Consider the following 443,067-nt stretch of genomic DNA (forward strand, 5'->3'; position numbering starts at 1 on the left):
CGTTGCGGTGTAAACAATCGAACCGCCCTCGGCCACAGTGCCAGTAGCGCTGAGGGTCAGGTTGGTGGTGTCGACGGTGTCGGTGACCGTGGTGCTGACCGGGGTTTTGTCGGCTACGAGGTTTTCGAAGTTGCCGCCCGTTACGCCGGTGATCGAGTTGGTCAGCGGTGCATGGCCATTCAGCGCATCGTTTGGCGCGGTGGTGGTCACTGTACCGGTGGTTTTGCCGACTTCTATGGTGATGTTCTGGCCGTTGGCCAGGGTCACCACGACAGGCGAACCGGTCACCGGCGCGCCAACGGTCGCGGTGTAGGTGACGGTGCCTCCTTCAGCGGCGGTTTCGGTAGCGGTCAGTTTCACCGTCGAAGTGTCGATAGTGTCAGTGACGTCGGTCACCGCTGGCGTGGTGCTCGGCACCAGATTTTCGAAGTTGCCGCCAGTGGCGTCCTTGATGGTCACTTCGATTTTGCCGGCGTCTTTATAGACGTCATCGGCAGGCGCCGCGACGGTTACGGTGCCGGTAGTTTTGCCGGCTTCGATGGTGATCACCGAGCCATTGCTCAGGGTCACGGTCACCGGAGTACCGGCGGGATTGCTCAGGGTTGCGGTGTAAACGATCGAACCACCTTCAGCCACGGTGCCCGTCGCGCTCAGCGACAGGCCGGTGGTGTCGGTGACGTCAGTCACGGTGGTGCTGACGGGCGTTTTATCAGCGACCAGATCTTCGTAATTACCGCCGCTAACGCCAGTGATCGAGTTGGTCAGCGGCGCATTGCCGGCCAACGCGTCATTCGGCGCGATGGTGGTGACGGTGCCGGTGGTCTTGCCGACTTCGATGGTGATGCTCTGGCCGTTGGCCAGGGTCACCACGACCGGCGAACCGGTCACCGGCGCGCCCACCGTGGCGGTGTAAGTGACGGTGCCGCCTTCAGCAACGGAAGTGTCGGCGCTCAGTTTGACGGTCGAGGTGTCGATGGTGTCGGTGACTTCGGTCACGGCTGGAGCGGTGCTCGTCACCAGATTCTCGAAGTTGCCGCCAGTGGCATCTTTGATGGTCACTTCGACTTTGCCGGCGTCTTTGTAGACGTCATCTGCAGGCGCAGCGACGGTCACGCTGCCAGTGGTTTTACCGGCCTCGATGGTGATCACCGAACCGTTCGAAAGGGTCACGGTTACCGGAGTGCCCGCCGGATTGGTCAGGGTCGCGGTGTAAACAATCGAACCACCTTCGGCCACGCTCCCGGTCGCAGTCAGCGACAGGTTGGTATCGTCGATCGAATCGGTAACGGTAGTGGTCGCTGGCGTGGTGTTCGGCACCAGGTTTTCGAAATTGCCGCCGCTAGCACCGGTGATGGTGGTGCTGACGGTGCTGCCATTGTTGTAAACGTCGTTGGCCGCAGTCGGCACGTTGACCGAGCCCGTGGTCTTGCCGGTTTCAATGGTGATGGTCGAGCCGTTCGACAGGGTGATCGTCACCGGGGTTTGCGCCGGGTTGGTCAGCGTCGCGGTGTAGGTGATCTGGCCACCTTCGACGACCGTGCCGGTGGCGGTGAGGCTCACGCTGGTGGTGTCGATCGAATCGGTAACGGTGGTCGTAGCCGGCGTGGTGCTCGGTACCAGATTTTCGAAGTTGCCGCCGGTAGCGCCAGTAATCGTGGTGCTGACGGTGCCGCCATTGTTGTAGACGTCGTTCGCTGCGGTCGGCACGTTGACGGAGCCAGTGGTTTTGCCGGCTTCAATGGTAATGGTCGAACCGTTCGACAGAGTGACGGTTACTGGCGTCTGCGCCGGGTTGGTCAGCGTCGCGGTGTAGGTGATCTGGCCACCTTCGACGACCGTGCCGGTGGCGGTCAGGGTCAGGTTGGTGGTGTCTTTCGAATCGGTGATGGTGGTCACCGCTGGCGTCGGGTTCGGCACCAGGTTTTCGAAGTTGCCGCCGGTAGCACCGGTGATGGTGGTGGTGACCGTGCTGCCGTTGTTATAGACGTCGTTGGCCGGCGTCGGCACGTTGACGGTGCCAGTGGTCTGGCCTGCGCCGATGGTGATGGTCGAACCGTTCGACAGGGTGACGGTTACCGGAGTTTGTGCCGGGTTGGTCAGCGTCGCGGTGTAGGTGATCTGGCCACCTTCGGTCACGCTCGGGCCCGCCGTCAGGGTGACGGTGGTGGTGTCGATGGTGTCGGTGACTTGCGTCGTGGTCGGAACGGTCGGCGGCGTCACGATGATGCCGCCGCCACCCGTGGTGCCGGTGACGGTCACGTTGATCTGGGTCGGGTCGTTATAAACGGTGTCGTTCGGTGCCAGCGGCACATTGACGGTGCCAGTGGTGGAACCGGCCGGAATCACGATCACCGCGCCGTTGGACAGGGTGATGGTCAGGTCGGTCAGCGGCGCCTGGGTCAACGTCGCGGTGTACACCAGCACGCCGCCGGCTTCAGTGATGCTCGGCGTGGCGCTGAGGCTCAGGGTCGACTCGCGCTGGGCGTTGGCGGTGGTATCGGTGGTCTGGCCGCCGGTGGTGTCCTGGGCGATTTGTGCGCCGGAGTTGATCCCCGCCGTCGGGAAACCAATGGTCGGATCGACTCGGCCGGCGGTGGCGTCGAGCATCACGAAGCTGTGACCGCCACCCGCAGCACCGCCCGTGCCTGCGGCGCTCGGGCCGGCAGCGGTGGCGTCCAGCGCGGTAGTCGGGTCGACACCCGCGGCGATGGCTTGCTGCAGTTCTTCTACAGACGGCGCTGCCTGCGCAGTGGCTTCGGCCAGGTCAGTGCTGGAGTCGGGCGCGTTGGCGCTCCACTGGGTTTCGCGACCGAGGTCGAGGGTGCGGCCATCCGCCAATTCAAGCGACACGGCGCCGGAGAGGCCGGTGTCGATCTGATCGCCGACAAACAGGCGATCACCTTCAACGAGTACGCGACGCACGCCCTCTGGAGACACCACGAATACCTGACCAACAATGCTTTTGACGATGGCAACAACACTGCTCATTAAAGACTCTCCGGGGTGTCACGTTCAGTTGACTTCCATAGACCCGATGGCTTTCGCGCCGATTCAGTCTGGACGTACTTTTAAATTGTGCGAAACAAGTTTGACGCGTCTGTTCGTCAATAATTTGGCTAGATTCTTTCGCTATTAACTTTATGCCAAACTATTGACCTTATGGGTGCCATCCTAAACAATCGCCCCACTAATGTCACATTGATATTTCCGCGGCGACCTGTCCTTTTGCGTGTGATCCAGTTCCTGTTTTGAACTTTCCGACATACGGTCAATCCAGTCGTCAATCATCCGACGCAGCAGCACGTTTAGCTGTGATTCAAGACAAGAAGTACTGGGAAATCTTTACCATGCGTTCGCAATTGCTCAAGGCACTACCCCTCGCTCTCGCCGCCTCTTTCGTACAAGCACAATCCTTACCAGAAGCCATGCAACAGGCCATGGATGTCCATCCGGAGATTCAGGCGGGGGTCAACAGTCGTTTGGCCGCGGATTATCAATTAAAGGCAGCAAAAGGTGGATACCTGCCGAAGGTCGATCTGCTCGGCGGTTATGGCCGTGAAGGCACCGACAGCGTGACCACTCGCGCTGCCGGAAACAGCAACCACTGGGAGACTCTGAACCGTAGCGAGTCAAGTTTACGTCTCTCGCAAATGGTTTTTGACGGTTTTGCGACGTCCAATGAAGTTGCGCGTCAACAAGCCAACGTCAGCTCCCGCGCCTATTCGCTGCTGGGAACTTCGGAGCGTACCGCGCTGACCGTCGCCCAGGTTTATCTGGACGTGCTGACCCGCCGCGAATTCGTGCGTCTGGCCGAAGAAAACCTCAAGAGCCACCAGCGCATCTACGACCAGATTCAATTGCGCACCCAGCGCGGCGTCGGCAGCGGTGCTGACCTTGATCAGGCTGAAGCGCGGATGGCCCAGGCCCGCAACAACCTGATCACCGAGCAGACCAACCTCGCCGACTCGGAAACCAACTACCTCAGCGCGGTTGGCCAGATGCCCGATCAACTGGAGCGTCCGGCGCCGTTCATGGCGATGATGCCGGCCAACCTCAACGAAGCGCGCCAGCAAATGCTGGAAAACAGCCCGATCCTGCGCTCGGCCGAATCCGATATCGCCGCTGCCGAGAAGCAGTACTCAACCGCCAAGTCGACGTTCTACCCGCGCTTCGACGCCGAACTGGGCCGCACCGCCGACAACGATCTCGACGGGCAGAACGGTCACAACAACGAATGGCAGGCCATGCTGCGCATGCGTTTCAACCTGTATTCGGGCGGCAGCAACAAGGCCGATCTGGAATCCAAGTCGTACCTGGCCAACCAAGCGCTGGATATCCGCAACAACGCCTTGCGCCAGTTGAATGAAGAATTGGGTCTGGCCTGGAACGCCTTGAATAACGCCAACGCGCAGGTGCCGATCGCGCAGCAATATGTCGATCACAGCACCGCGGTGCGCACGGCCTATCAGCGTCAGTTCAGCCTCGGCGAACGCACCCTGCTCGATTTGCTCGACAGCGAAAATGAGTTGTTCACCGCTTCGCGGCGTCTGGCTGATATCAAAAACATTCAGTTATTTACTCAGTATCGAATCAAGGCGACCATGGGCGAATTGCTCCGAAGCCAGGGAGTCGTTGCGCCGTTGGCATCCGTTGTGCAGAACGACGTGAAGCCCAAGGTTCAGCTACCTGGGATGAATTGAGTCAGCCCTTTTCAACAGTCAAAGAGTGTCGAGCGTGGAATCAGAAGTCAGTCGAGTTCATCTCAGTCATGATCCACGCGCGTTGCACGACGATCCGTTACTGGACGGTCTGCTCGCCCTTTGCATGCTGCACCAGAAGCCCGCCAGCGCGGCGATGCTGACCACCGGCCTGCCGCTGCCCAAACAACGTTTGAGTGTCGAGTTGCTGCCCCGCGCAGCGGCTCGCGCCGGGCTGCAAGGTCGGGTGCTGCAACGCAAACTGGAAGAAATTCCGGCGATCGCCATGCCGGCGTTGCTGCTGCTCAAGGATGGCCGCAGTGCCGTCCTGCTCGGTTGGCAGGGTGACAACGACGCGCGGGTGCTGCTCAGCGAAAGCGATGGCGGCGAGTCGCTGGTCAGTCGCGAACTGCTCGCTGATGACTACACGGGCAAAGTCTTTTTCGCCCAGCCGCAACACAAATTCGACGTCAACCACGGCACGCTGATTCCCCGTGCGCGTTCGTGGTTCCGCGACACCCTCAAGCGTTCGCGCTGGCTGTACGCCGATGCGATCGCCGCCAGTTTCCTGATCAACATCATCGCTATGGCCGCGCCGTTGTTCGTGATGAACGTCTACGACCGCGTAGTGCCGAACCAGGCCGAAGCCACTCTTTGGGTGTTGGCGCTTGGTATCACTGGCGCCTACATTTTCGACCTGATCCTCAAGAGCCTGCGCGCCCTGTGCCTGGATCTGGCCGGGAAGAAAACCGACCTGATCATCTCCGCGACGCTGTTCGAACGCATCGTCGGCATGGCCATGAAGTACCGCCCGGCGCGGGTCGGCAGTTTCGCGCAGAACATCCACGAGTTTCAGAGCCTGCGCGACTTCCTCGCTTCGCTGACCCTGACCAGCCTGATCGATCTGCCGTTCACCATTCTGATCTTCATCGTTATCGCCATCCTTGGCGGGCATCTGGTGTGGATTCCGGTGCTGGCCTTCCCGATTGCGCTGCTGATCGGCTACGCCTTGCAGAAGCCGCTGGTGGCCACCATGGAACGCACCATGGCCCTCGGCGCCGAGCGTCAGTCGAGCCTGATCGAAACCCTCGCCGGCCTCGACGCGGTCAAGGTCAACAACGCCGAAAGCGAACGCCAATACCAGTGGGAACAAACCATCGGCACCCTCAGCCGCCTCGAGCTGCGGGTGAAAATGCTCTCCGGTCTGGCGATGAACATCACCTTGCTGATCCAGCAACTGGCCGGGGTGATCATGATCGTCTTCGGCGTGTACCAGATCATCGCCGGCAACCTGAGCATGGGCGGTCTGATTGCCTGCTACATGCTTAGCGGTCGCGCACTGAGTCCGCTGGCGTCGCTGTCGGGTCTGCTGACCCGCTATCAGCAAGCGCGGGTGACCATGACTTCGGTCGATCAAATGATGGAGCTGCCACAAGAGCGCAATTTCGAAGAGCGCCCGCTGAGCCGCAAGGTTTTGCAGGGCGCTATCGAGTGCCGCCAGCTCAGCTTCACCTACCCGGAACAACAGAACCCGGCGCTGAAGAACATCAACCTGGTGATCCGTCCCGGCGAGAAAATCGGCATTATCGGTCGCAGCGGCTCGGGCAAAAGCTCACTCGCCAAACTGTTGGTCGGCCTCTATCAGCCGGACGACGGCGCGTTGCTGGTCGACGGGGTGGATATCCGCCAGATCGACGTCAGCGAACTGCGCTACAACATCGGCTATGTGCCGCAAGACATCCAACTGCTCGCCGGCACGCTGCGTGACAACCTCGTTTCCGGCGCACGTTATGTAGAAGACGAGCTTGTCCTGCAGGCGGCCGAACTGGCCGGCGTCCACGAATTCGCCCGTCTGCATCCGCAAGGCTATGAGCTGCAAGTCGGTGAGCGCGGGCAGAACCTGTCCGGTGGCCAACGACAGAACGTCGCTCTGGCCCGGGCGCTGTTGCTCAATCCACCGATTTTGCTGATGGACGAGCCGACCAGCGCCATGGACAACACCGGTGAAGAACGCCTCAAGCAACGCCTCGCCGCGGTGATTGAAAACAAAACCGTAGTGCTGGTCACGCACCGGGCTTCGCTGTTGTCGCTGGTGGACCGTCTGCTGGTGATCGACCGTGGACAAATTCTCGCCGATGGCCCGAAAGCCGCCGTGATGGAAGCGTTGAAGAAGGGGCAGATCAGTGTTGCTTAAGTCGGGTTTCAAGGATTCGATCCGTCGCTACTTCAAGGGCTCGGCATCGTTGCAGGGCCAGCCACTGCCGGAGGTCAACAAGGCGCTGATCGAGGACGCCCCGCGCGTCGTGCGCCTGACCATCTGGGCGATCATCGGCTTCTTCGTGTTCCTCATGCTCTGGGCCAATTTCGCCGTGATCGACGAAGTGACCAAGGGCGACGGCAAGGCGATTCCGTCGTCGAAGATCCAGAAAATCCAGAACCTTGAGGGCGGGATCGTCTCCGAGCTGTACGTCAAGGAAGGCCAGATTGTCGAAGCCGGCGCGCCGTTGATTCGCCTCGACGACACGCGATTTGCCTCCAACGTCGGCGAAACCGAAGCGGATCGTCTGTCGATGCTGCTGCGCGTTGAACGTCTGAGCGCCGAAGTCGATGACCGCCCGCTGAATTTTCCCGAGGACGTGCTCAAAGCCGTGCCGGGTCAGGCCAAGAGTGAAGAGTCGCTGTACATCAGCCGTCGTCAGCAATTGCACGACGAGATCGGCGGTTTGCAGGAGCAACTGATTCAGCGTCAGCAAGAGTTGCGCGAATTCGCTTCCAAGCAAGCGCAGTACCGTCAGCAGCTCGGCCTGCAGCGCCAGGAAATCAACATGTCCGAGCCCCTGGTGGCGCAGGGCGCGGTGTCCCCGGTAGAAGTCTTGCGTCTCAAGCGTGCCGAGGTGGAAACCCGTGGTCAGCTCGATGCCACAACGCTGGCGATTCCGCGTGCCGAATCGGCGATCAAGGAAGTGCAGCGCAAGATCGACGAAACGCGCGGCAAATTCCGCAGCGAAGCGCTGACCCAACTCAACGAAGCGCGCACCGACCTGAACAAGGCCAGCGCCACCGGCAAGGCCCTGGAAGACCGCGTCAGCCGTACGCTGGTGACATCGCCGGTACGCGGTATCGTCAACAAATTGTTGGTCAACACCATCGGCGGCGTAATCCAGCCGGGCAGCGACATGGTCGAAATCGTACCGCTGGACGACACCTTGTTGGTCGAGGCGAAGATCCGCCCGCAGGACATTGCTTTCCTGCACCCGGGGCAGGAAGCGATCGTCAAATTCACCGCGTATGACTACACCATTTACGGCGGACTGAAGGCTCAGCTGGAGCAGATCGGTGCGGACACCATTACCGACGAAGACAAGAAAACCACTTACTACATCATCAAGGTGCGCACTGAGCGCAGCCACTTGGGCACCGATGAAAAGCCGTTGCTGATCATTCCGGGGATGGTAGCGTCGGTGGATATCATTACCGGCAAGAAGTCGGTGTTGAGTTATCTGCTCAAGCCGATCATCCGCGCGCGGGCTGAGGCGTTGCACGAGCGTTAATTTTTTAGTGGCCTTACTGGCCTCATCGTCGGATCGCCGCCCGGAGCAGGCTCACTCCTACAGGGATCGCATTTCTCCAGATGGAATGCGATCCCTGTAGGAGTGAGCCTGTTCGCGATGGCGGCAGCCCAAACACCACATCTCTGTCGGTAAGTGACAAAAACCGTCACTCACCACCCAGTCCATTCCTCACCAATCGCCATATCGTTATTCATTAACGGTATTTAATTTCCGGTTCTTATAGCTTTAAAGTCATCCCCCTGCGTACCTGCCGACCAATCGGCGCGCCGCACGACCTGAACCAACACGCAATCCAGCGTGAGTGTCTGATCGACGAGCGCGCCCGTGAGCGTGCCGTGCGTGGGAGATGGAAAGATGTCCGCAGCTACTGCTTCCCCAAGCGCCGCGTCCGCCGCGCCGCAATCCTTTGAAATCCGTCCTTTCAGTGGTGCCGTTGGCGCCGAAATCATTGGCCTTGATCTGACCCGAGCGATCAATGATCAGGACTTCACGCGCATCCACCGCGCGCATCTGGATTACCACGTTGTGGTGTTCCGCGACCAGCAAATCACCCCGCAACAGCAAATCGATTTCAGCCGCCGCTTCGGCGTGCTGCAGATCCACGTGCTCAAGCAGTTCCTGTTGGCCAACCACCCGGAAATCCTCATCGTTTCCAACATCGTCGAAAACGGTCAAAACATCGGCCTCGGCGATGCCGGCAAGTTCTGGCACTCCGACCTCTCCTATAAAGAGCTGCCGAGCCTTGGCTCGATGCTCCACGCGCAGGAGCTACCGTCCGAGGGCGGCGATACGCTATTCGCTGACATGCACAAGGCCTGGGACAACTTGCCCGAAGCGTTGCGCAAAGCTGTTGAAGGTCGCTCCGCTGCGCATTCCTACACGGCGCGTTACAGCGAAACCAAATTCGAAGGCAACTGGCGTCCGACCCTGACCCCGGAGCAACTGGCTCAGGTCGCGGAAGTGGTGCACCCGGTGGTGCGCACGCACCCGGAGAACGGCCGCAAAGCGCTGTTCGTCAGTGAGGGTTTCACCACGCGCATCGTCGGCCTGCCGGAAGACGAGAGCCAGCAACTGCTGACCGAGTTGTATGCCCACAGCGTGCTGCCGCAAAACATCTACCGCCATCAGTGGCAGCCCCACGATCTGGTGTTCTGGGACAACCGTTCGCTGATCCATCTCGCTGCCGGCTGCCCCGCGCACCTGCGCCGCAAGCTGTATCGCACGACCATTCAGGGCGACGCGCCTTTCTGATTCGCCGGAGATTGAGCCAATAATGAACGCTCCCTTGCAAGGCCACGCGGCCAGCAACCCGATTGCCCGCAGCGAAGCGCTGCTGGCGGTCGATCACGTCAGCCTCGAATACCGCACGCCACAACGCGTGGTGCGCGCCACCCACCAGGTCAGTTTTGAAATCGACCCTGCCGATCGCTACGTGCTGCTCGGCCCGTCCGGATGCGGCAAATCGACTTTGCTGAAAGCGGTCGCCGGGTTTATTCAACCGTGCGAAGGCGAAATCCGTCTGCAAGGCCAGCGCGTCGATGCGCCGGGGCCGGACCGGATCGTGGTGTTTCAGGAATTCGATCAACTGCCGCCGTGGAAAACCGTCAAACAGAACGTGATGTTTCCACTGCTGGCCTCCCGAACGCTAAAGAAAAAAGAAGCCGAAGAACGCGCGCTGCACTATCTGGAAAAGGTCGGCCTGGCGGCGTTTGCCGATGCTTATCCGCACACCCTGTCCGGCGGCATGAAAGCGCGGGTAGCGATTGCCCGCGCGTTGGCGATGCAGCCGAAAATCCTCTTGATGGACGAGCCATTCGCCGCACTCGATGCGCTGACCCGCCGCAAGATGCAGGAAGAATTGCTGCTGCTTTGGGAAGAGGTGCGCTTCACCCTGCTGTTCGTCACCCACTCGATTGAAGAGGCGCTGGTGGTCGGCAATCGCATCCTTTTGCTGTCGCCGCATCCGGGCCGGGTGCGCGCCGAAGTGCACAGCCATCAGTACGATCTGCATAGCTTGGGTGGCGTGGCATTTCAGGAATCGGCGCGGCGCATTCATCGTCTGCTATTCGACGAAGGCCAGTCGCCGGAAACCGAGCGTGACCACGACTTCAACGACATTCGCATCGCCTATTGAGCGGCCAGGAGGACTACCCGATGAGCCATTCATCATCTGTGCGTGAAGAATTCGAAATTGTGCTGGAGCCGCTGACCGAAGTGCCGGTCGAACGCGAACTGTCCCTCGGCACGCGTCTTTGGCAACAGGGCTGGCTGCGTAAAAGCCTGATCCTGATTGTGCTCGCTGTCGTGTGGGAAGTGGTCGCGCGGATTCAAAACAACGATCTGATGCTGCCGAGTTTTCTGCAGACCAGCCATGCGCTGTTCGATGGCCTGCTCAGCGGTGAACTGCTGGCCAAGGTGTGGATATCGTTGGTGGTGCTGATCAAGGGCTATCTGATCGGCATCGTCTTGGCGTTTGGCTTGACCACGCTAGCGGTGTCGACGCAGTTGGGTCGTGATCTGCTCAGCACGATGACCTCGATGTTCAACCCGCTACCGGCGATTGCCTTGCTGCCGCTGGCGCTGCTGTGGTTTGGTCTGGGGCAGAACAGCCTGATTTTCGTGCTGGTGCATTCGGTGTTATGGGCGTTGGCGTTGAACACTTATGCGGGGTTTCTTGGTGTCTCGGAAACCTTGCGTATGGCCGGACGTAATTATGGTTTGAAAGGCCTGCGGCTGGTGCTGTTCATCCTGATCCCGGCGGCACTGCCGTCGATTCTGGCCGGATTGAAGATTGGCTGGGCGTTTGCCTGGCGCACGTTGATCGCGGCGGAACTGGTGTTTGGCGCGACCAGTGGCAAGGGTGGTTTGGGTTGGTACATCTTTCAGAATCGCAATGAGCTGTATACCGACAAGGTGTTTGCCGGGTTGGCGGTGGTGATTCTGATCGGGTTGCTGGTGGAGAATCTGGTGTTCGATACGCTGGAGCGCGTGACGGTTAAGCGGTGGGGGATGCAGCGGTAATCTGTGGCGTTGCGACTGGCCCCTTCGCGAGCAGGCTCGCTCCCACACTGGACTTCTGTCGCTCATAAAACCCGTGCCCACAGGAGATCAAATGTGGGAGCGAGCCTGCTCGCGAAGGCGACTTTGAAGGCGCCGCAAAGCCCACGGATGTTTGCTAGCATTGCACCCAGATCAATCCTGATCAGCCACGAGTGCTCAGCATGCAACTCCCGGACATGAACCTTCTGGTCGCCCTCGACGCTTTGCTCGACGAGGGCAGTGTGGTCGGCGCCGCGCGGCGGATGAACCTCAGTCCGGCAGCCATGAGCCGCACGCTGACGCGCATTCGCGAAGCTATCGGCGATCCGATCCTGGTGCGCGCCGGCCGTGGTCTGGTGCCAACCCCCAAAGCATTGGAGCTGCGCGAACAGGTGCGCGATGTGGTCGAGCAAGCGGCGCTGCTGTTCCGCTCCGCCGACGCTGTGGACCTGGGCACGCTGCGCCGGCGTTTCAGCATTCGCGCCAACGACTTTTTCATCGGTGTCTACGGCGGCAAGCTCTTCGACACCCTTGATCAATTGGCGCCGCATTGCGAACTTCGCTATGTGCCCGAAGGTGACGGCGACGATGAAGCTTTGCGGGAGGGACGCATCGACCTGAGTGTCAGCAACACTCGTCCCGTCACGCCTGAAGTGAAAGTGCAGAATCTATTCTCAACGCATTTTGTGGGTTTGGTGCGCGAAGACCATCCGTTGCTTGACGGTGAAATCACAGCCGAACGCTACGCCGGGTTTTCCCATATCAGCATGTCGCGCAGGGGCATCGCCCGTGGCCCGATTGATGCGGCGCTGAATGCGCTGGGCCTGGAGCGGCGGGTGGCGGTGATTGCGCCGAGTTTTCACGCCGCGATGTTCGCCTTGCCGGACTCTGACCTGATCCTGCCCGTGCCCAAGGAAGCGTTGCTCAGCGTGCGTCGGCTCGGCTTGAAACTGCGTTCGTTCGACCTGCCAATTCCGCTGCCAACCCTGATGCTGACCCAGGCCTGGCACCCGCGTTTCGACAAGGATCCGGCGCACCGATGGCTGCGTGAAACCCTTAAGGCCTGTTGCGACGAGACGTGGCTGGCGGCACAGCCTTAATCCCTGACTTCACAAAAATCCCCTGTGGGAGCGAGACTGCTCGCGAAAGCGCTGGATCAGTCACCCATGATATTGACTGACCCGACGCATTCGCGAGCAGGCTCGCTCCCACAGTGAATGTTCATTGCTGCGTCTGGCGCACTTATAAGCTGCCAATAAGTCAATTTTCGTCATTGCCAAGCCCGACTAAGATGCTCCGGTATTTTTCCCTCCGGAGTGTGTATTCATGACATCCCTGACGGCAGCAGCGCCCATCGCTGCGGCCAACCCGGCGAAGGCGATGACGCCGCCGGTGTTCGGGGCGCGGATCATCGTTGGCCTGGTCGGCGTATTGCTGGCGGTGCTGGTGTCGGGCCTCAACGAAATGGTCACCAAAGTGGCCCTGGCCGACATTCGCGGCGGGTTGAACATCGGTTACGACGAAGGCACCTGGCTGGTCGCCAGCTACACCGCCACCTCGGTCACGGCCATGGCCTTCGCGCCGTGGTGTTCGGTGACGTTCTCGCTACGGCGCTTCACCCTCTGCGCAATTGGTTTGTTTACCTTGCTCGGCATACTCAGCCCGTTCGCGCCGAACTACGAAAGTTTGCTGTTGATGCGCATCCTGCAAGGCTTGGCCGGCGGCGCGCTGCCGCCGATGCTGATGACTGTTGCTCTGCGCTTTTTGCCGGCGAACATCAAGCTCTACGGCTTGGCCGGTTATGCCCTGACAGCGACGTTCGGCCCGGGCCTCGGCACGCCGCTGGCCGGTTTGTGGACGGAGTACGTCGGCTGGCAATGGACGTTCTGGCAAATCATCGTGCCGTGCCTGATCGCCATGGCAATGATCGCGTGGGGCATTCCGCAGGACCCACTGCGCCTGGAACGGCTCAAGTCGTTCAATTGGAAAGGCTTGCTGCTGGGCTTTCCGGCGATCTGCATGCTGGTGATCGGTCTGTTGCAGGGCAATCGACTCGACTGGTTTGAATCAAGCTTGATCTGCGGATTGCTTGGCGCCGGTTCGCTGTTGCTGGTGGCGTTTCTGATCAATGAGTGGTCGCAGCCGACTCCGTTTTTCAAATTGCAGATGCTCGGCATTCGCAATCTGTCGTTCGCTTTGATGACTCTCGCCGGGGTACTGGTGGTCCTGCAGGCCGTTGTGTTGATTCCGTCGAGTTATCTGGCCCAAGTGCAAGGTTATCGCCCGGTGCAGACCGCGCCGATCATGCTGATCGCCGCGTTGCCGCAGTTGCTCGCGCTGCCGCTGGTGGCGGCGCTGTGCAACTTGCGCTGGGTCGATTGTCGCTGGGTGCTCGGGATCGGTTTGAGCATGTTGACGTTGTCATGCCTGGGCGGTTCGCTGCTCACCGCTGAATGGATCCGCGACAATTTCTACGTTTTGCAATGGCTGCAGATCTTCGGTCAACCGATGTCGGTGCTGCCGCTGTTGATGTTGTCCACGGGCAGCATCCAGCCGCAGGACGGGCCGTTTGCCTCCGCTTGGTTCAACACGGTGAAAGGCCTGGCGGCCGTTGTCGCAACCGGCGTGATCGAAGCGCTGACCACGGCGCGCCTGCATTTCCACTCGACCATGCTCGTCGACAGTCTTGGCAATTCGCCGCTCGCCGATCACAGCGATCCGGGCCTTGCCCATCGTCTGCATGTACAGGCCGTGGTGCTGACGTCCTCCGATCTTTATGTGTGCATGGCCGGCGTCGCCGTGGCGCTGATCCTGCTGATTTTCTGGCTGCCGACGCGGATCTTTCCACCGCGCGCGCCGACTTGATTGCTGCACTGAACAATGAAGGTTTTTATGACGACTCAAGCAAAGCAAAAACTCGCGGTGGCCGTGGCGGCTGCGCTGGCCGTAGGCGTGCTGGTGTATCTGGCGCTGCCCGGTCTGTTTGGCAAACGGACCCAGCAAAACACTAACGACGCCTTTGTCTCTGCGGATTACACGCTAGTCGTGCCGCGGGTGGCCGGGTTTATCAAGGAAGTGCTGGTGGAGGACAACCAGCAAGTGAAGGCTGGCCAGTTATTGGCGTTGATTGATGATCGCGACTTGCGTGCTTCTGCCGAAGCGGCGGATGCGCAGACGCTGGTCGCGCGGGCGCAGTTGCAGAACGCCAAGGCGACGCTGGAGCGCCAGACGTCGGTGATCGCTCAGGCGCAAGCTTCGGTGGTGTCAGCCAAAGCTGAAATGGCCTTCGCCCGACAGGAGCTGAATCGCTATAACCACCTCGCCGGCGTCGGTGCCGGCACTGTGCAGAACGCGCAACAGGCACGCACGCGCATCGATCAGGCGACAGCGCACCTCGACACCGCCACGGCCAAGCTGGCGGAGGAGCGCAAGCAGGTCGACATCCTCACCGCTCAGCGCGATGCCGCCGAAGGCAGTCTGAAACACGCGCAAGCGGCGCTGGAAATCGCCAGTTTCGAACTCTCCTACACGCGCATCACCGCGCCGCAGGACGGCATGATTGGCGAGCGTGCGGTGCGCGTCGGCGCCTATGTGACACCGGGCAGCAAATTGCTCGCTGTGGTGCCATTGAAGCAGGCCTATGTGGTGGCGAATTTCCAGGAGACGCAACTGACCGACGTCCAGCCAGGACAGGAAGTCCAGGTGCGCGTCGATAGCTTGGGTGGCGAAGCATTAAGTGGCCGTGTCGAGAGCATCGCCCCGGCGACTGGCGTGACCTTCGCGGCGGTGAAACCGGACAACGCCACCGGCAACTTCACCAAGGTGGTGCAGCGGATTCCGGTGAAAATCATGCTGGAACCGGGTCAGCCGTTGGCCGAACGGTTACGAGTGGGCATGTCGGTGGAGGCGAGTATTGATACCAAAAGCTCGGCGACCTCCGTGCGTGAGGTGACTCAGCGATGAGCCGTGTTGACCGGACCAACGCCTTCGCGAGCAGGCTCGCTCCCACAAAGGCAACGCATTCCAAAATGAGGGAGCGAGCTTGCTCGCGAAGAGGCCAGTGGCAGCAACTCACTTTGGGTGCCTTGTTAGTGGTCAGTCTCACCGCCTGCACAGTAGGCCCAGACTTCCAAAAACCCGAAGCCACACAAATCGCCGACTGGGCCAAACCGGCCAAGTCCGCCCCCAGCCAAGCCGTCAGCGAACCCCTCAACGAGCGTTGGTGGGAAGTTTTCAATGACCCGCAACTCTCCGCGCTCACCCAACGTGCGGCGAAGAGCAACCTCGACCTGCAACTGGCCAGCAGCCGCCTGCAACAAAGCCGCGCCGCCCGCCAGGTGATCACCGCCGATCGCTATCCGAACACCGCCGCCACCAGCAGTTACGGCCGCGAACGTAACAGCGGCAAAGGCTTGAGCGACCCGTCCGGGCACAACGGTGATTCCGCCTTCAACCTGTGGGACGCCGGTTTCTCCGCTTCATGGGAACTGGATTTCTGGGGCCGCGTGCGCCGCGAAACCGAAGCCGCCGACGCCAACCTTGAAGTCGCCGAAAACGACCGTCGCGGGGTTCTGCTGGCGGTGCTTGCCGACACCGCGCAAAACTACATTCAGCTGCGCGGTGTGCAGAACACCCGCGCGGTCACCGAGCAGAACCTCGACGTTGCTCGGCACAGCCTCAAGCTCTCGCAACTGCGTCTGGCCGATGGCGTTGCGACCGACCTGGACGTCGCCGAAGCCGCCGCGCAAGTCGCCGCCATCGAGTCGCGCCTGCCGGCACTGGAGCAGCGCCAATCACAGTTGATCAACGCGATCAGCCTGTTGATGGGCGAACCGCCACAGGCATTGGCCAAGGAGTTATCCACAGACGCCGCCGTGCCGCAGTCACCCCTGCAAGTCGCCATCGGTCTGCCGTCGCAACTGGCCGAACGCCGCCCGGACATCCGTCAGGCCGAATCACGCCTGCACGCGGCCACCGCCAATATCGGCGTGGCCAAGGGCGATTTCTACCCGCGCATCACCTTATCCGGCAACCTCGGCTCGCAAGCCATGCAGCTCAGCGACTTCGGTTCGTGGGGCTCGCGCGCCTTCGGCATCGGCCCGCAATTCAGCCTGCCGCTGTTCGACGGCGGACGTTTGCGCGGCATTCTGCAATTGCGTGAAGCGCAGCAACAGGAAGCGGCGATCGCGTATCAGCAAACCGTGCTCCGCGCCTGGCATGAAATCGACGATCAGTTGACTGCCTACAACGCCAGCCAGCGCCGCCGCGACAGCCTCGCCGAAGCTGTCCGCCAGAACCAGATCGCCCTGCGCACCGCGCAACAGCAATACGTCGAAGGCGTGGTCGATTTCGTCAACGTGCTCACCGTGCAAAGCGCTTTGCTGGCGACGCAGGAACAGTGGGTGGAAAGCTCCACCGGTGTTTCGCTGGCGATGGTTGGCTTGTACAAGGCATTGGGCGGGGGATGGCAATCGGTGTATCCAGACGAGAACATCGTCGCCGGGATGCCGGGTGTCGTGAAATCGCAAACCGGCATCGACGGTTCCGCTGCGGCTGACCTACAGTGATTGGCAGGTTGGCGCGTCATACTCTCGTGGCGCTGCGGCGCGGCAAGAGGAAGCAATGGCGGTCAACAGAGTCACGCCAATGGGCGACACGCAGGACCCGTTTGCCGCGCCCGGCTCCTGGTTCGGCAGTCTGCGCTGGGTGCGCTGGGTAAAAAATCACTGGCTGTGGCCGGTCCTCGCGCTGGCTGCATTCGTGCGTTTTTACGACCTGACGGCGGCAGCGATCTGGGGCGACGAAGGTTCCAGCCTGCTGCTGGCGCGCTATTCGCTGAGTGAAATCTGGAAGCACGCGGCGTTCGATGTGCATCCGCCGTTGTATTTCATGCTGCTGCATGGCTGGATCGAGCTGTTCGGTGACGGCATCCTCGCAATCCGCTCCCTCAGTGCTTTGACGGGTATTGCGGCGGTCGGCTTGGGCGTCTGGCTGGTGGATCGGCTGGCTACTCGCCGTGCGGCATTTATCGCCGGCCTGTTGCTGGCGCTGCTGCCGACAGCGGTGCGCTACAGCCAGGAAGTGCGCATGTATGCGCTGCTTGGGGTGTTGCTGCTCGCCGCGAGCGTGGCGCTGGTCTACTGGATCAGGCGCCCGCAGCGTCATCGCTATCTGCTGTATTACGCGCTGTTGATGAGCGCGGCGCTCTACACCCACTATTTCGCTGTGCTCGCGGCGCTGTGTCACTGGCTCTATCTGATCGCGATCCGCGTCCAGCGCGGTTACCGTTTCCGGCATATTCAGCGCTGGAACTGGTGGCTGGCAAACCTGGCGATTGTCGCTTTGTACCTGCCCTGGTTGCCCAACCTGCTCGATTTGCTGCAGCACATGGAACAGCTCAAGGCCGGCGGCGATGTCGGTTGGGAACCTGCTGTTACCTTGAGTTCGCTGCCGTCGATGATCTGGTCATGGTGGATTCAGGACGACGGCGAGACGCTGCCGCTGCTGATGTTCGCCGCGTTGCCCTTGGCATTTCTGGCACTGGCAGTTGTCGCAGTCATGCGCGATCGCAGTGTGTCGCGCGGCAGTATTCTCTTGGCCTTGTACACCGGTTTGCCGCTGCTGCTGGTGTTCGCTGTGTCGTTTATCACGCCGGTTTTTATCGAGCGCTACCTCACCGCGTATGCCTTGGGCTTGCCGATGCTGGCGGCGTTGGCGATTGACCGTTTGTACAGCCGCGTAAGGTTGCTGGCGCTGGCGGTCCTGGTGGCGCTGATCGGTGTGGAACTGGTGGGCGTGAATAACAACGCCACGGTCGACAGCAACGATCAACTCGACCGCGTGGTGAATTACGTCAATCAACATTTCCTGCCGGGTGATCGCATCGTCACCAGCGATATGCTCTGGTACTTGAGCTACGTCTATTACGATCGCTCAGGTGCGAAAGTACGCCTTTATACGCCGCCGACACCGAGCGGCCAGCCGACGCGACCGAATGAATATGGATTTGGCACATTGGTGACGGGCGACGTATATCTCGACAGCCTCGCAGAGCTGCCCAGTGCTGGCCGGGTCTGGCTGGTAGGATCGGTCGACGGCCCGGACGAATTTGCACCGCTGCCCGCGACCTGGCAGGTCAGCGCTGAAACCCACGCGGGCGGGATAAAGGCGCGGTTGTTCATCCCAAATCCATCCCCCGGCTGACGCAACCCCTGTAGGAGCTGCCGAAGGCTGCGATCTTTTGCTAATCAGGATTTTCCGGACAAATCCGCCATGCCCTTGAGCAATTCAATCGGCAGCGGAAAAACAATCGTCGAACTCTTGTCACCGGCAATCGAACTCAAGGTCTGCATATAACGCAACTGCATCGCCCCAGGCTGGCGACCGAGCATCTCAGCCGCTTGCATCAGTTTCTCTGAAGCCTGCAATTCACCCTCGGCGTGAATCACTTTTGCCCGTCGTTCGCGTTCGGCTTCTGCCTGCTTGGCGATGGCGCGGACCATCGATTCGTTGAGGTCGACGTGTTTGATTTCGACGTTGGCGACCTTGATGCCCCAGGCATCGGTCTGCGCGTCGAGCACTTGCTGGATATCGATGTTCAGTTGCTCGCGCTCGGCCAGCAGTTCATCCAGTTCATGTTTGCCGAGCACCGCGCGCAGGGTGGTCTGCGCCAATTGGCTGGTGGCCGAGAGAAAATCCTCAACCTGAATGATCGCCTTCTGCGGGTCCAGCACGCGGAAGTACAGCACCGCATTGACCTTCACCGAAACGTTGTCACGGGTGATCACATCCTGCGGCGGGACATCGAGCACCACGGTGCGCAGGTCCACGCGAACCATTTGCTGCACCACTGGAATCAGCAGGATCAGCCCAGGGCCTTTGACCTGCCAGAAGCGTCCGAGCTGGAACACCACGCCGCGCTCGTATTCGCGCAGGATGCGAAACGTCGAACCGGCGAGGGCAATCACTAACAGCAGCAGTGCAACAAAACCGATTTGCAAACCCATGATCACTCTCCGAGCGGCGCCGCGTCAGCCGCGGCCACTTGCAGTAACAATCCCTTGCGAGCCACCACGCGCACCGTTTGTCCGGTGTGCAAAGGGGTGGCGCTGAGCACTTGCCAGCGTTCGCCTTGCAGTTGAATCCAGCCGTTGCGGGTGTCACCCGGTTGCACGGTGGTGATCGCGGTGACGCTGCCGAGCAGCCCGGCATCGCCACTGACGGCGTGGCGTGGACGTGTTTTCAGGGCGCGAATCACCAAAGCAATCAGCAGCAGGGCACTGATCAGGCCGAGGCCGATCATCATCGGCACCGGCAATTCAGCGTTGCTCAGAATCAGCGCGCCGATGACGAACATGATGATCCCGCCCAAGCCAATCACGCCGTAATTGGGCAACGCGGCTTCAGCGATCAGGAAGACGATGCCCAAGGTGATCAGCCACAGGCCGACCGGGCTCATCGGCGGCAGCTCAATGTCGACAGCGAGGGCTGAGCCGCTGAGCAACAGGAGCAATGCAAAGACACAACATCGGCTGTTCACGTGACCCTCCGTGAGCGTCAAAGGCTGGTTCTTTGAGTCTAGTTGAGGGTTGCACTGGCTGAAGTTTGATCAGTGTGAAGATATGTCCGGCGAGCGGATTTCCCTGCATCAGATACCTGCCGAACTAGACTGCAAGGCACGGGGGAGTTGAGTCCACGCACCACATCTTTGAAGGAGTTCAGCAATGGAACAACCCATCCATAGCTTGCCATCACTGTTCAAACAACTCGGCCTGGACAACGACCCGGTCAGCATCGACCAATTCATCGCCACCCATTCCCCGCTCAAACCAGAGCTGCATTTGGCGGATGCGTTTTTCTGGACGAAGAGCCAGTCGCATTTTTTACGGGACGAGATTCTGGATGACGCCGATTGGGCGGAGGTGGTGGATCAGTTGAATGTGATGTTGCGGAAGGGGCGGGCGGGCTAATCGCTACTTAGGGAAAGGCCAGGCCCGTGCCGTATGAACCAGCGCCATAATCCAGATCACATCCTGATCTGACTGGTAAACAAGACGGTAGCTAGGGTGGGGAATCAATTCGCGAGTTCCGGCAATGATGCCAACCCGGCCCATTTTGGGGTTGTGGGCCAGGCGCGAAGCCGCTTCGGTGAAGCGGCGATCCATGTCGAGCGCTGCGCCTGGATTTTCCGCGTGAAGGTAGTCCCAGATGTTTTCGCGATCCTGTACGGCATTTTTACTCCAGATAATCTTCATCCTTGAATTTCTACCTGCCTGCGCCTGGCGGCGAATTGCGCTTCAACTTCCTCGTTGGAAACGCCTTCACCGGCTGCCATCGATTCTCGCGCGAGGTCGACTTTTCGTTGCAGGAAGACTTCGTATTCTCGGGCTTCCTGCTGCGTGCGAACAAACTGACGCATCATTTCTCGCATGATCTGCGAGGCAGGACGATGAGATGCCTCCGCCTCAGCCATAAACTGCTCACGCAGCTCCGGTTCAAGCTTCATTGTAAAAACGGCTTGTTTTGACATCTGCAGGCTCCTTCAGCATTTTGGTAAAGACTAGGTATATACATCGTAAGTATCTAAGTTAGTAGGCTCGAGTTTGGGCGGGCGACCAGTGGAGCAATTTGTTTCAAAACTTGACTGAAATTCCCCTCCAATGCGATATTGATAGTTAGCAAACTAACAGTGTGCATTTTCTCGTGCCGAACGAACTCGACGCTCTCCAGATGAACATCAGCAGTGCCATGGTGGTGGCCGCCAGGCATTGGCGGAAGATCTGCCAGACCACGCTGGTCAACTATGGAATCTCCGAAGCATGCGCCGTCCCGCTGCTAATGATCGGGCGTCTGGGCGAGGGCGTGCGCCAGGTGCAGGTGGCGCAGGCGGCCGGGATGGAGAGTCCGTCGCTGGTGCGTCTGCTCGATCAGTTGTGCCATTCGGGTTACGTCTGCCGCACCGAGGATGCTCAGGATCGCCGCGCCAAGTGTCTGAGCCTGACTGACACCGGTCGTGAACTGGTGCAGGCGGTCGAGATCGAACTGGTGCGCTTGCGTCATGAGGTGCTCGAAGGCATCGATCAAAGCGATCTGGAAGCTACGCTTCGGGTACTCAGAGCTTTTGAGGCGGCCAATGCGCCTTTGGTGGTCAATTCTTGAACGGTTTTTTCTCCGGTATTCCGCCGGCCCGCGACTGGTTTTACGGGATCCGTACCTTTGCAGCGTCGATGATCGCGCTGTACATCGCCTTGCTTATGCAAATGCCGCGTCCCTATTGGGCGATGGCCACGGTGTACATCGTCTCCAGCCCGTTTCTCGGCCCGACCAGTTCCAAAGCATTGTACCGCGCCATCGGCACCTTTCTTGGTGCCGCGGCGGCGGTTTTTTTCGTGCCGATGTTCGTCCAGAGCCCGTATGTGCTGGTGGTCGTCATCGCGTTGTGGACGGGGATTTTGCTGTTCCTGTCCCTGCAACTGCGTACGGCCAACAACTATGCGTTGATGCTCGCCGGTTACACCTTGCCGTTGATTGCCTTGCCGGTGGTGGATAACCCGCTGGCGGTGTGGGACGTGGCGGAAGCGCGGACGGAAGAGATTTTCCTCGGCATCGCTGTCGCCGCCGTAGTCGGCGCGATGTTCTGGCCACGCCGTCTGGCGCCGGTGTTCAACGACGCGGTGAGCAAGTGGTTCGCCGATGCCACCACCTACAGCCTGAAATTCCTCAGTCGCGATGTGCAGCCCGAAGAAGTCACCGCACTGCGCATGGCCATGGTCGCCAATTTCAACAGCCTCGAATTGATGATCGGCCAGTTGCCCCACGAAGGCGCGCGACCGCAAAGCGTGCGCAACACCAAAGAACTGCGCGGGCGGATGATTCATCTGTTACCGGTGATCGATGCGCTGGAAGACTCGCTCTACGCCCTCGAACGGCGCACGCCGGAACTGGTGGAAAAATTCGAACCACTGCTGGTCGCGACCCGCGAATGGCTCGGTCATCAGGACGCCGATCTCGAGCGCTGGCAAGCGCTGAAAGATCAGCTCGAAGCCCTGCAACCAAGCCCCGAAGCGCTGGAAGATCGCAGGCAATTGCTGTTCTCCAACTCGATCTATCGCCTCGGCGAATTCATTGATTTATGGCAGGACTGCCGGAGTCTGCAAGACGCGATTCTCTGCGAGCGCCAAGACAACTGGCGCGCGGTGTATCGCCACTGGCGCCTCGGTCGGCTGACACCGTTTATCGATCGCGGGCTGATGCTTTACTCGGTGGCCTCGACCGTTCTGGCGATCATCACCGCCTCGGTGCTGTGGATTCTGCTCGGCTGGCCGGACGGCGGCAGTGCGGTGATTCTGGCAGCCGTGGCGTGCAGTTTCTTCGCCTCGATGGACGACCCGGCACCGCAGATTTACCGGTTCTTTTTCTGGACCGGCATGTCGGTGCTGTTCGCCAGTCTTTATTTGTTTTTGATTCTGCCCAACCTGCACGATTTTCCAATGCTGGTGCTGGCGTTTTCCATCCCGTTCATCTGCGTCGGCACGCTGACTGTGCAGCCGCGGTTCTTCCTCGGCATGCTGTTGACGCTGGTCAACACCTCGTCATTCATCAGCATTCAGGGGGCTTACGATGCGGACTTTTTCGCCTTCGTGAACTCCAACCTGGCGGGGCCGATTGGGCTGTTGTTCGCGTTCATCTGGACGCTGGTGGCGCGGCCGTTCGGTGCCGAACTGGCGGCCAAGCGCCTGACCCGTTTCAGCTGGAAAGACATCGTCCACATGACCGAGCCGGCCAACCTCGCTGAACACCGCAAATTGGGCGTGCAGTTGCTCGATCGGCTGATGCAGCACCTGCCGCGTCTGGCACTTACTGGCCAGGACACCGGCATCGCCATGCGCGAAGTGCGGGTGGGCCTGAACCTGCTCGATTTGCTCGCCTACACCCCACGGGTGAAAGGCGCGCCGAACGCGATGTTGCAGCAAGTGGTCAGCGAGGTCGGTGAGTATTTCCGCGCCTGCCTCAAAGCCGGCGAACGCTTGCCGGCGCCAGCTCCTTTGCTGATGACGATGGATCGCACTCGCCGTGCGCTCAATGGCCACGGCGACGATGAAACCCGTCTAAACCTGTTGCACGCCTTGAGCGGTTTGCGTCTGGCGTTGCTGCCCGGCGTCGAATTTGTCTCCAGCGCCGAGCCCGAAGAACCGCTGCCCGATGGAGCGCCCCTATGATCGGTGATCTGGACATCAGCGGCATTTTCCTGCCGACCCTGCTGGTGTTGATGGGCATCACTTATGTGCTGTTTTTGCTGGTGCATGCCGTGCTTACGCGCGTGCACTTTTACCGTCTGGTCTGGCACCGGGCATTGTTCAACGTGGCTCTCTACGCGGTACTGCTGTACGGCGTGGACTCACTCAGTCGATACCTGATGACATGAAAAAACCGTTTTTGACCATCGGTCGCGTGGTACTGACCCTGCTGATCGTGACTTTTGCCGTTGTCCTCGTCTGGCGCATGGTGATGTATTACATGTTCGCGCCGTGGACCCGTGACGGCCACATTCGCGCCGACATCATCCAGATCGCCCCGGACGTGTCCGGGCTGATCCAACAGGTTGAAGTGAAAGACAACCAGTTGATCAAACGCGGCCAGGTGCTGTTCAGCATCGACCAGGATCGCTTCAAACTGGCCCTGCGTCAGGCCAAAGCCGCTGTTGCCGACCGCGAAGAAACCCTCGCCCAGGCCCAGCGCGAAGCCAAACGTAACCGTGGCCTCGGTAACCTGGTGCCAGCCGAACAGCTGGAAGAAAGCCAATCGAAGGTTGCCCGTGCGCAATCGGCGTTGGCCGAAGCCATGGTCACCGTGGACAGCGCGCAGCTCAACCTCGACCGCTCGGTGATCCGCAGCCCGGTCGATGGCTACGTCAACGACCGCGCGCCGCGTCCGCAGGAGTTTGTCACCGCCGGGCGTCCGGTGTTGTCGGTGGTCGACAGTAATTCATTCCACATCGACGGCTATTTCGAAGAGACCAAACTTGACGGCATTCATGTCGGCCAGTCGGTGGATATCCGCGTGATCGGCGACCGCGCCAAACTGCGCGGGCATGTCGAAAGCATCGTCGCCGGTATCGAAGACCGCGACCGTACCAGCGGCAGCAACCTGTTGCCCAACGTCAACCCGGCGTTCAGCTGGGTGCGGCTGGCGCAGCGGATTCCGGTGCGGATTGCCTTTGATGACGTGCCGGCAGATTTCCGCATGATCGCCGGGCGTACCGCCACGGTGTCGATTATCGAAGACTCGAAGGTCGACGATAAACAGCAGGAGCCCGCGCAATGAGCAGGGCCCTGATGATCGCCGGGTTGGGCGTGATGTTGTCGGCGTGTCAGATGGTCGGGCCGGATTATCACGTGCCGGAAGATGCCGCCTTTCAGCGCAAGGATTTTCAGGGCGAACTGGCCGTGGCCGGCAAACCCGTCGTATCGGCACCGGTGCCGGCAGACTGGTGGCGGCTGTATAAAGATCCGCGCCTTGATCAGCTGGTGCAGCAGGCCATGGCTTCCAACACCGATCTGCGCGTTGCTGCTGCCAACTTGCAGCGCGCCCGTGCTCAGGTCGATGAGGCCGAGGCCGCCGGTGGCTGGAGTGGCGGCGTGAAAATGGGCGCCCAGCGTTTGCAGGAGTCCGGCCAGGCGTTCTTGCAGCCGGAAAAAGTCCCGGTGGCCAACATCGGCGATATCGGCATCAGCGCTTCCTATCAGTTCGATCTGTGGGGCACGTTACAGCGCGGCATCGAAGGTGCGAAGGCCAATGCCGACGCGACACAAGCCGCCGCCGATACCGCGCGCATCACCTTGGTCGCGGACGTGGTTCGCGCTTACACCCAAGTCTGCGCGGCCAACGAAGAACGCGAAATCGCCCAGCATTCCCTTGATCTGCAATCGCAAGGCACCACGTTGATTCAGCGCTTGCGTGACGCCGGCCGTGGCGACGAAACCCAGGTCACCCGTTCGCAAACCCAATTCAAATCCCTGCGCGCCGACATGCCGCGCTATGAAGCGGCGCGTCAGGCCGGGCTGTTCCGACTGTCGATGCTGCTGGCTAAACCGGTCGATCAATTGCCTGCCGGCACGGCGACTTGCGCCGAACTGCCGAAAATCGCTCAATTGGTGCCGGTCGGCGACGGCGCCGCACTGCTCAAACGTCGCCCGGACATTCGTCAGGCTGAACGACGTCTGGCCGCCGCGACGGCCGGGATCGGCGTCGCCACCGGCGAGCTGTACCCGGACATCAGCATTGGCGCGACCATCGGCACCGTCGGCATTCTCGATGACCTCGGTGACCCGTCGACCAACCGCTGGGGCTTCGGCCCGTCGCTGAGCTGGAAAGTGCCGACCAACGGCGCCCGTGCGCGCATCCGTGAAGCTGAGGCGGCCACCCAAGGCGCGCTGGCGCACTTCGACGGCGTGGTGCTCAACGCCATTCGCGAAACCCAGACCGGCCTCGCACAGTACAGCGCACTGTTGCAGCGCCGCGATGCGCTGGCCGACGCCGAGCAGTCGGCGAAACTCGCGGCAGACCAGACCCACCGCTTCTTCCAGGCCGGCCGCGAGTCGTTCCTCGCCGACTTGCAAGCAACGCGCACCTACACCGATGTCACCGCGCAACTGGCCGCCGCCAACACCCAAGTTGCGATGAGCCAGATCGATTTGTTCCTCGCCCTCGGCGGCGGTTGGGAAAGCGGACGAACGCACGCTCCAAGCCCGAGCAAACCCTGAGGCCATAGCTATGCTTTGAAGTGTTGGAAGGGCGCCCCGTGCAAAGCACCCTTTCAACGCACATTGCTAGCGCTGGTCTAGGGGAAACCAATAATGAAAAACCCTTACGCTCTCGGCTTCTGGTGCGCCCTCGCAGCGCTGGTGCTGCTCTCGGCCACCTATTTCTACGGCATCATGCTGGCCCACCAGATCGACAAGGCCATGGTTTTCCTCGACAGCGCCGTCGCGCTGATCGCGGTGATGGCAATCGTCGTCGTGGCGTGGGCCTCGCTCCAGGTGCAGCGGGTGAAGAAACGGCAGCTTGAACAGGGCAAGACCCTGGTGCTGATCTGGGATACCAAAGTCGCCCTGCGCCGGGTCGAAACCGTGTTCGACCGATATTTCTGGGGCAGCTACTGGCAGCCCGGGCGTACGTTCGCCGAAGTCATGGGCGAACTCACTGGCACACCGCTGGAAAAAAGCCTCGAAGCCCTGAAAAAGCAGTGTCTGGAACTCGACAAGCAGATCGATGGCGAAGGCTGGCATTGGCTCAACAATGCCCGCGAATTGTCCGATGTCGCCACCGCCATGGCCCGCGAGCGTTATCAGCTGGATTTCTGTGATCCGCGCGCTGATGGGCCGGGCGGGGCGGTGATTGATCGGGATTTTGAAGTGCTGGTTTATACCTGGACGGCGCGGTTGAAGAGTTTTGATCATCAACTGGATGAGATTGAGGTTCAGTATTCCTGAATCTGCGCAGAATTATCTGGCCCCTTCGCGAGCAGGCTCGCTCCCACAGGTACAGCGTTGTCCTTGTGGGAGCGAGCCTGCTCGCGAAGGCGGACTGAAAAACACCGAAACTCTTCCAGCTTGTCGACGGTCCACTCTCCCCATAGACACTCTTTAACCTTTAAACATTGGGCCGTCTTGCCTGCCCGGTGCTAATCTCCACCGCTGAATTCAGCGCAGTCGAGCCGCGACCCGGTCACGGGTTCAGGGAAGACGACCACACTCACAGCCACGGAAATCGATCAGGTCATTCATGAATAAATCAGCAGGCGTGCTCCTCGGAATTGTTGTTGCCATTGGCGCGATCAGCGCAGGTGGGGCCTGGTACACCGGCACCAAGATCGAAGGCGTGTTGAACAACGCCGTCAGCAACGCCAACAAGGAGTTGCAGACCGCCATGGCCGGTTCCAACGGCACCGCGTCGCTGGAACTGGTGTCCCTCGATCGCCACACTTTCACCAGCACCGCGCACTATCGCCTCAAGGGCGAAGGCGAGATGTTTGGCGACAAGCCAGTCGAATTGCTCTTCGTCGACCACATCGAACACGGCCCGCTGCCGTTCTCGCGTCTGGTTTCGCTGAAATGGCTGCCGGTCATGGCCACCAGCAATTACGAGCTGGAAAAGAGCGCGGCCACTGAAAAATGGTTCGCCGCCACCAAAGGCGCGGCACCGCTCAAGGGCGTGACCAACATCGGCTACGACGAATCCACCACCAGCACCCTCGAACTGGTGCCGTTCGAAACCGCGCTGGATGAGCAATCGAGCCTGAAATTCTCTGGCCTGACCATGGACATCTCCGCCAGCGCCCAGGCGCAAAAGGTCAAAGCCAACGGTTACATGGACAACCTGAAACTGGTCACGGTGGCTGAAGATCAGGCGCCGGTGCAGGTCGAACTCAACGGCCTGACCCTGGCCAGCAACCTCGCCAAGAGCAGCTACGGCTATTACACCGGCGAAAACACCCTGGAACTGACCAACAGCAAAACCACCTTCGGGCCCAAGCAATCGGTGCTGGGCGTGAAGAGCTTCGAAATGAAGAACCTCACCGAAGAAAACGGCAGCAATGCCTCCGGTCGCGCTGACTACAAGATTGGCGAAGTCAGCCTCAACGACAAGAAAATCGGTTCGGCCAACATGGCCATGAGCCTGAAAAACCTCGACATCCCCTCGACGATGTCGCTGATGCAGATCTACCAGACCAAACTGCAGCCGTATGAAAAAGCCGCTGCCGAAGCTGCTGCTCAAGGTTTGCCAGCGCCGGAGCTGAACCTCACCGAAGCTGAAAATGCCCAAGTCAAAGCCGACCTGCAGAAACTGCTGGCTGCCGGCCCGCAGTTTGCGCTGGAAAACCTCTCGTTCAACACCGCCAACGGCGAGAGCAAGGCCAATCTGGTGATCGACCTGACTAAACCGCAATCGATGGATCTGCCGCCGGATCAATTGGGCAAACAGCTGGTTGCGCTGCTCGACCTGAACATTCAGGTATCGAAGCCGATGCTGATTGATCTGCTCAGTGTGCAGGCGCAGCTCGATGGCCAGACTGACGCCAAAGCGATTGTTGATCAGTCCAAGGAAGCGGCGGACATGTTCGCTGGCATGGCAGTCGGTTCGCAGTTGGCCGTGGTCGACGGCAGCAACGTCGTGACCAAGCTGCATTACGCTGCCAATCAGGTCGAATTCAACGGCCAGAAGATGACCGTCGAGCAGTTTGTCGGCTTCCTGATGAGCAAGTTCGCCGGCGTCACGCAAGTGCAGTAATTCTGCGCTCTAAATAGCAGCGCCCGGCCTCTGGATCCTCCAGACGCCGGGCGTTTTGCTGTCTGGCGTTCGGGTTTCGGCTGTCGCGGCGCAACTGTCGTGACGATTCTGAACAATTATTGTGTTCTGGATTCTGGTCTACGCTTGCGTGCAAGACTGCCTGACTAAGCTTGGCCGAGTGCTGTCATTTTCGGCCACCGTTACGAATGGGCAAGGAGGGCATTGCGACCCGGCTGGCCATGTAAGGATGCTGACGAATGCCGCGTATTGATGTTCCTGTATTGCATCGTGGTTTACGCCCGTTGTTCCGCGTTGCGCTGTGCAGCCAATTGCTTTGGCCGGCACTGGCGTTTGCCGATACCCCCTACGATCAGATGGTGCGTGATGCCCGTGCCGGGCAAACCACGCCTGCGCTGACGGTATTGCGTCAGGTGCCGCCGGGTCAGTCGACCACCGGGCAGATCAGCGATCACCTGCAAATCGCCAGTTGGGCCGGCCTGGATGCCGAAGTGGTGCAGGTCTATGAAACCCAGGGCCGTGACCGCGTGCTGCCGGTGCAGGCACTGACCGCCACCGCCCGCGCCTATCGCAATCTCAAGCGCTGGGATCAAGCGACCCAGGTCTACAACAAAGCCCTGGTGCTGGAACCGGACAACGCCGACCTGCAACTGGGCCTGGCCCTGACCCAGGCAGACGCCGGTAAACCTGACGAAGCCGTGACCCGCGCCAAAGCGCTGGTCGCCGCCAAACCCGATGATCCTTCGCGCCGCCTGGCGCTGGGCTATGCCCTGACTCGCGCGGGCAAGCAGTACGACGCGCTGTTCGAATACGATCAAGCCTTCAAACGCGCTGGCAGTAAACCGGAAGTTGCCCGCGAATACGTGGTTGCCCTGCAAAAGGCGCGTCTGCCCGAACCGGCACTGCGCTTGGCCAATCAACGCCCGGGGCTGATCGATCCGGTCACGCTGCGCCGCCTCGAAGGCGATCTGGCCGCCGAACGTGTGCGCCTTGCCGAACTCGCCACTCGCAGTGAAAAAGAACGCTACGTCATCGCTGACCGGGCGCTGGCCGATTACGACAAATTGCTCGCCACCTGGACGCCGGACGCCACCGCCCACGACGACGTGGTGCGCTGGCGCATCGACCGCATGGGCGCACTCAAGGCCCGCGCACGCACGGCGGACGTCATCGCCGAATACCAGAAGCTGCAAGCCGAAGGTGTGAAGATTCCGACCTACGCCATGCGTTGGGTTGCCGCGTCTTATCTCGATCAGCGCGAGCCGGAAATCGCTACCGACTTGTATCGCCAGGTACTGTCTGCGCCTGACGCCGATGTTGGTGACCGTCTCGAAGACACCACGGCGCTGTACTACGCGCTGCTGGAAAGCGACCGCGCCGACGAGGCGCGCAAGGTCGCCGAAGATCTGGCCAAGTCGCAGCGCCCGCGCATCGAGCTCAAGGGTTTGCCGATCGGCAATCCCAACGATGAATGGATGGACGCTCAGCAACTGGCGGCGCAGGCCGGCACCTACGGTTCCGATCTGCCGCATGGCGAAGAACGTTTGCAGACGCTGGTCGATCAGGCCCCGGGAAACACCGGTTTGCGTCTGGCTCAGGCCGATCTGTATCTGGCCCGCAACTGGCCGCGCCGCGCAGAAATGCAGCTCAAGGAAACCGAGAGCATGGTGCCGCGTGACATGGGCCTGGAAATCGGCCAGGCGCACACGGCGATGGAATTGCAGGAATGGCGGCAAATGGATGCGTTGACCGACGACGTTGTCGCGCGTTATCCGGACAACCGTCAGGTGCAGCGTCTGGCCCGTGAGCGTGAAGTCCATGACATGTCCGAGCTGCGCGTCGAAGCCTACGGCGGCAAGGCCAACGGTGGCGGTGACAGTGATGCAGGCGCCGTCAGCGGCAGCCGCGATTTCGGTATTCAGACCACGCTTTACAGTCCGCCGATTGATGAAGACTGGCGGGTGTTTGCCGGGGCCGGTTATGCCACCGGCGACTTCACCGAAGGCACCGGTCACCATCGCTTCCAGCGTGTCGGCCTGGAGCGGCGTACCCGCGACATGACCCTCGAAGCCGAAGTCTCCAATCACGATTACGGCTTCGGTGACAAACAGGGTGCGCGTCTGGCGATCGCCCGCGACATCAATGACCACTGGCAGTACGGCGGCAGCCTCGAATACCTCTCGGCGGAAACCCCGCTGCGCGCGCTCAACAGCGACATCAAGGCCAATGGCGGCAGCGGCTTCATCCGCTGGCGCGCCAACGAAAGCCGCGAGTGGCGCCTGTCGGTCAGCCCATCGCATTTCAGCGACGGCAACAACCGCGTCGAAGCCTTGCTCACCGGTCGCGAGGGCGTCTACAGCGCGCCGAACGTGCAGGTTGATGCCGGCCTGGAAGTCGGCACCAGCCACAACTCGAAATCCGATGACGTGCCGTACTTCAACCCCAAATCCGACCTCAGCGTGATGCCGCTGGTCAACGTCAATCACGTGCTCTATCACCGCTACGAAACCTCTTGGAGCCAGCAATTCCAGGCCGGTGCGGGGACGTACAGCCAGCGTGATCACGGCACCGGCGGCATGGGCCTGCTCGGCTATGGCCAACGCTACGCCTGGAACGATGTGCTTGAGGTGGGCGGTTTGCTCAGTGTGATCAACCGGCCCTACGACGGTGATCGGGAGACCGATTTGCGTCTGCTCGTCGACCTCACTTTCCGCTTCTAGAAGAGTTTGAAGATGCCTTTGATTTCGCGTTTCATCCTTCTGCTGGGAGTGCTGTTGATCAGCGCCTGCGCCCAGCAAGCCCCGGCCTTCACGCCGCCGTCCGAGCGTCCGTTGGCGGCCAGTGAAAAACCGTGGCCGAAAAACCACGTGCTCGGCATTGCCTATCACGATATTGAAGATCGCGATCCCGATCAGGCCGTGGTGGCGGTGCGCACCGAGCGCATGATCGAGCAACTCGCCTGGCTGCGTGAGAATGGCTATAAGCCGGTCACGGTCGATCAGATCATGGCGGCGCGCAAGGGCGGCCCGGAACTGCCGGCGAAAGCGATCCTGCTCAGCTTTGACGACGGCTATTCGAGCTTTTACACCCGTGTGCTGCCAGTGTTGCGTGCCTACAATTGGCACGCGTTGCTGGCGCCGGTCGGCAGCTGGATCGACACGCCGCTCAATCAACCGGTGGATTTCGCCGGTGCCCCGCGTGCGCGTTCCGACTTCCTGACTTGGGATCAGGTGCGCGAGATTTCGCAATCGGACTTGGTGGAAATTGCCGCGCACACCGACGCCAACCACAAAGGGATTCTGGCCAACCCGCAAGGCAACATGCAGCCTGCTGCGGCGACCCGGCGCTACGATCCAGTGACCAAGCGTTATGAATCCGAGGCCGATTTCCAGGCGCGGATTCGCACCGACGTGAACAACATCTCGGAGAAAATCCGCAAGGTCACCGGCAAGAAACCGCGTGTCTGGGTCTGGCCTTACGGCACGGCGGACGGCACTTCGCTGACCGTAGTGGGCGAGGAGGGCTACGAAATGGCCCTGACGCTGGACGACGGCCTCGACACCCTCGACAACCTGATGAGCAGCCCGCGCTTCCTGGTCGCCTCCGACCCTGACGGCGAGCATTTCGCCAACAGCGTGGTCGGTGTGCAGTCCGATTTCGCCATGCGCGTGGTGCACGTCGATCTGGACAACGTCTACGATCCGGACCCGGCGCAACAGGACATCAACCTTGGCAAACTGGTGCAGCGCATGGCCGACATGGGCGCCAACACGGTGTTCCTGCAAGCCTTCGCTGACCCGAAGGGCGACGGTCTCGTGCACTCGCTGTACTTCCCCAACCGCCACTTGCCGGTGCGTGCCGACATCTTCGACCGCGTCGCCTGGCAGTTGCGCACCCGTGCTCACGTGAAAGTCTTTGCGTGGATGCCGGTGTTGAGTTTCGGCCTCGACTCAAAATTGCCACGCGTGACCCGCTGGGATCGGAAAACCGGCACCACGTCGGTCGACCCGGATCAATACAAACGTCTGTCGCCGTTCGATCCGGAAGTACGGCGGATCATCGGTGAAATCTACGAAGACGTGGCGCGTCTGACTTCGGTCGACGGCATCCTTTATCACGACGACGCCGTGCTCTCGGACTTCGAAGACGCCAGCCCTGAAGCGCTGAAAGCCTACGCCGCGCAAGGCTTGCCGGGTTCTATCGCGGCGCTGCGTGACGATCCGGCCGCGATGCAGCGCTGGACGCGGTTCAAGAGCAAATACCTCATCGATTTCACCAATGAGCTGACGGCGAAAGTCCGTGCGATTCGTGGCCCGCAAGTGCTGACCGCGCGCAACATCTTCGCCGAGCCGATGCTCAATCCGCAGAGCGAAGCGTGGTTTGCGCAGAACCTCGACGACTTCCTCGCGACCTACGACTGGACCGCGCCAATGGCCATGCCATTGATGGAAAAACAGACACAGGCGCAGTCCGGGCCATGGCTGGAAGCGTTGGTCGCAACCGTCAAGAAACGTCCCGGCGCACTCGATCGCACAGTGTTCGAATTGCAGGCGCGCGACTGGACGAAAAAGGATCAGGCCGACATCGACGGCGCGCATCTGGCGGACTGGATGAGTCGCCTCAAGCGTCAGGGCGCGACCAGTTTTGGTTACTACCCGGACAACTTCCTCGACAACCTGCCAGACCTGAAAACCGTAAGGCCTGCACTCTCCAACAAATGGAACCCATAACATGCTGGATAGACTGTTAGCCCTGCTTGTTCTGGCGCTCGTCCTCGGCGTGCCGCTGGGCCTGATCTTCCTGGTCACCGGGCAGTTCCTGATGGACTTCGTGTTCTTCTACCCGCTATTCATGTCCGGGTTGTGGATTGCCGGTGGCCTGTATTTCTGGCTGCACTGGGAACGTCACTGGCCGTGGAAAGACGACACGCTGCCGCCGCCACTGGAAGGCGAGCCGCTGATCTCGATTCTGATCCCTTGCTACAACGAAGGTGACAACGCCGCCGACACCATTCATGCGGCATTGGCCCAGCATTACCCGAACATCGAAGTCATCGCGATCAACGACGGTTCCAAGGACAACACCGCGCAAGTGCTCGACGCGTTGGCCAAGGAAGATCCACGGTTGCGCGTGCTGCATCTGGCGGAAAACCAGGGCAAGGCCGTCGCCCTGCGCATGGGCGCTATTGCTGCGCGCAGCGAGTATCTGGTGTGCATCGACGGTGACGCGCTGCTGGCGCCGAACACCGCAGCCTATCTGGTGGCGCCGATGCTGGATAACGCGCGACTTGGTGCCGTGACCGGCAACCCACGGATCCGCACACGTTCGACGCTGGTCGGGCGGGTGCAGGTGGGCGAGTTCTCGTCGATCATCGGTTTGATCAAACGCACTCAGCGCGTGTTCGGACGGATCTTCACCGTCTCCGGCGTGATCGTCGCGTTCCGCCGCTCGGCGCTGAACCGGGTCGGCTACTGGAGCCCGGACATGATCACCGAAGACATCGACATCAGCTGGAAGCTGCAACTCGATCACTGGAGCATCTTCTACGAGCCGCGCGCGCTGTGCTGGATTCTGATGCCGGAAACCCTCGGCGGGCTGTGGAAGCAACGTTTGCGCTGGGCCCAAGGTGGCGCCGAAGTGCTGTTCAAGAACATTCGTGGCATCTGGCAGTACCGCCATCGTTACCTGTGGCCGCTGCTGTTCGAATACTGCCTGTCGACCGGTTGGGCGTTTACCTTCCTGTTGTCGGTGATCTTCTGGGGCGTGGGCAAATTCGTGGTCATGCCGCAAGCCATTGCCGTCGATCACTTGATGCCGCCGGCGTTCACCGGGTTGTTGCTCGCATTCGTCTGCCTGGTGCAGTTCGCGGTCAGCATCATCATCGACCGCCGCTACGAGCCGGGCCTGGGTAAAACCATGTTCTGGGTGGTCTGGTACCCGATTGCTTTCTGGTTTGTCAGTTTGCTGACGACGTTGGTCAGCTTCCCCAAAGTGTTGTTCGGTCAACATCAGAAACGTGCGCGTTGGGTCAGTCCTGACCGGGGTATCAAACCGATCGGCGACGACGAAGAGGAGGTCATCAAATGAAAATCATCCGGACCCGCCAACGGCCGTTTCTGGTCGTGGTCGATGTGGTGCTTACCGTGATCGCGTGGGTGGGGCTGCTGTTCCTGCTGATACGCGGGCTTTGGCCGTTGATTGAAACCCACACCGCTGGACCGCGCATCGACAACTCGGCGTTCGACGCGCTGGGCACGTTGCAGATTTATCTGTGGGTGGCGTTGGTCAACGCAGTGATTCTGATCGGTTGGGCGCGATACCAGCAGCGCAAAAGCCGCAGCTTCGCCCAGCGCCGTTTGCCGTCGCCGGTAATCGACGACGACGGGCTGAGCAAGAGCTTCAAGCTGTGCGACGACCGCTTTCAGAAGCTGCGCACACCCGGGGTGATGACCATTCACAACGATCAGGAAGGCGATATCAGTCATGTGGTGACGCATTTCTGGCCGGTGCATCAGCAAGAGTTACCGCCGCCGCTGGCCCCGCTTGAGCATCCGCGAGTGATCTTTTTGCATGCCGAAGATGACGATAATCGCGAGCCTCTGCCTCGATAATTGATCGTTCCCACGCTCTGCGGTTTGATCGTTCCCACGCGGGAGCGCGGGAGCGATCAATTACCTGACGTCGTTAACCTGCTGCCAGGCCTCTTCCATCGATAGCGGCTGCTTCATCAGTTCAGCCAGTAGCGCCATCGCACGCTCTTTCTCGCAGGCAACTGCAGCAACCAGCACGCCGTTTCTACCGAACAACCCAATAAACGGCGGGTGCTCAGGCTCGCCAAGAAACTCCACCTCATCCCAATGTTCCGCATGCCCAAGGTAGTCGTAGTTCTTGCCGAAATGCCAGGTCCAGAAAAACGGCACGTCGAGGTAATGCTCGTCGCCACCGAGCATGTTGGCGGCAGCGATGCGTGCGTGTTGCTGGGCCAGCCGCCAGTGTTCGATACGTTGCGGCTGGCCATTGAGCGGGAAGGTGGCGATGTCGCCGATGGCCCACAGGTTTTCGCTCACGCGCATGCCGTCATCGACGCGCAGTGATTGATCCTTTTCCCTTGGCAGCGACGCGAACGCTTCGGTCGCCGGGTGTACGCCGATCCCCGCGAGTACCAGATCCGCTGAAATCCTTAATCCATTGTCCAGCAGCACCGCCTCGACTTTGCCGTCGCCGATGATCTCGGTGGCTTGGTGATCGTCGATGAATTTCACGCCATGTTCTTCGTGTAATGACCGAATGGCTTTGCCCACGGCGTCGCCGAATTGAGCGGCGAAGGGAATGGCGTGGCGAGCGAGCACGGTGACGTCGAGGCCGTGCTGGCGCATAGCCGAAGCGCATTCGAGGGCGATAAAGCTGTCGCCGATGATCACCGCGCGTTGATCCTGACTGGTTGCGCTCATGATCCGTTCGGCCTGAGCCTTGGAGCGCAGCACGAAGACTTGCGGCAGGTCGGCGCCGGGCAATTCCAATCGATTGGGCTCCCCGCCGGTGGCCAGCACGGCAGCATCGTAGTGCAGGCTCTGGCCGTCGCTCAGGTGCAACGTCTTGTTTGCAGCATCGAGCGAGGTGATTTCGTTATTCAGGCGTTCGATGCGCTGCTCTTTATAGAAGGTTTCATCTCGCAGCGGCGGCGTTTCCTCGGGGGGCATTTCCCCGGCGAGGACAAATTTGCTCAGCACCGTGCGGTCGTAACCGGCGTCGGCCTCGCGGTCGAGCATGACGATGCGGCCACCGAAAGCCTTTTCCCGCAACGCCGCCGCACACGCTGTGCCGGCTGCCCCGGAGCCAACAATCACGAACGTTCGTGGATCATCCGCCGGCGGGGTGTGAGCATCCGGCAGGGGTTGGTCATCGACCCAGACCTCGTCGCCGCGCAGTTCCAGTGGGTAACGCTTGAGGCTGTCGAGGGCTGGCGGCTCACACAACGCGCCGTCTTCTGCGCGAAAAGCCGCTTTGTGCCAAGGGCAAATCAGCCGTCCATGACACAGCGCGCCGTCAGCCAATGGCGCCCCGGCGTGCGGGCACTCGCCCTGAAAGGCACGCAGTTGCTCGCCTACGCGCAGCAGCACAATCTTGCAGTCGCCAATTTCAACTTGCAGGCCACGGTCTTCAGGAACATCGGCGAAACGGGCGACGCGGTGCAGGGACATGTTCGGCTTCCTCGCGGGCATTTCTCTTGTGAGTTGGCGCATCGGTGCGAGGTTCAGCCATTTGCCACTGCCACGGCACGAACGGTACAGCTATAGTTTGCAGGCCGACGACGGCCCCACTGCACAAGGTGCTCCCGGAATGACCCGATTGACCTCTCTCAACCCATGGCTGGCGGCCCTCGCCGTCACCCTTTGCGTGCAGTTTCCGGCGCAGGCCCAAGAGCGTTTCACCCTGAGCATCCCGGGTGTTTCCGATAACCGTCTGTTCACCTCGGCTGCTGCCAGCGATGCAGCTGGTTGCGGCGGCAAGAACCAGTCGCCGGCGTTGAGCTGGAACGCGGGGCCTGCTGGCACCCAGAGCTACGCGATCGTCATGCACGATCCGGACGGCCAGAAAGGCCTGGGCGTCGATCACTGGATTCACTACGGCATCAAATCCACCACGCGGCAGATCGCGGCGGGTGTCGGCGCCAAATCCGCGTTCGAAGGTATCGGCGGCACCAATAGCAAGGGCAACACCCATTACATGGGGCCGTGCCCGCCGGTGGGCGACAGTGCGCACCACTACATCATCCAGATCTACGCGCTGGACTTGGCTCCTGATGCTTTGCCCGCCGGTCTGACCCGTGCCGAGCTGATGGAGAAAATCAAAGGTCATGTGCTGCGTAACAGCAGTGCGGTGCGGCGTTATCACCGCTGAAAAAAATTTTTAGCGGCGTTTAACCCGAACTGAAGGGGCTGCCCGTCTCAGTGGATGAATGATCAACTTCATCCCCGAGGTCAGCCCCCATGTCTCTTCATCTCTTACGTCCTGTTGCGGTTGGTGTGCTGCTGGCGCTCGCCGGTTGCGGTGCTTCTTCCACACCCGATTCCGCTGCTGTGCCCGCGCCGGCCCAGCCCGAAGTGCTGGTTCAACAGGAAGCGGTGATGGCCGGTGGCTCGATGGCCAAGCGCCTGGTCCGTTCGGCGCCCGTCGCCAGTTTTGCGCCGATGCCCGGCGCGGACAGTTATCCACAGGGCTATCGCGACGAGCAGCGTGAGCAATATCAGGCGCTGGCTGACAACCCGATTCACAGCGTCGCCGAAACTCCGGTTTCAACCTTTAGCGCAGACGTCGATACCGGCGCGTACGCCAACGTCCGCCGCCTACTCAATCAGGGACGTCTGCCGCCGGAAGGTGCCGTCCGGCTGGAGGAAATGGTCAATTACTTCCCCTACGACTACGCGTTGCCCAGCGACGGCTCGCCGTTTGGCGTGACCACCGAACTGGCGGCTTCACCGTGGAACCCGCACACTCGCTTGCTGCGCATTGGCATCAAGGCTTCCGATCGCGCCGTGGCGGAACTGGCCCCGGCCAATCTGGTGTTTCTGGTGGATGTGTCCGGCTCGATGGATCGCCGCGAAAGCCTGCCGATGGTCAAAAGCACGCTGAAATTGCTGGTCGATCAATTGCGTGATCAGGATCGCGTGTCACTGGTGGTGTATGCCGGCGAATCCAGAGTGGTGCTTGAACCAACATCCGGACGCGAGAAAGCGAAAATTCGTACAGCCATCGAGCAATTGACCGCGGGTGGCTCGACCGCAGGAGCCTCCGGTATCGAACTGGCCTATCAAATGGCGCAGCAGGCCTTCATTCCCAAAGGCATCAACCGCATTCTCCTAGCCACCGATGGTGACTTCAATGTCGGCGTCAGCGACTTCGACAGCCTCAAGCAAATGGCTGTGGATAAACGCAAAACCGGGATTTCCCTGACCACCCTGGGTTTTGGTGTGGATAACTACAATGAACACTTGATGGAACAACTGGCCGACGCGGGCGATGGCAACTACGCCTACATCGACAACCTGCGCGAGGCGCGCAAGGTGCTGGTCGATCAACTGGGTTCGACCCTCGCCGTGGTGGCGAAAAACGTCAAACTGCAGGTGGAATTCAACCCGGCGCAGGTCAGCGAATATCGCCTGCTCGGCTACGAAAACCGCGCGTTGAAGCGTGAGGATTTCAGCAATGACAAAGTCGACGCCGGCGAAATCGGCGCAGGACACACGGTGACCGCGCTGTACGAAATTGTCCCGACGGGCGAAAAGGGTTGGCTCGAGCCGCTGCGTTACGGGGACTCGAAGTTGGTCGTTTCCGGGAAGAGCGGAGAATTGGCGATGCTGCGTGTGCGTTATCAACAGCCGGAGGGTGGGAAAAGTCTGCTGATCGAGCGGCCGATCGCCAACCAGGTCGCAACCGCCAGCGAGGATCTGCGTTTTGCCGCTGCGGTCGCCGCGTTTTCCCAGCAACTCAAGGACGGCCGCTACACCGGCGATTTCAGCCTGAAAGACACCGAGGCACTGGCCCGAGGCGCGCGGGGCGATGACCGTTTTGGCCTGCGTAACGAGTTCGTGCAGTTGGTGAACCTGGCGCGAAGCCTGCGCAGTTCAATCGCAGCGAACGCGCCGGCCACTGAACGACGGATTGAATAGGTGAGTCGTCTGAAGGGCTTTATCAGCCAGCTGTTTGCCTCGGCAGACAGCTCAAACGCCAGCAGCGATGAATCGCTGCTGGCGCGGTATCGCGCGGGCGACGGCGCGGCGTTCGAGATCTTGTACGCCCGTCATCGTCAGGGTTTGTATCGGTTTTTGCTGGGCTTGAGCGGCAAACCTGAACTAGCTGATGAGGTGTTTCAGGAGACTTGGCTCAGCCTGATCCGCAGCACCAGTCAGCCACAAGGCCGGGCGACTTTTCGTACATGGCTGTTCCAGATTGCCCGCAATCGCCTGATCGATCACTGGCGCAAACACGGGGTTCACCAACCGTTGCACGACAGCTATGACGAACAAAGCCACGCGGTCAGCGACGAGACGAATGATCCCGAACAACTGCTGAGCCTCAGCCGCGACAGTCAGCGCCTGGAAAGCGCTCTGCAAACCCTGCCCGCCGACCAGCGCGAAGTCTTTTTGCTGCGTGCTCACGGCGACCTCGACCTGGCGCAAATCGCCAGCCTCACCGAAACACCGCTGGAAACGGTAAAAAGCCGTTTGCGCTACGCCCAGCAAAAACTGCGTCGGCTGCTGGCCGAGGAGGTACTGACATGACTGACGCCCGCCAGACACCCGAAGATCTGCTGATCAAGCATGTGCGCGAACAACACAACGCTGAACCGTCGGCGCACCTTGATGCTTTCATTACTGATACTGCCCGCCGCGAAATCCCGGCGCCCAAGCCAGGATTATGGCATTGCTGGCTCGATGCCTGCCGCAAACCACGCTGGCAAGTCGCATTCGCCAGCCTCGTGGGCGTCGCGTTGATGTTGTCGCTGGTGCAGCGCGCACCAGAACCGCAAGCGCAATTCGATTTCGCCCCGGCAGCCAAACCCGCCGCACCGCTGATGCGTAAGCAAGCCCCTGAAGCATTGTCAGCCCCCGCAGGTGCCATGCCCGCACCCGCGCCGATGGCGGAAATGGCCGCACCGATGCAAAGCGAAGCCATCAGCGCCGACGAAGCCAAAGTCAGCAAACGCGCCGCCACCCCGGCCAATGGCCTTGACGCGCAACTGCGCGAAGTCTTCCGCCTGCGCGAATCCGGCCAGTCGCAAGCAGCAGACAGCCTGTTCAACAACCTGCACAAACGCTACCCGAACGCCGATCTCGACGCCCGACTCGAACAGTTGCAGAAAAAATGACCGCACGACCCTTCAGTCATTTGGCATTGCCCCACAAAAACGCGCACTATCGGGGCATTGCCAATACGCTGGAGGACACTGTGGCATCGAAAATTGACCGCATTGCCCAACTGCTCAACTGCCCGGAAAAGGGCGAAGAGATGCGGCGCGCGATTACCGAGGCACGTAAGGAATTTCTGCTGAACCAGCCGGAAGAGGACGTCGTTGATGAAGACGACGTTTTTGAGGACGAGGTTGGGGAGGAAGAAGATGACGATGATTACGATGAATTTGATTGGACGACGGAGTGACGTCGTTCCAGTCCTCTTTGCATTGGCCACAAAAAAGCCCCGAACTTCATCAGTCCGGGGCTTTCTCGTTTAAATCAATGGCGCACCAGGCGTCGTTTGAACTGAGCTCTGCAGACCCCATTCTGTAAGGGTTTGGTTGGTGTTGTTTAGGTTAGGCATACACGTGGGCATACACGCTGACAGTTGCTGATGCATGCAATGACTACTCGCGTCGATGCCGTGCGACCACTAGCAATGAATCGTTCAAGCTTTCTCTATCCGCCGAGAAATGTGCATCCCTATGGCAATTTGGACACAGTGCAACGCAGTTTGAAACTCGATCACTCACTTCAACGCCCAGTATATGGTGGACGTCCAGAAAGCCTGTATACGAGCGACTTGCTCCGCAACCCGGCCGTTCACAACGCGCACCGCAACGATCTATGACCGCTTTTCGGACATTCGGATCCCGAGCCACTCTGGAAACGGTCACTTGAAAACGTAAGGTTTCATCACGACCCAAGAGCGATAAATCGATACCCGGTAGATCGTTAAAGGTGTCGTTGGTCGCTATTTCGAAACCACCGGAGCCCTGACGTCGAGCCAAGTCCTCCACCTCAGGCCAATTCCATAAAACGTCGGCAACCTTGTATGCCTCGTCATAACGATCATCCATCAGCCACATGGTTGGACAATCTCCATTTACCGCATGGTTCTTTTTGAGGCGCCCTAGCTTCCCTTCAGCGATTAGCTTCGCGCTTACATCTCTTTGTCCGTTGATAATTCCAGTTATGGCATTTACAGGAATTAGGGCCGCGAATTTGATAGCCGATTCATAGCGCTGGACCAACAGTGCGTGAGTCACACCTTGAGGCGCTTCGCGATCAACGATTTCGGCAATTGTCTTGTCCCAATCACCATCGCTGAGCCGTGCTCGTAATTGTGCCGCAGAGTATTTCTCAGGCTGGTCTTCCCACCGCCAACACAAGCGAACACGGGCGGTGAATGTCTTACCTTCAGGTGTGATAGCGGAAAGAAGTTGAGAATGACCTTTACGTACATCACTCACACCATTGAAACCGATGCCTTCCAAAAAAGGTTTGAGCATTCCACGAGTGACTTTTTCAGCTTCGATGCTTTCGAGCGTTCGGAAGGCGCGTTTCTGAGGAGAACTTTCCATAGGTGAATACCGTGTAAAAGGCGGTGATGGTGGAAGCAAATAGCTTCAAGCGCTTACTGTCGATAGCGATTTGACGATAGGTCAGCCTGAGATAATTGCTTCAGGGGACGCTAGAGCGACCAAATATTGCTGGGGCCCCTGAGAGATCCTTATCCATACGGGGTCGGAAACCCGTCGGACTGCGTTAGTGGCAGGATTTCAAAGTTACTGAAATTTCAGGCATTGAAATCGAAAAAATCCTGCCAAAAAAAGGCCATCGTTACCGCATCGGTAACGATGGCCTTTTGTGTTGATGATTATGGACACCTTCGGCTGTCAACCTGTCAACCAATGTAGAAAATTCAGCCACTGCCAAGATCGCGCGGGTTTTATGCCCCGTGTCATTCAGAAATGCTCAGGGTCCCCGGCGACCTCCCATCATCTTGTGCAGTTGCACTGGTGAACTGGGTGTTCACCCGGTTCACCTGTTCACTAAGCTGGGCACCTATCCGCTAACAAAGTCCGGCGGGTTTCCGACCCCGTATATGTCTCAAAGCCTCAGGGGCCCCGGCACTTGCAGAATCTCATCGCTGGTGGAACGCGTTGCTAATGGGGAGCGGGGACGGATATCTTTCAAATGTGGTGTTACAAGTGTTACAGGTGTTGCGTAACTTCTTAAGTATCTGTTTTTAAAGGATAATATTTATGTAACACCTGCTAACGGCTTATCTCGTGTGTGGTGTAACAATGCGGAACGGTGTTACGGGATTTCAAGGTCCCCTGCTGGACAAAACCTGCAGTGCAGGGTTCAAGCTCAGACTTGTCCTACAGACTGGCCCCGCCCTGTGCGCTAGCCTTGCAGAGACTATTGAACGCGTTTTACCTCCTAACTGAGGTTTTCAATTACACGACAAGGACGACGAATGACTCCCTCTGCTCGATTGGGTGACAAGCATGTCTGCCCATTACCTGGTCATGGCACCACCCCGATTTCCTCCGCCAGTGGCGACGTAAATATTAACTTTATGGGCTCCGCACGTGTCGGGGATACATGCGGTTGTGGTGCCGTAATTACCACAGGTTTTCCATCGATTCAGGTGAATGGCCGTCCTATGGCCCACCTGGGCAGTCCTACCAGCCATGGCGGAACCATCATCACCGGGTCAGGTGATGTAGGTGGCGGGTTTGTCATGGGCGATTCTGGCGGTGCAACCATCATCAACTTCATGGCACTTGGAGCGTTCCGTCCAGACGGCACTGTGGACGATGAAAGGATGGCGACCTTGCTCGCTGACCCAAATTTGAAAGAGAAGGCTCTGGCGGCGAATGCTTTGGTTGATCCGCAAGCCACCACCGAAAAAACCGAGGCGAAGACAGAGCCAGAAGCACCCACTACTTGCAAAGACCCTGACATGATGGAGCAACTGGCCGAATACATCGCGGCTGAGATGAACCGCAATATCAAAGATCCGGCAGTCTTGGAAATGAAAGAGCTCAACAGCTTCGATCCTGAGGCGGAAACCAAGAAATTTTTGGAGCTTCCGCTCTACCTGCGCCTAGGGCAAGATCCTCAGTTTTACAATATGGCACTGGGGAAAAAGGCGAAGGCTTTCGCCATCTGGACGAAACAGGTGGGTCAAGGTCAGGATTGGGACCACAAAAAAAAATTGGCCAAACTGTTCGGTGCACCTTGGCACAAGCAAGGGGCGTATGACTTCTACTACGACATCTGGTCGAACATTCACTATGGGTATGTCGGCTTAGCCGGTGGACTCTCTGACAGCGTGCAATTGGACGGCGCTGGGGTTGAGCAAATAGGCTCAGACAGTTGGCGCTTCCTCCAAAACCCTAAGAGGTTTGATGGTCCGCGCAGGACGGAAGGCGTTGAAGGGATGCGAGCATGGGACGATGCTCCTGATCGAGTGTCGATCATCCTCGGAATGGAACTCTACAAGGAGTATCCGAACGGCGGTGTTACCGCGCAGATCATCATGGACAAGGTGTTGGCACTGCCAATCGCTGACTGGGGTACAGGAGTTCAAAAACATGTCTGCAAGTGAAAAGCGATCACGACACATTGGGCGGTGGATTGGGCTGCTTCTCATAGGTGCGGTGGTGTGCTGGTACGTAGCAATACCGCGAGTTGTCGTCTTCTACTCAAAAGACGGTACCAAGAAAATTAGTTACGTTCTGAACACCCAGCACACCATCGTTCGCGGTGAACTGCTGCCCGGAAAGACAACGGGTGACGTCGGACATATCTTTCCTAGCGATGAGTTCTTTATGCGTCTTGACTGGTGGAATGTGAAGGGGCTGAACCGTTGCGTCAGCATTAAGCCTCAATGGCCGACAACGGAAATTCATATTGATCTTGATGGCGAGATTGACTCCAGTGAAGGTAGCGGCACTGATAGAGAACGATTGAAAGCGTGCCAGTAGGATGGACAGAATGTAACTAGTGAATGCGTCTCCGATTGTATTTCTGGCGTGGCAGATACTTCGCCGATGTCTGTTGTCTGCAGGGACGACGGCATGGTCGGTGAAGAAGTCGCGTGGAGCGACAGTTATGTTTTTGCTATGGATTCAGAGGCTTCGTTTTTTAGCCGCGAGGTCACAACTCTTTGCGCTTTCTTTCTTAGCGAAACGCGATGAACGGCTAAAAGCGGTCATCTCAGCTACGCACATGAACACTAGTGAGTAACGCCTTCACTTGCAGTTGCACCTAATAAACCCTTCAAGTTATTCGTACGATCAATATTGGCATTCATAATTCACACGAAGAGCTACTACGCTTAGCCCTCCCCCTGTCATAGATAAGCAAAATGGATGTCCGTAGAAATAACGTACTAGAAAGAAAATCTGGATTAAATTTGGCTGTTCAATACGCCATGTTCTATTTGACAAACTCTCTGTAGACCACAAAAAAAAACCTTGTTAAGATCGATGAAATTTCGATCAGGGATGGTAATTCTGTGTTTAAAAATATAGGGATCAATAATTTCAAAGGATTTTCGCAGCCTCAAAGGATAAGGCTGGCACCAGTCACACTAATATACGGGCCTAACTCTTCAGGAAAAAGCTCGATCATCCAAGCGCTAATGCTTTTGAAGCAGTCAATAACTAGGCCCAGTGAAAGCGGGGGGGTGGTTTCAACTGGTGAGTATATTGATTTAGGCACTTTTTCATCAATGATGAACAATCATGATACTCGAAATGATTTGGAGTTCTCTGTTGAGTACAGCCCTCTAAAGAGACAGTCTTTAGCGGGAAGAACTAGCTTTGGAGACTCTCACAACAGAGTTCATGAGTTCACATATTCTTTGTCCGGCAGAGAGATCGGCCACGAAAATGAAAAATTTACATACCTAAAAAAAATAACCACGAAGATAGTTACTGAGGGTAATAATAAGTCTCTTTTTAAACTTTCAATGCAGTCGATATTGGATGACAAGATACAAGCTAGCTTTGTTCGGCGGAGCCTAGCTGCTCGCGCTTTTGACTTTGCAGATGTCGATAGTAGTGAGTCTTTCTGTAATTATGTTTCTCGCAAGACCGGTGTTGCAGGGTTCGATTCCAATCCCGTTAGAAAGCTCATTAATAACTTAACATTCAGAAGTGATCCTAGCTTCTGCACGCCATCTTCTGTAGTCATCAAAGAAGGCCATAAGGATGTAGATAACGTATCTTTCTCTGTATGTAACCAGACTATCGGCGAGATTGCCACAGAGTTACAAGATAAATTCGGAACTGTCGCGTATCTCGGCCCCTTGAGATTACACCCCGCTAGACTTTACGCTCCTAAAGGCGATCAGAGTGGAAGTGTGGGTAAGGCGGGAGAAAATGCGGCACGGTTAATCTATGAGAAATCGCCTGGAATGAGCGATGAAATTAATAAATGGTTTAATAGGTTTGATATCCCTTATTCATTATCAGCGGAGAATATTGGTAATGATATTACTGGTTCGGTAGTTTCTTTGCAGCTCAAGGATCTGCGAACCGGAGTTGTTGTAGGGCCGTCCGATGTAGGGTTTGGTATCGGGCAACTGCTTCCCATACTTGTTGAAGGGTTAGTCAGGAGGCATAGCACAATATGTGTTGAACAACCTGAGATCCATCTGCATCCACGGCTCCAAGCGGAGCTCGCAAACTTCATAATTGAAACTTCAAAAGAAAATCAATGGATCATTGAAACACATAGCGAATCTTTAATTTTGCGTCTGCAAAACAAGATTAAAGACGGTACTATATCTCATGAAGATGTTGCAGTTATATATGTGGAAGCAACCAGTCGTGGGAGCAAGGTGTTAGAGATACCTTTGGATAAAGATGGTGACTTTATGGTCGATTGGCCAGACGGTTTTTTTGAAGAAAGACTAAAAGAGCTGTTCGGTAAAAAATCATGATAACCGAATTCTTTTTTGATGATACATTTTTTTCGTCTGCCTACCTGAGTGATATAAATCTTAGTGTTGTGCATGACTTATTTTTAAGTAATTGGATCGATTACGGTGTTCTTGTTTATCCGGCTGGTTATCTAATAAGATATGACGCTGCTATTAACGCATTGCCTGTAAAATATCAAGCACAGTGGAAGGCTGCGTTGGCCCATGGCAAGAAAGTTTCAACCGAAATACCTTGGAAGGACATTGATCTTTTAACGGATTTCGAAGAGGCATTGAAAAGTTATTCACGCTACTTTAGTACGGCTTTTGTTGATGATACTTTGGCCTATGTATTATGTGGTAATGGAAATATCTCAAGGCACTGTAAGTCTACCAATTTTGAGGTGGTGGGCGCCCCAGCAATTACTCAATCCGAAAACTTTAAAAGATCGACAGTTTTTTCCAAACAAGATATAGCTGGCGCCTCAAATATTAATACTGTCTGGAATGATCGCTTTAAGATGCTTGCGAAGCATTCAAAACGTATAACGATCTGCGATAGGTTCTTGTTTGAGCGAATATTGGATGATGTGGCGCGAGGTGTTCATAGCAGTATAAAGAACTTTCTCGATTTCCTTGTTGTGGAGGATGGAGATTACTACTTGACGATATTTTCTGACGGGGGAGGAATGGGCTCTGAGCAAAAAATTGAAATAGAAAATTACTTTAGCACACTCTTCAAGCCAGCGACCGGATATTCCGCTAAAGTAAAGCGATTGACTCTAATATCGAACGAAAAAAAGATATTTCAGCAATTCTCACACGATAGATATGTGCGTTTTGATGATTATGTTTGTGCGCTTGGGAATGGCCTGACTATCTTTGAAAGGAACCCAATATCAAACACCACCGTGTCCATTAAATTGAAACCTTTCACTAACGCTGATGCGATTGAAAAGGCACTGAGAGATGATCCACTTTGGTGTGATGTCCCGATAAGCTAGGCTTGGTTGTCTTAGGTTTCATTCAGAGTCGATGCCCGCCACTCGCCGATAACATCGTCGGTGGAAGGAATCGGCTGCCGCTCCCAAGGTTATACTACATCGATGATAGACCAGGATGGACACTATGCACGACCTTCGATTTAGCCGTACATTTACTTTGCTACAGCAAGAGGGGCACCTAGCTAGAGCATCTCTACTGTTAGGAATGGATTTGCTTTTAAAATCGAATCTTGACGAGAGGAGTATAGGAAATTTCTATTCTGCGTTCTTTCAACTCACAATTGGTTTTGAGCGTATCTTAAAGCTTATTGTTATTGCTAATCACATGCTCGAAAATAATTACAATTCCCTAACTGATGGTGAGCTCAGAAAAAAATACGGTCACAATATTAAGACAACTTATCTTCATGTGCTTTCCATGCGAGATAAGTGGGATGCAGACAGCTCGATCCCGCCATGCTCTGGCAGTGTTGATGACAATATCCTAGATTTCCTAGAAAAATTTGCTAATAAGGCTCGCTATTACAATCTGAGTGAACTCAACAACATCACGGCGGATCGTGGCCCACTGGGTGACTGGTACTCAATCTGCAAAAAAGTCGCTTACACTGAAATAGGTCTAGTGAAACTCAATAAGGATTCAGAGCGAGTGATGCATCAGATGGATCAGGCAGGGTTGGTTGGCTACTCTGCGAGGTTCGACTTCGACGGACATCCGATGACGCTTTTCGATGATTACTGGAGAATGCATTTAATTCGGAAAGTCGCCCCTCACCTAGTTTGGAAACTGGTTCAGTTCATAACTCCGCTGTACGAAATTTTCCGGTATATCGCTTATGAGGCAATGTGCTATGAGAACTCAAAAAAACTCAAATTGCCGGTCATTCCACACCTGTATGAATTCTTTGTTTTCTCTCTTTCAACCAAGCGAGACGCACTGCGTAGAAAAACATGGGCCCGAATCTTCCTAGATTAGCTAGCTAGTAGGAAGCCAGTTCATGTGCCGCAATCTCGCACTGTCGGCTTAAAATAATATGGGTTTTCGTAGAAAAGTCAGGAGTCATTGGGCGCTCATAACATCGCTGTGATGTTGACCACGAAGTGTTAGTTTTTTGTAAAATATTTGCTAAAAAGGACCCATCTAGGCCCTTTTTCAGGTGAAGCAGATTTATTTTTTCAGCCATCCCTCGACAGTGTCGGCTCCGTGTTTCGCTTTCCACTCTTTCAGCGCTTTGTGATTCCCGCCCTTTGTTTCGATGACTTCACCAGTGTTCGGATTTTTGTAGACCTTGAGTTGGCGTGGTTTACGTGTGCGGGCTGCCGGAGCTGCACCTTGACGCTTCGCCGTGGTCTGCGGCTCTAGAATGTTGATGATGTGCTTCAGACTGAAACCATAGTGTTCAAGCAGCTTGCGCAGCTTGGTCTCGAACTCGATTTCTTTCTTCAGTCCGTCATCACCTTTTAGTGCTTCCAGTGCCTGGAGCTGCTCAGCGAGGTGTTTTTCCAGCTGGCGGTACTCTGCGAGTTTGGACATTGTCTTTCCCTTGAGTGATCGTGAGTAGTTATTAAGATAAAACGAGTTAGTTATAAGTTCAGCGCTATTTTCGACGGTTCAGTTGGTTGTCAATGTGCGTCATTTCCGATTTGATCGCGTTAATCGTCAGCGTTTGTATTGGACTGGATTTGCCCGGCCCTGCGTTGATGGTCTTCAGCAGGGCAATGAGGTGGGCCTTTCGAGTTTTGAGCGTGTCAGACCAACTGGCGCTGTTCTGTATCGGCTTGTTCATTACGTTCATCCTTACGTTGTTCCAGATTGCTCATGACTTCAGGTTGGTTCGGCGTCGCTAGGCCGTCGAGCTGGAACAAGTCTCGCGCGCGGTACTGGCGCGAGCGAGCTGATAGCTCTTCCCATGTCCACTTCCCAAAGTTCTCGCCTTGCTCTGGAACGGCAAGCTTCATAAGGCCAATCTGGTCACGGCCGAGCAGGTTGTAGTTCGCCCAAAGCTTTCCGCCCACCTCGAACAACGCTTTTGCGGCCTCGTTCCATTGCTCTTCGAGTACCGTCTGCGATAGCAGCAGGGCGGTGCGCTCTATCCCCTTATGCTTTACCTGTGCTTCTGCGATGTATTTATCTACGGTGACCAGCTCCTGCTCTAAAGCCTTCATGATCAGGTGTTGGCGACGATTGTGTTCGGTGGCCACCGTGAGGTTCTTCGCCGCCTTCTGCGCATCAGTGTTGGCTGTCTTCTCGCCTTCTGTATCACCCCAGGCGACTGCCTGCGCGTAAGCAGTGGCAGCGTCCGTCTCGGCCTGACGAGCTCTCGCCATGTCCTCTTCCGCCTGCTGCTGAATCTGCTCCAAACGGTTGCTGAGGCTTTGGCGCTTCTCCTTCAACTCCTGTTCATCAGCGGTCCAGTTATCCATCGCTTCGATGTATCCCGCCATCAGGGAATGGCAGTAGGCAAGGTTCTCGCGGCGACTGATCTTCCTGTCCAAAAGGTCGGCGTTGTTTTTGCGCGAATCGAAATTCCGTTTCAGCTCGTTGTACCTGTTGCGGAGTTCGCGCCCCTGAGTCGGCTCGATGGTTTCCTCGCTTTCCAGCAGAGCCTCAAGAGGCAGTAGTTCGGCATGCAGTTGGTCGGCCTCGCTCAACAGATGGTCGCGACGGTCTTTCAGGTTTTGAATCTCGTTCATGTGGTTGGTCTCTGTTCAATTCGATTGTGGGTTTGCTGAGTGGCTGGCGAGGCCGGGATTTAGCCGGCGCTACCTCGATCAGCAGAGATGCCCTTAGGCAGCCCGAGCCTCGCTCTCATCCATTCCCGGAATCGTTTTCACGATGTAGCAACGTTGCATGCCTAGGCCGGGCAACCGGATCGAACTCGACGCCTTGCCATCACCTCCCGGCTCCAGAACGCCGCGCTGTAGCAGCTCCTTGTTCACAGCGTTAATGTTCATGCCCCGGAAGATCTCAGAGCGCCATAACTCGGGGAGCACGTAGTAGGTGTTGGTGGTGTGCAGGGAATCCCCCAGACCGTGCTCCAACGTCTTACGAAAACCGAGTCGGTCGATGGTGCGCGGTCCATGCTCATCGATTTTTGCCGCCGCCGATTCCCAGCGCGTGAAACGGCTTTCACCAAAGCGCTCGATGACCTGGCGCAGCCGCGCCAAGATCGCATCGCCCTCGAAGTTGCCTGCGCCGCCGCGCTCGTTCATCCATGCATTGAGACACACGCGAGCAGCGGTGGTGGCGGTTCCGTCAGGCCACCCGGTGATGCCCATCGCCGTGGCCAGCTCGCCCGCTGCGGCGGCGAGACCGAAGCGAGCGGCGGCACGGTGCGCTTGTCCACTGGCCGACGCTGGTAACGACTGGGCAATAAAGCCTTCTAGCGTGCGGCGCAGGATGGCGGACCATCCGTGACGCTTACCGGGTTCACACAGCGCGGTAAGGAAGGCTGTGAGCGGCGTGCCGTAGTACATCGCTACGCGTGCCTTGAGCGCGTCGGACAGTGCTGCTGCATCTTCGAAACCGTTAAGCACATCGAACATGCCAAGGCCTTTACTGGCATCGGCTGGGACTGCGAGCATGCGCACTTCCATACCCGCTTTCAGTTCCTTGTTCGCTTCGGCCATGTGCTGCGCCAATGTTTTCTCCCCGGTGGAGAGAAACAGCAGGCGCCATTCTTGTACCTGTCGGCCCGCTTGGCCTCGATCATTGGCGCGTGCCTTACCGGTGCCGTTGCCCAGCATGTACACCGTTTCGCCAATGATGCGCGGGTCGCACATGCCGATTTCATCCAAGACCAGAAGGCCGTCGGAATGAGCGGCGGCGATGGATTCGAGTGCGTTATCGGTCGATCGCCACGAGCGCACCAGTCGCGGTCCGCCGTAGATTGAAGCGGCAACTTGCAAGTGCGTGGTCTTGCCGCCGGAGCTGTCGCCGTACAAGTGAAAGCCGCCCGACTCATGGCCAAGCATGTGCAGCAGCGGCCCGGCGAAGGCGACGCCGACGACAAACGCCAAACGATGATTGCCGACGCACAGCGCGCCGATCTGCTCCTGCCATTGTTCAAGCGTGCCCGCTTCGCTGATCGGCGGAAGCTGAGAGCCGGCCTCGTAGAAGTGCAGGTGTTCACTGTGCGCGCCGACTTGCTGCTCGGGCAGTAGAAAGGCGGTGTCATGCCAACCCAAGCGCGTGACCAGTCGTGCCCGTTGGGCGCTGTCAAAGCCGCCGAGATAACTCTGCAGGTCATTGCGTGCATTGCGTCCTGAACGACTTCCTGCAAGCCTCAGGCCCATGTCTACCAGCGGGCCGAGCACGTCTTTGCCGAAGTCACCCGTCATGGTGCGCGCCGGAATGTTCCAGCGTTTCTTGGCGCCGTCGGGATCGTCAAATTCGACCAACAATCCCCAATTCTGCCCTTTGTCGTCGCGAGTACGGGCGAGGATCTCCAATGGCGAGCACACCGGACGCGCCTCACCGTCATCACCGGCATAAAACACACCTTCTGATGTGAGTCGAAAGCCACCGGGCATCAGGTCGGTTTTCGATTTTTTCGGGCGCTTGGCTGCGGGTTTCGTCTTCGCGTCCGTCTTGGCTTCAGTTTGCTCCGGGGATGGTTTTTCCTCGACCAAGCCAAACAGCTCGCCGCTGCTTTGCAGCTCGGCGAAATGCGCGGCTGTCCAATTTTTGATGAGCGCATCGGCAGCGTCATCACCGTCATCCCATTGACCACCTTTGGTGACGGCGGCGCGGCCACTCTTCAGCGTGGGTTTGCGCTTGAACACCTCCAGCTCGATGAGATTTACCGAGGCGGCGCCGATCTCGCGCAGCTTCTCGGCAACGGTTTTCATGCAAGCTTTGCCGCTGTCGTCGTTGTCAGGCCACAACAGCACATCGCGACCCTTAAGTGGTGTCAGGTCAGCTTTATGCCAAGAGTTGGAGCCGTTCGGCCAGCAGGTCGCCACGTGGCTCGGTAGCAGTTCGGCGGCAGCGTCGGCAGCTTTCTCGCCTTCGCACAAAACTACCGGTGCGTCAGTGCGTTGAGCCAGTTCATCAAGTCGCAGCAGCGGACGTGGATCGGGCAGACCCTGCCAGCGCCATTGCGTGGTCTGGCCATCGGCGCGCCGACACCATGTTAGGGGTGCAAAAACCTTCTTCGGTTTACCGTCCTCTTCAGGGGCGAGGTCGAAGCGGTAGAGCGCCATAAGCGGCTGGCCTTGCGCATCACGGTAGATCCAGACCTTGGACGGCACGCCGTGCTGCCGATGCTTGGCAGGGCATTTGTTCATGGCCTCCGCTGGGATCGGCTGAATGGCAATCCACTCAGGGGCTTTCGTCTTGGCTGGCGCGTTCTTCGCCTGGGCGTTGCCGGGCGTAACATTCAATAGATCTGCGAGGTTGTTGCAGGCCTCGATGTCTGTGCCGCCGTCCAGATAGCGCACCAGATCAATCAGGTCGCCGCCCTTGTCGCCGGTAGCAAAGTCGGCCCATGTGCCTTTGCTCAAACTGATCTTCAGCGAACCGGCGCGCTTGTCACTGCGGGTTGGATTCGGTGCGGTGTATTCCTTGCCGCCATCGACGCGCTTGCCGTTGGGCAGCCAGTGCGACAAGACACGATCAATGTCTTTCAGCGCGGCGGCCTTCACGTCGGCAAAACTTGGACGTTTAGTGTTGCTCGGGCGTTGGCTCATGCGTCAGCCCTCGGCAAAAACAGCGCGTCGTTGATGTCATCGATCAGCGCTTTGGCCATCTCGCCAAGGTACAGGGCAGGCCAACTGAAACGTTCGCCTTGGTCGCTCATGGCAGTGGCAAGCGTGAGTTGGTTTGCGTGATGCTGCAGCTGCGAAACCATCTCCAGCGCATCCTCTACCGGCACACCGGCATTGACCCGAAACAGTTTCAGGTCGGTGACGTTTACGCGTGAAAAAGTGGCGTGGCCAAGTGTGGTGGAAGTATTCATAGCGCACCGCCTTTCTGCACAGCAGGCGTCGAGGTGGAGTCGCCGTGCAAGGTCAGCGTCTTAATCAAACCAAGGGTGCCTCGCACGTCCCAGAGGACGGCCGCGATGACGTGATTAGCTAGGCGCGAGGAGTCGCTTTCAAAGTGCTCTTCAAGCAGCGTCAGCACCGAGTCGGCGCGAGCAATGGCGCAGGTGATGGCGTCGATGGGCACACCGGCTTCTGCGGTCGGATTCACGCAGAGCAGGTCTTCGGGCAGGGCGAAACTCAAAGCATTGTTCATTGGGCGCCGCCTGCGGTTTCGAGTGCGCGGGCTTTGGCCATGTGAGCGTTGTAACGGGAGAGGCGTGTAGCGAGGCTGGAATTGGCGTGTAAAGCGGCGAGAGCCATTGCACGGTGTGCAGCGGCGCGAATTTTGGACGGATTGAGGGCGTATTGCATTTGTGAAGGCTCCTTGTACTGAGGAACCGCCACCGTCTGCCGCCAAGCAGATTAGGGTGACGGATTGCGCAGGATTGGCGGACCGGCGTACAAGGAGACCGGCGCACCCGAGGGTGCTCCTACGCAACCCGCCATAACACGGGAATGCGGGCACAAAAAAAGCGCCTGCAATCGTAATGGGGGCGCTGTTGCGCCTTGTACTGTTTGGGCCGCCAAGCCCAATCGCTGAATTTGCAGCGACGGCCAGAGAGTAACGTCCGTTTTTCGAAAGTGCAACTGCGCTGATGGCTTGCGGTTTTCTCAGGTGCGGCATAAATTGTTCGTGCATGTAGATTGACCTCAACGCCTCCGGATCGCCCCCGGAGGCGTTTTCGTTTCAGGCATGGGTTTCCCAGCGCAGGGAAAGCAGTGGCAAGAAGTCTCCATCGATCATGGAGCGAGCATCCTCGTAGGCGGCCGTTTGCTGGCCTTCGTCGACAATCACGGCACTGAATTTTTCGCTGTGGATGGCGAGGGCGCACCAGGTTCCATCAGGCCACTTCAGCACGCCCACCACGCGGTTAAGGCGTTCGTGTTTGGTTCGGTAGTGCTCGAGGCGTTGCATGTGGGAAGCCGATAGACCGATCTCGCGAAGAACTGAGAACGGCCTGAGCTCGGCCGTGTTAGCTACGGTTCGTCTCATGCTGCTGCCTTGTCGCGGGCGGCAATACGAGCACGCGTCCAGTTTAAAACTTCAGACAAAACCCAAGCCACTGGAGCGCCGCGGGCATTGCTGTCCGTAAGTTTTACAGGCTGCGGAAAGCCGCTTTCAGGCTGACTCATGAGCTTGTAAACGGTGGCTCGGCCAATGCCAGTAATGGACATCACCGTGGGAATGCGGACGAGCGTCGCAGTTGGATCGAAACGTCCCAGCTCCAGGTCGCTCTCTTTCAATCCTGACGTTGAGGGAAGTACATTTTCTTGCGCTAAGTCGGACACGGATCGTGACGAGGTAAGCATGAAAATCTTCTGCGTCTGTTCGGCTCTATTCATCAGAGTGGCCCTCGCGCAGCATCTGACGTAGCGGAACACATCTGGCTTTCGAGCCATGCAAGAACATCCTCGGAGCGATAGCGCACCCGAGAACCGAGTCTGAGAAAGGGGAGTGGACTGCGCCCTGAACTACGCCATGCAGCGAGAGTTTTGTTGGACAGCGCGAGCGCGGCGGCAACTTGGGTTGACGTCATCAGACCAAAAATGGGAGTACAGACAGCGATTTTTTTTATCGCTGTTTTTTCGGTTGCGGTGCATGTTGAATCTTGGACAGTAGTAGTCATAGATGGTCCCCTGTGGTTGTGGAAGGTCACAGGGCCATCTATTTATGCGGTTTATTCGATTAAGGAAACTAGCAAGATTTCGACGTGCAGATCTTATCCACATAACGTCTAGTTGGCAGCAGGACGGTTACTAGACGCGCTAGATCACTCCGACGAACGGTCGTCATCGGCGGGTGTATCGTTCCACCCCAGGGGATAGATCGTCTTCCAGTCGGCACCATCAATCCATTGCGCTAAGTCATGGAGGTAGACCACACGTTGCGTCTGTCCACCCCAGTCTCCTTTTACAACGCGCAGCGTTATCTTTCCCTCTCGGATTTTGCGTAGAAGTTGTGGCATTCCCAAGTGGCTAACGTATTGGCGTCTCACGATATCCAGTGGAATGCAGATGTTGCCGTATTTCTTCTTTAAGAATTCTAACGTCGGAAAATCAGACATTCAGGCTCCCCATGCCCCGTTTAATTCTGTTCAAGCAGCGCGCATTTTCAATGGTTCTCTCAGCATCGCAGTTGCCAGCAGCATGCGCTTGCCTAAGTCGCGTGTTACACCCTTTCTTTCTGTAACACCTATCACTAGGACAGAGTTGATCGCATGTTTCACGCAAAAACCCTTATAAAACAACGGTTTAGTTGGTTGCGTTACACGCGAAACACCTGTTACACCGATATTTAAAGGGTGTCAGACTACCTTTCCAAATTGACCTTGAACAATGTTGCCCTGCACCAATTCATCAAGATGGTCGGCATACCACTGCATCATGACTTTGCGCTGAGGCAAGTACACCGCCTTGTTGTACACACCCGCTATTCCTTCTTTTACATGAGAGAGCTGAGCCTCAATGTGGTTTTCGTCGAATCCCTGTTCATTAAGGATCGTGCTAGCAATGTGACGGAAACCATGGCCAGTTTGCCGGCCCGCATATCCCAGCCTGCGCAGCGCCATCAGAAAGACGGTATTGCTACGGGGGATGGTTCGATCTTTTCTCCCTGGGAAGAGAAGGGGGTATGCGCCTGTTAGCGTGCGCAGCTCCGTTAGCGATTCAATGGCCTGCCGAGATAGAGGCACTACATGCTCGCGCCGACGCTTCATTCTTTCGGCTGGAATCGTCCAGAGCTTTTTGTTGAGGTCGATCTCTGACCAGCGTGCTTCTCGAATCTCACTCGGGCGTGCCGCTAATAAGGCGAGCAATCGAAGGCCTAGACGGACATCTTTCGCGTGAGGGTAAGAGTTGATGGCACGAAGTAATGCAGGCAACTCTTCTATTGATACGTGTGCATAATTTTCAGCACTGCGTGTCTGTAAAAATTTATTGAGGCCTTCAAGGGGGTTGTGGATCGCTCGGCCTGTCACGCGTGCCAAGTCGTAGATCTCTTTGCAGAAGGCCCGAACTCTGCCCATTTGCTCAATGATCCCTTTCTGCTCCATGCCGCGCAGAAACTCCATCCATTCAAGAGGAAGTATTTCTGTGTAGATGCGTTTGCCGAAAACGGGGAACACGTGAAGCTCCAGGGCACCAAGGACTCGACGGGACGTGCCCGCTTCCCAGCTTGAACGCCTAGCCTCAAACCATTCGCGCCCTAATGCTTCGAAAGTGTTGTTGGCTGCCACCCGGTCAGCAATCTTGCGAGCCTGCTTGCTGACTAAAGGATTTTTACCAGTCGATGCGTCATCCCGCAGTTGCGCCGCCTTCTGCCTGGCTAGCGACCCACTGATTTCGGGGTATCCGCCTAGACCCAGCCAGGACCATTTTCCGTCTGGTTTTTTGTAGCGCAACTCCCACGACTTCTGCCCATTTGCCTTGACCCGAAAGTACAAGCCGTTGCCGTCTTGCTCCCGGTACGTCGCACTCTCTGGCTCCAATCCTGCGAGAGTAGTGTCGGCCAGTGGACGGCGTTTGATTTCAGTACGCTTCACTGCGTGTATGCCTCCAGTTCAATGAATCTCAAAGCATACACGTGGGCATACACGGCGTGAAGTTATAGGGGTAGACAGGGAGGGATAGCCAGAAACAAGAAAGCCCGCACAGGGCGGGCTTCTTGGGATGTTTCGTAGACTGTCTGAGACAGGTCTAGATTGCTATATGGTGCACCAGGCGGGATTCGAACCCACGACCCCTGCCTTCGGAGGGCAGTACTCTATCCAGCTGAGCTACTGGTGCAGCGGGCGACATCATACCTAGGTCGGCTCGGGGCGTCCATGCTGGGTTTCGGCGCGGATTGTCAGTGCGCGTGTCAGCTGAAACCGCTGCATTCCATAAAGCTGTAGCGTCCTGCAAAACCCTCGCTTGGCGCTTTCTCGGGACTGTTCTATGGTTTTGTTGCGGCTGAGGCTTTTGGCTCGTTGATCTGAAAAATTCCACAAACACGCCGTTTTTGTTCTTTTTTTCGAACGACCTATTGTCCTTTAACCCCTTTGATCCTACGATCCGTTTGAGATTTCAAACGCTCGTTGACCGGGCGTTGAAGCGCCGGTGTTTCGAATCGTGCACTGTCGATGCGCCACACCCGGTCACTGATTTCCCTGACGGCAGCCTTGCGAGGCGCCTTTCTACAATCATAATTTGCTCCGCGCAGGCCGCGGTGCTGTTAAGGAAAGCCGACATGCAGCTTAAAGACACCCTGTTGTTCCGCCAGCAAGCCTTCATTGATGGCGCTTGGGTCGATGCGGACAACGGTCAGACGATCAAGGTTAACAACCCGGCCACCGGCGAAATCCTCGGTACCGTGCCAAAAATGGGCGCCGCCGAAACCCGCCGTGCTATCGAAGCCGCTGACAAGGCGCTGCCAGCATGGCGTGCACTGACCGCCAAAGAGCGTGCCGGCAAGCTGCGTCGCTGGTTCGAACTGATGATCGAGAACCAGGACGACCTCGCGCGCCTGATGACCCTCGAGCAGGGCAAGCCGCTCGCCGAAGCCAAGGGCGAAATCGTTTACGCCGCTTCGTTCATCGAGTGGTTTGCCGAAGAAGCCAAGCGCATCTACGGTGATGTGATTCCGGGTCACCAGCCAGACAAACGTCTGATCGTGATCAAGCAGCCAATCGGCGTGACTGCTGCGATTACCCCGTGGAACTTCCCGGCCGCGATGATCACCCGTAAAGCCGGTCCGGCACTGGCCGCCGGTTGCACCATGGTGCTCAAGCCTGCTTCGCAAACTCCATTCTCCGCATTCGCACTGGCCGAACTGGCTCAGCGCGCGGGTATTCCTGCGGGCGTGTTCAGTGTGGTGTCCGGCAGCGCTGGCGACATCGGCAGCGAGCTGACCAGCAACCCGATCGTGCGTAAGCTGTCCTTCACCGGTTCGACCGAAATCGGCCGTCAGCTGATGTCGGAATGCGCCAAGGACATCAAGAAAGTTTCGCTGGAACTGGGCGGCAACGCGCCGTTCATCGTGTTTGACGACGCGGACCTGGATAAGGCCGTCGAAGGCGCGATCATTTCCAAGTACCGCAACAACGGCCAGACCTGCGTCTGCGCCAACCGTCTGTACATTCAGGATTCGGTCTACGACGCGTTCGCCGAGAAGCTGAAAGTGGCTGTGGCCAAACTGAAGATCGGCAACGGTCTGGAAGACGGCACCACCACTGGCCCGCTGATCGATGAGAAAGCCGTGGCCAAGGTGCAAGAGCACATCGCTGACGCCGTATCCAAAGGCGCAACCGTGCTGGCCGGTGGCAAGGCGATGGAAGGCAACTTCTTTGAACCGACTATCCTGACCAACGTGCCGAAAAATGCTGCCGTGGCCAAGGAAGAAACCTTCGGCCCACTGGCGCCGCTGTTCCGCTTCAAAGACGAAGCCGAAGTGATCGCGATGTCCAACGACACTGAATTCGGTCTGGCCTCGTACTTCTACGCTCGCGATCTGGGCCGTGTGTTCCGTGTCGCGGAAGCGCTGGAATACGGCATGGTCGGCGTCAACACCGGGCTGATCTCCAACGAAGTCGCGCCATTCGGCGGCATCAAGGCTTCGGGCCTGGGCCGTGAAGGCTCCAAGTACGGCATCGAAGATTACCTGGAAATCAAATACCTCTGCCTGGGCATCTAAGCCCGGTCAAAGATCGCTGCAAACGCAAAGGGCACGAGAGCGCTGCCCCTTTGCGTCGTTTCAAACCGGAATTTTCTCTGCGGCCGGGAACGCCGTGGCAGTCGATCATCGCATGCTGCCACCGTCGCTTCTTCCCGCTTAATCCTTGAACAACGCCGCCCGATGAGCGGCGAATGAGGACTGTAATGAGCAAGACTAACGCTGAACTGATGGCCCGCCGTACCGCAGCTGTTCCACGTGGTGTTGGCCAGATTCACCCGATCTTCGCTGAGTCGGCAAAAAACGCTACCGTGACTGACGTTGAAGGTCGTGAGTTCATCGACTTCGCCGGCGGTATCGCGGTACTGAACACCGGCCACGTGCACCCGAAAATCATCGCCGCCGTGACCGAACAGCTGAACAAGCTGACCCACACTTGCTTCCAGGTGCTGGCTTACGAGCCGTACGTAGAAGTGTGCGAAAAGATCAACGCCAAGATCCCGGGTGATTTCGCCAAGAAAACCCTGCTGGTCACCACCGGCTCCGAAGCCGTCGAAAACGCTGTGAAAATCGCCCGCGCCGCTACTGGCCGCGCTGGCGTAATCGCCTTCACCGGCGCTTACCACGGTCGCACCATGATGACCCTGGGCCTGACTGGTAAAGTCGTGCCTTACTCGGCCGGCATGGGCCTCATGCCAGGCGGCATCTTCCGCGCGCTGTACCCGAACGAATTGCACGGCGTGAGCATCGACGACTCGATCGCTTCCATCGAACGCATCTTCAAGAACGACGCCGAGCCGAAAGACATCGCCGCGATCATCATTGAGCCGGTACAGGGCGAGGGTGGTTTCTACGTCGCGCCGAAGGAATTCATGAAGCGTCTGCGTGCCCTGTGCGACCAGCACGGCATCCTGTTGATCGCTGATGAAGTGCAGACCGGCGCTGGCCGTACCGGTACTTTCTTCGCCATGGAACAGATGGGCGTTGCTGCCGACCTGACCACCTTCGCCAAATCCATCGCTGGCGGCTTCCCGCTGGCCGGTGTGTGCGGCAAGGCCGAATACATGGACGCCATTGCTCCAGGCGGCCTGGGCGGCACCTATGCCGGTAGCCCGATCGCTTGCGCCGCGGCCCTGGCCGTGATGGAAGTGTTCGAAGAAGAAAACCTGCTGGACCGCTGCAAGGCAGTCGGCGAGCGTCTGGTCACTGGCCTGAAGGCTATCCAGGCCAAGTACCCGGTGATCGGCGAAGTCCGTGCCCTGGGCGCAATGATCGCGGTCGAGCTGTTCGAAAACGGCGACAGCCACAAGCCGAACGCTGCTGCTGTGGCATCGGTTGTGGCCAAGGCGCGCGACAAGGGTCTGATCCTGCTGTCCTGCGGCACCTACGGCAACGTTCTGCGCGTCCTGGTACCGCTGACCTCGCCGGACGAGCAGCTGGACAAAGGTCTGGCGATCATCGAAGAGTGCTTCTCCGAGCTCTGATCACCCAGTGTGACCTGATCGACAAAAAACCCGCTTCGGCGGGTTTTTTTACGCCCCTTGAAACACATCGAGCGCTTTAGCACTGTATCGAAAGGCCAGCATTGGCTAAGGTTCAAGCATTGCAAGGGAGAGCGCGCATGACTGCCGTTGATTTACCCGCCGTACCCCGAGTGCTGATTGCCGAGGCCGACCCGTGGTCGCGCGACCTGCTCAAACAAGTGTTGCTGAACGTGCGTTGCGATGCGCGCCTGGATTTGTGCGCCGACGGCCAACAAGCCATGTCGATGCTCAGCGAAATTCCGTATGACCTCGCCATCGTCGATTGGGAGCTGCCCGGCGTCGATGGCCTGAATGTGCTGCGCAACGTGCGTCAGCGCAAACGCAATCCGCCCTTGCCATTCATTCTGATGAGCAGTCGCAACGACAGCGCCAGTGTCCGCGAGGCCATCCCGCTGGCGCCGACGGCTTACCTGACCAAACCGCTGAACATGGAAAGCCTGACCGAGCGTTTGCAAGGGTTGCTGCTAAATGCCGGCGAAGAAGTGTTCTGCGAGGTGCCAGCGTTGGCGCCGGGCATGACCTTGTCGGTGTTTCTTGAGCGGCGTCGTGAACAGGCTGACGGCGCGCCGTTGATGACCGATGTGCAGGTGGCAGTCAAGCGCAGCCTCAATCCCAGCGGGCTGGACCTGAAGCTGCTGGAAGATGAGATAAAAACCGATCCGCAGATCACTGCCGTGTTGATCGCTGCCGCCAACAGCGCCGCGCAGCATCATGGCGCACCAGTACAAACCCTCGCGCAGGCGCTGCATCGCTTGGGTACTGGGCAGAGCATGAACCTGATCCTCGGGTTGGCGCTCAAGCGCAGTGCGAAGCTGAGTGATCCGTGTCTGGCCGACTACGCCGAGCGTTACTGGGAGCTGTCGCTGCACACCGCTGAATATGCGCGCACTCTGGCTCGGCTGCTCGATCTCGATCAGGAGCGCTGCTATTGCGCGGGCATGCTCCATCGGCTTGGCGATCTGGCGTTGCTGCGGTGTTTGCAGGAGTGGCAGCAGGCCGGTGGTGCGCTGGATGAACTGGAGGAAGTCGGCGAGGCGTTGGCCGAGTTTGGCGCGGCGTATGGTTCGGCGTTGCGTACTCGCTGGCGGTTACCGTTGGAGCTGCGGGAGTTGATTGCGTCGGTCTACCAGCTCGGTGGCGGGGTGTATTCCCGTGAGGCACTGGTGATGAACATGGCGGCGCAGATGGCGCGCCTGACTGAGCACGAAGGCGTTGAGGAACTGGCGAAGAGCCGCACGGCGCGGTTGCTCAAGATCGGCTTGCCGGAGTTGATGCGGATGCGCAAGTAACCCGAATTCACTCACATTCCAAATGTGGGAGCGAGCCTGCTCGCGAAGGCGTACTGTCATTCAACACACCATTGCCTGATACGACGCTTTCGCGAGCAGGCTCGCTCCCACAGTGGGTTTGGGTTGAGGCGGGGCATGGGTCAGGCAGAAATAATCCGGTTCTTGCCCTGCCGCTTGGCCTCATACATCGCCGCATCCGCGCGGGCGAACAGGCTGTCGAGGGTTGCGTCTTCAGCGGTAAGGCTGGTCAGGCCCTGGCTGACGGTAATACCGAACATCTGGCCGTCATGATGGAAGCTCAATCGCTGAATTTCCTGCTGCAACCGTTCGGCCACCTGCATGGCCATATCCGGTGCACAGCCTGGAAACACTGCCGCGAACTCCTCCCCACCAATGCGCCCGAACAGATCGCCACGCCGTAATGATTCGCGCCCGCTCTCGGCGATCCGCTGCAATACGTTATCGCCTTCCGGGTGGCCGTAGGTGTCGTTGATCATTTTGAAGTCATCGATATCCAGCAGCAGAAAAGCCATTGGCGAACCCTGCACGCGGGCTTCTTCAAACTCGCGGTTGGCGCATTCGAAGAAATGGCGGCGATTGCTGCTTTGCGTCAGCACGTCGGTGGTCGCCAGACGATGCAGTTCGGTTTCCATGTGCTTCTTTTCGGTGATGTCTTCGGCGATGCCGACGATGATCACCGGTTGCCCAGGCTCGTCCTGGCGATTGATGAAGCACTTGTCGCTGAGCCAGCGCACTTGGCCGTCGGCCGCGATGATCCGGTACTCACGATCTTCCACTGCGCCTTTGTGCAGCACTTCAGCGAGGCTGCGTTCGGCGTAGTCCAGATCGTCGGGGTAAATGCTGTCGCGCCACTGGTTGTGGTCCGCCAGTAGCAGCGCGGCGGAACGGCCGAAAATCCGTTCATAGGCGGGGCTGACGTACAGCACCTGGCGGGTTTCCCAGTTAAAGGCCCAGAGCACGGCGTTGACGCTGACCAGTAGCGAGCTGAACAACTGCTCGCGTTCGCTCAGCCGCGCGACTTCGCCTTGGGCGTGCATCAAAGCCATGAGGGTTTGCGCGGCCTCGGGCCACTGCGGGAAAGATGAGTCTTTTTGGTTGTTATTGACCATCGGCACCAATCTCAAAAGGCGTGCCGGAAGTCGACAACGGCCACGGTACAACCCGCCGGGGTGGCGAAGTGTCATTGAGATAGGGGATTGGAGGGGAAGTTCCAAAGGGTGCGCCCGTGTTGCGGGCGCACCGATCAATGGCTTCAGACCGCTGCAGGGCGCAGCGAGTAGGTTTTCAACTGGTCGGCGAATTCGCGCAGGGACTGAATGCCGCTGGCTTCCGCCTCATGAATCCACTCTTTGATGGCGGCGAGCATGTCGTGGCCATTCGAGCTGGTCTTGACCCAGATCTGCTGCAGGGCCAGACGTTTTTCGTAGATTACCTTCAGCGCCTGGCTATGCTCGAGCATGTTCTGGATGCGCAAGTGGTGACGGTCTTCCAGCAGGCTGGTTTCCCGCGACAGCAGGCGTTTGGCGCGGTGGAACTGGTGACGCACCGAATGATCGACCTTGGCCAGTTCCTGCTTGACCAGCGGGCCGATCACCAACTTGCGGTACTGGGCCATGATCTGGAAGCGGTTGTTGAGGATCGCCATCGCGGTGTCCATGTCCAGACTGCCCTTGCCTTCGACACGGTGGGCGATCGGTGCGACACGCTGTACCTTGGCCAGACGCAGGAAGCTGAAGACTTTGATCCATGCCCAACCGAGGTCGAACTCCCACTTCTTCACCGACAGCTTGGCCGAGTTAGGGTAGGTGTGATGGTTGTTATGCAGTTCTTCGCCGCCGATCAGAATGCCCCACGGCACCAGATTGGTCGCCGCGTCCCGGCATTCGAAGTTGCGGTAGCCGACGGCATGACCGAGGCCATTGATCACGCCGGCAGCCCACACCGGAATCCACATCATCTGGATCGCCCAGATGGTGATGCCGATGGTGCCGAACAGCATCAGGTCGATCACGCCCATGATCGCAACACCGAGCAGCGGATAGGGGGTGTAAACGTTGCGTTCGATCCAGTCTTCCGGGCAATTCTTGCCGTAGATGCGCAGGGTTTCCGGGTTCTGCGCTTCGGCGCGGTACAGCTCGGCGCCGGTACGCAAGACCGTCGACAGACCTTTGATGACCGGGCTGTGCGGGTCATCTTCGGTTTCGCATTTGGCGTGGTGTTTGCGGTGGATGGCAGTCCACTCGCGGGTGTTCTGCGCCGTGGTCAGCCACAGCCAGAAACGGAAAAAGTGCTTCAGGCCGGCATTCAGCTCAAGCGAGCGATGGGCCGAGTAGCGGTGCAGATAGACCGTGACGGCAACAATTGTCACGTGGGTCATCAGCAGCGTGACTGCGACCAGAGACCAGGCCGACAAGCCAAGAAAACCTTCGTACCACATAGGCTATAGGGCCCTCGATAAAGATAAAAACAGCCGTTGCATTATCACTAAGCACACAGATAAAACCAGTCGCCCTTTCAGATAAGAGTCGCTGGATGTTTCTTGACCTATAATTCCAACCTTTTTGTAGGGACATGGACAGCCGTATGTCTGCCACCTATCGCGATGCCTTGCGTGCAGCGCTGCTCTATCTCGTGCTTGCCGTCGTCTGGCTGCTGGGCGCTGATCATTTATTAAACAATTTCTTCGATAACTCCGTCGATCTGGCGCGATGGCAACTGATCAACGGTTATCTTTTTGCGGCGGTCAGCGCCGGGCTGATCTTTCTCGCGCGGGCACGCCTGTGCGAATTCCTCGGAATCGGTGCGCGCCTTCGGGAACGACAGGCTGACCGCGAGCGCCTGCGCCAGGCCGCAGCTGTGTTCGATTGCACCCGCGAAGGGGTGCTGGTGACCAACCATCAAGGCCTGATCGTCCACGTCAACCGGGCGTTCATGGAGATCACCGGCTATCAGCGCGAAGAAGTACTAGGTCAGCAACCGAGCCTGTTCAAGTCCGGGCACCATCCGCCGGGCTTCTATCAGGCCATGTTCGCCACCTTGGAGTCGCAGGGCGAGTGGAGCGGCGAAATCTGGAACCGACGTAAAAGCGGCGAAATTTATCCACAGTGGCAAACCATCCGGGTCATTCATGATGACCAAGGCCGGCTCAGTCATTACGTTGCGGTGTTCTCCGACATCAGCGCAATCAAGGATTCCGAGCATGAGCTCAACCACCTTGCGCACCACGATCCGTTGACCGACTTGCCTAATCGTCTGCTGTTCAGCGACCGTGCCGAGCAGGCGCTGGCCTCAGCGCAAATTCACAAGCGTGGCTGTGCGCTGCTCATGCTTGATCTCGATCACTTCAAGATGATCAACGACAGCCTTGGCCATAACGTCGGTGATCGCTTGCTCAAGGCTGTGGCGGAGCGTTTGCAGACGCTGTTCGGCCCCGGAATTACGTTGGCGCGGCTCGGTGGCGATGAGTTCGCGGTACTCGCGGAAAGTTGTCCACAGCCGGGACAGGCAGCGGCGTTGGCGCAGCGCATTCTCGATGCACTCAAGGAGCCGTTTCGCATCGAGGGTCACGAACTGTTCATCAACGCCAGCATCGGCATCAGCCTGTTCCCCAGCGATGCATTGAGCGCCGAGCAACTGTTGCGCAATGCCGATGCGGCGCTGTTCAAGGCCAAGAGCAGCGGCCGCAACGGTTACGCCTTGTACACCGAAGAGCTGACCGCCCACGCCCAACAACGGGTGGAAATCGCTTTCGAGCTGCGCCGCGCACTGGAACAGCAAGAGCTGCGCGTTTACTACCAACCGGTGCATGACCTGAAAACCAGTCGCCTGATCGGCGTCGAAGCCCTGGTGCGCTGGCAGCATCCGCAGCGCGGTCTGGTGTCGCCGGCGGAATTCATTCCGATTGCCGAGCGCACCGGGCTGATCGCCGAAATCGATGCCTGGGTGATGCAGCAGGCGTGTCGGCAGATGTGCCAGTGGCAGCAAGCCGGAATCGTGCTGTCGTTTGTCGCGGTGAATGTGTCGTCGCGCTTGTTCGCCCGGCGAGAACTGTTTCAGCAGGTGGCGCAGGTGCTGCACGACACTGGATTGGATCCGGCGTATCTCGAACTGGAAGTCACCGAAAGTGCGGTGATGGACGATCCAGAAGTGGCGCTGGAGCAGATGCATCGTTTGCGCGAGTTGGGCATTCGCTTGGCCATCGATGATTTTGGCACCGGTTACTCATCACTGTTGCGGCTCAAGCGCTTGCCGGTGCAGAAGCTGAAGATCGATCAGGGTTTTGTCGCGGGGTTGCCGTGGGATGAGGATGACGCGGCGATTGTCCGGGTGATCATCGCGCTGGCGCGGAGCATGGGCATGCAGGTGCATGCCGAGGGTATCGAGCAGGTCGAGCAGGCGGCGTTTTTGCTTGAGCAGGCATGCGATCTGGGACAGGGGTATTGGTTTGGGCGGCCGAGTCCGGCGCAGGAGATAGATTGGGCGAGAGCACCGCTGATTGGATAAAGCAGAGCAAATTTATCCGCGCGCTGTACGCGGGAATACCATTTGCGACGCTCTGCGTCCCTCAAAATCGCGCCGCAGAGCGCCGCCGGCTGCACTCCCACGCACAGCGTGGGAACGATCAGTTTTTCAGTTATATAAACATTCTTAAATAGTCTTTTTAAGAATATCCATGCCTCTCTTATATTGCTCCTACGCCGAACGCAGTGCCGCCCACTGCCAGGCAAATCCCATTCAAAGGAGCAGCACCATGAGCGCATCCCTTCGCAGCGTTGACGGTCAGGACGAGAGCACCATCTTGCGTGAAATCCAGAGCGCCTTGCGCGATCTGCGTTTCGGCGCGGTGGAGATCACTGTGCATAACGCGCAAGTCGTGCAGATCGAACGCAAAGAAAAATTCCGTTTGCAGCAACCGGGTAAACAACCGGGCTAAAAAGATCGCAGCCTAGGTCAGCTCCTGCGGGGGATTGATGCAGGAGCTGCCGAAGGTTCGGGCCGCGATCGGACGATCTTTGAACCGGCAACACGATTTCCGAAATACATAAGAAAAAGCCACCACCAGAATTCCAGGAGCTTTCACCATGTCGTCGATTCGCCGTTACGCTTTGGCCGCCCTGGCCAGCGCTGTGTTTGCCGGTTCCGCGGTTGCCAAGGATTACGAGCTGCTCAACGTGTCCTATGACCCGACGCGCGAGCTGTATCAGGACTACAACGCTGAATTCATCAAGTTCTGGCAGAAAGATCACGCCGGCGACACCGTGAAAATCCAGCAATCCCATGGCGGTTCGGGCAAACAGGGCCGCGCGGTCATCGACGGTCTGCGCGCTGACGTGGTGACTCTGGCACTGGCCGGCGACATCGACGAAATCGCCAAACTCGGCAAGACCCTGCCCGCCGACTGGCAGAAGCGTCTGCCGGAAGCGAGCACGCCGTACACCTCGACCATTGTGTTCCTGGTGCGCAAGGGCAACCCGAAAGGCATCAAGGACTGGGGCGATCTGGTCAAGAACGACGTCTCGGTGATCACGCCGAACCCGAAAACCTCCGGCGGTGCGCGCTGGAACTTCCTCGCCGCATGGGCTTACGGCCTGAAAGCCAACGGCGGTGACGAAGGCAAAGCCAAAGAATACGTACAGACCCTGTTCAAGCACGTACCGATCCTCGACACCGGTGCGCGCGGTTCGACCATCACTTTCGTCAACAACGGTCAGGGTGACGTGTTGCTGGCTTGGGAAAACGAAGCGTTCCTGGCCCTGAAAGAAGATGGCGGCGCCGACAAGTTCGACATCGTCGTGCCTTCGCTGTCGATCCTCGCCGAGCCGCCAGTAGCCGTAGTCGACAAGAACGCCGAGAAAAAGGGTAACGAGCAGATCGCCGAAGCCTACCTGAAGCACCTGTACAGCCCGGCCGGTCAGGAAATTGCTGCGAAGAACTTCTACCGTCCGCGTGACAAAGACGTGGCCGCGAAGTACGCCCAGCAGTTCCCGAAACTGGACCTGGTGACCATCGACAAGGACTTCGGCGGCTGGAAAACCGCGCAGCCGAAATTCTTCAACGACGGTGGCGTGTTCGACCAGATTTATCAGGCGCAGTAATCTTCAATAGCCATAAACGAGCCCCGGATTTACCTTCGGGGCTTTGCGCGTTCTCAACCAAGGACTTTTATGTCGCGTCGTATCTCCCCCGTCATACCCGGCTTCGGGCTGACGCTGGGCTACACCTTGGTGTACCTCAGCCTGATTGTGCTTATCCCGCTGGCGGCGATGTTCGTCCACGCCGCGCAACTCACCTGGGATCAGTTCTGGACGATCATTTCCGCGCCACGGGTGCTGGCTGCTTTGAAGCTGAGCTTCGGCACTGCGCTGTGTGCCGCTATCATCAACGGCATCATCGGCACGTTGCTGGCGTGGGTGCTGGTGCGCTACACCTTCCCGGGGCGCAAGGTGATCGACGCGATGATCGATCTGCCATTCGCGCTGCCGACCGCCGTGGCCGGTATCGCGCTGACCGCGCTGTACGCGCCGGCCGGTCTGGTCGGCCAATTCGCCGCTGACCTCGGTTTCAAAATCGCTTACACCCCACTCGGTATCACGTTGGCGCTGACCTTCGTCACCCTGCCGTTCGTGGTGCGCACGGTGCAACCGGTGCTGGCCGACATTCCCCGTGAAGTCGAAGAAGCCGCGGCGTGCCTCGGTGCGAAGCCTTTGCAGGTGTTCCGCCATATTCTCGTCCCCGCGCTGCTGCCCGCCTGGCTGACCGGTTTTGCTCTGGCTTTCGCGCGAGGCGTTGGCGAGTACGGTTCGGTGATTTTCATCGCCGGCAACATGCCGATGAAAACCGAGATCCTGCCGCTGCTGATCATGGTCAAACTCGACCAATACGATTACACCGGCGCTACCGCCATCGGCGTGCTGATGCTGGTGGTTTCCTTCGTCCTGTTGCTGCTGATCAACTTGCTGCAGCGGCGCATCGAAACCCCATAAGGAGGCGCGAACATGTCCCAATCGTCTATTGCGGCCGCCTCTTCGGCCAACGCTGCACGCCGTGGCAGTGCCACTTCGCGCAGAGTGCTGATCGGCCTTGGCTGGCTGGTGTTTTTCCTGTTTCTGCTGTTGCCGTTGTTCATCGTCGTATCGCAGGGTTTGAAGAATGGCCTCGGCGCATTCTTCACCGCGATCTTTGAACCGGATGCCCTGTCGGCACTGAAACTCACCGTATTCGCCGTGCTGATTTCGGTGCCGCTGAACCTGGTGTTCGGCGTCAGCGCCGCGTGGTGTGTGAGCAAATACTCGTTCCGTGGCAAGAGCATGCTGGTGACGCTGATCGACCTGCCGTTCTCGGTGTCGCCGGTGATCGCCGGTCTGGTCTACGTGCTGATGTTCGGCGCGCAGGGCCTGTTCGGGCCGTGGTTGCAGGATCACGACATCCAGATCGTCTTCGCCCTGCCGGGCATCGTACTGGCGACGATCTTCGTCACCGTGCCGTTCGTGGCCCGCGAGCTGATCCCGCTGATGCAGGAACAAGGCACGCAGGAAGAGGAAGCCGCGCGTTTGCTCGGCGCTAACGGCTGGCAGATGTTCTGGCACGTGACCGTGCCGAACATCAAGTGGGGCCTGATCTATGGTGTGGTGCTGTGTACCGCGCGGGCCATGGGAGAATTCGGTGCGGTGTCGGTGGTGTCCGGGCACATTCGCGGGGTGACCAACACCCTGCCGCTGCACGTTGAGATCCTCTACAACGAATACAACCACGTGGCCGCGTTCGCCGTGGCGAGCCTGTTGCTGATCCTGGCGCTCTTCATCCTGCTGGCCAAGCAGTGGAGCGAAAACCGTATCAACCGCCTGCGCGCCAGCGCCGCGGAGGAATAATTCATGTCGATCGAAGTGCGTAACGTCAGCAAGAATTTCAATGCGTTCAAGGCGCTGGACAACATCAGCCTGGACATCCACAGCGGTGAACTGGTCGCGCTGCTCGGCCCATCGGGCTGCGGTAAGACCACGCTGCTGCGGATCATTGCCGGTCTGGAAACCCCGGATCAGGGCAACATCGTTTTCCACGGTGAAGACGTTTCCGGCCACGATGTGCGTGATCGCAACGTCGGTTTCGTGTTCCAGCACTACGCGTTGTTCCGCCACATGACCGTGTTCGACAACGTCGCGTTCGGCCTGCGCATGAAGCCGAAAAACCAGCGCCCGAGTGAAAGCCAGATCGCGACCAAGGTTCACGAACTGCTGAACATGGTGCAGCTGGATTGGCTGTCGGATCGTTATCCGGAGCAGTTGTCCGGTGGACAGCGCCAGCGCATCGCTTTGGCCCGTGCCTTGGCGGTCGAGCCGAAAGTACTGCTGCTCGATGAGCCATTCGGCGCGCTCGATGCCAAGGTGCGTAAGGAGCTTCGCCGCTGGTTGGCGCGGTTGCACGAAGACATCAACCTGACCTCGGTGTTCGTGACCCACGACCAGGAAGAGGCGATGGAAGTCGCCGACCGTATCGTGGTGATGAACAAAGGCGTGATCGAGCAGATCGGCTCACCGGGCGACGTCTACGAAAACCCGGCCAGCGATTTTGTTTATCACTTCCTTGGGGATTCGAACCGCTTGCTATTGAGCGACGACAATCACGTGCTGTTCCGTCCGCATGAAGTGTCGTTGTCCAAACACGAACTGGAAGATCACCATGCGGCAGAGGTGCGTGATATCCGGCCGTTGGGCGCGACTACGCGGGTGACGCTGAAGGTTGAAGGGCAGACTGATTTGATCGAGGCCGAAGTGGTGAAAGACCACGACAGCCTGATCGGCTTGGCCAAGGGTGAAACTCTGTTCTTCAAGCCGAAGGTCTGGCAGAAAGTCGCCAGCCTCTAAAGTCAAAAGCTTCGCGAGCAGGCTCGCTCCCACATTTGGAACGCATTCCATTGTGGGAGCGAGCCTGCTCGCGAATGCGGTCTAGACAGCCGCACGATTCGGATTGACCCGCACCACCCCCGCCCGCGCCTCGATCTGCTCTTTCAGCTCATGCCGCATCCCCAGCACGAACGCCAACTCGGCCACGACAAATAACGGCCCGACAATCAGCCCCGACACATCATCGACAAACGCCGGTTTGCGCCCTTCATAGTGATGCCCGACAAACTGGATCACCCAGCCGACCACAAACATCGCCAGACCACTGCTTAGCCAGACCATGGTGCTCTGCTGCGCCAGCACATGCCCGGCCCAGACCGACAAGCCCATCAGCACGGTCATTAACACGCCCAGCTTCACTTCCAGTCGCAGGTAAAACCACGCCGAGGCCAGCGCCACGACAACCGCGGGAGATATCCATAAGCCGTCCAGCGACCATTCCGGACGCGACAACAAAACCGCCACCGCCACCACAATCAGCGGAATGCCGATAAAGTGGCTGGCGATGTTGCGCGGGTCACGGTGGTAGGCGGCGTATTGACTGAGGTGGTCGACGAGGCTTTTCATTGTTGTTCCTCCGGTAGGGTTGATCGCATCATCCCTCGGGATCAGGGTTCGCTCTGTCAGGCAGGCGACAGTCCAGGAGTGTTTATGCAAATTCGTTCGCGATTGATGACCGGCCAGTGGTTCAGTCATCTACCGGGGTCCTTTCAGGATAGCCTGCTGGCGGCGGCCCGGGAGCGGCGGCTGACGGCAGGGCAGCGCTTGTTTCAGCGTGGTGATGCGCCGTGCGGCTTGTACGCGGTGCTCGATGGCGCCGTGCGCATCGGCGCGGTAAGCGAACAGGGCAAGGAGGCGTTGTTGAGTCTGGTGGAGGCGCCGCACTGGTTCGGCGAAATCTGCCTGTTCGATGGTCAGCCGCGTACCCATGACGCTTATGCCGTTGGGCCGTGCACGTTGCTGAATATTCCGCAGGCGACGTTGCTTAAACTGCTAGACGAACATCCGGTGTATTGGCGACATCTGGCGCTGCTGATGAGCCACAAACTGCGCCTGGCCTTCATCAACCTCGAACAACTGAGCCTGCTGCCAGCGCCGGCACGTCTGGCTCATCGCTTGCTGATGATCGCTGAAGGCTACGGCGAACTCGACGCGCCACGCCGTGTGCTGCAACTGCCGCAGGAGCAGTTGGCGTCGATGCTGTCGCTGTCGCGGCAGACCACCAACCAGATCCTCAAGGATTTCCAGGGACAAGGGATTATCGGACTCGGGTATGGCGAGATTGAAATCCTTGATGCCGCGCGGTTGCGCGCCATGGCCACGATCTGACGGGCACCTGAAATCCCTGTGGGAGCGAGCCTGCTCGCGAAAGCGGTGGGTCATTCAACGGTGATGTTGACTGGCCCAACGCCTTCGCGAGCAGGCTCGCTCCCACATTTTTGATCTGTGCTGGTTTTACGAACCGCGATAGGTCGAGAAGCCGTACGGGCTGAGCAGCAGCGGGATGTGGTAGTGCTGATCGGTCTGCTTCACTTCGAAGATCACCGGAATCTCCGGGAAGAAGGTGTCGTGTTTGACCTTCTTGAAGTATTCGCCGGTTTTGAACACCACCCGGTATTCACCTGCTTCAAAAGGCTGTTTGGCCGGGAACAGCTCGGCAATCCGCCCTTGCTCATTGGTCGTGCCCTGAGCCAGCGGCTGCCAGTTTTCGCCGACGTGTTTCTCCAGCGTCACATTGATGCCCGGCGAAGGCAGGCCGTTTTCCAGATTGAGCACGTGCACGCTCAACGGGTTGCCAGCGGCCAGCGCCAGGCTTGAGAAAGCACTCAGGCCGAGCGCGGCGATGGTCATGCGCAAAGTTTTCATCGATGCATCTCCTTATTGGGAACGGGTAGTGGCCAGACCGGTTTTCTCGGCAGCCTTGATCGCACAGTTTTCGTCTTGCTCGCCGCCGCCGGAACCAGCAACGCCCATGGCGCCCACCAGTTCAGTGCCAAGGAACAGCGGAGTCCCGCCGCCGAGCAACAGCAACTCGTCGAGGGTGTTGAGGTTGGCGGTTTCTGGATTGCTGCGAGCGCGCTCGGCAAACAAACGCGTGGCGGTTTTGGTCGACAGCGCGGTGTAGGCCTTGCGTTGGCTGGCAGCGGTGTTGTGCGGGCCGACACCATCGCCGCGCAAGGTCACCAGCAGATTGCCGCCCCGATCGAGCACCGAGACCGTGCCGGTGCAGTTGTCCATCGCGGAGTCGGCGAGCAGACGTGCGGTTTTCAGGTCGAGGTCGGCGTGGCGCGGCAATTCCGGGCCAGCGAACACGCTGGCACTGAGGCCGAGGGCCAGGCTGGCTACAAGGTATTTGACGGTCATGGGCAGGCTCCAAAAGCTGAGGTCGCCACCTTAATTGGCGGTCCTCGTCAGAACCTCGTCAGTCTGATTACAAGTTTGTAATGGGCAACGCCGCCGAAGGCGCCTAGCCTGTGTGTCTGAATAATCGAGGTGTGCCATGCGTTTGCTGGTCGTAGAAGATGAAGCCAAAACCGCGAATTTCCTCGCCAAAGGCCTGGGCGAGTCGGGTTTTGCCGTGGACGTGGCGCTCAATGGTCTCGATGGCCGTTACTTTATCGAGCAGCAGGAATATGACCTGATCATCCTCGACGTGATGCTCCCCGGCCTCAACGGCTGGCAATTGCTGCAACTGATCCGCCAGCGCGGCGCCACGCCGGTGCTGTTCCTGACCGCCAAGGACGCCATCGAAGACCGTGTGCGCGGCCTCGAACTGGGCGCCGACGATTACTTGCTGAAACCCTTTGCCTTCGCCGAACTGCTCGCGCGCGTACGCACCTTGCTGCGACGCGGGCCGATGCGCGAAGCCGAGTCGTACAGCATCGCCGATCTGGAAATTGACGTGCTGCGCCGCCGCGTCAGCCGCAATGGCCAGCGCATCGCCCTGACCAACAAGGAGTTCGCCCTGCTGCAACTGCTCGCCAGTCGCCAGGGCGAAGTGCTGTCGCGCACGCTGATTGCCTCGCAGGTGTGGAACCTGAATTTCGACAGCGACACCAACATGGTCGAAGTCGCGGTGCGCCGTCTGCGTTCGAAAGTCGATGATCCGTACATGCCGAAACTGATTCACACCGTGCGCGGCGTCGGTTATCAGCTGGAAGCTCCCGACGATGCGCTCTAGGTCGATCGCCTGGCGCTTGGCGCTGGCGTTCGCCTTGGTCTGCGCTTTGGTGCTGAGCGCGATTGGCGTGTTTCTCTATCGCTCGCTGGCCTCGGAAATCGCCTACCGCGACGACCTCGCGTTGCTCGGTCGACTGGAGCAAGTGCGCGCGCTGCTCGCCGACAGCGACAGCCTCGGCGCCTTGCAGGCACGGCCCCGGCTGTATCAGAACATGCTCGGCAATCTCGACAGCCTGTTGCTGGTGCGCCGCGCCGATGGTTCCAGCGTGATCGCCATCAATCCACGTCAACGCGAATTGCCGACGCTGAACGCGATCCCCCGCGAGCAAACCCCGCAGCGCCGCGACGTGCTGACGTGGCAAGCGCCAGACGGTGCCGAGTTGGCGCTGTTATCCGGTGAAGCCCAAGGGCCGAACGGCGAACCGCTGACGGTCATCGCTGGCAAGGTGCTTAGCGAGCGCGAGCAGATGCTCGGCAGCTATCGCCTGCGCCTGTACCTGTCGGTTGGGCTCGGCGCGTTGCTCGCTTTTGCCTTGGGCTTGGTGTTGTTGCGCCGGGGCCTGCAACCGTTGCGACAGTTGAGTGAAGCGGTGCGAGGCATTGATTTACGCAGCCTCGATCAACGCCTGCCCGCCCAGGGCACGCCCGCCGAACTGCTTGAACCGGTGCAGGCGCTCAACGGCATGCTCGCGCGGCTGGACGACAGCGTGCAGCGCCTGTCGCAGTTCTCCGCTGACCTCGCCCACGAGATTCGTACGCCGCTGCACACTTTGTTGGCGAGCAACGGTCAGGCGCTGAATCATCCGCGCAGCACGGCGGAATATCAGGAAGTGCTGGCGTCGAACATGGAAGAGTTCGAACGGCTCAAGCGCATGGCGGAGAACCTGATGTTCCTTGCCCGCGCCGAACAGGCCGAGAGGGCGCTGAATCTGCAAACACTGGATCTGCGCAGTGTTGGTGGTGAGCTGTGTGATTATTTTGAAGCGTTGGCGGACGACCGTGAGTTGCGCCTGGACAATCAATTGCACGGTGAATTGCTTGCCGATCAGCAGTTGCTGCAACGGGCGCTCGGCAATCTGTTGGCTAATGCAGTGCGTCATGCCGATCCCGGATCCGTAATCAGCCTGCGTCGCCGTGACGAGGCGCAATGTTGCTGGCTGCAGGTGCATAACCTCGGGCCGACCATTGCGTCGGAGCATCTGGGCAAGCTGTTCGACCGTTTCTATCGCGTTGACCCTTCGCGGGCAGAGCCGGGGGATTCCGGTGGGCTGGGGTTGGCGATCGTGCAGTCGATCATGCAGTTGCATGGCGGGCAGGTGAAGGTGAGCAGTGATGCTGATGGCACCGTTTTTGAGCTGGGTTTTGATTTGAACAGTTGATTCCTTCTTGCCCATTGCGAAATAGGCTAATCTTGTCCACTGACTGCATCAAATGCGATGCAAATTAAGCAAATATTTCGATTTGCACTGTATTTGATGCAGGAAATTTAATGGAACAGCTTGGCGAATTGATCAAAGCCCTGCGCAAGGCGAACAAAATGACTCAGCAGGCACTGGCTCAGCAATATGGAATGAGCCGCGCGACGATTTCGGGGATCGAAAACAACACTATTTCGGAAATCGGCCTGCGCAAAGTCGAAGCGATCCTCAACGGGTTTGGCTATGAGCTGACTGCGGTTCCGCGTCAGTCTCGTCGACCGACACTCGATACGCTGCAAAAGGTCAACTTCCATGACTGAGTCGTCAGATCGATTAAATGTCTGTGTCGGCGGGCAAGCGGTGGGAACGTTGGCGCGCGGGCAAGATCGAGTCGACAGCGTCTTCAGTTACCGCGAAGCAGCCACTGCTGAAAATGCCGTGTCACTGACAATGCCGTCCCGGCTGGAAAGTTACGGTTGGGAGCATGGCATCCACCCGGTTTTCGAGATGAATCTGCCCGAAGGCGCGCTTCGGGATGAGCTGGTTCGGCGCTTCAGTAAGGCGGTTCGCGGCTTCGATGACTTCGCTTTGCTGGCTATTGTCGGCCCCTATCAGCTCGGTCGGTTATCCATTGCCAGCGCATCGATGACTGATCGGCCGCCCGAAACGTCTCTGGCCGATCTGCTGGTGCACGATGGTGCGCAAGGCTTGTTTGAGGATCTGTTGCAAACCTATGGCCAGTATTCCGGAGTGTCTGGGGTGCAGCCTAAAGTGCTGGTACGTGACAGTGGGGCTGCGATTGATCGTCTGACGCATCGGGGATCGACCCATTTGGTCAAAGCTTTTCGGGCTGATGAATATCCGCACTTGGCGACCAACGAATACTTCTGCATGCGTGCCGCGCAACACTGCGGGCTGGAAGTGCCAAAGTTCGAACTCAGCGAACATGGCAAGTTTCTGGTTATCCAGCGCTTTGATTTGAGCACTTCGGGCTACTTGGGTTTTGAGGACTTCTGCGTGCTCAACGGTTGGCCGTCGAAAGCCAAATACGACGGTTCTTACGAAGGCGCAGCCCGGCAGATCAAAGCGTTTGTTTCACCTGCGCTGCTCAATCATGCACTCGAAGCATTTTTCAAAATTGTGGCGTTGTCCGCAGGCCTGAAAAACGGCGACGCGCATCTGAAAAATTTTGGTGTGCTGTACGAAGACTGTGGTGAGGAATCGTCAATCAGACTCGCGCCTGCCTACGACATTATCACTACCTCGGTCTACATTAAGAACGACAGTATGGCGTTGTTATTGGGTGGTTCGAAGGCTTGGCCCAAGCACAAAATGCTGATGCGGTTCGGTCGGACAGCCTGCAATCTGACGGAGGCTCGTTGCAATGAATTACTGCAACAAGTTACTAACGGTATGCAGGTGGCAATGCGCGAAATAGCGGAGTACAGCACAAGGCATCCCGCGTTCGCCGAGATGGGTGCTGCCATGATTGAACAGTGGTCATCCGGTATGGAACGCAGCCTGGCTAAAGGCTGACGATCAACGCAACCCATCGCGAAACTGCCCCGGCGTCATCCCCGTCCAGCGCTTGAACGCGCGGCTGAAGCTGCTGGTATCGGCGAACCCGAGCAGATAACTCACCTCACTCAACGAACACTGCGGATCGCGCAGGTGCAGCAACGCCAGATTCTCGCGGCTCTCGTTCAACAACGTATCAAAACGACAACCCTCATCCGCCAGATGCCGTTGCAGGCTGCGCAAACTCAGGTGCAGCGCCTGGGCAATCCGCTCGGCACTCGGTTCGCCTTCCGGCAATTGTTCTTCGATGGCGTCGCGCACCTTGCGCTCCCAGGTCAGCGGCTGGAGCTGGGCCATGGTGCGTTTGAGCACCGCTTCGTTGTGTTCGGCGAGTTCCGGGTTGGCGTCGTCGAGGTGGCTGTCGAAGTCGGTGAGGGCGAACTCCAGACGATCCTCGGTACAGCCGAAATGCACCGGGGCGCGGAAGACTTTGTGCCATTGCTGCGCATCGTTCGGCTCCGGCCGGCGCAGGTAAACCGCCAGCGGCGCGTAATCGCGGCCAAGGCGATTGCGGCAGGTGCGCACGTAGATCGCGGTAAACGCATCAATGGCTTCGAAGGCTGGCGCCGGATTGCCTGACGGAATTTTCAGACGAAATTGATAGCGGTCGTCGTTGCGGCTCAGCTCCAGTTCCAGCGCATCGCTGACCACCGGGTGGTAGCGCACGATGCGCTCGAACACTTCACGCAAGCTGCCGCTGGCGACCAGCGCATAACCGAGCGCATGGAAGGTGGTCGGGCTGACGAAACGCGACACGCGCAGACCAATTGCCGGGTCGCCGCTGACCTGCACGGCGATTTCCCACAGCCGTGTGGTGCCGGACAGTGGATAGCGCGCGTTGGGATCGTCCATCAAATTGGGGTCGAGCCCGGCCTGTTGGCACAGGGCAATGCTGTCCAGCCCCAGCGCATCAAGTTGCTTGCGCAAGGCACGGGTCCAGCTGGCGAGGGAGGTGGGTTCCTTCATGCTGATTGGCGCTTCCGGTCAACAGGTTGGCGTTCTCGGCTACCGCAATTGAAGCACTGGCGAGGCACGATGCGAACATCATAAACCCGAGGATGGAAGCATGGACGGTACTTCTGCAAGTCCCCAACGACACAATGCGGCCCAGCGATCAGCGCATATTCGCGAAGTGGTGCTGGCCAAAGGCGTCGAATTGCGTGAGCGCTACCCGATTCTCAAGCATCAGGATGCGCTGGGCGCGGGGATTCTGGCCTTTGCCCTGATCGGGATGATCGGCTCGGCGTCGCTGTACATCACCGGCCACATGGCGTGGTGGGTTTGTCTGTTGCTCAACGCGTTTTTTGCGTCGCTGACCCATGAGCTGGAGCACGACCTGATTCACAGCATGTATTTCCGCAAGCGACGCGTGCCGCACAATTTGATGATGGGCCTGGTGTGGCTGGCGCGGCCGAGCACGATCAATCCGTGGATTCGTCGCCATCTGCACCTCAATCACCACAAGGTTTCCGGCACCGAAACCGACATGGAAGAACGCGCGATCACCAACGGCGAGCCGTGGGGTTTTGCGCGGTTGCTGATGGTCGGCGACAACGTCATGTCGGCGTTCATTCGCATGCTGCGGGCCAAGACCTGGGCGCACAAGTTCAGCATCATCAAGCGCACGCTGAAGGTCTACGCGCCGCTGGCGTTGGTGCATTGGGGCGCGTGGTATGTGTTTCTCGGGTTTCATGCGGCCAATGGCATTGCGTATCTGCTAGGCGCGCCGATCGAGTGGTCCGCGACCACGTTGTCGGTGATGCAGGTGATCGACATCGCCGCGGTGGTGATCATCGGTCCGAACGTATTGCGCACGTTTTGCCTGCACTTCATCAGTTCCAATATGCATTACTACGGGGACGTTGAACTGGGTAATGTGCTGCAGCAGTGTCAGGTGTTGAATCCTTGGTGGTTGTGGCCGTTGCAGGCGTTCTGCTTCAACTTTGGCAGCAGCCACGGGATCCATCATTTTGTCGTGAAAGAACCGTTTTACATCCGCCAGATGACCGTGCCGGTGGCGCATAAGGTGATGCGTGAGATGGGCGTTCGGTTTAATGATTTTGGGACGTTTGGGCGGGCGAACCGGTTTGTTCGCAAAGATGCGGCTGCGCAGGAAGAAGTGCGTATCGCTCAGGCATAACGGTTGACTGCAAAGGCCTCTTCGCGAGCAGGCTCGCTCCCACATTTGGAATGCGGTTCCCTGTGGGAGCGAGCCCGCTCGCGAATGCGGCATTTCAGGCAGCATCAATCTGGCTGGAAAGGCGACTCGCTGAGAATCACCCCGGTCTCCTCGACATACTGCTGCCAATGGCCGATTAACGCGCTGAGCTTGTCCGGCTGACTCAACGCCAGGTCATGAATCTCCCCCGGATCACTGCTCAAATCATAAAGCTGCCAGGTCGCCGGCCCGACTGGCCCGGGAATCCATACCGCTTTCCACGAGCCCTGGCGAATCGCCCGTCGCCCGAACAATTCCCAACCCGTCACCGTGTGCTCGTCATGCACCTGTGCGGTCTCGCCCGACAAGAATCCCAACCACGATTTACCACGCAACGGTGCCACCGGTTTGCCGTGCCAGAGCTTGCCCGGATGACGCACGCCAGCGAGGTCGAGAATCGTCGGCGTGATGTCCATCACCGTGCCGAAACCATGGCTGATCTGCCCTTTGATTGCCAGTTGCGGATAGTGCAACAGCGCCGGCACGCGAATCCCGCCTTCGGTGGTAAACGCCTTGAACAACCGCGACGGGGCGGTCGCCACCTGTGCCCAGTTCGGCCCATACCAAACGTAAGAGTTGGCCCTACCAATGTTGTCGAGGCTGTTGTCGTAGTGCTGGCTGAGGTAGGTCACCAGTTCCGGACCGAATTTCGGGAAGGCTTCGAGCAGCGCGCCTTCGGCACCGTTGTCGGACATGAACAGGATGAACGTGTTGTCGAGTTGGCCCTGCTGGCGCAGGTAATCGACCACCCGACCAATGTTCCAGTCCATGCGCTCGACCATCGCTGCGTAGACCTCCATTGCCCGCGCGGAAATCTGCTTTTGCTCGTCGCTTAACGCGTCCCACTGCTGAGTCAACTGGATCAGCGGATGCGGCTCAACGTCCGGCTCGATCAATCCAAGGGCTTTGAGTTTTTCCAGACGCTCCAGGCGCAACACTTCCGGGCCGGCGTCGTACCGACCACGGTATTTCTCGACGATGTCAGCGGGCGCCTGCAACGGCCAGTGCGGTGCAGAGAACGGCAGGTAAGCGAAGAACGGCCGGGTTTGGTCGCGTTCTTTGAGGTACTGCAGCAACTTGTCGCCAAAGGCATCGGAGGAATAGAAATCCTTCGGCAACTCATCGAGAAACGTGTCGTCTTCGATGTACAGCGCCGGCGTGGACTTCAGCAGGCCAGGAGTTTGCTCGTCGTAGGTCGGCTCGAAACCGTAGTGGTTGGCCGCGCCCGGCAGTAGCGAAAACGAGCGCTCGAAACCTCGCGCGTGAGGTGCCAGCTCGGCTTTCAAACCGAGGTGCCATTTGCCGCTCATCAACGTTTGATAACCGGCCTCGCGCAACAGCTCGGGCAGGGCGACGACGCGGTCATTGAGATAGCCTTCGTAACCCGGTTTGCCGATCAGATCCGGGGTCAGCGTTTCGGCCATGGTGCCAATGCCGGCGATGTGGTGGTCGGTGCCGGTGAGCAGCATCGAACGGGTCGGCGAGCAGGTCGGTGCGGTATGGAAATCGGTGAGACGCAGGCCGTTGTTGGCCAAGGCATCGAGGTGCGGCGTGGCGATTTCGCCGCCGAACGCACCGATGTCGGAGAAGCCGAGATCGTCGGCCAGAATCACCAGAAAGTTGGGACGTTGCGGCATTGCGAAACTCCTGTTCAGCAGGCAATGAACGTCAGCGGCAGATCGCGGATCTGCACCGGCACGCTCGGTTGGTAATGGTCATCACTGGTCAGTTCGTGCAGCAGTTCTTCACGCAACTGATGGAAGTCGAAACTGCTGCGCTGGCGCGGGTGCGCCAGGGCGATGTCGACCACTTGCTTGATCCGCCCCGGACGCGGCTCCATCACCACCACGCGGTCGGCGAGGAAGATCGCTTCTTCGACGTCGTGGGTGACGAGGATCGTGGTGATTTTCGCGCGGTCGCGGATCGCCAACAGCTCGTCCTGCATTTGCTGGCGGGTCAGCGCGTCGAGAGCGCCGAAGGGTTCATCGAGCAGCAGAATGCGCGGGCTGGCCACCAGGCCGCGAGCAATTGCCACGCGCTGCGCCATGCCGCCGGAGAGCTGGTGGGGATAGGCGCGGGTGAAGTCGCGCAGGCCGACCAGATCGATGAAATCGTCAATGCGTTTTTGCTTTTGCGCCGCGCTCAGCGGCTCGTTGACCAGACCCAAACCGATGTTGTCGGCGACGGTCAGCCACGGGAATAAACGGTGTTCCTGAAAGACAATGCCGCGCTCGCCGCCAATACCGCTGACGGCTTTGCCATCCACCGTGATCTGTCCGCGAAACTGCGTATCAAGGCCGACCAATAAGCGCAGCAATGTCGATTTACCGCAGCCGCTGGAGCCGACGATGGCGACGAATTCGCCCTCAGCGATGTCCAGGTTGAATTCGCGAATCGCCTCAAGTTCGAAACCGTCGACGTCGAAGGATTTGCCTACGTGGTTGAAACTGACAATCGGTGCGTTCATGCGTGTCTCCAGCGGGTCGCGCGAATTTCCAGGCGTTGGCCAATAAGGTTGAGCAGGGCGCCGGTGAGACCGACGAAGAGCATGCCGGCCATGATCAGGTCCATGCGCAGCAGCTGTTGTGCGCCGATCATCTGGCTGCCGATGCCGCCATTGGACGGCATGAAATATTCAGCGCCGATGGTGCCGAGCCAGGCGTAGATCAGGCTCAGGCGCAGACCGGCGAAAATGCCCGGCGCGGCGCCCGGCAGCACCAGCCGGCGCAAGCGTTGGCCGAGGCTGAGGCGCAGGACTTGAGCGGCTTCGTTGAGTTGCGGCGAGAGGTTGGCGACGCTGCGTTGCGTGGCGATAAACAGCGGAAAGAACGCGGCGAGGGCGACGAACACCCACTTGGCCAATTCGCCGAGACCGAACCATGCGGTAAGCAGCGGTACCCAGGCGAAGATGGCGATCTGGCGGAGAGCGGCGAGGGTCGGGCCGAGCACACGTTCGCTGGTGCGTGACAAGCCCAGCAGCAAGCCGAGGGCCAAACCGAGTCCGCCGCCCAGCAACAAACCGCCGAGGGTGCGACCCAGGCTCAGGGCCATGCCGTTGATCAACGTGCCATCGAGCAGACCGTCCCACGCCGTAATCAACACGGCCAGCGGACTGACCAGAATGTTGTTATCGACCCATTGCTGATCATTCGCCAGTTGCCACAACGCGACCAAGCTCAGCGGCAGCAGCCACGGTTGCAGTCGCTGCCAGCCTTCATAGCGCGGGCCGCGACGAATCTCGGCGGTGGCGGGATGCGGCCAGTGCACCAGTTTGCGGTCCAGCAGACCGATGCCGCGATCCATCGCGACACCGATCAAACCGATGACCACGATGCACACGAAAACGATGTCGAGCATGAACAGCTGGCGCGCCCAGACCATCAAGTAGCCGATGCCTTCGCTGGAGGCGAGCAGCTCAACCGCCAGCAAAGAAGTCCAGCCGGCGGCCAGCGCCAGACGCACCCCGGCCATGAACGCGGGGAGGGCGGCGGGCAGTACCAGGCGACGAATCAGCAGATGGGGCGGCAGACGCAAAACCGCGGCCGCTTCGCGCAGTTTTGGCTGTGCGTCGCGAACGCCGACCAATGTGTGCAGGGTCACCGGGACGACGATGGCTTTGATCAGCACAACCAGTTTCAGCACTTCGCCGATGCCGAAAAACACCATGAACAAGGGGATCCACGCCAGCGTCGGCACCTGCGACAGGCCGGCGAAGGTCGGGAAAATCAACCGCTCCAGACGTCGGCTGAAACCCAGCGCTGCACCGAGCACCGCCCCCGCCGAAATCCCCGCGAGCAAGCCCCAGAACAAGCGCTGCAGGCTAATCCATAAGTGACTCCACAACTCGCCTTGCGAAAGCTCGACTGCACTGTTCCACACCAGCGATGGCGCCGGCAGGATCTGCTCGCTCATCCATTGATTGCGCGCGGCCAGCCACCATAAGGCGAATAAGCCGATGGGCAGCAGCCACGGCAACAGGCGTTGGTTGACGGTTGGCGAAATGCCTCGGCTTTTCAGTGGCGGCGCCGGTAGCGGCAAGCTGAGCAAGGATTGACGGGCCATGGGTGACCTCCGTTGTCGGGTTGCAAACAGACCTGTATGCAAAATTGATCTAACAATATTCAAATCAATACTATTTGGAGATAAGCCAGACCATTTAGGGCTTCCAGCCCATGCGCATCCAATGCATTCGAAGAATATTTTCGATGCTGTTAATGCATACGCCGCTGTAGGCCCCGGCGTGGCTTGCTTAGCGTTAAAAGCTATAAAAATGTGCTTTTATAGTATTTAAGGGTAGGTAGTGCTTCGGCCTACTTTCGGCTCCTTAACGCCTGTATTGATCAAGGAGCCGCACCCATGAACCTTCCTTTCAAACGTGTCATCAGCCTGTTTGCCGCCCCGGCGCTGGCGGGTTTTCTCACGCTGACGGCGCAGGCCGATGAGCTGAAGGAGATCCGCATCGCCGTGCCTGATCTGAGCGCCGGCACTCAACACAGTGGCGGCGGTGTGGTCGACGTGCTGCGTGATCAGCAGATCTTCGAAAAGGCCTTTGCCGATCAGGGCATCAAGATTCAGTGGAATTTCTTCAAGGGTGCGGGGCCGGTGATCAATGAGGCGTTTGCCAACGGTCAGGTTGATCTGGCGTATCTCGGGGATCTGGCGGCGATCATTGGCAAGTCCAACGGCCTCGATACGCGGCTGCTAAATGCCGGTGCGCGTGGGGTGAAGCAGTATCTCGGCGTGGTGCCGGGTTCCGGGATCAAGACCTTGCAGGATCTGAAGGGCAAGCGTGTGGCGATCTTCAAGGGCACCGCGACGCAGTTGTCGTTTGACGCGGCGCTGGCCAGTCAGGGCTTGAGCGAGAAGGATCTGAAGGTCATTAACCTCGACTTTACCGGCGCGACCGCTGCACTGGCGGCGAAGCAGATTGATGCGTCGTGGGGCAGTTCCGGGTTGGCGGCATTGCAAATCAAGGGCTTGGCCGAGTTGCCGTTGAACACCAAGGATTTGGGCGGAGCCGGCAGTGTGCAGTCGGTGTTGGTGGGCAGCGGCAAGTTTGTTGATGGGCATCCGGAAGCGGTGGCGAAGTTGTTAAAGGCGCAGCAGCAGGCCGTGGAGTGGCTGACGCAGGACAGCAACAAGGATGCGTATGTGCAGTTGGTGTCGGGGCTGGCGAGTTATCCGCCGGTGATCCTCACTGAAGATCTGAAAGATCAGAAGCTGAGCGAAGTATTCCCGTCGACGCTGGATCCGGCGTTCCTGGGTAGCTTGCAGGACAAGGTTGATCTGGCGGCGCAGCAGAAGCTGATTCGCAAGCCGTTCAAGGTCAATGACTGGGTGGTGCCTGAGTTGGCCGCGGCCAAGCTCTAACGTACGCCGATCATTCCCACGCAGAGCGTGGGAATGATCTCTTCAAACCGCGACGCTGACTTCCTGTCGATCCACCGCTACCAACGTCTCGATCATCGCCCGCGCCGCCGGTGACAACCTGAATCCGGTGCGGCTGACGATCCCGCACCGCGCATTCATGCTCTCCAGGTTCTGCGGCAAATTACGCCAGTGCAGCAGCACCAGCGAACCCTTGGCAATGTCCTCGACAAACGCCTCCTCCGTCCCCACGCCAATCGCGTTCGATTGCAGCACCACTTTCACCAGCGCCGGAAAATGCTCGGTCTCGATGGTCGGCGAAAAATCGATCCTGCCGCTGAGGTTTGCCAGCAGTTTGCGAATGCCCGGCGGGATCCGTGTGGTCGCCAGCGGGTAGTCGAACATGTCGTTGGTCGACAGGCTTTCCTTGGCCAGAAGCGGATGTCCCGGGCGGCAGAAAAACACTCCGCGCTTGGGCGTCAGCGCTTGAGTCTGGAAGTTCGGATCTGACTCGAAATGGCGAATGTCGGCAATGAAGAATTCAATCTCTTCGCGGCTTAACGCGCGGCTGAGTTTTTCCCAGTTATCCACCTGAAAACAGGTGCGCACTTTCGGATGCGCATTGATGAATTGCGCCACCGCATCCGGCACCAGTTTCACTGCCGGCGCCGGGCCGCAACCGAAGTGCACCTCGCCGGCATCGAGCTTGGTCATCTGCGTCACTTCCGCGCTGAGCATCGCCGCGCCCTGCACCAGGCTCAGGGCGTGTTGCAGCACCACTTGGCCCTCGGGCGTAGGGCGCAAATCCTTGTTGCCGCGATCCACCAGGACGCAGCCGAACTCCTGCTCCAGCCCTTGGATACTGCGGCTGAACGCCGGTTGAGTGATGCCCATCGCGTCCGCCGCGCGGACAAAACTGCGGTGTTCGTTGAGGGCGATGAAGTAACGCAACTGGCGAAGATCCATATGCTTTTCCGGCATCCTAAAAATAGCTCGAAGGCATTTGCGACGAGGGTTGCTAGAGGTTTTAAATGCAAGCTCTTATTCCGTCAACGAAGCATGTGAATATCTATTAGATGTAAATGGAATATAGATAGAGCGATGTTTCGCTGCCGTCCAACCGTAAGCAGTCGATGAGGGTCTACCCATGAGCAATGCCGCACTCGCAGTAAAACCCGCTGTCCACGCGCTGGAGATTCATCCGGTGGCCGGCCGTATCGGCGCCGAGATTCGTGGCGTGCACTTGTCCGGTGAACTGGACGCCGCCACCGTCGAAGCCATCCAACAGGCACTGATCCAATACAAAGTCGTGTTCTTCCGCGAACAGACTCAGCTCGACGATCAGCGTCAGGAAGCGTTCGCCCATCTGCTCGGCGAGCCCGTAGCGCACCCGACCGTTCCGTCCCGTGAAGGCACGCGTTATCTGCTCGAACTGGACGGCGCTGAAGGTCAGCGCGCCAACTCCTGGCACACTGACGTGACCTTCGTCGACGCCTACCCGAAAGCCTCGATCCTGCGCTCGGTGGTGGCTCCTGCATTCGGCGGCGACACCTTGTGGGCCAACACTGCCACGGCGTACAACGGTTTGCCGACCGAGCTGCGTGAACTGGCTGACAAACTGGTCGCCGTGCACAGCAACGAATACGACTACGCCAGCGCCAAGCCGGACGTCTCGGCAGAGAAGCTTGAGCGCTATCGCAAGGTCTTCACCTCCACCGTTTACGAAACTGAGCACCCAGTGGTGCGCGTGCACCCGATCAGCGGCGAGAAGAGCTTGCTGCTGGGGCATTTCGTCAAACGCATCAAGGGTTACTCGCAGGCGGATTCGGCGCATCTGTTCGGATTGCTGCAGAGCCATGTGATCCGCCAGGAAAACACCGTGCGCTGGCGCTGGCAGGCCGGTGATGTGGCGATCTGGGACAACCGCTCGACGCAGCATTATGCGATTGATGATTACGGCACTCAGGATCGGGTGGTGCGTCGGGTGACGTTGAAGGGTGAGGTGCCGGTGGGCGCGAATGGGCAGCGTAGCCAGACCATCAAAGGCGCGGACATCGTCGGCGTCTGATCGGGACCCATCGCTAGCAGGGCTGGCTCCCACATGGATTTGCGTCGAACACAAAGGATGTGACCGACGCAGAACCTGTGGGGGCTAGCCCTGCTAGCGATGCTTTTCACCACACGCCGATCTGCACGACCTTCTCGGTTCCCGGCTCACCGTAGCGAAACCGCTGCCCACGCAAATCAATCTCCTGATGGCTAATCGTTGTGCGTCGCTTCAACCCGCGCACCCACTCAAACAAGTAACCCGCATGCTCCTCGCGCACCGCCGCGAACTCCGGTTCATCACCCAAATCACGCAACTCCTGCGGATCATTCAGCAGATCAAACAGCTGCGGTCGAAAACCGTCGTACGCCAGGTATTTCCAGCGCTCGCTGCGCACCATGGTCATCCGGCAGCGATCGATCGGTTGGCCCAGTCGCTCGCGCGCCGGCGCTTGAAACGCGTAGTCGTATTCGCTGATCGCATAGCGGCGCCAGTCCGGGTTTTCTCCGTGAAGAAGTGGAATCAACGAACGCCCCTCGAGCCGATGCGCCGCGTCCGGCAGCCCCAATGCTTCAAGGAATGTCGGCAACGCATCGATGGTTTCCGCCAGCCGATCATCCACCGTCCCGCGTGTGACATCCGCCGCCGCCCGAGGGTCGCGAACGATTAATGGCACGCCCACCGCCTGCTCCAGCAGGAACTCTTTCTCGCCCAGCCAGTGATCGCCCAGAAAGTCGCCGTGGTCGCTGGTGAACACGATAAGCGTGTCATCCCAGCGTCCATTGCTCTGCAAAAAGTCGAACAGCCGCCCGAGCTGATCATCCACTTGCTTGATCAGGCCCATGTACGTGGGGATTACAGTCAATCGTACTGAATCACGGGAGAAGTTGAGACTTTCCTCATGCTGGCGAAAGGCAGTGTATACGGGGTGTTTGCTGGATTCGGAGGGTGTCGCGCGGACCGGTTCGAGAATCGATTTCGTACTGTACAAAGCGTGGTATGGAGCCGGTACGATGTAAGGCCAGTGTGGTTTGATGTAAGAGAGGTGTAAACACCATGATTTCTCGCCTTGCTCGGTGATGAAGTCGATGGCTCGATTTGTAGTGTAGACAGTCTCTGAGTGTTGCTCGGGAATTCGTGCTGGCAAATTCGCATGACGCATTTGCCAGCCGCTGAGGATTTCACCGTTCGCGCCTGCAGCGGCGTTTGCCCAGTCGTGCCAAGGGTTTTTGCCATCGAAACCCTGCTCGCGCAGGTAATGGGTGTAGGGCGCGGATTCGCGTTTGTCATCGAACAGCGGATCGTCGGGATAGATGCCGTCGTGGCGCATGTACGGTTCGAAACCGACTTCGTTGAGGATTTCGGCTTGCTCACTGTCGGGGTTGATCGCCAGTCGCTGTAAGGCATCGATATTCGCCGTCGCGTGGGTCTTGCCGACCAGCGCGGTGCGAATGCCGTGAGGGCGCAGGTAATCGCCGATGGTCAGTTCTTCCAGCGGCAACGGCACGGCGTTCCACGCCACTTGATGGCTGCTGACATAACGCCCGGTGTAGGCCGACATCCGCGACGGGCCGCAAATCGTGCCCTGGGTGTAGGCGCGGCTGAAACGCACGCCGGCCGCAGCGAGGCGATCGATGTTCGGGGTGTGCAGATGGGGATGGCCGTAGCAGGACAGGTAATCGCGGCGCAATTGGTCGCACATGATGTAAAGCACGTTGCGCACGGAGTTGGGCGGGGTGGGCATGGGGTTCACCGGTCAGTGGGACAGGCGAGGGTTTTCGCTTTCGGTGGGGGTGTTCGGCAAGTGCATTTGGGGAATGGGTTTTATGCAGGGAATGCATCGGTGCCTGTACTGGCGCTATCGCGAGCAGGCTCACTCCTACAGGGGAATGCATTTCAAATGTAGGAGTGAGCCTGCTCGCGATAGCGGTCGATCAGACGGCAAGTCTATCCAGCGAACAGACCTCCTCATCCACCGCATCAATCTCTTTAATCTGCTCAATCATCGCTTCCGCCAACGGCGACAACCGATACCCCGCCCGACTGACAATCCCATAGCGTGTGTACAGCTCCTCAAGATCATCGGCCAATCCTTGAATGCGCAAACACACTAACTCACCGTTGGCCTGGTGCAGCGCATCCGAGTATGCCCCGACAATCCCGATCGCATCCGAGCGCAGCACCACGCTGAGCAAACTCGAGCTGTTTTCACATTCCACATTGGGGGTGAAATCCGGTCGCCCGCTGAGGTCGACAATCACCTTGCGCAAGTTCGGCGGCCGAATGCTCACGGCCAGCGGATAGCTCATCAATTGCTCAGCCGTGACCCGATCAAACCCGGCCAACGGATGCCCAGCGCGACAGCAGAAATGCCACTTACGCGGGCGCAACCGGTGCGTCAGGTAATCCGGGTCCGCCTCGAATTGCCGAGTGTCGGCGACGAAGAATTCGAACTCCTCGCTCAATAGTCGCTTGCTCAGACTTTGCCAGTCATCCACCTGAAACTGCACTCGCGCCTTCGGGTAGCGGCCGATGAAGCTGCCGATCGCCCGAGGGATCAATCCCGCCGCAGGCGCCGGCCCGCAGCCGAAACGCAATTCCCCCGCTTCCAGCCCATTGAACTGGCTGATCTCGTTGGCCATTTGCTGTGCGCCACTGACCAGCCGCCGCGCATGTTCGAGCAGCACTTGGCCCTGTTTGGTCGGCGGTAATTCCTTGCGCCCGCGATCGACCAACTGGCAGCCGACGCTGTGCTCCAGCGCCTGAATGCTGCGGCTGAAGGCTGACTGCGACAGGTTCACCGCCTGCGCGCCGGCGACGAAGCTGCGTTGTTCAGCCAAGGCGATGAAGTGACGAAGTTGTCGCAAGTCGATATGCATTTTTCACATAAAAAATATCCGGGAAATGCATTGGATATGCATTAGGTCGACTCCTTATAAAGGCAATCTCTTATGCAGTAAATATTTGTAAATCCATAAATAAATAACTTAAAAGAATATGCAGCGCTGAAGATGTCTGTGTGTTTTTTGACCAGGAGCCGCGCCATGAGTCCGTTGAACCTTGCGTCACCCCTAACACCACGACGGCTCAAACGCCTGCCTCTGGCTCTGTTGCTGGCAGGGAGCGCCAGTTGGACTCACAGCTACGCCGCCGAAACCGAAACCCCGGCGCCGGTCCCCGCAGGCAAGCCCGCGGCCAACAGTTCGCAGCTGGAAACCGTGACAGTGACCACGCGCCGCCGCGAAGAAAGTTCGCAGGATGTGCCGACGCCTATGAGCGTGGTCAGCGGGCAGAACCTGGAAACCCAGCGGGTTTACCGGATTCAGGATTTGCAGCAACTGGTACCGAGCGTCAACGTCGCTTACATGCATGCGCGGCAGTCCAGCGTGTCGATCCGTGGTCTGGGCAACAACCCGGCGAGCGATGGTCTGGAAGGCAGCGTCGGGCTGTACATCGACAACGTGTATCTGGGCCGCCCGGGGATGGCGGTTTTCGATCTGATGGACATCGAACAACTCGAAGTCTTGCGTGGGCCGCAGGGCACGCTGTTCGGCAAAAACACCACCGCCGGGGTGATCAACATCAGCACCCGCGCACCGACCTTCACCCCTGAGCGCAGTATCGAAACCTCGGTGGGCGAGGACGGTTATTTCCAGACCAAGGGCACGATTTCCGGGCCGCTCAACGATGAATTGGCCGGACGCTTTTCGGCTTATCGCACGCGCAGTGATGGCGACATCAAGAACGAATACAACGGCCATGATTTGAACGGCGGCTCACGCGATGGCTTCCGCGCACAGTTGCTGTTCAAGCCCAACGAAGACTTCAACCTGCGCTGGATCGGCGACTACAACGAAGAAGATTCCAGCGCCGGCACCCGCGTGCTGTACAACACCGGGCCGACCATCAACGGGGTCAATCTCTACTCGGCGCGCGCCGCCGCTGCAGGCGCAACGCTGGTCAATGGCTCGCACCGCAAGGTCAATCTCGATAACGACCAGCACGTCACCGTGCACCAGGGCGGTACTTCGGTTGAGGCCAATTGGACACTGCCAAGCGACTTCACCCTGACCTCGATCAGCTCGTACCGTTTCTGGAATTTCACCCCGAAAAATGACGACGGTCTCAACGTCCCGGCGAGCTACAACGCCGGGGTGTCGGTGGAAGACAAACAGTACTCACAGGAATTCCGCCTGGCGTCGCCCAAGGGCGAGTTCTTCGATTATGTCGTTGGCGCCTACTACTTCGGCTCGGACCTGGATAACAAATCCTTCGCCTATTACGGCCCGCAAGCGGACATCTGGAACGGCACGCCGGCCGGTGCTTTGGCCAACGTCGACAGCGTCGGCAACGGCCACATCAAGACCGACAGTTTCGCGTTGTTCGCCCAAGGCACCTGGCACCTCACCGAGCGTCTGGATTTCACCGCTGGTGTACGTGGCACTTATGAAGAGAAATCGGCCTGGGTGACGCGCAATGCTCCGGTCGGCGGTGCGACAGTCACTGGCGCGGCCGCCACCGCGCGCCGCGGTCGTGCCGGTGCCTACGATTCTGGCGACTTGAATCAGTACAGCTCCAGCCCGTCCGGATTGCTAAACCTGAGCTATCGCATCACCGACGATGTGCTCGGCTACGCGACGCTGTCCCATGGCGAAAAATCCGGCGGCGTGAATCTCGCTGTCGGCTCGGCACCGACCGCTGGCGCCGACTCGCTGCTGATCGGCACCGAACGCGCCAACAATGCCGAACTCGGTTTCAAAAGCACGCTGTGGGATCACCGCCTGCAACTCAATGCCAACGTGTTCTGGACCCAGGTCAACGCCTACCAGACCAACGCCTACGACGACGTCAACCGCGTGCAATACCTGACCAACGCCGGTTCCGTGCGCTCGCGCGGCGTCGAGTTTGAAAGCACGATCATCCCGCTGCGTGGCCTGACCCTGAACTTCAACGGCTCCTTCAACGACGTCAGCTACCTCTCGTACAAAGAAGCACCGTGCCCGCCGGAAATCAGCCAGGCACCGGGTGCTCCAGCGTCTTGCGACCTCAGCGGCCACCAGGTTGTCGGCGCATCAAAATGGATCGGCAACGCCAACGGCGAATACAAATGGAATCTGGATAACGGCCTGGAACCGTACGTCACCGGCAGCTACGCCTTCCGCTCCAAAGCCGTCGGCACAGTCGAAGATTCCGACTACGGCCAGATCCCGAGTTATGCCGTGGTCAACCTGTCCACCGGCCTGCGCGGCGACTTCAACCAGGGTCAGTGGGACATCTCGCTGTGGCTGAAAAACGCCTTCGACAAAACCTATTACACGACCCTGTGGACGGGCGGCAACGGCGGCTATGAAGGCCTGCTCGGCACACCGCGCACCCTCGGCGTCACCGGTCGCTACGACTTCTGATTGGTCATTCAAGGAGCTGCATCATGTTGCCCATCAAAACCGCTTTACCGCTGTTGCTGTCCGGTGCGGTGTTCAGCGCTGGCGTCTTCGCTGCGCCCAGCGTTTACCCGACCGGCGTCACCCGTTACGACCCGGACAAAGCCTTCAATCAGTACGTGATTTTCAGCGGCGCCGACAAGCAGACGCACCTGATCGACATGAATGGCAACGAGGTCAAGAACTGGCCACAGGCAGGTTTCCCCTCAGCGATCATCGACCCGAAACTGGTCGGCGCTGAGCGCGGCCATGTGTTGCTGCAACTGAGTGACAAGGACCCCGGCAAACTCGGCTCCGCCGGCAATGGTCTGGGCAATCAAAGCGTCGGCGAGCTGGACTGGAACGGCAAAGTCGTCTGGCAATGGGGCGACAAGGCGCCCGGCGGCGCGGCTCAACAGCATCATGATCAGCGGCGCCTGAGCAACGGCAACACCGTGGTGCTGGCGAACAAGGTGCACAAGGTCAAAGGCTTCAAAGTGCCCGAGGTGATCGACGATGCCATTTATGAAGTCAGCCCCGACGGTGCGGTGAAATGGCAGTGGCTGGCGTCGGAACACCTCAACGAATTCGGCTTCACGCCGGAACAGTTGAAGCTGGTGCGCGCCAGTGAAGATGCGGATTACCTGCACATCAACAACCTCAGCGTGGTCGGCCCCAACAAGTGGTTCGACGCCGGTGATAAACGCTTCAATCCGGACAACCTGTTGTTCGATTCACGCAACGCCAACTTCATCGCGATCATCGAAAAAAGCAGCGGCAAAGTGGTTTGGCGCCTAGGCCCGAACCTGCCGTTGGCGAGCCCGAAAACCGCGCGCAACTTGCCGCGTCTGGTCGACCAGTTTGTCGGTCAGCATGACGCCCACATCATTCCCGCCGGGCTACCGGGCGCGGGCAATGTGCTGGTGTTCGATAACCAGGGTTCGGCGGGTTACCCGAACGTCACCCTTGGCCTGATTTCCGGTTCAAGAGTGCTGGAGATCGACCCGGTGAAAAACGAAATCGTCTGGCAGTACAGCGCAGCGAATTCGAAGCAGCCAGGCTGGGCGTTTTACAGCTCGTTCATCAGCAGCGCGCGACGTTTGCCCAACGGCAACACATTGATCGACGAAGGCATGAACGGACGGTTTTTCCAGGTCACGGCCAGCGGCGAAAACGTCTGGGAATACGTCAGCCCCTACCTCGGCAAGGCGCCGGGCAGCGATGTGGTCAGCAACTGGGTCTATCGCGCGCTGCCTGTGAGTTATGACTGGGTACCTGCCGGAACTCCACGTTCGGAAACGGCAGTCATTGCGCCTGCAATCGGCGTGCAGCAGACCAACGTCAGTCGTTAGTTGAGACGCGCATCGGCTCTTTGCCGATGCGTTGCGCGAATACTTTCAATGCCTGAAAAGCATGCTGTTTTCACCACACGGCTACAGCCCATATGGGCCGTGGCTTTGGCGAAATTGATCGGCACGTATATTCCATAAAAGCCTATGGATAACGTTAAAGATTACTTTCGGAGATAAGCGTCTAAGCCAATGATTCACCCATCGATCGCGGTGGGGGCTTCAACAAACGGCGAATCGACTGCTTGGTACAGAAACGCAAAAAAGACCGCAGGGAGTGAATCAATGGGCAATGTCCAGACCGCCGCCAGCGCAGGGGAATTGCTGTGGCGTCAGACGCCGAGTGGCGAATTGGTCGATCTCGGCCGGCCGCATCGTGTGCCGTTGGGGCAACTGCGTCTGCAGCGTGCGCCCAAAGGTATTCTGAGCCGCCGCGAAGCGATTCTGCTTGGCGTACTGGCGTTGCTGGCGCATGGCGCGGTGATCTACTGGATCAGTCAGAAACCGACGCCAGTGCTGCCGATCGTGCCGCCGGAAATTCCGCCGATGACCATCGAATTCTCGCGCCCGGCACCGCCCGCGCCGCCGGTTGTTGTGCCGCCGCCAGCGCCGGTGGTCGAGCCTCCGCCGCCGGTGGAAGACGAACTGGCGGTAAAACCGCCGCCGCCGAAGCCGATCCCGAAACCCAAACCGGTGGTTAAGCAGCCACCGAAACCGGCACCGAAAGCGGTCGAGCAACCCCCGGCGCCGCCACAACCGGCAGCCCCGGTTGCCGCGCCCGCGCCTCCTGCACCACCGGCGCCCGCTCCGGTAACCCCGGCCTCGGCCAACGCTGCGTACCTGAAAAACCCGGCGCCGGAATATCCGTCGCTGGCTCAGCGTCGCGGTTGGGAAGGCACGGTGTTGTTACGCGTGCATGTATTGGCCAGCGGTAAACCGGGCGAGATCCAGATCGCTAAAAGCAGTGGCCGGCAACAGCTCGACGACGCGGCGCTCAACGCCGTGAAACGTTGGAGTTTCGTCCCGGCCAAGCAGGGTGATGTCGCACAGGACGGCTGGGTCAGCGTGCCCATCGATTTCAAGATTCATTAAACCGAAACCAAATTCGCGCGAAACGTTTACACGAGGGAATCATCATGACGTTACTGGCATCTCCACTGGAATCCATCGAAAGCGCGGTGATCTGGCTGCTGGTGGTTTTTTCCGTCGCCACTTGGGGCCTGGCATTGCTCAAGGCTGTGCAGTTCGGGCGTCTGAAGGCGCAGGATCGCCGTTTTCATAAACGCTTCTGGGCAGCATCGAGTCTTGATGCCGCCGCTGAATTAAGCGAAACGCAACCCGGCGCAGCAGCTCGAGTCGCGCAGGCCGGTTACGCAGCGATTCAGGTGGGCGAGGCGCCACAGGCGAATGATTTGAGCCAGGCGATCAACCATCAGGATCGACTGGAGCGCGCCTTGCGCCAGCAGATCGTCCGCGAACGGCGTTCGCTGGAAACGGGTCTGGCAGTGGTCGCAAGTATTGGCAGTACGTCGCCGTTCATTGGTTTGTTCGGCACGGTGTGGGGAATCATGGAGGCGCTGAAGGGAATCAGCGCGGCCGGTTCGGCGAGCCTGGAAACAGTTGCCGGCCCGATCGGTGCGGCACTGGTTGCGACCGGCGTGGGGATTGCCGTCGCGGTGCCGGCAGTGCTGGTTTACAACTACTTTTTGCGTCGGTTGAAACTGACCGCAGCGGATCTGGACGACTTCGCCCACGACTTCTACAGCCTGGCGCAGAAGAGCTCGTTCCGCGTGCTGATCCACCCGACCGCGCAAAAAGTTGCAGCGCCGGGCAACGCGGCGAAAGTGAAGGAGGCGTCCTGATATGGCCTTCTCCACGCAAGACAGTGACGAGGTGCTCAGCGAGATCAACGTGACCCCGCTGGTGGACGTGATGCTGGTGCTGCTGGTGGTGTTTATCGTCACTGCACCGCTGCTGACCAACGCGATACCGATCAACCTGCCGAAGACCGAAGCGGTGGCGCCGGTCGAGCAAAAGGATCCGCTGGTGGTGAGCATCGATGGCGCCGGCAAGCTGTTTATCAACAAGGATGAGATTCAGCCGGACTTGCTGGAATTCAACCTGAAGTCGGCCAAGGCCAAAGACCCGGAAGTGCGCGTGCAGTTGCAGGCCGATGACGGGGTGAACTACGGCGAAGTGGCGCGAGCCATGGCTTCGATCGAGCGGGCGGGGATTACCAAGTTGTCGGTGATTACTGCGCGTTAACAGAATTTACGTTTTTCCGGGGCCGTCTCCTTGGCAGGGTGCGGCCCTTTTTTTATTCCGCGAACACCAACCCTACATAGATTTCTGTATATGCAATTAAGGTCTTAATAAATAGCTTCTTATTCCTTAGCGAATATAAATACCGTCCCTATACTCGTTACAGAACAGACACGACGCAGGAGAGCTCCCCATGCGCAACGAATCAATCCGCTACCTGATTGTGCCGGGCTGGCAAGGATCGCCAGAAGATCATTGGCAAAGCCACTGGCAGAACAGCCTGCCGAACAGTGCGCGGGTCGAGCAGGCCGATTGGCTGACGCCGCGTCGCGAGGACTGGGTCGCGGCCCTGGCGGAAGCGATCGCCGCCGACAGCACGCCGGTGATCCTGATCGCCCACAGCCTTGGCTGCGTGACCGTTGCCCATTGGGCGGCCACTGCGCCGCTGCAATACCTGCGGCAGGTGCGCGGGGCGTTGCTGGTCGCGCCGGCGGATGTCGAGCGTCCAGCCTGCGCACCGGCGCTACGCAATTTCGCGCCGATTCCGACTGACCTGCTGCCATTCCCGAGCCAGGTCGTCAGCTCCGACAACGACGCCGCCGTCAGCGCACCACGCGCGCTGGAACTGGCGCGCAACTGGGGCGCCGAGGCGGGGATTCTCGCTGGTGCCGGGCACATCAATGTGAAGTCTGGTCACCAACGTTGGGAGCAGGGTTTTGCTTACCTCTACCGCCTGCAAAATCGTATGGAGCACCACGCCCGTCGGCGCGCCTGATTTCTTTTTTCTTTGAACGCCCCCGTCTGCCGGCGGTTTTGGGCGGGAGTCTGCCATGAGTTTCGAAACGTTCGGTCAGCCGTTGCTGACCTTTCCCGATGCGGAAAAAAGCCCCCTGAGCATCCGCGCGAAAGCGCTGGTGTTCGTCGATCCGCGCTCGCGTCAGTTGCGCGAAGAGCTGGAGCAATTGGCCCCGCGTTCGACCTCGGTGTTGATCCGTGGCGAGACCGGCACCGGCAAGGAATTGCTCGCCCGGCATATCCATCGCGCCAGTGATCGCAGTGGTCTGTTCGTCTCGGTCAATTGCGGCGCGATCAGCCCAACGTACGCCGATGCCGAACTGTTCGGCTACGCCGCCGGCAGCTACAGCGGCTCGGCCAGTAGCCGCGCCGGCTGGTTCGGCTCGGCCAACGGCGGCACCTTGTACCTCGATGAGATCGGCGATTTGCCGCTGCCGATTCAGATCAAGTTGCTCGCTGCGCTGGAAAACCACGAAGTCACCCGCGTCGGCGCGCATCAGCCGAGCCCGGTAGATGTGCGTCTGGTAGCCGCGACCAGCATCGATCTGGCGCAAGCGGTAGACGCCGGGAAATTCCATGAGCGCCTTTATCACTATCTCAGCGAAGGCCATCTCGAGCTGCCGGCCTTGCGCGCGCGGATTGGCGACATCTTGTCGCTGGCCGAGTATTTCCTCGGGATTTACAGCCAGCGTCTTGATCTGCCGGTGCCTTTGATCAGCGAAGCGGCGCAACACCTGCTCGAACGCCACAGCTGGCCGGGCAACACCCGCGAGCTGGAAAACGTCATTCACTTTGCCCTGCTGGTCAGTACCGGCGACGAGATTTTGCCGGAGCACCTGAATCTGCCCGAAGCGTCTGGCCCGCAGCTTCAGATCGAACGACTGGTGGCGCAAATCAACATCGGCGGCAGCGTCAATGAACGTAAGGCATTGAAAGATTTGCTGATTCATTTGAGTGAGGCGTTGTAACCATTTTGTTCAACATGAACAAAATGGAATATGAAGCTGAATAAACGTTATTGTCCGGGAATAAAAAATCCCGGTATTGTCCGACCCACGCCAGCGATATCACTTCACTGGCACACGTATTAATGCCGTCGTCGATGACGACCGTGATTTTCGATAAGGACACTGCATGAAAAAGGTTCTGTTGTTTACCGCATTGGCGGCTGCTCTGACTGCTTCCCTGGCCAATGCCGGCGAGAAACTGGTGGTGGCTGCGACCCCGGTCCCGCACGCTGAAATCCTCGAGCTGATCAAACCGACCCTCGCCAAAGAAGGCGTGGATCTGGAAATCAAAGTCTTCACCGACTACGTTCAGCCGAACGTGCAAGTGGGCGAGAAGCGTCTGGACGCCAACTACTTCCAGACCCTGCCGTACCTGAACAGCTTCAACCAGGGCAAATACAAGGACGACAAATCCAAGTACCTGGTAACCGTGCAAGGCGTGCACGTTGAACCGTTCGGTGGTTACTCGAGCAAGTACAAAACTCTGGCTGAACTGCCGGACGGCGCGACCATCGCCATTCCGAACGAGGGCAGCAACAGCGGCCGTGCGCTGATCCTGCTGCAGAAGGCTGGCCTGATCGAGTTGAAAGACCCGAAAAACGCTCTGGCAACGCCGAAAGACATCGCCAAGAACCCGCACAACTTCAAGTTCAAAGAACTGGAATCGGCCCTGCTGCCACGCGTTCTGAAGGAAGTTGATCTGGACATGATCAACACCAACTACGCGCTGGAAGCCAAGCTGAACCCGCAGAAAGATGCGCTGGTGATTGAGGGCGCTGACTCGCCGTACGTGAACTTCCTGGTGGCCCGTGAGGACAACAAGAACAGCGACGCGATCCAGAAACTGGCCAAAGCGCTGACCAGCCCTGAAGTCAAAGCGTTCATCGAGAAGAAGTACAACGGCGCGGTACTGCCGGCGTTCTGATCTGACGCTTCCACCCCCTTCAAGGTGTGAAAACGCCGATGGCCAGTGATGGTCATCGGCGTTTTTGTGTGCGGCTGATTTATGGTTGATCGTTCCCACGCTCTGCGTGGGAACGCATCAATGGACGCTCCGCGTCCGCTTTTGGCAGCGACGCGTAGCGTCCCGGGCTGCATGCCCACGCGGAGCGTGGGCACGATCGGTACAGGCTTCAGGCCACTTGAGCCTTCAACGCCCGCCTCAACGCCACCAACAATTTCAAAATCTCCTGCGGATCCAGTCGCTGCGGTACTTTTACGTCCATGTTGTCTTCCTTGTTATGGGTTTGGCCGGGGGAGTCTGGCCAAAAGCTGTTCGTCCTTGGAGGGCTTTCTTGAAAAAAAGATCCTTCCTACAGCGCAAAGGAAAATAGCCTTCTTATTCCTTCCCGGCAAACCCACAAGATAGTTTTTTGGGTGATATCAATATGCTTTAACGGTATTTAAATTCTTGTTTTTATACCTATAAAGTCATCTCCTGCCGGACAGCCATCCGCTGTCCATGGACTGCATCACCGGCGCTTACCGAGCGTCGTTCAGGATGTTTCATGACTTTCGATTACGCATTTATCCTCAGCACCCTGCCGGCATTTCTAAAAGCCGTAGGCGTGACGCTGCAGGTCGGATTTATCGCCATTGGCACCTCGCTGCTGGTGGCGCTGCTCAACGCGACGATCCTGGTGTTCCGCACGCCGTACCTGCACAAGCTGGTGGGCCTCTACGTCGAGTTGGCGCGGAACACGCCGCTGCTGATCCAGTTGTTCTTCATCTACTTTGCCTTGCCGGCCGTGGGGATTCAGGTGTCCGGTTTCAGCGCCGCGATCATCACCATGACGTTCCTTGGCGGGGCCTATCTGACTGAAGTGCTGCGCGCCGGCGTCGATGCGGTGCCGCAGGCGCAACTGGAATCCGGTCGCTCCATCGGCCTGTCCCACGGCCAATTGCTGCGCTACGTGATCCTGCCGCAAGCGGGAATCCTCAGCCTGCCGTCGCTGTTCGCCAATTTCATTTTCCTGCTCAAGGAAACCACCGTGGTCTCGGCGGTGGCGGTGCCGGAAATCCTCTACACCACCAAGAGCTACATCGCGCTCTATTACAAAACCTACGAAATGCTCGCCGTGCTCACGCTGATCTGCGTGCTGTTGTTCTTGCCGCTGTCGCTGTTGCTCAGCCGTCTGGAAAGGAGGCTCCAGCATGGCCAGTTCGGGTCTTGAATTGCTCTGGGTGTCATTGCCGCAACTGGCAAAAGGCGCCGGACAAACCTTGTCGATCTCGTTTCTGAGCATCGCCATCAGCACCGTCGGCGGGGTGCTCTACGGTGTGTTGCGCACGCTCAACGTGACGTGGCTCAACGCGATTTTGCGGGTGTATCTGGAGCTGTTCCGGGCGATCCCGGTGCTGGTCTGGCTGTACCTGTTGTTCTTCGGTTTGCCGATTTTCTTCGGCCTGAGCATTCCGAGTTTCTGGTGCGCCGTGCTGGTGTTGTCACTGTGGGGCGCGAGTGAGGTCGGCGAAGTGGCGCGCGGTGCGCTGCATTCGTTGCCGCGCGGTCAGCGTGAAGCGGGGCTGTCGATGGGTCTTAACGCCGCACAACTGTATGGCTACGTGCTGCTGCCGCAAGCGCTGAAGCGCATGACGCCGCCGACCATCAACGTCTACACGCGGATCATCAAGACCAGTTCGCTGGCGGTGCTGATCGGTGTGGTCGATGTGATCAAGGTCGGCCAGCAGATCATCGAGCGCACCTACGAATCGGTGCTGATCTATGGCGCGCTGTTCCTGTTTTTCTTTTTCATCTGCTACCCGCTGTCGGCCGCCTCGCGCGTGCTGGAGCGGCGCTGGACGCAAGCATGAGTGCATTGATCGAGTTTCACGGCTTCAACAAATTCTATGGCGAGCAGCAGGTGCTCAACGGCATCGACCTGCAAGTACAGAGTGGCGAAGTGATCGTCATCCTCGGCCCCAGCGGCTGCGGCAAAAGCACCTTGCTGCGTTGCCTCAATGGCCTCGAAGTCGCCCACAGCGGCAGCCTGAAATTTGTCGGCCGTGAGCTGCTGGACAAGGCTACCGACTGGCGCGACATCCGCCAGCAGATCGGTATGGTCTTTCAGAGTTATCACTTGTTCCCGCACATGAGCGTGCTCGACAACCTGTTGCTCGGCCCGCTCAAGGTGCAGAAGCGCCAGCGTCGCGAAGCGCAACAGCAAGCCGAAGCGCTGCTTGAACGCGTAGGACTTCTGGACAAGCGCGATGCCTTCCCGCGTCAGCTCTCCGGTGGCCAGCAGCAACGCATCGCCATCGTCCGTTCGTTGTGCATGAACCCACGGGTGATGCTTTTCGACGAGGTCACTGCCGCCCTCGACCCGGAGATGGTCAAGGAAGTTTTACAGGTCATTCAGGGCCTCGCTCGGGAGGGCATGACCCTGTTGATCGTCACCCACGAAATGGCCTTCGCCCGCGCGGTGGCCGACCGCATCGTGTTCATGGATGCCGGGCGCATCCTGGAACAGACCCCACCCGAGATTTTCTTTACGAACCCGCAAACCGCACGCGCGCAGCAGTTTCTGGAGAAGTTCTCCTTCGTTGCAACACTGCCAAAAACGAATCCGACAAAGGAACTGGAACTGTTATGAAAACTGCCGCTTTTCTACTGCCCCTACTGAGCCTCGCCTTGCTTGCCGGTTGCAGCAAAACCGAAGAACTGCCAAAGCCGAAAGTCGCCAGCGAAAGCACCGCGCCGGCCGGTTATCTGGACAAGATCAAGGCCCGCGACAAACTGATCGTTGGCGTATTTACCGATAAGCCGCCATTCGGTTTCGTCGATGAAGCCGGGCGCTATGTCGGCTTCGATACCGACATCGGCCGGCGTTTCGCCAAGGATCTGCTCGGTGATGAAAACAAGGTCGAGTTCGTGGCGGTGGAGCCGGTGAGCCGCATCCCGTTCCTGCAAAGCGACAAGGTCGACCTGATCCTCGCCAACATGACCGTGACCCCCGAGCGCAAGGAAGCGGTGGAATTCACCAATCCGAACCTCAAGGTCGCGGTGCAGGCGCTGGTGCCGCAAAGCAGCTCGGTGAAAAACCTCGATGACCTGGCGACCCGCACGACCATCGTCACCACTGGCACTACAGCGGATATCTGGCTGACCAAGAATCACCCGGACTGGAAACTGCTGAAGTTCGAGAAGAACTCCGAGTCCCTGCAAGCCCTGGCCAATGGCCGTGGCGATGCCTACGCGCAAGATAATCTGGTGCTGTTCAGCTGGGCCAAGCAGAACCCGGGCTATCGCGTGCTGGAGGATAAACTCGGTGCCGAAGCGCCGATTGCGCCGGCGGTCAAGAAGGGCAATATCGAACTGCGTGACTGAGTGAATACCGAGCTGACCAAGCTGGGTGAGGAGAAATATCTGCTCAAGCTGTACGACCAATATGTGCGTAAAGAACTGAGCGATGACACCAAGCCTGAGAGTGTGATTGTCGAGGGTGGCAAGTGGCAGGGGTGATTGTCTGAACTGATCGTTCCCATGCTCCGCGTGGGAATGCCTCTGGGGACGCTCCGCGTCCAGTGACGCGGAGCGTCACGGGCTGCATTCCCACGCAGAGCGTGGGAACGATCAGTGGGCAGTCAATCCGGCCATTTCCACGCCGGCTCATCCAGCACCCGCTGCCCGACAATCCCGGTCTGCCCCAACGTCTTCTCCAACACGATGCAATTGCACTCCGGATCTTCCTGCAACGCTGAAATCAACCGCCGCGCATGGGACACCACCCACACCTGACACTGCTCCGACGCACGAATGATCAGCCGCGCCAACGCCGGCAGCAGATCCGGGTGCAGGCTGGTTTCCGGTTCGTTCAGCACCATCAGCGACGGCGGCCTCGGCGTCAGCAGCGCCGCGACCAGCAGCAGATAGCGCAACGTGCCGTCCGACAGTTCCGCCGCCGACAATGGCCGCAGCAACCCTTCCTGATAAAACTCGATGGCAAAGCGCCCGCCGCTCAGCGGCTCGATCCGCAGGCGTGCGCCGGGGAACGCATCGCTGATGGCGCCCTGCAAAGCCTCTGGATCGCCGATTTCAATGATGGTCTGCAACGCCGCCGCCAGATCTCGACCATCGTGGTGCAGGACCGGCGTGCGTGTGCCCAGTTGCGGTTGGCGCACCGGCGCATCGGCGTCGCTGCGAAAGTGATCATAGAAGCGCCAGCGCCGGATGAACTCGCGCATCTGGAACACTTCCGGTGAGTTGCGCAGGCTGCCGACCTGATCGAACAGGCTGTCGAAGTTCGGCGTGTATTGCGCCAGCACGTCCCAGTTGCGGCCTTCGCGGGCACGGATCATCGGGCCGTTGCGATCCACCAGCAGACTGGCCGGGCGATACAGTGGCCCGGCCCAGATGCATTCGCGTTTGATTTCCGGGTCGAGGGAGAAAAACGAGCGACTTGGCTCGGGCAAACCCAGGGCAATCGAATAACTGAAATCCTCGCCGGCGAACCCCAGGCGCAAGCGCTTCACGCCTTGGCGCACCGTCGGCTCGATCGCCACCTCGCCGTTGCGCATGCGCCGGCTGATGGTTTCCGGCCCGGCCCAGAAGGTCGAATCCAGCCCACCCTCACGGGCCAGCGCATTGACCACGCCGCCCTGCGCGGTTTCCGCCAGCAGGCGCAACGCTCGGTACAGATTGGACTTGCCGCTGCCGTTGGGGCCGGTGATCAGGTTCAGACGACCGAGCGGGATCACCAATTTGTTGATCGAACGGTAATTGGCCACCGCGAGAGTATTGAGCATGGAATTCCTTCTCTTCAGGCGCCCATTGTAGGTGCTGCCGCAGGGAAATATGGGCGACGAACGGGCGAACGTTGAACCCTGTTCTAAGCTCACAGTCGTATCGTCACTTGCACGTTCGTACACAGGAAGGAGTCTGCATGGCGAGTCCCGGTTTGAAAACAGCGGTCATGCTGAGTCTGTTCACCTTGGTGACCGCCTGCGGCGAGAAAAAAGCCCCTGAAGAATACTTGCCCAGGGTCTTCGTACAAGAAGTGAAACCCATGGATTACGCGGCCTCGGTGACGTTGACCGGTGACGTGCAGGCGCGCGTGCAGACCGAATTGTCGTTCCGCGTTGGCGGCAAGATCATCCAGCGCATGGTCGACGTCGGCGACCGCGTCACCGCCAAACAGGTGCTGGCGAAACTCGATCCCAAGGATTTGCAGACCAACGTCGACTCCGCTCAAGCCCAAGTGGTCGCCGAACAGGCGCGGGTGAGGCAGAGCGCAGCAGCGTTCGTCCGTCAGCAGAAACTCCTGCCCAAGGGCTACACCAGCCAAAGCGAATATGATTCCGCCCAAGCGGCGTTGCGCAGCAGCCAAAGCGCTTTAAGCGCGGCGCAGGCGCAACTGGCCAACGCCAAGGATCAACTCAGCTACACCTCGCTGATTGCCGACGCCCCGGGCGTCATTACTGAGCGTCAGGCCGAAGTCGGCCAGGTGGTCCAGGCCACCGCGCCGATTTTCAGTCTGGCCCGCGATGGCGACCGTGATGCGGTGTTCAACGTGTATGAATCGTTGCTCGCCGAGCGCCCCACGGACAACAGGATCACCGTCAGCCTGCTCGATAACCCCGAAGTCAAAACCACCGGCACCGTGCGCGAAGTCACCCCGGCGGTGTCGGCGCAATCCGGCACCGTGCAAGTCAAAGTCACCCTCGACAAACTGCCGCCGGGCATGCAGCTCGGCTCGGTGGTCAGCGCCACGGCGAAAGGCTCGGGCAAATCGGCAGTCGAGTTGCCATGGTCAGCACTGACGAAAAACATCAGCGATACCGCGGTGTGGATGGTCGACGACAAGGGCGAGGCGCAATTGCACAACGTCACGGTCGGCCGTTACCTGACCGGCAAAGTGATCATCAGCGAAGGTCTCAAGGGTGGTGAGAAAGTCATTGTTGCCGGTGGGCAGTTGTTGCACCCGGGGATGAAAGTCGAGATTGCCGAAAACACCTACAAGGATCTGCAACCGGGAGCGCAGCCATGAAGTCTCTGTGGTTGTTACCCGTCGCCGTATTGTTGGCCGCATGCTCGAAGAAAGAACCGCCGCCGGAGCCGGTACGCCCGGTGCTGTCAGTCAAAGTCGAAGCGCTCAACGAGGAAAACCTCGGCCGCTTTGCCGGCAGCATTCAGGCGCGCTACGAGAGCAACACCGGTTTCCGTGTCGGTGGACGCATCGCCAGCCGTAACGTCGATGTCGGCACCGAAGTCGAGAAGGGCACGTTGCTCGCCACACTCGATCCATCCGATCAGCAGAACCAGTTGCGTTCGGCCCAAGGCGATCTGGCGAGAGTCCAGGCGCAATTGATCAACGCGCAAGCTAACGCACGCCGCCAGCAGGCGCTGTTCGATCGCGGCGTTGGCGCGCAAGCCCAACTGGACATCGCCACGACCGATCTGAAAACCACCCAAGCCTCGCTCGATCAGGCGCGCGCGGCGGTCAATCAGAGCAAGGATCAACTCGGCTACACCGAATTGCGCTCCGATCACAAAGCCGTGGTCACCGCGTGGAACGCCGAGGCCGGGCAGGTCGTCACTGCCGGCCAACAAGTGGTGACTCTGGCGCAACCGGACATCAAGGAAGCGGTGATCGATCTGCCGGACACATTGGTTGATCAGATTCCTCGCGACGTGGTGTTCTCGGTGGCCGCACAACTCGACCCGAGCATCAACACCACAGCGGTCATCCGCGAAATCGAACCCCAGGCGCAAAGCGCGACCCGGACCCGCCGTGCGCGCCTGACCCTGGCCGAAACGCCGGACGGTTTCCGCCTCGGCACGGCGATCAGCGTGACCCTCAGCTCGGCGATCAAACCGCGCATCGAGTTGCCGGCGACGGCACTGCAGGAGGTCGACGGCAAATCACGTATCTGGGTCATCGACACGCAAAGCAAAACCGTCAACCCGCGCGATGTCAGCGTCATCAGCCGCACCGACAGCAGTGTGGTGCTGGCCGGTGGCGTGAAGAACGGCGAGCGTGTGGTCAGCGCCGGCGTCAACAGCCTCAAACCCGGACAATCCGTGAAACTTGACGAGGACAGTCAATGAAAGGCTCTTTCAACCTCTCCGAATGGGCCCTCAAGCATCAGTCATTCGTCTGGTATCTGATGTTCGTCGCGTTGCTGATGGGCGTGTTCTCGTACTTCAATCTGGGTCGCGAAGAAGATCCGTCGTTCACCATCAAGACCATGGTCATCCAGACCAAATGGCCGGGCGCGACTCAAGAGGAAACCCTCAAGCAGGTCACCGACCGCATCGAGAAAAAACTCGAAGAACTCGATTCCCTCGACTACGTGAAAAGCTACACGCGCCCCGGCGAATCGACGGTGTACGTGTACCTGCGCGACACCACCAGTGCCAAGGACATCCCGGAAATCTGGTACCAGGTGCGCAAGAAGATCGATGACATTCGCGGACAGTTCCCCCAAGGCATTCAGGGGCCGGGATTCAACGATGAGTTCGGTGATGTGTTCGGTTCGGTGTATGCGTTTACGGCTGACGGACTGACCATGCGTCAGCTGCGCGACTATGTCGAACAGGCGCGCGCCGAGATCCGCAATGTGCCGGGGCTGGGCAAGATCGAGATGGTCGGCCAGCAAGACGAAGTGATCTACCTGAACTTCTCCACGCGCAAACTGGCCGCCTTGGGCATCGATCAGCGTCAGGTGGTGGACAGTCTGCAATCGCAAAACGCTGTGACCCCGGCAGGGGTGATCGAGGCCGGCCCGGAGCGGATTTCCGTGCGCACCTCCGGGCAGTTCGCCTCGGAAAAGGATCTGGCCGAGGTCAACCTCAAGCTCAATGACCGCTTCTATCGACTGGCCGATATCGCCGAAATCAGCCGTGGTTACGTTGATCCAGCGACGCCGGAATTCCGCTTCGACGGCAAACCGGCCATCGGCTTGGCGATTGCCATGCAGAAGGGCGGCAACGTCCAGGAATTCGGCAAGGCCTTGCATGCGCGCATCGACCAACTCACCGCGGACTTGCCGGTAGGCGTCGGTGTGCACACGGTGTCCGATCAGGCCGTGGTGGTTGAAGAAGCCGTCGGCGGCTTCACCAGCGCGCTGTTCGAAGCGGTGATCATCGTGTTGGTCGTGAGCTTCATCAGCCTCGGCGTGCGCGCCGGTCTGGTGGTGGCGTGCTCGATTCCGCTGGTGCTGGCGATGGTCTTTGTATTCATGGAATACAGCGGCATCACCATGCAGCGGATTTCCCTCGGCGCACTGATCATCGCCCTCGGCCTGCTGGTCGATGACGCGATGATTACCGTGGAGATGATGGTCACGCGCCTGGAAATGGGCGAGACCCGCGAGCAGGCCGCGACGTTCGCCTATACCTCGACGGCGTTCCCGATGCTCACCGGCACACTGGTGACGGTGGCCGGTTTCGTGCCTATCGGCCTCAATGCCAGCTCCGCCGGTGAGTACACCTTCACCCTGTTCGCGGTGATCGCGGTGGCGATGCTGGTGTCGTGGGTGGTGGCGGTGTTCTTTGCGCCGGTGATCGGCGTGCACATCCTCAGCGCCAACGTGAAACCCCATGAAGCCGAGCCGGGTCGGGTCGGTCGCGCGTTCAATGGCGGGCTGTTGTGGGCGATGCGCAATCGCTGGTGGGCGATCGGCATCACCGTGCTGCTGTTTGCCCTGTCGATTTTTTGCATGCGCTTCGTGCAGAACCAGTTCTTCCCGGCGTCGGATCGCCCGGAAATTCTCGTCGACCTCAACCTGCCGCAGAACGCCTCCATCGATGAAACCCGCAAAGCGGTCGACAAACTCGAAGCAACGCTCAAGGGTGATGCGGACATCGTGCGCTGGAGCACTTACATCGGTCAGGGCGCGATCCGTTTCTACCTGCCCCTCGACCAGCAATTGCAAAACCCGTACTACGCGCAACTGGTGATCGTCAGCAAGGATTTCGAGGCCCGTGAGGCCTTGACCCAACGATTGCGCGAGCGACTGCACAAGGACTTCGTCGGTATCGGCAGTTATGTGCAGGCGCTGGAAATGGGCCCGCCGGTGGGGCGCCCGATCCAATATCGGATCAGCGGCAAGGACATCGATCAGGTGCGCAAGCATGCCATCGACCTGGCCACCGAACTGGACAAGAACTCGCACATCGGCGAGATCATTTACGACTGGAACGAGCCGGGCAAAGTCCTGCGCATCGACATTGCTCAGGACAAAGCGCGGCAACTCGGGCTGTCGTCCGAAGACGTGGCGAACCTGATGAACAGCATTGTCAGTGGCTCGCCGTTGACTCAGGTCGATGACGATATCTACCTGATCAACGTGGTCGGTCGCGCAGTGGACTCCGAGCGCGGTACGCCGGAAACCCTGCAAAACCTGCAGATCGTCACGCCGAGCGGCACGTCGATCCCATTGCTCGCATTCGCCACGGTTCGGTATGAACTGGAGCAACCGTTGGTGTGGCGTCGCGACCGTTTGCCGACCATCACCATCAAGGCTTCGGTGCGCGACGAGATCCAGCCGACCGATCTGGTGAAACTCCTCAAGCCGTCCATCGACGCCTTCGCTGAAAAACTGCCGGTCGGCTACAAAGTCGCCACTGGCGGTACGGTCGAGGAAAGCGGCAAGGCCCAAGGGCCGATTGCCAAGGTCTTGCCGTTGATGCTGTTCCTGATGGCGACCTTCCTGATGATCCAGTTGCACAGCGTGCAGAAGATGTTCCTGGTGGCGAGTGTCGCGCCGCTGGGGCTGATCGGCGTGGTGCTGGCGCTGGTGCCGACGGGTACACCGATGGGCTTCGTGGCGATTCTGGGGATTCTCGCGCTGATCGGCATCATCATCCGCAACTCGGTGATTCTGGTGACGCAGATCGATGAGTTCGAGAAGAAGGGTTATGCGCCGTGGGACGCGGTGGTCGAGGCGACCGAGCACCGGCGCCGGCCGATCCTGCTGACCGCAGCGGCGGCGAGCATGGGCATGATCCCGATTGCCCGGGAAGTGTTCTGGGGGCCGATGGCCTACGCGATGATTGGCGGGATTGTGGTGGCGACGCTGCTGACGCTGCTGTTCCTGCCGGCGCTGTATGTGGCCTGGTACAAGATTCGCGAACCGCAAAAAGAAGCGCAGTAAAAAGCGCGCGCTTCGCGCTCATCGCCAGCAGGGCTAGCTCCCACAGTTGCAATGCATTCTCCTGTGGGAGCTAGCCCTGCTAGCGATAGCGTCGTAATGGACTACGTCGATTTACGCCAGACACTCGCCAACCAAGGCTGCTGCTCCCGAGGCAGTCCCGCCGGCCGGAAGTAATGCTCCAGCTCGACAAACCCTGCCGCGGTCAACAACCCTTGCCACGCCGCCAGATCGTGATACGAGCCATACCGCGGCCCGTTCCAGCCTTCACGGTTATCCCCGCGCGGATTCGAACTGAACAACACCCCACCGGGCTTCAACGCGCCGTACAGTTGCTTGAGCACCCGTGGCAACTCCTGCAACGGCACATGAAACAGCACCGCGTTGGCGAAGATCCCGTCGAAGCGTTCCGCTGGCATATCCAGTTTCAGAAAATCCTGCTGTAGCACTTCGCAGCCACTGTCCTCACGGGCCATTCGGGCAAATTCCTGCGAACCGTCGAGGCCGACCGCGATGTGGCCCATGCGCGTGAACGTCTGCAAATCCCGGCCCGGGCCGCAGCCGAAATCGAGAATCGTGAACGGCGCCGCGCCCTGAATATGTCGAAGCAACGCATCGATGTTCTGACTGACATCGTGATCGCGAGTGCCTTCACGGAAGTCTTCGGCGACCGAGTTGTAGTGGCCGAGGGTGGTGGCGGTGATCTGTTCGAGGTCGGTCGGGGTTTGCTTCATGGTCGAGGGCTGCACGGCATCTAAGATGAGCCGAATATACGCCATTCGCGAGCAGGCTCGCTCCCACAGGGGAACGCATTCCAAATGTGGGAGCGAGCCTGCTCGCGAAAGCGGTTTCAGAGGCGCGGCATGAATCCGGATGAGCTCAGCGCTTGTTGAGCCCCCGCGCCAACCGATCCCCACCCAACTGAATCACCGCCACCAACGCCACCAGCAACACAATCACCGTCAACATGATCTGGCTGTCAAAGCGCTGATACCCGTAGCGATAGGCGATATCCCCCAACCCGCCCGCACCAATCGCCCCGGCCATCGCCGACGAATTGATCATCGTCACCAACGTGATGGTGAAACCCCCGACAATCCCCGGCAGCGCCTCCGGCAACAACACATGCCAGACAATGTGCCAACGCCGGCAACCCATCGCCTGCGCGGCTTCGATCAAGCCATGATCAACCTCGCGCAAACTCACTTCAGCAATCCGCGCAAAGAACGGCGTCGCCGCAATCGTCAGCGGAACCACGGCGGCCCAAACCCCATACGTGGTGCCGACAATCAACCGGGTAAACGGAATCAGCGCGACCATCAGAATCAGAAACGGGATCGAGCGGAAGAGGTTCACGAACGCACCCAAAGCACGGTTCAACACTGGCGCTTCGTAGATCCCGCCCTTGTCACTGGTGACCAAAATCACCGCCATGGGAATCCCCACCAGCAACGCGATCAACGATGACACGCCGACCATCAGAAACGTGTCGATAAAGCCCTGCAACAAACGATCAAACCACATAACCCAATACCTCCACCCGTTGCGCCCATGGCGCGGCGCGTTCGCGCAGTTGCTCGGCGCTGAACGAAGAGGCGCTGACGGCCAATAGCAGTTGCCCCAGCGCATGCCCCTGAATCCGTTCGACGCCGCCCTGCAGCAACTTCACCCGGCCACCGAGAGCGGTAAACAGCGCGGCCAGATCCGGCTCATCGCTGGAACTGCCGGTGAACTGCAAACGCAGCACCACGGCGGCATCGGAGGAGGGCGCGTGCGTGTGCAAGCGGCTCTGCAATTCTTCCGGCAACGCATGTTGCAGCGGCGCGAGCAAAGTCTGGCTGACCTCGTGCTGCGGATTGCCGAACACTTCCCACACCGGGCCTTGCTCGACGACGCGGCCATGCTCCAGCACCACGACGCGATCGCAGATTTCGCGGATCACCGCCATCTCGTGGGTGATGAGCACGATGGTCAGGCCCAGGCGCTGGTTGATCTCGCGCAGCAGGCCGAGGATCGACTGAGTGGTCTCCGGATCGAGCGCCGAAGTCGCTTCGTCGCAGAGCAGGATATCCGGATCATGCACCAGCGCGCGGGCGATGCCGACACGCTGTTTCTGTCCGCCGGACAGCTGCGCCGGATAGGCCTTGTGTTTTTCTTGCAGGCCGACCAGTTCGAGCAATTCGCGAACCTTTTTCTCGCGCTGCTCTTTCGGCACGCCCGCCACTTTCAGCGGCAATTCGACGTTCTGCCAAACCGTCTTGGCCGACATCAGATTGAAGTGCTGAAAGATCATGCCGATCCGTCGGCGCAGCGCCACGAGGCGGTCTTCATCGAACTCGCCAATGTCGACTTGATCGATCAACACCCGTCCAGATGTCGGCTGCTCCAGACGATTGATCGTGCGGATCAGCGACGATTTGCCGGCGCCGCTGCGGCCGATGATGCCAAATACTTCGCCGCGTTGGATCGCCAGGTCGATGCCTTGCAACGCGGCGACCGGGCCCTGGCGACCGTTGTAGGTTTTACCCAGGCCGATGAAGCGCACGTGGGCGCGATTCAGCTCAGGGTGCAATTCGGTACGTTCAGCATTGTTTGGCTCTGGAATATCCAGTCGCCGTTGGATCGCCGCGGTCATGCTCAGCTTTCCCAGCCGGCTTGATACAGCTTGCCGTGGGCCTTATCCAGCGCCGCGCGAACCACTGGCGAATGCTGGTAGATGTCGACGAATTTGATCAGGCGCGGATCGGTTTTGCTCTTCGGCTGGATGACGAACTGGATCACGTATTCCTTGTGATCGAGACCGTCGAACAGCAGCGCGGAACCGGCATCGAAAGTCTTCGCCAGTCGGATATAGGCCGGATAACCCTGCACCAGATCGGCATCGTCATAGGCCCGTACCAGTTGCACGGCCTCGACCTGGAGGATTTTGATTTTCTTCGGGTTGGCGACGATGTCGTCTTCGGTGGCCTTGTAGCCGACGCCCGGTTTCAGCGTGATCAAACCGGCCTTGGCCAGCAGTTGCAGACCGCGACCGCTGTTGATCGGGTCGTTGGCGATGGCGACGCTGGCGCCCTCTGGCAGCTCATCGAAGCTTTTGTATTTTTTCGAGTAGAGACCGACGTTGTTGATGATCCCCGGCGCGAATGGCACCAGATCAAAACCGGCAGCGGCTTTGGCGTTTTCGAGGAACGGGATGTGCTGGAAGTAGTTCACGTCGATGTCGCCGGCGGCGAGGCTGACGTTTGGCGCGATCCAGTCGGTGAACTCCACCAGTTCGACCTTCAGGCCTTGTTTTGAGGCCTCTTCGACGGCGGCTTCCAGCGGGATGGCGAAGGCGGCGGTGGTGCCGATTTTCAACGGGGCGTCGGCGGCGAAGACCGCCGAGCTGAACAGGCCGAGGGCCAGGGCCAGTGCTTTGACTGGGTGGGACAGGGGTTTCTTGGTCATGATGGGTTTTCCAGTCAGTGCATAAATGTTTGGTGTCTGGTCGTGCCTCTTCGCGAGCAGGCTCGCTCCCACAAGGGAAATGCATTCCAAAGGTGGGAGCGAGCCTGCTCGCGAAGCTTTTAATGCCGGTACGAAGATCCGGTGTGTTGCTCCGGTAGCTGCGCCTCACCGTGAAACAGCTTCTCGCGCAAGCTGCCGTGGTCGTACGCGGTCTTGTACGACCCGCGCCGCTGCAGCTCCGGAATCACCAGATCAATGAAATCGACATAGCTTTCCGGCGTAACAATGCGGGTCAGGTTGAAACCGTCCAGGCCGGTCTCAGCGATCCACGATTCCAGCTCATCCGCCACTTGCTCCGGCGAACCGACCACGGTGATGTAGCGGCCACCGAGGGCGTGCTGGTCGAGCAATTTGCGTCGCGTCCAGTCGTTGTTCTGCAGGTTTTTCGTCGCCGATTGAATGGCGTTGCTCTTCACGTACTGGATCGGTTCGTCGATTTCGTACTGGGAGAAGTCGATGCCGGTCGAGGCGGAAAAATGCGCCACGCCGGCCTCGGCACTCGCGTAACTCAAGTACTCGGCGTGCTTGGCCCACGCGGCTTGTTCGGTCGCGCCGACGATCACGTTGAGGCCCATGAACACCTTGATGTCTTCAGGATTGCGCCCGGCCTCGACGGCGCTGGCGCGCACCTTGTCGACCTGAACCTTGGTCGACGGCTTGTTCTGGCCGCTGATGAACACGCACTCGGCGTGACGCCCGGCGAACAGCAAACCGCGATCGGAACTGCCGGCCTGAAACAACACCGGCGTGCGCTGCGGTGACGGCTCGCAGAGGTGATAACCCTCGACCTGATAGAACTCGCCCTTGTGCTCGACCTTGTGCACTTTCTCCGGGTTGGCGTAGATACGTTGCTCGCGGTCGTTGAGCACCGCGCCTTTTTCCCAGCTGCCTTCCCAGAGTTTGTAGAGCACTTCTAGGTACTCATCGGCCTGATCGTAGCGGCGGTCATGTTCGACTTGTTCACTGAGACCCATGGCTTTCGCAGCACTGTCGAGGTAACCGGTGACGATGTTCCAGCCGACACGGCCACGGCTCAGATGATCGAGCGTCGACATGCGGCGGGCGAACAGATACGGCGGTTCGTAGGTGAGGTTGGCGGTGAGGCCGAAGCCGAGGTTTTTGGTCACCGCAGCCATCGCCGATACCAGCAGCAACGGATCGTTGACCGGCAACTGGATCGACTCTTTCAGCGTGACGTCGACCGAGTTCTGATAGACGTCATACACGCCGACGATGTCGGCGATGAACAGTCCGTCGAACAGCCCGCGCTCCAGCAACTGCGCCAACTCGGTCCAGTATTCGATGGTGTTGTAGTGGGTCGAGGTGTCCCTCGGATGCGTCCACAAACCGTGGTTGATGTGGCCGATGCAGTTCATGTTGAACGCGTTGAGCAGGATCTTCTTTTTCGCAGCGCTCATCAGATGGTGCCCCGCAGTGGCGGCTTTTCATCGTTGAGGTAGTAATTCCCCACCGCGTGATATTTCCACCGCACCGGATCGTGCAGGGTGTGCACGCGGGCGTTGCGCCAGTGACGGTCGAGGCCGTGCTCAATCAGTGTGGCCTGACTCCCCGCCAGTTCGAACAGCGTGCTGCCGGCGGCCAAGGAAATTTCAGTGCTGATCGCCCGTGCTTCGGCGACGGCAATCGAAGCGGCGGCCACGGTGTGTGCGTTGGTCCCGGCTTGCGCCGCGTCGAGGAATTCGCCAGCGCGTTCGAGCAAGGCTTCGGTGGCGTGCAGACGAATGCTCAAGTGGCCGAAGCTCTTCAGCGTCAACGGGTCTTCGGTGGCTTTGTCGTTGCCGGAATCGATCCAAGGGCGCGTCTTGCTGCGCACGAAGTGCAGTGCGTCTTCGTAAGCGGCGCGGGCGATGCCGGTGTCGATGGCGGCGTGAAGAATTTGCGCCAACGGGCCAACGGTGGTTGGGCGTTCGAAGGCGCTTTGAAACGGGATCACGTCTTCAGCAGCGACGTAGACGTCTTCGAATACCACCGAACCGCTGCCGGTGGTGCGCTGGCCGAAACCACTCCAGTCATCGATCACGCTCAGGCCTTTGCTGTCGCGTGGGACGAAGGCCAGTTGCTGCACGCCGCTTTCATCGACAACCGAAGTCGGAATGCGTTGGGCGTAAATCGCACCAGTCGAATAGAACTTGCGACCGTTGATGCGATAACCGTCGCCGTCACGTTTGAGGCTGGTGACGCGGTCGTGAGCAGTTTTTGTGCCCAGTTCCGCCAGCGCATTACCGAAGCGTTGGCCGGCGAGCACTTCGGCGTACAGCCGTTGTTTTTGCGCGTGACTGCCGTTCACGCGCAGCACTTCCAGTGCATAGAAATGGTTCTGCGGAATCTGCCCGAGCGAGCCGTCGGCCTGAGCGATCAGGGCGATGACTTTGGCCAGCGTTACGTTGGACACGCCAGCGCCGCCGTATTCCTTGGGCACGCTGATGCCCCACAAGCCCGAGCGGGAAAATACGTCGAGTTCCGGCAGTGGCAGGCGACGTTCACGGTCGCGGACTGCGCTGTCGCGTTTGAAATCTTCGGCCAGGTCGCTGGCGACGATCAGGGCTTGCTCATCGCTGGTAATGACCGCGACGTGATGGGAAAAAGTCATAGGTTTCTCCATTGCACTTGAGAAAGTGTGCGGTCGTCAGATCCAGGAATGGCGAGCCGGTAGAGTGCCGTTGAGGCGATAGGCACCGACCGCGTGATATTTCCAGCGCACCGGGTCGTGCAGCGTGTGCACGCGGGCGTTGCGCCAGTGACGGTCGAGGTTGAATTCGGCGAGGGTGGCGCGGCTGCCGGCCAACTCGAACAGCTTTTCGCTGGCCTGCAAAGAGATCTCGGTGGTCAGCACTTTCGCTTCGGCCACGGCAATCGATGCGCGGGCGGCGGACTCGGCGGTGAGCGGCGCGGCGTGCACCTGATCGAGCACCTTGCCGGCCTTGCGCAACAGCGCTTCAGCGGCGTGCAGTTCGATTTTCAGTTTGCCGATATCGGCGATCACGTAGAGGTCATCGCTCGCGCGTTCGACCTTGGCATCGATCCATGGCCGCGCTCGGGTTTTGACGAACTCGATGGCGTCGTCGATGGCGCCTCGGGCGATGCCGGCGTCAATGGCCGCTTGAATCAACTGGGACACGGCGCCTTGGGTGTTCGGGGTGTCGTTGATCTTCCAGTTGTCGACGACCAGGCTCGATTCGACGCGCACGTTGTTCAGCAGAATCGTGCCGCTGGCGGTGGTGCGCTGGCCGAAGCCCGACCAGTCATCAACGATGCGCAGACCCGGCGTGCCGCGCCGAACGAAGGCCAGCACTTGTTTGCCGTCATCGTTGAGCGCCTTGACCGCGACCCAGTGCGCAAACAGCGCGCCGGTGGAATAGAACTTCTGCCCATTGATCACGTAATCGTCGCCGTCGGCAGTGATCTGCGCTTTCAATTCCAGCGTATTTTTGGTGCCGCGTTCCGGGCCGGCATTGCCGATGCGCCAGCCTTCCAGCACGCTCTGGAACAGCTGCTTTTTCTGCTCTTCGGTGGCACTGCCGAGCACCAGATTGATGATGCCGAACTGGTTCTGCGGGATCTGCCCCAACGCCGGGTCGGCAGCGGAGATGATCGCGAACACCTCGGCCAGCGTGACGAACGAAACCTGCGGGCCACCGTATTCGCGCGGGATGGCGATGCTGCCTAAACCGCTGCGGGTGAACTGTTCGACTTCCGACCACGGCAACTTGCGCTGACGATCGCGTTTGGCGGCCTGCACGCGGGCGACTTGCGCCAGATCATGGGCGGCCTTGATGGCTTGGGCGTCGTTGCGCAACACCTGCGCAGGCAACAACAACGGGGCGATGTCCAGATCCGACTGGACGTTTGCATCTGCCAGACTGGACATCAGTGCCGCTCCTTGGCTGCACGCAATGCCCTGGCGATCTGCACTGGGGTGATTGTGTTCCGGACCATACTACCTACCTCACATCTCATGAAAAACGCCGCAAAAGTGCGGCGAACGAAAGAATGTCCGGTGGTCCGGTCCATATACCCTAAGCGTGTATAAATATTAAATAAACTAACTTTTAGGAATATGTATAGAAGGGGTGATGGTCGGGTTGGTTAACTGGTTTTTCGATGGCGGGGGAGATTCAGCGGCGAGGCAACCAGCTCCCTCGCCACCACAGGAACGACTCAAGGCTTTCGGGATTCCGCAGCTTTGAGAACGGGCTTCAGTGGCACTTTGAGGTAGGGATTCACGCAGCCAATCTTCAACGTTCGTGGCGGTGCCCAGCGCGAGTTATTGCCGACCCGGTCGATGACGCAGTAGGTCACATCGAGGCGCAGATCCTCGCCGGCTTCGACGATCACTGCGGGTGGCACCCAGACCTGAATCGGCAGGCCGACATCCGCTGCCGTGATCCGCGCCAGGTCCATGCGCACATCGCCCCAGCGCAAAGTGATTTCATCGTCCTCGGCCATGTTCAGGTACGGCTCGATGGTCAGCGGCACGCCGCGTTTGATCTGGTTCGGATTGACGCCCTGGCGGCGAATGGTGTCGGGCAGCGTGACCGGCGCCAGTTGCTGGTTTTCGTCCCCGCACAGCGCGGAAGGCTGACCGCCGGGGCAATCGAGTTTCACTTGCACCCGCGTCGCCGACGACAGCGCGGGCCCCTGACCGACCTGCATCACCCGATAGTGAATGCGCGCCGCGCCGCTGATCACGAAACTCTCCGGCACGCGCAAGCTGACCGGTGCATCGACATCTTCGGCAGTCAGTACACGGGATGCGACGTAGCAGTTGTTCCAGAACAGCTCGATCAAGTCGCCCGCGTCCATGCCGGGATAGGGCTGCACGTCGACCAGCAGGTTCTCGGCCGCTGTCAGGTTGATGCCGGTTTTCTGTGCGAGCGCCAGCGTCGGCGCTGCCAGTTCGAGGGTATGCGAAGTGCGGGTCATCGGTTTCTCTCCTTGAAGCGTAGCAACGAAGTCCGTTTCTGAAAAAACAAAAGGCGTGAATTAACAGGCAATACAACAGGCTGCTTTGGTTGCCACAAAGTGCTGGATGAATGAACTAATTTGAAGCGCTTGACCACTAGATAAGAGGGTGCGGGAAGGGGAGTCAAGGGACGGAGTTAGTTAATCCATGAATTACGGGTTAATCAGAAGCTTCCTACATGGCTGAGGGCTTCTGCCTAGTCGGGATGGCGAATAGGGCTACAGTTTTCCGCTGTTTTTACCGTCTGCAATGCCGTTGTTTTTCTACGCGGCTCTGGGAAGTGCGGCAAAGTTATCGCGTGTCGTATCTGTTGCAGAACATATATGTATGAGGAAGTTAGTAGGTTTGAACGTTGGATGTTGCGGAGTAAGTATTCAATGCGAAGAAGTGCAACTTCCATCCGTGGAAGTTGACCGTGGCGCGTTGAAAGTTCTCAGGCGTGATTCAGAAACTTGCTGAGAAACTGTTTGGTGCGTTCTTCTTTCGGATTGGCAAACAACGCTTTGGCTTCACCTTGTTCGACGATCACGCCCTTGTCGAAAAACACCACTCGGTTGGCCACGTCACGGGCAAAGCCCATTTCGTGGGTAACGATGACCATGGTGCGTTTCTCTTCGGCGAGACCGCGAATGGTCGCCAGCACTTCACCCACCAGTTCCGGGTCGAGGGCTGAAGTCGGCTCGTCGAACAGGATCACTTCCGGCTCCATCGCCAGCGCCCGGGCAATCGCCACACGCTGTTGCTGACCGCCGGACAGACGACGCGGATAAGCGTCCTCTTTGCCCGCCAGACCGACCTTGGCCATGAGCTTTTTGCCCAGGGCAATGGCGGCCTCGCGCGGCATCTTCTTGACCACGATCGGGCCTTCGATGACGTTTTCCAGCGCGGTGCGATGGGGGAACAGGTTGAAGTTCTGGAACACGAAGCCGACGTGCTGGCGCAGGTTGCGCACCAGCGCTTGCTGCTGGTTCAACGGGCGACTGGTATCGATCTCGATATCGCCGACCTTGATCCGGCCGCTGGTGGGTGTTTCGAGGAAATTCAGGCAGCGCAGAAACGTCGTCTTCCCCGAACCGCTGGGGCCGATGATCGCGACGACTTCGCCTTCCTTGACCTCGAGGTCGATGCCGTTGAGCACGACCTGACCCTTGAATTGCTTGGTCAGTTTTTCCACGACAATCATCGTCAGGACTCCTGGTCGTGCCGATTGACCCGCTCTTCCAACTTGTTCTGGAAGTGCGAAAGCACCGTGGCCAGAATCCAGTAGATCAGCGCGGCGGCAAGATACATGGTGAAGACTTCGAAAGTCCGGGCGGTAATCAACTGCGCCTGACGGAACAGTTCCGGCACCTGAATGGTGGCGGCCAGTGCCGTGTCCTTGACCAGTGAAATGAAGCTGTTGCCCAGCGGCGGCAACGCCGTGCGCATCGCTTGCGGCAGGATGGCCCGACGCAGGGTTTGCGCGCGGGTCATGCCGATGCTCGCAGCGGCTTCCCACTGACCGCGTTCGATCGAACCGATTGCGGCACGCAGAATTTCACAGGCGTAGGCGGCCATGTTCAGCGAGAAGCCGATCAACGCCGCCGGCAGCGGATCCAGTTCGAGACCCAATTGCGGCAAGCCGTAATAGATCACGAACAGTTGCACCAGCAACGGCGTGCCGCGAAAGAACGACACGTAGATGCGCGCCAGCCAGCTCACCGATTTGAAGCGCGACAGGCGCATCAACGCCAGGCCGAAGCCCAGCAGCAGGCCGAAGAACATCCCGCCGAGGCTGAGGACTACCGTGTAATACGCGCCCTTGAGCAGAAAGGGCGCGGAGTCCAGTGCGAGTTGGAAAGCTTCTTCCATTATTGAGTGACGTCAGCGTTGAAGTACTTCTCCGACAGTTTCTTCAGCGTGCCGTCGGCACGCAGCTCATCAAGGGCCTTGTTCACGGCGGCCAGCAGTTCAGGTTCGCCTTTGCGCAGGGCCACACCGGCTTCCTGACGGGAGAAGGCTTCACCGGCGGCGACGGTTTTCGGCGCTTTCTTGGCGTATTCGAGGGCGGCCAGACGGTCGATCAGGATGGCGTCGGTGCGACCGTTGTTCAGGTCGGCGAACTTGGTCGGATCATCATCGTAAGTGCGCACGTCAGCGCCCGGCACGTTGGCGCGGACCCATTGCTCGTAGTTGGTGCCCAGACCGACACCGACTTTCTTGCCGGACAGATCATTGGCGGTCTTGATGTTCAGCGCCGCTTCTTTGCTCTTCAGCACCAGCGCCTGAATACCGGAAACGGTGTAAGGCTCGGAGAAGTCATACTTCTTCTTGCGCTCGTCGGAGATGGTCACTTGGTTGACTACAACGTCCAGACGCTTGGATTCCAGCGCCGCGAGGATGCCGTCCCATTTGGTTGGCTGGACCTTGGCTTTGACGCCGAGTTTTTGCGCCAGCGCTTCGGACAGCTCGACTTCGAAACCGGACAGTTTGCCGTCGGCATCGACGAAGCTGAACGGAGGATAGGTGCCTTCCAGGCCGACGTTGATAACGCCTTTGTCCTTGATCTGTTGCAGCTGCTCACCGGCCACTGCCTGGCCGATCAGACCGGCGCTCAGCGCCAGGCCCAGCGAACCCACCAGCAGATTGCGACGTAGTGCGGAAAAATTCATGACGAGCCCCTGTGTTTTCTTATGGAAGACGCTAAAGGAAAGTTGGCGAATTCGTGATTCGTGCGCCTGCGTTATCGTGCCCTAAAGCAGCGTATGCGTCTTGCGCGAAATTCGCCTGCGGCGAGACTATAAGATGTCTGCTTTAGACTTGAAAATACTTAATATATGATTTGATAGATCTAATATGCATATGTGAACGTTCCCACGCTCTGCGTGGGAACGCCTCAAGGGACGTTCCGCGTTCCAGCGTCGAAGGGACGCGGAGCGGCCCGGGCTGCATTCCCACGCAGAGCGAGGGAACGATCTGTCAGAGGTAATCCTTATAGGCAAACAGCGCCGGCGCTCCGCCGGTGTGCAGGAAGATGATCGGGCCTTCATCAAATCGCTGACGACCAATCCCATCGAGCAACCCCGCCATTGCCTTCCCGGTGTACACCGGATCGAGCAACACCGCTTCCTGACTGGCCAGCAATTTCACCGCCGCCAACGTCCCGGCATTCGGCTCGCCATAACGCGGGCCGAAATATTCGTCCCACAACTCGACCTTGAAATCCGCCGGCAGTTCGACGCCGAGCAGTTCCGCCGTGCGCTCGGCCAGGCCTTGCACCTTCGGCCGCTGATCTTCTTCGCTGCGCGAAACCGTTACGCCGATCACCGGCAATTGTGGCAACACTTCGCTCAACGCCAAGGCCAGGCCACTGTGCGTTCCGGCGCTGCCCGAGGCCAACACCACCGCAGCGAAATCGAGGCCGGTGTCCTTGATCTGTTCGGCCAGCTCCAGACCGGCGCGCACGTAACCCAGCGCACCCAGCGCATTCGAGCCACCGATCGGTACGAGGTACGGTTTCTTGCCGTTGCTTTGCAGGCGCACGGCGAGAGCGGCCAATTGTTCGTCGGCGTTGTCGAGGTTGTCGACCAGCTCGACCTTGGTGTCGAACAGATCCAGCAACAGACGGTTGCCGTTGCCGGTGTAGTTGCTGTCGTCGGTCCCCAGCGGATTTTCCAGCAGGGCCACGCAGCCGAGACCGAGTTTGGCGGCCAGCGCTGCGGTCTGGCGAACGTGGTTCGATTGCAGCGCACCGGCAGTGATCAGCGTGTCGGCGCCTTGTGCCAGAGCATCGGCGGCGAGGTATTCGAGCTTGCGCAACTTGTTGCCGCCCATGGCCAGCGGCGTCAGGTCATCGCGTTTGATGTACACCTCGCGACCGAGCCATGCGGACAGGCGTTCGAGTTTTTCCAGTGGCGTCGGGTGGCTGAGCAGGTCGAGGCGATTAAAGCGTTCCAGCTGATTCTTGATCATGAGTCCGTACTGGCGGAGAAAGATGAAAGGACTATAGGCACGCACTTTTGCCGGGGCAACCGCAAATCCCTTATAGCCAAATCGACTGAGGCCAGCACTATCGGTTCTTAATTCGCCCTCGCGAGCATGCCGTAAAGTAGTCGCCGTTGACGCGGCCAGACAGTCCGGCCGCCCGTGAGGAGTCTTTACCGTGAGCGAGCGTTCCAGCCATTGGCAATTGCAGACCATCGTCAGTCAACTGCGCAGCGCGCGGGATCAGTGGCGGGCACAGAACGGCCGGGCGTCCGGCGAGCAGGGTGGTCGCGAGTTGCCGTCGCGGGCGGCGATGGCTGAAATCCTCGAAGCGCTGTGTGGTGCGCTATTCCCGATGCGGTTGGGGCCGGTGGATCTACGCGAAGAGAGTGAAGATTTCTACGTCGGTCACACCCTTGATGTCGCCCTGAATGCTTTGTTGGCGCAGACGCGCTTGGAGCTGCGTTACGTCGCCCGCCACAGCGCGCAGGCTGACAACGAAGTCGAGGCCCGTGCGATTCAGATCGTGCAGGATTTTGCCCTGGCCTTGCCGGGCTTGCGCACCCTGCTCGACACCGATGTGCTGGCGGCTTATCACGGTGACCCGGCGGCGCGCAGCGTGGATGAAGTGCTGCTGTGCTACCCGGGGATTCTGGCGGTGATTCACCATCGTCTGGCCCACCATCTGTATCGCGCAGGGTTGCCGTTGCTGGCGCGGATCAGCGCGGAAATCGCCCATTCGGCGACCGGCATCGATATCCATCCGGGCGCGCAGATCGGCCGCAGCTTCTTTATCGATCACGGCACGGGCGTGGTGATTGGCGAGACGGCGATCATTGGCGAGCGCGTGCGGATCTATCAAGCAGTGACTTTGGGCGCCAAACGCTTCCCGGCGGATGAAGACGGCCAGTTGCAGAAGGGCCATCCGCGCCACCCGATCGTTGAAGACGATGTGGTGATTTACGCCGGGGCGACGATTCTTGGGCGGATCACCATTGGCAAGGGTTCGACCATTGGCGGCAATGTCTGGCTGACGCGCAGTGTCCCGGCCGGGTGCAATTTGACCCAGGCGAATCTGCAGCATGATGACGGGACGCAGAAGTAGGCTTCCTCAATTCGCTTCGCGGCTGCCGACCTCTTCGCGGGCAAGCTCGCTCCCACAATGGAATGCGTTTCAGATGTGGGAGCGAGCTTGCTCGCGAATGGTTTCAGGCCAAATCGAGATAATGGCCATCAGCCAATTCTGCAGTGAACGAATCCCCTCAAACCCGCGTCATACCCATCCTTGAGCTAGCGTAGGAAAACTACCGCTTGGCCGTACGATTAGTCCTAACCACCCCATCCATGTTTAACTTGAACGTTCATTCAAGTTAAACCGGTGGTTCGCTGCCCGCTCACAACAGGAGGCTTGCCTTTGCTGAGTCCGATCATTTCAGCCACGTCTAAATCCCTCGAGGTGCACGTTTCATGAGTGCATCGTCCACCCCCGCCAGCGGTCTGGTGCGCATGAATCCGCCGGTGTTCTACTTTGCCGCGACGGTCATTCTGCTGTTTGGTCTCGTTGTCATCGCCATTCCTGAACAGGCCGGCGCCTGGCTGCTGGAAGCGCAAAACTGGGCGGCCAACACGGTCGGCTGGTACTACATGCTCGCGATGACCCTGTATCTGGTCTTCGTGGTGGTCACCGCCTTATCCGGCTACGGCAAGATAAAACTCGGTGCCGACCACGACGAGCCCGAATTCAGTTACCTGTCCTGGGCCGGCATGCTGTTCGCCGCCGGGATCAGCATCACGCTGTTCTTCTTTTGCGTCTCTGAACCGCTGACCCACATGCTGCAGCCGCCGCAAGGCGAGGCTGGCACGGCGGATGCGGCGCGTCAGGCAATGCAGATTCTGTTTCTGCACTGGGGCCTGCATGGCTGGGGCGTGTTCGCCTTCGTCGGCATGGCGCTGGCCTATTTCGCTTACCGCCACAACCTGCCGCTGGCGCTGCGCTCGGCGCTGTACCCGTTGATCGGCAAACGCATCAACGGCCCGATCGGTTACGCGGTGGACGGCTTCGGCATCATCGCCACGGTGTTCGGTCTGGGCGCCGATATGGGTTTTGGTGTGCTGCACCTCAACTCCGGTCTCGACTACCTGTTCGGCATCGCTCACACCCAGTGGATTCAGGTCGGCCTGATCACGCTGATGATGGGCGCGGCGATCATCGTGGCGGTCTCCGGCGTCGATAAGGGCGTGCGGGTGATGTCCGACATCAACATGCTGCTGGCCTGTGCGCTGCTGCTGTTCGTGTTGTTCGCCGGGCCTACCCAGCATCTGCTTAATACCTTGATCCAGAATATTGGCGACTACCTCGGCGCCTTGCCGATGAAGAGTTTCGACCTCTATGCCTACGACAAACCGAGTGACTGGCTCGGCGGTTGGACAGTGTTCTACTGGGCCTGGTGGATTGCATGGTCGCCGTTCGTGGGCCTGTTCATCGCGCGGATTTCCCGTGGCCGCACCATCCGTGAATTCGTTTTCGGCGTGCTGCTGATTCCGCTTGGCTTCACCCTCGCGTGGATGTCGATCTTCGGCAACAGCGCCCTCGATCAAGTGCTCAATCACGGCATGAGCGCGCTGGGCATGTCGGCCATCGACAACCCGTCGATGAGTATTTACCTGTTGCTGGAAACCTACCCGTGGAGCAAAACCGTCATCGCCGTGACGGTGTTTATCAGCTTCGTGTTCTTCGTCACCTCTGCTGACTCCGGCACCGTGGTGCTGTCGACGCTGTCGGCCAAGGGCGGCAACCCGGACGAAGACGGGCCGAAATGGCTGCGAGTGTTCTGGGGCGCGATGACCGCGCTGATCACCAGTGCGCTGTTGTTCTCCGGCAGCATCGATGCGCTGAAGTCGGCGGTGGTGCTGACGTCGTTGCCGTTCTCGCTGATTCTGTTGCTGATGATGTGGGGCCTGCACAAGGCGTTCTATCTCGAGTCGCAGAAGCAGATTGCGCAGCTGCATTCGCTGGCACCGGTCTCCGGTTCGCGACGCGGCACCGGCGGCTGGCGTCAGCGCCTGAGTCAGGCGGTGCACTTCCCGTCGCGTGACGAGGTGTACCGTTTCATGGACACCACGGTGCGTCCGGCGATTGAAGAAGTGACGGCAGTGTTTGTCGAAAAAGGTCTGAATGTGGTGACGCAACCGGACCCGACGCACGACAACATCAGCCTGGAAATCGGCCACGGCGAGCAGCATCCGTTCATCTACCAAGTGCAGATGCGCGGTTACTTCACGCCGTCGTTTGCGCGTGGCGGGATGGGCTCGAAGCAGCTCAATAATCGTCGCTACTACCGTGCCGAAGTGCACTTGAGCGAGGGCAGTCAGGACTACGATCTGGTCGGCTACACTAAAGAGCAGATCATCAACGACATCCTCGACCAGTACGAACGCCACATGCAGTTCCTGCATCTGGTGCGTTGATTGGCGCCTGAGCGCCGGGTCTTCTCAAGACTCGGCGCTCAGCACCATAAACAACACCATCGCCGCTAGCGGCACGCCGAACACCGCACTGCCAATCGCTATCTCCGAACCCAGCGGTTGCCTCGCATGCACCACACCCACCGCGCCGTTAATCACCGTCAACGCCAGCCACAGGGCGGCGAAGCTGTAGGCCATGGTCTGCCGGCTGAAGCCGATGCGCTCGCCGATGTAGAGCATCAGCGCGAGCAGGACCAGACCGAAGAAAATGATGATGGCGGTGTGCATGGCGGGTTCAGCCTGGTGGGTGTGTATTGCCTGAAAGACCGCTTTCGCGAGCAGGCTCGCTCCCACAGTGGATCTCGGCTGGAGATTAATTTCATGTACACAGAACATCCCTGTGGGAGCGAGCCTGCTCGCGAAGGGCCCACCTCGGTGTTATCTAGAGCATAGCCAATCCAGCCTACTGTTCTTTTATCTGACCATTGATAGTCTGTGGCTAGTGCGCGATGTCGATTCGCAGAGCAGAGTTAGCTCTCAAATAACGATCAATTTCAGGATGTGTCGTTTGAATTACTCGCCGAGAGTTACGCTTATAGTTGCCGGCACTAAATGGCTTGAAGAATGGGTTTTCCTATGAAATTCCCGGTTGTTCTGCACAAGGATGCCGACTCAGACTACGGAGTGATAATCCCGGATGTCCCGGGCTGCTTCTCCGCAGGTACCACCGTCGCAGATGCTTTTGAAAACACTCAGGAAGCACTGGCGCTTCACTATGAGGGTTTGGTTGCCGATGGCGCACCATTGCCGCAGGTGCGGGATATTGATGCGCATCTCGATAACCCGGATTACGCGGGAGGGATCTGGGGCGTGGTCGATTTTGATATCACTCCGTATTTCGGCAAGTCAGTGCGGTTCAACGCCACGCTGCCTGAGCAGTTGCTTGAGCGTATTGACCAGACAGTCCGCCGTGACCAGCGCTATCGCTCCCGCTCCGGCTTCCTCGCGGCGGCTGCGCTGCGCGAACTGTCGGTATAGGACAGTCAGCTGCTTTCGCGTTCGATGACCTGACACTGCAACAGATTCAATCGCTGTACTTCGTCGCTCGGTAATACACCGAGACTTTCCAAAACGCGCGTGGCGGCGAGTACGCCAATCTCCAGCGCCGGTGGTTTGATCGTGCTTAGGCTGGGCAAAAGCATCTCGGCGAAGGGGTAGTCGCCGAAGCCGAGGACGGCACAGTCTTCCGGGATTTTCAAACCCGCGCGTTGGCCGGCGAGCAGGCCGCCAGCGGCGAGGTTGTCGTTGGCGAAGATGATGGCGTCGGGGGGCGGGGAGGCGTTCATCAAGGCGTCCATCGCCTGTTTGCCGGCCTCGAATGGTGCGCGGTCAGCGTCGGGGGCGAACACCCAGGGTTCCAGGCCAGATTCTTGTAAAGTCGCCGCGTAACCATCGCGGCGTTCCAGGGCGCTGAAGTCGCCTGGCGCGCTGTTCTGCACGAAAGCGATGCGTCGATAACCTTTCCCCAGCAGATATTTTGCAGCCGTCACGCCCACTTCAGAATGCGAAAACCCGATCTGCATCGGCTCGCGATCCGGCTGGTAATCCCACGTTTCGATCACCGGAATATCCGCCTCGGCGATCATCTTTTCCGTGCCTGCGCTGTGAAAGTGACTGGTCAGCACCAGTGCCGCCGGCGACCAGCCGAGAAACGCGCGCACGGCGTTTTCTTCCTGCTCGGTGCTGAAGTAACTCGATGCCAGCAACAGCTGATAACCATGACGGCTGAGGGTGTCGCTGAAGCCTTGAATGGTGTTGGCGAAGATCGGCCCTGAGATATTCGGAATCACCATGCCGACGATTTTCCCCCGCGCCGAGGCCAACCCGCCCGCCACCAGATTCGGCACGTAACCCATTTCAGCCACGACCGCGGCGATTCGCTCGCGGCGCTCGGGCGAGACTTGTTCGGGCTGATTGAAGTAGCGCGACACGGTGATCGCCGACACCCCCGCCTCGCGTGCTACCGCATTCAGGGTCACACGTCCGGCGCCACGGCGTTTGCGGGGCTTTTCTTCGCTCATGGTTCGATCCTTGTTAAAAACCAAATCGCATATAAAACTAATTTTTCAGTATTGGACGGTCTATGTGCGGATGGCCAATATTAGTGATGTTAGCGCTAACAAAGCGCGTTGTCTGCTACTCGCTCGAGCGAATGCCCAAGACATCGATTCAGGCGCTGTCGTCGCAGAACGGCAGCGGATCAGGGCCAATTTCGAGCGGGCAGAACATGCACAACATTCCTGGGGCGACACACAAACTGGCGCAATCGATTCGCGCCGCTGGCTGGTTATTGACGGGGTTGGCGGCGCTGCCGCTGCCCAATGCAGTCGCCGCTGACAATAGCGAGCAAGAGCCGACACTGAAGTCGGTGACCGTTACCGCCACTCGCCGCGAAGAGTCGCTGCAAAAGGTCCCGGTCGCCGTCTCGGTGATCGACGGCGAGCAGCTCGAACGCGATAACCGCAACGGCGTGGCAAGCATCGTTCAGCAAGTGCCATCGCTGAATTTCCGCACCGGCGCGTCGAACAAAGACACGTCGTTGTTTGTGCGTGGTGTCGGTACGATTTCCACGTCTCCAGGCGTCGAGCCGACCGTGGCGACCGTAATCGATGGCGTGGTGTATGCGCGTCCGGGACAGGCGACCCTGGATCTGCTGGATCTGGAGCGCGTCGAGGTTTTGCGCGGTCCGCAGGGCACGCTGTTCGGCAAGAACGCCTCGGCTGGCGTGCTCAACATCACCAGCAAGGCGCCGACCGCCGAGACCCATGGCTACATCGATCAGTCGTACTACAGCGGCAACGAAAGCCGTACTCGATTCGGCATTGGCGGCAGCCTGATTCCGGACACGTTGAAAGGCTCGATCAGCACGCTGTTCGGCACCTACGACGGCAACGTCGATAACGAACATAACGGTCAGGAGGTCAACGGCTACAACCATCGCGGCGTGCGCGGCAAACTTGAATTCACCCCGAATGACGACGTTACTTTCACCCTGATCGCCGACTACATGCAGTCCCACGACGACGGCCCCAACGGTGTGGTCAGCAAGTCGCTGACCCCAGCCTTCGCCAATGCGCTGAGCCCGGCCTATGCCTCCAGCCACAACCGCGACATCAACACCGACACTCGCTCTCACGTTGAAGACACCAACAAAGGCCTGTCCGGCCAGCTCGACTGGCAATTGGGCGATTACACCCTGACGTCGATCACCGCATGGCGCGGCTGGGACAACACCCAGTATCAGGATGGCGATCGTCTCGGCACCGTGACGGCTGCGTTTCCCGGCACGGCGGACAAGGGCGATCTGGCCTTCGATCAGTACTCGCAAGAGCTGCGTCTGGCCTCGTCGAAAGGTGAGTTTCTCGAATACGTTGGCGGCCTGTTCTACATGCACGGCAAAGACGACGAAACCTATCAGCGCACGCTGACAACCACCACGCGTACCGACCGTGGCGTCGCCGATTACAGCACCACCAGCGACAGTTACGCCGTGTTTGGCGAGAGCACGCTGAACTTCACGTCCGACTTTCGCGGCATCGCCGGCCTGCGCTACACCCACGATGATCTGGAATACGACCACCGCCGCGTCTCGACGTCGGCAACCACGGTCAGCGGTATCCAACCGGCCACCAGCAGTTCCGGTTCAGTGGACGAAGACGGCTGGTCCGGCCGCCTCGGTGTGCAGTACGACTTGAGCGATGCGGTCACCACTTACCTAACCTACTCGCGCGGCTACAAAGGCCCGGCCTACAACGTGTTCTTCAACATGCAGCCGCGCGACACCGAAGCCCTCAAACCGGAGACTTCGAATACCTGGGAGGCGGGGATCAAGGCCACGTCCTGGAACAATCGCCTGACCACCAACCTCGCGGTGTTCCACAGCGATTACGACAACTATCAGGCGAACTTCTTTGACACCGTTGCCGGCCAGGTGGTGACGCGTCTGATCAACGCCGGCAGCGTCAGCACCGAGGGCGTCGAACTCGATTACGCCTTACAAGCGACCCAGCAATTGAAGTTGTCCGGCGCACTGGCCTACACCCGCGCACGGATCGACGAATTCGCCTGCCCGGCGGGCGCGGCGGCGTCGTGCAACGTCAACGGCAAACCGCTGCCATTCAGCCCGGACTGGAAAAGCTACGTGCGCGCCGACTACTCGATCCCGCTGGATAACGGTCTGGATATCGAACTCGGCACCGACTACAGCTGGCAGAGCGAAGTGCAGTACGACATCAGCCAGAACGTCGACACCAAACAGGGCGCTTACGGTATCTGGAACGCCAGCGTCGCTCTGGCCGATTACAGCAATGGCTGGCGTGTTGCGTTGCTCGGCAAAAACCTCACCGACAAGTCTTACTCGCCGGTGCTCGCCAGCGGTGGCAACTACATCTACCGCGCCGTGCCACGGGATGACGAGCGCTACTTCGGCGTGCAATTGCGCAAGGATTTCTGACGATGAGCAGACAGTTGAAACTCGGCGCATTTCTCATGGCCACCGGGCACCACGTGGCGGCGTGGCGTCATCCGGAAGTACCGGCCAATGCGGGGCTGGATTTCGCCCACTACAAACGTCTGGCGCAGATCGCCGAAGCGGCGAAGTTCGATACGTTGTTCGTCGCCGACAGCGTCGCCGCGCCGACCCAGGACATCGCCAGTCGCATGGCGCGCTCGGATCACTTTGAGCCGCTGACGTTGCTCTCGGCGCTGAGCGCCGTGACCGAGCACATCGGTCTGATCGCCACGGCGACGACCAGCTACAACGAGCCGTATCACGTCGCGCGAAAATTCGCGTCGCTCGATCACCTTTCGGGCGGGCGAGCGGGGTGGAATCTGGTGACCTCGGACAATGCTGCCGAAGCGCTGAATTTCGGCCGCGACCAACATATCGGCCACGCCGAACGCTACAGCCGGGCGCGCGAATTTCATCAAGTGGTGACCGGGCTTTGGGACAGCTGGGAGGACGACGCCTTTGTGCGCGACAAGGCCAGCGGGGCGTATTACGAGCCGGCGAAGTTGCATGTGCTGGATCACGTTGGCGAACACTTCCGGGTCAAAGGCCCGCTGAACGTTGCGCGTTCGCCGCAGGGGCAGCCGGTGATCGTGCAGGCCGGCTCTTCCGAGACTGGGCGTGAATTGGCGGCGCAGACGGCTGAAGTGGTGTTCACCGCGCAGACGTCTCTGGCCAACGCTCAGGCGTTCTACGCCGACCTCAAGGGACGTCTGCCCAAGTACGGGCGCAGCGCCGATTCGCTGAAAATCATGCCGGGGGTATTTGTCGTGGTCGGCGACACCGAAGCTGAGGCGCAGGAAAAATATGAAACGTTTCAGCAATTAGTCGAACCTGAGGTTGGCGTCGCCTTGCTTGGGCGTATGCTGGGCAACTTCGATTTGTCGAAGTACCCGCTGGACGGGCCGTTGCCCGAGTTGCCGCTGACGGACAGCGGTCAGCAGAGCCGGCAGAAATTGCTCACTGAACTGGCGGGCCGGGACAACCTGAGCCTTGCTGAACTCGGACGCAAGATTGCTGGCGGACGTGGGCATTACAGCCTGGTTGGCACGCCGGAGCAGATCGCGGATCGCTTGCAGGAATGGTTCGAGCAGGGTGCGGCGGACGGTTTCAACGTGCTGGTGCCGCACTTGCCGGGCGGCCTCGAAGACTTCGCCAACGGCGTGGTCCCGGAACTGCAGCGGCGTGGGTTGTTCAGAACCGAGTATGAGGGTCGGACGTTGCGCGAGAACCTTGGCCTGGCTCGGCCTGACAATCGATTTGTGTAACGCCCAATCGCTAGCAGGGCTAGCTCCCACAGGGGAGTGCATTCCAAGTGAAGGTCTGCATCCTTCAGCAGACAGCCATCCAATATGGGAGCGAGCTTGCTCGCGAAGCAGTCGACACCCATTTCAAGACAGACAAGAGAGGACTCGATGACTTACACCGCTGCCGAAAACCGCTATGACTCCATCCCTTACCGCCGCGTCGGGCGCAGCGGCCTGGTGCTGCCGGCGCTGTCGCTGGGCCTGTGGCACAACTTCGGTGACAGCACGCCGATCGACACCCAGCGCTCCCTGCTGCGCACCGCGTTCGACCTGGGCATCAACCACTTCGACCTGGCCAACAACTACGGCCCGCCGTACGGCAGCGCCGAGACCAATTTCGGTCGTCTGCTGCGCGAAGACTTCAAGCAGTATCGCGATGAACTGATCATTTCCAGCAAGGCCGGTTGGGACATGTGGCCCGGCCCGTACGGCCAAGGCGGCGGTTCGCGCAAATACGTGCTGGCTAGCCTCGACCAGAGCCTGCAACGCCTGGGTCTGGACTATGTGGATATCTTCTATTCGCACCGCTTCGACCCGGACACCCCACTGGAAGAAACCGCCAGCGCACTTGCCACTGCGGTGCAACAGGGCAAGGCGTTGTATATCGGCATCTCGTCGTATTCCGGGGTGAAAACCCGTGAGATTGCTGCGTTGTTGAAAGAGTGGAAAGTGCCGCTGCTGATCCATCAACCGGCGTACAACCTGCTCAATCGCTGGGTGGAAAAGGATCTGCTCGATACCACTGACGAACTCGGCACGGGCGTGATCGCTTTCACGCCGCTGGCGCAAGGTCTGCTCACCGACAAATACCTCAACGGCGTGCCGGCGGATGCGCGGGTCAATCGTCCGGGCGGTGGTTCGCTGCAGGCTTCGCACTTGTCCGAGGCCAACATCGCTCATGTGCGGGCGTTGAACGAGATCGCCAAGCGTCGTGGCCAGAGCCTGGCGCAATTGGCACTGGCGTGGACGCTGCGGGATCCTCGGGTGACCTCGGCGTTGATCGGCGCGAGCCGGCCGGAGCAGATTATCGAGAACGTTGGGGCGTTGAAGAATCTGAGTTTCAGCGCTGAAGAGCTGGCGGAGATTGACCGGTTTGCCCAGGAGGGCGGGATCAATCTTTGGGAGAAGCCTTCGACGGCAGAATAAGCGACCCTCACCCCAGCCCGCTGATCGTTCCCACGCTCCGCGTGGGAATGCATCCACGGACGCTCCGCGTTCGGCTTTAGATGGGACGCAGAGCGTCCCGGGCGGCATTCCCACGCAGAGCGTGGGAACGATCAAGGTAGGAGCTGCCGCAGGCTGCGATCTTTTGATCCTAAAAAAACGGCACATCCCCCAACACCGTAGCCCGCTGCATCACCCGCCGCGCCGGGCGGTAATCGTCCACCGCGTAATGCTGGGTCACGCGGTTATCCCAGAACGCAATGTCGTCCTGCTGCCAGCGCCAGCGAATGGTGAATTCCGGCCGTGTCGCATGGGCGAACAGAAACTTCAGAATCGCTTCGCTCTCGGTGTCCGACAGCTCATTGAGCTTCGACGTGAAGCCCTCGTTGACGAACAACGAGCGTCGCCCGCTGACCGGGTGCGTACGAATCACCGGGTGCGACAGCGGTGGATTCTTGCGGCGTGCTTCTTCCCACTGCGCCAGCGCTTCAGGCGTATTGCCGTAGCGTTCCAGCGGAAACGAACGAGTGAAATCGTGAGTCGCGGTCAGCCCTTCGAGTAAACCTTTCATCGGCGCTGACAGCGCTTCATACGCAGCGATCCCGCTGGCCCACAAGGTGTCGCCACCAAACTCCGGGAGCAACTTGGCGCTGAGCACCGCGCCCATCGCCGGCGTCGGCAGGAAGGTCACGTCGGTGTGCCAGATCGCGTTGTCGCGCACGTCGGTGACGGCGGTGTCGAGGATCAAGACTTCCGGTTGTTCCGGCACGTTCGGATAGATCGGGTGAATGTGCAGGTCACCGAAGTACGCGGCGAAACGTGCTTGTTGCGGCGGCTCGATGGGTTGGTTGCGGAAGAACAGCACCTGGTATTTGAGCAGCGCCTGCTCGATGGCATCGCGGTGTTCCAGGGTCAACGGCTGGCTGATGTCGACGCCACTGATCTGTGCGCCGAGGGCTGAGCTTAGTGGGGTGATGTTCAGGCTGCTCATGGTCTTTCTCTTCAATTCTTGGGCCCCGATGTGTCGGGGTAGTCAGTGCTGAAACAATCAGTGGGCCTGGCCGTGCCATGGCACCAGTTTGCGCTGCAGGGCGCGCAGGCCCATTTCCATGGCGAAGGCGATCAGGGCGATGACCAGAATCCCCAGCACCACCACATCGGTGACCAGAAACTGCGCGGCCGACTGCACCATAAAGCCCAAACCGCTGGTGGCCGCGATGAGCTCGGCGGCGACCAAGGTCGACCAACCGACACCCAGACCAATACGCACACCCGTGAGAATGTCCGGCAACGCGCTCGGCAAAATCACATGGCGAATCAGCTGCATGCGAGTCGCGCCCAGCGACTGCGCCGCGCGCAATTTCGCTGGATCAACCGTGCGCACACCAGTGGCCGTAGCAATGGCAATCGGCGCGAAGATCGCCAGATAAATCAGCAGCACTTTCGACAACTCGCCGATACCGCACCAGATCACGATCAGCGGCAGATAGGCCAGCGGCGGAATCGGGCGGTAGAACTCGATCAGCGGATCGAGCACGCCACGGGCGATGCGGTTGGCGCCGATGGCAATGCCCACCGGCACAGCGGTCAGAATCGCAAAACCGAGGCCCAGACCGATGCGGCTCAGGCTCGCACCAAGGTGCTGCCATAACGTCGAATCCATGTACCCCGTGGTCGCCAACAACCAGCCTTTTTGCAGCACGGCGGACGGTGGCGGCAGGAACAGCGGTTCGATCAAACCGGTGGCGGTCACCGCCCACCAGATCGCCAACAAGGCAAACAAGGTCAGCAGGCTGATCCAGCGCGTGCTGAGGCTGCGGCGTACGGGAATGACCGCCGAAGCGGTGACCGGTTTTACCGCAGCCGAGGAAACGTCGTAACTGCTCATGCGCGCTCCTGCCGTTGTGCGGCGCTGCGTTGCGAGAAAACTTTGCTCAGCACGTGCTCGCGGGTTTCGATAAAGCGCGGATCGGATTTGATCGCGCGGGCGGACTCACCGGCGGCGTAACGCTGACCGAAATCCAAGTGCAGACGCTCGACAATCTGCCCCGGATTCGGCGCGAGCAGAATAAGGTCAGTGGCGAGGAACACCGCTTCTTCAATGTCGTGGGTAATCAGGAAAACCGGCTTGGCCGTGCGTTGCCAGACTTGCAGCAACAACTCCTGCATCTGTTCGCGGGTGAACGCATCGAGGGCGCCGAAGGGTTCGTCCATCAGCAAGACGCGCGGGTCAGCGGCAAGGGCGCGGGCGAGGCCGACGCGTTGTTTCTGGCCACCGGAGAGTTGCCAGATACGGCGGCTTTCGAAACCGGAAAGATCAACCAACGCGAGCATTTCACGGGCAATCTTTTCGCGTTTGTCCCTGGCGACACCGGCCAGCTCCAGACCGAACGCGACGTTGGCCAACACATCCTGCCAAGGCAACAACGCGTCGTCCTGGAACACCACGCCGCGCTCGGCGCTCGGGCCGTTGACCGGCACGCCGTCGAGGGTGATGCGCCCGGCGCTCGGTTCGACGAAACCGGCAATCAGGTTCAACAGCGATGTCTTGCCACTGCCGGACGGGCCGAGGGCGACCAGCAATTGCTGAGGCCCCAGGGTCAGAGAAATATCCGCCAGCACCGGCTCGGGGCTGCCCGGGTACTGTGCGCTGATGCGCTCCAGCTGTAGCAAGGCCATCGCAGTTAACTCCCGATCAGTTGGTGATGAATTTGGCGCTGACGTACGGCGCGTAGTCCGGCAGAACCGCTTCGACCTTGCCTTGCTCCTTGAGGAACGCGGCGGTGTCGGTGATGGCTTTGGTGGTCGGTGCGCCGAGGGTGACGACCTGATCAGCCGCGAGTGGGTAGACGTTGCCTTGCAGCAGCAGCGGAATGTCGCTGGCCTTGGCGCCGGAGAGTTTCACCAGTTTATCAACGTTGGATTGATCGGCGAGCCAGGCTTTCGGGTCTTTGCGGTAGTCGGCGTAGGCGTCGAGGGTGACCTTGGCGAATGCGGTGACGATTTCCGGGTGCTTCTCGGCGAAGTCTTTGCGCACGATCCACGCATCGAAAGTCGGCGCGCCAAACTTGGCCAGCTCGCCGGAAGTGATCAGCACTTTGCCGTTTTCCTTGGCCACACCGAGTGCCGGATCCCAAACGTAAGTGGCGTCGATGTCACCGCGTTTCCACGCGGCAATGATCGCTGGCGGCGCGAGGTTGAGCACGGTGACTTTCGATGGATCGATGTTCCAGTGCTTCAGCGCGGCGAGCAGGCTGTAGTGACCGGTCGAGACGAATGGCACGGCGATTTTCTTGCCGATCAGATCCTGCGGAGTCTTGATCCCGGAACCGTCGCGAGCGACCAGTGCTTCGGCGGCGCCAATCTGAGTGGCGATGAGGAAGGTTTCAACCGGGACTTTGCGGGTGATCGCAGCGGTCAGCGGACTCGAACCCAGGTAGCCGATCTGCACATCACCGGAGGCGATGGCGGCAATGATGTCGGCGCCGTTATCGAACTTGCGCCAGGCGATATCGGCTTTGGTGGCTTTCTCGTAAGCGCCGTCGGCCTGAGCGACTTTCGCCGGGTCAACGGTGGTTTGGTAGGCGACGGTGAGGTCGGCGGCCTGAGCCAGAAAACTCGCGGCAGCCAGAGAGGCTACGGCCAGCAGGCGAAGCGGGAAATTCAGTTTCATTGAAAGCTCCAAATCAGGCGACCGAGCGTCGGCGTGAAAGGAGACTAAATGATCTAAGAATCAGTAAATAAATAACTTTTTAGAATGAGCTTATGAGCGGAAAACTCTAAGGCTCTGTGGAATTGGAGGGTGGAGATTGTTCCCACGCTCTGCGTGGGAATGCAGCCGGTGACGCTCCGCGTCATCTGGACGCGGAGCGTCCCTTGAGGCGTTACCACGTGGAGCGTGGGAACGATCAATCTAAGCAAAGCAAAAGATCGCAGCCTGCGGCAGCTCCTACAGGAAATCTCTTTCCCATGTTGGAGCTGCCGCAGGCTGCGATCTTTTTACCGACAGCGTTTAATTACTGATTGCCAGAATACTCGCCTGATACGACCCGACAAACACATCGAAATCACCCACCTCGTTCTGCTCCAGCTCAGCCTGCGCGGCCAGCGACGTACGCGCCAGCTCTTCAAACTTCGCTTGCTCTTCCGCTGCCAATGGCTCGCTGCGGAAAAACTCGGCGTGCGCCTGGCTCTGACGCAACGAGAACTGCGCAAAGCTTTCCTTGTGCTCAGCCATCGCTGCCAGCACCTGCGCGGATGGCGTCAGGGACGGGTCGCTGACCTTGGCCAGTTGCGTATCCAGCGCCTTGCTGTGCGCATCGCCGCCATGGCTCTGATCCAGCAACGCGGCCAGTGGCGCGATTTGCTCCAGCAGTTCGGCTGCCCACGTCTTCATCTCGACCGACTCACCGTCACGCTGCAATTGCAGGCCCGGACGACGACCTTCCTTGACCACGCTGAGGAAGTTCGACGTCGCGTTGCCGCACGAATTGTTGGTCAGCAACGGGCTGTCGTTCAGCGCGCAGTACAGCAGGAACGCATCGAGGAAACGCGATTCGGTCAGGTCGATGCCCATCGGCAGGAACGGGTTGATGTCCAGACAACGCACTTCGACGTACTGAATGCCACGCGCCACCAGTGCCTGAATCGGCCGCTCGCCGGTGTAGGTCACGCGTTTCGGGCGGATGTTGGAGTAGTACTCGTTTTCGATCTGCAGGATGTTGGTGTTCAACTGAACCCACTCGCCATCCTTGTGCGTGCCGACTTCAACGTACGGCGCATATGGCGTGGCCACGGCTTTGCGCAGGCTGTCGGTGTAGCTCGACAGATCGTTGTAGCACGGCGTCAGACCGGCCTGGGCGTTGCTCTGGTAACCGAGGTCGCTCATGCGCAGGCTGGTCGCGTAGGGCAGATACAAAGTGTCGGGGTCGAGCTGTTCCAGTTGATGCGAACGACCGCGGAGGAAACCGGCGTCCAGCGCTGGCGAAGCACCGAACAGGTACATCAGCAGCCAACTGTAGCGACGGAAGTTGCGGATCAGCGCGATGTAGGAGACCGACTGGAAATCGCGATCCGTGCCGACAAAACCTTCGGTTTCGCGCAACAACGGCCAAAGCTTTTCCGGCAGGGAAAAGTTGTAGTGAATTCCGGCGATGCACTGCATGGTCTTGCCGTACCGCAGGGCCAGGCCCTTGCGATAGACGTACTTGAGCTGACCGATGTTGGAGGTGCCGTAATAGGCAATCGGGATGTCTTCCTCGGCCGGCAACGGGCACGGCATCGATGGACTCCACAGGTACTCGTTGCCGAGTTTGCTGTAGGCAAAACGGTGAATCTTGTCCAGGCTCGCCAGGGTATCAGCCGGATCGGGCAGGGCGGGCGTGATGAATTCCAGCAGCGACTCGGAGTAGTCGGTGGTGATCTGTTCGTTGGTCAGCGCGGAACCCAAGGCTTCGGGGTGCGGCGTTTGCGCCAGGCGACCTTCGCTGGTCACGCGCAGGCATTCACGTTCGATACCGTGCAGGCACTGCTCGAGCAGAGAGAGGTTAGCGCGCTCGCCGAGCAGAGCCAGGCGGCGGTTGAGAAGTTCGCTCAATTTGGATTCCTTCACGCGTCAGTCGCCCCAATATGGGGGTGGGCAGGACGGTCTACAAGGGTGAAGTTGAAACTGGCGTTATCGCCTGGTTTTGTAGCGGCAGGCCATTTGCCGGTCAGTCAGGAACTGCTCAATCCCTGTGGGAGCGAGCTTGCTCGCGAGGAGGGTTTATCAGTCAACATTTCGGTTGCCTGACACACCGCCTTCGCGAGCAAGCTCGCTCCCACAAGGTTCGTTGCGCCGAAATTAACTCAAATTGATGACCACAAGCTACAGGACAGCGAACGTGCCTTGTGCTTTTGCGACCAGTTTGTCGCCCTGCATCACGTCGGCTTCGACCACCAACGTGCGGCGGCCCGGGTGGATGACCCGCGCCGTGCACATGACCTCGCCGTCGGAAACGGCGCGGATATAGTTGATCTTGCACTCGATGGTCGCGCTCTGCTGATCGAAACCGTGGGTGCTGGAACAGGCCAGACCCATGGCGATATCGACCAGACTGAACAGCGCGCCACCGTGCAATTTGCCACCGCGATTGCGCAGTTCGGGTTCCAGCACCAGGGCGACCTGCGCCACCCCGGTTTCCAGGCTGTGCAGGCGGCAGCCCAACAGCTTGAAAAACGCGCTCTCGACGAGCCCGGCTGGAATGTCCATCAGCGTTTTTTCAACTGCTTGGCGTTAGCGAACAGCGAGGCCATCGCATTGTTCACTGGCGCTGCGGTTGCGGTTTCCTTGCGTGGCGCGTTGTTCGAAGGCTGGCGCTGCGCCGAGCCCGGACGCGAGCCACGGGCACCGTCGATTTTCTCGCCCGGGGTGTCGCCCATGCGCATCGACAGGCCAACGCGTTTGCGCGGGATGTCGACTTCCATGACCTTCACTTTCACCACGTCACCGGCCTTCACCGCTTCACGCGGATCCTTGATGAATTTCTCCGACAGCGCCGAGATGTGCACGAGACCGTCCTGATGCACGCCGATGTCGACGAAGGCACCGAACGCGGTCACGTTGGTGACGACGCCTTCAAGGATCATCCCCAGTTGCAGATCCTTGAGGTCTTCGACGCCTTCCTGGAACTCAGCGGTCTTGAACTCAGGACGCGGGTCGCGGCCCGGTTTTTCCAGTTCCTGGATGATGTCGGTCACGGTTGGCAGACCGAACGTCTCGTCGGTGAACTTCTTCGGATCCAGACGCTTGAGGAAGCTTGCATCACCGATCAGCGAGCGGATGTCGCGGTCGGTTTCAGCGGCAATACGCTGCACCAGCGGATAGGCTTCCGGGTGCACAGCCGACGAATCCAGCGGGTTGTCGCCGTTCATCACGCGCAAGAAACCGGCAGCCTGTTCGAAGGTTTTTTCACCCAGACGCGCGACTTTCTTCAGCGCTGCACGGGTTTTGAACGCGCCGTGCTCATCGCGGTGAGTCACGATGTTCTGCGCCAGCGTCGAGTTGAGGCCGGAGATACGGGCCAGCAGCGCCACCGAAGCGGTGTTCACATCAACGCCGACGGCGTTCACGCAATCCTCGACCACGGCATCCAGACCGCGCGCCAGTTTCAGTTGCGAAACGTCGTGCTGGTACTGGCCGACACCGATGGATTTCGGGTCGATTTTGACCAGTTCTGCCAGTGGATCCTGCAGGCGGCGGGCAATCGATACCGCGCCACGGATCGACACGTCCAGGTCCGGGAATTCCTTGGCCGCCAGTTCCGATGCCGAGTACACCGATGCGCCGGCCTCGGACACCATGACCTTGGTCATCTTCATCGCTGGATATTTTTTGATCAGCTCGATCGCCAGTTTGTCGGTTTCGCGGCTGGCGGTGCCGTTGCCGATGGCGATCAGGTCTACCGAGTGCTTGGCGCACAGGGCGGCCAGAATCGCGATGGTCTGATCCCACTTGTTGTGCGGCACGTGCGGGTAAACCGTGGCGTGATCGAGCAGTTTGCCGGTGGAATCGACCACGGCAACCTTGCAGCCGGTACGCAGGCCCGGGTCGAGGCCCAGGGTGGCACGCGGGCCAGCCGGAGCGGCCAGCAACAAATCATGCAGGTTGTGGGCGAACACGTTGATCGCCTCGGTTTCGGCGCCGTCACGCAGTTCGCCGAGCAGGTCGGTTTCCAGGTGCGTGTAGAGCTTGACCTTCCACGTCCAGCGCACCACTTCGCCGAGCCATTTGTCCGCCGGGCGGTTCTGGTTCTGGATGTTGAATTGCTGGCCGATCATGCCTTCGCACGGGTGCATGGTGCCCGGCAGTTCGTCGCCGACTTTCAGCGCAGAGCTGAGGATGCCTTCGTTGCGGCCACGAAAAATCGCCAGCGCGCGGTGCGACGGCATGCTTTTCAGTGGTTCGTCGTGTTCGAAGTAGTCGCGGAACTTGGCGCCTTCCTCTTCTTTGCCAGCGATAACGCGGGCACTGAGGGTGGCTTCCTGTTTCAGGTAGTTGCGCAGTTTTTCCAGCAGGCTGGCGTCTTCTGCGAAACGTTCCATGAGGATGTATTTCGCGCCTTCCAGCGCAGCTTTCACATCGGCCACGCCTTTTTCGGCGTCGACGAAACGTGCAGCCTCGGTTTCCGGGGCCAGATTCGGGTCGTTGAACAGGCCGTCGGCCAGGTCGCCGAGGCCGGCTTCCAGGGCGATCTGGCCCTTGGTGCGGCGCTTCTGCTTGTACGGCAGGTACAAGTCTTCGAGGCGGGTCTTGGTGTCGGCAAGTTTGATATCGCGCTCGAGGGCAGGGGTGAGTTTGCCTTGCTCTTCGATGCTGGCGAGGATGCTGATGCGCCGTTCGTCGAGTTCTCGCAGGTAGCGCAGGCGCTCTTCCAGATGACGCAACTGAGTGTCATCGAGGCTGCCGGTGACTTCTTTCCGGTAACGGGCGATGAAGGGAACGGTTGAGCCTTCATCGAGTAGCGCGACGGCCGCTTCGACCTGTTGTGGGCGTACGCCGAGTTCCTCGGCAATGCGGCTGTTGATGCTGTCCATAAAACCACCTGACATAGTGTGAAAGCAGGCTCCCAGGCACGGAAATAAAGGCCCGGAGTCTGATTGAGCGGCTAGAAAATTGCCGCTGCCTGGGTCGAAAGGCAGACCATTGACCCGTTAAATCGAACAATTACTGCGCAGGCCTGGAAAAAATCCCGGCCACCTGCGGTAACGATTCAGACGTTGCCTGGCACAAAACGCCGCGCATTATAACCAGCGTTCTGTCATTCGGGGGCGATGCAGTCTGTAGGCATAAACCCCGGTTTTCTGGCAGTGAAGGAAAAATCTGCTAACAATGCACACGGTGCGTATAACGACAGCTACGCCATAATGCGCGCCGAGCTAAAAGGAGCATCCAATGAGCAGCACTGCACAAACTGCTGAAGGCGAAAAAATTCTCATCGTTGACGACGATCCGGGGCTGAGCAGCCTGCTGGAACGGTTTTTCGTCAGCAAGGGCTACCGCGCCCGTACCGTACCGAACACCGAGCAGATGGATCGTCTGTTGTCGCGTGAAGTGTTCAATCTGGTCGTCCTCGACCTGATGCTGCCGGGCGAAGACGGCCTGACCGCTTGCCGCCGTTTGCGTGCGGCGAACAATCAGATCCCGATCATCATGCTCACCGCCAAAGGCGATGAGATCAGCCGCATCAAGGGCCTGGAACTGGGCGCCGACGATTATCTGGCCAAGCCGTTCAACCCGGACGAGCTGATGGCGCGGGTCAAAGCGGTGTTGCGTCGTCAGGCCGCACCGGTGCCGGGCGCACCGGGCAGCGAAGACGAAAACGTCACCTTCGGTGATTACGTATTGTCGCTGGCCACCCGCGAACTCAAGCGCGGTGACGAAGTGCACATGCTCACCACCGGTGAGTTTGCGGTACTCAAGGCTCTGGTGATGAACGCGCGTCAGCCACTGACCCGTGACAAGTTGATGAACCTGGCCCGTGGCCGCGAGTGGGATGCCCTCGAGCGTTCCATCGACGTGCAGATTTCCCGTCTGCGCCGGATGATCGAGCCTGATCCATCCAAGCCGCGCTACATCCAGACTGTCTGGGGCGTGGGCTACGTGTTCGTACCGGATGGCGCCGCCACCAAGTGATCGGCGATTTGTAGGAGCGGGTCTGTCGGGCCCGGGTTGAATGACCCGGCCCGCAGACTCGCAATCCGCAATATGCGAGCATTGCTCGCTCCTGCAAGTGTGTAGCGGTTATTCATGAAGACCCCCGTCTGGTTTCCCCAAAGTTTTTTCTCCCGCACCCTCTGGCTGGTGCTCATCGTCGTGCTGTTTTCCAAGGCGCTGACCCTGGTTTATCTGTTGATGAACGAAGACGTGCTGGTGGATCGCCAATACAGCCACGGCGTCGCCCTGACGCTACGCGCCTATTGGGCTGCCGACGAAGAAAATCGCGCGAAGATCGCTGATGCCGCGACCCTGATCCGGGTGGTTGGCGCCGGTGTGCCGGAAGGCGAACAGCATTGGCCGTACAGCGAAATCTACCAGCGGCAAATGCAGGCGGAGCTGGGTGCCGACACCGAAGTGCGCTTGCGCATGCACTCGCCGCCGGCGTTGTGGGTCCGTGCGCCGAGCCTCGGTGATGGCTGGCTGAAGGTGCCGTTGTATCCACACCCGTTGCGCGGCCAGAAAATCTGGAACGTGCTCGGCTGGTTCCTCGCCATCGGTTTGCTCTCGACTGCCTCGGCGTGGATCTTCGTCAGTCAGCTCAATCAGCCGTTGAAACGATTGGTCTATGCCGCCCGACAACTCGGTCAGGGCCGCAGCGTGCGCTTGCCGATCAGCGATACGCCGAGCGAAATGACTGAGGTCTATCGCGCCTTTAACCAAATGGCTGAAGACGTCGAACAGGCCGGGCGCGAGCGTGAGTTAATGCTGGCCGGGGTTTCCCACGACTTGCGCACGCCGTTGACCCGTTTACGGCTGTCGCTGGAATTGATGGGCGACCGCAATGACCTGACCGATGACATGGTGCGCGACATCGAAGACATGGACGCGATCCTCGACCAGTTCCTCGCGTTTATTCGTGATGGTCGCGACGAGTCGGTGGAAGAGGTGGATCTCAGCGATCTGGTGCGCGAGGTCGCGGCGCCGTACAACCAGAACGAAGAGAAAGTGCGCTTGCGCCTGGAACCGATCCAGCCGTTTCCGCTGCGTCGGGTCTCCATGAAGCGCCTGCTCAACAACCTGATTGGCAACGCTTTGAACCATGCAGGCGGTAACGTCGAAGTCGCGGCTTATGTGTCCGGTGACGTCAGCGCTCCATATGTGGTGCTGAGCGTGATGGACCGTGGCGCGGGGATTGATCCGTCGGAGCTTGAGGCGATTTTCAACCCGTTCACCCGAGGCGATCGTGCGCGCGGTGGCAAGGGCACCGGGCTGGGGTTGGCAATCGTGAAGCGGATTGCTTCGATGCACGGCGGCAATGTCGAGCTGCGCAATCGGGCCGGAGGCGGGCTGGAGGCGCGGGTAAGGTTGCCGCTGGGGTTGATGTTGCCGCGAGACGCCGTATAGAAGCAGCGGCGAGTTTCAAGCAGCAAGCAGCAAGCAAAAGCGACTTTACTTGTCGCTTGAAGCTTGCCGCTAGAAGCTGGCTTTAGCCCTTGCCTTTGGTCCGGGTCATATTCGGCCCGCCATTCTTTTCCAGATGCTCAATGATGATCCCCGCCACGTTCTTGCCTGTTGTGGTCTCGATCCCTTCCAGCCCCGGTGACGAATTCACTTCCATCACCAGCGGCCCGTGATTGGAGCGCAGGATATCCACACCCGCCACAGACAACCCCATGACCTTCGCCGCACGCAATGCAGTCATGCGTTCTTCCGGGGTGATCTTGATCAGGCTGGCGCTGCCGCCACGATGCAGATTGGAGCGGAATTCACCCGGTTTGGCCTGACGCTTCATGGCGGCGATGACTTTGTCGCCGACGACGAAGCAACGAATATCCGCGCCGCCCGCTTCCTTGATGTATTCCTGAACCATGATGTTCTGCTTCAGGCCCATGAACGCCTCGATCACCGACTCAGCGGCGGTCGCGGTTTCGCACAACACCACACCGATGCCCTGGGTGCCTTCGAGCACTTTGATCACCAGTGGCGCGCCGTTGACCATGTCGATCAGGTCGGGAATGTCATCCGGTGAGTGCGCAAACCCGGTGACCGGCAAACCGATACCGCGCCGCGACAGCAACTGCAACGAGCGCAGTTTGTCCCGCGAACGGGCAATTGCTACCGACTCGTTGAGCGGGAACACCCCCATCATTTCGAACTGGCGCAACACCGCGCAACCATAAAACGTCACCGACGCGCCGATCCGTGGAATCACCGCGTCGAAGCCTTCCAGCGGTTTGCCGCGATAGTGGATCTGCGGCTTGTGGCTGGCGATGTTCATGTAGGCGCGCAGGGTGTCGATCACTACCATTTCATGCCCGCGCTCGGTTCCGGCTTCGACCAGACGGCGGGTGGAATACAGACGCGGGTTCCGCGACAGCACAGCGATCTTCATGCAACACCTGTGGAGGAGGTAGATACCGGGAACACCGGCTTGTCTTGTACATACTTGATGCCCGGATTGACGACCAGATGGCCATCGATCAGGGCTTTGGAACCGAGCAACAGGCGATAGCGCATGGATTTGCGGCAGGCGAGGGTGAATTCGATCGGCCAGACCCGATCACCCAAGGCCAGAGTGGTGCTGATCACATAGCGCTCCTGGGCATGGCCGTTGGAGCTTTTGATGGTTTTACGGGTGACCAGAGGTGCCTCGCAGCGGCGGTGACGCAATTGCACCACCGTGCCGAGGTGCGCGGTGAAACGCACCCACTTCTCGCCGTCGCGCTCGAACGGCTCGATGTCGGTCGCATGCAGGCTGGAGGTACTGGCCCCGGTGTCGATTTTCGCCCGAAGGCCCGCGACTCCCAAATCCGGAAGCGCCACCCACTCGCGCAGACCGACAACGGTCAAATGGTCAAATGTCTTCAATAGGAAAAACCAACGATTAACGCTTCCAGGCCTCAGGTGAAACCTGGGCCAACGCTTTGAATGCAGGTCTGGCGAACCAGTAGCCTTGCATCAGAAATATTCCACAGTCCGCCAGGAAATCCCGTTCACCGGCACTCTCAATGCCTTCGGCAATGACTGTAACGTTCAACTCCGCACAGATTGTGACAATCCCCCGCACGATCGCCTGACGGACACGGTCTTGATCGACATCGCGGATCAGCGCCATGTCGAGTTTGATCAGATCCGGTTGGAAATCAGCCAGCAGATTGAGCCCCGAATAACCGGCACCGAAATCGTCGATGGCGGTCTTGAAGCCGAATTCGCGGTATTCACGCAGAATATTGGTCAAATGGCGATAGTTATCTACGTGCTCGCTTTCCAGGGTTTCGAAAATCAATCGGTTGATCGGGAAATTGTGTTTTTTTGCCGCCTCCAGAGTGCTGCGAATGCATAACTCTGGACGATAGACCGCGTTGGGCATGAAGTTGATCGACAAGTGTGTCTGCATATTTAGAGTGGCCGCGCCTTCGATGGCGCGGGTCCGGCAGAGCTGGTCGAAACGGTAGCGGTTGTCTTCTGTAACCTGATCCAACACGGTGAACGCGCCTTCACCGGCCACGCCACGAACCAGCGCTTCGTGGGCGAAAACCGACTGGTCGCGCAGGTCGACGATGGGTTGGTACGCGAAGGCAAAGTCAAAGCCCAGCGGCTCGCTTTGCTGGCAGCCCTGGCAACCGGCCTTGGGCGAGGTTAATGAAGATGGAAATTTTGTCACTCGATCTCTCCGTGCCGTTGAACCGGCCAAGATCACAGTCTATCTGGGGGGCGGGTTGTTGCGCCCGACAGAAACGGTAGTACAGTTCCGACTACTGGCTGAACGAGGAATTCAAATGGCACAAAAAAGCGACGAGGACGACAAGGTCCGTCTCGACAAATGGCTGTGGGCCGCGCGTTTTTACAAAACCCGCGCGTTGGCCAAAGCGGCGATCGAGAGCGGCAAGGTGCATTGTCGCGGCGAACGCTGCAAGCCTGGCAAAGAACCGCGCGTTGGCGATGAATTCGAGATTCGCACCGGTTTTGAAGTGCGCACGGTGAAGGTTGAAGCACTGTCGATCGTGCGCCGCGGCGCCCCCGAAGCGCAGACGTTGTACGCGGAGACTGAAGTGAGTATCGCCAAGCGTGAAGCAGCAGCGGCGATGCGCAAGGCGGGCGCTTTGGGCGTGAGCACCGACGGCAAGCCGAGCAAGAAACAGCGGCGGGATTTGTTCAAGTTTCGGGGGAGCAGTAACGACGAGTAAGCATGGCGATCTTGCATTGTCAGTGCTGGCCCCCTCGCGAGCAGGCTCGCTCCCACCTTTGACCGAGTTGCTTGAACTCTACGCGGTCACTGAGGGAGCGAGCCCTGCTAGCGATTCGAGTGCGCAGCACTCGCCGGGAGCGGCGCGGTATCAGGCGCTACGCACCACACTCATCCGCGACACCACCGGCAATTTGCCCAGCAATGCGAAAATCGGCGCAGTCACTTTCAGCCAGAAATTCGTCGCGTGATAAGCAAACGGCGTGTAATAGCCCCAACCCAACGCCCACACCGCCAGCAACACACCGCCGATGTAATCGTCCTGGCCCCAATGCGCGCCGGCCACCAGTCGCGGCAGCATGAACAGAACAGCCAAACCCCACACCGTCAAAAACTGCCCAACTGTACGGCTGAATACGCCCATGAACAGCGCCCAGATCAACAGCACCGAAGCATGGTCACCGGGGAAACTCTGGCTCGAGCGATCCTTCAGCTCCCAGGTTTTTTCCAGATCCGGAAAATAATCACTGAGGTGCACCGCACCTTCCAGCACCATCGACGGGCTGCTGTGCTGCCAATCCATGTGGTCGGCAAACTTGGAAAACAGCGCGCGAATCACCACCATCAACAACAGAACCGACAGAAAACCGAAAAAAGCCCGGCGTACATCAATCGCCTTGAACACCCAGTCGCCCTTGATCAGCAGCGTCAGCAAGATCAAGCCGACGACGATGTCGAACGGTCGCATACTTGCAATTGCCCAGATGTGGAGCCATATGGGGTTGCTGGCCAGTGGTGCATTAAGCGAGCGGAACAGCCACTCGTCGAAAATCACACACAGCGCGTTGCCCGTAGGCCATAACCAGAAAGCCAGTAGTGCTAATGGCACTACGTTGCAAAGAACCAGCCGGCCGAGGTTCCACCTAGATTGGAACAAACCCGGATTGTTCATAAAATGCCTCCCATGGCAGAGCAGTCGGCACCAAAAGGGGTGCCAAGAAGCGCAAATTTTCACGTCTTGTAACCATTTTGTCACCACATTCAGATACCCAGACCTATGACTGATCTACCGGATACCGATTTCACCCAACGCTTCATCTTCGATGACAGCGACACCCGCGGCGAACTGGTGGCGCTTGAGCGCAGCTACGCCGAAGTCCTCGCCAAGCACCCGTACCCGGAGCCAGTGGCGCAGCTGCTGGGCGAATTGATGGCGGCCGCCTCGTTGCTGGTCGGCACCCTGAAGTTCGACGGCTTGTTGATTTTGCAGGCGCGTTCCGAAGGCCCGATCCCGATGCTGATGATCGAGTGCTCCAGCGACCGCGAAATTCGCGGCCTGGCGCGTTATCACGCTGAGCAGATCGCCCCGGACGCAACCCTCGCCGACCTGATGCCGAATGGCGTTCTGGCCCTGACCGTCGACCCGAATGTCGGTCAGCGCTATCAAGGCATCGTCGACCTCGACGGCGAAACCCTGTCCGACTGCTTCACCAACTATTTCGTCATGTCGCAACAGGTCGGCACCCGCTTCAAGCTGTTCGCTGACGGCCGTCGCGCCCGAGGTCTGCTGCTGCAGCAACTGCCGGCCGACCGTCTGAAAGACGAAGAGGATCGCGCCGCCAGTTGGCAGCACATCACCGCGTTGGCCAGCACCCTGACCGCCGATGAATTGCTCAGCCTCGACAACGAAACTGTGCTGCATCGCCTCTACCACGAAGAGCAGGTACGCCTGTTCGATGTGCAGAATCTGCGCTTCCGTTGCAGTTGCTCGCGGGAACGTTCGGGCAATGCTTTGGTCAGCCTGGGTCTGGAAGATGCGCAAGCCTTGGTTGCCGAACAAGGTGGCACCGTCGAGATCGACTGCCAGTTTTGCAACGAGCGTTATCTGTTCGACGCCGCTGATATTGCTCAATTGTTCGCTGGCGCAGGCGTCGACACGCCGTCAGATACCCGGCACTAAAACGGTTCAGCGCAGGTAAATTCACTGCGTAACGACGGAATATCGCCGTTACGACGGGAGGACCCTACTCTTTTTGGGCGTTTCTGGCATAATCCGGCCCACTTTTTGTCGCGGTAGTAGTGCACGACTTTCTACTACAAAACGTTTGGAGCACACTCGGCCACTGGCCGACGGGGAATCTCATGACGCAAGCCAATAACGCCGTGTACACCGATCTGAGTGTCGATGATCTGGTAAAAGAAGCCTTGAATCGCGGTGAGGGCGAGCTTGCCGATACCGGCGCTCTGGTTGTTCGCACCGGTCACCGTACCGGTCGTTCGCCAGTCGACCGTTTCATCGTTGAAGAGCCTTCCACCCAGGCTGCTATCGCCTGGGGCCCGATCAACCGCAAGTTCCCGGCCGACAAGTTCGACGCGCTGTGGGCTCGTGTCGAGGCGTTCAACAACGCGCAAGAGCACTTCGTTTCCCACGTGCATGTAGGCGCAGCTGAAGATCACTACCTGGCCGTGAAAATGACCACCCAGACTGCCTGGCAGAATCTGTTCGGTCGTTGCCTGTTCATCAACCCGGCCCAGTACAACCCGGCCGGTCGTGAAGAATGGCAAGTGCTCAACGTGGCCAACTTCGAGTGCGTGCCAGAGCGTGACGGCACCAACTCCGACGGTTGCGTGATCCTCAACTTCGCACAGAAGAAAGTGCTGATTGCCGGCATGCGTTACGCCGGTGAGATGAAGAAAGCCATGTTCTCCGTGCAGAACTTCCTGCTGCCGGCCGCTGACGTGCTGCCAATGCACTGCGCTGCCAACATCGGCGAAGAAGGCGACGTGACCCTGTTCTTCGGTCTGTCGGGCACCGGTAAAACCACCCTGTCGGCCGACGAAAGCCGTTACCTGATCGGTGACGACGAACACGGCTGGGGCGAAGGCGTGGTGTTCAACATCGAAGGCGGTTGCTATGCCAAGTGCATCGACCTCTCCGAGAAGAACGAGCCGGTTATCTGGAAAGCCATCAAGCACGGCGCGGTGCTGGAAAACGTTGTCATCGACGACGCCAAGCACGCCGACTATGCCGATGTCAGCCTGACCCAGAACAGCCGCGCGGCCTACCCGCTGGAGCACGTTGCCAAGCGTTCCGAGCAGAACCTGGGCGGCGAGCCAAACGCTGTGATCTTCCTGACCTGCGACCTGACCGGCGTACTGCCGCCAGTGTCGATCCTCAACGAAGAACAAGCGGCCTACCACTTCCTGTCCGGCTACACCGCTCTGGTGGGCTCGACTGAAATGGGTTCAGGCAGCGGCATCAAGTCGACCTTCTCTACCTGCTTCGGCGCACCGTTCTTCCCGCGCCCGGCTGGCGAGTACGCAGAGCTGTTGATCAAGCGCATCCGCGGTTTCGGCTCCAAGGTCTACCTGGTCAACACCGGCTGGACCGGCGGCGGCTACGGCGTCGGCAAGCGCTTCAACATCCCGACCACCCGTGCGGTGATCGCAGCGATCCAGAGCGGCGCGCTGATCGGTGCAGCCACCGAGCACCTCGACACCATCAACCTCGACGTGCCACTGGCCGTACCGGGCGTTGAAACCAACCTGCTCAACCCACGCAACACCTGGGCTGACAAGGCTGCGTACGACGAGGCTGCCAAGGCATTGGCCGGTCTGTTCATCGAGAACTTCAAGAAGTTCGAAGTGAGCGACGCGATCAAGGCTGCTGGGCCGAAGTTGTAAGATCGGTTTGTAGCGAATGAAAAAGCCGCCCTTCGGGGCGGCTTTTTTGTGGGTGATTAGAAGGTACGAAAAGCAGGCGCCATCCTTTCCTGCTCACTTCTGGACATCCCAAGCGCATTAGCGATCTCCGGCCAAAGACTGACAACGTCTTGAATGCGCTCAATGATGTCTGTTGAGTCCTTAGGGCTAACCCGAAAATACCCAGCGACTTCCCTCACCAGCTCCAAATTTAAAGCGTTGTCAGCATCAGTGATGTTCAGCTTCAATCCATCCGCATGGGCCACCGGGTTCATGTCATACGCTGCCGACAACCGCCACCCACGCCCAGGATCAAGGATAAATCCATGGTTGCGCAGGTGATCGTCGGTATTGGAAACCAAAATATTGAAGACAATTCGCGACCAAAGCTCACGAAGGTCGGCATTGGGTTCCGAGCCGTGTTCCATGATTACTTCCGCCAACTCTAGATAGCTGGCGCCGGTTGAGGCGTCGTCGCCATCGACGCGGTTGGTCATGGTCATGGCCGACGCGAAGTGATGTCGGCCGCCGCGTTCCGTGCGATCAAAGCGCTTCACCATGAAGCAGTGGTGATCGCTCGCGTAGCGCTGGGCTGTGCCGGTTGCAACACGCAGTCCGCAATGGTTGGCCAAGGCATTCACGACCATTTCCCAACCGCCAACGTTGTAGTCATCACGTGTGCTTGGGAATTTGGCGATCCACAACTGCCCATCGGCATCGACGACGCTGGCCTTTGGTCTGGCGCCGCCCAGCGAGCCGCCCGGTGCGATGAGCATTCTTAGCCATTCGCGGCCCTCGGTGGCTGTGTTGTCCCTATCGTTTTCCAGGGCGAGACTTGCCTGCTCTAACGCGCGTAGCTCGACAAAGGGTGGGGCGGCAACGCCGTCGCGGTCGTCGAGGAAGTTGCCTTCGTCATTGAGTTTGTAGCGAAGGGCGCCGACACGGAACAGGTCGTGGACGCCAAGCAGGTAATCGGATTCAAACAACTTGCTGTTGCTGGGGAGCAAGCCGTCGCGAATGTCCCTCTCCAGACGGCGCTTCATAAGCATTTGGCCCCAACGATCGGGGCTCGAGTCTGCAAAGACGCCAAAGCGGCTCTGATGTTCGCCGGGGAATTGGCGGCCTTCGAAGGGGCCGATGCGCGGGTCTAGAGTTATGGAACTCAACTCGGGATCGGCCAGCGCTTTCGGGTCGTACTCAAATTCGAACACGTTGGTGTTGCGTGTTTTCCTTGCGTTTAGAAACCCGAGGCGTCTGGCGCCTTTCAAGGATTCCCAGTCTGCATAAACAGCAATCAGCGTCATTCTTCACCTGTCGGGGGGCCGGCCTTTTTCTTGTTCAAAAGGCTGGAGAGTGAGTGTGTGTTGAATGGGAAGTCAGCCGGAATTTTCGTGGTAGTGGCGGCATCAATAACGTTTAAAGTCCCGGCGTGTTCGGATGTGCCCTTTTTTGCCGCACTGACTGCTCGTACTCGCTGGGGCTTTTTCGCTGCGGATCGTGTTGCAGGCATTAACTGCGCATCCTGCAATTGGCGACCCATTTCATCGGCTGCAGCGAGTTTGTTCAGATCCTTTTCCAGCCCCAGCACTTGCATGACCGACAGGTAGGCCCCGATGGTTACCCCTGATCCACCTGACTCCAGATGGCGCAAGGTTGTTAGCGACATGCCAGATCGTTCAGCGACCTGCCTGGCCGTCAATTTGCGGCGTAGGCGAGCCAGCTTCAGTCGTTCACCAAGGTCGACCAAAAGTCGAGCAGTGGAGGGCAAGAGCGGCGCTGTTTTCTTGGCCATGTGGCAGTATTCCTTCATTTTTTAACCTTAACTGCCAGAATAATAGCACTTAAGTTGAAAAATGCAGGGTTGGGCGGATCTGCAGTGTTTAGGTTCTTAAATGGCATTATTCCAACTATTTTTAAGATATACAGCCAGAATACTGCCACTTATCGGGGGTATGATTTCCAGTCGGTTTTTGTTTTTACGGTGTTTTCCGCTTTCCATCAGCTCATCAAAAAATTTGCTCATGATTACTCCCATAATTCATTGCCTTATTTACCGCTCTTGACGGATAGGTCAGAGCGGCGTGATTACTCAAGCTCGGGGCGGGGCTTCCTAATTGAGCATCCGCTGCTGCGCAACCTGCAGCAGGTCACAGCCATCCTGCGTCAGCAGAAAGAGGGCGTGGGTGATGTGGGGGATGTCTTCGACGTCGGCTTGTTTGAAGTTGAGGCAGTAGAGGGTGCGTAGCAGGTCGCTTGAAGCGCGCAGGCGCTGGACGGCGCATTCGAGGATGTCTTGCGGGTTGGCTTCTGAGTCGATGATCAGTGGCTTGGTGTCGGTGAGGTTGGATTCGAGTGGGCGGTAGCGTTCGGTGGTGAATTGATTCCATGTTTTCATTATTTTTGATCCTCAATTGCTTCGAAATGAAGCCACCACATCGTGACCAAGCGACAGGAGGCGACTGTGTTCGGGTTGGTCAACCGGTGAGGATCGTGCACATACCCGGCACACCCGAGGGTGTCCCAAACACAGTCACCATAAACTGCAGGCAATTGAGTGCCGGCAGCATACAGCGCATGCGTATACACGATCCAATCGGGTGACCAAGCCCGAGCCGCTGATGAGCAGCGACAGCCACAACTATAGGTTCTCACCCTCAAGCGCCGATAGGCGACAAAGCGTCTGCTCCTGTAGGAAGCGGACGAAGATTTCGCCGGACGTTCCTAGCGTCTGCTAAACGCCTTTCAACGCAAATGGCCATACGCCGAAATATCCAGCAGGCTCGTCGACAGCCCCGTCGCCGGCTGATAGATCGTGCCCTTCACCGTCGAGAACGGCACGCCTTTGCTGCCCAGCGAAACCGAGCGCTCGCCCTTATCCAGTTCGGTGAAATAGGTATAGGACTGTTCATGCATCAGTTTGTAGAGCGCTTCGTGGCGAGCGATGTTGCCGGTGAGCAGGTTCAAATCGGCGTCGGTCAGGTCCAGGGTTTTGTTCAGTTGAACGCCCCAGCGCTTCAGGCAGGTTTCCGCAAAGTGACGGACGATGCGTCCAGGTTCGACCAGTCTTTTCAGGTCATCGGCGTTGAGCGGTTCACCACCACCGGCCGTGGCGTTGCCTGCCATGGTCGCGTGTCGCCCCGCCATGGGATAGATATACGTTTTGGTGCCGGTTGCAGTCTGCGGGATGACGCAACTGAAGCCTTTGGAGCGCTCATCGCGGGCGTAGAAACCCACATACTCTTTGACGTTGGCGCCGAGTTTGATGCGCTCTTCCTGAAAGTTGCTGATACCTGGCACCGGGTCGAGCGCAAATATATTGATCGGGATGCTCTTCAGTTGTGGGTCTTTCAACATGGCATTGGCCAACATGTGGCAACTAATACCGCCTCGACTCCAACCGACAAGATTGACTTGGGTCGGAATAACTCCGCCGGTGCGGAATGTCTTGATGATTTGCTCCTGCAATTTCTGTTGGGTAATGCTTCGATCGCCATAGTTATATTTGCGCCAGAACCATGAGCCCTCAACTTTCACGTCTTCGATGGGAATACCGGCCGCTTTGAGGCGGTTGTATTCGGCTTCGGTCAACTGCTCGCGCTGCCAGTCGCACTTGCCCTTGATGACATTGACGGCGTGCCGCACGTTTTCTTCCCAGCCCTTGCCAAACAACGTGCCGGTGAGACCGTATTCGGTGCTCTTGGTGAACAGGTCGTCGGCCTGAAGGTTGCCGCTGCCGGGGCCGTCGACGACGATCCACTCGGCAAACTCGCGCCCGGAATGATTGGCCGCCAATGTGGAAACCAATTCGCCGTCGTGAAAGTTTGTGTGATTGACGTCGAACTTGTTGGAGCCAGTACCGCAAAAGAAAATTGTTAAAACTGTCATGGTGTTGCCCTTGGTTAAATATAAGAGCAAACAACTTAGTGTCAGGTGGGCAGGTAAATAAAGAGTTCTGTTGTTTCCTGGTTTGTAAGGGTGATTATTCCGGTTGTTTGTGTTTCGCAACTTCCAGCAAGTCGCAACCATCCTGCACTAGCAAATAAAGTGCATTGACGATATTGGGGATGTCTTTTGCATCGGCTTGTTTGAAACACATGCAGTAAAGGGTTTCCAGCAGATCGCTGGCTGCACGCAAACGTTGGTCGGCGGCATCAAGCAAATCGCCGTGGCTGGATTGAGTGTCAATGACTAGAACAGGATTTTCGCTGTAACAGGTTTTGAGCGAGCGATAACGGGTAATCATGGTGAGGCGTTTCCTTCGAATGCACTCTGGCGGCGAATACGATTTGTCAGCCACGCCGGCCACTATAAAAGGCTGCCGAACCGCGGGACAAGACAGCCAAAATGGACGGCGTTCGTAGGGGTTTTTCCGAGGTTCGGGCATATGCCCTACGCAGTTTCATGGGTTTTTCAAGGCAAAACCCTTAGACGAGAAATTTCCTACATGTTTGTCAGGCGATTCCCGACAAACCGCTGTATCGTGCGCGCCAGAATCTGTAGGACGTGTCCAAACGTCCGATACGCGCTTAAAGGGAATTAGGTATGCATTGGCTACGAATGGCCTCGATGATATTGCTGTGGGCCAGTGGTTGCCGTTTGGCGATCGCTGCCGAACCGGGCAGCACGCTGCTGTTGAATCAGTTCGAGCGGACCGGATGGCCGGACGCGCTCAGCAGTCAGGCCAATGTCGACACGGCGTCGCGCGCCGAAGTGCTGATGTTCGGCAAAGCCCTGTTGGCCAGTGAAGCGCTGGATGAGTCGGATCTGAAGCAACGTCTGGGCGTGCCGCAAGTGCAGCTCAAGTCGATTCGGCAAGTACGCGAGGGGCTGTGGGACCGTTTGCTCACGACCTACCGCAACGCTAGTCAGGACTGCGACGGGCAAGCCTTCTGCCCGCGCGTGCGCAGTGTCGCCGACCTGCGTCAGTTGGCGGCGGCGTTCACCGGCGACATCAGCCCGGCCCATGCGCTGTGGGCGAGCAAGAGCCTGGGTGTGCATGAGCAAGTGTTGAACGAGCAATTGCGCGTGGCGGTTTTGCATCCCTGACTTTTTAAATTTTGTGGTGTGACGGCTGGCCTCTTCGCGAGCAGGCTCGCTCCCACAGAGTCCCCCGGTGTTCGTGGCATCCGCTGTATCATTCCGAATCGATTTGGCCCCGACCTTTTCTCGACTCGCTGCGATCGCCCGCTAGGCTGTTGGCATGGCAGCGGTCAAAGGAGTGACAGCGAATGCACAACACCCTGGAACAGGTTTTTGGTTATCCACAGTTTCGTCCCGGACAAGAGGCCGCGATCAGCGCGGTGCTGGCCGGCCGCTCGGCAGCGGCGATTTTTCCCACCGGATCCGGCAAGTCCCTTTGCTATCAACTCTCGGCGCTGATGTTGCCGCACCTGACGCTGGTGGTTTCACCGTTGCTGGCGTTGATGCAGGATCAACTGGCGTTCCTGCAACGCCACGGAATTTCGGCGGGCAGCATCGATTCGGCGCAGAGTCGCGAAGATGCCAATGACGTGATGGCCCGTGCCCGCTCGGGCGAACTGAAAATCCTGATGATCTCCGTGGAGCGGTTGAAGAACGAGCGCTTCCGCAATTTTTTGCAGCAAGTGCCGATCTCGTTGCTGGTGGTGGACGAGGCGCACTGTATCTCGGAGTGGGGTCATAATTTCCGCCCCGACTACCTCAAGCTGCCGGACTATCAGCGTCAGTTCAACATCCCGCAGGCCTTGCTGCTGACGGCCACGGCGACGCCGAAAGTCATCGCTGACATGCAGGCCAAATTCGGCATTGCCCCTGAGGATGTGGTCACTACCGGGTTCTATCGACCCAACCTCAATCTGCTGGTGGAACCGGTGCGCGGTCAGGACAAGCGTCGGCGTCTGGTGGAGTGGATGAGCGAACGTCCGGGCCAGCCCAGCATCGTCTACGTGACCTTGCAGAAAACCGCTGAACACATTGCCGAACACCTCGAGCGCAACGGTATTCAGGCCGAGGCGTATCACGCCGGTTTGCCCCACGATAAGCGCGAGGCCATCCAGAAACGCTTCATGGCCGGGCAGTCCAATTGCATCGTCGCGACCATCGCGTTCGGCATGGGCATCGACAAGAGTGACATCCGCAATGTGGTGCACTTCGACCTGCCCAAATCCATCGAAAACTACAGCCAGGAAATCGGCCGCGCCGGACGTGACGGGCAGCCGTCGGATTGTCTGGTGCTGGCCAATCGCGACAGCCTCAACGTGCTGGAAAACTTCGTCTACGGCGACACGCCGGAACGAGAAGGCATTCGCCATGTGCTCGACGAATTGAAGGCCTCGGTGCCGGAAGGGCAGTGGGAGTTTTTGCTTGGGCCGCTGGCGGATCACAGCAACATCCGTTCGTTGCCGCTGAAGACGTTGCTGGTGCAACTGGAGCTGCGCGGTTTGATCGCACCGCGCTATGCCTATTACGCCGAGTACCGCTTCAAATACCTGCTGGAGCCTGAGGCACTGCTTGCGCGATTCGAGGGCGAGCGCAGGGATTTTGTCGCGGCGATCATCCAGACCTCAAGCCGCGCACGCACCTGGGCCACGGTGAATTTCGACGCGATGTACGCGCAATATTCAGCGGAGCGCAACCGGGTGGTGACGGCGCTGGATTACTTTCAGGAGAACGGCTGGGTCGAGCTTGAAAGCAAGCAGATGACCGAGGTCTACAGTCTGTTGCACAGCGATTTTGACAGCGACGTGTTGAGTGGTGAGCTGCACGATTACTTCACTCGACATGAACAGACTGAGGTTGCGCGGATTCACGCGATGCTTGAGGTGTTCGCCACCGAGCGTTGCCTGGGTTATCGATTGGCCGAGTACTTCGGTGACCACGATGCGCCCGAGCGTTGCGGGCATTGTTCGGTGTGTCACGGCAATGTCGCACGATTGCCGGCGCCGCCGGAATTGCCGGCGCTTGTGGATAAAAACTTTGCGGCGTTGTGCGGTGATTTTATCCACAGGCATGAGCAACACACCGGCAGTGTTCCGACCGCAGAGCGACTGACGCGGTTCTTGTGCGGGATCAGCGTGCCACTGTTTACCAAACTCAAGGCGCGGGGGATTTCCGGGTATGCGGCGCTGGAGGAATATCCTTACGCCGAGGTGCGCCGCTGGGCTGACGATCACTTGCTCGACTGAACACAAAAGCCAGGTGGGAGGGGTTATTACAAGGGTGCATCCATCCGCTGAATGTCGATCATCACGGTAATAAACTTCAAAAATCATGGTGGGCTGACTATGGTTGGGGTCTGTCTTCGGATCGCCAACAAGAGAACAACATGAGCCAGACATCCTTCGATATTCAGCAGGCTGCCGTGATCGGCGCGGGCACCATGGGCCGTGGCATTGTCATGTGTCTGGCCAATGCCGGCGTGGCAGTGCAGTGGGTCGACAATAATCCACAGATGCTTGAGCAGGCGCTCGCCAGCGTCGCCGACACTTATGCACACAATGTGCGTCAGGGGCGGATTGATCAGGTCGAGGCCGATGCGCGCATTGCCCGAGTCAGCGCAGCGGCGGACTACGCGCCCATTCGCAATGTCGATCTGGTGATCGAGGCGGTGTACGAAAACCTTGAGCTCAAGCAGAAAATCTTCCGTGAACTGGATGGCTTGTTGAAGCCTGAGGCACTGCTGGCGAGTAACACTTCGGCGCTGGATATCGATGCAATCGCTGCGGCGACCAAGCGCCCGACTCAGGTGCTCGGCCTGCATTTCTTCAGCCCGGCGCACATCATGAAACTGCTGGAAATTGTCAGAGGGGCACAGACTTCCCCGGCCGCGCTGGAGGCGGCGCTGGCGCTGGGCAAGCGCATGGGCAAGGTCAGCGTCGTCTCGGGCAACTGCCACGGTTTTATCGGCAACCGCATGTTGCATCCCTATGTGCTGGAGGCGCGCAAGATGCTCCTCGAAGGCGCTTATCCCCAGCAGGTCGACGCCGCGCTGCAAGGTTTCGGTTTTGCCATGGGGCCGTTTCGCATGTACGACGTGGTCGGCATCGATCTGGAATGGCGTGCGCGTGAACTGGCCGGCAAGGGTCAGGACGCGCCAGAGGTTCAAGTGGATAACCGCTTGTGCGAGCTCGGCCGCTTTGGGCAGAAATCAGGTGACGGCTATTACCATTACGAGCCGGGCAGTCGTCAGGCAGAGCACGATCCTGAAGTCGATGCGCTGGTATGGCAGGTCAGCGAGGGCTTGGGCTTCCAGCGCCGAGAGATCGGCCCGGAGGAGATCCTCGAGCGCTGCTTGCTGGCACTGGTGAACGAAGGCGCGAAGATTCTTCAGGAAGGCATCGCCGAGTCGGCGCATGACATCGACCTGGTGTATCTGAACGGCTATGGCTTCCCGGCGGACAAGGGCGGGCCGATGGCTTGGGCGGATCAGCAAGGGCTGGCGGATATTCATCAGCGCTTGCTGGCGCTGGAGACGCGGCAGGGCGATCAGTGGAAACCGGCGCGGTTGATTGGTGAGTTGGCGGCGCAGGGGCAGGGGTTTGCAGATCACTGAGTCATACGGTGCATGAAACATCGCTTTCGCGAGCAGGCTCGCTCCCACATTGGATCTCGGCTTCCTGTGGGAGCGAGCCTGCTCGCGAATGGGGCACCACGATTTTCAATTAGACTTGCAACACTATTTCCAGGGATGCTGATTGATGTCCAACCCGATGCCACAACGCACCGACTACCCGCACTTCCAGCCCATCACCACGCGCTGGCACGACAACGACGCCTACGGTCACGTCAACAACGTCACCTATTACAGCTTCTTCGACACCGCGGTGAACACTTACCTGATTCAGGTCGGTGGACTGGATATCCATGACGGCGAGGTAGTGGGGTTTGTGGTCAGTTCGGCGTGTGATTATTTCGCCTCGATCGCCTTCCCGGATCTGATCGAGATCGGGCTGCGGGTCGGCAAACTGGGCAACAGTTCGGTGCAGTACGAACTGGCGGTGTTCAAGGTCGGCGAAAGCGAGGCCTGCGCCGCCGGGCGATTCGTGCATGTGTTCGTCGATCGGGCGAGTAATCAACCGGTGTCGATCCCTGCCGAACTGCGGCAGGCCCTGGAATACCTGGTGGTGTAACAGGCAAAAAAAATCGCAGCCCTCGGGCTGCGATTTTCGTTCAAGCACTCACCTTAGTGATGGCGATTGTACTTGTGATGCTTGCGGTGGCCATAGGCATGGCCGCGACCACGGTGGTCGTCGCGGTAGTAGCGACGGTTGTCACGGCCGCGATCATAACGACGATCATCGTCATCGCTCTTGTTGCCCATGTAGTTGCCCAGCGCGCCACCGGCGCCGCCACCTGCTGCGGAGCCGATCAGGCTGCCGGTAGTGCCGCCCATGCTGCGGCCAACCACGTTACCGCCGGCTGCGCCCAACGCACCACCGATGGCGGCTTCGCCACGGCTGCGTTTGTCGGCGCCGACTGCGCTACCACCCGCGCCGCCCAGGGCTGCGCCAATGGTTGAACCTGTGCTGCCGCCTAAGGACTGACCGACGACCGAGCCAAGAACCCCGCCCAATGCGCCGCCCACACCTGCTTCGGTGGTGCCGCCTGCGCAAGCTAAACCACTGACCAGGCCAAGGGACAACAAGAGAATCGAGGAGAACTTCATAGAGGAGCCTCAAAGGGATGACGGCGCCGATCCTGAGGCTGTGTAACAAGCGTGACAATCAAAATCCGACGAATAACACGACTTGTATACAATTTCGCAAGTTACTGTTTTGTATGTGGAACTTAACCGATTTTCGCCGGTCTTTAGCTACTTCGGACAGGCCGCTTTTGTGAAAAAGCGGCCTTCTTTGTGGGCGTTTGAAAGGCAAAAACGAAAAGATCGCAGCCTTCGGCAGCTCCTACACCGATCTCTGTAGGAGCTGCCGAAGGCTGCGATCTTTTGATCTTGTGTTAAGCCGACTTGGCCATGATCAACCCAGTCTCACTCGCCGCTTCCAGCCGAATCGCAATGAATTTCGACGTCGGCGTATGGCTGCCATCTCCGGTGCTCTCCAGCGGCACCAACGGATTCACTTCCGGATAGTAAGCGGCTGCCTGCCCCGCCGGAATATCAAACGCCAACAAAGTGAAGCCCTTCACCCGACGCTCGCGACCATCGTCCCACAGCGAAACGATGTCAGCCTTTTGCCCCGGTCGGAAGCCCAGGCGAATGATGTCGGCCTCGTTAACGAACAACACATCACGCTGGCCTTTCACGCCGCGATAACGGTCGTCGAGACCATAAATCGTGGTGTTGTACTGATCGTGGGAGCGCATCGATTGCAGGATCAGATCCGGCAGTTGCCCGGTGGCGCGGGTGCGTTCGTGCACCAGATCTTTCGGCAGCATATTCGCGCGGAAATTGGCGCGGCCCGACGGCGTGTTCCACTTGCGCGCGCCGGCGCTGTTGCCGAGGTAGAAACCGCCCGGGTTTTTGATCTTTTCGTTGAATTCTTTGAAGTTGGGAATGGTGTCGGCGATCAGCTCGCGGATGCGCCCGTAATCGGCCACCAGCCAGTTCCAGTCCACCGGTTTGCTGCCCAGGGTCGCGGCAGCGATGCCGGCGATGATCGACGGCTCCGAGCGCATCTGGTTCGACAGCGGCTGCAACTGACCGTTGGAGGCGTGAACCATGCTGAACGAGTCTTCCACGGTGACCGCTTGCGGGCCTTCGGCCTGGATGTCGATGTCGGTTCGACCGAGGCACGGCAGGATCAGCGCGTCTTTGCCGTGAGCCAAATGGCTGCGGTTGAGTTTGGTGCTGATCTGCACGGTGAGGTCGCAATTGCTCAGCGCTTCGAACGTGCGCGGGCTGTCCGGGGTTGCTTGCGCAAAGTTACCGCCCAGGCCGATGAAGACTTTGGCGCGCCCTTCGGCCATCGCGTGGATCGCCTCGACCACGTTGTGGCCGTTGTGGCGTGGCACCTTGAACTGGAAGCGACGTTCCAGCGAGTCGAGGAACGCCACTGGCGGACGCTCGTTGATGCCCATCGTGCGATCGCCTTGCACATTACTGTGGCCGCGCACCGGGCACAGACCGGCACCCGGTTTGCCGATGTTGCCGCGCAGCAGCATCAGGTTGGCGATTTCCTGGATGGTCGGCACCGAATGGCGATGCTGGGTGATGCCCATCGCCCAGCACATGATCACGTTCTTGCCTTTGGCGTACATGCGCGCGGCTTGCTCGATCTCGACCAGAGTCAGGCCGGACTGCTCAACGATTTGCTCCCACGGCGTGTCATCGACGACACCGAGGTACTCCAGCACGTTGACACTATGCGCATTGAGGAAGTCGTGATCGAACACGGCAGGTTCGCCAGCCTTCTGCGCATCCCGTTCCCACTGCAGGAGGAACTTGGCCATGCCGCGCAGCACCGCCATGTCGCCGCCGAGTGCCGGGCGGAAGTACGCGGTGTTGGTCGGCTTGTCGCCGTTGGTGAGCATTTCGATCGGGTGTTGCGGGTGCTGGAAGCGTTCCAGACCGCGCTCTTTCAGCGGGTTGATGCACACCACTTGCGCGCCACGCTTCACCGCTTCACGCAACGGTTCGAGCATGCGCGGGTGGTTGGTGCCCGGGTTCTGGCCCCAGACGAAAATCGCATCGGCGTGCTCGAAATCGTCGAAGGTCACGGTGCCTTTGCCGACACCGACGCTTTGCGCCAACGCCACACCGCTGGCCTCGTGGCACATGTTCGAGCAATCCGGGAAGTTGTTGGTGCCGTAGGCACGCACGAACAGCTGATACAAATAAGCCGCTTCGTTGCTGGCGCGACCCGAGGTGTAGAACTCGGCCAGATCCGGGCTCGGCAGACTCTGCAGGTGTTTGGCAATCAGCGCGTAGGCGTCGTCCCAACTGATCGGTTTGTAGCGATCGGTCTCGGCGTCGTAAACCATTGGTTCGGTCAGACGGCCTTGGTATTCGAGCCAGTAGTCGCTCTGCTCCAGCAGCGAAGTGACGCTGTGTTTGGCGAAGAACTTGGCGTCCACGCGACGCTTGGTCGCTTCCCAGTTCACCGCTTTCGCGCCGTTCTCGCAGAACTTGACCATGCCGCTTTCCGGCGAATCGCCCCAGGCGCAACCCGGGCAGTCGAAGCCGCCGTTCTGGTTGGTCTTGAGCATCATGCGCAGGTTTTTCAGGGCGTTGTCGCTGGTCAACCAGGCCTGAGCCACGCTGATCAGGGCACCCCAGCCGCCGGCAGCGCCTTTATACGGCTTGTAGCGCGGGACAGGTTTCTGGTCGGCTTGATGATGTTGGCTCACGCTTGATTCTCCATCGCGGGGCTGTACACCCGCGGCGCACTTTTCTGCGGCAGGTGGATGAGATTGAGGTTGTGTCGGCGGGCCCATTGCACGGCAAGGCCCGTGGGCGCGGACAGGCTGACCAGGGTCTGGATGCCGGCACGCAAAACTTTCTGGATCAATTCCAGGCTGCAACGGCTGGTGACAATCGCCAGTCCGCCTTCTGTGGATATCTTCTGGCGGATCAGCCCGCCGATCAGTTTGTCGAGGGCGTTGTGCCGGCCAATGTCTTCACGGCCGAGCAGCAATTCGCCGCTGGAGTTCATGAACACCGCCGCATGCACTGCACCGCAATGCTGACCCAAAGGCTGAAACGCGCCGATGCGCTGACGCAAACCGTCGAGCGATTCAATCGGTGGCAACGGCGCACCCGCCAACACTTTGAGATCGGGCAGCGCCTGCTCGACCGCTTCAACCCCGCACAATCCGCAACCGCTGGTGCCCGCCAGTTGCCGGCGCTGCTGCTTGAGGTTCCAGAAGGCGCGATTGGCTATGGTCACTTGCGCGTATTGCGCAGACCCGGTGCCGGTCAATTGCAGGTCATAGATGTCGGTGGCGTCCTCGATAATGCCGCTGCCGAGGCTGAAGCCGACGATGAAATCTTCGAGGTCGGTCGGCGTCACCAGCATCACGGCCTGACTGATGCCGTTGTAGGCAATCGCCAACGCGACTTCCTCGGCCAGCGCGGTGCTGGCCGACTCCTCGCGGGGCAGGTCGCTGTAACTGTATCTCTGGCTGGCGGCAGGCGCGGGCGTTTCGAGTGCTGGCGCCGCGCAGGCTGGGCGCTTGGCGTTCATGGCATCACCGACGGTTTGATCAACGTTAAGACTAGGCGCGGCAAGTTGTCGCGTCTAATCGCTAGTGTCGATCTATCGATAGATGCCGTCGATCAAGGTGTTGCTGGCGATTGTTGATAGAGCGCGAAACAGGCCTCGGCCAGCGCCGAACGCGGGGCGCCGCGGCGCATGATCAGGCCCAGCGGGGCAAGGGTCTGGGCGTTTTCGATAGGCTGCAGGCGCAGGTGATCGGTAAGTTTTTCCAGGCCACCGTCGAGCGGCATGATCGCGCAGCAAAAACCGCCGTGCACCGCTTGTAACAATTGATGGACGGCATCGGTTTGCAGCAATGCTTGCGGGGTCAGGCCACGGCTGTGGAAGTTGTGGTCGATGGACTGGCGAAAATGCATGCCGCTGGTGAGCATGCCCAGTGGCAGTTCGATCAGCGATTCCCAGCTCAACGGCGTTTCACCGAAGGTGAAGGTGCGCTGGTCATACAGTAAGCCCATGCGGGTTTCATTGAAGGCGAGGGACTCGAAGCGCTCGTTGTCCAGACGATCCAGATAAGACACGCCAATATCGATGCGATTATTCGCCAGGTGTTCGAGGATTTGCTCGGAGCTGAGTGCCGACATCTCGAAACGCAGGTTCGGGTGCGCAGCGTGCAGACGTTGCATCAATGGCAGCGGATCGAAGCTCGACAGCGGCACCACGCCGATTCGCAACGTGCCGATGAGGTTACCGCGACAGGCCGCCGCTTCCGCGTGCAAACCGTCATAAGCCGCCATCACCGAACGTGCCCACGCCAGCACGCGTTCGCCCGGGGCGGTGAAACCTTCAAAGCGCTGGCCGCGATTGACCAGCGGCAGGTCAAGTTCTTCTTCGAGATTGCGCAAGCGCATCGACAGCGTTGGTTGGGTGATATGGCAGCGCGCCGCGGCCTGGCCGAAGTGACGGGTTTCATCGAGGGCGATGAGGAATTTCAGCTGCTTGATGTCCATCTTCGCTCCAGGGTTTGGCGGGGTAGGGGATTCTAGCGCGTGCGCGGCGTTAGGGTCATTGGTCGGCTTGGAACCGGGTTTGTCCGGGGTGGTCTAGGCTTGGACGTCTGGAACCCAAATCAAGGAGTGTGCGCTATGAGTCTTTTGAGCTTTGTGAAAGAAGCCGGTGAGAAGCTGATCGATCTGCTGACCCCGGGCAACGCCAATGCCAGTGAGCAGTTGAAGGAACACATCAGCAAGGTTGGCCTGGGTAACCCGAATGTGCAGGCGACGGTGGACGGTGACAAGGTCACAGTGACCGGTGAAGTGGCGAGCCAGGAAGAGAAAGAGAAGATTCTGCTGGCGGTGGGCAACATTGAAGGCGTGGGCAGCGTTGATGATCAGATCACCGTGAGCGGGCCCGTCGTGGCCGCCGCGCGTTTTGTGGTGGTTAAAAAAGGCGACACCCTCAGCGCGATTTCCCTCGCTGTGTATGGCAATGCCAACCAGTACAACAAGATCTTCGAGGCCAACAAACCGCTCCTCAAAGACGTGAACAAAATCTACCCAGGCCAGACCCTGCGTATTCCTGAGTAACACCTGAAACCGCTTTCGTCGGAACGCCCCTTCGCGAGCAGGCTCGCTCCCACATTTGGAATGCGATCCAATGTGGGAGCGAGCCTGCTCGCGAATGGGCCAACCCGATATCAAAGCCCTGAAATCAGATCGCGATAATCCTCAACCGCTGCAAACTCAGCCGTGTCCTTTGGCCCCTTGCGGCTGTCCGGCTCCTTAACCGCCAGTAAATGCGCGACGCCGAAATCCCGTGCACTGCGCAGAATTGGCAAGGTGTCATCGATAAACAGGCTGCGCGCCGGATCAAAATCGATGTCCGCCTGCAGCGCATCCCAGAATTGCGGGTTTTCCTTGGGGAAACCGTAATCGTGGGAGCTGATCAGCCGTTCGAAATACGGCGCCAGTTCGATCCGCTCCAGCTTCAACGACAGTGAATCACGATGGGCATTGGTGATCATGATCACCCGTTTGCCAGCCCGTTTGATCGCCTCCAGAAACGTATCGGCATCCGGGCGCAGGGCGATCAGATGAGCGGTTTCCTGTTTCAATTCGCGCACCGACAGCTTCAGTTCGGCACTCCAGAAATCCAGGCAATACCACTGCAACTGGCCGGCGTGACGTTCGAACAAGGGCTGCAACTCCATCTCGGCCATGGCCCGGCTGACGCCGTGCAGTTCGGCATAACGCTGGGGCAGATGTTCCAGCCAGAAATGGTTGTCGAAATGCAGATCCAGCAGCGTGCCGTCCATGTCCAGCAGAACGGTATCGATGTCGGACCACGGTAATGAAGGCATGGCAACGTCTCGAACGGTAGAAAGATATCCAACATAAACAATCGGGAAAGCCGCGTTATAGTAGCGCGTTCACGCCAAGGAGCTTTGCATGCGCCAGAAACCCACCGTACTTGCCCGCGAAATCGTCGCCACCAGTCGTCTGTTCTGCGTCGAGGAACTCAAATTGCGTTTCTCCAATGGCGTGGAGCGCACTTACGAGCGCTTGGTCGGCAAGGGTGCCGGATACGGCGCGGTGATGATCGTGGCGATGCTCGACAGCGAGCACGCGGTGCTGGTCGAGGAATACTGCGGCGGCACTGACCAATATGAATTGTCCTTGCCCAAAGGCTTGATCGAGCCGGGCGAGGATGTATTGGCGGCGGCTGAGCGCGAACTCAAGGAAGAAGCCGGTTTCGGTGCCCGACAACTGGAACATCTGACCGAGCTGTCGCTGTCACCCGGTTACATGAGTCAGAAGATTCAAGTGGTGCTGGCCACCGATCTGTACGAAGAGCAACTGGAGGGCGACGAGCCTGAGCCGATGCGGGTCGACAAGGTCAACCTGCGTGATCTGGCGGCGCTGGCGCAGAATCCGCAATTCTCCGAAGGGCGGGCGCTGGCGGCGCTTTACCTGACTCGAGACTTGCTGACGCAACGAGGATTCTTTGAGTCATGAATGAGATCTCGATGAAGTTTCCCCATCCGTTGATGGCACCGGTGGTCGAGTTGGCCTTGCAGGCGGGTGACGCGATTTTGCCGTTCTGGCGTGCAGGCGTGGAAGTCATGGCCAAGTCCGATGACTCGCCGGTAACCGCAGCGGATCTGGCCGCGCATCACTTGATCGTCGCCGGGCTGACCGCGCTCGATCCGAGCATTCCAATACTGTCCGAAGAAGACGCCAACATTGCGCAAAGCGTCCGCGCCGGTTGGCAGCGCTGGTGGCTGGTGGACCCGCTGGACGGCACCAAGGAGTTCATCAGCGGCAGTGAAGAATTTACCGTCAACATCGCGCTGATCGAAAACGGTCGGGTGGTGTTTGGTGTGGTGTCGATGCCGACCAACGGTCGTTACTACGTCGGCGGTGCCGGGCTTGGCGCATGGCGTTGTGACCAGGGCGGCACGCCGGTTTCGATTCAGGTGCGTGATGTGCCGGGGCCGGGTGAAGCATTCACCGTCGTCGCCAGTCGTCGCCACTCCAGTCCCGAGCAGGAGCGCTTGCTGGCCGGGTTGAGTGCGAGTCTGGGCGATCTGCAATTGGCGAATATCGGCAGCTCGCTGAAGTTCTGCCTGTTGGCCGAAGGGGCGGCGGATTGTTATCCGCGTCTGGCACCGACTTCGCAGTGGGACACGGCGGCGGCGCAGGGTGTGCTGGAAGGTGCGGGTGGCGAGGTGCTGGATCTGCGCGGTGAAGCGTTCTGCTATCCGGCGCGGGAATCGTTGCTCAATGAGTTCTTTCTGGCGTTGCCGGCGAAGGCGGCGTGGCGTTCCAGATTGCTGGAATTGGCCCGCTCTTGAGCTCGTGCCCACGCTCTGCGTGGGCACGATTATCCGGCTAGCGGTGCAAAACGTACTGCCCGGTAAACGTCACGGCATCATCGGCGCTGCCCTGATTGACGATCCGCGTGTGCAACGCCAATCGCGCCCGCCCATAACGCTGATACATCGCCAGAAACTTCTTCCACACCTTCGCATCAGGCGCCGGGCAAATCGCCGTGGCATCGCCGGTGACGGGCAATGGATAACTGATCTGCCCCTCCTGAATCACAATGTGCCCGTCCTCAATCCCTGCTTCTTTCAAACGCAAATGCAGCCAGCCCCAACCGGCCAGCACCGCGCCGCAGTAAAGGCTGCCGCCGAACATCGTGCTTTTGTGATTGACGTTAGGTTCGAGTGGCAAGTGCAGGCTTAGCTGCTGGTCATGCCAGTCGAGCACCTTGAGGCCCATGTCGCGGGTCAGCGGGATGTCGTGATGCAGGACCGATTCCAGATAGCGAGTGTCGCTGCTCATTCGTTTTCCTCGCCGTGGCTGCTGTCGCCGAAATTCAAGCCATGCTTGCGCAGTTTGTCGTGCAGGGTTTTGCGCGGAATGCCCAATGCTTCGGCGAGGCTGCGCACAGAGCTGTGCGAGCGCGCCAGCTCAGCGGCGATCAGCGACTTTTCGAAATGCTCGACTTGCTCGCTGAGCCCGCCGTTGATGACCTCGACAGCGGTACCCGCGCCGCCCTCGCCACCACTGTTGTCCAGCGCCAGTTCCAGGCCGAGGGCGAAACGCTCGGCGGCGTTCTGCAATTCACGGACATTGCCCGGCCAGGTGTGGCGCAGCAGCAGGGCGCGTTGGGCCGGTTGCAACTCGTGGGGCGGCAAACCGTGGCGGGCGCTGGCTTCGTCGGCGTAGTGCTGGAACAGCATCAGCGCATCTTCGCCGCGTTCGCGCAGCGGCGGGATGCGCAGCGGGGCCACGTTGAGGCGGTAATACAAGTCGGCGCGGAAACGGCCCTGATCGGCAGCCTGGCGCAGGTCTTCCTTGGTCGCGGCAATGACGCGGATGTCCAGCGGGATCAACTGATTGCCGCCCAGCCGTTCGACGACGCGCTCTTGCAGCATGCGCAGCAATTTCACCTGCACGTCCATGCTCATGCTTTCGATTTCATCGAGGAACAAGGTGCCGCCGTTGGCAAATTCAAACTTGCCGATCCGGCGTTTTTGCGCGCCGGTGAAGGCGCCGGGTTCGTGGCCGAACAGTTCGCTTTCCACCACCGATTCGGCCAGCGCGCCGGCGTTGATGGCGACGAAGGGGCCGTTACGGCGGCTCGACAGATCGTGCAGGGCGCGGGCGACCACTTCTTTACCGGCGCCGGTTTCGCCGAGGATCAGCACGTCAGCCTTGGTCGCTGCCAGTGCGCCGATCTGCTCGCGCAGGCGCAGCATCGGCGTCGAATGACCGACCAGACGCGCGCTCAGTTCGTTGCGGTCACTCAAGGCCAGACGCAGGCTGCGGTTATCCAGCACCAATCGACGCAGGGACAGTGCGCGGCGCACGCTGTCGAGCAGCGCGTCGCTGGCAAAAGGTTTTTCCAGAAAGTCATACGCCCCGGCGCGCATCGCTTGCACCGCCAACGGCACGTCGCCGTGACCGGTGATCAGCAGCACCGGCAGCTCGGGGTCTTGCGCGTGCAACTCGCTCAACAATTCGAGGCCATCCATGCCCGGCATCCGAATGTCGCTGACCACCACGCCGGGCCAGTCACGCTCCAGTTGCCCGGCCAGGCCCTTGGCTTCGGACAGCGGCAGGATTTTCAGACCGGCCAGATCCAGTGTCTGGCCCAGTGCCTGACGCAGGTGTGGATCGTCGTCGATCAACACCACCTGAATGCGATTGTCGATGGTCATGCACTTCGATCCTCGGACGGTTGCAGGCTGACTCCGGGCGCGCCCGCGCGCAGCCGCAGGGTGATCAAGGCGCCGCCTTGCTTGTGATTGGCAAATGACAATTCGCCACCGAAAGCGCGCATCAGTGTTTCACAGATGGCGAGCCCCAGACCAAGGCCTTGAGTACGGGTCTTGGTGGTGTAAAAAGGTTCGCTGGCGCGGCCGAGGGCTTCCATGCAGAAGCCCGGGCCGTTGTCGCGAATGTACAGATTGACGCCGTCCTCGGTGGATTCGGCACTCAGCCACAGTTTGCGCGGCGGGCCTTTTTCGGTGAGGGCATCCAGCGCGTTCGCCAGCAGATTACCGAGCACCTGACGCAAGCGGGTTTCCCCGGCCTCGACCCACAGCGTGGCGGCGGGCAGGTCGCGAATCAACTCGACCTCCATGCTGCGGCGCCGTTTGGCCAGCAGCGCCAGCGCATCGTCCAGCGCCGGTTGCAGGGCGACGCTTTCCGGGGCGTGGCGATCGCGGCGGGCGAAGGCGCGCAGGTGGGCGATGATCGAGGCCATGCGCCCGGTCAGTTCGCTGATCAGTTTGAGGTTGCCACGGGCATCATCGGTGCGTTGATGATCGAGCAGCACTTCGGCGTTTTCGGCGTAGCTGCGGATCGCCGCCAGCGGTTGATTGAGTTCGTGGCTGATGCTCGCCGACATCGTCCCCAGCGCCGACAGTTTGCCGGCCTGAACCAGATCGTCCTGGGCACGGACCAATTCCTGTTGCGCGGTTTCGCGCTCGAGCACTTCCTGCTTCAAACGGCGGTTCAGGCCTTCGAGGTCGCTGGTGCGCTCGGCGACACGTCCCTCCAGTTCCCGGCGCGCCTTGGCTTCGAAGGCGATGCGTTCCAGATAGTGGCGGCGGCGCTGCATCATCAGCCCGAGCAACAGCATGACCACTAACAACGTCGCGCCGCCGATGGCCACCACTGTGCGTACCGGACGATCGATCAGCGTGCGCGGTGCGAGGATGCTCACGCTCCAACCGGTCTCGGCAATGTCGTGGGTCTGGATCAGCCATGCCGTGGGGCTGAGGTTCAGGGGCCGTGGTTCGCGAGTTGGATAAGGCTGGATCGCGGTGATCGCGGAGCGCTCGGTGTCGCTCAAGTCACGGGTCGAGCGGAAGCGCCATTCCGGGCGCGAGGTGAGGATGACCACGCCGTTATGGTCGGTCACCAGCAGTTGCTCCGGGGTTTTGCCCCACAGGCTTTCGGTGTGGTCGAGATCGACTTTGATCACCAGCACGCCGACAATTTTTTCGCCATTGCGCACGGCAGCGGCGAAGAAGTAACCGCGTTTGGCGGACGTCGTACCGAGGCCGAAGAAGCGTCCGAGGCGCCCGGCCATGGCTTCGCTGAAATACGGGCGGAAGGAGAAATTACGGCCGACGAAGCTGTCGTGCTTGTCCCAGTTCGACGCCGCCAGGGTCTGGCCGTTGGTGTCCATCAAGTACATGACTTCGGCGCCGGTCTGCGCAGCAATATTCTTCAACAGGCGATTGGCATTGCCTTGAGTGACACCGTCGTCCGGTGCGCCGAGGACAGAGCGCAGGGCGGGCAGATCGCCGAGAATCTGTGGCAATACTTCGTAGCGATGCAGGGTGCCCAACAGGTTGGCGACGTAGAGGTCGAGGGTCTGGCGGTTCTGTCCGGCCAGTTCGCTGCGGTAATAGCGCTCGGCGAGATGTTCCAGCGGCCACAGCAGCGGCGCCAGACACAGCGCCAGCAGGGCGAGGCTGCGCCAGCGAGGTCTGCGGGGAAGGGTGGGTTTCATAAGCCGGATGCGCCTGAGGTGACAGGCGCATTATGCCCGGCCTCAAGCGAAGACGTCAGCGTCCTTGAGCAGCGCTGCGGCCTGATCCTTGGCGGACAGTTTCGGCGCCTCGTCCAGCTGCCAGTCGATGCCCAGAGCCGGGTCGTCCCAGCGAATGCTGCGCTCGGACGAAGGGTCGTAGTAATTGGTGGTTTTGTAGAGGAATTCAGCGAAGTCGCTCAGCACCACAAAACCATGGGCGAAACCTTCCGGGACCCACAACTGACGGTGATTGTCAGCAGAAAGACGCACGGCTACGGACTTGCCGAAATGCGGCGAGCTGCGGCGAATGTCCACGGCGACGTCGAGCACTTCGCCGACGGTCACGCGGACCAGCTTGCCCTGAGTGTTTTCCAGTTGGTAATGCAGACCACGCAGCACGCCTTTTTGGGAGCGCGAATGGTTGTCCTGCACGAATGTTGTGTCCAGGCCAGTCGCTTCCTGGAACGCCTTGGCGTTGAAACTCTCGTAGAAAAACCCGCGCTCGTCACCAAAAACCTTGGGTTCGATGATCAGAACACCGGGCAGATCGGTGGTGATTACATTCATGAGGATTTCCATAGACAGGTGTGAATGGGCGACATTCTTGCGCAAAGTGCTGATTAGCGCGAGTGCTGACCGTGGCGAGCAGTCAATCGACCTCGCCAAAGAACCATCTCTCTTCTTCATAGGTCTGGCCATCGCAGTCTTCAACTGTGTAGCGCAGGCCTCTTTCTTCCATGCCCGGCGGTAAAACGAGCCCCCATTCCTCGGCCAGGCTTCTACCCTGTTCGACGTATTGACTGTCAGCAGAGGGGATATGGCCGCGGTGATATTTCATGTCTGTATAGATACATATTTCGCTGGAAAACATGTTTGGCAGGAGGACGGCGGCAACCACGCGGCACTCGATGGCATGTTCTGGTCGGGACATACGTAAGTGCTGCGCTGCGCAGATCAATTGCTGCGCGCAGTGTCTTTTCAGATCCGCTGTCGCTTGCTTTCCTTCCACCATCGACATGTGAATCGGGATTTTCCAGTTGCTGTATTTTTCCTCTTCCGTGAGCGCCTCAGGAAAGTAACCTTCGAAGTCGGCGGCCCAAGCGTTTAGGGCGCGCAGGCGGCGAGGGATGTTGCGTATTTTTTTGTCGGTAAGGGCAAGGCGACGTTGAGACATTTTGCTGATGGCTTCCGTGCGGATAACGGTCAAGGGCCTCAGGTTGAACAACGAAGCGTTCAAACACAATCTGAAAATGCTGTAGGAAATGTTAATGCGAGTGCTGCTGGCGCAGTATTGCGCCCTTACTCAGATCGGTAGTCGATATAAGGGGGTTGCGTCTCGCCAGAAGCAATGGCGATATAGGCGCCTAATAAAATTTCAGGGGTCGTTTCATGCCGCTCGCCACGTTGATTCATCGCGCCAGTTTGCCCAGCCCGCAGGTGTCTGCGGAGCAGGCTCTGCAATGGCTGGCAGAACATTACGGGCTCAGCGGCACGTTGCAGGCGCTTGGCAGCCAGCAGGATCTCAATTACCGCGTCGACAGTGCGCGCGGACGGTTTGTGCTGAAAATCTGCCGTGGCGATTACGCACTGGTGGAGTTGCAGGCCCAGCACGCCGGGCTCAAGTACCTGGCGGAACATTCCCACGTGCCGGTGCCTCGGGTGATTTCGGCGAACAACGGGCAGGACCTGTTGACGCTGGAAACGGCAGGCGAAGCGGTGCATGTGCGTCTGCTCGATTACATCGAGGGCCAGCCACTGACCGATCTCGACCATTTGGGCCAAGCCGTGGTGGCCGGGTTTGGCCGGCTCTGCGGCGAGATGGACCTGGCACTGGCCGGTTTTGATCACCCGGGCCTTGAACGCACGTTGCAGTGGGATGCGCGCCATGCCAGTGCGCTGATCCAGCATTTGCTGCCGGTGATCAAGGATGAGCAGCAGCGGGCATTGATCGCCGATGCCGCCGAGCAAGCCGAGCGCCGTTTGCAACCGTTGCAGGACACGCTGCCGGTGCAGGCGATCCACATGGACATCACCGACGACAATGCTGTTTGGGCACGCGATGCTCACCGTCATTGGCAGTTGCAGGGCGTGATCGATTTCGGCGATCTGGTGCGCACCTGGCGCATCACCGATCTGTCGGTGACGTGCGCGGCGTTGTTACACCACGCGGGCGGCGACCCGTTTGTCATTCTGCCCGCCGTGCAGGCGTATCACGCGGTCAATCCGTTGCAGCACGAAGAGCTGCAGGCGCTGTGGCCATTGATCGTCGCGCGGGCTGCGGTGCTGGTGCTCAGCGGCGAGCAACAGGTCAGCATTGATCCGACAAATACCTACAGTCGTGACAACCTCAGCCACGAATGGGAAATCTTCCGCGTCGCGACGTCGGTGCCGTTGGCGCTGATGGAGGCGGCGATCCTGACGGCCGTCGGCCACACCTTGCCGGGGATCGACAGCGAACGGTTTGCACCCTTATTGCCGGGACTGGTCGGGCGCGAATTTGCGTTGATTGATCTTGGTGTTCTCAGTCCGCATTTCGAGGCCGGTAACTGGGAGCAGACCGGTATCGACCAGCGTCTGCTGAACGAAGCCGCTGCGGCGCATGGTTTGGCGGCGAGTCGTTATGGCCAGTACCGTTTGTCACGCACCCGCCCGGACAGCGCGATTGAACCGGACACCTTCCCGCTGCACGTTGAATTGCGCGTGCCGAATGGCACGGCGGTGGAATCGCCATTCGCTGGCGTCGTGCATCAAACAGCAGACGGTGGGTTGCGACTGGATGGCCCGCAGCTCAGCGTCCGCTTGTGGGGCGTAACGCCTGCGCTGCACAGCGGCGCGGCACTGGTCAAAGGTCAGGTGCTGGGCGTCGTCAGCGGTCCGTTGTTGGTGCAGTTGTGCAGAGGCGCCGCCCTGAATCCGCCGTTGTTCTGCACGCCTTCGCACGCTGCGGCATGGCAGGCGCTGTGCCCGTCGCCGGCGGCACTGCTGGGTCTGGCCTGCGATGCGGAACCGGAGCTGGACGGGAAAACCCTGCTGGAACGGCGCGACGCCAGTTTCGCCCGCACGCAAAAACACTATTACGTTGATCCGCCGCGCATTGAACGCGGCTGGCGCAATCATCTGATCGACATGCAGGGCCGCTCCTACCTCGACATGCTCAACAACGTTGCGGTGCTGGGTCACGGCCACCCGCGCATGGCGGCGGTCGCGGCGCGGCAGTGGTCGCTGCTCAACACCAACTCACGCTTCAACTACGCGGCAGTTGCCGAGTTCTCCGAGCGCTTGCTGGCGCTCGCACCGGAGGGCATGGATCGGGTGTTCCTGGTCAATAGCGGCAGCGAAGCCAATGACCTCGCCATCCGTTTGGCCTGGGCCTACAGCGGCGGGCGCGACATGCTCAGCGTGCTTGAGGCATATCACGGCTGGACCGTCGGCGCTGATGCGGTATCGACCTCGATCGCCGATAACCCGAAAGCCCTGGAAAGCCGTCCGGACTGGGTGCATCCGGTGATCGCGCCGAATACCTATCGCGGTGAGTTCCGTGGCCTCGATTCGGCGGCGGATTATGTGCGCAGTGTTGAGCATCAGTTGCAGAAACTCGCCGAGCAGAAACGCCAATTGGCCGGATTTATTTGCGAGCCGGTGTACGGCAATGCCGGCGGTATCTCGCTGCCGCCGGGGTATCTCAAGCAGGTCTATGCATTGGTGCGCGCGCAGGGCGGGGTGTGCATCGCCGATGAAGTACAGGTCGGTTATGGGCGTATGGGCCACTTTTTCTGGGGTTTCGAAGATCAAGGCGTGGTGCCGGACATCATCACCATGGCCAAAGGCATGGGCAACGGCCAGCCACTGGGCGCGGTGATCACCCGGAGGGAAATTGCCGAAGCGCTGGAAGCCGAGGGCTACTTCTTCTCCTCGGCGGGCGGCAGTCCGGTGAGCTGCCAGATCGGCATGGCCGTGCTGGATGTCATGGAAGAAGAAAAGCTCTGGGAGAACGCGCAGGTCGTCGGCGGTCACTTCAAGGCGCGGCTCGAAGCGCTGATCGATAAACATCCGCTGGTGGGCGCGGTGCATGGTTCCGGGTTCTATCTTGGGCTTGAATTGATCCGCAACCGCGAGACACTTGAGCCAGCAACCGAGGAGACCGCGCTGCTGTGTGATCGCTTGCGCGAACTGGGGATTTTCATGCAGCCGACCGGCGATGACCTGAACATCCTCAAGATCAAACCGCCGATGGTGACGTCGCGGCGCAGTGTGGATTTCTTTGTCGATATGCTTGATCGGGTGCTTGAAGAGGGTCTCTAGTCATCCGCCTAACCCCTGTGGGAGCGAGCCTGCTCGCGAAAGCGTCGGTTCAGTCAGCACCTTCGTTGAATGAGCAACCACTTCGCGAGCAGGCTCGCTCCCACCTTTGAGTTCGTGCAGTAGGTCGATTTGTATCGGGTTTAATCAAGAATTTTTAGACGGAATACATCTTCTACGATTTTAAATACGATATTTATCGGTTATAAAGTCGCCATCGCTTTGAAAGCCTTCGACGGTTCCCAGGAGTCCAGATCCCATGACCACTTTGAAAAGTACCCCGCGCGCTGACGGTTTCTACATGCCGGCCGAGTGGGCGCCGCAGACGCAGACCTGGATGATCTGGCCCGAGCGTCCGGACAACTGGCGTCTGGGTGGCAAACCGGCGCAAGCCGCCCATGCTGCCGTGGCCAAAGCCATCTCCCGTTTCGAACCGGTGACCGTTGCGGTATCCGCCGGCCAGTACGAAAACGCCCGTGCGCGTCTCGACGTGCCGAATATCCGTGTGGTCGAGATGTCCAGCGATGACGCTTGGGTACGCGACAGCGGCCCGACCTTCGTCATCAACAACAGCGGCGAAGTACGCGGTGTGAACTGGGATTTCAACGCCTGGGGCGGCTTCGATGGTGGTCTGTACGCGCCGTGGAATCGTGACTCGCAGGTCGGCGGCAAGATCCTCGAGATCGAGCGCAGCTCGCGTTATCGCACCGAAGGTTTTGTGCTCGAAGGCGGGTCGATTCACGTCGACGGCGAAGGCACGCTGATCACCACCGAAGAGTGCCTGCTGAACCGCAATCGCAACCCGCATCTGAGCCGCGAAGAAATCGAAGCGGTGCTCAGCGCCAATCTGGCTGTGGATAAGATCATCTGGCTGCCGGACGGCTTGTTCAATGACGAAACCGACGGCCATGTGGATAACTTCTGCTGCTACGTGCGACCGGGAGAAGTATTGCTGGCTTGGACTGACGATCCGCAGGATCCGAACTACCCACGCTGCCAAGCCGCGATGAACGTGCTGCAAAACAGCACCGACGCCAAGGGCCGCCCTTTTACGGTGCACAAGATGCCGATTCCGGGCCCGCTGTACGCGACCGAAGAAGAGTGCGCCGGTGTCGATCCGGTGGACGGCACGCAGGAGCGCAATCCATCCGTGCGCCTGGCCGGTTCCTACGTGAACTTCCTGATCGTCAACGGCGGCATCATCGCGCCGAGCTTCAACGATCCGATGGACGCGCCAGCGAAAGAGATTCTGCAAAACCTGTTCCCGCAGCACGAAGTGGTGATGGTGCCGGGCCGCGAACTGTTACTGGGTGGCGGCAATATTCACTGCCTTACCCAACAGCAACCCGCGCCGCACAAAGAGTGAGTTGAGTCGTAACAGCTTGAGTTGATTCATAAATCGACCGGGCAATGATTAGCTCGCTATGTACGTGAACAAGCCCGCCGCCCGAAAGGACGGCGGGCTTCTTTGTATCCACTCATCGACAATTGAGAAATATTGGCATAGCTCTTGTATTCATCCCCGGTGCACTAGGGAGGGAGGAGAACTTCAACAGTTCTGTCATAAACCTTGGATAACGTAGCCGCTCACGAACGGGGAGAGAGCGCTGAAATGAACGCCGAAGTGAACGTAATCAGCGAGCGGACTTTGCATCCCATGGCCGTCAACAGCGAATCGCTCCAGATTGTTGCGCACTGGTTGAAATCCAATGGAACGCGTCAGATCAGGGAACCTGATCCGCGCCGGATGATGATCGAGCGTTATCCCGCTGGCTTGTTCAGCGAGGCCGAACTGGAAGCGTTGTGGGATGTGATGGAAGGATAGGAATTACAACAGGGATTGGTCAAAGCGCTGCCGGGATGGCGGCGCTTTTTTATGCACGACACAAAAACATTGCGGGCATTGAACACTTGGATGATGCCGTGTTGGTGGACGCATCAGAGCCTACGAATTCACTGGAAGCGCGCATTTCCGTGCAAGGAGTCAGCGCAAAATTTACGTTTCTTAGACTTTTTTTACCTATTTAAAGACGATTCTTGAAATTGACACATAGTTCAGGGCGCGGCTACGATTCGGCCCAACGCCTGTGGCCAACCGCCATGACTCAAAAAAAATGAAAGGGCTCGCCAGGGTTTGGCTTTGGCGGGCCATTTTATTTCGGGGTGAAAAGAAGAGTGCAAAAGCGCCGTTTCAGCCGTTCGACACAGCGCGTTTCAACCCGTAATAAGGAAAACAAAATGTTGAACAAGCGGATCAGTCTGATCGCATTGGGGATGTTGAGTGCCACTCAGGCTATGGCTAACGACCAAGCCGAAGCCAAGGGTTTTGTTGAAGACAGCAGCCTCAAAGTGCTGCTGCGCAATGCCTACATCAATCGTGACTACAAAGACGGCAACGCCGACAAATCCGAGTGGGGCCAAGCGGCCATCGGTACGTTCTCGTCCGGTTTCACCCAGGGCACCGTCGGTGTCGGCGTCGACGCCTTCGGCCTGTACGCACTGAACCTGGAGCGCAGCGAAGATCGCAGCGGTGCTGGCGGTATCGACTTCTTCAAGCGCGGTGACAGCGGCAAGCCAGCCAACGACCTGTCCAAGGGCGGCGCGGCGGTCAAGTTCCGTCTGTCCAGCACCACGCTGACCTACGGTGACCAAATGCCGGCCCTGCCGGTGCTGAACTACGACAACTCGCGTCTGTTGCCGGAAAGCTACACCGGTACTTTGATCACTTCCAAAGAGATCAAAGGCCTGGAGCTGAACGCCGGTCGTTTCACCGCCGAATCGCGCAAGAGCGCTGAAGGCCGTGACAGCGGTGGTCTGAAGTCGATCAACGTGTTGGGCGGTAGCTACCAGTTCACCGAACAGTTCAAGGGCGCGCTTTACGCTTCCGATGTTGAAGACGTGTTGAAAAAGCAATACGTGAACGCCAACTACGTGCTGCCGATCAACAAGGATCAGTCCCTGACCCTGGACTTCAACGGCTACCGCACCAAGCTGGACAACTCCTATGTCCGCGAAAACGGTATCACCGGCGACGACAACAAAATCTGGAGCCTGGCAGCGACGTTCGCCACTGGCCCGCACTCGTTCACCGTGGCGCACCAGCGCTCCACCGGCGACAGCAACCTGGGCTACGCCTACGGCGGCTACCAGAAAGAACAGGGTCGTGTCGGCGACGGGGGCAACACCATCTACCTGGCCAACTCCTACTGGTCCGACTTCAACGCTGAAGATGAACGCAGCTGGCAGCTGGGCTACGGCCTGGACTTCGGCGCATTCGGCGTACCGGGTCTGAGCTACAACTTCGCTTACGTGCGTGGCGATAACATCACCACCTCCACCAGCGAAGGCGGCACCGAGCGCGAAATCTTCAACCAGTTCAAATACGTCGTGCAATCTGGCCCGGCTAAAGATCTGAGCGTGAAACTGCGTAGCTCGATCCTGCGTGTTTCGCAGAAATCCAGCGAGTACAACGTCAGCGGTAACGAACTGCGCGTATTCGTGGATTACCCGATCAACATCTTCTGATGATCGATCAAGTGTAAGAAGCGTGAGAAAAGCCCCGACTGGTTCGGGGTTTTTTTCGACGGTTTTTCGATGGAAACCAGAAAAAACCCGTGTTTTTGTCATGTAAAAGTTGTTTTCAAGTCGCTTCAAACACCGTTTCAAGCAGGGCTTTAAATGCCTGAAATTCTTTCTCATGGACGCAAATTCTCCACCTAATAGATTAGGCCGCTCAATGCAGCGGAGAATTTGGTAATGATCGTTTTGAACAGAGAAGTGGGCGAATCGCTACGGCGCGACAAATATGTCAACGTCCAGGGTGGTGACTTCAATCTCTACGGTCATTTCGCCGACTTCGTCAGACTGACCAAAAGTTGGGAAAACATGGAGCCTGACAGTTACTACGGTCAGGCCGAAGCCGGCATGCGTTATCGTCGTTACAGCGACTTCGAGTACAACCCGAAAACTCGCGAGCTGACGCAACTTGAGCATCGCGCGTACGTGCAATCCAAAGAAAACAACGCCTATGTGGGCGGCCTGGTGCGGCACTTCCAGGACTTCTCCGATGAAGTGATTTCGTCGCCAGTGATGCGCAGCCTGATCGACACCGATTTCGAAGTGTACAAAAGTGTGTTGCCTGAAGAGTTGCACGATGAAATCTGGCAATGCCAGATCCATCAGATCCGTATCGAGATCAAACCCGGCAAACAACTGGAAATTACCCCGGAAGGCATTCACTGCGACGGCTATCCGTTCAGCGGTGTGCACTTCTGGGGCCGCAACAACGTTGAGGGAGCGGAGAGTCGTCTGTACGACATCCACGAGCATCAACTGGCGTCGACCACTTACGAAGAAATTCTCGACACCACCTACTTCCTCGATCGCGACATGCGCCACTACGTGACCCCGGCGCGCAACAGCCACACCCATGCCATGGCGTACCGGCAGATTCTGGCGATTTCCTTCTCGCGGCCCGGGACCGCTTTCGACATTGTTCGCTAATCAGATCACCCCAATCGACGGCGTCGAGTGCTCGACGCCGGTGGTGCTGAGACGCGCCACGGCCAAGGATGCGCAGCGCATGGAGCGCTTCTTCCGCCAGTTCGACGAAGTGTCCTTCTGCGAATGGCAGGACGCAAAGTGCCTGCGCGGCGTGTTGATCCAGAAGACCACGACGGCCTATCTCGCCTTCGACGTCGCTGGCGAAATCGTCGGCGCGGTGCTCGGCGGCATGCTCGGCAGTCGCGGCACGATCAATCACCTGGCGGTCAGCCCACGCTACCGTAGCCAAGGCGTCGGTCAACGGCTGGTTGAAGCCGCATCGTCCGACATGAAACGCGTCGGCGTGTTGCGGATGTTTCTGTTCGTCGACGATGCTAACCTCGCGGGCAAACGTTTTTGGACTGCGCAAGGATTCTGCGAGCCCCATGGCGAACGGACATTTGAGAGGGATCTATGAATGAAACGTCCGGCAGTGCGCCGCTGATGGCTGCCCATCAGCCGTCGCGCACGTTCGCCGAAGCCAGTCCGGTAGTCGCCGGGTATTTCACGGTGTCATTCGTGTTCGGGCTGATGGCCGTCAACGCGGGCCTGCCGATGTGGCTGCCGGTGGCGATGTGCTTGTTCGTGTATGCCGGCGCTTCGCAATTCGCCGCGCTGGCGCTGATCTCCAGCGGCGCGTCCCTGACCACCATTGTGCTGACTACTTTCCTGATCAATGCGCGGCACATGTTGATGTCGGTTTACATGGCCAAAGCCCTGCGCGCCCTCGGTTTAAGCCGCATGGAGCGGTGGGCATACGCGGGTGGCCTGACGGACGAATCCTTCGCGTTCCACAGCGTGAAACTCGGCACAGGCGCGCCAGTCAACGTGCGTTACCTGATCGGCTTCAACCTGTTCTGTCACACCTCGTGGGTGCTCGGTGGCTTGCTCGGCGCGGTCTGCGCGCAATACGCGGCGCACCTGATCAAATACCAGCTCGACTATGCCCTGACGGCAATGATGCTCTACGTGCTGGTGTCGCTGTGTAATACGCGCAACAAACTCATTGCCGCTGCGGCCGCGGTGCTGTGCATGGGCGCACTGAGCCTGGTCGGCAGCTCGCCGTTTAACGTTTTCATCGCCACGTTTGTGGGCTGCGGAGTCGGTGTATGCCTGACCAAACGTTCCTGATTCTGGTGGTCGCGCTGATGATGGCCGTGACCTTCCTGCCACGCGCCTTGCCGCTGCAAGTCAACACCGAGCACTGGCCGCCGTTCATTGCGCGGGCGCTGGAATACCTGCCGGTGGCGATCGTCGCTGCGATCAGCCTGACACCCTTGTTGATCAAGGATCAGCACATACAGCTCGACCGCCCGGAATTTTATGCCGCGATTCCGACCCTGCTATGTGCGTATTTCAGCAAAAACCTCTTTCTCAGTGTGGCGGTTGGGACGGCTGCGTACATTGCGCTCGGCTCGTTCATGTAGCGGTAGATCAACGACATCATTCAACGCCTGGCTCGACAACTCCGGATTGTTCACCGCCAGGCGCACCTCGAGGAAATCCTCGAAACCGGGGAAAATCGTCAGACCATTCTTTTGCGCCGCCTCACGCGAAACCATGCCGACCGCGTCCATTTGCGTGATCAACGACAGCGTCAGCGTTTCGCTGCACGAATAAACCATGCGTTGACCGTTTTCGTGATTGCCCAGTCCAGCGTCGAGAAAACGCAAAAAGCTGTGGGAATACGGACAATCTTCCGCAGGACGCACCTGAAACTTGTTGCCCAGCAACGTCAGCGGATCGTTCTCCTGACCGCAATGCGCGCCGACGACCTGCACCTGCACATCCGGCAACACGATGCTTGGTAAACCCGGACGCTGCGGGCCGATCAGCACCGCCAGGTCAAAGTCTTCGTTCTTCAGCTTGCTGAGATTTTCCATCGACTCGGCATAACTGAATTCCATCTGATAATCGGGAAACACCTCAATCAGGCGCCCGATCATTCGCCGGTTGAAATCAGGCGACAACGTATTGTTCAACGCCACCTTCAACGTGCGCTGGCCGGGCACCTTCAGCGCCTCGACTTTTTCTTCCATCTGTCGCGTGGCAATCAGCACTTTGTCCATGTAAGGGGTCAGCTCAGTGCCTTGCGGCGTCAGCGTCAGCCCTTTGTTGGAACGACGAAACAAGCGGAAGCCGAACTGCTCTTCGACCTTGTTCAACTGCGCAGCCAACGCCTGCACAGTCAGGCACGAATGCTCGGCTGCGGCCGACAACGAGCCGGTCTGCACGATGCGCATCAGGTTGCGTAAGGTTCTGCTATCCATGGGTAATGCCCTCTAAAGTGGGCTGGGTATTGTTGTTTACGAGACTGCCGATCCGGCGCCATATGCTGGCTATATTCCTGTACCTGAGCATAGTTGTCGCGGGTTTAGTAGCGAATTGATGCCCCCGCCGATGGCTGGAGGCTGACACAGGATCGGGGTTTTTGGTGACGCGGGGGTGATGGAGGTCAAAAAAAGTGCTTGGTTTTGGTGCGTGGGGGCGGTTTTTAAAGGGGAAATGGCTGACAGCGTTAATGGTTTTGGCCTGCGAGATACGTGGATGCGTCTTAAGCGAATTTGCGACCGAGCTGATAGCGGCGACTCGTCAAAGCAGATGAAGTAGCAGTGGGGAGCCATCAAGCCTATGTGGCTGCGGATCTAATGAGGTGAGCGAATTGAGTGCATCACAAGAAGCGGTTGATCTGGACTGCCCAAATGGCACCCGGCAGCACCAGGTTATTGAGATTCGAGAGCGGCCTTCCGTTGCACGAATCCCTACGGACAAGACAGCTCAAGCGATGTTGGAAGCACTAAATATTCTGCAGCGGTTTGAGTCGGTCGACGGAACGCTCAAATAATTGAGGCAATAAAAAACCGACATCGCTGTCGGTCTTTTTTACTCCCCAAACAGGGAAAGAGGTCTAACCCGGACGCTGATCTTCAGGTCATCAGTGGGGTTCCTAACGCCGACTATCGCCACCTGATGGCAGTCGGTTTCGCGCTCTTGGGCCGATTCTCGGCATCGCGAGTAAAACTGTCAATCCGGAGCTAGGTCATTGTTACTACGCTTGCGAATCAGATTTATAGATTGGTTCATATCTGTACTAGTATCAAAGCAAGTCAAGTCAGGAGAGGCGTAATGACTACCTCATCCCAAGTCCTCACTCCACGCGAACAACTCGACGCCCCCGAGGCCGGTCGCGTTGCGCTGAAGTTCTTCTTCAACCTCATGGAGCGTTGGGGCTGCAGCGCTGAGCAGCAACGCACATTGCTGGGCGGTGTCGGTAACACCACGTTCTACAAATACAAACACCTGCCGAACATACGTCTGCCTAACGATACCCTTGAGCGCATCTCTTATCTGATGGGCATTCACAAGGCGTTGAGCATCATCTTCAGCAACAGCCGTGAGCGCGCGTACACATGGGTCAGTAGTCCGAACACGGCGGCGCCGTTCAATGGGCAAACGGCGCTGGATTACATGCTCGCTGGACGCGTGGTCGATATCGCCGATGTGCGTCGTTACCTCGATGGGGTGCGCGGTTGAAGGCGCCAGAGATGGTTGATGTGACATGGCCGAGAGCCTATCGGATCGTCAACAGCAGCTTCCCGCCGATCGCGTTGTTCGAAGACGTGCTCGATCCCGAAGACCTGGAAGTTGCCTACGCAATTGAAGCGCTGACCAATGATCGTCTGATCGAGCAGGCCGGGGTTCTCGCCCGCGTGAGACCGGAAGATCGACTCTCTGGCCCCGGTTCGACTCCGGTGATGGCTGCGTTCACCCACATCGGCAAACGCAGTCGTTTCTGCGACGGCACCTTCGGCGTTTACTACGCTGCGAGCAGTCAGGCTGCGGCCATCGCCGAAACTAGTTATCACCAGGAGCGATTTCTTGCGGCGACTCAAGAAGCTGATCTTGAGTTGACCATGCGCACTTACGTCAATCGGGTGGTTAAACCGTTGCACGATGTTCGCCACGACCACCCCGAGCTGCACAATCCGGATCCGGAGGCTTATGGACCTTCTCAGATATTTGCCCGGCAATTGCGCGAAGGGGAGTCTTGGGGGCTGCTCTACAGCAGCGTCCGCCTCCCGGGCCATGAATGCGTTGCCGCGTTTCGGCCGCCAGCGGTATCGATTCAGAAGCAGGGCAAGCATTTGCGCTATGTGTGGAGTGCGAACTCGGGCAGGATTTCTTATGTATTAGAAATAAGCCACGTCTGATTCACCTTGGGCACTTTTTTAGAATATGAGAGAAAAAATGATCAGCTGCTGGCTGGTCGTTTCCTGCGCCTCAACGAAAAAAGACCCCTGTCTTTGTCGTGTGCCAAGTCCAAGGCTTATCTTGATGCGGTTTGATAGATATACTTGGACGGCTAGGAATCGGTAGCCAGTGCACCACCCTCAACGCAAATATTTTGCGCGCGTGCACAAGGAAAATTCCGCGACGATGGCCATGGATCAGGCGGGAAATCAGTCTGATGAATCCAACGTCTCAAGTTTTACGTGGCGGGTCGGATCTGCATTTGGCCTGAGTTTTCTGAAAATACCTGGACTTTTCCATCACCCAGACTTGTTCGCGAGCGATGCTTTGAATACTAGACTGACTCACTTGGGCCATATTGATGGCCTGCGCGCGATTGCCGTACTCGGCGTTGTTCTTACTCACTTCAAGGCGAATTGGCTACCGGGTGGTTTTTTAGGCGTTGACGTCTTCTTTGTAATATCAGGTTATCTGATTTCTAAAACCCTCTATCAGAACGTATCCACCAATACCTTTTCGCTTGTTGAATTTTACGAGAAGCGTGCGCGTCGAATTGTCCCCGCCCTAGTCGCGGTCACAGCGATAAGTTCAGTTGCAGCCTACTTTATTCTGCTTCCACAAGAGCTCGTTGACTTCGCAAAATCTGTTTTTGCATCGTCGCTCTTTGCAACAAATATTTTGTTCTACGCCACCTCGGACTATTTTGCTCCCGCGGCTAATCAGATACCGCTGTTGCATTACTGGTCGCTAGCAGTAGAAGAACAGTTTTATGTTCTCTTTCCTTTGCTGGTGATCGCCACTCGAAATTGGCAACGACGTTCGTTTTTCATTGTGCTCTTGGCACTTTCGATCGTATCGCTTGTGAGTGCGCAGTGGATGATCGGACGTGATCCCTCAGCAGCGTTTTACCTGCTGCCGTTTCGATTTTTCGAGCTAGCGATAGGCTGTCTTCTGGCGCTGCCAGGTCTGAGAGCCCCAAGTAATAGCCTGCTCGGAGGGACATGCGTATCCGCAGGCGTTGCATTAATCATTGGCGGCATGTTGGTAGTTACTGAGAAGTGGTCGTTCCCCGGTGTCGTAGCGCTGATCCCGTGTATCGGCACTGCGCTCGTGATCTGGGGGGCTCACTCCATTCATTCTGTGCCATCCCGAATGTTGGGGACTGCGCCATTTAAGTTCGTCGGGACAATTTCTTATTCGCTATATCTGGTGCACTGGCCTGTGGTCGTTTTTGGACTGCGTTTGTTTCCCTATCTAGATCCGGCGACTTTCCTGGTCGCTGGTATCCTGGTATCGATCCTGCTTGGCTATCTGTCCTATCTATTGGTCGAGACGCCTACCCGTAAAAAGAAAGTCATTTACTCACGCAAGGCGATTCTTGCTTTTTCCGGCTTTGCATTGACAGGTTTTCTAGGGGTTTCAATTGTCGTTATTCAGGCTCATGGATTCTCCGGGCGTGTAAATGAGCGGGTTGCTACGATGATGGGATATCTGAAATATGACTATAAGTCAGAGTTCCGAGAAGGCACTTGTTTCTTGAGACCAGAACAACTTCCGGAGGCTCTGGATAAAGCTGCATGCGTGCCGGAAAAGGCTCCTGCCATTCTCCTGTGGGGTGATAGCTATATTGCGCAGTTTTATTTTGGACTTGTCGACCAAATCAATGCTCAAGGCTATTCACTGGGGCAATTGACTGCTTCCGCTTGTGCTCCGACACCTGGAGTGGACATGCCCTTGCGCCCTAATTGCCTTGGATTCAATGATTACGCTCTTAAAACCATTGTTAATGCCAAACCACGCCTCGTTGTTCTAGGCGCAAATTGGAGCGCGACTGACGAACAATTGTCAGCCTTGGACCGCACAATCGCTCAGCTGAATGAGGCCGGTATCGCTGTGGCAATGTTTGGTCCTAGCCCAGTTTATATACGCTCCGTTCCATCAATCGTCGCTGAGCGAGTCGCGCAAGGAAATCCAAGTACTCTCTCTGGAGCGGATCTAGCATCCCAGTACGTCTACGGTGCAGATGATCGAATGAAGGCTCACTTCGGGGGCCGGGCAGATGTCAAGTATATCTCTGTACTCGATAGTGCCTGCCGTGAGCGAGAGTGCCCGTTAACTGTCAATGGCATTCCCGCACATTTTGATGTTGCCCACCTAACCCGGGAGGGCGCGCAGTATTACGGTGAGAAGCTATTTCCCGAGTTGTTTTCGACCAAGGTCCTCACAAAAGCTACTAATTAACGGCGCGCAACGTTCAACAAGCCCCCACGGCTCAGGCTAGCGGGGGCTTCTTGTCTTGGATAATGGGCAGTCACTTGGTTGCCGTGGAGCTCATTGATCAGGTGCGTAATTGATCGACAGCCCCTCAGCAATGATCGCCTGGGGCGAGGCGTTCATAGTTTTTAAGCACGCCGCTAATTTCGCACTGATTTGTGAGATTTTGAGGCGGTTCTTGGAAGCTTTATTGCAAAATGCCAGAAACAACAAAGCCCCTGCATTTCTGCAGGGGCTTCGTTTTGTATGGTGCCGGCACCAGGAGTCGAACCCGGGACCTACTGATTACAAGGAAGGTGCTTTAAACAATAAAAACAATGACTTACGTGATTTGTTGTTACGTGCGAACACGCCAGAAACCCCGCGTTTCGTGGGTTTTGGCTCGCCTGTTACGGGGCAGATGATCACTCAAAGATTCTCGGATACGAGGATCTGAATTTCCCGTGACCATTCGCCTAACCCCTCAATATCCAAGTCAACACGGAATCGATACCAGCCACGGTCACCGACAGTGTCGATTTGCTCAATCGAAATAACCTTCCGAACGCAGCGAAGCGGTGTCGTCGGCGGCGTTATCCCGAGGCTGTCTACGTATGGAATTGCGGCCATCCTGATGGCCTCCAGCTTGATTAGCCTTGGAAGCCAGGGCGAGCCAAAGAAACCGACGGAATACTCACGAATTCGCGTGCCGTAGCTGGGAGCGAAATAGGACTCTCCACGGCTCATTGAAAGGCACGTTTTGACTTGTTGAGGGAGCGCCTCCAAGCCTCTTATACGAGCAAAACTTCCATTGATGATTTGAAAATCATTGTCTTGACTGAGTGCCATCGTCATTGGCAGCTTATGTACATCAATCTTCGGAAAACTGGGCTTAACCTGAGTTGTGATCACACAGTCATTGCCGTTTTTCGACCATGATGGTGCGGCCACCAGCTCGCGGCCGTCTCCAAGTTCATTGACTAGCACGTATTTGTCATAAGGATCCGTGCTTTCGAACTGATCGATGTATCTCAACAGTTCAGAAAGATCTCCTATAACAAAGTGTTCTACGCGATAGCTCCACTTGCTCTGTTCTGCAGCTACCAAATCACCAACGAAGACTATCGAAGGGCCGATGGCTATGAAGTCGAACGCGTTTTGTCCGGGGTTCAAACCGGAAATTTCGAGATTTATGCGCGACTCGTGTTCAGCCTTCATCGCGTGGAGTAGGTGTGCGGGATAGACAGAGGGATCAACATCGATGAGCCGAGCGTGAATTTTGCACATCCATATCCCGTTGCTGATGCTACTCCGCTGCTCTGAGGTCAGAGTGGGATCGTACCGCGCGCCTCCGGGCGCAGCAGCGGTGATATGGGCAGCCTCGCCAATGCTTATGGTTTTGTTGATAGCTGAATCGCTGGGGGCAATGGTTGTCTTGTCACAGTTTTTAAATGAACAACGGTAGGCAACGCGCAGTGCAAGAATGCTTTTTGTGGAAGGGCTGAACTCATCTCGCGCAGATTTAGCGCTGCGTCCTTTGCTCGGTTCGTCAGTTCTCATGCCTTGCTTCCCTACTTTGGCGCATTCGGTCGTGGCTTGTCAGCTTAGCTTTTACGCGGCTGCCTTCGTTATTTTTTGAAGGCAGCCGTCCGTCTAGGATCGTGCCGTCAGTCAGCAGAGGGTGAAACGACAGGGATACTGTGGTCGTACACGTCCATCATCTTCGCGTCACGGTGGCCACTCGCTTCCTGCTTGTCTGCCCTGGTGCCGGTCGTGTCAGTGATGCCGCGCCGTTTCAAGTCGTGCAGGGCAAAGCGGTCTTCAGGATCAATGTTTCCGTCTGCGATCGCCAAAGTGATAAAGCGTTGCCAAGCGGTGTCGAGGCTTGTTTTTCGAAGCGGGCCACCGTGGCTGGCCACGATGATAAAGCGCTTTGACGCCGCGATCGGGATAGGCGTTTTACGACGTTCCCAAACCTTGGCGCGCAAAGCCTTCGCGCCTTCCCAAACGGTGCGCAGTCGCGGCGTCCATCGGACGATGTTGTCCCGACTGCCCTTGCGCCGATTGGTCAGAATCCCTTCCTGCAGCTCGTTCGCATCCGTGAGCGTCACGACCTCGATGCCGCGTAGTCGGCAAAGGTAGGCCAACTCCATCACGCTGGCCAGGTATTCGGGACAACCGCCAGGCTCGTTACGTGCCAGACGTCCACGCGCCGTTGCGCGATCGATGAGTACGTCCATAACGTTCAACCGTGGCAACCGGCGTTGTTTACGTTCTATCGGCGCTTCGATGCCCAGGGCTGGGTTCACTTCAAGGAAACCCCGATTACGTCCCCACTGCAGAACACGGCGCAGATAACGCAGTGCGTGCGCCGCCTTTGAGGGCGTGCCCTCGTCTGCGATCCGATCGACAATGCGTTGCACCAAGGCTGCGGTGAATTTCTTCACGGCGAGATCGCCCAGCGGCTTGCCCAATTTAGTGGGGATGTTCAGCAGAACATCTCGGGAGTAGCAGTAATCAGCGTGGGTTTTGGGTGCGAGTTTTTTATAACGATCGCTCAGGTGGAATTGTTCGCACACGTAGCGCAGCGTTCCTCGATCGACGTTGGACGCCTCGTCCATGATTTGATGTAGTTCTGCCAGCGACACGTTTGCGGGCGCCACGTTTTGGCGGCGCTGCTTTCCGGTCTCATCCCGATGAAGGGTGTACCAGACACCACTGTCGCGATGGTCGAAGTAAACGGCCGCCGGGAGGGCGGCCTGATCGACATGGGCAGGGATATGGGGGTTGTGCTTACGCTTCCTCGCTCGCCTCATAATATGTCGGTGTCGTACCTTTCAGCGCTGGCCGACGTGACGCCGCCGGCGTGATTAATCAGGTCAAGCGTTGTCCACGGGCCAGTCCGGCCACGGAACAAGCGCACACCCTGGGCAATCAGCGAGCGCTCTACATCGGATCGACGCTGATAACCGGTGATGTGCTGCAGGTCTTGAAAGGTCAAAACACCTGTTGTTGCTTGGCTCACGGTACAACCCTCGAACCTGTGTGTTCCCGCGTCTGATGACAGACCAGTGTAGAGGCGGGATCTGTTGATAGCGTAGTAGAAACCAATGGCTTTGGTTCTGGTGCTGCTTGCTCACGGCGTTTAAACATACCGGCGTTCCTTTGCTTTTCTGATTGCAGCCTTTTCGGCCATTACAGCGGCCCATTCCTCAGTCTTTCGATGCTGGCGAATACGGCTGCACTTTTGATGTTTTCGGGTAGATCGGGCGTTGCCGCAGATGTCGCAGATGCTCGGCAGATCCAATCGCTTACTCGCCATCGCTGGCCGCTCCCGAATTGTTTTGTGATCGCTCATATGCCTGCTTCCGATGACGCGTTGCTGGCCAGTAGATGGGCCACAATGGCGGCTTCGGCCGCATCAATATCGCCTTGTTGTTTGGCGAAGGTGGCCAAGCACTCAAGGCGGATCCGCGCTTCGTCAGTCTTGGTTACCTGGTAGTCGAACAATGCTGTGCCGACTATCCGGATCGCCATTAGGTGCCGGGCGGATTGAGTGTCGACGTCGCCCTGTGTGTTAGCCTTTGAATCGCTACCGCTGTAGTGCTGTGCTTTCATCGTGTTGCCCTCAGTGGTGGTCGGTGTCGGGGGGCTGCAACCCCTCGACGCCACTTCGTTAAGCGCTCTGGAAAATCCAGCAGCGCACGGTTTTGGGTTTGTCTGCCGCATCCAACTCCCAGGCAGAGCAAACCGTTCTATTTGTCTCCACGAACTTCGGGCACTTGCTGGTTTTCAGGTGGCGTTTCAGCTCGGTCATGTCCGGGACTTTCTGGCGTTTCTCCGCGGCTTCTTTTGCAAAGTCGTTGAGGTTCACCGCAATCAAACTGTCATTGCGTGAGTGGTTGAGTCCGCCGGCAGCGCTGTTTAGGTATTCGTACAGTTCCCAAAACTCGACGACGACCGGGTGATCAGCATTGATGGCCAGCTGGCGATCCTTGGCCATGTTCAGGATCTCCGCGTGTGTGGCTTCCAACTGATGCTTTTTCAGAGGTACGACGTGCACCAGTGCGTCTACGAGCGCGTGCAGCTGGGCATGATTCTTTGCGATCCGGACGGTGCGAATTTCAGGCAGGGCCAGCAGCGCCTGTTCGTAGGTCGGAACCTTCGCGCGAATGGTCTCCATCACGGAGGACTCCGACGTGGTGGCTTTGAGCAGAAATCCGCTCACGCGGTCGACGGGCATACGCTCAAGCTTTTCAACCAACAGCTTGGTTTGCGGCGTCTGCCCGTCCTTCGTCATGGCGATGTGCACCAAGCGCTGCAGGATCGGTTCAGAGGCGTTCACCGCGTGGTTCTGACCGATGACCACGGCGCCACGGAAGGGCGGTTCGCGGGTGTCGTTACCGTTGTTCTTTACACCGGTTGAGCGAACGCTGCGGCCGTTGTAGGCGGTCTTCAGTTCGTCCCAGTCGTATTGGCGGGTTTGGCTTCCATCTGATTTTTCGCGTTCAGATTCAATCAACACCACCGGCAGATTCCCGACTTGGGCAAAGTTTCGTGCCCGAGCAACTGGGGTGCCTTTAGTGGGGTCAAAACCTTCGTAGTCGAGGCGTCCGCACAACTTCCATAGGAATTCGATCAGGGTGGATTTACCGGCGCCTGGCTCACCGATAATTTCCATGAAGGGGTAACTCTTTTGATGCTGCCGGATCTGCTCGGCGAACAATGAGCCGAACCAGAAGGCGAGGGCGACCAGCCCTTTGGCACCGAAGCACTGCCAGATGATGTCGAGCCATTCGGTGTCGAACTTCTCCAGGTCAGTGTTCAGGTTCAAGGTCACTGACTGGCTGAGCGTTTTAATGCTCAAGCGATCCATGTCGAAGAAGTCTTCTTCGTTCAGTTTGAAGATTTTACCGTCGCGTACCGCCACATCGCCGTACACGTATGCGCCGTGTTCGCGGGTGTAGCCCGTGAAGTCGATGGTTTGAACGGTCTTGAGAGCGTCGGTTTGCTCCTCAATGAACGCGTCCAATTGCTGCGTTGTACCGGTGAACATCCCACCGGGGGCAATGCCCAACAGACGCTTTTTGAACTCGGCCGATGAAGAGATCTGAGCGCTGGTAAAAGTGTTTTTAATCGGCGCAGCGTCGTGTGCAAACGTGATCCGGAAGTAATACCAGGACTCGTCTGTGAGCTTGTTCTCCTGGTAGTACAGGGCTTTCGGATTGCAGGTAGCGATGCGCTGCAGCGCGCCGCACTGCTGCATGGCTTTCGCCCGCATCTGTTTGTTGTTCAGCTGCTGATCGTCGTGATGTTCGCTGTCCTCCAGTTCCTGAATGGCCTTGTTGTATTTCTCCAGATCAAGCTTGAACCAATACAGACGATTGCCGAACTCCAGATGAAATTCGCTTCGACGCTTCCAATCGAACATCACCAGGGCTTTTTCGGTAGCGTTCTCAGCGATCAGCAGCGCGCCGTGATGCCGGGCAATGGTGATGTCTTTTTCAATTTGGGCGTCGCGTTTCTCGCCTTCGTCCAGGAACTGCCAGCGCTGGTGTAAATCGTTCCAATCGACCTTGCGTTTGTCCCGCTGAGGGATCTGCGCGGCCTCACAGGTAAAGCCCAATTCGCGGGCCATACGTACCCAACGTTTGGTATAGGCGTGTGCACCTGGTTCGTTGTCCAACGCCCAAACCAGCTTCGGCAGATTGCCCGGGCGTGCTGTGACCAACGCCTGCAGCGAGTCAGCTGGGAAGGCGTTGGATGACATGGCGGACACGGCGGCAATGCCGTGGTGCACCAGGGCGGTGGCGTCGAAGATGCCTTCCACGATCCACACTTCTTTCGCTTCAAGCAGATCCACGCAGGGCGGGCACCACCACACCCCCCGGTAGCTTTCAGCCGGAGCGAAACGCGCTTTCATTTTTCCGAAGCGTCCCGGCTTGTCGATCAAGCGTTCCCAGTAGCCGCCTGTCTCCAAGGCGAAACGCACCGTCGCGCTGCCTGCGTTGTGCTGAGAGGAGTAGTAGGTGTCCTGCGTGAACCAGCCAGCAATCAACTGGATGTCGAAGCCCCGGCCGAACTCCAGATAGGCGCGGGCTGTGGCCGTTGGTGCACTGTCCGTAGCGGGGGCTCGCTTGCTCCAGTCTTCGAAAAGATCGTCGTAGATTTCCTTGACGTGCATGGTGTGGCCGCACTTTTCAGGGCGACCGCAGATAACCAGCCACGGCCTGTCGTGACGTGAATACAGCTCTTTCTTCCTGCACTTGGGGCATTCACCACCGCGCATATAGTCGGTGCCGGTACGGTGTTTTAGGCCGTAGTCATTTTCAAGGCGCTGCAGGACGTCGGAGCGGAGATCGTCTCTCATGGTTTTTTCACTGTTTTGAGGCTTTGAGTCAGGGCGCCGGCGAGGGCGCCGATCAGATGTTTTCGAGCGGCCATCACCGGATCGTTCGTGAGGATCGACCCGTGGCGCAGCCCTTCGGGGATCAGGCGGTAATGGTCGGAATACCAGAGGTCATTGAGGCTGAGACGGTATTGCTCGCGCAGGTTGGCCAAGAGCGCTTCGGCCTGCACCGGTGGCAGTTTTGCGTTGATGTTCAGGGCGTTTTCCATCGTCAAACCTCAATTTCGGGCGCAGCTCACCCAAACCCACGGGAAAGAGGGGGCGGGTATTTAGTGGTTGAGTGTTACGGAGTGGTGACGCGAAAACGCCCGTTGTCCGGTGCGTTGAGGATGCGTTCATAAATCAGGCTGACGGGAATGGCCCAAACCTCACCGGTGCCTGTGTCAGTGATAACGGTGTGTGTCGGTGTGCTGGTCATTACATCCAGTCGCTGCCGATCGCTGACAACAGACAAATCGCTGTAGGCCAGGTGAACTATTTTTTCAGCTGTCGGAGTGAGTACGTCGAAGCCCGCGACTAAATGCTGCACAGCTCGTTTGATCAGTTGTTGATCATCGCTCAGGTGTTCGCACCGGTGCCGTTCAAGAAACACCGACGCGGCAGCTTTGAGCATGTCCTGATACTCCTGTACTGCAGGCAGATTGTTCATTGGGCGTTCCCTGCGCGGTAAAGAGCTATTGCGGCAAGCACTTCGGCGTGCCGTGCAGCAACGTGAAGGTTGTGAGCGTCCAGAATCAGTTCGGCTTCTTCTTCGCTGATTGAACCGTCCTCCAGCGCCTTGGCGATCGCCTGGTCGACGCAACCGCGTTTTGCCGCCACCTGTAGCGATCGAGCGTATAGCTCGACGTTGTCTAGCGTTTCAGGATCAACTACTGGAACGAACAACCCGCCGTACATTGAGGCGACGTAGTTGGGGAAGTGGTGAGTTCCGCAGTCCTGCTCAAGCATGAAAACCTGAGAGTCGCTAAGTGGACTGCAGCCGGCGTTTTCGTAGGCATGGTTGTCGAACTTTTTGAGCTTCAGTCCCAAGCGTGCAGCAGCAGCTTCGCGCCCGCCGGTATAGCTACGGATGATCTCGCTCATGACTTCTTTGCGAGTATCTAGGATCGGGCTTTTCATCTTCTACTTTTCCCTGTTGAGCGCCGCTATTACTTTTCAATCACACCGTCTTTGACGCCGAGTAATACTGCTGCGCGGTGTGCCTCCCCACGGCGACATTGGCTCTGGCCACTCAGCACCGCATAAACGGTGCTGGGACTCAAATGATGAAGAAGTGCAAAGTCCTTCGCGGATTGCCCGCGCTTTTCCAAAGCTTTCCGCGCTTTCTGGCGGGCTTGCTCGCTGATACTGATCTTCGGCATAGTGCAAATCCGTGCAATTTCATGTGGTGTGAAATGCAGAATGATGCATCTTGATGCATTTGTAAATATTTGGGATGAATGATTTTGCATCTTTCTGAAGAAATTGGTTCTCGCCTGCAGGAAGAGCGAAAGCGCTTCGGCATGACACAGGGTGAGGTCGCCGAGGCAATTGGCGTTGTTAAGCGAACCCAAGCAAATTACGAGGCAGGGACGAGCGATGCTCCTGCTTCGTACCTCAGCAAGCTTGCTGCGCAGTTCGGTTTTGATGTCCCTTACATCCTTACAGGTGTGCGTACAAATCTTTCAGAGAGTGCTTTAAATGAGATCGAGGACTCTTTGATAAAGCAATATCGGATCATCCCGGAAGACGACCAGAAAGCAATTCGTCGATTCTTAAGAGCGATGGTCGATGATGTCGTAAAAAGCTCAAGGTAGTTTCTGCAGAATCAGACTTTTCTTATTAACTGTTCCGATACGCTCCCTTAAGTCGGTTCGACAACGCACTTTATGGAGTAGTGTCATGTTGAATCTGAAACGCGTCGAGCGATCCCCGCTTAGTAGCGATGAAAGCCACCTGGTCGACCTCTATCGTACGATGGTTATTGATGATCAAAAGCAGGTGATGCGCCTGGCTTGTTTGCTAGCGAAGCATCCAGATCCAACTGACGGACAGGAACTGGCAACGTCTCTTTACCCATCACAGCTATCCCTATGAAGTAACCGCTAACGCTTACGCGTTGGCGACTCAACCTCTGCTCACACCTGTGTTCCCAACTGCTCAAAAAGCTCTCTCTGTTTCGCCCTGGGCATCTCGCGTAAGCTGTCGATCAGCATCCGTTCGAATGTTTGCGACGACGGGCTAAGCGTGTGGGAGAACGTGAGATTAGCGACCCAAGTGTGCCCGCACTTTGCATCCAAACATTGGCAGTACAGCTTTACGAACTCTGTGGTCACTTCCTCTCGAGAGCCGATCCGCCCTTTGTGCCCGCATTTGCATACCACTCTCATCGTTTCCCTCCCCCAGGGCAATTTATCCCCTTAATACTGCCACAAAAAGTAGTGTTTTTAGTTGCTGAACTTCGTTTATGCAGATGAATTCTCTGCGGTGGGATTGGCGTTCCAGCTAAAACGCCTATCCGCTCGCAGGTAATCGTTGAGTTGGCTGAATAGCTGACAGATCGGTCTGATCTCGTTGCTGGTGTAAACGCGATCAATCTTTTCGATGTCCCCAAAGCCACCGGTGTTTTCCGGGATGATGCCGGCCAGCGCCGGGTTCATTCGCCAGGCGGCGATGACGTCGTTTCGGGTGATGTTCTTCACCTTCTCCAGCTCGTCTTTGGCTTGGAAGTCGCCTACCGGGATGATCTGGATCGCGTTTTCCTTGCCATTGGGGATGTTGACGAACATCGATCGAAAGTTGCCCACGCCCTTGCTCGCGCTGATCTGCGCGCGCAGCTCGTCTTCATCCTCTTCGGTCAGGTCGGGATCGTTGGTATAGAAGATGTAACCAGCGTGGGCGCCGTTGCTGTAGTAGCGCCGGCGGAAGAGGGTGGCCGCCTCATTGAGCAGCAGCGCCTGCAGGCCGCCAAGGTAGTCTGGAATCCCGTAAATGTTCTGTTCAACGTCGTAGTCCAGGACATGGGAGATCTCATGCTGTTCGAACTCCATTTCCTTGTTGTCGGGCAGTAGCATCACGTAACCACCGTCGACCTTAACCCGCATATTGATGGCCGGCAGATGCTGCAACTCCAGCACTTGGCCGAAAGCGTTGGTTTCGTTGTAGAAGTACGCTTCGCCAAACACCATGTAATCCAAACCTGCGCGGCCCATCGTCTCGGTGCTGCAGCCCGCCGAGGGAATAAACTCACGCAGCAGCAGGTTGCGTTTGAATTTCGGAATGGCGCCGTGGTGGGCGTTGGCGCGCAGCAGCTTGGCCAGGCCAACCCGGGAAACCGGCGGCTTGTAAATCTTGCCGTCGTCGCTGGGGAACACGCCCACGTACTCGCCGATGTTGCCGGACAACACCTGTTCCGGCTCCCCGAACGTAAACGAGCGCATCGGCTGCTGCGGTGGTTGGGCTACGTGCTGCTTTCTGCGTTTGCGGTTGGCCATGGCTGGTCTGGTTACTCGTGACGTAGCGGCTACGACGCCGCTTGTTGGTGTTCAAAGGTTCGTTGGCGAGCGCGTGCATCACCGCCCAGGCAATGTCGGCGTGGCCGGTGGCGTCGGTGCGCGAAGCGCTGTAGGTGATCTGGCCGCTGTTGGTGGCGCCGCGCTTGATGGTCAGGAAGGCCTGCGCGATGTCCGTCCACCCAGCGTCCCACTCGATGCGACTGCCTTGGATCGTGTCCTGGGCTTTGAGCACCAGAGCGTTTTTCGCCTCAAGGCTGTAGTGAATTGGTGTCGCCTTGGCGTAGAAGTCGCGTACCAGGTCGAACACGCCGTAACCCACGCCGGTGACATCGATGCCAATGTGCTGGACGTTGAAGCGCTCGGTCAGTTTTTTGACCTGTGCGGCCTGGTAAGTGAACGAGTGGCCCCGCCAGCTGTGCTTCTCCAGGATCCGGAACTTCGCCCCAGGTTCGAGCGGCGGCGCGATGACCACGCAGGTGGCGTCGTCGCGGGTGCGGCTCGGGTCGTAACCCAGCCAGACTGGACTGTTGCCAAATGGCCGATCGGAATCCGGGTTGTAGTCCTCCCACAACGACAGATCCGAGTAGCAGCGCTCCAGATCTTTTAGGCTGAATGCGCTTTGGGTGCTGTCGATGAATTTGCAGTAGAACAACTGCTGAAATTTGTCCTCGTCGTACTCCAGCTGCAGCTGCTCGAGGTCGAACAGATCGCAGCCACCGGCGATTGCATCGTCCAGGGTGATCGTCTTGCGCCATTGGCCGTCCGGACACAGTGCGCCTTGCGTGTATGTCGCTTCGCTCGGCCACACACCGCCGGCCTTCTTGCCGCGTTTGCTGTTGCGAAACTCTTCGCCTGACCAAAACGGGTATGCCTGGTGCGACACGGCGCTGGGCGTCGAGAAATAGGTTTTGCGCCATTTCTTGTGGGTGCCCATGGCGCTGGCCACGGTGCTGAGTTTTTCGAAGTCGCGAATCCAGAAATATTCATCCACGTAGACGTGGCCGTGATAGCCCTGGGCGGTGCTGCTGTTGGTGCTGAGAAAGCGCAGTTCGGCGCCGTTGCTGAGCGTTATCGGGTTGCCGGTCAGCTCGATATCAAACCATTGCTTGGCGAACTGGATGATGTAGCTGCGGAAGATCTCGGACTGCGATCTGCTGGCAGACAGAAATACCTGGTTGTCACCGCTCAGCACGGCATCCATGAAAGCTTCGCCGGCGAAATAGTAGGTCAGACCGACCTGCCGGCTTTTGAGGATGTTACGGACGCGGCGGGTCAGCGGATTCTGTTTCGCCTCGAACAGCTCTTTCTGGTAGCCGTACATCTTCGAGATGAATTTATCGAGGAAATCCACCTCGGTAAGGCCGCTGATATCGTTCTTAGCCTTCTTTTCCCGCTTCTTGGCGCCGCCTTCGCCCCGCTCACGGCGTCGACCTGCTTGCCGGTCGTGCGGCTCGTCCAGACGATCTGACGGCGCCGCCGGCGAAGGTTTCGTGGCAAGTTTTTTCAAGCGCTCAAGTAGGCCGGTCAATCGCTCCAGTTCGTCCAGTTCTGCTTTGGTCAGCGGATCGATTTTTTCCAGGATCAGGGTTATTCGCCGATTGACCGCGCTCAACGGTTCTTCATCCGTGAGCATTTCGTCCCAGCCGCCTTGGCGGATCCAGTAGTACACGATTCGGATATTCGGCAGCTTCAAATGCGCCTGGATTTCCTTCACCGAACAACGGCGCAGGTAGAGGCGCTTTGCGGCTTCTTTGACTTCGGTCGGGTAATTCATGAGCCGCAGTCTATGCGGCGAAAACCGGTGAAACGCGCGGTTAAATGCTGCGATTCGCCTAACAGATGGAAATAGGCGAATACTGAATTTCAACCGTTTGTTTGGTGGTAATTGGTTCCCTATCGTGACGGCTCATTCAATGATTGAGCGCAGTTACCACTCATGCCCCGTTCCCTTGTCTCCTATTGGAAACGTGTTGCCACCAGCGGCCCGACCGTCGATGGCCGCGACATCCTCCCCCAGGAACTGCGCGATATCGCCGAGACCTACACCCCGGCCAAATACACCGCTGTGATCTGGTGCGACCACGAACGCTGGCCTGGTTCGCACGGCACCGTATTCGCTGTGCGCCTGGTGGAGGAGGGCGAGGATCTGGAGCCGGGTCAAATTGCGCTGGAAGCTCAGCTAAAACCGAACGATCGCCTGCTGTATCTGAACGATCAGGGCCAGAAGCTCTTTACCAGCATCGAAATCACTCCAAATTTTGCTGGCACCGGCAAGGCCTACTTGACCGGCTTGGCCGTAACCGACGAGCCAGCCAGTCTCGGTACTCAAGAGCTGTATTTTTCCAGGCGTACCAGTCGCGCCGCGTATTACGCCGCGTCGTTGGAACTCGGCCCACTGCGCGAAACCGAGCCGCAGGGCGAGCTCGGCCGACTCGTCGCCGTCTTTACCCGCTTGTTCAAGCGTTTCGGCATCAATGACACCGCCGCCGAAAACACCCCGCAAACCCCAACCGAGAGCAAACCCCCAATGGATGAAGCTACCGCAACGGCTTTACAAGCCCTGCTGGCCCAGCTGCTGGTCGTCGCTGCCGGCATCCAGGCTGTGATTGAGCCTGCTGCCGAGGACGCACCAGCACCCGATCAGGCTCCGATCGATGACGTCAGCGCTGCAGTAGACGAGATCGTCACCACTGCCGAAGAAGAGCGCGAATTCAAGCGCAGCGGCAGCGGAAACAAAGCTGTGCTGGCGGCGTTGGCCGACCTGCAGAAGCAATTCACCGAACTGAAGAACACCAGCACCGGACGTCAGTTGCCGCGCAATGCTGGCCCCGCTGACAAATCCAAAGCGCGGGTACTCTGACCATGGCCCGTTCACTGAGCGCCTACGGCGCCAAGATGTATGCCGAAATGCAGCTGGCGATCGCCGAAACTTACGGTGTCCCGCTGTCCAGCAAGATGTTTTCCGTTGAACCGTCGATCGCCCAAGAGCTGAACGACGCAATCACCGCAAAAGCCGATTTCCTGCAGCGCATCAACGTCATTCCGGTGACCGAGATCAAAGGCGAGAAGGTGTTTATCGGCGTGTCTGGCCCCGTCACCGGACGCACCAATACCAAGACCACTGATCGCGAAGCAAAAGATGCATCGGAGCTGGAAAACAGCACCTACGAGCTGTCCTCAACCGAATCCGACGTGGGTCTGCCGTACGCAAAGATCGATGCCTGGGCGAAGTTCCCGGACTTCCATCAGCGCTATTCCGCCGCAGTGCAGAAACAGATTGCTCTGGATCGCATCATGGTCGGTTTCCACGGTGTGAAAGCGGCTGCGCAGACCGACGTCGAAGCCTATCCGATGCTGCAGGACGTGAACAAAGGCTGGCTGCAGCAACTGCGCGAGCAAGCCCCGCAGCAGGTGCTCAAGGAAGGCAAGGAAGCGGGCAAAGTTACCTTGGGGCTTGACGGCGATTACGCCAACCTGGACGCCCTGGTGCATGACACCAAGCAGATGGTGGATGAACGTCTGCGCGACGGCGGCGATTTGATCGCCATCATCGGCACCGACCTGTTGGCGGCTGATAAGGCGAAGCTGTACGCCAAACAGGGCGATACGCCAACCGAAAAGGAACGCATCGAAGACGCGCAGGTGATCGCCACTTATGGCGGCTTGCCGAGCTTCAGCGTGCCGTTCTTCCCGGTCAACGGTGTGCTGGTCACCAGTTGGGACAATCTGTCGATCTACTTCCAGGATTCCAGCTGGCGCAAGCAAACCGTGGACAACCCGAAACGCTCCCGCGTCGAGGATTACAACAGCCGCAATGAAGGCTATGTGATCGAGCAGTTGGAGAAAATCGCGCTGACCGAGAATGTGGAGCTGCTGAAGTGAGCCTGGCGCTTGCGCACAAGCGCCGCACCCTGGCCTTGGGCAGCGCTGCAGTAATTGCTGCAGCCGCCGCACCGCTGGCGTATTCGCCGGCGGAAGCCCTGAGCAGTCCAGCCAACGCGAAAAAGCACCTGCTGCTGATGGAAGCCTCGCTGGATCAGGATCTGCAGCGCCTGAGCGATATCAAGGGGCTTGCCGGGCGTCAGGCACTCAAGCGCGAGGAACTGTTACCCAAGTACCAGGACTTCATTCAGCGCTACATGGACTCGGGCCTGGTGATGCCAAACCGTGTCCTGGTGCAGGTAATGGTCTGGCTGTTCGACACCGAACAGTTCGAAGACGGCCTGGCGCTGGCTGACTTTGCGATCGGCCAAGGGCAGCAGATGCCCGAGCGGTTCAAGCGGCGCGACGTGCAGACCTTCGTTGCGGACGCGGTAATCGATTGGGCTTACGCCGAATACAACGCCCAGCGCAGCCCGGAGCCGTACCTGTCTGACCTGCTGCCGCGCGTCGACGGTGAGTGGGAGCTGACCGAACAAATCCCGAGCAAGTACCACAAGTTGATCGGCATCCGCGCCATGGAGGCCGAGCAGTGGAAAACCGCGCTCCAGCATCTGGAACGCTCGACGGAGCTGTACGCGAAAGCTGGCAACGAGACACGAATCAAGAAGTGTCGCATCGCACTGGCCAAACAAATACCTGCCGGTAACGGCGCCCAATAACCGACTACCCCCCCCAGCGGGGAACTGTGGACGTGCGTCTGCCATTCATGGCCAGCCCCACGAAAAACAGTTTCCCCGCCCTATTCGAGCGGTCAGCAATGAGCTTTTCCGGTAAACCCACCACGTTTGTGGAACAGATGATCGAGAACGACGGCTTTTGGCCGGATCTGTCTGTTGCCGAATTCCAGAAAGGATACCGCCTGCCGGCGGAGTATCTGGTGGACATGCTGGCCGCTGACCTGACCATGGCAATGGTTGAGGTCAATGCCGATCTGGCAGAGCTGAAACAACGCTGGCGTGCCCTTGGCATAAAAAGTGTCGAGGTTCCCGATCCTCTCCACCTGCCGCCGAAGCTCAAGCAATGGCCATTCATTCAGACCGATCAGAACCTTCTGCCTGATAACGCGTTGAAGCTGAAAATCTACCGACGAGCCGTGTACTGCCGGGCCAAGGCGAGCGCGTTACAGCAGTTCGCCACGGTGACCCGCCGCGAAAGCGCAGAGAACACGGGCAAGGAAGCGCCGGAGCGCGAAAGCACGTTCCTGGCATTCAGCCAAGCGGCCGTGCGCGCCCTGCAAGGCCGCAGCCGCATCACGGCGGCGCTGCTATGACCAAACTCCAGGGACTGACCGCCTACCTGCAGGAACGCCGCTTGGTAGAGCCCGAACAGCTCGACAGTTTCACCGAGCAGGTGAAGCTTGGACTGATCTGGAAACCCGACGTCGACGGGATGCACCTGGGCGACATGCACTATCGCGCCGTGATCGTCCTGGAGCGTTTCGCCGACCATCCCGCGCGGCTGATGGCATTGGTTGGCAGTTGGCTGGAAAGCCACGACGCCAACCGTGACCGCCACGAACTGCCGGCACCGGAATTTCTTGTGGAGCCGCTGGATAACGATCTGTTCGATGTGGAAATCACACTGGAATTTGTCGAGCCGCAGTATCTGGCCGAAGACGACACCGGCGAGATCCAGGCCTTCGGCAAGACGTGGGCTTTCGTTCCGTTTGAGCTCTGGGTTGCCGAGCGCGGCGAGGTGGCCACCGATGGCCGGGCGTAGCACGTTCGAACTCGACATTCGCGGCCGGTTGGGCGTTCGCGAGCAGTTGGCGCTGCTGAGTCTGCCGCCGCAATTGCGCCGCCGCCTGCTGAACCAGGTCACCAAACGCGTGCGGACGATGAGCCGCAAGCGTGTGCGTGAGCAGAGGAATCTGGACGGCACACCCTTCGCCCCGCGAAAGGGCGACGGCAAGGGCAAAAAGAAGATGGAAGCCGGCCTGGCCAAGTTGATGGTGGTCACGCGGGTTAGCGCTGATGAAGCGGAACTGGGCTGGAAAAACGCCCTGACCCGATGGGTCGCAACGCAGCAGCACAACGGCGTCAGTGAACGGCGCACTGCCCAGCAGATGCGCCGCTGGAACAAAACCCCACCGGGTTTAGCAGCAACTGATAAGCAGGCGAAGCGCCTGCGCCGGTTGGGATTCCGCGTGCGCCAAGCAGGCAAAAAGACGCTGACCCGGCCATCGGTGGCGTGGATTCAACAGCATGTGAACTACGCCAAGGCCGGCTTGCTGATCCGGATCCTGGACGATCAGCGCCGCGAAAGCACAGGCGCGCAGAGCTGGGAAATTACGCTGCCCAAACGCCAGTTCATCGGCGCCGAAACTGAACGCGACACCAATCTGCTGATTGGCCAGGTGTTGCAACAAATCCTGAATTCACCCCGCTAACGAGGCATTGCATGGCACTCGGTCAAGTCACCGTCGACAATCTCAATCTAGGCCAGGGCGCCGTCACCGAGGTTGAGCGTTACTTTCTTTTCATTGGCCCCGCTGCCAAAAACGTCGGCCAGTTCATTGCATTGAACACCGACAGCGATCTGGATGCCGCGCTGGGCGTTCCAGCGAGCGACCTCAAAACTCAAATCACCGCCGCGCGCCAAAACGGTGGCCAGCGCTGGGCCTGTATCGCAGCGCCGATCGGCCCAGAGGGTGAATGGGCCGATGCCCTGGAGAAAACTCAGCAGCAGGGACTGTCCGTCGAAGCGGTGGTGGTGACCAAACCCGTTATCAAGCCTGGCGACCTGACGGACATGCACGACGCGGCGATTGCTTTGAACAATCGCTACGGTCGTCGCGTTTTTTTCATGGCAGCCACTACCGGCATCACGCCAGATCAGACGTGGGCGCAATACCTGACCGAGCAAAAGGCCATGGTGACAGACGTCGCCGCTGCTCGAGTCTTGCCGGTACCGCAACTGCACGGAAACGATTTGGGCGTGCTGGCTGGCCGCTTGGCCAACGCCTCGGTCAGCATCGCAGACAGCCCAATGCGTGTAGCCACCGGCGCTGTGCTGGGGCTTGGGCCAGTGCCGCTCGACAGCGAAAAAATCCCTCTGCCATCGGCGGTGCGTAGCGAGCTGGATCGAGCGCGGTTATCGGTTTCGCAGACCTATCCCGATTACCCGGGCGTGTACTGGGGTGACGCCAATATGTTGGATACCCCCGGCAGTGACTTTCAGGTCGTTGAATATCTGCGCATCACCGACAAGGCCGCGCGCCTGATTCGCCCGCTGCTGATTCGCCGTGTCGCCGATCGCCGGTTGAACAGCACGCCCAACAGCATGGCGGTCAACACCAACCAGTTGATGGCGCCACTACGCGCTATGGCCAAGTCCATCAAGTTCAACGGTGAAGTCTTTCCCGGTGATATCGAGCCACCGAAGGACGGTGACCTGGTGCTGGAGTGGCTCAGCAAAACCAAGGTCGCGGCTTACATCAAGCTCAAACCCCTCAACTGCCCGAAAGACCTCACGGCGAATATCGCCCTGGATCTTTCCACTGACAAAACGGAGTAACGCCCCATGGCAAAGATTGGCGGCAAGAACTTCGACGTGAGCCTGGGCGATCTGTCGCTGCACGTCGAGAGCTGCACCCTGGACATCACCGACAACTCGGCCGTGGCGCAGACGCGTGGTGTGCCTGACGGCTACGTGGAGGGCGACGTGGCTGCGGCCGGCGAACTGGAACTGGATAGCTCCAACTTTCAGTTGCTGATCGACGCGGCGCGATCGGCGGGCAGCTTCCGCAAGCTCGCCCCCTTTGATGCGGTGTTTTTTGCCAAGGCCGGCGAGGACGAGGAGCTGCGCGTGGAGGCGTTTGGCTGCAAGGTGAAGATTTCCAGCCTGTTGTCGATCGATCCCAAAGGTGGCGAGAAAACCAAGCACAAGGTGCCGTTTGACGTCACCAGTCCGGACTTCATCCACATCAACGGCGTTCCGTACCTCGACGCTACCGAGATCGAGGGGCTGCGCTGATGGTGGACTGGTTCGACCGCGCCCAGGAGCTGGAGCAACGCCAGCGTGACCAGGCGATCAAGGCTCAACTGCTGACGCCTATGCCGGTCGGGCCAAGCCTGACCCATTGCCAGGACTGCGATAACGAAATCCCGCCAGCGCGCCAGGCGCTGGGCGGTAAAACGCGCTGCGTGCCGTGCCAGGCTGACTTTGAGCAGAGTAAACGCTGATGACCATCGAAGCCGTGCGCCTCGGCGCGCTGGAGCAAAAATTTGCGGTCTTTGAGCACCGCCTGAGCGAGCTGGAAGACCGCCACGAAACCGTCCCGACCCGCGTCACCAAGTTGGAGCAGGGCTTCGAGCATATGGCGGGGCAACTGTCGGAGCTCAACGCTGGCCAGCAGACCCTGACGGTCGCTGTGAACGACATCGGCGCGAAGGTCGGCCGCTTGCTGACCATTCTCACTGTGGTCGCTTCTGTGCTGCAGATGGTTGTGCCGGCACTGTTGCGGGTGTGGTTCCCATGAGCCTGCGCGGCAGGATTCAAGCCGGCGTGATTGCGCTGGCCAGCGCTCCGTTGGTGATCTTCCTGGGCACTTGGGAAGGCAACGGCCAGAACACCGTCTATGCCGACAAGTTGGCCAGCGGACTGCCCACTGTCTGCAAGGGCATCACTCGACACACCAGCCCGTTCCCGGTGGTAGTCGGTGACTACTGGTCGCCCGATCGTTGCGCGGAGGTGGAGCAGCTGGTGATCCGCAAAACCCAGCTGCAGCTGGCCGACTGCATCACCAACCCGGACGTGAGCCAGAACACTTTCGACGCGCTGACCAGCCATGCCCACAACGTCGGTGTGCCCAGCACTTGCGCCAGTCGGGCGGTGGCGTTGATCAACACCGGCCGCATTGCTGACGGCTGCAGGGCGTTGGCCTGGGCACCGGACGGCAAGACACCGGTATGGGCGTACGTGACCGACGCCCAAGGCCGCAAGCGCTTCGTTTCAGGCCTGCACAACCGCCGGCTGGCTGAAGTGGAGGTTTGTCTGAAATGACGATTCCACCGCTACGGCTCGCGCTGATCGTGATGCTGATTACTGCCTTGGTGCCCTTGTATTGGTTTATCCGGGTTGTGGATCAGCGTGATGAAGCGCTGAAAGACCTGAATGGGCTGAAGTCGGAGGTCGTCGGGTTACGTGAAGCGGCCCGAATCAGCGGCGAAATGCTCGCCGAACGGGACGCGATCGACCAACGAAACACACAGGAATTGACCGATGCGCGCACCGAAAACGATCGCCTGCGCGGCGCTGTTGACGATGGCACTGGCCGGTTGCACGTCCGCGCCACCTGTCCCACCGGCCAACCTGTGCCAGCCACCGCCGGCGCCGCCCGCGTGGCTGATGCAGGACGCGCCGAACTCGCAGCAGACGCTCGACAGGATTATTTCACCCTCCGCAATCAGCTCGCCTTAAGCCGGCAAATGATTGTCGGGCTGCAGCAGTACGTCCGTGGTGTGTGCCAGCGATCGCCGGCGCACCAAGGCACCACTTTTCCCAACCCCAACAAGAGAGCACCCCAATGAGCCAAAACACCGAAATCACCCTGGAAGTCGGCGAAGCGGAATTCACCTTCAACCTCACGCCGGCGGACGTCACCAAATACTTCAACGCCCTGACCCAAACCAACAAGGTGGCCCCGGGCAACAACCTGCTGATGACCACCGTCAAGCAAGAGGAAAAGGCCACACTCAAACCGCTGCTGGCCAACCCGGTGATGGTGATGCAGATCGCCGGCGCGCTGCTCGAGGAGTACGCGCCCAACGTTGAGGTGATCGTAAAAAAGCGCTCGAGCACGCTGAGCGCCTGAGCGAAAACGGCCTGGGCCAGCTGATGGCCCTGACGAACCGCTGGCTACCTGGTGCGGAACCCACGTCCGAGGCGATGGGCACGGCCAAGTGGCTGGAGGACGAACACTGGAGACGCATGGAATTTGCTGTGGCTAACGGCATCGCCCTTGCGCTGAACGGATAACAATTGTGGCAGACCGTAGCGCCAGCCTGGCTTTCATTCTGAGCTTGCAGGACAAAGTCACCGCGCCCCTGGGCAAGGTGAAGATGGGTTTCTCCGAGCTCGCTGATCAGAGCGAAAAGCACATCAAGACGATCGGCTTGGGCATGGGCGGCGTGACGGCGGCTGTGGTCGGCGTCCAGCAGGCGATGGCGCCGGCGCTGGAGGTCAATCGCGCCCTTGGCGACGTTCGGTCGCTCGGCGTGGCCGAGGATGCGCTGTCGTCGCTCAATGCCAAGTCGCTGCAGTTCGCCGTGAGCTATGGCGAGAACGCCAAGGATTTTGTGGCGTCCGCCTATGTGATCGAAGGCGCGATCAAAGGACTTGCCGGCAACCAGCTCGCGATCTTCACCAACACCAGCAACCTGCTGGCCAAGGCCACCAAATCCGACGCTGAAACCATGGGTGAATACGTCGGCACGCTCTACAACCTGCAGAAGTCCCAAGCGGATGCGATGGGGAAGGGCGCGTGGGTGGAAAAGCTCGGCGGGCAGACCGCGCTGGCCGTGCAGCTGTTTCGTACCAGTGGCGCGGCGATGAAAGACGCCTTCAAGGAAGCAGGTGCAATCGCCACCACATCGGGCGTTGACCTGGCCGAACAGATGGCCGTGATCGGTACGCTTAGCAGCACCATGGAAGGCGGCGACGCTGGCGGACGCTACAAGGCCTTTTTTGAAAACATCGGCGCCGCTTCCGACAAATTGGGACTCAAGTTCACCGATCAGCAGGGCAAGCTTCTGCCGATGATGACAATCCTGGACAAGCTGCAGGGCAAGTTCGGTGACCTGACCAGTGCGTCGGCCGGCGCCAAGCTGATGGAGGCTTTCGGCGGCGAAGGCGCCCAGGTGATCGGCGCGCTCGCCAAGGACACCGACCGGTTGCGCAACGGCATCGAACAGTTGGGCAAAGTGCGCGGTCTGGAGAATGCCGAGCAAATGGCCCGGGCCATGGTCGATCCCTGGCAGCAATGGGCGTCCCTGGTCGAAGTCATGCGGGTGGTGTTTGGCCAAGTGCTGATCCCGGTGCTGACGCCGTTCATGAACAAGATGGTGGATATCGGCAAAACATTGGTGCGCTGGTCGCAGCTGTTTCCCAACATCACCCGCGTGATCGGCATCGCCGCACTGACCATCATGAGCCTCGTCGGTGCCATGTCACTGCTGACGTTGGTGGTTGGCGTTTCACGGATGACCTGGCTGGGTTTGGTGTCGGTGTGGAAGGTCGTCCAACTGATGAACCTGCGCACCGTTGCCGGCTTCGTCCTGCAAAAACTGGCGATCCTGGCTTACATGGCCGTGATCTATACGCTCTGCGCCGGCCTTGCCCTGGTTCGTGGCGCCATGCTGCTGTGGCAAGGGGCGATCTGGCTGGTCAACGCGGCGTTGCTGGCCAACCCGATGGTGTGGATCGTTGCCGGTGTTCTTGCCCTGGTGGCCGTCATTGTCGCGGCGGTCTACTACTGGGACGAATGGACGTCCGCCCTGATGAACTCGGCCGCGTTCCAGTTCGTTGCCGACAAGCTGCAGAAGCTATCCGACTGGTTTAACTCCATGGGCGGTTGGTCAGGCATGGCCAAGGCCGCGTGGGACAGCATCGTCGGCATTTTCACCAAGGCCGTTAACGGCGTGATCGAGCTGCTGAACAGCATCCCGGGCGTGAACATCGAGGCGCGTTTCGGCGACATGCCTGAGGTGCCCGGCGTGGATGCTGCGACCAATGCAGCCGACACCGCCAACGCCGCGCAGAAAGCCCAACAGACCATCAACGCGGCCATCCCCAGCCTATCGCCGACGCGCCCTGCATCGGTGCCAGCCGGTGGACTGCTGACCAGCATCCAGAACACCACCAGCAGCCAGAACAAGGGCACGCATGTGGAAAACGTGAACATTCACACCAGCAAGACCATGACGCCGCTGGAGATGGAAAACCTGATGGCCATGGCGGTAGGCGGATGAGCGAGTACGTCGATTTGTTGATCGTCAACAACGACCTGGCTCTGGATCCGTCTCACCAGCCTCTGCTGGTCGACGACCGCGCCTGCATCGCGCAGGACATCGCTCACATGATCCGCGACAGCGGGTTGCTGGTGACATTGGTGGCCGAGCGCGATCGGCTTCGACAGCGCGACTGTATCCAGCAGCTGGAGCTGCTGGTGGAGGATGACCAGCGCCTGGTGCCTGGTACGGCGCGCATCACCCAGCAGGAACCAGGCGTGTACCTGGTCACCGCGAAAACCCTGAAATTTGGTTCGATTGAGGTAAGTCTGTGAGCCAGGTCGACTTTAAAAAATTGATCGCCGACGCCGGCATCCCGAACACCGAGGCCGGGCTAAAGGCCGCGTGGGAAAAGGAGGTGGAAGCCCAGGGCGCCAAAGTGGCCAACACCAGCAGCTATTCGCCGTTCTGGCGGGTGATGACTGCGCTGGTGACCAAACCGGTGTTGTGGCTGTTGGACTTTCTTTGCCTGACGGTGCTGCCGAACTTCTTTGTGAAAACGGCGGTGGACGGGTGGCTGGACATGCTCGCCTGGGCGGTCAACGTCGAGCGTAAAGGCGCCACCAAAGCCTGCGGTAAATTGCTGTTTACCCGGGCCTTGCCGGACGGTGTCCTGGAGCTGGAAAAAGGCATTGTGGTGCAGTCGGCCGCCATCAACGGCAACGTGTACCAACTGATTACCACGGCGCCGGCGACGTTCGTCGCGGGCCAACTGCAGCTGGAAGTTCAGGCGGAGGCGATCGAATCCGGCAGTGGCTTTAATCTCGCCCCAGGTTACTACGCCATCCTGCCGGTTCCGGTGCCGGGCATTGTTCAGGTCGTGAACAAGGACGGTTGGCTGGAATCACCAGGTGCGGATCCGGAGCCGAACGACCAGCTGCGTTTGCGCGTGCGCAACCAGTTCTCGGCCGTGAATCAGTGGCACACCGACGCGGTGTATCGGGCCATGATTTCAGCTTTTCCGGGCGTGCGTCCGGATGGCGTCTACTTCGAGCACGGCGCACCGCGCGGGCCGGGGAGTGCCAACGCCTTTGTGCTGTTTGACGCGGGCGTGCCGTCGGCGACTTACCTGGAGCAAATCAATTCGCACATTCGCGACCAAGGCAACCATGGCCACGGCGACGATCTGCTGGCCATGGTAATGCCAGAGGTGTCTGTCAGTGTTGAGATGGATCTATGGCCGCAACCTAACCTGAGCGCCGAGCAGGTCGACACGTTGAAAAGTGAGGTCGAGCTGTTCATAAGGGCCGCGTTTCGTGAAAGCACGCCGCGCGACTATCAGCCGACGCTCACTTATCCCCAGTCGCGTTTCAGCTTCAGTCGACTGGCGGAGGAGTTGCACCAGGAGTTCGTCGATATCGCTTCACTGCGGTTTTCCCCGGGCGTCGACATCACCAGCGGATTGGACATCCCGCGCCTGACGTCGCTGAAGGTGAACCTGCAATGATCAAACTCAAATTGCCGTTCTGGCTGGGCGGCACCGAGCTTTCAAAGCTGGTGGCCGCTGCACAGGCGTGGTGGGAAACCGTCACGGGTTGGTTGCATTGGCCCTATTCGCAGATCGATCCCGACACCTGCCACATGAACATCCTAGAGCTGTGGGCCTGGCAGCGGGACGTGACGCGCTTCAAAGGCGAACCGGAATCCCTGTTTCGGTTGCGCGTGAAGTACGCGTTTATCAACTCGGTCGACGCTGGCAGCACTGCCGGATTGAAACGCATTTTTGAGCGCCTGGGCGTGGGTTACGTCGAGATCGAGGAGCGTCAGCCCGATCGGGATTGGGACGTCGTGCTGCTCAAATTCAGCAACGCTCAGCTGTCGCTCAATCCCGAGCTTCTGCGCGTGTTGATCCAGCAATACGGCCGAACGTGCCGGCGCTACGACTTCGTCACCATCACACCCGTGGGGCTGCAAATCGCCCTGATCGACTTCAACGACGACCAGCAAACGCTGGTTGCCAGCCTGTAGGAGCGCACCGTGAGCGCCAGTATTACCTTGGCCGGCGAAAGCCAAATTGCCCTTAAACAAAGCCAGCAAAAGCCGCTGATCGTCAGTCGGTTCATCTTTGCCAATGTGCCGGGGCTTGATCCGACCGCGCCGCTCGATCGCGCGACCGGCAAGCCACCCGCTGAACAGATTGTTCACGTCTACACCATCCCGGAAAAGAACGCGGGTTTCGTGAATCCGAACCAGGTGGTGTACAGCGCACAATTGGGGTCTGACGTTGGTGACTGGGACTTTAACTGGGTCGGGCTTGAGGACGCCGACGGCATCTTGTTCGCCGCGTCGTCGGTGCCTCTGCAACAAAAGCGCAGGAACATTCCACCGGAGCAGATCGGCAACAACGTCACCCGCAATTTTCTGGTGGCCTTTGACGGTGCGATGCAGCTCACCGGTGTGAAGATCGATGCCAGCACTTGGCAGCATGACTTCACGGTGCGCCTTGCCGGTATCGACGAGCGCGAACGTCTGAGCAATCGCAACCTTTACGGACGTGCGTTCTTTTTCAGTGATTCACTGATGTTCGAAAAAGCAGAAACCGGGTACCAGGTCAACGGTGGCACCGCCTACGTCGAGGGCGTCCGTGTGGCGATCGCGAAGGCAGAAGCCATCCCGGGTGTCGTTCCTGTCGGCAAGGTCTGTCTGGACGTTTGCCTCGAGCGCCAACTGAACGATCGGGTGGCTGTATGGAAAGTGGTTTTCGGTGACCAGGCTGATTACACCGATGCTGCCGGCGTGCGTCATTACTGCGTGCCGATCGCTGATTTCATTTCGCCCAGCAATATCTTGGATTTGCGGGACGCCGAGCCAGTCGGCGGTGCGTTGATCAAATATTTCGCATCCCGTAACGGCGATTATCCGCAGCTGCGTGCCCGGGCCACGACCAAAGCAGACGTCGGACTGGGCAACTTGCCCAACGCCATCAGCGACGATCCAGCGACGAACAGCAGCGAGATCGTGGCATCTACGGCGGCACTCAACAAACTTCAGAAACAAGTCGGGGATTCAATGACCGGCATGGTGGCAGCGTTTGCAATGACCGCAGCTCCTACGGGATGGCTGAAGTGCAACGGTGCGGCGGTCTCGCGTAGCACGTTCGCACAACTCTTCGCTTGGCTTGGGACGCACTACGGGGAGGGTGATGGTTCAACCACATTCAATCTGCCTGACATGCGCGGCTTATTCCCTCGCGGCTGGGACGATGGGCGCGGGCTGGATCCCGGCCGCGCGCTCGGCGCGTATCAGGACATGATGATTCATTCGCATGCGCACTCTGCGTCGGCGGCGGCCGTAGGCGACCATTTGCACAGTGCCTGGACTGATGCCCAAGGCAACCACAACCACAGTGCCTGGACTGATGCCCAAGGTAACCACGACCACGGGTTTCGAATAGTCGATAACGGCGCCGGGATCAACGTGGGCTATCCAGCAGGTGGCAGCGTTTTCACAGAGCTGGAAATCCCCGGTGGCAAGAACGCTGACGGTCGCCCCATGCGCACCGACTACCAAGGCAATCACGCACACAACGTCGGCATCGGTGCCGCTGGCCTGCACGCGCACAACATTGGGGTGAGTGGCAGCGGTGCGCATACCCACGGTGTGACTGTTGCCGCCGCTGGCGGCGCCGAAACCCGGCCTCGAAACATGGCCCTAAATTACTGCATCAAGTATTGAGATCGAGCATGACTGAAAAACTGGTTTATCAAACCGACCACCTCGGCATTTTTATTGGTGCGGTAGCGGCTGATGAATCGCCGCTGGAGCCAGGTGTTTATCTGATTCCTGGCGGCTGCGTGGAAGCTGAGCCGCCTTCGGTACCGGAACACAAAGCCGCATGGTGGAACGGCAAGGCCTGGCAGTTGGTGGATTATTTCGGCGGTGTCGTGGTGTACAGCACCGAAACCGGCGAGCCACGGACTCTCGAAGGTTTCGAGCCAGTGCCGGCGGGCTTCACCATGAGCCGGCCAGAACCGAACCAGGTCTGGAAGAAAGGCAAGTGGGTGGATGACGTCGACGCCGTACTGGCCTCACTGCGCGATCAGAAACTGCAGATGATCGGGGCTGACTTCGCGGCCTACATCGCGGGGGGCTTCACCTCCAGCGCATTGGGCGAGCCATATCGCTACAGCAGCGCGATCGATGACCAGGTGAATTTAAACGGCCAGGTAGTGCTGGGCCTGGACGACGTTTACCCATGCTATGACGCCGACCAAGTGCTGGCGTTCCGGCCGCATACCATCGAACAGTTGCAGAAAGTCAGCCTTGACCTGGTGCGCTTCCGGCAGGCCGCACAGCAGCACGCGGAAACACTGCGCCAAGCTGTGGCGAAGGCTCAGAAAGACAAAAATCTGAAGGCAATGAAAGCCATCACCTGGACGCCGCCGGCATGACCTGGGCACCGGTGACAATGCGCTGGCCGGAGCAGGCCACGCAGTGGATGGCCGGGCTGTCAGCGGCCAAGGATCTGGCCGGTGGCGAACTGGCCAGGACCGCCCAGCGCCTTGCTGGCCTGAGTGGACTGGCCAACACCAACCCGGGGCCGGTCGGTGATGCAGCAAAAGGCGCGATCGCGGCCGGACGCGCAGCGCTGGCCGAGCAGATGGGGCAGGTTCCGGCGTGCCTGGTCGTGACGCCATTTCAAAGCGGCGTTGGCCAGGGCGCGGGCTATCAGCGCTTTCTGTCCGCGCCCAACGCGCTGGAACATCTCGCCAAGAAACTGGAAGACGCCAGCGACTGCGGGCGCCCGACCGGGCCGCAATACGGGCTATCGATCTTGTTCCTGGGCACGCGGCTGGAACAACTGGCTAGCACCTTGGCGCGATTCAATGCTCTGCTGCCGATCCCTGACCTGGTGCGCACCGAGCGCCGGGCGCAACACCTGGTGAAACTGGAGAGCGAAAAGTGGGAGATCCCCGGCGCTGGAACTCTGCCGCGCTGGAAGGGTTTGCCGCTGGAGCGTTGCACGGTGGTCAAAGCTGCCAAACAGTCGATGGCGGGGCAGATAGCCGTGCTGGAAGGCTACGCCGCCGACAGCTCGCCGTTGGCCGATCTGGCAGCGCTGGCAGCTCGCAAGAGCGCCCAGCAGCAGGGGAGAGATAAGCAATTGGCTGACCTGAAAGACCTGCTGGCCGGTGGCAACCCTGATGTCAGCATGTGCGCGCGGATGATTGGCCCAGGCACTGCCGGCGAATTACGCCGCGAGTTGTTGGCCGGCGATGCGCCGGGCCATGAATGGATTCAGTGTGTCGGGGTTCTGTTGGTCGGCAGTAAAAAAGGATTGAGCTTTGTGCGGGAACTGGTAGGCCTATGACGCTCTTACTCGACGGGCAAAAAGTCCAAGGCAAGAACCTCAAAGTCACGGCCAACCTGCGAATCGAAAGCGGCGATATGTCCGGCCAGACCAGCAACTCCGACAAGGCTCACAAAGGCTTCAAGCCTAAGACGCTGGCTGTCTCGCTGATGATTCCCTTTGTGGATAAAACCCAGCTGACGGATCTGTTGCGCATGGCTGAAGCCACCGCTGGCGGCGGTCAGTTGCATCTGTACCGGATCGTGAACGACACGGCCGAATCCTTCGGCGTGCGTCAGGTGGAGTTCTCCGACGGCGTCAGTGCGCGGGAAGCCGACACCCTGAAAGCCTGGCTTGTGCAATTCACCCTGAGCGAGCGCGAATCGAACCCGGAGAAAGTCGAAGGCCGGCGCGCCGGCAACAAGGTAGACGCTCAGGGCGCGCCGGGCAGTACGGTCGGCGAAGGCGCCGCCGGTGACGCAACCAACGACAACCCCGCGCTGAGCGGCTTTGAAAAAGTGCTGGGACGTGTGGATAAGTGGCTGGGCGGGAGTGAGCAGACGTGAAACTGCACAAGATACTTTCCATCAACGGCGCTCCGATCGCTCTCATCAATGAAGACGTCAGGCTGGACGCTACCAGCCCCGGCCGGGCGAACTTCACAGTTCAATCCCCTGTGCCGCTGAAAGGGTTGGTGACGCTGGATATCGGCTACAACGAGGGCACGCTGCAACGGCACTTTATCGGCTACGTCGAGCGTTGCACGGCCGCCAACGCGGTCGAACAGGTGTTGTTCTGCCGTGAGCTGGCCGCCGTGCTGGCCAACCCGTTGCCGTTGAACCTGCGTCATGTGGATCTGCGCGCCGTGCTGGCCCAGGTAAGCGAACAGACCGGGCTTCGCTTTCGTGTTCCCGATCGGCCTTATGCCAGCGTGAAGGCGCCGTATTTCTACAGCCTCGCTGCCGGTTACCAGGCTATGGACAGTTTGGCCCGAGTGTTCAGCATTCCCGACTTCACCTGGCACCAGCTGGGCAATGGTGAAGTGTTCGCCGGCAGTTGGGCCGACAGTTTTTTCGGCGCACGTGCGCCGCTACAAATTCCCACGGAGCTGTTCGACGGCTACCAGGGCAACCAGAGCGCAATGGTCGCGGCCCTTCCCGGGTTGCGACCAGGTGCAACGATCAACAACGGCGAGCGCATCATCACGGTGGCACTCGCCAATGACCAGATGGCCATCCGATGGACGACGCAATCCGCCGCGCTGTAGAGCGCCAATTCCCCGAACTCACCGGTGGCTATCACCTGCCGCGCTTTGCCCAGGTAACTGCCGTGGCCGACGCGCCGGCGGACGCCGGACTGTGCGATGACTTCCGGCCGCGCTACGCCGTGGACATTGTCGTACTCGGCCCGGATGACGAGCCAGATCCGGCCATGCCGCCGCTCACTGGCGTTCCTCTGCCGCTGCCCACCGGTGGCGAGGAAATGGGCATTTACGCCTTTCCGGAGGAAGGCACGCGGGTGGTGGTGTGTTTCGCCTACGGCCTGCCGAACAAGCCGTACATCCAATCGATCTTGCCGCACGGCCTGAGCATGCCGAAGGTGCCTAAAGGTGATCAGGTGTGGCAGCACAGCGAAGCCGCCCAGCAGCGCGTCGACGCTGACGGTAACTGGCTACGCCAGACCGATGGCAAGATCCGTGACCAAGCGATCGAGCGCGAGGTTGAAGCCTTGGACAACCGCGAGCAATTCCAGAGCCACACGCAAACGATCGATGACCACTCGACCGAGACGGTGGGTGGTGTGAAAAAGATCGAGGCACTGGGCGCGCTCAAGCTGATGTCGGGCGGATCTGCGAGCCTGGCGGCGGTGGACGATCTACACCAAGCTACTGGCCGGGATCTGAATCTGGTGGTGGGGCAGAAGCACAACGTTACGGTCGGTGGCGACATGCAAGAACAGATTCAAGGCTTGCGCACGAGCGTTTCAGTCATGAGTCAGAAATATGAGGCGCCTACGACATGGGTCGGATCTGAAACTACTAATGTGTTTGTAGTTCTGCATAGCGCACTTGATTTGTTATCAGCTCTAGCAACACTAATAGCAGAGCACACACACGCAGACGAAACTGCCTCGCTAACTGCGCAGGAATTTCTCGTTAAGTCTCATGAGTTTGCAGTGCTGTCAGGGGAAACGAAGGAGGTTACGATGTTTGAATGAAAAAAAGGGTGGGCGTGTGAAAAAAATGTCGCACACGCCACACCAATTTTACAAGTTTTCCGCTAGCCACTTGTTATCGCTTAGAATGCTTTTCCATGCGCCTACGGATGCTGATTTTACAACAAGTAATCTTTCGGATGCATCGAGTACAGTAACTAACTCATCTCGAATTTGGGTCGCGGTTTTTTCAGTTACAACAACCCATGCACCCGAAAGTACTTGCCTTGCCTCTCCCATGCTGGAGATAGTGACATTGAATTCATCTTGATCGAATTCTTGATTTAAATCGCAGCATACTAAGTAAGTAGCCATAACATTAGTCCTTAGCAAAGTAGTAGCCGATAATCATCGATACCATTGGCACAATACTTTGATAAATATTTTCTGCTAGCTTTGTTGAGCGACCAGTTACGTATTCGTCGGGTATAAAGCTAGTCAGGAAGGCAAAGGCTACAAGTAGGAATAGAAAAAGCAAGACTAATTTGGCAAGTCCAAGTTTTGCCTCGGGCATATTAAAAGATGCAACTCCTACATCAATCCCGTCTAGCTCGAAATCTTCCCTGTCAGCCATTCTTATAGCCCCAAAATTCTGCCAATAACTTCAATATCGTGAGCCTGATTTTCTTTTGCGACAGCTAAAAATCTGCCTTTTTTCTTCTCAGACTCTGCAACTTTAAGCAGTGCAAAGGCTCGTCGTATTACTTCACTTTTAGTAATGCCTTCACTTTCTGCTGTTTCGTCAACAAGACGTTCCATTTCCGGCGATAAATTAACGCTCATTCTAGACATTGTCTTTCTCCCTTCTTGACGGCAGAATACGGCATCAGATTTGGTGCCATTCTGGTGTATTTTTGGTGCGTTGGCAATTTTTTCGACCTTGGGAGGATCCATGGGTTCCGGTACAGATAACCAATCAGAGTTGGATGACTCGAACGGCCCATTGGACGAAGAGGAGGGGCTCACCAGCATTCCGATGAGCGGTGATGTTCATGTTGTCGATATGCCCAAATTTTTGATCAAGAAGCGTCGTCTATCCACCCTCCTTGGAATGGATACCGAACAGCCAGCAAGCAGCGATAGCGAACCTACAGAAAAAAAGGTTCGAAATGCAAAATATATTGGCGAGCTCATCACGAAAGCGATGACTGACGCTGAAATTGAGAAAGTTTTAACTCATGAGATCAATTCCATGATCTCTGAACATAGCGCGCTGAAAGATTTTGATGTGATTTTCTTATATGATCATCAACAAATTTCCCGAAATCATTCTAGTGCTATCTATCAAAGTCTCTCAGAAAAGAAAGTAAATAAAAATATTCTGCTTATACTGCGTAGTGCTGGTGGTGAAGTGGAACCGGCCTACCTCATTAGTAAAATGTGCAATCGATTTAAGGGTGACAATAAATTTTTTATATGTATACCCGCTGAGGCTAAGTCAGCAGCGACCCTGTTATCGCTTGGTGCGGACGAATTGCACATGGGTGGCATGAGTGAGCTGGGACCAATTGATCCGCAAATCAACGATTTTCCTGCATTGGCGTTCTCAGGTACATTGGAGAAAATTACTCAGTTGGCGGATAAATATCCAAATGCGGCTGATATGTTGGCAAAGTATCTGATTGGTAGTGAATTAGATGTGCGGGCTTTAGGTCATTACGATCGTATTACTGAATCTGCAACTCAGTATGCAACATTGCTGCTTCAGGCTAAGGCTACATCCACCACGGGTTCAGTTAAGGATTGTGAGTCATTAGCAAGCCATTTTACCAACCACTACAAAGATCATAATTTCGTCATTGATATAGACGAAGCACAAAAGCTACTTGGTTCTGATATGGTAAAGGCTGATACAGACGTTTACTCTGCGTGTCACGAGATACATAAGTTCCTCGAAACCGTTGAGCAAATTATGATTTTTCGGTTGATGAGTAAGCGTGTGGTTGCGTTGGGAAGGAATTTTCACATCTATACTATTCAAGACACCCACTCCTGATATTAGGTAAGCGAATAAACCGAGAGTATTCTCGGTTTTTTTTCGCTATTTGAAAGTTCGCTTCGGAATTTTCAGCTTTTGTGTGCCACGTGCTTAATCCATCAGGCGGGAGAATTTTTGCTCAAAAAAGCACTTATCCCCCTCCCGCCGGCGGGCTTTGTGTCTCTTTTTTTTGCAAAACGGCGACGCGGTGCAAACCCCAGCCCCGCCCATGGCCGCAGCGGGGTCTGTGGGATGTTTGGCGGTTTCAATGTGTGAAAGGAATTGAAAAGAATTGCTACGAGCTTGCACAACGTGCAGTGGCTGGTTGGAGAGGGTAGTGATTCTGAAAGGCCCGATTGATAAGGGCGGCGCACCGAAAAACTGAACAGAATGCGAGTTTTCGTTTTTAGCGCAGATGGGCAAAAGGGAAGCGGTGCAATCTGCGCTATGTGTCCACGGAAGCGCTATAAGCCCCGTCGTGCTTGGGTTGGGTCAGTATCAGCCGACCGCAGGCTCTTTCACTCCTGCTCCTGCTATTAACTCCCTGACTTCGGCGGAATTTATCAGGCGACGATGTTCTGCTTTGACGTGCGAGTGCAGAAGGTCTGTAAGCAGCTTCTCCAGCTTTCGAGCTGTCTCCTCACTCAGTTTTTTGACTGTGCCGGTACGGGCAGACGGTAGAGCGAATTCGCCTGCTGAAACTCCGAATGAGTCAAGGAGACCGCTTACATACCCGTTCAAAAACTCTTTTCTGTCGGTCAAGACTTTGCTTTCGGGCGCTTCCTGGTAATCCCAATCCACCCGCCAATATCGACCTTCCTTCGATACTTCGATTATCGGTAGTGCTGGGTTTTTGGTCAGTTGGCGCATAGGTGCTCCTAGCAGTTTGAGGGACTGCAGCCAGTCTAAACCGGGAGCGGTAATACGTCATGCAGATGAGATTGAATCTCAGGCACGCGGTGGGCTTTTCAAAAAGAGTAATAAAGGTAATACGGCGGAGAAAATGCTCTGGAAGCCCCGATTTTACTGGGCTTTCGATATCACATGGAAAAGTAATATGAAGTGATATGAAAAGTGATATTCCCTCCAACCTCCCGATTTCATTGGGTCTCGTGGTTTTGAAATATCACCTTATAAAAGAGTAATACGGTTACTTCTATATCACTCAAATATCACCTTATACGAAAATCGCTCAAAGCCTTGTACAACGGGGCCTACAGCAGTTTTTCGACAGGCATATCACCTTTATTACTCTTTTTTTGCGTCGTCACACATTTTGGCATGTAAGGCGCGAAGGCCGCTGCCTGGCCTTCGAACATGCTCAGCTGAATAAAAGCCCCTGCGGCTTGTTACCAGGATTACCCTGATAAGCCGGCATGGGTGGGGGTAAACCTCGCACCGCACCGATCTTTACAAGTACAGGGTTGAGCGCGCGATTTTGGAAGATTGTGTGATCCTTGCCCCAGTGCAAGCTAATAATTCGAGGCTGAATCACTGACCCTGCGGCAGCCTGCCCGGGCATTATTGTTGTGGCCCCGGCGCCGGTATAGACAAAAATCCAGTCCCCCGTATTCACGTAGCCCGTGCCAAACCACAACATGTGATCCTTCACCGGAACCGGAATACCGTCGGCGGTAGGCATGCTTAGCATCATGCAGTACTCACCAATTTCACAAAATTTATGCACATAGATCGCTATGCGCTCTTGATTGGGAATCCCGTGGAACTGAACCTCCGCTATCTGCAGGGCGTCGATCATTCCGATGCTCATGACTTCTTACCTCGCTTCAGGTTCATCGAAAGCAGACCCAGGCCGAACAGACCGACCAAAACCGCAACAGTCGTATAGTTTGACTTAAAGAATTCAATCGCGAAGCCCACAGCGGCAGTGCCGATGAAAGTGCAGAGTTTCTGCATATTTCCCAGTGTTGTCGCAGCCTCAAGCCGCTCCTCAAGCCTTGCGTGTTTTTCCTTCAATTCACTTAATTCTGCGATTTTGCTATCGAGTTTCGATTGAATGGCGTCAACTGAGGTTCGCGCTTGAACCTTTTCAACACTGGCATCGCTGATCATCGCAGACATCACTGGTGCCAGATGTGGGCCACCAAAGAATTCCGGGCTTTTGGCAATAATATGCATGAAAACGCGAGGTAGCTGGTCTGCTACGAGCGGCGGAGGAGTGGGTGCGACATTACCTGCGGATCCTGGCTGTTGATCTCCAGAAGCGCCGTTGTCATTTTCCGCAGGGGGAGGGCTGCCGACCATCAAATCCATCATCGTTACCTGAAATGGTTGAGTGGGGGGGCCGCGAGTTGCGCTATGGGCAGCCTTGTTACGTGGCTTGTTACGTGTGACGCAAAAAACAAAGGCCTGCATCGCTGCAAGCCTTTGATTTATATGGTGCCGGCACCAGGAGTCGAACCCGGGACCTACTGATTACAAGTCAGTTGCTCTACCAACTGAGCTATACCGGCGTGTGGGCGACGATTATAGCGACTGGATAATTTCTGTAAACCCCTGAATTCAGACTATTTTTGCATCGTTGCAAATCAAGCCCTGCGCAGCACATTTCGCAGCGTTTGCACCGCCTTCAATGTGCGGCTGTTTTGCAGGGCAGACAGCTGTGCTTCGGCTTGTTCGGCGCGGTGCAGAGCGTTGGCCAGTTGTTGGGCGGTGTCGAGTTCGCTGGCGCTGATCGGGTGGGCGAAGGCGTGGCCTTTGCACAGTTGAAAATTGTCGAGGTTGCACGGCGGGATGTCGAAAGCCGGTTTGAGCTGCATGTATTCGTCGGCGAGGAACCAGGTGTTGAGGCCGTCGAACAGGATCGCTTGATATCCGGCGTCGGTGACCAGTGGTTCCCAAATGTGATCGCGTTCCCATGGGGTTTCGATGACGATGATCCAGGGGCGGAAGCGAGTGAAGTCCATGCCGTGCAGGACGCTTTCTTCGTGGCCCTCAACGTCGATTTTCAGAAAGTGGATGGGGCGATCGGCAGCATATTGTTCGCAGATTGACGTCAGCGTACGGGCCTTTACGGTGAGACTGCGCACGTCCATGCCTTGATCTTTGTGGTGCTGGGCGACTGCCGGGTCGGCCGTGGACAAACCGGTGTCGGGGATGGCGTGGAAGGTCATTTCGCCAGGCTGGTCGCTGGCGATGCATTGCACGGTGGCGTCGCGTGGGCGTTGCTGGCAGAGGGCGTCGTAGTAATTCTGCATCGGTTCGACGTTGACGCCTTTCCAGCCGTGGTCATAGAAAGCTTTAGTGACGGAGTCGTGATTCGGATCGTTGGCGCCAACATCGATGTAGAAGCCGTGTTCGACCTGCTTGAGGGCACGCCACAAGCGGACGTCTTCGAAATTCTGCGCATAAGAAATGAACGTCACGGTCGCTTCCTGTCGGTCTGATTGTTCTTGTTTGGAGGTGCGCTGGCGGCACGCTGTGGCCTTGTATAGCAAGGCTGGCGAGAGGTCGCAATTATTCACTTCGAACGTTGGGATTTCGGCGGTTATGTCGTTTTGATTGGCGGCTTATGCACAACGGGCTGGCATGAAACCGGCCTTGAGCGGCTTTTTGCGGAGGCGTTCTCATTTTGTTCGCAAATCCCTGTTTTATTGGTTTTTTATCCATGTGAACAAAAAATGACCAGCGTTGTTAAAGGCCTGAGACAGGCATTAATATTGGATCCAGTATGAATTCATCAACAGAGTTATCCACAGGGCGCCGGAAATTATTTGCGCTCCGCCAATAACAGCAAGTTACGGGGTGTGAGGGGTGTCGAGCAGAAAGTGCCGAGACGTACGACGTACCCCCGTTCGGCGAGGAAAAGTGCCCGGTCCAGCGTCAGCCAAAGCTCAAGTGGTCGTCGGAACAATCCCCGCAACAGTTCCAGGTTGCGAACTTCGGACAATCGCTGCCAACCGGCCGCTTCGAGCACTGACCAGTCTGGCGAGCCGATTGTGGATAACTCTTTGAGAGCGGCCAGATCCCGGCAGTAGTCGGCGAAGGGTTTTTCCAGCCAAGCACTGGGCAGCGATGGCGTCGGCAAATATTCGTCGACGCCGCGCACCTGCCGTTGCAGCAGGTCGAACGCCAGTCGTCGAGACATCGACGTATCGCGCTGACGTCGGACGCGTGCACCGGCGGTGACGGTTTCGCTCATCGGCAGTGCCAGATCTTCCAGCGAGAGTTGTAGGAGCGATCCCGATCCCGGGGAGGACAATGGCCGGTATTCGCTGCGATCAATGCGGTTGTAGCAGCAAGGCGCGATCGCCATTTGCTGGCAACCTGCGGCGCTGGCCAGTTGCATCAATCGCACATGCAGATCACCGCAGGCATGGAGCGCTACGGGCGTGTGACTCGCGTTCAATACGGTGGAAGCGTTCGCCGCCATTACATCCTGTTCTACATGCAACGCGTGCAGATGGTGACGCTGGCTTAGCGCCTGACCGCTGGCCACCAACAACGGATCGTATTCAACGCAAGTCAGTTGCTGTCCCGAGCCCAACAAGCGCCGTCCCAGATGCCCCTTGCCCGAGCACCAGTCCAGCCAATGCGTCGGCTGCGCGGCAAAGGACAAACGACTGGCAAACGCCTCAATCTGTTGCCACTTGCGTCCCGGCACATCGACATTCAATCGATGCCCGGCAGCCTCAAGCGGATGCCCTGGCAACTCACCCACCGCGCTCAGCTCAGCCGACAACGCCGCCAATGAAGCAAACGGCTCCGGCGCATCAGCAAGATCTGCAGGTTGGTTATGGGCGCGTTCCGCGTCTTCCAGCGACCGTCCGCGTAGCCACATGGCCAGTTCCGGGTAGGACGCTTCCCAATCAAGCGAAAGATGAGTGAACGGTCGAGGTTTCCACAGCGCCTGATGCTCAATCAAGAAAGCATCCAATGCCGTGAAACGGGCGAGTAAGTCCTCGCCCGTCAGCACGTAGGAAGTATCACCGCCCTTGGCAGGCATCGACGCGCAGCCAGCGCTCCAGCAGCTTGAAGCCGCGTACCAGCACGTAAGCCATCAGCAGATAGAACACGCCCGCGGCGAAGAAGATCTCCACCGGCAGATAGGTGCGGGCGATGATCGTGCGCGCCATGCCGGTCAGTTCCAGCAGCGTCACGGTGCTGGCCAGCGCGCTGGCCTTGAGCATCAGGATCACTTCGTTGCTGTAGGCCGGCAGGCCGATGCGCGCGGCACGCGGAAGGATGATGTAGAACATCGCTTTCGGCTTGGACATGCCCAGCGCCCGCGCCGCTTCGATCTCGCCCGGCGGAATCGCCTGAATCGCACCGCGCAGGATCTCTGCGATGTACGCCGCCGTGTGCAGCGTCATGGTCACGGTCGCACACCAGAACGGATCGCGCAGATAAGGCCACAACGCGCTTTCACGCACCGCGTCGAACTGCGCCAGCCCGTAATAAACCAGGAACAGCTGAACCAGCAGCGGCGTGCCACGGAAAAAGAAGATGTAAGCGTAAGGCAGCGAGCGCACGTACCAAAGTTTCGAAGAGCGGGCGATGCCCAGCGGAATTGCCAGCAGCAGACCGGCGATTACAGCGATGGCCACCAGTTCCAGCGTGAGGGTCGCGCCCTGTGCCAGTTTCGGTAGCCACTTGATGATGACTTCCCAATTCATGAAGCGCTCCTCGCAAAGCCGCGGGCGGCGCGTTTTTCCAGAAAGTGCATGCCGGTCATCGCCAGCACGGTCAGGCCCAGGTACATGATCGCGGCGACCATATAGAAGGTGAACGGTTGTTTCGATACGGTCACGCCGATTTGCGCGTGTCGCATGATTTCTTCCAGACCGATCACCGAGACCAGCGCGGTGTCTTTCATCAGGATCATGAACAGATTGCCCAGGCCGGGCAGGGCGATGCGCCACATCTGCGGCATGATCAACCGGGTGAAGATCCGCCATTTCGACAGGCCCAGGGCCTGGCCGGCCTCACGGTGGCCTTTAGGAATGGCGAGAATCGCGCCACGGAACACTTCCGTGGCGTAGGCGCCGAAGCACAGGCCGAGGGCGATCACACCGGCGGCAAAGGCGTTGAGTTGCAGGTCGGGATTGCCGAAGAACTCGCCGAGGGCGCGCATCAGATTGACCGTACCGAAGTAGATCAACAGTACCCAGAGCAATTCCGGGACGCCACGCACAAGGGTCGAATAGGTGCCGCCAAGCCATTGCAGCGGCTTGTACGGGGAAGTCTTGGCCAAGGCGCCGAGCAGGCCGAGCACCAGTCCCAGGCACAGGGCGGTGAGGGCCAGTTGGACGGTCATCAGCGCGCCGGCAGCGAGCGCCGGGCCGAATCCGTAGAGGTCGATAATCATGGAGTTCTGTTCAAATTGCGGCAGGCAAAGTCGGGAGCCGACGCCGTTGCATCACGGCGCCAGTCCCACAGGTCAGGATCAGTAGATGCTGAACGGGAAGTACTTGTCGTTGATCTTCTTGTAGGTACCGTCGGCGACGATTTCCTTCAGCGCGGCGTTGAGCTTCTCACGCAGTGGGTCGCCTTTACGCACAGCGATGCCGATCTTGTCGCTTTCTACGACGGGGTCACCTTTGAACTCGTAGTTCTTGCCCGCGTCGCTTTTCAGCCAGTCATAGTTGGCGTACTTGTCGGCGAGGATCGCGTCGACGCGACCGGAGGTCAGGTCGAGGTAGGCGTTTTCCTGGGTGTCGTAGAGGCTGACTTTGATGTCATCGGCGTAGGTGTCTTCCAGCCAGGTACCGGCCAGGGTCGCACGCTGCGTACCGATGGTCTTGCCTTTCAGCGAGTCCTTGTCGGTTTTGAAGTCGACGTTTTTCGGTGCGATGAACTGCAGCTTGTTCGAGTAGTACGGGTCGGTGAAGTCGACCGCGCCTTTGCGCTCTTCGGTGATCGACAGCGAGGAGATCAGGAAGTCGAACTTCTTCGCGTTCAGGGCCGGGATAATGCCGTCCCAGTCGGAAGTGACCACGGTGCACTCGACTTTCATCTTCGCGCACAGGGCGTCGCCGATGTCTTTGTCGAAGCCGACCACGTTGCCGCTGGCGTCTTTGTTGTTGAACGGCGGGTAGGCCGCTTCGATGCCCATCTTCAGGGTTTCAGCCATGGCACCGGCGCTGAACGCGAGGGTGACGGCGGCGGCCAGGAAGACCTTCTTGAAATTCTGCATGCATGTTGCTCCGTTAGCGGTTGCTGGACATGAATTGTTTGCAGCGCGCCGAAAGCGGGTTTTCGAACACCTGCTGTGGCGATCCTTGCTCTTCTATAAGGCCTTGGTGAAGGAACACCACTTCGCTGGAGACCTGACGGGCGAAGCCCATTTCGTGGGTCACGAGCAGCATGGTGCGGCCTTCTTCAGCCAATGCGCGGATGACACTAAGTACTTCCTGAACCATTTCCGGGTCAAGCGCCGAGGTGGGCTCGTCGAACAGGATCACCTTCGGCTGCATAGCCAGCGTGCGGGCAATCGCTGCGCGTTGTTGCTGACCGCCGGACAATTGCGCCGGGTAGGCGTGACGCTTGTCGGCGATACCGACCTTGGCCAGCAGCGCTTCGGCGACTTCAATGGCTTCGGCCTTGCTCTGGCCGAGCACGCGACGCGGTGCCTCGATGATGTTGTCGAGGATGCTCATGTGCGGCCACAGATTAAAGTTTTGAAACACAAAACCAATCTCGGAGCGCAGGCGGTTGATCTGTTTGCCGTCAGCGGCAACCAGTTCGCCATTCTTGGCAGCCTTGAGCTTGAGTTCTTCACCGGCCACCAGAATCTGGCCCTGGTGCGGGTTTTCCAGCAGGTTGATGCAACGCAGGAACGTGGACTTGCCGGAACCGGAGGAACCGAGGATCGAGATCACATCGCCGTCGCGGGCGGTCAGCGAGATGCCTTTGAGCACCTCCAGCTGTCCGTAGCGTTTGTGCAAGTTGCGAATTTCAAGCGCGGGCGTGGCCTCAGCCATGTGCGTTCCTCATATATGTTGCGCTCCAGCTGTTGGATGGCCGTCCTGGCGAGGCGGCCAAGCTAGCATAGCGTTTCAATGGCAGCCAACAGCGCTACGAGCGGTAAACGGGTGCCGTGTGGCAGGTTGTCGCATCGGCGCAGCAGACTGTCGCCCCATCAACAACCGAACGGGTGTTTGATCATGCAAACCCGTGGGTGTCGCGTAAAAAAAGGCGCGATGTTGCCAGCTTTGGCGGGGTGTTGGAAGCGCTATCCGGCCGAACGTTCAGGATTCGCCCTTTTATTGTGCATCCCACACTTTTTCAGTGTGTTTCTGGTGCGCGAATTCGTCTTGAAAGTGAGTCGCAGGGTAACGCTCTGGCGAATAGCCATTAATCTCAAGGACTTGCGATGACCGTCCGGTCGCACGCAAAGCCGCGATCCAGAAGACTTTGAAACATTTTGGCGCATTTATTGCGTGCAGAATCCGGAACGCCCTGTTGGTTTCTTTTTACGAGAAGGAAATTTCCAGGCAGGACGGACTGAATCGCTTTCCTCGCAAAGGTAGTTTCGATGAGCAGTACCCCAAGCTCCAATGGCCTCGAACAGGGGCTCAAACCGCGTCATGTGACCATGTTGTCGATCGCCGGTGTAATCGGCGCCGGTCTGTTCGTTGGCTCCGGTCACGCGATCGCTGCCGCAGGCCCTGCCGTGCTGCTGGCCTACGCCGCCGCCGGTACTCTGGTGGTGTTAGTGATGCGCATGCTCGGCGAAATGGCCGTTGCCTCGCCGGACACCGGTTCGTTCTCGACGTACGCCGACCGTGCCATCGGGCACTGGGCCGGTTTCACCATCGGCTGGTTGTACTGGTGGTTCTGGGTTTTGGTGATTCCTTTGGAAGCCAACGCCGCCGCGACCATCCTCCACGCATGGTTCCCTGATGTTGGCATCTGGGCTTTCGCGCTGATCATCACCATGCTGCTGACCGTCACCAACCTGTTCAGCGTGAAGAATTACGGCGAATTCGAATTCTGGTTTGCCCTGATCAAGGTGCTGGCGATCATCGGTTTTATCGGCCTCGGTATCGCCGCCATTTTCGGCTTCCTGCCGAACAGCCAGGTCAGCGGTGTCTCGCATCTGTTCGACAGCGGCGGCTTCCTGCCAAACGGCATGGGTGCGGTGCTGGGTGCGATCCTGACCACCATGTTCTCCTTTATGGGCACCGAAATCGTGACCATCGCGGCCGCGGAATCGAAAGACCCAGGCAAGCAAATCTCCAAGGCCACCAACTCGGTGATTTGGCGGATCGGCTTGTTCTATCTCGTATCGATCTTCATCGTTGTGGCCTTGGTGCCATGGAACGATCCTACGCTGGCCAACCTTGGTTCCTACCAGACCGTGCTTGAGCGCATGGGCATTCCTAACGCGAAAATGATCGTCGACATCGTCGTTCTGGTCGCGGTAACCAGCTGCCTGAACTCGGCGCTGTACACCTCGTCGCGCATGCTCTTCTCCCTCGGCAAGCGTGGCGATGCCCCGGCCATGTCGACCCGCACCAACAAAAGCGGCACGCCTTACTGGGCGGTGATGCTGTCCACCGGCGCAGCGTTCCTGTGCACCTTCGCCAACTATGTGGCTCCGGCGGCGGTGTTCGAGTTCCTGCTGGCCAGCTCCGGCGCCATCGCGCTGCTGGTGTACCTGGTGATCGCGTTCTCGCAACTGCGCATGCGCAAACAACGCATGGCGCGCGGCGAGAAAATCGTCTTCAGCATGTGGCTGTTCCCAGGCCTGACCTACGCGGTGATCATCTTCATCGTCGCGGCCCTGACCATCATGCTGTTCCAGGAAGCGCATCGCGTGGAGATCCTCGCGACTGGTTTGCTGAGTCTGATGGTGGTGGCTGCCGGTTTGTTGGTCGCACGCCGTCGCAAGCTGGAAAAACGTGGCGCGGTGGTGTTGAACTGATCCGTAACGCGTAATGCAAAACGGCCGCTGTCAGTGATGACTAGCGGCCGTTTTTGTTTGTGCTACCGGTGGCGAAATATTCTGTGCTTCAGATCCGGATCAGCTTTGCTGTCGCGAGAGCATGAAGTCTGAGCTGCATTTCTCTCCGTCGAACCATTCATCCCAAGCTGCTTGCTTGAGAGATTTAACAGGGTCGCTCTCGAGGCTTGCTGCTGAGTCTTCTGCTTTCGGGATTTGCCCGTCCTCGCGTGAATCTGCTGTCTTCATCTGACGTCCTTTTCTTGAGCATACGTGAGCCTGAAGCGCAAAAAAATTACTCGGCCTTGGGCTCGCCGTCTTCCACCGACTTGCCATAAGCATCCAGCGCCACCCCGAAATCGGTGATGAACTGTGGCTCGCTCAACCAGGCCTGGGCTTCTTCGATCGTTACGCCTTCGGCCCACATGCGGTAGTCGATCAGCATGTCGGCAGCCAGGTGGGTGGCGGCCATGCCTTCGTCGTCGGCGTTTTCCATGTCCAGCAGTTCTGGATGATCAACGATGATGAACGCCAGTTCGCGCAGCAGCGTCAGCAGCATTTCGTTGCGGCTGATGGCTTCGGCGTCGCGCATTTTGCTGAACATCGCCAGGGTGTATTCCGGGATCGGCTCGGCGAGGTGGTCGAGGTCTTCGTCCTGCTCCAGCGGCTTGCGGCCGACCATGCGGATTTGTTTGGCTTTGGCCTTGGCGCGTTTGGCGCGTTTCTGTTGTTTGTTCAGGGATGCCATGGGAACTCAGTTCTTCTGTTGGGTTTGCGCGGCGATTGCGTCGGACGCCGCCACATAGTCGGCTCGGAAGGCCGGGGATTCGATCCATGCCAAGGCGCCTGCCTCGTCGGTTTCCTGTGACCACTGGCGATACTCGATCAGCGCGGCGAGGATGAAATCCATCGCGCCTTCTTCGCCTTCCTGCTCGTAAACCAGCTCCAGCAGCGGGTCCTCGAGGAACGCGGTGCACAGGGCCTGCTGGCTGATCTTCTCGGCGTCGATCATTTTCTTGAACAGCTCGGTCAGGTCCACCGATTCGAAGTCGATGCGGTCGTCGTTCGGGTCCAGCTCGACCGGCGCTTCAGCGCGTTTGGTGCGGTTCTGCTTGGCCTTGGCTTTGGCCCGGGTGGCGCGTTTTTGCTGCTTGTTGGCGGAGGCCATGATGTGTTCCGTCGTGCGTTGAGAGGGCTCAGCTGCGCGGGACTGGCCGCCCGGGTGTGTCGGGGGCCAGTTTGCCGGTTTGCAGCCAGGTCAGAGCGATGGGCCATAGTGTGGCTTGGTATGCGCTACGAAAAAAGGCGAAATGTCCGACTTGTTGTTCGCCGATGTCCTGCGGCTCGACGCGCAGGTGAGTTTTTGCCGCGTTGCTGAAGTAGCCGAGCAGGCGTTCGATGGCTGGGATGGTGCCGTATGGATCGTCGCTGATGCTGATGGCCAGGGTTTCTGCGCTCACATTGGCGAAGGGCAGGGTGCCGTTTTTTTTCAACAGTACTCGACCACTGGGGCGCTGTTCAAAACGCGGGGCAGGCGTGCTCCAGTCGCGCACAACGCCCGTTGGCGTGTCTTCCAGCCAGCCGAGGCGTTTGCCGGGAAAGAAGCCGCAGAGCAGCGTCAGCAGCGGCATCACAACGTGCCATTTGCCAACCATGCGCCAGCGGTGCTCGGGGGCGTAATCACGCCAGTAGGCGAACTGTGCGCCGACGGTGACCAACCGTCGGATAACTCGCCCGGATTCAGCCAGTCCCGCCGCGCAACCGCCAAAACTGTGGCCGACCACATCAATCGGCTGGCCGGGAAACTCCCGTTGCGCACGTTTGAGCATCGCTTCGAAATCCAGTGCGCCCCAATCGGTCCATGAAGCGTTCAAGCCTTTGATCGAAGTCTGTCGCGATTCGCCGATGCCACGGTAGTCGTAGGTCATCACGTCGAAACCATGGGCGAACAGATAAGCCGCGAAGCGCGAGTAGTGGCGGCAGCGCACGGAGGTGGCGGCGTTGATGATGACCACCGGGCGCTGAGCATCGAGTCCTGTGTGGCGCCAGGTAAAGCCGCCAAGCCCATAGCCGTCGGCAGCCGCTTCCTTGAAAGGCTCACCTTGCGTCGCAGCCAACGTCGGGGACTTTGACTGCGTGTCCTGCGTTGCGGGCGTGTCCTGACAGCTCATGACAATCGACCTGGACGGGTAAGCTGCCAACGATAGTCTGCGCGCCGCCCAGTAACAATCCGCAGGTTTATTCAGTGGATTCAGTAAGCATGCGTTCCTCGATCAAGGCCTGTTCGCGATTGAGTTCTGCGCGCAGCTCCTCTTCACTCGGCAGGATCGTCTTGTAACTGCTGGCGAACAGTTGCTCATTGGCCTGCAGCATTGAGTAGCGTGCCACCGAATCGTTGCTCTCGGCAGACAGAATGATCCCGACAGTCGGCTTGTCCCCCTCGCTGCGCTTGAGTTCGTCGTACATGCGCACATACATGTCCATCTGCCCGACATCGCCCGCGCTGAGCTTGCCGCGCTTGAGATCGATGATCACAAAGCATTTGAGCAGGTAGTTGTAGAACACCAAGTCGATGTAGAGATCGACGCCGTCGGTACTGATGCGTTGCTGGCGAGCAACGAAGGAAAAGCCTTTGCCCAGTTCGAGAAGGAAGCTCTGCAGGTGGTCGATGAGGGCTTGTTCGAGACTGCTTTCCCGAACCTTGCCGGCTGACGGCAGGCCGAGGAATTCAAGCATGACGGGATCGCGGATGAATTCGCGCGGATTGCATTTCATGGCTTCGATGTTGGTTGTGGCTTCTTCGATCACATCGGCTTTGTCTCGACTCATGAGGAGTCGTTCGTAATAGAGCGTCAGGATCTGGCGGTCCAAAGCGCGGCTTGACCAGTTCAGGTTGGCGCATTCTTCCATGTACCAGTGGCGTGCTTTTTCGTTGTTCACTCCTAGAAGCCGGCGATAGTGGGTCCAGCTCAATTCGGAACGCACTGCGTTCCAAATTGGAAACATCTGATAAAAGCTGCGCATGTATCGCAGATTACGATCATCAAACCCTTTACCAAACTGCGCCGTCAGATCCTTCGCCAGCAAGGCAAGCAACTGCATTCCATAGCTCGCACGCTGGGCACCCTTTTGTTCAAACTCGACGATATGTCTGCCGATCTGCCAGCAGGTCTGCACTTGAATCGTATCAACCGCGCGCAGCACTTTTTGCCGCGCCTGACGAATCAACTCGCCCAGCTCTCCCAGCAAGGAGTCAAGTTTCGGGTCTTGCATGTCTGCAGGTTTTAGCTGGCTCATTGGGTCTTCCGCTTCATTGTGAACAGACGCAGAAGCATGCCCAAAGTCCCCGTTTGAATATGTCGGGAGAGACGGAGAAATCCGCAGGAAGAGGGGATGGATATTGCAGGACGTTGCCGAGGAAAGGGACGTTGACGTGCAAAGGTCTGTAGTCCATTTCGTACGCCTGACGACAACCGCTAGCGCGAACGAGGTTTGCGCTTGGCCTTGGTCGCAGGTTTATCGATGCGTGTCAGTCGATGCCACGCCAAGCCTGCGACCAGCAGCAATCCGCCGAAGAGTCCTTGAAAAACGATATGAAACCAGTACCCACCCGGCTGCCCGGCGAGGGTGTAGACCTTGGCCGGCCCACCGCGAGTGGCGGTGGTGATCGTTTCGTGAATCAGGCCGTCGATGGAGGAGTAGCCCAGCAACGCGCCGGTACCGATCAGAAACAGGCTGATCATGATCGCCAGACTTCTGGACACCAGGCTTTCCGGTGGCGGCGTTGGATGCGGCAGGGGCACGCGGGTTCGTTTCTGGTTCATCAGCTTGATGACCCTTTTCCGTAAGGGGCGGGCAAAGTAGCGCGGATTCAGTGTTTATCAAATCGCAGGCATAAAAAAACCCTGAATCTTGCGATTCAGGGTTTTCGGTATTTGGTGCCCAGAGACGGAATCGAACCGCCGACACGGGGATTTTCAATCCCCTGCTCTACCGACTGAGCTATCTGGGCAACGGGGCGCATTAAAAGGGTTTTTCGGATTTACGTCAACGACTTTTTTAAAATTTCTTAAATTAATTCCGTCGCTTACGATCCGACCCCCGATTTCTCGGGGTTTACTCTGCAGGTGGAACGTAGCCTTCGGCCTTGGCGTATTCCTCGCCGGAGAAGTACTTGTCCATTTCGCCCTGAAGATATTTGCGATCTTCGGCGTTCATCATGTTCAGACGTTTTTCGTTGATCAGCAGGGTTTGGTGTTTCTGCCAGTCAGCCCAGGCCTTGGCCGAGACGTGGTCAAAAATATCCTGACCTTTTGCGCCCGGGAAAGGAGCGCGTTCCAGCGCGGGCAGTTCTTCTTTGTACTTGCGGCACATTACGGTGCGGGTCATGGCGACTCTCCTGCGTTCAATACGGCGGCCGCGCGTTCGAGCAAGGTTTTGACCGGGGCGGCGAGGCCCAGGCGCGGCGGGGTGGCGAGGTTATACCAGAGCCAGTCGGCCTCGGCCACGTGATGGGCGGCCTCCTGGACCTGCACCAGCCAGGGTTCGATGGACAACTGGAAATGGCTGAAGGTGTGGACGAGGCTCGGCAGCGCCTGCTGCTCGCCCATGGTCAGCGAATGCTGGTCGGCGAGATGTTGCAGGTCATTGAGGTCGTCGAGTTCCGGCAGGCTCCACAGACCGCCCCACAAACCGCTGGAGGGGCGCCGGTAAAGCAGAATCGCGCCGTCGCCGTTGGCGAGCATCGGCATCAGCGTGCGCTTCTGCGGGATGGCTTTGCGCGGCTTGGGGATCGGGTAGCGGGTTTCGAGACCGAGCATGTGCGCCTCGCAACCGCGCTCCAGCGGACACAGCAGGCAGCTCGGTTTGCTGCGCGTGCAGAGTGTGGCGCCGAGATCCATCATCGCCTGGGTGTAGGCGTTGACCCGATCGTGCGGGGTAAAGCGCTCAGCGTTGGCCCAGAGCTGTTTGGCGACCTTCGGCTCGCCGGGGTAGCCCTCTTGTGCGGTAAAGCGCGCCAGCACGCGTTTGACGTTGCCGTCGAGAATCGGCGCGCGCAGGCCCATGCTGATGCTCGCGATCGCGCCGGCAGTGGACAGACCGATGCCCGGCAAATCGGTAAGCTTTTCGACATCGCGCGGAAACTCGCCGCCGTACTGGCTTACGACGATCTTCGCGGTCTTCTGCAGATTGCGTGCACGGGTGTAATAACCGAGCCCGGTCCACAGGTGCAGCACCTCATCTTCCGGTGCTTCGGCCAGCGCTTCGACCGTCGGCAGCGCGGCCATGAAACGGTCGAAATAGTTGAGCACAGTGCTGACCTGGGTCTGCTGCAACATGATCTCCGACACCCACACCCGATACGGGTTGATGTCTTGCTGCCAAGGCAGATCATGACGGCCATGACGGTCGAACCAATCCAGCACCGCCTTGGAAAACTGCTCCGCTCTCATCGCTTGAACAGCCCCTTCAATGCGTTTTTCAGTTCCGGGCTGACCTTGTCGCCGAGTTTCTCGTCGATCTTCTCGCTGAGCTTGTTGCCAGCCATTTTGGTGGCGACCTGGCCAAGGCGATCATTGTCGACACGGCAGGCCTTGGCGCCGAGTTCCAGTGGGCCACGGCAGCGCAACGGCCACTCGATGCCGACGAACTTGTCGCCGACCTGACAGGCTGGATCCGGCATGGCGCTGGTGTCGCCTTCGACAATGATGCCAACGCGGTAATCCATGCCAAGCACGCGCAGGTCGATGTCGCCGTCACCGTTGACGGTCATGCCGGGAATGCGCACCTTCAGGTCCGGATTGCTGGCGATGCCGTTGCGGAAAGTCAGGTTGCCTTTCAGCTCTTGGAACGGCGTGTCCTTGCCGCGAGGCTCGCCGCTGAGGGTTTTGCGGTTGAGCGTGGCGATGCCTTTGCACAGTTGCTGCTCAAGGTTGGCGTTGAGCAGCACGCCGTTATTGATCACGAAACTGGCATTGCCGTTGAGGGTGTCGATCAGCGCTTGTTGGCTGTTGCCGCTGCTGGTGACATTACTGGTGAGCGTCACCAGGCCTTTGACCGGCGGGTTCTTGCCCTGACTTTCGAGGATTTTTTCCGCCGGCACGCGGTTGAGCTTGGTTTGCAGGTTCAGCACCGGCGCGCTTGGGCGCACATCGAGGGTGCCTTTGGCCTCGAAACCGCCGTTGTACAGTTCGCCGCTCAGATTGCTCAGGGTCAGCAGGCCGCCCTGGCCGGTGGCTTTCAGCGCGGCGTTCTGGATCGGCAGCTTGTCGAGGGTCAGTTGGCCGAAGGTCAGGTCGGCATCAACATCGAGTTTGGCCAGGCGTTCAATCGGTAGCAGTCGCTCGGTGCTCCAGGCAGTTTTGCTTGGCTTGTCCGGCAGTGGCGTGGAGCCCGCACCGGCCATCGCATCGGCTTCGGTGCTGGCCACTTCGGCCTGACGCACTTGCGTAGCGCTGTTGGCCTGCGCCGATTTCGGCGGCAGATAACGATCAACGTTGAAGGTGTCAGCCTTGAGCACCGCGCGCAGCGATTGCTTGGCGAAATCTTCTACGGCGATGCGGCCGCTGAAGCTACTGTCGTCGAGTTTCAGGTTGATGTTGTCGAACGCAACGCTGGTTGGCGTGGCCGCCACGCGGCTGACCAGTTCGACTTTGCTCAGGCTGCCTTCGCCCATGGCAGGAAGTTTCTGGCCGATGCTGTCGACGAATTTCGCCAGATCGAACTGGGCGATGGAAATGCCGCCGGTGATCTGTGGAGTTTTGTCGAGGTCGTTGGCTTTCAGCTCGCCCAAGGCGCGCAATTGGTTGGCAGAGATTTTGATCCCGGTCCATTCGGCGACGTTCGCGGCTTTATCCAGCAACATCTGACCTTGGGCGGAGAAGGTCATAGTCTTGCCTTGCAGCGGGTCGCCCGCCAATTCACCAGACAGTTTCAGGTCTTCAAACTTGTAGCGTTGCAATGCGCGCTCGATGCGCAACTCGCCAGTAAGCTCCGTGCGCACGCGCAGAACCGGCTGATTGGTGCCGAGGAACGCCGTGGCTTTCAGCGGGATGTTGGTCGAATCGTGCACCGGGCCGGTGCTCAACTGGATGCTTTCGGCGCTGAATTGCTTGCCGGTCAACTCGTCGTTGTATTCAACGCGGGCGTTGTTGACGGTCAGGCTGTCGATGTCGAGGCGAATCGGCTGCGGCGGTTTTTCCACTGCTGCGGTGGTCTCGCTGGCCGGTTGGCCGGGCGCAGCGGGCGGCGTTGCGCCAGCCGGAGCCGGCACCTTGCCGATGTCTTCCCAGTTGCCATGGCCGTTCTTGTCGCGATTGAGGCGCAGGTTCAGGCCTTCGACGCGCACATCGCTCATCTGCACTTCGCGGCGCAGCAATGGCAGCACGCGCACGGACAGGCCGAGCATCTGCAAATCGGCAAACGGTTCGGCAGGCTTGGCCAGGGTGGCGACACTGGCCTCGTGCAATTCCAGGCCAAGCCACGGGAACAGGCTCCAGCCGATGTCGCCATTGAGCGTCAGCTCGATGTGGGCCTTGTCGCGGGCTATCTGGCGGATCTCGTCTTTGTAATCGTTGGGATCGAAGAGGTGGGTCAGGGCAAAGCCTGCCGCCACTATGATCAGCAACAGCCCGAGAAGTACCAGACCCAGGATTTTGCCGAACGCTTTCATGGGCGAGTCCTTGTAGTTAGTCGAATTCGTAATTTAGCCGGGGAGTATAGCGCTGCAACGACCCGGTTCGGTGTGGCGTCATATTGCCAGTGGTGCAAGCGACACCTGCAGCTTCGCGGACATCGCCTCAACATCGGGATGCCCGGCAGGCGCCAGAAGACGCAGTTCAGCCCCCGCTTGCGACGCCATTTTCTGCGCTTGGTTCACCAGTCGTTCCGCGACCCCACGGCGTCGGGTAACTTTTCGTACGCATAAATGGGACAAGTACCAAGCGTCGTGGTGCCTTTGCAGACATGCAGCGCCGAGCAGGCGGTCGTTGAAACGTCCGGCAATAAAAGTGCCGTCCGCCAAGGCGCTCTTGATCAGGTCGATCCCCCCGGAAAACGGCGTGAATAGCCATTCTGGCGCGTCGTGATAAATCTTTTGCAGATCCTGCTGATCCTGATAATTGGCGGCGTTCAGCGCTTCTACAACGATCGGCATGGCAGTTTCCTGAGTGATAGGAGATCAGGTGACATAAAAAAGGTGATATCAGTTTGGTTTTTCTGTCACCTGCAAATGGTAACCTTCGCCCGTTCGTCCGTCCTTCTGCGACTTAACGTCGCGCCTTCAAGGAGCTTCACCTTAAAAAACGGTCATGCCTGCGTGCATAAGTCCGAGGGTGAGCAGTGGCTGGCGAACCATACTAATAATTGGGGGATACACAATGAGCACGAGCATCACGGCGGACGGCCTCAAAGCCGATCAGCCCGCGTTCCTGTCCAAGGAACGCATTATCGCCAAGCCCGGTTTCAACCGTTGGCTAGTCCCACCGGCCGCTCTGGCCATCCACCTGTGCATCGGCATGGCCTACGGCTTCTCGGTGTTCTGGTTGCCGCTGTCCAAGGCGCTGGGCGTAACCGCTCCGGTGGCTTGCGCACCGGACATGAGCTTCATCGCTCAAGTGTTTTCGTCGCAATGCGACTGGCCGATCTCCATGCTCGGCTGGATCTACACCCTGTTCTTCATCTTCCTCGGCTGCTCGGCAGCGATCTGGGGTGGCTGGCTGGAACACGCAGGGCCGCGTAAGGCTGGTGTTGTATCGGCACTGTGCTGGTGCGGCGGTCTGCTGATTTCGGCGCTGGGTATCTATACCCACCAGATCTGGTTGATGTGGATCGGCTCCGGCGTGATCGGCGGGATCGGTCTGGGTCTGGGCTACATCTCGCCGGTATCGACACTGATCAAGTGGTTCCCGGACAAGCGCGGCATGGCGACCGGCATGGCAATCATGGGCTTCGGTGGCGGTGCAATGGTCGGTGCACCGCTGGCGACGGCGCTGATGAGCCACTTCGGCTCGGCTGAAGGTGTCGGCGTGTGGCAGAGCTTCGTGGCCATGGCGGCGATCTACTTTGTGTTCATGATCGGCGGTGCTCTGGCTTACCGCGTTCCGCCAACCGGCTGGAAACCTGAAGGCTGGACCGCTCCGGCGAAGAAAGCCGCGAACGCGATGATCACCAACCGTCACGTGCACGTGAATGTGGCGTGGAAAACCCCGCAATTCCGTCTGGTGTGGCTGGTGCTGTGCCTGAACGTATCCGCGGGTATCGGCATCCTCGGCATGGCTTCGCCACTGCTGCAGGAAGTGTTCGGTGGCAAGTTGCTGGGTGTTGATGTGCCGTTTGGCCAGCTCGATGCCGGCCAGTTGGCTTCGATTGCTGCGATCGCTGCCGGTTTCACCGGTTTGCTCAGCCTGTTCAACATCGGTGGCCGCTTCTTCTGGGCTTCGTTCTCGGACTACCTGGGCCGCAAAAACACCTACTTCGTGTTCTTCGCCCTGGGTTTTGCCCTGTACGCGCTGATTCCGAACATGGGCCACTTGGGTAACGTTGCGCTGTTCGTGGCGGCGTTCTGCATCATTCTGTCGATGTACGGCGGTGGTTTCGCGACGGTTCCGGCGTATCTGGCGGATCTGTTCGGTACGCAGATGGTGGGTGCGATCCACGGTCGTCTGCTGACTGCCTGGGCTGCAGCGGGTGTGCTCGGTCCGGTGCTGGTGAACTACCTGCGTGAATATCAGCTGAGCATCGGCGTTGAACGCGCTGCCGCTTACGACATCACCTTGTACATCCTCGCCGGCCTGCTGGTGCTGGGCTTCCTGTGCAACCTGATGGTGCGTCCGGTGGCCGACAAGTACTTCATGACCGACGCTGAACTGGCCGCCGAACAGGCGCTCGGTCACGACAAAGGTGCTGATGCCAGCACGGTTCTGGAGTGGAAAGCCGCACCGGGCAGCAAGCCGTTGGCAATCGCCGCGTGGCTGGTTGTGGGTATTCCGTTGGCGTGGGGTGTGTGGGTGACCCTGCAGAAAACGGCGGTACTGTTTCACTAAGTAAGTGGTAAAACGCAGTACCCCTGTGGGAGCGAGCCTGCTCGCGAAGACGGATTGTCAGTCGACATAAGTGTTGGCTGACCCACCGCATTCGCGAGCAGGCTCGCTCCCACATTTGTTTTTGCGCTACCTGTAATGGCTTGTATGGACATGTCTACCCGCGACAACCGGGGGTTCTATCCGTCAGCCATCTCACCTCTCGTGTTTCTGTTTGCTTCCTGCGTGCCTATAATGGCTGCCTTTTTCGCCCAATGATTTTGCGGAGCTGGTGATGGCCGAACGTAAGGCTTCTGTCGAGCGCGACACTCTGGAAACCCAGATCAAAGCCTCGATCAACCTTGATGGCACCGGAAAGGCCCGATTCGATATCGGTGTTCCTTTTCTTGAGCACATGCTGGATCAGATCGCCCGTCACGGGTTGATCGACCTGGATATCGAATGCAAGGGCGATCTGCATATCGACGACCACCATACGGTGGAAGACGTCGGTATCACCCTCGGCCAGGCATTTGCCAAAGCCATCGGCGATAAAAAAGGCATCCGTCGCTACGGTCACGCCTACGTGCCGCTCGATGAAGCGCTGTCGCGCGTGGTGATCGACTTCTCCGGTCGTCCAGGCCTGCAGATGCACGTGCCGTACACCCGCGCCACCGTCGGCGGCTTCGACGTTGACCTGTTCCAGGAATTCTTCCAGGGCTTCGTCAACCATGCGTTGGTCAGCATGCACATCGACAACCTGCGTGGCACTAACACCCACCACCAGATCGAAACCGTGTTCAAGGCTTTTGGCCGCGCGCTGCGCATGGCCGTCGAGCTGGACGAGCGCATGGCCGGGCAAATGCCGTCGACCAAAGGCGTTCTGTAATGCAGACGGTTGCAGTTATCGATTACGGCATGGGCAACCTGCACTCGGTGGCCAAGGCCCTCGAGCACGTCGGTGCCGGCAAGGTGCTGATCACCAGCGATGCTGCGGTGATTCGCGAAGCTGACCGCGTGGTGTTCCCCGGCGTCGGCGCGATTCGCGATTGCATGGCGGAGATCCGTCGCCTCGGCTTCGATTCGCTGGTGCGCGAAGTCAGCCAGGATCGTCCGTTTCTTGGTATCTGTGTCGGCATGCAAGCCTTGCTCGACACCAGCGAAGAGAACGACGGTGTCGACTGCATCGGTCTGTTCCCCGGTGCGGTGAAGTTCTTCGGCAAAGACCTGCATGAAGACGGCGAACACCTGAAAGTCCCGCACATGGGCTGGAACGAGGTGAAGCAGAAGGTCAGCCACCCGCTGTGGCATGACATTCCGGACATGGCGCGTTTCTACTTTGTGCACAGCTACTACATCGCTGCCGCCAATGCGCGGCAAGTGGTAGGTGGCGGTCATTACGGCGTCGATTTCGCTGCGGCGCTCGCCGATGGCTCGCGCTTCGCCGTGCAGTTCCACCCGGAGAAGAGCCATACCCATGGCCTGCAGTTGCTGCAGAATTTCGCCGCGTGGGACGGTCGCTGGTAAATGGCTGCCAAGAAGTCCAAACCGCCGATACTGACCCTCACTCCCGAGCAGGAGAGTGACGCCAATCGCAAGATTCAGCGGTTCATGGAAGACCGTTTCGAACTGGATCTGGGTTCGTTCGAAGCGGCGGAAATTCTTGAGCTGTTTACCCGCGAAATTGCTCCGCACTATTACAACAGGGCGATTTTCGATGTGCAGACCCACCTCAAAGAGCGGTTTGAAAGCATCGAAAGCGACCTGTGGGCGCTCGAGAAAAATTAGGAGCAGCTGCAAGCCGCAAGCTTCAAGCTGCAAGAACTGGTACACCGCATGCTTGCAGCTAGTCGCTTGCAGCTTGCCGCTCTTTTGACGAAGGAAAAAGCATGCTGATTATTCCCGCTATCGATCTTAAAGACGGTGCCTGCGTACGTCTGCGCCAGGGCCGCATGGAAGATTCCACAGTGTTCTCCGATGATCCGGTGAGCATGGCTGCCAAGTGGGTGGAGGGCGGTTGCCGCCGTCTGCATCTGGTCGATCTGAACGGCGCGTTCGAAGGCCAGCCAGTCAACGGCGAAGTGGTCACCGCGATCGCCAAGCGCTACCCGACCTTGCCGATCCAGATCGGCGGCGGCATCCGTTCGCTGGAAACCATCGAACACTACGTCAAGGCTGGCGTGAGCTACGTGATCATCGGCACCAAAGCCGTGAAAGATCCGGCGTTCGTTGCTGAAGCCTGCCGCGCGTTCCCGGGCAAAATTATTGTTGGCCTGGATGCCAAAGACGGTTTCGTCGCCACCGATGGCTGGGCTGAAATCAGCACCGTGCAAGTCATCGATCTGGCCAAGCAGTTTGAAGCCGACGGCGTGTCCTCGATCGTTTATACCGACATCGCCAAAGACGGCATGATGCAGGGCTGCAACGTGCCGTTCACCGCTGCACTGGCTGCCGCTACCAAGATCCCGGTGATCGCGTCCGGCGGCATCCACAATCTGGGTGACATCAAGTCGCTGCTCGACGCCAAGGCGCCGGGCATCATCGGCGCCATCACTGGCCGGGCGATTTACGAAGGCACCCTCGACGTCGCCGAAGCGCAAGCTTTCTGCGATTCGTACAAAGGCTGAGGACTGACCATGGCGCTGGCCAAACGCATCATCCCTTGCCTGGACGTGGACAACGGCCGGGTCGTCAAAGGTGTGAAGTTCGAAAACATCCGCGACGCCGGTGACCCAGTGGAAATCGCCCGTCGCTACGACGAGCAGGGTGCCGATGAGATTACCTTCCTCGACATCACCGCCAGCGTCGATGGCCGCGACACCACGCTGCATACCGTTGAGCGCATGGCCAGCCAGGTGTTCATCCCGCTGACCGTCGGCGGTGGCGTGCGCACCGTGCAGGACATCCGCAACCTCTTGAATGCCGGCGCGGACAAGGTGTCGATCAACACCGCTGCCGTGTTCAACCCGGAGTTCGTCGGTGAGGCCGCGCAGCATTTCGGCTCGCAGTGCATCGTCGTCGCCATCGACGCCAAGAAGGTTTCCGGCCCGGGCGAAACCCCGCGCTGGGAAATCTTCACCCACGGCGGGCGCAAGCCAACCGGCCTCGATGCCGTCGAGTGGGCGAAGAAAATGGAAGGTCTCGGTGCCGGCGAGATCCTGCTGACCAGCATGGATCAGGACGGCATGAAAAACGGTTTCGACCTCGGCGTGACCCGCGCGATCAGCGATGCGCTGGGCATTCCGGTGATCGCTTCCGGCGGTGTCGGCAACTTGCAGCATCTGGCTGACGGCATTCTCGAAGGCCACGCCAGCGCTGTGTTGGCGGCGAGCATTTTCCACTTCGGCGAATACACCGTGCAGGAAGCCAAGGCCTACATGGCCAAACGCGGCATCACGATGCGTTAAGCGTCAAAATCCGTACAGGCCAGTGGACACCATGGCGCACCCAAGGCACTCTTGGGCACGCCATGGATTTCGGTAGCCCGACATGATCAAACGCCTGCTTCTCGTTCTCGCCAGCGCCTCGATGTTGCTCATCAACACGGCCCGCGCCGAAACCAGTCCTGACACCGATCTGGTGCTCCTCACCGAAAACTTCCCGCCGTACAACATGGCGAAGAACGGCAAAAATTTCGCCCAAGGCGAAAACATCAACGGCATCGCCACCGATATCGTCCGTGAAATGTTCCAGCGTGCCGGCGTTACTTACAGCCTGACCCTGCGCTTTCCTTGGGAGCGCGTGTACAAACTCGCGCTGGAAAATCCTGGCTACGGCGCCTTTGTGATGGCGCGCCTGCCGGATCGCGAAAAACTCTTCAAATGGGTCGGCCCGATCGGTCCGGATGACTGGATCCTGCTGGCCAAAGCCGACAGCAAGATCACCCTCGAAACCCTCAATGATGCGCGCAAATACAAGATCGGCGCCTACAAGGGCGATGCGATTGCCGAGACGCTGACCAAGCAGGGACTGAAGCCGGTGGTGGTGTTGCGCGATCAGGACAACGCCAAGAAGCTTGTCAGCGGGCAGATTGATTTGTGGGCTACGGGTGATCCGGCGGGGCGTTATCTGGCGCGACAGGATGGGGTAACGGGCCTGAAGACGGTGCTGCGCTTCAACAGCGCCGAGCTGTATCTGGCGCTGAATAAAGACGTGCCGGAAGAGACGGTGAAGAAGCTGCAGGCGGCGCTGGATCAGATGCGCAAGGATGGTGTGGTGGACGAGATCATGGGGCGGTATTTGTAGCGCTTACCAGGTCGCTACCCCCTCACCCCAGCCCTCCCGAAACGTCGGACCGCCCCCAAGGGGGTTGGGGAGAGGGGCTTCTAAACTCAGCGGTAAACGCCATCCTTGCCGTGAGCCGCAGTCGCCTTGTTACTCCGCACACTGATCATCTGCCGAATATCGATCCACTCGATCCCCTGAGCCTTCAGCTTCGGCAATTCGCGCTCCAGCACTGCCAGGGTTTGCGGATACGGATGGCCGATCATCACCGCTGAACCCTGCTTGTGCGCCAGGCTGATCGCCGTCTGCAACTGCGTGGTGATCGCCGCTTCCGTGCGTTCATCATCGAGAAACACATCCCGAGAAACACTGGCCAGATCGATCTTTTGCGCCTGCTGTGCGGCAACGGTCTGCGCACTGGTGCGGCTGTCGACGAAGAACTTGTGCCGGCGTTGCAACTCGCCCATCAACCACGCCATCGCCACGGGTTGCGCGGTCATGCGGCTGCCCATGTGGTTGTTGATGCCTGCGGTGTAGGGGACCATTTTGAACGCCGCGTTGAGGCGTTTTTCCAGTTCTTCGAGGGGCAGTTCCGGGTGCCAGGCGTACGGCCCGGTGGCCGGGTCCATCGGCATGTGCAGGATAACGATCTTGCCGGCGCGGTGGGCTTCGCGGGCAAACTCGGTGGCGTGGGGTGTGTCAGGCATGATCGCCGTGGTCACCGGGCCGGGCAGGGCCAGCACGCGGCGATCCCGGGGCAGGTTCTGCCCCAGGTCGTCGATGATCAGTGTCAGGTAGGCTTTGTGTGGCTTTGGGCTGACGGGTTCTGCGTGAGCAGCACCCGCCAGACAGCACAACAGAACGAAGACGAAACGCAAAGGCATCCTCAACGGCCGGACGTAATGCTCAGGCCTTTGAGCAGGCTCAGGGCCTGGGCCAATTGGTAGTCATCATCCTGCGGCATCGCTTTGGCCTTGGCGCCGGAACCGGTCGGTTTGTCCGCGCCGCCGTTGCCGTTGCCCAAGTGACCTTGCAGGTCGGCCTCTTTGAAGTAATCGCCATCGGCCTCGCTGGTGATCTTGGCCTTGCGCACTTCGATGTCCGGAACAATGCCTTGCGCCTGAATCGAGCGGCCATTCGGCGTGAAGTACAGCGCCGTGGTGATCTTCAGCGCGCGGTCGTTGTTCAGCGGCAGCACGGTTTGTACCGAGCCTTTGCCGAAACTGGTGGTGCCCATGACCACCGCACGTTTCTGGTCCTGCAGGGCGCCGGCGACGATTTCCGAAGCCGAGGCGCTGCCACCGTTGATCAGCACAACCATCGGCACCGCTTCGCTTTCGTCTTTGCCGGTCGCGGAGAAGCGCAGTTCGGAGTTGGCGATGCGGCCCTTGGTGTAAACGATCAGGCCTTTGGTGATGAAGTGGTCGACCACTTCCACCGCTGCCTGCAACACGCCGCCCGGGTTGTTGCGCAGGTCGAGAATGATGCCGTTGAGCTTCTTGCCGTTGTCCTTGCGCAGCTTGGCCAGGGCCTTGGAGACCTCTTCGCCGGTCTTGACCTGGAACTGGGTGATGCGGATGTACGCATAACCGGTTTCCAGCAGTTGCGCCTTGACGCTCTTCACCTGAATCACTGCACGGGCCAAGGTCACGTCAAACGGCGTGCCGCCATCGCGAACCAGGGTCAGGGTGATTTTCTGGCCGATCTTGCCGCGCATCTTGTCGACGGCTTCGGTCATGGTCTGGCCGCGAGTCGGCTGGCCGTTGATCTTGACGATGAAGTCGCCGGCCTGAATACCGGCCTTCGACGCCGGGGTGTCATCGATTGGCGAGACGACTTTGATGAAGCCGTCTTCGGCGCCGACTTCGATGCCCAGGCCGCCGAATTCACCGCTGGTGCTTTCCTGCAGCTCGGTGAAATCTTCCGGGCCGAGGTATGCCGAGTGCGGATCAAGGTTGCTGAGCATGCCCTTGATCGCGTTTTCCAGCAGCGTCTTGTCGTCCACCGGCTCGACGTAAGCCGCTTTGATCCGGTCCATGACCTCGGCGAAGGTGCGCAACTCTTCCAGTGGCAGCGGCGCCTTGGAGGTCGCGGCAGTGCCTGCCGGAGCGACGGCCGGGGCCGGTTGAGCGGCGAACGCCAAAGGCGCGCCGATCACCAGAGCGATCGTCAGGGCCAGCGAGGTAAGGCGGGACAAATGCAGCATGTCGAACGAACTCCTGAATTAGGCGGCGCGCTTATCCTTGCGCACGACACCATTGCGCCGGATCACTCGGGTGACCCTGCTGACGAATAGCGAAATACAACGCTGGTGTGTCCTGACCGCCACTGTTACCGACAGTGGAAATCGACTCACCGGCTTTAACCACGTCCCCAGCCGACTTGAGCAGCGTCTGGTTGTGACCGTAAAGACTCAGAAAACCGTTGCCGTGATCGAGGATCACCAGCAGTCCGGCGCCACGCAACCAGTCGGCGAACACCACGCGCCCGCCGTGTACGGCGTGCACCTGGCTGCCGGCGGAGGCGCTGATCATCACGCCATCCCACTTGGTACGGGCGTCGTCGCCACGGCTTTCACCGAAGCGCGCCAATAGTCGACCATCAACCGGCCAAGGAAGTTTTCCCCGGGTTGCAGCAAAAGGGCCACCGAAGGTCTCGCCGCTGCTGGAGACCAGTGCGCCGGGAGTGGATCGGGCGGGTTTTCGTGGGGCGTCGCTGTTTTCAGCCTGCGCCTCACGCAAGCGCTTTTTTTCCGCTTCCTGCTGGGCGATCAGCGCTTTCTGCCGCGCTTCTTCTGCCTCACGAGCCTGGCGGGCCAGGGTTTCTTCAATGGTTTTAAGGACTTTAGACAGATCTGCCTGATCCTGCTCGCGCGCGGCCAGTTTCTGGTCGCGGGCTTTCACGTCATCGTTGAGCTTGGCGAGGACTTGCTGGCGTTCCTTGCGGACATTTTCCAGTTCGTCGCGCTGGCTATCGAGGGTGCTTTTCTGCACCAGCAATTGCGCTTGCTGGGCGGCGATGTCTTTTTCGACATTGGCCAGTTGGCGCAGGGTTTCGTTGAAATTCTTCAACTGTTCCAGGCGGGCCTGGCTCAGGTAATCGTAATAGGTGAGGGTGCGGGCGAATTTCTCGGGATTCTGCTGGTTGAGCAGCAGCTTGAGGTATTCCTGCCGACCGTTCTGATAAGCCGCTCGGGCCTGAATGGCGATCAGTCGCTGCTGTTCAGTGCGCGCGCTCTGGAGTTTTTTTTTCTCTGCATCGAGTCGCTGTAGCTCGGATTCGCTTTTCTGCAGTTCTTTCTGCAGTGCGTCGACCTGCTTCTGCAGCTTGCCCAGCTCGGTTTCAGTGCCCTTGAGCTCTTTCTGTACGCCGGACTTTTCTTCCTGGACTTTGCTCAGCAGCTTCTTCAGCTCGGCAATGTCCTGACGCGTGGCGTCCAACTGCTGTTGGGTTTGCGCGCGCTCGTCAGCGAAGGCCGGTTGGAGCAGGCAGGTCAGAGCGAGGGCGATCAGGACGCGGAGCATAGAGGCGGGCGGCACCAGGGTAAGGGACGGCCTAGTATGCCCGCCCGAGGCTGCAAAAAAAACGCCCAATTGGGGCTGTGTGATAACTGGCTGGAGATACAGCTAAAAATAATCTCTGAAACCACCATAAATCAATGTGGGAGCTGGCTTGCCAGCGATGGCGTCTGCACATTCAACATAGATGTTGGCTGTCAGATTGCTATCGCTGGCAGGCCAGCTCCCACAGGGTTTTGCGGTGTTTTGGCGATTGGGGTCAGACCAGGATGGAAGTGCCGGTCATTTCCGCCGGTTTTTCCAGGCCCAGCAGCTTCAGCATGGTCGGCGCTACGTCCGCCAATACGCCGCCTTCACGCACTTTCAGATCACGCTTGCCGACATAAATGAACGGCACCGGTTCGGTGGTGTGCGCGGTGTGCGCCTGGTGGGTTTCTTCGTCGGCCATTTTTTCAACGTTGCCGTGGTCAGCCGTGATCAGCGCTTCACCGCCAACCTTTTCCAGTGCTTCGACAATGCGACCGACGCAGGTGTCGAGGCACTCGACAGCCTTCACCGCCGCATCGAACACGCCGCTGTGGCCGACCATGTCGCCGTTGGCGTAGTTGACGACGATTACGTCGAAACGCTGGTTTTCGATGGCCTCAACGATACGGTCGGTGACTTCCGGCGCGCTCATTTCCGGCTGCAAGTCGTAGGTGGCGACTTTCGGCGACGGGATCAGGATGCGCTCTTCGCCCGGGAACGGTTCTTCACGACCGCCGGAGAAGAAGAAGGTCACGTGGGCGTATTTTTCGGTTTCGGCGATACGCAGTTGGGTTTTGCCGTTTTTCGCCAAGTAATCGCCAAGCACGTTTTCCAGGCTGCCCGCGGCGAACGCCGACGGTGCCGGAATGCTTGCCGCGTATTGGGTCAGCATGACGAAACCGGCCAGCTTCGGCTGACGTGCGCGCTCGAAGTCGTTGAAATCGTCTTCGACGAACACGCGGGTCAGCTCGCGGGCACGGTCGGCGCGGAAGTTCATGAACACCACAGCGTCGCCGTCTTCAACTTTCACCGGCTCACCGATGGTCGTGGCTTTGACGAATTCGTCGCTCTCGCCGCGCGCGTAAGCAGCGTCGAGACCTTCCTGCGCGGTGGCGGCGTTGAATTCACTGTTGCCGTCGACGATCAGGTTGTAGGCCTGAGCGACGCGATCCCAACGGTTGTCGCGGTCCATGGCGAAGTAACGGCCGATGATGCTGGCGATGCGGCCCTTGCCGAGTGCCTGGAAGGTTGCGTCGAGCAGTTCGATTGACGACGCGGCGCTTTTCGGCGGCGTATCGCGGCCATCGAGGAAGGCGTGCAGGTAGATTTTTTCAGCACCGCGCTTGAACGCCAGTTCGGCCATGGCGATCAGGTGATCCTGATGGCTGTGCACGCCGCCATCGGACAACAGGCCCATGAAGTGCACGGCTTTGCCGGCGGCCACGGCTTTATCCACAGCGGCGCAGATGGTCGGGTTCTCGAAGAATTCGCCGTCGCGGATCGACTTGGTCACGCGGGTGAAGTCCTGATACACCACGCGGCCAGCGCCAAGGTTCATGTGACCGACTTCAGAGTTGCCCATCTGGCCGTCCGGGAGACCGACGTCCATGCCGCTGCCCGAGATCAAGCCGTTCGGCACGGTGGCCCACAGGCGATCGAGAACAGGCTTCTTCGCCGCAAAAACGGCATTGGATTCAGGGCTGTCGCTGTGACCGAAGCCGTCGAGAATCATCAGGACCAAAGGTTTAGGCGTAGTCGTCATGGAATCCACTCGTGGCTAATAAAGAAGAGGGCGATGGAAAAGGGAGTTGGAGTTTAATGCTAAGTTCCGACCGCGTCACCGCCGGACGGGGTTTGGCCGACCATAGTGGCTGTGTATACTGGCCGACATTTTAACGCCCTGGAACCTCCTTCGATGGTTGCTCACCTGATTGAATTTGCCACTAACCACTACATTCTTGTCGGTATCTTCGTCGTACTGCTGGCTCTGCTGCTGGCGCACACGATGCAGGGCGGCGGTAAAAGCCTGAGCACCGGCGAACTGACTGCACTGGTCAACAAAGACGCAGGCGTCGTGGTGGACATCCGTCCGGCCAAGGATTTCGCTGCCGGCCACATCGTTGGCGCGGTGAACATTCCTCAGGACAAACTGGCTGCGCGCACCGCCGAGCTGGAAAAGCACAAGGCCAAGACCATCATTCTGGTCGACGCCCTGGGCCAGACCGCCGGCACCCACGCCCGCGAACTGATGAAATCCGGCTTCACCGCCGCCAAGCTATCCGGCGGGATTTCCAGCTGGAAAGGCGACAACCTGCCGTTGGTGAAGTGATATGAGCGAAGTCATCGTCTACTCCAGCGATTACTGCCCTTATTGCTCGCGAGCCAAGTACCTGCTCGAGAACAAAGGCGTGGCCTTCAAAGAGATCAAGGTCGATGGCAAGCCGCAGGTGCGCGCCGAAATGGCCCAGAAAGCCGGACGCACGTCCGTGCCGCAGATCTGGATCGGCAGCAAGCACATCGGCGGTTGTGATGATTTGTATGCCTTGGAGCGCGCCGGCAAGCTCGACGCGCTGCTCAAGGCTTGAACGGCTGCACCCACGTACAGCACTCCCTAAAAGACCCAAGATCGATAAGGATCTGAGATGACTGACCAACAGAACACTGCAGCCAGCGAAGAAGAAACCGCACCGCAATTCTCCTTGCAGCGCATCTACGTACGCGACCTGTCCTTCGAAGCTCCGAAAAGCCCGGCGATCTTCCGCCAGCAGTGGGATCCGGCCGTTGCGCTGGATCTGAACACTCGCCAGAAAGAGCTGGAAGGTGATTTCTACGAGGTCGTGCTGACCCTGTCCGTTACCGTGAAAAACGGTGAAGAAGTCGCCTTCATCGCTGAAGTGCAACAGGCCGGTATCTTCCTGATCAAGAACCTGGACGCGGCTTCGATGAGCCACACTCTGGGTGCGTTCTGCCCGAACATCCTGTTCCCGTACGCGCGCGAAACCCTGGACAGCCTGGTGACCCGTGGTTCGTTCCCGGCCCTGATGCTGGCCCCGGTGAACTTCGACGCCCTGTACGCGCAAGAACTGCAGCGCATGCAGGAAAGCGGCGACGCGCCAACCGTTCAATAAACGGTCTGAGCGACAACGAAAAAAGCGCCGTTACAGGCGCTTTTTTCTTGGCTGATCGTTCCCACGCTCTGCGTGGGCATGCCTCTGGGGACGCTCCGCGTCCAGTGACGCGGAGCGTCACGGGCTGCGTTCCACACAGAGCGTGGGAACGATCAGGTGTGGTGTTACTTGAAGTCGTTCTGGCGCCACGCTTCGTACACTGCAACAGCCACGGTGTTGGACAGGTTCAGGCTGCGGCAGCCTTCACGCATGGGCAGGCGCAGGCGCTGTTCGGCGGGCAGGGCATCCAGCACTTCCGGCGGCAAGCCGCGACTTTCCGGGCCGAAGATGAACGCATCGCCCGGGACAAACGCGGCATCATGAAACGGTCGCGAGCCCTTGGTGGTGAACGCGAACACCCGCGGGTTGCCGATGCTTGTCAGGCAACTGGCGAGATCCGCGTGACGTTGCAGCGTGGCATATTCGTGGTAGTCGAGACCGGCACGGCGCAAGCGCTTGTCGTCCATCTCGAAGCCCAGCGGTTCGATCAAATGCAGGTGGCAGCCGCTGTTGGCGCACAGCCTGATAACGTTGCCGGTATTCGGCGGAATTTCTGGTTGAAAAAGGATGACGTGAAACATGCACGGCTCCGAAGGTAAAGATGAGCGGCATTCTACGCCGCCTGTGGACAACCGTTCGAAACTATTCCCGCGCGTGATCGCTTCGCTGGCGATTGTCGGTGTCATGATCGGCTTGATGATCGGCCGCCTGACCACGCCGGATCCGACGGTGCTGCAACAGGTCGAGGTAACGGAACAGGGGCTGGTGGTGTGGTTCAACAACGAACCGAAGCTGCACGGCGAGATCATCGACGGCACCGTGGCGCTGCTGTTCCAGGCTGAGGGTCCGGCCCAGAAGGGCCAGCTCAGGCTCAATGGCAAAGACGTCAACTGGCGTACGCGAGCGAGTGATGGTGGGTTGTTGCTGACGGTGCTGGCGGCGCGGCCACTGCAGGGCGACTGGGCCGGCAGGGCGGTCGATGACCGCTGGCGTCTGGAGATTCATCTGCGGGAGTAATAAAAGCGGGAATCCCTGACCTGCCTGTATCAGGGTTCCCAAAACGGGATGGACTTCGCGTGAAGCGTCGGTCCGGTGTAAAGAGGGAACCCCCGGCCTGCCTGTACCAAGAGCCCCAAAAGGGTGAGCTCGCCGCGTGGCGCTGTGAGCCCGATGTAAAGAGGGGAATCCCCGGCCTGCCTGTACCAAGGTCCCCGAAAGGGTGGGTGAATCGAATCACCTGTAATAGGTATTGCAGGGCGCGTGCCAGGTTTTAATCTGTTGAAACAAAAAAGCTGCTCAGAAACACGAAAGCCCCTGAATCCGGGGCTTTCGTGTATTTGAAAGGTTGATTGTTCAGTGTTTTCGGCAGCGACTGTGGGGGGGGCGACTGTGCTCAATCGCGGGTCATCGTGCATTGATGCGGTGCACGCTGACCCTAAACGCTTCGCGAGCAAGCTCGCTCCCACCGTTGGAATGCAATCCCGTGTGGGAGCGAGCTTGCTCGCGAATGGATGTCACGGTCAGCGAAGATTCAAAGGCTGATCAGCCCTCATCCCCCTCGTCATCATCCCCACCATCAACCTTCATCCCCAGTTCCTTGATCTTGCGCGTCAGGGTATTCCGCCCCCAGCCCAGCAACACCGCCGCATCGCGCCGACGCCCAGCCGTGTGCTTCAGCGCGGTCTCGATCATGATCCGTTCAAACGCCGGAACCGCGCTGTCGAGCAAACTCGACTGACCACGCGCCAACGCCTGATCGGCCCACTGACGCAGCGCCTGTTCCCAGTTGGTCACCGGTGCCGAGTCCTGCGGCAGGTTCAGCAGTTCTGGCGGCAGGTCGCTGATGTGCACTTCGCGCCCGGACGCCATCACGGTGATCCAGCGGCAGGTGTTCTCCAGCTGGCGCACGTTGCCGCCCCACGGCAGGTTCTTCAGGTATTCCTCGGTTTCGCTTTTCAGCAGCTTCGGCTCGACCGCCAGTTCTTGCGCGGCGCGGCTGAGGAAATGCTTGGCCAGGGTCGGGATGTCTTCGCGACGGTCCGACAGGCGCGGGATGTGGATGCGGATCACGTTGAGGCGGTGGAACAAGTCCTCACGGAATTTGCCGGCGTGCACCAGGGTTTCCAGATTCTGGTGCGTCGCAGCGATGATGCGCACGTCGACCTTGACCGGCACATGCCCGCCGACGCGGTAGAACTCGCCGTCGGCCAGAACCCGCAGCAAACGGGTTTGCGTATCCGCCGGCATGTCGCCGATTTCATCGAGGAACAGCGTGCCGCCGTCAGCCTGTTCAAAGCGGCCGCGACGCAGGTTCGCCGCGCCGGTGAACGCGCCTTTCTCGTGGCCGAACAGCTCGGACTCCATCAGATCCTTGGGGATCGCCGCCATGTTCAGCGCGATGAACGGCGAGGCCGCGCGCGGGCTGTGGCGGTGCAGGGCGTGGGCGACCAGTTCTTTACCGGTGCCGGATTCACCGTTGATCAGCACGGTGATGTTGGAGTGGCTCAAGCGGCCGATGGCGCGAAACACTTCCTGCATCGCCGGCGCTTCGCCGATGATTTCCGGGGTGCGCGTCAGCGCCGGAACGACTTCCAGGCCTTGCTGTTCTTGCGCATGCTGGTTGGCACGTTTGACCAGCGACACCGCTTCATCAACGTCGAACGGCTTCGGCAAGTACTCGAACGCGCCGCCCTGATACGAGGCGACAGCGCTGTCCAGATCGGAGTGAGCGGTCATGATGATGACCGGCAAACGTGGGTGCTGCTCACGAATCCGCGCCAACAGGTCCAGACCACTGGCACCGGGCATGCGAATGTCGGAAATGATCACGTCAGGCTGTTGACGGGCCAGACGACTCATCACGCCATCAGCGCTGTCGAAGCTCTGGGTGGTCATGCCTTCCTGCTGCAAGGCCTTTTCCAGAACCCAACGGATAGAACGGTCGTCATCGACGATCCATACGGTTTCACTACGGCTCATGTCGATGTGGCTCCTTGTTCCAGTGGCAGAAAGATCGAGAACGTGGTGTGGCCTGGATGGCTGTCACACTCGATCAGACCCTGGTGCTGGCTGATGATGTTCTGGGTAATGGCCAGACCGAGCCCGGTACCGTCCGGGCGTCCGCTGACCATGGGAAAGAAAATGGTTTCCTGAAGTTCCGCCGGGATCCCCGGGCCGTTGTCGATGATCTCGATCTTGGTTACCAGGCGATGGCGGATGTGGCCGATGGTGAACTGGCGCATGGCGCGGGTGCGCAGGCTGATGCGGCCCAAGCGCAATTCGTTCTGGCTGCTGATCGCCTGCATCGCATTACGCACTATGTTCAATACGGCTTGAATCATTTGCTCGCGGTCGATCAACACGTCGGGAATGCTTGGGTCGTAATCGCGCACCAAGGTGATGCAGCCCTGGCTTTCCGCTTCGACCAGTTGGCAGACGCGCTCCAGCACTTCGTGAACGTTGCACATCGCCAGCGACGGCAGTTTGTTCGAACCGAGCATGCGGTCGACCAGATTGCGCAGGCGGTCGGCCTCTTCAATGATCACGTTGGTGTAATCGCGCAGGCTCTCTTCCGGCAGCTCGCGGGCGAGCAATTGCGCGGCGCCACGGATGCCGCCGAGCGGGTTCTTGATCTCGTGGGCCAGGCCGCGCACCAGCATCTTGCTGGTTTCCTGTTTGGACAGCTGCGCCTCTTCCTTGGTGATCCGCAGCAGGCGGTCACGCGGATGGACTTCCAGCAGGAGCATGGTCGCGCCGTTGCTGAGGATTGGCGTCACCGCGTAGTCCACGGTCAAGGTCTGGCCGGTGAGCGCGGTGAGCATGGCTTCGCGTTTGGTAAACGGATGCGCCTGTTCCACGGCCTGGCGCAGGGAATTCAGCGCCTCGGTGGATTCGGTGAACAGCTCGCTGATGAATTGCCCATGGCTGCGCTGCCCGCTGATGGCGAGCAGCATCTCCGCCGCCGGGTTCATGTACTCAAGGCGCAATTCGGCGTCGAGCAGGATGGTGGCGGTGGTCAGGTTGTCGAGCAGCAAACGGTGGATTGCGTCGCTAATGGTCATCGGAGCCTCTTTTGGGGGCGGAGCGTGCGCAAATAACAAGCGTCGGTGAACGGAAAATGCAAAAACCAAACCAAGGCTCCGAAAAGAAGCGTTCATCGCCTGAAACAGGCGTTTGACGCTCGTTTGCGTGGCAGTGGGCCAGCTCGAACGGGAAGTTTCGAACCAAAATGGGTTGGAATGTGAGTACGGTGCAGCCTATTGCACCAATATAGTGCGCAAAGCTGAGCGGCGTTAGAAGAAACGCAGGAAAGGGTTTTTCGGCTCTTCGGGTTTGTCTTTGAGCGGACATTCCGGGCGAACCCCGTAATCGTCGGCTACACAGGGTTTGACCTGGCGTTTCTGCGCGAGGGAAATGCGCAGCATGTGGAAGGGCTGGTTGGCAGTGCGTTCGACCGTCCGGCCTTCGGCGTCGAGGATTTCCACCGAAAGATTGTGGCTGCCTCGATCAATATTGTTCAGCGGGAAGACCGGGCTCAGCCCTGGTTCACCAGTGGCTTGACCATCCAGCAGCAGGCGATAACGGTGGCCGCGTTCCAGACCGGGTTCGCTGGTGACGCTGACGATGATTTCACCAGCGCTGCTGCGAATGGTCGCATCGGGCTCGGGCACCAGAATCCGCAGCATGTCGTAATGGAAGGGCGGTTGTTCGACGGATTTTTTCGCGGTGGTGATCGGCGCGTCGGCGGTCGGGTTGGCCGACATGCGATTGCTGGTGGCAATCGGTACGCGCTTGGCGTTGCCGCGGGGCTGGTCGGTGTAGACGCGGTTACCTTGTGCGTCGATATAGGTGAAGACCTCTGCCGAGGCTTGCACGGTCACCAGCGCAATCGCGGCGATGAGCCATGCGCGGATCATGGCTTGTGTACCCGTTGCACGCTGAGGGGGACTGGCGGGCTCTGCTGAATGATCGTCTGCCCGTCGATGACCTGCACCGCTAAACGATGCTCGCCGCGATCGACGTTGACCATTTGCAGGATCGGCACGTTGCTCGGCTGGCCGTAGGGCACGTCATCCAGCACCAGCCTTAATTGATGCGGCGGCTGCAGACGCGGCTTGATCAGCACTTGCACGGTGAACGTGCCGTTATTGGCGCGCAGGGCTTCTTCGCTGGGCAGGCCGGCGAGTTCGAGAGTGTCGTAGGCATTACGTGCAGGCTCATGGTTATCAGCTTCGGGCGCGGGCGGTGCGCTCGGCGCTTGCGGCTCGACCCGGTTGAGCGGCGGCAATTCCACCGGTTGCGCCTGCACTCCGTCCGGCGAGTGATCGCTGTACACCGTGTTGCCGTTGGCGTCGGTGTACTTGTAGATCTGCGCGGCGGCGGGCAGGGCGATCAACAACAGAATGTAGAGAAAGGTGCGATCCATGAAATCGACCGGGATAGAAAGCGATGGGGTGCAGCATAGGACAGGTGCGGCGGTTGGCCCAACCCTGCACACATCCCGAGATCATTCGGGCACCACAATTGATCGTTCCTACGCTCTGCGTGGGAACGCCTCAAGGGACGCTCCGCGTCCAGTGACGCGGAGCGTCACGGCCTGCATTCCCACGCGGAGCGTGGGAACGACCAGCATGACGCCATAAATTGCAGGCAATAAAAAAGGCCTCCCGAAGGAGGCCTCTTTCACTCACGCCACGTAACGCGGCGCTACCGGATCAGCAGCTGTAGTACAACTCATATTCCAGTGGGTGTACGAAGGTGCGAACCTTGATTTCTTCTTCCGATTTCAGCGCGATGTAAGCGTCGATGAAGTCGTCGGAGAATACGCCGCCCTTGGTCAGGAACGCGCGGCCCTTGTCCAGCTCTTCCAGGGCTTCTTTCAGGCTGCCGCAAACTTGTGGGATCTCTTTCGCCTCTTCAGGCGGCAGGTCATACAGGTTTTTGTCAGCAGCGTCGCCTGGGTGGATCTTGTTCTGGATACCGTCCAGACCGGCCATCAGCAGTGCTGCGAAGGCCAGGTACGGGTTAGCAGCCGGATCCGGGAAGCGGGCTTCGATACGGCGGGCTTTCGGGCTCGACACGTAAGGAATACGGATCGAAGCGGAACGGTTGCGAGCCGAGTAGGCCAGCATTACCGGAGCTTCGAAGCCTGGAACCAGACGCTTGTACGAGTTGGTCGCCGGGTTGGTGAAGCCGTTCAGGGCCTTACCGTGTTTGATGATGCCGCCGATGAAGTACAGAGCGGTATCGGACAGGCCGGCATAGCCTTCACCTGCGAAGGTGTTCTTGCCGTCTTTCCAGATCGACATGTGTACGTGCATGCCCGAACCGTTGTCGCCGTACAGTGGCTTCGGCATGAAGGTCGCGGTGCGGCCGTAAGCGTCAGCAACGTTGTGCACAACGTATTTCAGGGTTTGGGTTTCGTCGGCTTTCTTCACCAGGGTGTTGAACTTGACGCCGATTTCGTTCTGGCCGGCAGTCGCCACTTCGTGGTGGTGAACTTCAACGGTCAGGCCCATTTCTTCCAGTGCGTTGCACATGGAGGTACGGATTTCGTGGTCGTGGTCGAATGGTGGAACCGGGAAGTAGCCGCCTTTGACGCCTGGACGGTGACCCTTGTTGCCGCCTTCGATGTCCTGGTCGGACATCCACGAACCTTGCTCGGAGTAGATCTTGAACATCGAGCCGGAGATGTCCGACTTGAATTTCACCGAGTCAAAGATAAAGAATTCTGGCTCTGGACCGGCGAACACGGTATCACCGATACCGGTGGCTTTCAGGTGTTCTTCGGCACGCTTGGCGATCGCACGTGGGTCGCGGTCGTAGCCCTGCATGCTCGAAGGTTCGATGATGTCGCACACCAGGATCAGGGTGGCGTCTTCGGTGAACGGGTCGAGAACGGCAGTTTCGTCAACCGGCATCAGGATCATGTCGGAGGCTTCGATGCCTTTCCAGCCAGCAATGGAGGAGCCGTCGAACATTTTGCCAACTTCGAAGAAGTCGTCGTCCAAAGCATCGCGAGCCGGCATGGTCACGTGGTGCTGAGTACCTTTGGTGTCCGTGAAGCGCAGATCAATCCACTTGACGTCATGATCTTTGATGAGTTGAACCGTCTTCGACATATGTCCTCCGGGTGGCTTCGGGCTTGGTAGTGGATGCCCTTGAATTTGGGTGATGCCGGCGCGAATACTCTGCCAAGGCAACCTGCCTCACAAGGGAGCAAATTGCATGCCAGTGCCCCAGCATGGGTTTTTTGCCCCAATTTCACGCTTATTAAGGCTTCAAACGCCTGAAAGCTGAAAATCTCGCCCCCTAATGTAGCGCTATGAATCGGAAATGACCCGTTTTGGTGCATGCAAAACCTTCTGCACATTAACTGGTTAAACCTTGAGCAATTTCCGCTATAATCCGCGCCCCCCTTTTTCGGCTGGCCGTTCGCGCGCTGTTTTCATGAAACTAATCGTAAAAGTCTTCCCCGAGATCACTATCAAAAGCCGACCTGTCCGGACGAAATTCATCCGCCAGTTGGCCAAGAACATCCGCACCGTGCTCCGTGACCTGGACCCGGCCGTGGTGGTGAACGGTGTGTGGGACAATCTCGAGCTGGAAACCCGCGTAACCGACGCCAAAGCCTTGAAAGAGATGGGTGAGCGCCTGACCTGCATGCCGGGCATCGCGCACTTTCTGCAGATCGACGAATACCCGCTGGGCGACTTCGACGACATCACCGAGAAGTGCAAAGAGCACTACGGCGATGCACTGGCCGGGAAGATTTTCTCGGTGCGTTGCAAGCGTGCCGGCAAGCACACGTTCAGCTCGATGGACGTCGAAAAATACGTCGGCAGCAAGTTGCGCCGCGAGTGCGGTGCCGCCGGTATCGACCTGAAAGCGCCGGAAATCGAAGTTCGTATCGAAGTTCGCGACAAACGGTTGTTTGTGATTCACAGCCAGCACAACGGCATCGGCGGTTATCCGCTGGGTGCGTTGGAGCAGACGCTGGTATTGATGTCCGGCGGCTTTGACTCGACCGTTGCCGCCTACCAGATCATTCGTCGCGGCCTGATGACGCACTTCTGCTTCTTCAATCTGGGCGGTCGTGCCCATGAATTGGGCGTAATGGAAGTCGCGCATTTCATCTGGAAGAAGTACGGCAGCTCGCAACGCGTGCTATTTGTCAGTGTTCCGTTCGAAGAAGTTCTCGGCGAAATTCTCGGCAAAGTCGATAACAGTCATATGGGCGTCGTATTGAAGCGTATGATGTTGCGCGCGGCGTCGAACATCGCCGACCGCCTGCAGATCGAAGCGCTGGTTACCGGCGAGGCGATCTCCCAGGTATCGAGCCAGACCTTGCCGAACCTGTCGGTGATCGACTGCGTGACTGACAAGCTGGTCCTGCGCCCACTGATCGTGGCGCACAAGCAGGACATCATCGATACGGCCAACGAGATCGGCACCGCCGATTTCGCCCGGCACATGCCGGAATACTGCGGGGTTATTTCGGTCAATCCGAAGACTGCCGCCAAACGCGGTCGCGTTGAGCATGAAGAGAAAGAATTCGACATGGCGGTGCTTGAGCGTGCGCTCGAAAACGCCAAACTGGTGCCGATCGATCGCGTGATCGACGAATTGGGCCAGGACGTACAGATTGAAGAAGTCAGCGAAGCACTGGCCGGCCAGATCGTGATCGACATCCGTCACCCGGATGCCGCCGAGGATGAGCCGCTGGAACTCGCTGGCGTAGAAGTACAGACGATGCCGTTCTACGCAGTGAACGCTCGTTTCAAGGAGCTGGATCCGACTCGCCAGTACCTGCTGTATTGCGACAAAGGCGTGATGAGTCGCCTGCATGCTCACCATTTGCTCAGTGAGGGGCATGCCAATGTGCGCGTTTATCGACCGAGCTAAGTGCCCGGGGCTGTTTGCCTGTGGCCTGCGTCACCGGCCCCCCGACACCGCCGTCAAGCTGTAACGGCCATGCCGGACACTACTGCTAATCGCTGCCAAGACTTGTCAGCAAACCGAATCCTCTGATCGAGATACACAAGTGATCGAAAATCTACGCAACATCGCCATCATTGCCCACGTTGACCATGGTAAAACCACCCTGGTAGACAAACTCCTGCGTCAATCCGGCACTCTGGAGCGCAACGAGCTCAACGACGAGCGCGTGATGGACTCCAACGACCAGGAAAAAGAGCGCGGTATTACCATTCTGGCGAAAAACACCGCCATCAACTGGAACGGCTACCACATCAACATCGTGGACACCCCGGGCCACGCCGACTTCGGCGGCGAAGTTGAACGCGTAATGTCGATGGTTGACTCCGTTCTGCTGCTGGTTGACGCTCAAGACGGCCCTATGCCGCAAACCCGTTTCGTGACCAAGAAGGCTTTCGAAGCCGGCCTGCGTCCAATCGTGGTGATCAACAAGGTTGACCGTCCAGGCGCGCGTCCGGACTGGGTTCTGGATCAGATCTTCGACCTTTTCGACAACCTCGGTGCTACCGAAGAACAACTGGATTTCCAGGTTGTTTACGCCTCGGCCCTGAACGGCATTGCCGGTCTGGATCACACCGCCATGGCTGAAGACATGACCCCGCTGTACCAAGCGGTCGTCGACCACGTTCCGCCTCCGGCCGTTGACCGTGACGGTGCGTTCCAGATGCAGATCTCCGCTCTGGACTACAACAGCTTCCTGGGTGTTATCGGCGTTGGCCGTATCGCTCGTGGCCGCGTCAAGCCGAACACCCCGGTTGTAGCGATCGGTGCTGACGGCAAGCGCCGCAACGGCCGTATCCTGAAGCTGATGGGTCACCACGGTCTGCACCGCGTTGACGTTGAAGAAGCTGCAGCAGGCGATATCGTTTGCATCAGCGGCATGGACTCGCTGTTCATCTCCGACACCCTGTGCCACCCGGACACTGTCGAGGCGATGAAGCCTCTGACCGTTGACGAGCCAACCGTTTCGATGACCTTCCAGGTAAACGACTCGCCATTCTGCGGTAAAGAAGGCAAGTTCGTGACGTCCCGTAACATCAAGGACCGTCTGGACAAAGAGCTGCTGTACAACGTTGCACTGCGCGTTGAAGAAGGCGACACCGCTGACAAGTTCAAGGTTTCCGGCCGTGGTGAGCTGCACCTCTCGGTACTGATCGAAACCATGCGTCGCGAAGGCTTCGAAATCGCTCTGGGTCGTCCGGAAGTGATCATTCGTGAAGTTGACGGCGTCAAGCAAGAGCCGTTCGAAAACGTGACCATCGACATTCCTGAAGAAGCTCAGGGCAAGGTCATGGAAGAGATGGGTCTGCGTAAAGGCGACCTGAGCAACATGGTGCCGGATGGCAAGGGCCGTGTTCGTCTGGAATACAACATCCCTGCTCGCGGTCTGATTGGTTTCCGTAACCAGTTCCTGACCCTGACCAACGGTGCTGGCATCCTGACCTCGATCTTCGATCGTTACGACACCGTCAAGTCGGGCCACATGTCCGGCCGTCAGAACGGCGTTCTGGTTTCGGTTGAAACCGGCAAGGCACTGACCTACTCGCTGGAAACCCTGCAGGCTCGTGGCAAGCTGTTCGTAGAACACGGTCAAGAGATCTACAACGGTCAAATCGTTGGTCAGAACAGCCGCGACAACGACCTGGGTGTAAACCCAACCAAAGGCAAGAAGCTCGACAACATGCGTGCTTCGGGTAAAGACGAAACCATCGCTCTGGTTCCACCTGTTCGCTTCACCCTGGAACAGGCTCTGGAATACATCCAGGAAGACGAACTGTGCGAAGTCACTCCTAAGTCCATCCGTCTTCGCAAGAAGATCCTGGACGAAAGCGAGCGTACCCGCGCTGCCAAGAAAGCCAAGAACTGAGTCATTAGTTCAGGCTGAATGAAAACGCCCCCGGTCGCGAGACCGGGGGCGTTTTTGTTTGTCTGGGGTTTGATGATCTCGTTCCTACGCTCTGCGTGGGAATGCCTCAACGGACGCTCCGCGTTCGGCTTTTTGGGACGCAGAGCGTCCCGGGCTGCGTTCCCACGCGGAGCGTGGGAACGATCAGGATCAAAACTTCTCGATCGCGCGGAAATTCTGCTCGCGCACCACTTCCTTCGGCTTGTACGCGCAATACCCGGGACGCGGCCCGATCTTCGGGTGATTGCGGCAGGTATCCGGGCGCTTGTCATAAATGGTGCACAGGCGGCTCTTACGATCCAGGTAGTAGCAATCGTTGTTGCTCATGCGCTGCAGGGTGAAGATCCCGGACTTCTGATTGAAACGCTCGACCAGGCCTTCCTTTTGCAAACGCTTGGCGATGTTCTTCGGCGGGTCGCCCAGTTCGAACTCGTCGACCACACCGATGCGCACCAGATCCTTGATCTTCACCTCAACCGGCAGCGTGCAGCAGCTGGATATGCAGGAACCGCACATCGGGGCTGAGTATTTTGCCCACGTATCGAGACGATCGATCTCGGCGGCGGCAATCAGGTTGGGCTTCATCATCGGGAGTTACCAGGCGTGTGTGCATCAGGGCGCGCGATCATACCGGGACTGGTGGATTTTTGAACAACCTTTCGCCAGATTTTTTCTGCATGCAGGCACTTTGCCGGAAAATTCGGCACGGCCCCTGCATTCATTAGCCCATCCGCCAGGGTAATGCCGGGCCAGCTCACAGTCTCAGGAAATACTGCCGAACCAGAGCTTCGACCGTCGGTCAGACCGTCTAGGCTCAGACAATTCCCAGCTCGCTCGAGGTCCTATCGATGACTCAAGAACCACTAGTTCGCGAAGCAGAGGTGGCCGCATTCCGCGATGCCGTCCTGACCAAGCTCACCTATGCCGTGGGCAAAGACCCCGATCACGCCTTCGACCATGACTGGTTTGAAGCCATCGCTTTGGCTGCGCGCGATCACATGGTCGAACACTGGATGGACCACACCCGGCAGATTTATCGCAAAGGCCAGAAGCGGGTGTATTACCTCTCGCTGGAATTCCTTATCGGCCGTTTGCTCTATGACAGCCTCAGCAACCTTGGCTTGCTCGACGTCGCCCGTGAAGCGCTCACCGAACTCGGCGTGGATCTGGAACGCATCCGCTTGCTCGAGCCTGACGCGGCGCTCGGCAACGGCGGCCTCGGTCGTCTGGCAGCGTGCTTCATGGAAAGCATGTCGACCCTCGGCATCGCCGGCCACGGCTACGGCATTCGCTATGAACACGGCTTGTTCCGCCAGGCCATCGTCGACGGCTGGCAGCAGGAACAGACCGAGCACTGGCTGGATTTCGGTAACCCGTGGGAGTTTGAACGGCCAGAGGTTGTGTACTCCATCGGCTTCGGTGGCAGCGTCGAAACGGTCACCGACGTTTCCGGCAAATCCAAACAAGTCTGGTCGCCGGCAGAAACCGTCCGCGCGATTGCCTACGACACGCCGGTGGTCGGCTGGCGCGGGGCGAGCGTCAACACCCTGAGACTGTGGCGTGCCCGCGCCATGGAAGATTTGCACCTTGAGCGCTTCAACGCCGGTGACCACTTGGGCGCGGTCGCCGAAGTAGCGCGTGCGGAGAGTATCTCCCGCGTGCTCTACCCGGCGGACAGCACTGAAGCAGGGCAAGAGCTGCGCCTGCGTCAGGAATATTTCTTCGTCGCCGCTTCGCTGCAGGATCTGCTACGCCGTCATCGCAACATGCACTCCTCAGTGCTGACCCTCGGCGATCACGCGGCGATCCAGCTCAACGACACCCACCCTTCGATTGCGGTCGCCGAACTGATGCGCCAATTGGTCGACGTCTACGACGTGGCGTGGGATGCGGCGTGGCAAGTCACCGTCGACACGCTGTCGTACACCAACCACACATTGTTGCCGGAAGCCCTGGAAACCTGGCCGGTGGGGTTGATGGAGCGCATGCTGCCGCGACACATGCAGATCATTTACCTGATCAACGCGCAGCACATCGATTCGCTGCGCGCCAAGGGCATTCACGATTTCGACGTGCTCCGCGCCGTGTCGCTGATCGAAGAAGACAACGGTCGCCGCGTGCGCATGGGCAACCTCGCGTTTCTCGGTTCGCACAGCGTCAACGGTGTGTCCGGGCTGCACACGCAGCTGATGCGCAAAACCGTGTTCGCCGAACTGCACAAGCTCTACCCGGAGCGGATCAACAACAAAACCAACGGCATTACCTTCCGCCGCTGGTTGTATCAGGCCAACTCTGAACTGACCTCGATGCTGGTCGACGCGCTCGGTCCGGACTTGCTGGATAACCCTGAAGAACGCCTGCTCGATCTTGAACCGTTCGCCGAAAAACCCGCGTTCCGCAAAGCCTTCGCCGAGCAGCGACTGCACAGCAAAAAGGCGCTGGCCTATCTGATTCATGAACGGCTGGGCATCGCGGTCAACCCGGCGGCGATGTTCGACGTGCAGGTCAAACGCATCCACGAATACAAGCGCCAGTTGCTCAATCTGCTGCACACCGTGGCGCTGTATCAGGCGATTCGCGCCGAGCCGGAAGTCGACTGGGTGCCTCGCGTGAAAATCTTTGCCGGTAAAGCGGCGGCGAGTTATCACCAAGCGAAACTGATCATCAAGCTGACCAACGACATCGCCCGGGTGGTAAACAACGACCCGACCGTGCGCGGCTTGCTGAAAGTGGTATTCCTGCCCAACTACAACGTCAGCCTGGCGGAAAGCATCATTCCGGCGGCGGACTTGTCCGAGCAGATTTCCACCGCCGGTTTCGAGGCGTCGGGCACCAGTAACATGAAGTTCGGCCTCAACGGCGCACTGACCATCGGCACGCTGGATGGAGCTAACGTGGAAATGTGCGAGCGCATCGGTGCCGAGCACATGTTTATTTTCGGCCTCAGCGCGCAGCAGGTTGAAGCGCGTAAACAGAATCACGAGTTCAGCGCTTTGCCAGACATCGCCGCCTCCCACCGTCTGAACGATGTGCTGCAAGCGATCCGCAGCGGTGTGTTCTCGCCCGATGACACCTCGCGCTACACCGGGCTGATCGATTCGCTGGTGGATTACGACCGCTTCCTGGTCTGCGCCGACTTCGATTCGTATTGGGAAGCGCAGAAACGCGTTGAAGAGCACTGGCACGACAGCAACAACTGGTGGCGTTCGGCGGTGCTCAATACGTCGCGGATGGGCTGGTTCTCGTCAGACCGGACGATTCGCGAGTACGCCACGGATATCTGGAAAGCGCTGGAGTAACTTTCCGCCATAAATGTGCGTAAGGCCCAACGTTTGTTGGGCCGGATCGATATACTGAGCGCCGGTTGCCGGGTGTGTCAGTCGCCCATAATCCAATGTGGGAGCGAGCTTGCTCGCGAAGCGGTTGTCACGTTAAACAGAAATGTTGGCTGACAAAGCGCTTTCGCGAGCAGGCTCGCTCCCACAAGGTTTGAGCCTAGACTGAAGCCATCGCCGGACTCGCCCCGTCTTGGGGCCGCTTAGGGATATCGACCATGCAATGGATGTTCATGTTGATCGGGCTGGTGCTCGGCTGGCTGCTCGACGAGTCGTTCAGTGCTGCGCTGTTGGGCGCGTTGCTGGGGCTGGCGATCGGGCAGACGCTGCGCATTGCTCGGCTTGGCTCGCAAGCGCAGGAGCAGCAACGTCAACTTGAGCAAGCAAAGGTTGCCTTGCAGGGCGTCGAGCAGCGTCTGTTTCTGCTGGAGGGAGCACCGGTGCGTGCCGTGCCGCCGCCGGGCGCAGCGCCTGTCAGCGAACCTGTTGTAGAACCGGTCAAAGTCGTTGAAGAAGCGCCAGCCGCTGAATTGGTCTGGGAGCTACCGCCGGAACTCGAACCTCTTTCTACCGTCGCCAGCGAAACCAGTCAACCGCTGCCCGCCGATGTCTGGAACCTCGACGCCGTTACTCCCGAACCACAAAAACCCGCCGAACCCCGTGGCCCGAACCTTATCGAGCGCGGCATCAGTGCTGCGCGCAATTGGCTGTTCGGCGGCAACACCGTGCTGCGCGTTGGCGTAGTGTTGCTGTTTTTCGGTCTGGCGTTCCTGCTGCGCTACGCCACCGAAGGCATGGTCGTGCCGATCGAGTTGCGTTACGCCGGTGTCGCAGCCGCCGCGCTGGGCTTGCTCGCGCTGGGCTGGTGGCTACGCAATCGCAACAGTAATTACGCATTGATGCTGCAAGGCACCGGGATCGCGGTGTTGTACCTGACGGTGTTTGCGGCGATGCGTCTGCATCCGTTGCTCGATCCGTCTGCCGCGCTGGGCTTGCTGGTCGCGGTGACGGTGTTCTCGGCGATTCTGGCAATCACCCAAGACTCGCTGGCGTTGGCCGCCGTCGCCGCACTGGGTGGATTCGCCGCGCCGATCCTGACCTCGACCGGCGCCGGCAACCACGTCGCACTGTTCAGTTATTTCGCGCTGCTCAACGCCGGCATTCTCGCCATCGCCTGGTTCAAGGCTTGGCGCACGCTCAACCTGATCGGCTTTGTCGGCACCTTCGGCATCGGTTTCGCCTGGGGCATACGTTCCTATACGCCGGAACTGCTGTGGAGCACCGAGCCGTTTCTGATTCTGTTCTTCCTGATGTATCTCGCCATCGGTCTGCTGTTCGCCCGACGCAAGTTGCGCGACATGCCGGATGCCCCGGCGGATGACGACCGTGAGGCGTTGCTGCAATGGTCGGCACGCAAGGGTGATTACGTCGATGGGACGATGCTGTTCGGCCCGCCGATCATTGGCTTCGGTTTGCAGTTTGCGCTGGTCCAGCATCTGGAGTTTGCCGCCGCGTTCAGCGCGCTGGCACTCGGCATGATTTACATGGCGCTGGCCAAGGTGTTGATGGGCGGGCGCGCGATGTTGCTGGGCGAAACCTGTTTGGCGCTCGGGGTGATTTTCGCCAGTCTGGCGATCCCGCTGGGGCTGGATGCGCGCTGGACGTCGGCGGCATGGGCTGTGGAAGGTGCGGGGATTTTCTGGCTCGGTTTGCGTCAGCATCGACCGTTTGCCCGGGCCTTTGCTTTGCTGCTGCAACTCGGTTCGGCACTGGCCTTCCTTAGTCAGTTGCGCGTTGGCGAAAGCAGTTTGCTCGACGGCGCACCGCTGGGCGCGTTGATGCTTGGCATCGCGTTGCTGTTCAGCTTCCATCAATTGCGCAAGGCCTCGCCCCAACAGGCTGCGCCATGGGAGCGTCAAGGCCTGCCAGTGCTGGCGGCTCTGGGCCTGACTTTCCTCTATCTGCTGGCGCCGTTGTTTTTCTTTGTTCAGGGCACTGCGATCAGTTGGGCGCTGGCCGGCTTGGCGACTCTGTTTATCGGTCTGCGGATTCAGTCGCGCACGTTCCTGTTCAGCGCATTCGCCGTGCAGTTGCTCGGTGGCGCGTTGTTCCTGTTGCGTCTGCAAGGTGCGGGGGAGGATTCAGCAGCGGTATTCAGCGCTGGCTGGAGCGGCTTGCTCAGTGCTTCGTTGATTGGTCTGGCGTTGATCGCCGGCATGCTGTTGGCGGCGCGCGACGACATGGTGCGCAGCGACGTGCGCCTGTTGCGCGGTCTGTCGGTGGTATTGCTGGCCGGTCTGGTGCTGATCAATTTGGCGGTGCTGTTCGTGCTGCCATGGCAGACCGCGAGTGCGTTGTGGGCCGCGAGTGGTTTGCTGATTATCTGGTTGAGCCTGTACCTCAAGCAGCGCGTGAGTTTTGTTTTTGGTCTGCTGTTGCAGGTGATCGGTGGCGCGGCGTTTCTGCTCGCCGGTCCCGGACTGCTCGGGCCGCTGTCCAGCGAAGGGCTCAGGCCATTGGCGCATGGCGGATTCTGGACGCCGTTGGTGCTGGGGTTGGCGGCAATGATCGGTGCCTGGCGCTTGCAGTTGGGTAATCACGCCTCGGCCTTCGATGCGTTGAGTTTGCAGCGTCTGTCCAAGGTGTTGCTGGTGTGGGGCGCGGGTTGGTGGGCGTTGGCGTGGGTCAGTGAGGTGCTGCGGTTTGCTTCGCCGAATCTGCAAGGCCCGTTGTTGCTATTGGTTGCAGCGATCAGCGTGGCGCTGTGGACGCTGTTGTCGCTGCGCTTGAGATGGCCGGCGCTGGGTTTGCTTTGCACTTTGTTGATTCCGGCTGCGGCGCTGGTCCTGCTCGGGGCCTGGCATTCGCGTTATCACCCGGCAGCCGATTTCGGCTGGCTGGCGTGGGCGGCGGTGTTCGCCGTGCATTTCTTCAGCTTGCGGCGTTTGGCTTCGATGCTGCCGGCGCGGGCCTTGAGCACCGCGCATGTGCTCGGTTGCTGGCTGCTGATCGGCGTGCTGGCGCTGGAATTGCGTTACGGCCTGCTGCTGTTGTCCGAGCAATACAACGCCTGGCGCTGGCTGGGCTGGGCGATTCTGCCGAGCATTTATCTGTTGCTGGCGGCGGCCCCGCGTTCCTGGCCGTGGCCGGTCGCAGCGTTTGCCCGCGAATACCGCTTGTACGCCGCTGCGCCGTTGGCGGTGCTGATGCTCGCGTGGTTCTGGCTGGCCAACGGTGTCAGCGATGGCAACGCCGAACCGTTGCCGTACGTGCCGCTGCTTAACCCGTTGGAGTTGGGTTTGCTGTTCGCGTTGTTTGGCGTTTATGTCTGGTCGCGCAGTGCGGTGTCGCAACTGGCGATTCGTCAGGATTACGCCGACTACGCGACGCAACTGATCGCTGGGGTTTCGCTGTTCGCCTTCTGCACCGCTTTGGTCACCCGCGCGGCTCACCATTGGGCCGGCATTCCTTTCGAACTGGATACGCTGCGCGCCTCAATGCTGGTGCAGGCCGGGTTGTCCATCGTCTGGACGCTGATGGCGCTGGGGCTGATGATCGGCGGCCACCTGCGTCATCGCCGCGAGGTCTGGCTGATCGGCGCGGCGCTGATTGCGCTGGTGGTGGCCAAACTGATTTTTGTCGAACTGAGCAACCGTGGCGGCCTCGCCCGGATCGTCTCGTTTATCGGCGTCGGCGTGTTGTTGCTGGTGGTCGGCTATTTCGCCCCGCTGCCGCCCAAACGTGTCGAAGCTGAACCGGCGGCGGACACACCGGCCCCGAACACCGAAGGAGTTTCATCTTGAGTCGCATGCTGAATCTGGGTTGGTTGGCTTTGGGCGTGGTGATGGTGGCCGGCGCGCAGGAAAAACCGGCGGACTTCGCCACGCAGGTGCCGTTATCGGTGAGCGGCAACGGCCCGTGGTATCGCCTCGAATTGCCGTTGAACGTGCAATTGCAGGCGCGCCAGACCGACCTCAGCGACCTGCGCGTATTCAACGCCGCCGGTGAACCGCAAGCCTATGCGCTGGCCCGCGAGTCGGCGCAAACCCGTGATGAAGGTCAGTTGCACGAGGTGAAATGGTTCCCGCTGTACAACGCCGCGGACGCCAGCGAGCGCGCGCCGAATGTGCGCGTGCAATCGACCACCAACGGCACCCTGGTCGAGGTGCAGCCATCCAGCCAATTGGAGGCGGGAGAAGAGGTTCTACGCGGCTGGTTGCTCGATGCCAGCGCGATCAAGGCGCCGCTGCAGCAGTTGATCCTCGACTGGACCAGCGAGCGCGACGGCTTCCAGCGCTTCAGCATCGAGGCCAGCGACGACCTGCAGCACTGGCAGCCGTGGGGCGAAGGCCAAGTCGCTCGGCTGACGTTTTCCGATGAACGCATCGAGCAGCACGAAGTGACGTTACCGGGGCAATCGGCGCGCTATGTGCGGCTGTTGTGGGAATCGCCGAGCTCGGCACCGATCCTGACGGCTGCGCAGTTGAAAAGCAGCGACCGGCGCGATTTGCCGCTGCCGTTGGTCTGGTCCCAGGCATTGGCCGGCAGCAGCACCAAGGCCGGGGAATACACCTGGCAATTGCCGATGGGGTTGAACGTCGAGCGGATTCAGGTTGAGTTGAAACAGCCAAACAGTCTCGCGCCGGTGACACTGGCCGGACGTCGTGAGAGCAGCCTGCCGTGGCAGGAGCTGAGCAGCGGCCTGCTCTATCGCCTGACCCAAAATAATCAGGACGTGGTGCAGAACGAATTGCAACTCTACGGGCAGACCGTGCAGCAGTTGAAGCTGACGGTGGATGAGCGCGGGGGTGGTCTGGGCGCGCAGGCACCAAGCGTGAAATACGCGGTGCGGGCGACGCAGGTGATCTTCCTCGCGCGAGGGGAGGGGCCTTACAGTCTGGCGTTGGGCAATCCAAGTGTGAAAACGGCGAATCTGCCGCTGGCGACGCTGATTCCGGATTTCACACCAGAGAAACTGGCGGCGTTGGGCAAGGCGGTGGTTCAGGGTGAAGCGTTGGCTACGCAGACTTCGACAGCGACCACGGCGGCGGTGGCGCAGACCCATTGGAAGAAGATCGGGTTGTGGGCGGTGTTGTTGCTGAGCGTGGTGTTCCTGGGAGCGATGGCGTTTAGCTTGTTGCGCAAGCCGCCTGCCAATTCCTGAGAATGGCTGGCGCTGCGCGCCATTCGCGAGCAGGCTCGCTCCCACATTGGTTCTTCAGTGGCCACCAATTCAGCGGTCACCCCGATTCCCTGTGGGAGCGAGCCTGCTCGCGAAAGCGGCGTGTCAGCCAATACATATTCCGAACTGATCAATCAACCACCAGCCACATCGGTCCGATTTCCAACTACGCTAAACCCGCTACCTGAACTCTCCACCGACAATCACGTCTCATGCAGGCAAATACACCCCAACGCACGTTACCGGGCGTCTTCGCTCGCTACGTTTTCAGACTCCCTGTAAACTGCGCGGGTTTTTAGCCCCCCATTCCACCGGAGCCGTCCATGTCCCGCGTTACCCTGAGTCGCTATTTGATTGAGCAGACCCGCAGCAATAACACTCCTGCCGATCTGCGTTTCCTGATCGAAGTGGTGGCGCGTGCCTGCAAGGAGATCAACCACGCCGTGTCCAAAGGCGCCCTGGGTGGTGTTCTGGGCAGCATGGGCACTGAAAACGTTCAGGGCGAAGTGCAGAAGAAGCTCGACGTGATCTCCAACGAAATCCTGCTCGAAGCCAACGAATGGGGCGGTCACCTGGCCGGCATGGCGTCCGAAGAAATGGACAATGCCTACCAGATCCCGGGCAAATACCCGAAAGGCGCGTACCTGCTGGTATTCGACCCACTGGACGGTTCGTCGAACATCGACATCAACGCCCCGGTCGGCACGATCTTCTCGGTCCTGCGTTGCCCGAACGAATACCTGAGCCAGAACGAGCCACTGAACGAGAAAGCGTTTCTGCAGCCAGGCACCCAACAGGTTGCCGCCGGTTATGCGATCTACGGTCCACAGACCATGCTGATCCTGACCTTGGGCGACGGCGTGAAAGGTTTCACCCTAGACCGTGAAATGGGCAGCTTCGTGCTGACTCACGAAAACATCACCATTCCTGAATCGACCCAGGAATTCGCCATCAACATGTCCAACCAGCGTCACTGGGAAGCCCCGGTACAGCGTTACGTGGGCGAGCTGCTGGCCGGTGAAGAAGGCCCGCTGAAGAAGAATTACAACATGCGTTGGGTCGCGGCGATGGTTGCTGATGTACACCGCATCCTGACCCGTGGCGGTCTGTTCATGTACCCGCGCGACAGCCGTGAGCCATCCAAGCCAGGCAAACTGCGTCTGATGTACGAAGCCAACCCGATGTCGTTCCTGGTGGAACAAGCGGGCGGCGCGTCCACCGACGGTCACCAGCGCATTCTCGACATTCAGCCTGAAGGCCTGCACCAGCGTGTCGCGGTGTTCCTCGGTTCGAAAGAAGAAGTCGCACGCGCTACGGCCTACCACAAGGAATAAACCATGACCGCGCCCTGGCAGCCGCTGCTCGATTGGTGGTTCGGACATGCCGAATCCCCGGACGACATTTCGGCTGACAAGGGCAAGTTGTGGTTCGGTAAGCGAGACAGCCAAGACCTCGAAGCGCGTGAGCGTTTCGGGGTCTTTGTCGATCAGGCCCTGGCCGGCGGATTGACCGAGTGGACGCAACGTCCCGAAGGTTGGCTGGCCGTGGTGCTACTGCTCGATCAACTGCCGCGAATGATCTTTCGCGACACCCCCAAAGCCTTCTCCGGTGATCTGCGCGCGCAAAAACTCGTCGCCCAAGGCATTACCGCGGATTTCGATCGGCAGTTGAAACCGATTCAGCGTGTGTTCATTTATCTGGTGTTCGAACACTGCGAAAACCTTGCGGTGCAGAACGAGGCGGTTTCCCGGTTTATTGAACTGGTGGCTGAACAGCCGGAGTCAGAGCGGGCGGTGTTTGCCGACAATCTTGATTATGCCGAGCGGCATCAGCAGGTGATTGCGCGGTTTGGCCGGTTTCCGCATCGCAATGCGGTGTTGGGGCGGGAATCTACGGCGGAGGAGTTGGTGTTTCTTTCCGAACCGGGTTCCAGGTTCTGAATCTTCATTGCGGCTGAATCCCTCTTCGCGAACAGGCTCGCTCCCACTTTGAAATGCATTCCAATGTGGGAGCGAGCGTGCTCGCGAAGGGGCCAGAAGCAGCGCCGCTTAAATGCGGAAACTACCCACCAATTGCTTCAACCGCGCCGCCTGCTGCTCCAGATCCGAACACGCGCGCAACGTCGCCTGCAAGTTCTCCACACCTTCCTGATTCAGCGTGTTGATCTCGTTGATATCGACATTGATCGACTCAACCACAGCGGTCTGCTCTTCGGTCGCGGTGGCCACCGACTGGTTCATCCCGTCGATCTCACCGATGCGCTGAGTCACGCTGCCCAGCCGTTCACCGGCCTGGTTGGCAATGCCGACGCTGCTTTCGCTCTCACGCTGACTCTCGGTCATGATGTTGACCGCCTGACGCGCGCCGACTTGCAGTTCTTCGATCATCTTCTGCACTTGCTGCGCCGAATCCTGAGTGCGGTGCGCCAAATTACGCACTTCGTCCGCGACCACGGCAAAGCCACGACCGGCTTCACCGGCACGCGCGGCTTCGATCGCGGCGTTAAGCGCGAGCAAATTGGTCTGCTGGGAGATGCTGGTGATCACTTCGAGAATCTGACCGATGTTCACCGTGTTGGCGTTCAGCGTTTCGATGTTGCCGCACGAATCGCTGATCTTTGCCGACAACTGCTGCATGGCCTGAATGGTTTTATCCACCACCTGCTGACCGTCGACCGCGAGGCTGCGCGCATCGCTGGAATGCTGCGAGGCGAGCGCGGCGTTCTGGGCGATTTCCTGCGCGGCGGCGCCGAGTTGATTGATCGCCGCAGCGACGCTGTTGGTACGGCTGGATTGCTGGTCGGAGTTGTACATCGACGAGTTCGACGCAGCGACCACGCGCAGGGCGACTTCGTTGACCTGGCCGGTCGCCGAGGACACTTCGCGGATCGAGGTGTGGATACGTTCGACGAAGCGGTTGAACGAGGTGCCCAGCGCGCCGAATTCGTCGTTGCCGTGAATCACCAGACGTTTGGTCAGGTCGCCTTCACCTTCGGCGATGTCGTGCATGGCGCGGCCCATGGTCAGCAGCGGCTGCATCAACACGCGGATGAGCATGCCGAGCAGGGCGATGATGATCACCACCGCGATGATCATCGCAATCAGTGCCGAGGTGCGGAATTCGCTGAGCATGGCGAATGCGGTGTCTTTATCGAGCACCAGCGCAACGTACCAGTCTGCCGATGGCACGCCGTTGACGTGGGTGAAGGAGATCAGTTGAGTTTTGCCGTCGAACTCGACTTCTTTCAAGCCCGGGCTGACTTTCGGCGCGCCATTCGGGTAAGCCTCGGCGAGGGTCTTGAGCACCAGTTTGCTGTCCGGGTGGATCAGGATCTTGCCGTCGGCACTGACGATGAAAGCGTGGCCGTGGCCACCGAAGTTCAGCGAGTTGATGATCGCGCTGACGCTGGTCAGGTCGATGTCGGCACCGGCAACGCCGAGCATCTGGCCCTGGCGCTGCACCGGCGTGGCAACGGTAATCACCAGTTTGCCCGAAGAGGCGGCGATGTACGGTTCGGTGACGATGGTCTGCTGCGCGCTGTTCGCCGCTTTGTACCAGCCACGGGCACGCGGATCGTAATCCGGCGCACGATTGCCGGCCGGCACCGAGAACATCACGCCGTCAGCGCCACCGAAGTAGCTGAGCTGGAAATTGCCGGTGTAGGCGGGCAGATCGATGATGCGTTTCAGGCTGGCCGGCGCGTTACCGTCGACGGCCACTTGCTGCGACAGCGATTGCAGCAACTGAATGCGGCTTTCCAGCCAGGTCTGGATGTTGCTGGTGGTCAGGCTGCCGAGTTCCTGCATTGATGACTCGGTGCTGGTGCTCAGGGCTTCGCGCTGTCGATAGTCATTGAAAAAAATGAAACAGGCGAACGCAACGGCCACCACGAGGGCGGCAGCCAACAAAATCTTGTGGCTGAATTTCATGTTTCTGGTCATCGAATGAGCTACCGCGAAGGGGCTGGTCAAGAAAGGGCGGCAATTTTCCAGGGTCGGAGCTTTGCGTTGCTTTTATGTCGACCGCCGCGCGCCAAAGATTAGGCGTCTTTTGCGAAAGACGACGAAATGCTCAATAGCCTTACAAAGTGGCTGATTTATCGGCAAAAGCCAGACGGGCGGGCTAATAAATAGCCGTCCGGCCACGGAACCAGATGAGGGTTTTCTCTTCTAAGGTTCTGGTTGGCACCATGCCATCCCCCCTCGTTCCAGGAGTTACACCATGTCGCTGCGATCTTTCGCCCTGCTGTCGTTCTGCGTGCTGTTGGCCGCATGCAGCAAGGTCAATCAGGAAAACTATTCGAAGCTCTCGGCCGGTATGGCCAAGACCGAAGTCGAGACTCTGCTCGGCAAACCGACTGATTGCTCGGGCGCGCTCGGCATGTCCAGTTGCACCTGGGGCGACAAGAACAGCTTTATCAGCGTGCAGTACGCCGGTGACAAAGTGCTGATGTTTTCCGGCCAAGGCCTGAAGTAAACCGGGGCTTCGCGCCCACGGAGAAGAAAAATGAAGCGGTTATTGCTGATCCTTTTTGCCGGCCTGGTACTGGCCGGCTGCGCCAGTTCCGGCGTCGACCCGTTGGCGCCGAAAACCGTCGACAGCGTCAACCTCAAGCGCTATCAAGGGACCTGGTATGAGCTGGCGCGTTTGCCGATGTACTTCCAGCGCGACTGCGCGCAATCCGAAGCCCATTACACCCTCAAGCCTGACGGCAATGTTGCGGTGCTCAATCGCTGCCTGACCCCGCAATGGCAGTGGGAAGAGGCCAAAGGCACGGCTTATCCACAGGTGCCGGGCAAGACTGACAAGCTCTGGGTCGAATTCGATACGTGGTTCTCGCGGTTGATTCCGGGTGTGGCGAAAGGCGAATACTGGGTGCTGTACGTCAGTGATGACTACAAGACCGCCATCGTCGGCGACCCGAGTCGCAAGTACATGTGGCTGCTGTCACGCACACCGACCGTCAACGGTGTGGTACGTGAAGATCTGCTGAGCAAGGCGCGTCAGCAGGGCTATGACACCACGCGACTGATCTGGCGCGCGTCGGATCGGCAGATGGCCAAGACTTCAAACTAAAGACCACCACAAATCAAATGTGGGAGCGCGCCTGCTCGCGAAGAGGGCGTTTCAGTTAACGAAAATGTTGCTGATACACCGCTTTCGCGAGCAGGCTCGCTCCCACATTTTTTGCTGTGTGTCAGCCTAAAAGTTCGCGCAGAACCTGGGTGAACGCGCGCGCACTGTCCTCTTCCCCTGCATGCCGGCCATCACGCACAACCCATTGGCCGTTGACCAACACATCGCGCACCTGACGATCGCCACCGGCAAACAACCAGCGATTCAAAATCCCGTCACCGCTGGCCGTCGCCAGATACGGATCGTTGCCATCGAGCACAATCCAGTCCGCCCGCTTGCCAACCGCCAGCGCCCCAATCGGCTGCCCCAACGCTTGCGCGCCGCCGTCCAGCGCCGCGTCATACAACGTGCGCCCGACCATCGGCTGATCCGCGCCGTACAACCGGTTACGTCGCTGATCACGCAGACGCTGGCCGTATTCCAGCCAACGCAATTCCTCCACCACGCTGAGCGACACATGGCTGTCGGAACCGATGCCCATGCGTCCACCCTGCGCGAGGAAATCCACCGCCGGGAAAATCCCGTCGCCCAGATTCGCTTCGGTGGTCAGGCACAGACCGGCGATGGCGCGACTTTTGGCCATTAGCGTGACTTCTTCCGGATTGGCGTGGGTGGCGTGAACCAGGCACCAGCGCTGATCGACTTCGGCATTCTCGTACAGCCATTGCAGCGGACGCCGACCGCTCCAGCTCAGGCAGTCGTCGACTTCTTTCTGCTGTTCAGCGATGTGAATGTGGATCGGGCATTGCTTGTCACTCGCCGCCAGCACTTCGCTGATCTGCTGCGGCGTCACCGCGCGCAGCGAGTGGAAGCACAGGCCCAGCGATTGGGCTTTTTGCTGCGCCAGCATGGGCTGCAAGCGCGATTGCAGATTCAGGTAATTGTCCGTGCTGTTGATAAAGCGACGCTGGCCATCGTTAGGCGTTTGGCCACCGAAACCGGAGTGGCTGTAGAGCACCGGCAACAGGGTCAGGCCGATGCCGCTTTCAGTTGCAGCCTGGCTGATGCGCAACGCCAGTTCCGCCGGATCGGCATACGGCTGACCATTGCTGTCGTGATGCACATAATGAAATTCTGCAACGGATGTGTAACCGGCCTTGAGCATTTCGATGTACAGCTGACGGGCGATCACGCCGAGCTGATCCGGGCTGATTTTTCCGACGAGCCGGTACATCAGATCGCGCCAGGTCCAGAAACTGTCGTTCGGATTGCCAGCCACTTCCGCCAGACCCGCCATCGCTCGCTGAAACGCATGGGAGTGCAAATTAGGCATGCCCGGGAGCAGCGGACCGCTCAGCCGTTCGGCGCCATCTGCGGTGGAATCGGCCTGGATTTGGGTCAGCACGCCATCGGCTCTGACCTCAAGACGTACATTGTTGGCCCATCCGTTAGGCAGCAGCGCGCGTTCGGCAAAGAAGGCGGACATGGTTCAGCACCCCATCGTGTGTTATTTGTATATACATATACAGACGTTTGCCTGCCCGGTAAACTCCGGCAAGCTAGCCACTTTCATCCAATGAACAGGGATCAACCGTGCCGACTCCGCCTCCAGTCTCCCCGTTGGCCGCGAACATGGGCGACAGTCCGGCGCCCTTGTACGCCCGCGTCAAACAGATGATCACCCAGCAGATCGACAGCGGAAACTGGCCGCCGCACTACCGCGTGCCGTCCGAAAGCGAGCTGGTCAATCAACTCGGTTTCAGCCGCATGACCATCAACCGCGCTCTGCGCGAGATGACCGCCGACGGTCTGTTGGTGCGCATGCAAGGCGTCGGCACGTTTGTCGCCGAACCGAAGAGTCAGTCCGCGTTGTTCGAAGTGCACAACATCGCCGACGAAATCGCCTCCCGTGGCCATCGCCACACTTGTCAGGTGATCACCCTCGAAGAAGAGGCCGCCGGTTCCGAGCGCGCATTGGCGCTGGACATGCGTGAAGGGCAGAAGGTGTTCCACTCGCTGATCGTGCATTACGAAAACGACATCCCGGTGCAAATCGAGGACCGTTTCGTCAACGCGCTGGTCGCCCCGGAATACCTCAAGCAGGACTTCACCCTGCAAACGCCGTACGCCTATCTCAATCAGGTCGCGCCACTGACCGAAGGCGAGCACGTGGTTGAGGCGATCCTCGCCGAGTCTTCCGAGTGCAAGTTGCTACAGATTGAAAAGGGCGAGCCGTGCTTGTTGATTCGTCGCCGCACGTGGTCGGGGCGTCAGCCGGTTACTGCTGCACGTCTGATCCATCCGGGTTCCCGTCATCGTCTGGAAGGGCGGTTCCATAAATGAGTGCACTAAAGGTTCTACGCGCCGAAGGCTACCCACGCATGCCGTGGAAAAACGGCGGCGGCAGCACTGAAGAAATCACCCGTGATGCCGGCGCAGGGCTGGATGGCTTCGGCTGGCGCCTGTCGATTGCCGACATCGCCGAGTCGGGCGGTTTCTCGACCTTCGCCAGTTACCAGCGGGTGATTACGGTCTTGCAAGGTGACGGCATGACGCTGTGCGTTGACGGCGACGATACGCGGCCATTGTTACCGCTCGACCCGTTTGCCTTCAGCGGTGAAAGCCAGGTCTCGTGCACGCTGCTCGGTGGCGCGATTCGCGATTTCAACCTGATCTATGCACCGCAGCGTTACAGCGCGCGATTGCAGTGGCTGGACGGTGAACAGCGGTTCTTCAGCTCGGCGGGGACGGTGTTGGTGTTCAGTGTCAGTGAGCTGCTGCAAGTGCAGGTGGGTGACAGTGTTGCGCAGTTGGGGCGACATGATTGTCTGCAACTGGACGGTAACAACGGGCTGGTCGAAGTCTCCATCAATGCCGCTTGCTGCGTGATCGAACTGACTGCGCGCTAGTCAATCCTCCCCACTGATCGTTCCCACGTTCTGCGTGGGAATGCGTCACCTCCATCGAAGCGGACGCGGAGCGTCCATGGCGGCGTTACCACGCAGAGCGTGGGAACGATCAGGTCCTGTTTCCACCCCCGCACCAACTTGTTACCGAACGCCCCAGCGTGGCGCAAAACCGCGCTCACCCAACCAAGCCCCCGACCGCACAAAATCTCTCCGCGAAAAATTTCATCCACGCCTGAACCCTTGATTCAGGCGCCCGCCAGCCTTGTCCGCGTTTTTTCTTGAACGCCCCTCCAGCAAGTTGGCCGCTTGATTGCATATGCTTGTATGTACAAGTAAAGACGTATGCGTATGAGTCGCTCGAGACTCTCCGCAGCGTCCACTGATTCGCTTGTCGCGCATCGACGCGCACAGGCTGCTTGCCCACTGCCAGGGTTGGTTTGAATTGATCGCTGAGGAGTCTTTTTCGTGACTGACAATACCCAGAAACCTACCAAGGTTCGCAATGTTGAAATCCGTGCCGCCCGCGGTAACAAGCTGACCGCCAAGAGCTGGCTGACCGAAGCGCCGCTGCGCATGCTGATGAACAACCTCGACCCGGAAGTCGCCGAGAACCCGAAAGAGCTGGTGGTCTACGGTGGTATCGGTCGTGCCGCGCGTAACTGGGAGTGCTACGACAAAATCGTCGAAAGCCTGACCAATCTTAATGACGACGAGACCCTGCTGGTGCAATCCGGCAAGCCGGTCGGCGTGTTCAAGACCCACAGCAACGCCCCGCGCGTACTGATCGCCAACTCCAACCTCGTGCCGCACTGGGCGAGCTGGGAACACTTCAACGAGCTCGACGCTAAAGGCCTGGCCATGTACGGCCAGATGACCGCCGGCAGCTGGATCTACATCGGCAGCCAGGGCATCGTTCAAGGCACGTACGAAACCTTCGTTGAAGCCGGTCGCCAGCACTACAACGATAACCTGACCGGCAAGTGGGTGTTGACCGCCGGTTTGGGTGGCATGGGCGGCGCACAACCTCTGGCCGCAACCCTCGCTGGCGCGTGCTCGCTGAACATCGAATGCCAACAAGTGAGCATCGATTTCCGTCTGAAAAGCCGTTACGTCGACGAGCAAGCCAAAGACCTCGACGACGCCCTGGCACGCATCGACAAATACACCAAAGAAGGCAAGGCGATATCCATTGCCCTGCTGGGTAACGCCGCAGAAATCCTCCCGGAACTGGTCAAGCGCGGCGTACGCCCGGACATGGTTACCGACCAGACCAGCGCCCACGACCCGCTCAACGGTTACCTGCCTGCCGGATGGACCTGGGACGAATACCGCGCCCGGGCCAAGACCGAGCCGGCCGCTGTGATCAAAGCCGCCAAGCAGTCGATGGCGGTACACGTCAAAGCCATGCTGGAGTTCCAGAAGCAAGGCATTCCGACCTTCGACTACGGCAACAACATCCGTCAGATGGCGCAGGAAGAAGGCGTCGAAAACGCCTTCGACTTCCCGGGTTTTGTACCGGCTTATATCCGTCCGCTGTTCTGCCGTGGCATCGGCCCGTTCCGTTGGGCGGCGCTGTCGGGCGATCCGCAAGACATCTACAAAACCGACGCCAAGGTCAAAGAACTGATCCCGGATGACGCCCACCTGCACAACTGGCTGGACATGGCCCGCGAGCGCATCAGCTTCCAGGGTCTGCCGGCACGTATCTGCTGGGTCGGTCTGGGTCTGCGCGCCAAGCTCGGGCTGGCGTTCAACGAGATGGTGCGCAGCGGTGAGCTGTCGGCGCCGATCGTCATCGGTCGCGACCACCTCGACTCCGGCTCGGTGGCCAGCCCGAACCGTGAAACCGAATCGATGCAGGACGGTTCCGACGCTGTGTCCGACTGGCCACTGCTCAACGCTCTGCTGAACACCGCGAGCGGCGCGACCTGGGTTTCCCTGCACCACGGCGGCGGCGTTGGAATGGGCTTCTCGCAGCACTCGGGCATGGTGATTGTTTGCGACGGTACTGACGAAGCGGCCGAGCGCATTGCACGCGTGCTGCACAACGACCCGGCTACCGGTGTTATGCGTCACGCCGATGCCGGTTACCAGATCGCCATCGACTGCGCCAAGGAACAGGGCCTGAACTTGCCGATGATTACCGGTAAATAAACGCAAAACCCTGTGGGAGCGAGCCTGCTCGCGAAAGCGGTGTGTCAGTGAACATTCATTCAGGATGTGCTGAGGCCTTCGCGAGCAGGCTCGCTCCCACAGTAGTGCGCAGACGCTCAGTGAACTCGAAAAACAATCCACAGAGGTTGAATCATGGCTGTCAACACCGATCGTGCAAGCAACAAACCGTTGATCGAAAGGCGTTCGATCGACTACATCCCGGAAGCGGAAAGACACGGTCGTCTGTTTAGCCAGTTCACCCTGTGGATGGGTGCCAACCTGCAAATTACCGCAATCGTCACCGGGGCTTTGGCCGTGGTGCTCGGTGGTGATGTGTTCTGGTCGTTGATCGGTCTGTTGATCGGGCAATTGCTCGGCGGCGGGGTGATGGCGCTGCATGCCGCGCAAGGGCCGAAACTCGGTCTGCCGCAGATGATTTCCAGCCGCGTGCAGTTTGGCGTTTATGGCGCGGCAATCCCTATCGTCCTGGTGTGCCTGATGTACCTGGGTTTCACCGCGACCGGCACCGTGCTTTCCGGTCAGGCGCTGGGTCAGCTGTTTAACGTCAGCGACAGCGTTGGCATCCTGATTTTCGCCAGCGTCATTGTGTTGGTCACGGTGCTCGGGTATCGGGTGATCCACTGGATCGGCCGTGTTGCCAGCATCATTGGTGTGATCGCGTTCGTGTTCCTTTTCTGGCGTCTGATCAGCCAGACCGACGTCGGCGCACTCCTGCAAATCCGTCATTTCAGCTGGAGCAGCTTCCTGCTCGCGGTGTCGCTCGCGGCCTCCTGGCAGATCGCGTTCGGCCCTTACGTGGCTGACTATTCCCGTTACCTGCCGAGCAACACTTCGGCGGTGAAAACCTTCTTCGCCGCCGGTGCCGGTTCAGTGGTTGGCGCGCAAGTGGCGATGATTCTCGGCGTCTTTGCTGCCGCCTCGGCCAACGGTCAATTCGCCGGTCACGAAGTCGCTTACATCGTCGGCCTGGGCGGCACCGGTGCCACCGCCGCGCTGCTGTACTTCAGCATCGCGTTCGGCAAGGTGACCATCTCGACGCTGAACTCCTACGGCAGCTTCATGTGCATCGCGACCATCATCAGTGGTTTCAAAGGTCATCTGACGGTTACACGCCTGCAGCGTCTGGTGTTTGTGCTGGTGATCGTCGGCACGGCGACCCTGATCGCGCTGCTCGGCCAGCACTCGTTCCTCGGTGCGTTCAAGTCTTTCATCCTGTTCCTGCTCGCGTTCTTCACTCCGTGGAGCGCGATCAACCTGGTCGACTACTACTGCATTACCCGTGAGCGTTACGACGTGCCGGCACTGGCTAATCCGAACGGTCGCTACGGTCGCTGGAACCTGCTCGGTATCAGCGTCTATGTGTTCGGCGTGCTGGTGCAGCTGCCGTTCATCTCCACCAAGTTCTACACCGGTCCGCTGGTGGCCGCCCTCGGTGATGTGGATATCTCCTGGATCATCGGCCTGGTGCTGCCGGCCGCCGTCTACTACGTGTGCGCAAGAAAATGGCACAGCGCGATACCCGATCAACTGATTCTGCCGGTCGAGCAGAACAGCGTTGTACAACCCGAAACAAGCGGGGCCGGTCGCGCTGCGGCGCAGGCCTGATTGGACGTGGACAGGGCTGGATGCCTCTTGACTGCCGTAAGCCAATTCATGATTAGGAGCGTCACGACAATGAAATCGAACAAGACCCTGCTGACCACATTGCTGTCCGTGGGCCTGTTGGCCAGTGCCGGCGCGACCCAGGCCGCCGGCTGGTGCGAATCGGGCAAACCGGTGAAATTTGCCGGGCTGAACTGGGAAAGCGGCATGTTGCTGACCGACGTCCTGCAAGTGGTTCTGGAGAAAGGCTACGACTGCAAGACCGACAGCCTGCCGGGCAACTCCATCACCATGGAAAACGCCCTGAGCAGCAACGACATTCAAGTGTTCGCCGAAGAGTGGGTGGGCCGCAGCGAGGTCTGGAACAAGGCCGAGAAGGCCGGCAAGGTGATCGGTGTCGGTGCGCCGGTGGTGGGCGCCGTTGAAGGCTGGTACGTGCCGCGCTATGTGATCGAAGGCGATGCCAAGCGCAAGCTGGAAGCCAAAGCCCCGGACCTGAAAAACATCGCTGATCTGGGCAAGTACGCCGCCGTGTTCAAGGATCAGGAAGAGCCATCCAAGGGACGTTTCTACAACTGCCCGGCCGGCTGGACCTGCGAACTCGACAACAGCGAAATGCTGAAAAGCTACGGCTTGGAAAACAGCTACACCAACTTCCGTCCGGGCACTGGTCCGGCACTGGATGCGGCCGTGCTGTCGAGCTACAAGCGTGGCGAGCCGATCCTCTTCTACTACTGGTCGCCGACGCCGCTGATGGGCCAGATCGACGCGGTCAAGCTCGAAGAGAAAGCGGGTGAAAACAAGACCCTGAGCATCAAGGTCGGCCTGTCCAAGACCTTCCACGACGAAGCCCCGGAACTGGTCGCCGTGCTGGAAAAGGTCAACCTGCCGATCGACCTGCTCAACCAGAACCTCGGCCGCATGGCCAAGGAGCGTATCGAGTCGCCGAAACTGGCGAAAATCTTCCTCAAGGAACATCCTGAGGTCTGGCATGCGTGGGTCAGTGCAGACGCAGCCAAGAAAATCGACGCGGCGCTGTAGGTCGATACCTCCCGGTCAACCGTGAGGCTGGCCGGGAGATATGCCGTAAACGCTTGATTGAGATTTCTGATTGAGAGCCGCTTATGTTTCCCGAGAGCTTTACCTTCTCCATCGCCGACTGGGTCAACGGTTGGGTCGATTCGCTGGTCACCAACTACGGTGATGTGTTCCGCCATATCTCTGACACCCTGCTGTGGGCCATCGTCAACCTCGAAGGCCTGCTGCGCGCAGCGCCGTGGTGGTTGATGCTGGCGATCGTCGGTGTGGTCGCCTGGCACGCCACGCGCAAAGTCGTGACGACGGCGGTCATCGTCGGCCTGTTGTTCCTCGTTGGCGCTGTCGGCTTGTGGGACAAGCTCATGCAGACCCTGGCGCTGATGATGGTCGCGACGATCATTTCGGTGCTGATCGGCATTCCGCTAGGGATTCTCTCGGCGCGCAGCAATCGCCTGCGTTCGGTGCTGATGCCGCTACTCGACATCATGCAGACCATGCCGAGTTTCGTGTACTTGATCCCGGTGCTGATGCTGTTCGGTCTGGGCAAGGTCCCGGCGATTTTCGCCACGGTGATCTACGCCGCGCCGCCGCTGATTCGCCTGACCGATCTGGGTATCCGCCAAGTCGACGGCGAAGTGATGGAAGCGATCAATGCGTTCGGTGCCAACCGCTGGCAGCAACTGTTCGGCGTGCAATTGCCGTTGGCACTGCCGAGCATCATGGCCGGGATCAACCAGACCACGATGATGGCCCTGTCGATGGTGGTGATCGCCTCGATGATCGGCGCCCGTGGCTTGGGTGAAGATGTGTTGGTGGGGATTCAGACCCTCAACGTCGGACGTGGTCTTGAGGCCGGTCTGGCGATCGTGATTCTCGCAGTGGTCATCGACCGCATTACTCAGGCGTACGGTCGGCCACGGCATGAGGTGAGCAAATGAGCAACGCAACCGTGAGCAAGATCGAGGTCAAAAACGTCTTCAAGATTTTCGGCAACCGCGCCAAGGACGCGCTGGCCATGGTCGGCCAGGGCAAGACCAAGGATCAGGTGCTGAGCGAAACCGGTTGCGTGGTCGGCGTTAACGATCTGTCGTTGAGCATCGGCACCGGCGAGATCTTCGTGATCATGGGCCTGTCCGGCTCCGGCAAATCGACGTTGGTGCGTCACTTCAATCGGCTGATCGACCCGACCAGCGGCGCGATCCTTGTCGATGGCGAGGACATCCTGCAATACGACATGGACGCCCTGCGCGAATTTCGCCGGCACAAGATCAGCATGGTGTTCCAGAGCTTCGGCCTGCTGCCGCACAAGAGCGTGCTGGAGAACGTCGCTTACGGCTTGAAAGTGCGCGGCGAGAGCAAGCAGATGTGCTCGGAACGCGCGCTGCACTGGATCAACACCGTGGGCCTCAAAGGCTACGAGAACAAATACCCGCACCAGCTCTCCGGCGGCATGCGTCAGCGTGTTGGTCTGGCTCGGGCCTTGGCGGCAGACACCGACATCATCCTCATGGACGAAGCGTTCAGTGCCCTCGATCCGCTGATCCGCGCCGAGATGCAGGACCAGTTGCTTGAGCTGCAAAAGACGTTGCACAAGACCATCGTGTTCATCACCCACGACCTCGACGAAGCGGTGCGTATCGGCAACCGCATTGCGATTCTCAAGGATGGGAAGTTGATTCAGGTGGGTACACCGAGAGAGATCCTGCATTCGCCGGCGGATGAGTATGTTGACCGGTTTGTGCAGCGGCGGGCGGCGGTGGTCTGACGCTCGTTCCCACGCTCTGCGTGGGAATGCATCCCGTGACGCTCCGCGTCACCCTGCACAGAGCAGAAATCGGACGCGGAGCGTCCCAGGCGGCATTCCCACGCAGAGCGTGGGAACGATCTTGTTCAAGAGGTTTTTTAGATGTCCCAGGCTGAAAAAATCGTTATCACCGGCGCCCCTCTGCGTTGGCAGGACGTGGTTGCCGTCGCCCGTCACGGCGCGCTTCTCGAGTTGTCGAGCGACACTTGGGCGCGCATCGAAAATGCGCAGAGCATCGTCCAACGCATCGTCGAAAGCGGCGAGCGCGCCTATGGCGTCAACACCGGCCTGGGCGGTTTGTCCAACGTCTCGCTTAAAGACGAACAACTCAGCCAGCTCTCGCGCAACACCTTGCTCAGCCACGCCTGCGGCGTCGGTCCTGTACTCGCCGACGAGCAGACCCGCGCGGTCATCTGCGCCGCCATTCACAACTACAGCCATGGCAAATCCGGCATTCACCGGCGGGTCGTCGAAGCGCTGCTGGCGCTGCTCAACCGCAGCATCACCCCGCAAGTGCCGTCGCAAGGTTCGGTGGGTTATTTGACCCACATGGCGCACATCGGCATCACGCTGCTCGGCGTTGGCAATGTCAGCTATCGCGGGCAGATCACCTCGGCGCAACAGGCGCTGGCCGAAGAAGGTTTGCAACCGGTGCTGCTCGGGGCGAAGGACGGTTTGTGTCTGGTCAACGGCACGCCATGCATGACCGGTCTCAGCTGTCTGGCGATTGCCGATGCCACGCGACTGGTGCAATGGGCCGACGTCATCGGTGCGATGAGCTTCGAAGCGCAACGCGGCCAGATCGATGCGTTCGACGCCGAGATCATCGCGCTGAAACCGCACCCGGGCATGCAGCAGGTCGGCAGCAATTTGCGCGCGTTGCTCGACGGCAGCGAAGTGATCGCGTCGAGCAAAGGCATTCGCACCCAGGATGCGCTGAGCATCCGGTCGATCCCGCAAGTCCACGGCGCCGCGCGTGATCAGCTCGACCACGCGATCAAACAGGTCGAAGCCGAACTCAACGGCTGCACCGACAACCCGCTGCTGCTCGGCACGCCGGACAATTTCCGAGTGATGTCGCAAGCCAATCCGCACGGCCAGTCGGTGGCGATGGCGGCCGATTTGTTGGCGATTGCCATGGCCGAAATCGGCTCGATTGCCGAGCGGCGTCTGGATCGCCTGGTCAACCCGCACGTCAGCGGTCTGCCGGCGTTTCTGGTGGCCAATCCGGGGGTGAACTCCGGGATGATGATCGTGCAATACGTCGCCGCGTCGCTGTGCGCAGAAAACCGTCAATTGGCGCAACCGGCGGTGCTCGACAACTACATCACTTCCGGCTTGCAGGAAGATCATCTGAGCATGGGCACCAACGCCGCGCTGAAGCTGCATCGCGCGCTGGAAAACTGCACGCAGATCCTCTCCATCGAGTACCTGCTGGCGGCGCAGGCGTTTGAGTTTCTCAAGGAACAGCGCTTCGGCGCGGGCACCGATATCGCTTGGCGACTGCTGCGCGAAAAAGTCCCGGCCTACGATCAGGATCGCTGGCTGGCGCCGGACATCGCTGCCGCTGCGAGCGTGTTGAAAAACCCGAATCTGCCGCACAACGTTTTACCGAATTTGCACTGACAACTACCCATACCAGCGTGCCAAGGCGCGGATCGCTCAGAAGGCGAGAGGCGACGGATAACGGAATGCTCCGGAGCGACTGGTAGTTAATAACAAACTCTCAAAAGGAGCATTTTAATGACTGCGCTGAACCTGATTCCCGGCCAACTGAGCCTGGCCCAACTGCGTGACGTCTACCAGAACCCGGTCAAACTGAGCCTCGACAACAGCGCCTCGGCGCAGATCGAAGCCAGTGTTGCCTGCGTCGAGCAGATCCTCGCCGAGAACCGCACCGCCTACGGCATCAACACCGGTTTCGGCCTGCTGGCCTCGACGCGCATTGCCAGCGAAGACCTGGAAAACCTGCAGCGCTCGCTGGTGTTGTCCCACGCCGCCGGTGTCGGCCAGCCGATCAGCGATGACTTGGTGCGACTGATCATGGTGCTCAAGGTCAACAGCCTCAGCCGTGGTTTCTCCGGCATCCGCCGCGTGGTGATCGATGCGCTGATCGCGCTGATCAACGCCGAGGTTTATCCGCACATTCCGCTGAAAGGTTCAGTCGGCGCTTCCGGCGATCTGGCACCGTTGGCGCACATGTCGCTGGTGCTGCTGGGCGAGGGCAAGGCGCGCTACAAAGGCGAGTGGATGGAGGCTGTTGAAGCGCTGAAAATCGCCGGTCTGACGCCGCTGACTTTAGCGGCTAAAGAGGGTCTGGCGCTGCTCAACGGTACTCAGGTTTCTACTGCATTTGCTCTGCGTGGTTTGTTCGAAGGTGAAGATCTGTTCGCTGGCGCCTTGGCGCTGGGCGGCCTTACCGTTGAAGCCGTTCTGGGTTCGCGTTCGCCATTCGATGCGCGCATTCACGCGGCGCGCGGCCAGAAAGGTCAGATCGACGCTGCTGCCGCTTATCGCGACCTGCTCGGTGAGCGCAGCGAAGTCTCCGACTCGCACCAGAACTGCGAGAAGGTTCAGGATCCGTACTCGCTGCGTTGCCAGCCGCAAGTGATGGGTGCCTGCCTGACCCAGTTCCGTCAGGCCGCTGAAGTGCTGGCCGTCGAGGCCAACGCCGTTTCCGACAACCCGCTGGTTTTCGCCGCCGAAGGCGACGTGATTTCCGGCGGCAACTTCCACGCCGAACCGGTGGCCATGGCCGCTGACAACATGGCTCTGGCCATCGCCGAAATCGGCTCGCTGAGCGAACGCCGCATCTCGCTGATGATGGACAAGCACATGTCGCAACTGCCGCCGTTCCTGGTGGCCAATGGCGGCGTGAATTCCGGATTCATGATTGCGCAGGTGACCGCTGCGGCGTTGGCCAGCGAGAACAAAGCGTTGTCGCATCCGCATTCGGTGGACAGTCTGCCGACTTCGGCTAACCAGGAAGACCACGTGTCGATGGCGCCTGCTGCGGGCAAGCGTTTGTGGGAAATGGCTGAAAACACTCGCGGGATTCTCGCCGTGGAATGGCTGGCGGCGGTGCAGGGGCTGGATCTGCGTAACGGTCTGAAGACTTCGGCGAAGCTTGAGCAGGCGCGGGCGATTCTGCGTAAGGAAGTACCGTTTTATGAGAAGGACCGCTTTTTTGCGCCGGACATCAATGCGGCGACTGAGCTGTTGGCTTCGCGGTGTCTGACTGAGCTGGTTTCGGCGAAGCTTTTGCCTAGCCTTTAACCCTACACACTGATCGTTCCCATGCTCCGCGTGGGAACGCAGCCCATGACGCTCCGCGTCACTGGACGCGGAGCGTCCCTAGAGGCATTCCCACGCAGAGCGTGGGAACGATCACCAAACACAACGGAGGCCAACAGTGAAAACCCTCTGGCAACACTGCCACGTCGCAACCATGGCGCACGGCGTCTATTCGATCATCGAGGACGCGGCCATCGTGACGTCCGGTGCCCTCATCGAGTGGATCGGCCCGCGCAATCAATTGCCGTCCGGCGAATACCCGGCGGTCAATGATCTGCAAGGCGCGTGGGTCACCCCCGGCCTGATCGACTGCCACACCCACACGGTGTTCGGCGGTAATCGCAGCGGCGAATTCGAAAAGCGTCTGCAAGGTGTCAGCTATGCGGAAATCGCAGCCTCCGGCGGCGGTATCGCCAGTACCGTGCGCGCGACGCGCGAAGCGACTGAAGACGAACTGTTCGCCAGCGCCGCCAAACGCCTGAAAAGCCTGATGCGCGACGGCGTGACCACGGTCGAAATGAAGTCCGGCTACGGCCTCGATCTGGTCAACGAACGCAAAATCCTTCGAGTCATCCGTCGTCTGCAGAAAGAGTTGCCGATCAGCGTGCGCAGCACCTGTCTGGCCGCTCACGCGCTGCCGCCTGAATACAAGGATCGCGCCGACGATTACATCGATCTGGTCTGCAACGAAATGCTCCCCGCGCTCGCCGCCGAAGGTCTGGTCGATGCCGTGGACGCGTTCTGCGAATACCTGGCGTTCTCTCCGGAGCAGGTCGAGCGCGTGTTTATCGCCGCGCAAAAACTCGGACTGCCAGTGAAGCTGCACGCCGAGCAGTTGTCGTCGCTGCACGGCTCCAGCCTTGCCGCGCGCTATAAGGCGTTGTCCGCCGATCATCTGGAGTTCATGGACGAGGCCGACGCCATCGCCATGGCCGAAGCCGACACTGTCGCGGTGCTGCTGCCGGGTGCGTTCTACTTCTTGCGCGAAACCCAGTTGCCGCCGATGGACGCACTGCGCAAGCACAAGGTGAAAATCGCCATCGCCAGCGACCTTAACCCCGGCACCTCGCCGGCGCTGTCGTTGCGGCTGATGTTGAACATGGCCTGCACCTGTTTCCGCATGACCCCGGAAGAAGCCTTGGCTGGCGCGACGATTCACGCCGCACAAGCGCTGGGCATGGCTGCCACCCACGGTTCACTGGAAGTCGGCAAGGTGGCGGATTTCGTTGCCTGGCACATCGATCGTCCGGCGGACCTGGCCTATTGGCTGGGTGGTGAGCTGGACAAACGCGTCGTCCGTCACGGCGTCGAATCAAGTCTGTAGGAGAGCGGTTGTGGATAAGGTTCTGAACTTCAAACAAGGTCGCGTACCGCTACTGATCAGCATGCCCCACGCCGGTTTGCGCCTGACGCCTGCGGTCGAGGCCGGATTGATTCCGGACGCGAAGAGCCTGCCGGACACTGACTGGCACATTCCGCTGCTGTACGACTTCGCCGAAGAACTGGGTGCCAGCACGTTGGCCGCCGAGTATTCGCGATTTGTCATCGACCTGAATCGGCCGTCCGACGATAAGCCGCTGTACGCCGGCGCGACCACCGGTTTGTACCCGGCGACGTTGTTCGATGGCATTCCCTTGTTTCGCGAAGGACACGAGCCATCGAAAGAGCAGCGCGCGACTTACCTTGAGCAGATCTGGACGCCGTATCACCGCACCCTTCAGGAAGAACTGGCGCGGCTGAAGGCCGAGTTCGGTTATGCACTGCTGTTCGATGCGCACTCGATCCGCTCGATCATCCCGCACCTGTTCGACGGCAAGCTGCCGGACTTCAACCTCGGCACCTTCAATGGCGCCAGTTGTGATCCGCAATTGGCCACGCAACTGGAAGCCATCTGCGCGCGCCACGGCGATTACAGCCATGTGCTCAACGGGCGCTTCAAGGGCGGCCACATCACCCGTCATTACGGCAACCCGGCTGAGAATATCCACGCCGTGCAACTGGAGCTGTGTCAGAGCACCTACATGGAAGAGTTCGAACCGTTCCGCTATCGCGCCGACCTGGCCGAGCCGACGCGGGTGGTGCTCAAGGAATTGCTGCAAGGCTATCTGGCCTGGGCAAAGTCTCACTACACCGGCTGATCCACCCCTGTAGGAGCTGCCGAAGGCTGCGATCTTTTGATCGTTCCCACGCTCTGCGTGGGAATGCAGCCCGTGACGCTCCGCGTCACTGGACGCGGAGCGTCCCAAGAGGCATTCCCACGCAGAGCGTGGGAACGATCAAGTCCACAGGCATGCTCATTGACGTAAATCGGGTTTATGATGCCCTACGGCAGAATAATAGAAGTCCCCCCAGGGATGACCTCGACCCCTTACGGAGCGCGCAATGCAGACTTTGTTTCCGCAGATCAAACCTCACGCCCGGCACGATCTGGCTGTCGATGACACCCATACGCTGTACGTCGACGAAAGCGGTTCACCGGAGGGTTTGCCGGTTGTGTTCATCCACGGCGGCCCCGGCGCCGGTTGCGACGCGCAGAGCCGTCGCTATTTCGATCCGAACCTTTATCGCATTGTCACCTTCGACCAGCGCGGTTGCGGACGCTCCACGCCGCACGCCAGTCTGGAAAACAACACCACCTGGGAGCTGGTCGCCGACCTCGAGCGCATCCGCAAACATCTTGGCATCGATAAATGGGTGCTGTTCGGCGGCTCGTGGGGCTCGACCCTGGCGCTGGCTTACGCGCAGACCCATCCTGAGCGTGTTCACGGTCTGATCCTGCGCGGGATCTTTCTCTGCCGTCCGCAGGAAATCGAGTGGTTCTATCAGGCCGGCGCCAGCCGTCTGTTCCCCGATTACTGGCAGGACTACATCGCGCCAATCCCGTTGGACGAGCGCGATGACCTGCTCAGCGCTTTCCACAAACGCCTGATCGGCAACGACCAGATCGCCCAGATGCACGCGGCGAAGGCCTGGTCGACCTGGGAAGGGCGCACCGCGACCCTGCGGCCGAACCCGCTGGTGGTCGATCGTTTCTCCGAGCCGCAGCGCGCCCTGTCGATCGCGCGGATCGAATGCCACTACTTCACTAACAATGCTTTCCTTGAGCCGAACCAATTGATTCGCGACATGGGCAAGATCGCCCATTTGCCCGGCGTGATCATCCACGGTCGATACGACGTGATCTGCCCGCTGGACAATGCATGGGAGCTGCATCAAGCCTGGCCGAACAGCGAACTGCAGGTGATCCGCGACGCCGGCCACGCCGCGTCTGAACCGGGCATTACCGATGCACTGGTACGCGCGGCGGGCAACATGGCTCAGCGCCTGCTCGATCTACCGCCCGAAGAAGCATGAAGGGGCTTTTACAACGCGTACGCGGTGCGCGGGTTGAAGTGGCAGGCGAGGTCGTAGGCGCGGTCGATCAAGGTTTGTTGGTGCTGGTGGCGGTCGAACCCGACGACACGCGTGCCAGCGCCGACAAACTTCTGCATAAGCTGCTTAACTATCGGGTATTCAGCGACGCCGAGGGCAAGATGAATTTGTCCTTGGCGGATGTTGGCGGCGGGTTGCTGCTGGTCTCTCAGTTCACTCTGGCTGCCGACACCAAAAGCGGGTTGCGTCCGAGTTTCTCGACAGCGGCCCCTCCGGCGCTGGGCGAGGAATTATTCGACTATCTATTAAGCAAAGCGAAACAGGTGCATGGCACTGTGGCATCAGGTAGATTCGGCGCGGATATGCAGGTGCACTTGGTCAATGATGGGCCGGTAACCTTCCTGTTACAGACCTGAAAGCGCTTGAAACATCATTTCAAGGGCTTTTCGACTGAAAACGGGCATTTTTCGCGATAAATACTTTGTTACCCCTGATGCGTTGTCATGCGGGCTACTAGATAATCGCGCGCACTGGGATTAGCGTTCGCTGATCCATTTTTGACTTAGGTAGAGACTTGTCCGAATCCGATTGGGGAATCATTTTGCCCCAGCGGAGTCGGAACAATGCTCGCCAACCTGGCATATAGATAGCTGGCCGTTGGTTTATTGATCTGTTTTCGGCGAGGGTTGCTCGTGATTGTTAGTCCCTGTAATGCAGCAAAAATGTCTGCCAAACGCGTGCGAAGTGCTCTGGTAGCGGGTTCGGCGCTCCTGTGCCTGCTCAGCGCCGGTCAGCTTTGGGCGTTCAATCTTGACGATGTATCGGCGAAGGCTAAGGAACTGGCCGGGCAGAAGTTCGAAGCCCCGCGCAGCAACCTGCCGAACGAATTCCGCGACATGAAGTTCGCGGACTATCAGAAAATCCGCTTCCTCACCGAAAAGGCTGAGTGGGCTGATCAGAAGACCCCGTTCAAACTGTCCTTCTATCACCAGGGTATGCACTTCGATACGCCGGTGAAAATCAACGAAATCACGGCGAACACCGTCGAAGAGATCAAATACGATCCGACGCGCTTCGATTTCGGCGACCTGAAATTTGATCCGAAAGCCACCGAACAACTGGGCTATGCCGGTTTCCGTGTGCTGTACCCGATCAACAAGGCCGACAAGCAAGACGAAATCATGACCATGCTCGGCGCGAGTTATTTCCGCGTTGTCGGCAAGGGCCACACCTACGGCCTCTCGGCCCGTGGTCTGGCGATTGATACTGCGCTGCCGTCGGGCGAAGAATTCCCGCGTTTCCGCGAGTTCTGGATTCAACAGCCGAAGCCGGGTGACAAGCACCTGGTGATCTTCGCGCTGCTGGATTCGCCGCGTGCCACCGGTGCCTACCGTCTGATCCTGCGTCCGGGCAGCGACACCATTGTCGACGTCAAAGCGCAGATGTTCCTGCGTGACAAGGTCGGCAAACTGGGCATCGCACCGCTGACCAGCATGTTCCTGTTCGGCGCCAACCAGCCGTCGAAAGTCCTCAACTACCGTCGTGAACTGCACGACTCCAGCGGTCTGTCGATCCATGCCGGCAACGGCGAGTGGATCTGGCGCCCACTGAACAACCCGAAACACCTGGCCGTGAGCAACTTCAGCATCGAGAACCCGCGTGGTTTCGGTCTGCTGCAACGTGGCCGCGACTTCAGCCACTACGAAGACCTCGACGACCGCTACGACAAGCGTCCAAGCGCCTGGATCGAGCCGAAGGGCGAGTGGGGCAAGGGCACCGTTGATTTGGTAGAGATTCCGACCGCCGACGAAACCAACGACAACATCGTTGCGTTCTGGAGCCCGGAAAAAATGCCGGAGCCGGGTCAGCCACTGGACTTCGCTTACCGCATGCACTGGACCATGGACGAAGCGGCGATTCACGCGCCGGACAGCGCCTGGGTTTCGCAGACTCTGCGTTCGACCGGTGACGTCAAGCAATCGAACCTGATCCGTCAGCCGGATGGCAGCGTTGCCTATCTGGTCGACTTCGAAGGTCCGTCGCTGGCCGCGCTGACCCCGGATGCCGACGTGCGCAGTCAAGTCAGTGTTGGCGACAACGCCGAACTGGTTGAGAACAGTGTGCGCTACAACCCGGAAACCAAGGGCTGGCGCTTGACCCTTCGCATGAAGATCAAAGACGCGAGCAAGTCGACCGAGATGCGTGCCGCTCTGGTTCAGCCGGTCGTGACCGCTGATCTGGCGAAGTCGGTGCCGGCGTCCAACTCGTCCGTCGCCAAGGCCGACAAGGTTGCCGCCAAGCAACAAGAGAAACTCGACAAGGAAGCCAAGGCAGCCGAGGCCAAACAGGCCGACGCCAAGCCAGCGGTAGATGCCAAGGACAAGGCCAACAAAGACGCCAAGCAGCCAGCCGCTGCCGACGCGGCCCCAGCCACACTGGAATCGGCACCGACTGAAGAAGTCCTGACCGAGACCTGGAGCTATCAGTTGCCTGCCGATGAGTAACTCTCAAGTACAGCCAGAGACTCTGTCCGAGTATCTGGCGCATCTGCCGATGACCGACGAGCAGCGCGCGGAACTCGCGGGCTGCCAGTCGTTCAGCGAGCTGCATGAACGCCTGTCGTCCTCGACATTCGACGCACCTGCCGAAGCCGCCCAGGCTTCGGTGGGCAAGCGCCTGGTCCTGAGCACTGCCGAACAGCTGGAAGAAGCGGAGATGCTGGTGCTTGATGCCAGCGGTCGCGTCAGTCTGAAAGCAACGCCGCCGATTCGCCGCACCAAGGTTGTACCGGAGCCATGGCGCACCAATATTCTGGTGCGTGGCTGGCGCCGTATGACCGGTCGCACCAACCCGCCGCAGCCGCCCAAGGACGAAAACGTCCTGCCGGCCGCGCGCTGGCGCACCGTTGGTTCGATCCGTCGCTACATTCTTTTGCTGCTGATGCTTGGCCAGACCATCGTCGCTGGCTGGTACATGAAAGGCATCATGCCGTATCAGGGCTGGTCGTTCGTCGATCTCGACGAAGTCTTGCATCAACCGCTGCTGCAAACCGCCACGCAAGTGCTGCCGTATGCGCTGCAAACCAGCATTCTGATTCTGTTCGGGATTCTGTTCTGCTGGGTCTCGGCCGGTTTCTGGACGGCGCTGATGGGCTTCCTCGAGTTGCTCACCGGTCACGATAAATACCGTATCTCCGGCAAAAGCGCCGGCAACGAGCCGATTGCCAAAGACGCCCGTACCGCGCTGGTGATGCCGATCTGCAACGAAGACGTACCGCGCGTATTCGCCGGTCTGCGTGCAACGTTCGAATCGGTCGCGGCCACTGGTGATCTGGATCGTTTCGACTTCTTCGTCCTCAGCGACAGTAACGACACCGACATCTGCGTGGCCGAGCAACAGGCCTGGCTGGACGTCTGCCGCGAAGCCAAAGGCTTCGGCAAGATCTTCTATCGCCGTCGTCGCCGTCGTGTGAAACGCAAGAGCGGCAACCTCGACGACTTCTGCCGTCGTTGGGGCGGTGACTACAAGTACATGGTCGTACTCGACGCCGACTCGGTGATGAGCGGCGAGTGCCTGACCAGTCTGGTGCGTTTGATGGAAGCCACGCCGGACGCCGGGATCATCCAGACCGCGCCACGTGCGTCGGGCATGGACACTCTCTATGCGCGCATGCAGCAGTTTGCGACCCGCGTGTACGGCCCGCTGTTTACCGCTGGCCTGCACTTCTGGCAGTTGGGTGAATCCCATTACTGGGGTCACAACGCGATCATCCGCATGAAGCCGTTTATCGACCACTGCGCCTTGGCGCCGTTGCCGGGTAAAGGCGCGTTCTCCGGTGCGATTCTGTCTCACGACTTCGTTGAAGCCGCACTGATGCGCCGTGCCGGTTGGGGCGTGTGGATTGCCTACGACTTGCCGGGCAGCTACGAAGAACTGCCGCCGAACCTGCTCGACGAACTCAAGCGCGACCGTCGCTGGTGCCACGGCAACCTGATGAACTTCCGCCTGTTCCTGGTCAAAGGCATGCACCCGGTGCACCGTGCGGTGTTCCTCACCGGCGTGATGTCGTACCTGTCGGCGCCGTTGTGGTTCTTCTTCCTCGTGTTGTCGACTGCGCTGCTGGCGGTGAACACATTGATGGAGCCGCAGTACTTCCTTGAACCGCGTCAGCTCTATCCGCTGTGGCCACAATGGCACCCGGACAAGGCGATTGCGCTGTTCTCGACGACCATCGTGCTGCTGTTCCTGCCGAAACTGTTGAGCATCATCCTGATCTGGGCCAAAGGCGCGAAAGAGTTCGGCGGCAAGTTCAAGGTGACCCTGTCGATGCTGCTGGAGATGCTGTTCTCCATGCTGCTGGCGCCGGTGCGGATGATTTTCCACACCCGTTTCGTCCTCGCCGCGTTCCTCGGCTGGGCCGCGACCTGGAACTCGCCGCAGCGTGATGACGACTCGACGCCTTGGAGCGAAGCGGTCAAACGCCACGGTCCGCAGACCCTGCTGGGTTTCTGCTGGGCGCTGCTGGTGATCTGGCTGAACCCGAGCTTCCTCTGGTGGCTGGTGCCGATTGTCGGTTCGCTGATGCTGTCGATCCCGGTGTCGGTGATTTCCAGCCGTGTCGGTCTGGGCCTGAAGTCCCGTGACGAGAGCCTGTTCCTCATCCCTGAGGAATACAATCCGCCGCAGGCGCTGCTGGCGACTGATCAGTACACCCACGAAAATCGTTACCACGCCCTCAACGACGGTTTTGTCCGCGCGGTGGTCGATCCACAGCAGAACGCTCTGGCGTGCTCGCTGGCGACCTCGCGTCACGGTCAGGCCGAGCCGATCGAGTGGCTGCGTCAGGAACGTGTGCGTCACGCGATCAAGGTTGGCCCGGCCGGGCTGAATAACCATGATCGTCTGCAATTGCTGAGCGACCCTGTTGCCTTGGCGCGTTTGCATGAGCAGGTCTGGGCCGAAGGTCACGCTGAGTGGCTGGATGCATGGCGCGCTTCGGTGAAAGCCGATCCCCATGCGCCGTTGCTGCCGCTGCAACCGGTGAACCTGCAGGCGCAACCGGCCTGATAAACAAACCCCGCGATGTTGCGGGGTTTTTTTTGCCTGCTGAAAAGCCCCTCATCGGAACGCCGCCCGCCTATCCCTCTCCCTGAGGGAGAGGGGACCGATCGCGTTGAATATTCGAGATACGCCGACTTGAGATATCGAGTCGAACTCAAGTTTTGAATATTCCCCGATCTGCTCCCTTTCCCCCTCGCCCCCTTGGGGGAGAGGGTTGGGGTGAGGGGGGTAGCCCTTGATTGTTAAACAAATCGTCCATTAAACCTTGTGCAAAAAAACGAGTGCGTTAGCATCCGTCCCCGAATTGGCGCACCCGGGCTTTTTTGCCCTTCACTGTTGGTTTTCGCGCCGCACACGCAATGGTTTTGGGGACTTGAAGATGAAGAAGTATCTGTCGATGCTGCTGGTCGGCGTCACGGCACTGGTTGCAGTCAATGCGGCGCAGGCTGGCGCAATCGATGACGCGGTCAAGCGTGGCACGTTGAAAGTCGGTATGGATCCGACCTACATGCCGTTCGAAATGACCAACAAGCGCGGCGAAATCATCGGCTTTGAAGTCGACATCCTCAAGGCCATGTCCAAGGCCATGGGCGTCAAACTGGAACTGGTTTCGACCGGTTACGACGGCATCATCCCGGCGCTGATGACCGACAAGTTCGACATGATCGGCAGCGGCATGACCCTGACTCAGGAACGCAACCTGCGCCTGAACTTCAGCGAACCGTTCATCGTGGTCGGCCAGACCCTGCTGATCCGCAAAGAGCTGGAAGGCACCATCAAGTCCTACAAAGACCTGAACACCGCCGACTACCGCATCACCTCCAAGCTCGGCACCACTGGTGAAATGGTCGCCAAGAAGCTGATCTCCAAAGCCAAATACCACGGCTACGACAACGAGCAGGAAGCCGTGCTCGACGTGGTCAACGGCAAGGCTGACGCCTTCATCTACGACGCGCCGTACAACGTGGTCGCGGTGACCAAGGTCGGCGCCGGCAAACTGGTGTTCCTCGACAAACCGTTCACCTACGAGCCATTGGCGTTTGGTCTGAAGAAGGGTGACTACGACAGCATTAACTTCATCAACAACTTCCTGCACCAGATCCACGAAGACGGCACCTACGATCGCATCCATGACAAGTGGTTCAAGAGCACCGAGTGGCTCAAGGACATGGAATAAGCCCGGTCAGATAGACCGAGTCGCCCCATTCGCGAGCAGGCTCGCTCCCACAGGGGAATGCGTTCCAATGTGGGAGCGAGCCTGCTCGCGAAGAGGCCCTCCAGAGCAACACAAAATCCGGAACCTGCAATGAAACAGAAAAAAGCCCAATGGCCCTGGCACGTCCTCACCGTGCTGGTGCTGGTCGGCCTGGCCGGCGCGTTGTATTACGCGACGTCGCTGATGTCCTACGAATGGCGCTGGAACCGCGTGCCGCAGTACTTTGCCTATCAGGCCGAGGAATCCCAGCGTGCCACGGACATTTCCACCGTCACTGAGGTGGTGCGCAAGGGTGGCAGCGCTGTCGTCACTCTGCGCAACGACGGCGGTGACGAGCAGCACCTGAGCGTCGACGAGAACAGCCTGCAATTCGCTCAGGGCGACGATGTGGCTGAAGGCGACGTCGTGGGCGTCACCCGACATTGGGCGGCAGGACCGCTGTTGTGGGGGCTGTGGACGACGCTTTGGCTGTCGGTGGTGTCGGGGATTCTGGGGTTGCTGATCGGTCTCGTGACCGGCCTGTGCCGTCTGTCGAACAACCCGACCCTGCGCGACCTCTCGACCATCTACGTCGAACTGGTGCGCGGCACGCCGTTGCTGGTGCAGATTTTCATTTTCTACTTCTTCATCGGCACGGTAATGAACCTGTCCCGCGAGTTCGCCGGGATCGCCGCGCTGTCGCTGTTCACTGGCGCTTATGTGGCAGAGATCATCCGTTCCGGCGTGCAGTCGATCGCCCGTGGTCAGAACGAAGCGGCGCGTTCGCTGGGTCTGAGTGCCGGCCAGTCGATGCGCCACGTGGTGCTGCCGCAAGCGCTGAAGCGCGTGCTGCCGCCGTTGGCCGGGCAGTTCATCAGTCTGGTCAAGGACACCTCGCTGGTGTCGGTGATCGCCATCACCGAACTGCTGAAAAGCGGCCGTGAAGTCATCACCACCTCGTTCTCGCCGTTCGAAATTCTGTTTTGCGTCGCCGGCCTGTACCTGTTGATCAACCTGCCGCTGTCGAAAATCGCCAGCCGGCTTGAGCGGAGGCTCGCGCAAAGTGATTGAAGTCCGCGATCTGGTAAAAGTCTTCGACACCCGTGGGCAAGTGGTGCGCGCGGTGGATAACGTCAGCACCACGGTGGCCAAGGGCGAAGTGCTGGTGGTGATCGGCCCGTCGGGCTCAGGCAAGTCGACCTTCCTGCGCTGCCTCAATGGCCTGGAAGAATTCGATTCCGGCTCGGTGAGCATCGACGGCCTGCAGCTGGCCGACCCGAAAACCGACGTCAACGCCTACCGCCGCGAAGTCGGCATGGTGTTCCAGCATTTCAACCTGTTCCCGCACATGACCGTGCTGGAAAACCTCTGTCTGGCGCAGAAAGTCGTGCGCAAGCGCGGCAAGAAAGAGCGCGAAGCCAAGGCCATGGAATTGCTGCAAAAGGTCGGTATTGCACAGAAGGCCAACGAGTTTCCGTCACGCCTGTCCGGCGGTCAGCAACAGCGCGTGGCGATTGCCCGGGCGCTGGCGATGGAGCCGAAGGTGATGTTGTTCGATGAGCCAACCTCGGCACTCGACCCGGAAATGGTTGGCGAAGTGCTGGACGTGATGAAAAACCTGGCCGTGGAAGGCATGACCATGGTCTGCGTCACCCACGAAATGGGCTTTGCCCGGGAAGTGGCGGATCGGGTGTTGTTCTTTGATCACGGCAAGCTGCTGGAAGATGCGGCGCCGGCGGAATTCTTTGATGCACCGAAGGATCCGCGCGCTCAGGCTTTCCTGCGTCAGGTTCTTTAAAAGCAGCGGCCCTCGCTGATCGTTCCCACGCAGAGCGTGGGAACGATCGTTGGGCTAGACCTTGAATCGACCGACCAGCGTCTGCAGGTGCGTGCCCAGACGCGCCAGCTCAACGCTGGACGCTGCGGTCTCTTCACTCGCCGCCGATGTCTGATCCGACACATCCCGCACATTCAGCACGCTACGGTTGATCTCTTCAGCCACTGCACTCTGCTGCTCGGCCGCTGCAGCAATCTGCTGGTTCATCGCCTGAATTGCCGACACGGTGCGCGTGATGCTTTCCAGCGAACCGCCGGCACGACGGGTCAGCTCGACGCTGCTGTCGGTGAGGGTGCGGCTGTTGTCCATGATCGTCGCCACTTGCTGGGTGCCGTTTTGCAGGCCGACGATCAGCTCTTCGATCTCTTCGGTGGACTTCTGCGTGCGCTGGGCAAGGCTGCGGACTTCGTCGGCGACCACGGCGAAACCACGCCCGGCTTCACCGGCACGCGCGGCCTCGATGGCGGCGTTGAGGGCCAGCAGGTTGGTTTGCTGGGCCACCGATTTGATCACGTCGAGGACGCTGCCGATCTTGTCGCTTTCGCGCTTGAGCTCGCCCATGGCTTCGGTGGAGTGACCCACTTCAACGGCCAGACGCTCGATCTGCGCGATGGCTTCGCCGACCACTTTGTCACCTTCGCGGGCCTGTTGGTCAGCGGCCACAGCGGCTTCGGAAGCTTCTTCAGCGTTGCGCGCGACTTCCTGCACGGTAGCGGCCATTTCGTTCATGGCGGTGGCGACCTGATCGGTCTCGATCTTTTGATTGTTGACCCCGGCGCTGGTCTGCTCGGTCACCGCCGACAACTCTTCGGCAGCGCTGGCGATCTGGGTGACGCCGTCGCTGATTCCACCGATCAATTCGCGCAGGCCCTGGGTCATGCTCTGCATCGAGCGTTGCAACTGGCCGAGTTCGTCGCGGCGCAAGGACACCAGATTGTGGGTCAGGTCGCCGGCGGCCACGCGCTCGGCGACTTTCAGGGTCTGGTTCAGCGGAATGATGATCTGGCGAGTGATTGCCCAGCCGGCGAGCAGACCGAACGCGACGGCCAGCAGGGAGGCGATGATCAGCATGTTCTTCGCGTGTGCGGCGTCGGTGTCGCGCACCACGGTTTGGGAAATGGTCAGCTTCTTACTGACGTCGAGCAGGATGTCACCTTGAGCGGCCATGCGTGCCAGCGCTTTAGCGTTCGCGGTTTGCGAGTCGCGGAACTGGCCGACGGCGGCGCGATAGGCCTTCATCGAATCGCTGGCTTGTTGCAGGCTGGCAGCGTGTTGATCTGGCAATTTTGCCGGCAGGCTTTCCAGGTATTTCAGCACGTTTTCGATGGCGTCGAGTGCTGGCTGCTCGGCCTCGGCCTTGCCGCTGTAGGTATAGCCGCGCACCTGATAGCGCGCCTGTTGCAGCAGTTTGCTCAGTTCAATCACGTTGTTGTATTGCGCGATGCTGTCACCCTGCAGCATGGCTTTTTCAACTTCCGCGACTTTGGCCACGGCGTTGTCGGCATTCGCGCCGAGTTTGCTGCGGGCGTCTTCGCGTTGCGTGGTGGCCTGGACCATGTCGGCGAAGGCGCGTTTGTATTCGGCAACGGCGGCCAATTGCTGGTCGACCATGGCGATGTCGGACGGCTGTTCGATCAGCGTGCGCGCGGTTTGCAGACCGCTGTCGAGTTTGCCGAGCATGTCGTTGACTAGGCCGGGGCCTTGTTCGCCACGGCGCGCATCGTAGTCGACGCGGGCCAGACGCAGGTCCTTGCTGTACTCATTGAGGCTGGAGATGTACCCGAGCTTGTCGCCCCGGCTGATGATGCCGCTCATGCCGGTCCAGCCGGTGAAGGTGATCAACAGCGTCAGCAACAGCACCAGGCCGAAGCCGATGCCCAGCTTGCGTTTAACGCTGACGTTTCCAAGATTCTCGGCTAACCAACGGTACATGCGACAACTCCCCGACCACTAATTGGACTTATGGCGAGGTTATCGGCTGAGTGATGGCAATCTGTAACGCCATTTGTCCGGGAAGTCAGGAGATTCCGGCGAGGGAGCAAGCGCCCCCGCTAGCGGTTTAGAAGAGCCGCGCGAGGAGGGCAGTGACGGCGGTTTCTACGCGCAGGATGCGTTCGCCCAGTTGCACCGGTTGCAGGCCGGATTTGCTCAGCAGATCGATTTCGTAAGGAATCCAGCCACCTTCGGGACCGATGGCCAAGGTTACTGGCTCACTGAGCGCGCGTGGGCACGGCGGATAGTTGCCCGGATGACCGACCAGGCCGAGAGTGCCTTCAGCGATGGCGGGCAGGCGATCTTCAACGAACGGCTTGAAGCGCTTTTCAATGATGATTTCCGGCAGCACCGTGTCGCGCGCTTGTTCGAGGCCGAGGATCAACTGCTCACGAATGGCTTCGGGTTCGAGAAACGGCGTCTGCCAGAAACTCTTCTCGACCCGGTAGCTGTTGACCAGAATCACCTTCGACACGCCCATGGTCGCCACGGTCTGAAACACCCGACGGAGCATTTTCGGGCGGGGTAGAGCCAGCACCAGGGTCAGTGGCAGTTTGGCCGGTGGCGGCTGATCGAGGGTGACGCGCAATTCGGCCTCACCCGCTTCAAGGCGCAGCAATTCAGCCGAGCCCATCAGCCCATTGATGCGCCCGACACGCAGGCTGTCACCGACTTCCGAGCGGTGGACTTCCTGCATGTGCGTCAGGCGGCGATCACGCAGCACCACACGGTCGGCCGCAATGAAATCGGCCTCTTCGAGCAACAGCAGGTTCATGCCTGGGTCGCTGGCGGCTGGTCGTTGTGATCGTCGGCCGGGGTTTCATCCGGGCGTTCGCGCTTGCTGATCAAACCACCGAACAGAATGCCGATTTCAAACAGCATCCACATCGGCACGGCCAGCAGGGTCTGCGAGAAGATGTCCGGCGGTGTCAGGATCATGCCGACCACGAAGCAGCCGATGATCACGTAAGGGCGGATTTTCTTCAGGTATTTGACGTCAACCACGCCGATCCACACCAGCAGCACCACGGCCACCGGGATTTCGAATGCCACGCCGAAGGCGAAGAACAGCGTCATGACGAAATCGAGGTAACTGGCAATGTCGGTCATCATTTCCACACCGGCCGGGGTGGCGGCGGCGAAGAACTTGAAGATCAGCGGGAACACGAAGTAATAGGCGAACGCCATGCCGGTGTAGAACAGCAGGATGCTGGAAACCAGCAGCGGCACCGCAACACGCTTCTCGTGTTTGTACAGGCCCGGCGCGATAAAGCCCCAGATCTGGTGCAGGATCACCGGGATCGCGAGGAACAGCGAGACCATCATCGTCAGCTTCAGCGGCGTCAGGAATGGCGACGACACATCGGTGGCGATCATCGTCGCGCCGACCGGCAGATACTGGCGCAGCGGCGTTGAGACGAAGGTGTAGATCTGCTGGGTGAAGGCAAACAACCCGGCGAAGATGATGAAGATCGCCGCCACACAACGCAGCAGGCGGGTGCGCAACTCGGTGAGGTGCGAAACCAGCGGCATGTGCTGGTCGTTTTCGGGGAGATCGCTCATGGGGCTCGCGGCGGCAGAGTGGTGTCGTGAGGCGCGGGTGTGATCGGCGCGGCGGTTGGCGCAACGTGTTCAACAGAATGTTCCGAAACGGGCGGCGCCGGTTCTGTCGGCGCTACAACGGCAGCGGGTGCCGGTGCTGGCGTAACGGGCGCGGTTGGCGCATGAATCGTCTGCTGACCCACATGCTCAACTGGCGTCGGCTCTTGCTGAACCGGGTTGAAAATCTTCCGCGCCTCTTGCTCCAGCGACAGAATGTGCTCGTTGTGCAGTTGCCGACGAATCTCGTCGGCACCGATTTCACGTTCAACTTCCTGTTTGATCGCGTTGAAGCTGCGCTTCAGCCGGCCGACCCACAGGCCAGCGGTGCGCGCAGCGCCCGGCAGACGCTCGGGGCCCAGCACCAGCAGGGCAACGAGGCCGACGAGCAGCAGTTCAGAGAAGCTGATACCAAACATTAGTCAGTGCTCACACGTCTTTGCGGATCGGCTCTTCGACTTTCTGCGCCTGCACGTCGATGGTGTGCGGCGGGTTGGCCTGAGCGGTGGCTTGCGGCTGAACCGGTGGCACAGGCTGCGCAGGTGTCACGGTCGGATCAGCGGTCGGTTTTTCGTCGTCGTTCATGGCCTTGCGGAAGCCCTTGATCGACTCGCCAACGTCGGTGCCGAGGTTTTTCAGCTTCTTGGTGCCGAACACCAACACCACGACTACCAGAATGACGATCCAGTGTTTCCAGTCAAAAATGCCCATGTTGCTGTTCCTCTCTAAAAATTGTTCAGGCGGACGGGCGCGAGGCTTTCTCGACGTGTCCGGACAGGCCGAAGCGGCGATCCAGTTCATCCAGCACAGCCTGCGGATGCTGCCCCAGTTGGGCGAGCATGACCATGCTGTGGAACCACAGGTCGGCGGTCTCGTAGATCACATCGCTGCAGTCGCCACTGATCGCGGCGTCCTTGGCGGCAATGATGGTTTCGACCGACTCTTCGCCGACTTTCTCCAGAATCTTGTTCAAACCCTTGTGATACAGACTAGCCACATACGAGCTGTCGGCGGCTGCGCCTTTGCGCTCTTCGAGCACTTCGGCCAAGCGGGTCAGGGTGTCACTCATGTTTGTGTCCTGCAGAATAGATAGCGTGCGGGTCTTTCAGAACCGGGTCGACGGTTTTCCAGTCGCCGTTTTCGAAGACGCGGTAAAAGCAGCTTTGACGGCCGGTGTGGCAAGCGATCTCGCCGATCTGTTCAACCTTCAGGATGATCACGTCGGCGTCACAGTCCAGACGCATCTCATGCAAGGTCTGCACATGGCCGGACTCTTCGCCCTTGCGCCACAGCTTGCCACGGGAACGTGACCAGTAGATTGCACGGTTTTCCGCAGCGGTCAGTTCGAGCGCTTCGCGGTTCATCCAGGCCATCATCAGTACGCGTCCGGTCTTGTGATCCTGGGCAATCGCCGGCACCAGGCCATCAGCGTCCCATTTGATCTCGTCCAGCCAGTTGTTCATTTTCGACTCCGACAGCGAACCCCACACTTCAATAGTCGGGTTCAGGCATTGAAACAGTGTGCCAGCCGATCACGAAACTGGCTATCGGCGAACGACCAGATACAAGCCCACGGCCACCATGATTCCGGCCGGCCAATGCCCCAATTCGTGTAGCGGGCCACCGATGGCGAGGATCACCCCGCCGGCCAGATGCGCGCAACCGAGCAGGCGCAGGAACCAGTCGTCCTTGCGTTTATGCCACGGTGGTGGCGGGTCGTAGGCGTGTGGCTGGGACATGCGTTCGAGCAGATCACGGGCCATGTTGGCCAGATGCGGCAGCTGTTCGAATTGGCTCTGCACGTTGCCGAGCAAGGCTTTCGGGCTGACGCGCTCGCGCATCCAGCGTTCGAGGAACGGCTGCGCGGTGTTCCACAGATCCAGATCCGGATACAGCTGACGGCCGAGACCTTCGATGTTCAGCAGGGTCTTTTGCAACAGAACGAGCTGCGGCTGCACTTCCATGTTGAAGCGTCGTGCGGTCTGGAACAGGCGCATCAGCACTTGGCCAAATGAAATATCTTTTAACGGTTTTTCGAAGATCGGTTCGCACACGGTACGGATTGCCGCTTCGAATTCGTTGAGCTTGGTTTCTGCCGGCACCCAGCCCGAATCGATGTGCAACTGCGCCACGCGGCGGTAGTCACGCTTGAAGAAGGCGAACAGGTTGCGCGCCAGATAGTCCTGGTCTTCCGGGGTCAGGCTGCCGACGATGCCGCAGTCGATCGCGATGTACTGCGGGCTCCACGGATTGACGGTGCTGACGAAGATGTTGCCCGGGTGCATGTCGGCGTGGAAGAAACTGTCGCGGAACACCTGGGTGAAGAAGATCTCCACGCCGCGCTCGGCGAGCATTTTCATGTCGGTGCGCTGGTCGGCGAGGGTCGCCAGATCGGTGACCTGAATCCCGTAGATGCGCTCCATCACCAGCACTTTCGGCCGGCACCAGTCCCAATAGACTTGCGGCACATACAGCAGCGGCGAACCTTCGAAGTTGCGCTTCAACTGGCTGGCGTTGGCCGCCTCGCGCAGCAGATCGAGTTCGTCGTAGATGGTTTTTTCGTAGTCCAGCACGACGTCGACCGGATGCAGCAGACGGGCGTCGGCAGAGACTTTCTCGGCGGCGCGGGCGAGGATGAACAGCCACGCCAGATCCTGCGCGATGATCGGTTTCAGACCCGGGCGGATGACCTTTACGACGACTTCTTCGCCGGTTTTCAGCTGCGCTGCATGCACTTGCGCCACCGACGCCGACGCCAGCGGTTCTACGTCGAAACGGCTGAACACGTCGCTGATTTTCTTGCCGAGCTGTTCTTCGATCAGCTTGATCGACAGCTGCGAATCGAACGGCGGCACGCGATCCTGCAAGCGCATCAGCTCATCGGCGATGTCTTCCGGCAGCAGGTCGCGGCGGGTCGAAAGAATCTGCCCGAACTTGATGAAGATCGGCCCGAGATCCTGCAACGCCAGACGCAAACGTGCGCCCCGGCTCAGGTCCAGCGGTTTGCGCGGGAACCAGCGCCACGGCAGCACGTAGCGCAGCGCCAGGAGAAACCACGGCAACGGCAGATCGAACAGCAGGTCATCGAGGCGGTAGCGGATCACGACGCGCTGGATGCGCAACAGACGGCGGACGGCAAGCAGCTTCATGCGTTATCGCTTGGGTCGAGGGATCGGGAAAGGCGCTCGAAACGCGCCTCGAGACGTTCCAGATCAAGTTTGATCCGGTCCAGTTCGCTGAACCGCGCTTCGGCTTCGCGCTGCCCGACGAGGGTGCGCGATTCTTCGGCGAGGTATTCGGCGAGATTCTGGTTGAGGCTGGCAAATCCTTGCTGATACCAGCGTGCGCGACTGCGCAGATGGCCACCGATCAGTTGCGTAGCGACCGGGCCGAGCCAGCGCGAGAGTTCGTACTCCCAGTCCAGCTCAAGGTCTTGCAGCACACCGGCCAGCTCCAGCAGCACGCCGCTGTCGCCATCGAGCTCGACTTCCGGGGCGTGCAGCACCGCGGTCTTGTCTTTGCTCACGGCCAGTTTGATCAGGCTCGAGGCCGGGGCGCGCAAGGTGCAGTCGACGCCGGTGTCCCAGTGCGAGGCCAGCATCAAACCTTCGTCGCTCGGCAGGATGAACAGTTGCAGCGCCGGGCTGCGGCAGTCGACGGCGATCACCTTGCCGGTCAAATGCGCCAGCCGCGGCAGCGCCGTGCTGTCGAGACGCAGCACCCGGTTCAGACCGAGTTCAACGCTGGCGAGCAGCCCGGTAAGCAACATCAGGGCTTGATGCCGCGGTGCAGGGCGACGATGCCTGCGGTCATGTTGTGATAGGTCACGCGGTCGAAGCCGGCGTCGACCATCATCGACTTCAGGGTTTCCTGATTCGGGTGCATGCGGATCGACTCGGCCAGGTAGCGATAGCTTTCCGAGTCGTTGGTGATCAGCTTGCCCATCAGCGGCATGAAGGCGAACGAGTAAGCATCGTAGGCTTTCGACATCAGCGCGTTGGTCGGCTTGGAGAATTCCAGCACCAACAGACGACCGCCCGGCTTGAGTACGCGCAGCATCGAACGCAGAGCGTCTTCCTTGTGCGTCACGTTGCGCAGGCCAAAGGCGATGGTCACGCAGTCGAAGTGGTTGTCCGGGAACGGCAGTTTTTCCGCGTCCGCCTGAACGAATTCGACATTGCCGGCGACACCCAGATCGAGCAGGCGGTCACGACCGACCTTGAGCATCGATTCGTTGATGTCGGCCAGCACCACTTGACCGGTAGGGCCAACCAGATGCGAAAACTTTTTGGTCAGATCACCGGTACCGCCGGCGATGTCCAGCACGCGGTTACCGCTGCGCACGCCCGACAGTTCGATCGCGAAACGCTTCCACAAACGGTGCATACCGCCCGACAGAAGGTCGTTCATCAGGTCGTACTTGGCGGCTACCGAGTGGAAAACCTCAGCGACTTTTTCCGCTTTCTGGCTTTCCGGAACGTTTTTGAAGCCGAAGTGAGTGGTGGGTTCGGCATCGCTGCCTTTGCGCTGATCAGTCATATCGCTGTCACCAAAAGAGAATGCGCGACATTCTAATCCCCAAGCCATGCTTTGTCTTGGAATGGCTAAAGGTAAGATGGGCGACCTTCGGGACGATTTGCCGCAGCGGCGGTCAAGATTTACCGACACATCTTTATAAATCAGGAGTCATGCAATGGCCAAAATCACTGTTGAGCGTGCCCACAACCTGGGTAAGGAAGCCGCCCGCGAGAAGGCCGACAAGCTGGCGCAGAAACTCTCCGAGCAATACGGCCTGGAGCCGCAATGGGCCGGCGATACCCTGAACCTCAAGCGCTCGGGCGTGAAGGGCGCGGTGCATGTGGCGGACGATTCGATCAAGGTCGATGTCGAGCTGGGCATCATGATGTCGGCCATGAGCGGCATGATCAAAGCCGAGATCGAGAAAGCCCTCGACAAAGCTTTGGTCTGATCGCGATTTTTCGGTAACCCGAGATCCCCTGTGGGAGCGAGCAGGCTCGCTCCCACATTTGTTCTGTGGTGCTCCTGCTGTTTATGTCAGTTGTTAGGGTGCCGTTTCTAATTTTTCTGCCTACTTTGTGCCAGAGCCCGACACTTTTCCGGGCAGTTCCTCAAACCTTCTGCGCGTGAGGTGCACCATGGCCAAAGTTATTTTGAAGAAAAAAATCGACGCTTCGACTTCTGCTCTGAGCGACGTCAAATCCTATGCCCGCAAGATCTGGCTGGCAGGTCTGGGTGCCTACACCAAGGTCGGCCAAGAGGGCAGCGACTACTTTCAAGAGTTGATCCAGGCGGGTCAAACTGTTGAAAAGAAAGGCAAAAAAGCCGTCACCGAAAAACTCGAAGCGGCCAACGCCGAGATCGACGAAGCCAAGGATGAAGTGAGTTCATTCAAGGGTCGTGTCGAGGTTCAACTCGACAAGGTCGAGAAGGCGTTCGACACCCGCGTAGCAAGCGCCTTGAATCGTATCGGCATTCCGTCTAAACATGACGTTGAGACACTCTCTGCTAAGCTCGATGAGCTGACGGCATTGCTCGAACGCGTCGCGCGTAAATCTTAAGGAGAACGGGATGGCTGGCAAAAAGACTACTGATAAAAAAGATAGCAGCTCGTGGGTCGGGAAGGTCGAATCCTACTCCCGCAAAATCTGGCTGGCTGGTTTAGGCGTGTACTCGAAGATCGACACTGACGGCAGCAAGCTCTTCGATGCATTGGTCAAAGACGGCGAGAAAGCCGAGAAGCTCACCAAGTCCGCAGTCGGCAAAAAAGTCGATGCGGCGAAGGATTCCGCTTCCTCGGCCAAGTCGCGCATCAGCGGCGTAAAAGATCGCGCACTGGGCAAGTGGGACGAGCTGGAAGGGGCTTTCGACAAGCGCCTGAACAGTGCGATTTCGCGCCTCGGTGTGCCGAGCCGCAATGAGGTCAAGGCACTCAACAGCAAGGTCGATACACTGACCAGGCAGATCGAGAAACTCACCGGTCTGAAAGCTCAGCCTGTGGCGGCGAAAACTGCAGCAGCCAAACCGGCAGCCAAAACTGCAGCGGCCAAACCAGCGGCAAAATCCGCTGCCAAGCCATTGGCCAAAGCGGCGGCTAAACCTGCAGCGAAAGCCGCGGCCAAGCCTGCAGCGAAAACTGCTGCCGCCAAGCCAGCCGCTAAAAAAGCAGCCGCCAAACCGGTTGCCGCCAAAGCCGCTGCCAAACCGGCAGCAAAACCTGCGGCCAAAACTGCAGCGAAACCAGCGGCCAAGCCAGCAGCGAAAACCGCTGCCGCCAAACCGGCCGCCAAGCCAGCGGCCAAACCCGCGGCGGCGAAAAAACCTGCCGTGAAAAAACCGGCCGCAGCGAAAGCCGCAGCGCCGAAACCGGCCGCACCTGCTGCAGCCAAACCTGCCACCCCGGCAGCCCCGGTGAGCGCGTCGAACTCCGCCGCAGCACCGACCCCGGCGGCTACCCCGACTGCTGCATCGACCCCGTCGACGCCAACCAGTCAGTCCTGATTCTCAGGGCAAAACAAAACGCCCGGCCTGTGAAGGTCGGGCGTTTTTGTTTGAAGATCTTTTGATTTCGGGTCACTCGTGATCTTCAAGATATTGAAGAGCCATCCGCTCCGTGGCGACCTTCACCGGCGGCAGCAGGTGCGGTGCCACCAGCATCATGATCTGGTACACGACCAAACGAACTTCGCCTTCGCGATCCAGAATCCGCTGATAATCCAGCGAAAACAGCAACGTCATGGTGATCTGCTCCACCAACTGCCCCAACGCCTGGGTATCGCTGACCAGCTGCCCGCCCGCCTTCAACCGCGCCAGCAACGACGCCAGCGTGCGCTTCAACGCATTGAGCAGATGTCGAATGCCCTTGGCCAATTTCGGCAAGCGCCCGGCGAGATTCGAAAGGTCCTGAAACAGAAAGCGGTACTGCGCCAGCCGCTCAACGATCAAATGCAAAAACAGCCAGTAATCCTCCGGAGCCAGTTCCACATCCGACGGTGGATCGAGCAGTGGCGCCAGTTCATTCTGAAAGCGTTCGAACAAGCCGAGTATCAACGGCTCCTTGCCGTGGAAGTGGTAGTAGAGATTGCCCGGGCTGATGCCCATTTCATTGGCCACCTCCATGGTGGAGACATTCGGCTCGCCCTTTTCGTTGAACAGTTGCAAAGCACATTCGAGAATCCGGTCGCGGGTTTTCATCCAGTCTTCTTAGAAAAGTTCGGTTAAGCGTCAGCGCACACGCACGTAAGTGCCGGGCGCTGCCTCCATCGGTGGGTAGTTCTGGTTGCCAAGGGTGAACGAGGTTTCGTGCTGCGCCCCGGAGCGTTGCTGAATCCACTCCAGCCACTGCGGCCACCAACTACCGTCAACGTGCTTGCCGTCGTAGTACCAGGCGCGCGGGTCGCTGCTCATCTTGGCGTTCTCGACGTAAGCGGCTTTGGGGTTGCTTGGCGGGTTGAGAATGCTCTGCACATGGCCGCTGTTGGACAGCACGAAACGTCGATCACCGCCGAGCAGCAGGGTCGAGCGATACACCGCATCCCACGGCGTGATGTGGTCGTTCATGCCGGCGACGCTGAAGCTGTCGACGGTGACTTTCTGCAGGTCGATCGGCGTGCCGCACACTTCCAGCCCGCCCGGGTGGGTCAGCGGGTTGTGCTTGAAGAAGTCCAGCAAGTCACCGTGGAACGCGGCGGGCAGGCGCGTGTTGTCGTTGTTCCAGTAGAGGATGTCGAAGGCCGGCGGCTCTTTGCCCAACAGGTAGTTGTTGACGAAATAGCTCCAGATCAAATCGTTAGGACGCATCCAGGCGAAGACCTTGGCCATGTCGCGGCCGTCGAGCACGCCTTTCTGATAGGAACGACGCTTGGCCGCTTCGAGGGTTTGTTCGTCGGCAAACAGCGTGGCGGAGGTTTCGATTTCACTGTCGAGCAGGCTGACCAGATAGGTCGCACTGGAGACCCGCCGCAGTTGTCGTTTGGCCTGCAAATGCCCTTGCAGGGCGGCGATGGTCAGACCGCCAGCGCAGGCACCCATAAGGTTGACCTCGCGGGCGCCGGTGATCGCCCGGCAGATGTTCATCGCTTCTTCCACGGCTTCGACGTAGGTCGACAGGCCCCACTCGCGGTGGCGCACATCAGGGTTGCGCCAGCTGATCATGAAGGTCTGCAAACCGTTTTTCAGCGCGTACTGGACGAAGCTTTTCTGCGGGCTCAGATCGAAAATGTAGTACTTGTTGATTTGCGGTGGCACCACCAGCAGCGGCTTGGCGTACTGCTTTTCGCTCATAGGCTTGTACTGGATCAGTTCGAGCATCTCGTTGCGAAACACCACTGAGCCGGTAGTCGTGGCGACGGTCTTGCCGACTTCAAATGCCTGCTTGGTGACCTGGCGGGGCAAACCGTCGTTGTGCAGCAGATCATCGAACAAATGACTGAGGCCGCGCACCAGACTGTGGCCGCCGGAGTTGAACAGCTCTTTGACCGCCAACGGATTGAGCAGGGTATTTGAGGGGGACACGGCGTCGTTGAGCAGGGTGAAGGCGAAGTGCGCACGGGCGCGGTCTTCCGGGTTCATGTCGCTGTCGTCGATCCAGCTTTTGACCTGTTTCTGCCAGGCGAGATAGGCCTGCAAGCTGCGCCGATAAAACGGGTTGAGGCTCCATGCCGGATCAGCAAAACGGCTGTCTTGTGGATTGTTCGGGTGCAGGGTTTCACCGAGCAAGACGCGACCCAGTTGGCCGCCGAGTTTCAGGGCGTGCCTGGCGCTGTGGATCGGATTGCGCAGGCCGTGGGCGGCGACACTGCGTAAGGTCGAAATCAAATCCCGCCCACGCAGACCGGTGATCGCACTTTGTGCGTTGATAAACACGGCGGGGCTGGGCACTACGCCCGTCGCTGGTTTGTCGCGCATGACTCAACACTCCTTCGTCTTCAGGCCAAAAACACACTCACCGAACCAGAACACCATAGACGCTGTTGTGGGTTGCTGCCTGCGCGGCGTCCTGCCGCGCACTCTTTGCTAAAGGCCTGCATAAAGCCTGCCGCCGAGGTCAACCGCCGAGCGGCGTCGGGTGCGGATGCATCACCGCGCGCTGCCGTTCCTCCTGGAGGAATTTCATGATGATCGGCGCTACCGCTTCGGCGCGGGTAATCAGGAACAGATGTCCGTCGTCGATGATGTGCAGTTGGGCGTTGGGAATGCGCCAGGCGAGCATGCGCATGTTGATCAGCGGGATCAGCGGGTCGTCATCACCGGCCAGCACCAGCGTCGGCTGATGGATCTTGTGCAGCCAGTGAATGCTGGTCCAGCCGAGGCCAGCGAACAGCTGCCAGTAGTAACCGAGCTTGCCCGCTGAACGCACTTTCGCCGCGTGGCTGGCCGCCAGGGTCGGGTCGCGACGGAACGAGCCGCCGTAGATCAGCGGCGCAATCCGAATCACGTGGGACGGCTGAATGTAGCGCCGTGGACTGGCCATCATCCACAGCACTTTCGGTTTGCCCGGCACCATCACCGCGCCGGCCGCGGTCGCCGCCAGCACCAGTTTCTTGCAGCGCTCGGGGTAGTCGTAGGCGAACTGCTGCGCGAGCGCACCGCCCCATGACACACCGATGACATTGACCTGACCGTAGTCGAGGTAATCGAGCATGCGCGAGGTCAGCTTGGCCAGCCCGGGAAAGCGGTACGGCCGGTTCGGCGTCGAGGAACCGCCGACACCGGGGACGTCGAAGGCGATCACTTCCAGATCCGGGTCCAGCGCCGCGACAAACGGAAACACCAGCTCCAGGTTGGCGCCGATGCCATTGAAAATCAGCAAGGGCGTCAAGTGAGGCTTGCCGGGGCGCACCGCCGTGCGGATGGTTTGGCCATCCAGATCGACGGTACGGAATATGAACGGTTGCGGCATGCGTCAGGCCCTTCGGGTTAGAGTGGAGCAGCTACAAGCCACAAGCCTCAAGCAGAACCTGCTCAGCTTGCGGCTTGTAACTTGTGGCTTGCCGCTATCTTTCATGAACGTACGTGCCCGGCGAGGCTTCGCCCACCGGATACGCCTTGTTGCCCAACTTCGCCGGAGCCTTTTTCAGATTGCCCGAGCGCTCGGCCTGCCACGCCTGCCAGTACAGCCACCAGGAATCGGTGTGCTTGGTCGAGTTCTCCTGCCATTCATCCGCATTGGCGGCCATCTCTTCGCCGGTCATGTATCGCGATTTCGGATTGCCCGGCGGGTTCAGAATGCTCTGGATATGCCCGCTGCTCGACAGCACGAACTCGACTTTGCCACCAAACAGCTGCGCCGACTTGTAGCAGGACTTCCACGGGGTGATGTGGTCGTTGGTGCCGGCCAGCGAGAAGATGTCGGCCGTGACCTGTTTGAGATCGATCGGCGTGCCGCACACTTCCAGTGCATTGGGGCGTATCAGTGGGTTGTTTTTGAACATCTCGATCAGGTCACCGTGGAACGCCGCTGGCAAGCGTGTGGTGTCGTTGTTCCAGAACAGGATGTCGAACACCGGCGGCTCGTTGCCGAGCAGGTAGTTGTTGACCCAGTAGTTCCAGATCAGGTCGTTCGGGCGCATCCACGCAAAGACCTTGGCCATGTCTTTGCCTTCGAGCACCCCGGCCTGATACGAATGGCGCTTGGCGGTCTCCAGGGTCTGCTCGTCGACGAACAGGGCGACGTCGCTGTCCAGCGTCGTATCGAGCACGCTGACCAGCAGCGTGAGGGCATTGACCTTCTTCTCGCCGATCGCCGCATAGTGGCCGAGCAGGGCGGTGCAGGTGATGCCGCCGGAGCAGGCGCCGAGCATGTTGACGTCTTTGCTGCCGGTGATCGCAGTGACCACGTCGACGGCTTCTTTCAGCGCGTCGATGTAGGTCGACAGACCCCACTCGCGCTGCGCCTTGGTCGGGTTGCGCCAACTGATGATGAACGTCTGCACGTTATTGCGCAGGCAGAAGCGCGCCAGACTTTTGTCCGGGCTCAAATCGAATACGTAGAACTTGTTGATCTGCGGTGGCACCACCAGCAATGGACGCTCGTGGACCTGCTCGGTGATCGGCTTGTACTGGATCAGCTCCAGCACGTCGTTGCGAAACACCACCGCGCCTTCGGTGACACCGAGGCTCTTGCCGACCTCGAACGCGCCCATGTTGACCTGGCTCGGCATGCCGCCGTTATGCACCAGATCCTTGGCCAGATGGGAGAGGCCGTCGAGCAGGCTTTTGCCGCCGGTTTCGAAGAAACGTTTGACCGCTGCGGGGTTGGCCGCCGAGTTGGTCGGGGCCATGGCTTCGGTCATCAGGTTGATGACGAAGTGGCCGCGCGCGATGTCTTTGGGGGACAGGCTGCTGTCGTCGATCCAGGCATGGAGTTCCTTGCGCCACGCCAGGTAGGTTTGCAGATAACGTTTGTAGAGCGGGTTCTGGCTCCACGCCGGATCAGCGAAGCGACGGTCATCGCCAGCCGGTTGCAGTTCGGATTTGCCAAACAACACGTTCTTCAGTTCGAGGCCGAAATGGGTGACGTGCTTGACGCTATGGATCGGTTGTTTGATGGCCTGTTTCAGCACCATACGAGCAGAGGCCAGCAGATCCTTTCCGCGTAGCCCAACGACGGGATTAAGCCCCAGGGTGTTTTCCGAGGCTTGGTACTTCAGGTCATCGTTATTCTTGTTACTCATCTACGACGCTCCATTGTCCTGAGACGAGTACCCGGTGTTCTGCTGTGCAGTTCCACAGCCAATGCCAGGTACTACTGCTCGGGTGACCGTTAATTCTGCATAGCTGCTTTACAGTCGTAGAGCACTGCAGGGAACTTGCCAGCTCCATTGGTTACCCGAGTTTAATTTTTTTCGCAAGCAGGCCGATCCTCGGCCATACAGCGGAGCATTCAAACAGATGAATTTAGAAAATGCCCTCTAATGAGCGCAAGGCTCGGACTAGAGCATCAGCTTTACGATCGACTCGTTCGGATCGCGGGTTTTTCCGGCGGCTTTGAGCTCGGCCAGATAATCGGCCCAGAGTGCGTCATAGCGTTGCCCCAGCTCGTAGAGATATTCCCAAGTGAACAAGCCGCTGTCGTGACCGTCGTCGAAGGTCAGTTTCAGTGCGTAGTGACCGGCCGGTTCCAGTTTGCTCAGACCGACGTTGATCTTGCCGAATTGCAGAATCGGTTTGCCGTGGCCCTGGACCTCGGCGGAGGGGGAATGCACGCGCAGGAATTCGGCGGGCAAGGTGTATTCCTCGCCGGACGCGTACTTGAGCGTCAGGGTTTTCGAGGCTTTGTGCAGTTGGATGTCGGTGGGAATCATAAGAAAAGCCTTCAGCTGCGAGCTACAAGCGGCAAGCTTAACTTAGCTTGCCGCTTGTAGCTCAGAGCTTGCCGCTTTACAGAATGTAGCGGGACAGGTCTTCGTTCTGCGCCAATTCGCCGAGGTGGCTATTGACGTATTCTGCGTCGATCAGAATCGGCTTCTCATCGTGGGTGCTGGCCAGATCGCCGGCGCTGAACGACACCTCTTCGAGCAAACGCTCAAGCAGGGTGTGCAGACGACGGGCACCGATGTTCTCGGTCTTCTCGTTGACCTGCCAGGCGATCTCCGCCAGACGCTTGATGCCTTCGGGCTGGAACTGGATGTTCAGGCCTTCGGTTTTCAGCAGCGCGCAGTATTGCTCGGTGAGCGATGCGTGCGGTTCGCTGAGGATGCGTTCGAAGTCCGACGGGCTAAGCGCTTTCAGTTCAACGCGGATCGGCAGACGACCTTGCAGCTCAGGCACCAGATCGCTCGGCTTGCTCAGGTGGAACGCACCGGAGGCGATGAACAGGATGTGGTCGGTTTTGACCATGCCCAGTTTGGTGTTGACGGTGCAGCCTTCGATCAGCGGCAGCAAGTCGCGCTGCACGCCTTCACGGGAGACATCGGCGCCGCCGACATTGCCGCGCTTGGCGACTTTGTCGATCTCGTCGATGAATACGATGCCGTGCTGTTCAACGGCTTCCAGCGCTTTGGCCTTCAGCTCTTCTTCGTTGACCAGGCGCCCGGCTTCTTCGTCGCGTACCAGCTTCAGCGCTTCTTTGACCTTGAGCTTGCGGGCTTTCTTTTTGCCCTTGCCCATGTTGGCAAACAGCGACTGCAGCTGGTTGGTCATCTCTTCCATGCCGGGCGGCGTGGCGATTTCGATGCCGGCAACCTCGGCGACTTCGATCTCGATTTCCTTGTCATCGAGCTGACCTTCGCGCAGGCGCTTGCGGAACAGCTGACGGGTGTTGGAATCGGAACTTGTTGCTTCCTCGTTGCTGAAGCCCATACGGGCCGGCGGCAGCAGCGCGTCGAGGATACGATCCTCGGCAGCGTCTTCGGCGCGGTGGCGCACGCGGTTCATTTCCTGCTCGCGGAGCATCTTGAGCGCGGCGTCGGCCAGATCACGGATGATCGATTCGACGTCACGGCCAACGTAGCCGACTTCGGTGAACTTGGTCGCTTCAACTTTGATGAACGGTGCGTTGGCCAGTTTCGCCAGACGACGGGCGATCTCGGTTTTACCGACACCGGTCGGGCCGATCATCAGGATGTTCTTCGGGGTCACTTCAACACGCAGCTCTTCAGGCAGCTGCATGCGGCGCCAGCGGTTGCGCAGGGCAATCGCGACGGCGCGCTTGGCATCGTCCTGGCCGATGATGTGGCGGTTGAGTTCGTGGACGATTTCGCGGGGAGTCATGGACATAGTAGTTGACGGTCCTCAAGCAGAAACAAGCCGTGGCACAGGGCCGCGTCAGGCTTATTCAGCGAGATCCTGCTCCTCAATGGTCTGAGTGTGGTTGGTGAATACACAGATGTCGCCGGCGATGCCGAGCGCGGTTTCAACGATCTCGCGGGCCGACAGGTCGGTCTTTTTCAGCAGCGCGCTGGCCGCGGCTTGCGCGAAAGCACCGCCGGAACCCATGGCGATCAGACCATCTTCGGGTTCGACCACGTCACCGTTGCCGGTGATGATCAGCGAGGCGTCCTTGTTGGCGACCGCGAGCATGGCTTCGAGGCGGCTCAGGGAGCGGTCGGTGCGCCATTCTTTGGCGAGTTCGACCGCGGCGCGGATCAGGTGGCCCTGATGTTTTTCGAGCTGGCCTTCGAAACGTTCGAAGAGGGTAAAGGCGTCAGCGGTGGCACCGGCGAAACCGGCGATGACCTGACCGTGGTACAGGCGACGAACTTTTTTCGCGTTGCCTTTCATCACGGTATTGCCGAGAGAAACCTGGCCGTCGCCGCCCATGACGACTTTGCCGTGACGGCGGACTGAAACGATGGTGGTCAAGGGAAGAGTCTCCACACAGCGGGGCGAAAGTGCCTTATGCCCATTCATATGGGGGTGCTGGAGAGGATTTCAACCGTAGCGCAGGAGAGGGGACGAGCGGCGTCTTGTATTTGATCGTTCCCACGCTCTGCGTGGGAATGCAGCCCGGGACGCTCCGCGACCCTTAACCGCTGGGACGCAGAGCGTCCCTTGAGCCGTTCCCACGCAGAGCGTGGGAACGATCAGCGGTGCTCAGCGGCTTTGGCGTTGTTGTAACAACAGGTTGCTGAAACCGGCACCGGCCAGTTGTTTCTGGGCCGTGGTCAGTTGTTCACGATTGCTGAACGGACCAACCAAAACGCGATACCAGGTTTCATCTTTCACCGTGCCGGACTCAACCGCCACGGCCTGGCCGAGCAGAATGATCTGCGCGCGAACCTTGTCGGCATCCGTCTCTTTACGGAACGAACCGGCCTGCAAAAAGAACTTGGTCACCGGCGCCGCCTTGCTCACCGGTGGCGCTGGCGGCGGGGTAATCCCGGCCAGTGCTGCCTGAGCGCGCGCGGTGTCAATCTTCGCCGCTTCCGCCGGGGTTACCGGCGTGGTCGGCACCGCTGGCACCTGTGGCGTCGGCAGGGTCTTCTCCGGCACCGCGTCCGGCGGCACGATCACTTCCGATTCCGGCAGCAGGGTATAGAAGTCGTATTTCGGCTTCACAGGCTGGGTCGGGCTCGGCGGGGTCTTGTTGGCCTCGGCGATCTTCGACGCTTTCTGCTGTTGCGCCTGTTCGACCTTCTCACGCTTGACCGTGTCGCTACCCTTGCCCGGTTCCAGCTTCATCAGGAACACGATGAACGCGCCGACCGTCAGGCCGATGGCCATCCACAGCCAACCCGGAATCGGTTGCTTCGCAGGAGCTTGGTAACGGCTGGCGCCACGCTTGGGTGCAGGTTTTTTCTTGGCAGCCAACTTACATACGCTCCAGAGTTTCCAGACCCAACAGCTCCAGGCCTTGCTTGAGGGTGCGACCGGTCAGCGCGGCCAGACGCAGACGGCTCTGCATCTGGGCCGGGGTTTCGGCGGCGAGGATCGGGCAGTTCTCGTAGAAGCTGGAGAACAGACCGGCAACGTCGTACAGATAAGTGCACAAAATGTGCGGCGTGCCTTTGTCGGACACGTTGTTCAGTACTTCGCCGAACTGCGCCAGTTTCGCCGCCAGCTCTTGTTCGTGCGCCGCTTCCAGCACGATCTGGCCGTCGACTTCGCTGAAGTCCTTGCCCAGTTTGCGGAATACACCGGCAACGCGGGTGTAGGCGTACAGCAAGTAAGGCGCGGTGTTTCCTTCGAAATTCAGCATCAGGTCGAAGTTGAAGCTGTAGTCGCTGGTGCGGTGCTTCGACAGGTCGGCGTATTTCACCGCGCCGATGCCGACAACTTTGGCGATGTTGCGCAGCTCGTCTTCAGCCAGTTCCGGGTTCTTCTCTTTCACCAGGTTGTAGGCGCGTTCCTGCGCTTCCGTCAGCAGGTCGATCAGCTTCACGGTGCCGCCGTCACGGGTCTTGAACGGACGGCCATCGGCGCCGTTCATGGTGCCGAAGCCCATGTGTTCCATTTCCATCGGATGGGTGACGAAACCGGCCTTGCGCGCCACGGCGAACACTTGCTGGAAGTGCAGGGCCTGACGCTGGTCGACGAAATACAGCGCGCGATCGGCTTTCAGTTTGCCGCTGCGGTAGCGCACGGCGGCCAAGTCGGTGGTGGCATAGAGGTAGCCGCCGTCAGCCTTGACGATGATCACCGGCAGCGGATCGCCGTCGGCATTCTTGAACTCGTCGAGGAACACGCACTGCGCGCCGTTGCTCTCGACCAGCATGCCGGCCGCTTTCAGGTCGTTGACGACATTGATCAGGTCGTCGTTATAGGCACTTTCGCCCATCACGTCGGCCATGGTCAGTTTGACGTTGAGCAGTTCGTAGATCTTCTGGCAGTGCGACAGCGAGATGTCCTTGAACTTGGTCCACAGCGCGAGGCACTCGGCATCACCGGCCTGCAGCTTGACCACCAGACCACGGGCGCGGTCGGCGAATTCTTCGGATTCATCGAAGCGCTGCTTGGCGGCGCGGTAGAAGTTTTCCAGGTCGGACAGCTCGTCGCTGGTGATCGGGTTTTCCTGCAGATACGCCATCAACATGCCGAACTGGGTGCCCCAGTCGCCGACGTGGTTCTGACGGATCACTTCGTCGCCGAGGAATTCGAGGACGCGGGCCACGCCGTCGCCAATGATGGTCGAGCGCAAGTGGCCGACGTGCATCTCTTTGGCCAGGTTCGGCGCCGACAGGTCGACCACGGTGCGTTGCGCAGGACCAGCCTTGCGCACGCCAATGTGAGCGTCGGCCAGTGCAGCGTCGAGGCGCGAAGCCAAAGCCTGGGTGTTCTGGAAGAAATTGATGAAGCCCGGGCCAGCGATTTCGGCCTTGGTGACGTTCTCGTCAGTCGGCAGCGCGGCGATGATTTTTTCCGCCAGATCGCGCGGCTTCATGCCCGCAGGCTTGGCCAGCATCATCGCGATGTTGCTGGCGAAGTCGCCGTGGGTCTTGTCGCGGGCGTTCTCCACCTGAATCGCCGGCGACAGGCCTTCAGGCAACACACCTTCGTTGACGAGTTGGGTGAGGGCTTGTTGGATCAGCTGGCGAATGGTGTCTTTCATGGTCTTCTCTTTCGACCGCAAGCGCGGCGGGCGCATCGATGCGCGGGTGGAAAAACTGGGCATTATCCGTTGCGAAGACGGGCTTGCCAACCTTAGCAGGCAGCTTATGGATATGTGGTGACAAATAGATCACTTTCGCGATCAAGGGCGGCGCAATCCCTGTGGGAGCGAGCCTGCTCGCGAAGGCGATGTCTTTATCAATACAAATCGACAGGATCGACATCCAGCGACCAGCGCACCGCCCGGCCACTCGGCATCTGCTCCAGCACCAGCAACCAGTTCGCGAGCAACCGGTGCAGCGGTGCCCGCGCCGTCGCCTGCAACAACAACTGCGCGCGATAGCGTCCAGCACGGCGCTCCATCGGCGCCGGCACCGGTCCAAGCAGTTCGATGCCGCTCAGATTCTGCTCAACCAGCAAGCGCTCAGCCGCGCTGCACGCCTCATCGAGAAAGCCTTCCGCCTGTCCCGGTTTGTGGGCTTCGGCGCGCAATAACGCCAGGTGCGCAAACGGTGGCAACCCGGCAGCCCGGCGCTCGCTCAAGGCCTGCTCGGCAAAGGCGAAGTAACCCTGCTCAGTGAGTTGCACCAATAAGGGATGGTCAGCCAGGTGGGTCTGGATGATCACCTTGCCCGGTTCTTCCGCTCGCCCGGCGCGTCCGGCGACCTGCACGATCAACTGCGCCATGCGCTCGCTGGCGCGGAAGTCGCCGGAGAACAAACCGCCGTCGGCATCCAGAATCGACACCAGCGTCACCCGCGGAAAGTGGTGACCTTTGGCCAACATCTGCGTGCCGACCAGGATGCACGGCTGACCCTTCTGAATCGTCGCGAACAACTGATTCATCGCGTCCTTGCGCGAAGTGCTGTCGCGGTCAACGCGCAATACCGGGTAATCGGGGAACAGAATCGCCAGCCGCTCCTCGGCGCGTTCAGTCCCCGCGCCGACGGGCCGCAGATCGACCTTGTTGCACTTCGGGCACTGGCGCGGGGTGCGCTCGACGTTGCCACAGTGGTGACAGCGCAACTCGCCATAACGCTGGTGCACGGTCATCCGCGCATCGCAGCGCGAGCATTCGGACATCCAGCCGCAATCGTGGCAGAGCAGCGTTGGCGCAAAACCGCGCCGGTTGAGGAACACCAAAACCTGCTGGCCGGCCGCGAGGGTCTGGCCGATGGCTTGCTGCATCGGCCCGGAAATGCCGCTGTCCAGCGGACGGCTTTTCACGTCCAGACGCAGGAAGCGCGGTTGTTTGGCGCCGCCGGCGCGCTCATTCAGGCGCAACAGGCCATAGCGCCCGGTGTAGGCGTTGTGCAGGCTCTCCAGCGATGGCGTCGCGGAACCTAGCACGATCGGGATGTTCTCTTGCCGGGCGCGCACCAGGGCCAGATCGCGAGCGTGGTAGCGCAGACCTTCCTGCTGTTTATAGGAGCCGTCGTGCTCTTCATCGATGATGATCAGCCCCGGGTTTTTCATTGGCGTGAACAGTGCCGAACGGGTGCCGATAATAATGTCGGCCTCGCCATCACGGGCGGCGAGCCAAGCGTCGAGACGCTCCCGATCATTGACCGCCGAGTGCAGCAGGGCGATGCGCGCGTTGAAACGCTGTTCGAAACGCGCCAGCGTTTGCGGGCCGAGGTTGATTTCCGGGATCAGCACCAGCGCCTGCTTGCCGGCTTCGAGGGTTTCGCGGATCAGCTGCAAATACACTTCGGTCTTGCCGCTGCCGGTAACCCCGGCCAGCAGAAAGGCGTGATAACTGTCGAACCCGGCGCGGATCGCTTCGTACGCGGCGCGTTGCTCGCTGTTGAGCGGCAGCTCCGGTTGCGCCAGCCAGTGTTCGTGGCGCACACCCGGCGCGTGGCGGCGGATCTCGACCTGCACCAGACCTTTGGCCAGCAGCAGGTCGAGGCTGTCCTTGCTCAGCATCAATTTGCTCAGCAACTGATGGGCGACGCCGTGCGGGTGCTGGGCCAGTGTCGCCAAAGCTTCACGCTGGCGCGGCGCGCGGGCGATACGCGGGTCATCGAGGCTGGCGCCGGGAGCTGCAGACCAGAAGCGCTCTTGCCGGGCTTCGGCCAGTTCGCCCTGACGCAACAGCACGGGCAACGCCCAGTTCAGCGTGTCGCCGAGGCTGTGCTGATAATACTGCGACGTCCACAGGCATAGCTTGAACAGCGCTGGCGGCAGCGGCGGCGTAGTATCGAGCAGGGCCAGCGCCGGTTTGAGTTTTTCTGCCGGCACTTCGCTGGTGTCAGTGACCTCGACCAGAATGCCGATCATCTCGCGCCGGCCAAACGGCACCCGCAGGCGCATGCCCGGCTGCAATTGCTCGCGCAGCACCCCGGCCGGCGCTCGATAGTCGAACAGGCGGCGCAGGGGCGAAGGCAGGGCAAGGCGCAGAATGGCGTCGGGCACGCGGGGGGATCTCTATCAACTCAAAAGAAGGGCTGAGCGCAGATCAATTGTGGGAGCGAGCTTGCTCGCGAAGGCGGCGTGTCAGGCGCTGAAACATTGACTGGCACAATGCATTCGCGAGCAAGCTCGCTCCCACAGGGGAATGCGTTCAAGGCCGGGAGCCTAGCAGACGGTCGGTCTCGGTGACAGCTTGCGTGATTTAAAAGGTCTGGTAGAATCCGCGGCCTAATTACGTGCGGTATTCAACAATAGTGTTGGATGGCGGCACGCAGCCTGAGGAAGACATTATGAAAGCTGATATTCATCCAACATACGAAGTCACCGCAGTTACCTGCAGCTGTGGCAACAAGTTCGAAACTCGTTCGAACCTGGCCAAGCCTCTGGCGATCGACGTTTGCAACGAATGCCACCCGTTCTACACCGGTAAGCAGAAGACTCTGGACACTGGCGGCCGCGTTCAGCGCTTCGCAGACCGTTTCGGTGCTTTCGGCAAGAAGCCTGCTGCTGCAGAGTAAGGTTGAAGGGCCCGATGGGCTTTTCCTCGTTGCTGAAAAAGGCGTCCCTCGCGGGCGCCTTTTTTGTGTCTGCGATTTGGCTTTCCGTTGCGCAGGCCCATTGTCCGACCCCTTCCGGACTGACCAGCGTCGTTGTGCAACGCGTGGTCGACGGCGACACCCTGCGCCTGAGCGACGGCCGCAGCGTGCGCATGATCGGCCTCAACACGCCTGAATTGGGCAAGCAGGGCAGAAGCGACGAACCATTCGCTGTGGCGGCGCGCCAACGTCTTCAAGCCCTGGTCGATGCCAGCGGCGGACGGGTCGGATTGCGTCCCGGCAAGCAAGTCAAAGACCATTACGGACGTACGCTCGCGCACATTTACAGTGCCAGCGGTGCCAATCTCGAAGCGCAAATGCTCGCCGATGGCCTCGGCTTTCAGGTCGCGGTAGCGCCGAATGCCGATCTTGTCGGCTGCCAGCAAGCCGCGGAGCGCAGCGCGCGACAGGCAGGCCGAGGCCTCTGGCGACAGCCTCCTGTGCTGAAAGCGGAGCAGATCCAGCGCTCGGGTTTCGCTGTGGTCAGTGGACGTGTGAGCAAGGTTCAGCGCAATCGCGGTGGAATCTGGATCGAGTTGCAGGACGCGCTTGTACTGCGCGTTGCACCCAATCTGGTCGGACAATTCGACAATGCCCGCTTGCAAGCGCTTAAGGGCAAGCAGATCGAGGCCCGTGGCTGGATAGTCGACCGTTCGCGGCGGGGTGGATTGCAAACCGGTCAGGCGCGTTGGCTGCTGCCGTTGACTGATCCTTCGATGTTGCAGCGTTCGCGCTGAGCAAAAAATTGTAGACATTTTTTCTATCGATTGTGAACAGTCCAGCCCTTGTGCGCCGCGGCTCTTGGCCCAAAGTCGTAGGGCCGGGCGCTTGACAGGGGTGACCGCTCAGTCTTGTGGGGACTTTGCGAGGCGCGTATCCTCGCTGACCAGTCTGTCCAACAGTAAAAAGCGGAATGCCAAAATGTCTGATCTGAAAACTGCCGCTCTCGAATATCATGCCAATCCTCGTCCAGGGAAGCTGAGTGTCGAGCTCACCAAGGCCACTGCTACTGCTCGCGACTTGTCGCTGGCGTACAGCCCCGGCGTAGCTGAACCAGTGCGTGAGATCGCTCGCGATCCTGAACTGGCCTACAAATACACCGGCAAGGGCAACCTGGTTGCAGTCATTTCCGATGGCACCGCGATTCTCGGCCTGGGTAACCTCGGCCCGTTGGCATCCAAGCCAGTAATGGAAGGTAAAGGCGTGCTGTTCAAGCGCTTCGCCGGCATCGACGTTTTCGACATCGAAGTCGACTCCGAAAGCCCGCAAGCCTTCATCGACACCGTAAAACGCATCTCCATCACTTTCGGTGGCATCAACCTGGAAGACATCAAGGCACCTGAGTGCTTTGAGATCGAACGCGCTCTGATCGAGCAGTGCGACATTCCGGTATTCCACGATGACCAGCACGGTACTGCGATCGTGACCGCTGCCGGCATGATCAATGCCCTGGAAATCGCGGGCAAAACCCTGCCAGAAGCCAAAATCGTCTGCTTGGGCGCCGGCGCTGCCGCCATCTCCTGCATGAAATTGCTGGTGAGCATGGGTGCACGCATCGAAAACATCTTCATGGTTGACCGTACCGGCGTGATCCACTCTGGCCGTGACGATCTGAACCAGTACAAAGCAGTATTTGCTCACGCTACCGAGAAGCGCAGCCTGGCTGACGCACTGGCAGGCGCTGACGTGTTCGTCGGTCTGTCCGGTCCGAACTTGCTGAGCGCTGAAGGCCTGTTGTCGATGGCGGCCAACCCGATCGTGTTCGCTTGCTCGAACCCGGATCCGGAAATCTCCCCGGAGCTGGCGCACGCCACCCGTAGCGACGTGATCATGGCCACCGGCCGTTCGGACTACCCGAACCAGGTCAACAACGTACTGGGCTTCCCGTTCATCTTCCGTGGTGCCCTGGACGTTCGCGCCAAGCGCATCAACGAAGAAATGAAAGTGGCTGCCGCCAACGCCCTGCGTGAACTGGCCAAGCTGCCTGTGCCACAGGACGTGTGCGACGCCTACGGCGGTGCTCCGCTGGAATTCGGTCGTGAGTACATCATTCCGAAGCCAATGGACAAGCGCCTGATCACCCTGATCTCCGACGCTGTGGCCAAAGCCGCGATCGAGACGGGTGTGGCCACCCTGCCGTATCCGAAGAACTACCCGCTGAAAAGCGTGGATGACGTGTTCAACGGCTAAGCCGTTGTAGCGCTTCAACAGAAAGCCCCGGCTCGTGAGAGTTGGGGCTTTTTTTGTGGGTCAAAAGCAACCCTCACCCTAACCCTCTGGGCGGTCCGACGTTTCGGGAGGGTTAGGGTGAGGGGCTCTTGATCTTCAGGCAATAAAAAGCCCCGCACTTCTCGCGAAGGCGGGGCTTTTCAGTGTCAGCAGATCAGAACAAATCGATCGGCGCCTGTTCATCCGCTGGCAGCGGGCTGCCCGGCGCCGTGCCATTACCCAGCTCATTCACCGACGGCGGCGTGTCTTCCGACTTGAACAGCTCGAAGTACGCGCCCGGTGTGCTCGGTGTCGCCGCACGGCCACTGACCGGGTCCACGCGCAGGCTCAGCAGACCTTCCGGCTCAGGCTGAACGTGCGGCGGCTTGTCTTTCAGCGCCGCCGACATGTAGTTCATCCAGATCGGCAGCGCCACTGTGCCACCGAACTCACGACGACCGAGGCTTTCCGGCTGGTCGAAGCCGGTCCACACCGTGGTCACGTAGTCGGCGTTGTAACCGGAGAACCACGCATCTTTCGATTCGTTGGTCGTACCAGTCTTGCCGGCGATGTCGCTGCGGCCCATGGCCAGCGCACGACGACCGGTGCCGAGCTTGATCACGTCCTGCAACATGCTGTTGAGGATGTAGGTGGTGCGACCGTCGACAATGCGCTCGGCCACGGCCGGCGCTTGTGGCACCGCAGGATTACCTGCAGCTTCGCCCGCAACCGGCGCGGCGTTGACGGTGAACGACTCAGTGCTCGGCGCAGCGATACCGTCGGTCGCCGATCCACCCTGTGGCACGGTCGGCGGGTTGGCGACGAACAGCGTGTCACCGTTGCGGCTTTCGATCTTGTCGATGATATACGGGGTGATCTTGTAGCCGCCGTTGGCAAACGTGCTCCAACCGGTAGCGATCTCCATCGGCGTCAGCGTCGCGGTACCCAGCGCCAGCGACAGGTTTGGCGGGAGGTCCTGCTTGTTGAAGCCGAAGCGGGTGATGTAGTCGATGGTCTTGCCCACGCCCATGGCCTGCAGCAAGCGGATCGACACCAGGTTACGCGACTTGTACAGCGCTTCACGCAGGCGGATCGGGCCGAGGAAAGTGTTGGTGTCGTTCTTCGGACGCCAGACCTTGTCGAGGTACTCGTCGACGAACACGATGGGCGCGTCGTTCACCAGCGTGGCGGCGGTGTAGCCGCTATCCAGCGCGGCGCTGTAAACGAACGGCTTGAAGCTCGAACCCGGCTGACGCTTGGCCTGCATGGCGCGGTTGTAGTTGCTCTGCTCGAAGGCAAAACCGCCGACCAGCGAGCGAATCGCACCGTTCTGCGGATCCAGCGAAACCAGCGCGCCTTGGGCCTGGGGGATCTGGCTGAATTTCAGAGAATTGTCTTTCTGCCTTTGCACGCGAACCAGATCGCCGACCGCCGCGACATCCGACGGCTGACGCGGGTTGGCGCCCATGCTGTTGGTGTTGAGGAACGGCCGCGCCCATTTCATGGTGTCCCAGGCGACGTGCTCTTCGCCGGTGCGGGTCAGCACTTGCAGGCCATTTTTGTCGACCTGGGTAACGATGGCCGGTTCGAGGCTGCTGATGGTGCGTTGTTTGGTCAGTTCGCTGGCCCAGGCTTCGCGAGTCTTGCCCGGCAGGCGCGACTCGGGGCCACGGTAGCCATGGCGCTGGTCGTAGGTCATCAAGCCTTCGTGCAGCGCGGTGTTGGCCATTTCCTGCAGATTGCTCGGCACCGTGGTGGTGACGCGGAAACCTTCGGTGTAGGCGTCGCTGCCGTAGCGACCGACCATTTCGGCGCGGGCCATTTCGGCAATGTACGGCGCGTTCACTTCCGGGGTCGGCACGTGATAGCTGGCGTTCAGCGGCTCGTTGATGGCGGCGGTGTAATCCGCCTCGGTGATCTTGCCGAGCTTGTACATGCGCCCGAGGATCCAGTCGCGACGTTCTTTACTGCGCGCCGGGTTAGCCAGCGGGTTGAAGCGCGACGGAGCTTTCGGCAGGCCGGCAATCATCGCCATCTGCGCCAGGCTGACGTCGCGGATCGACTTGCCGTAATACACCTGCGCCGCCGCCTCGATGCCGTAGGCGCGGTTGCCCAGATAGATCTTGTTGACGTACAGCTCAAGGATCTCGTCCTTGGTCAGCTGCCGCTCGATCTGCAGGGCGAGGAGAATTTCGGTGGTTTTGCGCGAGAAGCTGCGTTCGCTGGTCAGGAAGAAGTTCTTCGCCACCTGCATGGTGATGGTGCTGCCGCCGGACTGAATGTGTCCACTTTTGACCAGTTGGGTCGCGGCGCGCATCAGGCTGCTCGGGTCGACGCCATAGTGGTTGGCGAAGTTGTCGTCTTCAGCACTTAGTAACGCATTAATGAAATTGGGGGGAATGTCGGCGAAACGGATCGGCGTACGGCGCATTTCGCCAAACTCTGCGATCAACTTGTTATCGCTGGAGTACACGCGCAGGGGAATCTGCAACTGAATGCTTCTCAGCGCCTCCACAGACGGCAAACCCGGACTAAGGTAAAGATAGGCGCCGCTGAGACCTAAAAGCAGTCCGCAGAAAACGGCGACGATGGACCAACCGAAAAATTTCAGCAGACGAATCAAGGCGTTTGAACATCCAGAGCAAAGAATGAATTTGGCGACGGGGTTCCGGCTACACACAGAACAGCCCGCGCGGGCAGTAAAAAGCAGAAAAAAACGCTGGGCATTATAAGCACTTTTCTGTCGGAGGCGTCATTTGCGCTTCTGTCAAGATGGGGTGAAGGAACGCAATGCGTATTACAGAGTCCGTAACTCACGGAAAGTCATAGGGAATTGGTAGTGCTGGGACTCTTCAATAAAAAGACCAATACATTACTGGGGATCGACATCAGCTCCACCTCGGTGAAGCTGCTGGAACTGAGCCGTCAGGGCGATCGCTACCGGGTCGAGGCGTACGCGGTGGAGCCATTGCCGGCGAACGCCGTGGTCGAGAAAAACATCGCCGAGCTCGAAGGCGTTGGCCAGGCCCTGAGCCGGGTGCTGGTCAAAGCGCGCACCGGGGTGAAAAGCGTGGCGGTGGCCGTCGCCGGTTCTGCAGTGATTACCAAAATCATCGAAATGGACGCCGGGCTGTCCGACGATGAGCTGGAAAACCAGCTCAAGATCGAGGCCGACCAATACATTCCCTATCCGCTGGACGAGGTCGCCATCGACTTCGAGGTCCAGGGTGTGTCGCCACGCAACCCGGAGCGGGTCAACGTGTTGCTGGCCGCCTGTCGCAAGGAAAACGTCGAAGTCCGCGAAGCCGCACTGGCACTGGCCGGGCTGACGGCGCGCGTGGTCGATGTCGAGGCCTACGCGCTGGAACGTTCATTCAGTTTGCTGGCGACGCAACTGGCGGCCTCTCAGGAGCGCCTGACCGTGGCGGTCGTCGACATCGGCGCGACCATGACCACCCTCAGCGTCTTGCACAACGGCAAAATCATCTACACCCGCGAACAACTCTTCGGTGGTAGGCAACTGACCGAGGAGATCCAGCGCCGCTACGGCCTGACGGTTGAGCAGGCAGGGCTGGCAAAAAAACAGGGCGGTTTGCCCGACGATTACGTCGCCGAGGTCCTGCAGCCGTTTCGCGAGGCGCTGGTGCAGCAGGTTTCGCGTTCGTTGCAGTTTTTCTTCGCCTCCGGGCAATACAACGCCGTCGATCACATCCTGCTCGCCGGCGGCACGGCCTCGGTGCCAGGCCTCGATCGCCTGATCGAACAACGCCTGAACACGCCGACCCAAGTGGCCAATCCGTTTGCCGACATGGCCCTGAGCAGCAAGGTCAACGCAGGCGCACTGGCCAGTGACGCGCCGGCCTTGATGATCGCCTGCGGGCTCGCGCTCAGGAGTTTTGACTGATGGCGCGGATCAACCTTCTACCTTGGCGCGAGGAGCGTCGCGAAGAACGGCGCAAACGCTTCCTGCTGGCGCTGATCGGCGTCGTGGTCGGTTCAATCGGCGCGGTGCTGATTGCTGATCAGATCATCACTGCGGCGATTGAGCGGCAAGTGGCGCGCAACGACTACATCGGCAAACAGATCGCTGTCGTCGATGAGCGGATCAAACAGATCAGCGAGCTCAAGGCCCATCGCCAGCAACTGGTCGAGCGCATGCGCATCATCCAGGACTTGCAGGGCAACCGGCAGATCAGCGGGCGGATCTTCGATCAGCTGGCGCGCACGCTGCCGGACGGTGTGTATTTCACCGACGTGAAAATGGCCGGCAAAAGCCTGTCGATCAGTGGTGCGGCGGAATCGAACAATCGCGTGTCCGAGCTGATGCGCAATCTGGACGCCTCCGACTGGTTCGATGCGCCGAGCCTTAACGAAGTGAAGGCGACGACCGCCGGTCAGGTGGATCAGGCCAACACCTTTGAACTGACCGTTCGTCAGACTCAGCCGAAGACGCTGGAGGACGACCAATGAAGCCGTCCGAATGGCTGGAGAGTCTGCGCAACATCGATTTCAACGATCTGGACACCAACAACATCGGCTCTTGGCCAGCTGCGGTGAAAGCCATTGCCGGGGCCTTGTTGATGGTGCTGGTGCTGGGGCTTGGCTACAACTTTTTCATCAGCGACCTGGAGAATCAACTCGAAGCCAAGCGCGAAGAGGAGGTCACGCTCAAGGAACAATTTGCCAACAAGGCGCATCTGTCGGCCAATCTGGAGCTGTACACCCAGCAGATGAAAGAGATGGAAAACTCTTTCGGCGTGCTGCTGCGGCAACTGCCCAGTGACACCGAAGTGCCCGGCCTTCTCGAGGACATCACCCGCACCGGGTTGGGCAGTGGTCTGGAATTCGAAGAGATCAAACTGCTGCCGGAAGTGACGCAGCAGTTCTACATCGAGCTGCCGATCCAGATCACCGTGACCGGCGCCTATCACGACCTCGCGACCTTCGTCAGTGGCGTGGCCGGGCTGCCGCGAATCGTCACCTTGCATGATTTCGAACTCGCGCCGATCAGTCCCGAGGGTGGGCCGAAACTGCGCATGAGCATTCTGGCCAAGACGTATCGCTACAACGACAAGGGGCTGCAGAAATGACCCCGATTCGTTATTTCGCCCTGGCGATGGCGCTGCTGGCGCTCAGTGGTTGTGGGGGCAGCAATGACTTCAGCGACCTCGACGCCTATATGAACGAAGTGCGCCTTCGGCCTGCGGGCAAAATTGAACCAACCCCGACATTTCGGTCTTACCCGACATTCACTTACAGCGCCGCCAACCTGCGCAGCCCGTTTTCGCGTCAGGTACGCGTCGATCTCGCCGGGCAAAAACACGGCTCGCGCAACGTCAAACCCGACCCCAACCGGGTCAAGCAATACCTCGAAGGTTTCAACATCGAGCAGTTCGAGATGGTCGGCACGATCTCCAATGTCTCCGGCTCCTTCGCGCTATTGCGCGGGGCGGGCGGGGTGCATCGGCTGAAAGTCGGCGATTACCTGGGGCGCAACGATGGTCGCATTGTCGCCATCAGCGCCACCCAGGTCGACGTGGTCGAAATCGTGCCGGACGGCCAGGGCGCCTGGCTAGAGCGCCCGCGCACCATTCCTTTGAAAGAGCACTCATAGTGGAAGTCGAACAATGAACAGGATTTTCTCCACCCTCGGTCTTTCGCTATGGATAGCGCTGATGTCGCCGATGGTACTCGCCGCCAACCTGAAGACACTGGACGTGGCGGCGTTGCCCGGTGATCGCGTTGAGCTGAAGCTGGCATTCGACGGCCCGCCGCCGCAGCCCAAGGGTTACACCACCGAGTCGCCAGCGCGGATTGCCCTTGATCTGCCGGGTGTTGCCAGTCAGTTGGCGAGCAAGAATCTCGATCTGGGCAGCGGCAATGCCCGCACCGCCACCGTGGTAGAAGCGAAGGACCGGACACGCCTGATCGTCAGCCTCACTCAGCTTTCGCCTTACAGCACGCGGGTCGAGGGTAACAATCTGTTCGTGGTCGTGGGGCAGGGTGCGCCGGTGGCTGCACCGCGTCCTGCCGTTGCGCCGCGCGCCACGACTGCGGCAGCCGCACCGGTCAAGGCGTTCGTGCCGACCAGTCGGGCCATTCGCGGCGTCGATTTTCAGCGCGGTACGGCGGGCGAAGGCAATGTCGTCATCGATCTGTCCGACCCGACCATTGCCCCGGACATTCAAGAGCACGACGGCAAGATCATTCTCAGCTTCACTCGCACCCAGTTGCCGGACAAGCTGCGGGTCCGCCTCGACGTCAAGGATTTCGCCACTCCGGTGCAGTTCGTCAATGCCGGCGTAAGCGGTGATCGCACAGTTATTACCGTCGAGCCCAGCGGCACTTACGAATACTCGACTTTTCAGACCGACAACAAGCTGACCGTCAGCATCCGTCCGATGACGGTCGATGATCTGCAGAAGCGTAACGCTGACCGTCAGGCTTACGTCGGTGAGAAGCTCTCGCTGAATTTTCAGGACATTGACGTACGATCGGTGCTGCAACTGATCGCCGACTTCACCAACCTCAACCTCGTCGCCAGCGATACGGTGCAGGGCGGTATCACGTTACGTCTGCAAAACGTGCCGTGGGATCAGGCGCTGGACCTGGTGCTGAAAACCAAGGGGCTGGACAAGCGCAAGATCGGCAATGTGCTGCTGGTCGCGCCGGCTGACGAGATCGCCGCCCGCGAACGCCAGGAACTGGAATCGCAAAAGCAGATCGCCGAGCTGGCGCCGCTGCGTCGCGAACTGTTGCAAGTGAATTACGCCAAAGCGGCAGACATTGCCAAGCTGTTCCAGTCGGTGACCAGCGCTGAGGCGAAAATCGACGAGCGCGGCTCGATCACCGTTGATGAGCGAACCAACAACATCATTGCCTACCAGACCCAGGATCGCCTCGACGAGCTGCGGCGGATCGTGGCGCAACTGGATATTCCGGTGCGTCAGGTAATGATCGAGGCGCGGATCGTTGAGGCCAACGTCGATTACGACAAAAGCCTCGGTGTACGTTGGGGCGGTTCGGTACAAAACAAAGGCAACTGGAACACCTCCGGGGTCAGCAACGGCTCTTCGACGACGATTGGCACGCCGGGCAGCACCAGCACCAACTCACCGTTTGTCGACATGGGCACCGTCAACAATACCTCGGGGATCGGCATCGCCTTCATTACCGACAATGTCCTGCTCGATCTCGAGCTGACGGCCATGGAAAAAACCGGCAATGGCGAAATCGTCTCGCAGCCGAAGGTGGTTACCTCGGACAAAGAGACCGCGAAAATCCTCAAGGGCACCGAGATTCCGTATCAGGAAGCCAGCTCCAGCGGCGCGACGTCGGTGTCGTTCAAGGAGGCTTCGCTGTCACTGGAGGTGACGCCGCAGATCACCCCCGATAACCGCATCATCATGGAGGTCAAGGTCACCAAGGACGAACCGGATTACCTGAACAAAGTGCAGGACGTGCCGCCAATCAAGAAAAACGAAGTCAACGCCAAGGTGCTGGTCAACGACGGCGAAACCATCGTGATTGGCGGTGTTTTCTCAAATACTCAAAGCAAGGTCGTAGATAAGGTGCCATTTCTTGGCGATGTGCCGTATCTTGGCCGCCTTTTCCGGCGTGATGTGGTTTCGGAGAAAAAATCCGAGCTGCTGGTCTTCCTCACTCCGCGTATCATGAATAATCAGGCGATTGCTGTGAGTCATTGATTCTGTGCGAAATTTGATTCTTGTAGGACCGATGGGCGCTGGAAAAAGCACCATCGGCCGGTTGCTGGCCAAAGAGCTGCGCCTGCCGTTCAAAGATTCCGACAAGGAAATTGAACTGCGCACGGGCGCCAATATCCCGTGGATCTTCGACAAAGAAGGCGAACCGGGCTTTCGTGACCGTGAGCAGGCGATGATCGCCGAGCTGTGCGCGTTTGACGGTGTGGTTCTGGCGACCGGCGGTGGTGCAGTCATGCGTGATGCCAATCGCAAGGCCCTCCACGAGGGTGGGCGAGTGGTGTATTTGCACGCCTCCGTCGAACAGCAGGTCGGCCGCACGTCGCGAGACCGCAATCGACCATTGCTGCGTACCGCCGATCCGGCGAAAACCCTGCGTGACTTGCTCGCCATCCGCGATCCGCTGTATCGGGAAATTGCCGATCTGGTGGTGGAAACCGACGAGCGGCCTCCGCGCATGGTGGTGCTCGACATTCTAGACCGTCTGGCGCAGTTGCCACCCCGTTAAAGCATCGCTCGAAATGCGCTATCCTCGGCGTCCCGTCACGGCCCGTTGAGGGTGTGGCGGATGGCGTGCGAGCGGCGTCTACCCGCTATAAGCCGCAGACAACCAATAATTCAGGGCAGGACGCCTGCTTCCATCTTCACTGTGGGGACACATGCAGACACTCAAGGTCGATCTAGGCGAGCGCAGCTACCCGATTCATATTGGCGAAGGTTTGTTGGATCAGCCTGAGCTGCTGGCCCCGCATATTCATGGGCGCCAAGTGGCAATCATCTCCAACGAGACCGTTGCGCCGCTCTATCTCGAACGTCTGACCCGCAGCCTCGCGCAGTTTTCGGTGATCTCGGTGGTTCTGCCGGATGGTGAAGCCTTCAAGAACTGGGAAACCCTGCAACTGATCTTCGACGGTTTGCTGACCGCTCGTCATGATCGCCGCACCACCGTGATCGCCCTCGGCGGCGGGGTGATCGGCGACATGGCCGGCTTCGCCGCTGCCTGCTATCAGCGCGGCGTCGATTTCATCCAGATCCCTACAACGTTGCTGTCCCAGGTCGATTCGTCGGTGGGTGGCAAGACCGGCATTAACCATCCGCTGGGGAAGAACATGGTCGGCGCGTTCTATCAGCCGAATGTGGTGCTGATCGACACCGCGTCTCTGAAAACCTTGCCAGAGCGCGAGCTGTCCGCCGGTCTGGCCGAGGTGATCAAGTACGGTCTGATTTGCGACGAGCCGTTCCTGACTTGGCTCGAAGAGAACGTCGACGCCTTGCGCGCACTCGATCAAAAAGCCCTGACCTATGCCATCGAACGCTCCTGCGCGGCCAAGGCTGCGGTGGTCGGCGCCGATGAGAAGGAAACCGGCGTGCGCGCCACGCTCAATCTCGGCCACACCTTTGGCCACGCCATCGAAACCCACATGGGCTATGGTGTGTGGCTGCATGGTGAGGCGGTCGCGGCTGGCACTGTGATGGCGCTGGAAATGTCCGCGCGTCTGGGCTGGATCAGCGATGAAGAGCGCGATCGCGGCATTCGTCTGTTCCAGCGCGCCGGTCTGCCGGTGGTGCCACCGACTGAAATGACCGAAGCCGATTTTCTTGAACACATGGCAATCGACAAAAAAGTGATCGACGGTCGTCTGCGCCTGGTGCTGCTGCGCCGGTTGGGCGAAGCGGTAGTGACCGCCGATTATCCGAAAGAGGTTCTACAGGCCACGCTGGGAGCGGATTACCGCGCCCTGGCTCAGCTTAAAGGTTAATAAGATTCCGATGACTAGTTTGCATGCCGACGAGGCGTTCCTCGGCCATTTCCAGTTAAGTCACGACCCCTTCGCGCCGCGGGTACCGGGCTTCAAATTCTTCCCGGCCCAGCGCAAACCGGTGCTGGGTCAACTGCATCATCTGGCGCGTTACAGCCAGTTGCTGCTGGTGGTCACCGGTCCGCAGGGCAGCGGCAAGACCTTGCTGCGTCAGGCGCTGGTGGCCAGCACCAACAAGCAATCGGTGCAGAGCGTGGTGGTTTCCGCCCGTGGCGCCGGCGATGCTGCTGGCGTGCTGCGCCAAGTGGCGCAGGCACTGAACGTCGCTCAGGCCGAAGTTGGCGCGATTCTGGATCAAGTGGTGCAACTTGCGCTGACCGGCCAGGAAGTCTATTTGCTGGTGGATGACGCCGAGCAGCTCGACGAATCCGCTCTCGAAGCGCTGATGGCGCTGGGTGCCGGCGCACCGGAAGGTCGCCCGCACGTGTTCCTGTTCGGCGAGTCGTCGTTGATCGCTCAACTTGAGGCTTTGCACCTTGAGGAAGAGCGTTTTCACGTCATCGAATTGCAGCCGTACACCGAAGAAGAGACCCGCGAGTATCTCGACCAACGGCTCGAAGGTGCGGGCCGGGGTGTCGAACTTTTCACCGCGGATCAGATCTCTGATATTCACGAAAGTGCCGAGGGTTGGCCGGGTAATATCAACCAGGTCGCTCGCGATGCTCTGATCGAAGTCATGATTGCCAGCCGCTCTGCGGTGAAGCGTCCAAGTATGGGGTTCAACATGCCGAAGAAACACGTATTGGCGATTTCCGCCGTCGTTGTGGTCGCGGTCGCCGCCGCCTGGTTGATGCCGGGTCGCAACAAGGCGCCAACCACCGGCGCACCTGCCAATGAACAGGCGCAGTTGCCATTGGGTCAGGGCGCAGCGAATGGGGCCAATCCATCCGTCGAATTCGCCGGTAACACTCAACCGATGCCGCTGCCGCTGGTCGGCAACTCGCAACCGGTCATGCGGGGTCCGTTGGCTGAAGCGGCCGGTGGCATCACCGAAGGCGACGACGGCGTGCCGCTCGAAGGCTCCAGTGCTACACCGCCAACCGTGACCACTTCGGCGCCACCGGTAGGCGTTCCGGCCGGTCCTGCACCGACCCAGGCTCCAGCGCCTGCGGCCAAACCGACTCCGGCGCCGACGCAAATCGCCACTGCCAAGCCTGCTCCGGCAGCGCCTGCAGCGAAACCGGCTCCAGCGCCGGCCAAGCCAGTCGCTGCGGCCAAACCGGCCGAGAAGCCGGTCACCGTCGCCAAAGCAGCCGGTGGCAGCTGGTACGCCGGTCAGCCGACCGGCAACTACGTGGTGCAGATCCTCGGCACCAGCTCCGAAGCGACCGCGCAAAACTTCGTCAAGGAGCAGGGCGGCGAGTACCGTTATTTCAAGAAAGTCCTCAACGGCAAGCCGCTCTACGTGATCACCTACGGCAATTTCGCCAATCGTGATGCGGCCGTTTCTGCCATCAAGGCCTTGCCAGCGAAGGTTCAGGCTGGTAAACCTTGGCCTCGCACTGTCGCCAGCGTCCAACAAGAACTGGCAACAACTCGCTGAAGATTCGGCGGCCTTACCCAGGCCGCCTCTCCAAGCACCTCAAAATTTCTGCAAGTGCGCGCTTCCTTCAAGGTCGCGTGCATTGTGGTGTCTGCGTCACAGTAGTCTTTGAGTCGTTGCAGTCAGAATTAAAAAAGTTTTGACTAGCACAGCAGATCGCTTTAAACCTTTCACAAATGCGACATGAATTTGCGACATTTCGTCGTCAAATTTGTGAGCCTCTGTGTCGCTGTGTACAATGACCACCCTTTTGCCCCTGCTAAGCCGGCGTACGTTCGGCGCGGGATGCAAGTGGTTGAATTGAAAAGAAATTTGCCTCGAGAAGAGGCAGCCTGGTGAGAAAGTGTCTATGAAAGCAGGTCTGTACCAACCAGATGAATTCAAGGATAACTGCGGTTTCGGCCTGATAGCCCATATGCAGGGCGAACCCAGTCATACCCTTTTGACAACGGCCATCGAGGCCCTGACCTGCATGACCCACCGCGGTGGGATTAATGCCGACGGCAAGACCGGTGACGGTTGCGGTCTGCTGATTCAGAAGCCTGACGCGTTCCTGCGAGCCATTGCCCAGGAAACCTTCAGCGTCGAGCTGCCCAAGCAATATGCGGTGGGCATGGTTTTCTTCAACCAGGATCCGGCCAAGGCCGAAGCCGCTCGCGAAAACATGAACCGCGAGATCCTCGCTGAAGGCCTTCAACTGATCGGCTGGCGCAAAGTGCCAATCGACACCAGCGTCCTCGGCCGCCTGGCCCTTGAGCGCTTGCCGCAGATCGAGCAGGTGTACATCGGCGGCGAAGGCCTGAGTGATCAGGACATGGCGGTCAAGCTGTTCAGTGCGCGTCGTCGTTCGTCGGTGGCTAATGCTGTCGACTCCGACCACTACATCTGCAGCTTTTCGCACAAGACCATCATCTATAAAGGCCTGATGATGCCGGCCGATCTGGCCGCGTTTTATCCAGACCTGAGTGACGAGCGCCTGCAAACCGCGATCTGCGTGTTCCACCAGCGCTTCTCCACCAACACCTTGCCGAAATGGCCGCTGGCTCAGCCATTCCGCTTCCTCGCCCACAACGGCGAGATCAACACCATCACCGGTAACCGCAACTGGGCGCAGGCCCGTCGGACCAAGTTCACCAACGATCTGATGGATCTGGAAGAACTCGGCCCGCTGGTTAACCGTGTCGGTTCCGACTCCTCGAGCATGGACAACATGCTCGAGCTGATGGTCACCGGTGGCATCGACCTGTTCCGTGGCGTGCGGATGATCATTCCGCCTGCGTGGCAGAACGTCGAAACCATGGACCCGGATCTGCGTGCGTTCTACGAGTACAACTCGATGCACATGGAGCCGTGGGACGGCCCGGCCGGCGTGGTCATGACCGATGGTCGCTACGCGGTATGCCTGCTCGACCGTAACGGTCTGCGCCCGGCGCGTTGGGTCACCACTACCAACGGTTTCATCACCCTCGCGTCGGAAATCGGCGTGTGGGACTACAAGCCGGAAGATGTGATTGCCAAAGGTCGTGTCGGCCCTGGCCAGATCTTCGCCGTGGACACCGAAACCGGACAGATCCTCGACACCGACGCGATCGATAACCGTCTGAAGTCCCGTCATCCGTACAAGCAATGGCTGCGCAAGAACGCTCTGCGCATCCAGGCGACCATGGAAGACAACGATCACGGTTCGGCGTTTTACGACGTCGATCAGCTCAAGCAATACATGAAGATGTATCAGGTCACGTTCGAAGAGCGCGATCAGGTTCTGCGTCCGCTCGGCGAGCAAGGCTACGAAGCCGTGGGCTCGATGGGCGACGACACGCCGATGGCCGTGCTGTCCCAGCGTGTGCGCACGCCGTACGACTATTTCCGTCAGCAGTTCGCGCAGGTCACCAACCCGCCGATCGACCCGCTGCGTGAAGCGATCGTGATGTCGCTGGAAATCTGCCTCGGTGCCGAGCGCAACATTTTCCAGGAGTCGCCGGAACACGCCTCGCGCGTGATCCTCAGCTCGCCAGTGATCTCGCCGGCCAAGTGGCGCTCGTTGATGAACCTCGACCGTCCGGGTTTCGAACGGGCGATCATCGACCTCAACTACGACGAAAGCGTTGGCCTCGAAGCGGCGATCCGCAACGTTGCCGATCAGGCTGAAGAAGCCGTGCGCGCCGGGCGTACCCAGCTCGTTCTGAGCGACCGCCATATCGCTCCGGGCAAGCTGCCGATCCACGCATCCCTGGCGACCGGTGCCGTGCACCACCGTCTGACCGAAAAAGGCCTGCGTTGCGATTCCAACATCCTCGTTGAAACTGCAACCGCACGCGATCCGCATCACTTCGCCGTGCTGATCGGTTTCGGCGCCTCGGCGGTCTATCCGTTCCTGGCCTACGAAGTACTGGGCGACCTGATCCGTACCGGTGAAGTGCTGGGCGACCTCTACGAGGTGTTCAAGAACTACCGCAAAGGCATCACCAAAGGTCTGCTGAAGATCCTGTCGAAGATGGGCATTTCGACCATCGCTTCGTACCGCGGAGCACAATTGTTCGAAGCCATTGGCCTGTCCGAAGAAGTTTGCGACCTGAGCTTCCGTGGCGTGCCGAGCCGCATCAAGGGTGCGCGCTTCGTCGACATCGAAGCCGAGCAGAAAGCACTCGCCAGCGAAGCCTGGAGTCCGCGCAAGCCGATCCAGCAGGGCGGTCTGCTGAAGTTCGTTCACGGTGGCGAATATCACGCGTACAACCCGGACGTGGTCAACACCCTGCAAGCCGCTGTGCAGCAGGGCGACTACGCCAAATTCAAGGAATACACCTCGCTGGTGGACAACCGTCCGGTATCGATGATCCGCGACCTGTTCAAGGTCAAGACCCTCGACACGCCGCTGGACATCAGTGAAATCGAGCCGCTGGAATCGGTGCTCAAGCGCTTTGACTCCGCCGGTATCTCGCTGGGCGCCTTGTCGCCGGAAGCTCACGAAGCCCTGGCCGAAGCCATGAACCGCCTCGGTGCGCGTTCGAACTCCGGCGAAGGTGGTGAAGATCCAGCACGTTACGGCACCATCAAGAGCTCGAAAATCAAGCAGGTCGCGACTGGCCGTTTCGGCGTAACCCCGGAATACCTGGTCAACGCCGAAGTGCTGCAGATCAAGGTCGCGCAAGGCGCCAAGCCGGGCGAAGGCGGGCAACTGCCGGGCGGTAAAGTCAACGGTTTGATCGCCAAGCTGCGTTATGCAGTGCCGGGCGTGACCCTGATTTCGCCGCCGCCACACCACGACATCTACTCGATCGAAGACTTGTCGCAGCTGATTTTCGACCTGAAACAAGTCAACCCGAAGGCGCTGGTTTCGGTGAAACTGGTAGCTGAAGCCGGCGTCGGCACCATCGCCGCCGGTGTGGCCAAGGCCTATGCGGACTTGATCACCATCTCCGGCTACGACGGTGGCACCGGTGCTTCGCCGCTGACCTCGATCAAATACGCTGGCGCACCGTGGGAACTTGGCCTTGCCGAAACCCACCAGACCCTGCGCGGCAACGACCTGCGCGGCAAAGTCCGGGTGCAGACCGACGGTGGCCTGAAAACCGGCCTCGACGTGATCAAGGCAGCGATCCTCGGCGCCGAAAGCTTCGGCTTCGGTACCGCGCCAATGATCGCGCTGGGCTGCAAATACCTGCGTATCTGCCACCTGAACAACTGCGCCACCGGCGTTGCAACGCAGAACGAGAAGCTGCGCAAGGATCACTACATCGGTACCGTCGACATGGTGGTGAATTTCTTCACCTACGTCGCCGAAGAAACCCGTGAATGGCTGGCCAAGCTCGGCGTGCGCTCCCTCGAAGAGCTGATCGGTCGCACCGATCTGCTGGAAATCCTCGAAGGCCAGACCGCCAAGCAGAATCACCTCGATCTGACGCCGCTGTTGGGCAGCGATCACATCCCGGCGGACAAACCGCAGTTCTGCGGGGTTGAGCGCAACCCGCCGTTCGACAAAGGCTTGCTGGCCGAGAAAATGGTCGAGATGGCCTCGTCGGCGATCAACGACATGAGCGGCGCCGAGTTCGACCTGGATATCTGCAACTGCGACCGTTCGATCGGCGCGCGGATCTCCGGCGAAATCGCCCGCAAGCACGGCAACCAGGGGATGGCGAAAGCGCCGATCACCTTCCGCTTCAAGGGCACTGCCGGTCAGAGCTTCGGCGTGTGGAACGCCGGTGGTCTGAACATGTACCTCGAAGGCGACGCCAACGATTACGTCGGCAAAGGCATGACCGGTGGCAAGCTGACCATCGTGCCGCCGAAGGGCAGCGTTTATAAGACTCAGGAAAGCGCCATCATCGGCAACACCTGCCTGTACGGCGCGACTGGCGGCAAGCTGTTCGCCGCCGGCACCGCAGGCGAGCGTTTCGCCGTGCGTAACTCCGGTGCCCACACGGTTGTGGAAGGCACCGGCGATCACTGCTGTGAGTACATGACCGGTGGTTTTGTCGCTGTTTTGGGCAAGACCGGTTACAACTTCGGCTCTGGCATGACCGGTGGTTTCGCCTACGTGCTCGATCAGGACAACACCTTCGTTGACCGGGTCAACCACGAACTGGTGGAAATCCAGCGGATCAGCGGCGAGGCGATGGAAGCCTATCGCAGCCACCTGCAAAACGTGCTGAACGAGTACGTCGCGGAAACCGACAGCGAGTGGGGTCGTGAACTCGCCGAAAACCTCGATGACTACCTGCGCCGTTTCTGGCTGGTCAAGCCGAAGGCTGCCAACCTGAAATCGTTGCTTTCCAGCACTCGTGCCAACCCGCAGTGATATGCGCCTGAAGAGTTTGATGAGGTTTTAACAATGGCTGAACGTCTGAATAACGACTTCCAGTTCATCGATGTCGGGCGCAAAGATCCGAAGAAGAAACTGTTGCGTCAACGCAAGAAAGAGTTCGTCGAAATCTACGAACCGTTCAAACCCCAGCAGTCGGCCGATCAGGCCCACCGCTGCCTGGGTTGCGGCAACCCGTATTGCGAATGGAAGTGCCCGGTGCACAACTTCATTCCCAACTGGCTGAAGCTGGTGGCCGAGGGCAACATCCTTCAGGCCGCCGAGCTGTCGCACCAGACCAACACCCTGCCGGAAGTCTGCGGCCGGGTCTGTCCGCAGGATCGTCTGTGCGAGGGTGCCTGCACCCTTAACGACGGTTTCGGCGCGGTGACCATCGGTTCGGTCGAAAAGTACATCACCGACACCGCGTTCGCCATGGGCTGGCGCCCGGACATGTCCAAGGTCAAACCGACCGGCAAACGTGTCGCGATCATCGGTGCAGGCCCGGCGGGTCTGGGTTGTGCAGACGTGCTGGTGCGTGGCGGTGTGACCCCGGTGGTGTTCGACAAGAACCCGGAAATCGGCGGTCTGCTGACCTTCGGCATCCCCGAGTTCAAGCTTGAGAAGACCGTGCTGAGCAATCGCCGCGAAGTCTTCACCGGCATGGGCATCGAATTCCGTCTGAATACCGAAGTCGGCAAAGACGTGACCATGGAACAACTGCTCGCCGAGTACGATGCGGTGTTCATGGGCATGGGCACTTACACCTACATGAAGGGCGGCTTTGCCGGTGAGGACCTGCCGGGCGTTTATGACGCGCTGGACTTCCTGATCGCCAACGTCAATCGCAACCTGGGCTTTGAAAAGTCGCCGGAAGATTTCGTCGACATGAAAGGCAAAAAGGTCGTGGTACTCGGCGGCGGCGACACGGCGATGGACTGCAACCGCACGTCGATCCGTCAGGGCGCCAAATCGGTGACCTGCGCTTATCGTCGTGATGAAGCCAACATGCCCGGCTCGCGTAAAGAGGTGAAGAACGCCAAGGAAGAAGGCGTGAAATTCCTCTACAACCGCCAGCCGATCGCTATCGTCGGTGAAGACAAGGTTGAAGGCGTCAAAGTGGTCGAGACCCGTCTCGGCGAACCGGATGCCCGTGGCCGTCGCAGCCCAGAGCCGATCCCGGGTTCCGAAGAGATCATCCCGGCCGACGCCGTGGTCATCGCGTTCGGTTTCCGCCCGAGCCCGGCGCCGTGGTTCGAACAGTTCGAAATCCAGACCGACAGCCAGGGCCGCGTCGTTGCACCTGAGCAAGGTCAGTACAAGCACCAGACCAGCAACCCGAAAATCTTTGCCGGTGGCGACATGGTGCGCGGTTCCGACCTGGTGGTGACGGCAATCTTCGAAGGCCGCAATGCCGCCGAAGGGATCCTTGATTACCTAGGCGTCTAAACCCGGCTCCTGAGCCAAGCGCAATAAACCTGTGGGAGCGAGCCTGCTCGCGAAAGCGGTCTGTCAGCCAACTTAAATGTTGGATGGGCCGACCTCTTCGCGAGCAGGCTCGCTCCCACATTTGTTTCTCTGTGTTGCTGATAGCCCGTTCCGACGCGATAAATTGACCCGATAGACAAAAGGCTGACCTGCATCCGTGCCTTTTGCGTCGCGCTCTGAGAAAATGCCCGCACTTTTTTTCCGGATGCCGACATGACTGCCCTGAAGAACGACCGTTTCCTCCGCGCCCTGCTCAAGCAACCCGTAGACGTCACCCCTGTCTGGATGATGCGTCAGGCCGGTCGCTATTTGCCGGAATACCGCGCCAGCCGCGCCCAGGCCGGTGATTTCATGAGCCTGTGCATGAATCCGGAATTCGCCTGCGAAGTCACGATGCAACCGCTCGACCGCTATCCACAACTGGACGCGGCGATCCTGTTTTCCGACATCCTCACCATCCCCGATGCCATGGGCCAAGGCCTGTACTTCGAGACCGGTGAAGGCCCGCGCTTCAAAAAAGTCGTCAGCACCCTCGCCGATATCGAAGCCTTGCCGATCCCTGATCCGCACAAAGACCTCGGCTATGTGATGGACGCGGTCAGCACCATCCGTCGCGAGCTGAACGGTCGTGTGCCGTTGATCGGTTTCTCCGGCAGCCCGTGGACCCTGGCGACCTATATGGTCGAAGGCGGCTCGTCGAAAGACTTCCGCAAGACCAAAGCGATGCTCTACGATAACCGGCAAGCCATGCACCTGCTGCTGGATAAACTGGCGCAGTCGGTGACCTCGTACCTCAACGGCCAGATCGAGGCCGGTGCGCAAGCGGTGCAGATCTTCGATACTTGGGGCGGCAACCTCTCGGCGGCGGCGTACCAGGAGTTCTCGCTGGCCTACATGAAGAAAATCGTCAGCGGGCTGATCCGCGAACACGACGGTCGCAAAGTGCCGGTGATCCTCTTCACCAAAAACGGCGGCCTGTGGCTGGAAAGCATCGCCGAGGCTGGCGCCGACGCACTGGGTCTGGACTGGACCTGCGACATCGGCAACGCCCGCGCCCGTGTCGGTGACAAGGTTGCCCTGCAAGGCAACATGGACCCAACCGTGCTCTACGCAAAACCGGAAGCGATCCGCACTGAAGTCGGGCGCATTCTGGCCAGCTACGGCAAGGGCAGCGGTCACGTGTTCAACCTCGGCCATGGCATCACACCTGAGGTTGATCCGGAACATGCCGGTGCGTTTTTGCGCGCGGTGCATGAGCTGTCGGCGCAGTATCACGAGTGATCGCCAGACAAAAAAAACGCCCGGCTCATGCCGGGCGTTTTTGTTTCCACGATTCAACGTCAGACACAGATCCACTGTGGGAGCGAGCTTGCTCGCGAAAGCATTGGGTCAGTTGATGCAAATCTTGCTGATCCATCGCCTTCGCGAGCAATCTCGCTCCCACATTGGGTTTTGTGTCAGGCCTTTACGCCACCGAGCGGCGGCAACTTCGCCAGCTTCAACGCCACCAGCAACGCGATCAGCAACAACGAACCGATAAACAGGCCGATCCCGTTCCAGCCGCCTAGATGCCAGAACACCCCGCCCGCCGTGCCGGCAATGCTCGACCCGGCGTAATAACTGAACAGGTACAACGACGACGCCTGCCCCTTGGCCTTGGTCGCGCGCCGGCCGATCCAGCTACTCGCCACCGAATGCGCTCCAAAGAAGCCAAAAGTGAAAATCAGCATGCCGACAATCACCAGCAACAGCGGTGTAAACATCGTCAATGCAAGGCCGGCAAACATCAGCGCAATCGTCGCCCACAGCACTTTGCGCCGCCCCAGTTTGTCCGCCAGCGAACCGATCTTCGCCGAACTGTAGATCCCCGACAGGTACACCACCGAGAGCAAGCCAACGAATACCTGATCAAGGTTGTACGGCGCCGCCAGCAAGCGATAGCCGATGTAGTTGAACAGCGTGACGAACGCGCCCATCAGCACGAACGCTTCTAGAAACAGCAGCGGCAGACCGGCATCGCGAAAGTGCATGGTGAAGCCGTCGAGCAGGCTGCGCGGATGCAGCGAGCGCGAGCGGAAGTTGCGCGACTCCGGAAGAATCTTCCAGAACACCGCGGCCGCAATCATCGCCAGAGCGCCAATCACCAGCATCGCCGTGTGCCAGCTGACGAAGTCGATCAGCACGCCGGTAATCAACCGACCGCTCATCCCGCCAATTGCGTTGCCACCGATGTACAAACCCATCGCCAGACCAATGTGCTGAGGATGAATCTCCTCACTCAGATAGGTCATCGCCACCGCTGCCAGCCCACTCAACGACAGCCCGATCAACGCGCGCATGATCAACACGCCATGCCAGCTCGGCATCATCGCACTGGCCATGGTGCACAGCGCCGCTGCAAACAACGCGGCAACCATCACCGGTTTGCGCCCCACGCGATCGGAAATCGGCCCGGTGATCAGTAGACCAATGGCGAGCATGCCGGTGGCCACCGAGAGGATCAGGCTGCTCTGCGCCGCGTTGATCCCGTACTCGTGGGACAGCAGCGGCATCATCGGCTGCACGCAGTAGAGCAGGGCAAACGTGGCGAAACCGCCGCTGAACAGCGCCAGTACTGTGCGCATGAACATCGGTGTGCCTTTTTCGATGTAGATCTCTTGCAGCTCGGCAACGACATCGTCCGCCGCAGCAGGCGGGACTTCATGGGCAAGGGGCGCAACAGCAGTTTTCACTTCAGACCTCGGAGGGCACGGCCAGGCAGGCAATGAAAAAATCATATAGCTGGCTAATGTTTCTATCCAATATATTGTTCGACCTGTTTGATAGCTTTAACGACCTAATGGGATATCCATGGAATTTCGTCATCTGCGCTACTTCATCGCCGTCGCCGAGGAACTGCATTTCGGCCGTGCCGCACAGATGCTGGGCATCTCCCAGCCGCCGCTGAGCCAGCAGATTCAGGCGTTGGAGCAGGAAGTCGGCGCGCGACTGTTCGAACGGACCAATCGTCGGGTCGAGCTGAGTGAGGCGGGCAGATTGTTTCTGGAGGAGGCGCGCCTGGTGCTGGCGCAGGTCGACAAAGCGGCGGACGTCGCCCGGCGTGCGCAGCTCGGTGAACTCGGTGAGCTGAAGATTGGTTTCACCTCGTCGGCGCCGTTCAACTCGACCATTCCCCAGGCGATTTTTTCATTTCGTCAGCGTTTTCCGGCGGTGCATCTGAACCTGCGCGAGATGAGCAGCACGATGGTCGCGGATGCGTTGGTCGACCAGTCGATCGAGGTGGGCATCATGCGTCCGCTGGGGTTGCCGGATTCGTTGAGCGTGGTCGAGTTGATGCGTGAGCCGCTGGTGGCCGTACTCAGCTCCAAGCATCCGCTGGCGCAGGGCAGTGAAGAAGGGCTGTTCCTCTCGGCGCTGGCGCTGGAGCCGTTCGTGTTCTTTCCGCGCAGCTACGGCAGCGGGCTGTATGCGCAATTGCTGAGTCTGGCCCGCGATGCCGGGTTCAGCCCGCACTTTGCCCAAGAAGCAGGGGAGGCGATGACCATCATCGGCCTGGTCGCAGCGGGGCTGGGAGTGTCGGTGCTGCCGGCGTCCTACCAGCGGATGCGCATCGATGGCGTGGTCTATCGACCGTTGCTCGATCCGGAGGCAGTGTCTGCAGTGTGGCTGGTTCAGCGCAAGGATCAGAAATCACCGATGGCCAAGGCGTTTGTTGAGCTGCTCACGCGCAAGGTAGAGCCTTCAAAAGGCTGATTGCTGCGCAATCAAATCGCGAGCAGGCTCGCCCCCACAGGGGAGCGCATTCCAAGGTGGGAGCGAGCCTGCTCGCGAAGGCGTACGCTTGAACACTGCAGCTTTCAGGGCAGCCGCACCAGATCCCCCTTCAACGCCACCCGCGTGACAAAAATCCCCGCCCGGCATTCGTACGTATTCAGATCCTTGCGCACATGCTGGTCGTAATAACTGACGATATTGACCACCGCATTCGCCCCGACCCGCTTCGCGTCGGCCTGCAACTTGATCAGGTTCGACTGCAACACCCATTCGCAGGAATCGTGATCACTCTTGTTGAAACCATTGGTGCTCAGGTCACTGACCACACCGCGACGCAGCAACTGTTGAGTGCCCTGCGGTCCATTACCGACCAGATAAAACTTCACACTGCCATCCAGCCGCCCGGCACGCATGGCATCCGACAGCACGGTTTCGAACGGCATGTACATGAGGTTGGTGGCATGGCTGGCACTGGGCAGAAGAGCGAAAAACATGGCGGCGATCAGGGCTTTCACTTGCATGGTCATCTCCTTGACGTCCTAGCACATTGGATAGATCGTTTTCCTTAACCAGCGAGTGTAGACACGGTGTATCACTTGCAAACATATCCGGTTTGAGCGAATGTAGCTCATGAGCTACATTCGCTCGCATGACAGAGGTTCTTCGAAGTTCAACATTCTCCAGCTGGCTCTTGAAGCTGACTGATAGTCGCGCCAGGATGCGAATTCAGGCACGAATTGACCGCATGGCCGATGGAAATCTTGGCGATGTGAAAACCATCGGAGAGGGAATAGTCGAAGCCCGAATCGATTACGGCCCGGGCTATCGGGTTTACTTCATGCAACAGGGCCGTCGACTGATCATCCTTCTGTGTGGTGGGGATAAAGGCAGTCAACCTCGAGACATCAAACAAGCCAGGCTGCTAGCGAAGTCTTGGCAGGAGCAAAATCCATGACCGAAAAATTCACTCGCTGGGACTCTGCCGAGTACCTCAAGACAGAAGAGGACATGGCTAACTATCTGGATGCTTGCATGGAAGAGGCAGGGGATGATCCCGCGTTCATCGCCAAGGCGCTTGGTACTATCGCTCGGGCACGCGGCATGACACAAGTCGCGAGAGACGCGGGCCTCTCACGCGAGAGCCTGTATCGCGCATTGTCAGGCGAAGGAAATCCTGAGTTCGGGACAATCCTCAAAGTCATCAGAGCATTAGGTCTTAAGTTGCACGCCAGCACATGAATCAAAACGACAAAGGGCGCCGAAAGGCGCCCTTTGTCGTTTCTGGCGGTTACTGAACCTTGGCCAGATCACCCTTCAACGCAACACCGGCCATGATCGCGCCGGCGTGGCATTCGTAGGTCTGCGCATCCTTGCGCTCGTTGCTCTTGTAGAAGCTGACGATGTTGGTCACGGCATTGGCGCCGGCGTTTTTCGCGGCTTGGTGCAGGCTGATGATGGCCGACTGGGCGACCCATTCGCAGGCCTCGGCGTCGGACTTGTTGAAGGCGTTGGTTTTCTTGTTGGTCACGGCGCCGGGGCTGACCACGGTGACCTTGCCGGCCGGGGTGTTGCCGGCCAGGTAGAATTTCACGCTGCCATCGATTTTGCCGGAGCGGGTGGCTTCGGCGACGGCTTTGTCGAGGGGCAGGTAGACCGCCGTGTCACGGGCCTGGCTGACCGCTGGCAGGGCGCAGAGCAGCAGGGTGGCGACAGCGAGTTTTTTGCAGTGCATGGAGGTCTCCTTGACCTGGATTAATTCGGTTGCGGCCAGCGGCGGAAAATCAACGAGGTGTTGACGCCACCGAAAGCGAAATTGTTGTTCATCACGTAGTCGTGGTGCATCTGGCGGAATTCACCGCGCAGGTAATCGAGCTTGCCGCAGTGCGGATCGACCTCGTCGAGGTTGAACGTGTGCACGTACTGGTCGCGATTCATCATCTCGATGCTGAACCACGATTCCAGCGCACCGCAGGCGCCGAGCGTGTGGCCGAGGAAGCTCTTCTGCGAGCTGATCGGCATGCGTTCGCCGAACAGGCTGCTGGTCGCCAGGGTTTCGGCAATGTCGCCTTGTTCTGTGGCGGTGCCGTGGCCGTTGACGTAGCCGATGGCGTCCGGCGTCAACCCGGCGTCTTCCAGCGCCAGTTCCATGGCGCGGCGCATGGTCACTTGCTCGGGGCGGGTGGTGTGCTGGCCGTCGGCGTTGCTGCCGAAACCGACGATTTCGGCGTGGATGTGCGCACCGCGCGCGAGGGCGTGTTCCAGTTCCTCAAGCACCAGCATGCCGCCGCCTTCACCAATCACCAGACCGTCGCGACCCTTGTCATACGGACGCGGGCTGGTCTGCGGTGCATCGTTTTTCAGGCTGGTGGCGTAGAGAGCGTCGAAGACCATGGCTTCGGTCGGACAAAGTTCTTCTGCGCCGCCGGCGAGCATCAATGGCAGGCGCCCGAACTTGATCGCCTCGTAGGCGTAACCGATGCCCTGGCTGCCGCTGGTGCAGGCGCTGGACGTCGGGATCAAGCGCCCGGTGAGGCCGAAGAAGATGCTGATATTGGCGGCGGTGGTGTGCGGCATCATCCGTACGTAGGAGTTGGCGTTGAGGCCTTCAGCTACCGAGTTGAGCAGCATGTTGCCGAACGCTTTGATCTCGTCGGTGCTGCCGGTGGACGAGCCGCAGGCCACGCCCATGCGCCCATCCTTGATCGATTCATCGCCGAGCAAACCAGCGTCGGCCAAGGCTTTTTCTGCTGCGCCGACCGCTAGTCGTGAGACCCGACCCATGCTGCGCAGTTGCTTGCGCGTCCAGTGCGGCGGCACGACGAAATCATCGATAGGCCCGGCCAGACGCGTATTGAGTTCGCTGAAGCGATCCCACTCATCCATCCGTCGGATGCCGCTACGGTTGGCCGCGAAGTTGCCGGCGATGGTCTGCCAGTCACTGCCCAGCGAGGTGATGCCGGCCATGCCGGTGACGACGACGCGCTTCATCAGCACAAGCCTCCGTTGACCGCCAGAACCTGGCGGGTGATGTACGAGGCTTCCGCCGACATCAGGAAATTCACCGCACTGGCCACCTCTTCAGGCGTGCCCATGCGTTGCGCGGGGATCATTTTCATCAATTCTTCCACCGGCACGTTTTCGTCGAGCATCGCTGTGTCGATCAGGCCCGGCGCGACGCAGTTCACGGTGATTTTGCGCTTGCCCAGCTCGATCGCCAATGCTTTCGCAGCGCCGATCACCCCGGCTTTCGAGGCGCTGTAGTTGACTTGGCCACGGTTGCCGATCAGCCCCGACACCGAGGTGATGCAGACAATGCGACCGGCGGCGCGACGACGGATCATCGGCATCATCACCGGGTGCAGGACGTTGTAGAAGCCGTCGAGGTTGGTGCGCAGCACCACGTCCCAATCGTCGTCGCTCAGCGCGGGAAACGCGCCGTCGCGGGTCAGCCCGGCGTTCAACACCACGCCGTAATAGGCGCCATGGGTTTCGACGTCGGCTTCCAGAATGGCTTTGCAGGATTCGCGCTCGGCAACGTCGAATTGCACAATTCGCGCCTTGCGGCCCAGCGCTTCGATTTCTACCTGAACGGCTTGCGCTTCAGCCATGCCGCTGCGGCAATGCAAGACGATATCGTGCCCGGCCTGGGCCAGACGCAAGGCAATGGCGCGGCCGATGCCACGGCTGGAGCCGGTGACCAATACGGACTCAGTCATCGTTCGACTCCTTTTTTTGCACAAGATAATCAGCCGCCTGAGGCGGCCGGAACACATTCAGCCGGGCACTCGCTTCGATGCCGGGCCCATGGATATGGCACTCGAAAACGCCCATGCCGTTGTCGTCTTCCAGCGAGCGGATGCCATGAATGGTCAATTCGCTGCCGATGGGAAACGCCTCGACATTGCACTCGAACTTGCGCGTGCCGAGCAGAAAGCCCAACTCCGCCGGATTGCCTTTCTGGCGCGCATGGCAACCGGCAAACGCGGCGACGCTTTGCGCCATCAATTCGATGCCGACCCACGCCGGCAGGCTGCCGTCGGGCAGGCTGAACAGGCCGTCAGGTTTGACCGTGAGCGTGGTGTAGATCTGTTCATCGTCGAAGCTTGTGATCCCTTCGATCAGAATCATGTCGCCCGCATGGGGCAGCAGCTCGGCGAGCGGCCAGTCAGTCATGGGGCGTCTCCGATAATCAGGCTGACGTTATTGCCGCCGAAGGCAAACGAATTGCTCATCAGATAGCGAGGTGCAATGGACGTCAGGCGTTCGTGGCGGGTCACCCACTTCAGGGGTGGCAGCGTCGGGTCGGGCTGGCCGTCCCAGACGTGCGGCGGCAAGGCATGAGCGGGATTATCGGCGCTGAGGCTCAGCCAGCAGAACGCCGCTTCCAGCGCGCCGGCAGCGCCGAGGGTGTGGCCGGTCATCGGTTTGGTCGACGAACACGCCACGCCTTCGGGGAACAACGCCGCGACCGCCAGACTTTCCATGGCGTCGTTGTGTTGGGTGGCGGTGCCGTGCAAGTTCAGATAGTCGATTTGCGCGGCCTGCAGATGGGCACGGCCCAAGGCTTTGTGCATCGCTTGCAGGGCGCCGCGACCGCTCGGTTCAGGGGCAGAAATATGGTGCGCGTCGGAGCTGGCACCCGCGCCGAGCAGGGCGATGGCCGGGCCGTCGCCTTGCTCTTTGCTCATCAGGAACAACACCGCTGCCTCGCCGATATTGATGCCGTTGCGATTGGCCGAAAACGGATTGCAGCGCTCGTCCGACACCGCTTCGAGCGACGAAAAACCGTTGAGGGTCAGCTTGCACAAACTGTCGACGCCGCCGCACAGCACCGCGTCGCACAAGCCCAGATCGAGCAGGCGCTGAGCACTCATCAGGGCGCGGGCGCTGGAGGTGCAAGCGGTGGAGATCACGTAGGCCGGGCCGCTCAGTTGCAGCCAGTCGGCGAGGAAATTCGCCGGTGCGCCAAGTTCCTGCTGACGGTAATCGTATTCAGCCGGGAACTGCTGCTCGCGAATGTAGTGCGCCAAGCCACGGCTGGCCTCGTCGATGCCCGAGGTGCTGGTGCCGAGCACTACACCGATGCGCTCCCGACCATACGTGTGGATCGCCTGATCGATGTCATCGCCAATCTGCAGGGCCGCTTCGAGCAATAACTGATTGTTGCGGCTGCTTTGATCCGCGAGTGCCGGCGGGATTGGCGCCAGTTCACCCTGGACGCTGGCCACAGGCAACTCACGCTCGGCCACCCAGCCCGACTCGCGGCGCATGCCCGAGCAGTCACCGGCAAACAGATTGCGCGCGACTTCTGACTTGTTGCGGCCCAAGGAGCAAATGACCCCGAGGGCATTCAGGTAAGCGGTCATGGCGTCGATTCACCGAGGGGGGAAACGCGATAGTGCGGGCCTTGAGGCAGGTTCAATTCGAAGCTCAACGGTTGTGCATAACGGATGTCCCAACGCGCTTGCAGGGAGCGTTGCCCGGCCTGTTGTTGCGCGTTTGGATAGTTGCGCAACAGTTCGCCGGACGGGGTCAGGGCGAACAACAGCGCGGCAAACAGTTCGCGCGCTTCCGGGTTCGGCGGCAACAGGCCATCGGCCTGCCAATGCCCATCGATCAGTTGCTGACGCGCCTGGGGAATGCCCAGCGGATCCATCATCGACCAGCGAATGCCCGGGCCTTCGCGCTGGATCACCAGCAGCCAGTCCTGGCGCTGCTCGGCTTGCAGGCGTTCGATGTGCAGTTGCAGGGGCAGGGGCAATGTTGGATTGCCCGCTGGCAGCGGCGGCTGGCTGGCGCAGGCACTTAACAGAAGCACCATGCCAAGCACAAAAAATCGCCACACCGCGGACCCTGTGGGAGCGAGCCTGCTCGCGAAGACGCCGGCACCTTCAACAAATAGGCTGGCTCGCCCATCGCTTTCGCGAGCAGGCTCGCTCCCACACGTTATGTGTCGCATTAACGATCACCTTCAAGCGGCTTGCGCGCGACAACATTCACCAACGTCTCTTCACGCTGCCCAAACGGCTTGGGTTTGAGCAACCCAAAGCGCTCCAGCAAACCAAAATCCGCCGACCGGCTCCACCACAGATACGGGTAGGAAACGTTCTGCTCGCTAAACTCGAAACCCTGCCCGCGAATCATCTCAAGATACTGCGCCGCACTCTTCTGCACATGCATCGGATGACGAAACAACCAGCGAATCACCCAGGTATCAATGTAAGCCTCGGTGGATTCAGCGAACAGCAGATAGCCACCCGGTTTGAGCACGCGATAGAACTCGGCGAGGGCTTTTTCCTGCTCGACCAGATGATGAAAAGTCTGATGGCAGAACAGCAGATCGACACTGGCGTCCGGCACATTGAGCGTGGCGCAATCGCTGCCGACCAGCTCGACGTGCAGATTCAGCCGCGCCGCTTCTTCAGCACTCAGCTCAAGGCTATGCGGATCGGCATCAACGCCGATCAAACGCTGCGGCGCAAAGGTCTGGCGCAGGTGGGCGAACGACTTGCCCTGGCCGCAACCGGCATCGAGCAACACCGGGTTTTGCGGCAGCGACTCACCGAACAACCCGCGCAAATCGTTGATCGCCACCCGCAACACATGGTGCTGCCAGGTGTGGCTGCGCAGGAACCAGAAACCGAAGCGGGTCTCCTCGACGTAGTTGTCGCTCAAGTAATTCATGTGGCGTCCTTTGCACAGAGTTCGGAAATCATGTTCAAACGGCGCCGCGCTTCGCTGACGAACGGATTGCGCTCATCCCAGGCATAACCGGCAAGGATCGAGCAGATCATCCGCCGGATATCCGCCTGGCTGTCCTCGTAGAAAATCACGTCCTGGAAAGTGCCGGCGTACCAGCCCTCGACGTAGCAGCGGAAGGTGTCGACACCACGCTTGAGCGGCTCGGCAAACTCGGTTTGCCAATCGACCGATTCACCCTGCAACTGTCGGTGCAGCACGGCAGCGGCCATGCTCGCCGAGCGCATGGCGATGGTCACGCCCGAAGAGAACACCGGATCGAGAAATTCTGCCGCGTTGCCAAGCAGCGCGAAGCCCGGCCCGTGCAGGGTTTTCACGTTGGCCGCGTAGCCACCGAGGGTGCGCGCCGGGGTGTCCCAGACGGCGTTGTTCAGCACGCCGGCGAGGCTTGGGGTTTCGGCAATGAAGCTGCGCAGGCAGGCGTCGAGGTCAGCATCGCGACCGGCAAAATGTTTGGCGGCCGCGACCACGCCCACCGAGCAACGGCCGTTGCTGAACGGGATCGTCCAGAACCAGACATCGCGATGTTCCGGATGGGTGGTGACGAGGATTTTTTCGCGGTCGAACGCCGGGTTGTCGATGTGATCTTCGACGTGGGTGAACACCGCTTGGCGCACCGGGAAATTCGACGGTGCCTCCAGATCCAGCAGCCGCGACAGCACGCGACCGTAACCGCTGGCATCCAACACGAAATCCGCTTCGACGCGGTATTCGCTACCGTCCTCGCGGCGCACGTCGAGCTGCGGTCTTGTCCGGTCGAAATCAACGCTGACGATGGCATCGCCGTAGCGAATTTCAACGCCTTGCAGCGTCGCCTGATCAGCCAGCAGTTTGTCGAAATCGGCGCGTTGCACCTGGAACGTGGTCGGCTTGCCGTCGGTAAAGGTGTCGCTGAAATCGAACGCGCTGTAGCACTCGCCCCAAGCGAATGCAGCACCGGTCTTGCGCTGGAAACCAGCGGCGTTGACGGCGTCGAGCATGCCGGCTTCTTCGACAAAATCCAGGCAGTGGCTGAGCAGGCTTTCACCGATGGAAAAGCGCGGAAAGTGCTGGCGCTCGATCACCAGCACATCGTGGCCGTTACGCTTGAGCAACGCAGCGGCGATTGCGCCGGACGGACCGGCACCGATGACCACGACCTGACGGGATTCCATTTCAACGATTGGCACGCGAGCTCCGGGGTAAAGGATGTTGCAGATTCAAAGGTGCGCGATGCAGGCCGATCAGGGCCGGTAGCAGCGTCGCGATCAGGCCCATCAGCATCAGCGCGAAATACAGCGCCGGGGTGATGAGCTGTTGTTGCAGCAGCAAATTGAGAAAAACGATTTCGCTCAGGCCACGGATGTTCAGCAGCACGCTCTCGCGCCAGCGGCTGGCGCCTTCGAACGAGGCGCCGGCCCAGGCGAGGCCGAGCCAGTTGCCGAGCAGTTTACTGGCAATCGGCAACAGCAGCAGCGCCGCCCATTGTGCCGGGCCGAGGCTGGCGAGGGCGCTGTGCACATCGATCTGCACGATGCCGAAAGTCAGAATCAGCGGAATGGCGATCCACGTCTGCAAACGGCTCATCCAGCGCGCGGGCAACGGCAACACGAGCGGTACTTTCAGCGCGGCCATGCACAGCAGATAGCCAATGCCGAAGATCAGCGCGTTGAGTTTGTAATGCTCGGCCATCACCAAAAGCGCAAAGAAGCTGAGGCTGTAAGTCAGCGGCCGGCGCACACGGAACACGTACAGCGCCAGGGGTACACAAGCGAGCACCAGCGGCAGCAGCAGGCTGCTCAGATGCAGGCTGCCTTGGGCGAGGCCGAACAGCGTCCAGCACGTCAGATCGATGAGGATCGCGGTTTGCACCAGACGCCGAGTGGCGGCGGGCGGGTAATCGATGTGGCGCAGATACAGATACAGCACCGGAATCGCGGTAATTGCGAACACCAGGCCGATCGCCAGCGAGTTGAGCCACGGTTGTGCCGGCAGCAGCCAGCCGGCCGCCGCCAGACCGCAGACGAAGGGCACAAGGAAACTCGGCACGGCGATTTTCAGGCTTTGTCGATCCAGCTTCAGATCGATCACATCGCTGAGAATGTGCCCGAGCAGCAGGGCAAAACTCAGGCTGTAGAGGTTTTTCAGCCAGTCTGGAGCGATCAGTTGGGCCCCGCTGAGCTGCCAGCCCGGTTCGATCCAGAAGTACATCACCAGCGGCAAACCGAAGCTTGCCAGCAGCAACTGGCTGACGATCGGAATCAGACCGAAATGCCGGCCCACGCGGGTTGCCACGGCAAACAGCGCCATGGCCAGCAGCCAAAAGCCTGCGACCATCATGCTATGGGCTCCGCGACTGCGGGGGCATGTTCGTGGCGCCCGGCCCACGGTGCGAGCATGAAGCTGAACGCCAGACCGAGGCTCACCGACAAACCGAAGTTGCTCACCGCCGGTGTGCTGGAAACCGCGAGCAAACCAAACGATAACCACGTGGTCACGGCGGCCAGCAAGGTGCCGAGGAGACTTACCGCTGCGCCGCCCACTTGCTCGCGCATGAGAATCGCGTAATCAACGCTGATCGCCGTCACCAACAGCAGTCCGAACAGGCTGAACAGCGTCAGCGGCTGACCGAGCCAACCGAGGCTGGCGAGGCTGCACAGTGCGGCGAGCAACGGCAGGGCAACTATGCGCAGCGCACCGCCGAAGCCGAACGGCAGGATCAGCACCAGCACGATCAACACGCACGAGGCGAGCTTCAGTTCGGCAGCACTGATTTGCGTGGCGGCGAACACTTCATTCAACTCACCGAGACGATCGACCAGCATCACCCCCGGCAAGTCCAACGCCTGAATGCGCAACAGCGAAGGATTGTTCAAGCCTTGCAGACTGGTCATCGCCGCGACGCCGTCGTCGGTCGGGCCGAGCCAGAGCGTGCGGTAAGGCTCGCCGAGCGGACCGGCCAGTGCGGCGTCGATGTCTTCAGCGGGGAGCGCCTGCAATTGCTGTAGCTCGTTTTGCAGCGCCGTGACTGGCACCCCGAGATCGAGCAATGGCTGCCAGTATTGCGGCAGCTTGTTCAGGGCTTCGCGCACTTGCTGCTGTTGGCGCGGCGGGCTGACCAGTTGATCGAGGGCCAGATAGCCTTGCAGCTTGTCGAGATTGACCAGTTGTTCCAGGCGGTCGCTCAGCGCGGCCTGTCGTTCCAGCAATTGCTGTTGATTGGCGCCGCGCACGAGGAAGAATTGACTGGTCGGCTGGTAGCCGGTGATCCGTGCGACCGACTGCGCCTCATCGGTCAGCCGCTGCGGGGCGCCAACCCATTGGCGAATGTCGTTCTTGCTTTGCAGTTGCACCAGACCGCCCACGCAGAACGCGATCAGCAGCGCCAACAGCACTGGCGTGCGCACGCGTTCGAGGAGCTTTTCGCGCAGATTGATCAGGCGCTCGGCCAGATGCAGCGGCCATTGCGCCGGGCGCAGTTCGACGTTGCTCAGCAGCGCCGGCAGCAGGCAAACGGCGGACAGGTAAGCACCGAGCAAGCCGGCGGCGGAGAACACGGCAATTTGCGTCAGCGCCGGAAACGGCGTCCACGCCAGCGCCAGATAGCCGATGGCGCTGGTGATCAGGCTCAAGGTCAGTCCGGACAGCGTCAAGCGCAACGCCGGCCAACTGCGCCACGGCTTCAGGCTCCAGCTCTTCGACAGGTAGTGCAGCGGGTAATCCACCGCCACACCGATCAGGCTGGAGCCGAGTACCAGCGTCATCACATGCATGTGGCCGAACAGCGCCACGCACGCCACCGCGCCGAACAGCATGCCGACCAGCACCGGCACGAACGCCAGCAAAACGCGCCAGCGGCGAAACGCCAACAGCAGCAACAGCAGAATGCCGACGGTGGCACCGCCGCCGACCCAGGTCATCTCGCGAGTGGCTTGTTGCTGACCGTTGGCCGCGTACAGCAAACCGCTGGCAGCCAGCAGCTGCACGTCGGCTTTCTCCGCTTGTTCACGGCTGTGCTCGAGCAGGTCTGCCACTTGCAACGGCAGATTCATGTCGAAGGCATTGCCGGTCGTGCGCGCACGCAGCATCACCCAACTCTTGCCGTCGGCATCGGCGACCAAGGCACCGCTGCCGATGTCCAGTTGCACCGCGCCGTGTTTCGGCTGACTGTTCTGAATACGTCCGGTCAGGCCCAGCCAGTCATCCTGGCTCGATACCAGACTGAAACCGGTGAAGGGGTCGAACAGCGCCTGCACGCGCTGCTGAATGAACACGTCGGGGTGTTCGCTGAGCAGTTGCCGATCGTCCGCAGAGAGCATCGCCAAACGCCCTTGCAGCAGTTGCGTGCGCAGGGCGGGTAGGTCTGCTTGCAGATTCCACTGCACTTTTTCGAACAGGCCGCTGGCCTGCCATTGCTCGCCCAGCGTCTGCGCCATGGCCACCGCTTGCTGGCGATCAGCGTGGCCGACCAATACCAGCATTTCGCGGTTGAGCGGCTCTTGCATGCGCTGTTCGGCGCGCAGTTCGAGCGCATCGGGATTGGTGCCGGGCACCAGCTCCATCAGGTTCGCCGACAGCGGCGCACCGTCGCGCCACTGCCACCCGGCCAGCGCGACGACAGCCAGCAGCAGGATCAGAAACAGCCAGGGCAGCCTGCGTTCACTCGGCAAAGTCATGTTGCTCCGCGTCGCTCAACGGTTGATTGGCAGTGCTGTCCTGCATGCGCAGCACGGTGCTGTCGCCTTGGGTTTCCAACAGTTCGATGGTCTGCACCAGCGCGCCGCCGTCGATGTTGATCTGGTTGAACACTTGCTTGAGCAACAGCGAACGCGGGGTCAGCGTGAGTTTCCATTGCTGTGCGTCGCCGCTCAAGGCCAGTTCGAAATCCCGTTGCAGGCCGCTGCTGTCACCTTGCAGCACGGCGAGAAACAAGCGGTTCTGCTCGGCGCCCGCGCTCTTGTTCGGCAGCAATTGCCAGCCGTTGTCGTCGCGGCGGGCGATGCCTTTGGCGGTGATCCGGTAATCCTGCTTCAGCGGGGTTTTCAGCAACCAGAGCAGGCCATGATTTTTTGCGAGGACGAAACTGCCCTTGCTGATCAACGGTTGCGGCAGGGCGCGCAGGTGTTTTTCCTGGATGAACTGGCCGTGGATTACGTCCGGTTTCGCCAGTTGCTCGCTGAGTTGTTGCAGGTCAAAGGCGTTGGCCAGTGTCGACATTGCCAGCAGCGCCAGCGCGCTCAGGCTTTTCACAAAGATATTCATCGCAGCATCCTTTCCACGGCGTCGGTGAAGACTTTCGGTGAGGCGAGCTGCATCTCGCGGCTGCTCACTTCGACGGCGACCTGCACCGAGCTGGCGCGGGTCAGGCGTTCGCCGCTGTGCAGATCGGTGATCAGATAGTTGATCTTCAGACGGTTTTCCCACTCGACCAGACTGGCGCGCACATTCAGGCGCTGCCCAAACACCGCGCCGCGCACGTAGCGCAGTTGCAGGTCGATGATCGGCCAGGCGAACCCGGACTCGACCATGTGCGTGTAGTTGTGGCCTATCTTGTCCAGCAGCGCACAGCGCGCGACTTCGAGGTATTTGACGTAATGGCCGTGCCAGACCACGTGCATGGTGTCGACGTCAAAAAACGGCACGAGGATTTCGGTGTCGGCGTGCAGTACTCCGGCGCTACGCATGCAGCCTCCAGTGTTGCGCGGCGATGCGTTGCAGGCACAGGCGCAGTTCGCCTTCCAGTGCGCGGTCTTCAATGACCGGCGGGAAGTCTTTGGCCAGCTCTGCGTGCATGGCTGCCAGCGATGGTGGCAGCGGACGGGCGTCTTCGACCTGCGCGCGCAGCCATACACCTTGATTGGCGGCGAGCAGGGTCGCGGCGGCGACCTGTTCGGTCAGCTCCAGCACACGAATCGCATCGCGGGCGGCGATGGTGCCCATGCTCACTTTGTCCTGGTTGTGGCACTCGGTGGAGCGCGAGAACACGCTGGCTGGCATGGTGTTTTTCAGCGCTTCGGCGGTCCACGCGCTGGTGCCGATCTGCACGGCTTTGAAACCGTGGTTGATCATCGCGCGATCCGCCGGAGCGCCCGACAGATTGCTCGGCAGACCGTGGTTGTAGCGCTCGTCGACCAGCAAAGCGAGCTGGCGATCCAACAAGTCGGCGACGTTCGCCACGAGGTTTTTCAGGCTGTCCATGGCGAACGCAATGTGCCCGCCGTAGAAGTGCCCGCCGTGCAGCACGCGCTCGGCTTCGGCGTCGATGATCGGGTTGTCGTTGGCGCTGTTCAATTCGGTTTCGATGAACGACCGCAGCCAGTTCAGGCTGTCGGCCAATACGCCGAGCACGTGCGGGGCGCAGCGCAGCGAGTAGCGATCCTGCAAACGATGCAGCGGCGCAGTCGGTGCGTCGATCGCCAGATCTTTGCGCAGCCACGCGGCGACCTGCATTTGCCCCGGGTGCGGTTTGGCGGCGAACAGGCGTTCGTCGAAGTGCTCCGGATTGCCTTGCAGCGCGACCACGTTGAGCGCGGTGATGCGCGTGGCCAGTTGCAGCAGATAATCGGCGCGGGCGAAGGCCAGGCAGGCGAGGCCCGTCATCACGGCGGTGCCGTTCATCAGCGCCAGCGCTTCTTTCGGGCGCAGCACCAAAGGTATCCAGCCGAGTTCGCGATGCACGTCGGCAGCCTGACGGCGCTCGCCACGGAACATCACTTCACGTTCGCCAGAGAGGGTCGCGGCAACGTATGACAGCGGCGTCAGATCACCGCTGGCGCCGACCGAACCTTCTTCCGGAATAAGCGGCAGGATGTCGTATTCGAGGAACGCGTGCAGGCGCTCCAGCAGCTCGACGCGCACGCCGGAGACGCCGTGGCACAGCGACTGCAAACGCGCCGCCAGCACCGCACGGGTGGCTTGCGCGTCGAGCAGTTTACCCAGCCCGCAACCGTGAAAGGTGTAGAGGTGACGCGGCAACGCTTCGACGTGATGCAGCGGCACCGCGACTACACAGGAGTCGCCGTAACCGGTGGTCACGCCGTAGATCACGCCTTCCTTGTCCAGCAACGAATCGAGGAATCGCGCGCCCTTGGCAATGCGCTCGCGATAGTCGGCGTCACTCTGCAACTGCACGGGCGCCTGACGGTTGGCCAGGGCCAGCACGTCTTCGATGCGCAAAGGGCGTTCGCCGAAGGTTACCGGCTCATGGGTTGGCGTCGTCATCGGTCTTCCAGAAAGGGTAAAAGTTGAACCATTGTTGCGGCGCTTCGAGGCAATAGTGACTCAGGCGCTGCGCATAGCGGGTGGCCCACTGATGAATGACCTGCTCGCGCTCGCTGCGCTTCCACACCACGGCGTCGGCGAAGGGTTCGAGGGTCAGGCGATAGTGGCCGTCCGGTTGCTTGAGGCACATCAGCAAGTTGACCGGGCATTTGAGTAGACCGGCCAGCAGCCATGGGCCTTGCGGGAAGGGCGCCGGGTGGCCGAGAAAGTCCACGGTAACGCTGCGCCCACCGTGCAGCGGCACGCGGTCGCCGGCAATCGCCAGCCACTCGCCGCGCTCCAGGCGTTCGTGCAGTTGCAGCATGATCACCGGGTCGAGCTCGCTGACCTGAATCAGGCGCAAATTGGTTGCCCCTGCCTCACCGAGCAGACGATTGAATTGCTCGGCGTGCTTGGTGTGCACCAGCACGTTCATGGTGACCTTTTCACCGATCTCCGCCAGTGCGCGGCAGACTTCGAGGTTGCCCAGGTGCGCGCCGACCAGCAGTTGCCCGCGACTGCCGCGCAACTGATTGCGCAGCAGCGCCGGGTCGATGATTTCGATCTGTTCGATGCGCAGCTTGCCGTTCCACACATCGAGCTTGTCGAGCAGCGAATCGGCGAAGGCCATGAACTGGCCGAACACGCGCCAGTGGCTTGGACGCAAATCCTCGCGCTGGTTCCATTCGGCCAGGCGTTGCTGGTATTGCCAGGTACTGCGTCGCGCGGTGCGACCGAACAGGAAAAAGTACAACACGATGCCGTACAGCAACGGGCTGAGCAGGCGTCGGCCGAGGACTTTGGCGGCGAACGCGGTGAATTTCATCAGCAGGAAACTGCCGCGTTCTTCGCGGTCGGCCCAGTGCTTCTTGTCGGCTTCGTCAGTCATGCGCGCCACCGTCGCCAGAGGATCAGTGGAAAGCGCAGCAACATGCCGAAGAACAGGCGAGTGTGCATGCTCGAAATCAGCGCGTTGTCATGGAACAGGCGAAAGTGCGACACACCGTCCAACGGGTAGTGCACGCTGGTTTGCAACCAGCGCATCGGCTGATTGCGCCACGACAGGCGCACCAGAATGTCGGAGTCGAAATCCATGCGCTTGCCGATTTTGGCCGAGTCGATCAGTGCCAGCGTCGGAGCCAGCGGATAAACGCGGAAACCGCACATCGAATCGCGGATCTGCAGCGACAGCGTGTTGATCCACACCATCACATGGGTCAGGTAGCGCGCGTACAAGCGGCCCTTGGGCACGCTGTCATCGAACAGCGGATAACCGCAAATCATCGCCTCGGGATGGGCGCGGGATTCTTCAACAAAACGCGCGACGTCGTGCAAATCGTGCTGGCCGTCGGCATCGACCTGCAAGGCATGGCTGAACCCCAGTCGTGACGCCTCACGCAGACCGGTCATCACCGCGCCGCCCTTGCCCTGATTGGCGGTGAGGCGCACCAGATGCACATCTTCACGTTCGGCCAAGGTGTCGAGCACTTTGGCGCAGGATTGGCTGCTGGCGTCGTCCACCAGAATGCACGGCAGACGTTGCGCCAGCAGGGCGTCGACCACGGTGGTGATTGCGGTTTCGTGGTTGTAAACCGGAATCACGGCGCAAGGGTTATGCATGAGCGGCTCCCAGCAGAATGCGCCCACTGGAGCAGGTCGCCGTGTCATTGCGATAAGCGAAATACAGTTTGCTGCGCTCGGGATCAAAGCGCAGGTGCAGCTGGATTTCATCGCCGGGACGCACCAGTTGCTGGAATTTCAGCACTTCCATGCCGGCGAACGGGCCGGTCAGATTCAGCAGTTGGCGACCGAGGTTCAGCGCCCACTCCACCTGCACGACGCCCGGCAGAACCGGAGCCTTGGGGAAGTGCCCGCTGAAATAGACCAGATCCGGCGGCACGCTCAGTTGCAGGCTCCATTCACCGTCCGTCTCCACCTGTTCCAGCACTTCAGGCGCTTTCGGCCGTGGGGCAAGCAGCAGCGCTTCGACGTCGGCCTGAGGCAGTTTGCCCTGGCTGTTCAGCGGCAATTGCCGCAGCAGACGCCAGCGCCGTGGCAAGGCCAAGGCTTCGCAATGCTGGCTCAGATGTTTGCGCAGGCTTTCCGTCAGGCTGCGCCGGCCGTGTTCACGCAAGGCAAACAGCCCAGACGCGCTGAGCACCAGCAGAGCGCCAAGGGACGCACGGTTTTCCTGCACCACGCCCAGACGCGCTTCAGCGACCCAGTCGTGAGCGACCAAGGCTTGTTCGAGCATGGGCAGGGAGATGCGTTTCTCTTCGAGTTTGACGATCCGGTCCAGGCGCCCGAGCAGTTCGAAGCGACCGTCGCCCTCGATGCGCGCGGCATCGGCGGTGTGTTCGATATGGCCGGCGGGCAGGTAAGGCGAGGCAACCAACAGTGCACCGTCGTTGTCCTGACTCAGCTCGACCCCGGCAAACGGTTGCCACAGCGGTTGGCCCTGGCGCCAGGCGATACCGCCGGTTTCCGAGCTGCCAAGGATCTCGGTCGGCCACTGCTGCAGGCGTTGCTGCAGGCTTTTCGCGGCGTCGGCCGGCAGCGCGCCACCGGAGGAAAACACTCGGCGCACCGCACTCAGAGCCGGCCAGTCGAGGTTGTCGCCCATGCGCTTGAGCAGCGCCGGGCTGGCCACCCAGGCGAAGGCCGGATATTCGCGGCTGGCGCGCTGCAAATCTTCCGGAAAGGCCAGTTGCGCCCGCACGAACGAACGCCCGGCGCAGAGCGGCCACAGCACGCGGAACAGCAGGCCGTAGATGTGCTGGGTGGCGACGCTGCCGATGATGCAGGCTGCACCGAGATCCGCGCCCCACAGTTGCTCCAGCGCCTCGACCTCGTTGGCCATTTGCCGCAGGGTCTTGTCGATACGCTTGGGTTCTCCGCTGGAGCCGGAAGTACACAGGCTCAGGCGGCATTGATCGAGGTCCAGTTCGGCGGCGGGCAATGCTGGCTGATAAAGGTCAATCAGATGCGCGTCATCGGCGTGATCGGTCAGCCACAGATCGACGTCAGCCGACCAGCGCTGGCGCGTCTGTGCCTGCAAATCGGCCGGCAGCAGCACGCTGACGCCCGCGCGCCAGGCACCGAGCAGGGCGATGGCGAGATCAGCGGCATCTTCCAGATGCACGGCCAAGCGTTTCACACCCTTCGCCTGCAGGCCGGCGGCAACGCTCAGGGCCTGCTCGCACAATTGCGCGTGATCGAGTGCCGGTGCGTGGCTGATCGCCCGCGCCGGCAGCGCCTTGAGCAATAGCTGCTCAAGTTTTATCCAATTCATGTACGGCCTCTTACCCGTTGTCGTATCAGCCATTCAATGGCAAACATCAGGCCGATCAATCCATAGGAGATCAGGCCGGTGTACAACATCCACCAATTCAGCGGCGCCCACAGGGTCAGGAGGGCGGCGCACAAACCGTTGCAGAAGAAAAACACGCTCCAGGCCACAGTGACCTTGCGTGTGTAACGAATCGCGACGTCCGGCAGCTCTGGCTCACGCAAGCGCGCCATGCGCTCGACCATCGGCGGGCCGTATTTCAAGCTCAGGCTGAACAGCACCAGCATGAAGCCGCTGATCAGCACCGGGTACCAGCGCAGCAACAGCGGGCTGTCGAACAGCGCCAGCAACAGGCAGAACACGATTGCCACACAGGCCATCCACAGGCTGCCGGGCTTGCGTTCGCCAGTCAGTGCCCGCGCCAGCCACAAGCTGCCGAGCAACAGGCCGAACTGCCACGGCGCAAAATGCTCCATGCCGAAATACACCGCAAAGGGGTACAACAGACCGGCCAGCAGCAGGCCGAGGCCGATCAATCGGCTCATGCGGCCGGTTGAACCAGACGGTAGACCGCCTCGACCACGTCACCGACCGTGCGCACTGATTTGAACTCTTCAGCGGCGATCTTCTTGCCGGTCTGACGCTTGATGTGATCGATCAGGTCGACCGCATCGATGCTGTCGATTTCCAGGTCCTGATACAGATTGGAATCCAGGCTCACACGGGCCGGATCCAGTTCGAACAGCTCGACCAGGGCAGCGCGCAGGGTGTTGAAAATATCGTCACGAGTTTGCATGGTCCGGTCTCAAGCTGCCTGTTTTGCCGTGACGAACGCCGCAAGGCTCGCCACGTTGGTGAAATGGTTGCGGGTGTCTTTGGCGTCGGCGTCGATTTTGATGCCGTACTTTTTCTGGATCGCCAGACCCAGTTCCAGCGCGTCGACGGAATCCAGGCCCAGGCCTTCGCCGAACAGCGTTTGTTCATCGCCGATGTCGTCGACGCTGATGTCTTCGAGGCCGAGGGCGTCGATGATCAGCAGTTTGATATCACGATTCAGATCGCTCATCTTCGGCGAGCTCCTTAATAAAGTAAGAGTGCAAATAATCGTTGAGCTTGCGCGAAGCCTGCGGTGCAGGCCCCTGCGCGGCAAAGGCTTGTGGGTCTATATCGGCCCCGACGCGAAAACTGAAGTGCACGCGGCGGCTGGGGATGCGATACCACGGCTCGGCTTTGGTCAGCGTGGTCGGGCTGACCTTGATCACCACCGGGGTGAGGATTTTCGCACCGCGCAGGGCAATCGCCGCCGCCCCCCGATGAAAGGCCGGCGCCTGACCCGGCTGGGTGCGCGTGCCTTCGGGGAAAATGATCAGGGTCTGGCCGTTTTGCAGCGACTCGGCGGCAGCATCGAGCATGTCCATGCTGCCGTCATTGCTGATGTATTCGGTGCTGCGCAGGGGGCCGCGAGTGAAGGGGTTTTCCCACAGGCTCTTCTTCACTACGCAATTGGCCTGGCGCACCAGGCCGATGAGAAACACCACGTCGATCAGCGACGGGTGGTTGGCGATGATCATCTGCCCAGGGCGACCGAGGCGTTCGGCGCCCTGAATGTCGTAGGTCAGCACCCCGGTACGGGCCATGAACCGCACGAAAAACCAGAACAGCCGACTGACGGTCTGCCGCGCGCGCTGGCGATGCTTGAGCGCATCACCGCCCAGACAGCCGAGTATCGGAAACACCACGAGACGCAGGCACAGCCCGCCGAGCCCGAACAGGGCGAAACTCGCCGCGGTGGCCAGCAGGCGCCAATAGTAGGCGTCGCGGTTTTTCCCGGTCACAGGCTGCGTTGCCAGGTCCATACACGATTTTTCCAGGCATGTTGGCAAAGGGGTTGCTGGCCGAGCAGGGTTCGCAGCAGATTGAGCGCGTGGGGCCAGTGCGGTTTTGACACTGCTTGCGAGGTGCTGTTCAGGGTCAGCCGCCAGTCGGTACCGGGGGTGAGCAGCAGGCCGACGGCGTAAGGAAACGGTACATCGTCGATCCATTTCGAGTAGGCGACGGGCGGCTGTTCTTCGGTGATCACCAGCAGCACGGCAGGGGCGCCTTCATTCAACAGGGCAGCCGCTTCGAGCATGCCGTGTTCGAGGCCGTCGCCCGCGGCGGCAAGGGCGGTCATTTCGCTGGTTTCGCCACGCATGATCGACCACAGGCCAATGATCGCGTTGTGTACTGAGAGGCTGAACTGGGTCGGCGACAGCGGCTGGTCGGTGGCCAGATCGCTGAGGATGTCGTAAGTGCGCGGGGTTTCACCGTGGCGCGAAACAAACACCAGCGGCAGATTCTCCCGTCCGTCTGCCAGTGGCCAGCCAACGCTGAATGCCATCCGCGCCAGTCGACTGAGGCGGCGGCGCTGCATGGCCGGCAAAAACGACACATCGGGCGCGGCATCACTGCTCTGGAGCACAACCGGCTGTCGGCTCCAGGCCTGCCAGGCGTCCACGCTGTCGAGCCCCGGGGCCCACGCGCGCCATTGGGCGATGTTGAAGTTGATCACGGACATTCATCCCGCCCCTGCGGGCTTTTGTTGACGCGTTGAATCACCAAAACCGCGACGGGCGTGGCGTGGCGCTTGGCGCCGAGTGGCGCGCATTATCCCGGTGAGACGGGTGTGTAGCAAATGTTGGTTACATTTTGTGCAACGAAATGTACTGCTTGGTTTGCGGTAAAACTGTCACTTGGCCATTATCCAGATTGTCAGCGGCGTGTCTGTCGGCCGTCTCGGCGATCAATGCAAGTTTCTACGCCGGGCATGCGGGGATATTTGCACCGGACTCTGTAGTCCGTGTCCGTGAAGGTGGCAAAGCGAGGCTGCGCGCATCTACACTCGGTCATTCTTTGATACACGGAGGTTTGGTCATGCGGCGCGTGGTGTTCAATCAGAAAGGTGGCGTAGGCAAATCCAGCATTGCCTGCAATCTGGCGGCGGTCAGCGCCAGCGAGGGGTATCGCACGCTGTTGGTCGACCTCGATGCTCAGGCCAACTCCACTCAATATCTGACCGGGCTCACCGGCGACGACATTCCGATGGGCATCGCCGAATTCTTCAAGCAAACCCTGTCTTCCGGGCCGTTCTCGAAGAAGAATCAGGCCGACATCTATGAAACCCCGTTCGACAACCTGCACATCATCACCGCGACAGCCGAACTGGCCGACCTGCAGCCCAAGCTTGAGGCCAAGCACAAGATCAACAAGCTGCGTAAGTTGCTGGATGAGTTGTCCGAAGATTACGACCGGATCTACCTTGATACCCCGCCGGCACTGAATTTTTATGCGGTATCAGCGCTGATTGCCGCTGATCGCGTATTGATTCCCTTCGATTGCGACAGTTTTTCCCGTCAGGCCTTGTACGGGCTTATCGCGGAAATCGAAGAGCTGAAGGACGACCACAACGAAGGTCTGGAAGTTGAAGGCATCGTGGTCAACCAGTTCCAGGCCCGGGCCAGCCTGCCGCAGCAGATTCTTGATGAATTGATTGCCGAGGGTTTGCCGGTATTGCCGGTGTATCTGTCCAGTTCGGTGCGCATGCGGGAGTCGCACCAGGCCAGCATGCCGCTGATTCACCTCGATCCACGGCACAAGCTCACCCAGCAGTTCGTCGAGCTGCACGACCTGCTCGAAGGTCACTGATTTCCTGAGCCACCGAAATCCCCTGTGGGAGCGAGCCTGCTCGCGAATGCGTCAGTTCAGTCGACATTTTCGTTGACCGATCTACCGCTTTCGCGAGCAGGCTCGCTCCCACTTTCGATCTGTGTTGGGTTAGATGCCTTGGCTGCGCAACCAAGCCATCAACTGCGGCAACGGAAACGCACCACTTTGCCGCGCCACCTCTTTGCCGTTCTTGAACAGAATCAAACTCGGGATCGAGCGAATCCCCAACTGCGCCGACAACTGCTGATTCGCCTCGCTATCAAGCTTGGCCAGCCGGCACTTGCCCGCCAGTTGCGCTGCCGCCTGCTCGAATACCGGTGCAAACGACTTGCACGGCCCACACCACTCCGCCCAGACATCCACCAGCAACGGCAGATCGCCCTTGATCTGACTGGCGTAATCGCCTTGCTTGAGTTCGAAGGGTTTGCTTAGCAGCACCGGGGATTTACAACGACCGCATTTGGGCTGATCGGTGAGACGCTCCGACGGGATGCGGTTGAGGCCGTTGCAGGAGGGGCAGGGGATGAGGAGTGGTTCGGACATGATGGGCTCTCAGGCAGGACGTCTATGAGACTGATCTGGAGGCAAAGTCACGATTATCAAGGAATTGATCTGTAGGTCCTTACCTTCCTCAGTTGAGGAAAGGGCCTACGCACGTCTGCGCGGAGGCTGACTATCTGTATTTTATCTAATCGGTCATCTTGTGCAGAACTGAGCGAAATACGTTCCTATGACCGCCAAGACCGTTAAACGCCTTCCACTCTCGGAGCTTTTGAAGGGCTCTGAATATCTAAAAACCTTAAATGCCCGGACGAGTTGTTCGCTCACCGGGGACTCTGTTGGCTTTGAAAGTGTTTGCCTTGATTCCGGTGCGGACCAAGGTCCGGGTCGCTTTACTCGTTTTCTGCAGTTGCCAGAAAACGAAGACGACTACGATGCCTTGGTGTTGGCGGTCGACAAACTGCTGGAAATTACCGGTGATGACGAGTCTCATCCGTTGATGAGCTTGGTGGATATCATTGGTGACTGGATTGAAGAATGGGATCAAACGCATCACCCGGTCCCAAAACCTCCGGGTTTTGAAGTATTGGGATATCTGATGCGTGAGCATGGTTTGACCCAGAGCGACTTGCCTGGAGTGGGCACTCAGTCAGTCGTCTCTGAGATCCTGAGCGGCAAGCGGCAACTAAACCTGCGACAGGTTCGATGGTTGGCTGAGTACTTCAAGCTGCCTGTAGACGTATTTATCTAGCTTGCCTCACGAAGAACAACTGATCTCCAAATGCTTGCCCCACTCCGGAGGGCGCTCGGCAAAACCATCCATCCCCGGCTGTTCTTCAAACGGTTTGCTCAGCACCGCGTGCAGCCGGCGTACCTCTGAGTAATCCCCTTGCTCCGCCGCGTCGATAGCTTTTTGCGCCAAATAATTACGCAGGATGTACAGCGGGTTAACCGCGTGCATCCGCGCGCGGCGCTGTTCTTGATCAGGAACGCCATCGCGCGCAACCCGGGCGACGTAGCGTTCGCCCCAGGCGTCGAAGCCTTTGATGTCGACGAAGTCGTCACGCAACTGGCCGACAGCCTGCGGAGCTGATTCCTCGCCGAGTCGGCGGAAGAACAACGTGTAATCGACGCCGCTGTTCTGCATCAGTTGTAGCAGGTCCTCCAGCAGATTCTGGTCGTCGTCTTCCGCCGTTGTGAAGCCGAAGCGGCGGCGCATCAGGTCGAGGTAGTGGGCCTGAAACAGCGGCAGGTACAAGCCGAGGGTTTCGCGCAGGGCTTCGACGCTGATGAATGGCGTCAACGCCTGAGCCAGTGCGCTGAGGTTCCATTGGCCGACCGGCACCTGATTGCTGAACGAGTAGCGGCCCTGATCATCCGAGTGGTTGCAGATGAAGTTCGCATCGAAGTCATCGAGGAAGGCAAACGGGCCGAAGTCGAAGGTGATGCCGAGGATCGACATGTTGTCGGTGTTCATCACGCCGTGGCAGAAGCCGTATGCCTGCCATTTGGCGATCAGTTCGGCATTGCGCTCGACGATCTCGCGGAACATCGCCAAGTACGGTTCCGGCTGTTCCAGGCATTCGGGGAAGTGCATCGCCATAACGTGTTCGCCGAGTTGCTTTTGCTGCTCGGGACGCTTGGTGTAGTAGAAATATTCGAAGTGGCCGAAGCGGATGTGGCTCGGCGCCAGACGCAGCACCATGGCCGCGCGTTCCTGCTTTTCGCGCCAGACCGGCGTGTCGGAGCCGATCACGCAAGCTGCCCGTGAGGACGGAATGTTCAACGCGTAAAGTGCTTCAGAGGCGAGGAATTCGCGGATCGACGAACGCAGCACCGCGCGACCGTCGCCCATGCGCGAAAACGGCGTCTGCCCGGCGCCCTTGAGGTGCAAGTCCCAGTGCTCGCCGGCCGCATTGTAGACATCGCCGAGCAGTAGCCCGCGACCGTCACCCAGTTGCGGCGTGTAGCCCCCGAACTGATGCCCGGAATAGACCATCGCGCGCGGCTCGGCATCGGCCCACAGCTTGTGGCCGCCGAACAGTTCGGCAAATTCCTGGGTTTCTGCGGTGGCTGGATCGAGATCCAGCAGGGCCAGAGCCGCCGGGCTGGCGACGACCAGGCGCGGGTTGTCGATCGGCTCGGGCAGCACATGGGCGGAGAACGCATCGCCGAGGCGGGCGAAGCGATTGTCGAAGGTCAGTTCGTCGAGGGCTTTCAAGGGCCTGCTCCAGCAGAATGTCCGAGCATTCTGCTGGGAATAGGCCGGTTAGTCGAGTTTGGCCGGCGGCGGCTCTTGCAGCGGTTTCTGATCGTCGGCCACCGGCACGATGGTTTTCGTCTCCGGCTCGATCGGCACCATCTTGTATTCCTGGCCGTGAAGGTTCTTCAGGTAAACCTCCATCTGGCGGAACGAGATGTTGATGTGCTGCTTCTTGAACTCGCGATTGATGAAGCGATTGACCTCATCGAGCACCGGGTTACGGTCGCCAAGATCACGCACGTGCATGCGCAATTCGTGGTCGAGGGTGCTTTCGCCGAAGTTGAGGAAGTACACGTGCGGCTCGGGTTCTTTCAGCACGCGCGGGTTCTCGCGGGCAGCCTTGAGCAGCAGCTCCTTGACCAGATCCAGATCCGAGCCGTAATCGACGCCGAGTTTCAGCGTGACCCGAGTGATGGTGTCGGTCAGCGACCAGTTGATCAGTTGTCCGGTGATGAACGTCTTGTTCGGGACAATGATGTCCTTGCGGTCGAAGTCGGTGATGGTCGTGGCGCGGATGCGGATCTTGCTCACCGTGCCCGAGAGGTTGCCGATGGTGATGGTGTCACCAATGCGCACCGGGCGTTCGAAGAGGATCATGATGCCGGAGATGAAGTTGGCGAAGATCTCCTGCATACCGAAACCGAGGCCAACCGACAGCGCCGCTACCAGCCATTGCAACTTGTCCCAGCTCACGCCGAGGGTCGACAGGGTCGAGACGAAACCGACACCGGCGATCACATACGACAGCAACGTCGTGGTCGCGTAGGCACTGCCCTGCGCCAGGTTCAGCTTGGACAACACGAACACTTCAAGCAGACCCGGCAAGTTGCGCGCGAGGGCGAAGGTGATGCCGATGATGATCAGCGCGCCGAGCATGTCGCCGATGCTGATCGGCACCATGCTCATGTTGGCGCCGGTGCCGCTGGTGTATTCGTAGAGGGTGATGTTGTCGAGGTACGAGAACACCGAAATCAGGTCCGACCAGACCCAGTACAGGGCCGCGATAAAGCCGCCGAGCAGGGCCAGACGGATCAGACGCAGGGACTGTTCGTTAACCTTTTCGATGTCCAGCGTCGGCTCTTCGATCACCGCTTCGCCGTCGCCGGCCTCTTTCGCCGCCTGACGTTTGGCCAGGGCGCGCTGGTAAGCCAGGCGCCGTGCAGCAACGCTCAGGCCGCGAACGAAAGTGGCTTCGATCACCAGCCAGAACATCAGCAAGTAGAGAGTGTTGATTAAACGGTCGCTGAGTTTCAGCGCGGTGTAGTAGTAGCCGAAGCACACCGCGACAAACAGCGCGATCGGCAGCAACGTGAACATCACCCCGACGGCTTTGCGGAACAGTGAGGTGTTCTCGTGGGCCGGGCTGCTGATCAACAGGCGGCTGAGCAGCCACGCCATCAGGGCGTAGCAGGTCAGCACCACTGGCATGCCGAGGACGTCGTCGGCCAGCGCCGCCGGTTGCAGTTCGGCGACGGCCACGATGGTCACCAACGCCATCACCACCAGACCGAGTCGGCGGATCCAGCCCTGGAGGAATTCGACCTGCGGCTTTTCCCAACGGAAGTGCAATTCAGCCACGCCGCCCGGCGCGAGAATCCGGTAAGCGGTGTAGAACACCAGCCACGCCTGACCCATTTGCAGCAGCGCCGCGCCCATGTTGGCGTTCTGTCCACGGGCGTCGATCTGCAGGGCCAGACCGCACAGCGCCAGACCCAATGCCACCGGCATCGCCAGCAGAATGTTGATCAGGATCGCCTGCGGCGTGTGCCATTGGCTGTCGCGTTTGAAGTGACCGATGTCCTGGTGAACCTTGTTCAGCCGCGCGTAGAGATTCTTGCGCCGCCACAGCAGTGCGCCGATCAGCAGCGCCAACGGCAGGAACAGCAGCGGTCGCTGGATCAGCCCGTCGGTCAGTTCGCTCAGGCTCGAAGCCCACGGCAGCGTATCGATCTGACGCTTCAGGCGCTCCGGCACGCTGCGCATCCACTCGATATCCAGCGGCTTGTTGCTCGGAATCCAGAACATCTGCTCGTCGAGGGTCGCGCGCAGGCTCTGCGCGGTGCTTAACAGTTGTTTCTGATTGAGTTGCAGGGTGATCGATTCGTTGAGCACCGCGCTCAGTTCGCGGTTCAGCCGCTCCAGCAGGTCGGCGCGGGTGTTGGCCAGATCCAGCAGGCTTTTGCGCAGTTGCGGGGTGACTTGTTCTGGCGGCTGGGTGGCAAGCAGATTGTCGACATAGGTTGCCGGGTTGCTCAGCAGTTCACGTTGCTGGCTGACTTCGAATTGATACAGGCGTATGTCGGCGATCTGGTCCGCGAGGTCGCGATCGACCTTCAAACGTGGCAGCGCCTGTTTCTGCTTATAGAGAATCTTCGACAGCAGCAGGCTGCCCTTGAGCACGTTGATCTGCTCGTCGAGGGCCGAATCGCTCTGGGTCAGGCTGTCGAGTTGCTGTTTGGTCTGCAGGTTCTGCTGGGTGACTTCGTTGAGGCGGTCGGTGCTTTTCAGCAGGTAGTCGGAGAGCTTGAGGTTGGCCGTGCTTTCGCTGGCGAGCAGGCTGCTGCCGCCGGCCTTCTGCGCTTCGATGGATTGCTGAGTCACGGTTTCCTGGGACTGCGCCAGACGCTTCTGGTTGATCAGCGTTTGCAGTTCCTGAATTTCGCGGTCGAGGCGGTCGGATTTCTCCGAGAGCAGGTCATGTTGAGCGTTGCCCAGATCCTGCAACTGGCTGTTGCCGGCCAGTTCCTGGCGGCGCAACGGGATCAGCGCGTTCAATGCGGCGAGTTCGGCATTCAACTGATCGCGCTGCTCGGCGCTGACAGTTTTGCCCGCGTCTTTGCCGGACTTGAGGATGTTGGTGATCTGCTGAATGCGCGTCTGGCTGGCGGAGATTTCTGCCTGAGCGCGCTCCGGGCGCGTCTGCGCGGTGATGATCAGGCTGTTGGCGTCGGCCAGGGCTTTTTGCAGATCACTTTGCTGAGTGGAGCGATCAGTGAGGATCTGCTCCAGCTGCTGGATCGATTCCTTGGGAAAGCGCTGCGCCACCGGCACGATTGCCGTGGCCTTAAGACGGCTCAGCTCGCGGGCGTTTTCGATGGTCTGCTTGGGCGCGGTCGCCAGTTGCTGCTTGAGATCGATCAGCTTCTGTTCGTAATCACGCTGGTTGTTCAGCTGATTGAGGGTGTTCTGCAGGACGGTTTGCAGGGTCTTTTTGTCGGCATCCGGCAGTTTGCTGTCGGCGAGTTTGTCCAGATTGGCCTGCACGGCTTCGCTGGACGGCGGTTCGGCGGCGTAAATCGGGCCGACAGTAAGACTCAGGCCCAGCAGGGCCGCGGCGAAAAAGGAGCGCAGGGTAGGCATAGAGACCGGTCGAGCAAGTGATAGTGGACGCAGTTTAGAGGAAGAGCCCGGGGCCCGGGCGACTTCCTTCGGGGAATCTGACGCCCACTTTGCCGATCTTGTTCCCGTCCATGACCGCGACTGTCCAGTGGGTGTTGTTCCACTCCACCTGGTCACCCACGATCGGCGCACCACCGACCTTGTGGGCAATGAACGCGCCCAGGGTCATGTTCGGATCAATGCCTTCAGCCGGTAGGCCATAGAGCGCCGCAACCGCTTTAAGCTGGGCGTCTCCTTCGAGGACGAAATCGCCGAAGAAACGCAGATCGAGACCCCGTTGCGGCGCCTGGCTGAACAGTTTTCCGAGCGCGCCGAGGTTGTGTTCATGGCCGATAACACACAGCAAATCATCGACTTCCAGCACCGTACTACCCGACGGATGGAGCAGTTGCTGGCCACGAAACAGTGCGGCGATACGTGTGCCTTCGGGCATTTTCAGTTCGCGCAGGGGCGAACCGATGCACCATTTCTCTGCGCCGAGCTTGTAAACGAACAGCTCCCACTCGCTGGTGACGTGCACTTCCAGAGCCGCCCGGGAAATCGGCGCGGGCTCTGGCGGAACGGTCACTTTCAGCAGCTTGGCGACCCACGGCAGGCTCGTGCCCTGCACCAGCAGCGACACCAGCACGATGAAGAACGCCAGGTTGAAGTACAGCTGCGCATTCGGCAACCCGGCCATCAGCGGGAACACCGCGAGAATGATCGGTACCGCGCCGCGCAGGCCGACCCAGGAAATAAAGGCTTTTTCGCGACCATGGAAGGCCTTGAATGGCAGCAGGCCGACCATCACCGAGAGTGGCCGCGCGAACAGAATCATCCACAGCGCCAGACCCAGCGCGGGCAGGGCGATCGGCAGCAAATCGTGCGGCGTCACCAGCAGGCCGAGCACGAGGAACATGCCGATCTGCGCCAGCCACGCCATGCCGTCGAGCATGTGCAGAATGCCGTGACGGCTGCGCACCGGGCGGTTGCCGATCACCAGGCCGCACAGATAAACGGCGAGGAAGCCGCTGCCGTGGAGGGCGTTGGTCAGGGCGAACACCACCAGACCGCCAGCGATCACCAGAATCGGATACAGGCCCGCCGCGAGGTTGATGCGGTTGACCATTTGCAACATCAGCCAGCCGCCGCCGAGGCCGATCACACCGCCGATGCCGAACTCGCGGATCAAATGGGTCAAAAGGCTCCAGTGCAGACCGGTCTCACCGCTGGCGAGCATGTCGATCAGGGTCACGGTGAGAAACACCGCCATTGGGTCGTTGCTGCCGGATTCGATTTCCAGGCTGGCGGTGACCCGTTCGTTCAGGCCTTTGCCGCCGAGCAGCGAGAACACTGCGGCGGCGTCCGTCGAGCCGACGATGGCGCCGATCAGCAGGCCCTGAATCAGGTTCAGGTCGAACAACCACGCCGCCGCCATGCCGGTCAGCCCGGTGGTGATCAACACGCCGACCGTCGCCAGCGACAACGCCGGCCACAGCGCCACGCGGAAACTCGAGACCCGCGTGCGCAAACCACCGTCGAGGAGGATCACTGCGAGTGCGAGGTTGCCGACCAGATAGGCTGTCGGGTAGTTATCAAAAATAATGCCGCCACCATCGACACCGGCCGTCATGCCGACCGCGAGGATGATGACCAGAATCGGGATGCCGAGACGGGAGGAGAGGGAACTGACGAGAATGCTTGCACCCACCAGCAACGCGCCGATCAAGAACAGGCTGTTGATGGTCGTCGCATTCAAAGGCAGTACTCCAGAGACCTAAAGACGGGCGCAAACTGACCATGCAGTCTGCGTGCCAGCGATTCTAACCTGTTGAAATGTGATGCTGTCAAAAAGGTTTTTGCGCTGGGGCCGTTGATCGTTCCCACGCTCTGTGTGGGAATGCCTCAATGGACGCTCTGCGTCCGCTTGGGACGCGGAGCGTCCCGGGCAGCATTCCCACGCAGAGCATGGGAACGATCGACAGCAGAGCAGGCAGGTTTAGAGGCTAAACCGCCCAACCATGTTGTTCAGGTCCAGCGCCAGACGCGACAGCTCGTTGCTCGCCGCACTGGTCTGATTCGCCCCGGTCGCCGATTGCACCGACAGATCACGAATGTTCACCAGGTTGCGATCCACCTCCCGCGCCACTTGTGCCTGTTCTTCGGCGGCGCTGGCGATCACCAGGTTGCGCTCGTTGATCTCGACGATGGCGGTGTTGATGGTATCCAGCGACATGCCGGCACCGCGGGCGATGTTCAGCGTCGATTCGGCACGCTCGGTGCTGTTGCGCATCGAATCCACGGCGTGTTCGGTGCCGCTCTGAATGCTGCCGATCATCCGCTCGATTTCGCTGGTCGACTGCTGGGTACGATGGGCCAGGGCACGCACTTCATCAGCTACCACAGCAAAACCACGACCGGCTTCACCGGCACGGGCCGCTTCAATGGCTGCGTTCAGGGCCAACAGGTTGGTCTGGTCAGCCAAGCCACGAATCACGTCCAGCACTTTGCCGATGTCGCGGGATTCATTGGCCAGATCACCGATCAACGATGCAGTGCTCTGCACATCGGCACTCATGCGTTCGATGGCGCTGACGGTTTCCTGAACCAGATCACGACCGTCGCCCGCCGACGTGGTGGCGTTCTTCGAGGCTTCCGAAGTGCTCACCGCATTGCGCGCAACTTCTTCCACGGCACTGGTCATTTCATTGACCGCCGTGGCCGCTTGTTCGATTTCGTTGTTCTGCTGCGTCAGGCCCCGCGCGCTTTCGTCGGTGACGCTGTTCAACTCCTCAGCCGCCGAAGCCAGCTGCGTGGCCGAACCGGAAATACGCTGCAAGGTGTCGCGCAGTTTCGATTGCATCTTGGCCATGGCCGCCAGCAGGCGTCCGGCTTCGTCGCTGCCATCAACGTGGATCGGCTGAGTCAGGTTGCCTTCAGCAATCGTTTCCGCAGCGTCCAGTGCTTTGGAGATTGGCTGGGTGATGCTGCTGGTGAGCAGCCAGGCAAACAGCAAAGTCAGGCCTGTGGCGATGATCAACAGGGTCACGACCAGATTGAAGGACATCGAATACTGATCAGTGGCGCCCTGATTGGTCTCGGCGATTTGCTGAGTATTGATTTCCAGCAAACGCGCGAGCGCGGTGTTCACCGCCTCGGAGTTGGACAGCAGATCGGTGTTGAGCATCTGCCGCAACTCGTCGACCTGATTGTTGCGCGACAGGGTCTTCATGCGGTCTTCGAGCTGACGGTATTGCGCCAGCAACTGCACGTATTGCTCGTACGCCGCGCGTTCCTGCGGGCCATCAATCAGCGGCTCGTAGACACGTTGAGCCTCGGCGATCTGCCGGTTGCGCATGTCGAACAGGTCCATGGTTTTCTGCTGCACGTCCGCTTCGCGGTTGATCAGCAAACGATAGGACAGCACGCGCAGACGCAGGGTCAGTTGGGTGAACTCATCGAGGGCTTTGATCGACGGCACGCTGGCGACAGCGATGTCTTCACCGGCCGCGCGGATTTTGCTCATCTGGTTCAGGGCGAAGACGCCGAGGATCAACATCAGGCCGCCGATCAGGGCGAAACCGGTGAACGCCCGAGGGGCGATATTCATATTGCGAAGGGACATGGACTGGATACCGAGAAGGGCCGCGTCCATGCGGGCTGAAACTGCTGTTGGATGACTTATCGGTCGGGCCGATGAACTCTTTAGTTCATGTGCGCATTTGTCGCAGCGGGCGCCCGGCGACGAAGTGCAGGAACAAGATCGGCAAATCACAGTCTTTTAAACTCGCGAGAACGGTCGCCCACCAGGAAAATCAAGGCCTTGCGCCGGTTTAACCCTGGCATCTGTGGTGACTTTTCTTTATCGTACGCGCCCTTTGAAAAACGCTTGGAAGATCAAAATGTTGGAAGCATCCCTCAGCCAATTGGAACAGCTCGTCAGCGACCTGGTGCAGCAGAACCAGACCCTCGCGCAAACCAACCAGAACCTGTCCACGGAGCTGGCTCAGGCCAAGGATGAAAACGAAAGCCTGCAACTGAACCTGATGGAGCAGGAAGAAAAGCACGGCGCCACCGCAGCACGCATTCAAGCCCTGGTTGATCGCGTCAACGCAGGTCCGGTCAGCGCATGAACCACCAGACAGCAGGGGTAAAAGTCATCTCCATTCTCGGGGAGGACTATTCGATCAAGGCACCGGCCGGGGAAGAACAGACCCTGCTGGACGCGGCACTGATGCTCAAAGCCGCTTTGGCCGACACCAAACGCAAATACCCGACGCTGATCGGTGACCGCTTGCTGGTGCTCGCCGCGATGAATCTGTGCTCGCAGCAGATCGAAATGAAGAAGCAGCATCAGGAAGAACTCGACCGTTACCAAGAGCAAGTCAGCGCCACGGTCGACACCATCGCCAAGACCATCAATCAAGGCTGATGGGGTTGCGCACAACCAAAGAATAGATTGTCGATTGGTTTGTATACAATCGGCACGGCTGTTGCATTGTTTCGGCCACTTATTCTTTGGGGGTGCTCCATGCAGTTGTGGCGACGCAGTATTCAATGGCAGCTGATTCTCAGCATGGGCACCGCCCTGCTGGTCAGCATCCTGATCGTGGTTGGCATTTATACCCTGGTAGTCAACCGCCTCGCCCAGAGCTATCTGGTCGAACAAGCCCTGCCGTCGAGCATCGAAGCGACGCGCAACGACATCGAACGGATCCTCGTCCAGCCGCTCACCGCCGCCAAAGACATTGCCAGCAACACCATGGTCCGCGACTGGCTCGCCTCAGGTGAAGACGCCAGCAAAACGGCTGGTTTCGCGCAGTATCTGGAAGGCATCCGCGCCGAACATAAAGCTTTTACTGCGTTGATCATCGGCACCGAATCCAATCATTACATCACCGAAAAAGGCCTGGATCGCACCCTCAGTCGAACCAAACCGGCGGATGCCTGGTTCTATTCTTTCCTCGACAGCAATCAGCCGCGCACCTTGAATATCGACAACGACGGGGCCACCGGAGAGTTGGCGCTGTTCATCGACTTGAAGGTCGAGCAGGCCGGCAAAGTGGTCGGCGTGGCCGGTCTCGGGCTGAGCATGAAAGAGCTGTCGGAGCTGATTCACAACTTCAGCTTCGGCGAGCGCGGCAAGGTCTATCTCGTCCGTTCCGATGGTTTGATTCAGGTGCACCCGGAGGCGCAGTTCAGCGGCAAACGCACGCTTACGGAGCAGATTGGTGCCTCGGCTGCGCAGAATGTCCTCGGTCAAAAAACTGCCGTCAGCAGCAACTTCCAGCGAGATGGCGAAGACTTCCTCGCCTTCAGCCTGCCGTTGCGCGATTTAGGCTGGACCCTGGTGGCCGAAGTGCCGCAGTCGCAGATCTACGCCGAAGCGCGCAAAGCGATGTGGATGAGCGGCGGTATCGGTCTGGCGGTGGCACTGGTGTGCCTCGCGTTGGTAGTGTGGCTGGCGCAAGGGCTGGTGCGGCCGATTCGCCAAGTAACAGCGGCGCTGGTAGCAATCGGTAGCGGTGGTGGAGATTTGACCCACCGGTTAGATTCCACTCGGGCCGATGAGCTGGGCGACCTCGCGCGTGGCTTCAACCGTTTCCTCGACAGTCAACGCGGGATGATCGGCGAAGTGCTGACCACCAGCGAACGCCTGCGCACGGCGGTGGGCCAAGTGGCGAAGGTTGTCGAGAACACCGCAGAGCGTTCCGGTCGGCAGCAGGAAATGACCGATATGGTCGCCACGGCCGTCCACGAGATGGGCCTGACCGTGCAGGAAATTGCGCAGAACGCCGGCAACGCCGCGCTCGCCTCGCAAACCGCGCGGGACGAGGCGATGCAGGCGCGGGAAGTCGTTGGCGGCTCGATCCGGCATATTGAAAGCATGTCCGATGAAATTGGCTTGGCGGCGGGCGCGGTGGGTGAGCTGGCGCACCAAGTGGCGTCGATCGACTCGGTGCTGGCGGTGATTCGCGGGGTCTCCGAGCAAACGAATTTGCTGGCGCTCAACGCGGCGATCGAAGCGGCGCGGGCCGGCGACATGGGCCGAGGTTTCGCGGTTGTTGCTGATGAAGTGCGCACCTTGGCACGCCGCACCCAAGCTTCGACCGACGAAATCCAGCAGATGATCGGCAGCCTCAAGCAAGGCGCGGAAAACGCCGTGTCGTCGATGCGCACCGGGCAAGCCGCGACGGGCACCGGGGTTGAGTCGAGCCAGCGCACCGGGGCGTCGTTGACGGCGATTACCGGGCAGGTCGAGCGGATCAGCGACATGAACCATCAGGTGGCGACTGCGACGGAAGAACAGTCGGCAGTGACTGAAGAGATCAACCGTAACGTGCAGGGGATTTCTGATTTGGCGCGGGCTACGGCAGGGGAGGTTCGGGCCTGTCGTGAGGATTGTCAGATGTTGCAGAAATTGGCGGATGATCTGGCAAGGCAGATGGGTGGGTTTAAGCTGAGTTGAGAGATGTATTGCCTGAGCTGACGCCTTCGCGAGCAGGCTCGCTCCCACAGGATAGGGGAGTGTTCACAGAATTTGTGAACACTCCGAATCCCACGTGGGAGCGAGCCTGCTCGCGAATGGTTTCAGCCGCCCAAAAAGCTTCCGAATCAGAACCAAGCATCCTGCATCGCCAGACACGTATCGTCCCGAGCCTCCAGCAACGCCAACTCATGGTGGCAACCCGGCACTTCCCACGTCAGAAAATACCGCGCGGCCTGCAACTTGCCCCTATAGAAGTCGATATCCGCCGCATTACCTTTCAGCAACCCTTCCTCAGCACGAATCGCCTGCTCCAGCCAGCGCCAGCCAATCACCGTGTGCCCAAACACCTTGAGGTACAACGCCGAATTCGCCAGGCTGCTGTTGACCTTGCCTTGTGCCAGATCGGTCAGCAGGCCGATGGTAACCGTTTGCAGGCGCGCGACCAGTTTCTCCAGTGGCTCGCGCAGTGCGGTCAGCGAATCGTGCGCAGTCGAGCGTTCGGCCGTATTGGCGATCAGGCGAATCAGTTGCTTCAACCCTGCGCCGCCGTTCTGCGCCAGTTTGCGCCCGAGCAAGTCCAGCGACTGAATGCCGTGGGTGCCTTCGTGGATCGGGTTCAAGCGGTTATCGCGGTAATACTGCTCCACCGGGTATTCGCGGGTGTAACCGTGGCCGCCAAGAATCTGGATCGCCAGTTCGTTGGCTTTGAGGCAGAACTCCGATGGCCAGGATTTGACGATCGGGGTCAGCAGATCCAGTAACTCATGGGCCTGTTTGCGCTCGGCTTCGGTCTCAAGTGTTGTGGTGTCATCGAACAAGCGCGCCGCGTACAGGCCGAGGTCAAATGCACCTTCGACGTAGGATTTCTGCGTCAACAGCATGCGTCTGACGTCCGCATGTTGAATGATCGCCACCGGCGCGGTGCTCGGATCCTTGCTGTCTGGCACGCGTCCTTGCGGACGCTCGCGAGCGTATTCCAGCGAGTACAGATAACCGGCATAGCCGAGCATCACCGCACCCATGCCGACGCCGATCCGCGCCTCGTTCATCATCTGAAACATATAGCTCAGACCGCGATGCGGCTCGCCGACCAGATAGCCGACGCACTCGCCGTTATCGCCAAAGTTCAGCGCCGTGGAGGTGGTCCCGCGCCAGCCCATCTTGTGAAACAGCCCGGCGAGCAGCACGTCGTTGCGTTCGCCAAGGCTGCCGTCATCGTTGACCAGAAACTTCGGCACGATAAACAGCGAAATGCCTTTTACGCCCGCAGGCGCGTCCGGCAGTTTGGCCAGGACCATGTGCACGATGTTTTCCGAGAGCGGGTGATCGCCGCCGGAAATGAAGATCTTGTTGCCCTTCAGGCGATAAGTGCCGTCGGACGCCGGCTCGGCGCGCGTACGAATATCCGACAGCGATGAACCGGCATGCGGTTCGGTCAGCGCCATGGTGCCGAAGAAGCGCCCATCGATCATTGGCTGCAGAAAGCGCTGTTTCTGCTCTTCAGTGCCGAAGCTCTCGATCAGATTCGCCGCGCCCATGGTCAGGAACGGGTACGACGTCGAAGCCGCGTTGGCCGACTGGAAGTGCGCGAAGCAGGCTTGCGACAGCAGTGTAGGAAGTTGCATGCCGCCGGCGTCGAAACTTCTCGCGGCGTTGAGGAATCCGGCCTCAAGGAAGGCATCCACTGCCGGTTTCACTTCAGGAATCAGAATCGCCTGACCGTCTTCGTAGCGCGGTTCGTTCTCGTCGCCCTTGCGGTTGTGCGGGGCGAAGTACTTCTCGGCGATGTTGCGCGCGGTGCCGATGGCGGCGTCGAAGGTCTCGCGGTTGTGCTCGGCAAAGCGCTCACGCCGGGTCAGGCCCTCGGCATCGAGGACTTCATACAGCTCGAAAGCCAGATTGCGGGAACTGAGCAGCGTCTCGGACATGGCGGCCTACCTGAAATTGGGGTTGGGCCGAGTCTAGGCTTGCTGATAAAGGCTGAATAGGATGATTGATAAGCGTGATGTTGGGCCAGAGCGCCGACTTAACAAACACCCAAACAATTGTGGGAGCGAGCCTGCTCGCGAAAGCGGTGGGTCAGGCAACATTGATGTCGACTGACAGTCCGTCTTCGCGAGCAGGCTCGCTCCCACAGGGGAATTGCATTCCAGGCGACCGTTGCGGGCGCCTGGGTTTAAAGCGGTTTAGCCGATGGTCATCAAGCTCGCATTACCACCCGCCGCCGCAGTGTTAACACTCAACGCCCGCTCAATCACCAGGCGCTCCAGCGCAATGTTGGTCTCGCCCTGAGACAAGCCCTGAACCCCAACGATGGCGCCGGCACGCTTGGCAATCTGCTGGCAAACGCCGCGCAACTGGTCGGAATGGCCGTGATGCAGAACCGCATCGAACACCACTTCGTCTTTATTCCAGTCGGCAACCAGCTTGATCCGCGCCTGAATTTCCTTCGGCAGACGTGCGAACAATGCCTTGCTGATGTCGGACTCCGGCCACACTGCTGAACCGCCTACCGCCAGCACCGCCGCCAGTTGCGTCAGCAGATCGCCTTCAACTTCGGCCAGGCACAACACGTGCTCGCGCGGCAGAATGGCGTAGCTGTTTTTCTCGCCGGTCGGGCCGGCCAGTACACGGGTGATGCCGCTCTGCGATTGCGCAGCGTACTGCACGCACAGGGTGCTCAGATCTGCGAACTTGTTGCTCTCAGCCCAGGCTTTCAGAGCATTCAGCGGTTTGCTCATGGCGTCGCGCAAACGAACGTCCGGGGCGATAACGGCATCACCGCGAGCGAAGGATTGTTCGATGGCATCCGTAGGACGGGTCGCCAGCAAACGGTACAGGTACAGCGGGCCACCGGCTTTCGGGCCAGTACCCGACAGGCCTTCGCCGCCGAATGGCTGCACGCCGACCACAGCGCCAACGATGTTGCGGTTAACGTAGACGTTACCCGCGTTAACGTTGTCGATCACCTTGGCAATGGTCTCGTCGATGCGGGTGTGCACGCCCAAGGTCAGGCCATAACCGGACGCGTTGATCTGGCCGATCAATTGGTCAATCTCTTTGCGCTTGTAGCGCACCACGTGCAGCACCGGGCCGAAGATCTCGCGTTGCAGTTCGTCGAAGCTTTCCAGTTCGATCAGGGTCGGCATGACGAAGGTGCCGCGTTTTACTTCTTCAGTGTCAGCGATCGCCACTTGGTAAACGTTGCGACCTTTGTCGCGCATGCCCTGGATATGCTTGTCGATGCCAGCCTTGGCTTCGGCGTCGATCACCGGGCCGATGTCCACAGACAGGCGCTCAGGGTTGCCGAGACGGCTTTCGGCCATGGCACCTTTGAGCATTTCGATGACACGATCAGCGGAATCTTCCTGCAGGCACAGGACCCGCAGCGCCGAGCAACGCTGACCAGCGCTGTCGAAGGCCGAGGACACCACGTCGATCACGACTTGTTCGGTCAGTGCCGAGGAGTCGACGATCATTGCGTTCTGGCCACCGGTTTCGGCGATCAGTGGAATCGGACGGCCCTGGCTGTCGAGACGGCCAGCGATGTTGCGTTGCAGCAGACGCGCGACTTCGGTGGAACCGGTGAACATCACGCCTTTGACGCGCTCATCACCGACCAGACCGGCGCCGACCGTTTCACCGCGCCCCGGCAGCAGTTGCAGCACGCCTTCCGGGATGCCGGCTTCAAGCAGCAAGCGCACGGCTTGCGCGGCAACCAGCGGAGTTTGCTCGGCAGGCTTGGCCAATACCGGGTTACCGGCAGCCAGTGCCGCAGCGACTTGACCGCTGAAGATTGCCAGTGGGAAGTTCCAAGGGCTGATGCACACCACCGGGCCCAATGGACGGTGGGCGTCGTTGCTGAAATCGTTGCGCGCCTGCACCGCGTAATAACGCAGGAAGTCGACGGCTTCGCGGACTTCGGCGATAGCGTTGGCGAAAGTCTTGCCGGCTTCGCGAGCCAACAGGCCCATCAGCGGCTGGATCTCGCCCTCCATCAAATCAGCTGCACGTTCCAGAATCGCCGCGCGCTCGGCCGGCGGAGTGGCCTGCCAGATCGGTGCAGCGTTCAGCGCGCATTGAATGGCGTTGTCGACGTCTTCAACCGTGGCTTCCTGAACGTGACCGACCACGTCGCGGTGATCGGACGGGTTAAGCACCGCTGCCGGCGTTTCAGTGCTGGAAGCGCAACCGAGCATCGGCGCGGCTTTCCAGTCGTTGTGCGCAGTGGCGAGCAGGGCGCAGGACAGCGAAGCCAAACGATGTTCGTTGGCCATGTCGATGCCGCTGGAGTTGGCGCGTTCGGAACCGTACAGATCACGCGGCAGCGGAATACGCGGGTGCGGCAGGCCGAAGCCACCTTCCACGGTCGCCATCTGCTCGATCTGCGCCACTGGATCGGCCACCAGCTCCTGAATCGAAATCGACTGGTCGGCGATGCGGTTGACGAACGAAGTGTTCGCGCCGTTTTCCAGCAGTCGACGTACCAGATACGCCAACAGGGTTTCGTGAGTGCCGACCGGTGCGTACACGCGGCACGGACGGTTCAGCTTGCCGTCGGAAACTTTGCCTACAACTTGTTCGTAAAGCGGTTCGCCCATGCCGTGCAGGCACTGGAATTCGTACTGGCCCGGGTAATAGTTCTGACCGGCGATGTGGTAAATGGCCGACAGGGTGTGGGCGTTGTGCGTGGCGAACTGCGGGTAGATGACTTCCGGCACCGACAGCAGTTTGCGTGCGCAAGCGATGTAGGAAACGTCGGTGTACACCTTGCGGGTGTAGACCGGATAGCCTTCCAAGCCCTCGACCTGGGCGCGCTTGATTTCGCTGTCCCAGTACGCGCCCTTCACCAGACGGATCATCAGGCGATGACGGCTGCGGCGAGCCAGATCGATCACGTAATCGATCACGTACGGGCAACGCTTCTGGTAAGCCTGGATGACGAAACCGATGCCGTTCCAGCCGGTCAGTTGCGGCTCGAAGCACAGGCGCTCAAGCAGATCCAGCGACAGTTCGAGGCGGTCGGCTTCTTCGGCGTCGATGTTCAGGCCGATGTCGTATTGCTTGGCCAGCAGGGTCAGCGACAGCAAGCGCGGGTACAACTCGTCCATCACCCGTTCGTACTGCGCACGGCTGTAACGCGGGTGCAGTGCCGACAGTTTGATGGAGATGCCCGGGCCTTCATAAATCCCACGACCGTGGGAGGCTTTGCCGATCGAGTGAATCGCTTGTTCGTACGACGCCAGGTATTTCTGCGCGTCGTGCTCGGTCAGCGCCGCTTCACCGAGCATGTCGTAGGAATAACGGAAGCCCTTGGCTTCGAACTTGCTCGCGTTGGCCAGCGCTTCGGCGATGGTTTCGCCGGTGACGAACTGCTCGCCCATCAGGCGCATGGCCATGTCGACGCCCTTGCGGATCATCGGCTCGCCGCTCTTGCCGATGATGCGGCTCAGCGAAGAAGTCAGGCCGGCTTCGTTGTGGGTCGAGACCAGTTTGCCGGTCAGCAGCAGGCCCCAAGTGGCGGCGTTGACGAACAGCGACGGGCTGTTGCCCAAATGTGGATGCCAGTTGCCGGTGCTGATCTTGTCGCGGATCAGCGCATCGCGAGTGCCCTTGTCCGGGATACGCAGCAGCGCTTCGGCCAGGCACATCAGCGCCACGCCTTCCTGGGACGACAGGGAAAATTCCTGCAACAGACCCTGAACAATGCCTGCACGGCCGCCGGCACTTTTCTGGTTACGCAGTTTTTCCGCGATGGAGGCGGCGAGTTTGTTCGTGGCTTCGGCCATGGCGACCGGCAGGCGAGCCTGCTCGATCAGCATCGGCACCACTTCCGGCTCAGGGCGACGGTAAGCGGCGGTGATCGAGGCGCGCAGAACGGACTGCGGCAAGATGCTTTCGGCGAATTCGAGGAAGCACTGGTGGGCGTGATCGGTATGGACTTCGCCCGCCTCATCGGCGTCCTTGGCGGTCAAACCGTTCAGCTCGGTCAGGGTTGCACCACCCTCGAGTTTTTCCAGGTAATTGAAAATTGCCTGCTTGATCAGCCAGTGCGGCGTGCGATCAATCGAGGTCGCGGCAGCCTTCAGGCGCTCGCGCGTCGGGTCATCGAGTTTGACCCCAAGGGTGGTGGTAGCCATATTTTTATCCTCATGGTTGCCACAGTTGCGTGGCATCAGCTGGCCGCAAGATTAGCCGTGCGCCGAAAGAGGTGCAACCGGGTGCAACCCTTTTTTTGTCGGAAAAATAAACGCTTCGTCAGGAATTATTTTCTGGTACTGAAGTGCCGCACTTGCTTGGTGCTTTTGCTTCTAGCAAAGCGCTTGAACTGCGCTAAAAGGGAGCAAAAACTCCTTATTTCCCGATATATCCGACTGGGTGCAACTAATTCTCAAGAAACTGGTTGCACCTTTTTTGCTTTGTTGCATAGCATTCGCGCCCAAGGTGCAACCGGCAAAAACCGGTGCATCGGCTGGTGGCTTTCCTGGGGAAACATCAGTCCTAAATGCGCGGGATGCCAAATCGTCTGCCAAACGTCGTCGTTTGCGCACGGTTCATCACCGCTGCTACATAAAAACAAAGCCAGGGCGTAACTTAATGAGCGTAAGCAATCCAACACTGATCACGTTTGTGATCTACATCGCAGCAATGGTGCTGATCGGCTTCATGGCCTATCGCTCCACCAACAACCTTTCTGACTATATTCTTGGCGGCCGCAGCCTTGGCAGCGTGGTTACTGCACTGTCTGCCGGTGCTTCCGACATGAGCGGCTGGTTGCTGATGGGCCTGCCGGGCGCCATCTACATGTCCGGTCTGTCTGAAAGCTGGATCGCCATCGGCTTGATCGTCGGTGCCTACCTGAACTGGCTGTTCGTCGCCGGCCGTCTGCGTGTGCAGACCGAGCACAATGGCGATGCGCTGACCCTGCCGGACTACTTCTCCAGCCGTTTCGAAGACAAAAGCGGCTTGCTGCGTATCATCTCGGCGATCGTGATTCTGGTGTTCTTCACCATTTATTGCGCCTCCGGCATTGTGGCTGGCGCGCGCCTGTTCGAAAGCACCTTCGGCATGTCCTACGAGACAGCGCTGTGGGCCGGTGCTGCAGCGACGATTGCCTACACCTTCGTCGGCGGTTTCCTCGCCGTGAGCTGGACTGACACCGTACAAGCCACGCTGATGATTTTCGCGCTGATCCTCACGCCGATCATCGTCCTGCTGGCCACCGGCGGCGTCGACACCACGTTCCTGGCTATCGAAGCCAACGATCCAAGCAACTTCGACATGCTTAAAGGCACCACTTTCATCGGCATCATCTCGCTGATGGGCTGGGGTCTGGGCTACTTCGGTCAGCCGCACATCCTCGCGCGTTTCATGGCAGCGGATTCGGTGAAATCGATTGCCAACGCCCGCCGCATCTCCATGACCTGGATGATTCTGTGCCTCGGCGGCACCGTGGCCGTGGGCTTCTTCGGTATCGCCTACTTCTCGGCACACCCGGAAGTCGCCGGCCCGGTGACCGAGAACCACGAGCGTGTGTTCATCGAACTGGCCAAGATCCTTTTCAACCCATGGATTGCCGGTGTGTTGCTGTCGGCCATTCTGGCGGCTGTGATGAGCACTTTGAGCTGCCAGTTGCTGGTGTGCTCGAGCGCCCTGACCGAAGACTTCTACAAAACCTTCCTGCGTAAATCCGCTTCTCAGGTTGAGTTGGTATGGGTCGGTCGCGCCATGGTGCTGCTGGTTGCGCTGATCGCTATCGCGATGGCGGCCAATCCGGAAAACCGCGTACTGGGCCTGGTGTCCTACGCGTGGGCTGGTTTCGGTGCTGCGTTCGGTCCGGTTGTACTGATCTCGGTCATCTGGAAAGGCATGACCCGCGACGGCGCACTGGCCGGTATTCTGGTCGGCGCGATCACCGTGGTGGTCTGGAAGCATTTCGAACTGCTGGGGCTGTACGAAATCATCCCGGGCTTCATCTTCGCCAGCCTGGCCATCCTGATCGTCAGCAAGCTCGGCGCGCCGACTGCCGGCATGGTGCAGCGCTTCGAAGCAGCGGAAAAAGATTTCCACCTGAACAAGTGATTGTTCTGAGCTGAGGCTCACCTGAAAACGGCCCGTTTCCTACAGGAGACGGGCCGTTTTTTTGTGGCTGTGATTTCTCGAATCCTGTGGAGACCCTATGTGGGAACGAGCCTGCTCGCGAATGCGGTTGTTCATGTACTGAATATGTTGACTGGTGTGCCGCCTTCGCGAGCAGGCTCGCTCCCACAGGGTTCGGCGGAGGTTTTGGGGGATTTGTCTGTAGTCGAATGAGCCAATTTTCCGAGGTTTTTTCGACAGTGGAAGTAGGGCAAATCTGATTTTTCCGTCACCCATTCATCACCCCTTGCCCCTCATGCAGAATCGCCCGCCCTCACACTGCAGAGAGACATCGGATGCTCGCGCCTGCCAATCAACCGCGTTTCACGTTGACCCTCGAAGGCGCCCAACATGACCTCAAGGTCCTTGAGTTCACGGGCAAGGAAGCCATCAGCCAACCGTTTCGTTTCGAGCTGGAACTGGTCAGTGAGCGGCCCGATCTGGACCTCGAAAGCCTGCTGCACTGTCAGGCGTTTCTGAGTTTTGACGCCAGCGGTGCCGGCGTTCACGGTCAGATCTATCAGGTCGGGCAGGGCGATTCCGGGAAACGTCTGACGCGTTATCACCTCAGCCTTGTCCCGCGTCTGACCTACCTCGCGCACCGAATCAATCAGCGGATTTTCCAGCATCTGACGGTGCCGCAAATCGTCGTGCAGGTGCTCAAGGATCACTCGATTCTGCGCGATGCCTTCGAATTTCGCCTGGGCAGCGAGTACCCGGAGCGAGAGTACTGCGTGCAATACGCCGAAAGTGACCTCGCGTTTATCCAGCGTCTGTGCGCCGAAGTCGGCATTCATTACCACTTTCAGCACGGTCCGCAAGGTCACCTATTGGTGTTCGGTGATGACCAGACTGTGTTTCCCCGGCTGGCCGAACCGACGCTGTATCTGCCCGGCAGCGGCATGGCCGGTGGCGCGCCGGCGATCAATCGTTTCAACGTTCGCGTGGAAACCCGTACCAGCGTAGTGACTCGGCGCGACTACAACTTCATCAAGCCGCGCCTGCAGTTGGAAAGTCGGGTCGACGGCGAGCAGCGCCCGGTGCTCGAGGACTATCACTTCCCCGGCCAATTCAACGATCGTGAAACCGGCAAGCACCTCGCCCAAAGAGCGCTTGAGCGCCATGTCGCCGACTACCGTCAGGCCGAGGGCGTCAGCGACGAATCCGCACTGGTTTGCGGACATTTTCTGCAACTGATCGACCATCCGCGTAACGACTGGAACGACCTGTGGTTGCTGACTTCGGTCGAACATCAGGGCCGACAGCCGCAAGTGCTGGAGGAATCGGTAACCAGCGACGGGGAAGGATTCCAGGGCTACCGTAATACCTTTCTCGCCACGCCGTGGGAGGTGTTCTTCCGCCCGGCCCTGGGCCCGGAGAAACCACGGATGCTCGGCTACCAACCCGCCGTGGTGACCGGGCCGAACGATACGGAAATCCACTGCGACGAGTACGGTCGGGTCAAGGTACAGCTGGCCTGGGATCGCGACGGCGAGTTGAACGAACATTCCAGTTGCTGGCTGCGCGTGGCCAGTGGTTGGGCTCACGATCGTTACGGCAGCGTGTTGATTCCACGGGTTGGCATGGAAGTCTTGGTAGGTTTCATCGATGCCGACGCCGACAAACCGCTGGTCATGGGTTGTCTGCCCAACGCCGCGACGCCGGTCCCGCTGGATCTGCCGGCGGACAAAACCCGCAGCATTTTCCGCAGTCAGAGCAGCCCCGGCGGAGACGGCTACAACGAGTTGCGCATCGAGGACAAGAAAGGCGCCGAGGAAATCTACCTGCGCGCCCAGCGCAACTGGACTCAGCACGTGTTGAATGACCAACAGGTGCAGGTCGACAACCAGCGCAGCATCGTCGTGACCGGCACCGCGCGGCACGAATTGAAAGCCGATGAACAACGCATCACTCACGGCCAGCGGCAGACCGAAGTGAAGCAGGATGATCACCTGACGGTGACCGGCGACCAGCATATTCGTGTGAGCAGTCAGGCGCTTAACGCCAGTGCGCAAATCCACATCAGCGCAGGCCAGCAAGTGGTGATCGATGGCGGCGCGAGCGCGACTATTCAGGCGGGCGGGCAGTGGATCAACATCGGCCCCGGAGGTATTTTCAGCAGCGTGCCGATTGTTGTGGGTGGCGCGCCGATGGCGGCAATGAGTGCGGCGCCGGTGGTGCCGGGGTTGCCGGAGAAGCTGGTCGCTGCTCCGGCGGCCATCCTCACCGCCGCGCAAATCATGAGCTTGAAAGGCGATGCGCCGTTCTGCGAAGAGTGTGAGCGTTGCAAGGATGGTGTTTGTGCAGCCTGAGTCGCTTTCGCCGCTGGATTGGTTGGCGCGCGAACCGTTGAAAGCCTCGGAGCAATTGTTCGCGGTGTTCAGTCATGCCAGCGACGCCAACCCTCCGCTTGTTTCGCCGAGCCCGATCTGGGCGGACACGATCTACGCCGAGTGGGACGCGGTGATGCCCTTTGTGGGAATTGTCGCTGTCGACAGTGAGTTTCTGGGTTGGGTGGCGGCCACTGATTCTCGAAACTGGGGCTGGATGGCGGTCTCGACGGCACCGCTTGAAGAGGTGGTTGCGCACTTTCGCAGCCTGACCCAAGTGCTGATGCCGGATGGTAAAACGGTGTTTTTCCGCTTCTGGGACGGGCGGTTTATGTTGTCGATTCTGCAGTCCGATGAAGTGGATGCGGCGCAGATATTTCCGGTGGTCGCGCGTTGCCTGATCAATGGTCAGGCCTTGAAGATTGGCGGCAGGGCGCAGGTTTCTGCACGGACCTTCCCGTGGTGGCAAGTATCGGAATCGCTGCTGGCGCAGCAGGGCGATGAGGTTCGAACGGCCAATGCGATGCAGTGGCTAAGCGAAGAGTCTCCGGATGTGTACGAGGCGTTTGCCGAAGCGGTTTTGCGCTGCAAGGTCAGGCGTTTTTTTCAGGATTCAATGTCGGAAGAATCGTCGCGATCGGCGTTGTTGGCGTTTTTGCTGGCAGAGTCAGCGTGAGTTTTCGGGGCGAAGGTCTCGGACGATTCCTTCGAGTCGCGGCGGTTTCCATGAACTGGTGGGCGATGGGTTGCGGGGATAGTCTTTTCGTTGTCACTGCGAGAGCGGTGACAGGGTGTAGGAACCCTTGGAATTTACCGTGCACCAGCCCTGTTGTCTGATTGCGGCACCTAACGTGTGTCCGTGACTTCTTTAGCGGCGGCTGTGCGCGGGAACGCTTCGGCGTAGCTGAGTTTTTGGCTGGTTCCTCAGTTTCCTACTCTCGCGTACGGCTGCCACCCAAACCTGTAGGAAGGTCATTGGTAGCCTCATTTAATCAGTTGAGGTGCAAAATATGACAACGCTTGAACCGGCTCCACCCTACGAAAAGATCATCCCCCATCCCGACAATCGCTTTATGGCACTTACCGGCAATTGCAGCGACATGCCGACCCTGTTCATCGACACCCACGTGCCTCTCGACATCCTCATGGACGCCGCCAACCATCGTCTGCGCGCCGTGATTCAGGTGCTGGAAAACATGTGCATGCGCGGCTCGGTCGAATGCGACTCCATCATCCTCAGCGATTTCGCCCAGCTCTGCGTGATCCCATTGCGTGACGGCTGTGATGTGCTTGATGTCATCGGCAGGCGCCTGAGCAGCATGCCTTAACGCCGGTGTTGTGACAGATCCTTCCTGCCTCGGTATATGGAAGGATCACTAACCACCTGTGAGAATTTTAATTCTGTAGGTACTGATCCTGTGACTTGATAAAAGCGTCGAACGCAGGAGAGTTGTAAATTTCGAGGCAAGAATAGAACACGATATTTTTGCCCGACTGTTTGCTGATTGAAGATGTCGTCGTGTACGCCTCTGTCACGAATTTTTCGGTTTCGAGGTAGGGGTCGTGGGTGACTTCCAGTGTGTCCTCATTCTGCAATATGGCGTGTTCACCTTTGCCCATAACTGAGTAAGCGCCAATCGCAAGTCCGAGGTCTGACTTGATGTCTGATGCACTCTTGAATTGATTCGATATGCAGTTAGCTAGGCCGTAATTCTTCAGTGAGGTTCTCGCACTATTGAGATCTGCTTCACTTGAAATGGCGTTAGCGGACAGGCCAAGAATGCCTATTGCGATAAGCAGCTGGAATTTCATCCCTTTAACTCCCAGAAATTGATTTTTTCCAGCTTTACGTCTGGCCTATCGTAAGTGTGACTGTCTGAGCGGTGGTAGTCACTGTTATCGCCGGTCGCGCTACCGTTCCACAAAGTTGCATGACCCGTCGCATCGCTCCAGCCATTGATCTCCATGATAATCACGCCTTTCTTACCATTGATGTAATTTGCCTCGCTCATTTTCAACTCACGATCCGGAGCACCCCAATTGTGTTTCAGGAAAGCCAGAAAATCTGCGACTTTCATGATATAGGGGAGTTGATCCGCACCAGCAAGACGATAGATGGATTTGCTTGGAATGATCGTTCCTTTCGGTATTTTGTATCCACCATAGTTAAACCCTCTACTTATCCTCAGAGCGCATGCGTTTGCGTAAGCATCAGGTTTCTCTGCTCTGGCAGCTTCGACATTGCCTCCTACGAGCGCGTACACATCAATCGAGCTTTTAAGACCAACTTCTGCGTAGGCTGTCCACAAGGTGCTGAATTTTGGCCTTTTTACGAGGATGTTGGAGGTGACTCCACCGGCACTGATATTGAGCTGAGCCATTAAATTTCTCCCTCCATGTCAAAGGCTTCAGCCTCAAAAGCATTTGGAATGATCGCTATACCTTTCGGGCCCACGGTGCCAGAAAGCGCTTTTTCGGTTGCACCGCTGATCGTCACGGTAACGGTCTCGCCGGGTGAATAGCCGGAAGTTTTCACATGAATATTCAAGTCGGTATAAAAGCGCGACACCGAGTCAACCGGCGTTTGGTTGGCTCCGTATGAAAACGTTATGCGTTGAATACTTTTCGGTTTGGGGACCAAAGGAATGATGGGAGAGAAGCTTGCAGCGCTATGTTCGCCTCCACCAAAGACGGAGGATTGAGCAAAGAGAACAGTGTTGGATTTCGGCGGACAGCCACACGCTACATAATCACCCTCAAGCGCAACCAGTCCTGCAGGCAGAGTGATAGTTCGCGGGCCTACCGCGACAATCGGGCCTTTACCCGGAGGGCATACGGGACAGCTGGCCATATGGCCGAGAGATGAAGTGCTCACCGCGCAATCAATGTTGATTCCGATGTTTCCTTCCAGAACCGCGCCCCCGGTTGATGTAGGGGCGCCGATACCGATCACCTTTCTTCCCATGTAAATTTCCCTCTTTACAGGTTTTAAGTGATACGGATATTCGCATTCCCTTCGCTTGTGCGACGACGGTTATCCTGCCGCAAGATGTTTCTTGATGTTGCTCGGGCGTTACGAGACATCGCATTTAACCACCATCTGCGCGCCGTGATTCAGGTGCTGGAAAACATGTGCATGCGCGGCTCGGTCGAATGCGACTCCGTCATCCTCAGCGACTTCGCCCAGCTCTGTGTGATCCCCTTGCGCGACGGCTGTGATGTGCTTGATGTCATCGGCAGGCGCCTGAGCAGCATGCCCTAAAAGCAAAGCCCCTCAGGGCAGGCTTTTGTCCGCTCAGCCGCCAACCCCTGACTTGCCGCGCGGTAAAAGGTAAACTTTGCGCCCTTCGCAGGAGCAGCCATGAATTATCGTCACGCCTTCCATGCCGGCAATCACGCCGATGTGTTCAAACACCTGACCTTGACCCGCCTCATCGCCCTGATGTCGCGCAAGGAGCAGCCGTTTGCCTATCTCGACACGCACGCCGGCATCGGTCTGTATGACTTGCAGGGCGATCAGGCAAATCGCACCGGCGAATACCTGGAAGGCATTGCGCGCTTGTGGGATCAGCCGGATCTGCCGGTGCTGACCGCCGACTACATGAAGGTGCTGCACGACATGAACCCGGACGGTCAGTTGCGCTACTACCCGGGTTCGCCGGAGCTGGCGCGGCGTCTGACCCGGCCGCAGGATCGGGTGATGCTCAATGAGAAGCACCCGGAAGACGGCGTGCTGCTCAAGGACAACATGGCCGGCGATCGTCGGGTCAAGGTGCATCTGGGCGAGGGCTGGCACGTCGCGCGGGCGATGTTGCCGGTCCAGGAGAAGCGCGCGGTGATGTTGATTGATCCGCCGTTCGAACAGCTCGACGAGATGCAGCGTTGCGCGGCGTCGTTGAAAGAGGCGATTGGCCGGATGCGCCAAACCGTGGCGGCGATCTGGTATCCGGTCAAGGACCAGCGTGCGCTGCGGCGTTTCTATCAGGACTTGGCCGGCACCGGTGCGCCGAAGTTGCTGCGTGTGGAACTGCTGGTGCATCCGCTGGATACGCCGAACAGCCTGAACGGCTCGGGCATGGCGATTGCCAATCCGCCGTGGGGGCTGGAGGAAGAATTGCGTGAGCTGCTGCCGTGGTTGTCGAAGAAGCTCGGACAGACCCAGGGTGGCTGGCAGATGGATTGGCTGATTGCCGAGAGCTGATCACTGACTGATCGTTCCCACGCTCCGCGTGGGAATGCAGCCTGAGACGCTCCGCGTCCCAACAGCGGACGCAGAGCGTCCATTGAGACATTCCCACGCAGAGCGTGGGAACGATCGGCGGCTGGATCAGTTACCTGCCAAACTCGCTGGCATGCACACGCCGGTGCCGCCAATCCCGCAGTAACCCTCAGGATTTTTCGCCAGATATTGCTGGTGATAGGTCTCGGCAAAGTACACGGTCGGTGCCTGTTCGATCTCGGTGCTGATTTCACCCAGACCCGCTTTAGACAGCTCAGCCTGATAGGTCGCTTTGCTCTTCAGCGCCGCGTCCAGATGCTCCGGCGAGGTCGCGTAGATCACCGAGCGGTACTGCGTGCCGATGTCGTTGCCCTGACGCATGCCCTGCGTCGGGTTGTGCAGTTCCCAGAACATCGCCAGCAGTTCTTCGTAGCTGACTTTGGCTTTGTCATACACCACCAGCACCACTTCCGCGTGGCCGGTCAGGCCCGAGCAGACTTCTTCGTACGTCGGGTTCGGCGTGAAACCGCCGGCATAACCGACGACCGTGCTGACCACGCCTTCACGCTGCCAGAAGCGGCGCTCGGCGCCCCAGAAGCAGCCCAGCCCGAAAATCGCAAAATCGACGTCCTGGAAAAACGGGCCTAGCAGCGGGGTTTCTTCGAAGACGAAGTGCTTTTCAGGCAGGGTCATCGCGGTTTCGCGGCCGGGCAGAGCTTGTTCTTTAGTCGGGAGCACGTTTTTGTTCACCAGAATTTCCGAGCGCAGAACCATGATCGTTCCTCTCAGTCAGGATGGGATGTAAAAAGTCAGACCGCCAGTGTGCCCAATGATGCCGAGTTAATCACTACCCAAAAAATGTGGGAATGATGCCTTGTGGGCGCTAGCGGGGTGTCAGGCACAGAGAGGCTGGCTGGTCTGGCGCAATCGCTAGCAGGGCTAGCTGCCACAGGGTGAATTCATTTACCGGTGGGATCGGGGTGATCAGAGGCAAAGCGGGCCGCGTGGGTAGCGCTTGAGGGCCTGGATCAGTTCGCCGCCGGGGATTGGTCGGTCGAACAGGTAGCCTTGGCCGACGTCGCAACGATGGCGACGCAGGAACGCCAATTGCTCGGCGGTCTCGATGCCTTCCGCCACAACCTTGAGCTTGAGGTTGTGCGCCATGGCGATCACCGCTGAGGTGATTTCCATGTCGTCCTGGTTGTCGGGGATTTCGTGGATGAAGCTGCGATCGATCTTGATGATGTCGATCGGGAATTTCTTCAAATAGCTCAGCGATGAATAACCGGTGCCGAAGTCGTCCATGGCCAGCGTCAGGCCCAGGCGCTTGAGCTGGTCGAGCTGCAAGTGCGTGTCTTCGGTGGCTTCCAGCAGCAGGCCTTCGGTCAGTTCCAGTTCGAGCAGATTGGCCGGCAGCGCTTCTTCCTTGAGGATGTTGGCGATGGAAGCGACCAGGTCCGGGTCGGAGAACTGTTTCGGCGACAGGTTGATCGCCACTTGCAGATTGCCCATGCCGGCAGCGGTCAGCGCTTTGCTCATGCGGCAGGCCTGACGCGCAATCCACTTGCCGATCGGAATGATCAACCCGGTTTCTTCGGCAACACTGATGAACTGATCCGGGCGGATCATGCCGCGTTCCGGGTGGTTCCAGCGCAACAGCGCTTCCATGCCCAGCAGACGACCGCTGCGCAGACACAGCTTGGGCTGATAGAACACGTCCAGTTCGTTCTGGGTCAGGGCGCGGCGCAGGTTGTTCTCGACGAACAGTTTGTAACTGGCCTCGGCGTTCAGCGCTTCGGTAAAGACTTGCACCTGATGTTTGCCGTTGGCCTTGGCCTTGTGCAGCGCGAGCCCGGCGTTACGCATCAGTGTTTGCGGGTCACGACCATGCAGCGGCGCGCAGGCCAGGCCCACGGAGCCAGTGACGCTGATCAACTGGTTGTCGACGAACATCGGCTTGTCGAGGGTCGCCAGCAATTGGTTGGCGATCTGCTGGCCAGTCGCAAGGTCGGTCTCGTCCAGCAGCACGGCGAATTCGTTGCTGGCGAACCGCGCCAGGCTGCCGCTCGGGCTCAGGCTGTTGCGCAGACGCCGGGCCAGACTGATCAGCAGTTTGTCGCCGGTCTGGTGGCCGAGGCTGTCGTTGATCCGCTTGAAGTTGTCGATGTCCACCAGCAACAGGCTGATCGGGGTATCGCTATCCCGGGCAAAGCGTTCGTCCAGATTGCGGATAAACGCCGGACGGTTACCGAGGTTGGTCAGGTTGTCGGTGTAGGCCAGGCGCTCGATGCGCTGTTGCGCAAGCTTGGTCTGGGTGATGTCTTCGTAGATGCCGATGTAATGGGTCAGCTCACGGTTGTCACCGTAGACCTTGGAGATCGACAACTGGCCCCAGTACGGTTCGAGGTTTTTGCGGCGGCTCTTGAATTCGCCCTGCCAACTGTTGCTCTTGGCCAGCGCGGAAGGCGCGTCGAACAGCAGTTCGCTGAGGTTCTCCAGCGCCGGCAGCTCGGACAGGCGCTGACCGTGGACTTCCTCGGTGGTGTACTGGGTGATCGCGGTGAAGCTCGGGTTGACGTACTCGACCACGCCGTCGCAATTGACCAGCAAAAACGCGTTGGCGCTTTGCTCGACCGCACGCTGGAACAGGTGCAGGGCGCTGGTGGCGGTGCGGCGGTTGTGGTTGTTGATGACTTGCGCGAACTGGTCGGCCAGCTCGCCAGCGAAAGCGATTTCGTCGGACTGCCACGCGCGGGTGACGCCGGTTTGTTCAAGACACAGCACGCCAACCACTTGGCCGTCGACGCGGATGCTGGCATCGAGCATGGCGTTTACGTCGCGCGGGCGCAGGGCCTCAGCCATCTCGCGGGTGCGTGGGTCGCGCATCGCGTTGTGCGCGTCGATCGCGCGGCTGCTGTGCAGCGCTTCCATGTAGTCGGGGAAAGTGCTGACGTCGATGACGTCCGGCAGGATGTATTCCTGCGTTGCGCGGTGGTACGCCGAAATCGGCAGCAGTTGCTGGCCTTCGAGGTTCCACAGGCTGGCACAGTCGATTTCATAGATGTCGCAGGCGCAGCGGGTGATCAGCTCGGCCGCTTCCTGCAATGAATTGTGCGTGCTGTAGCGCTGACGGGCGAGCAGCAGAATCAAGTCTTGCTGAGCGCGCACGCGTTCCAGATGCTGCAGTTGTTCCTGCTGGGCGCGCTGGTTCAGTTCGAGGGCGATTTGCAGGCGCGAGTTCTGGGTTTCCAGATCGACCGAGGGCGGCAGCGGCGCCTCGGCGAACACGTCATCGACCGCCAGCAAATAGCCGCGCAACAGATGACGATTGTGTTGTTTGTAGGCTTCGCCGAGTTCGAGGATGTTCAGCGGGCCGGCCGGCGTGTGCAGGGTATAGCGCACCAGGTAATGCGGGCTGGCGGTCAGTTGTTGCTGGATCGCGTCGTGCAGTTGATAGCGCGCTTCCGGCTCCATCAGGCTGGCGTAGGGCGAGCCGACCAGCGCGCAAAGCTCGACGGCCGGTTGGCCAAACTGGCGTTCGCAGTTGGGATCGAGAAACAACATCGCCCAACTGGCTTCATTCAAGCGCTCGAAACGTAGCATGCCGAGCCGCGAGGGCACAGGCAACTGCGTCACTACCTCGGCCGCCATACGGCTGGCGGCATCGGGTTGGCTCTTCATGAAGGGAACTCGCTTGGAAAAATGCTGAACGCGCCGGGCTCTCGCCCTCTTAAACGTTGCCTGCGGCAAGGTTGCATCATTGCGGCACTGACTGACAAGAGAGATGAAGGCCAAGTGCTATAAGAATATGTCGGCTGCAGTGAACATTTCTCCAGCTAACGGCGAAAAGTAATACCGCTGCCGTGGAAAAGTGCCGTTCCAGAGCGGTTTGCCACTGAAACGGCTTTTTATGTGGGCGGTTAACGCAAAGGGATTGTGATCGATTGCAGCGGTTTGCCATCACGATCGTGGTAGTTGACCCGAACCTGATCAGCCTCGACCACCAGATGAGCGAAGTTGTCCTGACTGATGACCGCACTGGTCAGTTCATGTCGATAATCTCCCGCTGCAGTGCGTACCAGCGGCTGATCGAGGATGAACGTCGACGCCTTCGCGTACGGGAGCAGCTTGCTGTTGCACAGCGGCGACGAAACGATGGTGTGCACTTCGAAGTCAGGGTCCTCGCTATGGCTCAGGCGCGCGGTCAGCGAGCCATGCACATCGCCTGAAATGAACACGACGTTCTTGATCCGCCGGGTGCGAATGGTTTCAAGCAAGCGCAGACGCTGTTCCGGGAAGGCCTTCCACGCGTCGTCGCCGTGGAGTTTGCGATCCGGGTAGAACATCACGCTGGTCACCACGAATTTCACCCGCGCCGTGCTATTCACCAGCCAGTCGAGGAGTGCCTGTTCCTGTTCTTGGTCGAGGATGCATCGGTCCTCAGCCGACAAGTTGCGACGGGTACGACTATCAGTGACAAACCATTCGATATCGCTGTCGCTGAACTGATACCAATAATGTAGTCGTGATTGCCGATCAACTAGTCCATTGGCGGTCAATGAATAAACCGGACTATGGCTGGCCTGGTAAAGGTTGTAAGCGTCCAATGCATTTCGGTATAGCGCGTCATCAGACTTTGCAGCCTTGGCTGGCCAGTTATCTTCGATCTCATGATCATCGAGAATCATGTAAGTGCTGGTATTGGACATCAGCTGTTGGATACTCGGTTGCGAGAAGGCAATACGATACTTTTTGAGGATATCTTTGTATTCACGATCCGGCGCAATGACATTCAGATCATCGACATAGATCTGGTCGCCGGTCATGACCATTGCGCTGATGGACACGCTGGCGTCATCGCTCACACGGTTGATGGTGGCAAAAATCCTGTCGCCCAGTAGCGGCAGCGAAGGTATCCCGGCAGTCACGCGCAAGTAGCGACAAGAGCCGACAATGAACGCGCGGGGCTGCGCGGGCGCGCCAGTGCGGGTACGAAAGCGATACATCGCCTTCGGCCATTGCAGCGGGAGTTCGACGACGGTGTCGACGGTGTGGACCGGGTTCATCGGGCTCAACCAGCCGGCTTGGTATTCATATTCACAATCAGGCTCCAGGTCAGAGAGTGTCAATACGCCAGACATATCATGTTGAGGCTGTAACAGCATGAATTGACTGTTTGACCATTTCTCTATTCCCGCCTTGCGGCAACGTACTCCGGCAAATACGCGTTTATGGTCCTGATTGTCGCCGCGGATAAATATGCGTACATCATTAGTTGTTGTGTGACCTGTAATCGGGCCGACAGTGGGCTTGAGCATGTTCGAATCCATTCGAATGAATAATTAAATAAAATTAACGGGCAAGTTGTCTTTGTTTAACTTTGCCTGGCAAAGATTAGTTGTGTGGCGGAAAAAAAGATCGGCACGAAGTGGACTCGGCTTGTGGCCGATATCAGCGCAACTTGTGGGATAAATCGCTAATCGGTTTTCTTCAGGCAAAAAAAAGCCCCGCCAAACTGACGGGGTTGAGGTACGAGCGTGTGGCGCTCGAAAACGTGAAGCACAAGTGGCCCTCCGTTGCCGGAGGGCCGCTTGGGATTACAGCAGGATGGTACGGATGTCCGCCAGCAGGCTGCCCAGACGCTGGGTGAAGCGTGCGGCAGCGGCGCCGTTGATCACACGGTGATCGTAGGACAACGACAGTGGCAGCATCAGTTTCGGCTGGAAGGCTTTGCCGTCCCAGACTGGCTGGATGGTTGCCTTCGAAACACCGAGGATCGCCACTTCCGGCGCGTTGACGATCGGCGTGAAGCCGGTGCCGCCAATGTGGCCGAGGCTGGAAATGGTGAAGCAGGCGCCTTGCATGTCGTCAGCGGTGAGCTTCTTGTCGCGGGCTTTGGCGGCCAGCGCAGCGGCTTCGGCTGCCAGTTGCAACAGGCTCTTCTGGTCGACGTTCTTGATGACCGGTACCAACAGGCCATCCGGAGTGTCGACGGCGAAGCCGATGTTGACGTACTTCTTGCGAATGATCGCTTTGCCGCTTGGCGCCAGCGAACTGTTGAAGTCCGGCAGTTCCTTGAGCATGTGCGCGCACGACTTGAGCAGCAGCGGCAGGATGGTCAGCTTGACGCCAGCCTTCTCTGCAACGGCTTTCTGCGCCACGCGGAACGCTTCCAGCTCGGTGATATCAGCCGAATCGAACTGAGTCACGTGCGGGATGTTCAGCCAGCTGCGGTGCAGGCTCGACGCGCCGATTTGCATCAGGCGAGTCATCGGCACTTCTTCGATTTCGCCGAAACGGCTGAAGTCGACGACCGGAATCGGCGGGATGCCCGCGCCACCGGTTGCGCCAGCAGCAGCGGCCGGTGCGTCCTTGGCCTTCTGCATCATCGCTTTGACGTAGGTCTGCACGTCTTCTTTCAGAATACGACCGTGCGGGCCGCTGGCGCCGACAGCATTGAGCTCGACGCCGAACTCGCGAGCCAGTTGACGCACGGCTGGACCGGCGTGAACTTTGGCGCCCGGTTTCGCTGGCGTAGCAGCCGGTGCGGCGGCTGGAGCGGCAGCAGGTGCAGCGGCAGCCGGAGCAGCAGCGGCAGGAGCACTTGGTGCAGCGGCGGCAGCTGGCGCCGGGGCAGTAGCAGGCGCCGCGCCTTTGACTTTCAGCTTCAGAATCAGGTCGCCGGTACCGACTTCGTCATCCAGCTTGATGGAAACACTTTCCACCACGCCAGCGGCAGGCGATGGAATTTCCATGCTCGCCTTGTCGGATTCCAGAGTGATCAGCGACTGATCGGCTTCAACGCTGTCGCCAGCCTTGACCAACACTTCGATGATCTTGGCTTTGCCAGCCGAGCCGATGTCCGGAACGTGAATGTCCTGAACGCTGTCGGCAACCGGAGCTGCTGGCGCGGCTGCCGGAGCAGGCGCAGCGGCAGCGGCCGGAGCAGCAGCCTGAGCCGGAGCGGCCGCAGCAGGGGCCGCAGCACCCGCCACTTCCAGATCCAGAATCAGGTCGCCGGTGCCAACTTCGTCGTTGAGCTTGACGCTGATGGCCTTGACCACGCCAGCGGCAGGCGACGGAATTTCCATGCTCGCCTTGTCGGACTCCAGAGTGATCAACGACTGATCAGCCTCGACGGTGTCGCCGACCTTGACCTGGATCTCGATGATCTGTGCCTTGCCCGACGAACCGATGTCCGGCACGTGCACTTGCTGAACCGAAGCGGCAGCAGGGGCAGCGGCAGGCGCGGCAGCAGCAGGAGCGGCAGCCGGTTTTTCTTCAGCCTTCGCAGCCGGCGCAGCGGCAGGAGCAGGGGCCGCTTCAGCGGCGCCCTCGACTTCCAGCTCAAGCAGTTCGTCGCCTTCTTTCAGGCGGTCGCCCAGCTTCACTTTCAGGCTTTTGATGACGCCGGCTTTCGGGGCCGGCACTTCCATGCTGGCCTTGTCCGATTCCAGGGTCAGGATGCTCTGGTCGGCTTCGATACGGTCGCCGACCTTCACAAACAGTTCAATTACTTCACCTTCACCGCTGCCGATGTCAGGTACGCGAATGAGTTCGCTCACAAAATGTCTCCTCAGCAGTCCAGTGGGTTGCGTTTTTCCGGGTCGATGCCGAACTTGACGATAGCCTCAGCCACCACCTTAGGTTCGATATCACCACGGTCAGCCAGTGCTTCCAGGGCTGCCAACACCACGAAATGACGGTCAACTTCGAAGAAATGACGCAGTTTCTTGCGGCTGTCGCTGCGGCCGAAACCGTCGGTGCCGAGGACTTTGAATTCCTTCGAGGGTACCCACTGGCGGATCTGCTCGGCGAACAGTTTCATGTAGTCGGTAGAGGCGATGACCGGACCTTTACGGCCGTTCAGGCACTCTTCGACGTAGCTCAGCTTAGGCTTCTGGCCTGGCTTAAGACGGTTGCTGCGCTCTACAGCGAGGCCGTCGCGACGCAGTTCGTTGAAGCTGGTAACGCTCCACACGTCAGCGCCAACGTTGAACTCTTCACGCAGAATCTTCGCCGCTTCACGGACTTCACGCAGGATGGTGCCGGAGCCCATCAGCTGTACGTGGTGCGCCGCATCACGGGTGTCTTCTTCAAGCAGGTACATGCCTTTCTTGATGCCTTCTTCGGCACCGGCCGGCATGGCTGGCTGCTGGTACGACTCGTTCATCACGGTGATGTAGTAGAAGATGTCCTGTTGCTCTTCGGTCATCTTCTTCATGCCGTCCTGAATGATCACCGCCAGCTCGTAGCCGTAGGTTGGATCGTAGGTGCGGCAGTTCGGGATGGTCGCGGCCAGCAGGTGGCTGTGACCGTCTTCGTGTTGCAGACCTTCACCGTTCAGGGTGGTACGGCCGGCGGTGCCGCCGATCAGGAAGCCACGGGTACGGCTGTCGCCTGCAGCCCAGGCCAGGTCGCCGATACGCTGGAAGCCGAACATCGAGTAGAAGATGTAGAACGGCAGCATCGGCTGGTTGTGGCTGGAGTACGAAGTACCGGCGGCGATGAAGGAACTCATGGCGCCTGCTTCGTTGATGCCTTCTTCAAGGATCTGACCTTTCTGGTCTTCCTTGTAGAACATCACCTGGTCTTTATCGACTGGCTCGTAGAGCTGGCCGACGGACGAGTAGATGCCGAGCTGACGGAACATGCCTTCCATACCGAAGGTACGGGCTTCGTCCGGGATGATCGGAACGATGCGCGGGCCGATTTCCTTGTCCTTGACCAGTTGCGCGAGGATTCGCACGAAGGCCATGGTGGTGGAAATTTCACGGTCGCCGGAGCCATCAAGGATTGCCTTGAGGGTGTCCAGATCCGGCGTCGGCACGCTGAAGCTTTGTGCGCGGCGCTGAGGCACGAAACCGCCCAGTGCAGTGCGACGCTCGCTGAGGTAGCGGGCTTCGGCGCTGTTTGGCTCTGGCTTGAAGAACGGCAGGTTCTCCAGCTCTTCGTCCTTGACCGGGATGTCGAAACGATCGCGGAACAACTTCAGGCTGTCGACGTCGACTTTCTTGGTGTTGTGCGCAGTGTTTTTCGCTTCGCCGGCACCGGTGCCATAACCTTTGATGGTCTTGGCGAGGATGACGGTTGGTTGTTCTTTGTGGTTGACCGCTTCGTGGTACGCCGCATAGACCTTGTACGGGTCGTGGCCGCCACGGTTGAGTTTCCAGATCTCGTCGTCGGACAGATCAGCAACCATCGCCTTCAGTTCAGGCGTGTTGAAGAAGTGCTCGCGAACGAACGCGCCGTCTTTGGCTTTGTAGTTCTGGTACTCGCCGTCGATGACTTCGTCCATGCGACGTTGCAGGATGCCGTCGACGTCTTTGGCCAGCAGTGGGTCCCAGAAACGGCCCCAGATGACTTTGGTCACGTTCCACTGAGCACCGCGGAACACGCCTTCGAGTTCCTGGATGATCTTGCCGTTGCCGCGAACCGGGCCGTCGAGGCGCTGCAGGTTGCAGTTGATGACGAAGATCAGGTTGTCCAGCTTCTCGCGGCCGGCCAGGGAGATCGCGCCCAGGGATTCCGGCTCGTCGCACTCGCCGTCGCCCAGGAAGCACCAGACTTTCTGTTTGCCCGGCTGGATGAAACCGCGGTGTTCCAGGTACTTCATGAAGCGAGCCTGGTAGATCGCTTGAATCGGACCCAGACCCATCGATACGGTCGGGAACTGCCAGAAGTCAGGCATCAGCCAAGGGTGCGGGTAGGACGACAGGCCCTGACCGTCGACTTCCTGGCGGAAGTTGTTCATCTGGTCTTCGGTGATGCGGCCTTCCATGAACGCACGGGCGTAAACGCCTGGCGAGGTGTGGCCCTGGAAGTAGATCAGGTCGCCGCCGTGTTCGTCGGTCGGGGCCTGGAAGAAGTAGTTGAAGCCGATGTCATACAGGGTCGCACTGGAAGCGAAGCTGGAGATGTGACCACCCAGGTCAGAATCTTTCAGGTTCGTACGCATTACCATGGCCATCGCGTTCCAGCGCACCAGCGAGCGAATGCGGCGTTCCATGAACAGGTCGCCAGGCATGCGTGCTTCGTGGGTTACCGGGATGGTGTTGCGGTAAGGCGTGGTGATGGCGTAAGGGAGCTGCGAACCGCTGCGGGTTGCCAGTTCACCCATACGGGTCATCAGATAGTGAGCACGGTCTTCGCCTTCTTTGTCGAGAACCGATTCCAGGGCGTCCAGCCATTCCTGGGTTTCGACGGGATCGAGGTCTTGCATGGCTTGCTCCAGGGCGGAAAGGCTTCCAGAATCGGTTGCCTGAGTTTGCGACTGGCCTTGTGGGCAGACGATTTAAAATTCTTGGATTGCCGTCAGGTTGTTCCGGCGGCGTGTAGTTTTACTACAAATCTTCCGGCATTTCAGCCTTTCGGATGTATAGACGAGTAGTAAAACTACAGATGAAAGGCTTGTGGCCTCCGACTGCGTTGTGAGAATAATCGTTAAGGTTGGTCGATTACCATCCGTAAAAGGTGAAACTTTGATGCTGGATGCTAAAGAAGAAGAAATTTCAGCTATTTCTAACTTTTGTTCGACAGTCCTTCGCGTAGCGGGTTTTCACCATTCACTACAAGCGGCCATTTACACGCCGATCAAGGATAGACCATGACCCTGCCCGTGCTTGCCGAACTGCCTGCCATTCTCCAGCCGTTGGTCACTCGATCGGAGCAGTCGTTCCGTACGGCCGTCGCCGAACTGGAAGACGATCACGGCTTCGCCAACTGGACACCAGAGCGCTGGGCGCAATTCGCCCGCGTCACCGCCGCCAGCGAGTTTGTCATTGAACAGAGCGTTCGTGACCCTTTGATGTTGTTGGCGCTGGTGCAGTCCGGCGAACTCGATCGACCCTTCGCTCCGGGCGAACTCTGTGCGCAGATTGCCGCGGCGGTAGAGGCAGCGCAAACCGAAGACGAACTCGGTCGTGCTCTGCGCCGCCAGCGTGCCCGCCATCAAGTGCGGATCATCTGGCGTGACCTCAACCGTCAGGCCGATCTGGTGCAGACCTGCCGCGATCTCTCGGACATGGCCGACGCCACCATCGATCAGGCTTATCAATGGTTGTACAGCCGCCATTGCGAACAATTCGGCACGCCAACCGGCCGCCGCAGCGGTCTGCCACAGCCCATGGTCATCCTCGGCATGGGCAAGCTCGGCGCGGTCGAGTTGAACCTGTCTTCCGACATCGATCTGATCTTCGCCTACCCCGAAGGTGGCGAAACGGTGGGCGTGAAGCGCTCGCTGGATAATCAGGAATTTTTCATTCGTCTCGGCCAGCGCCTGATCAAGGCGCTGGATCCGATGACCGTCGACGGTTTCGTGTTCCGCGTCGACATGCGTCTGCGTCCGTACGGTTCGTCCGGCGCGCTGGTGCTGAGCTTCAATGCGCTGGAGCAGTATTACCAGGATCAGGGCCGCGACTGGGAACGCTACGCGATGATCAAGGCGCGGGTGGTGGCCGGCGATCAGGTCGCCGGCGCGCAGTTGCTCGACATGCTTCGGCCATTTGTTTATCGGCGTTATCTGGACTTTTCGGCGATCGAAGCGCTGCGCACCATGAAGCAGCTGATTCAGCAGGAAGTCCGGCGCAAAGGCATGGCCGACAATATCAAGCTCGGCTCCGGCGGGATTCGTGAGGTCGAGTTCATTGCTCAGGCCTTCCAGTTGATCCACGGTGGCCGCGACTTGAGCCTGCAGCAGCGTCCTCTATTAAAGGTGTTGAGCACGCTGGAGGGGCAGGGTTATCTGCCGCCAACGGTGATCAGCGAATTGCGCGAAGGCTACGAATTCCTCCGTTACACCGAACACGCGATACAGGCGATAGCCGACCGTCAAACGCAGATGCTGCCGGACGGCGCGCAGGATCAGGCGCGCATTGCCTTTATGCTCGGGTTTGCCGATTGGGAGGCTTTCCACGAAAAACTGATGTTCTGGCGTGGCCGCGTCGCTTGGCACTTTGCTCAGGTGATCGCTGATCCCGACGAGGAAGAAGGCGCTGAAAGTGAAGTGGTGGTCGGCGGTGAATGGCTGCCGCTGTGGGAAGAAGAGCAAGACGAAGAAGCGGCTTGCCGTCAGTTACAAGAAGGCGGTTTTGCCGATGCCAGCAAAGCCCTGAAGGCGCTGGCCGGTTTGCGCGGCAGCCCGCAGTTGCGCGCGATGCAGCGTTTGGGGCGCGAGCGTCTCGATGCGTTTATTCCGCGTCTGTTGGCGCAAGCCGTCGAACATGCCAATCCGGATCTGGTGCTTGAACGCGTGTTGCCGCTGGTGGAAGCAGTCGCGCGGCGTTCGGCTTATCTGGTCTTGCTCACGGAAAACCCCGGTGCGCTGCGCCGCTTGCTGACGTTGTGCGCGGCGAGTCCGTGGATCGCTGAGCAGATCACTCGTTTTCCGCTACTGATGGATGAATTGCTAAACGAAGGGCGTTTGTTCAAACCGCCGTTGGCGCCGGAATTGGCTGCGGAGTTGCGCGAGCGTCTGACGCGAATCCCCGAAGACGACCTCGAACAACAAATGGAAGCCCTGCGCCATTTCAAACTGGCGCACCGCTTGCGCGTCGCCGCCTCGGAAATCGCCGGCAGCCTGCCGTTGATGAAAGTCAGCGATTATTTGACCTGGCTGGCCGAAGCGATCCTGGAACAAGTGCTGGCCCTCGCCTGGCGCCAGACCGTGGCCAAACACGGCACGCCGCTGCGCACCGACGGTACTTTGTGCGATCCCGGCTTCATCATTGTCGGTTACGGCAAAGTCGGCGGGCTGGAACTGGGGCATGGTTCCGATCTGGATCTGGTGTTTATCCACGACGGCGATCCGCAAGCGGAAACCGACGGGGCCAAGCCTATCGATGGCGCGCAGTTCTTTACCCGACTGGGCCAGCGGATCATTCACTTGCTGACGGCGCAGACCAACTCGGGCCAGTTGTATGAAGTGGACATGCGTCTGCGGCCCTCCGGTGCGTCCGGGCTGTTGGTGAGTTCGCTCGGCGCGTTTGCCCGCTATCAGGAAAATGAAGCCTGGACCTGGGAGCATCAGGCTCTGGTGCGAGCGCGGGTGCTGGTCGGCAGTCAGGATGTCGGGCAGGCGTTCGAGAAAGTCCGCGCCCAGGTGTTGGGCAAATCCCGCGATCTGGCGAAGTTGCAACAGGAAGTAAGCGAGATGCGCGCGAAGATGCGCGACAACCTCGGCACCAAGAGCACCGCGGCCGGTACGGCGGCAAATGCCTTCGACGCCACGGCGCCCTTTGACCTCAAGCAGGACGCCGGAGGTATCGTCGATATTGAATTTATGGTGCAATACGCGGCCCTGGCGTGGTCGCACAGCCACCCGCCATTGTTGCGCTGGACCGATAACATCCGCATCACGGAAGAGCTGGAACACGAAGGGCTGATGCCTGCCGAAGACGCCAGCCTGTTGCGTGAGGCCTACAAAGCCTACCGCTCGGCCGCTCACCGGCAGGCCCTGCAGAAGGATGCCGGAGTGATCGCGGGAGACCAGTTCGTCGAAGAACGGCGGCAGGTCTTGCGGATCTGGAAAGAGATGGGGCTAAGCTGAAACACAAACGCAAGGCTGATGAGATTCAAAAGGTGGGAGCGAGCCTGCTCGCGAATGCGCAGTGTCAGTCAACATCAATGTTGAATGTGTCGGCCCCTTCGCGAGCAGGCTCGCTCCCACAGTGATCTGCGGTGAAACGTAGATGTGTGAACAGACGCAAAACCATGTGGGAGCGAGCCTGCTCGCGATAGCGGAGTGACAGTCGACAGTCATGTTGAAGGTAATGACCCATCGCAAGCAGCGACGCTCCCTCAGTGATTCTCGAGACGGGGAGGCGTAAATGCCTCCCCGGTTCGTTTTTGGAAACCACATGAATATTCTGATCGTTGGGCCCAGCTGGGTCGGTGACATGGTGATGGCGCAGACACTCTTTCAGTGTCTCAAGCAGCGCCACCCGCAATGCGAAATCGACGTGCTGGCCCCCGAGTGGAGCCGGCCGATCCTTGAGCGTATGCCCGAAGTGCGCAAGGCCTTGAGCTTCCCGCTCGGCCACGGCGCGCTGGAATTGGCGACGCGTCGGCGCATCGGCAAATCCCTGCGCGGTCAGTACGATCAGGCGATCCTGCTGCCCAACTCGCTGAAATCGGCGCTGGTGCCGTTCTTCGCCGGCATCCCGAAACGCACCGGGTGGCGTGGCGAATTCCGTTACGGCTTGCTCAACGACGTGCGCACCCTCGACAAAGAACGCTATCCGCTGATGATCGAGCGTTTCATGGCCCTGGCCTATGAAGCGAACGCCGACCTGCCAAAACCGTACCCGCGCCCGAGTCTGCAGATCGACCCGGTGACCCGCGAAGCCGCGCTGGCCAAGTTTGGCCTGAGCCTCGACCGCCCGGTGTTGGCCCTATGCCCCGGCGCCGAGTTCGGCGAATCCAAGCGCTGGCCGTCCGAGCACTACGCCAAAGTCGCCGAGGCGCGGATCCGCGAAGGCTGGCAGGTCTGGCTGTTCGGTTCGAAAAATGATCACGCGGTGGGCGAAGACATTCGCGCACGCTTGATCCCGGGCCTGCGTGAAGAATCGGTCAACCTCAGCGGCGGTACCTCGCTGGCCGAGGCTATCGACTTGATGTCCTGCGCCGACTCGGTGGTCTCTAACGACTCTGGCCTGATGCACGTTGCCGCTGCGCTGAACCGTCCATTGGTCGCCGTTTACGGTTCCACTTCACCGGGTTTCACGCCGCCATTGGCCGAACACGTCGAAGTGGTCCGTTTGGGCCTCGATTGCAGCCCGTGCTTCGACCGTACTTGCCGCTTCGGCCATTACAACTGCCTGCGCCAGCTGATGCCGGACGCGGTCAACGATGCTTTGCAGAAACTGCAGGGCGCTGTGGTCGAGGTCCATTAAGTTGCGGGTACTGCTGATCAAGACTTCATCGCTGGGCGACGTGATCCATGCGTTGCCGGCGCTGACCGACGCCGCCCGGGCGATCCCCGGGATCAAATTCGACTGGGTCGTGGAAGAAGGCTTCGCCGAGATTCCGACCTGGCACCCGGCCGTTGGCAAGGTGATTCCGGTGGCGATCCGCCGCTGGCGCAAAAACATCTGGAAAACCATCACCAGCGGCGAATGGAAACGCTTCAAGCAAAGCGTGCGCGCGAATAAATACGACTTGGTGATCGACGCCCAAGGCCTGCTGAAAAGTGCCTGGCTGACCCGTTACGTTAAAGCGCCAGTGGCAGGACTCGACAACGGTTCGGCCCGGGAGCCGATGGCCGCGCGTTTTTACGATCGCAAACTGGCCGTGGCCCGTGGTCAACACGCCGTCGAACGTGTGCGGCAGTTGTTCGCCATCGCCCTCGGTTACGACCTGCCAAAAGGTCTCGGCGACTACGGCCTCAACGTCGAGCGTCTGGTCGAGCTGCCGCGCAAAAACGCCTTCGTGGTGTTCCTGCACGGCACTACCTGGGACACCAAACACTGGCCGGAAGCCTACTGGCGCGAGCTGACCGAACGTGTCGGTTACCTCGGCGTTGGGGTAAAACTGCCGTGGGGCAACCCGCAGGAAAAGGCCCGTGCAGAACGTATTGCCGCCGGTTTCAAGCACGCCGAAGTGCTGCCGAAACTCAATCTGGCCGGTGTCGGCAAAGTCCTCGCCGGGGCCCAAGCCTGCGTGGCGGTAGACACCGGTCTCGGCCACTTGGCCGCTGCGCTGGATGTGCCGACCATCTCGCTGTTCGGCCCGACTAACCCGGGCCTGACCGGCGCCTACGGCAAATTGCAGATTCACCTGGCCAGCGACTTCCCGTGCGCGCCGTGCCTGCAAAAGAAATGTACCTATCAACCGACCGCGCAGGATGCCCGTCAGTTTGACCTGAAGCGTGAACAGCCGCTGTGCTTCACGCGTCTGAACCCCGAGCGTGTCGCCAGCCGACTGAGCACGTTGTTAATGGCTGAGGAGCTGCGCTGATGCAATTGGCATTCGTCCTGTACAAATATTTCCCGTTCGGTGGTTTGCAGCGCGACTTCATGCGCATCGCCCTCGAATGCCAGAAACGTGGTCACCAGATACGCGTCTACACATTGATCTGGGAAGGCGACGTGCCGCCCGGTTTCGAAGTGCTGGTGGCGCCGGTCAAGGCGTTCTTCAATCATCGCCGCAACGAAAAGCTCAGCGCGTGGATGGAAGCGGATCTGGCCAAGCGCCCGGTCGATCGCCTGATTGGCTTCAACAAGATGCCGGGTCTGGACGTTTACTACGCTGCCGACGGTTGCTTCGAAGACAAGGCGCAAAACCTGCGCAATTCGCTGTACCGCCGCTGGGGCCGCTATCGCCACTTCGCCGACTACGAGCGCGCGGTGTTCGCCAAAGACGCGAAGACCGAAGTGCTGATGATTTCCGAAGTGCAGCAGCCGCTGTTCATCAAGCATTACGACACGCCGCTTGAGCGCTTCCACCTGCTGCCGCCGGGCATTGCTCAGGATCGTCGCCGTCCAGCGGATGCTGACGAAATTCGCGCCGGTTTCCGCGCCGAATTCAATCTGAAAGACGACGAGCTGCTGCTGGTGCAGATCGGCTCCGGCTTCAAAACCAAGGGCGTTGATCGCAGCCTGAAAGCGCTGGCGGCATTGCCCGCTGAGCTGAAGAAACGCACCCGGCTGTTTGTAATTGGCCAGGATGACCCCAAATTGTTCCAGATGCAGAGCGCGACTCTGGGTCTGGGCGATAACGTGACGTTTCTCAAGGGACGCAGCGATATCCCGCGTTTCCTGCTTGGCGCTGATCTGTTGATCCACCCGGCGTACAACGAAAACACCGGTACCGTGCTGCTTGAAGCGCTGGTCGCCGGTTTGCCGGTGCTGGTCAGCGCGGTTTGCGGTTACGCCCATTACATCGCCGAGGCCGACGCCGGGCGAGTGCTGGACGAACCGTTCGATCAAACGCAGCTGACGCAATACCTGACTGAAATGTTGCATGACGACGCTGCACGCGCGGCCTGGAGCCGCAATGGTCTGGCCTTCGCCGAGACGGCCGACCTCTACAGCATGCCGCAGCACGCGGCCGATGTGATTCTGGCGGAGCACGCTTAATGAAGTTGATGCTGGCTGAACCGTTCAAAAGCCTTTGGGCCGGACGCGATCCGTTCGCCGAAGTCGAAGGCTTGCAGGGCGAGGTATACCGCGAGCTGGAAGCACGCCGGACACTGCGCACGGAAGTCGACGGCAACGGATTTTTCGTGAAGATCCACCGTGGCATCGGCTGGGGCGAAATCTTCAAAAACCTGCTGACCGCCAAGCTGCCGGTACTCGGCGCGGGTCAGGAGTGGAAGGCTATCCAGCGTTTGCAGGAAGTCGGCGTGCCGACCATGACCGCCGTCGCCTATGGCGAGAAGGGCAGCAACCCGGCGGATCAGCACTCGTTCATCGTCACCGAAGAACTGGCGCCGACCATCAGCCTCGAAGACTTCAGCATCGACTGGGTCAAGCAGCCGCCAGAGCCACCGCTCAAGCGCGCGTTGATTGCCGAAGTCGCGCGCATGACCGGGATGATGCACCGCGCCGGCGTCAATCATCGCGACTGCTACATCTGCCACTTCCTGCTGCACACCGATAAACCGGTGACGCCGCACGATTTCAAACTCTCGGTGATCGATCTGCACCGTGCCCAGACCCGCGCGAGAATTACTCAGCGCTGGCGCAACAAGGATCTGGCCGCGCTGTACTTTTCCGCGCTGGACATCGGCCTGACCCGCCGCGACAAACTGCGTTTTCTCAAAGGCTACTTCCAGCAACCGCTGCGCCAGATCCTCGCGGAAGAAGCGCCGTTACTGAGCTGGCTCGAAGGCAAGGCCAACAAGCTCTATGCGCGTAAACAGCGCTATGGGGATGCGCTCTGATGGCGGGTTGGAACCTTGAAGCGGAATACACCGATCTCGCCGACGACTTTGGCAGCCTCGAAGCGGTGTTCGCCCTGCAGGGCGAAAGGCTGACCTGGGATCCGTTGTCCGAAGTCATCCGCGTGCAACGCAATGGCGTCAACTATTACGTCAAACGCTACGTCGGCGCCGGTAAAGGCTTGCGCCGTTACCTCGGCAAGCCACGGGTGAAGATGGAGTGGCAAAACCTCAAGCGCTTCGCCAAGTGGGGCATTCCCACGGCTGAGGTGGTGGCCTGGGGGCTGGAACGGCGCGGCGCGTCCTACGCTCGTGGCGCGATGATCACCCGTGAATTGCCCAATACCGAAGACCTGTCGGCGCTGGCCGAGCGCAACGATCCGAAACTCAAGGATCACGCCTGGGTTGATGGCGTCAGTCGGCAGTTGGCCGTTTATACGCGGACGATGCACGATCACCGCTTTACGCATAACGATCTGAAATGGCGCAACCTGCTGATCGATGATCAGGCGCAGCTGTTTTTGATCGACTGCCCGAACGGTGATTTCTGGCGCGGCTTCTGGCTCAAATACCGCATCACCAAGGATCTGGCCTGCCTCGACAAGGTCGCCAAATATCACCTGTCGAACACCCAGCGCCTGCGCTTTTACCTGCAATACCGTGGGCGTGATCGCCTGAATGCCGCTGACAAGAAGCGTATTCGCCACGTGGTGAGATTTTTCGAGGGACGTGAATGACTGATTTTCTGGCCGTCGAAGACCGTGCGCTGCTCGAGCGCAATGGCCTCGGCACTTTTGATGCCCTGTGGGCCAAGCAGCTCGAAGCGGTGGACGAACCGAACACCGACGGCGGCGGCTGGAGCAGTGTGTTCCGCCTTGAGCTGGAAGGCCACGCCTACTACCTCAAGCGCCAGAGCAATTACCTGACCCGTACCTTGCATGCGCCGTTCGGCGAGCCAAGCTTTGCCCGCGAATTTCGCAACATCAGCCGCTACAACACGCTGGGGATTCCGGCGCTGGAAGCGGCGTTCTTCGGGCAGCGCAAGGTCGACGGCGAAGTCCGCGCGATTCTGCTCACCCGCGCCCTCGATGGCTGGGACGATCTCGATTCGTTGCTGCAGCGTTGGTCCGAACTGACTGCCGTGCAGCAATCGGCGATCCTCAAGGCCTGCGGGCAACTGGCGCGACGCCTGCACGGCTTGCGCCAGGTGCACGGTTGTTTTTATCCCAAGCACATCTTTATGCAGGCCGATGGCGGTGGGTATCGGGCGCAGTTGATCGATCTCGAGAAAACCCGGCCGTTGCTGTTTGGCATGCGTGATCGGGTCAAGGACCTTGAGCCGCTGTTGCGCCGTGCGCCGATGTGGAGCACAGAGCAGTTGCGTGAGTTGCTCGCGGCCTACCTCGATCAACCGGCTGACAGCTCGCTGATCGACAGTTGGGTCACGCGTCTGACGGCCCGGCGCAGCCACAAGAGGGCTCGTTGATGCAGCTGTCCGACCTGAAAAACGCCGGGCGTACGCCGAGTCTGCCGCTGACGATTACCTTGGCAGATGCCGCAGGTCCGGCTGATTTGCAGTTGCTGAGCCTGCTGCGCGTGTTGCCTGGCCAGCGTTATGTCGGCGCCGGTGTCTGGCGCGGCCGGCCAGTGCTGGCGAAATTGCTGGTCGGGAGCAAGGCTGCGCGGCATTTTCAGCGTGAACTCAATGGCGTGAAACTGCTGGCATCGCAAGGCTTGACCACGCCGCTGCTGTTGGCCGATGGCTTGAAAGAAGGCGAGGGCGGCTGGCTGCTGTTCGAATTCCTCGAGGACGCCGAAAGCCTTGGCGATGCCTGGCATCAGGTAGAGTCTTTGCCAGCGCTGGCGGATGAGCAATCGGCGGTGCTGGCCGAAGCGCTCGGCGCGATCGCCCAACTTCACAGCAAAGGCCTGTGGCAGGAGGACTTGCACCTCGACAATCTCCTGCGCCACAACGGACAACTGTATTTGATCGACGGCGCCGGGATCTGCGCGGAAACCGCCGGTCAGCCGTTGTCACGGCAAAAAGTGCTGGAAAACCTCGGTGTATTTTTCGCCCAGTTACCAAAGTCGCTGGAGCCGTTTACCGAAGAATTGCTGGTGTATTACCTGCTGAGCAACGCCGAGCACGCGCTGCCGCTGGAAGCGTTGCAGAAGCAGATCGACAAGGTGCGCGCCTGGCGTCTGCGCGACTACCTGATCAAGGTCGGTCGTGAATGCACGCTGTTTGCGGTGCAGCGCGGTGCATTTGCCTTGCGCGCCATTCGTCGCGAGGAAGAAGTCGCGATGGTGCCCGTGCTGGAGCAGGCCGATGCGCTGCTCGATCAGGGCCACTTGTACAAGACCGGCGGCGCGGCGAGTGTCGGCAAGGTCAACGTGGCCGGGCGCACGCTGGTGATCAAGCGCTACAACATCAAGAATTTTGCGCATTGGCTCAAGCGTTTCTGGCGCCCGAGCCGCGCGTGGCATTCGTGGCGCGAAGGCAATCGCCTGGCGTTTCTCGGTATCGCCACGCCGAAACCGCTGGCAGTGCTGGAAAAACGCTTTCTGTGGCTGCGTCGACAGGCTTACCTGGTCACCGAGTTTCTGCCAGGGCCGGACATCATCGAGCGCTTTGCGCCCTATGTAGAGAGCGGTGACGCGCCGGAATCCGAGTTGTTGGCGCTGGATCAGTTGTTCGCGCGACTGATCGCCGAGCGCATCAGTCATGGCGATTTCAAGGGCCACAACCTGTTCTGGCAGGAAGATCGCTGGGCGCTGATCGATCTCGATTCGATGTGTCAGCATGCCTCCGTGGGCAGCTTCGCCCCGGCCTACGCCCGAGATCGTGCGCGGTTCATGCGTAACTGGCCGGAGAGCAGCGCGCTGTATCAAGTCATCGATCAGCGGTTGCCCAAAGACATTTCCAGCGCTGCCTGACTCCATCCGCCAGCACCGCCAATCCCTCCGGAAGAAACGGTGCACAAACCCCACTGACTTCTCCTACAGCTTCTACAGAAGCCATGAACTGTGCGGTGTGCAGCCGCGATGCTAGTTTGCCTGACGACTACGGAGGGCAACGCTTGAGTATCAAAAAGGCTGTGACACTGAGTGCTTTTTCATGGGTTTTATCAGGCTGCGGCAGCGCCCTGACCGTGCTGCAGGACGACGCCGACGTCGCCCGCGACATGCGCAAACAGAAAACCTACTGCCAATCCATTCCGCGGATCTACAGCGGTCTGGCGTTCGACTTCTGCGTATTGAACGCGCCGCCCGATCCCACCGGCGTGCTGGTGCCGTTCGTGTTGCTGGACCTGCCGCTGTCCGGGGTACTCGACACGGTTTCTCTGCCGTACACGATTTATCGGCAGATCGAAGATGGCAATCTCAATATTTACTGGCGTACAGGCGGCGGGTGATTGATTTGCCTCCAATAGCCGCGTACAGCGATGTCATCGTCTATGTCGATGAGAGCGGTGATCATGGGATGCAAACACTGGATTCCAAATATCCAGTCTTCGTGCTCGCGTTCTGTGCCTTCGATAAGAAGCATTACTGCGAGAAAGTCATTCCTGCCCTGCAGAAGTTCAAGTTCACTCATATGGGGCATGACCTGATTGGTCTGCATGAACTTGAAATCCGCAAAGAAAAGGGTGCGTTTTCAGGGCTTTTCATTTCCAGGGAGCACAAAAATGCTTTTCTTGATGAGCTGACGTGCATCATCGACACCAGCAACTTCGTTCTCATCAGTTGCGTCATCGACAAGGCTGCTCTGCGCGAAAAGCAAGGCCAATGTCACAACCCTTATTACCTCGCTCTCGGCTTTTGTCTGGAAACACTCTATGAGTTCTTGCAGGAAAAGAATCAGCAAGGCGCAATCACACATGTGATTTTCGAGCGCCGAGGGAGGCGAGAGGATGACGAGCTTGAGCTGGAGTTTCGCAGGATGTGCGGCGGTGCGAACCGATTGGGTATTCAATTGCCGTTTGAAATCGTATTCGCGACCAAACAAGTCAATTCCACGGGTTTGCAACTGGCGGATCTCGTGGCGAGACCCATTGGAATGAGTGTTTTGAGGTCCGGTCAGAAGAATCGTGCTTTCGACGTGCTCAAACGCAAGTTCTATTGCAGTGTAGGGCGGAGCAATGCCGGAGAGGGCTTCGAGAACTGGGGACTGAAATTTTTCCCGCCCTCAGAAAGCGAAAAGCCCCGGTGATCTCACCGAGGCATTAGCGCCGACCGGGATCCCCCAGTCCATTTGCGAGTGAGGATATGACGAGAGGTGCAGGGTGTCAACGCGCAGGCACGGCAGTTCGGCTAGAGGTTTGTCGGCGCTTTTACGCTATAATCCCGCCCTTTAGCTGTCTCTCGCCCGGTGCGGAGGCACTTCAATTTTCAAGGCGCACTGCGCCTGCATGCAGACTAAAGAGGCTAGACCCCTGTGGCATTGACGATTCTTGGCCTGTCCGGCGCCCTTAGCCATGATCCTTCAGCAGCCTTGTACATTGACGGCAAGCTGGTTGCGGCGGCTGAAGAAGAGCGCTTCGTACGCGATAAACATGCAAAGAACCGCATGCCTTACGAATCGGCAAAGTTCTGCCTTGAGCAGGCCGGTATCAAGCCGTCGGACGTTGACGTGGTGGCGATTCCATTCGCCCCGATCAGCCTGTTCGGCAAGGCCCGCTGGCACTACGCCAAGCGCTACTGGTACGCGCCGGATCGCGCCCTCGATGCGATTTTGATGGGCAACCGTCGTTACAAGCGCTATCGCAACAAGATCGTCTGGTGCCTCGAGCAACTGGGTTTTGATCCGAAAAAGATCAAGATCGAGCCGGTCGAGCACCACCTGGCTCACGCCTCCAGCGCCTACCACTGCTCCGGTTTCAAAGAAAAAACCGCGATCCTCGGCATCGACGGCAAGGGCGAGTACGCCACGACCTTCTTCGGTTACGGCGAAAACGGCAAGATCCACAAGATCAAGGAATTCTTCGATCCGGACTCCCTCGGTGGCCTGTACGGCGCGATCACCGAATTCCTCGGTTTCGAGATGCTCGACGGTGAGTTCAAGGTCATGGGCATGGCGCCGTACGGCGACGCCAGCAAATACGACTTTTCGCGTCTGGCCTCGTTCGAGAACGGCGAACTGGTGATCAACACCGACTACGCCAACGTCATCGGCCTGCGCCGCTACAAAGAGAAGGGCAAAGGCTTCTACTTCTCGCCGAAGCTGATCGAATGGCTGGGTCCGAAGCGCGAAGGCGACATCGCTGACGAGCCGTACATCCACTACGCCGCGAGCATGCAAGCGCTGTTCGAGAAACTGGCGTTGCAGATGATCGACCACTATCTGGGCGACGTGCTCAAGGAAACCGGCAAACTGGCATTCGCCGGCGGCTGTGCGTTGAACGTCAAACTGAACCAGAAAATCATCGCCCGCGATGACGTCAAGGAGCTGTTCGTCCAACCGGCGTCCGGCGATGCCGGCACCGCCGTCGGCGCGGCTGCTTACGTGTCGCATGCCCGTGGCGTCCCGGTCGAGAAGATGGAACACGTCTACCTCGGCCCGTCGTACAGCAACGAAGACGTCATCGCCGCCTGCGCGCGTCACGAGAACAAGCCGACCTGGCGCAAGCTCGACAACATGCCGGAGCAGATCGCCAAAATCATGGTCGATGGCAACCCGGTGGCCTGGTTCCAGGGCCGCATGGAATTCGGTCCGCGTGCCTTGGGTGGCCGCTCGATCATCGGTTGCCCGAGCATTGCCGGCGTCGCGGATCGTATCAACCACCAGATCAAGTTCCGCGAGCGCTGGAGGCCTTTCTGCCCGTCGATGCTCGACACCGTTGCGCCACAGATGATCAAGATCGATCATCCGGCACCGTTCATGACCTTCACCTTCGAAGTGTCTGACGAGTGGAAAACCCGCGTGCCGGAAGTCGTTCACGAGGACGGCACGTCCCGTGCCCAGGTGCTCAAGCGCGAATACAACCCGCGTTACTACGACATGATGAAAGCGCTGGAAGTGTTGACCGGTAACGGCGTTTCGCTGAACACCTCGCTCAACCGTCGTGGCGAACCGATGATCTGCTCGCCGACCGATGCGCTGAACATGTTCTTCGGTTCGGACCTTCAGTATCTGATCATGGAAGACATTCTGGTGGTCAAAGAGGGCGCAAACGCTTATGACTCGCTCGGCTGAACGCCATGTGCTGCAGTTCTGTCACGGCTATGACGGGCCGTTCCTCGACTGCGCACGGCAGTATGCCAGCCTGTTCGCGGGCACCGGTTATCGGGTGACCACGGTCTTTCTGACCGGGGCCGCCGATAGCGAGGTGGCCGCAGCGTGTGCTTCCGATGAAGTGTTGTTCATGGAGTACAGCTCAAAGGCCATTCGTGGCCTGAAGCTGGGCGCCATCAATGATCTGCGCAAGATCGCCGCTTCACGCAATTTCAGTTTCTGCATCGCCCATCGCTTCAAGCCGATCTACATCGCCTTGCTCGGCACTTCGCTGCCGGTGATTGGCGTGCACCACGCGTATGACGATTACAAGCGCGCCACCCGCAAGTTGTTTGCCGGTATTTTCCGCAAACGCCTGAGCCTGCTAGGCGTGTCCGACGCGGTGCGCGACGACATGCGTCGTTCCCTGCCCAAGTGGCCGCAGGAGCGGATTCAGACGCTGTACAACCGCATCGATGTGTCTGCGCTGCAATTCAGTCAGGTGTCCGCACGCGAAGCCCGCGAGACCTTGGGACTGGCGGCGGATGCGTGGATTGTCGGCAACGTCGGCCGCCTGCACCCGGATAAAGATCAGGCCACGCTTCTGCACGGTTTTGCTGCGGCGTTGCAGGGTTTGCCGAGCAACAGCCAGTTGGTGATTCTCGGCCAGGGCCGCCTGGAGCAGGATCTCAAGGAGCTGGCTCGCGAGCTGGGTATCGGCGACCGCGTGCTGTTTCTCGGTCAGGTGCCGGACGCACGCAATTATTTCCGTGCTTTTGATGTGTTTGCCCTGAGTTCCGATCACGAACCGTTCGGCATGGTGTTGCTGGAGGCCATGGCCGCTGGCGTGCCATTGCTGTCCTCAGCGTGTGGCGGGGCGAAGGAAGTGGTCGAAGGTGTCGGCATTCTGTTCCCGTTGGGAGATGCCGAACACTTGGCGCAAGGCCTGCAACATCTGGCCGGAATGGATGATCAACAGCGCCTTCAGTGCGCCGAGATGATGCTTGATCGTCTGCGTGAGCGTTTCTCCGACCGTGCGGTGCGTGACACCTTCTGGCGTCTGCCGCAAGTTATCGATCTGGCACCGAGGGGCTGATGCTCAACCGATTTCAAGGCTGGCGCGAACGTGGCTGGTCGCACGTTGACGCCTCCACCTATGCAACAGCCTGGCAGCGTTTTGGCGGCAGCGTCGCGACTCACCCGTTGGTGGTCGAACGTCTGGCGGCTCTCGCCGGCATCCCGGTGCGTTACCTGGCCTGGGAAGAACAAGGCGAAATCAAAGCGGCGATCCCGACCTGGGGGCGCGATTTGGCGTTGTCCAAGGACGTGCTCAAGCGCCACGGCAAAAAAGGCCTGTTCGACCTCGGCAACGCCGAGCTGATCCTGCCGGCCGCCGTCGATGCCCAGGCCCCGCTGCGCCACCGCGCGCGCTATCTGTCGGCGCTCAACGAAAGCCGTTTCAGCGGCATGAGGTTGCAGACCGAGCAGCTGGCCATGGCCCGCACTCCTGAAGAACTGTCGAAGAAGTTTCGCTACAACCAGCGCCGCGAACTGCGCTTGCTGGAAGAGGCGGGCGGTGTGGTGCGTCCGGTTGGCGAGTTTTCCAGCGCCGAACTGGCTGCTATCTATTGCGATCTGTTCCAGCGGCGCTGGGGTTTTCCGGCCACCGGCGCTGCCCGCATGGCCGAAGTGATTGAGCTGCTGCGCGAGCTGTTGATCGGCTCGGTGATCTTTCTCAACGATGCGCCGATTGCGATCCAGCTGGTGTACCGCGTCGAAGCCCTCGAGTGGATCAGCGTCGAATATATCAATGGCGGCGTCGACCCCGAAACCCGCGAATTCAGCCCGGGCAGCGTGTTGAGCTTCCTCAATACGCAAAGCGCCTGGGAGCACGCGCGGGCACTGGATAAGCCACTGCGCTTTTCCTTCGGTCGCGCCGACCGTGAATACAAGGATCGCTGGTGCAATCCTGTGCCGGTGTTCACCGTATGAGTCAGCCCATGAGCCGCAAACAGCAACTGCTCAAGCGCCACCGGCGCAACAAACGCGTCGGTCTGTTGATTGCGCTGATCGTGTTGATCGCGATTGGCGTACTGGTCGCCTGGTGGTTGCCGCTTGTGCTTGCGGTGATTGGCTGGATCGCCCACGAAGCGTGGTTCGCCGATCACCTGTTCTATTCGCCGAAAGACGATTACCAGTACAGCTTCCCACCCTTCACGCCACAGCCAAAAGTGCATCTGCACGGCGAACAATTGCATCTGGATGAAGGCGTGATGCTGGTGGATGACGCCACGCTGATTCTCGCCGTGCAGGTCAGAAGCTCCTGGCTGGGGCGATTCTTCGATCCACGCATTGAACTGGCGGGCGGTACGAACCCTGACGCGCAAACTTTCGAGCGCGGCGTCAATGGCCTGCGTTATCTGAACCTCAGCGGTCAGGCCCAGGCCTTGTCGCAAGGTGTGCTGCGTTTGCGCGGGCGTTTCTGCCGCGTCTCCGGGGAGCCAGTGTTGTGGGCGCCGGAGCAAGCGGATTATCGCCGCTCGCGGGTCATGGTGATTGCCCCGCACGCCGATGACGCGGAACTGGCCGCCTACGGTCTGTACAGCCAGGCCGACGAAGCCTGGGTCGTCACCCTTACTGCCGGCGAAATCGAAGCCGAACATTATCAGCAGATGGGCCTGAACAAGGTTGAAGCCGCGCGACTCAAGGGCCGACTGCGCGCCTGGGACAGCCTCGCTGTGCCGCGTTGGGCCGGGGTGCCGGCGCAAAACTGTGTGCAGTTGGGCTATTTCTGTCTGCAACTGCAAGCGATGCAGGCAGCGCCGAATCAACCCATTGCTTCGCGTGAAGCCGATTTGAGCGATACCCGGCTGTTCCGCCAGTTGAATCCGTTCACCTTGCCGAGTGACATCGACGGCGCGCCGACCTGGAACAACCTGCTGGCCGACCTGCGTGAAGTGCTGCTGCGCGCACGTCCGGATGTGATCGTACTGCCGCACCCGACGCTTGATCCGCATCCCGACCATCTCTGCAGCCAGCAAGCGGTGTTGCAGGTGCTGAGCAGCCTCGACTGGCAACCGACCCTGCTCGGCTACGCCAACCATTTGCACGACAACGATCGCTGGCCGATGGGCAATGCCGGTGAAGGCATCGCGCTGCCGCCGGCGTTTGATGCGGCCGTACCGATGCAGCCACTGTGTCTGCCGCTGTCTCTTGAACAGCAACGCGACAAAGCCATGGCGCTGGGCATGATGCACGACTTGCAGCCACCGGCGCCGTTCAAGCGCCGTTTGCGCCGCTTGATTCAGCGCTTGCTGGCCGGTCGCGCGCCGTCGGTGTATGGCGAAAACGAATTTTTTCGAAAAGCGGTCAGGCGCCAGGAATTGCTTTGGCTGCTGAAGCCGGGCGAGTCAGGCGCGAACCGGGGAGAGCTATGAGTCAACGCTCGAAGGTGCTGCAGCTGCAGCCTGACTACAACGTCAAAGCCCATGATTTCGCCGACCTTGCCGAGCAGATCGTCAAGGCGTTGCCGTCGGATCGCTATGAGCTGACCGCTGCATTTCTGCGCGGCAAACCCGCGCCCGGTGAGCCGGTGAGTCGTGCCGACCGCTCGGTGTATTTCGAGTTTTCCGACAAGTCGCTCAAGGGCATGCGCCTGCGCGCGATGTGGCAGCTGTACAAGTTCTGCCGCCGGGAAAAGTTTGACGTGGTGATCTGCAACCGCTTCAAACCGGTGAACATGATGCTCACGCTCAACCGCTGGTTGAAGGTGCCACTGTGCATTGGCATCTCCCACGGTTTTGGTGAGTACGATCGCTTTTACCGACGTCGTCAGACTCAGCGCCTGATTGATCGGCACTGGCGTTTTGTCGGTGTCTCGCCAGCGGTGAAACAGTACTTGCTGGACTGCGACTGCGGTTTCACCGACCAGAACACTTACGCCATCACCAACGCCATCGACATCGAACAAGCCGAAGGCTTGCAGCACAGCCGTGAAAAGGCGCGGGAGTTACTGGGTATCGATCCGGATGTGCGCCTGATCGGCGCGTTGGGACGATTGGTGTCGGTCAAGGGCCACACCTATCTGTTGCAAGCCTTTGCCGCACTGAAAGACAAATACCCGAAAACGCAATTGGCAATCATCGGCGCCGGTCGCCTGCAAGCGCCGCTGGCTGCCGAGATTGAGCAGCTGGGCCTGAGCGGTCGCGCGCACCTGCTGGGTTTCAAGGAAAATGCTCTGCAATACGTGCGTGCCTTTGATATCTGGACCATGCCGTCGCTGGCCGAAGGTCTTGGCCTGGCGCTGTTGGAAGGCATGAGCGGGCACCTGCCGGTCATCGCCTCGAACGTGCCGGCCATGTTGCCACTGATCGAGGGCGCTGGCGGCTTGGCAATCACGCCGAAGGATGTGCCGAGCCTCGTTGCCGCGCTGGATCAGTATCTCGCGCTGTCCGATGACGAACTCAAAGCCAAGGGCGCACAGGCCTATCGCTATCTGCAGGAACAACATGACATCGAGGTGTTCCGTCAGGAATACCTTGATCTGATCGACGATGGCCTGGAACAGGCGCGCAAGGAACAGCCATGAGCCAAGAAAGAGCCGTGAGCGAAGACGCAGTCTCGAACGAAGCAAACGCGCTCGTCACCGTCATCATCGCCTCGTACAACCACGGCCCGTACATCGAGGAGAGCATCCTCAGCGTCCTCAACCAGACGTACAAAAACATCGAACTGCTGGTCATCGATGACGGCTCGCAGGATGACAGCGTCGAGCGCATCAAGATTTTGCAGGCGCAGCATGGCTTCGATTTCCGTGTCCAGGAGAATCAGGGCCTGACCAATACGCTCAACGGCGCCATCGCTCGCGCCAAGGGCAGCCTGATCGTGCCATTCGGCTCAGACGACGTCATGTACCTGGACCGCATTGCGACCCAGGTGGCTTACATGGCCGGCAAGCCTGAAGTCGGAATCTGTGCAGGCAACATCGAGTTGATGGACGCTGACGGCAAGCTTTACCCGGAAAAGCGCCAGCGCCGCGACGTGCCGTTCCGGCGTCTCGATTTCGATGACATGTTTCTCGAGCGCAAGCCCTATCCGCCGGCGCCGACCCTGATGATTCGTCGCGAAGCACTCGACAAGGTCGGCGGGTTCGATCCGTCGATTCGCCTCGAAGACCTGTACATCGAGTTGAAGGTGACGCGTGCCGGTTACTTTATTGATGGCTTGAACGCAGTGATGGCGCGCTATCGCAAACACGCCACCAACTCGTACAAGAATCATCGTTTCATGATCGAAAGTATCCTGAACACGTACGCCTTGTTCAGCGACCATCCGTTGTACAACGAAGTCCGCTACAAGTTTCTCAGTTCGATGTTCCTCAAGGCGTCCAACCGCGACCGCAAGTTGGCGCGCGAACTGCTGGCACAGATCCCGTTCAAGGCGTGGAACAAGAAAACCTGGCGCGGCGTCGGCCGTCTGCTTTTCCTGCCGCTGGAAAAGGACTGAAACCAAGCAGGTCGTTCGCGTTTAGCGGACGACCTGCTTGCTGCGAGTGCGCAACGGCTTGGGTGTCAATGCACTCGAGCTTGGGCCTGGGCATTGCTCGCGAGCACTTGCTGCTGCAGCTTGTCGACGGCGGACTTCGATGCGGTCACCGCATAACCCTGCAACAGCGCGTCAAAGTGCTCCTCGAACAGCCAGCGCTTGTCGACGGTGTAGCGTTGCATGTGGCGCAAGTTGCGCTGGCGCAGGGCAATGCGCAGCGGCGAAGGATAGACGCGCAGATCGGCCAGATCGATCAGACCGAACTCGCCATCTTCAAGTACCAGCACGTTACCCAGATGCAGCGAGCGGAAATACACCCCCTGCTCATGCAGTTGCGCCATGAATTTGCCAAATCGTTCCACCAGCGCCTGGCGCACCGCCGGCGCGGTGATGCCTTGCAACACCTGGCGCAAGGTGTGACCCGGTAGCGGGGCGTAATGCACCGCGCTGCTGCCATCGTCCAGCCGATACAGCGCCAGCACTTGTGGCGTGGGGATGCCCGCCTGGCGCACTTGTTCGCTGTTGACCGCGAAACGCTCGGAATAAGGGTTGAAACTGCCCGAGGTGTACCAGCGACGACGGCGGAACAGCTTAAGGAAGCTGCCATCGGCCAATCGCAGGACTTTCGGGCCAAGGCCATCTTCTTCGATCACTTGGGCGGCGCTGCTCATTTGCGCGAATCCGGTAGTCGAGAGCGGCTGCATCGGCATTGTCAGCAGACGTCGTGCACGCTGGTTGACGCTCAGGGCAGCGATCAGTGCCAGCGGAATCCACAACAGGAACCAGTGTTCTTTGGGGCGGGAAATGATACCGCCGCCTTCGGTCAGGCCGGCGCCCAAGCCGAAGACCAGCCAGGTCGACGCCACGATCAGCAGCGGTTGCACGCGCTGGCGCCAACTGCTCAGCAGTGCCCAGGCGTGAAAGAACAGCCATGGCAGCAAGCCGATGATGCCGACGTAATACAGCACGCCAAGGATAAAACTGTGGGGCTCCTGGAAGCTGTAACCGACGCCCGGATCTATCGACAGGCTGGCGTTGTAACCGTGACCCAGCCAAGGGTGTTCGGCGATCTTTTGCAAGGCCAGCTTCCAGATCTCCAGGCGATACGAGTCACCGCGTTCGATGATCAATTGCGCGAACACCGTGATGACTGCGGCGCCGCTCAGTACCAGAGCGAGCAGAAGACCGAGCGAGCGCCGGTTCCAGCAGATGAAGCACAGCCACAGGGCTACCATGGTGAGCGCGACCAGCGGCGTTCTTGAACCGGTGCCGATCACGGCAATGAACATGATGGCCATCGCCGGCACGCTCAGCCACATCATCTGGCGACGCTTGCAGATCATGGTCACGCTCAGCCAGTAGGCACAGAAAAAACCGAACAGGTGCGAGCTCAGCAAAGGATTGTCGAAGGCCCCCCCACCGATCAGGCGCAGGCCCGGTTCATAGGTGCGGGCAAAAGTGAACAGATAGACGATCGTGGCAATCAGCGCGACGATACCCGCGGCGAACAGCAAGGGTTGCAGAATGTCGTTGCGATAACGCACCAGCAGGTAAGTGCCAGCAAACAGCATTACCGTGTGCAGCGGCGGCTTGAACATGCCGTCGAGCGATTCTTCGGGAGGGCCCCAGATCAGACTCAGCAATGCCCAGCCGACAAACGCCAGCAGTGCGACGAAGATCGGTTCGCGCACCAGCTCTTTCAGTTCACGCGGACGCAGGCACAGGGCAATCAGCGTCGGGATGCTGAACAAGCCATAAAACAGCTTGTGCAGAAGGCTGCGACCCGGCAGAAAAAACATCGCGCACAAGAGCAAAAAATAGCCAATGGGAAGCATCCACAGGCAGATGAAATCGAAAACTCGATTGGACGTATTGCTGAAGCCACGAAGTTGCATGCTGAGAGATTCAATCCTGAAGTTGGTCGGCCATTCCGTGATGGCTATTTGATACTGAAAAACATGCCTAACAATAACAGCCTTTCGCCGATTGCCAGAACCCCGGAGAAGCTGTGCTAAAGTCAGCGTCCTTTTTATCGACTCTCGCGTGATATGACCGACTCCAGTCCTGCCGCAAGCCCTTCGAGCTTGAAAATCTACTTCCGCCTGCTCGGCTATGTCCGGCCGTACATCAGTCTGTTCCTGATCAGCATCGTCGGTTTCCTGATTTTTGCCTCGACCCAGCCGATGCTTGGTTACATTCTCAAGTACTTCGTCGACGGCCTGTCCAACCCTGAAGCCGTGCTGTTTCCGAGCGTGCCTTATCTGCGTGACCTGCAATTGTTACAGGCCGTGCCGTTGCTGATCATCCTGATCGCCGCGTGGCAGGGGTTGGGATCTTATCTGGGCAACTATTTCCTGGCCAAGGTTTCTCTGGGTCTGGTGCATGACTTGCGGGTGCAATTGTTCAATAACCTGCTGGTGCTGCCGAACCGCTATTTCGACAAGCATAACTCCGGTCATCTGATTTCCCGCATCACCTTTAACGTGACCATGGTCACGGGGGCGGCAACAGATGCGATCAAGGTCGTAATCCGTGAAGGCATGACGGTGATCTTCCTGTTCGTCTCGCTGTTGTTCATGAACTGGAAACTGACCTTGGTGATGGTCGCGATCCTGCCGCTGATTGCCGTGATGGTGCGCACCGCGAGCAAGAAATTCCGCAAGCAGAGCAAGAAAATCCAGCTGGCAATGGGCGACGTCACGCACGTGGCTTCGGAAACCATCCAGGGCTATCGCGTCGTGCGCAGCTTCGGCGGCGAAGTCTACGAAGAGAAGCGCTTCCTCAAGGCCAGCCAGAGCAACACCGACAAACAACTGCGCATGACCCGCACTGGCGCGATCTACACACCGATGCTGCAACTGGTGATCTACAGCGCCATGGCCGTGCTGATGTTCCTCGTGCTGTATCTTCGCGGTGACGCCTCGGCGGGTGACATGGTCGCCTACATCACGTTGGCCGGCCTGCTGCCGAAACCGATTCGCCAGTTGTCCGAAGTCAGCTCGACCATCCAGAAAGGCGTGGCCGGTGCGGAAAGCATCTTCGAACAGTTGGACGTGACGCCTGAAGTCGACACCGGCACGATCGAACGTGACGCAGTCACCGGTCGTCTGGATGTGCGCAACCTGAGCTTCACCTACCCGGACACTGAGCGTCAGGTCCTCGACAACATCAGCTTCTCGGTCGAGCCAGGGCAGATGGTGGCGCTGGTCGGGCGCTCGGGCAGCGGCAAGTCGACGCTGGCCAACCTGATTCCGCGTTTCTATCACCACAACAAGGGCGAGATCCTGATTGACGGTGTGGAAGTCGAAAGCTACAAACTGCTCAACCTGCGTCGGCATATCGCGCAGGTGACGCAGCACGTGACCCTGTTCAGCGACACCGTGGCCAATAACATCGCTTACGGCGATCTGGCCGGCGCGCCGCGAGAAGACATCGAGAAAGCAGCCCGTGATGCCTACGCAATGGATTTCATTGCGCAACTGCCAGAGGGCCTCGACACTCAGGTCGGCGAGAACGGCGTGCTGCTGTCCGGTGGTCAGCGTCAGCGTCTGGCAATTGCCCGTGCACTGCTCAAGAACGCGCCGCTGCTGATTCTCGACGAGGCCACATCGGCCCTCGACACCGAGTCCGAGCGGCACATTCAGGCGGCACTGGATCAGGTCATGAAGGGCCGCACCACGCTGGTGATCGCGCACCGTCTATCGACCATCGAGAAGGCCGATCTGATTCTGGTCATGGATCAGGGCCGGATCGTCGAGCGCGGCACCCACGATGAGTTGCTGGCGCAAAATGGCTACTACGCGCGGCTGAATGCCATGGGCCTCGATGCGCCGGCTGAGGACATCGCCTGAACCCGATCTCCGCCCTGCGAGCCTCTTTCCCATAATGGCGACGCTTGGCCGTGATGGGCGGCTTTTTTGTGCAAAAAATGCGCAAAAAAGCCGACTGTTTCATCCTCTTGCCAGCGGCGCGCTAGCTGGCGCCAACCCTGTGTTAATATCGCGCCCCTGTTCATTTTGTATGTGGGTTGCTCCATGAAGTTGTCCATGCCGCGATTCGATCAAGCCCCTGTCTTGGTGGTCGGCGATGTCATGCTCGACCGTTACTGGCATGGTGGTACCTCACGGATTTCCCCTGAGGCGCCGGTTCCGGTCGTTAAAGTCGAGCAAATCGAAGATCGTCCGGGTGGCGCTGCCAACGTTGCCTTGAACATTGCCGCGCTGGGTGCGCCGGCATCGCTGGTCGGTGTGACCGGTGATGACGAAGCTGCCGACAGCCTGAGCAACAGTCTCAAGGGCGCCGGCGTTCGAGCCTTGTTCCAGCGCATCGCGCATCAACCCACCATCGTCAAGTTGCGGGTCATGAGTCGGCACCAGCAGTTGCTGCGTATCGACTTTGAAGAACCGTTCGCGACCGACGCATTGGCGCTTGGCGCGCAGGTCGACGAATTGCTGGAAGGCATCAAGGTGCTGGTGCTGTCGGACTACGGCAAAGGTGCTCTGAAAAACCATCAGGCGCTGATCCAGGCGGCTCGGGCCAAAGGCATTCCGGTGCTGGCCGACCCCAAGGGCAAGGACTTCTCGATCTACCGTGGCGCGAGCCTGATCACTCCTAACCTCAGCGAGTTCGAAGCCATCGTTGGCGGTTGCGTCGACGAGCACGAGCTGGTGAGCAAGGGCGCGACGCTGATGCACGACCTCGCACTCGGTGCCTTGTTGGTGACCCGTGGTGAACACGGCATGACCCTGCTGCGTCCCGATCATCCGGCGCTGCACCTGCCGGCGCGTGCCCGTGAAGTCTTCGATGTGACCGGTGCCGGTGATACGGTGATTTCCACGCTGGCGGCGGCGATCGCCGCGGGCGAAGAACTGCCGCACGCGGTGGCGCTGGCCAACCTGGCGGCGGGCATTGTCGTCGGCAAGCTGGGTACCGCCGCAATCAGCGCGCCGGAGCTGCGTCGTGCCATTCAGCGCGAAGAGGGTTCCGAACGCGGTGTGCTCGGTCTGGAGCAACTGCTGCTGGCGGTGGCCGATGCCCGTGCGCACAACGAGCGGATCGTCTTCACTAACGGTTGCTTCGACATTCTCCACGCCGGGCATGTGACCTATCTGGAACAGGCGCGGGCGCAGGGTGATCGTTTGATCGTTGCCGTCAATGATGATGCATCGGTCAGTCGTCTGAAGGGGCCGGGTCGGCCGATCAACAGCGTAGACCGGCGCATGGCCGTTCTGGCTGGACTGGGCGCGGTAGACTGGGTCATCAGCTTCCCGGAGGGCACTCCGGAAAACCTGTTGCGAGAGGTCAAGCCGGACGTACTGGTCAAGGGCGGCGACTATGGTATTGATCAGGTTGTCGGCGCGGACATCGTGACGGCCTATGGCGGCACCGTTAAGGTGCTTGGACTAGTGGAAAACAGCTCGACAACCGCGATTGTCGAGAAAATCCGTAGTCGATGATCAGATGATATTTTACTGTTATGCGTTGCGTGCGAACGGATTTTGCCTTGGGGGTCCCGAAGTCGGCAGGTTTGAGTTCGGTGCGCTTGCCTGCTTACGTTGCACGGACCTTACCCTATGAAAGTCATGCTCCTGGTGATGAACGAGCAGCGGGTCATTCTTGACCGGCTCTACGACATCGTGCAGCAGAGCTGCGATGAGTGCGTCATCTATCGTTTGAGCAAGCATCAACAGATGAACCTGGGACCCTTCCTGACGTCCGTCGATTACCAGACCTTCGACCGTGTGGTGATTTTCTCCCGGGTCAAGCGTCTGGTTCGCCAGGTGCGGGTGCTCAAGTGCATTCCCGGGTTGATCTTTCTCGAGCACGACGCCTACCAGAACTACATGCCGACCAGTAAGTACCGCAATGTGTACTCGCGTCTCTACAAGCGTCTGCCAAGCAGTCGCGCCTTGATATCCGGCGCGGTTGTCGCGCGACGCATGCACGACGAGGGCATAGATGCGGTATTCGTGTCCAAGGGCTATGACGAGCAGATGCTGCACAATACCGGCGTCGAACGAGACATTCCCGTCGGCTTCCTCGGCAGCCTGAAAAGCACCGAGTACGCCCAACGCAAGGCCTTGCTGGAATCGCTGGCACGGCGTACCGATATGCTGGTGACCCGCACCCGTTCGGGCACCGAATACCTGGAAACGCTCAACCGCATCAAGATTTTCGTCAGTGCCGATATCGGCATGAACGAGTTCATGATCAAGAATTTCGAAGCGATGGCCTGCGGTTGCGTGCTGCTGGCCTGGAGCCAGGGCGAAGAAGATCAACTGCTCGGCTTCGAGGATATGCACAACACGGTGTTTTATCGCAGCGAAGACGAGGCGGTGGAGAAGATCAATTTGCTGCAGAGCGACCCCGAGCTGGCGCAACGTATCGCCAGTAACGGGCAGGCCTTTGCGCAGAGTCGTTATTGTTTCTCCCGCGTTGGCCAGGATCTGGCGGCGGAGATCCAGCGCGAAATGCGCCCATGGCAGCCGCCGTCGGCGTTCACGCGGTTCTGGGTCAAATTGCGCTACGGGATGCAGGTGCCGGTCTGAATGAAACAGCATGATGCGTCGCCGCCGGGTGAGTACATGGCGCTGGATGCGCTGCCCGGTGGTGACCAGTCAGTGCTGCAGGCGCTGCCCGTGGCGTTGCGCGAATGCCTGAGTCGAGCCACGCGTGTTGTACTGGTGGCCAACAATCCCGCGATCACGGCGGCCGACTTGCAAGCACTTGATCTGGGCGCCGATGACGTTGTCGTCAGCTTCAATCATTGCATCAAGGCTGCGCTCCTCTCTGCGCGAAGCGTCAATCTCTTCGTCCATGGCTACAACGCGCCGGATGCCTACTTTTTCGGTCTGCCTTACGGGCCGGACGTACAACGCCTGATCGATCAGGCGCAGAGCCGCTGCTTCAGCATGCTGGTCGGCTGCGCGGCCCCGATGTGCCCGTTGCCGCAGGTGGCTATGTATTGGGATCGCATCCCGTTGCCGCCGCTGTGGAATTACCCGGTCGACCGGCCAGGAGGCAAGCGCTATGTCGGTCCCTCCACCGGGTTCAACACCCTCGTGTTGCTCGACTGGCTGCGCGATCACGCGGGTTACACCTATCAGTTGCTGACCCTCGGGTTTTCCAACGAAGCCGGGAAGCTGTGGAGTGGACACGCCTGGGACTATGAGCGGGCATGGCTGCAGAACTCCACCGTTATCGTCGTGCCGCTGCAGCCGAAGCGCTGGTGGCAAAAACTGTTTCGCCAAAAATGACCGGCGCCGACCTTCCGTTTACAAGCGGTGCCGAACCACTTTCAAAAGGTGCTGGTGAGTGTTGAAAATCGCAGTGGCTTTTTTCGGTATCCCGAGAAACTCCCAGATCTGTTTCCCTTCCATCGAGCAAAATGTCCTCGCACAGCTACCGGCGGGTAGCGACGTACGGTGCTTTTATCACCTGTATCAGGTCGGTGAAGTGCAGAACACGCGCTCCGGTGAAAAAGGCGAACTGAAGGCTGACAATTACCAGCCCTTCGAATCCATGACCGGCTCCCTGACCTCGACTGACGGTGTGCTGGAACGTTGGGATTTCGAGCGGGTCAAGGCGCAGGGGGACACCTGGGCCGACGACTATGCCTCGTTGCGCAATCTGATTTATCAGCTCAATTCGTTGTACACCGTGACGACGATGATCGAATCCTTCGCGCCGGATTTCGTCGTGTTCGTGCGGCCGGATAACTTCTTCCACACCGCGCTTCCCGGCTATGTATTCGAGCATGCGCAGGCGCGGCGTCACCATGCGTATATTCCGGACTGGCAGTGGTGGGGCGGATTGAATGACCGGTTTGCCGTGTGCGGTCGCGATACCTATGTGGCCTACGGCAAACGCATCGAGCGCATTTTCGATTTTTGCTCGGCGACGGGCCGCAAGCTGCATTCCGAACGCCTGCTCAAATATGCGCTGCAACAGGTCGAGGCGAAGATTTGCACGCTGCCGACTCAGGCGTCCCGAGTGCGTATCAACGGTGCCTTTGCCGAAGAGTCGTTTTCGCCCAAGCGCGGCATGGGCAAGCGCGAAAACCGCTACTTCCATCTCTTCGCCACGTTACGCACGTGGATGGACCGCCGGCGCTAACCGGCTATTTGCTGGTTCGGCCTTTGCCCAGACCGACCAGTTGCAATGCCTTGATACTCAATTGTTTGAGTCCCGGGCGCGGCGCCTTCGCCGGTTGCAGCCCTTGCTGCGTCACCCAGTCCTTCCAGCGTATGCGCTCCTCCCGAACGGTCCAGCCGGTCTGGGTGGCAAAGCTTTCGGCCAGATACAGGCCTCGCGTGCTGGCGGGCAGGAGCTTGTCGCGTTTGAGCGTATAGAGTTCCGCCACTGGCGCGCCATCCTTGAGCGGCATCAGGTACAAATCCGGTCGCTTGCGATCCAGCCGCGCCACCAGTTGATCCCCCTCCAGACGCTCATCGACATGAAACAGACTCAAGGATTTCGCCTCCTTGGGCACTTCCAGTCGCAGGTCGTAAATCAATTGCAGCGAGGCGGTGGGCAAATGCACGTAAGCCCGAGGGCGTTCCTGCAGTTGCAGATTGGCGCAGCGCACCGGGCGCGCTGAACCGGACAAGGGCGTCAGGCGAAAGGGCAGGGCCTCGCGATAATGCAGGGCTGTCGCATAGGGCGCCGGCAGCCAGGTGTCATTGAAGCGTCCGCCGAGCCAGCCTTCCGGGGTTTCCATCAGACACTCTTCGGCAATTTCCTGAATGGCTGTGTGCAGGGGAATGTTCAATTCGTGGGCCGGCACGTAACCGGAAATCAGCTTGAGCACCACGTCGCCGCGATCCTGCCGGCGCTGGCGGACCAGTACCCAGTAATCGCGATTCTGCCAGTGCAGGGTCAGGCGCACCGAAACCCCAAGGTTGGCCAACTCCAATGCAAAGCGTTCGGCGTCCGCGACGCTGACCGGTTTGCGCCGTTGCAGGGTCTGGGTGAAGTTCAGCGGCATGCCAACGCTCTGATAGGTCAGGCCCTCGGGCGTGGCTTCGACGAATAGCGGCAGGGTCTTGAAGTTGCTCGGATTCTTTCTGATGAGCGTGCGCGGCATACCAGCTCCTGCTTAAGGCCGCGAGGCGGCGTCAGTGACCACGTAGGACCTGGGCAACGGTCGCAACGTTGTGGGCGAGGTGCAGCGGATTGATCGTGCCGACAATAGCACTGGCAACGCCAGGCTGCGCGAACAGCAATTCGAAACTGGCGCGCACCGGATCCACACCCGGACTCAAACAAACATGACCGCTGGCCAAGGCTTTTTTCACCAGAATGGCTTTGCCATGGGCAGCAGCATAGTCAATGACCGCTTTCTCGTTTTGTTCGTTCAGATTGTAGGTGACCATCGCGCAGTCCCCTTGCTCCAGTGCTCTTAGGCCACCTTCGACTGTTTTGCCGGAGAAGCCGAAGCCACGAATCTTGCCTTCGGCCTTGAGCGCCGCAAGGGTGGCGTAGACCTCTTCGTACTCAAGAATCGCCATGTCGTTACCGTCGGAATGCACCAAAACCAGATCGATGAAATCCGTTTCCAGACGTTTCAGGCTGCGTTCAACCGACATCCGCGTGTGCGCCGCGCTGAAGTCGTGATGCGACAAGCCATCAGCAAACTCTTCGCCGACCTTGCTGACGATGACCCAGTCCTGACGCTGGCCGCGCAACAGTGGGCCAAGGCGTTCTTCGCTGCGACCGTAAGCCGGGGCAGTGTCGATCAGGTTGATGCCCAGTTCGCGCGCCTGCCGCAGCAGCATCCGCGCTTCCTCATCACCGGGAATCTGGAAACCGTTGGGGTATTTCACGCCTTGGTCGCGGCCCAGTTTCACCGTGCCCAAGCCCAATGGCGAAACCGTGAGGCCAGTGCTGCCCAGCGGACGATGCAAGTCATGCAGGTTGGCGATGCTCATGGCAGCAGTTGCTCCCAGGCTGGAACACCCAGCGGTGGTTTCGGCAGGGTCGGCAACGGTTCGTTGGCGTGCGGCTGGATGCCATCGCGTTGCAGAGAGGCGATCACCCGATCGGCGAAGTCTGGCGCCAGCGCCAGTTTCGTCGGCCAACCCACCAGCAGGCGACCTTCTTCGGCGAGGAAGGCGTGGTCCGGGCGGGTCAGGCCGGTTTGCAGCGGTTCGGCGCGATCCACGCGCAGGGTCGCCCATTGCGTGGTGCTGAGGTCGATCCACGGCAACAACTGGGCGATTTCCTTTTGCGCGGTGGCGATTTGCTCGGCAGGCTCGCGATGAACGCCTTCGCTTTCGGCGATGTCACCGCCCATGTACCAGACCCAGTTGCCATCCGCCGCCGGGTGCGTGGTCACGGTGATACGCGGTTTGGTGCCGCCGCCCAGGCAGTGCGCGTACAGCGGCTTCAGGCCCGGGCCTTTGGCGATGATCATGTGCAGTGGGCGGCGTTGCATGGCCGGGCGGCTGAGGCCCAGGGCTTCGAGCAGCTCGGCGGTCCCGGCGCCGGCACTGAGCACGATGCGCTGCGCGCGAATCTCGCGGCCATCGACCTTGAGGCCGACCAGCACACCGGCTTCCAGCAGCGGTTCGATCACTTGGCCGGCAAGCAAACCGTCACCGGCCAGTTTCGCGAGGCGCTGGACCAGGCTAGGCACATCCACCACCAGTTCGGCGAGGCGGTAGACCTTGCCCTTGAAGCGCTTGTCTTGCAGCGCTGGCGGCAATTGCTCGCCTTTGACCTGATCAACCCGGCCACGCACCGCTTTACTGGCGAAGAAACTCGTGAGGTTGCCGGCCAGCGTGCCCGGCGACCACAGATAGTGGGCTTCGGACAGCAGGCGCACGCCGGACAGGTCCAGTTCGCCGTCGCCAGCCAGCGCTTCACGCCAGCGGCGCGGCATGTCGGCGATGGCTTCCGAAGCACCGGTCAAGGCACCGTGCAGCGCGTATTTGGCGCCGCCGTGGATGATGCCCTGGGATTTCACGGTCTGCCCGCCGCCGAGGCTGGCGCTTTCCACCAGCACGGTCGAAAAACCCTGGCGGCGCAGGCGCGCATTCAGCCAGAGGCCGGCGACACCAGCGCCGACAATTAGAACGTCGGTGGAAATAACGGATGGCATGCAGCGACCTCAGTGTTCAAGACGAGGGCGCAGTATACAGACTCGGGAAAGAGGGGGATTTGTCGATGATCAACAGGGCTAGCACAAACCTGTAGGAGTGAGCCTGCTCGCGATAGCGGTCTATCAGACGACATATATGTTGAATGACATATCGCATTCGCGAGCAGGCTCGCTCCCGCAGGGGGTAATTGCGTTACTTCAGATCAGTGGCCGGCGGTTTTCGAGAACAGCTGGATGACGACGACGCCCAGCACAATCAACGCCATCCCCAGCATCGCCGGGATATCCAGTTTCTGCCCGTAAATGAACAGCGCCGCGACGCTGACCATCACGATCCCCATGCCGGCCCACACGGCGTAGGCGACACCTACCGGCACGGTTCTCACCACCAGCGTCAGCATCCAGAACGCAATCGCATATCCGACGATGACCAGCACCAGCGGCAGCGGCGTGCTGAAACCTTTGACGGCTTTCATCGACACGGTGGCGATCACTTCGGCGCAGATGGCAATGGCCAGGTAGGCATAGGCGTTCATGGTTCAAACCCTCAAGTAATACGTTGCTTTCTGAGGCGGCATTCTAGAGATAGTTCAGATGGGGTAAAGTCATTACCTATCTGATTTGAAGATGGGTTGGTGAGCCAGCATGCAGTGGAACCTTGAGCAACTTCGGCTGTTCGTTGGCGTTGCCGACCAGCGTTCGTTTTCCGCCGTGGCGCGCCAGCAGCGCAAGGCGCAGTCGGCGATCAGCACTGCGATTGCGATGCTTGAGGATGATCTGGGCGTCAGCCTGTTCGAGCGTAGCAGCGGTCGTCAGCCCGCGCTCACCGAAGCGGGGGAGGCGCTGTTGGAAGAGGCGCGGGAAGTCTTGCGCCAATGCGAGCGCCTCAACGGTCGGGCGATGGCGATGATGCGCGGCCAGGAAGCGCAACTGCGCGTGGCGCAGGACGAAGCGATGCCCTATCAGGCGCTGGTGGAAAGTTTCGGCGCCCTGGCCGAGCAATTCCCCAGCCTCGAATTACAACTGACCAGCGCCGCCCAAGGCGAAGTCGCGCGCAAACTGGTGGAGCGCCGCGCCGACCTTGGGCTGTTGTTCTATCACGATGAAATCCCCGAGGCCCTGGAGCGGCGCGTGCTTGGTAGCGTGGAAATGGTCACGGTCTGCGGCATCCACCATCCGCTGGCGAAACAGTCCTACGTCACCTGCGAGCAACTGGCGCAACATCGGCAACTGCTGATGTCGACGCAAACCAGTGTCTATCCCGGCAACGAGCCGGCCAGCCCGCAAGTGTGGCGCGCCGACAGCTTCTATGTGATGGCCGAATGGCTGGTGCGCGATCTCGGCTGGGCGTGGCTGCCAAGGCACGTCGTGCAGTATTCGGCCTACCAGGGCCTGATGGTCGAACTCGACAGTGAATGGACACCGCCGGCCTTGGTGGTGGAACTGGTCTGGCGCCGCGACGAACCGCTCGGCCCGGCAGCGAGGTGGCTGGCCGAACGTTTTGCCGTGCACTTGCGGGCGATCGGCGACAAAAGCCGATAAACTCCGCCGCCATGAATAGAACTCTGTACACCGCGCTGTTTTACCTGGGGCTGCCACTGGTGGCGATTCGGCTGTGGCTGCGGGCGCGCAAGGCGCCGGCGTATGCCAAGCGCATAGGCGAACGTTTCTCCTGCGGCATGCCGACGCTGCAACCCGGTGGTATCTGGGTGCACGCGGTGTCAGTGGGCGAAAGCATTGCGGCGGCGCCGATGATTCGCGCCTTGCTGCAACGTTATCCACAGCTGCCGATCACCGTGACCTGCATGACACCCACCGGTTCGGAGCGGATTCAGGCGTTGTTCGCCAACGAGCCGCGCATCCAGCATTGCTATCTGCCGTATGACTTGCCATGTGCGGCGGCGCGCTTTCTCGATCGCGCCAAACCGAAGCTCGCGGTGATCATGGAAACCGAGTTGTGGCCCAATCACATTCATCAGTGCGCCAAACGCGGCATTCCGGTGGCGTTGGCCAACGGGCGTTTGTCCGAGCGTTCGGCGCGCGGCTACGGGCGCTTGCGCAAACTCACCGCGCCGATGCTCGCCGAGATGAGCCTGTTTGCCGTGCAGACCGAAGCCGAAGCCCAGCGCTTCCGCGATCTCGGTGCGCGACCGGAAACGGTCGAGGTCACCGGTTCGATCAAATTCGACCTGACCATCGACCCGCAACTGCTGCAACGCGCCGCCGAGTTGCGTGGTCAGTGGCAAGCGCAGGAGCGCCCGGTGTGGATCGCCGCCAGCACCCACGAAGGTGAAGATGAAGTGGTGCTCAGCGCCCATCGCCGCTTGCTGGCCAATCACCCGGATGCCTTGTTGATTCTGGTGCCGCGTCATCCGGAGCGGTTCAACTCGGTGTTCGAACTGTGCCAGCGCGAAGGCTTCGCCACGGTGCGTCGTTCGACCGGCGCGAATGTCGATGCGCAGACGTCTGTGCTGCTCGGCGACACCATGGGCGAATTGCTGTTTCTGTACGCCTTGGCCGACAGCGCGTTTGTCGGCGGCAGTCTGGTGCCGAACGGCGGGCACAATCTGCTGGAGCCGGCCGCGCTGGCGAAACCGGTGATCTGCGGCCCGCACCTGTTCAACTTCCTCGACATCGCCGCGCAGTTGCGCGAGGCCGGGGCGTTGGCGGAGGTGGATGATGCCGAAGGGCTGGCAGTGGAAGTGCAGCGCCTGTTCGAGCTACCGCGCGATGCGCAGCGCATGGCCGAGGCCGGGCTGGCGGTGATGCGCCGTAATCAGGGCGCGTTGCAGCGATTGCTGGACGGTTTGGGCCGACTGATCAAATAAAGCAAAAAGATCGTCCGATCGCGGCCCGAGCCTTCGGACGATCTTTTGCTTTTAAGGTTTAAGGCCGGGCCTTGAGCTGCGCCTCGGCAGCCTTGGCCAGATCCGGCGGGAGGAAATCCTTGTCCGGGTTGTAGTCGGCTTTCAGATAACGCCGCAGGTCTTCCAGATCCCCCGGATTCAACGTCCCCGCCGCCTGCTTCAAGCGCAGGTTGTCGAGAATGTAGTCATACCGCGTGTTGTTGTAGTTGCGCACTGAGGTGTACAGCTGACGCTGCGCATCGAGCACGTCAACGATATTGCGCGTACCGACCTGATAACCGATTTCCGTGGCTTCCACCGCGCTCTGGTTGGAAATGATCGACTGCTTGCGCGCCTGCACCTGCTCGACGTCGGTGTTCACCGCGCGGTGCAGGTTGCGGGTGTTCTCGACGATCTGCCGACGCAGGGATTCACGTTGCTGCTCGCTCTGATCCAGTTGCGCATACGACTGACGCACTTGTGAGCTGGTCAGGCCGCCGCTGTAAATCGGCACGCTCAATTGCAGGCCCACAGTGGTCTGTTCGACGTTGCCACCGTAAGGCGCGCCGAACGAGTTCGGGTTGCCGAAACCGAGGGCGTCGTTATCACCTTTTTCGTATTTGGCCACGGCATCAAGGGTCGGCAAGTGGCCGGCCTTGCGCTGCTTCAACGTCTCTTCGGCCGAGCTGACGGCGTAATTGCTGGCCAGCAGATTCAGGTTCTGTCGCGCCGCCGTATCGACCCACGACTTAGCATCGTTCGGCGCCGGTGGCAGGATCGGCAGCGAGTGGACGATGCCCTGAATCGAGTTGTACTGACGGTTGGTCAGGGTGATCAGCGCTTCGAATGCGTCATCGACCTGACGCTGCGCCACGATGCGGTTGGCCCGTGCGGTGTCGTAACTGGCTTGTGATTGCAGCACGTCGGTCTTGTCCGACAGGCCCACATCGAAACGCTCATTGGACTGGTCGAGCTGGCGCTTGAACGCGGCCTCTTCAGCCTTGGTCGAGGCCAGGTTGTCCTGGCTGCGCAGCACGTTGAAATAGCTTTCGGCCGATTGCAGGATCAGATTCTGCTCGGTCGCCGACAGTTGCAGCGCGGCTTGCTCGTTGACGTCCTTGGCCGCCTGGTACTGGAACCAGCGATCGGCACGGAACAACGGTTGCGCAAGGGTCGCCTGATACGAGTGAGCGCTGCGATTGGCGATGGCCGAGGGCTGATCGATCGAGGTGCGCACGTTGGCGGTTTCGGCGCCGCCGGACAGGTTCGGCAGCAAGCCGGCGCGGGCCTGTGGCACCACTTCTTTCTGCGCGCCGTACTGGGCGCGGGCGGCGGCCAGATCGGCGTTGTTGTCGACCGCTTCCTGATAGACGCTGACCAGATCGGTTTTGGTCGACAAGGGCGCTTCTGCTGCCCAGGCCATTGCGTTGGACGCACAAGACACGGCCAGAGCCAGTGAGAGTTTGCGCAGCATGAGGCGATCCCTAGCATTAATATTATGGAAGTAATCTGGGCGCCAAAGGTACGGCGCAGGCCCTGCAGCGTCAAGGCGCGGCAGGGCAAAGCGAGTGTAGTTGCGCAATCGGTTCACAACAATCGGCCAAGCCCCTGTATTTGCGCCATTCATCATGGTGATTGCTGCGGTGTTGGCGTTCTTTGCCAGTTGTGTCTAGACTGGCCGGGTTCTTGTCGGGGTGCCTTGCTATGAGGCTGAGATCGAATAATTTCGGATCCCGTTGAACCTGATCAGGTTAGCGCCTGCGTAGGGAACAAGATTTCTCGTCACCCGGCGAGTCCTCTTGTGCTTCGTCCGGGAAATTGTTCGACAATCGAACGCTCGACGACGATGCACAGCACCAGTCCTGGTGCGTCCGTGCCTTTCAGGTTCTGCTCCGACAATCCACTGCCTGGATGCTGTCTGGAGAGCCCGTGATGACTACTACAAAATCAAAAAACGCGATCAACCTGAGTGACTCGGCCAAGGTCGATGAGCAATCGGTCAAGCCGTTCACCCGTTCGCAAAAAGTCTACGTTCAGGGCTCTCGCCCGGACATCCTCGTGCCGATGCGCGAAATCACCCTCGACGTGACGCCGACCGACTTCGGCGGCGAAATCAACGCGCCGGTCACTGTCTACGACACCTCTGGCCCGTACACCGATCCGAACGTAGTAATCGATGTGCGCAAAGGCCTGGCCGATGTGCGTTCGGCGTGGATCGACGACCGTGGCGACACCGAGCGTCTGACGGGACTGAGTTCCAATTTCGGCCGCGAGCGCCTCGCCGATCCGGAACTGACCAAGCTGCGCTTTGCCCACGTCAACAATCCGCGCCGCGCCAAGGCCGGTGGCAATGTCACGCAGATGCACTACGCGCGTCAGGGCATCATCACGCCCGAGATGGAATTCGTCGCCATCCGCGAAAACATGAAGCTGGAAGTGGCTCGCGCCGCCGGCTTGCTGGATCAGCAACACCCGGGCCACAGCTTCGGCGCCAGCGTGCCGAAAATCATCACCCCCGAGTTTGTCCGTGAAGAGATCGCCCGTGGCCGCGCAATCATTCCGGCCAACATCAACCACACCGAACTGGAACCGATGATCATCGGCCGTAACTTCCTGGTGAAGATCAACGGCAACATCGGCAACAGTGCTTTGGGTTCGTCCATCGAAGAAGAAGTGGCGAAGCTGACCTGGGGTATTCGCTGGGGCGCGGACAACATCATGGACTTGTCCACCGGCAAGCACATTCACGAAACCCGCGAGTGGATCATCCGCAACTCGCCAGTGCCGATCGGCACGGTGCCGATCTATCAGGCGCTGGAAAAAGTCGGCGGCGCGGCCGAAGACCTGACCTGGGAGCTGTTCCGCGACACGCTGATCGAACAGGCCGAGCAGGGCGTCGACTACTTCACTATTCACGCCGGCGTGTTGCTGCGCTACGTGCCGCTGACCGCCAAGCGCGTGACCGGTATCGTTTCCCGTGGCGGTTCGATCATGGCCAAGTGGTGCCTGGCGCATCACAAGGAAAACTTCGCCTACACGCATTTCGAAGAAATCTGCGAAATCATGAAAGCCTATGACGTCAGCTTCTCGCTGGGTGATGGCTTGCGTCCGGGTTCGATTGCCGACGCCAACGATGCCGCCCAATTTGGCGAACTGGAAACCCTCGGCGAGTTGACCAAGATCGCCTGGAAGCACGACGTGCAAACGATGATCGAAGGCCCGGGCCACGTGCCGATGCAGTTGATCAAAGAGAACATGGACAAGCAGCTGGAGTGCTGCGACGAGGCGCCGTTCTACACCCTCGGCCCGCTGACCACCGACATCGCGCCGGGCTATGACCACATCACCTCCGGCATCGGTGCGGCGATGATCGGCTGGTTCGGTTGCGCGATGCTTTGCTACGTGACGCCGAAGGAACACTTGGGTCTGCCGAACAAAGATGACGTGAAGACCGGGATCATCACCTACAAGATTGCGGCCCACGCAGCGGACTTGGCCAAAGGGCATCCAGGCGCACAGATTCGCGACAACGCCTTGAGCAAGGCGCGTTTCGAATTCCGTTGGGAAGACCAGTTCAACCTCGGTCTCGATCCGGACACCGCCCGTTCGTATCACGATGAAACCCTGCCGAAGGATTCGGCCAAGGTCGCGCACTTCTGTTCGATGTGCGGGCCGAAATTCTGCTCGATGAAGATCACTCAGGAAGTCCGCGAATACGCGGCCAACCAGCGGATCGAAGCGGTCGACGTGGACGTCGCCCAAGGCCTGGCGGAACAGGCCGAGCGGTTCAAGAAGGAAGGCAGTCAGCTGTACAAAAAGGTTTGACCCCGTACTGATCGTTCCCACGCTCCGCGTGGGAATGCAGCCCGTGACGCTCCGCGTCACTGGACGCGGAGCGTCCCTAGAGGCATTCCCACGCAGAGCGTGGGAACGATCACACAACAACAAATGTCCCTCTGAGATAACACCCTTGAGCATTCAACCCAGCACTTATTCTCCCGACCTCGCCGTGCCCGCCGACAAGCGTGTATTCGGCGGTCGTGATCTGTTTTCCTTGTGGTTCTCCCTCGGCATCGGCCTGATGGTTTTGCAGACCGGCGCATTACTCGCGCCAGGTCTGGGCCTGTCCGGCTCGTTGCTGGCGATTTTCCTTGGCACGCTGGTCGGCGTGCTGCTGCTGGCCGCCGTCGGCGTGATCGGCAGCGACACCGGTCTGTCGTCGATGGCTGCCCTCAAACTCAGCCTCGGCAGCAAAGGCGCGAGCCTGCCGGCGCTGCTCAACTTGCTGCAACTGATCGGTTGGGGCTCGTTCGAAATCATCGTCATGCGCGACGCCGCCAGCCTGCTCGGCACCCGCGCGTTCAGCGAAGGTTCGCTGTGGTCGAACCCGATATTGTGGACCCTGTTTTTCGGCGCGCTGGCGACGTTGCTGGCGGTCAGCGGCCCACTGACTTTCGTGCGGCAGATCCTGCGCAAGTGGGGCATCTGGCTGCTGCTCGCCGCGTGCATCTGGCTGACCTGGAACCTGTTTGCCAAAGCCGATCTGACCGATCTCTGGTCGCGCGCCGGTGACGGTTCGATGCCATTCGCCGTTGGCTTCGACATTGCCATCGCGATGCCGCTGTCGTGGCTGCCGCTGATCGCCGACTACTCGCGTTTCGGCAAGCGTGCGAAGAATGTTTTCGGTGGCACCGCCGTCGGTTTCTTCATCGGCAACTTCTGGCTGATGAGCCTTGGCGTCGCTTACACCCTGGCCTTCGCGCCGAGCGGTGAAGTCAATGCGCTGTTGCTGGCGCTGGCCGGTGCCGGTCTGGGCATCCCGCTGTTGCTGATTTTGCTGGATGAATCGGAAAACGCTTTCGCCGATATTCACTCGGCAGCGGTTTCCAGCGGGATTCTGTTGCGTCTGAAAGTCGAGCATCTGGCCTTGGCCATCGGCGTGATCTGCACGCTGATCGCATTGCTGGCGCCGTTGGCGCAGTACCAGAATTTCCTGCTGCTGATCGGTTCGGTGTTTGCGCCGCTGTTCGGCGTGGTGCTGGTGGATCACTTCATTCTGCGCAAGCGCAGCGCTCAGGTCGCATCGGCCGCATTGCGCTGGCCGGCGTTGTTGGCGTGGCTGGGTGGCGTGAGCACCTACCACTTGCTGGCGAATCTGTATCCGGATGTCGGCGCAACCCTGCCGGCGCTGGTGCTGGCAGGGCTGTTGCAGCTAGTGCTGGGCCGGGCTTTCAGTTACGGCCGGGAAACAGCTCAGGCTTGAGAATGCCGTTCAGACGCGGATAAGGAATCTTCAGTTCGACGTGGCCCAGCGCGTAAGGCGCAATGGTGGTCACGTCGTACTTGAGGATCACGCCACCATAGGTCAGCGCCACGTTCGGGGTTTTCACGAACGGCCAGTTCGCGACGAACTCAGGTTCCTGATCGAGCTTGGTGCTGATCAACCAGCTGTTGTGCGCGACCTGCGCCGCCTTCCAGAAAGCGTCTTCCTGACCCGGCAGCAACATGTCGGACAGGTTCAGCACCTTGTGCTGCTGGCGCGAATAGTTGATGAAACCGCGACCCGGTGTGCCATGCGCGCCGCCAGTGTCCAGGTAGCTCGACAACTCGATGATCACCAAGCCGTCATGCTGCTCGCGTACTTTCGCTTGCAGGTAGCTGCTGTTGCGCGGGCCGGCGCTGGCCAAAAACTGATCGCGATAGGCCGCCAGAGTCGGCGCTACCGGGGCGTTTTTCTCGGTGCGGGTCATTTGCAGCAAGCGTTTTTCGATGATGCCGTCCAGTGCAGGTTCGGCCGGGAAACGCAGGGTGTCGATGTTCACCAGCGGGCAATCCGGGGTGGAACAGCCAGGCTTGAGCTGTTCGGAGGCATCGCGGGTGGTTTCCAGCGGCGTGCGGTAGTTAGGCTGAAACAGGCTTGCACACGCGCCCAGAGTCAGGGCGATGGTGGCCACAGAGGCAATTTTGAAAAGCGACATGGGCGTCCTTTCGAAAGCAAGGGAAGGCAAAAAGTTACCGCTTCGACTCTCAACGAAGCAGTCAGTTCGCCACTAAGCTAATTAGAGTGGGTTTCGCCGTCACCGTCCATCCCGATGACGGTAAAGGGGCTGCATCAAACCGTTCGGGCGCGTTAGGATGGCGCGAAGTCGAGGTTGCCGGTCAGCCGCAGCAACTTCGTAATGGACGTGCAGTAAAGAGGATGCTTATGACTGATTTTGCCAACGCCATTCCGACCGCCGTCGATATCGTGCGGCGCGAAAAATGCTACGAGGGCTTTTACAAGCTCGACCGCGTGCACCTGCGCCATGAATTGTTCGCCGGTGGCATGAGTCGCGAAATCAACCGTGAAATCTTTGTCCGCCACGATGCCGTTTGTGTGCTGCCGTACGATCCGCAGCGCGACGAAGTGGTGCTGATCGAGCAGTTTCGCATCGGCGCCATGGGCAAGACCGACAATCCGTGGCTGGTCGAACTGGTCGCTGGTCTGATCGACAAGGATGAACAGCCGGAAGAAGTTGCTCACCGCGAGGCGCAGGAGGAAGCTGGGCTGGACATCAAGGCCCTGTGGCCGATGACCAAATATTTCCCGTCGCCGGGGGGCAGCAACGAGTTCGTGCATTTGTATCTGGGGCGTTGCAGCACTGAAGGCGTTGGCGGCCTGCATGGCCTGGAAGAAGAGGCAGAAGATATCCGCGTCACGGTCTGGGCCTTTGAAGATGCCTTGCAGGCCGTCCGTGACGGACGCATTGCCAACGCGGCGAGCATCATCGCCTTGCAATGGCTGGCGCTGAACCGCGCCGAAGTGAGGGGGTTATGGTTGTAAACAAGTTGCGCGATCGCTATCGAGTCGACCTCGTGGGGCTGCAAGCCGCCTGCGAGGCCAACTACGCGCGCCTGATGCGACTGGTGCCGGACATGCGCAACGAGCCCGAGGCGCGGCGCATCGCCGTGACTCAGGGCGAGCAAATGCTCGGTGTGCTGGCCCTCGAAGTGCTGCAAACCTGCCCGTACACCACGACGTTGCAAGTGCGTCAGGAACACAGCCTGCCGTGGCTGCCGGTGCCGCAACTGGAAGTGCAGGTCTATCACGACGCACGCATGGCCGAAGTGGTCAGCGCCGAACATGCACGACGCTTTCGCGGCATCTATCCTTACCCGAATGCGGCGATGCATCAGCCGGATGAAAAGGCTCAGCTCAATCTGTTCCTGGGGGAATGGCTGAGTCATTGCCTGGCGTTGGGGCATGAGTACGAAGTCGTTCGTTAGTTGTGAACTGTGTCCGGTTCGCCGGTTTCCTCTTTCACTGATCCCCCAGCATAATTGCGGCACTTGATCGATTCCGTGCTTTTGCCTTGGGAGAGCGCCTTGCCGAGCGTATCCACGTTGACCACCGCCGATGCGGCGCTGCTGGTGCAGTTGTCCGACAGCCATCTGTTCGCCGAGGCGGACGGCACGCTGCTGGGCATGAACACCCGCGAGAGCCTGCAAAAGGTCATCGAATTAGTGCTGGGGCAACAGCCGCGGATCGACCTGATTCTGGCCACGGGGGATATTTCCCAGGACGGCACGCTGGAGTCCTATCAACAGTTTCGCCAGATGAGCGCGCAGATCGATGCGCCGGCGCGCTGGATTCCTGGCAATCACGACGAACCGATGATCATGGCCCAGGCAGCGGTGCAAAGCGCATTGCTGGAGTCGGTGGTCGATATCGGCAATTGGCGCGTGACGTTGCTCGATTCGGCGGTGCCGGGCTCGGTGCCGGGGTATTTGCAGGACGATCAATTGCAGCTGCTGGCGCGCTCGTTGAGCGAAGCGCCGGAGCGTCATCATCTGGTGTGCTTCCACCATCACCCGGTGTCGATCGGTTGCGCGTGGATGGAACCGATTGGCTTGCGCAATCCTGAAGCGTTTTTCGAGGTGCTGGATCGTTTTCCACAGGCTCGCGCGGTGTTGTGGGGGCATGTGCATCAGGAGATTGATCGCGAGCGTAACGGTGTGCGCTTGATGGCTTCGCCGTCGACGTGCATTCAGTTTGAGCCGGGCAGTGAAGACTTCAAGGTAGGCGAGCAGGCGCCGGGGTATCGCTGGTTGCGGTTGTTGCCGGATGGGCGGTTGGAAACCGGTGTCGAACGCGTCATGAATTTCGCCTTCACCGTCGACTACGGCTCCAACGGCTA

At 59.4% G+C, this 443,067-nt stretch carries 404 protein-coding genes, 3 tRNA genes, 3 pseudogenes and 1 riboswitch; of the genes and pseudogenes, 220 read left to right on the plus strand and 190 right to left on the minus strand.

The genetic code is table 11. The annotated features are described in order from the left end of the window. Positions 1-2,988, minus strand: a 2,988-nt coding sequence (locus tag ACQ4OE_RS00005) for a retention module-containing protein (RefSeq protein ID WP_430945235.1), incomplete at its 3' end; no start/stop codon positions are given. A 359-nt stretch (positions 2,989-3,347) separates the two neighbouring features. Between ACQ4OE_RS00005 and ACQ4OE_RS00010 the strand changes: the two genes are divergently transcribed. The 11 genes from ACQ4OE_RS00010 to ACQ4OE_RS00060 all read left to right on the plus strand — a co-directional run bounded on the left by ACQ4OE_RS00010 (position 3,348) and on the right by ACQ4OE_RS00060 (position 18,511). After that, positions 3,348-4,700, plus strand: coding sequence for a TolC family outer membrane protein (locus ACQ4OE_RS00010; RefSeq protein ID WP_430945236.1), 1,353 nt, complete (start codon positions 3,348-3,350; stop codon positions 4,698-4,700). 34 nt (positions 4,701-4,734) lie between these two features. After that, positions 4,735-6,891 carry a type I secretion system permease/ATPase gene (locus ACQ4OE_RS00015; protein WP_430945237.1) on the plus strand — a complete coding sequence of 719 codons (2,157 nt, stop codon included), beginning with the start codon at positions 4,735-4,737 and terminating at the stop codon, positions 6,889-6,891. Further along, complete coding sequence (locus ACQ4OE_RS00020) at positions 6,881-8,248, plus strand: HlyD family type I secretion periplasmic adaptor subunit (protein WP_430945238.1); 1,368 nt, start codon at positions 6,881-6,883, stop codon at positions 8,246-8,248. Before ACQ4OE_RS00015 ends, ACQ4OE_RS00020 begins: the two co-directional genes overlap by 11 nt. 375 nt (positions 8,249-8,623) lie before the next feature. Beyond that, entirely contained in the window at positions 8,624-9,520 is an 897-nt protein-coding gene (locus tag ACQ4OE_RS00025; protein WP_430945239.1) for a TauD/TfdA dioxygenase family protein, read from the plus strand. A 22-nt stretch (positions 9,521-9,542) separates the two neighbouring features. Beyond that, entirely contained in the window at positions 9,543-10,403 is an 861-nt protein-coding gene (locus ACQ4OE_RS00030) for an ABC transporter ATP-binding protein (RefSeq protein ID WP_116029366.1), read from the plus strand. Between the two features lie 20 nt (positions 10,404-10,423). Continuing rightward, complete coding sequence (locus ACQ4OE_RS00035) at positions 10,424-11,290, plus strand: ABC transporter permease (protein WP_122594123.1); 867 nt, start codon at positions 10,424-10,426, stop codon at positions 11,288-11,290. 200 nt (positions 11,291-11,490) lie between these two features. Beyond that, positions 11,491-12,408: a LysR family transcriptional regulator gene (locus ACQ4OE_RS00040; protein WP_122594121.1), complete on the plus strand. Its 918-nt coding sequence runs from the start codon at positions 11,491-11,493 to the stop codon at positions 12,406-12,408. 226 nt (positions 12,409-12,634) lie between these two features. Beyond that, positions 12,635-14,173, plus strand: a complete 1,539-nt coding sequence (locus ACQ4OE_RS00045; protein ID WP_430945240.1) for an MFS transporter — start codon at positions 12,635-12,637, stop codon at positions 14,171-14,173. Between the two features lie 27 nt (positions 14,174-14,200). Continuing rightward, positions 14,201-15,271, plus strand: coding sequence for an HlyD family secretion protein (locus tag ACQ4OE_RS00050; protein WP_430945241.1), 1,071 nt, complete (start codon positions 14,201-14,203; stop codon positions 15,269-15,271). Between the two features lie 65 nt (positions 15,272-15,336). Further along, entirely contained in the window at positions 15,337-16,875 is a 1,539-nt protein-coding gene (locus tag ACQ4OE_RS00055; RefSeq protein WP_430945242.1) for an efflux transporter outer membrane subunit, read from the plus strand. A gap of 55 nt (positions 16,876-16,930) precedes the next feature. Next, complete coding sequence (locus ACQ4OE_RS00060; RefSeq protein ID WP_430945243.1) at positions 16,931-18,511, plus strand: glycosyltransferase family 39 protein; 1,581 nt, start codon at positions 16,931-16,933, stop codon at positions 18,509-18,511. 44 nt (positions 18,512-18,555) lie between these two features. On the opposite strand, the gene ACQ4OE_RS00065 is transcribed toward ACQ4OE_RS00060, so the two are convergent. Further along, complete coding sequence (locus ACQ4OE_RS00065) at positions 18,556-19,314, minus strand: slipin family protein (protein WP_003220464.1); 759 nt, start codon at positions 19,312-19,314, stop codon at positions 18,556-18,558. Between the two features lie 2 nt (positions 19,315-19,316). Further along, positions 19,317-19,847 (minus strand): NfeD family protein, encoded by a 531-nt coding sequence (locus tag ACQ4OE_RS00070; RefSeq protein ID WP_430945244.1) that lies wholly within the window; start codon positions 19,845-19,847, stop codon positions 19,317-19,319. Positions 19,848-20,031: 184 nt separating this feature from the next. Between ACQ4OE_RS00070 and ACQ4OE_RS00075 the strand changes: the two genes are divergently transcribed. Further along, positions 20,032-20,277, plus strand: coding sequence for a DUF2789 domain-containing protein (locus tag ACQ4OE_RS00075; RefSeq protein WP_430945245.1), 246 nt, complete (start codon positions 20,032-20,034; stop codon positions 20,275-20,277). A gap of 3 nt (positions 20,278-20,280) precedes the next feature. Here ACQ4OE_RS00075 and ACQ4OE_RS00080 read toward each other — a convergent pair whose 3' ends face one another. Together ACQ4OE_RS00080 and ACQ4OE_RS00085 are read right to left on the minus strand one after the other, a co-directional pair. Beyond that, positions 20,281-20,562 carry a type II toxin-antitoxin system RelE/ParE family toxin gene (locus tag ACQ4OE_RS00080; RefSeq protein WP_122594104.1) on the minus strand — a complete coding sequence of 94 codons (282 nt, stop codon included), beginning with the start codon at positions 20,560-20,562 and terminating at the stop codon, positions 20,281-20,283. Further along, positions 20,559-20,837 carry an antitoxin of toxin-antitoxin stability system gene (locus ACQ4OE_RS00085; protein WP_122594103.1) on the minus strand — a complete coding sequence of 93 codons (279 nt, stop codon included), beginning with the start codon at positions 20,835-20,837 and terminating at the stop codon, positions 20,559-20,561. Before ACQ4OE_RS00085 ends, ACQ4OE_RS00080 begins: the two co-directional genes overlap by 4 nt. Positions 20,838-21,037: 200 nt before the next feature. Here ACQ4OE_RS00085 and ACQ4OE_RS00090 point away from each other — a divergent pair, with 200 nt between their 5' ends. The 11 genes from ACQ4OE_RS00090 (at position 21,038) to pgaD (ending at position 35,226) form a co-directional block, all read left to right on the plus strand. Then, the gene (locus ACQ4OE_RS00090; RefSeq protein WP_430945246.1) at positions 21,038-21,466 is read left to right on the plus strand and encodes a MarR family winged helix-turn-helix transcriptional regulator; all 429 of its coding nucleotides are present in this window, start codon (positions 21,038-21,040) and stop codon (positions 21,464-21,466) included. Further along, positions 21,463-23,526, plus strand: coding sequence for an FUSC family protein (locus tag ACQ4OE_RS00095; protein ID WP_430945247.1), 2,064 nt, complete (start codon positions 21,463-21,465; stop codon positions 23,524-23,526). The genes ACQ4OE_RS00090 and ACQ4OE_RS00095 overlap by 4 nt, the downstream gene beginning before the upstream one ends. Further along, positions 23,523-23,732, plus strand: a complete 210-nt coding sequence (locus tag ACQ4OE_RS00100) for a DUF1656 domain-containing protein (protein ID WP_007917703.1) — start codon at positions 23,523-23,525, stop codon at positions 23,730-23,732. The genes ACQ4OE_RS00095 and ACQ4OE_RS00100 overlap by 4 nt, the downstream gene beginning before the upstream one ends. After that, a complete protein-coding gene (locus tag ACQ4OE_RS00105; RefSeq protein ID WP_122594101.1) occupies positions 23,729-24,631 on the plus strand; it encodes an HlyD family secretion protein in 903 nt (300 codons plus the stop codon). Before ACQ4OE_RS00100 ends, ACQ4OE_RS00105 begins: the two co-directional genes overlap by 4 nt. Beyond that, complete coding sequence (locus ACQ4OE_RS00110) at positions 24,628-26,070, plus strand: efflux transporter outer membrane subunit (RefSeq protein WP_430945248.1); 1,443 nt, start codon at positions 24,628-24,630, stop codon at positions 26,068-26,070. The genes ACQ4OE_RS00105 and ACQ4OE_RS00110 overlap by 4 nt, the downstream gene beginning before the upstream one ends. Positions 26,071-26,163: 93 nt before the next feature. After that, positions 26,164-26,799, plus strand: a complete 636-nt coding sequence (locus ACQ4OE_RS00115; RefSeq protein ID WP_016987623.1) for a hypothetical protein — start codon at positions 26,164-26,166, stop codon at positions 26,797-26,799. 292 nt (positions 26,800-27,091) lie between these two features. Beyond that, complete coding sequence (locus ACQ4OE_RS00120) at positions 27,092-28,597, plus strand: YdgA family protein (protein ID WP_430945249.1); 1,506 nt, start codon at positions 27,092-27,094, stop codon at positions 28,595-28,597. Between the two features lie 257 nt (positions 28,598-28,854). Continuing rightward, entirely contained in the window at positions 28,855-31,335 is a 2,481-nt protein-coding gene (pgaA, locus tag ACQ4OE_RS00125) for a poly-beta-1,6 N-acetyl-D-glucosamine export porin PgaA (protein WP_430945250.1), read from the plus strand. A gap of 12 nt (positions 31,336-31,347) precedes the next feature. Further along, entirely contained in the window at positions 31,348-33,345 is a 1,998-nt protein-coding gene (gene pgaB / locus ACQ4OE_RS00130; RefSeq protein WP_430945251.1) for a poly-beta-1,6-N-acetyl-D-glucosamine N-deacetylase PgaB, read from the plus strand. Position 33,346: 1 nt separating this feature from the next. Continuing rightward, positions 33,347-34,702, plus strand: a complete 1,356-nt coding sequence (gene pgaC / locus ACQ4OE_RS00135; protein ID WP_430945252.1) for a poly-beta-1,6-N-acetyl-D-glucosamine synthase — start codon at positions 33,347-33,349, stop codon at positions 34,700-34,702. Next, on the plus strand, positions 34,699-35,226 hold the full coding sequence (gene pgaD / locus ACQ4OE_RS00140) for a poly-beta-1,6-N-acetyl-D-glucosamine biosynthesis protein PgaD (RefSeq protein ID WP_122594095.1): 528 nt from the start codon (positions 34,699-34,701) through the stop codon (positions 35,224-35,226). The genes pgaC and pgaD overlap by 4 nt, the downstream gene beginning before the upstream one ends. 60 nt (positions 35,227-35,286) lie before the next feature. Here the strand turns inward: pgaD and ACQ4OE_RS00145 are convergent, their stop codons facing one another. Next, positions 35,287-36,816, minus strand: a complete 1,530-nt coding sequence (locus ACQ4OE_RS00145) for an FAD-dependent oxidoreductase (RefSeq protein ID WP_430945253.1) — start codon at positions 36,814-36,816, stop codon at positions 35,287-35,289. Between the two features lie 139 nt (positions 36,817-36,955). On the opposite strand from ACQ4OE_RS00145, the gene ACQ4OE_RS00150 reads away from it, so the two are divergent. The 5 genes from ACQ4OE_RS00150 to ACQ4OE_RS00170 all read left to right on the plus strand — a co-directional run bounded on the left by ACQ4OE_RS00150 (position 36,956) and on the right by ACQ4OE_RS00170 (position 40,774). Beyond that, on the plus strand, positions 36,956-37,516 hold the full coding sequence (locus ACQ4OE_RS00150) for a YbhB/YbcL family Raf kinase inhibitor-like protein (protein ID WP_122594093.1): 561 nt from the start codon (positions 36,956-36,958) through the stop codon (positions 37,514-37,516). Between the two features lie 89 nt (positions 37,517-37,605). Continuing rightward, entirely contained in the window at positions 37,606-39,285 is a 1,680-nt protein-coding gene (locus ACQ4OE_RS00155) for a vWA domain-containing protein (protein WP_430945254.1), read from the plus strand. A 30-nt stretch (positions 39,286-39,315) separates the two neighbouring features. Continuing rightward, positions 39,316-39,897, plus strand: coding sequence for an RNA polymerase sigma factor (locus ACQ4OE_RS00160; RefSeq protein WP_430945482.1), 582 nt, complete (start codon positions 39,316-39,318; stop codon positions 39,895-39,897). After that, the gene (locus tag ACQ4OE_RS00165; RefSeq protein WP_430945255.1) at positions 39,894-40,484 is read left to right on the plus strand and encodes a hypothetical protein; all 591 of its coding nucleotides are present in this window, start codon (positions 39,894-39,896) and stop codon (positions 40,482-40,484) included. Before ACQ4OE_RS00160 ends, ACQ4OE_RS00165 begins: the two co-directional genes overlap by 4 nt. Continuing rightward, positions 40,481-40,774, plus strand: coding sequence for a hypothetical protein (locus ACQ4OE_RS00170; RefSeq protein ID WP_430945256.1), 294 nt, complete (start codon positions 40,481-40,483; stop codon positions 40,772-40,774). Before ACQ4OE_RS00165 ends, ACQ4OE_RS00170 begins: the two co-directional genes overlap by 4 nt. 202 nt (positions 40,775-40,976) lie before the next feature. Here ACQ4OE_RS00170 and ACQ4OE_RS00175 read toward each other — a convergent pair whose 3' ends face one another. After that, positions 40,977-41,933, minus strand: a complete 957-nt coding sequence (locus ACQ4OE_RS00175; protein WP_430945257.1) for an HNH endonuclease — start codon at positions 41,931-41,933, stop codon at positions 40,977-40,979. 902 nt (positions 41,934-42,835) lie between these two features. Between ACQ4OE_RS00175 and ACQ4OE_RS00180 the strand changes: the two genes are divergently transcribed. The 5 genes from ACQ4OE_RS00180 (at position 42,836) to ACQ4OE_RS00200 (ending at position 48,274) form a co-directional block, all read left to right on the plus strand. After that, positions 42,836-43,972 carry a polymorphic toxin type 44 domain-containing protein gene (locus ACQ4OE_RS00180; protein WP_430945258.1) on the plus strand — a complete coding sequence of 379 codons (1,137 nt, stop codon included), beginning with the start codon at positions 42,836-42,838 and terminating at the stop codon, positions 43,970-43,972. After that, positions 43,959-44,351, plus strand: coding sequence for a hypothetical protein (locus tag ACQ4OE_RS00185; RefSeq protein WP_430945259.1), 393 nt, complete (start codon positions 43,959-43,961; stop codon positions 44,349-44,351). Before ACQ4OE_RS00180 ends, ACQ4OE_RS00185 begins: the two co-directional genes overlap by 14 nt. Positions 44,352-44,884: 533 nt before the next feature. Beyond that, positions 44,885-46,315 (plus strand): DUF3696 domain-containing protein, encoded by a 1,431-nt coding sequence (locus ACQ4OE_RS00190; protein WP_430945260.1) that lies wholly within the window; start codon positions 44,885-44,887, stop codon positions 46,313-46,315. Further along, positions 46,312-47,298 (plus strand): hypothetical protein, encoded by a 987-nt coding sequence (locus ACQ4OE_RS00195; protein WP_430945261.1) that lies wholly within the window; start codon positions 46,312-46,314, stop codon positions 47,296-47,298. The genes ACQ4OE_RS00190 and ACQ4OE_RS00195 overlap by 4 nt, the downstream gene beginning before the upstream one ends. Positions 47,299-47,422: 124 nt before the next feature. Next, positions 47,423-48,274, plus strand: a complete 852-nt coding sequence (locus tag ACQ4OE_RS00200) for a hypothetical protein (protein ID WP_430945262.1) — start codon at positions 47,423-47,425, stop codon at positions 48,272-48,274. 192 nt (positions 48,275-48,466) lie between these two features. Here ACQ4OE_RS00200 and ACQ4OE_RS00205 read toward each other — a convergent pair whose 3' ends face one another. From ACQ4OE_RS00205 to ACQ4OE_RS00260, 12 genes are all read right to left on the minus strand, one after another. After that, complete coding sequence (locus ACQ4OE_RS00205; protein ID WP_430945263.1) at positions 48,467-48,832, minus strand: histone-like nucleoid-structuring protein, MvaT/MvaU family; 366 nt, start codon at positions 48,830-48,832, stop codon at positions 48,467-48,469. 215 nt (positions 48,833-49,047) lie between these two features. Continuing rightward, complete coding sequence (locus ACQ4OE_RS00210) at positions 49,048-49,992, minus strand: chromosome segregation protein SMC (protein WP_430945264.1); 945 nt, start codon at positions 49,990-49,992, stop codon at positions 49,048-49,050. 93 nt (positions 49,993-50,085) lie between these two features. Further along, positions 50,086-52,989 (minus strand): DUF927 domain-containing protein, encoded by a 2,904-nt coding sequence (locus ACQ4OE_RS00215; RefSeq protein WP_430945265.1) that lies wholly within the window; start codon positions 52,987-52,989, stop codon positions 50,086-50,088. Next, positions 52,986-53,258, minus strand: coding sequence for a DUF3077 domain-containing protein (locus ACQ4OE_RS00220; RefSeq protein WP_430945266.1), 273 nt, complete (start codon positions 53,256-53,258; stop codon positions 52,986-52,988). Before ACQ4OE_RS00220 ends, ACQ4OE_RS00215 begins: the two co-directional genes overlap by 4 nt. Then, positions 53,255-53,539, minus strand: a complete 285-nt coding sequence (locus tag ACQ4OE_RS00225; RefSeq protein ID WP_430945267.1) for a hypothetical protein — start codon at positions 53,537-53,539, stop codon at positions 53,255-53,257. Before ACQ4OE_RS00225 ends, ACQ4OE_RS00220 begins: the two co-directional genes overlap by 4 nt. Next, on the minus strand, positions 53,536-53,697 hold the full coding sequence (locus ACQ4OE_RS00230; protein ID WP_172791593.1) for a hypothetical protein: 162 nt from the start codon (positions 53,695-53,697) through the stop codon (positions 53,536-53,538). Before ACQ4OE_RS00230 ends, ACQ4OE_RS00225 begins: the two co-directional genes overlap by 4 nt. 376 nt (positions 53,698-54,073) lie before the next feature. After that, entirely contained in the window at positions 54,074-54,379 is a 306-nt protein-coding gene (locus tag ACQ4OE_RS00235) for a hypothetical protein (RefSeq protein WP_430945268.1), read from the minus strand. Beyond that, complete coding sequence (locus tag ACQ4OE_RS00240; RefSeq protein WP_430945483.1) at positions 54,376-54,696, minus strand: helix-turn-helix transcriptional regulator; 321 nt, start codon at positions 54,694-54,696, stop codon at positions 54,376-54,378. Before ACQ4OE_RS00240 ends, ACQ4OE_RS00235 begins: the two co-directional genes overlap by 4 nt. Before the next feature lie 32 nt (positions 54,697-54,728). Then, the gene (locus ACQ4OE_RS00245) at positions 54,729-55,013 is read right to left on the minus strand and encodes a helix-turn-helix domain-containing protein (protein WP_430945269.1); all 285 of its coding nucleotides are present in this window, start codon (positions 55,011-55,013) and stop codon (positions 54,729-54,731) included. Between the two features lie 144 nt (positions 55,014-55,157). After that, positions 55,158-55,451: a pyocin activator PrtN family protein gene (locus ACQ4OE_RS00250; protein WP_430945270.1), complete on the minus strand. Its 294-nt coding sequence runs from the start codon at positions 55,449-55,451 to the stop codon at positions 55,158-55,160. Positions 55,452-55,691: 240 nt separating this feature from the next. Beyond that, complete coding sequence (locus ACQ4OE_RS00255; RefSeq protein WP_430945271.1) at positions 55,692-56,927, minus strand: tyrosine-type recombinase/integrase; 1,236 nt, start codon at positions 56,925-56,927, stop codon at positions 55,692-55,694. A 167-nt stretch (positions 56,928-57,094) separates the two neighbouring features. Continuing rightward, positions 57,095-57,171: transfer RNA gene (locus ACQ4OE_RS00260), tRNA-Arg, on the minus strand. A gap of 442 nt (positions 57,172-57,613) precedes the next feature. Between ACQ4OE_RS00260 and gabD the strand changes: the two genes are divergently transcribed. The 3 genes from gabD (at position 57,614) to ACQ4OE_RS00275 (ending at position 61,868) form a co-directional block, all read left to right on the plus strand. Beyond that, a complete protein-coding gene (gene gabD, locus ACQ4OE_RS00265; protein WP_038367265.1) occupies positions 57,614-59,056 on the plus strand; it encodes an NADP-dependent succinate-semialdehyde dehydrogenase in 1,443 nt (480 codons plus the stop codon). Positions 59,057-59,241: 185 nt separating this feature from the next. Further along, entirely contained in the window at positions 59,242-60,519 is a 1,278-nt protein-coding gene (gene gabT, locus ACQ4OE_RS00270; protein WP_008080000.1) for a 4-aminobutyrate--2-oxoglutarate transaminase, read from the plus strand. Positions 60,520-60,656: 137 nt separating this feature from the next. Then, a complete protein-coding gene (locus ACQ4OE_RS00275) occupies positions 60,657-61,868 on the plus strand; it encodes an HDOD domain-containing protein (RefSeq protein WP_430945272.1) in 1,212 nt (403 codons plus the stop codon). 140 nt (positions 61,869-62,008) lie between these two features. Here ACQ4OE_RS00275 and ACQ4OE_RS00280 read toward each other — a convergent pair whose 3' ends face one another. Beyond that, positions 62,009-62,998: a GGDEF domain-containing protein gene (locus tag ACQ4OE_RS00280; RefSeq protein WP_430945273.1), complete on the minus strand. Its 990-nt coding sequence runs from the start codon at positions 62,996-62,998 to the stop codon at positions 62,009-62,011. Between the two features lie 143 nt (positions 62,999-63,141). After that, positions 63,142-64,326, minus strand: coding sequence for a delta-9 fatty acid desaturase DesA (gene desA, locus ACQ4OE_RS00285; protein ID WP_122594087.1), 1,185 nt, complete (start codon positions 64,324-64,326; stop codon positions 63,142-63,144). A gap of 146 nt (positions 64,327-64,472) precedes the next feature. Here desA and dibA point away from each other — a divergent pair, with 146 nt between their 5' ends. The 6 genes from dibA to ACQ4OE_RS00315 all read left to right on the plus strand — a co-directional run bounded on the left by dibA (position 64,473) and on the right by ACQ4OE_RS00315 (position 70,750). Next, positions 64,473-66,392 carry a phosphodiesterase DibA gene (dibA, locus tag ACQ4OE_RS00290; RefSeq protein ID WP_430945274.1) on the plus strand — a complete coding sequence of 640 codons (1,920 nt, stop codon included), beginning with the start codon at positions 64,473-64,475 and terminating at the stop codon, positions 66,390-66,392. A gap of 247 nt (positions 66,393-66,639) precedes the next feature. Beyond that, positions 66,640-66,822 carry a sulfur starvation response protein OscA gene (gene oscA, locus ACQ4OE_RS00295; RefSeq protein ID WP_007917682.1) on the plus strand — a complete coding sequence of 61 codons (183 nt, stop codon included), beginning with the start codon at positions 66,640-66,642 and terminating at the stop codon, positions 66,820-66,822. Between the two features lie 148 nt (positions 66,823-66,970). Next, positions 66,971-67,984, plus strand: a complete 1,014-nt coding sequence (locus tag ACQ4OE_RS00300) for a sulfate ABC transporter substrate-binding protein (RefSeq protein ID WP_122594085.1) — start codon at positions 66,971-66,973, stop codon at positions 67,982-67,984. 69 nt (positions 67,985-68,053) lie between these two features. Beyond that, a complete protein-coding gene (gene cysT / locus ACQ4OE_RS00305) occupies positions 68,054-68,872 on the plus strand; it encodes a sulfate ABC transporter permease subunit CysT (protein WP_038367238.1) in 819 nt (272 codons plus the stop codon). Between the two features lie 12 nt (positions 68,873-68,884). Continuing rightward, positions 68,885-69,757, plus strand: coding sequence for a sulfate ABC transporter permease subunit CysW (gene cysW / locus ACQ4OE_RS00310; protein WP_034151824.1), 873 nt, complete (start codon positions 68,885-68,887; stop codon positions 69,755-69,757). Positions 69,758-69,760: 3 nt separating this feature from the next. Further along, on the plus strand, positions 69,761-70,750 hold the full coding sequence (locus tag ACQ4OE_RS00315; protein ID WP_003220514.1) for a sulfate/molybdate ABC transporter ATP-binding protein: 990 nt from the start codon (positions 69,761-69,763) through the stop codon (positions 70,748-70,750). Between the two features lie 81 nt (positions 70,751-70,831). Here the strand turns inward: ACQ4OE_RS00315 and ACQ4OE_RS00320 are convergent, their stop codons facing one another. Next, the gene (locus ACQ4OE_RS00320) at positions 70,832-71,356 is read right to left on the minus strand and encodes a DUF962 domain-containing protein (protein WP_430945275.1); all 525 of its coding nucleotides are present in this window, start codon (positions 71,354-71,356) and stop codon (positions 70,832-70,834) included. An 84-nt stretch (positions 71,357-71,440) separates the two neighbouring features. Here ACQ4OE_RS00320 and ACQ4OE_RS00325 point away from each other — a divergent pair, with 84 nt between their 5' ends. After that, positions 71,441-72,118 carry a Crp/Fnr family transcriptional regulator gene (locus ACQ4OE_RS00325; RefSeq protein ID WP_430945276.1) on the plus strand — a complete coding sequence of 226 codons (678 nt, stop codon included), beginning with the start codon at positions 71,441-71,443 and terminating at the stop codon, positions 72,116-72,118. A 126-nt stretch (positions 72,119-72,244) separates the two neighbouring features. Here ACQ4OE_RS00325 and uraH read toward each other — a convergent pair whose 3' ends face one another. Both uraH and ACQ4OE_RS00335 read right to left on the minus strand, forming a co-directional pair. After that, positions 72,245-72,655: a hydroxyisourate hydrolase gene (gene uraH, locus ACQ4OE_RS00330; RefSeq protein WP_430945277.1), complete on the minus strand. Its 411-nt coding sequence runs from the start codon at positions 72,653-72,655 to the stop codon at positions 72,245-72,247. A 12-nt stretch (positions 72,656-72,667) separates the two neighbouring features. Continuing rightward, on the minus strand, positions 72,668-73,153 hold the full coding sequence (locus tag ACQ4OE_RS00335) for a GlcG/HbpS family heme-binding protein (RefSeq protein WP_430945278.1): 486 nt from the start codon (positions 73,151-73,153) through the stop codon (positions 72,668-72,670). 136 nt (positions 73,154-73,289) lie between these two features. Between ACQ4OE_RS00335 and ACQ4OE_RS00340 the strand changes: the two genes are divergently transcribed. The 4 genes from ACQ4OE_RS00340 (at position 73,290) to ACQ4OE_RS00355 (ending at position 76,923) form a co-directional block, all read left to right on the plus strand. Continuing rightward, complete coding sequence (locus ACQ4OE_RS00340; protein ID WP_053116476.1) at positions 73,290-73,970, plus strand: heavy metal response regulator transcription factor; 681 nt, start codon at positions 73,290-73,292, stop codon at positions 73,968-73,970. After that, positions 73,960-75,348: a heavy metal sensor histidine kinase gene (locus ACQ4OE_RS00345; protein WP_430945279.1), complete on the plus strand. Its 1,389-nt coding sequence runs from the start codon at positions 73,960-73,962 to the stop codon at positions 75,346-75,348. The genes ACQ4OE_RS00340 and ACQ4OE_RS00345 overlap by 11 nt, the downstream gene beginning before the upstream one ends. 110 nt (positions 75,349-75,458) lie before the next feature. Then, positions 75,459-75,707, plus strand: a complete 249-nt coding sequence (locus ACQ4OE_RS00350) for a helix-turn-helix domain-containing protein (RefSeq protein ID WP_007917667.1) — start codon at positions 75,459-75,461, stop codon at positions 75,705-75,707. Next, positions 75,700-76,923 carry a type II toxin-antitoxin system HipA family toxin gene (locus ACQ4OE_RS00355; protein WP_430945280.1) on the plus strand — a complete coding sequence of 408 codons (1,224 nt, stop codon included), beginning with the start codon at positions 75,700-75,702 and terminating at the stop codon, positions 76,921-76,923. Before ACQ4OE_RS00350 ends, ACQ4OE_RS00355 begins: the two co-directional genes overlap by 8 nt. A 3-nt stretch (positions 76,924-76,926) precedes the next feature. Here ACQ4OE_RS00355 and ACQ4OE_RS00360 read toward each other — a convergent pair whose 3' ends face one another. Beyond that, entirely contained in the window at positions 76,927-77,931 is a 1,005-nt protein-coding gene (locus tag ACQ4OE_RS00360) for an AraC family transcriptional regulator (protein ID WP_122594077.1), read from the minus strand. A gap of 100 nt (positions 77,932-78,031) precedes the next feature. On the opposite strand from ACQ4OE_RS00360, the gene ACQ4OE_RS00365 reads away from it, so the two are divergent. Beyond that, entirely contained in the window at positions 78,032-79,105 is a 1,074-nt protein-coding gene (locus ACQ4OE_RS00365) for a fatty acid desaturase (protein ID WP_430945281.1), read from the plus strand. 104 nt (positions 79,106-79,209) lie between these two features. Here the strand turns inward: ACQ4OE_RS00365 and ACQ4OE_RS00370 are convergent, their stop codons facing one another. Genes ACQ4OE_RS00370 through ACQ4OE_RS00380 form a run of 3 tightly spaced genes read right to left on the minus strand, consistent with a single transcriptional unit; the run spans position 79,210 to position 83,245 of the window. Further along, positions 79,210-80,820 carry an arylsulfatase gene (locus tag ACQ4OE_RS00370; RefSeq protein WP_430945282.1) on the minus strand — a complete coding sequence of 537 codons (1,611 nt, stop codon included), beginning with the start codon at positions 80,818-80,820 and terminating at the stop codon, positions 79,210-79,212. Positions 80,821-80,834: 14 nt separating this feature from the next. Beyond that, on the minus strand, positions 80,835-81,650 hold the full coding sequence (locus ACQ4OE_RS00375) for an ABC transporter ATP-binding protein (protein WP_430945283.1): 816 nt from the start codon (positions 81,648-81,650) through the stop codon (positions 80,835-80,837). Next, a complete protein-coding gene (locus tag ACQ4OE_RS00380; RefSeq protein ID WP_430945284.1) occupies positions 81,647-83,245 on the minus strand; it encodes an ABC transporter permease in 1,599 nt (532 codons plus the stop codon). Before ACQ4OE_RS00380 ends, ACQ4OE_RS00375 begins: the two co-directional genes overlap by 4 nt. Positions 83,246-83,539: 294 nt before the next feature. Here ACQ4OE_RS00380 and ACQ4OE_RS00385 point away from each other — a divergent pair, with 294 nt between their 5' ends. Then, positions 83,540-84,553, plus strand: a complete 1,014-nt coding sequence (locus ACQ4OE_RS00385) for an ABC transporter substrate-binding protein (RefSeq protein WP_430945285.1) — start codon at positions 83,540-83,542, stop codon at positions 84,551-84,553. 42 nt (positions 84,554-84,595) lie between these two features. Here the strand turns inward: ACQ4OE_RS00385 and ACQ4OE_RS00390 are convergent, their stop codons facing one another. Beyond that, positions 84,596-85,516: a LysR family transcriptional regulator gene (locus tag ACQ4OE_RS00390; RefSeq protein ID WP_430945286.1), complete on the minus strand. Its 921-nt coding sequence runs from the start codon at positions 85,514-85,516 to the stop codon at positions 84,596-84,598. Between the two features lie 181 nt (positions 85,517-85,697). On the opposite strand from ACQ4OE_RS00390, the gene ACQ4OE_RS00395 reads away from it, so the two are divergent. Next, complete coding sequence (locus ACQ4OE_RS00395; RefSeq protein ID WP_008081764.1) at positions 85,698-86,618, plus strand: TauD/TfdA dioxygenase family protein; 921 nt, start codon at positions 85,698-85,700, stop codon at positions 86,616-86,618. A gap of 106 nt (positions 86,619-86,724) precedes the next feature. Here ACQ4OE_RS00395 and ACQ4OE_RS00400 read toward each other — a convergent pair whose 3' ends face one another. Together ACQ4OE_RS00400 and ACQ4OE_RS00405 are read right to left on the minus strand one after the other, a co-directional pair. Next, the gene (locus ACQ4OE_RS00400; RefSeq protein WP_430945287.1) at positions 86,725-88,341 is read right to left on the minus strand and encodes an alkaline phosphatase family protein; all 1,617 of its coding nucleotides are present in this window, start codon (positions 88,339-88,341) and stop codon (positions 86,725-86,727) included. Positions 88,342-88,531: 190 nt separating this feature from the next. Beyond that, entirely contained in the window at positions 88,532-89,476 is a 945-nt protein-coding gene (locus ACQ4OE_RS00405; protein ID WP_430945288.1) for a LysR family transcriptional regulator, read from the minus strand. Positions 89,477-89,641: 165 nt separating this feature from the next. Between ACQ4OE_RS00405 and ACQ4OE_RS00410 the strand changes: the two genes are divergently transcribed. The 12 genes and pseudogenes from ACQ4OE_RS00410 (at position 89,642) to ACQ4OE_RS00465 (ending at position 101,892) form a co-directional block, all read left to right on the plus strand. Beyond that, positions 89,642-92,002 (plus strand): TonB-dependent receptor, encoded by a 2,361-nt coding sequence (locus tag ACQ4OE_RS00410; RefSeq protein WP_430945289.1) that lies wholly within the window; start codon positions 89,642-89,644, stop codon positions 92,000-92,002. Positions 92,003-92,025: 23 nt separating this feature from the next. Beyond that, entirely contained in the window at positions 92,026-93,369 is a 1,344-nt protein-coding gene (locus ACQ4OE_RS00415; RefSeq protein WP_430945290.1) for an aryl-sulfate sulfotransferase, read from the plus strand. A gap of 282 nt (positions 93,370-93,651) precedes the next feature. Beyond that, entirely contained in the window at positions 93,652-94,458 is an 807-nt protein-coding gene (locus ACQ4OE_RS00420) for an energy transducer TonB (protein WP_430945291.1), read from the plus strand. Between the two features lie 44 nt (positions 94,459-94,502). Next, a complete protein-coding gene (locus ACQ4OE_RS00425) occupies positions 94,503-95,228 on the plus strand; it encodes a MotA/TolQ/ExbB proton channel family protein (RefSeq protein ID WP_122594065.1) in 726 nt (241 codons plus the stop codon). Between the two features lies 1 nt (position 95,229). Beyond that, positions 95,230-95,631, plus strand: coding sequence for an ExbD/TolR family protein (locus tag ACQ4OE_RS00430; protein WP_003220570.1), 402 nt, complete (start codon positions 95,230-95,232; stop codon positions 95,629-95,631). A 190-nt stretch (positions 95,632-95,821) separates the two neighbouring features. Then, positions 95,822-96,403: an alpha/beta hydrolase gene (locus ACQ4OE_RS00435; protein ID WP_077570156.1), complete on the plus strand. Its 582-nt coding sequence runs from the start codon at positions 95,822-95,824 to the stop codon at positions 96,401-96,403. Between the two features lie 55 nt (positions 96,404-96,458). Further along, positions 96,459-97,391 (plus strand): sigma 54-interacting transcriptional regulator, encoded by a 933-nt coding sequence (locus ACQ4OE_RS00440; RefSeq protein WP_430945292.1) that lies wholly within the window; start codon positions 96,459-96,461, stop codon positions 97,389-97,391. 166 nt (positions 97,392-97,557) lie between these two features. Next, positions 97,558-98,355 carry a MetQ/NlpA family ABC transporter substrate-binding protein gene (locus ACQ4OE_RS00445; protein ID WP_007918708.1) on the plus strand — a complete coding sequence of 266 codons (798 nt, stop codon included), beginning with the start codon at positions 97,558-97,560 and terminating at the stop codon, positions 98,353-98,355. 583 nt (positions 98,356-98,938) lie between these two features. Then, positions 98,939-99,604, plus strand: coding sequence for an amino acid ABC transporter permease (locus tag ACQ4OE_RS00450; RefSeq protein WP_122594062.1), 666 nt, complete (start codon positions 98,939-98,941; stop codon positions 99,602-99,604). Next, positions 99,585-100,244, plus strand: coding sequence for an amino acid ABC transporter permease (locus ACQ4OE_RS00455; protein WP_430945293.1), 660 nt, complete (start codon positions 99,585-99,587; stop codon positions 100,242-100,244). Before ACQ4OE_RS00450 ends, ACQ4OE_RS00455 begins: the two co-directional genes overlap by 20 nt. Next, complete coding sequence (locus ACQ4OE_RS00460) at positions 100,241-101,023, plus strand: amino acid ABC transporter ATP-binding protein (protein ID WP_122594061.1); 783 nt, start codon at positions 100,241-100,243, stop codon at positions 101,021-101,023. The genes ACQ4OE_RS00455 and ACQ4OE_RS00460 overlap by 4 nt, the downstream gene beginning before the upstream one ends. Continuing rightward, a pseudogene (locus ACQ4OE_RS00465) lies at positions 101,020-101,892 on the plus strand (transporter substrate-binding domain-containing protein). The gene ACQ4OE_RS00460 and the pseudogene ACQ4OE_RS00465 overlap by 4 nt, the downstream one beginning before the upstream one ends. Before the next feature lie 122 nt (positions 101,893-102,014). Here the strand turns inward: ACQ4OE_RS00465 and ACQ4OE_RS00470 are convergent. Then, positions 102,015-103,175 carry an AAA family ATPase gene (locus ACQ4OE_RS00470; protein ID WP_430945294.1) on the minus strand — a complete coding sequence of 387 codons (1,161 nt, stop codon included), beginning with the start codon at positions 103,173-103,175 and terminating at the stop codon, positions 102,015-102,017. A gap of 137 nt (positions 103,176-103,312) precedes the next feature. On the opposite strand from ACQ4OE_RS00470, the gene ACQ4OE_RS00475 reads away from it, so the two are divergent. From ACQ4OE_RS00475 to ACQ4OE_RS00485, 3 genes are read left to right on the plus strand one after another with little or no spacing between them, the layout of a single operon-like run. Next, positions 103,313-104,416 (plus strand): efflux RND transporter periplasmic adaptor subunit, encoded by a 1,104-nt coding sequence (locus ACQ4OE_RS00475; RefSeq protein ID WP_430945295.1) that lies wholly within the window; start codon positions 103,313-103,315, stop codon positions 104,414-104,416. Further along, complete coding sequence (locus ACQ4OE_RS00480) at positions 104,413-105,477, plus strand: efflux RND transporter periplasmic adaptor subunit (RefSeq protein ID WP_430945296.1); 1,065 nt, start codon at positions 104,413-104,415, stop codon at positions 105,475-105,477. Before ACQ4OE_RS00475 ends, ACQ4OE_RS00480 begins: the two co-directional genes overlap by 4 nt. Further along, positions 105,474-108,527: an efflux RND transporter permease subunit gene (locus tag ACQ4OE_RS00485; protein ID WP_430945297.1), complete on the plus strand. Its 3,054-nt coding sequence runs from the start codon at positions 105,474-105,476 to the stop codon at positions 108,525-108,527. Before ACQ4OE_RS00480 ends, ACQ4OE_RS00485 begins: the two co-directional genes overlap by 4 nt. A gap of 101 nt (positions 108,528-108,628) precedes the next feature. Here ACQ4OE_RS00485 and ACQ4OE_RS00490 read toward each other — a convergent pair whose 3' ends face one another. From ACQ4OE_RS00490 to ACQ4OE_RS00545, 12 genes are all read right to left on the minus strand, one after another. Then, positions 108,629-109,258: a class I SAM-dependent methyltransferase gene (locus tag ACQ4OE_RS00490; protein ID WP_430945298.1), complete on the minus strand. Its 630-nt coding sequence runs from the start codon at positions 109,256-109,258 to the stop codon at positions 108,629-108,631. A 145-nt stretch (positions 109,259-109,403) separates the two neighbouring features. After that, positions 109,404-110,048, minus strand: a complete 645-nt coding sequence (locus tag ACQ4OE_RS00495; RefSeq protein ID WP_034151854.1) for a methionine ABC transporter permease — start codon at positions 110,046-110,048, stop codon at positions 109,404-109,406. Beyond that, positions 110,038-111,159, minus strand: coding sequence for a methionine ABC transporter ATP-binding protein (locus ACQ4OE_RS00500; protein WP_430945299.1), 1,122 nt, complete (start codon positions 111,157-111,159; stop codon positions 110,038-110,040). Before ACQ4OE_RS00500 ends, ACQ4OE_RS00495 begins: the two co-directional genes overlap by 11 nt. A 2-nt stretch (positions 111,160-111,161) precedes the next feature. Then, positions 111,162-111,971 carry a MetQ/NlpA family ABC transporter substrate-binding protein gene (locus ACQ4OE_RS00505; RefSeq protein WP_430945300.1) on the minus strand — a complete coding sequence of 270 codons (810 nt, stop codon included), beginning with the start codon at positions 111,969-111,971 and terminating at the stop codon, positions 111,162-111,164. Positions 111,972-112,090: 119 nt separating this feature from the next. Next, positions 112,091-113,449, minus strand: a complete 1,359-nt coding sequence (locus ACQ4OE_RS00510; RefSeq protein WP_430945301.1) for an LLM class flavin-dependent oxidoreductase — start codon at positions 113,447-113,449, stop codon at positions 112,091-112,093. After that, a complete protein-coding gene (locus ACQ4OE_RS00515) occupies positions 113,449-114,642 on the minus strand; it encodes an SfnB family sulfur acquisition oxidoreductase (RefSeq protein WP_430945302.1) in 1,194 nt (397 codons plus the stop codon). Before ACQ4OE_RS00515 ends, ACQ4OE_RS00510 begins: the two co-directional genes overlap by 1 nt. A gap of 36 nt (positions 114,643-114,678) precedes the next feature. Beyond that, complete coding sequence (locus ACQ4OE_RS00520; RefSeq protein WP_430945303.1) at positions 114,679-115,920, minus strand: SfnB family sulfur acquisition oxidoreductase; 1,242 nt, start codon at positions 115,918-115,920, stop codon at positions 114,679-114,681. A gap of 290 nt (positions 115,921-116,210) precedes the next feature. After that, complete coding sequence (locus tag ACQ4OE_RS00525) at positions 116,211-116,975, minus strand: hypothetical protein (protein ID WP_430945304.1); 765 nt, start codon at positions 116,973-116,975, stop codon at positions 116,211-116,213. A 473-nt stretch (positions 116,976-117,448) separates the two neighbouring features. After that, entirely contained in the window at positions 117,449-118,198 is a 750-nt protein-coding gene (gene tcyN / locus ACQ4OE_RS00530) for an L-cystine ABC transporter ATP-binding protein TcyN (RefSeq protein WP_430945305.1), read from the minus strand. A 2-nt stretch (positions 118,199-118,200) separates the two neighbouring features. Beyond that, complete coding sequence (gene tcyL / locus ACQ4OE_RS00535) at positions 118,201-118,866, minus strand: cystine ABC transporter permease (protein WP_007918741.1); 666 nt, start codon at positions 118,864-118,866, stop codon at positions 118,201-118,203. After that, on the minus strand, positions 118,866-119,666 hold the full coding sequence (gene tcyJ / locus ACQ4OE_RS00540; protein ID WP_064388998.1) for a cystine ABC transporter substrate-binding protein: 801 nt from the start codon (positions 119,664-119,666) through the stop codon (positions 118,866-118,868). The genes tcyL and tcyJ overlap by 1 nt, the downstream gene beginning before the upstream one ends. 307 nt (positions 119,667-119,973) lie before the next feature. Then, entirely contained in the window at positions 119,974-120,966 is a 993-nt protein-coding gene (locus ACQ4OE_RS00545) for a D-cysteine desulfhydrase (RefSeq protein ID WP_430945306.1), read from the minus strand. A 190-nt stretch (positions 120,967-121,156) separates the two neighbouring features. On the opposite strand from ACQ4OE_RS00545, the gene epsC reads away from it, so the two are divergent. Then, entirely contained in the window at positions 121,157-122,083 is a 927-nt protein-coding gene (epsC, locus tag ACQ4OE_RS00550; protein WP_122594046.1) for a serine O-acetyltransferase EpsC, read from the plus strand. 401 nt (positions 122,084-122,484) lie between these two features. After that, on the plus strand, positions 122,485-124,446 hold the full coding sequence (gene betT, locus ACQ4OE_RS00555) for a choline transporter BetT (protein WP_430945484.1): 1,962 nt from the start codon (positions 122,485-122,487) through the stop codon (positions 124,444-124,446). Positions 124,447-124,470: 24 nt separating this feature from the next. On the opposite strand, the gene ACQ4OE_RS00560 is transcribed toward betT, so the two are convergent. Continuing rightward, positions 124,471-124,731 (minus strand): hypothetical protein, encoded by a 261-nt coding sequence (locus ACQ4OE_RS00560; RefSeq protein WP_122594044.1) that lies wholly within the window; start codon positions 124,729-124,731, stop codon positions 124,471-124,473. A 348-nt stretch (positions 124,732-125,079) separates the two neighbouring features. On the opposite strand from ACQ4OE_RS00560, the gene ACQ4OE_RS00565 reads away from it, so the two are divergent. Next, complete coding sequence (locus ACQ4OE_RS00565; RefSeq protein WP_122594043.1) at positions 125,080-125,481, plus strand: type II toxin-antitoxin system HicB family antitoxin; 402 nt, start codon at positions 125,080-125,082, stop codon at positions 125,479-125,481. Between the two features lie 5 nt (positions 125,482-125,486). Here ACQ4OE_RS00565 and ACQ4OE_RS00570 read toward each other — a convergent pair whose 3' ends face one another. Further along, a complete protein-coding gene (locus tag ACQ4OE_RS00570) occupies positions 125,487-126,524 on the minus strand; it encodes a LacI family DNA-binding transcriptional regulator (protein WP_430945307.1) in 1,038 nt (345 codons plus the stop codon). A 206-nt stretch (positions 126,525-126,730) separates the two neighbouring features. Here ACQ4OE_RS00570 and ACQ4OE_RS00575 point away from each other — a divergent pair, with 206 nt between their 5' ends. The 3 genes from ACQ4OE_RS00575 to mgrA all read left to right on the plus strand — a co-directional run bounded on the left by ACQ4OE_RS00575 (position 126,731) and on the right by mgrA (position 131,463). Beyond that, on the plus strand, positions 126,731-128,956 hold the full coding sequence (locus ACQ4OE_RS00575) for a TonB-dependent receptor (protein ID WP_430945308.1): 2,226 nt from the start codon (positions 126,731-126,733) through the stop codon (positions 128,954-128,956). 2 nt (positions 128,957-128,958) lie between these two features. Continuing rightward, positions 128,959-130,278: an LLM class flavin-dependent oxidoreductase gene (locus ACQ4OE_RS00580; RefSeq protein ID WP_430945309.1), complete on the plus strand. Its 1,320-nt coding sequence runs from the start codon at positions 128,959-128,961 to the stop codon at positions 130,276-130,278. Between the two features lie 147 nt (positions 130,279-130,425). Continuing rightward, positions 130,426-131,463: an L-glyceraldehyde 3-phosphate reductase gene (mgrA, locus tag ACQ4OE_RS00585; protein ID WP_210710032.1), complete on the plus strand. Its 1,038-nt coding sequence runs from the start codon at positions 130,426-130,428 to the stop codon at positions 131,461-131,463. A gap of 169 nt (positions 131,464-131,632) precedes the next feature. Here the strand turns inward: mgrA and tauD are convergent, their stop codons facing one another. The 7 genes from tauD to ACQ4OE_RS00620 all read right to left on the minus strand — a co-directional run bounded on the left by tauD (position 131,633) and on the right by ACQ4OE_RS00620 (position 140,055). Then, the gene (gene tauD, locus ACQ4OE_RS00590) at positions 131,633-132,472 is read right to left on the minus strand and encodes a taurine dioxygenase (protein WP_430945310.1); all 840 of its coding nucleotides are present in this window, start codon (positions 132,470-132,472) and stop codon (positions 131,633-131,635) included. 57 nt (positions 132,473-132,529) lie between these two features. Beyond that, positions 132,530-133,369, minus strand: a complete 840-nt coding sequence (gene tauC / locus ACQ4OE_RS00595) for a taurine ABC transporter permease TauC (protein WP_430945311.1) — start codon at positions 133,367-133,369, stop codon at positions 132,530-132,532. After that, positions 133,366-134,160 (minus strand): taurine ABC transporter ATP-binding subunit, encoded by a 795-nt coding sequence (gene tauB / locus ACQ4OE_RS00600; RefSeq protein ID WP_430945312.1) that lies wholly within the window; start codon positions 134,158-134,160, stop codon positions 133,366-133,368. The genes tauC and tauB overlap by 4 nt, the downstream gene beginning before the upstream one ends. Before the next feature lie 16 nt (positions 134,161-134,176). Then, positions 134,177-135,154: a taurine ABC transporter substrate-binding protein gene (gene tauA / locus ACQ4OE_RS00605; RefSeq protein WP_122594035.1), complete on the minus strand. Its 978-nt coding sequence runs from the start codon at positions 135,152-135,154 to the stop codon at positions 134,177-134,179. Positions 135,155-135,493: 339 nt separating this feature from the next. Next, complete coding sequence (gshA, locus tag ACQ4OE_RS00610) at positions 135,494-137,077, minus strand: glutamate--cysteine ligase (RefSeq protein ID WP_430945313.1); 1,584 nt, start codon at positions 137,075-137,077, stop codon at positions 135,494-135,496. A 270-nt stretch (positions 137,078-137,347) separates the two neighbouring features. After that, positions 137,348-137,731 carry a PaaI family thioesterase gene (locus ACQ4OE_RS00615; protein ID WP_158955248.1) on the minus strand — a complete coding sequence of 128 codons (384 nt, stop codon included), beginning with the start codon at positions 137,729-137,731 and terminating at the stop codon, positions 137,348-137,350. Next, on the minus strand, positions 137,731-140,055 hold the full coding sequence (locus tag ACQ4OE_RS00620) for a Tex family protein (RefSeq protein ID WP_430945314.1): 2,325 nt from the start codon (positions 140,053-140,055) through the stop codon (positions 137,731-137,733). Before ACQ4OE_RS00620 ends, ACQ4OE_RS00615 begins: the two co-directional genes overlap by 1 nt. A 358-nt stretch (positions 140,056-140,413) precedes the next feature. On the opposite strand from ACQ4OE_RS00620, the gene ompR reads away from it, so the two are divergent. Both ompR and ACQ4OE_RS00630 read left to right on the plus strand, forming a co-directional pair. Beyond that, the gene (gene ompR / locus ACQ4OE_RS00625; protein WP_008080479.1) at positions 140,414-141,154 is read left to right on the plus strand and encodes an osmolarity response regulator transcription factor OmpR; all 741 of its coding nucleotides are present in this window, start codon (positions 140,414-140,416) and stop codon (positions 141,152-141,154) included. 114 nt (positions 141,155-141,268) lie between these two features. Then, positions 141,269-142,582: an ATP-binding protein gene (locus ACQ4OE_RS00630; RefSeq protein ID WP_122594031.1), complete on the plus strand. Its 1,314-nt coding sequence runs from the start codon at positions 141,269-141,271 to the stop codon at positions 142,580-142,582. A gap of 82 nt (positions 142,583-142,664) precedes the next feature. Here the strand turns inward: ACQ4OE_RS00630 and rimK are convergent, their stop codons facing one another. Genes rimK through ACQ4OE_RS00645 form a run of 3 tightly spaced genes read right to left on the minus strand, consistent with a single transcriptional unit; the run spans position 142,665 to position 144,842 of the window. After that, positions 142,665-143,570, minus strand: coding sequence for a 30S ribosomal protein S6--L-glutamate ligase (rimK, locus tag ACQ4OE_RS00635; protein ID WP_007952690.1), 906 nt, complete (start codon positions 143,568-143,570; stop codon positions 142,665-142,667). Next, on the minus strand, positions 143,567-144,028 hold the full coding sequence (locus ACQ4OE_RS00640; RefSeq protein WP_175555634.1) for an ATP-dependent zinc protease family protein: 462 nt from the start codon (positions 144,026-144,028) through the stop codon (positions 143,567-143,569). Before ACQ4OE_RS00640 ends, rimK begins: the two co-directional genes overlap by 4 nt. Positions 144,029-144,062: 34 nt before the next feature. After that, complete coding sequence (locus ACQ4OE_RS00645; protein ID WP_122594030.1) at positions 144,063-144,842, minus strand: EAL domain-containing protein; 780 nt, start codon at positions 144,840-144,842, stop codon at positions 144,063-144,065. 115 nt (positions 144,843-144,957) lie between these two features. On the opposite strand from ACQ4OE_RS00645, the gene ACQ4OE_RS00650 reads away from it, so the two are divergent. Then, positions 144,958-145,365 (plus strand): RNA-binding S4 domain-containing protein, encoded by a 408-nt coding sequence (locus ACQ4OE_RS00650; protein WP_122594029.1) that lies wholly within the window; start codon positions 144,958-144,960, stop codon positions 145,363-145,365. Positions 145,366-145,515: 150 nt separating this feature from the next. On the opposite strand, the gene ACQ4OE_RS00655 is transcribed toward ACQ4OE_RS00650, so the two are convergent. Continuing rightward, the gene (locus tag ACQ4OE_RS00655; protein WP_122594028.1) at positions 145,516-146,316 is read right to left on the minus strand and encodes a phosphatase PAP2 family protein; all 801 of its coding nucleotides are present in this window, start codon (positions 146,314-146,316) and stop codon (positions 145,516-145,518) included. Between the two features lie 105 nt (positions 146,317-146,421). Here ACQ4OE_RS00655 and hslO point away from each other — a divergent pair, with 105 nt between their 5' ends. Continuing rightward, a complete protein-coding gene (gene hslO, locus ACQ4OE_RS00660; RefSeq protein ID WP_122594027.1) occupies positions 146,422-147,324 on the plus strand; it encodes an Hsp33 family molecular chaperone HslO in 903 nt (300 codons plus the stop codon). Between the two features lie 182 nt (positions 147,325-147,506). After that, on the plus strand, positions 147,507-149,048 hold the full coding sequence (locus ACQ4OE_RS00665; protein ID WP_008080486.1) for a phosphoenolpyruvate carboxykinase: 1,542 nt from the start codon (positions 147,507-147,509) through the stop codon (positions 149,046-149,048). 56 nt (positions 149,049-149,104) lie between these two features. Here ACQ4OE_RS00665 and ACQ4OE_RS00670 read toward each other — a convergent pair whose 3' ends face one another. From ACQ4OE_RS00670 to ACQ4OE_RS00690, 5 genes are all read right to left on the minus strand, one after another. Further along, on the minus strand, positions 149,105-150,370 hold the full coding sequence (locus ACQ4OE_RS00670; protein ID WP_430945316.1) for a type II toxin-antitoxin system HipA family toxin: 1,266 nt from the start codon (positions 150,368-150,370) through the stop codon (positions 149,105-149,107). After that, positions 150,367-150,858, minus strand: a complete 492-nt coding sequence (locus ACQ4OE_RS00675) for a helix-turn-helix domain-containing protein (protein ID WP_430945317.1) — start codon at positions 150,856-150,858, stop codon at positions 150,367-150,369. Before ACQ4OE_RS00675 ends, ACQ4OE_RS00670 begins: the two co-directional genes overlap by 4 nt. Positions 150,859-151,176: 318 nt before the next feature. Beyond that, positions 151,177-151,461 (minus strand): hypothetical protein, encoded by a 285-nt coding sequence (locus ACQ4OE_RS00680; protein ID WP_430945318.1) that lies wholly within the window; start codon positions 151,459-151,461, stop codon positions 151,177-151,179. A gap of 347 nt (positions 151,462-151,808) precedes the next feature. Continuing rightward, complete coding sequence (locus tag ACQ4OE_RS00685) at positions 151,809-152,951, minus strand: hypothetical protein (RefSeq protein WP_430945319.1); 1,143 nt, start codon at positions 152,949-152,951, stop codon at positions 151,809-151,811. Positions 152,952-153,045: 94 nt separating this feature from the next. Beyond that, the gene (locus ACQ4OE_RS00690; protein ID WP_430945320.1) at positions 153,046-153,309 is read right to left on the minus strand and encodes a hypothetical protein; all 264 of its coding nucleotides are present in this window, start codon (positions 153,307-153,309) and stop codon (positions 153,046-153,048) included. A 299-nt stretch (positions 153,310-153,608) separates the two neighbouring features. On the opposite strand from ACQ4OE_RS00690, the gene ACQ4OE_RS00695 reads away from it, so the two are divergent. From ACQ4OE_RS00695 to ACQ4OE_RS00710, 4 genes are all read left to right on the plus strand, one after another. Next, complete coding sequence (locus tag ACQ4OE_RS00695) at positions 153,609-154,112, plus strand: polysaccharide deacetylase (protein ID WP_430945321.1); 504 nt, start codon at positions 153,609-153,611, stop codon at positions 154,110-154,112. A gap of 182 nt (positions 154,113-154,294) precedes the next feature. Continuing rightward, positions 154,295-156,229 carry a RecQ family ATP-dependent DNA helicase gene (locus tag ACQ4OE_RS00700; RefSeq protein WP_430945322.1) on the plus strand — a complete coding sequence of 645 codons (1,935 nt, stop codon included), beginning with the start codon at positions 154,295-154,297 and terminating at the stop codon, positions 156,227-156,229. A gap of 140 nt (positions 156,230-156,369) precedes the next feature. Continuing rightward, on the plus strand, positions 156,370-157,596 hold the full coding sequence (locus ACQ4OE_RS00705) for a 3-hydroxyacyl-CoA dehydrogenase NAD-binding domain-containing protein (protein WP_430945323.1): 1,227 nt from the start codon (positions 156,370-156,372) through the stop codon (positions 157,594-157,596). A 145-nt stretch (positions 157,597-157,741) separates the two neighbouring features. Beyond that, positions 157,742-158,173 carry an acyl-CoA thioesterase gene (locus ACQ4OE_RS00710; protein WP_430945324.1) on the plus strand — a complete coding sequence of 144 codons (432 nt, stop codon included), beginning with the start codon at positions 157,742-157,744 and terminating at the stop codon, positions 158,171-158,173. A 53-nt stretch (positions 158,174-158,226) separates the two neighbouring features. On the opposite strand, the gene ACQ4OE_RS00715 is transcribed toward ACQ4OE_RS00710, so the two are convergent. From ACQ4OE_RS00715 to ACQ4OE_RS00730, 4 genes are all read right to left on the minus strand, one after another. Continuing rightward, positions 158,227-158,709: a glycine zipper domain-containing protein gene (locus ACQ4OE_RS00715; RefSeq protein ID WP_430945325.1), complete on the minus strand. Its 483-nt coding sequence runs from the start codon at positions 158,707-158,709 to the stop codon at positions 158,227-158,229. Between the two features lie 290 nt (positions 158,710-158,999). Then, positions 159,000-161,348, minus strand: a complete 2,349-nt coding sequence (locus ACQ4OE_RS00720) for an FdhF/YdeP family oxidoreductase (RefSeq protein WP_430945326.1) — start codon at positions 161,346-161,348, stop codon at positions 159,000-159,002. Next, complete coding sequence (fdhD, locus tag ACQ4OE_RS00725; RefSeq protein WP_430945327.1) at positions 161,345-162,184, minus strand: formate dehydrogenase accessory sulfurtransferase FdhD; 840 nt, start codon at positions 162,182-162,184, stop codon at positions 161,345-161,347. The genes ACQ4OE_RS00720 and fdhD overlap by 4 nt, the downstream gene beginning before the upstream one ends. Positions 162,185-162,276: 92 nt before the next feature. Next, complete coding sequence (locus tag ACQ4OE_RS00730) at positions 162,277-163,164, minus strand: LysR family transcriptional regulator (RefSeq protein WP_430945328.1); 888 nt, start codon at positions 163,162-163,164, stop codon at positions 162,277-162,279. Positions 163,165-163,299: 135 nt separating this feature from the next. Between ACQ4OE_RS00730 and lysM the strand changes: the two genes are divergently transcribed. Beyond that, a complete protein-coding gene (lysM, locus tag ACQ4OE_RS00735) occupies positions 163,300-163,740 on the plus strand; it encodes a peptidoglycan-binding protein LysM (RefSeq protein ID WP_122594014.1) in 441 nt (146 codons plus the stop codon). Between the two features lie 110 nt (positions 163,741-163,850). Here lysM and yrfG read toward each other — a convergent pair whose 3' ends face one another. Further along, entirely contained in the window at positions 163,851-164,513 is a 663-nt protein-coding gene (yrfG, locus tag ACQ4OE_RS00740) for a GMP/IMP nucleotidase (RefSeq protein WP_430945329.1), read from the minus strand. Between the two features lie 88 nt (positions 164,514-164,601). Here yrfG and nudE point away from each other — a divergent pair, with 88 nt between their 5' ends. Further along, a complete protein-coding gene (gene nudE, locus ACQ4OE_RS00745; RefSeq protein ID WP_122594012.1) occupies positions 164,602-165,168 on the plus strand; it encodes an ADP compounds hydrolase NudE in 567 nt (188 codons plus the stop codon). A gap of 11 nt (positions 165,169-165,179) precedes the next feature. After that, complete coding sequence (gene cysQ, locus ACQ4OE_RS00750; protein WP_122594011.1) at positions 165,180-166,007, plus strand: 3'(2'),5'-bisphosphate nucleotidase CysQ; 828 nt, start codon at positions 165,180-165,182, stop codon at positions 166,005-166,007. Between the two features lie 37 nt (positions 166,008-166,044). On the opposite strand, the gene ACQ4OE_RS00755 is transcribed toward cysQ, so the two are convergent. From ACQ4OE_RS00755 to ACQ4OE_RS00775, 5 genes are all read right to left on the minus strand, one after another. Further along, on the minus strand, positions 166,045-166,500 hold the full coding sequence (locus ACQ4OE_RS00755) for a YiiD C-terminal domain-containing protein (protein ID WP_430945330.1): 456 nt from the start codon (positions 166,498-166,500) through the stop codon (positions 166,045-166,047). Continuing rightward, a complete protein-coding gene (locus ACQ4OE_RS00760; RefSeq protein WP_122594009.1) occupies positions 166,497-167,882 on the minus strand; it encodes a sigma-54-dependent transcriptional regulator in 1,386 nt (461 codons plus the stop codon). Before ACQ4OE_RS00760 ends, ACQ4OE_RS00755 begins: the two co-directional genes overlap by 4 nt. Then, on the minus strand, positions 167,879-169,687 hold the full coding sequence (locus ACQ4OE_RS00765; protein WP_122594008.1) for an ATP-binding protein: 1,809 nt from the start codon (positions 169,685-169,687) through the stop codon (positions 167,879-167,881). The genes ACQ4OE_RS00760 and ACQ4OE_RS00765 overlap by 4 nt, the downstream gene beginning before the upstream one ends. Positions 169,688-169,729: 42 nt before the next feature. Then, positions 169,730-170,275 (minus strand): dTDP-4-dehydrorhamnose 3,5-epimerase, encoded by a 546-nt coding sequence (gene rfbC, locus ACQ4OE_RS00770; RefSeq protein ID WP_430945331.1) that lies wholly within the window; start codon positions 170,273-170,275, stop codon positions 169,730-169,732. 82 nt (positions 170,276-170,357) lie between these two features. Then, positions 170,358-170,915: a DUF3916 domain-containing protein gene (locus ACQ4OE_RS00775; protein ID WP_430945332.1), complete on the minus strand. Its 558-nt coding sequence runs from the start codon at positions 170,913-170,915 to the stop codon at positions 170,358-170,360. Between the two features lie 182 nt (positions 170,916-171,097). Between ACQ4OE_RS00775 and ACQ4OE_RS00780 the strand changes: the two genes are divergently transcribed. The 8 genes from ACQ4OE_RS00780 (at position 171,098) to ACQ4OE_RS00815 (ending at position 179,976) form a co-directional block, all read left to right on the plus strand. Continuing rightward, entirely contained in the window at positions 171,098-174,010 is a 2,913-nt protein-coding gene (locus ACQ4OE_RS00780) for an aminotransferase (protein ID WP_430945333.1), read from the plus strand. Between the two features lie 256 nt (positions 174,011-174,266). Then, positions 174,267-175,373 carry an agmatine deiminase gene (gene aguA / locus ACQ4OE_RS00785; RefSeq protein WP_430945335.1) on the plus strand — a complete coding sequence of 369 codons (1,107 nt, stop codon included), beginning with the start codon at positions 174,267-174,269 and terminating at the stop codon, positions 175,371-175,373. Positions 175,374-175,619: 246 nt separating this feature from the next. Continuing rightward, positions 175,620-175,832: a hypothetical protein gene (locus tag ACQ4OE_RS00790; protein WP_007952633.1), complete on the plus strand. Its 213-nt coding sequence runs from the start codon at positions 175,620-175,622 to the stop codon at positions 175,830-175,832. A 413-nt stretch (positions 175,833-176,245) separates the two neighbouring features. After that, on the plus strand, positions 176,246-177,532 hold the full coding sequence (locus ACQ4OE_RS00795) for an OprD family porin (protein ID WP_122594004.1): 1,287 nt from the start codon (positions 176,246-176,248) through the stop codon (positions 177,530-177,532). Between the two features lie 231 nt (positions 177,533-177,763). Continuing rightward, positions 177,764-178,510: a 2OG-Fe dioxygenase family protein gene (locus ACQ4OE_RS00800; RefSeq protein ID WP_008080516.1), complete on the plus strand. Its 747-nt coding sequence runs from the start codon at positions 177,764-177,766 to the stop codon at positions 178,508-178,510. Positions 178,511-178,589: 79 nt separating this feature from the next. Next, positions 178,590-178,967 (plus strand): GNAT family N-acetyltransferase, encoded by a 378-nt coding sequence (locus ACQ4OE_RS00805; protein ID WP_008080517.1) that lies wholly within the window; start codon positions 178,590-178,592, stop codon positions 178,965-178,967. Next, on the plus strand, positions 178,964-179,680 hold the full coding sequence (locus ACQ4OE_RS00810) for an AzlC family ABC transporter permease (protein ID WP_007909125.1): 717 nt from the start codon (positions 178,964-178,966) through the stop codon (positions 179,678-179,680). The genes ACQ4OE_RS00805 and ACQ4OE_RS00810 overlap by 4 nt, the downstream gene beginning before the upstream one ends. Continuing rightward, positions 179,659-179,976: an AzlD domain-containing protein gene (locus tag ACQ4OE_RS00815; protein WP_007909127.1), complete on the plus strand. Its 318-nt coding sequence runs from the start codon at positions 179,659-179,661 to the stop codon at positions 179,974-179,976. The genes ACQ4OE_RS00810 and ACQ4OE_RS00815 overlap by 22 nt, the downstream gene beginning before the upstream one ends. On the opposite strand, the gene ACQ4OE_RS00820 is transcribed toward ACQ4OE_RS00815, so the two are convergent. Then, on the minus strand, positions 179,893-180,819 hold the full coding sequence (locus tag ACQ4OE_RS00820) for a LysR family transcriptional regulator (RefSeq protein ID WP_095120791.1): 927 nt from the start codon (positions 180,817-180,819) through the stop codon (positions 179,893-179,895). The genes ACQ4OE_RS00815 and ACQ4OE_RS00820 overlap by 84 nt on opposite strands. A gap of 856 nt (positions 180,820-181,675) precedes the next feature. On the opposite strand from ACQ4OE_RS00820, the gene ACQ4OE_RS00825 reads away from it, so the two are divergent. From ACQ4OE_RS00825 to ACQ4OE_RS00835, 3 genes are all read left to right on the plus strand, one after another. Beyond that, on the plus strand, positions 181,676-182,083 hold the full coding sequence (locus tag ACQ4OE_RS00825; protein WP_430945336.1) for an MbcA/ParS/Xre antitoxin family protein: 408 nt from the start codon (positions 181,676-181,678) through the stop codon (positions 182,081-182,083). 11 nt (positions 182,084-182,094) lie between these two features. After that, positions 182,095-182,760, plus strand: coding sequence for an RES family NAD+ phosphorylase (locus ACQ4OE_RS00830; protein WP_430945337.1), 666 nt, complete (start codon positions 182,095-182,097; stop codon positions 182,758-182,760). A gap of 169 nt (positions 182,761-182,929) precedes the next feature. Continuing rightward, positions 182,930-185,041, plus strand: coding sequence for an acyltransferase family protein (locus ACQ4OE_RS00835; RefSeq protein ID WP_430945338.1), 2,112 nt, complete (start codon positions 182,930-182,932; stop codon positions 185,039-185,041). A 441-nt stretch (positions 185,042-185,482) separates the two neighbouring features. Here ACQ4OE_RS00835 and ACQ4OE_RS00840 read toward each other — a convergent pair whose 3' ends face one another. From ACQ4OE_RS00840 to ACQ4OE_RS00880, 9 genes are all read right to left on the minus strand, one after another. Further along, positions 185,483-186,613 (minus strand): hypothetical protein, encoded by a 1,131-nt coding sequence (locus ACQ4OE_RS00840; RefSeq protein WP_430945339.1) that lies wholly within the window; start codon positions 186,611-186,613, stop codon positions 185,483-185,485. 107 nt (positions 186,614-186,720) lie between these two features. Continuing rightward, positions 186,721-187,869 (minus strand): site-specific integrase, encoded by a 1,149-nt coding sequence (locus ACQ4OE_RS00845; RefSeq protein ID WP_430945340.1) that lies wholly within the window; start codon positions 187,867-187,869, stop codon positions 186,721-186,723. Further along, positions 187,866-188,078 carry a DUF4224 domain-containing protein gene (locus tag ACQ4OE_RS00850; RefSeq protein ID WP_080769328.1) on the minus strand — a complete coding sequence of 71 codons (213 nt, stop codon included), beginning with the start codon at positions 188,076-188,078 and terminating at the stop codon, positions 187,866-187,868. The genes ACQ4OE_RS00845 and ACQ4OE_RS00850 overlap by 4 nt, the downstream gene beginning before the upstream one ends. 329 nt (positions 188,079-188,407) lie before the next feature. Beyond that, positions 188,408-188,671 (minus strand): hypothetical protein, encoded by a 264-nt coding sequence (locus ACQ4OE_RS00855; RefSeq protein WP_430945341.1) that lies wholly within the window; start codon positions 188,669-188,671, stop codon positions 188,408-188,410. Positions 188,672-188,729: 58 nt separating this feature from the next. Then, positions 188,730-191,423 (minus strand): toprim domain-containing protein, encoded by a 2,694-nt coding sequence (locus ACQ4OE_RS00860; RefSeq protein WP_430945342.1) that lies wholly within the window; start codon positions 191,421-191,423, stop codon positions 188,730-188,732. Next, the gene (locus ACQ4OE_RS00865) at positions 191,420-191,671 is read right to left on the minus strand and encodes a hypothetical protein (RefSeq protein ID WP_039756488.1); all 252 of its coding nucleotides are present in this window, start codon (positions 191,669-191,671) and stop codon (positions 191,420-191,422) included. The genes ACQ4OE_RS00860 and ACQ4OE_RS00865 overlap by 4 nt, the downstream gene beginning before the upstream one ends. Before the next feature lie 74 nt (positions 191,672-191,745). Continuing rightward, a complete protein-coding gene (locus ACQ4OE_RS00870; protein WP_430945343.1) occupies positions 191,746-192,111 on the minus strand; it encodes a hypothetical protein in 366 nt (121 codons plus the stop codon). After that, positions 192,108-192,581 (minus strand): YmfL family putative regulatory protein, encoded by a 474-nt coding sequence (locus tag ACQ4OE_RS00875; protein WP_430945344.1) that lies wholly within the window; start codon positions 192,579-192,581, stop codon positions 192,108-192,110. Before ACQ4OE_RS00875 ends, ACQ4OE_RS00870 begins: the two co-directional genes overlap by 4 nt. Before the next feature lie 29 nt (positions 192,582-192,610). Further along, positions 192,611-192,823, minus strand: coding sequence for a DNA-binding protein (locus tag ACQ4OE_RS00880; RefSeq protein ID WP_430945345.1), 213 nt, complete (start codon positions 192,821-192,823; stop codon positions 192,611-192,613). A gap of 78 nt (positions 192,824-192,901) precedes the next feature. Here ACQ4OE_RS00880 and ACQ4OE_RS00885 point away from each other — a divergent pair, with 78 nt between their 5' ends. Together ACQ4OE_RS00885 and ACQ4OE_RS00890 are read left to right on the plus strand one after the other, a co-directional pair. Further along, the gene (locus ACQ4OE_RS00885; RefSeq protein WP_430945346.1) at positions 192,902-193,258 is read left to right on the plus strand and encodes a helix-turn-helix domain-containing protein; all 357 of its coding nucleotides are present in this window, start codon (positions 192,902-192,904) and stop codon (positions 193,256-193,258) included. A gap of 85 nt (positions 193,259-193,343) precedes the next feature. Further along, complete coding sequence (locus ACQ4OE_RS00890) at positions 193,344-193,538, plus strand: hypothetical protein (RefSeq protein WP_430945347.1); 195 nt, start codon at positions 193,344-193,346, stop codon at positions 193,536-193,538. Between the two features lie 41 nt (positions 193,539-193,579). Here ACQ4OE_RS00890 and ACQ4OE_RS00895 read toward each other — a convergent pair whose 3' ends face one another. The 3 genes from ACQ4OE_RS00895 to ACQ4OE_RS00905 form a co-directional block, all read right to left on the minus strand. Then, positions 193,580-193,831, minus strand: coding sequence for an ogr/Delta-like zinc finger family protein (locus tag ACQ4OE_RS00895; RefSeq protein ID WP_065615912.1), 252 nt, complete (start codon positions 193,829-193,831; stop codon positions 193,580-193,582). A 75-nt stretch (positions 193,832-193,906) separates the two neighbouring features. Then, the gene (locus ACQ4OE_RS00900) at positions 193,907-194,791 is read right to left on the minus strand and encodes a phage portal protein (RefSeq protein ID WP_430945485.1); all 885 of its coding nucleotides are present in this window, start codon (positions 194,789-194,791) and stop codon (positions 193,907-193,909) included. Further along, positions 194,688-196,730, minus strand: coding sequence for a terminase large subunit domain-containing protein (locus ACQ4OE_RS00905; protein ID WP_430945486.1), 2,043 nt, complete (start codon positions 196,728-196,730; stop codon positions 194,688-194,690). Before ACQ4OE_RS00905 ends, ACQ4OE_RS00900 begins: the two co-directional genes overlap by 104 nt. A gap of 162 nt (positions 196,731-196,892) precedes the next feature. Between ACQ4OE_RS00905 and ACQ4OE_RS00910 the strand changes: the two genes are divergently transcribed. The 24 genes from ACQ4OE_RS00910 to ACQ4OE_RS01025 all read left to right on the plus strand — a co-directional run bounded on the left by ACQ4OE_RS00910 (position 196,893) and on the right by ACQ4OE_RS01025 (position 214,414). Continuing rightward, positions 196,893-197,816, plus strand: coding sequence for a GPO family capsid scaffolding protein (locus tag ACQ4OE_RS00910; protein WP_430945348.1), 924 nt, complete (start codon positions 196,893-196,895; stop codon positions 197,814-197,816). A 2-nt stretch (positions 197,817-197,818) separates the two neighbouring features. After that, a complete protein-coding gene (locus ACQ4OE_RS00915) occupies positions 197,819-198,838 on the plus strand; it encodes a phage major capsid protein, P2 family (protein ID WP_430945349.1) in 1,020 nt (339 codons plus the stop codon). Then, a complete protein-coding gene (gpM, locus tag ACQ4OE_RS00920) occupies positions 198,835-199,557 on the plus strand; it encodes a phage terminase small subunit (protein WP_430945350.1) in 723 nt (240 codons plus the stop codon). The genes ACQ4OE_RS00915 and gpM overlap by 4 nt, the downstream gene beginning before the upstream one ends. A 98-nt stretch (positions 199,558-199,655) precedes the next feature. After that, positions 199,656-200,168, plus strand: coding sequence for a head completion/stabilization protein (locus ACQ4OE_RS00925; protein ID WP_430945487.1), 513 nt, complete (start codon positions 199,656-199,658; stop codon positions 200,166-200,168). Next, a complete protein-coding gene (locus ACQ4OE_RS00930) occupies positions 200,165-200,617 on the plus strand; it encodes a phage tail protein (protein ID WP_123419144.1) in 453 nt (150 codons plus the stop codon). Before ACQ4OE_RS00925 ends, ACQ4OE_RS00930 begins: the two co-directional genes overlap by 4 nt. Continuing rightward, positions 200,604-201,287, plus strand: a complete 684-nt coding sequence (locus tag ACQ4OE_RS00935; RefSeq protein ID WP_116255951.1) for a phage virion morphogenesis protein — start codon at positions 200,604-200,606, stop codon at positions 201,285-201,287. Before ACQ4OE_RS00930 ends, ACQ4OE_RS00935 begins: the two co-directional genes overlap by 14 nt. Before the next feature lie 11 nt (positions 201,288-201,298). Beyond that, complete coding sequence (locus ACQ4OE_RS00940) at positions 201,299-202,414, plus strand: DUF2586 family protein (protein WP_116255952.1); 1,116 nt, start codon at positions 201,299-201,301, stop codon at positions 202,412-202,414. 6 nt (positions 202,415-202,420) lie between these two features. Beyond that, positions 202,421-202,873 carry a phage protein gene (locus tag ACQ4OE_RS00945; protein WP_065615921.1) on the plus strand — a complete coding sequence of 151 codons (453 nt, stop codon included), beginning with the start codon at positions 202,421-202,423 and terminating at the stop codon, positions 202,871-202,873. Further along, on the plus strand, positions 202,873-203,082 hold the full coding sequence (locus ACQ4OE_RS00950) for a TraR/DksA family transcriptional regulator (protein WP_116255953.1): 210 nt from the start codon (positions 202,873-202,875) through the stop codon (positions 203,080-203,082). Before ACQ4OE_RS00945 ends, ACQ4OE_RS00950 begins: the two co-directional genes overlap by 1 nt. After that, the gene (locus tag ACQ4OE_RS00955; RefSeq protein ID WP_065615923.1) at positions 203,082-203,378 is read left to right on the plus strand and encodes a hypothetical protein; all 297 of its coding nucleotides are present in this window, start codon (positions 203,082-203,084) and stop codon (positions 203,376-203,378) included. Before ACQ4OE_RS00950 ends, ACQ4OE_RS00955 begins: the two co-directional genes overlap by 1 nt. Next, entirely contained in the window at positions 203,375-203,902 is a 528-nt protein-coding gene (locus ACQ4OE_RS00960; protein ID WP_116255954.1) for a glycoside hydrolase family protein, read from the plus strand. Before ACQ4OE_RS00955 ends, ACQ4OE_RS00960 begins: the two co-directional genes overlap by 4 nt. Next, positions 203,899-204,429 (plus strand): lysis protein, encoded by a 531-nt coding sequence (locus tag ACQ4OE_RS00965; protein ID WP_430945351.1) that lies wholly within the window; start codon positions 203,899-203,901, stop codon positions 204,427-204,429. Before ACQ4OE_RS00960 ends, ACQ4OE_RS00965 begins: the two co-directional genes overlap by 4 nt. Beyond that, complete coding sequence (locus tag ACQ4OE_RS00970) at positions 204,426-204,713, plus strand: putative phage tail assembly chaperone (RefSeq protein ID WP_065615926.1); 288 nt, start codon at positions 204,426-204,428, stop codon at positions 204,711-204,713. Before ACQ4OE_RS00965 ends, ACQ4OE_RS00970 begins: the two co-directional genes overlap by 4 nt. A 23-nt stretch (positions 204,714-204,736) precedes the next feature. Further along, positions 204,737-204,877, plus strand: a complete 141-nt coding sequence (locus tag ACQ4OE_RS00975) for a DUF6890 family protein (RefSeq protein ID WP_407047309.1) — start codon at positions 204,737-204,739, stop codon at positions 204,875-204,877. Positions 204,878-204,882: 5 nt separating this feature from the next. Continuing rightward, the gene (locus ACQ4OE_RS00980; RefSeq protein ID WP_430945352.1) at positions 204,883-206,868 is read left to right on the plus strand and encodes a phage tail tape measure protein; all 1,986 of its coding nucleotides are present in this window, start codon (positions 204,883-204,885) and stop codon (positions 206,866-206,868) included. Beyond that, complete coding sequence (locus ACQ4OE_RS00985) at positions 206,865-207,182, plus strand: DUF2590 family protein (protein ID WP_071173502.1); 318 nt, start codon at positions 206,865-206,867, stop codon at positions 207,180-207,182. Before ACQ4OE_RS00980 ends, ACQ4OE_RS00985 begins: the two co-directional genes overlap by 4 nt. Next, on the plus strand, positions 207,179-208,354 hold the full coding sequence (locus ACQ4OE_RS00990; RefSeq protein ID WP_430945353.1) for a baseplate J/gp47 family protein: 1,176 nt from the start codon (positions 207,179-207,181) through the stop codon (positions 208,352-208,354). The genes ACQ4OE_RS00985 and ACQ4OE_RS00990 overlap by 4 nt, the downstream gene beginning before the upstream one ends. Continuing rightward, complete coding sequence (locus tag ACQ4OE_RS00995) at positions 208,351-208,875, plus strand: phage tail protein (RefSeq protein ID WP_430945354.1); 525 nt, start codon at positions 208,351-208,353, stop codon at positions 208,873-208,875. The genes ACQ4OE_RS00990 and ACQ4OE_RS00995 overlap by 4 nt, the downstream gene beginning before the upstream one ends. Positions 208,876-208,884: 9 nt before the next feature. Beyond that, entirely contained in the window at positions 208,885-210,582 is a 1,698-nt protein-coding gene (locus ACQ4OE_RS01000; protein ID WP_430945355.1) for a phage tail protein, read from the plus strand. Between the two features lie 8 nt (positions 210,583-210,590). After that, entirely contained in the window at positions 210,591-211,298 is a 708-nt protein-coding gene (locus ACQ4OE_RS01005) for a hypothetical protein (protein WP_320337490.1), read from the plus strand. After that, complete coding sequence (locus tag ACQ4OE_RS01010; RefSeq protein ID WP_320337491.1) at positions 211,295-212,218, plus strand: hypothetical protein; 924 nt, start codon at positions 211,295-211,297, stop codon at positions 212,216-212,218. The genes ACQ4OE_RS01005 and ACQ4OE_RS01010 overlap by 4 nt, the downstream gene beginning before the upstream one ends. Continuing rightward, complete coding sequence (locus ACQ4OE_RS01015) at positions 212,215-212,763, plus strand: DNA-binding protein (protein ID WP_430945356.1); 549 nt, start codon at positions 212,215-212,217, stop codon at positions 212,761-212,763. The genes ACQ4OE_RS01010 and ACQ4OE_RS01015 overlap by 4 nt, the downstream gene beginning before the upstream one ends. After that, the gene (locus tag ACQ4OE_RS01020) at positions 212,760-213,464 is read left to right on the plus strand and encodes a hypothetical protein (protein WP_430945357.1); all 705 of its coding nucleotides are present in this window, start codon (positions 212,760-212,762) and stop codon (positions 213,462-213,464) included. The genes ACQ4OE_RS01015 and ACQ4OE_RS01020 overlap by 4 nt, the downstream gene beginning before the upstream one ends. After that, positions 213,437-214,414, plus strand: coding sequence for a hypothetical protein (locus ACQ4OE_RS01025; protein WP_430945358.1), 978 nt, complete (start codon positions 213,437-213,439; stop codon positions 214,412-214,414). Before ACQ4OE_RS01020 ends, ACQ4OE_RS01025 begins: the two co-directional genes overlap by 28 nt. Before the next feature lie 48 nt (positions 214,415-214,462). On the opposite strand, the gene ACQ4OE_RS01030 is transcribed toward ACQ4OE_RS01025, so the two are convergent. From ACQ4OE_RS01030 to ACQ4OE_RS01040, 3 genes are read right to left on the minus strand one after another with little or no spacing between them, the layout of a single operon-like run. Then, positions 214,463-214,726 carry a hypothetical protein gene (locus ACQ4OE_RS01030; RefSeq protein ID WP_430945359.1) on the minus strand — a complete coding sequence of 88 codons (264 nt, stop codon included), beginning with the start codon at positions 214,724-214,726 and terminating at the stop codon, positions 214,463-214,465. A 4-nt stretch (positions 214,727-214,730) separates the two neighbouring features. Beyond that, a complete protein-coding gene (locus ACQ4OE_RS01035) occupies positions 214,731-214,985 on the minus strand; it encodes a hypothetical protein (RefSeq protein ID WP_430945360.1) in 255 nt (84 codons plus the stop codon). 2 nt (positions 214,986-214,987) lie between these two features. Continuing rightward, positions 214,988-215,305 (minus strand): ribbon-helix-helix protein, CopG family, encoded by a 318-nt coding sequence (locus tag ACQ4OE_RS01040; RefSeq protein ID WP_430945361.1) that lies wholly within the window; start codon positions 215,303-215,305, stop codon positions 214,988-214,990. Between ACQ4OE_RS01040 and ACQ4OE_RS01045 the strand changes: the two genes are divergently transcribed. Then, entirely contained in the window at positions 215,304-216,407 is a 1,104-nt protein-coding gene (locus ACQ4OE_RS01045) for an SDH family Clp fold serine proteinase (RefSeq protein ID WP_430945362.1), read from the plus strand. The genes ACQ4OE_RS01040 and ACQ4OE_RS01045 overlap by 2 nt on opposite strands. Positions 216,408-216,887: 480 nt before the next feature. On the opposite strand, the gene ACQ4OE_RS01050 is transcribed toward ACQ4OE_RS01045, so the two are convergent. From ACQ4OE_RS01050 to ACQ4OE_RS01095, 10 genes are all read right to left on the minus strand, one after another. Then, positions 216,888-217,259, minus strand: a complete 372-nt coding sequence (locus ACQ4OE_RS01050; protein WP_430945363.1) for a hypothetical protein — start codon at positions 217,257-217,259, stop codon at positions 216,888-216,890. A 451-nt stretch (positions 217,260-217,710) separates the two neighbouring features. Continuing rightward, positions 217,711-218,148, minus strand: a complete 438-nt coding sequence (locus tag ACQ4OE_RS01055; protein WP_430945364.1) for a hypothetical protein — start codon at positions 218,146-218,148, stop codon at positions 217,711-217,713. 8 nt (positions 218,149-218,156) lie between these two features. Then, positions 218,157-218,663 carry a hypothetical protein gene (locus tag ACQ4OE_RS01060; protein ID WP_430945365.1) on the minus strand — a complete coding sequence of 169 codons (507 nt, stop codon included), beginning with the start codon at positions 218,661-218,663 and terminating at the stop codon, positions 218,157-218,159. 124 nt (positions 218,664-218,787) lie between these two features. Further along, positions 218,788-218,863: transfer RNA gene (locus ACQ4OE_RS01065), tRNA-Thr, on the minus strand. A gap of 75 nt (positions 218,864-218,938) precedes the next feature. Next, positions 218,939-219,775 (minus strand): FkbM family methyltransferase, encoded by an 837-nt coding sequence (locus ACQ4OE_RS01070; RefSeq protein WP_430945366.1) that lies wholly within the window; start codon positions 219,773-219,775, stop codon positions 218,939-218,941. Positions 219,776-220,119: 344 nt separating this feature from the next. Then, positions 220,120-221,355 (minus strand): methyltransferase, encoded by a 1,236-nt coding sequence (locus ACQ4OE_RS01075; RefSeq protein ID WP_430945367.1) that lies wholly within the window; start codon positions 221,353-221,355, stop codon positions 220,120-220,122. Further along, complete coding sequence (locus ACQ4OE_RS01080) at positions 221,336-222,025, minus strand: ABC transporter permease (protein WP_007909164.1); 690 nt, start codon at positions 222,023-222,025, stop codon at positions 221,336-221,338. Before ACQ4OE_RS01080 ends, ACQ4OE_RS01075 begins: the two co-directional genes overlap by 20 nt. Next, complete coding sequence (locus ACQ4OE_RS01085; protein ID WP_186613057.1) at positions 222,022-222,717, minus strand: ABC transporter permease; 696 nt, start codon at positions 222,715-222,717, stop codon at positions 222,022-222,024. Before ACQ4OE_RS01085 ends, ACQ4OE_RS01080 begins: the two co-directional genes overlap by 4 nt. Positions 222,718-222,795: 78 nt before the next feature. After that, positions 222,796-223,545 (minus strand): ABC transporter substrate-binding protein, encoded by a 750-nt coding sequence (locus ACQ4OE_RS01090; protein WP_034153033.1) that lies wholly within the window; start codon positions 223,543-223,545, stop codon positions 222,796-222,798. Between the two features lie 13 nt (positions 223,546-223,558). Then, a complete protein-coding gene (locus ACQ4OE_RS01095) occupies positions 223,559-224,332 on the minus strand; it encodes an ABC transporter ATP-binding protein (RefSeq protein WP_007909167.1) in 774 nt (257 codons plus the stop codon). Between the two features lie 554 nt (positions 224,333-224,886). Between ACQ4OE_RS01095 and gabP the strand changes: the two genes are divergently transcribed. Further along, on the plus strand, positions 224,887-226,278 hold the full coding sequence (gene gabP, locus ACQ4OE_RS01100; protein WP_430945368.1) for a GABA permease: 1,392 nt from the start codon (positions 224,887-224,889) through the stop codon (positions 226,276-226,278). 99 nt (positions 226,279-226,377) lie between these two features. Here the strand turns inward: gabP and ACQ4OE_RS01105 are convergent, their stop codons facing one another. From ACQ4OE_RS01105 to ACQ4OE_RS01155, 11 genes are all read right to left on the minus strand, one after another. Further along, complete coding sequence (locus tag ACQ4OE_RS01105; protein WP_430945369.1) at positions 226,378-226,545, minus strand: hypothetical protein; 168 nt, start codon at positions 226,543-226,545, stop codon at positions 226,378-226,380. A gap of 46 nt (positions 226,546-226,591) precedes the next feature. Next, entirely contained in the window at positions 226,592-227,044 is a 453-nt protein-coding gene (locus tag ACQ4OE_RS01110) for a hypothetical protein (RefSeq protein WP_430945370.1), read from the minus strand. A gap of 6 nt (positions 227,045-227,050) precedes the next feature. After that, positions 227,051-227,464 carry a hypothetical protein gene (locus ACQ4OE_RS01115; protein ID WP_430945371.1) on the minus strand — a complete coding sequence of 138 codons (414 nt, stop codon included), beginning with the start codon at positions 227,462-227,464 and terminating at the stop codon, positions 227,051-227,053. Positions 227,465-227,492: 28 nt separating this feature from the next. Next, positions 227,493-228,467, minus strand: a complete 975-nt coding sequence (locus tag ACQ4OE_RS01120; RefSeq protein WP_430945372.1) for an alpha/beta hydrolase family protein — start codon at positions 228,465-228,467, stop codon at positions 227,493-227,495. 67 nt (positions 228,468-228,534) lie between these two features. Further along, positions 228,535-229,593 (minus strand): PDDEXK nuclease domain-containing protein, encoded by a 1,059-nt coding sequence (locus ACQ4OE_RS01125; protein ID WP_430945373.1) that lies wholly within the window; start codon positions 229,591-229,593, stop codon positions 228,535-228,537. Between the two features lie 179 nt (positions 229,594-229,772). Beyond that, positions 229,773-230,120 carry a hypothetical protein gene (locus ACQ4OE_RS01130; protein WP_102899563.1) on the minus strand — a complete coding sequence of 116 codons (348 nt, stop codon included), beginning with the start codon at positions 230,118-230,120 and terminating at the stop codon, positions 229,773-229,775. 112 nt (positions 230,121-230,232) lie between these two features. Continuing rightward, positions 230,233-230,308 (minus strand) — tRNA-Phe (locus ACQ4OE_RS01135). 104 nt (positions 230,309-230,412) lie between these two features. Beyond that, positions 230,413-230,685, minus strand: coding sequence for an oxidative damage protection protein (locus tag ACQ4OE_RS01140; RefSeq protein WP_016772129.1), 273 nt, complete (start codon positions 230,683-230,685; stop codon positions 230,413-230,415). Next, the gene (gene mutY, locus ACQ4OE_RS01145; RefSeq protein WP_430945374.1) at positions 230,682-231,749 is read right to left on the minus strand and encodes an A/G-specific adenine glycosylase; all 1,068 of its coding nucleotides are present in this window, start codon (positions 231,747-231,749) and stop codon (positions 230,682-230,684) included. Before mutY ends, ACQ4OE_RS01140 begins: the two co-directional genes overlap by 4 nt. Then, entirely contained in the window at positions 231,746-233,968 is a 2,223-nt protein-coding gene (locus tag ACQ4OE_RS01150; RefSeq protein ID WP_430945375.1) for an AsmA family protein, read from the minus strand. Before ACQ4OE_RS01150 ends, mutY begins: the two co-directional genes overlap by 4 nt. 78 nt (positions 233,969-234,046) lie before the next feature. Further along, complete coding sequence (locus tag ACQ4OE_RS01155; protein ID WP_430945376.1) at positions 234,047-234,451, minus strand: acetyl-CoA sensor PanZ family protein; 405 nt, start codon at positions 234,449-234,451, stop codon at positions 234,047-234,049. A gap of 223 nt (positions 234,452-234,674) precedes the next feature. Here ACQ4OE_RS01155 and ACQ4OE_RS01160 point away from each other — a divergent pair, with 223 nt between their 5' ends. The 7 genes from ACQ4OE_RS01160 (at position 234,675) to ACQ4OE_RS01190 (ending at position 240,560) form a co-directional block, all read left to right on the plus strand. Next, positions 234,675-236,339, plus strand: coding sequence for an OFA family MFS transporter (locus ACQ4OE_RS01160; protein ID WP_430945377.1), 1,665 nt, complete (start codon positions 234,675-234,677; stop codon positions 236,337-236,339). 271 nt (positions 236,340-236,610) lie between these two features. After that, a complete protein-coding gene (hisB, locus tag ACQ4OE_RS01165; RefSeq protein WP_042557195.1) occupies positions 236,611-237,204 on the plus strand; it encodes an imidazoleglycerol-phosphate dehydratase HisB in 594 nt (197 codons plus the stop codon). Then, positions 237,204-237,842, plus strand: a complete 639-nt coding sequence (gene hisH / locus ACQ4OE_RS01170; RefSeq protein WP_007909206.1) for an imidazole glycerol phosphate synthase subunit HisH — start codon at positions 237,204-237,206, stop codon at positions 237,840-237,842. Before hisB ends, hisH begins: the two co-directional genes overlap by 1 nt. Next, positions 237,843-238,103, plus strand: coding sequence for a DUF2164 domain-containing protein (locus ACQ4OE_RS01175; RefSeq protein WP_122593988.1), 261 nt, complete (start codon positions 237,843-237,845; stop codon positions 238,101-238,103). Positions 238,104-238,204: 101 nt separating this feature from the next. Continuing rightward, complete coding sequence (hisA, locus tag ACQ4OE_RS01180; RefSeq protein ID WP_007909210.1) at positions 238,205-238,942, plus strand: 1-(5-phosphoribosyl)-5-[(5-phosphoribosylamino)methylideneamino]imidazole-4-carboxamide isomerase; 738 nt, start codon at positions 238,205-238,207, stop codon at positions 238,940-238,942. 9 nt (positions 238,943-238,951) lie between these two features. Continuing rightward, positions 238,952-239,722 carry an imidazole glycerol phosphate synthase subunit HisF gene (gene hisF, locus ACQ4OE_RS01185; RefSeq protein WP_053116590.1) on the plus strand — a complete coding sequence of 257 codons (771 nt, stop codon included), beginning with the start codon at positions 238,952-238,954 and terminating at the stop codon, positions 239,720-239,722. Positions 239,723-239,804: 82 nt separating this feature from the next. Further along, positions 239,805-240,560: a substrate-binding periplasmic protein gene (locus ACQ4OE_RS01190; RefSeq protein ID WP_430945378.1), complete on the plus strand. Its 756-nt coding sequence runs from the start codon at positions 239,805-239,807 to the stop codon at positions 240,558-240,560. A gap of 86 nt (positions 240,561-240,646) precedes the next feature. On the opposite strand, the gene ACQ4OE_RS01195 is transcribed toward ACQ4OE_RS01190, so the two are convergent. From ACQ4OE_RS01195 to gpmI, 4 genes are all read right to left on the minus strand, one after another. Then, entirely contained in the window at positions 240,647-241,423 is a 777-nt protein-coding gene (locus ACQ4OE_RS01195; RefSeq protein ID WP_430945379.1) for a divergent polysaccharide deacetylase family protein, read from the minus strand. A gap of 2 nt (positions 241,424-241,425) precedes the next feature. Continuing rightward, on the minus strand, positions 241,426-242,745 hold the full coding sequence (locus tag ACQ4OE_RS01200) for a S41 family peptidase (protein ID WP_122593985.1): 1,320 nt from the start codon (positions 242,743-242,745) through the stop codon (positions 241,426-241,428). A gap of 31 nt (positions 242,746-242,776) precedes the next feature. Next, a complete protein-coding gene (locus tag ACQ4OE_RS01205; protein ID WP_430945380.1) occupies positions 242,777-244,063 on the minus strand; it encodes a murein hydrolase activator EnvC family protein in 1,287 nt (428 codons plus the stop codon). Positions 244,064-244,316: 253 nt separating this feature from the next. Continuing rightward, positions 244,317-245,846, minus strand: a complete 1,530-nt coding sequence (gene gpmI, locus ACQ4OE_RS01210) for a 2,3-bisphosphoglycerate-independent phosphoglycerate mutase (protein WP_430945381.1) — start codon at positions 245,844-245,846, stop codon at positions 244,317-244,319. Positions 245,847-245,999: 153 nt separating this feature from the next. On the opposite strand from gpmI, the gene ACQ4OE_RS01215 reads away from it, so the two are divergent. Genes ACQ4OE_RS01215 through secB form a run of 3 tightly spaced genes read left to right on the plus strand, consistent with a single transcriptional unit; the run spans position 246,000 to position 247,212 of the window. Then, entirely contained in the window at positions 246,000-246,413 is a 414-nt protein-coding gene (locus ACQ4OE_RS01215) for a rhodanese-like domain-containing protein (RefSeq protein ID WP_064388915.1), read from the plus strand. 1 nt (position 246,414) lies between these two features. Then, positions 246,415-246,669 (plus strand): glutaredoxin 3, encoded by a 255-nt coding sequence (gene grxC / locus ACQ4OE_RS01220; RefSeq protein ID WP_008080561.1) that lies wholly within the window; start codon positions 246,415-246,417, stop codon positions 246,667-246,669. A 57-nt stretch (positions 246,670-246,726) separates the two neighbouring features. After that, positions 246,727-247,212 carry a protein-export chaperone SecB gene (gene secB, locus ACQ4OE_RS01225; RefSeq protein WP_122593982.1) on the plus strand — a complete coding sequence of 162 codons (486 nt, stop codon included), beginning with the start codon at positions 246,727-246,729 and terminating at the stop codon, positions 247,210-247,212. Between the two features lie 164 nt (positions 247,213-247,376). Here the strand turns inward: secB and ACQ4OE_RS01230 are convergent, their stop codons facing one another. Then, a complete protein-coding gene (locus tag ACQ4OE_RS01230; RefSeq protein WP_122593981.1) occupies positions 247,377-247,832 on the minus strand; it encodes a tRNA (cytidine(34)-2'-O)-methyltransferase in 456 nt (151 codons plus the stop codon). Here ACQ4OE_RS01230 and ACQ4OE_RS01235 point away from each other — a divergent pair. After that, complete coding sequence (locus tag ACQ4OE_RS01235; protein WP_122593980.1) at positions 247,831-248,268, plus strand: hypothetical protein; 438 nt, start codon at positions 247,831-247,833, stop codon at positions 248,266-248,268. The genes ACQ4OE_RS01230 and ACQ4OE_RS01235 overlap by 2 nt on opposite strands. 525 nt (positions 248,269-248,793) lie before the next feature. On the opposite strand, the gene ntrC is transcribed toward ACQ4OE_RS01235, so the two are convergent. The 5 genes from ntrC to glnA all read right to left on the minus strand — a co-directional run bounded on the left by ntrC (position 248,794) and on the right by glnA (position 254,372). Next, the gene (gene ntrC / locus ACQ4OE_RS01240) at positions 248,794-250,230 is read right to left on the minus strand and encodes a nitrogen regulation protein NR(I) (RefSeq protein WP_007909238.1); all 1,437 of its coding nucleotides are present in this window, start codon (positions 250,228-250,230) and stop codon (positions 248,794-248,796) included. After that, a complete protein-coding gene (glnL, locus tag ACQ4OE_RS01245) occupies positions 250,227-251,312 on the minus strand; it encodes a nitrogen regulation protein NR(II) (protein WP_122593979.1) in 1,086 nt (361 codons plus the stop codon). Before glnL ends, ntrC begins: the two co-directional genes overlap by 4 nt. 231 nt (positions 251,313-251,543) lie before the next feature. Next, the gene (locus ACQ4OE_RS01250) at positions 251,544-252,167 is read right to left on the minus strand and encodes a DUF4124 domain-containing protein (RefSeq protein ID WP_430945382.1); all 624 of its coding nucleotides are present in this window, start codon (positions 252,165-252,167) and stop codon (positions 251,544-251,546) included. Further along, positions 252,164-252,676 carry a DUF4124 domain-containing protein gene (locus ACQ4OE_RS01255; protein ID WP_430945383.1) on the minus strand — a complete coding sequence of 171 codons (513 nt, stop codon included), beginning with the start codon at positions 252,674-252,676 and terminating at the stop codon, positions 252,164-252,166. The genes ACQ4OE_RS01250 and ACQ4OE_RS01255 overlap by 4 nt, the downstream gene beginning before the upstream one ends. A gap of 289 nt (positions 252,677-252,965) precedes the next feature. Next, the gene (gene glnA / locus ACQ4OE_RS01260; RefSeq protein ID WP_008080570.1) at positions 252,966-254,372 is read right to left on the minus strand and encodes a type I glutamate--ammonia ligase; all 1,407 of its coding nucleotides are present in this window, start codon (positions 254,370-254,372) and stop codon (positions 252,966-252,968) included. Between the two features lie 328 nt (positions 254,373-254,700). Here glnA and thiI point away from each other — a divergent pair, with 328 nt between their 5' ends. Together thiI and typA are read left to right on the plus strand one after the other, a co-directional pair. Further along, on the plus strand, positions 254,701-256,155 hold the full coding sequence (gene thiI, locus ACQ4OE_RS01265) for a tRNA uracil 4-sulfurtransferase ThiI (RefSeq protein WP_137218606.1): 1,455 nt from the start codon (positions 254,701-254,703) through the stop codon (positions 256,153-256,155). A 139-nt stretch (positions 256,156-256,294) separates the two neighbouring features. Continuing rightward, the gene (gene typA / locus ACQ4OE_RS01270; protein ID WP_122593975.1) at positions 256,295-258,115 is read left to right on the plus strand and encodes a translational GTPase TypA; all 1,821 of its coding nucleotides are present in this window, start codon (positions 256,295-256,297) and stop codon (positions 258,113-258,115) included. Positions 258,116-258,304: 189 nt separating this feature from the next. Here the strand turns inward: typA and ACQ4OE_RS01275 are convergent, their stop codons facing one another. Continuing rightward, entirely contained in the window at positions 258,305-258,742 is a 438-nt protein-coding gene (locus tag ACQ4OE_RS01275) for a YkgJ family cysteine cluster protein (RefSeq protein WP_008080573.1), read from the minus strand. Between the two features lie 260 nt (positions 258,743-259,002). On the opposite strand from ACQ4OE_RS01275, the gene ACQ4OE_RS01280 reads away from it, so the two are divergent. The 5 genes from ACQ4OE_RS01280 to ACQ4OE_RS01300 all read left to right on the plus strand — a co-directional run bounded on the left by ACQ4OE_RS01280 (position 259,003) and on the right by ACQ4OE_RS01300 (position 268,611). Further along, the gene (locus ACQ4OE_RS01280) at positions 259,003-261,453 is read left to right on the plus strand and encodes a glycogen/starch/alpha-glucan phosphorylase (protein WP_122593974.1); all 2,451 of its coding nucleotides are present in this window, start codon (positions 259,003-259,005) and stop codon (positions 261,451-261,453) included. Between the two features lie 254 nt (positions 261,454-261,707). Further along, complete coding sequence (locus ACQ4OE_RS01285) at positions 261,708-265,292, plus strand: DUF2339 domain-containing protein (RefSeq protein WP_430945384.1); 3,585 nt, start codon at positions 261,708-261,710, stop codon at positions 265,290-265,292. Beyond that, complete coding sequence (locus ACQ4OE_RS01290; RefSeq protein WP_430945385.1) at positions 265,289-266,653, plus strand: DUF3999 domain-containing protein; 1,365 nt, start codon at positions 265,289-265,291, stop codon at positions 266,651-266,653. The genes ACQ4OE_RS01285 and ACQ4OE_RS01290 overlap by 4 nt, the downstream gene beginning before the upstream one ends. Positions 266,654-266,994: 341 nt before the next feature. After that, positions 266,995-268,005, plus strand: a complete 1,011-nt coding sequence (locus ACQ4OE_RS01295; RefSeq protein WP_008080580.1) for a class 1 fructose-bisphosphatase — start codon at positions 266,995-266,997, stop codon at positions 268,003-268,005. A gap of 3 nt (positions 268,006-268,008) precedes the next feature. Next, a complete protein-coding gene (locus ACQ4OE_RS01300; RefSeq protein ID WP_430945386.1) occupies positions 268,009-268,611 on the plus strand; it encodes a DUF924 family protein in 603 nt (200 codons plus the stop codon). Positions 268,612-268,719: 108 nt separating this feature from the next. Here the strand turns inward: ACQ4OE_RS01300 and ACQ4OE_RS01305 are convergent, their stop codons facing one another. Continuing rightward, positions 268,720-270,612 (minus strand): methyl-accepting chemotaxis protein, encoded by a 1,893-nt coding sequence (locus tag ACQ4OE_RS01305; RefSeq protein ID WP_430945387.1) that lies wholly within the window; start codon positions 270,610-270,612, stop codon positions 268,720-268,722. Between the two features lie 280 nt (positions 270,613-270,892). Here ACQ4OE_RS01305 and ACQ4OE_RS01310 point away from each other — a divergent pair, with 280 nt between their 5' ends. Together ACQ4OE_RS01310 and ACQ4OE_RS01315 are read left to right on the plus strand one after the other, a co-directional pair. Continuing rightward, positions 270,893-271,147 carry a hypothetical protein gene (locus ACQ4OE_RS01310; RefSeq protein ID WP_122593969.1) on the plus strand — a complete coding sequence of 85 codons (255 nt, stop codon included), beginning with the start codon at positions 270,893-270,895 and terminating at the stop codon, positions 271,145-271,147. A gap of 30 nt (positions 271,148-271,177) precedes the next feature. Next, positions 271,178-271,747 (plus strand): lipocalin family protein, encoded by a 570-nt coding sequence (locus ACQ4OE_RS01315; protein ID WP_122593968.1) that lies wholly within the window; start codon positions 271,178-271,180, stop codon positions 271,745-271,747. A gap of 121 nt (positions 271,748-271,868) precedes the next feature. Here ACQ4OE_RS01315 and ACQ4OE_RS01320 read toward each other — a convergent pair whose 3' ends face one another. After that, entirely contained in the window at positions 271,869-273,233 is a 1,365-nt protein-coding gene (locus ACQ4OE_RS01320) for a formimidoylglutamate deiminase (RefSeq protein ID WP_430945388.1), read from the minus strand. A 146-nt stretch (positions 273,234-273,379) separates the two neighbouring features. On the opposite strand from ACQ4OE_RS01320, the gene hutC reads away from it, so the two are divergent. The 18 genes from hutC to ACQ4OE_RS01410 all read left to right on the plus strand — a co-directional run bounded on the left by hutC (position 273,380) and on the right by ACQ4OE_RS01410 (position 295,995). Beyond that, positions 273,380-274,090 carry a histidine utilization repressor gene (gene hutC, locus ACQ4OE_RS01325; protein WP_162130175.1) on the plus strand — a complete coding sequence of 237 codons (711 nt, stop codon included), beginning with the start codon at positions 273,380-273,382 and terminating at the stop codon, positions 274,088-274,090. Then, on the plus strand, positions 274,087-274,656 hold the full coding sequence (locus ACQ4OE_RS01330; RefSeq protein WP_430945389.1) for a HutD/Ves family protein: 570 nt from the start codon (positions 274,087-274,089) through the stop codon (positions 274,654-274,656). The genes hutC and ACQ4OE_RS01330 overlap by 4 nt, the downstream gene beginning before the upstream one ends. A gap of 465 nt (positions 274,657-275,121) precedes the next feature. Continuing rightward, positions 275,122-276,810 carry a urocanate hydratase gene (gene hutU / locus ACQ4OE_RS01335; RefSeq protein WP_064388899.1) on the plus strand — a complete coding sequence of 563 codons (1,689 nt, stop codon included), beginning with the start codon at positions 275,122-275,124 and terminating at the stop codon, positions 276,808-276,810. A gap of 153 nt (positions 276,811-276,963) precedes the next feature. Next, complete coding sequence (locus tag ACQ4OE_RS01340) at positions 276,964-278,436, plus strand: purine-cytosine permease family protein (RefSeq protein ID WP_430945390.1); 1,473 nt, start codon at positions 276,964-276,966, stop codon at positions 278,434-278,436. Between the two features lie 69 nt (positions 278,437-278,505). Further along, positions 278,506-279,474 carry an ABC transporter substrate-binding protein gene (locus ACQ4OE_RS01345; RefSeq protein ID WP_430945391.1) on the plus strand — a complete coding sequence of 323 codons (969 nt, stop codon included), beginning with the start codon at positions 278,506-278,508 and terminating at the stop codon, positions 279,472-279,474. 83 nt (positions 279,475-279,557) lie between these two features. Continuing rightward, a complete protein-coding gene (locus ACQ4OE_RS01350) occupies positions 279,558-280,409 on the plus strand; it encodes an ABC transporter permease (protein WP_007949591.1) in 852 nt (283 codons plus the stop codon). Continuing rightward, positions 280,406-281,236 (plus strand): quaternary amine ABC transporter ATP-binding protein, encoded by an 831-nt coding sequence (locus ACQ4OE_RS01355; RefSeq protein WP_122593962.1) that lies wholly within the window; start codon positions 280,406-280,408, stop codon positions 281,234-281,236. Before ACQ4OE_RS01350 ends, ACQ4OE_RS01355 begins: the two co-directional genes overlap by 4 nt. A 141-nt stretch (positions 281,237-281,377) precedes the next feature. Continuing rightward, positions 281,378-282,901, plus strand: a complete 1,524-nt coding sequence (locus ACQ4OE_RS01360; protein ID WP_430945392.1) for an HAL/PAL/TAL family ammonia-lyase — start codon at positions 281,378-281,380, stop codon at positions 282,899-282,901. 117 nt (positions 282,902-283,018) lie between these two features. After that, a complete protein-coding gene (gene hutH, locus ACQ4OE_RS01365) occupies positions 283,019-284,551 on the plus strand; it encodes a histidine ammonia-lyase (RefSeq protein ID WP_430945393.1) in 1,533 nt (510 codons plus the stop codon). Between the two features lie 136 nt (positions 284,552-284,687). Next, positions 284,688-285,893: an imidazolonepropionase gene (hutI, locus tag ACQ4OE_RS01370; RefSeq protein WP_430945394.1), complete on the plus strand. Its 1,206-nt coding sequence runs from the start codon at positions 284,688-284,690 to the stop codon at positions 285,891-285,893. A 10-nt stretch (positions 285,894-285,903) separates the two neighbouring features. Then, positions 285,904-286,707 (plus strand): N-formylglutamate deformylase, encoded by an 804-nt coding sequence (gene hutG / locus ACQ4OE_RS01375; protein ID WP_430945395.1) that lies wholly within the window; start codon positions 285,904-285,906, stop codon positions 286,705-286,707. Between the two features lie 244 nt (positions 286,708-286,951). Continuing rightward, positions 286,952-287,923, plus strand: coding sequence for a prolyl aminopeptidase (gene pip, locus ACQ4OE_RS01380; protein ID WP_430945396.1), 972 nt, complete (start codon positions 286,952-286,954; stop codon positions 287,921-287,923). Next, positions 287,920-288,357 carry a D-aminoacyl-tRNA deacylase gene (gene dtd / locus ACQ4OE_RS01385; RefSeq protein ID WP_122593956.1) on the plus strand — a complete coding sequence of 146 codons (438 nt, stop codon included), beginning with the start codon at positions 287,920-287,922 and terminating at the stop codon, positions 288,355-288,357. Before pip ends, dtd begins: the two co-directional genes overlap by 4 nt. A gap of 306 nt (positions 288,358-288,663) precedes the next feature. Then, entirely contained in the window at positions 288,664-290,445 is a 1,782-nt protein-coding gene (locus tag ACQ4OE_RS01390; RefSeq protein WP_430945397.1) for a glucan biosynthesis protein G, read from the plus strand. Continuing rightward, a complete protein-coding gene (gene mdoH, locus ACQ4OE_RS01395) occupies positions 290,438-293,008 on the plus strand; it encodes a glucans biosynthesis glucosyltransferase MdoH (RefSeq protein ID WP_430945398.1) in 2,571 nt (856 codons plus the stop codon). The genes ACQ4OE_RS01390 and mdoH overlap by 8 nt, the downstream gene beginning before the upstream one ends. A gap of 373 nt (positions 293,009-293,381) precedes the next feature. After that, complete coding sequence (locus ACQ4OE_RS01400) at positions 293,382-294,179, plus strand: transporter substrate-binding domain-containing protein (protein WP_007909335.1); 798 nt, start codon at positions 293,382-293,384, stop codon at positions 294,177-294,179. Positions 294,180-294,308: 129 nt separating this feature from the next. Continuing rightward, positions 294,309-295,268 carry an amino acid ABC transporter permease gene (locus tag ACQ4OE_RS01405; RefSeq protein ID WP_430945399.1) on the plus strand — a complete coding sequence of 320 codons (960 nt, stop codon included), beginning with the start codon at positions 294,309-294,311 and terminating at the stop codon, positions 295,266-295,268. Next, entirely contained in the window at positions 295,261-295,995 is a 735-nt protein-coding gene (locus ACQ4OE_RS01410; protein ID WP_095120739.1) for an amino acid ABC transporter ATP-binding protein, read from the plus strand. Before ACQ4OE_RS01405 ends, ACQ4OE_RS01410 begins: the two co-directional genes overlap by 8 nt. A 54-nt stretch (positions 295,996-296,049) precedes the next feature. Here the strand turns inward: ACQ4OE_RS01410 and ACQ4OE_RS01415 are convergent, their stop codons facing one another. The 11 genes and pseudogenes from ACQ4OE_RS01415 to ubiE all read right to left on the minus strand — a co-directional run bounded on the left by ACQ4OE_RS01415 (position 296,050) and on the right by ubiE (position 304,164). Continuing rightward, the gene (locus ACQ4OE_RS01415) at positions 296,050-296,922 is read right to left on the minus strand and encodes a methyl-accepting chemotaxis protein (RefSeq protein WP_370872646.1); all 873 of its coding nucleotides are present in this window, start codon (positions 296,920-296,922) and stop codon (positions 296,050-296,052) included. Then, positions 296,905-297,966, minus strand: a pseudogene (locus ACQ4OE_RS01420) (methyl-accepting chemotaxis protein); the annotation flags it as partial. The pseudogene ACQ4OE_RS01420 and the gene ACQ4OE_RS01415, both read right to left, overlap by 18 nt. A gap of 127 nt (positions 297,967-298,093) precedes the next feature. Next, positions 298,094-298,801, minus strand: coding sequence for a 16S rRNA (uracil(1498)-N(3))-methyltransferase (locus tag ACQ4OE_RS01425; RefSeq protein ID WP_430945400.1), 708 nt, complete (start codon positions 298,799-298,801; stop codon positions 298,094-298,096). After that, positions 298,798-299,589, minus strand: coding sequence for a twin-arginine translocase subunit TatC (tatC, locus tag ACQ4OE_RS01430; RefSeq protein WP_430945401.1), 792 nt, complete (start codon positions 299,587-299,589; stop codon positions 298,798-298,800). Before tatC ends, ACQ4OE_RS01425 begins: the two co-directional genes overlap by 4 nt. Next, positions 299,586-300,044 carry a Sec-independent protein translocase protein TatB gene (tatB, locus tag ACQ4OE_RS01435; RefSeq protein WP_430945402.1) on the minus strand — a complete coding sequence of 153 codons (459 nt, stop codon included), beginning with the start codon at positions 300,042-300,044 and terminating at the stop codon, positions 299,586-299,588. Before tatB ends, tatC begins: the two co-directional genes overlap by 4 nt. Positions 300,045-300,054: 10 nt before the next feature. Beyond that, positions 300,055-300,336, minus strand: coding sequence for a twin-arginine translocase TatA/TatE family subunit (locus ACQ4OE_RS01440; RefSeq protein WP_122593949.1), 282 nt, complete (start codon positions 300,334-300,336; stop codon positions 300,055-300,057). A gap of 25 nt (positions 300,337-300,361) precedes the next feature. Next, entirely contained in the window at positions 300,362-300,694 is a 333-nt protein-coding gene (locus ACQ4OE_RS01445; protein ID WP_007909355.1) for a phosphoribosyl-ATP diphosphatase, read from the minus strand. After that, positions 300,687-301,088, minus strand: a complete 402-nt coding sequence (gene hisI, locus ACQ4OE_RS01450) for a phosphoribosyl-AMP cyclohydrolase (protein WP_430945403.1) — start codon at positions 301,086-301,088, stop codon at positions 300,687-300,689. The genes ACQ4OE_RS01445 and hisI overlap by 8 nt, the downstream gene beginning before the upstream one ends. An 81-nt stretch (positions 301,089-301,169) precedes the next feature. Further along, complete coding sequence (gene ubiB, locus ACQ4OE_RS01455; RefSeq protein WP_430945404.1) at positions 301,170-302,774, minus strand: ubiquinone biosynthesis regulatory protein kinase UbiB; 1,605 nt, start codon at positions 302,772-302,774, stop codon at positions 301,170-301,172. Then, positions 302,771-303,394, minus strand: a complete 624-nt coding sequence (locus tag ACQ4OE_RS01460) for a ubiquinone biosynthesis accessory factor UbiJ (RefSeq protein ID WP_430945405.1) — start codon at positions 303,392-303,394, stop codon at positions 302,771-302,773. Before ACQ4OE_RS01460 ends, ubiB begins: the two co-directional genes overlap by 4 nt. After that, a complete protein-coding gene (gene ubiE, locus ACQ4OE_RS01465) occupies positions 303,394-304,164 on the minus strand; it encodes a bifunctional demethylmenaquinone methyltransferase/2-methoxy-6-polyprenyl-1,4-benzoquinol methylase UbiE (protein WP_008080626.1) in 771 nt (256 codons plus the stop codon). Before ubiE ends, ACQ4OE_RS01460 begins: the two co-directional genes overlap by 1 nt. A 154-nt stretch (positions 304,165-304,318) precedes the next feature. Between ubiE and ACQ4OE_RS01470 the strand changes: the two genes are divergently transcribed. From ACQ4OE_RS01470 to ACQ4OE_RS01480, 3 genes are all read left to right on the plus strand, one after another. After that, positions 304,319-304,594 (plus strand): polyhydroxyalkanoic acid system family protein, encoded by a 276-nt coding sequence (locus ACQ4OE_RS01470; RefSeq protein ID WP_016984601.1) that lies wholly within the window; start codon positions 304,319-304,321, stop codon positions 304,592-304,594. A gap of 187 nt (positions 304,595-304,781) precedes the next feature. After that, complete coding sequence (locus ACQ4OE_RS01475; RefSeq protein WP_122593946.1) at positions 304,782-305,204, plus strand: phasin family protein; 423 nt, start codon at positions 304,782-304,784, stop codon at positions 305,202-305,204. A gap of 10 nt (positions 305,205-305,214) precedes the next feature. Beyond that, on the plus strand, positions 305,215-306,144 hold the full coding sequence (locus ACQ4OE_RS01480) for a phasin family protein (RefSeq protein ID WP_122593945.1): 930 nt from the start codon (positions 305,215-305,217) through the stop codon (positions 306,142-306,144). A gap of 72 nt (positions 306,145-306,216) precedes the next feature. Here ACQ4OE_RS01480 and ACQ4OE_RS01485 read toward each other — a convergent pair whose 3' ends face one another. From ACQ4OE_RS01485 to argS, 9 genes are all read right to left on the minus strand, one after another. Beyond that, a complete protein-coding gene (locus tag ACQ4OE_RS01485) occupies positions 306,217-306,837 on the minus strand; it encodes a TetR/AcrR family transcriptional regulator (RefSeq protein ID WP_430945406.1) in 621 nt (206 codons plus the stop codon). A 30-nt stretch (positions 306,838-306,867) separates the two neighbouring features. Continuing rightward, on the minus strand, positions 306,868-308,550 hold the full coding sequence (gene phaC / locus ACQ4OE_RS01490; RefSeq protein ID WP_430945407.1) for a class II poly(R)-hydroxyalkanoic acid synthase: 1,683 nt from the start codon (positions 308,548-308,550) through the stop codon (positions 306,868-306,870). Between the two features lie 139 nt (positions 308,551-308,689). Beyond that, positions 308,690-309,544 (minus strand): poly(3-hydroxyalkanoate) depolymerase, encoded by an 855-nt coding sequence (gene phaZ, locus ACQ4OE_RS01495; RefSeq protein ID WP_016984597.1) that lies wholly within the window; start codon positions 309,542-309,544, stop codon positions 308,690-308,692. 94 nt (positions 309,545-309,638) lie between these two features. After that, on the minus strand, positions 309,639-311,318 hold the full coding sequence (phaC, locus tag ACQ4OE_RS01500; protein WP_430945408.1) for a class II poly(R)-hydroxyalkanoic acid synthase: 1,680 nt from the start codon (positions 311,316-311,318) through the stop codon (positions 309,639-309,641). 258 nt (positions 311,319-311,576) lie between these two features. After that, on the minus strand, positions 311,577-311,948 hold the full coding sequence (locus ACQ4OE_RS01505) for a gamma-butyrobetaine hydroxylase-like domain-containing protein (protein WP_430945409.1): 372 nt from the start codon (positions 311,946-311,948) through the stop codon (positions 311,577-311,579). A 76-nt stretch (positions 311,949-312,024) separates the two neighbouring features. Next, positions 312,025-313,362 carry an HslU--HslV peptidase ATPase subunit gene (gene hslU, locus ACQ4OE_RS01510; protein WP_430945410.1) on the minus strand — a complete coding sequence of 446 codons (1,338 nt, stop codon included), beginning with the start codon at positions 313,360-313,362 and terminating at the stop codon, positions 312,025-312,027. Between the two features lie 54 nt (positions 313,363-313,416). After that, on the minus strand, positions 313,417-313,947 hold the full coding sequence (gene hslV, locus ACQ4OE_RS01515) for an ATP-dependent protease subunit HslV (protein WP_090280391.1): 531 nt from the start codon (positions 313,945-313,947) through the stop codon (positions 313,417-313,419). Between the two features lie 231 nt (positions 313,948-314,178). After that, positions 314,179-314,895, minus strand: coding sequence for an SPOR domain-containing protein (locus ACQ4OE_RS01520; RefSeq protein WP_122593939.1), 717 nt, complete (start codon positions 314,893-314,895; stop codon positions 314,179-314,181). Position 314,896: 1 nt separating this feature from the next. Continuing rightward, entirely contained in the window at positions 314,897-316,633 is a 1,737-nt protein-coding gene (gene argS / locus ACQ4OE_RS01525; RefSeq protein WP_430945411.1) for an arginine--tRNA ligase, read from the minus strand. Here argS and ACQ4OE_RS01530 point away from each other — a divergent pair. After that, entirely contained in the window at positions 316,632-316,754 is a 123-nt protein-coding gene (locus ACQ4OE_RS01530) for a hypothetical protein (RefSeq protein WP_256579857.1), read from the plus strand. The two genes, argS and ACQ4OE_RS01530, sit on opposite strands and share 2 nt — an antisense overlap. Positions 316,755-316,830: 76 nt before the next feature. Here the strand turns inward: ACQ4OE_RS01530 and ACQ4OE_RS01535 are convergent, their stop codons facing one another. Further along, positions 316,831-319,050, minus strand: a complete 2,220-nt coding sequence (locus ACQ4OE_RS01535) for a primosomal protein N' (RefSeq protein WP_430945412.1) — start codon at positions 319,048-319,050, stop codon at positions 316,831-316,833. Positions 319,051-319,337: 287 nt separating this feature from the next. Here ACQ4OE_RS01535 and rpmE point away from each other — a divergent pair, with 287 nt between their 5' ends. From rpmE to ACQ4OE_RS01550, 3 genes are all read left to right on the plus strand, one after another. Further along, on the plus strand, positions 319,338-319,565 hold the full coding sequence (rpmE, locus tag ACQ4OE_RS01540) for a 50S ribosomal protein L31 (RefSeq protein ID WP_053116643.1): 228 nt from the start codon (positions 319,338-319,340) through the stop codon (positions 319,563-319,565). Between the two features lie 14 nt (positions 319,566-319,579). Next, entirely contained in the window at positions 319,580-320,380 is an 801-nt protein-coding gene (locus tag ACQ4OE_RS01545; RefSeq protein ID WP_430945413.1) for a thermonuclease family protein, read from the plus strand. Between the two features lie 184 nt (positions 320,381-320,564). Next, on the plus strand, positions 320,565-321,833 hold the full coding sequence (locus ACQ4OE_RS01550; RefSeq protein WP_090280412.1) for a malic enzyme-like NAD(P)-binding protein: 1,269 nt from the start codon (positions 320,565-320,567) through the stop codon (positions 321,831-321,833). Between the two features lie 193 nt (positions 321,834-322,026). On the opposite strand, the gene ACQ4OE_RS01555 is transcribed toward ACQ4OE_RS01550, so the two are convergent. Then, positions 322,027-324,471 (minus strand): penicillin-binding protein 1A, encoded by a 2,445-nt coding sequence (locus ACQ4OE_RS01555; protein WP_430945488.1) that lies wholly within the window; start codon positions 324,469-324,471, stop codon positions 322,027-322,029. Positions 324,472-324,690: 219 nt separating this feature from the next. Between ACQ4OE_RS01555 and ACQ4OE_RS01560 the strand changes: the two genes are divergently transcribed. The 11 genes from ACQ4OE_RS01560 (at position 324,691) to hemE (ending at position 340,502) form a co-directional block, all read left to right on the plus strand. Continuing rightward, positions 324,691-325,755 carry a pilus assembly protein PilM gene (locus tag ACQ4OE_RS01560; RefSeq protein ID WP_430945414.1) on the plus strand — a complete coding sequence of 355 codons (1,065 nt, stop codon included), beginning with the start codon at positions 324,691-324,693 and terminating at the stop codon, positions 325,753-325,755. Further along, positions 325,755-326,321 (plus strand): PilN domain-containing protein, encoded by a 567-nt coding sequence (locus ACQ4OE_RS01565; RefSeq protein ID WP_430945415.1) that lies wholly within the window; start codon positions 325,755-325,757, stop codon positions 326,319-326,321. The genes ACQ4OE_RS01560 and ACQ4OE_RS01565 overlap by 1 nt, the downstream gene beginning before the upstream one ends. Then, entirely contained in the window at positions 326,318-326,941 is a 624-nt protein-coding gene (gene pilO, locus ACQ4OE_RS01570) for a type 4a pilus biogenesis protein PilO (protein ID WP_122593932.1), read from the plus strand. The genes ACQ4OE_RS01565 and pilO overlap by 4 nt, the downstream gene beginning before the upstream one ends. Then, positions 326,938-327,465 carry a pilus assembly protein PilP gene (locus ACQ4OE_RS01575; protein WP_122593931.1) on the plus strand — a complete coding sequence of 176 codons (528 nt, stop codon included), beginning with the start codon at positions 326,938-326,940 and terminating at the stop codon, positions 327,463-327,465. Before pilO ends, ACQ4OE_RS01575 begins: the two co-directional genes overlap by 4 nt. A gap of 13 nt (positions 327,466-327,478) precedes the next feature. Further along, entirely contained in the window at positions 327,479-329,557 is a 2,079-nt protein-coding gene (gene pilQ, locus ACQ4OE_RS01580) for a type IV pilus secretin PilQ family protein (RefSeq protein WP_122593930.1), read from the plus strand. Between the two features lie 4 nt (positions 329,558-329,561). Then, a complete protein-coding gene (gene aroK, locus ACQ4OE_RS01585; RefSeq protein ID WP_045122260.1) occupies positions 329,562-330,080 on the plus strand; it encodes a shikimate kinase AroK in 519 nt (172 codons plus the stop codon). Between the two features lie 151 nt (positions 330,081-330,231). Further along, positions 330,232-331,332: a 3-dehydroquinate synthase gene (gene aroB / locus ACQ4OE_RS01590; protein ID WP_430945416.1), complete on the plus strand. Its 1,101-nt coding sequence runs from the start codon at positions 330,232-330,234 to the stop codon at positions 331,330-331,332. 10 nt (positions 331,333-331,342) lie between these two features. Next, on the plus strand, positions 331,343-332,935 hold the full coding sequence (locus ACQ4OE_RS01595; protein WP_430945417.1) for an AAA family ATPase: 1,593 nt from the start codon (positions 331,343-331,345) through the stop codon (positions 332,933-332,935). Positions 332,936-333,284: 349 nt separating this feature from the next. After that, a complete protein-coding gene (gltB, locus tag ACQ4OE_RS01600) occupies positions 333,285-337,730 on the plus strand; it encodes a glutamate synthase large subunit (RefSeq protein ID WP_430945418.1) in 4,446 nt (1,481 codons plus the stop codon). Between the two features lie 33 nt (positions 337,731-337,763). Then, complete coding sequence (locus ACQ4OE_RS01605) at positions 337,764-339,182, plus strand: FAD-dependent oxidoreductase (protein WP_007909438.1); 1,419 nt, start codon at positions 337,764-337,766, stop codon at positions 339,180-339,182. Positions 339,183-339,434: 252 nt separating this feature from the next. Then, the gene (hemE, locus tag ACQ4OE_RS01610) at positions 339,435-340,502 is read left to right on the plus strand and encodes a uroporphyrinogen decarboxylase (RefSeq protein WP_430945419.1); all 1,068 of its coding nucleotides are present in this window, start codon (positions 339,435-339,437) and stop codon (positions 340,500-340,502) included. Between the two features lie 176 nt (positions 340,503-340,678). Here hemE and ACQ4OE_RS01615 read toward each other — a convergent pair whose 3' ends face one another. Then, positions 340,679-341,953: an MFS transporter gene (locus tag ACQ4OE_RS01615; RefSeq protein WP_430945420.1), complete on the minus strand. Its 1,275-nt coding sequence runs from the start codon at positions 341,951-341,953 to the stop codon at positions 340,679-340,681. A 118-nt stretch (positions 341,954-342,071) separates the two neighbouring features. Between ACQ4OE_RS01615 and ACQ4OE_RS01620 the strand changes: the two genes are divergently transcribed. After that, the gene (locus ACQ4OE_RS01620; protein WP_430945421.1) at positions 342,072-342,974 is read left to right on the plus strand and encodes a LysR substrate-binding domain-containing protein; all 903 of its coding nucleotides are present in this window, start codon (positions 342,072-342,074) and stop codon (positions 342,972-342,974) included. Positions 342,975-343,078: 104 nt separating this feature from the next. Here the strand turns inward: ACQ4OE_RS01620 and ACQ4OE_RS01625 are convergent, their stop codons facing one another. Continuing rightward, a complete protein-coding gene (locus ACQ4OE_RS01625) occupies positions 343,079-343,516 on the minus strand; it encodes an excinuclease (protein ID WP_430945422.1) in 438 nt (145 codons plus the stop codon). Positions 343,517-343,644: 128 nt separating this feature from the next. On the opposite strand from ACQ4OE_RS01625, the gene ACQ4OE_RS01630 reads away from it, so the two are divergent. Both ACQ4OE_RS01630 and ACQ4OE_RS01635 read left to right on the plus strand, forming a co-directional pair. After that, complete coding sequence (locus tag ACQ4OE_RS01630) at positions 343,645-343,950, plus strand: type II toxin-antitoxin system RelE/ParE family toxin (RefSeq protein WP_430945423.1); 306 nt, start codon at positions 343,645-343,647, stop codon at positions 343,948-343,950. Next, positions 343,947-344,234 carry an addiction module antidote protein gene (locus ACQ4OE_RS01635; protein ID WP_400775781.1) on the plus strand — a complete coding sequence of 96 codons (288 nt, stop codon included), beginning with the start codon at positions 343,947-343,949 and terminating at the stop codon, positions 344,232-344,234. Before ACQ4OE_RS01630 ends, ACQ4OE_RS01635 begins: the two co-directional genes overlap by 4 nt. Positions 344,235-344,283: 49 nt before the next feature. On the opposite strand, the gene ACQ4OE_RS01640 is transcribed toward ACQ4OE_RS01635, so the two are convergent. The 21 genes from ACQ4OE_RS01640 to ACQ4OE_RS01740 form a co-directional block, all read right to left on the minus strand. Beyond that, positions 344,284-344,727, minus strand: a complete 444-nt coding sequence (locus ACQ4OE_RS01640; protein WP_430945424.1) for an excinuclease — start codon at positions 344,725-344,727, stop codon at positions 344,284-344,286. A gap of 20 nt (positions 344,728-344,747) precedes the next feature. Continuing rightward, entirely contained in the window at positions 344,748-345,983 is a 1,236-nt protein-coding gene (locus ACQ4OE_RS01645; protein ID WP_122593909.1) for a beta-ketoacyl-ACP synthase, read from the minus strand. Then, on the minus strand, positions 345,983-346,711 hold the full coding sequence (gene fabG, locus ACQ4OE_RS01650; protein WP_430945425.1) for a 3-oxoacyl-ACP reductase FabG: 729 nt from the start codon (positions 346,709-346,711) through the stop codon (positions 345,983-345,985). Before fabG ends, ACQ4OE_RS01645 begins: the two co-directional genes overlap by 1 nt. Further along, positions 346,704-347,168 (minus strand): hotdog family protein, encoded by a 465-nt coding sequence (locus tag ACQ4OE_RS01655; RefSeq protein ID WP_430945426.1) that lies wholly within the window; start codon positions 347,166-347,168, stop codon positions 346,704-346,706. The genes fabG and ACQ4OE_RS01655 overlap by 8 nt, the downstream gene beginning before the upstream one ends. Beyond that, positions 347,165-348,361: a beta-ketoacyl-[acyl-carrier-protein] synthase family protein gene (locus tag ACQ4OE_RS01660; RefSeq protein WP_430945427.1), complete on the minus strand. Its 1,197-nt coding sequence runs from the start codon at positions 348,359-348,361 to the stop codon at positions 347,165-347,167. Before ACQ4OE_RS01660 ends, ACQ4OE_RS01655 begins: the two co-directional genes overlap by 4 nt. Continuing rightward, on the minus strand, positions 348,358-348,816 hold the full coding sequence (locus ACQ4OE_RS01665) for a hypothetical protein (RefSeq protein WP_430945428.1): 459 nt from the start codon (positions 348,814-348,816) through the stop codon (positions 348,358-348,360). Before ACQ4OE_RS01665 ends, ACQ4OE_RS01660 begins: the two co-directional genes overlap by 4 nt. 137 nt (positions 348,817-348,953) lie before the next feature. Then, complete coding sequence (locus ACQ4OE_RS01670) at positions 348,954-349,679, minus strand: class I SAM-dependent methyltransferase (RefSeq protein WP_122593904.1); 726 nt, start codon at positions 349,677-349,679, stop codon at positions 348,954-348,956. Further along, entirely contained in the window at positions 349,676-350,923 is a 1,248-nt protein-coding gene (locus ACQ4OE_RS01675; RefSeq protein ID WP_430945429.1) for an NAD(P)/FAD-dependent oxidoreductase, read from the minus strand. The genes ACQ4OE_RS01670 and ACQ4OE_RS01675 overlap by 4 nt, the downstream gene beginning before the upstream one ends. Beyond that, positions 350,910-352,073 carry a sodium:proton antiporter gene (locus ACQ4OE_RS01680; protein ID WP_430945430.1) on the minus strand — a complete coding sequence of 388 codons (1,164 nt, stop codon included), beginning with the start codon at positions 352,071-352,073 and terminating at the stop codon, positions 350,910-350,912. Before ACQ4OE_RS01680 ends, ACQ4OE_RS01675 begins: the two co-directional genes overlap by 14 nt. Beyond that, complete coding sequence (locus ACQ4OE_RS01685) at positions 352,070-354,409, minus strand: MMPL family transporter (RefSeq protein ID WP_430945431.1); 2,340 nt, start codon at positions 354,407-354,409, stop codon at positions 352,070-352,072. Before ACQ4OE_RS01685 ends, ACQ4OE_RS01680 begins: the two co-directional genes overlap by 4 nt. Beyond that, positions 354,393-354,995, minus strand: coding sequence for an outer membrane lipoprotein carrier protein LolA (locus ACQ4OE_RS01690; RefSeq protein WP_430945432.1), 603 nt, complete (start codon positions 354,993-354,995; stop codon positions 354,393-354,395). The genes ACQ4OE_RS01685 and ACQ4OE_RS01690 overlap by 17 nt, the downstream gene beginning before the upstream one ends. Then, on the minus strand, positions 354,992-355,417 hold the full coding sequence (locus tag ACQ4OE_RS01695) for an acyl-CoA thioesterase (protein WP_016983876.1): 426 nt from the start codon (positions 355,415-355,417) through the stop codon (positions 354,992-354,994). Before ACQ4OE_RS01695 ends, ACQ4OE_RS01690 begins: the two co-directional genes overlap by 4 nt. Continuing rightward, positions 355,410-356,954: an HAL/PAL/TAL family ammonia-lyase gene (locus ACQ4OE_RS01700; RefSeq protein ID WP_430945433.1), complete on the minus strand. Its 1,545-nt coding sequence runs from the start codon at positions 356,952-356,954 to the stop codon at positions 355,410-355,412. Before ACQ4OE_RS01700 ends, ACQ4OE_RS01695 begins: the two co-directional genes overlap by 8 nt. Beyond that, positions 356,935-357,882, minus strand: coding sequence for a glycosyl transferase (locus ACQ4OE_RS01705; protein WP_430945434.1), 948 nt, complete (start codon positions 357,880-357,882; stop codon positions 356,935-356,937). The genes ACQ4OE_RS01700 and ACQ4OE_RS01705 overlap by 20 nt, the downstream gene beginning before the upstream one ends. Continuing rightward, positions 357,879-358,613 carry a glycosyltransferase family 2 protein gene (locus tag ACQ4OE_RS01710; RefSeq protein ID WP_122593897.1) on the minus strand — a complete coding sequence of 245 codons (735 nt, stop codon included), beginning with the start codon at positions 358,611-358,613 and terminating at the stop codon, positions 357,879-357,881. Before ACQ4OE_RS01710 ends, ACQ4OE_RS01705 begins: the two co-directional genes overlap by 4 nt. After that, a complete protein-coding gene (locus ACQ4OE_RS01715) occupies positions 358,606-360,285 on the minus strand; it encodes an AMP-binding protein (protein WP_430945435.1) in 1,680 nt (559 codons plus the stop codon). Before ACQ4OE_RS01715 ends, ACQ4OE_RS01710 begins: the two co-directional genes overlap by 8 nt. Next, complete coding sequence (locus ACQ4OE_RS01720) at positions 360,282-360,827, minus strand: hypothetical protein (RefSeq protein ID WP_430945436.1); 546 nt, start codon at positions 360,825-360,827, stop codon at positions 360,282-360,284. Before ACQ4OE_RS01720 ends, ACQ4OE_RS01715 begins: the two co-directional genes overlap by 4 nt. Continuing rightward, complete coding sequence (locus ACQ4OE_RS01725; protein WP_122593894.1) at positions 360,824-361,078, minus strand: acyl carrier protein; 255 nt, start codon at positions 361,076-361,078, stop codon at positions 360,824-360,826. The genes ACQ4OE_RS01720 and ACQ4OE_RS01725 overlap by 4 nt, the downstream gene beginning before the upstream one ends. Before the next feature lie 9 nt (positions 361,079-361,087). Then, complete coding sequence (locus tag ACQ4OE_RS01730) at positions 361,088-361,348, minus strand: phosphopantetheine-binding protein (RefSeq protein WP_016983882.1); 261 nt, start codon at positions 361,346-361,348, stop codon at positions 361,088-361,090. After that, entirely contained in the window at positions 361,329-362,138 is an 810-nt protein-coding gene (locus ACQ4OE_RS01735; RefSeq protein WP_430945437.1) for a lysophospholipid acyltransferase family protein, read from the minus strand. Before ACQ4OE_RS01735 ends, ACQ4OE_RS01730 begins: the two co-directional genes overlap by 20 nt. Then, positions 362,114-362,839: a beta-ketoacyl synthase chain length factor gene (locus ACQ4OE_RS01740; protein WP_430945438.1), complete on the minus strand. Its 726-nt coding sequence runs from the start codon at positions 362,837-362,839 to the stop codon at positions 362,114-362,116. Before ACQ4OE_RS01740 ends, ACQ4OE_RS01735 begins: the two co-directional genes overlap by 25 nt. A gap of 356 nt (positions 362,840-363,195) precedes the next feature. Between ACQ4OE_RS01740 and ACQ4OE_RS01745 the strand changes: the two genes are divergently transcribed. Then, positions 363,196-363,966 carry a ParA family protein gene (locus ACQ4OE_RS01745; protein ID WP_122593891.1) on the plus strand — a complete coding sequence of 257 codons (771 nt, stop codon included), beginning with the start codon at positions 363,196-363,198 and terminating at the stop codon, positions 363,964-363,966. 129 nt (positions 363,967-364,095) lie between these two features. Here ACQ4OE_RS01745 and trxC read toward each other — a convergent pair whose 3' ends face one another. Then, a complete protein-coding gene (gene trxC / locus ACQ4OE_RS01750; protein WP_430945439.1) occupies positions 364,096-364,530 on the minus strand; it encodes a thioredoxin TrxC in 435 nt (144 codons plus the stop codon). 361 nt (positions 364,531-364,891) lie between these two features. On the opposite strand from trxC, the gene ACQ4OE_RS01755 reads away from it, so the two are divergent. After that, complete coding sequence (locus ACQ4OE_RS01755; protein WP_430945489.1) at positions 364,892-365,239, plus strand: helix-turn-helix domain-containing protein; 348 nt, start codon at positions 364,892-364,894, stop codon at positions 365,237-365,239. 6 nt (positions 365,240-365,245) lie between these two features. On the opposite strand, the gene selO is transcribed toward ACQ4OE_RS01755, so the two are convergent. From selO to ACQ4OE_RS01780, 5 genes and pseudogenes are all read right to left on the minus strand, one after another. Next, entirely contained in the window at positions 365,246-366,709 is a 1,464-nt protein-coding gene (gene selO, locus ACQ4OE_RS01760) for a protein adenylyltransferase SelO (RefSeq protein ID WP_430945440.1), read from the minus strand. Positions 366,710-366,757: 48 nt separating this feature from the next. Beyond that, positions 366,758-370,111, minus strand: coding sequence for a mechanosensitive channel MscK (gene mscK, locus ACQ4OE_RS01765; RefSeq protein WP_430945441.1), 3,354 nt, complete (start codon positions 370,109-370,111; stop codon positions 366,758-366,760). 34 nt (positions 370,112-370,145) lie between these two features. Further along, positions 370,146-371,888 carry a potassium/proton antiporter gene (locus ACQ4OE_RS01770; protein WP_122593886.1) on the minus strand — a complete coding sequence of 581 codons (1,743 nt, stop codon included), beginning with the start codon at positions 371,886-371,888 and terminating at the stop codon, positions 370,146-370,148. Positions 371,889-372,128: 240 nt separating this feature from the next. After that, on the minus strand, positions 372,129-373,001 hold the full coding sequence (locus tag ACQ4OE_RS01775; protein WP_371042268.1) for a methyl-accepting chemotaxis protein: 873 nt from the start codon (positions 372,999-373,001) through the stop codon (positions 372,129-372,131). Continuing rightward, positions 372,984-373,784: pseudogene (locus ACQ4OE_RS01780) on the minus strand (MCP four helix bundle domain-containing protein); the annotation flags it as partial. The gene ACQ4OE_RS01775 and the pseudogene ACQ4OE_RS01780, both read right to left, overlap by 18 nt. A 247-nt stretch (positions 373,785-374,031) precedes the next feature. Between ACQ4OE_RS01780 and ACQ4OE_RS01785 the strand changes: the two are divergent. The 3 genes from ACQ4OE_RS01785 (at position 374,032) to ACQ4OE_RS01795 (ending at position 376,598) form a co-directional block, all read left to right on the plus strand. Next, positions 374,032-374,262, plus strand: a complete 231-nt coding sequence (locus ACQ4OE_RS01785) for a hypothetical protein (RefSeq protein WP_008077586.1) — start codon at positions 374,032-374,034, stop codon at positions 374,260-374,262. Continuing rightward, entirely contained in the window at positions 374,259-374,561 is a 303-nt protein-coding gene (locus ACQ4OE_RS01790) for a cell division protein ZapA (RefSeq protein ID WP_122593884.1), read from the plus strand. Before ACQ4OE_RS01785 ends, ACQ4OE_RS01790 begins: the two co-directional genes overlap by 4 nt. A 99-nt stretch (positions 374,562-374,660) precedes the next feature. Next, on the plus strand, positions 374,661-376,598 hold the full coding sequence (locus ACQ4OE_RS01795; RefSeq protein ID WP_430945442.1) for a methyl-accepting chemotaxis protein: 1,938 nt from the start codon (positions 374,661-374,663) through the stop codon (positions 376,596-376,598). A gap of 146 nt (positions 376,599-376,744) precedes the next feature. Here ACQ4OE_RS01795 and ACQ4OE_RS01800 read toward each other — a convergent pair whose 3' ends face one another. Both ACQ4OE_RS01800 and putA read right to left on the minus strand, forming a co-directional pair. Continuing rightward, the gene (locus ACQ4OE_RS01800) at positions 376,745-378,547 is read right to left on the minus strand and encodes an acyl-CoA dehydrogenase (RefSeq protein WP_430945443.1); all 1,803 of its coding nucleotides are present in this window, start codon (positions 378,545-378,547) and stop codon (positions 376,745-376,747) included. Positions 378,548-378,805: 258 nt separating this feature from the next. After that, the gene (gene putA, locus ACQ4OE_RS01805) at positions 378,806-382,759 is read right to left on the minus strand and encodes a trifunctional transcriptional regulator/proline dehydrogenase/L-glutamate gamma-semialdehyde dehydrogenase (RefSeq protein WP_430945444.1); all 3,954 of its coding nucleotides are present in this window, start codon (positions 382,757-382,759) and stop codon (positions 378,806-378,808) included. 457 nt (positions 382,760-383,216) lie between these two features. Between putA and putP the strand changes: the two genes are divergently transcribed. The 4 genes from putP to ACQ4OE_RS01825 all read left to right on the plus strand — a co-directional run bounded on the left by putP (position 383,217) and on the right by ACQ4OE_RS01825 (position 388,416). Beyond that, on the plus strand, positions 383,217-384,701 hold the full coding sequence (putP, locus tag ACQ4OE_RS01810; protein ID WP_038360175.1) for a sodium/proline symporter PutP: 1,485 nt from the start codon (positions 383,217-383,219) through the stop codon (positions 384,699-384,701). A 353-nt stretch (positions 384,702-385,054) separates the two neighbouring features. Further along, entirely contained in the window at positions 385,055-387,070 is a 2,016-nt protein-coding gene (locus ACQ4OE_RS01815; protein ID WP_430945445.1) for a type VI secretion system tip protein VgrG, read from the plus strand. Then, complete coding sequence (locus tag ACQ4OE_RS01820; protein WP_430945446.1) at positions 387,060-387,764, plus strand: DUF4123 domain-containing protein; 705 nt, start codon at positions 387,060-387,062, stop codon at positions 387,762-387,764. Before ACQ4OE_RS01815 ends, ACQ4OE_RS01820 begins: the two co-directional genes overlap by 11 nt. 334 nt (positions 387,765-388,098) lie before the next feature. After that, positions 388,099-388,416 carry a hypothetical protein gene (locus tag ACQ4OE_RS01825; protein ID WP_430945447.1) on the plus strand — a complete coding sequence of 106 codons (318 nt, stop codon included), beginning with the start codon at positions 388,099-388,101 and terminating at the stop codon, positions 388,414-388,416. 67 nt (positions 388,417-388,483) lie between these two features. Here ACQ4OE_RS01825 and ACQ4OE_RS01830 read toward each other — a convergent pair whose 3' ends face one another. The 3 genes from ACQ4OE_RS01830 to ACQ4OE_RS01840 are packed head-to-tail and all read right to left on the minus strand — an operon-like array spanning position 388,484 to position 390,053. Beyond that, positions 388,484-388,900: a hypothetical protein gene (locus ACQ4OE_RS01830; protein WP_430945448.1), complete on the minus strand. Its 417-nt coding sequence runs from the start codon at positions 388,898-388,900 to the stop codon at positions 388,484-388,486. After that, a complete protein-coding gene (locus ACQ4OE_RS01835; protein ID WP_430945449.1) occupies positions 388,897-389,469 on the minus strand; it encodes a type VI secretion system amidase effector protein Tae4 in 573 nt (190 codons plus the stop codon). Before ACQ4OE_RS01835 ends, ACQ4OE_RS01830 begins: the two co-directional genes overlap by 4 nt. Beyond that, entirely contained in the window at positions 389,469-390,053 is a 585-nt protein-coding gene (locus ACQ4OE_RS01840) for a PAAR domain-containing protein (protein WP_430945450.1), read from the minus strand. The genes ACQ4OE_RS01835 and ACQ4OE_RS01840 overlap by 1 nt, the downstream gene beginning before the upstream one ends. An 84-nt stretch (positions 390,054-390,137) precedes the next feature. Here ACQ4OE_RS01840 and ACQ4OE_RS01845 point away from each other — a divergent pair, with 84 nt between their 5' ends. Beyond that, positions 390,138-390,350: a hypothetical protein gene (locus ACQ4OE_RS01845; protein ID WP_430945490.1), complete on the plus strand. Its 213-nt coding sequence runs from the start codon at positions 390,138-390,140 to the stop codon at positions 390,348-390,350. 99 nt (positions 390,351-390,449) lie between these two features. After that, positions 390,450-391,289 carry a 23S rRNA (adenine(2030)-N(6))-methyltransferase RlmJ gene (locus ACQ4OE_RS01850; RefSeq protein WP_430945451.1) on the plus strand — a complete coding sequence of 280 codons (840 nt, stop codon included), beginning with the start codon at positions 390,450-390,452 and terminating at the stop codon, positions 391,287-391,289. 126 nt (positions 391,290-391,415) lie between these two features. On the opposite strand, the gene msrA is transcribed toward ACQ4OE_RS01850, so the two are convergent. The 5 genes from msrA to aceE all read right to left on the minus strand — a co-directional run bounded on the left by msrA (position 391,416) and on the right by aceE (position 401,529). Next, positions 391,416-392,081, minus strand: coding sequence for a peptide-methionine (S)-S-oxide reductase MsrA (msrA, locus tag ACQ4OE_RS01855; RefSeq protein WP_016985652.1), 666 nt, complete (start codon positions 392,079-392,081; stop codon positions 391,416-391,418). A gap of 210 nt (positions 392,082-392,291) precedes the next feature. Beyond that, entirely contained in the window at positions 392,292-394,988 is a 2,697-nt protein-coding gene (locus ACQ4OE_RS01860) for a putative bifunctional diguanylate cyclase/phosphodiesterase (RefSeq protein ID WP_430945452.1), read from the minus strand. A gap of 239 nt (positions 394,989-395,227) precedes the next feature. Then, entirely contained in the window at positions 395,228-396,625 is a 1,398-nt protein-coding gene (locus tag ACQ4OE_RS01865) for an alkaline phosphatase D family protein (protein WP_430945453.1), read from the minus strand. 279 nt (positions 396,626-396,904) lie between these two features. Beyond that, on the minus strand, positions 396,905-398,872 hold the full coding sequence (aceF, locus tag ACQ4OE_RS01870) for a dihydrolipoyllysine-residue acetyltransferase (protein WP_430945454.1): 1,968 nt from the start codon (positions 398,870-398,872) through the stop codon (positions 396,905-396,907). Between the two features lie 11 nt (positions 398,873-398,883). Then, positions 398,884-401,529, minus strand: coding sequence for a pyruvate dehydrogenase (acetyl-transferring), homodimeric type (gene aceE / locus ACQ4OE_RS01875; protein ID WP_007915682.1), 2,646 nt, complete (start codon positions 401,527-401,529; stop codon positions 398,884-398,886). 384 nt (positions 401,530-401,913) lie between these two features. On the opposite strand from aceE, the gene glnE reads away from it, so the two are divergent. From glnE to ACQ4OE_RS01955, 16 genes are all read left to right on the plus strand, one after another. Continuing rightward, a complete protein-coding gene (glnE, locus tag ACQ4OE_RS01880) occupies positions 401,914-404,853 on the plus strand; it encodes a bifunctional [glutamate--ammonia ligase]-adenylyl-L-tyrosine phosphorylase/[glutamate--ammonia-ligase] adenylyltransferase (RefSeq protein ID WP_430945455.1) in 2,940 nt (979 codons plus the stop codon). A 310-nt stretch (positions 404,854-405,163) separates the two neighbouring features. Then, positions 405,164-406,198: a lipopolysaccharide heptosyltransferase II gene (gene waaF, locus ACQ4OE_RS01885; protein WP_430945456.1), complete on the plus strand. Its 1,035-nt coding sequence runs from the start codon at positions 405,164-405,166 to the stop codon at positions 406,196-406,198. A gap of 1 nt (position 406,199) precedes the next feature. Next, positions 406,200-407,261, plus strand: coding sequence for a lipopolysaccharide heptosyltransferase I (gene waaC, locus ACQ4OE_RS01890; RefSeq protein ID WP_430945457.1), 1,062 nt, complete (start codon positions 406,200-406,202; stop codon positions 407,259-407,261). Continuing rightward, on the plus strand, positions 407,261-408,382 hold the full coding sequence (locus ACQ4OE_RS01895) for a glycosyltransferase family 4 protein (RefSeq protein WP_430945458.1): 1,122 nt from the start codon (positions 407,261-407,263) through the stop codon (positions 408,380-408,382). Before waaC ends, ACQ4OE_RS01895 begins: the two co-directional genes overlap by 1 nt. After that, positions 408,382-409,188 (plus strand): lipopolysaccharide core heptose(I) kinase RfaP, encoded by an 807-nt coding sequence (gene rfaP, locus ACQ4OE_RS01900; protein WP_430945459.1) that lies wholly within the window; start codon positions 408,382-408,384, stop codon positions 409,186-409,188. The genes ACQ4OE_RS01895 and rfaP overlap by 1 nt, the downstream gene beginning before the upstream one ends. Continuing rightward, entirely contained in the window at positions 409,188-409,922 is a 735-nt protein-coding gene (locus ACQ4OE_RS01905; protein ID WP_430945460.1) for a lipopolysaccharide kinase InaA family protein, read from the plus strand. The genes rfaP and ACQ4OE_RS01905 overlap by 1 nt, the downstream gene beginning before the upstream one ends. Then, a complete protein-coding gene (locus ACQ4OE_RS01910) occupies positions 409,919-410,671 on the plus strand; it encodes a lipopolysaccharide kinase InaA family protein (protein ID WP_430945461.1) in 753 nt (250 codons plus the stop codon). Before ACQ4OE_RS01905 ends, ACQ4OE_RS01910 begins: the two co-directional genes overlap by 4 nt. Beyond that, a complete protein-coding gene (locus tag ACQ4OE_RS01915; RefSeq protein WP_430945462.1) occupies positions 410,671-412,122 on the plus strand; it encodes a lipopolysaccharide kinase InaA family protein in 1,452 nt (483 codons plus the stop codon). The genes ACQ4OE_RS01910 and ACQ4OE_RS01915 overlap by 1 nt, the downstream gene beginning before the upstream one ends. A gap of 143 nt (positions 412,123-412,265) precedes the next feature. Beyond that, positions 412,266-412,601 carry a YceK/YidQ family lipoprotein gene (locus tag ACQ4OE_RS01920; RefSeq protein WP_430945463.1) on the plus strand — a complete coding sequence of 112 codons (336 nt, stop codon included), beginning with the start codon at positions 412,266-412,268 and terminating at the stop codon, positions 412,599-412,601. Continuing rightward, positions 412,598-413,398, plus strand: a complete 801-nt coding sequence (locus ACQ4OE_RS01925) for a DUF3800 domain-containing protein (RefSeq protein ID WP_430945464.1) — start codon at positions 412,598-412,600, stop codon at positions 413,396-413,398. Before ACQ4OE_RS01920 ends, ACQ4OE_RS01925 begins: the two co-directional genes overlap by 4 nt. Positions 413,399-413,623: 225 nt before the next feature. After that, positions 413,624-415,381, plus strand: coding sequence for a carbamoyltransferase family protein (locus ACQ4OE_RS01930; RefSeq protein WP_122593857.1), 1,758 nt, complete (start codon positions 413,624-413,626; stop codon positions 415,379-415,381). After that, positions 415,365-416,495: a glycosyltransferase gene (locus tag ACQ4OE_RS01935; RefSeq protein ID WP_430945465.1), complete on the plus strand. Its 1,131-nt coding sequence runs from the start codon at positions 415,365-415,367 to the stop codon at positions 416,493-416,495. Before ACQ4OE_RS01930 ends, ACQ4OE_RS01935 begins: the two co-directional genes overlap by 17 nt. Further along, complete coding sequence (locus ACQ4OE_RS01940) at positions 416,495-417,391, plus strand: antimicrobial resistance protein Mig-14 (RefSeq protein ID WP_430945466.1); 897 nt, start codon at positions 416,495-416,497, stop codon at positions 417,389-417,391. Before ACQ4OE_RS01935 ends, ACQ4OE_RS01940 begins: the two co-directional genes overlap by 1 nt. A gap of 8 nt (positions 417,392-417,399) precedes the next feature. Next, complete coding sequence (locus ACQ4OE_RS01945) at positions 417,400-418,836, plus strand: PIG-L family deacetylase (protein WP_430945467.1); 1,437 nt, start codon at positions 417,400-417,402, stop codon at positions 418,834-418,836. After that, a complete protein-coding gene (locus ACQ4OE_RS01950) occupies positions 418,833-419,987 on the plus strand; it encodes a glycosyltransferase family 4 protein (protein WP_430945468.1) in 1,155 nt (384 codons plus the stop codon). The genes ACQ4OE_RS01945 and ACQ4OE_RS01950 overlap by 4 nt, the downstream gene beginning before the upstream one ends. Then, positions 419,984-420,904: a glycosyltransferase gene (locus ACQ4OE_RS01955; protein WP_430945469.1), complete on the plus strand. Its 921-nt coding sequence runs from the start codon at positions 419,984-419,986 to the stop codon at positions 420,902-420,904. Before ACQ4OE_RS01950 ends, ACQ4OE_RS01955 begins: the two co-directional genes overlap by 4 nt. 65 nt (positions 420,905-420,969) lie before the next feature. Here the strand turns inward: ACQ4OE_RS01955 and ACQ4OE_RS01960 are convergent, their stop codons facing one another. Continuing rightward, positions 420,970-422,838, minus strand: coding sequence for an O-antigen ligase family protein (locus ACQ4OE_RS01960; RefSeq protein WP_430945470.1), 1,869 nt, complete (start codon positions 422,836-422,838; stop codon positions 420,970-420,972). 153 nt (positions 422,839-422,991) lie between these two features. Between ACQ4OE_RS01960 and msbA the strand changes: the two genes are divergently transcribed. The 5 genes from msbA (at position 422,992) to ACQ4OE_RS01985 (ending at position 429,058) form a co-directional block, all read left to right on the plus strand. After that, on the plus strand, positions 422,992-424,794 hold the full coding sequence (gene msbA / locus ACQ4OE_RS01965; RefSeq protein ID WP_122593850.1) for a lipid A export permease/ATP-binding protein MsbA: 1,803 nt from the start codon (positions 422,992-422,994) through the stop codon (positions 424,792-424,794). Between the two features lie 183 nt (positions 424,795-424,977). After that, the gene (hldE, locus tag ACQ4OE_RS01970) at positions 424,978-426,399 is read left to right on the plus strand and encodes a bifunctional D-glycero-beta-D-manno-heptose-7-phosphate kinase/D-glycero-beta-D-manno-heptose 1-phosphate adenylyltransferase HldE (RefSeq protein WP_430945471.1); all 1,422 of its coding nucleotides are present in this window, start codon (positions 424,978-424,980) and stop codon (positions 426,397-426,399) included. A gap of 117 nt (positions 426,400-426,516) precedes the next feature. Further along, on the plus strand, positions 426,517-427,491 hold the full coding sequence (locus tag ACQ4OE_RS01975; protein ID WP_430945472.1) for a glycosyltransferase family protein: 975 nt from the start codon (positions 426,517-426,519) through the stop codon (positions 427,489-427,491). Next, positions 427,492-428,199, plus strand: a complete 708-nt coding sequence (locus ACQ4OE_RS01980; protein WP_430945473.1) for a hypothetical protein — start codon at positions 427,492-427,494, stop codon at positions 428,197-428,199. 58 nt (positions 428,200-428,257) lie between these two features. Beyond that, entirely contained in the window at positions 428,258-429,058 is an 801-nt protein-coding gene (locus ACQ4OE_RS01985) for a hypothetical protein (protein WP_430945474.1), read from the plus strand. A gap of 4 nt (positions 429,059-429,062) precedes the next feature. Here the strand turns inward: ACQ4OE_RS01985 and ACQ4OE_RS01990 are convergent, their stop codons facing one another. The 4 genes from ACQ4OE_RS01990 to ACQ4OE_RS02005 all read right to left on the minus strand — a co-directional run bounded on the left by ACQ4OE_RS01990 (position 429,063) and on the right by ACQ4OE_RS02005 (position 432,580). Continuing rightward, the gene (locus ACQ4OE_RS01990; protein ID WP_122593844.1) at positions 429,063-430,028 is read right to left on the minus strand and encodes a metal ABC transporter ATPase; all 966 of its coding nucleotides are present in this window, start codon (positions 430,026-430,028) and stop codon (positions 429,063-429,065) included. 31 nt (positions 430,029-430,059) lie between these two features. Continuing rightward, positions 430,060-430,872, minus strand: coding sequence for an aldo/keto reductase (locus ACQ4OE_RS01995; RefSeq protein WP_430945475.1), 813 nt, complete (start codon positions 430,870-430,872; stop codon positions 430,060-430,062). Next, a complete protein-coding gene (locus ACQ4OE_RS02000; protein ID WP_430945476.1) occupies positions 430,869-432,044 on the minus strand; it encodes an NAD(P)/FAD-dependent oxidoreductase in 1,176 nt (391 codons plus the stop codon). Before ACQ4OE_RS02000 ends, ACQ4OE_RS01995 begins: the two co-directional genes overlap by 4 nt. Before the next feature lie 203 nt (positions 432,045-432,247). Next, a complete protein-coding gene (locus ACQ4OE_RS02005) occupies positions 432,248-432,580 on the minus strand; it encodes a DMT family transporter (protein ID WP_016985677.1) in 333 nt (110 codons plus the stop codon). A gap of 109 nt (positions 432,581-432,689) precedes the next feature. Between ACQ4OE_RS02005 and ACQ4OE_RS02010 the strand changes: the two genes are divergently transcribed. Both ACQ4OE_RS02010 and waaA read left to right on the plus strand, forming a co-directional pair. Further along, positions 432,690-433,586 carry a LysR family transcriptional regulator gene (locus ACQ4OE_RS02010; RefSeq protein ID WP_430945477.1) on the plus strand — a complete coding sequence of 299 codons (897 nt, stop codon included), beginning with the start codon at positions 432,690-432,692 and terminating at the stop codon, positions 433,584-433,586. 11 nt (positions 433,587-433,597) lie between these two features. Then, entirely contained in the window at positions 433,598-434,872 is a 1,275-nt protein-coding gene (waaA, locus tag ACQ4OE_RS02015) for a lipid IV(A) 3-deoxy-D-manno-octulosonic acid transferase (RefSeq protein WP_430945478.1), read from the plus strand. A 58-nt stretch (positions 434,873-434,930) separates the two neighbouring features. Here waaA and ACQ4OE_RS02020 read toward each other — a convergent pair whose 3' ends face one another. Beyond that, positions 434,931-436,364: a TolC family outer membrane protein gene (locus ACQ4OE_RS02020; protein WP_158959147.1), complete on the minus strand. Its 1,434-nt coding sequence runs from the start codon at positions 436,362-436,364 to the stop codon at positions 434,931-434,933. A 206-nt stretch (positions 436,365-436,570) separates the two neighbouring features. Beyond that, a riboswitch (TPP riboswitch) is annotated at positions 436,571-436,676 on the plus strand. Positions 436,677-436,822: 146 nt separating this feature from the next. On the opposite strand from ACQ4OE_RS02020, the gene thiC reads away from it, so the two are divergent. Continuing rightward, complete coding sequence (thiC, locus tag ACQ4OE_RS02025) at positions 436,823-438,715, plus strand: phosphomethylpyrimidine synthase ThiC (protein WP_430945479.1); 1,893 nt, start codon at positions 436,823-436,825, stop codon at positions 438,713-438,715. A 145-nt stretch (positions 438,716-438,860) separates the two neighbouring features. After that, positions 438,861-440,153: a putative hydroxymethylpyrimidine transporter CytX gene (gene cytX, locus ACQ4OE_RS02030; protein WP_430945480.1), complete on the plus strand. Its 1,293-nt coding sequence runs from the start codon at positions 438,861-438,863 to the stop codon at positions 440,151-440,153. Here the strand turns inward: cytX and ACQ4OE_RS02035 are convergent. Next, a complete protein-coding gene (locus tag ACQ4OE_RS02035; protein WP_122593836.1) occupies positions 440,122-440,868 on the minus strand; it encodes an RsiV family protein in 747 nt (248 codons plus the stop codon). The genes cytX and ACQ4OE_RS02035 overlap by 32 nt on opposite strands. A gap of 227 nt (positions 440,869-441,095) precedes the next feature. Here ACQ4OE_RS02035 and ACQ4OE_RS02040 point away from each other — a divergent pair, with 227 nt between their 5' ends. The 3 genes from ACQ4OE_RS02040 to cpdA form a co-directional block, all read left to right on the plus strand. Continuing rightward, on the plus strand, positions 441,096-441,713 hold the full coding sequence (locus tag ACQ4OE_RS02040) for an NUDIX domain-containing protein (RefSeq protein ID WP_122593835.1): 618 nt from the start codon (positions 441,096-441,098) through the stop codon (positions 441,711-441,713). Beyond that, positions 441,704-442,156 (plus strand): DUF1249 domain-containing protein, encoded by a 453-nt coding sequence (locus tag ACQ4OE_RS02045; protein WP_034151669.1) that lies wholly within the window; start codon positions 441,704-441,706, stop codon positions 442,154-442,156. The genes ACQ4OE_RS02040 and ACQ4OE_RS02045 overlap by 10 nt, the downstream gene beginning before the upstream one ends. A gap of 99 nt (positions 442,157-442,255) precedes the next feature. Beyond that, the coding region (cpdA, locus tag ACQ4OE_RS02050; protein ID WP_430945481.1) for a 3',5'-cyclic-AMP phosphodiesterase at positions 442,256-443,067 on the plus strand (812 nt) is incomplete at its 3' end.

This window comes from Pseudomonas sp. WC2 (assembly GCF_050586545.1).
In the GTDB taxonomy this organism is placed as follows: Bacteria; Pseudomonadota; Gammaproteobacteria; order Pseudomonadales; family Pseudomonadaceae; genus Aquipseudomonas.

Coding starts and splice junctions, on each gene's coding strand:
- ACQ4OE_RS00010 (WP_430945236.1), top strand. CDS start 3,348: ATGCGTTCGCAATTGCTCAAGGCACTACCCCTCGCTCTCGCCGCCTCT.
- ACQ4OE_RS00025 (WP_430945239.1), top strand. CDS start 8,624: ATGTCCGCAGCTACTGCTTCCCCAAGCGCCGCGTCCGCCGCGCCGCAA.
- ACQ4OE_RS00030 (WP_116029366.1), top strand. CDS start 9,543: ATGAACGCTCCCTTGCAAGGCCACGCGGCCAGCAACCCGATTGCCCGC.
- ACQ4OE_RS00035 (WP_122594123.1), top strand. CDS start 10,424: ATGAGCCATTCATCATCTGTGCGTGAAGAATTCGAAATTGTGCTGGAG.
- ACQ4OE_RS00040 (WP_122594121.1), top strand. CDS start 11,491: ATGCAACTCCCGGACATGAACCTTCTGGTCGCCCTCGACGCTTTGCTC.
- ACQ4OE_RS00045 (WP_430945240.1), top strand. CDS start 12,635: ATGACATCCCTGACGGCAGCAGCGCCCATCGCTGCGGCCAACCCGGCG.
- ACQ4OE_RS00050 (WP_430945241.1), top strand. CDS start 14,201: ATGACGACTCAAGCAAAGCAAAAACTCGCGGTGGCCGTGGCGGCTGCG.
- ACQ4OE_RS00055 (WP_430945242.1), top strand. CDS start 15,337: ATGAGGGAGCGAGCTTGCTCGCGAAGAGGCCAGTGGCAGCAACTCACT.
- ACQ4OE_RS00060 (WP_430945243.1), top strand. CDS start 16,931: ATGGCGGTCAACAGAGTCACGCCAATGGGCGACACGCAGGACCCGTTT.
- ACQ4OE_RS00065 (WP_003220464.1), bottom strand. CDS start 19,314: ATGGGTTTGCAAATCGGTTTTGTTGCACTGCTGCTGTTAGTGATTGCC.
- ACQ4OE_RS00075 (WP_430945245.1), top strand. CDS start 20,032: ATGGAACAACCCATCCATAGCTTGCCATCACTGTTCAAACAACTCGGC.
- ACQ4OE_RS00080 (WP_122594104.1), bottom strand. CDS start 20,562: ATGAAGATTATCTGGAGTAAAAATGCCGTACAGGATCGCGAAAACATC.
- ACQ4OE_RS00085 (WP_122594103.1), bottom strand. CDS start 20,837: ATGTCAAAACAAGCCGTTTTTACAATGAAGCTTGAACCGGAGCTGCGT.
- ACQ4OE_RS00090 (WP_430945246.1), top strand. CDS start 21,038: ATGAACATCAGCAGTGCCATGGTGGTGGCCGCCAGGCATTGGCGGAAG.
- ACQ4OE_RS00100 (WP_007917703.1), top strand. CDS start 23,523: ATGATCGGTGATCTGGACATCAGCGGCATTTTCCTGCCGACCCTGCTG.
- ACQ4OE_RS00105 (WP_122594101.1), top strand. CDS start 23,729: ATGAAAAAACCGTTTTTGACCATCGGTCGCGTGGTACTGACCCTGCTG.
- ACQ4OE_RS00110 (WP_430945248.1), top strand. CDS start 24,628: ATGAGCAGGGCCCTGATGATCGCCGGGTTGGGCGTGATGTTGTCGGCG.
- ACQ4OE_RS00115 (WP_016987623.1), top strand. CDS start 26,164: ATGAAAAACCCTTACGCTCTCGGCTTCTGGTGCGCCCTCGCAGCGCTG.
- ACQ4OE_RS00120 (WP_430945249.1), top strand. CDS start 27,092: ATGAATAAATCAGCAGGCGTGCTCCTCGGAATTGTTGTTGCCATTGGC.
- pgaA (WP_430945250.1), top strand. CDS start 28,855: ATGCCGCGTATTGATGTTCCTGTATTGCATCGTGGTTTACGCCCGTTG.
- pgaB (WP_430945251.1), top strand. CDS start 31,348: ATGCCTTTGATTTCGCGTTTCATCCTTCTGCTGGGAGTGCTGTTGATC.
- pgaC (WP_430945252.1), top strand. CDS start 33,347: ATGCTGGATAGACTGTTAGCCCTGCTTGTTCTGGCGCTCGTCCTCGGC.
- pgaD (WP_122594095.1), top strand. CDS start 34,699: ATGAAAATCATCCGGACCCGCCAACGGCCGTTTCTGGTCGTGGTCGAT.
- ACQ4OE_RS00145 (WP_430945253.1), bottom strand. CDS start 36,816: ATGTCCCTGCACCGCGTCGCCCGTTTCGCCGATGTTCCTGAAGACCGT.
- ACQ4OE_RS00150 (WP_122594093.1), top strand. CDS start 36,956: ATGACCCGATTGACCTCTCTCAACCCATGGCTGGCGGCCCTCGCCGTC.
- ACQ4OE_RS00155 (WP_430945254.1), top strand. CDS start 37,606: ATGTCTCTTCATCTCTTACGTCCTGTTGCGGTTGGTGTGCTGCTGGCG.
- ACQ4OE_RS00165 (WP_430945255.1), top strand. CDS start 39,894: ATGACTGACGCCCGCCAGACACCCGAAGATCTGCTGATCAAGCATGTG.
- ACQ4OE_RS00170 (WP_430945256.1), top strand. CDS start 40,481: ATGACCGCACGACCCTTCAGTCATTTGGCATTGCCCCACAAAAACGCG.
- ACQ4OE_RS00175 (WP_430945257.1), bottom strand. CDS start 41,933: ATGGAAAGTTCTCCTCAGAAACGCGCCTTCCGAACGCTCGAAAGCATC.
- ACQ4OE_RS00180 (WP_430945258.1), top strand. CDS start 42,836: ATGACTCCCTCTGCTCGATTGGGTGACAAGCATGTCTGCCCATTACCT.
- ACQ4OE_RS00185 (WP_430945259.1), top strand. CDS start 43,959: ATGTCTGCAAGTGAAAAGCGATCACGACACATTGGGCGGTGGATTGGG.
- ACQ4OE_RS00195 (WP_430945261.1), top strand. CDS start 46,312: ATGATAACCGAATTCTTTTTTGATGATACATTTTTTTCGTCTGCCTAC.
- ACQ4OE_RS00200 (WP_430945262.1), top strand. CDS start 47,423: ATGCACGACCTTCGATTTAGCCGTACATTTACTTTGCTACAGCAAGAG.
- ACQ4OE_RS00205 (WP_430945263.1), bottom strand. CDS start 48,832: ATGTCCAAACTCGCAGAGTACCGCCAGCTGGAAAAACACCTCGCTGAG.
- ACQ4OE_RS00210 (WP_430945264.1), bottom strand. CDS start 49,992: ATGAACGAGATTCAAAACCTGAAAGACCGTCGCGACCATCTGTTGAGC.
- ACQ4OE_RS00215 (WP_430945265.1), bottom strand. CDS start 52,989: ATGAGCCAACGCCCGAGCAACACTAAACGTCCAAGTTTTGCCGACGTG.
- ACQ4OE_RS00220 (WP_430945266.1), bottom strand. CDS start 53,258: ATGAATACTTCCACCACACTTGGCCACGCCACTTTTTCACGCGTAAAC.
- ACQ4OE_RS00225 (WP_430945267.1), bottom strand. CDS start 53,539: ATGAACAATGCTTTGAGTTTCGCCCTGCCCGAAGACCTGCTCTGCGTG.
- ACQ4OE_RS00230 (WP_172791593.1), bottom strand. CDS start 53,697: ATGCAATACGCCCTCAATCCGTCCAAAATTCGCGCCGCTGCACACCGT.
- ACQ4OE_RS00235 (WP_430945268.1), bottom strand. CDS start 54,379: ATGAGACGAACCGTAGCTAACACGGCCGAGCTCAGGCCGTTCTCAGTT.
- ACQ4OE_RS00240 (WP_430945483.1), bottom strand. CDS start 54,696: ATGCTTACCTCGTCACGATCCGTGTCCGACTTAGCGCAAGAAAATGTA.
- ACQ4OE_RS00245 (WP_430945269.1), bottom strand. CDS start 55,013: ATGACTACTACTGTCCAAGATTCAACATGCACCGCAACCGAAAAAACA.
- ACQ4OE_RS00250 (WP_430945270.1), bottom strand. CDS start 55,451: ATGTCTGATTTTCCGACGTTAGAATTCTTAAAGAAGAAATACGGCAAC.
- gabD (WP_038367265.1), top strand. CDS start 57,614: ATGCAGCTTAAAGACACCCTGTTGTTCCGCCAGCAAGCCTTCATTGAT.
- gabT (WP_008080000.1), top strand. CDS start 59,242: ATGAGCAAGACTAACGCTGAACTGATGGCCCGCCGTACCGCAGCTGTT.
- ACQ4OE_RS00275 (WP_430945272.1), top strand. CDS start 60,657: ATGACTGCCGTTGATTTACCCGCCGTACCCCGAGTGCTGATTGCCGAG.
- ACQ4OE_RS00280 (WP_430945273.1), bottom strand. CDS start 62,998: ATGGTCAATAACAACCAAAAAGACTCATCTTTCCCGCAGTGGCCCGAG.
- desA (WP_122594087.1), bottom strand. CDS start 64,326: ATGTGGTACGAAGGTTTTCTTGGCTTGTCGGCCTGGTCTCTGGTCGCA.
- dibA (WP_430945274.1), top strand. CDS start 64,473: ATGTCTGCCACCTATCGCGATGCCTTGCGTGCAGCGCTGCTCTATCTC.
- oscA (WP_007917682.1), top strand. CDS start 66,640: ATGAGCGCATCCCTTCGCAGCGTTGACGGTCAGGACGAGAGCACCATC.
- ACQ4OE_RS00300 (WP_122594085.1), top strand. CDS start 66,971: ATGTCGTCGATTCGCCGTTACGCTTTGGCCGCCCTGGCCAGCGCTGTG.
- cysT (WP_038367238.1), top strand. CDS start 68,054: ATGTCGCGTCGTATCTCCCCCGTCATACCCGGCTTCGGGCTGACGCTG.
- cysW (WP_034151824.1), top strand. CDS start 68,885: ATGTCCCAATCGTCTATTGCGGCCGCCTCTTCGGCCAACGCTGCACGC.
- ACQ4OE_RS00315 (WP_003220514.1), top strand. CDS start 69,761: ATGTCGATCGAAGTGCGTAACGTCAGCAAGAATTTCAATGCGTTCAAG.
- ACQ4OE_RS00320 (WP_430945275.1), bottom strand. CDS start 71,356: ATGAAAAGCCTCGTCGACCACCTCAGTCAATACGCCGCCTACCACCGT.
- ACQ4OE_RS00325 (WP_430945276.1), top strand. CDS start 71,441: ATGCAAATTCGTTCGCGATTGATGACCGGCCAGTGGTTCAGTCATCTA.
- uraH (WP_430945277.1), bottom strand. CDS start 72,655: ATGAAAACTTTGCGCATGACCATCGCCGCGCTCGGCCTGAGTGCTTTC.
- ACQ4OE_RS00335 (WP_430945278.1), bottom strand. CDS start 73,153: ATGACCGTCAAATACCTTGTAGCCAGCCTGGCCCTCGGCCTCAGTGCC.
- ACQ4OE_RS00340 (WP_053116476.1), top strand. CDS start 73,290: ATGCGTTTGCTGGTCGTAGAAGATGAAGCCAAAACCGCGAATTTCCTC.
- ACQ4OE_RS00345 (WP_430945279.1), top strand. CDS start 73,960: ATGCGCTCTAGGTCGATCGCCTGGCGCTTGGCGCTGGCGTTCGCCTTG.
- ACQ4OE_RS00350 (WP_007917667.1), top strand. CDS start 75,459: ATGGAACAGCTTGGCGAATTGATCAAAGCCCTGCGCAAGGCGAACAAA.
- ACQ4OE_RS00355 (WP_430945280.1), top strand. CDS start 75,700: ATGACTGAGTCGTCAGATCGATTAAATGTCTGTGTCGGCGGGCAAGCG.
- ACQ4OE_RS00360 (WP_122594077.1), bottom strand. CDS start 77,931: ATGAAGGAACCCACCTCCCTCGCCAGCTGGACCCGTGCCTTGCGCAAG.
- ACQ4OE_RS00365 (WP_430945281.1), top strand. CDS start 78,032: ATGGACGGTACTTCTGCAAGTCCCCAACGACACAATGCGGCCCAGCGA.
- ACQ4OE_RS00370 (WP_430945282.1), bottom strand. CDS start 80,820: ATGCCGCAACGTCCCAACTTTCTGGTGATTCTGGCCGACGATCTCGGC.
- ACQ4OE_RS00375 (WP_430945283.1), bottom strand. CDS start 81,650: ATGAACGCACCGATTGTCAGTTTCAACCACGTAGGCAAATCCTTCGAC.
- ACQ4OE_RS00380 (WP_430945284.1), bottom strand. CDS start 83,245: ATGGCCCGTCAATCCTTGCTCAGCTTGCCGCTACCGGCGCCGCCACTG.
- ACQ4OE_RS00385 (WP_430945285.1), top strand. CDS start 83,540: ATGAACCTTCCTTTCAAACGTGTCATCAGCCTGTTTGCCGCCCCGGCG.
- ACQ4OE_RS00390 (WP_430945286.1), bottom strand. CDS start 85,516: ATGGATCTTCGCCAGTTGCGTTACTTCATCGCCCTCAACGAACACCGC.
- ACQ4OE_RS00395 (WP_008081764.1), top strand. CDS start 85,698: ATGAGCAATGCCGCACTCGCAGTAAAACCCGCTGTCCACGCGCTGGAG.
- ACQ4OE_RS00400 (WP_430945287.1), bottom strand. CDS start 88,341: ATGCCCACCCCGCCCAACTCCGTGCGCAACGTGCTTTACATCATGTGC.
- ACQ4OE_RS00405 (WP_430945288.1), bottom strand. CDS start 89,476: ATGCATATCGACTTGCGACAACTTCGTCACTTCATCGCCTTGGCTGAA.
- ACQ4OE_RS00410 (WP_430945289.1), top strand. CDS start 89,642: ATGAGTCCGTTGAACCTTGCGTCACCCCTAACACCACGACGGCTCAAA.
- ACQ4OE_RS00415 (WP_430945290.1), top strand. CDS start 92,026: ATGTTGCCCATCAAAACCGCTTTACCGCTGTTGCTGTCCGGTGCGGTG.
- ACQ4OE_RS00420 (WP_430945291.1), top strand. CDS start 93,652: ATGGGCAATGTCCAGACCGCCGCCAGCGCAGGGGAATTGCTGTGGCGT.
- ACQ4OE_RS00425 (WP_122594065.1), top strand. CDS start 94,503: ATGACGTTACTGGCATCTCCACTGGAATCCATCGAAAGCGCGGTGATC.
- ACQ4OE_RS00430 (WP_003220570.1), top strand. CDS start 95,230: ATGGCCTTCTCCACGCAAGACAGTGACGAGGTGCTCAGCGAGATCAAC.
- ACQ4OE_RS00435 (WP_077570156.1), top strand. CDS start 95,822: ATGCGCAACGAATCAATCCGCTACCTGATTGTGCCGGGCTGGCAAGGA.
- ACQ4OE_RS00440 (WP_430945292.1), top strand. CDS start 96,459: ATGAGTTTCGAAACGTTCGGTCAGCCGTTGCTGACCTTTCCCGATGCG.
- ACQ4OE_RS00445 (WP_007918708.1), top strand. CDS start 97,558: ATGAAAAAGGTTCTGTTGTTTACCGCATTGGCGGCTGCTCTGACTGCT.
- ACQ4OE_RS00450 (WP_122594062.1), top strand. CDS start 98,939: ATGACTTTCGATTACGCATTTATCCTCAGCACCCTGCCGGCATTTCTA.
- ACQ4OE_RS00455 (WP_430945293.1), top strand. CDS start 99,585: ATGGCCAGTTCGGGTCTTGAATTGCTCTGGGTGTCATTGCCGCAACTG.
- ACQ4OE_RS00460 (WP_122594061.1), top strand. CDS start 100,241: ATGAGTGCATTGATCGAGTTTCACGGCTTCAACAAATTCTATGGCGAG.
- ACQ4OE_RS00470 (WP_430945294.1), bottom strand. CDS start 103,175: ATGCTCAATACTCTCGCGGTGGCCAATTACCGTTCGATCAACAAATTG.
- ACQ4OE_RS00475 (WP_430945295.1), top strand. CDS start 103,313: ATGGCGAGTCCCGGTTTGAAAACAGCGGTCATGCTGAGTCTGTTCACC.
- ACQ4OE_RS00480 (WP_430945296.1), top strand. CDS start 104,413: ATGAAGTCTCTGTGGTTGTTACCCGTCGCCGTATTGTTGGCCGCATGC.
- ACQ4OE_RS00485 (WP_430945297.1), top strand. CDS start 105,474: ATGAAAGGCTCTTTCAACCTCTCCGAATGGGCCCTCAAGCATCAGTCA.
- ACQ4OE_RS00490 (WP_430945298.1), bottom strand. CDS start 109,258: ATGAAGCAAACCCCGACCGACCTCGAACAGATCACCGCCACCACCCTC.
- ACQ4OE_RS00495 (WP_034151854.1), bottom strand. CDS start 110,048: ATGTGGTTTGATCGTTTGTTGCAGGGCTTTATCGACACGTTTCTGATG.
- ACQ4OE_RS00500 (WP_430945299.1), bottom strand. CDS start 111,159: ATGACCGCGGCGATCCAACGGCGACTGGATATTCCAGAGCCAAACAAT.
- ACQ4OE_RS00505 (WP_430945300.1), bottom strand. CDS start 111,971: ATGACCAAGAAACCCCTGTCCCACCCAGTCAAAGCACTGGCCCTGGCC.
- ACQ4OE_RS00510 (WP_430945301.1), bottom strand. CDS start 113,449: ATGAGCGCTGCGAAAAAGAAGATCCTGCTCAACGCGTTCAACATGAAC.
- ACQ4OE_RS00515 (WP_430945302.1), bottom strand. CDS start 114,642: ATGACTTTTTCCCATCACGTCGCGGTCATTACCAGCGATGAGCAAGCC.
- ACQ4OE_RS00520 (WP_430945303.1), bottom strand. CDS start 115,920: ATGTCCAGTCTGGCAGATGCAAACGTCCAGTCGGATCTGGACATCGCC.
- ACQ4OE_RS00525 (WP_430945304.1), bottom strand. CDS start 116,975: ATGACCCGCACTTCGCATACCCTCGAACTGGCAGCGCCGACGCTGGCG.
- tcyN (WP_430945305.1), bottom strand. CDS start 118,198: ATGATTGTCGTGGAAAAACTGACCAAGCAATTCAAGGGTCAGGTCGTG.
- tcyL (WP_007918741.1), bottom strand. CDS start 118,866: ATGGAAGAAGCTTTCCAACTCGCACTGGACTCCGCGCCCTTTCTGCTC.
- tcyJ (WP_064388998.1), bottom strand. CDS start 119,666: ATGAATTTTTCCGCACTACGTCGCAATCTGCTGGTGGGTTCGCTGGGC.
- ACQ4OE_RS00545 (WP_430945306.1), bottom strand. CDS start 120,966: ATGATCAAGAATCAGCTGGAACGCTTTAATCGCCTCGACCTGCTCAGC.
- betT (WP_430945484.1), top strand. CDS start 122,485: ATGAATCCGCCGGTGTTCTACTTTGCCGCGACGGTCATTCTGCTGTTT.
- ACQ4OE_RS00560 (WP_122594044.1), bottom strand. CDS start 124,731: ATGCACACCGCCATCATCATTTTCTTCGGTCTGGTCCTGCTCGCGCTG.
- ACQ4OE_RS00565 (WP_122594043.1), top strand. CDS start 125,080: ATGAAATTCCCGGTTGTTCTGCACAAGGATGCCGACTCAGACTACGGA.
- ACQ4OE_RS00570 (WP_430945307.1), bottom strand. CDS start 126,524: ATGAGCGAAGAAAAGCCCCGCAAACGCCGTGGCGCCGGACGTGTGACC.
- ACQ4OE_RS00575 (WP_430945308.1), top strand. CDS start 126,731: ATGCACAACATTCCTGGGGCGACACACAAACTGGCGCAATCGATTCGC.
- ACQ4OE_RS00580 (WP_430945309.1), top strand. CDS start 128,959: ATGAGCAGACAGTTGAAACTCGGCGCATTTCTCATGGCCACCGGGCAC.
- mgrA (WP_210710032.1), top strand. CDS start 130,426: ATGACTTACACCGCTGCCGAAAACCGCTATGACTCCATCCCTTACCGC.
- tauD (WP_430945310.1), bottom strand. CDS start 132,472: ATGAGCAGCCTGAACATCACCCCACTAAGCTCAGCCCTCGGCGCACAG.
- tauC (WP_430945311.1), bottom strand. CDS start 133,369: ATGAGCAGTTACGACGTTTCCTCGGCTGCGGTAAAACCGGTCACCGCT.
- tauB (WP_430945312.1), bottom strand. CDS start 134,160: ATGGCCTTGCTACAGCTGGAGCGCATCAGCGCACAGTACCCGGGCAGC.
- tauA (WP_122594035.1), bottom strand. CDS start 135,154: ATGAAACTGAATTTCCCGCTTCGCCTGCTGGCCGTAGCCTCTCTGGCT.
- ACQ4OE_RS00615 (WP_158955248.1), bottom strand. CDS start 137,731: ATGGACATTCCAGCCGGGCTCGTCGAGAGCGCGTTTTTCAAGCTGTTG.
- ACQ4OE_RS00620 (WP_430945314.1), bottom strand. CDS start 140,055: ATGGACAGCATCAACAGCCGCATTGCCGAGGAACTCGGCGTACGCCCA.
- ompR (WP_008080479.1), top strand. CDS start 140,414: ATGAGCAGCACTGCACAAACTGCTGAAGGCGAAAAAATTCTCATCGTT.
- ACQ4OE_RS00630 (WP_122594031.1), top strand. CDS start 141,269: ATGAAGACCCCCGTCTGGTTTCCCCAAAGTTTTTTCTCCCGCACCCTC.
- rimK (WP_007952690.1), bottom strand. CDS start 143,570: ATGAAGATCGCTGTGCTGTCGCGGAACCCGCGTCTGTATTCCACCCGC.
- ACQ4OE_RS00650 (WP_122594029.1), top strand. CDS start 144,958: ATGGCACAAAAAAGCGACGAGGACGACAAGGTCCGTCTCGACAAATGG.
- ACQ4OE_RS00655 (WP_122594028.1), bottom strand. CDS start 146,316: ATGAACAATCCGGGTTTGTTCCAATCTAGGTGGAACCTCGGCCGGCTG.
- hslO (WP_122594027.1), top strand. CDS start 146,422: ATGACTGATCTACCGGATACCGATTTCACCCAACGCTTCATCTTCGAT.
- ACQ4OE_RS00665 (WP_008080486.1), top strand. CDS start 147,507: ATGACGCAAGCCAATAACGCCGTGTACACCGATCTGAGTGTCGATGAT.
- ACQ4OE_RS00670 (WP_430945316.1), bottom strand. CDS start 150,370: ATGACGCTGATTGCTGTTTATGCAGACTGGGAATCCTTGAAAGGCGCC.
- ACQ4OE_RS00675 (WP_430945317.1), bottom strand. CDS start 150,858: ATGGCCAAGAAAACAGCGCCGCTCTTGCCCTCCACTGCTCGACTTTTG.
- ACQ4OE_RS00680 (WP_430945318.1), bottom strand. CDS start 151,461: ATGAAAACATGGAATCAATTCACCACCGAACGCTACCGCCCACTCGAA.
- ACQ4OE_RS00685 (WP_430945319.1), bottom strand. CDS start 152,951: ATGACAGTTTTAACAATTTTCTTTTGCGGTACTGGCTCCAACAAGTTC.
- ACQ4OE_RS00690 (WP_430945320.1), bottom strand. CDS start 153,309: ATGATTACCCGTTATCGCTCGCTCAAAACCTGTTACAGCGAAAATCCT.
- ACQ4OE_RS00695 (WP_430945321.1), top strand. CDS start 153,609: ATGCATTGGCTACGAATGGCCTCGATGATATTGCTGTGGGCCAGTGGT.
- ACQ4OE_RS00700 (WP_430945322.1), top strand. CDS start 154,295: ATGCACAACACCCTGGAACAGGTTTTTGGTTATCCACAGTTTCGTCCC.
- ACQ4OE_RS00705 (WP_430945323.1), top strand. CDS start 156,370: ATGAGCCAGACATCCTTCGATATTCAGCAGGCTGCCGTGATCGGCGCG.
- ACQ4OE_RS00710 (WP_430945324.1), top strand. CDS start 157,742: ATGTCCAACCCGATGCCACAACGCACCGACTACCCGCACTTCCAGCCC.
- ACQ4OE_RS00715 (WP_430945325.1), bottom strand. CDS start 158,709: ATGAAGTTCTCCTCGATTCTCTTGTTGTCCCTTGGCCTGGTCAGTGGT.
- fdhD (WP_430945327.1), bottom strand. CDS start 162,184: ATGAACGCCAAGCGCCCAGCCTGCGCGGCGCCAGCACTCGAAACGCCC.
- ACQ4OE_RS00730 (WP_430945328.1), bottom strand. CDS start 163,164: ATGGACATCAAGCAGCTGAAATTCCTCATCGCCCTCGATGAAACCCGT.
- lysM (WP_122594014.1), top strand. CDS start 163,300: ATGAGTCTTTTGAGCTTTGTGAAAGAAGCCGGTGAGAAGCTGATCGAT.
- yrfG (WP_430945329.1), bottom strand. CDS start 164,513: ATGCCTTCATTACCGTGGTCCGACATCGATACCGTTCTGCTGGACATG.
- nudE (WP_122594012.1), top strand. CDS start 164,602: ATGCGCCAGAAACCCACCGTACTTGCCCGCGAAATCGTCGCCACCAGT.
- cysQ (WP_122594011.1), top strand. CDS start 165,180: ATGAAGTTTCCCCATCCGTTGATGGCACCGGTGGTCGAGTTGGCCTTG.
- ACQ4OE_RS00755 (WP_430945330.1), bottom strand. CDS start 166,500: ATGAGCAGCGACACTCGCTATCTGGAATCGGTCCTGCATCACGACATC.
- ACQ4OE_RS00760 (WP_122594009.1), bottom strand. CDS start 167,882: ATGACCATCGACAATCGCATTCAGGTGGTGTTGATCGACGACGATCCA.
- ACQ4OE_RS00765 (WP_122594008.1), bottom strand. CDS start 169,687: ATGAAACCCACCCTTCCCCGCAGACCTCGCTGGCGCAGCCTCGCCCTG.
- rfbC (WP_430945331.1), bottom strand. CDS start 170,275: ATGAATGTAATCACCACCGATCTGCCCGGTGTTCTGATCATCGAACCC.
- ACQ4OE_RS00780 (WP_430945333.1), top strand. CDS start 171,098: ATGCCGCTCGCCACGTTGATTCATCGCGCCAGTTTGCCCAGCCCGCAG.
- aguA (WP_430945335.1), top strand. CDS start 174,267: ATGACCACTTTGAAAAGTACCCCGCGCGCTGACGGTTTCTACATGCCG.
- ACQ4OE_RS00790 (WP_007952633.1), top strand. CDS start 175,620: ATGAACGCCGAAGTGAACGTAATCAGCGAGCGGACTTTGCATCCCATG.
- ACQ4OE_RS00795 (WP_122594004.1), top strand. CDS start 176,246: ATGTTGAACAAGCGGATCAGTCTGATCGCATTGGGGATGTTGAGTGCC.
- ACQ4OE_RS00800 (WP_008080516.1), top strand. CDS start 177,764: ATGATCGTTTTGAACAGAGAAGTGGGCGAATCGCTACGGCGCGACAAA.
- ACQ4OE_RS00805 (WP_008080517.1), top strand. CDS start 178,590: ATGGAGCGCTTCTTCCGCCAGTTCGACGAAGTGTCCTTCTGCGAATGG.
- ACQ4OE_RS00810 (WP_007909125.1), top strand. CDS start 178,964: ATGAATGAAACGTCCGGCAGTGCGCCGCTGATGGCTGCCCATCAGCCG.
- ACQ4OE_RS00815 (WP_007909127.1), top strand. CDS start 179,659: ATGCCTGACCAAACGTTCCTGATTCTGGTGGTCGCGCTGATGATGGCC.
- ACQ4OE_RS00820 (WP_095120791.1), bottom strand. CDS start 180,819: ATGGATAGCAGAACCTTACGCAACCTGATGCGCATCGTGCAGACCGGC.
- ACQ4OE_RS00825 (WP_430945336.1), top strand. CDS start 181,676: ATGACTACCTCATCCCAAGTCCTCACTCCACGCGAACAACTCGACGCC.
- ACQ4OE_RS00830 (WP_430945337.1), top strand. CDS start 182,095: ATGGTTGATGTGACATGGCCGAGAGCCTATCGGATCGTCAACAGCAGC.
- ACQ4OE_RS00840 (WP_430945339.1), bottom strand. CDS start 186,613: ATGAGAACTGACGAACCGAGCAAAGGACGCAGCGCTAAATCTGCGCGA.
- ACQ4OE_RS00845 (WP_430945340.1), bottom strand. CDS start 187,869: ATGAGGCGAGCGAGGAAGCGTAAGCACAACCCCCATATCCCTGCCCAT.
- ACQ4OE_RS00855 (WP_430945341.1), bottom strand. CDS start 188,671: ATGAAAGCACAGCACTACAGCGGTAGCGATTCAAAGGCTAACACACAG.
- ACQ4OE_RS00860 (WP_430945342.1), bottom strand. CDS start 191,423: ATGAGAGACGATCTCCGCTCCGACGTCCTGCAGCGCCTTGAAAATGAC.
- ACQ4OE_RS00865 (WP_039756488.1), bottom strand. CDS start 191,671: ATGGAAAACGCCCTGAACATCAACGCAAAACTGCCACCGGTGCAGGCC.
- ACQ4OE_RS00870 (WP_430945343.1), bottom strand. CDS start 192,111: ATGAACAATCTGCCTGCAGTACAGGAGTATCAGGACATGCTCAAAGCT.
- ACQ4OE_RS00875 (WP_430945344.1), bottom strand. CDS start 192,581: ATGAAAAGCCCGATCCTAGATACTCGCAAAGAAGTCATGAGCGAGATC.
- ACQ4OE_RS00880 (WP_430945345.1), bottom strand. CDS start 192,823: ATGCCGAAGATCAGTATCAGCGAGCAAGCCCGCCAGAAAGCGCGGAAA.
- ACQ4OE_RS00885 (WP_430945346.1), top strand. CDS start 192,902: ATGATTTTGCATCTTTCTGAAGAAATTGGTTCTCGCCTGCAGGAAGAG.
- ACQ4OE_RS00890 (WP_430945347.1), top strand. CDS start 193,344: ATGTTGAATCTGAAACGCGTCGAGCGATCCCCGCTTAGTAGCGATGAA.
- ACQ4OE_RS00895 (WP_065615912.1), bottom strand. CDS start 193,831: ATGAGAGTGGTATGCAAATGCGGGCACAAAGGGCGGATCGGCTCTCGA.
- ACQ4OE_RS00905 (WP_430945486.1), bottom strand. CDS start 196,730: ATGAATTACCCGACCGAAGTCAAAGAAGCCGCAAAGCGCCTCTACCTG.
- ACQ4OE_RS00910 (WP_430945348.1), top strand. CDS start 196,893: ATGCCCCGTTCCCTTGTCTCCTATTGGAAACGTGTTGCCACCAGCGGC.
- ACQ4OE_RS00915 (WP_430945349.1), top strand. CDS start 197,819: ATGGCCCGTTCACTGAGCGCCTACGGCGCCAAGATGTATGCCGAAATG.
- ACQ4OE_RS00925 (WP_430945487.1), top strand. CDS start 199,656: ATGAGCTTTTCCGGTAAACCCACCACGTTTGTGGAACAGATGATCGAG.
- ACQ4OE_RS00930 (WP_123419144.1), top strand. CDS start 200,165: ATGACCAAACTCCAGGGACTGACCGCCTACCTGCAGGAACGCCGCTTG.
- ACQ4OE_RS00935 (WP_116255951.1), top strand. CDS start 200,604: ATGGCCGGGCGTAGCACGTTCGAACTCGACATTCGCGGCCGGTTGGGC.
- ACQ4OE_RS00940 (WP_116255952.1), top strand. CDS start 201,299: ATGGCACTCGGTCAAGTCACCGTCGACAATCTCAATCTAGGCCAGGGC.
- ACQ4OE_RS00945 (WP_065615921.1), top strand. CDS start 202,421: ATGGCAAAGATTGGCGGCAAGAACTTCGACGTGAGCCTGGGCGATCTG.
- ACQ4OE_RS00950 (WP_116255953.1), top strand. CDS start 202,873: ATGGTGGACTGGTTCGACCGCGCCCAGGAGCTGGAGCAACGCCAGCGT.
- ACQ4OE_RS00955 (WP_065615923.1), top strand. CDS start 203,082: ATGACCATCGAAGCCGTGCGCCTCGGCGCGCTGGAGCAAAAATTTGCG.
- ACQ4OE_RS00960 (WP_116255954.1), top strand. CDS start 203,375: ATGAGCCTGCGCGGCAGGATTCAAGCCGGCGTGATTGCGCTGGCCAGC.
- ACQ4OE_RS00965 (WP_430945351.1), top strand. CDS start 203,899: ATGACGATTCCACCGCTACGGCTCGCGCTGATCGTGATGCTGATTACT.
- ACQ4OE_RS00970 (WP_065615926.1), top strand. CDS start 204,426: ATGAGCCAAAACACCGAAATCACCCTGGAAGTCGGCGAAGCGGAATTC.
- ACQ4OE_RS00975 (WP_407047309.1), top strand. CDS start 204,737: ATGGCCCTGACGAACCGCTGGCTACCTGGTGCGGAACCCACGTCCGAG.
- ACQ4OE_RS00985 (WP_071173502.1), top strand. CDS start 206,865: ATGAGCGAGTACGTCGATTTGTTGATCGTCAACAACGACCTGGCTCTG.
- ACQ4OE_RS00995 (WP_430945354.1), top strand. CDS start 208,351: ATGATCAAACTCAAATTGCCGTTCTGGCTGGGCGGCACCGAGCTTTCA.
- ACQ4OE_RS01005 (WP_320337490.1), top strand. CDS start 210,591: ATGACTGAAAAACTGGTTTATCAAACCGACCACCTCGGCATTTTTATT.
- ACQ4OE_RS01010 (WP_320337491.1), top strand. CDS start 211,295: ATGACCTGGGCACCGGTGACAATGCGCTGGCCGGAGCAGGCCACGCAG.
- ACQ4OE_RS01015 (WP_430945356.1), top strand. CDS start 212,215: ATGACGCTCTTACTCGACGGGCAAAAAGTCCAAGGCAAGAACCTCAAA.
- ACQ4OE_RS01025 (WP_430945358.1), top strand. CDS start 213,437: ATGGACGACGCAATCCGCCGCGCTGTAGAGCGCCAATTCCCCGAACTC.
- ACQ4OE_RS01030 (WP_430945359.1), bottom strand. CDS start 214,726: ATGGCTACTTACTTAGTATGCTGCGATTTAAATCAAGAATTCGATCAA.
- ACQ4OE_RS01035 (WP_430945360.1), bottom strand. CDS start 214,985: ATGGCTGACAGGGAAGATTTCGAGCTAGACGGGATTGATGTAGGAGTT.
- ACQ4OE_RS01045 (WP_430945362.1), top strand. CDS start 215,304: ATGGGTTCCGGTACAGATAACCAATCAGAGTTGGATGACTCGAACGGC.
- ACQ4OE_RS01040 (WP_430945361.1), bottom strand. CDS start 215,305: ATGGATCCTCCCAAGGTCGAAAAAATTGCCAACGCACCAAAAATACAC.
- ACQ4OE_RS01050 (WP_430945363.1), bottom strand. CDS start 217,259: ATGCGCCAACTGACCAAAAACCCAGCACTACCGATAATCGAAGTATCG.
- ACQ4OE_RS01055 (WP_430945364.1), bottom strand. CDS start 218,148: ATGATCGACGCCCTGCAGATAGCGGAGGTTCAGTTCCACGGGATTCCC.
- ACQ4OE_RS01060 (WP_430945365.1), bottom strand. CDS start 218,663: ATGGATTTGATGGTCGGCAGCCCTCCCCCTGCGGAAAATGACAACGGC.
- ACQ4OE_RS01075 (WP_430945367.1), bottom strand. CDS start 221,355: ATGCCTGCCAAGGGCGGTGATACTTCCTACGTGCTGACGGGCGAGGAC.
- ACQ4OE_RS01080 (WP_007909164.1), bottom strand. CDS start 222,025: ATGAATTGGGAAGTCATCATCAAGTGGCTACCGAAACTGGCACAGGGC.
- ACQ4OE_RS01085 (WP_186613057.1), bottom strand. CDS start 222,717: ATGATTATCGACCTCTACGGATTCGGCCCGGCGCTCGCTGCCGGCGCG.
- ACQ4OE_RS01090 (WP_034153033.1), bottom strand. CDS start 223,545: ATGCAGAATTTCAAGAAGGTCTTCCTGGCCGCCGCCGTCACCCTCGCG.
- ACQ4OE_RS01095 (WP_007909167.1), bottom strand. CDS start 224,332: ATGGCTGAGGCCACGCCCGCGCTTGAAATTCGCAACTTGCACAAACGC.
- gabP (WP_430945368.1), top strand. CDS start 224,887: ATGAGCAGTACCCCAAGCTCCAATGGCCTCGAACAGGGGCTCAAACCG.
- ACQ4OE_RS01105 (WP_430945369.1), bottom strand. CDS start 226,545: ATGAAGACAGCAGATTCACGCGAGGACGGGCAAATCCCGAAAGCAGAA.
- ACQ4OE_RS01110 (WP_430945370.1), bottom strand. CDS start 227,044: ATGGCATCCCTGAACAAACAACAGAAACGCGCCAAACGCGCCAAGGCC.
- ACQ4OE_RS01115 (WP_430945371.1), bottom strand. CDS start 227,464: ATGGCCTCCGCCAACAAGCAGCAAAAACGCGCCACCCGGGCCAAAGCC.
- ACQ4OE_RS01120 (WP_430945372.1), bottom strand. CDS start 228,467: ATGAGCTGTCAGGACACGCCCGCAACGCAGGACACGCAGTCAAAGTCC.
- ACQ4OE_RS01125 (WP_430945373.1), bottom strand. CDS start 229,593: ATGAGCCAGCTAAAACCTGCAGACATGCAAGACCCGAAACTTGACTCC.
- ACQ4OE_RS01130 (WP_102899563.1), bottom strand. CDS start 230,120: ATGAACCAGAAACGAACCCGCGTGCCCCTGCCGCATCCAACGCCGCCA.
- ACQ4OE_RS01140 (WP_016772129.1), bottom strand. CDS start 230,685: ATGACCCGCACCGTAATGTGCCGCAAGTACAAAGAAGAACTGCCCGCG.
- mutY (WP_430945374.1), bottom strand. CDS start 231,749: ATGAGAGCGGAGCAGTTTTCCAAGGCGGTGCTGGATTGGTTCGACCGT.
- ACQ4OE_RS01150 (WP_430945375.1), bottom strand. CDS start 233,968: ATGAAAGCGTTCGGCAAAATCCTGGGTCTGGTACTTCTCGGGCTGTTG.
- ACQ4OE_RS01155 (WP_430945376.1), bottom strand. CDS start 234,451: ATGCCGATCGTTGTAGAAGCGCTGAACGCCGCCAATTATCAGGATCAG.
- ACQ4OE_RS01160 (WP_430945377.1), top strand. CDS start 234,675: ATGAGCACGAGCATCACGGCGGACGGCCTCAAAGCCGATCAGCCCGCG.
- hisB (WP_042557195.1), top strand. CDS start 236,611: ATGGCCGAACGTAAGGCTTCTGTCGAGCGCGACACTCTGGAAACCCAG.
- hisH (WP_007909206.1), top strand. CDS start 237,204: ATGCAGACGGTTGCAGTTATCGATTACGGCATGGGCAACCTGCACTCG.
- ACQ4OE_RS01175 (WP_122593988.1), top strand. CDS start 237,843: ATGGCTGCCAAGAAGTCCAAACCGCCGATACTGACCCTCACTCCCGAG.
- hisA (WP_007909210.1), top strand. CDS start 238,205: ATGCTGATTATTCCCGCTATCGATCTTAAAGACGGTGCCTGCGTACGT.
- hisF (WP_053116590.1), top strand. CDS start 238,952: ATGGCGCTGGCCAAACGCATCATCCCTTGCCTGGACGTGGACAACGGC.
- ACQ4OE_RS01190 (WP_430945378.1), top strand. CDS start 239,805: ATGATCAAACGCCTGCTTCTCGTTCTCGCCAGCGCCTCGATGTTGCTC.
- ACQ4OE_RS01195 (WP_430945379.1), bottom strand. CDS start 241,423: ATGCCTTTGCGTTTCGTCTTCGTTCTGTTGTGCTGTCTGGCGGGTGCT.
- ACQ4OE_RS01200 (WP_122593985.1), bottom strand. CDS start 242,745: ATGCTGCATTTGTCCCGCCTTACCTCGCTGGCCCTGACGATCGCTCTG.
- ACQ4OE_RS01205 (WP_430945380.1), bottom strand. CDS start 244,063: ATGCTCCGCGTCCTGATCGCCCTCGCTCTGACCTGCCTGCTCCAACCG.
- gpmI (WP_430945381.1), bottom strand. CDS start 245,846: ATGACGACTACGCCTAAACCTTTGGTCCTGATGATTCTCGACGGCTTC.
- ACQ4OE_RS01215 (WP_064388915.1), top strand. CDS start 246,000: ATGGTTGCTCACCTGATTGAATTTGCCACTAACCACTACATTCTTGTC.
- grxC (WP_008080561.1), top strand. CDS start 246,415: ATGAGCGAAGTCATCGTCTACTCCAGCGATTACTGCCCTTATTGCTCG.
- secB (WP_122593982.1), top strand. CDS start 246,727: ATGACTGACCAACAGAACACTGCAGCCAGCGAAGAAGAAACCGCACCG.
- ACQ4OE_RS01235 (WP_122593980.1), top strand. CDS start 247,831: ATGCACGGCTCCGAAGGTAAAGATGAGCGGCATTCTACGCCGCCTGTG.
- ACQ4OE_RS01230 (WP_122593981.1), bottom strand. CDS start 247,832: ATGTTTCACGTCATCCTTTTTCAACCAGAAATTCCGCCGAATACCGGC.
- ntrC (WP_007909238.1), bottom strand. CDS start 250,230: ATGAGCCGTAGTGAAACCGTATGGATCGTCGATGACGACCGTTCTATC.
- glnL (WP_122593979.1), bottom strand. CDS start 251,312: ATGACCATTAGCGACGCAATCCACCGTTTGCTGCTCGACAACCTGACC.
- ACQ4OE_RS01250 (WP_430945382.1), bottom strand. CDS start 252,167: ATGATCCGCGCATGGCTCATCGCCGCGATTGCGCTGGTGACCGTGCAA.
- ACQ4OE_RS01255 (WP_430945383.1), bottom strand. CDS start 252,676: ATGGATCGCACCTTTCTCTACATTCTGTTGTTGATCGCCCTGCCCGCC.
- glnA (WP_008080570.1), bottom strand. CDS start 254,372: ATGTCGAAGACGGTTCAACTCATCAAAGATCATGACGTCAAGTGGATT.
- thiI (WP_137218606.1), top strand. CDS start 254,701: ATGAAACTAATCGTAAAAGTCTTCCCCGAGATCACTATCAAAAGCCGA.
- ACQ4OE_RS01275 (WP_008080573.1), bottom strand. CDS start 258,742: ATGATGAAGCCCAACCTGATTGCCGCCGCCGAGATCGATCGTCTCGAT.
- ACQ4OE_RS01280 (WP_122593974.1), top strand. CDS start 259,003: ATGACTCAAGAACCACTAGTTCGCGAAGCAGAGGTGGCCGCATTCCGC.
- ACQ4OE_RS01285 (WP_430945384.1), top strand. CDS start 261,708: ATGCAATGGATGTTCATGTTGATCGGGCTGGTGCTCGGCTGGCTGCTC.
- ACQ4OE_RS01295 (WP_008080580.1), top strand. CDS start 266,995: ATGTCCCGCGTTACCCTGAGTCGCTATTTGATTGAGCAGACCCGCAGC.
- ACQ4OE_RS01300 (WP_430945386.1), top strand. CDS start 268,009: ATGACCGCGCCCTGGCAGCCGCTGCTCGATTGGTGGTTCGGACATGCC.
- ACQ4OE_RS01305 (WP_430945387.1), bottom strand. CDS start 270,612: ATGACCAGAAACATGAAATTCAGCCACAAGATTTTGTTGGCTGCCGCC.
- ACQ4OE_RS01310 (WP_122593969.1), top strand. CDS start 270,893: ATGTCGCTGCGATCTTTCGCCCTGCTGTCGTTCTGCGTGCTGTTGGCC.
- ACQ4OE_RS01315 (WP_122593968.1), top strand. CDS start 271,178: ATGAAGCGGTTATTGCTGATCCTTTTTGCCGGCCTGGTACTGGCCGGC.
- ACQ4OE_RS01320 (WP_430945388.1), bottom strand. CDS start 273,233: ATGTCCGCCTTCTTTGCCGAACGCGCGCTGCTGCCTAACGGATGGGCC.
- hutC (WP_162130175.1), top strand. CDS start 273,380: ATGGGCGACAGTCCGGCGCCCTTGTACGCCCGCGTCAAACAGATGATC.
- ACQ4OE_RS01330 (WP_430945389.1), top strand. CDS start 274,087: ATGAGTGCACTAAAGGTTCTACGCGCCGAAGGCTACCCACGCATGCCG.
- ACQ4OE_RS01340 (WP_430945390.1), top strand. CDS start 276,964: ATGGCTGTCAACACCGATCGTGCAAGCAACAAACCGTTGATCGAAAGG.
- ACQ4OE_RS01345 (WP_430945391.1), top strand. CDS start 278,506: ATGAAATCGAACAAGACCCTGCTGACCACATTGCTGTCCGTGGGCCTG.
- ACQ4OE_RS01350 (WP_007949591.1), top strand. CDS start 279,558: ATGTTTCCCGAGAGCTTTACCTTCTCCATCGCCGACTGGGTCAACGGT.
- ACQ4OE_RS01355 (WP_122593962.1), top strand. CDS start 280,406: ATGAGCAACGCAACCGTGAGCAAGATCGAGGTCAAAAACGTCTTCAAG.
- ACQ4OE_RS01360 (WP_430945392.1), top strand. CDS start 281,378: ATGTCCCAGGCTGAAAAAATCGTTATCACCGGCGCCCCTCTGCGTTGG.
- hutH (WP_430945393.1), top strand. CDS start 283,019: ATGACTGCGCTGAACCTGATTCCCGGCCAACTGAGCCTGGCCCAACTG.
- pip (WP_430945396.1), top strand. CDS start 286,952: ATGCAGACTTTGTTTCCGCAGATCAAACCTCACGCCCGGCACGATCTG.
- dtd (WP_122593956.1), top strand. CDS start 287,920: ATGAAGGGGCTTTTACAACGCGTACGCGGTGCGCGGGTTGAAGTGGCA.
- ACQ4OE_RS01390 (WP_430945397.1), top strand. CDS start 288,664: ATGTCTGCCAAACGCGTGCGAAGTGCTCTGGTAGCGGGTTCGGCGCTC.
- mdoH (WP_430945398.1), top strand. CDS start 290,438: ATGAGTAACTCTCAAGTACAGCCAGAGACTCTGTCCGAGTATCTGGCG.
- ACQ4OE_RS01400 (WP_007909335.1), top strand. CDS start 293,382: ATGAAGAAGTATCTGTCGATGCTGCTGGTCGGCGTCACGGCACTGGTT.
- ACQ4OE_RS01405 (WP_430945399.1), top strand. CDS start 294,309: ATGAAACAGAAAAAAGCCCAATGGCCCTGGCACGTCCTCACCGTGCTG.
- ACQ4OE_RS01415 (WP_370872646.1), bottom strand. CDS start 296,922: ATGCAGAGCATGACCCAGGGCCTGCGCGAATTGATCGGTGGAATCAGC.
- ACQ4OE_RS01425 (WP_430945400.1), bottom strand. CDS start 298,801: ATGAACCTGCTGTTGCTCGAAGAGGCCGATTTCATTGCGGCCGACCGT.
- tatC (WP_430945401.1), bottom strand. CDS start 299,589: ATGAGCGATCTCCCCGAAAACGACCAGCACATGCCGCTGGTTTCGCAC.
- tatB (WP_430945402.1), bottom strand. CDS start 300,044: ATGTTTGGTATCAGCTTCTCTGAACTGCTGCTCGTCGGCCTCGTTGCC.
- ACQ4OE_RS01440 (WP_122593949.1), bottom strand. CDS start 300,336: ATGGGCATTTTTGACTGGAAACACTGGATCGTCATTCTGGTAGTCGTG.
- ACQ4OE_RS01445 (WP_007909355.1), bottom strand. CDS start 300,694: ATGAGTGACACCCTGACCCGCTTGGCCGAAGTGCTCGAAGAGCGCAAA.
- hisI (WP_430945403.1), bottom strand. CDS start 301,088: ATGAACAACTGGCTGGACGAGATCAAATGGGACGCTGATGGCCTGGTG.
- ubiB (WP_430945404.1), bottom strand. CDS start 302,774: ATGAAGCTGCTTGCCGTCCGCCGTCTGTTGCGCATCCAGCGCGTCGTG.
- ACQ4OE_RS01460 (WP_430945405.1), bottom strand. CDS start 303,394: ATGTTGCTTACCGGGCTGCTCGCCAGCGTTGAACTCGGTCTGAACCGG.
- ubiE (WP_008080626.1), bottom strand. CDS start 304,164: ATGACTGATCAGCGCAAAGGCAGCGATGCCGAACCCACCACTCACTTC.
- ACQ4OE_RS01470 (WP_016984601.1), top strand. CDS start 304,319: ATGGCCAAAATCACTGTTGAGCGTGCCCACAACCTGGGTAAGGAAGCC.
- ACQ4OE_RS01475 (WP_122593946.1), top strand. CDS start 304,782: ATGGCCAAAGTTATTTTGAAGAAAAAAATCGACGCTTCGACTTCTGCT.
- ACQ4OE_RS01480 (WP_122593945.1), top strand. CDS start 305,215: ATGGCTGGCAAAAAGACTACTGATAAAAAAGATAGCAGCTCGTGGGTC.
- ACQ4OE_RS01485 (WP_430945406.1), bottom strand. CDS start 306,837: ATGAAAACCCGCGACCGGATTCTCGAATGTGCTTTGCAACTGTTCAAC.
- phaC (WP_430945407.1), bottom strand. CDS start 308,550: ATGCGCGACAAACCAGCGACGGGCGTAGTGCCCAGCCCCGCCGTGTTT.
- phaZ (WP_016984597.1), bottom strand. CDS start 309,544: ATGCCGCAACCGTTCATATTCCGTACCGTCGATCTGGATGGCCAAACC.
- phaC (WP_430945408.1), bottom strand. CDS start 311,318: ATGAGTAACAAGAATAACGATGACCTGAAGTACCAAGCCTCGGAAAAC.
- ACQ4OE_RS01505 (WP_430945409.1), bottom strand. CDS start 311,948: ATGATTCCCACCGACATCCAACTGCACAAAGCCTCGAAAACCCTGACG.
- hslU (WP_430945410.1), bottom strand. CDS start 313,362: ATGTCCATGACTCCCCGCGAAATCGTCCACGAACTCAACCGCCACATC.
- ACQ4OE_RS01530 (WP_256579857.1), top strand. CDS start 316,632: ATGGTCTTCTCTTTCGACCGCAAGCGCGGCGGGCGCATCGATGCGCGG.
- argS (WP_430945411.1), bottom strand. CDS start 316,633: ATGAAAGACACCATTCGCCAGCTGATCCAACAAGCCCTCACCCAACTC.
- rpmE (WP_053116643.1), top strand. CDS start 319,338: ATGAAAGCTGATATTCATCCAACATACGAAGTCACCGCAGTTACCTGC.
- ACQ4OE_RS01545 (WP_430945413.1), top strand. CDS start 319,580: ATGGGCTTTTCCTCGTTGCTGAAAAAGGCGTCCCTCGCGGGCGCCTTT.
- ACQ4OE_RS01550 (WP_090280412.1), top strand. CDS start 320,565: ATGTCTGATCTGAAAACTGCCGCTCTCGAATATCATGCCAATCCTCGT.
- ACQ4OE_RS01565 (WP_430945415.1), top strand. CDS start 325,755: ATGGCGCGGATCAACCTTCTACCTTGGCGCGAGGAGCGTCGCGAAGAA.
- pilO (WP_122593932.1), top strand. CDS start 326,318: ATGAAGCCGTCCGAATGGCTGGAGAGTCTGCGCAACATCGATTTCAAC.
- ACQ4OE_RS01575 (WP_122593931.1), top strand. CDS start 326,938: ATGACCCCGATTCGTTATTTCGCCCTGGCGATGGCGCTGCTGGCGCTC.
- pilQ (WP_122593930.1), top strand. CDS start 327,479: ATGAACAGGATTTTCTCCACCCTCGGTCTTTCGCTATGGATAGCGCTG.
- aroB (WP_430945416.1), top strand. CDS start 330,232: ATGCAGACACTCAAGGTCGATCTAGGCGAGCGCAGCTACCCGATTCAT.
- ACQ4OE_RS01595 (WP_430945417.1), top strand. CDS start 331,343: ATGACTAGTTTGCATGCCGACGAGGCGTTCCTCGGCCATTTCCAGTTA.
- gltB (WP_430945418.1), top strand. CDS start 333,285: ATGAAAGCAGGTCTGTACCAACCAGATGAATTCAAGGATAACTGCGGT.
- ACQ4OE_RS01605 (WP_007909438.1), top strand. CDS start 337,764: ATGGCTGAACGTCTGAATAACGACTTCCAGTTCATCGATGTCGGGCGC.
- hemE (WP_430945419.1), top strand. CDS start 339,435: ATGACTGCCCTGAAGAACGACCGTTTCCTCCGCGCCCTGCTCAAGCAA.
- ACQ4OE_RS01620 (WP_430945421.1), top strand. CDS start 342,072: ATGGAATTTCGTCATCTGCGCTACTTCATCGCCGTCGCCGAGGAACTG.
- ACQ4OE_RS01625 (WP_430945422.1), bottom strand. CDS start 343,516: ATGCAAGTGAAAGCCCTGATCGCCGCCATGTTTTTCGCTCTTCTGCCC.
- ACQ4OE_RS01630 (WP_430945423.1), top strand. CDS start 343,645: ATGACAGAGGTTCTTCGAAGTTCAACATTCTCCAGCTGGCTCTTGAAG.
- ACQ4OE_RS01635 (WP_400775781.1), top strand. CDS start 343,947: ATGACCGAAAAATTCACTCGCTGGGACTCTGCCGAGTACCTCAAGACA.
- ACQ4OE_RS01640 (WP_430945424.1), bottom strand. CDS start 344,727: ATGCACTGCAAAAAACTCGCTGTCGCCACCCTGCTGCTCTGCGCCCTG.
- ACQ4OE_RS01645 (WP_122593909.1), bottom strand. CDS start 345,983: ATGAAGCGCGTCGTCGTCACCGGCATGGCCGGCATCACCTCGCTGGGC.
- fabG (WP_430945425.1), bottom strand. CDS start 346,711: ATGACTGAGTCCGTATTGGTCACCGGCTCCAGCCGTGGCATCGGCCGC.
- ACQ4OE_RS01655 (WP_430945426.1), bottom strand. CDS start 347,168: ATGACTGACTGGCCGCTCGCCGAGCTGCTGCCCCATGCGGGCGACATG.
- ACQ4OE_RS01660 (WP_430945427.1), bottom strand. CDS start 348,361: ATGACCGCTTACCTGAATGCCCTCGGGGTCATTTGCTCCTTGGGCCGC.
- ACQ4OE_RS01665 (WP_430945428.1), bottom strand. CDS start 348,816: ATGGTGCTTCTGTTAAGTGCCTGCGCCAGCCAGCCGCCGCTGCCAGCG.
- ACQ4OE_RS01670 (WP_122593904.1), bottom strand. CDS start 349,679: ATGAATTACTTGAGCGACAACTACGTCGAGGAGACCCGCTTCGGTTTC.
- ACQ4OE_RS01680 (WP_430945430.1), bottom strand. CDS start 352,073: ATGATGGTCGCAGGCTTTTGGCTGCTGGCCATGGCGCTGTTTGCCGTG.
- ACQ4OE_RS01685 (WP_430945431.1), bottom strand. CDS start 354,409: ATGACTTTGCCGAGTGAACGCAGGCTGCCCTGGCTGTTTCTGATCCTG.
- ACQ4OE_RS01690 (WP_430945432.1), bottom strand. CDS start 354,995: ATGAATATCTTTGTGAAAAGCCTGAGCGCGCTGGCGCTGCTGGCAATG.
- ACQ4OE_RS01695 (WP_016983876.1), bottom strand. CDS start 355,417: ATGCGTAGCGCCGGAGTACTGCACGCCGACACCGAAATCCTCGTGCCG.
- ACQ4OE_RS01700 (WP_430945433.1), bottom strand. CDS start 356,954: ATGACGACGCCAACCCATGAGCCGGTAACCTTCGGCGAACGCCCTTTG.
- ACQ4OE_RS01705 (WP_430945434.1), bottom strand. CDS start 357,882: ATGACTGACGAAGCCGACAAGAAGCACTGGGCCGACCGCGAAGAACGC.
- ACQ4OE_RS01710 (WP_122593897.1), bottom strand. CDS start 358,613: ATGCATAACCCTTGCGCCGTGATTCCGGTTTACAACCACGAAACCGCA.
- ACQ4OE_RS01715 (WP_430945435.1), bottom strand. CDS start 360,285: ATGAATTGGATAAAACTTGAGCAGCTATTGCTCAAGGCGCTGCCGGCG.
- ACQ4OE_RS01720 (WP_430945436.1), bottom strand. CDS start 360,827: ATGAGCCGATTGATCGGCCTCGGCCTGCTGCTGGCCGGTCTGTTGTAC.
- ACQ4OE_RS01725 (WP_122593894.1), bottom strand. CDS start 361,078: ATGCAAACTCGTGACGATATTTTCAACACCCTGCGCGCTGCCCTGGTC.
- ACQ4OE_RS01730 (WP_016983882.1), bottom strand. CDS start 361,348: ATGAGCGATCTGAATCGTGATATCAAACTGCTGATCATCGACGCCCTC.
- ACQ4OE_RS01735 (WP_430945437.1), bottom strand. CDS start 362,138: ATGGACCTGGCAACGCAGCCTGTGACCGGGAAAAACCGCGACGCCTAC.
- ACQ4OE_RS01740 (WP_430945438.1), bottom strand. CDS start 362,839: ATGTCCGTGATCAACTTCAACATCGCCCAATGGCGCGCGTGGGCCCCG.
- ACQ4OE_RS01745 (WP_122593891.1), top strand. CDS start 363,196: ATGCGGCGCGTGGTGTTCAATCAGAAAGGTGGCGTAGGCAAATCCAGC.
- trxC (WP_430945439.1), bottom strand. CDS start 364,530: ATGTCCGAACCACTCCTCATCCCCTGCCCCTCCTGCAACGGCCTCAAC.
- mscK (WP_430945441.1), bottom strand. CDS start 370,111: ATGCCTACCCTGCGCTCCTTTTTCGCCGCGGCCCTGCTGGGCCTGAGT.
- ACQ4OE_RS01775 (WP_371042268.1), bottom strand. CDS start 373,001: ATGGCCAAGATGCAATCGAAACTGCGCGACACCTTGCAGCGTATTTCC.
- ACQ4OE_RS01785 (WP_008077586.1), top strand. CDS start 374,032: ATGTTGGAAGCATCCCTCAGCCAATTGGAACAGCTCGTCAGCGACCTG.
- ACQ4OE_RS01790 (WP_122593884.1), top strand. CDS start 374,259: ATGAACCACCAGACAGCAGGGGTAAAAGTCATCTCCATTCTCGGGGAG.
- ACQ4OE_RS01795 (WP_430945442.1), top strand. CDS start 374,661: ATGCAGTTGTGGCGACGCAGTATTCAATGGCAGCTGATTCTCAGCATG.
- ACQ4OE_RS01800 (WP_430945443.1), bottom strand. CDS start 378,547: ATGTCCGAGACGCTGCTCAGTTCCCGCAATCTGGCTTTCGAGCTGTAT.
- putA (WP_430945444.1), bottom strand. CDS start 382,759: ATGGCTACCACCACCCTTGGGGTCAAACTCGATGACCCGACGCGCGAG.
- putP (WP_038360175.1), top strand. CDS start 383,217: ATGAGCGTAAGCAATCCAACACTGATCACGTTTGTGATCTACATCGCA.
- ACQ4OE_RS01815 (WP_430945445.1), top strand. CDS start 385,055: ATGCTCGCGCCTGCCAATCAACCGCGTTTCACGTTGACCCTCGAAGGC.
- ACQ4OE_RS01825 (WP_430945447.1), top strand. CDS start 388,099: ATGACAACGCTTGAACCGGCTCCACCCTACGAAAAGATCATCCCCCAT.
- ACQ4OE_RS01830 (WP_430945448.1), bottom strand. CDS start 388,900: ATGAAATTCCAGCTGCTTATCGCAATAGGCATTCTTGGCCTGTCCGCT.
- ACQ4OE_RS01835 (WP_430945449.1), bottom strand. CDS start 389,469: ATGGCTCAGCTCAATATCAGTGCCGGTGGAGTCACCTCCAACATCCTC.
- ACQ4OE_RS01840 (WP_430945450.1), bottom strand. CDS start 390,053: ATGGGAAGAAAGGTGATCGGTATCGGCGCCCCTACATCAACCGGGGGC.
- ACQ4OE_RS01845 (WP_430945490.1), top strand. CDS start 390,138: ATGTTTCTTGATGTTGCTCGGGCGTTACGAGACATCGCATTTAACCAC.
- ACQ4OE_RS01850 (WP_430945451.1), top strand. CDS start 390,450: ATGAATTATCGTCACGCCTTCCATGCCGGCAATCACGCCGATGTGTTC.
- msrA (WP_016985652.1), bottom strand. CDS start 392,081: ATGGTTCTGCGCTCGGAAATTCTGGTGAACAAAAACGTGCTCCCGACT.
- ACQ4OE_RS01860 (WP_430945452.1), bottom strand. CDS start 394,988: ATGAAGAGCCAACCCGATGCCGCCAGCCGTATGGCGGCCGAGGTAGTG.
- ACQ4OE_RS01865 (WP_430945453.1), bottom strand. CDS start 396,625: ATGCTCAAGCCCACTGTCGGCCCGATTACAGGTCACACAACAACTAAT.
- aceE (WP_007915682.1), bottom strand. CDS start 401,529: ATGCAAGACCTCGATCCCGTCGAAACCCAGGAATGGCTGGACGCCCTG.
- glnE (WP_430945455.1), top strand. CDS start 401,914: ATGACCCTGCCCGTGCTTGCCGAACTGCCTGCCATTCTCCAGCCGTTG.
- waaF (WP_430945456.1), top strand. CDS start 405,164: ATGAATATTCTGATCGTTGGGCCCAGCTGGGTCGGTGACATGGTGATG.
- ACQ4OE_RS01895 (WP_430945458.1), top strand. CDS start 407,261: ATGCAATTGGCATTCGTCCTGTACAAATATTTCCCGTTCGGTGGTTTG.
- rfaP (WP_430945459.1), top strand. CDS start 408,382: ATGAAGTTGATGCTGGCTGAACCGTTCAAAAGCCTTTGGGCCGGACGC.
- ACQ4OE_RS01905 (WP_430945460.1), top strand. CDS start 409,188: ATGGCGGGTTGGAACCTTGAAGCGGAATACACCGATCTCGCCGACGAC.
- ACQ4OE_RS01910 (WP_430945461.1), top strand. CDS start 409,919: ATGACTGATTTTCTGGCCGTCGAAGACCGTGCGCTGCTCGAGCGCAAT.
- ACQ4OE_RS01915 (WP_430945462.1), top strand. CDS start 410,671: ATGCAGCTGTCCGACCTGAAAAACGCCGGGCGTACGCCGAGTCTGCCG.
- ACQ4OE_RS01935 (WP_430945465.1), top strand. CDS start 415,365: ATGACTCGCTCGGCTGAACGCCATGTGCTGCAGTTCTGTCACGGCTAT.
- ACQ4OE_RS01940 (WP_430945466.1), top strand. CDS start 416,495: ATGCTCAACCGATTTCAAGGCTGGCGCGAACGTGGCTGGTCGCACGTT.
- ACQ4OE_RS01945 (WP_430945467.1), top strand. CDS start 417,400: ATGAGCCGCAAACAGCAACTGCTCAAGCGCCACCGGCGCAACAAACGC.
- ACQ4OE_RS01950 (WP_430945468.1), top strand. CDS start 418,833: ATGAGTCAACGCTCGAAGGTGCTGCAGCTGCAGCCTGACTACAACGTC.
- ACQ4OE_RS01955 (WP_430945469.1), top strand. CDS start 419,984: ATGAGCCAAGAAAGAGCCGTGAGCGAAGACGCAGTCTCGAACGAAGCA.
- ACQ4OE_RS01960 (WP_430945470.1), bottom strand. CDS start 422,838: ATGCAACTTCGTGGCTTCAGCAATACGTCCAATCGAGTTTTCGATTTC.
- msbA (WP_122593850.1), top strand. CDS start 422,992: ATGACCGACTCCAGTCCTGCCGCAAGCCCTTCGAGCTTGAAAATCTAC.
- hldE (WP_430945471.1), top strand. CDS start 424,978: ATGAAGTTGTCCATGCCGCGATTCGATCAAGCCCCTGTCTTGGTGGTC.
- ACQ4OE_RS01975 (WP_430945472.1), top strand. CDS start 426,517: ATGAAAGTCATGCTCCTGGTGATGAACGAGCAGCGGGTCATTCTTGAC.
- ACQ4OE_RS01980 (WP_430945473.1), top strand. CDS start 427,492: ATGAAACAGCATGATGCGTCGCCGCCGGGTGAGTACATGGCGCTGGAT.
- ACQ4OE_RS01990 (WP_122593844.1), bottom strand. CDS start 430,028: ATGCCGCGCACGCTCATCAGAAAGAATCCGAGCAACTTCAAGACCCTG.
- ACQ4OE_RS01995 (WP_430945475.1), bottom strand. CDS start 430,872: ATGAGCATCGCCAACCTGCATGACTTGCATCGTCCGCTGGGCAGCACT.
- ACQ4OE_RS02000 (WP_430945476.1), bottom strand. CDS start 432,044: ATGCCATCCGTTATTTCCACCGACGTTCTAATTGTCGGCGCTGGTGTC.
- ACQ4OE_RS02005 (WP_016985677.1), bottom strand. CDS start 432,580: ATGAACGCCTATGCCTACCTGGCCATTGCCATCTGCGCCGAAGTGATC.
- ACQ4OE_RS02010 (WP_430945477.1), top strand. CDS start 432,690: ATGCAGTGGAACCTTGAGCAACTTCGGCTGTTCGTTGGCGTTGCCGAC.
- waaA (WP_430945478.1), top strand. CDS start 433,598: ATGAATAGAACTCTGTACACCGCGCTGTTTTACCTGGGGCTGCCACTG.
- ACQ4OE_RS02020 (WP_158959147.1), bottom strand. CDS start 436,364: ATGCTGCGCAAACTCTCACTGGCTCTGGCCGTGTCTTGTGCGTCCAAC.
- thiC (WP_430945479.1), top strand. CDS start 436,823: ATGACTACTACAAAATCAAAAAACGCGATCAACCTGAGTGACTCGGCC.
- ACQ4OE_RS02035 (WP_122593836.1), bottom strand. CDS start 440,868: ATGTCGCTTTTCAAAATTGCCTCTGTGGCCACCATCGCCCTGACTCTG.
- ACQ4OE_RS02040 (WP_122593835.1), top strand. CDS start 441,096: ATGACTGATTTTGCCAACGCCATTCCGACCGCCGTCGATATCGTGCGG.
- ACQ4OE_RS02045 (WP_034151669.1), top strand. CDS start 441,704: ATGGTTGTAAACAAGTTGCGCGATCGCTATCGAGTCGACCTCGTGGGG.